Genomic DNA, 450977 nt, shown 5'->3' with positions numbered 1-450977 from the left:
AGCGACATCCTGCGCCAGCTCCGCATCGACCCGCCGCCGCCGCTGGTGGGCTTTGTCTGGCGCGAGACGCTGGAGAAGGAGATGGGCCCGGCGCTCGACGGCTTCTTCCGGGCGGTCGGCGCGGCGAACGCGACGCTGAAGACCTCCGACGCCGCGTGGGAGCGGCTGCGCCCGACCATGCAGGTCAAGTCCGACGCGGAGTTCCTGAAGCTGCGCGACTATTACCGCGCCGGGATCGCCGGCCCCTGGACCGGGGCTGAGCTTGCGGGCGCGAACCGGCTCTACGGCCTGCTGACCGATCTCGGCGGCGCCGATTTCGTCGGCCGCAACCCGCGTTTCGACGCCGGCCTGTTCTTCTCGCCCAAGGCGTGAGGCGGCGCGCGTGACAGGCGTTCTCGGTCGTCTCGGCTGGTCGGCGGCGTCGCTCGCCGTGCTCGCCGCCGTGTGGTGGGCGGCGGCGGCCTATGCGCAGTCGCCGCTGCTGCCGTCGCCGCCCCAGGTGCTGGACGCGCTGCGCGCCGCGGCAGCCTCGGGCGACCTGGCGCTCAATCTCGGAGCCACGCTCGCCCGCGTCGCCGTCAGCTTCGGGCTCGCCATGGTTCTGGGCTCCATGCTCGGCGTCTGGCTCGGCCTGTCGCCCACCGCCGACCGGCTGCTCGGGCCGTGGGTGACGCTGTTCCTCAACCTTCCGGCGCTGGTCATCATCATCCTCGCCTATGTGTGGTTCGGCCTGAACGAATGGGCCGCGATCGCCGCGGTGGCGGTGAACAAGGTGCCGAACGTGGCCGTGACGCTGCGCGAGGGGACCGTCGCGCTCAGCCGCGACCTGTCGGAGATGGCGGCGGTCTACCGCTTCGGACGCTGGACGACGCTGCGCCATGTGGCGCTGCCGCAGCTCGCGCCGTTCTTCGCCGCCGCCGCCCGGTCGGGCCTCGCGCTGGTCTGGAAGATCGTGCTGGTGGTGGAGCTTCTGGGACGGCCGAACGGCGTCGGCTTCGAGCTCCAGACCGCGTTCCAGCTGTTCGACGTGGCGACCATCCTCGCCTACGCGCTCGCCTTCGGCCTGATCGTGCAGGCGATCGAGATCGGCGTGGTGCAGCCGTGGGAGCGCGCGGCCAACCGGTGGCGGCGATGACCGGCGTCACGGTCCACATCCGCGCCAAGACCTTCCCGGCGCAGTCCGGCGCGCCCGAACGCGCGCTCTACCGCGACTTCCTGCTCGAGGTGGCGGATGGGTCCTTCGTGGCCGTGCTCGGGCCGTCGGGCCTCGGCAAGACCACGCTTCTGAACATGATCGCCGGGCTCGACCGGGCGTTCGAGGGCGAGATCCGCTTCACCGGCGGGGCCGAGCCCCGGATCGGCTACGCCTTCCAGAACCCGCGCCTGCTGCCGTGGCGCACCGTGCTTCAGAACGTGCTGCTGCCGCTCGACGGCTCGCCCGCCTCCGAGCGCCGGGCGCGAAGCCTGCTTGAGGAGATGGGCCTTGGCGACGCGGCCGACGTCTACCCCGAGCGCCTGTCGGTGGGCATGCAGCGCCGGGCCGCGCTCGCCCGCGCCTTCGCGCTCGAGCCGGATCTGCTGCTGATGGACGAGCCCTTTGTCTCGCTGGACGAGGCCAACGCCGAAAAACTGCGCGACCTGCTTGCCGCGCTGGTGGCGCGGCGCCCGACCACGGTGCTGTTCGTCACCCACGACAGCCGCGAGGCGCATCGGCTCGCCGACCGCGTGGTGACGCTCGCCGGCCCTCCCGTGCGGATCGCGGAGGACCGGGCCGTACGGCCGTCCTCCGGAGCAACGGCTGGGACCGAAAGCGGCCCGAGGCGATGAATCCGTGACGCCGTGAGAGGCTGTTCGGGACGCGCGGAAGCGCGCGGCCTGCGCCGCATCAGGCTCAAGACACGCTCGGACATCACGATGGAGCCGAATTTTCACACAGGCTCCGACGCGCGCGGACCTTGGCGCCGGCCACGGCGCGGGTTCAACCTTGGCGCGCAGCCGCGTAAGGGATTCGGGGGAGATCACGCCATGCGATCCGGAGCATATGTCGCCGCCATTCTGGCCCTGACGCTGGCCGGATGCGGCTCGCCGCGCATCTGGGCCAAGCCAGGCGTGGGCGTCACGCAGGTCGACGCGGACTACAAGGAGTGCGCGACCATCGCCGAAAACGGCCCGGCCACGGCGCAGGGTTACAGCGACGGGTCCGTGGCGGGCAGCGTCGGCGCCGGCGTCGGCGCGGGCATTTCGGACTCGATCGCCAAATACAAGCGGCGCGACGCATGCCTGACCGAGCGGGGCTATCGCGAAATTCCCATCACCAGCGACGAACTCGCCAAGGCCCGTTCGCTGGACGGCGAAGCCAACGCCGCCTATCGCCAGACGTTAATGGAGAAATACGGCATGGCGCCGCGTCCCTGACGCGGAGAGCGCGGGATCGGGCGGATCGCCACGGTCGCGAGGCTCTCACCCCACCGCCACGTCGAGTCCGAGGTCCAACGTCGGGGCGGAGTGGGTGATGCGGCCGACGGAGATCAGGTCGACGCCGCTCTCGGCGATCGCCTTGACCGTCTCCAGCGAGACGTTGCCGGAGGCTTCCGTCACGAGACGCCCCGCGACGCGGGCCACCGCTTCGCGCAAGACGTCCGGCCCCATGTTGTCGAGCAGCACCACGTCCGCGGCGCCGTGGGCGAGGACCTGATCGAGCTGGTCGAGCGTGTCGACCTCGATCTCGATCTTCACCAGATGGCCCGCATAGGCCTTCGCGCCGTCGAGCGCCGCCGCGATCGAGCCCGCCACGGCGATGTGGTTGTCCTTGATCAGGATGGCGTCGTCGAGGCCGAAGCGGTGGTTCGCGCCGCCGCCGCAGCGCACGGCGTATTTCTCGAACACCCGCAGGCCTGGCGTGGTCTTGCGGGTGCAGCAGATCTTCGCGCGGGTGTGGGCGATCAGGTCGGCGAAGGAAGCGGTGGCGGTGGCGACGCCGCTCAGGTGGCCGAGGAAGTTCAGCGCGGTGCGCTCGGCCGACAGCGCCGGCCGGGCCGGGCCTTCGATGCGGGCGATCACGTCGCCGGGCGCCAGCGCGTCGCCGTCTCCCTTCTCCGCCACGAAGCGGATGGCGGGAGCGAGCGCCGCGAAGGCGGCCTCGGCGAGCGGCAGCCCCGCGAGCCGGCCCGGCTGGCGGGCGGCGATCACCAGCCGGGCGCGCGCGTCGGCCGGGATGGTGGCGGCGGTGGTGACGTCTCCCGCGCGGCCAAGGTCTTCGGCGAGCGCGGCTTCCACCGCGCGGCGCACGGCGATGGGATCGAGCTGGCCCAGAGCGGTCACGACGCGCGCTCCAGCGGCGCGTGGAGGTGGGCCAGCGCGTCGTCCAGCGTCAGCATGGAGCGATGGGCGAGCGCGGGATCGGCGTCGGGCCTGTCGGCGCGGAAGTGGCCGCCGCGGCTTTCCTTCCGGCGCTCGGCCGCCACCGCGATCAGCAGGGCGGAGGTCGCCATGTTGAGCGTGTCCCGGTCGCGGGCCGCGCGGCGGATGCGGTCCAGCCCCGCGATGGCGAGACTGAGGCCGGCGGCCTCGCGCACCACGCCCACATGGTCGGCCATCAGCCGGCGGATCTCCGCCGCCGCGGCGCCGTCCGCCGGCGTGGAGGCGGGGAGGCCGGGCAGGGCGGCCCGAAGGTTGGCGGGCGCGGCCGGGAACAGGCCGAGGATGTCCTCGGCGATGCGGGCGCCGAACACCACCGCCTCCAGCAGGGAGTTCGAGGCCAGCCGGTTCGCGCCATGGGCGCCGGTGGAGGCGGTCTCGCCGCAGACCCACAGCCCGTCCAGCGAGGAGCGGCCGCTGGCGTCGGTCAGCACGCCGCCCATGTGGTAATGCGCCGCCGGCGCCACCGGGATCGGCTGCCGGACGGGATCGACGCCGGCCTCCATGCAGGCGGCGTAGACGGTGGGGAAGCGGGTGGGGAAACGCTCGCCCACCTTGTCCCGCGCGTCGAGGAAGGCGCCGCCGTCGCGGGCCGCCTCGAACACGGCGCGGGCCACGATGTCGCGCGGGGCGAGGTCGAGGTCGGGATGGACGCCCGCCATGATGCGGCGGCCGCTCGCGTCCACCAGCACGGCGCCCTCGCCGCGCAGCGCCTCCGTTGCGAGCGGGGCCGGGTCGCGGCCGACCGCGATCGCGGTGGGGTGAAACTGCACGAATTCCAGGTCGGCCAGCGTCGCCCCCGCCCGCGCCGCCATGGCGAGGCCGGCGCCGCGCGCCTCCTGCGGGTTGGTGGTGACGGCGTAGAGGTGGCCCACGCCGCCGGTGGCGAGCACCACCGCCCGGCCGATGACGCGCACCGGTCTCGCCGCGCCCTTCGGGCGGGCGATGACGCCGACGACGAAGCGGCCTTCGGTGACAAGGTCCTCCGCCGTCAGGCCTTCGAGCACCCGGATCGAGGGGGTGCGGCGCACGGCCTGGATCAGCGCGCCCATCACCGCGCGGCCGGCGAGATCGCCGTTCACGCGCACGATGCGCCGCTCGGAGTGGGCGGCCTCGCGGGAGAGCTGAAGCCGGCCCTCCAGATCGCGGTCGAACGGCGCGCCGTAGGCCAGCAGATCGGCGACGCGGTCAGCGGCCTCCGCCGTCATCATGCGCGCCACGTTCTCGTCCACGATGCCGGCGCCGGCTGCGATGGTGTCCAGCGCATGGGCCTCGGCGCTGTCGCCGAGCCCCACCGCCGCCGCGATGCCGCCCTGCGCCCAGGCGGACGAGGCGCCGTCGCCGAGCGGCGTGGGCGAGAGGATGGTGACCGGCCGCGGGCTGAGCTTCAGGGCGCAGAACAGCCCGGCGAGCCCGCCGCCGACGATGACGATGTCGTCAACGCCGGCCCAGGACAGAGGCGCGAGGGCGTCGGGATCGATCGGATCAGGGCTGTCGTTCATGGCGTCGTTTCCGGCAGATGGCGCGGGGGGCGGAGTGCGCCTCGCGCTGGTTCCGGCCTCGAGCCGGGATCAGCGCGCGTGGAGCCCGAGAGGAACGTCCAGTCTTCGTCATGCCCGAGCCTGCCTCGGGCATCCACGACCTGAACCTGCGCAGGCGTTCGGACGCGGAACGTCGTGGATACCCGGCTTCGCCGGGCATGACGGGCTTACACGGACAGCGGTTTCCACTCGTTCAAGCGGGCGGTTGGCCCGGGGCCGTCAGATCTTCAGGTTCACCATGCGCTCCACGCTCATGCGGGCGCGCTCGGCGATCACGGGATCGACCACGATCTCCTCGCGCATATGGACGAGGCTTTCGAGGATCTTCGGGAGGGTGATGCGTTTCATGTGCGGGCACAGGTTGCACGGCTTCACGAACTCGGTGTTCGGGGCCGAGGTCATGATGTTGTCCGCCATGGAGCATTCGGTGATCAGCACCACCTTCTTCGGCGACCTGAACTTCACGTAGTCCGCGAGCTTGGCGGTGGAGCCGGTGAAGTCCGCCTCCGCGATCACCTCCGGCGGGCATTCCGGATGCGCCAGAATGGTGACGTCCGGGTCCGCCTCGCGATAGGCGCGCAGCTCCTCCGCGGTGAAGCGCTCATGCACCTCGCAGGCGCCGTTCCAGGTGATGATCTTCACTTTGGTCTGGGTCGCGATCCAGGCGGCGAGATACTGGTCCGGCAGCACCATCACCTCGGGGACGCCGAGCGACTCCACCACCGCCACCGCGTTGCCGGAGGTGAGGCAGATGTCGGCCTCGGCCTTCACCTCGGCCGTGGTGTTCACATAGACCGCGACCGGCACGCCCGGATGACGGCGGCGCAGCTCGCGCACGTCCGCGGCGGTGATCGAGGTCGCGAGCGAGCAGCCGGCGCGGGCGTCCGGGATCAGCACGGTCTTGTCCGGATTCAGGATCTTGGAGGTCTCGGCCATGAAGTGCACGCCGCCCTGGATGATGACCTCGGCGTCGGTCTTGGTGGCCTCGCGGGCGAGCTGGAAGCTGTCGCCCACCACGTCGGCCACGCAGTTGTAGATCTCCGGCGTCTGGTAGTTGTGCGCCAGGATGACCGCGTTGCGAACCTTCTTGAGCTCGTTGATGGCCTTCACGTAAGGCGCGAAGAACGGCCACTCCACCGGGGGGATGACGGTCTTGACCCGGTCGTAGAGGTGCGCGGTCGCGGCCTCGACCTCGGGCGTCCATTCCAGCGACGGCATGGCCACGGGAGCGAAGCGGCGCGGGCCGGGGGCGGCCGTGCGCAGGGCGGGGGCTTTCAGGGCGGCGAGCGGGGACATGGCGTCCTCCCAGGATCAAACCGTTCCGATATGCTCATTTCGAGCATAAGTATGATAAGGTGTGGGACCCCAAAATAAAAGACCCGCCGGACATGAAATCGTCACGGGAACGGGCCGGCGGGCCGGATATTTCGCGCACTTCAGAAAAACTGGAGGAAGGAACGAAACTCCTTCAGTGAAAATGAAATCCAATGTCTAACATATTGGAATGATTGTAATTCGTTTCGGGCCGCTTTCGCCGGTTTCAGCTTGATCGGCGGCGCGGGGCGTGGTGTTGGAGGGCGGACCGCGCGCCGCGCCGGCCGCGCAATGATCCGCCGACCTTGAAGAGTTCCGCCATGCCGTTCCGTCGCGCCGTCGTCGCCGCGCTGCTCGCCGCCGCCCTTCCGTCGCTGGCTCTCGCCCAGCAGCAGCCGACCGCGGACCAGATGAAGGCCGCCACCGACCGGTTGCGTCAGCAGGGGCAGACGCCCGCGGCCGCCCCTGCGCCGGCGGGCGAGGCCAAGGCCCAGGCCCCGCAACAGCCGGCCGAGACGCTGCCGAACGGCGCCGCCGCCATCAACGAGACCTTCGGAGACTGGACCGTGGACTGCCGGGTGACGGAGGGCCGCAAGAGCTGCCTGCTGTCCCAGGCCCAGGGCGACCGCCAGACCGGCCGGCGGGTCTACGCCATCGAGCTGCGGGCGCCCAAGGACGGCAAGGTGGACGGCGCGGTGCTGATGCCCTTCGGGCTGAAGCTCGATTCCGGCGCGGTGCTGACCCTGGACGACAAGGATTTCGGCTCCGGGCTCCGCTTCTCCACCTGCGTGCCCGCCGGCTGCCTGCTGCCGGTCTCGCTGCCGGCGAGCGCCGTCACGGCGCTCAAGGGCGGCAAGCAGCTCACGGTCGGCTCGCTCAACCTCGGCGACGGCCAGCTGGTGAGCTTCAACGTGTCGCTCGAGGGCTTCAGCGCGGCGCTGGACCGGCTGACGGCGCTCGCCGGAAACTGATTGCGAGCGCACCGTCGTCATGCCCGAGCCGGTCTCGCGGCTGTCCGGCTTGGTCTGCTGTCAGTCGCGCGGTCTTTTCAGCGCCCGTCGCTCCCCTCACCCGGATGACTGGGTCGTCCGACCTCTCCCCGCTGGGGAGATGTCGGCGCGAAGCGCCGGGTGAGGGGGAAAACAGCGTCAGGATCAAGCTGCGGAACCGGACGCCCGTGAGCCTGTCTCGGGCGTGACGGCGCAGGCCAAGCGGCCCGCAACCGTTCAAACGCGGCCGCTGCTCAAACGAAAGCGGTCGCTCCGGCCGCCTCCCGCAGCAGGTCGAGCGCCTCCAGCGTCGCGCGGCGACGCACCTCGGCGCGGCCGAGATCGCCGAAGCGGCGCTCCCGGTGCAGCGTTGCGCGGCCGGCGCGCGCGGCGGCGAAATGCACCAGTCCGACAGGCTTTTGGTCCGAACCGCCGCCGGGACCTGCGACGCCGGTGATCGCCACCGACAGGCCGGCGCCGGCCCGGGCGAGGGCGCCTTCCGCCATGGCGCGGGCCGTCGGCTCGCTCACCGCGCCATAGGCTTCGAGCGTCGCCTCGGGCACGCCGAGCAAGGCGACCTTGGCGGCGTTGGAATAGGTGACGAAGCCCCGGTCCACCACGTCGGACGCGCCGGGAACTTCGGTCAGCGCCGCCGCCGCCAGCCCGCCGGTGCAGGATTCGGCGGTGACGATCGTCAGCCCCGCGGCGCGGGCGAGGCGCAGAACCTCTTCGGCGAGGGCGTAGGCGTCGGCGCTCATGCGAGGTCCTCCGTCAGCGGCAAGCGGATGGTGGCGGAGGCCATGGCGGCGAGGCCCTCGCGGCGGCCGGCGAAGCCGAGCTTTTCGGTGGTGGTAGCCTTCACGCCGACCCGGCTCAGGGCCACGCCGCAGATCTCGGCGATCCGCGCCCGCATGGCCTCCCGATGCGGCCCCACCTTGGGCGCCTCGCCGATCACCGTCACGTCGAGATGGGCGATCACGCCGCCCCGCGCCCGCACTCGCGCCACCGCGTCCGCCATGAACTTAGCGGAATCCGCGCCCTTCCACGTCGGGTCGGAGGGGGGGAAATGGGCGCCGATGTCACCGTCGCCGAGGGCGCCCAGCACCGCGTCGGTCAGGGCGTGCAGCACCACATCCGCGTCGGAATGGCCGCTCAGCCCGAAGTCGTGCGGGACCGCGACGCCGCCCAGGATCACATGGTCGCCGGGGCCGAAGGCGTGAACGTCGAAGCCCGTGCCCATGCGCACGTCGCCCAGCGTCAGCAGGGTCTCCACGGCCTCGCGACGGGCGAAGACCTCGAACTGTTCGGGCGTCGTCAGCTTCACGTTTTCGGTCTCCCCTTCGAACACGACGACCCGGTGGCCGGCCCAAGCGTAGAGGGCCCCGTCGTCGGTGAAGTCCGCGCGCCCGGCGCCTTCGGCCTGCGCGTGGGCCGCGCGCAACAGGGCGTAATCGAACGCCTGCGGGGTCTGCAGCGCACGGCAGCGCTCCCTGTCCAGCGTCGCCCCGCGCCCGCCGCCCCGGTCCACCTCACAGATGGTGTCCACCACCGCCACGCCCGGAACCGCGCCGCCATTGGCGAAGGCCGATGCGATGGCCCGATCCACCAGCGCGGCCGACGCGAAGGGGCGGGCGGCGTCGTGCACCAGCACGATGTCGATCTCGCGCTCGGCCAGCGCTTCGAGTCCGGCCCGCACCGACGCCTGACGGCTGTCGCCGCCGATCGCAGGCGCGAGCAGCGTTTCGGAGGCTGCGAACGGGGCCGCGGCGGCGTCGTACAGAGCGCGATGGTCGGCGCCGATCACGGTCGCCACCAACGACACCGCGGGATGGTTCAGGAACAGATCGAGCGAGGCCGAAAGGATCGGGCGCCCGTCCAGCAGACGGTACTGCTTGGGCAGTCCTTCGCCGGCTCGCGAGCCTGAGCCGGCGGCGCAGATCAGCGCCGCCACGCGAGGGCCGTCATGCTGTGAAACACCCATACGTCACACCCGTTTCGTCGGCGGCGGCGACGGCCGTCCGCACGGGTTCTAGCGAAGCGGGCCCCGTCTGTCCCGGCTCCCGCACGCCGCCCATGTTTTGCGCGTTGTGTCGGCGCGGAAACTGTCTAATATGTGGGCAAATGGCGTTCAGGCTAATTTATGAGCACTCCTAAGTCGTCCAAACCGTTGTCCCCGTTCGCGATTGGAGACGTCGCCGTCGCGAATCCGGTTCTGCTCGCGCCCATGTCCGGCGTGACCGACGTGGTGTTTCGTCGAATCGCGGCGCGGCTCGGCGCGGGCCTCGTGGTGTCCGAGATGGTGGCCTCGCGTGAGCTCGCCACCGCCGACGACGAGGCGCGGCTCAGGGCGGAGGGCTCGGGCCTCGACCTGCATGTGGTGCAGCTCGCGGGGCGCGATCCGGCCTGGATGGCGGAGGCGGCGAAGGTCGCGGTCGGGGCGGGGGCCGCGGTCGTCGACATCAACATGGGCTGCCCGGCCAAGAAGGTGGTCGGCGGCCATGGCGGCTCGGCGCTGCTGAAGGATCTCGACCTCGCGGTGCGGCTGATCGCGGCCACCGTCGCGGCGGTCGAGGCTCCGGTCACGGTGAAGATGCGGCTCGGCTGGGACGCGGCCTCCATCGTGGCGCCGGAGCTTGCGGCGCGGGCGGAAGGCGAGGGCGCGCGCATGGTCACGGTGCATGGCCGCACCCGCGCCCAGCTTTACGACGGCCGCGCCGACTGGTCCGCGATCCGGGCGGTGAAACAGCGCGTGACGATTCCCGTGGTCGCGAACGGCGACCTGACCCGCGCCGACGACGCCGAGGACATGCTGGACGCTTCCGGCGCCGACGCGGTGATGATCGGCCGCGGCGCGCAGGGGCGCGCCTGGTTTCCGGGCGAGGTGGCGGCCCGGCTCGCCGACGGGGAACGCCGCGCTCCGCCCTCGCTCGATGCGCAAAAGGCCCTCGCGGCCGAACATTACGAAGGATTGCTCACGCTGTATGGCCATGAGACCGGCGTCCGGCACGCCCGCAAGCATCTCGGCTGGTATCTGGACGCGGCGGCCGAAACGGTCGGGGCCCCTGCGCCGCAGGAGGCGAAGGCGGCCGTTCTGACCGCGCCGGACGCGACCCGCGCCCGCGCGGCGCTGGACCGGGCCTATGACGAGCTGGCCTGGAGGGCGGCGGCGTGAGCGCCGGCGTCTCCCGCAAGCGTCGCGCCGGGGCGGGGGCCCCGGAGGCGGTGCTGAACGCGCTGCCGCACCCGGTGATCTGCCTCGACGGCGACGATGTGATCGTGGACGTGAACGTGTCCGCGGAAGCCTTTTTCGAGATCAGCGCCAACGTGCTGTGCGGCCGGCCGATCAAGGAGTTCATTCCCTTCGGCTCGCCGCTTCTGGCGCTGATCGACCAGGCGCGGGAGCGGGGCGCCCCGGTGAACGAGTATCGGGTCGATCTCGGCACGCCGCGCAACGGCGGCGACCGCATCGTCGACATCCATGTGGCGCCGCTGCACGAGAAGCCGGACGTGCTGGCGATCGTGCTGCAGGAGCGCACCATCGCCGACAAGATGGACCGCCAGCTCACCCATCGCGGCGCGGCGCGTTCGGTCACCGCGCTCGCCGCCATGCTCGCGCATGAGATCAAGAACCCGCTGTCCGGCATCCGCGGCGCGGCCCAGCTTCTGGAGCAGTCGGCGAGCGACGACGACCGGGCGCTCACCCGCCTGATCTGCGACGAGGCCGACCGCATCGTGAAGCTGGTCGACCGCATGGAGGTGTTCTCCGACGAGCGGCCGATCGAGCGCGAGGCGGTCAACATCCATGCGGTGCTGGAGCATGTGAAGCGCATCGCCCAGTCCGGCTTCGCCCGCGGCCTGAAGATCGTGGAGGACTACGACCCCTCGCTGCCGCCGGTGCTCGCCAACCGGGACCAGCTGATCCAGGTGTTCCTCAATCTGGTGAAGAACGCGGCGGAGTCCATCGGCGACGCGCCGGACGGCGAGATCCACCTCTCCACAGCGTTCCGGCCGGGCGTGCGGCTCAGCGTGCCGGGCGCCTCCGCCAAGGTCAGCCTGCCGCTGCAGTTCACGGTGCGCGACAACGGCCCCGGCGTGCCGGACGATCTGCTGCCGCACCTGTTCGATCCCTTCGTCACCACCAAGCCCACCGGCTCCGGCCTCGGGCTCGCGCTGGTGGCGAAGATCGTGGGCGCCCATGGCGGGATCATCGAATGCGAGTCCCAGCCGCGGCGCACCTCGTTCCGCGTGCTGATGCCCATGTACACCGGCGGCGAGAGCCGCCGCGCAAGGAGCTGAGACCCCCATGCCGCAGGGCAGCATCCTCGTCGCCGACGACGACGCCGCGATCCGGACGGTTCTGAGCCAGGCGCTCAGCCGCGCCGGCTACGACGTTCGCTCCACCGGCAACGCCGCCACGCTCTGGCGCTGGGTCAGCCAGGGCGACGGCGATCTCGTGATCACCGACGTGGTGATGCCGGACGAGAACGCCTTCGACATGCTGCCGCGCATCAAGAAGGCGCGGCCCGAGCTGCCGGTGGTGGTGATGAGCGCCCAGAACACCTTCATGACCGCGATCCGCGCGTCGGAGAAGGGCGCCTACGAGTACCTGCCGAAGCCGTTTGACCTGAAGGAGGTCATCAGCATCGTCGGCCGGGCGCTGACCGAGCCCAAGGGGCGGGGAGGGCCGCGGCGCGGCGAGGACCCCGAGACGGACGAGATTCCCCTCGTCGGCCGTTCCGCCGCCATGCAGGACATCTACCGGGTGCTGGCGCGCCTGATGCAGACCGACCTCACCGTCATGATCTCGGGCGAGAGCGGCACCGGCAAGGAGCTGGTGGCCCGCGCGCTGCACGACTACGGCAAGCGCCGCTCCGGGCCGTTCGTGGCCATCAACATGGCCGCGATTCCGCGCGACCTGATCGAGGCGGAGCTGTTCGGCCATGAGAAGGGCGCCTTCACCGGCGCCCAGGCCCGCTCCTCCGGCCGGTTCGAGCAGGCGGAGGGCGGCACTCTGTTCCTGGACGAGATCGGCGACATGCCGATGGAGGCCCAGACCCGGCTGCTGCGCGTGCTGCAGCAGGGCGAATACACCACTGTTGGCGGCCGCACCGCCATCAAGACCGACGTGCGCATCGTCGCCGCCACCAACAAGGACCTCCGCCTGCTGATCCAGCAGGGACTGTTCCGCGAGGACCTGTTCTTCCGCCTCAACGTGGTGCCGATCCGCCTGCCTCCGCTGCGCGAACGCTCCGAGGACGTGCCGGACCTGACGCGCCACTTCTTCACCCTCGCCGCCCGTGAGGGCCTGCCGCCGAAGCAGATCGACAACGCGGCGCTGGACCGGCTGAAGCGCTACCGCTGGCCCGGCAACATCCGCGAGCTGGAGAACCTGATCCGCCGCCTCGCGGCGCTCTACCCGCAGGAGATGATCACCGCCTCGATCATCGACAGCGAACTCGCCCAGCCCCCGGCCAACAGCATGGGGGATGAGGCCATCGGCGCCGAGACCCTAACGGGCTCGGTGGAGCGGCACCTGACGGCCTATTTCTCGGAGTTCGGCGAGAACCTGCCGCCGCCCGGCCTCTACCACCGGGTGCTGCGGGAGGTGGAGTATCCGCTGATCTCGGCGGCGCTCGCGGCCACCCGCGGCAACCAGATCAAGGCGGCGGAGCTGCTCGGCGTGAACCGCAACACCCTGCGCAAGAAGATCCGCGACCTCGACGTGCAGGTGCTGCGCCTGACGCGGTGAGGGGCTGGCGTCAAAGGCTCCAGCCCCTGGCCGGGACGAGGGAAGGCGCGTTCCCGCCGGCGTCGTCCTGCGACGGCTACTCCGCCGCCTTCACCAGCTCGACCCGGCGGTTCTTCGCCCGGCCGGCGTCGGTGTCGTTGGTGGCCACGGGCGACGCCATGCCGACGCCGAAGGACTTCAGGCGGGCAGGGGCGACCCCGTAGCGCTTCACCAGCGTCGCCACCACCGAGGCGGCGCGGCGCTTCGACAGATCCACGTTGTAGTCGAACGCGCCGTCGGCGTCGGTGTGGCCCGCGACCACCACCTTCAGCGCCGGGTTCGCCGTCAGCAGCTTGCCGATCTCGTCCATGGTCGGTTTCGCGTCCGAGCGCAGCGTCGCCTTGTCGAAGTCGAACAGCACGCCGTAGAGCGCCACCCGGCCGTCCGCCTCGATCGCCTGCTGCATGGCGGAGGCGTCGACGAACACGATCTTCTCCGCCTCCATCGGCCGGGTCTCCACCACGTCGACCAGCGTTTCGGGCGTGTCGCCGAACTGGCCCACATAGACGCCGGCGTAGACGTCGCCCTCGGGCCGCCGCAGCACGGCGGAAGCGTAGAGCACGTCGGGGACGCCCGAACGGATGTCGCCGCGCCCCATGGGGCTCTCGTCGTTGAGCGCGAAATAGAGCTCGCCGCCGTTGAGGTCGGAGCATTCGGCCGCCCGGCACTGGAACAGGATCTCGAAGCCCTTGGCCTTGAGCCCATCCTGAAGGTTGCGGGCGACCTCCAGCGCCGAGCGCCCCTTGGGGCCTGAGTATTTCAGCCGGAACGCCTTGCCCGCGACCTTGATCGCGTTGGCGTCGCTCAGCCGCCGTCCCCCCGCCGCCCGGATGTCCGCGCCCGTGATGCGCTTGGTCAGCAGCCGCTGCTCCTCGTAGTCCTTCGCCTTGTAGAGCTGGAGCGTCGCGCCGTCGTAGCGGCCGACCAGCGGATGGTCCTTGCCGCCCGCCACATCCTTGGCGGCCGCCGGCGCGCCCGCCGCCACGGCGAAGCCGAGCAGGCCGCCCGCCAGCAGCGATCGGCGCGACCTGCGCGGCGGAATGGTCTTCAACGTCATGGCTGCGGCCCCCCTTAAGCCCTGAAGGGCGGGAGTTTAAGCCGCGGCGGGGCCGGCGGCACCGCTGGAGAGCGCCCGCGATGGGCGTGAATAAGTCTTAGAGGTCGACGTCTCGACGGCCGGGCGCGGGCTCACTCCGCAGCCTTGCGCTCCTGCGCCTTGGCGGCGTTCCAGAGCGCGTCCATCTCGGCGAGGTCGCTGTCGGCGGGCGTGCGGCCCTGCCGGCCAAGCGCCGCCTCGATGGCGCGGAAGCGGCGCTCGAACTTGGCGTTGGAGCGCCGGGCGGCCGCCTCCGGATCGACGCCCGCGTGCCGCGCCAGATTGGCGACGGCGCAGAGCAGATCGCCGATCTCGTCCTCGATGGCGTCGCGGTCGCCGCTGTCGACCGCCTCGGCGACCTCGTCGATCTCCTCGCGCACTTTGCCCACCACCAGCGCAACGTCGTCCCAGTCGAAACCCACCGTCGCCGCCTTCTCCTGCAGCTTCATCGCGCGGGTGAGGGCGGGCAGGGCGGGGGGAACGCCATCCAGCAGACTGACCGCGGCGGCCTCCCCGCCCCGGCGGGCGGCGCGCTCCGCCTTCTCCCCGGCCTTGATCGCCCCCCAGGCGGCCTTGATGGCCTCGGGCGTGCGATCCTGCGCCTCGCCGAACACATGCGGATGCCGGCGGATCAGCTTGGCGGTGATGGCCTCCACCACGTCGCCGAAGGCGAAGGCGCCCTCCTCCTCCGCCATGCGGGCGTGGAACGCCACCTGCAGCAGCAGGTCGCCCAGCTCGTCCTTCAGGTCCTCCAGATCGCCGCGCTGGATCGCGTCCGCCACCTCATAAGCCTCCTCGATGGTGTAGGGCGCGATGGTGGCGAAGCTCTGCTCCAGGTCCCAGGCGCAGCCGGAGCCCGGCGTGCGCAGCGCGGACATGATCTCGATCAGCCGGGCGATGTCGCGGGCGGGCGTGACGCGGGCAGGGGGCATGGGCGCGGTCTCGGGACGGGTGAGGGCGGAGCGTCTCTGGTCGCCCGCCCCTCAGCCGAGGTCAAGAGCCGAAGAACCCCAGCGACGGCTCGGTCGCCTCCCAGGTGCGGTCCATGGCGAAGGACGGCAGGCCGTAGAACGCCACATGGCCATAGAGCGGCGAGAGCTGCCATTCCGCCCTCTCCTCGTCCGCGCCCTTGAGCGCGGCCAGATAGAGCGCGGAGGCGATCCCGGTGCGGTCCGCGCCGCTGCGGCAGTGGATCAGGATCGGCTTCGGCGCGTCGCGCATGATGGCGATGAGGCGGCGGACCTCGTCCGGCGTCAGCTCGGTCGCCGCCGACATGCGGAAGCTGATCAGCTGGACGCCGGCGGCCCGCGCGGCCTTCGCCTCGTCGTCGTACCACGGGCGCCCGACGCTCGCGCCGCGCAGGTTGAGAATGGTCGCAAGCCCATGCTCCCGCCGCAGCCGGAGGATCAGCTCCTGCGACGGCTGGGCCGAGCGGAACGCCTCGCCGGGCACGAGCTCATGAAAGTTGCCGGTCGAGACCAGCGTGGCGGCGTAGGCGCCGACGGCCGCCGCCAGCGCGCCGCAGGCGGCGAGCCCCCAGCGCAGAACGCCACGGAACGCGATCGTCATGTGTTTCCCTAAGCCCCCAAGCGGGGAGGCGCGCCAAGGCGCCCGCCGCCGCTCCATCAAGCCGCGGCCTCCATGGCCGAATGAAGGCGGACGGGAACCACCGCGCGGCGCGCGCGATCCCAATGAGAACCCGACACTGGCGCGCCCGAGACGTGAGTCGCATAAGATATATTATGGAACTAGCGGCGGCTTGCCTGCTGCCATTCTAACGAATAAATCCGCCGTCGCCCGGGGCAGCACGATAAAGAAAAGAGTGGCTGAATAAAGAGCGGCGGCTGATCCGTCAGCCCGCATATAAAAAATATCCTTATGTTAAAATAGAGCAATCTCCAGGAGAAATTCCGGTGTAGCTAATAAATATTCTCTCGGTCATGACCCCTCAAAGAGGCCTCTTTAAGTACATTAACCCCGAACTCAGCTTAAAGGCGTTTGAACACTTGGAAAAAGTGAGAGAAATATCCTCGTACCTAGAAATTCCCTTTGAGCACCAATACGATTCTGGATTAAAATCCTTAATCTTATTGCAAGCAAAACCAAGTTTTCCCGTGATTGATTTAATATCGTCTGGGGTATCAATAATTACTTTGATATTGTGTGCGTCGGGCTTCGTTGGCGATAGATTGAGGCGATGATTTTTGTAGTCGTCCTCTACGGCAGATATCATTCTCTTCAGAGATGTGAGAACGGCTGCTTCACGGGAAGGATGCTCGTCGGCTTGCACGGGAACAGCTCCGAAATTTAGGAGAGTTAGCAGCGCGAATGTACCGTGTGAAATGAAGGATGCCATAAGTCGCCGGAGTTTACCATTTTCTGGGGTGCTCAGAAGATTTTCGAGGGTATCGCAACTCGTTGACGGCGGATCAGTTGGCTATGATATTCTTGCCAACGTGCGACTTGTACCCTGCTTGCGTCGCATAATCCAAAATTCAGGCTGACCCAGCCAGATCAACCCGGAATGAAAATCAAAAAGGCCCCGCGGCGTGGCCGCGGAGCCTTTCATTCCACGTTCGACAGATTGGCTCAGAAGCCGAAGGTGTCGAACTTGTAGGACACGCCGCCCATCACGCGGTGCTCGGTGTAGTCGGCGCTGGCCGAGAAGCCGCGCGACGAGAAGCGGTCGCGGCCGTAGTCGGTGTAGCGGTAGTCGACGCGGACCGCGACGTTGTCGGTCGCGGCGTACTCGACGCCGCCGCCGACCGTCCAGCCGAGAGCGGTCTTGCTGTCCTTGAAGGAGCCGACGCGGGGAACGCTCACCTTGAACGAGCGATCCGCATAGGCCACGCCGCCCGCGGCGTAGACCAGGACGCGGTCGAAGGCGTAACCGATGCGGGCGCGGGTCGCGCCGGCCCAGTTGGTCTCGCCCAGCACGCGAGCGCCGAGCACGCCGCGCTTCTCGTCGATGTCGGTGTAGTTGAAGTCGGTCTCGACGCCGAGCACGACCGGCGAACCGTCGAGCTGGACGTTGTAGCCGGCGTAGCCGCCGACGATGAAGCCGTCGAGGTCGGCCTTGCCGCGGCCCTGGAAGGCGCGGACCTTGGTCTCGCCCCAGCCGTAGCCGGCCTGAACGCCGATGTAGAAGCCGGTCCAGGTGAAGGACGGAACGGCGATGGCCGGAGCCGGCTCGTAGGCCGGGAGGTCGGCGGCGGAGGCGGCGCCGGCGGCGACCACCAGGGCGAGAGCGGAAGCCGCGCCCAGAACCAGATTGCGAAGCATGTATCTTCCCCTTGCGCGAAAACGTCTCACGAACAAGCGCATGCGAGGAGAAATGGACTGCTTCGCGTTGTTTGTCCACGGGCGCGTGAACAGACAAGACGAGTGATGTTTTTCAGTTACGGAATACGCTTTAAATGCTCGGAAAATAAGGCGTTTATGAAAGAACCATTAAAAAAGCCCCGCGGGCGAAACCCGCGGGGCTTTCGACTTTCGCCTGATCGGCTCAGAAACCGAAGGTGTCGAACTTGTAGGCGACGCCGCCCATCACGCGGTGCTCGTCGCCCTTGACCTTCGCGCCGAGCAGACGGTCGGAGCCGTAGTCGGTGTAGCGGTACTCGCCGCGCACGGAGACGTTGTCGGTCGCGGCGTATTCGAGACCGCCGCCGACGGTCCAGCCGAGCGCGGTCTTGCTGTCGCGGCCGACGCCGCGCACGCGCACTTCGCGGTCGGCGTAGGCGACGCCGCCCGCGGCGTAGGCGAGGAAGCGGTCGAAGGCGTAGCCGACGCGGGCGCGGGTGGCGCCAGCCCAGTCGCTCTGGGCGCGCACGCCGCCGCGGCGGTCATCGACGTCGGAGTAGTTGAAGTCGGTCTCGACGCCGAGCACGACCGGCGAACCGTCGAGCTGGACGTTGTAGCCGGCGTAGCCGCCGACGATGAAGCCTTCCGGCTTCACGCCGCGGATGTTGGTGTCGCCCCAGGCGTAGCCGGCCTGCACGCCGATGTACGGTCCGGTCCAGGTGAAGGACGGCACGGCCGGAGCGGTGACGGCGGGAGCCGGCTCGTAGGCCGGGAGATCGGCCGCCTGGGCGCCGGCGACGAGGGCGACGAGAGCGCCGGCCGAAGCGGCGCCGAGAAGTGCGATGCGGATCATATGCGTACCTGCTTACTGTTCACGAACGCGCGCCTAAGGCGGGGGAAGCCGACGAGCGTTGGCGCCTAGGTGGACCTGTTCGCCCCCTATGTCGACGCCCGGAAAAGCGTGCGGCGCGGTCGTGCGACTTTCGCGCAACGCTTTTTCAGCGCCCGAACGCCGCGGAGCGGGCGGCGAGGTCCGAGCGCGCGGCGGCGTATTCCTCCGCCATGCGGGCCACAACGTCGGCCGTGGAGGGCGCGTCCGAGATCGCCCCGAGCCCCTGCCCTGCGCCCCAGATGTCGCGCCAGGCCTTGGCGCCGGACGGCCGTTCGGCGCCGGCGAAGTCCATGAGGCTCTTGTCGCCCGAGGGCAGCGCGTCCGGGTCCAAGCCGGCGGCGGCGATCGAGGGCTTCAGGTAGTTGCCGGCGATGCCCGTGAACAGCGACGAGTAGACGATGTCCCTGGCCGCGCCCTCCACCAGCATGCGCTTGTAGGCGGGCGCGGCGTTCGCTTCCTCAGTCGCTATGAAGCGGGTGCCCACATATGCGAGATCGGCGCCCGCGGCCTGCGCGGCAAGCACGGCTCGGCCGGTCGCGATCGCCCCCGACAGCAGAATCGGGCCGTCATAGATGGCCCGCACCTCCTGAATCAGCGCGAAGGGGCTCAGCGGCCCCGCATGGCCTCCGGCGCCGGCCGCCACCAGAATGAGGCCGTCCACCCCGGCCTCGATCGCCTTCTCCGCGTGCCGCACCGAAATGACGTCGTGGAACACTACGCCGCCCCAGTCGTGCACGGCGCGGGCCACCTCCCCCGGCGCCCGGAGCGAGGTGATGACGATCGGCGTCCGGTGGCGGGCGCAGGTCTTCATGTCCTCCATCAGCCGGGCGTTGGAGGCGTGGACGATCTGGTTGACCGCGTAAGGCGCGACCTTCGCCTGCAGGTTGGCCTCCGCATGCGCGCGAAGCTCGGTCTCGATCCGCGTCAGCCAGAGGTCGAGCTGCTCCTGCGGCCGGGCGTTCAGGGCCGGGAACGAGCCGACCACGCCGGCCTTGCATTGGGCGATCACCAGATCGGGCCCGGACACGATGAACATGGGCGCCGCCACCACCGGCAGCGTCAGTCGGCCTTCGAGCAGCGTGGGGATGGGCATGGGAGACCTTGGCGGGCGCGGAGCGGGACCGGGAGCCTAGCCGCGCCCTGCCGCGGCGTCATCCGCGAGGTCAAGCAGCTGCCTCACCGTTATGCCCGAGCAGGTCTCGGGCGTCCACGATTTGGGCGCGCAAGCGCTCACCAAGGGGAAGTCGTAGATACCCGCGCGAAGGCGCGGGCATGACGCAGGAGCAATCGCGCGGGGGCTGGCGATGGTTTTCGCCCCGCCGTCACTCCGCCGCGGCGGGCAGGCCTCCCGCCTTCGCGTTGCGGGCGGCGACGAGTTTCGCGAAATCCTCGCCCGCATGGTGCGAGGAACGGGTGAGCGGGCTGGACGACACCATCAGGAACTTCTTGGCGTAGGCCACCGTCTCGTACGCCTTGAACTCGTCCGGCGTCACGAAGCGCGCCACCTTGTGATGGCGCGAGGTCGGCTGCAGGTACTGGCCGACGGTGAGGAAATCCACGTCCGCGGTGCGCAGGTCGTCCATCAGCTGCAGCACCTCGTTCCGCTCCTCGCCGAGCCCGACCATGATGCCGGACTTGGTGAACAGGGTCGGATCGAGCTCCTTCACCCGCTGCAGCAGGCGGATGGAGTGGAAGTAGCGGGCGCCCGGCCGCACGGTCAGATAGAGCGAGGGCACGCATTCCAGATTGTGGTTGAACACGTCCGGCCGCGCCTCGACCACGATCTCGAGCGCCCCGTCCTTGCGCAGGAAATCGGGCGTCAGCACCTCGATGGTGGTGCCGGGGCTGGTCGCGCGGATGGCGCGGATCACCTCCGCGAAATGGCGCGCGCCGCCGTCCGCGAGGTCGTCCCGGTCCACCGAGGTGATGACCACGTGATGCAGACCGAGCTTCGCCACCGCCTCGGCCACGCGCTGGGGCTCGCCCCTGTCCACCGCCTCGGGCAGGCCGGTGCGCACGTTGCAGAAGGCGCAGGCCCGCGTGCAGGTGTCGCCGAGGATCATGAAGGTGGCGTGCTTCTTCGACCAGCACTCGCCGATGTTGGGGCAGCCCGCCTCCTCGCACACGGTGACGAGCTTGTTCGAACGCACGATGTCCTGCGTCTCGCGCCACACCGGCGAGCCGGGCGCGCGCACGCGGATCCAGTCCGGCTTCTTCAGCCGTTCGGTCTCCGGCCGGTGCGCCTTTTCCGGGTGACGCGGACGGGCGGCGCCGTTCGTGCGGTCGAGGACCGTGACCATGGGGAACGAACCCTGCTGCCTTCATGCCGAACGGCGACGGCCGGCCGGCGGAAACGAAAAAGGAGAGCCGCTTGGCGGCCCTCCTTACGACTTTAGACGAAGCCAGACGCCCCGTCGATCCGACGAACGTCCGTGATCAGCCGCGCCCGCGAACGAGACGATAGCCCCAGATCAGCAGACAGGCGCCCGCGATCGCCACGATGCACTGCCAGATCCAGCCGCCGGGCGGGATGACGCCCACGGCCCGAAGAATGGCGTTCATGACCACCGCCCCGATGATGCCGAGGATGATGTTCATGATCAGACCCATGTCCGATTTCATGATCTGCTCGGCGATCCACCCGGCGATCGCGCCGAGAATAATCGCCATAAGCCAACCGACGCCTTCCATGGACTGAACTCCCTGTGTGTCCCGACACGATCAAAACACCGAAGCCTGTCTGTGGTTCCAGCCCGAAAGGAATAAAAGTCGCCGATCAGATGTGGATTGCGCGGCCGTAGGCGTCGAGCACGCTCTCGTGCATCATCTCCGAGAGGGTCGGATGCGGGAACACCGCATGCATCAGCTCCTCCTCGGTGGTCTCCAGGTTCATCGCCACCACGAAGCCCTGGATCAGCTCCGTCACCTCGGCGCCAACCATGTGCGCGCCGATGAGTTCGCCGGTTTCGGCGTCGAAGATGGTCTTGACGAGGCCGTCCGGCTCGCCGAGCGCGATGGCCTTGCCGTTGCCGGTGAAGGGGAAGCGGCCGACCTTGATCTTGCGGCCCTGCTCCTTGGCCTTCTTCTCCGTGAGCCCGACCGAGGCCACCTGCGGCTGGCAATAGGTGCAGCCGGGAATCCTGGCCTTGTCCATGGGGTGGACGTCGAGCCCCTTGATGGCTTCGACGCAGATCACGCCCTCATGCTCCGCCTTGTGCGCCAGCATGGGCGGCCCCGCCACGTCGCCGATGGCGTAGACGCCCTTCACGCTGGTGCGGCCGAGCCCGTCGGTGACGACGCAGCCGCGCTCGGTCTTTACGCCCAGCGCCTCGAGCCCCAGATTCTCGATGTTGCCGACCACGCCGACCGCGGAGATCACCCGGTCCACCTTGATCGTCTCGGTCTTGCCGTCGCCGAGCTCGACGGTCGCGGTCACGTCGTCCGCGCCCTTGTCGAGTTTGGTCACCTTGGCGCCGGTGAGGATGCGGATGCCCTGCTTCTCGAAGCGCTTGCGGGCGTGGGCGGCGATCTCCTCGTCCTCGACGGGAAGGATCTGCGGCAGCACCTCGACGATGGTCACCTCCGCGCCCATGGTGCGGTAGAAGCTCGCGAATTCGACGCCGATCGCGCCGGAGCCCACCACCAGCAGCGATTTCGGGAAGGTTTCGGGGACCATGGCCTCGAAATAGGTCCAGACCAGCTTCTTGTCCGGCTCCAGCCCCGGCAGCACGCGCGGCCGCGCGCCGGTGGCGACGATGACGTGCTTGGCGGCATAGGTCCCCTCGCCTTTCGCCCCCTTGGGCGCCGGCGCGGGCGGGCCCTGCACGGACTTCTTGGACGCAGCCACCTTGACCTCGCCGGGCTTGGTCAGCGTCGCCTCGCCCCAGATCACGTCCACCTTATTTTTCTTCAGCAGGAAGCCGACGCCGCCGTTGAGCTGGGCCGAGACCCCACGCGAGCGCTTCACCACCGCCGCCGGATCGAACGTCACCTTCTCCGCCGACAGGCCGTAATCCTTGGCGTGCTGGAAATAGTGGTAGATTTCGGCCGAGCGCAGCAGCGCCTTGGTGGGGATGCAGCCCCAGTTGAGGCAGATGCCGCCCAGATGCTCGCGCTCCACCACCGCGGTCTTGAAGCCGAGCTGCGCGGCGCGGATCGCCGTGACGTAGCCGCCCGGCCCGCCGCCGATGACGATGATGTCGTAACTGTCGGACATGGGCGTTTCCTAAAAGGTGTCAGGGCCTTGTCTGGAAGCTCGCGCTCGCGTCATGCCCGAGCCTGCCTTGGGCGTCCACGACTTGAGCGCTCTGGCGTCCGCCATGACGCAAATCGTGGATGCCAGCCTTTTGCGGCATGACGGTTGCCCGGATCGCGCCTCGCGACGCCGTCCGGACGCAGCGTCAGGCGTATTGCGCCACGCCGTCGCCGAAGGACCAGTTCTCCTTCTGAACTTCGACGAGGTTGATCAGCACGTTGCGGGGCGCGACGCCGGGATTCGCGGCCAGCCTGTCGGCGATCGCCCGGTAGAGCGCCTTCTTCTGGTCCAGCGTGCGGCCGGCGTTGGCGGTGATCTGTATGATCACCAGATCGTCGTCCCGCTCCACGCCGAGATAGGACGGGTCGTAGACGAACTCGGACGACCCGTGCTCGTGGACGACCACGAACTTGTCCTTCTCCGGCACGCCGAAGGCTTCGCGCAGCGCCTCATAGACGCCTTCTGCGAGCGCGGTTTTATGGTCGTCGCCGCGGCCGGCGCGGAGCGAGATGCGGACGAGAGGCATGGATTGGGGGCTCCCTTGGTGTCGCGGAGGCGCGAGAGGCTCAGACCAGCAGGCCCATGGGCTTCTCGATCAGCCGCTTCACCGCCGAGATCAAGGTCGCGCCGAGCGCGCCGTCCACCGAACGATGGTCGCAGGTGAGCGTGAGGCTCATCACGGTCGCGATTCTGATCTCGTCCCCCTTCACCACCGGGCGCTTCTCCGCGCCGCCCACCGCGAGGATGGTGGAGTGGGGCGGATTCACCACCGCCGTGAAGTCCTTGACGCCGAACATGCCCAGGTTCGACACCGCCGTGGTGCCGCCCTGGTACTCCTCGGGCTTCAGCTTGCGGTCCCGGGCCCGGGCGGCGAAGTCCTTCATTTCCTTCGCGATGACCGACAGCGTCTTGGTCTCCACCGCGCGGATGATGGGCGTGATCAGCCCGTTGCCCGGCAGCGCCACGGCGACGCCCACGTCGGCGTGTTTGTGGCGCAGCATGGCGGTCTCGGTCCAGGACACGTTGGCGTCCGGCACCTGGGAGAGCGCGACGCCGAGCGCCTTCACCACCATGTCATTGACCGACACCTTCCACACCGGCTTGCCGTCCTTCTCGGGCGCCGAGGCGTTGATCTGCTCGCGCAGACCCAGCAGCGCGTCGATCTCGCAATCCACGGTGACGTAGAACTGCGGGATGGTCTGGCGGGCCTCCGTCATGCGGCGCGCGATGGTCTTGCGCATGCCGTCGTGGGGGATTTCCTCGTAGGAGCCCTCCGGGAACAGCTTCTTGATCGCTTCGTCCGAGGGCAGGCTCGGCGCGGGCGACTTGGCGGAAGGCGCGGCGTCCGGAGCCTTGGCGTCCGTCTTGGCCGGAGCGGCCTTGCCGCCGCCGGAGGCCTTGGCCTGCTCCACGTCCGCCTTCACCACCCGGCCATGCGGGCCGCTGCCGGAGATGGCCTTGAGGTCGAGCCCGGCGTCCCTGGCGATGCGGCGGGCGAGCGGCGAGGCGAACACGCGCTCGCCCTTGTCGCGGCTCGCATCATGGCCGTTGGCTGCGGGCTTCGGCTCCGCCTTGGCTTCGGTCTTGGGGGCCGCTTCAGACTTCGGCGCGGCGTCGGACTTCGCCTCGTCCGTCTTTTCGGCTTTGGCCGGCTCGGCCTTGGGCTTCGATCCGGCGTCCTTCAGCGCGCTTTCGTCCTCGCCTTCCTCCAGCAGGATGGCGATCAGTTCGTTGACCGGCACGTCGGAGGTTCCTTCCGGCACCACGATCCTGCCGACGACGCCTTCGTCCACGGCCTCCACCTCCATGGTGGCCTTGTCGGTCTCGATCTCGGCGATGACGTCGCCGGACTTCACGGCGTCGCCCTCCTTCACCAGCCACTTGGCGAGGTTGCCCTTCTCCATGGTGGGCGACAGCGCGGGCATCAGGATGTTGGTGGGCATGAGTCTAGGCCTCTTCGGAAGGCTTCTGAGGAGCCATGGGCTCGTCGAACGGGAACAGGGCGTCGAGCGGAAAGCCGATGGCGTCGAATGGCGCGGCGCGCACCTCCTCGCCCTCGCCGATGGCGGCGGGCAGCAGCCATTCGTCCGCAACGCGCGCGAAGGCTTCGAGCAGTTTGGTCTGGGGATCGAGCAGCCAGAGATGGCCGACGCCGGCATCCGCATAGATGCGGCGCTTGGGGCCACGGTCGAGCTTTTCCGTCGAAGGCGACAGAATCTCGCACACCCAGTCGGGCGCGGTCTCGACATAGGCGGTCTCGGGCTCGCGCGGCAGTCTTTCGCGCCGCCAGCCCGCGAGATCGGGAACCACCACATTCGGCCCGAGGTGCAGCTCGGGCTCCACCATGAAGATCCAGCCGCCGGGCCCGCCCCGGCCGCGCTGGAACGGGAAGCTGAGTTCGGCGCCGAGCTCGAGCGCCGCCCCCGCATGCCGCGGCGACGGCCGCGGATGCGTCTCAAGCACGCCGTCCACGATCTCCGCCACGCGGTGCGGGGGAACCGCCTGCAGGTCGGCGTAGGTGGCGCGGGAACGGGCGGGGTCGGCGTTCATGGCCTCAGCGTCTCATGAATCGGTCGAGCGCCATACGCACGAGGCGGCGGATGGCGCGGTTCTGCGCCTCGCGGGCCGAGGTCGGGGGAAGCCGCCGCGGGCCCGAGCCGGTGCGCGCCGCGCGGCGGCGCAGAACCTCGTTGGCGGCGGTCTTCAGGATCCGGCCCAGCATGCGCCGCCCTCCTCTCAGTCGCGGTAGCAGACCGCCTTCGCGGCTTCGACCACCTCGGCGACGCTCGGCAGCGCCAGCTTCTCCAGGTTGGCGGCGTAGGGCATGGGCACGTCCTTGCCGGTGACGCGGGCCACAGGCGCGTCCAGCCAGTCGAAGGCGTGCTCCATCATGCGGGCCGCGATTTCGGCGCCGACGCCCGACTGCGCCCACCCCTCCTCCACCGTCACAAGGCGGCCGGTCTTCTTCACCGACTCCACGATGGTCTCCGTGTCCATGGGACGGATGGTGCGCAGGTCGATGACCTCGGCCTCGATGCCCTCCTTCGCCAGCTCTTCAGCCGCCTTCAGCGCATAGGTCATGCCGATGGACCAGGAGACCAGCGTCACGTCCTTGCCCGGTCGGGCCACCTTGGCCTTGCCGATCGGCACCACATAGTCGTCGAGCTTCGGCACCGGGAACGACTGACCGTACAGGATCTCGTTCTCGAGGAAGATCACCGTGTTCTCGTCGCGGATCGCGGCCTTCAGCAGGCCCTTGGCGTCGGCGGCGGTGTAGGGCGCGATCACGGTCAGGCCCGGCACGTTCGAGTACCAGGCGGCGTAGTCCTGGCTGTGCTGGGCGGCGACGCGGGCGGCGGCGCCGTTCGGGCCGCGGAACACGATGGAGCAGCCCATCTGGCCGCCGGACATATAGAGCGTCTTGGCGGCGGAGTTGATGATCTGGTCGATCGCCTGCATGGCGAAGTTGAAGGTCATGAACTCGACGATGGGCTTCAGGCCCGCAAGCGCCGCGCCGACGCCCACGCCGGCGAAGCCATGCTCGGTGATGGGGGTGTCAATGACGCGCTCGGCGCCGAACTCCTCCAGCAGGCCCTGGCTGATCTTGTAGGCGCCCTGATATTCCGCGACCTCCTCGCCCATGAGGAACACGCGCTCGTCCCGTTTCATCTCCTCCAGCATGGCGTCGCGCAGCGCCTCGCGCACGGTGGTGGTCACGAACTCCGTGCCCTCCGGCACGTCGGGTTCGGGCAGCGCCTTGGGCGCGGGCGGGTTGGCGGCGGCGGATTCGGCTTTGGCGGGTTTCGCGTCCGCCTTGGCTTCGGCCTTCGCCTGCTCTTCGGCCTTGGAGCCGGAGGCGTCGGCGGACCTGGACGCGTCGCCCTTGAGCGCGGAGGCGTCCTCGCCCTCGGCGAGGATGAGCGCGATCGGCGTGTTGACCTTCACGTCCTCGGAGCCGTCGGCGACGAGGATCTTGCCGAGCACGCCCTCGTCGACCGCCTCCACCTCCATGGTGGCCTTGTCGGTCTCGATCTCGGCGATGACGTCGCCGGCCTTCACGGAGTCGCCTTCGTTCTTCAGCCACTTGGCGAGCTTTCCCGCCTCCATGGTCGGCGACAGCGCCGGCATGAGGACTTCGATCGGCATGGGGCGTCCCTCTGAGCGTTCAGGCTTTTGTCGTTCGGCCGGCGGACGGCCGGTCGTGGTCAGGCGCGCGTCACCGCAGGATGTCGGTCCACAGCTCGGACGGATCGGGCTCCGGATCGTTGCTGGCGAACTCGGCGGCGGCGTTGACGATGTCGCGCACCTCCTTGTCGATCGCCTTCAACTCGTCCTCGGAGGCCTGCTCGTTCTTCAGGATGCGGGCGCGGACCTGCTCGATCGGGTCGTGCGTCTCGCGCATCTTCTGCACTTCGTCCTTGGAGCGGTACTTCGCCGGGTCGGACATGGAGTGGCCGCGGTAGCGGTAGGTCACCATCTCGAGGATGTAGGGGCCTTTGCCGGAGCGGGCATGGGCGATGGCGCGCTCGCCGGCGGCGCGCACCGCCCGCACGTCCATGCCGTCCACCTGCTCGCCCGGAATGTCGAAGCTCAGACCGCGCTGGCTGAGGTTGGTGTTGGACGAGGCGCGCTCGACCGAGGTCCCCATGCCGTATTTGTTGTTCTCGATCACGTAGACGGCGGGCAGATGCCAGAGCTTCGCCATGTTGAAGCTCTCATAGACCTGTCCCTGGTTCGAGGCGCCGTCGCCGAAATAGACCAGGGAGACCTTGCCGTTCTTCTTGTACTTGTTGGCGAAGGCGAGGCCGGTGCCGAGCGAGACCTGCGCGCCCACGATGCCGTGGCCGCCGTAGAACTGCTTCTCCACGCTGAACATGTGCATGGAGCCGCCCTTGCCCTTGGAGTAGCCGCCCCGGCGACCGGTGAGCTCGGCCATCACGCCCTTGGGGTCCATCTCGCAGGCCAGCATGTGGCCGTGGTCGCGATAGCCGGTGATGACCTGGTCGCCGGGCTCCACCGCCATCTGCATGCCGATGACGACCGCCTCCTGGCCGATGTAGAGGTGGCAGAAGCCGCCGATCAGGCCCATGCCGTAAAGCTGGCCGGCCTTTTCCTCGAAACGGCGGATGAGCAGCATCTCGCGGTAGGCGTGAAGCTCCTGCTCCTTGGTGAAGGAGAGGACGTCGCCCGCCTCGACGGTCTCGGCGTCGTCGGCGTTTGAACGCGCGGCGTTCGCAGCGGATGCGGCCATGGACGTTCCCCTCCCATGCGTCTCGTTCTGAGCAGAGACCTAATGCGGCCTGAGGGCAAATCGAGGCTTGCGCCTTATCCGCCGTCGGTCCTTTGAGAAGGTTGTGCCCTTATAAAACTAAAGTCGCAAGAGGGTTTTGGACGAATTCGATTGTGCGCCGCAAGACCATTGAGGCTCTTGGGCGCCGCAGGCGCGAAGCGCGTCGGCTCCGCGCGAAGCCCTCGTCCGTCAGCGAGACTGGATGACCCGGTCGTTGGCGTTCAGCCAGCCGAGGTCCACCCGCGCCTGCTCGTCCAGCAGGTCGGGATCGAGCCGGTCCGAGCTCAGCAGCTCGATGCGGTGCTCGTAGGACGCGCGCGTCGACTTCAGATCGCCGAGCTTGGCGGAGAGCTGGGCGATTTCGGCCTCGAACTCGCGGCTCGCCACCAGCCCGTGCGCGCCCACATAGGCCTGCTGGCTGAAATAGGCGACCGCTCCGGTCGCCGTCAGCCAGAGCGCGAGATGGGCGGCGACGGTGCGCCAGCGGGTGCGAACGATCATGCGCAAAGGGTGGCCCTTCATGGTTGAAAAAGCGTTTACGCGCCCTGCCCCGCGCCTTTGCGGAGCAGGTCCTTGATGCGATCGACCACGCCGCCGAAGCCTCCTCCTCCGTCGCCCGGGGCGGCGGGGCTCGGCGGCGGAGCGGCCTCGTCGCCCTCGTCCTCGATCCGAAGCGCCACGCGGGTGACGCGGCCGTCGTCCACGCCCCGCACCACCAGCGTGGCGGGGCCGAACTCGGCCACGTCGCCGACCGTGGGCGCCTGCTCGAACCGGCGATGGAACACCTCCGCGACGGTGAGTTCCGCGTCCTCGGGCGCGATCTGGAGCCCGTAAAGCGCCGAAAGGCTCGCAAGCGCCGTGTCGCCGCGCATGGCGAATTCGCCGAGCGCGGGCTTCGCGCGCCCCGCGTCCAGCGAGGCGAACAGGCCGTCCAGCTCGGCCACGCGGTTGTGCGGCGCCAGGAAATAGCCGTAGTCGCCGGGCTTCAGCCCGCCGGCCCGTCCGGGATCAAGGATTTCGTGGTCGCGGATCACGAAAACGGGAACCGCCCATTTCGGCGCGGCGTCGCGGGCGAGGATCGGGCAGCGGGGGGTGACCTCGTAGCCCACCATCTCCTGCGCCAGCTGGCCCGGAAGGTCGATCTCGATCCGGTTGACCGAGCGCACGGTCTGGCGCACCGCCAGCTTCAGCCGCTTGGCGAGGCCGGTGATGGTCCAGCCCTGCACCACCAGCGAGACGATCACCACCACGAAGGCCACGTTGAAATAGGTCTGGGCGTTGGGCGCCTGGGCGAGCGTGGGGATCGCGGCGAGGAAGATCGACACCGCGCCGCGCAGGCCGACCCAGCCCACGAAGGCGATCTCCTTCCTCGAGAAGCCGAACGGCGCAAGGCAGAGCGCCACCGCCAGCGGCCGCGCCACGAAGATGAGCCCGAAGGCGATGGCGAGCGACGGCCCGAGCGAGGGCAGCAGCTGGGAGGGCGTCACAAGCAGGCCGAGCACGATGAACATCACGATCTGGCACAGCCAGGTGATGGTGTCGTGGAAGGCGATGATGGCCGGCAGCGCGCGCACCTGCCGGTTGCCGACGATGATTCCCGCCAGATAGACCGCGAGGAAGCCCGAGCCGTGCAGCACGGCGGACAGCGCGAACAACGCCACCACGCTCGCCACCACGAACAGCGGATGCAGGCCGGACGGCAGGTCCACCCGGTTCAGCAGATAGGCGAGCGCGAACCCGCCGGCGACGCCCGCCGCCCCGCCGATCACCGCCTCCTGCAGGAAACGGCCGACGATCATCAGCCCGGCGTCGCCGGCCGCGCCGCTCGCCCCGGCCGAGACGAGGCCGACCAGCATCACGGTGAGGAACACCGCCACCGGATCGTTGGTGCTCGATTCGATCTCGAGGGTCGCGCCGACCTTGCGCTGAAGCTGCAGGCCGCTAGCGCGGATCAGGAAGAACACCGCCGCGGCGTCGGTGGAGGCGATGGTGGCGCCCACCAGCAGGCCCTCCACCAGATCGAGTTTCAGCATCCAGGCCGAAAACAGGCCGATGATCACGGTGGTGAGCGCCACGCCCACGGTCGCGAGCGTCGCCGCAGGCGCCAGAGCGCCGCCGAGATGCGCCACCCGCGTCCTGAGGCCGCCGTCGAACAGGATCACGGCCAGCGCGATCGAGCCGATGAGATAGGTCAGGCGGTAGTTGTCGAAGGCGACGCCGCCCGGTCCGTCCTGCCCCGTCAGCATGCCGATGACCAGGAACACCAGCAGCAGCGGCGCGCCGAATCGCGAGGCCACCAGCGACGACAGGATGCCCACGAGCATCAGCGCCGCTCCGAACAGGAGGATCGCGTTGACGACCGTAATGCTGTCCATGTGCGCTCGCGGGCCGGACGCACAGGGCGGGCGGGCGCGCCGCGGAGCCCGCGGCGTGGTCCGAGCGCCGAAGCGTCAGAAGGAGGAGGCCGCAGAGTTCCCGACGAATGGCGCGAGATCAAGGCGATGTGAAGCCGCGCCACCCGAAGATGACGCGGCTGTGAGGGTCGTCAGGCCGCGGCGGACGCCTGCTCGCGGGTGGGGTAGTCGGTGTAGCCCTTGGCGTCGCCGCCATAGAGCGTGGCCTGGTCGATGGGCGCGAAGGCCGCGCCGTCGCGGATGCGCTCCACGAGGTCCGGGTTGGAGATGAACGGCCGCCCGAAGGCCACCAGATCGACCTCGCCGTCCGCCACGCGCCTGGCCGCCAGTTCGGCGTCGTAGCCGTTGTTGCCCATGTAGACGCCCTTGAAGGCCTTGCGCAGGACGGACAGGTCGAAGCCGCCCTCCGGCGCGCGATCGCCGCCGGTCTTGCCCTCGATGACATGCAGATAGGCGATCCCGAGCGCGGACAGCTTCTCGGTCACATAGGTGAACAGCGGCTCGGGATTCGAATCGTCGCAGTCGTTCACGGCGCTGACCGGCGACAGCCGGACGCCGACGCGCTCGCGCCCAATCGCGCCGATCGCGGCTTCCGTCGCCTCCAGCAGGAAGCGGGCGCGATTCTCGATCGAACCGCCGTAGGCGTCCTCGCGCTTGTTGGTCTTGTCGCGCAGGAACTGGTCGAGCAGGTAGCCGTTCGCGCCGTGCACCTCGACGCCGTCGAAGCCCGCCTTGACGGCGTTCTCCGCCGCGCGGGCGTACTGGGCGACGATGCCGGGGATTTCGTCGATATCGAGCGCGCGGGGCGTCTCCAGATCCTTGAAGCCCGTGGTCGTGAAGGCCTGGCCCTCGGGCTTCACCGCCGAAGGCGCCACCGGCAGCTTGCCGCCGGGCTGCAGGTCGCGGTGCGAGATGCGGCCCACATGCCAGAGCTGCAGCACGATGCGGCCGCCCTTGGCGTGAACCGCGTCGGTGACGAGCTTCCAGCCGGCGATCTGCGCGTCGGAATGAATGCCGGGCGTCCAGGCGTAGCCCTGCCCCTCAGGCATGATCTGGGTGGCTTCGGCGATGATCAGCCCGGCGGAAGCGCGCTGGGCGTAATACTCCGCGTGCAGCGCCGTCGGCGCGAGCGTGGCGTGGTCGGCGCGGGAGCGGGTCAGCGGCGCCATCACGATGCGGTTGCGCAGAGAGAGTGCGCCTACTTCGAGAGGCTCGAACAGGGGGGCGACGTTCACGGACATAATGCCTCCGAGAGTGATTTCACGACGCTTTCGCGCCCATAAGGTCTGCGGCGAAACATAGGCGCGCAAGCTGCGTCCGCCACGCATCGGAGCCCAGCCTCTGGGGCATGGCCGCAATTCGACGCAGCTCCCTTCAGCCGGAATGGCGCAACGCGCGAATCATACAGATGCGCCGACAACGTTATTGATATCGAATTTTGATCATAAGTTATCGATCGCTGCGCAGATGATCGATCGAAATATAAGCACGCCCGTGGACCAGATGACTCAGACACAATAGTCTGATGCAAAAACATTCTCTTATATATTCTTAGATTCACAACGGATCGTAGTTTTTGCCTCTCTGCATGCCTTAACGTGCCTGCGCGTCTAAGAAGGCGCTATAAAGACGAGGCATGAGAATGATTGCATTGCACAAAATAACAATCGCAGCTGCGGCCGCAATTTCGATCTTCAGCGCTCAGGGCGCGCTCGCCGAATGCGTGATCGCGGAACATGCTGACTTCCGCGGGGGAGTCGGAACCATTCAGAACAACGATCTCGTCAAGTTCTTCCCCAAGGAAAAGATGGGGTTGACCGGTGAACGTCAGTTCAAGCGCGAATTCAACGACGCGTCCTGGGCCGGCAAGGTGTCTGCGGTCGAGCCCAAGAACGGCTGCATGGCGACCATCTATGGCCCGTGGGGTCATCGCCAGATTCGGGAGAAGACTTCGCTTCTCGCTCCGGACATGAACGACAAGGCGACCGGCGTCGGATGCGCCTGCAAGTGACGTCGCGCTGAACGCGGCGCAACTTGCGCGCTCGAAACCTGAACGTAGGCGAACCGGCATCCTGCGGCTCGCCTACGTGTCGCTTGAGACCCGCCCTTGGGCGCCGTCAGGTCGCCGGCTGATAGGTCTCCGGCACCGCTGGCGTGATCGCGACCGACTCGCCGCAGCCGCAGGCGGAGGTCTGGTTCGGGTTGTTGAACACGAACCGCTGCGACATCTTTTCGGTCACGAAATCCATCTCGGTGCCGAGCAGGTAGAGGATCGCCTTGGGGTCGATCAGCACGGTCACGCCCTTGTCCTCCACCACCTCGTCGGTGGGCGCGGCCTCGGCGGCGTAGTCCATGATGTACTCCATGCCGGCGCAACCGCCGGTCTTCACGCCCACCCGAAGTCCGAGGATCGGCGTTTCGGAACGGGCGATGATGGAGCGCACCCGGTCGGCGGCGCGGTCGGTCAGGGTCATCACCTTGGGGCGGGGGCGGGCGGCCATGGTCGGCTCCACGAATTCCGGATGTCTGCTTCGGTTCTCAAGATAGGCGCGCGCGGAGCCGAAATGAAGGGCGAAAGGCGCCGGCCTGCCTCGCGGCCTCAGTAGCTCGTCCAGAGCCCGGGCGTCGCGAGCTCCAGCAGGTTGCCGTCCGGGTCGCGGAAATACAGGCTGACGCCGCCGCGCGGCCACTGCACCCGGCCCTCCACGGCGACGTGGTCGCGCTCGAGCGCCGCGTTCCAGCCGGACAGGTCCTCGGCGGCGATAGCGAAGGCCATGTGGGCCCCGCCCCGGCCGTCATGGCCGGGAATGACGCCGCCGGGCAGAGTCTGGTCGTCTTCGGCCGCCCCTTCCGCGAACAGCAGCAGCACCGAGCGGCCGCCCACATCGTAGGCGATCAGCCGCGCGTCGGCGAAGAGCTTTGGAAACCCGAACAGCCGGTCATAGAACCGCGCGGCGCGGACCAGATCGGCGACGTAGAGCGCGGTCTCCAGCACCCCGGAGACCGGGGGCGGGCCGGCGCGCTCCGCGTCCTCCGCCATGGGCCGTCGTCACCACATGTCGAGCGCGACGCGGGCCTCGTCCGACATGCGGCTCTGATCCCACGGCGGGTCGAACACCATGTTGACGTCCACGCGGCCGACGCCCGGCACGGCGCCGACCGCGTTCTCCACCCAGCCCGGCATTTCGCCGGCGACGGGGCAGCCCGGCGCGGTCAGCGTCATGTCGATGGCGATGTCGCGGTCGTCCGAGATGTCGATGCGGTAGACGAGGCCGAGTTCGTAGATGTCGACCGGGATCTCCGGATCGTACACCGTCTTCAGGGCCGCGATGATGTCGTCCGTCAGCCGGTCCAGCTCATCCTGCGGGATGGCGGAACCTGCGGAATCGGCCGCCTGCGCGGCGGCGGTCGCGTCGCTCATGGTCGAGCCTTTCTCACGCAAACAGGTCGCGCGCCCGAAGGAGCGCCTCGGCGAGACGATCGATCTCGCCGGTGGTGTTGTAAAGGGCGAAGGACGCCCGGCAGGTGGAGGTGACCCCGAGCCGCTTCAGCAGCGGCTGGGCGCAATGGGTGCCCGCGCGCACGGCGATGCCGGAGCGATCGAGCACGGTGGCCACGTCATGGGCGTGGGCGCCGTCCAGATTGAAGGCCACGATCGCGCCCTTGCCCGGCGCGTCGCCATAGATGGTCAGCGCGTTGATGGCGCCAAGCCGCTCGCGGGCGTAGGCCGCCAGCCCCGCCTCGTGGGCGGCGATCGCCTCCAGCCCCACGCCGCGCATGTAGTCGAGCGCGGCGCCGAGGCCGATGGCCTGCACGATCGGGGGCGTGCCGGCCTCGAAGCGGTGCGGCGGCTCGCCATAGGTGACATCGTCTTCCGTCACGTCGCGGATCATCTCGCCGCCGCCGTTGAACGGCGGCAGCCTAGCGAGAAGCTCGCACTTGCCGTAGAGCGCGCCGATGCCGGTGGGACCGTAGACCTTGTGGCCGGTGAGCACGTAGAAATCGGCGTCGATGTCGCGCACGTCCGGGGCGAGGTGCACCGCGCCTTGGCTGCCGTCCACCAGCACGGGGACGCCGCGCTCATGGGCGAGGCGAACGACCTCCTTCACCGGCACCACCGTGCCGAGCACGTTGGACATGTGGGTCACGGCGACGAACTTGGTGCGCTCGGTCAGCGCCTCGGCGAACAGGTCGAGGTCGAACGAACCGTCGTCCCGCACCTGCACCCATTTCAGAACGGCGCCCTTGCGCTCGCGCAGGAAATGCCACGGCACCACGTTGGAATGGTGCTCCATGATGGTCAGGACGATCTCGTCGCCCTCCCCGATCATGGACAGGCCGACGCCGTTGGCGACCAGATTGATCGCCTCGGTCGCCGAGCGGGTGAAGATGATCTCGTCGGTGGAGGCGGCGTTCAGGAAGGCGCGCACGCTCTCCCGCCCGCCCTCGAACGCTTCCGTCGCCGCATTCGCAAGATGGTGCAAGCCGCGGTGAACGTTAGAATATTCGGTCTCGTACGCGCGCCGCATGCGATCCAGCACCTGGACCGGCTTCTGCGCCGAGGCGCCGTTGTCCAGATAGGCCAGCGGCTTGCCGTGGATCTCGAGCTTCAGCGCGGGGAAATCCGCGCGCAGGCGCTCGACGTCGTAAGGAGCGGCGGTCGGGGCGGCGTGAGCGAGGGTCATGGCCTCTGATCTATAGATTCCAGGTCAGATCACAAGGCCGCGCGCGCCGCTTGTCCCCGCGTCTTGTCAAGGCTGCGCTCCCGCATCACATCTCGGCATGCGGGAACGTCCCCGCGAACCGTTCGAAGGACCGAGACGCAAACCCATGTCCCAGCCCCTCGTTTCCGGCGTCACCTCCGAACGCCCGGTCGCTTTCGACCCGCTCGCCGATCCCCGCCTCTATGACGGCGTGCTGAGCCGGCGCGTGCTGGCGTTCCTGGTGGACTTCACCGTGGTGCTGACGCTCACCGCCGCCGCAAGCGTGGTGATCTTCTTCCTCGGCGTACTGACGCTCGGGCTGGCCTGGCTGCTCTATGGCGGCGTGTTCTACGCCATGGCGGTGCTCTATTCCGGCGCGACGCTGGGCGGCGACCGGGCCGCCACCTGGGGCATGCGGCTCACGGGGCTCACCTGCCGCCAGCTCGACGGAACCCGGCCGGGCTTCCTGATCGCCTCCGCCCATGTGGTGTTCCTCTATTTCTCGATGACGATCCTGACGCCCTTCGTGCTGCTGGTCGGTCTGTTCACCCGGCGCAAGCAGCTGCTGCACGACCTGATCCTGAGCACCGTGATCCTCGATCGCGGTCGGCTCGAGGGCCGCGGCTACTGAGCCGCTTGCCCCGCAACTCCCGCTTGCTATCCTGATGCGGCAGCGCGGCGCCGGACCTGTCGTCCGGCGCCGCCGGTCGGGACCCGACGTTGACAGCCCATTCGCGCAACACGCCGCAGTTCTACCTCACCGCCCCCTCCCCCTGCCCCTATCTCAAGGGGCAGTCGGAGCGGAAGGTCTTCACCCATCTGGTGGGCGACAACGCCCCGCAGCTCAATGACCTGCTGACCCATGGCGGCTTCCGCCGCAGCCAGACCATCGCCTATCGCCCGGCCTGCGAAACCTGCCGCGCCTGCGTGTCGGTGCGGGTGCGGGTGGAGGATTTCCAGTGGACCAAGGCGTTCCGCCGCAACCGCGCCGCGAACGCCGACCTGATCGGCGCCGAGAGCGCGCCCATCCCCACCTCCGAGCAGTACTCCCTGTTCCGCGCCTATCTGGACAGCCGCCATTCCGACGGCGGCATGGCGGACATGACGGTGCTCGACTACGCCACCATGGTCGAGGACAGCCATGTGCGCACCCGGCTGGTGGAGTATCGCCGCCGGGGCGCCGAGAGCGCGATCACCGGTCGCGGCGCCGGCCCGCTGCAGGCGGTGGCGCTGGTGGACCGGCTGTCGGACGGCCTGTCGCTGGTCTACTCCTTCTACGATCCCGAGCAGGCCGAACGCGGCCTCGGCACCCACGTCATCCTCGATCATGTGGCGCGGTGCCGGGCCGAGGGCCTGCCGTTCCTCTATCTCGGCTACTGGGTCGAAGGCTCGCCCAAGATGGACTACAAGCGCCGCTTCCGTCCGCAGGAGCATCTCGGCTCCGGGGGATGGGAGATCAGGGAGGACTGAATCGGCGGTTCCCGCCCCGCCGCCCTCAGGCGCCGGCGCGGCGCGCGAGCCAGAAGGTCGGGGCGGCGACCACGGCGTAGGCCGCGAAGCCGGCGAGGCCCAGCAGGACCGCGGGGCCGAGATCGGGCAGCGCGGGCACGACGCCGCGGGCGAGCGCCACATGGTCGCCCGCGAGCCTGATCGCGCCCACGGCCGCCGCCGTGGCGCCCCCGAGCCCGGCCACGTTGATCAGGAAGCGGCGGTCGGCGGAGAAGCCGTCGCGGCGGGCGAGCAGCCACAGCAGGATGCCGAAGTTCACCCAGGCCCCGACCGAGGTGGCGAAGGCGAGGCCCGCATGGGCCCAGGTCCCGATCAGCGCCAGCTTCAGCCCCAGATTGGCGAGGGTCGCGACCGCCAGCGCCTTCACCGGCGTCGCGGTGTCGCCGGAGGCGTGGAAGGCGGGCGTGACGCAGCGCAGCGCCACGATCGCCGGAAGCCCGAGCGCATAGGCCTGAAGCGCCGCGGCCGAGCCCGCCACCGCCTGCGCGTCGAAGGCCCCACGCCCGAACAGCGCCGCCACCGTCGGCGCGGCGGCGGCGGCGAACAGCGCCACGAACGGCAGCGTCAGCCCCCAGGCGCCCTCCAGCGCCCGGTTCAGCCGGTCGCGCGCGCCGGCGCCGTCGTTGCGGGCGAGCCGGCGCGACAGTTCGGGGAGCAGCACGGTGCCGATGGCGATGCCCACCACCGCCAGCGGCAGCTGGTACAGCCGGTCGGCGTAATAGAGGTAGGACACCGAGCCGGTCGGCAGGAACGAGGCCAGGATCGTGTCCGCGAACATGGCGATCTGCACGCCGGCGGAGCCCAGCACCGCGGGGCCGAAGCCGGTGAGGAAGCTCTTCACCCGCGCGGTGATGCGCGGCGCCTTGAGGCTGAGGCCGAGTCCGGACCGCTTCAGCTCCGCCAGCACCAGCGCTAGCTGGGCCGCGCCCGAGACCAGCACGCCGACCGCGAGCGCATGGGCGGGGGTCGGGAACAGGTCGGAGGCGACCAGCGCCGCGATCATGCACAGGTTCAGCAGGATCGGCGTCGAGGCCGCCACCGCGAAGCGGTCATGGGCGTTCAGCATGCCCGTGACCAGCGTCATCACGGAGATGAACAGCAGATAGGGAAAGGTGATCCGCGTCAGCGTGGTGGTGAGGTCGAGCTGGGCAGGATCGGCGGTGAAGCCGGGCGCCAGCGCCGCCACCACCAGCGGCGTCGCCATGAGCGCGAAGCCGAGCAGCGCCAGATGGGTGACGACGGTGATGGACAGCACGTCGTCGGCGAAGGCGCGGGCCGCGCCCTCCCCGTCCTGGGTCAGGGCCTTGGTGTAGCGCGGCACGAAGGCGGCGTTGAAGGCGCCCTCGGCGAAGATGGCCCGGAAGTGGTTCGGCAGCCGGAACGCCACCATGAAGGCGTCCGCAAGCGGCCCCGCGCCCAGAAGCGCCGCCATCATCACGTCGCGAACGAAGCCGAACAGGCGCGAGACCAGCGTCAGGCCGCTGACCGAGGCCACCTTGCGCCACATGAACCCTATCCCGCCCCGAACGCACGCCCGCGCCGGTGAATCGGCGCGTCACGGGGCGCGACCGTAGCCGCCGGGCGCCGATCCGGAAAGGCGGCGCCCGGCGGAAACGAAACCCGACGGATCAGGCGGTCGCGGGCGCGCTGTCCGCGGGGAACAGGGCGTAGCGCTGGAACACGAGGCCGACCTTGTCGCCGACGGAGATCGGCGCATTGGTGGGCAGAAGCGCCTCCACGCGGGTCTTGCGCGCGCCGACCTCGATGTCGGCGCGGCGGTAGGCGCCGGTGCGGCGCAGCGCCGCCACGGTGCCCGCGACCGTCGAGGAGCCGTTCAGCTCCTTCACGGTCACGTCCTGCGGGCGCACGAAGAAGCGCGCCGGACCGTCCTGCGCCGACACGCCGTTGACCGGCAGCGGCGCGCCGTCGAGCGCGGCCGCGCCCGCCTGCACCGTCACCGGGATCGCGCTCGACTCGCCGATGAAGGCGTAGACGAAGGGCGTCGCCGGGTTGTCGTAGATCTCGTCCGGGGTGCCGATCTGCTGCAGGTCGCCCTTGTGCAGCACCGCCACGCGGTCCGCGAGCTCCAGCGCCTCCTCCTGGTCGTGGGTCACGAACACGGTGGTGTGCCCGGTCTCCTGATGGATCTGGCGCAGCCAGCGGCGCAGGTCCTTGCGCACCTGGGCGTCGAGGGCGCCGAACGGCTCGTCCAGCAGCAGCACCTGCGGCTCGATGGCGAGCGCCCGGGCGAGCGCCACGCGCTGACGCTGGCCGCCGGAGAGCTGGGACGGATAGCGCTTCTCGAGACCGGTGAGCTGAATGAGCTCCAGCAGCTCCAGCACCTTGGTCTTGATGGCGCTCTCGGACGGGCGGCGCGCCTTGTCGCGCACCCTGAGGCCGAAGGCGATGTTGTCGAACACCGTCATGTGGCGGAACAGGGCGTAATGCTGAAACACGAAGCCGACGTTCCGCTCCTGCACCGACTTCGACGAGGCGTCGACGTCGCCGAACAGGATCTTGCCGCCGTCCAGGGTCTCGAGGCCGGCGATGGCGCGGAGCAGCGTGGTCTTGCCGGAGCCGGACGGCCCGAGCAGGGCGACCAGCTCGCCCTGGCGGATGTCGAGGCTGACGCCGTTCAGGGCGGCGAAGGAGCCGTACTCCTTGCGGACGTCGCGGATCTTGAGCTCAACGGACATTGGAACGCCCTCACTTCCTGTGCTTCGAGGAAATTTCGTCGCCGTAGCGCCATTCCAGCAGCGACTTCACCACCAGCGTGACGAGCCCGAGCCCCGCCAGCAAGGTCGCCGCCGCGAAAGCCGCGACGAAATTATAGTCATTATAGAGAATCTCTACCTGCAAGGGGAGAGTGTTGGTGAGGCCGCGGAGATGGCCGGACACCACCGACACCGCGCCGAACTCGCCCATGGCGCGGGCGTTGCTCAGCAGCACGCCGTAGAGCAGCGCCCAGCGGACGTTGGGCAGCGTCACCGACCAGAAGGTGCGCCAGCCGTTGGCGCCGAGCGACAGCGCCGCCTCCTCCTCGCTGGTGCCCTGCTCCTGCATCAGCGGGATCAGCTCGCGGGCGACGAAGGGGAAGGTGACGAACACGGTGGCGATCACCAGGCCCGGCACGGCGAAGATGACCTGGACGCCGTGATGGTCCAGCCAGGGCCCGAAATAGCCGTTGGCGCCGAACAGCACGATGAAGCACAGGCCCGCGACCACGGGCGAGACGGAGAACGGCAGGTCGATCAGCGTCAGGAGGAAGCTTTTGCCGCGGAAGTCGAACTTGGCGATCGCCCAGGACGCGGCGAGACCGAACACGACGTTCAGAGGCACCGCGATGGCCGCCACGAGCAGGGTGAGGCGGATGGCGGCCTGGGTGTCCGGGTCCCCAAAGGCCTCGAAATAGGCCGCTGCGCCGTTGCGAAACGCCTCCGCGAACACTGCGAACAGCGGGATCACGAGGAACAGCGCCAGGAACCCGAGCCCGAGCCCGATCAGCAGCAGCCGGGCCGCGCGGCTTTCCGTGGTGGGATTCGCGATCAGGCGCGCCGCAGGGGCGGCGGCGACGTCAGCGGACATGTCCGAGCCTCCGGCGGGTCCAGGCTTCAAGCAGGTTGATCAGCAGCAGCAGCGCGAAGGAGATCAGGAGCATGATGGTGGCGACGGCCGTCGCCGCGCCGTAGTCGAACTCCTCGAGCTTCATGATGATGATCAGCGGCGCGATCTCCGACACGTAAGGCACGTTGCCGGCGATGAAGATGACCGAGCCGTACTCGCCGACCGCGCGGGCGAAGGCGAGCGCGAAGCCGGTGAGCAGCGCGGGAAACAGCGTGGGCAGCACCACCCGCAGCAGCGTGACCGGACGATCGGCGCCCAGCGTCGCGGACGCCTCCTCGAGCTCCCGGTCCAGGTCCGTCAGCACCGGCTGCAGCGTGCGCACCACGAAGGGCAGGCCGATGAAGACCAGCGCCACGAAGATGCCGAGAGGCGTATACGCGACCTTGAAGGGCAGCCACTGCCCGATCCAGCCGTTCGGCGCGTAGATCGCGGCGAGCGCGATGCCCGCCACCGCCGTCGGCAGGGCGAAGGGCAGATCGACGGCCGCGTCCACCAGCCGACGGCCAGGGAAATCGTAGCGGGTCAGGATCCAGGCGAGGATCAGGCCGAACACCGCGTTCAGCACCGCCGCCAGCAGCGACAGGCCGAAGCTGACCCTGAGCGCGGACAGCGTGCGCGGATCGGAGGCGATCTGCGCCAGCCGCTCCAGCCCAAGCGATCCCGCCCAGAGGATGACGCCGCCAAGCGGCAGGAGGATGATCAGCGTCAGCCACAGCCAGGTGAAGCCGAAGGTCAGCCCGAAACCGGGCAAGGCGCTGGGCGTTCGAAACGTCGTTCGGCTCATGAGAATTCAGGTCTCGTGCGGCGGACCGCGTCCACGGAGGATCGCCGCGCGGCGTTCGGGACGGGACCCGGCGCGCGCACGGCGATCGGAAGGCGGAATGACTTCGCGCCGGGCGTTACTTCGGCTTGAAGATCTCGTCGAACACGCCGCCGTCGCCGAAGTGCTCCTTCTGGGCCTTGGCCCAGCCGCCGAACGTGTCGTCGATGGTGACGAGGTCGAGCTTCTGGAAGCGCTCCACATCCGCCTTGTTGGACACGGTCTCGGGCTTCACCGGGCGGTAGAAGTGCTTCGCCGCCAGCGACTGCCCCTCCGGCGAGTACAGCAGGTTCAGATAGGCCTCGGCCGCCTTGCGGGTGCCGTTCTTCTCCACGTTGGCGTCGACGATCGCGACCGGCGGCTCCGCGAGGATGGAGACGGACGGGAACACGATCTCGAACTTGTCGTCGCCGAATTCCGCGAAGGAGAGGTAGGCCTCGTTCTCCCAGGCCAGCAGCACGTCGCCGAGACCGCGCTGGGCGAAGGTGGTGGTGGAGCCGCGCGCGCCGGAGTCCAGCACCGGCACATGCTTGAACAGCTCGGCCACGAAGGCCTTGGCCTTCTCCGGATCGTCGCCGTTCTGCTTCAGGCCGTAGGCCCAGGCCGCCAGGTAGTTCCAGCGGGCGCCGCCGGACGTCTTGGGGTTCGGCGTGATGACCTCGACGCCCGGCTTCACCAGATCGCCCCAGTCCTTGATGCCCTTGGGGTTGCCCTTGCGGACCAGGAACACGATGGTCGAGGTGTAGGGCGACGAGTTGTTGGGCAGGCGCTTCTGCCAGTCCGCCGGCAGCTTGTTCGTGGCCTTGGCGATGGCGTCGATGTCGGAGGCGAGCGCCAGCGTCACCACGTCGGCGTTCAGCCCGTCGATCACGGAGCGGGCCTGCTTGCCGGAGCCGCCATGGGACACCTGGATCTTGATGTCCTCGCCGGTCTCGGCCTTCCAGTGCTTCACGAACAGCGCGTTGAAGTCCTTATAGAGCTCGCGCGTCGGGTCGTAGGAGACGTTGGTGAGGGTGGACTGCGCCGCAGCGGGCAGCGCGCCGAAGGCGATGGGCGCGGCCAGCGCCAGCGCGGCGAACAGGCGGGAGGCGGAGCGACGGTTCATTGCAAGGTCTCCAGAAGCGTTGGCTCTCATTCCACATTCTCCATCGCCTTTGTCAACTTAAAAGGCGCGCATATGGCGTCCTTTGAAATAAACAACATAAATTATATGTTTTATTTTGAGCCGGGATAACCGCGTGCAGCGGGATTGCGTCCGCCCGAAGCCGACACTATAAGGCTCGCCAGTCGGAGCGTGGCGCAGCCCGGTTAGCGCACTAGTCTGGGGGACTAGGGGTCGTGGGTTCAAATCCCGCCGCTCCGACCAAAAAACCCCAAGAAATCAACGGTTATAGCTCTCCCCTCTCGGGGAGCCCTTGGGGTTGGGAACGCGCTTTTAGCGCCCAAAACGGCGTAAAAAGCTCCCTACCCCCACCAAAATCCCCACCAGTGAAACAGCCGCGCAGCCCCACAGGCTCTCGCGGTTGCGCGGATGGGCGCGTCAGAAATCCCACCAATCGGGAGCTTGCGGCTTTCGGGGTCGATCGGGAGGCCCCTCCCCGCTTCGGCTGGCCCACGTCAGCACCTGGTCGGGCTTCGTCTACGTCGCCTTCGTGATCGATGCCTATGCTCGGCGGATCGTCGGTTGGAGGGTGTCGCGGACGGCCCATGCCAGCTTCGTGCTCGACGCGTTGGAGCAGGCCCTGCATGAGCGACGGCCCGTCCATCGCGGCGGCCTCGTGCACCATTCCGACAGGGGGTCTCAATATGTCAGCATTCGATACACTGAGCGCCTCGCCGAGGCCGGCATCGAGCCCTCGGTCGGCAGCGTCGGCGACTCTTATGACAATGCTCTCGCAGAGACGATCAACGGCCTCTACAAGGCCGAACTGCTCCATCGGCGCGGGCCGTGGCGATCCTTCGAGGCCGTGGAGTTCGCGACGCTGACCTGGGTCGACTGGTTCAACAATCGCCGGCTGCTGCAGCCCATCGGCAACATCCCGCCGGCCGAAGCAGAGGAACGCTACTACGCCATGCTGGATCAGCCAGCCATCGCGGCGTGACTCAAACCAAACGGCGTCCGACAAACCCTGGGCGGTTCAACAGCTCGTCGAAATTCATACTGGACGAGCAACGCAGGCGCGTAGAGTGCCCGCACCTCTATGGAATTCGGTAGTCGGCAGTTAATTGCAACGGGCTCAGAAGATGTCCCCTGCAGGTTGACCGACAACCGGATTGCTCAGGACTGAGAGGATTATATCAGTTCGCTCCGACAGCGTGGCATCAACCTAGGGCCAAGCAGGAAGTAAGTTATCGACGCCAGCCGGCCCCCTGAGGACCAAAGCCCAGCCGGGCCTAACTTATGACCGGCAGGAAAATGGGGAGCACGTCACAGGGCGGCGCCAGTGGTCGAAAGATCGTCTCGCTTCATGCGCCTGTCCTGCCGCTCGCGCCAGCGCGTAATGCGTCGGCGAGACATGGGGAAGCAGAGACGGGCGAATGCGGGAGGCTTCGGCTCGCCCTACATTTGGCGACGTGGTTCTTTTCCCGCCGGGCCTCAGTTCGAGAGCGAGGACTTTTGGCGCACGCGGACGTCAGCGCGGCCGCAGCGGATCGGCGTCGGGGTAGAACAGCGCGAGATCGTCGGCGTAGCGCTCCCGCAGCAGGCGCACGAGGCCGGGATCGGCGAAGTAGCGCGCCAGAGCGTGGCCCTCCTCCGGCGCCCTGCGGTTGCGGTGGGGCAGCGGGCCGAGGTCTGGGGCGCCGAAGGCCGCCAGTTCGCGGCGCAGCGCCTCCCAGTGCTCCGCCATCGCCTCCTGCCGCCCGATGAAGCGCGGAACCAGCCGCTCGCCATGGCGCAGGATCACCGATTGCGGGGTCAGGTGATCGTCCATGTCCCGGTCGTCCATCGCCGCCACCCGCTCCAGGAACGCGGCGAAGGGCATGTTCTTGCGCAATCCGTCGCGGGCGGCGAGGCGAGGCAGTTCGCCCCTCCCCGCCACTTTGGTGGCGTAGTAGGACGCGGCGCGCTCGAACGGGTCGCGCACGAAGGAGAACACGAACACGTTCTCGAGCCTCGCCGCGTCGCGGGCGCGGATCATGCGCGTGCGCCCGCCCGTGCCCACGTCCCAGAGCCGGTCCGGGGAAGCGCCCTTGCGCAGCGCGTCGCCGTTCGGCAGCAGCCGGGTCAGCGCGGTCTTGACGGAGGTGTTGGCGACCTTGGGAATCCGGGCGTAGGCGATGGGATGGTCGCGGAACAGGATGAAGTGCCGCCGTCCGAGCCGCTTCGAGAGCAGCGCGTCGGACAGAAGGGACATGGCGGAGCGGATGGGCTGGGCGGGCGTCATGGCTCTCGGATTTTAGCGGCTTTCCGCGTCGCTTCCATCACGGCCGCGCCGCGCCTCTTGGCGCAGGGGAGACGGATCGCTATCTTGCGCGCTCCATCGCTCATCGAGACGTAAATGACCTTCGTCGAAGCCGCTACGGCGCCGCTGCGGAAAAACGGCGCCATCAAAATCCACGACCCCGAGGCCTTCGAGGGCATGCGGCGCGCCGGCCGGCTGGTGGCGGAGGCGCTCGACCTGATGAACGAGCATGTGGCGCCGGGCGTCACCACCGAGGCGCTGGACAAGCTCGCGCTGGAGTTCGCCATGGACCACGGCGCCCTTCCCGCATGCCTCTACTACCGCGGCTATCCCAAGACGATCTGCACGTCGCTCAACCATGTGGTCTGTCACGGCATCCCGAACGACAAGCCGCTGCGCGAGGGCGACATCCTCAACATCGACGTCACCTTCGTGCTGGACGGCTGGCACGGCGATTCCAGCCGCATGTACGCGGTCGGCCCGATTCCGCGCCGGGCCGAACGGCTGATCGAGGTGACGTATGAGTCGATGATGCGCGGCCTCGCCGTCATCAGGCCCGGCGCCACCACCGGCGACATCGGCCACGCCATCCAGACCTTCGCCGAGGGCGAGCGCATGTCGGTGGTGCGGGACTTCTGCGGCCACGGCATCGGCCGCCTGTTCCACGACGAGCCGAACATCCTGCATTACGGGGAGCCCGGAAAGGGCGTTCCGCTGAAGGCCGGCATGTTCTTCACGGTGGAGCCCATGATCAATCTCGGCCGCCCGCCGGTGAAGGTGCTGTCCGACGGCTGGACCGCCGTGACCCGCGACCGCTCGCTCTCCGCCCAGTTCGAGCACATGATCGGCGTCACCGAGGACGGCTGCGAAATCTTCACGCTCTCGCCCAAAGGCCTCGACGCCCCGGTGTTCGCGCCGGCCTGACGCCGCCGACACGTCATGCCCGAGCTTGTCTCGGGCATCTTCCGTGTTTGCGGTCAAGCGTGAGGTGCGTGTTTCCAGTTTTGTCGGTCTCGCGCGATGGCGTTGAGGGTGACGAGCATTTTGCGCATGACGGCGGTGAGGGCGACCTTTCCGGGCCTGCGGTTCTGTGTGACGAGGCGGTCGTAGAACGCCTTCATCGTGAGATTGTGGCGGATGGCGCAGCGTGCGGCGTTGAACAGCACGCGGCGCACGTCCGGGCGGCCGTGGCCGGTGGCGGCCCGGCCCCGGGTCCTGCCGCTGTCGCGGGTCACGGGCGCGAGCCCGACCAGGCTCGCGATCTCCTTGCCGGTGAGGCGGCCGAGCTCCGGCAGCGCGCCGATCAGCGTCATGATCGTGACGGGGCCGACGCCCTTGAGGCTGGCGAGACGGCGCGCCATGGCGGCGCTCGAGGCTGTCGCGCACCGGGCGGCTCTCGGCCAGCGCCGCCCGGCAGCGTTCGGCGTGGAGCGCGTCGACCAGCTGGCGGCGGCGGGCGACGAGTTCGCGCAAGACCCCGTCGCCCTCGACCAGCGGCTTCAGCCCGCGTCCGTCGAGCTCGAGCGCGGCGAAGTCGGCGATCAGCCGGGCGTCGATCCGGTCGGTCTTGGCCTTCACGCCGCGCCGGGCCCGGAACGCCGCCACCTCGTTCGGATGGACGCGCGCGAACGGAACCCCGGCCTCCACCAGCGCCCGGCGCAGGGCCCGCTCGTAGCCGCCGGTGGGCTCGAACGCCGCGAGCCCGATCGGACCCTCGGCCTTCAGGAAAGCGGCGATCGCGTCCGCCTCGTTCGCAAGCCGCGTCACCGCCGCCGCGCCGTGGCGGCCGACGTCGATCCAGTCCTTCGACACGTCGAACCCAAGGATGAGCTTGTGGGTCATGATCGCCTCCGGCACGATGACGGTCTGGTCCGTCACGCCGGATTGCATTCGGGCGAGAGCCCCCACTTCCGTGCGCGTGATCGCGACCGTGACGCCGGCGGGCTCAAGATGCCCACGGTCGACAAGACCCATCCACGTCTCGAGGTCCCGCCGGCGTCCCCCATCCCAACACCAGGGACGGACAACGCAAACATGCAATCCACGACTTCGGACGCACTGCGCTTTCAGGCGTGTCGGGAAAATCGTGGATGCCCGGCGTTTGCCGGGCATGACGGCGAGGCTTGGGTTTCAATTTCCGGCGGCGACAAAAAGGCTCCGAACCTGTGGTCGGAGCCTTTTCGCGTTCGAGGCGCTCTGTTCCGGCCTCAGCCCGAGACGCGCTCGATCTCAGCGCCGCAGCGGGAGAGCTTGTCCTCCAGCCGCTCGAAGCCGCGGTCGAGGTGGTAGACGCGGTTGACGGTGGTCTCGCCGTCCGCCACCAGCCCCGCGATCACCAGCGACACCGAGGCGCGCAGGTCAGTGGCCATCACCGGCGCGCCCTTCAGGCGCTCCACGCCCTCGATGGTGGCGGTGTCGCCGTCGAGGTGGATGCGCGCGCCGAGCCGGGCCAGCTCCTGCACATGCATGAAGCGGTTCTCGAAGATGGTCTCGGTGATGCTGGACGAGCCCTTGGCGCGGGTCGTCAGCGCCATGAGCTGGGCCTGCAGGTCGGTGGGGAAGCCCGGATAGGGCTCGGTGGTGACGCGGACCGGGCCGATGCCGTGGCCGTTGCGGACCACGCGCACGCCGTCGTTCAGGCGGGTGATCTCGGCGCCCGCCTCCAAGAGCACGTCGAAGGCGCTGTCCAGCAGGTCGTAGCGCGCGCCGTCCAGCGTCACGTCGCCGCCGGCCATGGCCACGGCGATGGCGTAGGTGCCGGTCTCGATGCGGTCCGGCAGCACGCTGTGGCGGGCGCCGTGCAGCCGCTCCACGCCGGTGACGGTGATGGTGGACGTGCCGGCGCCCTCGATCTTGGCGCCCATCTTGATCAGGCACTCGGCCAGATCGACCACCTCCGGCTCGCGGGCGGCGTTCTCGATCACGGTCTCGCCGCGGGCGAGCGTGGCGGCCATCAGGATGGTGTGGGTGGCGCCGACGGAGACCTTGGGGAACACGACGCGACCGCCCTTCAGTCCGCCGGGGGCCCTGGCGATCACATAGCCGCTGTCGATCTCCAGTTCGACGCCGAGCGCCTGAAGCCCGGTGAGGAAGAAGTCCACCGGCCTTGTGCCGATGGCGCAGCCGCCCGGCAGCGACACCTTGCACTCGCCCACGCGCGCCAGCAGCGGGCCGATGACCCAGAAGCTCGCCCGCATGCGGGAGACCAGATCATAGGGCGCGGTGGTGTCGACGATGTCGGCCGCGGTGAGGCGCACCGTCTCGCCCAGGAACTCATCCTGGCCGGCGCGCTTGCCCTCGACCGTGACCTCGACGCCGTGGTTGCCGAGGATGCGCTTCAGCAGCGCCACGTCCGCGAGCCGCGGCGTGTTGTCGAGGATCAGCGTTTCGCTGGTCAGCAGGCTCGCGATCATCAGCGGCAGGGCGGCGTTCTTCGCGCCCGAGATCGGGATGCGGCCGACGAGCGGCGAGCCGCCGATGATGCGGATGCGATCCAAAGCTGCCTCCTTCGAGGGGGCCGGCCGAGCGCCTGTCCCTCTTGCGAACGCCGGGGTCTAGCCCATCCGGCGGCGTCGCACAAACGTCGCAGGCCGCATGGCGCTCAAGCGTCGGAGCCGGGCTCGTCCCCGGTCTTCGCCGCGACCGCCTTGGCGCGCGCCTGCGCCTTGCGGCGCTTCAGGTTTTCCCTGAGAGCCGCCGCCATGCGCTCCCGGCGCTCGGCCTCGCGCCGGTCGGCCTCGGCGCCTTTTCCCGACGTGGAGGCGGGCTTCGGATCAGTGTCGGACGAATCGGCGATCATGACCGCTGACGCTAGCGCGACGGCCTCCGCTTCGGAAGCGTCACCGCGCGACCCGCCAGAGCTTCAGCGTCACGCCCGGACCGAGATCGACCGGCGTGGCCCAGTCCGGCGCGGGTCCGTCGAGCAGCCGGGCGGCGAAGCCGGCGGAGCTCGCAGCCGCATGCTGCTTCACGTCGCCCGCCTCGGGACACAGGGCCACGTAGTCGACGCGCTTCGTCCGGAGGATTGCGCGGGCTTGATCCGGGGTTCCGGTGAAGGCTTCGAGCTGCGCCATCAGGCCGGAGACGCCCCGGTGGTAGGGGCCGGCGACGGTGGCGTGCGGCGAGAACGCCAGCACGAAGGGGCCGGCGTCGGGCGGGGTGAGGATCAGGCCGTGCGGCAGCCGGGCCAGCGCCTCGAAGTCGCCGCGCGGGCAGTCGGTCGGCGTCAGCGGCGTGACGGGCGCGCCAAGCGCCTCCGCCGCGAGCAGGCCCGCGAGCGCGGCTGCGGCCGGATTGAACGCCGTCAGCGCCAGCCCGCCGCGCCATGGCCGGGCGCCCTGTCCCCAAGCCGCGGCGACGGCGGCGGCGAGGAACGGCGCGGACAGCGCCAGCGCGAACAGGGTTCCGCGCATCTGCCACGCGGCGAGCGCCGCCGCCACCACGAACACGGCGAAGGTCGTGACGGCGGCGGCGCGCCGCCCGGCCGGAGCGGTCAGCAGCAGCCAGAGCCCGGCGAGCGCGCCCGCCGCGACGCTTGCGAGGAGGACGATGGCGGCGCCTCGGTCGTCGCCCCACAGCGCGGGCAGGCTGCGCGCCTCCGCGATCTGCGACAGCCACTCGGTGACGAGGCGCGGCGGCAGCGCGGCGTAGGGATCGCCGAGGCAGGCGGGGGACGCGGCCAGCACGCTCCCCAGCGCCGCGGCCCCGACGGCGCCGAGGGCCACGAGCCGCGCGAGGGCGCCCTGTCCGCGGGTGAGGCGGACCGCGAGAGCGAGGCCGAGCCCGCCCGCGAGCGCGGCGGCGAGATGGCCGCGCCCGAGCGCGTCGCAGACCGGCGCGGTCCATTGCGCCGGCGGCGCGGCGAGCAGGGCGACGCCCGCGACCCCGCCTGCGAAGCTCAGCCCGAAGGCCGCGGCGCCCGCCGCCTCGTCGTCGCCCCGCGCGGCCCAGCGCAGCGCCGCCGCTCCGGCGATGGCCGCCGCCATGGGCAGCGTCTCCATGCCGATGGCGAGCATGGCCGCGCCCGCGAACCCGGCGCCGATGGCGGCGCGCATCGAACGGCCGGCGTTCAGCGCGCAGGCGAGCATGACCAGCGTCAGCGCCGCCTGGGCGCCGTGGTGGTCGATCATGCCCGGCGAAAACCGCCCGGCGACGCCCGGCGACAGCGCAAGCATCAGCGCCGACAGCACGCCCGCGGCGGGGCCTGCGAGCGCGCGGCCGATGGCGGCGGCGGCGAACAAAGCGGGCAGGAACAGCAGCGCCGGCCAGAGCGTCAGCGTCAGACGCAAGGCGGTCTCGGCCGGAAACAGCGCGCCGAGACCAGCGAGCAGCGCGGCGATCGGCAGGTCGATCAGCCGCGACCAGTGCATCAGGACGCCGCCGGAGGACGGATCGAGCCGCCTCTGGACCAGATCGAACCAGCCCTGGCCCGCCAGCAGGTCGCGAACCTCCGTGAGCCGCATGGCGTCGTCGGTGGACATGAGATCGGGACCGGCGGCGTAGGAGCCCCAGGTCCACCAGACGAGGCACGCGAGCCAGATCAGCGCGGGCGCCGCCCGGACGCCGAACGCGCCCGTGCAGGACGGCGTTCGGGAGAACGCGGGGGCGTCCAGACTCGTCATGCGCCGTTTCCCAGTCCCATAAGCAAAAGTCAGAATCCGCCGGAGTCTGCCGTGGAAGCGCCTTCGGAACGGTGAACGCCGCCTTTGTTCGACATTCCCTCGCCGCGCCGCCGGGGCTATCGTCGCCGCCGACGCGCCCGCTTCGACAGGGCGCGCGGCCTACGGGGAGACACGCCATGCGCCACGCCCTCCGACGTCTCGGCCTCGCAGCCGCGGCCCTCGCCGTCTCCCTCGCCTGCGCCGCGCCGTCCGAGGCCGCGTCCGGCGCGTTCGAGAACCGGGAGGCGCTGACCAGCGCGCTGAAGCTGCAGGCGCGGCTGCAGCGGGAGGCGACCTCCGACGCGCGCCCCGTGGCCGACCTCATCAAGCAGGGCGTCGCGCAGATCCGCGCCGCCGAATGGCGGGAGGCGGCGGTGAGCATGGCCCTCGCCGCCGGCAAGGACCCGAAGAACGAGCAGGCGTGGCGGAACCTCTCGGTGGCGCTCACCCGCGTCGAGACCGACGACTATTCCGAGCGCGAGCGCTTCAAGGAGCAGGCGGTGGGCGCCGCCTGGCGGGCCTACGAGCTTTCCGCCGACGCCAAGACCCGTGGCCGGGCGCTGGCCGTTCTCGCCAACGCGCTGGTCTACAAGGAGGAGTTCCGCCCCGCCCTCGACGCCTACAAGGCGAGCCTCGCCGCGGCCCCCACGCCCGAGCTGCAGAAAGCCTATGAGGTCCTGCGCGACGAGCACGGCTTCCGCGCGCTGGACTTCTCGGTGGACGCCGACGCCGCCTCCCCCCGCGCCTGCGTGCAGTTCTCAGAGACGCTGGCGAAAGGCCGGATCGACTTCGCCCCCTACGTGGTTCTGAAGGGCCTGGAGAACCCGGCGGTCTCCGTCAACGATCAGCAGCTCTGCGTCGACGGGCTGAAGCACGGCGAGACCTACGACCTCACGGTGCGGCAGGGCCTGCCGTCGGAGGTGGACGAATCGCTGCCGTCCTCGAAGGAGTTCCGCATCTATGTGCGCGACCGTTCGCCCGCGGTGCGCTTCACGGGGCGCAACTACGTGCTGCCCTCCACCGGGCAGCACGGCGTGCCGCTGGTCAGCGTCAACGTGGACGCGGCCGAGGTGGAGCTCTACCGGGTCGGCGACCGCAACCTGACGCCTTCCGTCGTGTCCGGCGACTTCCAGAAGCAGCTCGACGGCGAGGCCATCGATAGGCTGCGCTCCGACACCGCCTCGCGGGTCTATGCGGGCGAGCTTTCGGTGGAGCGCAAGCCGAACGCCGACGTCGTCACCGCCTTCCCCGTGTCCGAGGCCGCGCCGAAGCTCGTCCCCGGCGTCTATGTGCTGATCGCGAAACCGAAGAACGCGGTCGATCCGGAGCCGTGGGACTCGGTCGCGACGCAATGGTTCGTGGTGTCCGATCTCGGCCTCACCGCCGTGTCGGGCACGGACGGCGTGAAGGCCTTCGCCCGCTCGCTCGCCACCGCCGGCTCGCTCGGCGGCGTGGAGCTGAAGCTGATCGCCCGCGACAACGAGGTGCTGGCCACCAAAACCACCGACGCGGACGGCTTCGTGGCCTTCGAGGCCGGCCTCACCAAGGGAACCGGCGGCTCGGCCCCCGCCGTGCTGGTGGCCTCGAAAGACGGCGACTACGGCTTCCTCGACCTGACCAGGCCCGGCTTCGATCTGTCCGACCGGGGCGTCGGCGGCCGAGCCGCTCCGGGGCCGCTGGACGCGCAGGTGTTCGCGGAACGGGGCGTCTACCGCTCGAAGGAGACCGTCCACGTCACCGCGCTGCTGCGCGACGACAAGGGCGCGGCGGCGGAGGGCCTGCCGCTGACCTTCGTGCTCTCCCGCCCCGACGGCGTGGAGGACCGGCGCATTGTCTCCGCCGACGCCGGGGCCGGCGGACGCACGCTCAGCCTGCCGCTGGTGGATCAGGCCATGGGCGGCACGTGGCGCATCGACGCCTACGCCGACGTCAAGGCGGCGCCCATCGGCTCCGCCACCTTCCTGGTCGCCGACTACGTGCCCGAGCGGCTGGACCTGAAGCTTTCCACCGAGGCCAAGGCGCTTGGCGCCGGAGGCGCGGCGATCGCGGTGGACGGCCGCTGGCTCTACGGCGCGCCGGCCGCGGATCTCGCCATCGAGGGCGACCTCACCATCAAGCCCAGCGACGCGGCGCCCGCCGGCTTCGAGGGCTACCGCTTCGGCCTCACCGACGAGCAGATCGCGCCGGTGCGCACGCCGGTCGAGGCGCTGTCCCGCACCGACGCCGCCGGCAAGGCGAGGGTTGTCGTGGCCGAGCCCGCGCTGCCCGCTGCCTCCCGGCCGCTGGAGGCGGAGATCGCGCTGCGGCTTGCGGAGCCTTCGGGCCGCACGCTGGAGCGCAGGCTCACGTTGCCGGTGGCGGCCAAGGGCCCGCGCATCGGCGTCAAGCCGCTGTTCAGGGACCGCGTCGGCGACGGCGAGACCGCCCGCTTCGAGGTGGCCATGGTCGCCCCCGACGGCGCGTCGCAGCCGGCCGCCGGGCTGACGTGGCAGTTGCTGCGGGTCGAGACCTCATACCAGTGGTACGCCACAAACGGCCGCTGGAGCTTCGAGACCGTCAACCGCACCCGCCGCATTGCGGATGGGAAACTGGACCTCGACGGAACCGGACCCGGCCGGATCGAGGCCAAGGCCGATTACGGCCGCTACCGGCTGGAGGTGGCGACCGCCGATCCGCAGGGGCCCGCCACCAGCGTCAGCTTCGACGCCGGTTATTTCGCCGGCGCCAGCGCCGACAGCCCCGACATGACCGACGTGGCGCTGGACAAGCCGTCCTACCGGGTGGGGGACACCGTCACCGCGACGCTGTCCAGCCGTTTCGCCGGCCGCGCCACCGTGCTCGCGGTCGCCTCCGGCGTGGTGGCCCAGAAGACGCTGGACGTCGCTCCCGGCGCGACCAAGGTGAGCTTCGAGGTGACGGAGGGCTGGCGCCCCGGCGCCTATGTGGTCGCCTTCGTGCACCGCCCGCTCGACGCCAAGGCGAGCCGCATGCCCGGCCGCGCCGTGGGCGTGGCCCACGCCGCCGTGGACGCCCGCGACCGCACGCTCGGCGTCGCGCTCGACGTGTCCGACACCGCCGCGCCCCGCGGGCCTCTCGGCGTTCCGGTGAAGCTGACGGGCCTCGCCGCGGGCGAGAAGGCCTATGTGACGCTGGCCGCGGTCGACGTGGGCATCCTCAACCTCACCGGCTACAAGCCGCCGGCGCCCGATCTCGCGGTGTTCGGCCAGCGCAAGCTCGCCGCCGACCTCCGCGATCTCTACGGCCAGCTCATCGACGGCATGAACGCCCAGGCCGGGCGGCTGCGCTCCGGCGGCGACGGCGCGGGGGCCGGCGGCCTGCAGGACACGCCGACCCAGGCGCCGCTGGCGCTGTTCTCGGGCCTCGTCCCCGTCGGTCCCGACGGAACCGCCACCGTGACGTTCGACCTGCCCGCCTTCAACGGGACCGTGCGGCTGATGGCGGCGGCGTGGAGCGCGGGCAAGCTCGGCCACGCCGCGAAGGACGTGACGGTGGCCGACCCCGTGGTGGTTCAGGCCGCCCTGCCCCGCTTCCTGGCGGACGGCGACCGCTCGCGCCTGAGGCTCGATCTCGACAATGTCTCCGGGCCCGAAGGCGCGTACCGGCTGGCGGTCGCGGCCTCCGGCCCGCTGGCGCTCGGAGCGGCGCCCCAGAGCGTGACGCTGGGATCAAAATCCCGCTCGGCGGTGGACATATCCGTGCAGGCGAAAGGCGTCGGCGCGGGCCGCATCGACGTGGCGCTCACCGGGCCGGACGGCAAGGTCTACGCCCAGGCGCTGGCGCTCGACGTGAAGCCCGCGACCGCCCCGATCACCCGCACCTCCAAGGTGACGCTCGCCAGGGGCGCCGGCGTCACCGTCTCCAGCGATCTGGTGGGCGATCTCGTGGCCGGCACGGGCTCGGTGGCGCTGTCGGTGGCGAAGCCCGGCGCCCTCGACGCCGCCACCTTCAAGCTCGCGCTCGACGGCTACGCCTACGCCTGCTCGGAGCAGCTTTCGAGCCGGCTCGTGGCGCTGATCTATGGCGACGAGGCCGGGCTGGCGTCCCGGACGGCCGGGACCTCGCCCGCGGACGTGAAGGCGCGGATCGGCGACATCGTGGCCCGCATCCTGTCGCGGCAGACGGCGGAAGGGTCGTTCGGCCTGTGGTCCGCGAACGAAGGCGGCGACCTGTGGCTCGACGCCTTCGTCACCGACGTGCTGGCCCGCGCCCGGGCGGAGCAGGCGGAGGTGCCGCACAAGGCGCTGGAGCTCGCGCTCGACAACCTGCGCAACACCATCGGCCTTCGTCAGGATTCCACCGAATCCGACGTGGCCTACGCCCATTACGTGCTGGCCCGCTCCGGCCGGGCGCTGGTGGGCGAGCTGCGTTATCTGGCGGACGTCAAGCTCGCCGAGTTCACGAGCCCCCTCGCCCGCGCCCAGATCGGCGCGGCGCTCGCCCAGATCGGCGACCGCACGCGGGCCGAGAAGGCTTTCGCCAGCGCGGAGGCCACCGCGGACGATCCCGCCAACCGGGCGGATTTCGGTTCGCTGCTCCGGGATCAGGCTGCGGTGCTGACGCTCGCCTCCGAGGCCCGCGTGGGGTCTGCGCTGCAGCCCGCGACGCTCCGGCGGATCGAAGGCGCGCGGGCGGACCGCTCCGTGCTGTCGACGCAGGAGAACGCCTGGCTGCTGATGGCCGCGAGGGCGCTTCGCGCCCAGAGCGCCGATCTGAAGCTGACCGTGGACGGGGCGGCGCATGAGGGGCCGCTGTCGGCCTCGTTCCCGCCGGCGAAGCTGGCGACAGGCCCGTCCCGCGTGGTCAACGCCGGCGAAACGGCGCTGGAGGCGGTCGTCACCGTCACCGGCGCGCCGGTGATCCCCGAGCCCCCGGCGGAGCGCGACTTCCATCTGGTGCGGCGCTACTACACCACCGCCGGCGTGGAAGTGGACCCGTCGAAGGTGGCGCAGAACAGCCGTCTTGTGGTGGTGCTTCAGGTGACCGAGCCGGAGCCCCGGCCTGGCCGCGTGCTGGTGGTGGACCGCCTTCCCGCGGGCTTCGAGATCGACAATCCGGAGCTGGTCTCCAGCGCGAAGCTGCCGGCCTTGTCCTTCCTCGGCGACGAGCCCTCGGCCGCCCATTCGGAATTCCGGGACGACCGTTTCGTCGCCGCCTTCGAGCGCTCCGAAGGTGCGGACGCGCTCTACTCCGCGGCCTATGTGGTGCGCGCGGTGGCGCCCGGCGTCTACGCCCAGCCGTCCGCGACGGTGGAGGACATGTACCGCCCCGAACGCTTCGCCCGCACCGGCGCCGGCCGCGTGGAGGTGACCGCGAAGTGAGCCGACATGCGCCGCTCTCGACGTAAAGCCGTCGCCGGCGCGGCGCTGGCGACGCTGGTCGCGGGCCTTGTCGGCGTCGCGGGGCTCAACACCGTGCGGGCGCCGGAGGCTGGTCGGGCGGAGACGCTCTCCACCCTCGTGCTCGACGCCGACGGGCGGCTGCTGCGGCCGTTCACGGCGGCGGACGGCGCATGGCGGCTGCCGGTGACGCGGGCGGAGGTGGACCCGCGCTTCCTGAAGCTGCTGATGGCCTACGAGGACAAGCGCTTCCTCACCCATCCGGGCGTGGACCCGCTGGCGGCGCTCCGGGCGGCGGGACAGGCGATCGTGCACCGCGGCGTGGTGTCCGGCGGCTCCACGCTCACCATGCAGGTGGCGCGCCTCATCACCCCCGACCGCTCCCGCACGCTGTCCCGCAAGCTGAACGAGGCCGCCGCAGCCCTGGCGCTGGAGCGGAAGGTGGGCAAGGACGGCGTGCTCGACCTCTACCTCCGACTCGCGCCCTATGGCGGCAATCTTGAGGGCGTGCGCGCGGCGAGCCTCGCCTATTTCGGCAAGGAGCCCGGCCGGCTGTCGATCGCCGAGGCCGCGCTGCTGATCGCCATTCCCCAATCGCCGGAGGCCCGGCGGCCGGACCGCGACCCGAAGGCCGCCCGCGCGGCGCGGGACCGGGTGCTGGCCCGGCTGGCGCAGGCCGGCGCCATCAGCCCTGCGGAGGCGACTTACGCCCGCGAGGAGCCGACGCCGGAGGGCCGCCGCCCCTTCCCCAATCTCGCGCCCCATGCGGCGGAGGTGGCGGCGCGGCGGGCCGGCCCGGGCGGCGTGGTCCGGCTGACGTTGCGGCGCGAGGCCCAGCGCGCGCTGGAGACGCTGGCGCGGGATCGGGCGCGGGCGCTCGGCCCCGGCCTGTCGGTGGCGATTCTGGTGGCGGACCACGCCACCGGCGCGATCGAGGCTTCGGTCGGCTCGGCCGACTATTTCGACGCCTCCCGCGCCGGCGCGCTGGACCAGACCCGCGCGGTGCGCTCGCCGGGCTCGGCGCTGAAGCCTTTCATCTACGCGCTCGCCTTCGAGAACGGGATCGCGGCGCCCGCCACCCTGATCGAGGACCGGCCCGCCCGCTTCGGAACCTACGCCCCCCGCAACTTCGACGAGGGCTTCCACGGCACGGTGAGCTGCGGCGAGGCTTTGGCGCTGTCGCTCAACATCCCGGCGGTGGCGCTGATGGACGCGGTGGGGCCGGCGCGCTTCGCCGCCCGCCTGCGCGCGGCCGGCGCGCCGCTGGCGCTGCCCGCCGGCGAGGCGCCGGGGCTCGCGGTGGCGCTGGGCGGCGTCGGCGTGCGGCTGATCGACCTCGCCACGCTTTATGCGGGCCTCGCCCGCGGCGGACAGACGATTCCGCTGTCCGACGCTCCGGCCGACCTCGCCGCGCCCGGCGATGCGGGCCGGCGGCTGACCGACCCGGTCGCGGCGGCGCAGGTGGCGCAGGCGCTGCTGAAGAGCCCGCCGCCGGAAGCGGCGCTCGGCGGCCGCATCGCCTTCAAGACCGGCACCTCCTACGGCTATCGCGACGCCTGGGCGGTGGGCTTCGACGGCCGCCGGGTGGTGGCGGTGTGGGCCGGGCGGCCGGACGGCGCGTCGAGCGCCGGGCTCGTGGGCCGGGACGCCGCGGCGCCGATCCTGTTCGACGCCTTCGCCCGGCTGGGGCAAGGCGTCGCGCCGCTGCCGCCCCTGCCCCCGGAGGCCCTGATCGCGGCCTCCGATCTGCCGCCGCCCATGCGCCGCTTCCGCCCCTTCGGCGCGCCGCCGCCCGGCCCCGACGACGGGGCGCCCGCGCCGCTGATGGTGGCCTATCCGCCGGACGGCGCGCGGGTGGAGCTGGACGAAGGCGGCGAGCTGGCGCTGAAGGCGGCGGGCGGGGTCGCGCCGTTCCGCTGGCTGGTGGACGGCCGCCCCCTGCCCCCGGAGCGGCGGCGGGAGACGCTGTGGCGCGCCGCCGGCCCCGGCTTCGCCCGCGTCACCGTCACCGACGGCGCGGGGGCCACCGCCTCCGCGCAGGTGCGCATTGACTGAGGCGCCCAAGAGCTCGCGACGGCTTGATTTTTTGGCGCGGTCACCTGATATGCGAACCGCTCATCCGATCTCTTCCTGCACTGAAAGGCGCGCGATGCCGGATACGTCCTCGCCCCGCAACGATCCCCAGACCGAAGCCGCCGACGTGGAGCTGAACGCCGCTGAACCGGCGCAGACCGACGGCGAGCGCGCGGATCACACCATCGAGCCGGAGATCGCCGGTCCCGCCGACCGCACCGCCGAACTCGAGGCCGCCGTCACCGATCTGCGCGACCGGTTCCTGCGTTCGCATGCGGAGATGGAGAACCTGCGCCGCCGCACCGAGCGGGAGGTTCAGGACGCCCGCAAATACGCGCTGACCTCGTTCGCGCGCGACCTGCTGTCGGTCGCCGACAACCTGCGCCGCGCGCTGGAAGCGGTCCCGGCCGAGACCGACGGGCCGCTGAAGTCCATCGTCGACGGCGTGGAGCTGACCGAGCGCGAGCTGCTGAAGACGCTGGAGAAGCACGGCGTCGCCAAGATCGAGCCCAAGGGCCAGATCTTCGATCCCAACTTCCATCAGGCCATTTTCGAGGCGCCCGATCCGAGCGTGCCCACCGGCACCGTGACGCAGGTGGTGCAGGACGGCTACGTCATCGGCGATCGCCTGCTGCGCCCCGCCATGGTCGGCGTCGCCCGCGGCGGCCCGAAGCCCGGCGAGGCCAAGCCCGAAGAGCCCAAGTCCGGTCTCGACCGTACGGCCTGAGACGACGGCCGCTGTCCGGGGCGCTCTTCAGGTGGTGAGACGCCTCAGGCCCATGCGCGCTCCGGAAGGACCGGGCGTCTTCCCCCCGCCTGTCGCCGGGGGCGGCCCTCCCGGTTTTTCTCGCGCCGGACACGGGCGGCGTTCCCCGGCGGACAACGCGCCTGTCCCGCCGGGGAACGAAAAAACTCTCTCGGATTAAGGTTTTACCTCAATTTTGGCCGGGCAGATCAGGCGTGCGCCCGCATGATCGAACGCACGACGCGCGCGTCACATCTCTCCCGAAGGACGTTCAGGCGTCGTCGAGATGACCGGAAAGCCGCTCGCGGCAGTGGGCGAGGCCGCGCACCAGATGCTTCTCCACCGCGCGCACCGAGATGCCAAGCCGGGCCGCGATCACGGCGTTGCTTTCGCCCCTGAGGCGTCGCGCCACGAAAATCGCGCGCGTGCGTTCCGGCAGGTCGGCGAGAGCCTCCTCCAGCGCCACGATCGCGGCCCGGGAGGCGAGCGTCTGATCGGGCGCGGCGTCGTCCTGCATCAGCTGCTCGGGCGTCAGCCGGGCCAGCGCGCGGCTGCGGCGCGACTGGGCGAGATTGTGGTCCACCGCGGCGTTGCGCGCCGCCGCGTACAGAATGCGGCGATCATCGTCCGAAGACCCCGCGCTGCCGGCGCGCCACACCCGTGCGAACACGTCCTGCACGATCTCGGCCGCGGTTTCGCGGTCGCGCACGCGACGGCCGACCAGCCGCTCGAGCGGCGCGCGATGGTCTACGAACAGCAGACCGAGGGAGGTTCGCCAGGACGTCATGGCCGCTCGACCGTTGAGGGCGCCGCGGCGCGAAAAGGAGAAAAGGTCCCAATCCACGCCGCCACGCATGTGGCGGTTATAAGGTAAAAGAATATTCCATAGCAAATTCAATAATTTAGATCAGTTCTAAGGTGGAGCGCCGATCTCTGGACACCACGCGGCGCGCGCGGCATGGAACCGGGAGACGGCGCGTCCTGCGGTTGTCCGTGCGCCGGAGGCGTGATGCTCAGTCGTTCTCTCGCCCCCGACATGGCCCCCGAGGCCATCGCCGCCGTCGACCGGAGGCTTGCGGACATCCGCGCCGCTCACGGCGTCGCCATCCCCTTCGCCATCGAAAGCGGAAGCCGGGCGTGGGGCTTTCCGTCGCCGGACAGCGATTACGACTGCCGGTTCATCTATGTGCAGCCGCCGGAGCGCTACCTGTCGCTGTGGCCGGCACGCGACGTCATCGAAACCCCGATCGAAGGCGATCTCGACGTCAACGGCTGGAATCTGGCGAAAGCGATCCGGCTGCTGCTGAACGGCAACGCGGTCGCGATCGAATGGCTGACCTCGCCGATCGCCTATGGCGTGGACGAGCGGTTCCGCGCCGCCTTCCTCGCCTTCGCGGAGCAGGCGGCGGATCGCGATCGCGTCGCCCGTCATTACCGCGGGCTCGGCTACGCGCATCAGGAGCGGCATCTGCGCGAGGGCGAGCCGATCGCGCTGAAGAAGCTGTTCTACATGGTCCGCCCGGCGGCGGCCCTGCGCTGGCTGCGGCTGCGGCCGGACGCGGCGGTGGCGCCCATGCGGTTCCAGACGCTGATGGCCGAATGCGATCCGCCGCCGGCGGTGGCCCGCATCATGGACGATCTCATCGCGCGCAAGGCCGTGACCCGCGAACTCGGAGCCGCCATGGCGCCGGCGGAGATTCTGGCGTTTCTGGCGCAGGAGTTCCGGCTCGCCGACGAGACCTTCGGGCGTCGCGCGCCGCGCCTCAAGGCGGGGGAACGCGAACGGGCGGACCGCTTCTTCCGGGACATGCTGGATCACGTCTGGCGGGAACGCCCAAACCGGGACATGGGCTGACCCGCGCGCCCATGCCGGCGATCCGTGGCTTTCGAGCGACAGAGCCGTTTCCATCGACCGAGGTCGCATTGACCGCGGCCACAGTTTCGCCATAGCGTCCGGGCCGACGGTTCCCCCCCGGGGATCAAAAGGGAACGCAGTGCAGGCCATCCGGCCCTATCCTGCGGCAGCCCCCGCTACTGTGAACGGCGAGCGCTTCGTCATCGGCCACTGGACCCTTCGGGGTCTGGGAAGGCGACGGAAGCGCCGGGACCCGTGAGTCAGGAGACCTGCCGTCAGCCGTGTGGTCACACGCGAACGCGTCGGGCGGGGTGCACCGATGGTGGGCGAGCCATCGGCGTGGGCGCGTGCCTGTACCGGTCGGTGAGACTTCCTGTTCGCGGTGACGTGCCACTCGTCCCGCCCGGGGTCTCGATGATCGCCTCTCTCCTTCGCAGCAGCAGCGCGTGCGCGCTGTCCGCGGCTTTCCTGTCCCTCGCCTTCGTCACGCCGTCCGCCGCACAGCAGGCGACCGCGGCCGAGGACCTGCCCGAGCTTTCCGTCACCGCCAACAGGGTCGAGGGCCCGCAGGCGGCCATCGGCAGCGCGGTGTCCTCGCTCTCGGGCGAAGAGCTGGAGAAGCGCCAGATCCGGGTCGTCTCCGACGTGCTGCGCGAGATGCCGGGCGTCGCCGTCAGCCGCACCGGCCCGGTGGGCGCGCTGACCCAGATCCGCATCCGCGGCTCGGAGGGCAACCAGACCCTGGTGCTGATCGACGGGATCGAGATGAACGATCCGGGCGCGAGCGGCGAGTTCGATTTCGCCAACCTGCTGGCGCTGGAGGTGGAGCGGGTGGACGTGCTGCGCGGGCCTCAGAGCGCGCTCTACGGCTCCGACGCCGCCGGCGGCGTGGTGAACATCGTCACCCGCAAGGGGGACGGCAAGCCGGCGTTCCGGGGCCAGGTGGAAGGCGGCTCGTTCGGGACGCTGAACGGCTCGGCCGCCGTTTCCGGCGGGACCGAGGCCTACGACTACCTGTTCGCCACCCAGATGTTCCACACCGACGGAAACTCGGTCGCCAGGAAACGGGACGCCTGGAATTCGGGCTTCCGCGACCGCGACGGGTACGAGAGCGGCAGCGCGTTGGCCAAGGTCTCGGTGCGGCCAAGCGAGATGTTCGAGATATCGAGCGTCGCGCGCTACACCAGCTTCCGGGCTGACCGGGACAATTTCGGCTCCGCGACCGGCTTCCCCTATGCGGCGGCGGTCGAGTCCGGCGATTACGAGCGCGGCAAGCAGTTCTTCGGCCGGGTGCAGGGCAAGGCCACGCTGCTCGACGGCGCCTGGGACCATGTGCTCGGCCTGTCCTACACCAATCAGGATCGCCGGAACTATGACGGGACCGACCAGCGCAGTTCCGCCACCGTCGGCGAGACGGTGAAGCTCGACTACCAGACCAACTACCGCTTCTCGACCGAGGGTGGCCTGCCGGCGACGCATGTCCTCACCTTCGGCGCGGACACCCAGCGCGACCATGTGGTCAGCAAAAGCATCTGGCTCAGCAGCTACGGCTATGAACCGGTGCGCAAGTCGATCACGAACACCGGGCTTGTGGGCCAGTACCAGCTCGGCCTGTTCGAGAACCTGTTCGTCACCGGCAGCGTGCGCCACGACTTCAACGAGCGGTTCAAGGACGAGACCACCTATCGCCTCGCCTCCGCCTACACCTTCGACCGGACGCAGACGAAGATCCGCGCGTCGTTCGGCACGGGCGTGAAGAACCCCACCGTCTCGGAGCTTTATGGCTTCTATGGCAACTACGTGGGCAATTCCGCGCTGACGCCCGAGAAGACCCGCGGCTGGGACATCGGCTTCGACCAGCCGTTCTGGGACGATCGCGTCACCTTCGAGGCGACCTACTTCCAGCAGCGCGTCAGCGACCTGATCTCGTCGCGCAGCTATCAGGACACCGCCGGGAACTACGTCACGACTCCGGTCAACCTCGACGGCACGTCGCGGATCAAGGGCGTGGAGCTGGGCGTCACGCTGCGGCCGATCGAAGGGCTCAGCATCCGCGCGGCCTACACGTATTCGGACGGCGAAGACCCTGCCGGCGCGGAGCTGGTGCGTCGCCCCCGCAACATCGGCAGCCTGAACGTGAACTACGCGTTCTTGGAGAACAGGGCGAACGTGAACCTCGGCGTCGTCCACAACGGCAAGCAGAAGGACTACGCTTACGACGCCATGACCTACGCCCAGACGCGCGTTCCGCTGAAGGCCTACACGCTGGTCAACCTCGGCGCGTCCTACAAGGTTCATCCCAACGCCGAGGTGTACGGCCGGATCGAGAACCTGTTCGACAAGCGTTACGAGGAGGTCTTCACCTACAACACGCCCGGCCGCGCGGCCTATGGCGGCGTGAAGGTGTCGTTCTGACCACCAACGGATCGCCCGGCCGCCGGGCGATCCCCCTGTCGTCGTGAGGGCATGACATGATCGTTCTCGAACCTCTGGCCCCCCGCGCGCCGACCGAGACCCTGCGCGGCGGGGACGGCGCGCTGAAGCGCGAGATCTGGTCGCTGCCGGCGGAGGCGCCGACGCTGGAGGCGTTCCTGCGCGACGTGTTCGAGACCCACTGGGAGGGCATACGCTTCGGCCCGCTGATCGAGGGCGCGGCCTATGAATGGAAGTGCCTCTCGGCGCCCCAGTCCATCGGCCTGCTGGACGGCTACCTCACGGTCATGTTCGGGCATGGCGGCCACTTCCACCTCTGCATCGGCGAGAACCGCGGCTCGGAGCGGTTCCCGGTGGCGCCGGAGCTGACCAGGAAGCGCAAGCCGTCCAGGGCGCAGCTGTTCCGGGGCTACGGCCGGGACGGCAAGCCGGTCACCTGGGGCTTCGAGATGTGGAACGGCGCCGGCGAGCCCATGATCTCGATCTTCTTCCCCAACCCCTTCATCGAGGACGACGACAGCCTGGCCGAGACGCCGGACTTCTCCCGCCTCGCCGTCTGGCGGGCGGTCTCGAAGCGCTGGCTCGGCCGGGAGCCGGAGGCGATCGACGAGCAGGGTCAGGGCTTCCGCCATGGCTGAGCGACCGCTCCCAAGGGACAGACGAACCGCATGTGCGGTTCGTCATGCCCGCCTTCGGCGGGCATCCAAGGCTTTGGCCGAACGACGGCTTGAGCGTTCAAGTCGTGGATGCCCGAGGCAAGCTCGGGCATGACGGCTCGCAGCGATGTCCTGAGGGGCTCCAGGCGCATGCGCGGCCTGCTGCTGGCCTTCGGCCTTCTCGCCGCCGCTCCCGCCGCGGCCGCTCCGGCGCGGGTGGTCTCCATCAACCTCTGCACCGACGATCTGCTGATCCGGCTCGGAGACCCGTCGCAGGTGGCGGGCGTCACCTGGCTGTCCACCCTCTCCGCCGGCTCCAACGTGGCGGAGCAGGCGCGGGGCGTGCCGTCGACCCATGGCTTCGCCGAAGAGGTCATCGGGCTCCGGCCCGATCTTGTGCTCGCCGGCCGCTACACCTCCCGGCAATCCGTCGCGGTGCTGAGGCGGATCGGCGTGCCCGTGGTGGACGCGGACGCGCCCCGCACGCTCGACGGCGTGCGCGAAGAAATCCGCCGCGTCGCGCAGGCCATCGGCCACGCCGACCGGGGCGAGGCCATGATCGCGGAGCTCGATCGCCGCATGTCCCGCCCGGTCGCGGCGCGCGAACCGAAGCTGCGCGCCGCCGTGCTGCGGCCGAACGGATTCAGCGCCGGCCCCGGCTCCCTGATCGACGATCTGATGCGCCGGGCGGGGCTCGTGAACGTGGTGGCGGAGCTGGAGCTCGACAATTACGGCCAGCTGCCGCTGGAGCTGGTGATCGCCAAGGGGATCGACGCTCTGATCGTGGACGGCGCGCGCGCCGGCCCGCCCGCCATGGCCACCGAGATGCTGCGGCATCCCGTGCTGCGTCGCCTCGGCGACCGGGTGAAGATCGTCCGCGTGCCGCCGAAGCTCTGGACCTGCTATGGCCCGAGCCTCGCCGACGCTTTCGACATCCTCGCCGACGCGGCCGAGGGACGGCCATGAGCGCGATCCCGACCGAGGCGTCCTTCGCGCGCGACGGCGGCTACGGCCTGCTGCTTGCGGCTCTCTTCGCGCTCGTGCTCGTGGCCTTCGCGGCCTCGCTCGCCATCGGCTACGCGCCGCTGGATCTTCAGGCGGCGGTGACGGACGCGCTGTCCGGCCGGGCTTCGCTGGAAGCGCTGGTGTTCATGGAGCTGCGCCTGCCGCGGGCGCTGATGGGCGCGCTGGCGGGCTTCAGCCTGGGAATCGCCGGCGCGGCCATGCAGGGCCTGCTGCGCAACCCGCTCGCGGACGCCGGCGTCATCGGCGTCACGGGCGCCGCCGCCTTCGGCGCGGTGCTCATGTTCTATTCCGGGCTGTCGGCCGCCTTCTCGCTGGCGCTGCCCATCGGCGGCGTTCTGGGCGCGGCGGCGGCGGTCGCGGCGCTCTACGGCCTCGCCGGGCGCGGCTCCGCCACCATGACGCTGATCCTCGCCGGCGTCGCCATCAACAGCCTCGCCGGCGCGCTCACCGCGCTCGCGCTCAACCTGTCGCCGAACCCCTACGCCGCCATGGAGGTGATGTTCTGGCTGATGGGCTCGCTCGCCGACCGCAGCATGGACCATGTGGCGCTGGTCGCGCCGCTGCTCGTGGTCGGCTGGGGGCTGATGCTGGCGTCGGGCCCGGCGCTCGACGCGCTCACGCTCGGCGAGGACACCGCCGCAAGCCTCGGCTTCGACCTGGGCCGGGTGCGGGCCATGCTGGTGGTGGGGGCGGCGCTCGCCGTGGGCGCCACGGTGGCGGTGACGGGCTCGATCGGCTTCGTCGGGCTGGTGGTTCCGCACATCCTGCGCCCGCTGGTGGGCGGACGTCCCGGCCGTCTGCTGCTCGCAAGCGGACTTGGCGGCGCGGCGCTGGCGCTCGGCGCCGACATCGGCGTGCGGGCCATCGGCGTGCGGCCGGAGCTGAAGCTCGGCGTGGTCACGGCGCTCATCGGCGCGCCGTTCTTCCTGTCGCTGCTGTGGCGCCTGAGGCGGGAGGCGTGATGGAGATCGTCGCCCTCAACCTCACCGTCCGGCTCGGCGGCGCCCCGCGCGTCGACCGGGTGTCGCTCACCCTGAGGCCCGGCGAGCTGGTCGGCCTCATCGGCCCGAACGGCGCGGGGAAGACCACCCTGTTCCGGGCGCTGGCGGGCCTGCGCGCGCCCGACGAGGGGCAGGTGCTCTACGATGGCCGGCGCCTCGCCCACATCGGCCGCAGGACGTTTGCGAAGCGGCTCGCCTATCTGGAACAGACGGCGGAGGCCCATTGGCCGCTGCGGGCGGAACATGTGGTGGCGCTGGGGCGGCTGCCCCATCGGGGCTTCGGCCGCGCGGCGCTCCAAAGCGACGCCGCGGCGGTGGACCGGGCGCTGCGCGCGGCCGACGCGGAAGGCTTTCGCGGCCGGCCGATGCGCGAACTCTCCGGCGGTGAGCGCGCCCGCGTGCTGCTCGCCCGCGCCTTCGCGGTGGAGAGCGAGTGGCTGCTGGCCGACGAGCCGGCGGCGGCGCTCGATCCCGCCCACCAGCTTGGCCTGATGGAGCGGCTCGCCGCCGCTGCCCGCCGGGGCATGGGCGTGGTGGTGGTGCTGCACGACCTGACGCTCGCCACCCGGTTCTGCGACCGCCTCATCCTGATGGCGGGCGGGCGCATCCTCGGCGACGGCCGTCCGGGCGAGGTGCTGACCGACGCCGCCGCGGCGGCGGCTTACGGCGTGACGCTGGCGCGGGCGCAGGTCGAGCGCGAGACGCTGGTCGCGCCCTGGCGGCGGCTCGCTTCACACGATAGCGGAAGGATGCCCCTGTGACCGACGTCGTCGCCGTGCTGGAAGAGCGCCTGAACTGCCCGGACACCCATTGGCACATGGGCGCGTTCGGCGTGGTGGCGGAATTCCTGCGGGACGCGGACGAGCCCACGGCGTTTCCCGAGGGTCGGGGCCTCGCGGCGGCCACGGCGCGCGGCGCGATCCGGCTGGAGCCGAACGACGATCTCAGGCCCTTCGCCTATGAAGGCGCCATGAGCCGGGCCAAAAGCTGGAGCCAGCATGTGGCGCTCGGCCTGCCGCGCACGGCCTGCGCCCTGAACCGCCGCGCGGTTCTCACCGAACTCGGCCCCGACGCCGCGGCCGTGCGGGACGAGGATCGCGACGGCGTGCTGTTCGATCTCGGGCTCGCGCGGCTGCAGATGGACGCGCTGGTCCGCACCCGCGACTCCGGCCTGATCGACGCGCTGCGGGCGGCGGAGGGCAAGTCGCTGTTCGGCGACGGGATCGGCGTCATGGGCGCCATCTTCCGCGCCCAGCCGCACCGGGTGTTCGTCACCCGGATCGGGCGGATCGAGGTGTTCCAGCCGATTCCCATGGACGGCGGGTCGAGCCCGCCCGGCCCGCACACCCATCTGCTGCCGAAGCTGATGAAGACCGGCCGCGTCCACGGCGCCAACGTGCCGGCGCCGAAGGGCCTGGTGCTCTGCGGCGGCTTCGCCCCGCCCCACCCCACGCGCGATCCCTACGGCGTTCCGCGCGCCTTCGACGCCGCCCGCCATGCGCGGTTTCAGGAGCTGCTGGAACGCTTCGGCGATCCCCGGCTTCTGGCCGTGAAGCGCGCCGCCCGCGACGGCGCCGCCGACGCCGCCCTGGCGCCCAAGACCCGGCACGAGCGCGCCGCCGCGCGGGTTGGGGACATGCAGAGAGGCTTTGCGGTGGGGGCGAGCTGAGGCCCTCCTCGAAACCCTCTGCGTTTGAGGGGGTCGTTTGCGTCCCGGGCCTGAAGCGTTCTCCTGGCAAAAACGCCGATGAGCAGAGGGATGAGGCCCTCTCGGCGAATTTTTTCCGCTCGGCATGTTCGCCTTTCCGGCTCCCGTTCGTTCTGGATAAATGAACGCTGGAAGTTTTCTAAGGTCGAGCGGTGCATCAGACGGACATGGACGCGCGGAGTGACGCCAGGCCGACGCCCGAGCAGCGGGCCGCGGCGGATGCGTGGCTCATGCGCCGCGACGGCGACCAAAGCGCGCGGGACGAGGCCGAGTTCGACGCCTGGCTTGCGGCCGACCCGCGCCATCCCCTCGCCTTCGCCGAGACCGAGCGGCTGTGGTCCGCGATCGGGCTGCCGCTGGCGCGCGCGCAGGACCGGCGCGCCGCCGCCCACGTCCGCTGGCGCCCCGGCCGGATGGCGATCGGCGGCATGGCGCTGACGGCGGGCCTCGCCCTCGCGGCGATCGCGCCGGGCCTGATCGCGGATTTCGGCGCGGACATCGTCACCGGGCGCGGCGAAACCGCCGAGCGCCGGCTGCCGGACGGCTCCACGGTGCGCGTCGCGGCCGACACCGCGCTCGACGTGGATTTCGCCGGGGCGACGCGTCGTGTGACGATCCGCCGGGGCGAAGCCTTCTTCGACGTGATCTCCAACCCGGCCCGGCCTTTCGTGGTGGACGGCGGCCCGGCCCGCGTGCGGGTGACGGGCACGGCCTTCAACGTGGAGCGCGCGGACGAGCGCGCGAGCGTGGTTGTGGCGCGCGGCTCGGTGGAGGTCAGCCTGCCCGACGGATCGGCCACGGAGGCGCTGGCGCCCGGCGAGCGCGTGGAGGCTGAGGACGGCCGGCTCGGTCCCACCGAGACGGTCGATCTCGACATGGAGCTCGGCTGGATGTCCGGGCGGATCGCCTTCAGCCAGCAGCCCCTCGGCGAGGTGGTGGCCGCGCTCCAGCGCCAGACGGACGCGCGCATCGCGCTCCGCGGCGACCTGTCCGGCCGGCTGGTCTCCGGCTCCTTCCCCTTGAGCGACGTGGACGCCAATCTCGACGCTCTGGCCGCCGCCGTCGGCGCCCGCGTGCTGCGCGTCACGCCCTGGCTGCGCGTGGTCTACTGACGTCCCAGATTTTTTCGCGCAAGCGGTTCGCAAGCCTCCGCCCTGCTCGTTCCTGACCATGACGGCCATCGTGAGCGGCCGTGCCGAGCGTGCGTCGGGGCGTGGAATGCGGAACAGGACTGTGAGCAGGGCGGCGGGATTGAGCCTGGGAGCGAGGCTGCTGGCGTCGGCCGCCTTCGGCGCAGCGACGATCTCCGGAACCTCGGCCGCTGGCGCACAGTCCGCGCAGGAAACCTATCGCTTCGCCATTCCCTCGAAGCCGTTGGGCTCCGCCATCGCCGAGATCGGCGCGGTGAGCGGCTGGCGCGTGGCCTACACCGCTCCCCTGCCCGCCGGCGCCCGCAGTCCGGCGCTCGCCGGCGTCTACACCGCGCCGCAGGCCCTGGCGTTGGCGCTGGCCGGAACCGGCCTCCAAAGCCGGGTCACGGGCGAGCGTTCCATCACGCTGGCGCCGACCTCCGCGAACGCGACGGCCATCACAGGAGCGCTGGGCGAAGACGGCGCCGAGGCGCTGGACCCGATCGAGGTGACCTCCGGCGGGTCCGGCGGCGCGCTGGCCGGCCCCGGCTGGCAGGGCGCGCCGGACCGCATCTACGAAACTCCGTCCAGCGCCGCCTATGTGGGCCGGGCCGCCATGGACGAACGCGGCGGCGCCCGCAACGCCGGCGACATGCTGCGCGGCGTGTCCGGAGTGAACGCGGTGATCGACCGTCAGAATCCCGGCGTCAACGTCAACATCCGCGGCCTGCAGGACCAGGGCCGCGTCAACATGACGATCGACGGCGCCCGGCAGAACTTCCAGCAGGCCGGCCACGGCTCCTCGGCCTTCGCCTTCGTCGACCCCGAACTGCTCTCCGCGGTCGAGGTGGAGAAAGGCCCGACCTCCACCGCCGGCGGCGCCGGCGTCATCGGCGGCGTGGTGACCTTCCGCACGCTGGACGCCTCCGACCTGATCGTGGGCGACAAGGATTACGGCGTCCGGCTCAACACGACCACCGGAACGAACGCGTTCGATTTCAATGGCTCCGCCGCGTTCGGCGCCAAAGTGGGCGACGGCGCGGAAGTGGTCGCCGCCGTGGGGCGCAAGAAGCTCGGCGAGTACGACGCCGGCAAGCACGGTCGCGCCGTCAAACAGACGCGCTCCTCCGGCGAGCAGCCAATCAGCGACTACGTCACCCAGGACCAGTGGTCATGGTTGATGAAAGCCGTGCTGCCTTTTACCGACACCCAGAAGCTGACGCTGAGCTATGTGGGGCTGAGCACGGATTTCACCACTGGCAATGGCCAGTACATCGACACAAACGACATCACAAATCACACGGCGACGGCCGATTATCGGTGGACGCCCGGCGATCCCTGGTTCGATCTGAACGTCAAAGCCTACTACACCCGCACCGAGAACACGCAGTTTCGTCCGGCGCGGGTCAACGGCCTGCCGGACACGGACGTTGATTACGCCATCGACACCGTAGGCGGTTCGCTGCAGAACGTCTCGCGCCTCGAAGTCTCCGGCTTCGCCCTAGCTGCGACGTATGGCGCGGAATACTTCTTCGACAAGACCGATACGGTCGCGAATTCCGCTGGCGCGTCAAATCCTCTGACCAACGTCGAGTTCGCCGGTTCGTCTCCCGCAGGCGAGCGCGGGGTCGGCGGCGCCTTCGCCCAGCTCGAAATCAAGCGCGGCGACTGGCTGCAGATCCTGGGCGGCTTGCGCTACGACCGCTACGATCTGAAGGGCACGAGCTACGTCATCACCGGCCGCGACACCTTCTCATCGCTTCATCTTGATAGCGGCGAAGGCCGGGTCTCGCCGACCGCCACGGTCGCGGTGACGCCGATCAAGGGGCTGCAGCTCTACGGCTCCTACGAACGCGGTTTCCGTCCTCCGAACCTCATGGAGACCCTGCTTGGCGGGCAGCATATCGGCGGCGGCAACGTCTTTTTGCCCAACCCGAACCTGAAGCCCGAGATCGCCGAAACCTATGAGGCCGGCGTAAATCTGCTCTTCAACGAAATCCTGCGCGAAGGCGACGCCTTTCGGGCGAAAATTTCGATCTATTCCACCGAAGTCGAGAACTTCATCACCCAGGCCGTCGCGCCGAACAGGTTCGACCGCGTTCAGAACGTCAATCTCTCTGATCCGGCGAAGCTCAAAGGCCTCGATCTTGAGGCCAGTTATGACGCCGGCCTGTTCTATTTCGGCGGAGCGGCCTCTCTTATCGACGCGACCTATGTGGACGCCTACAAGGACGCGCCGTCGTTCGAGAACCGGCTCTGGAGCCTCTATCTCGCGCCCAAGCGCAAGGTGACGCTGGACGGCGGCGTGCGGCTGTTTGACCGCAGCCTGACCGTCGGAGCGCGTTTCACCCATGTGAAACCGGATCAGATCCAGGGCGCATCGAGCCAATCTTCAGCGCTCTACCGCCAGTACAACATCGTGGACGTCTACGCGTCCTACAAGATCAACGAGAACTTCACCGTGCGCGCCGCCGTCGAGAACCTGACGGACCGCGCCTATGTGGACGCCATGGCGTCGCAACTCACCGCTTCGCCCGGCCGCACCGCGACGCTTGGCGTCACCGCGCGGTTCTGAACCGCCGCGCCTTCACCGAAACCTCGCGTTGACGAGGCCCTCAAGGAGACTGCCCGATGGCCATCACCATCAAGCTCAACAACGCCGCCGGCGTTGATTTCTCGGCCTATCTCGCCGACTTCGACGCCAACTTCGTGCGCAGCGGTCGCGGTTTCTTCAGCGACAACCCGTTTGATCTGGCCGGCGACGAATACGCCATCTCCTCCAGCAGCGACACCTCGCTGCCGATCTCCGACGGGCAGGCCTTCATCGTCGAATCCGGCTCCAAGGGCGACTTCAGCTACAACATGACCAGCCACACGCTGGACGGCACGCTGGACGCGGTGGAATTCGGCACGGGCCTGTCCTACGACGCCGCGTCCGACAACTTCACCACGACGTCCGACGTGCGCATTTCCGGCCTCGGTCTTGCAGGCTCGGGCGCCGGCAACGAAGTGTTCGACCTGATCAATGATCTGATGAACAGCGACGTCGCCGGCCTGAAGTCCCTGATCGCGGCCGGCCCGGTCACCGTGAACGGTTCTTACGGAAACGATAAGTTCACGGGCGGCGCGTTTGCGGACAAGATCAACGGCGCGGCGGGCAACGACACGCTGCTCGGGGGCGGTGGAAACGATGTCATAAACGGCGGATCGGGCAACGACCGTCTCTATGGCGACGCCGGGAACGACACGCTGGTCGGCGGCAAGGGCCATGACCGCTTCTATGGCGGCGCCGGAAATGATCGCATGACCGGCAACGTGGGGTATGACATTTTCACCTTCGCCAACACCTCGGGTCACGACACGATCACCGACTTCGTCGCTGGTCCCGCCAAGGGCGACGTCATCAGCCTTCTTTCCAGCACCGGCCTTGACAGCTTCGCCGACGTGCTCGCGGCCACCCACGACGTCGGCGGCAACGCCGTCATCACCATCAACGCGAACACTTCGATCACGCTTCTCGGCGTGACCGAAGCCTCGCTGCATGCGAACGATTTCCTGTTCGCCTGATTGGGAAAAGCGGCGCGCCCGATGACCGCCTCCGCCTCCGCCGCCGACGCCTCCCGCGCCGGCGGCGCCTCCGTGTCCGAACCGATGAGATGATCCATGGCCGATGACGCCGCCCTGCTTGAACGCCCCGCCGAGACCCGCGTGCAGGCTCTCCGCCGCGCCACCCATGAGGCCCACGAGGCGCTGGACGGCCGCATCATGGCGGCGAAGCCGTTCGCGAGCCGCGAGGCCTACGCCCGGTTCGTCGCCGTGCAGCGCGCGTTCCACGCCGACATCAACCCGCTCTACGCCGATCCGGCGCTGCAGGCGCTGATCCCCGATCTCGCCGACCGGCCCCGCCTCGCCGAGGTGGAGCAGGACCTGAAGGACGTGGAGGCCGCCCCGCTCGAGCTGTTGGCCGCCCAGGAGACGCCGTCCGACCTGCCGTCGGCGCTCGGCTGGCTCTATGTGGCGGAAGGCTCCAGCCTCGGCGCCGCCTTCCTGCTGAAGGAAGCCGCCAAGCTCGGCCTGAGCGAAGAGTTCGGCGCCCGTCACCTCGCGGGCGCTCCGGAAGGTCGCGGCCTGCACTGGAAGCGCTTCACCCAGGCGGTGGACGCCGCCGAACTGACGCCGGAGGAGGACGCCCGCGCCGTGGCCGGCGCGGAAGCCGCCTTCCGCCGGGTGCGGTCGCTGGTGGAAGCCGCTTACGCCTGACGGCGGTTCACGCCACCTGCACGAAGCGGGCGAGATCCGGCGCGTCGTCGAGGCGCGCCGCGAGCCGTTCGCGGCTGAGCTTGGCCAGTTCGCCGGGCAGCCGGCCCAGCTCGTGATCGTAGGCGACCAGCGTCAGCCGGCGCGAGAATTCGGGGCCCGGCAACGCCGTCACCACGAAGCTGTCCGCGGCCGCGCCCGCCTCGATCACGCACAGCGGCGTGACGATGGCGAAGCGTCCGCCTTCCGCGACCGAGGCCACCAGCCCCTGCGGCGTGTCGAAGGACAGCCGCCGCCGCGGCTCCACCCCGATCCGGCGCAGGTGGCGCTCGATCTCGACCCCGGTGGACGAGCGGGCGCTGAAACGCACGAACTCCAGCCGCGACGCCAGCGCCTTCAGAGCCGCGACGTCCGGGATGGGGCCGGCGTCCGGCGGCGTCATCAGCACATAGGCCTCGCTCACCACCGGCCAGCGCTCCAGCCCGCCGACCTCGCCCAGATCGTCGACGCCGATCATCACGTCGAGGTTGCGCGACAGCAGCGCGCTGGCGTGGGAGGCGGTGAGGCCTGAGAGGATCGCGGCCTCGTCCGCCCGCGCCGACAGCGCGTCGGCGAGCGCGGGGCCCAGCGTGCGCGACAGCGAATCCACCAGCCCGAGCCGGACCAGCGGAAACCGTCCCCGCCCCGCCTCCCGCAGCATGGGCGCGATCTGACGGGCTTCGGACACCAGCGCGCTCGCCCGCTGCCGCAGCAGCACGCCCGCGGGCGTCAGCCCGATCGGCCGGATCGAGCGGTCGAACAGCCCGGCGCCCACCCGATGTTCAAGCTCCGCCACCGCCAGCGACACCGCCGGCTGGGTAAGGCCGAGCCGGCGCGCCGCCGCCGCCATGGCGCCCGCGTCGCAGACGGCGAGAAAGATCGAGAGCTGGCGGAGATCGAAGGGCAAGTCGTCGGCGCGGGGCTGCATGGCGCTACTATAAGCACGATTTATATCTCATGCGACGGCTGCGGCTCGCATAATCCTCACGTCGGTTCCCGGACGCGGATTCTGAAAGCCCATGTCGAGCCAGCGCTACTCTCTCTTCTCCGTCCTGCGCGAGTCCTTGCGTGGGCACACCGGCTGGAAGCCCGCCTGGCGCGAGCCGGAGCCGAAGCCGTCCTACGACGTGGTGATCGTGGGCGGCGGCGGCCACGGCCTCGCCACCGCCCATTATCTCGCCCGGGTGCACGGCGTCACCAACGTGGCGGTGATCGAGAAGGGCTGGATCGGCGGCGGCAACGTGGGCCGCAACACCACCATCGTCCGCTCCAACTACCTGCTGCCCGGCAACGTGCCGTTCTACGAGCACGCCATGAAGCTGTGGGAAGGGCTGGAGCAGGACCTGAACTACAACGCCATGATGAGCCAGCGCGGCATCATCAACCTGTTCCACTCCGACGGCCAGCGCGACGCCTACGCCCGGCGCGGCAACGCCATGCGGCTGCACGGCGTGGACTCCGAGCTGCTGGACGTGGAGCAGCTCAAGCCGATCCTGCCGATGCTGGACTTCGACAACGCCCGTTTCCCCGTGAAAGGCGGCCTGCGTCAGGCGCGCGCCGGCACCGCCCGGCACGACGCGGTGGCCTGGGGCTACGCCCGCGCCGCGGACGGGCGCGGCGTCGACATCATCCAGAACTGCGAGGTCAAGGGCTTCCGCGTCGAGAACGGCCGGGTCTCGGGCGTCGAGACCAGCCGCGGCTTCATCGGCGCGAAGAAGGTCGGCGTCGCGGTGGCGGGCAACTCGTCACGCGTCGCCGCCATGGCGGGGCTGCGCCTGCCGATCGAGAGCCATGTGCTGCAGGCCTTCGTGTCGGAAGGCGTGAAGCCGTTCATCGACACGGTCTGCACCTTCGGCGCCGGCCACTTCTACATCTCCCAGTCCGACAAGGGCGGTCTGGTGTTCGGCGGCGACATCGACGGCTACAACTCCTACGCCCAGCGCGGCAACCTGCCGACCATCGAGGACGTGTGCGAGGGCGGCATGGCGCTGATGCCGACGATCGGCCGCGTCAAGCTGCTGCGGCACTGGGGCGGCATCATGGACATGTCCATGGACGGATCGCCCATCATCGACCGCACCCCGGTGGACGGCCTCTTCCTCAACGCCGGCTGGTGCTACGGCGGCTTCAAGGCGACCCCCGCCTCGGGCTGGTGCTTCGCCCATCTGATCGCGACCGGCGAACCGCATCCGGTTGCCGCGGCTTACCGGCTGGACCGGTTCGCGACCGGCCGTCTCATCGACGAAAAGGGCGTCGGCGCCCAGCCCAACCTGCACTGAAGGCGGACACCCCATGCGCATCGCCTGCCCCTATTGCGGCCCCCGCGGCGTCGACGAATTCTCCTATCTCGGCGACGCGACCCTGAAGCGCCCGGACCCGGCGGCGGAAAACGCCGACGCGGCGTTCCACGCCTATGTCTACCTGCGCGACAACCCCGCCGGCCCTCATCGGGAGCTGTGGCAGCACGCCAGCGGCTGCCAGTCCTGGCTGGTGGTGACCCGCGACACCCGCACCCATGAGATCTCCGCGGTCGAATACGCCCGCGACGCCGCCATCGCCTCCGCCGGAGCCGAGTGATGTCCCAGTCCCATCGCCTGCCCACGGGCGGCCTCATCGACCGCTCCCGGCCGCTGACCTTCAGCTTCGACGGACGCTCCTACTCCGGCCATGCGGGCGACACGCTCGCCTCGGCGCTGGTGGCGAACGGCGTGAAACTGGTCGGCCGGTCGTTCAAGTACCACCGCCCCCGCGGCCTGCTGTCCGCGGGCTCCGAGGAGCCGAACGCGCTGGTGGAGCTTCGGACCGGCGCCCGGCGCGAGCCGAACGTCAAGGCCACCGTCGCCGAGCTCTATCAGGGGCTCGAGGCCAGCAGCCAGAACCGCTGGCCCTCGCTCGCCTTCGACCTGCTGTCGGTCAACCAGCTCGCGTCGCCGGTGTTCGTGGCGGGCTTCTACTACAAGACCTTCATGTGGCCGGCGGCGCTGTGGGAGAAGCTCTACGAGCCGCTGATCCGCCGCGCCGCGGGCCTCGGCCGGGTGGCGGAGGCCGCCGATCCGGATGCCTATGAGAAGGCCACGCTGCACTGCGACGTGCTGGTGATCGGCTCCGGTCCCGCCGGCCTCGCCGCGGCCCTCGCCGCCGGACGCGCCGGCGCCCGCGTCGTGCTGGCGGAGGAGGACTTCGCCTTCGGCGGCCGGCTGATCGCCGAACGGCGCGAGGTGGGCGGCGTGGCCTCCGCGGCCTGGGCCGCGCAGGCGGAAGCCGAACTCGCCAGCCTGCCCGAGGTCACGCTGCTGCGGCGGACCACCGTGTTCGGCTCCTATGACGGCGGCGTCTACGGCGCGCTGGAGCGCGTCGCCGACCATGTGGCGGTTCCCGACCCCCATCAGCCCCGCCAGCGGCTGTGGCGCATCGTGGCGAAGCGCGCGGTGCTCGCCGCCGGCGCGCTGGAGCGGCCGCTCGCGTTCGGCGGCAACGACACGCCGGGCGTGATGATGGCCGGCGCGGTGCGGACCTATCTCAACCGCTTCGGCGCGGCGCCGGGCAAGCGCGCGGTGGTCTACGCCAACAACGACGACGCGGCGCGCACGGTCGCCGACCTGGCGGCCGCGGGGTCGCAGGTGGTCGCGGTGATCGACGCCCGCGGCGACGCCGCCGCTCTGGCGGACGCGGCCCGGGCCACGGGAGCGCTGCTGGTGTCCGGCGGCTCGATCCTCCGCGTCCATGGCCGCCATGGCGTCAAAGGCTGCGAGATCGCCAACGCCCGAGGCGGCTCCTTCAGCGTGGACTGCGACCTGATCGCGGTCTCCGGCGGCTGGAACCCCACCATCCACCTCACCAGCCATCAGGGCGGCCGCCCCGGCTGGCGCGACGACATCGCCGCTTTCGTTCCCGGAACGCCGCCCCCCGGCATGACGGCGGTGGGCGCGGCGGCGGGCGCGCTCGCCCTGAACGAGGCGCTCGTCGCCGGCGGCCGCGCCGGCGCGGAGGCGGCGGAGGCCTGCGGCTTTGCGGGCGCGGCGTTCGACGCGCCCTCTGGCGACGACGAGCGGGGCCGGGTCCATGGCGCGGGCCCGTGGAAGCCCGCGGCCACCAAGGCCAAGGCCTTCGTGGACTTCCAGAACGACGTCACCGTGAAGGACGTGGAGCTCGCCGCCCGCGAAGGCTTCCGCTCGGTGGAGCACCTGAAGCGCTACACCACGCTCGGCATGGCGACCGATCAGGGCAAGACCGCCAACGTGGTCGGCCTCGCCGTCATGGCCGAGATCACCGGCCGCTCCATTCCTGACACGGGCGTGACGCTGACCCGTCCGCCGTTCTCGCCGGTGGCGATCGGCGCGCTCGGCGGCGCCCACCGGCACAAGGAGTTCCGTCCCACCCGCCTGCCGCCGTCGCACTTCTGGGCCGAGGAGCAGGGCGCGGTCTTCACCGAGACCGGCCAGTGGATGCGCGCGGCCTACTTCCCGCGTCCGGGCGAAAAGGACTGGCTGGAGACCACCATCCGCGAGGTGGAGACGGTGCGCTCCAAGGTCGGCGTCTACGACGCCTCCACGCTTGGCAAGATCGACGTGCAGGGCAAGGACGCCGGCGAATTTCTTGATCGTGTGTATATCAACACGTTCTCCAAGCTCGCGATCGGCAAGGCCCGCTACGGCCTGATGCTGCGCGAGGACGGCCTCGCCATGGACGACGGCACCGTCGCCCGCTTCGCCGAGGACCGCTACTACGTCACCACCTCCACCGCCCATGCGGCGAGCGTGATGCGGCATCTGGAGTATTGCCGGCAGCATCTGTGGCCGGAGCTCGACGTGCATCTGTCGTCGATCACCGACGCCTGGGCCAAGTTCGCCATCGCCGGCCCCCGCTCCCGCGACGTGCTGGCGGCTCTCGCCGACGTGGGCCACGACGTCACCGACGCCGGCCTGCCCTATCTCGGCGTGATCGAGCTGACGGTCTGCGGCGGAACCCCCGCCCGCGCCTTCCGGCTGTCCTTCTCGGGCGAGATGGCGTTCGAGCTGGCGGTTCCCGCCCGCTACGGCGACGCGCTGATCCGCGCCATCATCAAGGCCGGCGAGCCGTTCGGCATCTGCCCCTACGGCGCGGAGGCGCTCGCCGTCATGCGCATCGAGAAGGGCCACGCCGCGGCGGCCGAACTCAACGGCCAGACCACCGCGGCCGATCTGGGCCTCGGCGGCATGATGTCCAAGAAGAAGGACTGCATCGGCGCGGTCATGAGCCGCCGCGAGGGCCTCGCCGATCCGAACCGTCCGCGCCTCACCGGCTTCAAGCCGGTGAACCATGCGCAGCGGCTGCGCGGCGGCGCCCATTTCCTTCCGCGGGAGGCGGCGGCGACCGCCGAGAACGATCAGGGCTACATGACCTCGGTCGCCTATTCGCCCTCCAACGGGCACTGGGTCGGCCTCGGCTTCCTGGTCCGCGGCCACGAGCGCCACGGCGAGATCGTCCGCGCCTATGATCCGGTGCGCGGCGAGGACGTCGAAGTGGAAGTCTGCGCCCCCGTCTTCGTCGATCCCGAAGGAGTCCGCGTCCGTGGCTGAGCCCCTCGTCGCCCGTTCGGCCCTCCGGCCGCATGTCGCCCCCCTCGCCTCGCCGGCCGGCGCTCCCGGCGTGACGCTTGTCGAGGTGGAGAACCTGTCGCTGGCGGCGCTCGCCGCCTTCAAGGGCCGCGAGGCCGAGCTCACGGACGCCATCCGCGCCGCCTTCGGCGTGGAGCTCGCCGACGGTCCGAAGCGGGTCACGGCGAACGGCGTCTCGTTTCTCGGAACGGGGCCGGGCAAATGGCTCGCGGTCGGCCCGGCCGGAACCGACTTCTCCACGTTGCCCGCGGCGGTCACCGACCAGTCCGACGGCCGCTCGGTGTTCCGACTGTCCGGCCCGAAGGCGCGCGAGACGCTCGCCACGCTGGTCCAGATCGACCTGCATCCGCGCGCCTTCGGCCCCGGCTCGGCCGCGGCGACCCACGCCGCCTCGATCGCGGTGCAGGTGTCGCAGCTCGATGACGCCCCGACCTACGAGATCGTCTGCTTCCGCACCTTCGCCGCCACCCTGTGGCGCTGGATCCTGGATGCGGGCCTCTCCCGCGAGATCAGCGCGCGCCACGCGGGCTGATCTCGCGCCACGCGATCCGCCGGCGCCGCCGTCAGGGACGGCCCGGCTCTTCCGGCGAGCGCGCGTCGATGGCGAGCGCGTGGACCGGGCCGGCGAGCTCCTCCGCCAGCAGCGCGTTGACGCGACGGTGGCGCTCCACCCGCCCGACGCCCGAGAAGGCGGCGGAGACCACCCGCACCCGGAAATGGGTCTCGCCCTCGGGGCGCGCGCCGGCGTGGCCCGCGTGCAGGTGGCTTTCGTCCAGAACCTCGATCCGGGTCGGTGACAGGGCTTCGGTCAGCTTGGTCTCGATGCGGGCGCGGACGCTCATGGGCGGCGTCTCCTTGATGCTTGACGGATCATCGGTTCGGCGGGATCAGGAGCGGGCGCGCGCCCCGCGTCAAGCCCCGGCGAGCGGCCTGCGGCTTTGAGCGGCGCGTTCTTGTTCGGTTAGGGCCGCGCTCCCATAATGGCCGCATCATGAAGCTCGACAGCCCCTGGTTCGATCGGATTCGCCTGTCCCGGAGCGAGGCCCGCCCGGAGCCGAAGGCGCCGCGCTGCGACCATCCCGGTTGCCGCGAGCCCGGCCTCTATCGCGCGCCCAAGGGACGCGACCGGGAGAACGAGTACTGGCGCTACTGCCTGGACCATGTGCGGGCGTACAACCAGAACTACAACTTCTTCTCCGGCATGTCCGACGACGCGGTGATCGCCTACCAGCGCGACAGCCAGACCGGCCATCGCCCCACCTGGACCATGGGCCGCAACGGCGCGGCCGCGACGCCCGAGGCCCGCGCCCGGGCGCGGGCGGAGCAGCCGCGGCGCCGCGCCGCGCGGGGCTGGGCCGGGAACTTCGACTTCGAGGATTCGTTCGAGATGTTCGAGGACGGGCCCGGCGCGCGGCCGAAGAAGCCCGAGCGCGAACTCAAGAACGTGGAGCGCAAGTCGCTCGAAGCCCTGAATCTCGGCGCAAGCGCGCAACCGGACGAGATCCGCGCGCGCTACAAGGAGCTGGTCAAGCGGCTCCACCCGGACGCGAACGGCGGCGACCGCAGCACCGAGGACAAATTGCGCGAGATCATCCAAGCCTATAACTATCTGCGGTCAGCCGGATTCTGCTGACGCTTTCCCCTTCGCGGCGCTCATCGTCCCACTTGCGGCCGAGACCCCACGCGCCCCGCCTGGAGGCATCATGAACGTCGCCCTCGAAACGCCGACCCTCGACGCGCCCGCCCCGACCCCGGACATCAAGGTCTCGGCGCGAAAGCTCTTCGGCATCGACAGCGATCTCGAGGTTCCCGCCTTCTCGAAGGCCGCGGGCTCGATCCCGGATCTCGACCCGGACTATCTGTTCGATCACGACACCACGCTCGCGATCCTCGCCGGCTTCGCCCGCAACCGCCGCGTGATGATCACCGGCTACCACGGCACCGGCAAGTCGACCCACATCGAGCAGGTGGCGGCCCGGCTGAACTGGCCCTGCGTGCGCGTAAACCTCGACAGCCATGTGAGCCGCATCGACCTGATCGGCAAGGACGCCATCGTCCTCAAGGACGGCAAGCAGATCACCGAGTTCCGCGACGGCATCCTGCCCTGGGCGCTGCAGAGCAACGTGGCGCTGGTGTTCGACGAGTACGACGCCGGCCGCCCGGACGTGATGTTCGTGATCCAGCGCGTGCTGGAGCAGTCCGGCAAGCTGACGCTGCTCGACCAGCGCCGGGTCATCCGCCCGCATCCGGCATTCCGCCTGTTCGCCACCGCCAACACGGTCGGCCTCGGCGACACCTCCGGCCTCTATCACGGCACTCAGCAGATCAACCAGGGCCAGATGGACCGCTGGTCGATCGTGACCACGCTGAACTACCTGCCGCACGACCGCGAGGTCGACATCGTGCTCGCCAAGTCGCCGCACTACCAGAAGGACAAGAACGGCCGAGACACCGTCTCCAAGATGGTGCGCCTCGCGGACCTGACCCGTCAGGCCTTCATCAACGGCGACCTGTCCACGGTGATGAGCCCGCGCACGGTGATCACCTGGGCTGAGAACGCGGAGATCTTCGGCGACGCCGGCTTCGCCTTCCGCCTGACCTTCCTCAACAAGTGCGACGAGCTGGAGCGGAGCCTCGTGGCGGAGTTCTACCAGCGCTGCTTCGGCCGCGAGCTGCCGGAAAGCGCCGTCAACGTCGCGCTGAGCTGACGCGGCGGACAGGCGCGCCATGTCCGGCTCCAACCGTCGCCCGGGCGAAAAGCCCGTCGCTCCCGCGGAACCGTTCAAGCGGGCGGTCGCCGGCTGCCTGAAGGCCATTGCCGGGGCGCCGGAGCTCGAGGTCGCCTTCGCCTCCGAGCGGCCGGCGCTGACGGCGGACAAGGCCCGCCTGCCGGAGCCGCCGCGCCGGCTGACGGCGACGGACGTCTCCATCCTGCGCGGCCACGCCGACTCCATGGCGCTGCGCCTCGCCTGCCACAGCCGCGCCACCCACGCCAAGCTTGCGCCCCAGGGCGCGGACGCGCGGGCGGTGTTCGACGCGGTGGAGCAGGCGCGGGTGGAGGCCATCGGCGCCCGGCGCATGGCGGGCACGGGCCACAACCTCGCCGCCATGCTGGAGGACCGCTACCATCGCGGGCCCTACGCCGACATCGCCGACAAGGCCGACGCGCCGCTGCCGGACGCGGTGGCGCTGCTGGTGCGCGAGAAGCTCACCGGCCGCAAGCCGCCGGAGGCGGCCGCCAAGCTCGTGGAGCTGTGGCGCCCCTGGGTGGAGGAGAAGGCCGGGGCCGACCTCGCCCGGCTGGATGAGGTTGTCGAGGATCAGGGCGCCTTCGCCCGAACCATCCGCGACCTGCTGACCTCGCTCGACATGGGCGAGGAGTTCGTCGGCCAGCGGCAGGAGAGCGAAGACGAATCCGACGGCTCCGGCGACCAGCCGCCGCCCCAGGACGGCGAATCCGCCGATGCGCCGGAAGAGGCCAACGACGGGGCCGAGCCCTCCGAGAGCGAATCGAGCTCCGACGAGTCGGAAGATTCCGAGCAGATGGAGGCCGCGGACGCGCCGCCGTCCGAAGCGCCCGACGACGACGAGCTCGGCGAGGCCGAGGAGGCCACCGAGCCTTGGCGCGCCCCGGACGAGCGTCGCGACGACCGCGCCAAGCCGGACTACGCGCCCTTCACCCGCGCCTTCGACGAGGAGGCGCTGGCGGAGGAGCTGTGCGACGTCGAGGAGCTGGGACGGCTGCGCGCCTATCTGGACAAGCAGCTCTCCGCGCTTCAGGGCGTGGTGGGGCGGCTCGCGAACCGGCTGCAGCGGCGCCTGCTCGCCCAGCAGAGCCGCGCCTGGGACTTCGATCTCGAAGAAGGCATGCTGGACCCGGCCCGGCTGTCGCGGGTGGTGGTCGATCCCATGACCGCGCTGTCCTTCATGCGCGAGCGCGACACCGAGTTCCGTGACACGGTCGTCACGCTTCTCATCGACAATTCCGGCTCCATGCGCGGGCGCCCCATCACGGTGGCGGCCACCTGCGCCGACATTCTGGCCCGAACGCTGGAGCGCTGCGGCGTGAAGGTGGAGATTCTCGGCTTCACCACCCGCGCCTGGAAGGGCGGGCAGTCCCGCGAGCGCTGGCTCGCGGCCGGCAAGCCGGCCGCGCCCGGCCGCCTCAACGACCTGCGCCACATCATCTACAAGGCCGCCGACGCGCCGTGGCGGCGCACCCGCCGCAACCTCGGGCTGATGATGCGCGAAGGACTGCTGAAGGAGAACATCGACGGCGAGGCGCTGGTCTGGGCCCATGAGCGGCTTCTCGCCCGGCCCGAGCAGCGCCGCATCCTGATGGTGATCTCCGACGGCGCGCCGGTGGACGACAGCACGCTGTCGGTCAATCCCGGCAACTATCTGGAGAAGCACCTGCGCCGGGTGATCGAGGAGATCGAGACCCGCTCGCCGGTGGAGCTGATCGCCATCGGCATCGGCCACGACGTCACGCGCTACTACCGCCGCGCGGTCACCATCGTGGACGCCGAGGAGCTGGGCGGCGTCATGACCGAGAAGCTGGCCGAGCTGTTCGACGAGGCGCCGAGCGCGCCCGTGAAACGCCGCGCCCACGCGTGAGCCTGCTCCGCCTCAGTCGGGCGCTCGCGGCGCTGGCGCTCGGCGCCGCCCTCGCCTCGCCGCCCGGTCGCGCGGAAGCCGAGCCGATCACGGTGTCGGCGACGCGCATCGACCGCTTCGGCCCGGTCACGCCCATCGGCGCGCGCTACGGCGCGCTGGTGTTCCTTGGCGGGCTTCAGCTTCGCTCCGACGACCCGAGTTTCGGCGGTCTCTCCGGCTTGCGTCTGTCGGCGGACGGGACGCGCTTCACCGCCGTCAGCGACCGGGGTTTCTGGTTCCGCGGGGCGGTGGAGCGGGAAGGCCCGACGCCTGTGGGCCTCTCCGGCGTCGAGAAGGACGCCATCGAAGGGCCGCGCGGCGCCCTGCCCGGCCGGCGCGGCTCCGACACCGAAGCGCTTGAGATCCAGGGCCGGAGCGCCTGGGTCGCGTCCGAGCGGGTCAACCAGGTGCTGCGCTTCGCGCTGGACGCCCAGGGCCGCGCCGGCGCCGGCCGGGCGATCGCCCTGCCGAAGGACGCGCGCTCGGCGCCGTTCAACGAGGGCTTCGAGGCCATCGCGCTGACCGAGGGCGGCGCGCTGATGATGATCGGCGAGAGGTTTCTCGACGCCGCCGGGAACAATCGCGCCTTCGTGGTGGGCGCGAAGAAACCGTTCGCCTTCTCCGTGAAGCGCACCGACGACTTCTCGCCCACCGACGCGGCGCGTCTTCCCGGCGGCGGCTTCGTGCTGCTGGAGCGGCGCTACGTGCCGCCGCTGTCGCTCTCCATCCGCCTGCGCCGGCTGAACGAGGCTGACATCCGCCCCGGCGCCGTGGTGGACGGCCCCGTGCTGCTGGAGGCGAGCCTGATCCAGACCATCGACAACTTCGAGGGCGTCTCGGCCCACCGGGCGCCGAGCGGAGCGACCGTGATCACGCTGGTGTCGGACGACAACTTCTCGCGGCTGCAGCGCACGCTGCTTATGGAGTTCCAGCTTCCGGACTGACGCGGCCGCTCACGCCGCCGCGGCGACGCGGTTGCGCCCGAGCCGCTTCGCCTCATAGAGCGCGGCGTCGGCGCGCTTCAGCAGCGCGGCCGCGTCATCGCCGCCGTCGAAGCAGGCCACGCCGATCGAGGCCGTCACCTCCGCCTCGATCACGCCGTTGCGGCCGGCGCGCATGGGCGCCGAGGCGATGCGGGCGCGCACCCGCTCGGCCACCAGCTTCGCCACCTCGCCGTCCGTGTCCGGCATAGCCGCGACGAACTCCTCGCCGCCGAGCCGGCAGACCAGATCGCCGCCGCGCAGGCTGGCCTTCAGCCGGCGGGCGAACTCGCGCAGCACGGCGTCGCCGGCGTCATGGCCGTGCCTGTCGTTGATGGCCTTGAAGAAATCGATGTCGATCATCAGCACCGACAGCGGCTCGCGGCGCTTGGCGGCGGCGTCCAGCAGACCCGGCAGGCGCGCATCGAAATGGCGGCGGTTGTGAAGGCCCGTCAGGTCGTCAGTGATCGCCTGCTCCGCGGTGGTCCGCAGGTCGGCGCGCAGATGGTCGGCGTAGCGCTTGCGGCGCACCTGGGTGCGCGCCCGCGCCCTGAGCTCGTTCGGATCCATGGGCCGCGTGACATAGTCGTTCACCCCGACGTCGAGCCCGCGCAGCACCCGCGGCGTCGCGTCGGCGTCCGCGATCAGCAGGATCGGCAGCGCGCGGGTGCGCTCCAGCGAGCGCGTCTGGGCGCAGAGCCGGAGCGCGTCCGACCCCTGCAGTTCCAGCGCGACGATCATGAGGTCGAACGCCCCGTCGGCGGCGCGGAACAGCGCTTCGTGCGGGCAGCGCTCCAGCGTGACCTCGTGGCGGGCGGACAGCGCGGCCGCAGCGCCGTCCATGTCGCCGTCGCGGTCGTCCACAATCAGAATGCGTCCGCCGTAGCCGTCGTCGGCCATCGCCGACGCCAGGGCGTCGCTCGCGCCCGCCTCCCGAGCGGCGCGGGCGCGCAGCCGCAGTTCGTCCGACATCATCTTGAGGCGCGTCAGCGAGCGCAGGCGCGCGAACAGCGCCACATCCGCCACGGGCTTGGCGAGGAAATCGTCCGCGCCGGCCTCCAGCCCGCGCACGCGATCGGCCGGCTGGTCCAGCGCCGTCACCATCACCACCGGAATATGGTGGCTGCGGGGGTCGGCCTTGAGCCGGCGGCAGGTTTCGAAACCGTCCATGCCGGGCATGACCACGTCGAGCAGCACGATGTCGCATTGGGCGCGGACGCAGAGGTCCAGCGCCTCCGGCCCGCTGGTCGCGGTCACCACGTCGAAATACTCGGCGGTGAGCCGGGCTTCCAGCAGCCGGAGATTGGAGGGAACGTCATCGACGACGAGAACGCGGGCGGTCATGGGCCGGGCCCCTCAGGCGTCGCCGAGATAGTGGCGCACCGTCTCCAGGAACTTGGCCACCGAGATCGGCTTGGACAGATAGGCCTCGCAGCCGCCGCTGCGGATACGCTCCTCGTCGCCCTTCATGGCGAAGGCGGTGACGGCGATCACGGGGATGGCGCGGGTGCGCTCATCCTCCTTGATCCAGCGGGTGACGTCGAGCCCGGAGACCTCCGGCAGCTGGATGTCCATCAGGATCAGGTCGGGCTGATGGGTGCGGGCGAGCTCCAGCGCCTCGACGCCGTTGCGGGTCTCGATGGTCGCGTAGCCGTGCGCTTCGAGGAGATCGTGGAAGAGCTTCATGTTAAGCTCGTTGTCCTCCACGATCAGAACGGTCTTGGGCATGCGCCTGATGTCTCCCGCCGGCCGGACTGACGCGACCCGAAACCCGCCGGCTCGTCCGGAGGGCCGATCTATCCCTGTTTCGGAAAATTCTACCGAACATTCCTTGCAAAAGGACGAACGCAAAGACATGGCACGCTTGCCTGTTTTCGATCAGGACGCCGCCGCCGCCCTCGCGGCCCGCGCGCTCGGCTTTCTCGCCGCGGATTCCGAGCGGCTGGGCCGCTTCTTCGCGCTGTCGGGGCTGGACCCGGCCGACGTGCGCGCCGCCGCCGCCGATCCCGGCTTCCTGCCTTCGGTGCTGGACTACGTGCTGGCGGACGAGACGCTGCTGGTCGCCTTCGCGGAGCAGGAGGGGCTGCCGCCGGACCACGTCGGCGTCGCCCGCCTGGCGCTCGGCGGCGCGCCGACCGAACACTGGGCCTGACGCGGCGGGACGACGGGAATGACCGGAGGCGCCTTCGCCTTCTGCCGCGACTGCCTGACGCCGGCCGGCGCCGCGCCCCGCTGCCGCGCCTGCGGCAGCCCGCGCCTCGCCCGGCATCCCGAGCTTGCGCGCATGACCATCGCGCATGTGGATTGCGACGCCTTCTTCGCCGCGGTGGAGAAGCGGGACGACCCGTCGCTGGTGGACCGGCCCGTCATCATCGGCGGCGGCAAACGCGGCGTCGTTTCAACGGCTTGCTACGTGGCGCGCATATCCGGCGTGAAGTCGGCCATGCCCATGTTCAAGGCGCTGAAGCTGTGTCCGGACGCCGTGGTCATCCGCCCGAACATGGCGAAATATGTGGAGGTGGGCCGGGCGGTGCGGGCCAAGATGCTGGCGCTGACGCCGCTGGTGGAGCCGCTGTCCATCGACGAGGCGTTCCTCGACCTCTCCGGCACCGAAGCCCTGCACAAGGCGCCGCCGGCGGTGGCGCTTGCGGGCTTCGCCCGCGAGGTGGAGCGCGACCTCGGCATCTCGGTCTCGGTCGGCCTCGCCTCCAACAAGTTCCTCGCCAAGATCGCGTCCGACCTCGACAAGCCCCGCGGCTTCGCCGTCCTGTCCGCGGACGAGGCTCCGGCGTTTCTGGCGCCGAGGCCGGTGGGCTTTCTCTGGGGCGTCGGCCCCGCCTTCGCCGAGACGCTGACGCGGGACGGCTACCGCACCATCGGCGACCTGCAGCGGGCGGAGGCCTCCACGCTCGCCCGCGCCTATGGCGAGAGCGGGCTCAGGCTGGCCCAGCTCGCCTTCGGCCGCGACAACCGCCGGGTCAATCCCGACCGGGAGCGCAAGAGCGTCGGGGCCGAGACCACCTTCGACGCGGACATCCGCGACCCGGACGAGCTGGCGCGCCACCTCTGGCGCATGAGCGAGAAGGTGGCCGACCGGCTGCGGGCGGGCGGGATCGCCGGCCGCACCGTGACGCTGAAGCTCAAGACCGCCGATTTCCGCCTGCGCACCCGCGCCGGCGCCCTGCCCGCCCCGACCCGGCTCGCCCAGCGCATCTTCGAGACCGCCCAGCGGCTGATGCGCAAGGAGGCGGCCGGCGAAGCCTTTCGGCTGATCGGCGTCTCCGTCTCGGACCTCGCGCCGGCCGCCGCCGCCGACCCGCGCGATCTGGTGGACGACCGGAGCGAGAAGCTTGGCGCCATCGAGACCGCGGTGGCGGACCTGCGCGCCCGTTTCGGCCGCGACGCGGTGGAGCGCGCCTTCGCGCTGCGGCCGGAGCGAACATCGCGTCCGGAGGCCGGAAACGTTCGCGACAGACGAACGAAACCATAGAAGCAATTCGTTTTTTCGAACGTGTCTAAGTGGGCACCTTTGTGCGGACAGGAGATTCCGCACATGGCTCTGCCGATCGAACCGCTTCAACCGCTCGCTCCCGCCTCCGGCCTCGCCCGGCTGGCGCCGGGGCTCGCCTATGCGGGCGCCGTCGCGGCGCTGGCCTTCGCGCTGCGGGAACTGCCGGGCGTCGGCCTCGTCGGCCCCATGTCGCTCGCGGTCGGCCTCGGGATCGCGGCGCGGGCGCTGGTCGGCGCGCCGGCCGCCGCCGGGCCGGGCCTCGCCTTCGCCCTCCGGCCCCTCCTGCGCCTCGGCGTCATGCTGCTCGGCCTGCAGCTCACGCTTTCGCAGGCGGCGTCGATCGGCGCGGGCGGCTTCGCGGTGATCGCGGTGTCGCTTGCGGGAACCTTCGCCTTCACCCTCTGGGCCGGACGGCGGCTCGGGGTCGCGCCCCGGCTGACGCAGCTGATCGCGGCGGGCACCTCCGTCTGCGGCGCCTCCGCCATCGTCGCCGCCAACACCGTCGCCCGCGCCGACGACGAGGACGTGGCCTACGCCATCGCCTGCGTCACGCTGTTCGGCACGCTCGGCATGACGCTCTATCCGCTGCTGGCCGGCCCCTTCGGCCTCGACGCCCAGGCCTACGGCCTGTGGGCCGGCGCCTCCCTGCACGAGGTGGCGCAGGCGGTGGGCGCCTCCACCGCCGGCGGGCCGGAGGCCGGCGAGGCCGGGACCGTGGCCAAGCTCTCCCGCGTCATCCTGCTGGCCCCGCTGGTGATCGGGCTTGGCCTGTGGAGCGCGCGGGGAACCGGACGCGAGGCCGGGCACCCCCCGGCGCCGTGGTTCGTGGGCGGCTTCCTCGCCCTCATCGTGCTGAACAGCGTCGTCGCCCTGCCCGCGGAGGCCAAGGCCCTGGCGGCGCAGGTCGCGACCGCCCTGCTCGCCGTGGCGCTCGCCGCCATGGGGCTGTCGGCGGATCTCGCCAAGCTCAGGGCGCGGGGCGCGCGCCCGCTGCTGCTCGGCCTGATCGCGACGCTGTTCATCACGGCCGTCAGCCTTGGGGGCGTCACCCTCCTCGGCTGACGGCCGCGCAGCGGATCAGTTCGCCTTGCTCTTTTCCGCAGCCCCGGTGTCGTTGCGGGCCTCCTGCTCCTGGCCCTCGTAAGCCAGCACGCCGTCCTTGCCGATCACCACCTTGTCGCCCTTGGTGGCGGCGAGGCCGTAGCTGATGGTCGGCACGCGCAGCTCGCAGCCTTCGGGGCAGTCGATCTTCACAGTCTTGCCGGCGTCGATCTTGGTCTTCGGCTCGTTCTCGCCGAGGTCCGCCGTCACCTCCATGGCCTTGTCGCTCATGTTGGAGACGCTGACGGCGAGGGCCGGGCCGGCGGCGAACAGGCCGATGGCGGCTACGGCGGCGGCCTGGGCAAGACGGGTCGTGGCGATCATGGTCGTTCCTCCTTGGTTTTGCTTGCGGTCGAAAGCGTCTTTTCATAGAGAGCGACGTTTTCGCGCCGATGTCCTCCAGTTATGGCGCCGACAACCGGGAACAATGCGCATACGTCGATGTGATCTTCTTCCAAAGGTTCGTTACGGCGCCGTGATCGCCCGGTGAAGGCGGCCGCAGCGTGGACGAACGCCGCGCGCTGGGGCATGACGGCGGCGCGCCCGATCGCCTGCTCGCGGACACCTCGCCCATGCCCCGTTTCGCCGCCAACCTGACGCTGATGTTCACGGAACGCCCGTTCCTCGACCGCTTCGCCGCGGCGGCGGAGGCGGGCTTCGAGGCGGCGGAGTTCCTGTTCCCTTACGATGTCGCGCCCGAAGCGGTGGCGGAAGCGCTTCGCGCCTCGGGCCTGACGCTGGCGCTGTTCAACCTGCCGCCGGGCGACTGGACGGCCGGCGATCGCGGCCTCGCGGCCCTGCCCGACCGGACCGCGGAGTTCCGCGCCTCGCTCGCCCAGGCCGCGCCTTACGTCGAGACGCTTGGCGCCAAGCGGCTGCACATGATGGCGGGGCTGGCGCCGGCGGACGATCCGGCCGCGCGCCGCGCCTATGACGACGCGCTCGCCCGCGCCGCCGACGCCTTCGGCCCGATGGGGGTCGACATCCTGATCGAGCCCATCAACGGCCGGGACATGCCGGGGTATTTCCTGAACGACTTCGACCGCGCCGCGGAGATCGTCACGCGCTGCGGCCGGCCCAACGTGCGCCTGCAGTACGACGTCTACCACCGCCAGATCCTGCACGGCGACGTGCTGACCTCGCTGGAGCGGCTCATGCCCCTGATCGGCCATGTGCAGATCGCCTCCGTGCCCGCCCGCGCCGAGCCGGGTTCCGGCGAACTGAACGACGCGCTCGCGTTCGCGGCGCTGGACCGGCTCGGCTATGACGGCTTCGTCGGCTGCGAGTACCGGCCCGCCGGGCGCACCGAAGACGGGCTCGGCTGGTTCGCGCCCTGGCGCGACCCGCGCTAAACACGGCGATACGAAAGAGGAACGGGGAGATTCGGATGCGCTGGTCGCCCCAGCAGGAGGATGCGCTGGCCGCCGTGAGCGACTGGCTGCGCCGGCCGCGGGATCAGGTGTTCCGCCTGTTCGGCTACGCCGGCACGGGCAAGACCACGCTCGCCCGCCATCTGGCCGAGGACATCGACGGCGACGTGGCCTTCGGCGCCTACACCGGCAAGGCCGCGCTGGTGATGCGCTCGCGCGGCTGCGAGGGCGCGAGCACCATCCATTCCATGATCTACCGCCCCCGCGGCGGAGGAAGCGACGAGGACGACGGCCCGTCCTTCGCCCTGAACCGCGACGGCGCCGCCGCCAAGGCCGAGCTGATCGTGATCGACGAATGCTCCATGGTGGACGAGGAGCTCGGCCGCGACCTGCTGTCCTTCGGCGCCAAGGTGCTGGTGCTGGGCGACCCGGCGCAGCTCCCCCCCGTGAAGGGCGGCGGCTTCTTCACCGAAGCCGGCCCCGACGCCATGCTGACGGAGGTGCACCGTCAGGCGGTGGACGATCCCATCATCCGCATGTCGCTCGCGGTGCGCGAGGGCCGGGAGCTGGAGCTTGGCCAGTATGGCGAGAGCCGCATCGTCTCCCGCCGCGAGATCGCGACCGAGGAGGTTCTGGCCGTCGATCAGGTGCTGGTGGGCATGAACCGCACGAGGCGGCTCTACAACGGCCGCCTCCGGGAGCTGAAGGGTCTGATCGACCCCATGCCGGCGGTGGGCGACAAGCTGGTCTGCCTGCGCAACGACAAGACCAAGGGTCTGTTCAACGGCGGCACCTGGACGGTGAGCCGCCTCAAGGGAACCGACGCCACCAAGGTGAAGATGGACCTTGCGCCGGAAGACGAAGGCGGCCGGCGCACGGTGTCGGTCGCGGTGATGCGGGCCTTCTTCGAGGGCGATCCGGAGGCGATCCCCTACGCCATGCGCCGGCGCTTCGACGAGTTCGACTACGGCTACGCCCTCACCGTCCACAAGGCGCAGGGCTCCCAGTGGGACGACGTGATGCTGTTCGACGAGAGCTTCGCCTTCCGGGAGCACCGCGACCGCTGGCTCTACACGGGCCTGACCCGCGCCGCCAAGCGCGTCACCGTGGTGCGCTGAACCCGCCTCTGGAAACGCCCTCAAGCGCGCGCCTTATGCTCACACGTCATGCCCGCGCGACGCGCGGGCATCTGCGACGTGCTGTTGATCGGAGGCGCCCGGCGAAAAGTCGTGGACGCCCGATGGCTGAGCTCGGGCATGACGACCAGCGGTGGTCTCTGAAGAGATTTCAAGAGCATCAAGCCCGGGTCTGGCGGAACGGCGGGACTGGGCTTACTCTTTCCTGAAAAGCGAGACGCGCGAAGCGCGCCGGTTTTCAAGGGAGATCGTCATGTCGCGCCGTGTCCTCGCCTCCTCCTTCGCCGCGGTCAGCCTCGCCGCGGCGCTCGCCGCCGCCCCCGCGTGGGCCGAGGACAACACCGACAAGGTGTTCGAGACCTTCCGGCAGGACGCCTTCGGCGACCGGCCGATCGAGGCCGGGAGCGCGCTTCTCAGCATGGACGCGCCGAAGCGGGCCGAGGACGCCGCGATCGTGCCCATCGGCGTCACCGTGGCGCTGCCCGCGGGCGACCCCCGCAACATCTCGAAAGTGACGCTGATCGTCGACGAGAACCCCGCGCCCGTCGCCGCCACCTTCACGCTCGGCCAGAAGCGCAAGGAGTTCGCGCTGACGACGCGTCTGCGGGTCAACGCCTATTCCTCGGTGCGGGCGGTGCTGGAGACCGACGACGGCGAACTGCACATGACCTCGCGCTTCGTGAAGGCGAGCGGCGGCTGCTCGGCCCCGGCGCTGAAGGACGCCGATCAGGCGCTCGCCAATCTCGGCCAGCTCAAGTTCCGCCCGATCGCCGAGAACGCCTCCGCGAAGCCTGAAGGCGCCTCGGCGGCGAGCCACATGTCGGAGGCGCAGCTGATGATCCGGCACCCGAACTATTCGGGCCTGCAGATGGACCCGATCGACCGCAGCTACATCCCGGCGCGCTTCGTGAACAACATCGTGGTGAAGCAGGGCGACCAGACGGTCTTCACCATGGAAGGCGGCATCTCGCTGAGCGAGGACCCGTCGATCCAGTTCTCCTACCTCGCCGATGGCGGCCCGGTGACGGTGAAGGCCAGCGACACCGAGGGCGTGGAATTCTCCGGCGCGCTGTCGGCGAAGAAGTCCGGCTCCTGACCACGGCGCTGAAACGCTTGCGGGCGGGGAGACCATGGCCTCCCCGCCCGCATCATGTCGAAGCGCCCAGGCGGGCGTCTTACTTGGCGAGCTTCGCCGCGATCTCGGCCACATGGCGGCCCTGGAAGCGGGCGCCGGCCAGTTCGTTGGCGCTCGGCTGGCGCGAACCGTCTCCCGCCGCGATCGTCGTCGCGCCGTAGGGCGAGCCGCCGGAGATTTCGTCCAGCGTCAGCTGCCCCGCGAAGGCGTAAGGCAGGCCGACCACGACCATGCCGTGATGAAGAAGCGTCGGGAGGAAGCCGAGCAGCGTGCTCTCCTGTCCGCCGTGCTGGCTCGCGCTCGAGGTGAAGGCCGAGCCCACCTTGCCGAGCAGCTTTCCTGCGGCCCACAGCCCGCCGGTCTGGTCGATGAAGGCGCGCATCTGCGAGGCCACGGTGCCGAAGCGGGTCGGCGCGCCGAAGATGATGGCGTCATATTCGGGAAGCTCGTCCACGGTGGCGACGGGCGCCTTCTGGTCGAGCTTGAAGTGGTTCTGCGCGGCGACCTCCTGCGGGACCGTCTCGGGCACGCGCTTCACCACCGCCTCGGCGCCGGCCTCGCGCGCGCCCTCGGCCACCGCCTCGGCCATCTGTTCGATGTGGCCATAGGTGGAATAGTAAAGCACAAGCACTTTGGTCATCTGTCGCGCTCCTCGGATCGGATCAGGGTGCGGCCGGATGTGGTCCGCCGCGGTTCGGGAGGAAATCTGTCCTTCCGCCCCCCGTTCGGCAAGCGCGCGCCGTGCGTGGAGCTGTTTGCGCCGGCGCAAGAGCGTCACTCAGGCGTGTTGCATTGAAGCCCATAGAGCCACGGGAACGCCTTCGCCATGGAGACAGCCGCTTCCACCGTCGAAGGAGTCACCCTGTCGCGGCGCGGCCCGGTCGCGACCGTCCTGCTCAACCGTCCGGCGAAGAAAAACGCCTTTAACGAGGCCGCTTGGCGCGGCTTCCCGAAGGTGGCGGCGGAGATCGCGGCCGGGCCGGACATCCGCGCGGTGGTGATGCGCGGCGCCGGCGGCGTGTTCAGCGCAGGCGCCGACATCGCCGAGTTCGTGGCGCTTTCGACGGCTGACGAGGCGCGCCGGCGCTCGTACGCTGACGCCGTGCGCGACGGCGAGGAGGCGGTGGCGGCGATCGCGGCCCCGACGGTCGCGGCGATCGAGGGGCCTTGCGTCGGCGGCGGCTGCCAGATCGCGCTGGCCTGCGACCTGCGCATCGCCGCTTCGGACGCCCGGTTCGGGATCACACCCGCCAAGCTCGGCATCGTCTATCCGGTGGAGAGCACCCGGCGGCTGGTGAACGCCGTCGGCCCGGCGCGGGCGAAGGAGCTGCTGTTCACCGCGCGCCTGATCGACGCGGAGGAGGCGCTGGCGATCGGCCTCGTGCATCGCGTGGCGCCGCCCGGCGAACTGGACGCCGTGGTTTCGGAAACGGTCGCGGCCGTCTCGCGCGGCTCGGCCTACTCGCTGTTCGCCGCCAAGCGCATGATCGACGCGCTGTCGGCGCCGTCGCCCGATTTCGGAGAGCTGGACGAACTGTGGCGCGGCGGCTTCGCCGGCGAGGACCTCAAGGAAGGCGCGCGGGCCTTCATGGACAAGCGCGCGCCCCTTTTCACCTGGCGGCCGGGCCCCGCTCAGGCCAGAAGACGCTGAGGCTTTTCGAACGGCGACTGGAACGACACGAGCGGGCTCGGACGGCCGACGAGATAGCCCTGGATTTCTTCGCAGCGCAGTTCGGCCAGGAAGGCGCGCTGCTCCTGCGTCTCCACGCCCTCCGCCGTGATCGGAAGGCTGAGGCTTTCGCCGAGCGCCAGCACCGAGCGCACGATGGCCTGGGCCTGCGGGCTGGTGGCGAGCGCCTTGATGAAGGAGGCGTCGATCTTCAGCCGGTCGAACGGGAACGACTGCAGGTAGGACAGCGACGAATAGCCGGTGCCGAAATCGTCCAGCGCAATCTGGACCCCGAGCGCCTTGAACCGGCGCAGCGTGTTCAGCGCCGCGGCGTGGTCGTCCAGAAGCACGCCTTCGGTGATTTCGACTTCCAGCCGTGATGGGGACAGCCCCGTCTCCAGCAGGATCTCGTGCACCAGCGCCACGATGTCGCCGTGCTGGAACTGGACCGGCGACAGGTTGACCGCGACCTTGCAGGCCTTCGGCCAGCGCGCAGCCTCGCGACAGGCGGCGCGCAGCACCCACTCGCCGATCGGCACGATCGACGCGTTCTGCTCGGCGGCGGGAATGAACTGGGCGGGAGACACCACGCCCCGCTCCGGATGCTTCCAGCGCAGCAGCGCTTCGAAACCGACGATCTCGCCGGTCTCCGTATTCGCCTGCGGCATCCAGTGCAGGAACATCTCGTTGCGCGAGATTGCGGTGGCGAGGTCCTGCTGCATCGCCCAGCGCTCGCGCAGCGCGAGGTCCATGCCGGGCTCGAAGCCGCGCGCGAGGCCGCGACCATCGGCCTTGGCGCGGTAGAGCGCGGCGTCGGCGTTGGCGAACAGCGCGTCGGTGGTGGCGCCGTGATGGGGAAAGATCGCGTAGCCGACGCTGCCGCCGCAGCTCACCAGTTTGCCCGCGACCATGGCGTCGGTGTTCAGTCGCTCGACGATGCGCCGCGCCAGCTTGTCGGCGTCGCCCGCGTCGGGGCCGGTGCCGATGGCCACGAACTCGTCGCCGCCGAGGCGGAACACCATGACGCCGGGCGCCGCGGCCGTGATGCGCTGGGCCGCGATGCGCAGGACCTCGTCGCCGGCGCTGTGGCCGAAGACGTCGTTGATTTCCTTGAACTTGTCGAGATCGACGCAGAACAGCGCCACTTCGCCGCCGCGCCGCAGCGCGTTGGCGAGCGCCTCGTTGAACGCCGCGCGGTTGGCGAGGCCCGTCAGCGGGTCGTGGTAGGCGAGGTGGCGGATGCGGCTTTCGGTGCGCTTCTGCTCGGAGACGTCGCGCAGATTGAACACCCGCCGGGGCCTGGCGAACACCATCAGATCGCGGCTGGACACCTCGACGGTGGAGAGCGTGCCGCCCATGCTGCGGATGGCGATCTCCTGCGGCTTGGCGAGGCTCGCGGACAGAAGCCGGTCCGGGTTCGGGGCGTCCACGAAATCGCGGAAGGCGCGGCCGCGGATGGTGGACGGGTCGAGCCCGATCATGCGCGCCGCGGCCACGTTGACGTCCACGATCCGCAGATCCTCGCAGATGACGATGCCTTCCGCCGACAGGTCGGCGAAGGTCTCGAGCCGCGCCTGCCGGGACACGCCGCCCGCGCCGTAACGCGCCTCGGCCAGCACGCCCACCAGCGCGAAGATGAGCGAAATGGCCAGAAGGCCGAGCGCCAGCAGCAGCAGTTCGTCGCCGGACAGGCCGTCGAGCGGCGGCTGGATCCGAGGGTCGCGGCTCAGGCTCACCGCGTTCACCAGCAGAAGGTGGAAGGCGACGCCGCCCAGCGTGAACACGCCGAGCCCGATCGGAAGAGCTTTGGAGCGGGCCCTGTACCGGACGATGGCGAAGGCGAGGCCCGCCCCCGCCGCCACAGCGGAGATCGCGGCGATCAGCAGCGCGTCGTCGATGACGACCCTGCCCCCCCACCGCATGGCGAACAACGCCACATAATGCGACGCCGCGAAGGCGAAGCCGACGACGACGCCGCCCAGCACCATGGAGAACAGGTCGGCCTTCCGGCGGTCTGGAACGATGGCGGAGCTGACGGCGAGAAGAGCCACGGCGGCCAGGAAGGCGAGCGCCATCACGCGCAGGTCGTAGAGCGCGGCCACCGGCGCTCCGAGCGCGCGCAGGAACAGCGCGTCCACCAGCGTGATGAAGGCCGCTCCGACGAACGAAGCGAGGCCGATCCAGAGCGCCCGCGTCGGCAGCCGCTCGGCCTGCGCGCCGGCGCGCGCGAAGCCCGCCCAGAAGAAGGCTCCGATGAGGGACGGAACGCCGAGCGCCGCCAGCAGTCCCAGGTCGAAACTCGCAGCCAAATCGATCTTCCCGTCCACATACGGAGCAGGCTGACCTTACGGGAGGCCGGATAATAAGCCGTGAAACGCGACGCGGAATCCTCAGCGGTTCGCAACGTTCACGCATACGTTTAAAGCCAGCGCCTCCATTTGAAAAAGAGGTACGGAAGTATAGCGCTCACCAGCATGAGACCGAGTGCGTAAGGATAGCCGAACGTCCAGGCGAGTTCAGGCATCGCCTCGAAGTTCATGCCGTAGATCGACGCCACCAATGTCGGCGGCAGGAACACCACCGCCATCACCGAGAACAGCTTCACGATGTCGTTCTGCGCGAGGCTGACGAGACCCAGCATGGCGTCCAGCAGAAAGGTCACCTTGTTGGCGAGGAAATCCGCGTGCTCCATCAGCGAGGTCACGTCCCGCTGCATGGGACGCAGCAGCGCCTTGGTCTCTTTGGTCGGCTTCACGCCCTCGATCTCGGCGGCGAGATAGAGCGTGATCCGCTGCAGGGTGACGAGGCTTTCCCGCGCCTTCGACAGCAGGTCGCCTTTGCGGCCGATGGCCTTCAGAAGCTGCTGGTACGGCTTGCGGTAGGCCTGCGCTCCGGCGCGGTCGAACACGGTGCGGGACAGGTCGTCGATCTCGGCCCCGACCGTCTCCAGCACGTCGGCGATGCGGTCCACCACCGTGTCGAACAGGCCCATGAGCACGCCCTCCGGCGTGCGGGGCGCCGCCTGCCCGTTCACTTTGCAGGCGCGCGCGGCGTAGAGCGCGAAGGAGCGCGGCTCATCGTAGCGCACCGTCACCAGCGCCCGGGAGGTCAGGATGAAGCTGACGGCGGTGAGCGTGGGCAGGTCGGTGTCCGTGCCGCACAGCAGCGACGCGGTCATGTAGCGCGCGCCGTCCTCCACATAGAGCCGGCTCGACGGCTCGATCTCCACCATCTCCTCGCGGGTCGGCACGGAGGCGCGCACGGTCGCCTCCACCAGACGGTCCTCGTCCGGCGACGGGCTGACCAGGTCGAGCCAGACCACATCTGCGGGAAGCGGATCTCCCGACTGGCGAGCCACGAGCTGAAGCGCGCCGTCGCGCAGCGCGTAGGCGTAGATCATGGCGTGTCCCTCGCCCTCTCCGCGGCGCGGATGATGAACGACGTATCGTGTCGGGCGGACGGACGGCGCCGCCTTATTCGGGATCCAGCGCGGCAAGGCCTTTCGGAGACCCGTCGGCGCCGACCGAGATGGTCTCGACCCGCGCCTCGGCCTTCTTGAGCAGGTCGTCGCAGCGCGCCTTCAGCGCCTCGCCGCGGCGGTAGATCTCGATCGATTCCTCGAGCGGGACCTGTCCCTGCTCCAGACGCCCGACGATGCGCTCGAGTTCGGCGAGCGCGGCCTCGAAGCTCAGGTCGGCCACGTCGGCAGGACGGACGTCGGTCATAAGCGGGCTCCTGCGGACCGTGAAGGAGCCGTGTTTTAGGCGCGCCTCACGCCTTCATCAAGGCGCGCACATGGGCCGCGGCGGACTTCGCCAGCCCCTGCAGGTCGTAGCCGCCCTCCAGAAGCGACACCACGCGGCCGGACGCGTGAGTGTCCGCGACGTCCATCAGGCGCTCGGTCATCCAGGCGTAGTCCGCCTCGGTCAGCATCAGCCCGCCGAGCGGATCGCGGTGATGGGCGTCGAAGCCCGCGGAGATCACGACAAGATCGGGCGAGAACGTGTTCAGCGCCGGCAGGATGGCTTCGTTGAACGCCTCCTGGAACCGGTCGCCGCCGTCGCCCGAGCGCATGGGGCAATTCACGATGTTGCCGACGCCGGTCTCGCTGCGGGCCCCCGTGCCCGGAAACAGCGGCATCTGGTGGGTGGAGGCGTACATGATGCTGGGGTCGTCCCACACGATCGCCTGGGTGCCGTTGCCGTGGTGCACGTCGAAATCCACGATCGCCACCTTCTCCGCGCCGTAGGCCTTCTGGGCGTGGCGGGCCGCCACCACGGCGTTGTTGAAGAAGCAGAAGCCCATCGCCGTGGACTGCTCGGCGTGGTGGCCCGGCGGGCGCATGCCGCAGAACGCGTTGCGGGCCTTGGCCGACATCACTTCGTCGACCGCAAGCGTCGCCGCGCCCAGCCCCCGCAGCAACGCCTCCCAGGTGCCGGGACTCATGGTGGTGTCGCCGTCGATGCGCACCATGCCCTCGCGCGGACGCACCCGGTCCAGCGTCTCCACGAAGGCTTCCGGATGCGCCAGCGTCGCCACCGTCGCCTCCACCAGCGGCGCCTCCTCGCGGGCGAGCGACTGGAACGTCTCCGCCTCCAGCGCCTGCTGCACGGCGCGCATGCGCTCAGGCCGTTCGGGATGGCCCGGCGTCACCAGATGGTCGGCGAAGGCGGGGTGCGTGACGTAAAGCGTGGTCATGACGGCGATCCCTGCGGGCGGGAATGGGATTATGCTTCTGGCATGCCAGAGGCCAAGCGCGACGAAGGACGGATGTCAGACGGCGAGCGCCGCCTCGGCCTCGGCGCCCAGAGCCCCCGCGCCTTCGGTCGCGACCCGCGCGAGGCCGTCCGCGGCAGGAACCAGATTCTCCATGAAGAACCGCGCCAGCGCCGCATGGGCGGACGGCGCCGCGGCTCCGGCGCTGCGCAGGGCGCCAAGCGCGTTGTCGGCGAGGCCCGCCCCGCCGGCGGCGAGAGCGAACAGGCGAAGATAGGGCGTCGCGCCGGCGAGCTTTTCGCTCGCGTCGCGCTCGGGCGCCTGCATCCAGGCGGTGGCGCGGTCGAGCGCGTCCACAGCCTCCGCCAGCCGGGCGGCGGAGGCGCCGAGCGCGGGCGCGTTGGTCTCGGCGAGCCGCCGCGCGCTGTCCCGCAGCCGCCCGATTTCCGCCGCCGCGACCGCCCCGCCCGACTGGGGCAGCTTCCGCATGACGAGATCCATGGCCTGGATGCCGTTCGTGCCCTCGTAGATCGGGGCGATGCGCGCGTCGCGCAGAAGCTGCGCCGCGCCGGTCTCCTCGATGAAGCCCATGCCGCCATGCACCTGCACGCCGAGCGAGGCCACCTCGCAGCCGGCGTCGGTGGAGAACGCCTTGGCGATGGGAATCAGCAGGCTCGCGCGCTCGGAGGCGGCGCGGGCCTCGTCGGCGTCCGCCGTCGCCCGCGCACGGTCGATCTCCACCGCCGCGCGGTAGCAGATGGCGCGGGCCGCCGCCGTCTGGGCGCGCATGGTGAGCAGCATGCGGCGCACGTCGGGATGAGCCGCGATCGGCGCCGCGCCGTCGTATCCGGGCGCCCGCCCCTGCTTCCGCTCCGCGGCGAAGGCCAGCGCCTGCTGGGTCGCCCGCTCCGCCACCGCGACGCCTTCGAGCCCGACGCCGAGGCGGGCGTTGTTCATCATGGTGAACATGCAGGCCAGGCCGCGATGCTCCTCGCCCACCAGATAGGCCACGGCGCCGCCCGCGTCGCCGAACGCCATGGTGCAGGTGGGGCTGGCGTGAATGCCGAGCTTCTCCTCGATGCCGACGCAGGCGACGTCGTTGCGCGCGCCGGGCTTTCCTTCCGCGTCGGGAATGAACTTCGGCGCCAGGAACAGCGAAATGCCGCGGGTGCCCTCGGGCGCGTCCGGCAGCCGCGCCAGCACCAGATGCACGATGTTGTCCGAAGCGTCGTGCTCGCCGTAGGTGATGAAGATCTTCTGGCCGAACAGCCGGTAGGTCCCGTCGCCCGCCCGCTCCGCCCTCGTCCGCAGCAGCGCGAGGTCCGACCCCGCCTGCGGCTCGGTCAGGTTCATGGTGCCGGTCCACTCGCCGGAGACGAGCTTCGGCAGATAGAGCGCCTTGAGCGCGTCCGAGCCGTGGGACTGCAGCGCCTCGATCGCGCCCTGCGTCAGCATGGGGCAGAGGCCGAAAGCCATGGAGGCCGAGGCCCAGAGCTCGGTGGTCGCCGCCCACAGCACGGCCGGAAGCCCCTGCCCGCCATAGGCCTCGTCCGCCAGCACGCCGTTCCAGCCGGCCGCGGCCCAGGCCTTGTAGGCTTCCCTGAACCCGGCCGGCGTGGTCACTGCGCCGTCGGCGAAGCGGGCGCCCTCACGATCGCCGGGCCGGAGCAGCGGCGCCACCACGTCCTCCGCGAAGGCGCCGGCCTCGGCCAGGATGGCGGCGAAGGTCTCCCGGTCCAGCGCGTCGTAGAGCCCCGCCTCCCGCGCGGCGGCGAGCCCCGCCGCATGGTCGAGCGTGAACAGGATGTCGTCGACGGGGGCGCGGTAGGTCATGGGCGTGGCCTTCTCCCGGAATGCGTCGCAGCCGTTTGTGGCCCGGATCGCGGCGCGGCGCCCTTCGCATAAAGATGAACAGGCTGGACGCTCCGAACCGTCGCCGCAGACTTGGCGCGGGCGCGCGCCGATCGTATGCGTTTGTAGAACGATGCGTCGAGCCGCCAAGGGAAAGCGGCCATTGGGGGGAGCGGCGCCCGCGCCGCGCGTGATTCATGTCCGTGACCGAGACCGCGCCGCCTCAGGCCGCCAAGCCGCGCTCCTACGCCAACCTCATGGCGGGCGATCCTGCGCCGTGGTTCGCCCAGCGCGCCACCGGCAATCCGCGCTACGTGTTCGACACCGCCGCCGGCCGCTACCTGGTGCTGTGCTTCTACGGCGCCTCGTCGGCGCCGGGCGCGCGCGCCGCGCTCGATCGCGTGGAGGCCCGGCGCGCGCTGTTCGACGACGAGCGCGCCTGCTTCTTCGGCGTCAGCGTCGATCCCGCCGACGAGACGGAAGCGCGCGTGGCGATGCTGCTTCCGGGCCTGCGGCACATCTTCGACGTGGACGGCTCGGTCAGCCGCGCCTATGGCGCGCTTCCGGCGGACGCGGCGCCGGGCGAGCCCGCGCCCATGCGGCGCATCTGGGTGGTGCTGGATCCCACCTTGCGCGTCCTTAAGGTGTTTCCCTTCAGCCCGACCGCCGACGAGGCCGACGCCGTGCTGGACTACGTGGCTGCGCTGCCGCCGCCCAGCGCCTTCGCCGGCTTCGAGCTGCAGGCGCCGATCCTGCTGCTGCCCAACGTGTTCGAGCCGGAGCTGTGCGAGCGCCTGATCGCGACCTACGAACGCGAGGGCGGACAGGACTCCGGCTTCATGCGGCAGGTGGACGGCAAGACCGTGCTGGTGAAAGACCCCAACCACAAGCGCCGCAAGGACTGCGACATCACCGATCCGGAGCTGGTCCGGCTGATCCAGTCCCGCATCCGCCGGCGGGTGGCGAGCGAGATCGAGAAGATCCACCAGTTCAAGGCCACCCGCATGGAGCGCTACATCGTCGGCTGCTACGCCGCCGAGGACGAGGCCCATTTCCGCGCCCACCGCGACAACACCACCGCCGGCACCGCGCACCGCCGCTTCGCGGTCTCCATCAACCTCAACGCCGACTTCGACGGCGGCGAGGTGAGCTTCCCCGAATACGGGCCGCGCGCGTTCAAGGCCCCGCCCGGCGGCGCCGTGGTGTTCTCCTGCTCGCTGCTGCACGCCGTGTCGCGGGTGACCCGTGGGCGACGCTACGCCTTCCTGCCGTTCCTCTACGACGACGAGGCCGCCCGCCTGCGCGAGCGCAACGCCCAGCATCTCGACCCCGCCCTGCAGGGCTACGCCGCCGGACCGAAAGCCGGAGGGTGAGGCCGACAGGCGTCCGGATCGCCAGCGGGCGAGCGCGCTTCACGCGCTGATCCTTGGGAATCACGCGGCTCGCGCGATCCCTCCCACGCCTTCAGACGCCACGCCTGAGCCGCGGACCGAGGCCGCGCCAGCCGAGACAGCGCGGCGCGGAGAACCGGCGGCCCGCCAGAGCCCCTTCCAAACCTCCGGCGCAGGACGCCGGAGGTTTGGGCTCACCTTCCAGACAGGGCGCTCCTCACACCAGCCGGCTTTGCGCCTTCGCCGCTTCCACGAATCTCGCGAACAGCGGGTGCGGCTCGAACGGGCGCGACTTCAGCTCCGGGTGGAACTGCACGCCCACGAACCACGGGTGGTCCTCGTACTCCACGATCTCGGGCAACGAACCGTCCGGGGACATGCCGGAGAAGATCAGGCCGTTGGCCTCCAGCCGGTCGCGATAGGCGGCGTTGACCTCGTAGCGGTGGCGGTGGCGCTCCCAGATGTCGTCGGAGCCGTAGATGTCCGCCACCCGCGAGCCGGGCTTCAGCCGGGCCTCGTAGGCGCCGAGCCGCATGGTGCCGCCGAGGTCGCCGTCGGCGCGGCGGCTTTCGAGCTGGTTGCCCTTGGTCCATTCGGTCATCAGGCCGACCAGCGGCTCGGGCGTCGGGCCGAACTCGGTGGAGTTGGCGTCGGGGATGCCGGCGAGGTTCCGCGCCGCCTCGATCACCGCCATCTGCATGCCGAAGCAGATGCCAAGGTAGGGCACCTTGCGCTCCCGCGCGAAGGTGGCCGCCCGGATCTTGCCTTCCGCGCCGCGCTGGCCGAAGCCGCCCGGCACCAGGATGCCGTGGACGTGCTCCAGGAACGGCGCCGGGTCCTCGCGCTCGAAGATCTCGCTCTCGATCCAGTCGAGGTTGACCTTAACGGTGTTGGCGATGCCGCCATGGGCGAGCGCCTCGGACAGCGACTTGTAGGCGTCCTTCAGCCCCGTGTACTTGCCCACGATGGCGATGGTGACCTCACCCTCGGGATTCTTGACCCGGTGGGTGACGGTGCGCCAGCGCGACAGGTCCGGCGCCGGGCCGGGCTCCAGCCCGAAGGCGCGCAGCACCTCGGTGTCGAGCCCCTCGCGGTGGTAGGCCTCCGGCACGTCGTAGATGGTCTCCACGTCGCGGGCCTCGATCACGGCGCTCTCGCGCACGTTGCAGAACAGGCCGAGCTTGCGGCGCTCGTCGGCGGGAATCGGCCGGTCGCAGCGGCACAGCAGGATGTCCGGCTGGATGCCGATGGAGCGGAGTTCCTTCACCGAATGCTGGGTCGGCTTGGTCTTGAGTTCGCCCGCGCTCGGAATCCAGGGCAGCAGCGTGAGGTGGATGTAGATGGCGTCGCCGCGGGGAAGATCGTTCCCCAACTGGCGGATGGCCTCGAAGAACGGCAGGCCCTCGATGTCGCCGACCGTGCCTCCGATCTCCACCAGCACGAAGTCCACGCCCTCGTTGCCTTCGAGCACGAAGCTCTTGATGGCGTCGGTGACGTGGGGAATCACCTGCACGGTGCCGCCCAGGTAGTCGCCCCGGCGCTCCTTGGCGATGATGTTCTGGTAGATGCGGCCGGTGGTGATGTTGTCCTGCCGGGTCGCCGCCTTGCCGGTGAAGCGCTCGTAGTGGCCGAGGTCGAGGTCGGTCTCGGCGCCGTCGTCGGTGACGAACACCTCGCCGTGCTGGGTCGGGCTCATGGTGCCCGGATCGACGTTGAGATAGGGGTCGAGCTTGCGCAGCCGCACCGAATGGCCGCGGGCCTGCAGCAGCGCGCCCAGCGCCGCCGAGGCGAGCCCCTTGCCGAGCGAGGACACGACGCCGCCGGTGATGAAGACGTAACGGGCCATTCGCTCTCTTCCGCCTGAAGGCCGCCTTGAACCGAGCGACGCCCACGTCGCCGGCGGGGGTCCGGCGAGGCGGGCGTCGCGCGGCCCGCGCGCGGGCCTGATCCCAACTCGAAAAACGAAGCCGCCCTCCCCCGGCCGTCCGGCCGGGAGCGAAAAAGCCTCGTCATGTGTCTGGGGCCTCTTCCTACATCGCCGCCGCGCGCAAGGAAAGCCGTCCGGCGCCGAAGGCGTGAACAAGCGCTCATGTTCGCGCCACGATTGCGCGTCATTGCGGGCGGGACCATGAAGACCCCGCAGGGGTTTGCCCTTCGCAGGCGCGAAGCCTACTCTCCCGCCGCACCGCTCAAGACGCGAACACCGAGCCAAGGCGCCGTCGATGCCCCCGTTCTCCCTGCGCCGCGCCGTCCTGATTCTCGCCTCGAAGGCGACGGCGCTGGTCTGCGCCATGGCGCTCGCGCTGGCCGCGCTCGCGGCCCCCGCCGCGGCTCAGGCGCCCGGCGGCGGCTCCATCATCCGCGACGCGGAGATCGAGGGCCTGCTCAAGGACTACATGCTGCCGATCTACCGCGCGGCGGGGGTGAATCCCGGCGCGGTCGAGATCGTCATCATCAACTCGCGGGTGTTCAACGCCTTCGTGGCCGACGGCCGGCGCATCTTCGTCAACATCGGCACGCTGCTCGATTCGAAGACGCCGAACGAAGTGATCGGCGTGCTGGCGCATGAGACCGGCCACATCGCCGGCGGCCATCTGGCGCGGCTGCGCCAGCGGCTCGACAGCGCCCAGACCATGGCGATCGTCGCCATGCTGCTCGGCGCGGGCGCGATCGGCGCGGCGGCCGCCGGCGGCGGCCTCGATCGGGGCGCCGGCAACGCCGCCATCGGCGCCGCCATGGCCCCCCAGGAGATGATCATGCGCTCGCTGCTGTCCTACCAGCGGGCGGAGGAGCAGGCGGCCGACCGGGCGGCGGTGAACTACCTCACCAAGACCGGCCAGTCCGCCAAGGGCATGCTGATCACCTTCAAGCGCTTCGCGGACCAGATCGCCTTCTCCCAGCGCTTCATCGACCCTTACGCCCAGAGCCATCCGATGCCGCAGGACCGCATCCGGAACCTGGAGGAGCTGGCGCGCAAGAGCCCCTATTTCGACAAGCTGGACCCGCCCGCCCTGCAGGCGCGGCACGATCTGATGCGCGCGAAGCTGGTGGGCTTCACCGAAGGCCCGCAAGGGGTGGCGCGGCGCTATCCCGTGAGCGACCAGAGCCTGCCGGCGAAATACGCCCGCGCCATTTCCGCCTACCGCTCCTCCGCGCTCGACGGCGCCATCGGCCAGATCGACGGGCTGATCGCGGCGCAGCCGAACAACCCGTGGTTCCACGAGCTGAAGGGGCAGGCCTATCTGGAGAACGGCCGCGCGGCGCAGGCCGTGCCGCCGCTCCGGCGCGCCATCGCGCTCGCGCCCAACGCCACGCTCATCCGCACCATGCTGGGGCAGGCGCTGGTGGCGAGCAACGCGCCGCGGGACACCGACGCCGCCATTTCCGAACTGACCAAGGCGACGGCGCGGGACGCCAAGAACGCGGACGGCTACCGCCAGCTCGCCCAGGCGCTGGCGCGCAAGGGGCGCATCCCCGAGGCCGACCTCGCCTCGGCCCAGGCCGCCTTCGCCATCGGCGACTACGGCACCGCCCGCCAGATCGCGGAGCGGGCCAAGCGCGCCTTCAAGCCCGGCACGCCGAACTGGCTGAAGGCCGACGACATCGCGAGCTATCGCCCGGTCAAGCTGAAGTAAGTCCGGCTCCCGGACCACACGATCAGGACGCCGCGCCCCCGCGCCCGCCGTCCCCTTGTTAGGAGTTTCCCATGGCCGCACTCGGCAACGTCGCTCTCGCCGTCGGAGCGGGCCTCGTCGGCGCCGGCGCCACGGCCCTGCTCGCCCTCTCCGGCGCGCTGCCCGTCGCCACCGCCGTGGCCCCGCCCGAACGCGCGGCCATGGAGCGGCTGGTGCACGACTACGTGGTGCAGAACCCCGAGATCCTGATCGAGGCCCAGAAGGCGCTGCAGAAGCGGCAGGCGGACCGCGACGCGGCGGAGGCGCGGGAGAAGCTCGCCAGCAAGCCCGAGACGCTGGAGAACTCCAGGCTGCAGGCCGTGCTCGGCAATCCGGACGGCGACGTCACGCTGGTGGAGTTCTTCGACTACAACTGCGGCTACTGCCGCCGGGCGCTCGGCGACGTCAACGCGCTGATCGAGAAGGACCCGAAGCTCAAGGTGGTGCTGAAGGAGTTCCCGATCCTCGGCCGCGGCTCGGCGGAGGCGGCGCAGGTGTCGGCCGCGGTCAACCTGATCGCGCCCGACAAGTACAAGGCGTTCCACGACCGGCTGCTGGGCGCCCAGGGGCAGGCCGACCTCGCCTCCGCCACCAAGGCCGCCATCGAGGCGGGCGTCGAGGCGGCCGCGCTGCAGGAGGCGCTGAAGAAGCCCGAGGTGCGCGCCACCATCGAGGAGGCCTACGGGCTCGCGAACCAGTTCGGCGTGGAGTCGACCCCGGTGTTCATCATCGGCGACGCCATCCTGCCGGGCGCCGTGGGCGAGCAGGCCATCAGGGCCCGCATCGACGCCATGCGCAAATGCGGCAGGACCGCGTGCTCCTGAGGGCGTCGTCTAGCCCTTGAACGCGAACAGGTCCGCATCCGGGTCCGCAAGGCCGATCATGGCGCGCTGAAGCAGCTGGGCGGCGACCGCGCTGAAGGTGACGCCGTTGCCGCCATAGCCCATGACGGCGAAGGTGCGTTTCAGGCCGGGCGGCGTCCCGATGGTGGGGAGCCCGGTGTCGCTCTCCCCGAAGAAGCCCGCCCAGGAAAACTCCGGCTCGACGGACAGCTCCGGCAGCCTGGCCTTCAGCTTCCGGCCGATGGCCGCCACCTTCTTCGCGGTCAGGGCGTCGCGCTTGTCGTCGTCGTCGATCGGCTCGTCCTCGCCGCCGACGATGACCCGGCCGTCCGGCGTGGTGCGCATGTAGAGATAGGGGTCCGCGGCCTCCCAGATCAGCGCCCGGCTCGGCCACAGCCGGTCGGGCTGCGGCTTGGTCGCCATCGCCCAGGTCGACAGCACCTGATGCCCCTCCATCGGCACGAAGGGCATCAGCTCGTAGCCCGTGGCGAGCACGACCCACGTGGCCGTGATCTCCTGGCCGCCGGCGGTCGCGACCGTCACCCCCGAACGGCTCTCCTCCACGTCGGTCGCCTCCACCGGCGCGAACAGGCGCGCGCCCCGCGCCATGGCGGAGCGCCACAGGCCCCGCGTCAGCCGGACCGGATCGAGTTCGGCGCAGCCGCTGGAGACGATGCCCCCGTCGGCCTCGATCCCCGTCATGGCCTTTATCTCGGCGGCCTCCGCGTAGCGCGACCGCAGCCCGATCCGGGCCCGCGCCGTGGCCTCACGGGCGAGCGCGCGGGGATCGAGCACGTCGCCCGGCAGATAGACCGTGTCGCGCGGCTTCAGTCCGCAGGCGATTCCGAGGTCGGCGATTCGGCCGGCGAGATGGCTGACCGCCGACGCGCTCCGCCAGTAGGCCCGCGCCGCGTCCGCCTCGCCGATGGCCTCGGACAGCGCGGTGAGCGGCTCGTCGATCTCGAACTGGAGAAGGGCGGTGCTGGCGGGCGTCGAGCCCCGGACGAAATCCCGCCGGTCGATGGCGATGACGGAGAAACCGGCCTGCAGCGCGGCGTCCGCCACAAGCGCGCCAGACACCCCGCCCCCGACCACCAGCACGTCCGCGGCCTCATTGCGCTCCAGCGCCGCCGCGGGCGACGGCGTCTCCCGCTGAAGCCACAGGGGCACGCCCGACCGGAGGTCACGCTTGGAACGGCTCATGGGGAGGATCACCTTCGGCGGGCGTTGCGCCTCGCCTCAGATGGAGCGCGTGATCGCCCGGGAAAGGCGCGTCCCTCACAGCGGGGCGGCTCATTTCGGCGGAGGGCGCATCGCCGCCCGAGGCCCGGGCTCCCGCAAGGCGAGACCCGCGCGAACAGACGTTCGCCCGCCTGTTCAGGAAGGCCGCGTAAGGTGTTTGTTCTTATTTGGAAAATGGTGCCCGGGGGCGGATTCGAACCACCGACACGCGGATTTTCAATCCGCTGCTCTACCAACTGAGCTACCCGGGCGGGGTGCCTGCGGGCTCATGTCCCGCGGGAGAGCCGCCTTATAGAAAGTCGCGCGGGGTCTGTCCAGCGAGTCGCGCGACGTAATTCACAGGCCGTCGTCATTCCTGTCCGGCCCGCTTTCAGCGTCGTCGTCGTCGCGCGCGGGGACGGCGTAGACGCCCTTGAGCCAGCGCGACAGGTCCACGTCGGCGCAGCGCTGGGAGCAGAACGGGTGGTGCTTCGGCAGCGACATGGCCTGGCAGATCGGGCACGGCCGCGGCGCGCGGCGGCGATCCTCGGGAGCCGTTCCGTCGTCGCCCATGGCCGCCGTCACGCCGTCGCGGTCCAGCCGCGGTGGAGCGGATAGCCCTCGCCCGTCAGCAGATTCGCGGTCTCGCACAGCGGCAGGCCGACCACCGCGCCGTAGGAGCCGGAGAGCTTGGCCACGAACGCCCCCGCGAGGCCCTGGATGGCGTAGCCGCCCGCCTTGCCGCGCCACTCGCCGGACTCGAGATAGGCCGCGATCTCCGATTCGGAGAGCCGGCGGAAGCGCACCCGCGTCTCCACGAGGCGGCTGCGCAGGGCGCCCTTGCGGGTGGTGACGCAGATGGCGGTCTGCACCCGATGGGCGCGGCCCGACAGCAGCCGCAGGCAATCGGCGGCCTCTTCGAGGTTTTCGGGCTTCGGCAGGATGCGCCGCCCCACCGCCACCACCGTGTCGGCGCCGAGCACCAGGGCGTTGGCGAGGGCGGGGTCCTGGGCCGCGAGGCGGGCGCCGGCGCGGGTCTTGGCTTCGGCGAGTCGCAGCGCCAGCGTGCGGGGGCGTTCGTTGCGCTCGGGCGTCTCGTCCACGGAGGCCGGGAGCAGCGCGTCCGGCGTCACGCCGATCTGCTCCAGCAGCGCGAGACGCCGTGGGCTCGCGGAGGCGAGCACCAGCTTCAGCGGTTCGGTCATGTCAGCGCGTCTCCGGCCGGCCGGCGACCGGCCGCCACCCGATCACTTGAAGCGGTAGGTGATGCGGCCCTTGGTCAGGTCGTAGGGCGTCATCTCCACGAGAATCTTGTCGCCGGCGAGCACCCGGATGCGGTTCTTGCGCATGCGGCCCGCGGTATGGGCGATGATCTCGTGGTCGTTCTCAAGCTTCACGCGGAAGGTGGCGTTGGGCAGAAGCTCGACGACGGTGCCCGGAAACTCCAGCAGTTCTTCTTTCGACATGTGGTCTCGACAGGTGAGGACGGCCGACGGTCCCGCAAGGGGGGACGCGGCCGCGCTTGAATACGGTCAGAATGCGTGGGTGATACCGGAATCCACGGTGTTCCACAACTCGCGCGGCGCGCGAGACCCATGCGCGGGCTCAGACGCGGGCGGGCGCGGCGTAGCGGAACCGGTCGCGGATGCGGTCCACGAGCCCGTCGCGAACCGTGCGGTAGGCGTCCATCACCTGCTCGCGGGAGCCGCCATGGGCCAGCGAAGGGTCCATGGTCGGCCAGTACTCCACGTCCAGAGGCAGCCGGCGCGTCAGCTCCAGCGCCGCATGGTGCGCCTCGGGCGCGAGCGTGACGATCAGGTCGAAGTTCAGGTCTTCCAGGTCTTCGAGCGAATGCGGCTTGTGCTTGCCGATGTCGAGGCCGACCTCGTCCAGGGCGGCCGCCACGAAGGGATCGTTCTCGCCCGGCTTCACGCCGGCGGAGGCCACATAGAGCGAGCGCCCGAAGTAATGCCGCGCCAGCACCTCGGCCATGACGGAGCGGATCACGTTCTGGCCGCACATGAACAGGACGGACTGGGGGCGCCCCGCGCCGGGGCCGCCGTGCTCCAAGCGTCAGCCCTTCCAGCTCAGGGCCGCGATGAGCGTGAACAGGCGACGCGCCGTGTCGTGGTCGATCTCGATCTTGTCCTTCAGCCGCTCCGCCAGAACCTGCGCCCCCTCGTCGTGCAGGCCGCGGCGGCCCATGTCGATCGCCTCGATCTGGCTCGGCGAGGCGCTGCGGATGGCCGAATAATAGCTTTCGCAGACGAGGAAGTAGTCCTTCAGAATCTTCATGAACGGCGTGAGCGACAGGAAGTGCGTCACCACCGCCGAACCGTCGGAGGCCAGAGTCACGTTCAGCGCCAGCTTGCGATCCACGAGGCCGATCAGCAGCGCGAACGGCCCCTCCCCGGCTTCGCGCGGCGCGAAGGCGTTGTCCTCGATCAGGTCGTAGATCGCGATCTGCCGCTCGTGCTCCACCTCCGGCGCCGCGCGCCCGATCGACGCCTCGTCGATGGTGACGGCGACGAGCTTGCGGGCGGGATCGCGGGCGGGGGCGGTCATGGGGCGGCAGGCTCAGTTCATGCGGATCGCGACCGAGCGCGCATGGGCGGTCAGCCCCTCGGCCTCGCCGAGGCGGATGGCGGCGCCGCCCAGCGCCTTCAGCTGCTCGGGGCCGCAGCGCAGGATCGAGGTGCGCTTCAGGAAGTCGATCACGCCGAGGCCTGAGGCGAAGCGGGCCGTGCGCGCGGTCGGCAGCACATGGTTCGAGCCGCCCACATAGTCGCCGATCGCCTCCGGCGTGTGGGCGCCGAGGAACAGCGCGCCGGCGTGGCGCACGCGGTCCGCGATCTCGTCCTCGTTCGCCGCCACGATCTCCAGATGCTCGGGCGCGATGCGGTCGGCGAGCGGAACCGCGTCCAGAATGTCGCGCACCACGATCACCGCGCCGAAATCTCGCCAGCTCGTCCCGGCGATCTCCCTGCGCGGCAGCAGGGAGAGCTGGCGCTCCACCGCGGCTTCGACCGCCGCGGCCAGATTCCCGTCGTCGGTGATGAGCAGCGACTGGGCCGATGCGTCGTGCTCGGCCTGGGCCAGCAGGTCGGCGGCGATCCAGTCCGGATTGCCGGTCCCGTCGGCGATCACCAGCACCTCCGAGGGACCGGCGATCATGTCGATGCCCACCGTGCCGAACACCCGGCGCTTGGCGGCCGCCACATAGGCGTTGCCGGGGCCGACGATCTTGGACACCGGCCTGACGGTCTCGGTGCCGTAGGCCAGCGCGCCCACCGCCTGCGCCCCGCCGATGCGGAACACCTCGTCCACGCCCGCGAGCTTCGCCGCGGCGAGCACCAGCGGCGCGATGCGCCCGTCCGGCGCCGGCACCACCATGACGACGCGCTCCACGCCCGCCACCTTGGCCGGCACGGCGTTCATCAGCACCGAGGACGGATAGGCCGCGGTGCCGCCCGGCACATAGAGGCCCACGCTGTCCACCGCGCGCCAGCGGTGGCCGAGCTCGACGCCGATCGGGTCGTGATAGGTCTCGTCCGCGGGCATCTGGCGGCGGTGATGCGCCTCGATCCGGGCCTTGGCGAAGGCCAGCGCCTCCAGCGTCTCGCGGTCGCAGGCGGCCTCGGCCGCGTCCAGCTCCTCAGCCGTCACCCTGAGGCCGAGCTTCGCGAGGTCGACCCGGTCGAAGCGGGCGGACAGCTCGATCAGCGCCGCGTCGCCGCGGGCGCGCACCTCGGCCAGAATGCCGGCGACCGCCTGATCCACATCCTCGGACACCTCGCGCTTGGCGGCGAGCAGGGCGTCGAAGCGGGCGTCGAAATCCGCGTCCAGCGCCGAAAGACGAATGGCCATGCGCGTCAGTCCCCAACAGTCGGAGCAGGAGCCCGCGCCGGGCCGAGGTCGGCGGCCTGCGCCTCGACGCACTCCACCTCCAGCCGCAGACAGGCGCCGCCTTCGAAATGCAGTTCGATCGCCCCGGACGGCCCGTCGGCCGGAAGGAAGGCGATCACGAGAAGCGTCAGCTCGGCGTCCGGGGCGGAGCGGTCCACCCCGCGGGCCCGCACCGCCGTGACCCGGTCGAAATGCGCCGCGGCCCGCCGCCGCGCCGGCTCCGCGCCCAGACGGTCGAGGCGATCGCCCACGAAGGCGAAGCGCTTCTCGCGCGGGAGATAGACCAGATCCCGCACCTTCAGCGCCGTGTCCTGAAGATGGGCCGACAGCACCGCCAGATCCTCGGCGTCGAGCGCGATCAGCTTGAGAGGGGCGTCGGAAGGCTGGGTCATCATGCGCTCGAAGGCGGGCCGGAACAGGGACGTCGCGCGGAAGGGCCCACGCGGCTGTCCGCACAGGTAGCCGCCGGCGCCGCGCTCGGCAACCGGCGAAGCCCGCGATCTCAGCCGGCGAGTTCGCGCGAGCGGTGGGCGGCGGCCGCGACCGCCCGCGCCATCAGGGCTCCAAGCCCGTCATCGGCCATCAGGACGGAGAGCGCCGCGGCGGTGGTGCCGTTGGGCGAGGTGACGTTGCGGCGCAGGGTCTCCGGCGTCTCGGGCGAGCGGCGCAGCAGCTCCCCCGCCCCCTCGACGGTCGCGCGGGCGAGCCGGGCCGCAAGCTCCGCCGGCAGGCCGGCCTTGACGCCGGCCTCCGCCAGCGCCTCCGCCAGCAGGAACACATAGGCCGGGCCGGAGCCCGAGACGCCGGTGACGGCGTCGATCAGGCCCTCGTCGTCCAGCCACTCCACCTGCCCGCCGGCCTTCAGCAGGGCGTCGGCGAGCGCGGTCTGCGCGGCCGAGACGCCGGCCGTCGCGAAGGCGCCCGTGATGCCGCGGCCGATGGCGGCGGGGGTGTTGGGCATGGCGCGCACCACGGCCGCGCCTGCGGGCAGGCCGGCCGCCAGTTTCGCCGAGGTCACGCCCGCGAGCACCGAGACCAGAACCGCACCGGGCTGCATGAAGGCGGCTGCGACCGGCAGCGCGTCGGCGACCATCTGGGGCTTCACCGCCAGCACCACGGCGGCGGGCGCCGCGATCGCCGCGGGATCGGGGACGAGCGCAACGCCCCGGCTCTTGAGCGCGGCGGCGGCCTCGGGCGGCAGGCCGGGATCGACGACGGCGGCGAGCGCGGGATCGAGCCCGCCGGCGAGCCAGCCGTCCAGCAGGGCGCCGCCCATCTTGCCGGCGCCGATCAGAACGATCGGGCCGCCCGGTTGGAGCGGCCCGACGGAACTCGCGGTCATGAACGGATCACCTGAACCTCACGCCTCCCCCACCGTGTCGAAGGCCACCACCTCCATGGCCTCCGTCGCGCTCTTGCCGGCCCACACCACGAACTGGAACGCCTGATAGTGGCGCTCGCAGGCTTCGAGGGCGGCCTGAAGCAGAGCCTCGCATTGCGGAACGCTCGCCTCGGCGCCGCCGCTGAGCAGCAGGGAGTGCCGGTACATCACCACGCCTTCCTTGCTCCAGAGGTCGAAATGGCCGAGCCACATCTGCTCGTTGATGAGCGTCAGCAGCTGATGCACCTCCGCCTTGCGGCGATCGGGGACCTTGAGGTCGAAGGCGCAGGCGAGATGAAGGGACTCCAGATCGTCCATCCATGTGAGGGACACATGGTAGTCGGTCCATGAGCCGTCGACGGAGATCGTGATCTCGTCGTCGTCCGACCGGTCGAAGGACCAGTCGTTCGCCGTCGCGATGCGTTCGATCATGTCGACAGGATGGGCCTGACGATCGGCGTCCACGTCGATGAGAGCCATCAGCTCCTCCCGGGGTGGGGCCCTGGCGCGGGCATGGGAACGACGTCGGGCGTGACCTGCGGACCGCCCCAATGGGGCGCGGACCGCCTGCCGAAGCTCGCAGCGTCCGCGCGGAGCGCGATCCGATTCGAGCCACCGTCAGAAGTATAGGGCGACTTCCGCCGCGCTGCACACTCCCCGAACGGCCCTGTTCGCGTCAGGACGCGGCGCCGTCCGGAGACGCCGCGCCGAGCTTCGCTTCCAGCGCTTCCAGCCGCGCCTCAAGCCGCTCGTTTTCCAGCCGCGCCTTCTCGGCCATGGCGCGCACGGCCTCGAACTCGTCCCGGCGCACCAGGTCGAGCTCCGACAGGATGCGGTTCGCCTGGGCGCGAACGATGGTCTCCACCTCCCGCCGCACGCCGGAAGCGGCGCCGGCGGCGTCGGTCATCAGCCGTCCGATCTCGTCGAACACGCGGCCGCGGGGCTCGGTCATGGGTCTTGCGCCTCCAGACGCGCGGATGTTTTCGCCCCTCATGTGGCCCACCGCGCAGGCCGCCGCAAGGCCGCCGCCGTCCGACGGCGCGGAGGCGCTTCGTCACGACGCCGGAGCCGACGCGTCTCCTAAGCTGAAATGGTTCTGGTTTTCAAAAGCAACTCGATGAAAATCATTCGCATTATCAGAAAAAATCATGATTTGACGACATGGCGGGCGGTCGTTACGAGCCGACGTCATTCTCTCATCTCGCGTCGAGTTCGCCATGTCTCCCTACGCCATCGCGCTGCTGGCCATCGGCATGTCCATCGACGCCCTGATCGCATCGCTCGGACGCGGCGCGGCGATCGGCCGACCGTCTCTGGCGGAGGCCGCGCGCACCGGCGTGGTGTTCGGCGTGGTCGAGGCGATCACGCCGCTGATCGGATGGGCCGCAGGCGTCGCCGCCAGCCAGCACGTGCAGGCCTTCGACCACTGGATCGCCTTCGGCCTGCTGGGCGCCGTGGGCGCGCGCATGTTCGCGGAGGCGCTGCGCCGGTCCGACGCCGAGGAGACCGAGGCCCGGCCGACGCGCTCGCTGGGCCTGCTGCTCGCGACCGCGGTCGGCACCAGCCTCGACGCCATGGCGGTGGGCGTCTCGCTCGCCTTCCTCGAGGTCAACATCCTTGTGATCGCGCTCGCGATCGGAGCGACCACTATGGTGATGTCCGCCGGCGGCATGCTGGCGAGCCGGGCGATCGGCCCGCGCTTCGGCCGCTACGCCGAAATGGCCGGCGGCCTGCTGCTGATCGGCCTCGGCTTTTCGATCCTCGTGGAGCACCTGTCCGCCTGACCATGACCCGACCCGCGCTCTCCCTGCTCGACCGCCCGACCGGCTACGGCCGCGTCTCCCGCATGCTGCATGCGCTGGTGGCGACGCTCGTGCTGTGGCAGTTCGCCATGGTGCTGGCCTATCGCGCGCTCGGCGAGCACAACGCGACGCTGAACGCGATCTACGGCTTCGCCTCCCACGGCCCGGTGGGGCTCGGCGTGTTCCTCCTGATGCTGGCGCGAATCCCTTGGGCGCTTTCCAACGCCCGGCGCCGCCCGCCCTACGACGCCGGCGTTCTCGGGCGGATCGCGCGGGCGAGCCATGCGCTGATGTACGCGCTGCTGTTCGCGGTCCCAGGCCTCGCGCTCGCCCGCGTCTACGCCAAGGGCGAGGGCTGGGTGGTCTACGGCCTGTCCGTGGTGCCCGTCGCCGAGGCGCCGATTCCCGCGGTCAAGACCGTGGTCGACGCGCTGCACGGGCCGCTGTCCTGGACGCTTCTGGCGCTGATTTCCGCCCATGTGGGCGCGGTCCTGCTCCACGGGGTCGTATGGCGCGACGGCATGGTGAGCCGCATGTTCGGCCGCCCTCGCGCCGCCGTAGGATAAGGCCTCAGGCCGCGGGTTTGCGGGCGACCAGAAAGGCGTCGATGTCCGGGCTATGCTTCGGCAGCGGACGGATGCGGAACGCGACCTTGGCGGCGAGATAGGACAGCACGAGGCTTGCGTGCCAGGCCCAGCGATGGCCGAAATAGCGCTCGGCCGGGGCCTTGTCCGTTTCCGACAGCAGCAGCTTCGACATCCACAGGATAAGGCCCTGGTGAGGCGAGGCCGGCAGCGACGTGGCCTCCACCACCTCGAGCCCGGCCTCGCGGGCGAGCGCGCTGAACGCGGACGGGTTCCACCATGTGACGTGGTGCGGCGGCATGTTGACCGGCAGGTTCGGAATCCGGGTCAGCGGAGACGGATGCAGCGGCGCCGCCAGCACCAGCAGCCCGCCCGGCTTCAGCATCCGCGCCATGCGCTTCACATGGCTGAGCGGGTCGGGCACGTGTTCAATCACATGGAAGGCGGTGGCGACGTCGTAGACCGAGGGATTGTTCTCCGCGTGGACCTCGAGCGTCTCGCGGATCACGGCGTCGTCCACGTCGTCGGCGGCGTAGGGATCGAGCCCGACGAAGCGCGCATGCGGAAGGTGCCGACGGAACAGTCCGGGCCCGCAGCCCACGTCGATCACGGTCGCGCCTTCGGGCACGAACTTTGCGGCCATCGCAAAGTCCGCCCGCTCGTCCACGCGGTTGTTCAGCCCGGTATGGACGTCCCATCGGCTGTAATAGGCGTTGTAGAACGGCCCGTCGCCCACGATCCGCGGCTCGAAGAACACGAGGCCGGTGTCGGATTCGTAGAGCGTGAAGCGGTCGACGCCCTTGAACAGCGCCGATACGTCGACCCCCTGCCCCAGGCGCCAGATGTCCGCGATCACGCCCGCGGACACGCCATGGATCATCCGTTTGGCGGGGCGGCCGGTCAGCGGGCAGGGCGGAAGCGGCGCGCGGGCGGAGCCCCGGGGCGCCGTGGAGAGTTTCACCATGTCTGCGGATGATCCAAGGTTTCGCCCATAGGCGCGGGCGATTCAAACGACCGGCGCGCCGCCACCCGAATGTCGCGCCGCCCCCGGACAGCGTAGTCGACATGCCCCCAGGACACGCGGCGCGTCCATGCGGCCCCGAGAATGACGCTAATGTGGAAGAGGTCAACCAACGGCTGCGCCGCGCCGAGCGCGATCTGAACCGCGCGGACCGACACGGAATCCGGCATTCCCAGCTTGCGCCCCACATCCCCGACCAGCGCCTGCCGGAGCGCTGAAAGAGCGCATATGACCGTCACGGCGGCGGCGCCCTCGGCGCCGGGAACCACGACGGCGCCGACCGCGAAGGCCCCGAGCCGCGACGCGATCGTCAGAAGCGCGAGCCACCACAGCTTCGGGCGGTAGATGTGGCAGATCTGGTGCTGCCGACGGCCGAACGACCAGGCCTCAAGAACGTCGTGCGAAGCCGGCGTCGGCGCCAGCAGCGAGCCGCGGGTGAGCACGCGCAATCCGGCGGCGGCGGCGTGATCGGCCAGCGACAGGTCGTCCGCCAGCGTCCTGTCCAACGCCGCGCGAAGGTCCATGCGCGCCGTGGCGGCGCGGGAGAACGCTGCGCTGCCGCCCCATATCACGCTGGCGTCCTCCCGGCTCAGCCGCGGCAGCAGCGCGAGCGGACGGTCGATGGCGGCGACCAGATGCGCCCCGAGCCGTCGGCCCGCCACCTGCTGCCAGCGTCGCCCGATGACGACGTCCGCCGTTCCGTCCATCAACGGCGAGGCCAGCGCGCTCAGCCACCAGGTCTGGGGAACGATGTCGCCGTCCATCAACGCCACCACGTCCGGCGAGCCGTCCAGGACGGCCAGCGCCGCTTGCTGGTTGCGGCATTTCTGCGCCTGATCGACGGCGTGTCCCGCCACGACGATGCGGAGCGCAAACCGGGTTCTCCCCTCGAACGCGCGGACCTGCCCGAAGGCGGGATCGTCCAGAGACTCGACCGCGACGATCAGCCTTTCGGGGCGCAGGGTCTGCGCCTCCAGCGCGGCGACCAGACGCCCGAAGCCGGGAACCGGCCCCGTCAGCGGCAGGATGAGCGCCACCTGCGCGCGGCGCCGAGCCTTGGGCGGGCCGGCCATGCGCCACGCGCGCCACGCGAGCAGGGCGCCGCACAGCGTGACGAGGACTCCGCAGACCAGCGTCGCCCAGGCGAAAAGCGGGAACAGGCCGGTAAAGCTCAAACGTCGACCAGAGGTGATGCCGGCCCCGCCTTTTGAGCGACCGACCAATAAAGACCGCCTTAATACCGTAACAATGCCACAATGCGACGGGTCGGCAATCCGCCGGGGTCGCGCGCGGCTCACGACCTTAGGAGAATGGGGTCCGCGCGCTCCTGTCCGGCGACGGACCTGAAGCGTGCGCGCCTTGACGCCCCGCCGGCGCCCGTCCATCACGGCGGGCGTCCGCAGCCGGAGCCGCCATGCCGCTGTTCGTCCTCCCCTTCCCCATCATCGACCCGATCGCGGTCTCGGTGGGTCCGCTCGCCATCCGCTGGTACGCGCTGGCCTATGTGGCCGGGCTGCTGCTCGGCTGGTGGCTCGCCAAGCGCATCGCCGCCAACGACGCGCTGTGGGGCGCGGTCCGCCGCCCGGCCCCGCTCGACGTGGACGATCTGATCCTCTGGGTCGCCTTCGGGGTCATCCTCGGCGGACGCATCGGCTACGTGCTGTTCTACAATCCGGGCTATTACGCCGAGAATCCGCTGGAGGCGCTGCAGGTCTGGCACGGCGGCATGAGCTTCCACGGCGGGCTGATGGGCGCGGCGCTCGGGGCCTTCGCCTTCGGCCGCTCCCGCGGCCTGCCCGCGCTGCCGATCTTCGACCTCGCCACCGCGGTCGCCCCCATCGGCCTGTTCTTCGGCCGCGTCGCGAACTTCATCAACGGCGAGCTCTACGGCCGCGCCGCCGATGTGCCCTGGGCCATGGCGTTCCCCCATGGCGGGCCGGAGCCGCGCCATCCGAGCCAGCTCTACCAGGCGGCGCTCGAAGGCGTGGCGCTGTTCGTCCTCGTGCAGATCCTCGTGCGCTCGGGCGCGCTGAAGCGGCCGGGGCTCGTGGGCGGCGCCTTCCTCGCCGGCTATGCGGTGGCGCGCATCATCGGCGAGCTGTTCCGGGAGCCGGACGCGCAGATCGGCTTCCTCGCCTTCGGCGGCACCATGGGGCAACTGCTGTCGCTGCCCATGCTGGCGCTGGGGCTCGCGCTGATCGTGCGCGCCCGGCGGTCGACGCCCGCCGCATGACGCCGCTCGCCCGCGAGATCGCGGAGATCATCGCGGACGAAGGCCCGATCGGCGTCGACCGCTACATGGCGCTGTGCCTCGGGCACCCGCTTCACGGCTACTACGCCACCCGCGACCCGTTCGGCGCCGGCGGCGATTTCGTCACCGCGCCCGAGATCAGCCAGATGTTCGGCGAGCTTCTGGGCCTGTGGTGCGCCGAGGTCTGGTCGCGCATGGGCGCCCCGGCGAAGATTGCGCTGGTCGAACTCGGGCCGGGACGCGGGACGCTGATGGCGGACGCGCTGCGCGCCGCCCGCGCCCTGCCCGGCTTTCGGGACGCGATCGAGGTCACGCTGGTGGAGACCAGCGCGACGCTGCGGGAGATCCAGAGCGCCCGGCTCGACGGCGCCGGCGTTCCGCTGCGCTGGGCCGCGACCGTGGACGAGGCGCTTGGCGACGCGCCCGTCATCGTGCTGGCGAACGAATTCTTCGACGCCCTCCCCATCCGCCAGTTCGTCGCCACGCCCGCCGGCTGGCGCGAGCGGCTGGTGGGCCTCGACGGCGGCCGGCTCGCCTTCGGGCTCGCTTCGGGGCCGCCACGGGACCTGTCCCTGCCCGGCCGCGCCCCCGGCGCCGTGATCGAGACCTGCGCGCCGGGCGCCGCCATCGCCGCCCGCATCGGCGCGCATCTCAGCGTCCAAGGGGGCGCGATGCTCGCCATCGACTATGGCGAAGCCGCGAGCGCCGGCGACACGCTGCAGGCGGTGAAGGCCCATCTCTTCGCCGATCCGCTCGCGGAGCCCGGCGACGCCGACCTCACAGCGCAGGTGGATTTCGGCGCGCTCGCCCGCGCGGGCGCATCGGCCGGAGCCCGCGCCGCGCCGCTGGTGCGTCAGGCCGAGCTGATGGAGCGCCTTGGCCTTGGCCTCCGGGCCGAACGGCTGAAACGGTCGGCCTCGCCGGAGCAGGCGCGGGCGATCGACGCCGCGGCCGCGCGGCTCATCGACCGGGCGCCCACCGGCATGGGCGCGCTGTTCAAGGCGCTCGCCCTCGCCCATCCTCGCCTCGCTCTGCCCGCCTTCGATTCATGATCGCCGGAGTACGCCCATGACGACCGTTCCGACCGTCCAGTCGCCCGCGCTGTCGAGGCTTCCGGGCGTCGCACACGCCTTCTTCACCCGCCGGGGCGGCGTCTCCACCGGCGTGCTGGCCAGCCTGAACGGCGGACTGGGCGCCGACGACGCCCGCGAGAACGTGCTGGAGAACCGGGCGCGAATGGCGCGCACCCTTGGGCTCGAGCCGGGCCGCATCGCGCTGCCGTGGCAGGTCCATTCCGCCGACGTGGCCGTTGCGACCGGCCCCTGGGCGCGGGAGCAGGCGCCTCATGTGGACGCCGTGGTGGTGGCCACGCCCGGCCTCGCCGCCGCCGTCACCATCGCCGATTGCGGGCCGATCCTGTTCGCGGATCCGGAGGCGCGGGTGGTCGCCGCCGCCCACGCGGGCTGGCAGGGCGCGTTCAAGGGCGTGGCCGAGGCGACGCTCGCGGAGATGGAGCGGCAGGGCGCGAGGCGCGAGCGCGTAACCGCCGTGCTCGGCCCCTGCATCCGCCAGCCGAGCTACGAGGTCGGCCCGGAGTTCGCCGCCCGCTTCGCGGCGCAGGACGCGAACAACGCCCGCTTCTTCGAGCCCTCGGGCAAGCCGGGCCACGCGCTGTTCGACCTCGCGGGCTATGTGGCGGCGCGCCTGACCGCCGCCGGCGTCGGGACCGTGGACGACGTGGGGCTCGACACCTACGCCGACGAGGAGCGCTTCTTCAGCTACCGCCGCGCCACCCATCGGGGCGAGGCGGATTACGGCCGCCTCGTCGCCGCCATCGCCCTTATGTGACGCTTTAACCGCAGTGATACCGCCCATGCGCTAAAGCGCGTGGGCAGGCGCTCACGATCGGTTGAGACGCCCTGGAATTGTTGTTAAGAGCCGCGCGTCTTCCGGTCCCCGAAGCGGGACGGCGCATGAGGCGCATGAAGGCCGGCTGCTCTCACGGGCGCGCGTTAGACGAGGTCATGGGATAATGAAGGTCGTCGCCGGCAACTCCAACCGCCCGCTCGCGGAAGCCATCGCCGCCTATCTGGCGACGCCGCTCACCCGCTGCAACGTGCGCCGCTTCGCGGACATGGAGGTCTTCGTCGAAATCCTGGAGAACGTGCGCGGCGAGGACGTGTTCGTCGTCCAGTCGACCTCGTTCCCGGCCAACGACCACCTGATGGAGCTGCTCATCATCATCGACGCGCTGCGCCGCTCCTCGGCGCGCCGCATCACGGCGGTGATGCCCTATTTCGGCTACGCCCGTCAGGACCGCCGCTCCTCCGGCCGCACGCCGATCTCCGCCAAGCTCGTGGCCAACATGATCACCCAGGCCGGCGCCGACCGGGTGATGACGCTGGACCTGCACGCCGGCCAGATCCAGGGCTTCTTCGACATCCCCACCGACAACCTGTTCGCCGCTCCCGTGATGGTGCGCGACATCAAGGACCGGCTGCCGCTCGACAACGTCATGGTGGTGTCGCCGGACGTGGGCGGCGTGGTGCGCGCCCGCGCCATCGCCAAGCGCATCGACGCCCAGCTCGCCATCGTGGACAAGCGCCGCGAGCGGCCGGGCGAGAGCGAGGTGATGAACGTCATCGGCGACGTGGAAGGCCGCTCCTGCATCCTCGTGGACGACATCGTGGACTCCGGCGGCACCCTGGTGAACGCCGCCGACGCCCTGCTCGCCAACGGCGCCAAGGAGGTCTACGCCTACCTGACCCACGGCGTGCTCTCCGGCGGCGCGGTCGCCCGGGTCACCGCCTCCCGCATCAAGGAGATGGTGGTGACGGACTCGATCCTCGCCACCGAGGCGGTTCGGGTCGCCAAGAACATCCGGGTCGTGTCCATCGCGACCCTGATCGGCGAAGCCATAGCCCGCACCTCCTCCGAGGAGTCGGTCTCCAGCCTGTTCGACTGAACGCCTTTATCTTCGTCTATCGTCTTTTAAGCTACGCCCGGCCTCATCCAGGCGCAGCCTCCGAACGTATGCTCTTCGAGAACGCTTCTCCCGTCTTCCGCGCCTGCCGCGGCGGAGGGGGTTGCGTCCTTGAGGGCTCGCTGACCAAGCGGCGCGCAATCGACTTAACGCTTTATCAGTCAGGCTTTCCGACAGGTCGGACGCATTAACTGGTCATTGGCTTAAGCCCTCCCATGATACCTCTCGTATCCTTCGGACGGCGCCATGAACCAGGTCATCGGTTGTTTTGTCTCCCAGCATGACTACCGGCTGTCGGCTCTCGCCGTCCTGATCTGCGCCATGGCGAGTTTCGCCTGCGTGCGGCTGCTCCGCTACGCGAAGGTTCAATCGGGCTACGCACGGGATGTCTGGGTGACCATCGCGGCGGCCACGGCTGGAATGGGCGTCTGGTCCACCCACTTCATCGCGATGCTTGCTTATGAGGCGGGTCTGCCGGTCCGCTACGATCTGCCCATAACCGTCCTGTCGCTGCTTCTGTGCGTCGTGATCATTCTGGTCGGCTTTCGGATCGCGATCGACGGCGAACGGACAGCGATTGGAGGACTGATCGTCGGCGCTGGCATTTCGGTGATGCATTTCACCGGCATGATGGCGATCGAGGTTCAGGCTCGGGAGAGTTGGGACATCGCGCTCATAGCCGCGTCCCTCGGCTTCAGCCTGGCGCTCAGCGCCGTCGCCCTGCCTGTGATCCTCTCGCGCACGGAGATCAAGGCGCAACTTCTGGGGCCCCTGCTCCTTGTTCTGGGCGTCGGCCTGCTGCACTTCACCGCCATGGCCGCCATGCGGCTCACGCCGGATCCGACCCTCGACGTGGTGGAAGCCGGCAGAGCCGCCTCCGGCCTCGCCCTCGGCGTGGCGCTCGCCAGCACGGCCATCGTGCTGATCGGCCTGGCGGCGCTTTATGTCGACCTTCTCGAACGCCGCAAACTGAAGCTTGAGCGGCACCGGCTGATGTCCCTGGCCGACGCCTCGGCCGAAGGGCTTCTGATCTGTGACGACCGCACCGTTCTCATCGCCAACGGCAACCTGACCGGCATGCTGGGCCGCCCGTCCGGCTCCCTGAACGGATCGCCCGTTCAGGAGGTTCTGAGTCTGCCGACCGCTGAACTCAATCGCCTCATGCATGTCGGCCTCGGCGCGGACATCGAACTGATTGGGGCGGACGGCCTGCTCGTGCCCGCCCAGATCCGCGTCCGCGCGATCGACATCACCGACCGGGTGCATCTGGCGGTGTCGGTGCGCGATCTCCGGACCCGCCTTGCGGCCGAAGCTGAAATCCGCCGGCTGGAGCATCATGACCAGCTCACCGGGCTCGCCAACCGCGCCCATTTCAAGCATCGGCTCGACGGTGCGCTGGAGAGCGCCTCCGCCGTCGGCGGCAAGGTGGCCGTGCTGTGTCTGGACATCGACCGGTTCAGCCGCATCAACGACCTCTACGGCCAGAACTCTGGCGACGCGCTGCTGCGCGCGCTCGGATTGGCGCTGCAGTCGACGCTGGCGCGCGGAGAGGTCGCCGCTCGTTTCGGCGGCGACGAGTTCGTCGTGTTCGCGCCGGTGGCGCAGACCGCCGATGCGGAAGACGTGGCGCGACGCATGCTCGCCTGCGTTTCCGAGACCAGCCGCGACTATGCGGGAGGCGTGTCGGCGAGCGTTGGCGTCGCGATCCACCCGGAAGACGCGCCCGACCGCATGACGCTGCTGCGCAACGCGGGCGTCGCGCTGCTTCACGCCAAGGCCGAGCCCGGTTCGGCTTGGCGTTTCTTTGAACGCGCCATGGCCGAAGAGCTGAACGATCGCCGGCTCATGGAGCATGATCTGCGCGCCGCGGCGGCGCTTGGCGAGCTGTTCATGGTGTATCAGCCCCAGGCCTGCGCCAGGACCGGCCGCATCCAGGGGTTTGAAGCCCTGATCCGCTGGCGGCGCGGCGGCGATCTGGTCTCGCCCGCCACGTTCATCCCGATCGCCGAAGAGTGCGGCGCGATCAGCGCCATCGGGGAGTGGGCGCTGCGGCGGGTGTGCGGCGACGCCGCGTCCTGGACCAATCCGCTCTACGTGGCCGTCAACGTTTCGCCGGTGCAGCTTCTCGACACCGGTTTCGTCGAGCTGCTGCACGCCCTTCTGCTGGAGACGGGACTGCCGCCCACGCGGCTCGAGGTGGAGATCACGGAAACCGCGCTGATCCGGGACTTCCTGCGCACGCTCACCGCCTTACGGCGGTTGAAGGCGCTCGGCGTCCGCATCGCCATGGACGACTTCGGCACCGGCTATTCGTCGCTGTCCAACCTTCGCGCTTTCCCGTTCGACAAGATCAAGATCGACCGCTCCTTCGTGTCCGGCCTCGATCAGAACGGACAGTCGGCGGCCATCGTGCGCTCGGTGATCGGCCTTGGGCGCGGCCTCGGTCTGCCGGTGACGGCGGAAGGCGTGGAGACGGAAAGCGAGCTGTCCGTCCTGCGCGAAGAGGGGTGCGAAGGCGTTCAGGGCTACCATATCGGTCGCCCGGCTCCGATCGAAACGTTCGAGGATCTCACGCGGCCCGGCGCCGCCGCCCCTTCCTGCGCGCTGGCCTCGGTCGCCTGAAAGCGCCTTTCCCGCGAAAAACCCCGCGTTGTCGAGTAATCGGCAACCTCGTTACATCCGCGGCGCGCAATTTAACGCGCCGGTCATCACCCCTCTGGCATACATGACGAGGTATCGATAACAGGCGTGCGCATGCTCAAGGTCGTCGGTTGCTTCGTTGACCAGCACAATTACGGGCTGGTCGCTCTCGCCGCCGTCATCTGCGCGGTGTCCGCGCTGGCGGCCATCCGCCTCATGCGCTATGCGGCGGCGCGCAGCGACGGCGCGCGCCGCATCTGGCTCGCGGTGGCGTCCCTCGCCACCGGCGTCGGCGTCTGGGCGACCCATTTCATCGCGATGCTCGCCTTCGAACCGGGCGTGCCGACCGGCTACGACGTCTCCGTGACGGCGCTGTCCCTCGTCTTCGCCATCTTTCTGACCGGCTTCGGGCTGTGGATCGCCATCGGCCCGCGTCCCGCTCTCGGCGGCGCGGTGTTCGGCGCGGGCGTCGCCGTGATGCATTTCACCGGCATGGCCGCCTTCAAGACCCAGGGCGCGCTGAGCTGGGACGCGCCTCTCGTCCTCGCCGCCATAGGATTGGGAGCCCTGTTCGGCGCGCTGGCGCTTCCCGTCGCCCGCTCGACGTCTCCCACCAAGGCTCATCTCGGCGGCGCGCTGCTGCTGATTCTCGCGATCTGCTCGCTGCACTTCACGGCCATGGGCGCGGTGGTCATCGCGCCCGATCCCAGGATCGCCGTTCCCGCCACCGCGCTTCCCACCCGATGGCTCGCGGTCGTCGTGGCGATCGCCGCCTTCGGCATACTCGTGCTCGGCTTCGCCGCGCTGCTGCTGGACATGCGGGAGCGGCGCAAGCTGCTTCTCGAACGCCAGCGGCTGCAGAGCCTCGCCAACGCCTCCGCCGAGGGTCTGCTGATCTGCAACGCGCGGCGCATCCTGCATGCGAACGACAATCTGGCCCACATGCTCGGTCTGGAGACGCCCGAACTGGCGCGCATTCCGCTCGCCGAACTGCTGCATCTGCGTCCCGAAGACCTGGCCACGCACGCGGCGTCGTCCGCGCCGTTCCGCACGGACCTGCGCGACCGCTCCGGCGGCGCCGTGCCGGTGGAGATTTACGTCCGGCCGATCGAACTGTCCCAGCAGCCGCATTTCGCCATCGCCGTGCGCGACCTGCGCGCGCAGATCGCCGCGGAGGCCGAGATCCGCAAGCTGGCGCTGTTCGACAGCCTGACCGGTCTGCTCAACCGGTCGAGCTTCAACCAACAGGTGGAGGACGCGGTGCTCGCGGCCTCCGCCATGACCGCCAAGCTCGCCGTGCTGTGCATCGATCTGGACCGGTTCAAGCAGATCAACGATCTGTTCGGCCACGCCGCCGGCGACGATCTGCTGCGCTCGGTTGGGCGCGCGCTGTCCGGCTCGCTTTTGGAGGGGGAGATCGCGGCCCGTCTCGGCGGCGACGAATTCGCGATCCTCGCGCCGGTCGATCACGCTGTCAGCGCGGGCGCCGTCGCCGAACGCGTCCTGCGGGCGCTGTCGCAGGCGGGCGGCGATCATCAGGCGGGCGTCGTGCGGGCCAGCGTCGGCGTCGCGATCTTCCCCGACGACGCTTATGACCGCCCGTCACTGCTGCACAACGCGGACGTGGCGCTCTATCGGGCGAAGGCGGAGCAGCTTGGCGGCTATCGCTTCTTCGAGCAGACCATGAGCGAAGAGCTGAACGACCGCCGCCAGACCGAGCACGACCTGCGCCACGCCGCGGACCGGGGCGAGCTCTACGTGGTGTATCAACCTCAGGCCTCCGTCGCCTCCAGCTCGATCGTCGGCTTCGAAGCGCTGGTGCGCTGGCGTCGCCCCGGCCACGGCCAGATGTCGCCGTCGACCTTCATTCCGCTCGCGGAGGAGTGCGGCGCCATCCTCCCGATCGGCGAATGGGTGCTCCGTTCGGTCTGCCGGGAAGCCGCAGGCTGGCCCAACCCGCTTTCGGTCGCGGTGAACGTCTCGGCGGTCCAACTCCACGCTCCGAACTTCGTGGCGCTGGTGCATACGGTGCTGTTCGAGTCCGGGCTGCCGCCGCAGCGGCTGGAGATCGAAATCACCGAGACGGCGCTGGTGCGCGACTTCACCCGCACGCTCGCGACCCTGAGGCAGCTCAAGGCGCTGGGCGTCCGCATCGCCATGGATGATTTCGGCACCGGCTATTCGTCGCTGTCCAACCTGCGCGCCTTCCCGTTCGACAAGATCAAGATCGATCGTTCTTTCGTCACCGCCGTCGACAGCAACCAGCAGGCCGCCGCCATCGTCCGCTCGGTGCTGGGGCTGGGGCGCGGGCTCGGCCTTCCGGTTATGGCGGAGGGCGTCGAGACCGAGGCGGAGATGCAGTTCCTGCAGTTGGAGGCCTGCGACGGCGCGCAGGGCTATCTGTTGGGCCGCCCCGCCCCCATCGACCAGTTCGCGCACCTCACGCGCGCGAACGACGTCCGCCTCCTGTCCCACGCCGAAGACGAGCCGCGGGAGCAGCCGGCGGCCTGATTGCGCGCATGGCCCCTTTCTGTTAAGGAGCAGCCGCGGCGTCCCACACCCCTGGAGGGGTTCGCCGCGGAGGGCCGTCCGCTTCGGGCGGCCGTTTCTTTTGGAGATTTGAGACCCATGACCGCCACCAAAGCCGTGAAGGCTGAGCTGCGCGAGAAGGCCGGCAAGGGGGCCGCCCGCGCTCTCCGCCGCGCCGGCAAGATCCCCGCCGTCATCTACGGCGGCAAGAAGGCGCCTGTCGGCATCGCGCTCGACGGCCACGAGCTGTTCAAGCTGCTGCACGCCGGCGGCTTCAAGACCACCGTGTTCGAGATCGACACCGGCAAGGGCAAGGAGCGCGCCATTCCGCGCGACTACCAGCGCGATCCGGTCAGCGACGTGCTGCTGCATGTGGACTTCTTCCGCGTGTCCGCCTCCTCGGTGGTGGACGTCGAGGTGCCGGTGCACTTCCTGAACGAAGAGGACGCTCCGGGCCTCAAGCGCGGCGGCGTGCTGAACGTCGTTCTGCATTCGGTGGCCGTGAAGGCGGGCGTCGACAACATTCCGACCGCGATCGAAGTGGACCTGAAGGGCCTCGAGATCGGCGACATCGTGCACGCGGCGTCCGTGAAGCTGCCGTCCGGCGTCGAGTTCGCCGCCGAGAACCTCGACGAGGTCACCATCGCCACCATCGCCGCGCCGACCGTGGTCGCGGAAGAGGCGGCCGAGGAGCAGGCAGAGGCCGAAGCCGAGAACCGCGGCGAGACTCCGGCGTCCGACGAGGCCGAGGCCGCGTCCGAAGAGAAGCCGTCCGAGGACTGATCCTCGGCGCATCGGGAGCCCTGTCCCATGCTGCTCCTGGTCGGTCTCGGCAATCCGGGACCGAAATACGAGAAGAACCGGCACAACATCGGCTTCATGGCCGTTGACCGGATCGCGTCCCGCCACGGCTTCGGCCCGTGGCGGGCGCGCTTTCAGGGCGATGCGGCGGAAGGCTCCCTCGGCGGCGCCAAGGCCCTGCTGCTGAAACCCCGCACCTACATGAACGAGAGCGGCCGGTCGGTCGCGGAAGCCGCGCGCTTCTTCAAGATCCCCATCTCCCACATCGTCGCCCTGCACGACGAACTCGACCTGCCCCCGGCCAAGCTCCGGGTGAAGGTGGGCGGCGGCAACGCCGGCCATAACGGCCTGCGCTCCATCACCGCCCATATGGGCAACGACTACAAGCGGCTGCGGCTCGGCATCGGCCATCCGGGCGACAAGGCGCTGGTCCATTCCTACGTGCTGAACGACTTCGGCAAGGCGGAGATGGGCTGGGTGGACGTGCTGACGGAGGCCGTCGCCGACGCCGCCGACCTGCTCGCCAAGCCGGACGACGCCGGCCTGCAGAACAAGGTCCATCTGCGGATGGAAGCGGCGGGCTTCGGCGAGGTGATGAAGCTCGGCGCCCGGCCTTGACCGTCCCCACGAAAACACGAACTTCGTGGCCTGAAGGAGGATCGCGACCATGAAGAACGTCACGATCACCATGGACGAGGACGTGCTGACCTGGGTCCGGATCGAGGCGGCGAAGCGCGGGGAGAGCGTGTCGCGCTTCCTCGGTGAAACGATCGCGGCGCAGCGCGCCGCCGCCGGCCGCGACCAGCGGGACGAAGAGCGCGCCGCGCTGGAGCGTTTTCTGTCAGGCCCCGGTTTTCCGGGCGCGGGAGCGGCGTGGCCGGGCAGAGAGGAGCTTTATGCCGACCGGGAAAGCGACCTGCTTCGTCGACACGAACATCCTGATCTGCGCAGTCGATCCGAAGGAGACTGAAAAGCGCGCCATCGCGGCGTCGCTCATCCGGAACGCCGCCCTCTCGGAGTCTCTGGTGCTGAGCCCGCAGTCCCTGAACGAGTGCTACCGGGTTCTGACAGAGCGGCTGAAAAGCGCCAGCCGTTCGGACGCGCGCGACTACTGCCGCGTCTTTGTCCGCCACTGCACGGCGCCGCTGACCTTCGCCACGACGGCGGAGGCCTGGAGCATTCAGGACGACTGCGGCTTTTCCTGGTGGGATTGCACGCTTCTCGCCTCAGCTTCCCTCGCGGGCTGCGGTCTGTTCTACAGCGAGGATCTGCAACACGGCCGCCGCATCGGCGGTCTCGAGATTCGCAATCCGTTCGCGTCGGCCTGACGCCGACCCTCTTCGATAAGGCCAAATTCCCATGGGCTTCAAATGCGGCATCGTCGGCCTGCCGAACGTCGGCAAGTCGACCCTCTTCAACGCGCTGACGCAGACCGCCGCCGCCCAGGCCGCGAACTATCCGTTCTGCACCATCGAGCCGAACGTGGGCGAAGTGGCCGTGCCCGATCCGCGGCTTTCGGAGCTCGCCGCCATCGCCGGCTCCAAGGAGATCATCCCGACCCGCCTCACCTTCGTGGACATCGCGGGCCTCGTGCGCGGCGCGTCCAAGGGCGAAGGCCTCGGCAACCAGTTCCTCGCCCACATCCGCGAGGTGGACGCCATCGCCTATGTGCTGCGCTGCTTCGAGGACGACGACATCACCCATGTGGAGGGCCGGATCGACCCGCTCTCCGACGCGGAGACGGTGGAGACCGAACTGATGGTCGCCGATCTCGAAAGCCTCGAGAAGCGCGTCGGGGCGCTGGAGAAGCGCGCCCGCAGCAACGACAAGGAGGCCAAGGAGCAGCTCGATCTGGTGAACCGGGTCCTGCCGCTGCTGCGCGACGGCAAGCCGGCCCGCCTCGCCAAGATCGCCGAGGACGAGCGCGCCGCATTCGACGCGCTGAACCTGCTCACCTCCAAGCCGGTGCTTTACGTCTCGAACGTGGACGAGGGCTCCGCCGCCACCGGCAACGCCTTTTCCGCGCGGGTCGATGAGAGCGCCAAGGCCGAAGGCGCGGTCTCGGTCGCCATCTCCGCCAGGATCGAGAGTGAGATCGCGGTGCTGCCCGAGGACGAGCGCAAGGAGTATCTGGAGGCGCTGGGCCTCGAACAGCCCGGCCTCGACCGGCTCATCAACGCCGGTTACCAGTTGCTCGGCCTCGTGACCTACTTCACCGTCGGCCCCAAGGAGACGCGCGCCTGGACCATCGAGCGCGGCACCCGCGCGCCTCAGGCGGCGGGCGTGATCCATTCCGACTTCGAGAAGGGCTTCATCCGCGCCGAGACCATCGCCTACGCCGACTACGTGACGCTCAAGGGCGAGACCGGGGCGAAAGAGGCCGGCAAGATGCGGCTGGAAGGCAAGGACTACGTGGTCGCCGACGGCGACGTGCTGCATTTCCGCTTCGCGAACTGACGGTCGCCTGTGTAGACGCACGCATGTCAGGGCGCCATCATCGCGCCCTGACCGTTCGTCGAAGAACACAAAGGTTGTCATGCCCGAGCCGGCCTCGGGCATGACAAGGATGGGCGACCGGAGCCTCAGCGCTCACCGGAGGGGCCCGACATCGGAGAGGCGACAGACATGGCGGCGCCGCGTTACGCCTATGAGGATTTCAGGCCCGGAGATCGGGACGACTACGGCGGCCTCGTCGTGGAGCGCGACGAGATGCTGGCCTTCGCCCGCGAGTTCGATCCCCAGCCGATGCACCTGTCCGAAGAGGCGGCGCGCGCCTCCATGCTGGGCGAACTGATCGCCTCCGGCTGGCAGACAGCGGCGCTGCTGATGCGCATGAACTGCGACCGCTGGCTGGCGGATTCCACCTCTCAGGGGTCGCTGGGGGTGGACAGCCTGGAGTGGCTGCGGCCGGTGCGCGCCGGCGACCGGCTCAGCGTGCGCAGCGAGGTGCTCGCCGCCCGTGTCTCCGCAAGCCGGCCGGACCGGGGCATCGTCACCTTCCGCTTTGAGGTTCTGAACCAGAACGGCGAAACCGTTCTGCGCCAGACCGGCCCGATCATGTTCGGCCGCCGGGACGCAGAGGCCGCCTGATGCATCTCGAAGACTTCCGCGTGGGCGACCGGGCCGAGATCGGCGCGCACCTGTTCACCGCCGAGGAAATCCTGCGCTTCGCCCGCGCCTACGACACGCAGGGCTTCCATCTGTCGGAGGAGGCCGGGCTGGCGGGGCCGTTCAGGGGGCTCGCGGCCTCCGGCTGGCACACCTGCGCGGTGTGGATGAAGCTCACCGTGGCCTACAATGTCCGCACGGCGCGGGAGCGCATGGCGGCGGGGCTGCCGGTCGGCCGCTTCGGCCCCTCCCCCGGCTTCCGCGACCTGAAGTGGAGCGCGCCGGTGATGGCCGGCGACACGCTGACCTATTTCGCCGAAGTGATCGAAGCCCGTCCCAGCGGCTCCCGTCCCGGCTGGGGCCTGCTCACCGCCAGCAACGCCGCCGTCAACCAGCGCGGCGTGGAGGCGTTTTCCTTCGTCAGCGCCGTGTTCGTGGAGCGCCGGCCCGACGTGGCCTGATCGGTTCGGACGCTTCGACTCACTTGCCGCGCGCCGGCGCCGCGGGCCACCATGCGCGCGGTGTCTCGAAGGGTCGGAAGCGCTCATGGCTGGCGGTGGAAAGGCGCGCGACGGCGGTCCGGAGTTTCCCGCCTTCTCGGAAGCGCCGCATGCGCCCGAAAAACGCGCGCAACCGGCGCCCAAAGAAAAGGCGCCCCATTACGCCGGCCACCGCGAGCGCCTGCGCCAGCGTTTTCTGGATTCCGGTCCCGACGCCCTGCCCGATTACGAACTGATGGAGCTGGTGCTGTTCCGCACCATTCCCCAGCGGGACGTGAAACCGCTCGCCAAAGAGCTGATCGCCACCTTCGGCTCCTTCGCCGAGGCGCTGGCGGCGCCCGCCGCGCGGCTCACCGGGATCCGGGGAGTGAAAGAGGCGACCGCGACCGACTTCCGGATCGTCGAGGCCGCCGCCCGCCGCCTCGCCAAGGGCGCGATCGGCAAGCGGCCGGTGCTGTCGTCGTGGTCCTCGGTGCTGGATTACTGCCGCACCGCCATGGCCTTCGACGAGCGGGAGCGCTTCCGCATCCTGTTCCTCGACAAGAAGAACGCCCTCATCGCCGACGAGGTGCAGCAGAGCGGCACGGTGGACCACACCCCGGTGTATCCCCGCGAGGTGGTGCGGCGGGCGCTGGAGCTCGGCGCCACCGCGCTGATCCTGGTCCACAATCATCCGTCCGGCGATCCGACGCCGAGCCGGGCCGACATCGACATGACACGGACCATAGGCGATATCGCCAAGCCGCTCGGAATAGCGCTCCATGATCACGTGATCGTGGGACGCGACGGCCACGCCAGCTTCCGGGCGCTGAAGTTGATTTGAACTCATTTTAAGCGACCACGTTGCACTTAAAATGTGCGGCGCCCCCCTTTTCCCGCGCCGCCGCGGGATTAGCATCTCCCTCGAAGCAACCAGCGAAAGGCCGCCGCTTGAGCACCGCCCCCTTCGACGAGATGACCCTCGCCGACGGCTCCGTCCGACAGGCTTACGCGAAACTCGCGGAGTGGCTTAAAAGCGCGCCGACGGATCTGCTGAACTACCGGGTCGAGGAGGCGGAGCTGCTGTTCCGCCGCATCGGCATCACCTTCGCGGTCTATGGCGACCAGCAGGCCACCGAGCGGCTGATCCCGTTCGACATCATCCCCCGCATCCTGACCGCGAAGGAGTGGACCACCCTGTCCCGCGGCCTCGAGCAGCGGGTCGACGCCCTCAACCGCTACATCGCCGACGTCTACGGCAAGCGCGAGATCCTGAAGGCCGGGATCATCCCGGAAGACCTCGTGTTCCAGAACGCCGCCTTCCGCCCCGAGATGGCGGGCAAGGGCGTGCCGCACGACCTCTGGGTCCACATCGCCGGCATCGACATCGTGCGGGTGGACGCCGACACGTTCTACGTGCTGGAGGACAACGCCCGCACGCCGTCCGGCGTGTCCTACATGCTGGAAAACCGCGAGGTGATGATCCGGCTGTTCCCGGAGCTGTTCGCCCAGCACCGCATCGCTCCGGTGGAGCGCTACGCCGACGAGCTTCTGGCCACGCTGCGTTCGATCGCGCCGCGTTCCGCGCCGGCGGAGCCGAACGTGGTGCTGCTGACGCCCGGCGTCTACAACTCCGCCTATTACGAGCACTCGTTCCTGGCCGACAAGCTCGGCATCGAGCTGGTGGAGGGGCGCGACCTGCTCGTGCGCGACGACGTGGTCTACATGCGCACCACCGAGGGGCCGCAGCGGGTGGACGTGATCTACCGCCGCCTCGACGACGAGTTCCTGGACCCGCTGGTGTTCCGCCCCGACAGCGCGCTCGGCGTGCCGGGACTGATGTCCGCCTACCACGCCCAGAACGTGACGCTGACCAACGCGGTCGGTACCGGCGTCGCCGACGACAAGGCGATCTACAGCTACATGCCGGAGATCATCAAATTCTACCTCGGCGAAGAGCCGATGCTGAAGAACGTGCCCACCTACCGCTGCCGCGAGCCCGAAGCGCTGAAATACGTGCTCGACCATCTGGAGGAGCTGGTGGTGAAGGAGGTGCACGGCTCCGGCGGCTACGGCATGCTGGTCGGCCCCCACGCCTCGAAAGAGCAGGTGGAGCTGTTCCGCGCCAAGCTGAAGGCCTCGCCCGCGGGCTTCATCGCGCAGCCCACGCTCGCGCTCTCCACCTGCCCCACTTACGTCAATTCGGGCGTCGCGCCCCGGCATGTGGACCTGCGCCCCTTCGTGCTGACCGGCTCGGACGGCGTGCGCATCGTGCCCGGCGGGTTGACGCGGGTCGCCATGCGCGAGGGCTCGCTGGTGGTGAACTCCAGCCAGGGCGGCGGAACGAAGGACACATGGGTGCTGGACGAATGACGAGCGGACCACGACACACGGAGCCGCGCCCATGCTGAGCCGCACCGCCGAAAACCTGTTCTGGCTGTCCCGCTATGTGGAGCGGGCGGAATCGCTCGCCCGCATCCTGGAGGCGACCCAGCGCCTCGCCTCGCTGCCGGTGGCCTATGCGGGCTCCACCAACGAGTGGGAAAGCGCCCTCGCCGCCGCGGGCGCCTCCGCGGCCTTCGCCGAGAAGCACGAGGAGGCCACCGCCGAGACGGTGGTGAACTACCTCGTGTTCGACACCGGCAACCCGTCGTCCATCGTCAACTGCTTCGAGGTCGCCCGCCACAACGCCCGCGCGGTGCGCACGGCGCTGACCATGGAGATGTGGGAGACCATCAACGGCGCCTGGCTGGAGCTGCGCCGCCGTCCGGACCGCAAGCTCCTCGGCGAGGAGCTGACGCGCTTCCTCGGCTGGGTGAAGGAGATCGGGCTCCGCTTCGACGGCTCGGCGTCGCGCACCATGCTGCGCAACGACATCTACAGCTTCTCGCGCCTCGGCATGCTGCTTGAGCGGGCGGACAATACAGCGCGCATCCTCGACGTGAAGTATCATCTGCTGCTGCCGGAGGAGACCAAGGTCGGCGGCGGGCTCGACTACTACCAGTGGTCGGCGATCCTGCGCGCGGTCTCCGCGCTGAACAGCTACCACTGGGTCTACCGCCAGAGCCTCAAGCCCTGGCTGATCGCGGACCTGCTGATCCTCAACGACCAGATGCCGCGTTCGCTCGCCGCCTGCTACAACGACATGACCCGCCATCTCGACGACCTGTCCCGCGGCTACGGCCGTCAGGGGCCGTCCCAGCGCATCGCGCGCGCCACCCGCGCCCGGCTGGAGAACGCCAAGATCGACGAGATCTTCCAGACCGGGCTGCACGAGTTCGTGACGAGCTTCATTTCCGACAACAACAAGCTCGGAACCGCCATCACCGAGCAGTACCTGGCATGACGCCCGCGGAGTCCGTGACGCCATGCGCCTGAAGATCCGGCACGAAACCGCCTATCGCTACGAGACCCCCGCCGCCTCCGTCACCCAGACGCTCAGGATGACGCCGCGCAACTTCGAGGGCCAGCACGTCATCCGCTGGCGGCTCGACGTGGACCGCGACTGCCGCCTGCGCTCCTCACAGGACGCCTTCGGCAACGTCACCCATGTGTTCGTCGTCGACGGCCCGGTGGACGAGCTCACCGTGCTGGTCGAGGGCGAGGTGGAGACGCAGGACGTGGCCGGCGTGGTGCGCTCCGCGGTGGAGCGATTCCCGCCCGCGCTCTACCTGCGCGAGACCGACCTGACCGGGCCGGACCGCGACATCGCCGCCTTCGCCGAGCAGGTGCGGGAGGAGACCGGCGGCGAGCCGCTGGCGGTGCTGCACGGCCTGCTCGAGGGAATTCACCGGGAGATCGCCTTCGACCCCAAGCCGTCCGAGAGCGACGTCACCGCGGCGGAGACCTTCCGGCGCAAGCGCGGCCTGTGCCAGGACCTGACGCATGTGTTCCTGGTGGCCGCGCGCCATCTCGGAACGCCGGCGCGCTACGTCAGCGGCTACATCCACGACGTCGACCCCGAAACCGCGCACGAAGCGGGCCACGCCTGGGCCGAGGCGCATGTTCCGGGCCTCGGCTGGGTGGCGTTTGACCCCTGCCACAAGCTCTGCCCCACCGACGCCTACGTGCGGGTGGCGGTCGGGCTCGACTATTACGGCGCGGCCCCCTTCCGGGTCGCGGCCCATGGCGGGCTTGGCGAGAGCTTCACCGTCAAGGTGGAGGTGGAGGACGTCGCCGCCGCCCGCGGCTTCAGCCGCAACTAGCTCTTCGCCCTGAGACGAGAGCAGGCCCGCGCGTCCCGTCCGACGCGCGGGCCTTTTCATTCCGTGGGCGCCTGTCAGAGGGCCGCGACCTCGCTCAGCGCCGTGGCGGCCGCGACGCCCTCGCCGTCATGCCCGAGACAGGCTCGGGCATAACGGCGTGAGGTCGAAGGCCGCGCTCCCCCATCCCCTCAGTGCGCCAGCACCGCCAGCAGCAGCAGGGCGACGATGTTGGTGATCTTGATCATGGGGTTCACGGCCGGGCCGGCCGTGTCCTTGTAGGGGTCGCCCACGGTGTCGCCGGTCACCGCCGCCTTGTGGGCGTCGGAGCCCTTGCCGCCGTGGTGGCCGTCCTCGATGTACTTCTTGGCGTTGTCCCAGGCGCCGCCGCCGGACGTCATGGAGAGCGCCACGAACAGGCCGGTGACGATGACGCCGAGCAGCATGGCGCCCACCGCCGAGAAGGCCTCGCTTTTCCCCGCGACCGCGAGCACCACGAAATAGGCCACGATCGGCGACAGCACCGGCAGCAGCGAGGGGACGATCATCTCCCTGATCGCCGCCTTCGTCAGCAGGTCCACCGCCCGGCCGTAGTCCGGCCGGTCGCGGCCCTCCATGATGCCGGGCTTCTCCCGGAACTGCCGCCGCACCTCCTCCACGATGGCGCCCGCCGCGCGGCCGACCGCGGTCATGCCCATGGCGCCAAACAGGAACGGCAGCATGCCGCCGAACAGCAGGCCGACGACCACGTAAGGGTTGGCGAGCGAGAAATCGAGCGTCACCCCCGCGAAGTAGGGGTACTGCTCGGCGTTGGCGATGAAGTGGTTCAGGTCCGAGGTGTAGGCCGCGAACAGCACCAGCGCGCCAAGCCCCGCGGAGCCGATGGCGTAGCCCTTGGTCACCGCCTTGGTGGTGTTTCCGACCGCGTCCAGCGCGTCGGTGGAGGTCCGCACCTCCGGCGGCAGGCCGGCCATCTCGGCGATGCCGCCGGCGTTGTCGGTCACCGGCCCGAAGGCGTCGAGCGCCACCACGAAGCCCGCCAGCGCCAACATGGCGGTGACGGCGATGGCGATGCCGAACAGGCCCGCCAGCGAGTAGGTGACCATGATGCCGGCGATGATGACGAGCGCCGGCAGCGCCGTCGCCTCCAGCGAGACCGCGAGGCCCTGGATGACGTTGGTGCCGTGCCCGGTCACCGAAGCGGCCGCGATGGAGCGCACCGGGCGGTAGCCGGTGCCGGTGTAGTATTCGGTGATCACCACGATCAGGCCGGTGATGACGAGGCCGGTGACCGCGCACAGGAACAGGTCGAAGCCGGTGAAGACCAGCCCGCCCACCGTGCGGTGCTCGGTGGTGAAGCCCACCAGCATGGCGGTGGCGAGCGCGATGCCGATCAGGGACAGGCCGGCCGCCGCGCCGAAGCCGCGATAGAGCGCGCCCATGATGGACTGGCTCGCCGGCAGCTTGACGAAGAAGGTTCCGGCGATCGAGGTGACGATGCAGACCGCGCAGATGCCGAGCGGATAGAGGATCAGGCTCGACAGCGCCGGATCGCCGGCGAAGAAGATCGCCGCCAGCACCATGGTCGCGACCACGGTCACCGCATAGGTCTCGAACAGGTCCGCCGCCATGCCGGCGCAGTCGCCGACATTGTCTCCCACGTTGTCGGCGATGGTCGCGGGGTTGCGCGGATCGTCCTCGGGAATTCCGGCCTCGACCTTACCCACGAGGTCGCCGCCCACGTCCGCGCCCTTGGTGAAGATGCCGCCGCCGAGGCGGGCGAAGATCGAGATCAGCGAGGCGCCGAAGCCGAGCGCCACCAGCGCGTCGATCACCACCCGGTCGCCGGGCGCGTGGCCAAGCGCGCCGGTGAGGATGGCGTAGTAGACCGCGACGCCGAGCAGCGCGAGCCCCGCCACCAGCATGCCGGTGACCGCGCCGGACTTGAACGCGATCTCGAGCCCCGCGCCGAGCGAATGGGAGGCGGCCTGCGCGGTGCGCACATTGGCCCGCACCGAGACGTTCATGCCGATGAAGCCCGCCACCGCCGACAGCACGGCGCCGATGAGGAAGCCGATCGCCACCGTCATCGACAGGAAGATCGCGACCAGAACGAAGATGACGGCGCCCACCGCGCCGATGGTGGCGTATTGCCGGCGCAGATAGGCCTGCGCGCCTTCGGCGATCGCCTCGGCGATCTCCTGCATGCGGGGCGTTCCGGCGTCCGCCTCCACCACGGAGCGGACGGCCCATACGCCGTAGACGATGGAGAGAAGTCCAAGAAGGATGATCAGCGTCAGCGCCATGAAGCGGTTTCCTTGGGAAGCGTTTCCTGATGCGCGACGGAGAGGCGGCGCCGTTCGTGCGGGCTCGCCTGTTCTTGGATTTTACTTCTTCAAAGTCGTCTCCGCGCGCCGGCCGATGGGCCGAAAGCGAGGTTGCCAGAGGCGGGACCCGCGCGCAAAGAAAACGCGCCCGCGCCGTCTTCGATCTTCGCAGCGGTGGCTTTCGGCGCGGCTGCGCTATCATCGGCGCGCGAAGCGGGCGCGAAGGTCCGCGATCAGGGAGCGAACATGAATTTCAAGGTTGTGGCGGCCACCGCCTCGCTGGGCGGCCTGCTGTTCGGTTACGACACCGGCGTGGTCTCGGGCGCCCTGCCCTTCATCCGCGACCTGTTCCAGCTCTCCGAGGCCATGCAGGGCTTCGTGGTGTCGATCGCGCTGCTGGGCGCGGCCGCAGGCGCGGCGGCGGCGGGCCAGCTCGCCGACGCCTATGGCCGGCGCAAGGTCATCATCGTGGTGGCGGGCTTCTTCGTGGTGGGCGCCCTGCTCTGCGCCATCGCCGGCAATGTGCCGGTGCTGCTGGCGGGCCGCCTGATCCTGGGCGTCGCCATCGGCGTCGCCTCCATGCTGACGCCGCTCTACCTCGCCGAGATGGCGCCCGCCGACAAACGCGGCTCGGTGGTGTCGCTGAACCAGATGTGCATCACGGTCGGCATCCTGCTGTCCTACATCGTGGCCTATCTGCTGTCGGAAATGGACGGCGGCTGGCGCTGGATGCTGGCCATCGGCTGCCTGCCGGGCGTGGTGCTCGGGCTCGGCATGATCGCGCTGCCGGAGAGCCCGCGCTGGCTCGCAGGGCAAGGCCGGCACGAGGAGGCGGCCGCGGCGCTGAAGACCCTGCGCGGCGGCGCGGACGTCTCCGCCGAACTCGCGGCGCTCCGCACCGACCTCACCCGCAGCGACGGCGCGCTGGTCCCGTGGTCGGCGCTGCTGGAGCCGCGGGTGCGCATCCCGCTGATCGTGGGCGTCGGCCTCGCCGTGTTCCAGCAGGTCACCGGCATCAACACCGTGATCTACTACGCGCCGATCATCTTCGAGAAGGCCGGCATGGCCTCCACCTCGGCCGCGATCCTCGCCACCGCGGGCGTCGGCGTGGTGAACGTGGCCATGACCTATGTGGCGCTGAAGCTGCTGGACACCGCGGGCCGGCGCAAGCTGCTGCTGATCGGCCTCGCGGGTATGGCGGCGATGCTCGCCGTGCTCACCTTAGGCTTCGCCATCGGCACGGAAGGCCCGCTCGCCTGGATCGCCACGCTCTCGGTCGCGGCCTATGTGGGCTTCTTCGCCATCGGCCTCGGACCGGTGTTCTGGCTGCTGATCTCGGAGATCTTCCCGCTCGCCGTGCGGGGCCGCGCCATGGGCGTGGCGACGGTGGCGAACTGGGGCTCCAACCTGATCGTCAGCCAGGTGTTCCTGATGCTGATCGCCGGCGTCGGCTCCGCCGCCACCTTCGGCCTGTTCGCGGTCATGACGGTGGCGGCGCTCGCCTTCACCTTCGCGCTGGTGCCCGAAACCAAGGGCCGGACGCTGGAGGAGATCGAGGCCTCGTTCGCGGAAACCGGCGCGGCGCGCTGACGCTTCACCCCTGAAAAGCGCCGGCCGGGCCTCCGCAACCGTCTGAAAGGGTTGTAGGGTCCGGCCGGTCCTCCGTCGTCGAAAGCATCGTTTTGGCCCGTCGCATCCCGTCGAAGAAAGCCCCCGCCCCGACTTCCCGGGCGCCGCTGCCGCGCGGCCTGCCCACGCGCGAGGAGCTGGTGGCCTTCATCGCCGCGCAGGGGGGCAAGACCGGCAAGCGCGAGATCGCCCGCGCGTTCCACATCACCGGGCCGCAGCGGATCGAACTGAAGCTCATGCTGGCGGACCTGGAAGCCGACGGCGTGGTCAGCCGCCGGGGCCGCACGCTCGGCCGCGCCGGGCATCTGCCGTCCGTGGTGCTCGCCGACGTCACCGGCCGGGACGAGGACGGCGAACTCATCGCCCGCCCCGCGGACTGGGACGAGGACGAGCACGGGGCGGCGCCCCGCATTCTGGTGCAGGTCTCGTCCCGGGGCCGCGCGCCGGGGCTCGCGCCCGGCGTCGGCGACCGCATCCTGACCCGCGTGGAGCCGCTGGACGAGGTCGAGCCCGACGGCCCGACCCATCAGGGTCGCGTCGTCAAGATCCTGTCCAAGCCGCAGGCGCGCATCCTCGGCCTGTTCCGCGCGCTGCCCGACGGTTCGGGAAGGCTGGTGCCGGTCGACAAGAAGAACATGGGCAAGGAGCTCGCCATCGCCGCCGACGCCACCGACGGCGCGCAGGACGGCGACCTGATCGCCGCCGACATCGTCAAGCAGGGGCGCTACGGCCTGCCCTCGGCGCGGGTGCGGGAGCGGCTCGGCTCGCTGAAGAGCGAGAAGGCGGTCAGCCTGATCGCCATCCACGCCCACGCCATCCCGCATGTGTTCTCCCGCGAGGCGCTGGCGGAGGCGGAGGCCGCGCGGCCGGCCGCCATGGCGGGGCGCGAGGACTGGCGCCGCCTGCCGCTCGTCACCATCGACCCGGTGGACGCCAAGGACCACGACGACGCCGTCCACGCCGAGCCGGACCCGGACCCGGCCAACGCCGGCGGCCACATCCTCACCGTCGCCATCGCGGACGTCGCGTCCTACGTGCGGCCGGGCTCGGCGCTGGACCGCACGGCGCTCGACCGGGGCAACTCGGTCTATTTCCCGGACCGCGTCGTGCCCATGCTGCCGGAGCGCATCTCCAACGACCTGTGCTCGCTGCGGGAGAAGGAGAACCGCCCGGCGCTGGCCGCGCGCATGTGGATCGCGAAGGACGGCCGCAAGCTGCGCCACACCTTTCACCGGGTGATGATGAAGTCGGCGGCGAAGCTTTCCTACAGCCAGGCTCAGGCCTCGATCGACGGCGCGCCGGACGAGGCGACCGGGCCGCTGCTCGATGTGGTGCTGCGCCCGCTCTGGGCGGCCTACGCCTCGCTGAAGACCGCGCGCGACGCCCGCGGCCCGCTCGACCTCGACATCCCAGAACGCAAGCTGGTGCTGAAGCCGGACGGCGCGCTCGACCATGTGACGACGCCGGTGCGGCTCGACGCGCACCGGCTGATCGAGGAGTTCATGATCCTCGCCAACGTCGCCGCGGCCGAGACGCTGGAGCAGAAGCGCACGCCGCTGATCTACCGCGTCCATGACGCGCCCTCGCTCGAAAAGCTGGAGGCGCTGCGGGAGCTGCTGACCACGCTCGACATCGAGTTCCCGAAGTCCGGCAACCTGCGGCCGGCGCAATTCAATCGCATCCTCGCCCGTGTCGAGGGGCAGGACAGCGCACAGCTCGTGAACGAGGTGGTGCTGCGCACCCAGGCGCAGGCCGAATACGCCGCCGAGAACTACGGCCATTTCGGCCTGAATCTCCGCCGCTACGCCCATTTCACCTCCCCCATCCGCCGCTACGCCGACCTGATCGTGCACCGGGCGCTGGTCAGGGCGCTGGAGCTGGGGAAGGACGGCCTGCCGGACGCGACCACGCCCGAGCAACTCGGCGAGATCGGCGCCCGCATCTCCGCCGCCGAACGCCGCGCCATGGCCGCCGAGCGCGAGACCGTGGACCGGCTGATCGCGCATTTCCTCGCCGATCAGGTGGGCGCCCGCTTCACCGGCCGCATCGCCGGCGTCACCCGCTCCGGCCTGTTCGTGAAGCTGGAGGGCACCGGAGCGGACGGCTTCGTGCCCATCGGATCCCTCGGCAGCGACTACTTCGTCCATGACGAGGCGGCGCGCGCGCTCACCGGCAGCGAGACCGGCGAGAGTTTCCGTCTGGGCGACACCGTGGAGGTGAAGCTGGTGGAGGCGGCGCCGGTCGCGGGCGCGCTGCGGTTCGAGATGCTGTCCGAGGGTCGGCAGTCCCGCCCCGTCGGGCGCGGCAAGCGCGGCCTGCGCCGCGCCGCCGCTTCGCGCTCGAAAACCGACGGGAAAAAGCCTAAAGCCAAGGCGACCGGGCGGACGTCCGGGGCGAAGCCGACCACATCGGGCAAGGGACGCCGCTCATGACCGCCCATTATCACGCCGCAGCGCCCGAGAAGCCGGCGGACGCGCGTTCGGTTCCCGAGGCCATGAAGCGCGGCCTGATGCTGCGCTGCCCCGCCTGCGGCGAAGGCAGGCTGTTCAACGCCTATCTCAAGGTCGCGCCGGCCTGCGCCGCCTGCGGCGAGGAGCTGCACCACCAGCGCGCCGACGACGCCCCGCCTTACGTGGTCATCTCCATCGTCGCCCACATCGTGGTGGCGGGGCTGATGGCGGTGGAGCTCGCCTACAAGCCCGAGATCTGGGTGCATCTCATCATCTGGATTCCGCTCACCATCGGCCTGTCGCTGGCGCTGCTGCCGCCGGTGAAGGGCGCGCTGGTCGGCCTGCAATGGGCGCTTCGCATGCACGGCTTCGGCGGCGCCACCGACGAGGACCATCTCGCCGGGGCGAAGCCGAACGGGCCGGCCCGGCCATGAGCGCGGGCGAGGAGCAGGGCGTCGTTCCGCCCGCTGCGCCGAAGGCGCCCGAGCGCCTGACGCCCAAGGACGCCGCCACCATCATCCTGGTGGACCGGGAGGCCGCGGAGCCCAAAGTCCTGATGGGCAAGCGGCATGAGGCCGTGCGCTTCATGCCCGGCAAATACGTCTTTCCCGGCGGCCGGGTGGAGGCGGACGACGGTCGCGTCAACATCGCGGGCGCCTATTCTCCCCATGTGGAGCGGCGGCTGCAGGCGCAAGTGCGGCGTCCGTCCATCTCCCGCGCCCGCGCCTACGGGCTCGCGGCGCTGCGGGAGCTCGCAGAGGAGACCGGCCTCCTGATCGGCGAGCGCGAGACCGGCGCCTTCATCGCCCGCAACGACGCCTGGGCGCCGTTCGCGGAAGCCGACGTGTTCCCCTCGCTCGAAGGGCTGCACTTCGTCGCCCGCGCCATCACCCCGCCCGGCCGGCCGAAGCGCTTCGACACCCGCTTCTTCGCCGCCGACGCCGCTCTGGTCGCCCACCGCATCGACGGCGTGGTGACGCCGGACGCGGAGCTGGTGGATCTGGTCTGGGTGTCGTTCACGGAAGCGGCCGAACTGGACCTGCCGCCCATCACCCGCATGATCCTCAACGACCTTCAGCGCCGCATCGACGACGGGCTGGAGCGGGACCTGGCCGTTCCCTATTACCGCAAGGGCTCGCAGGGCCCGGCCGATCTGATCTGACGATCCTGCCATCGGCTTTTGACGCTGGCGCGGAACGGCGCGGCGTGCTCAATCCCGGCGGCCATGACCGCCGATTGCCTGTCCCCGTCCGACGCCCTCTCCCGCCGCGAGCGCCTGACCGGGCTCACGGTCGCCATCGCCTGCGTCTCGCTGGTGGGCGTCGGCCTCAGCCTCTCGATTCCCCTGCTCGCCTTCGCCATGGCGGCGCGCGGCGCGAGCGGCGCGCTGATCGGGCTGAACGCGGCCATGGGCGGCGTCGCCACCGTCATGGTCGCGCCGTTCATCCCGCGCGTCGCGGCGGCGATCGGGGTGCGGCCCACGCTGTTCGTGGCGCTGGCGCTCGGCGCCGTCACCATTCTCGGATTCCATGTCGTCGCGCCGCTCTGGGCGTGGTTCCCGCTGCGCTTCGGCTTCGGCGTCTCGCTCGCCATCCTGTTCGTGCTGTCGGAGTTCTGGATCAACGCGCTGGCGCCGCCCGCCTCGCGCGGTCTGGTGATGGGCGTCTACGCCACCGCGTTGTCGGTGGGGCTCGGCGCCGGCCCTTTGATCCTCGCGGGCATCGGCCAGGAGGGGCTGCTCCCTTATGCGGTCTGCGCCGCGCTGTTCGTGGTCGCCGGCGCGCCTTTGATGCTGGCGGGAGACAACGCGCCGCCGCTGGAGAAGCCGGCGCCGGGGCGCGGCGTGCTGTTCTTCCTGATGCTGGCGCCGGTCGCGACGCTGTCCGGCTTCACCTTCGGCGCGGTGGAGACCGGCGCCTTCGCCTTCCTGCCGCTCTACGGCGTCTCGCTCGGCTTCGGGCCCGCGGCCGCCACCCTGCTGGTGACGGCGATGGAGGTGGGCAACGTGGCGCTGCAGATCCCGCTCGGCCTGATCAGCGACCGCATGGACCGCCGCCTGCTGCTGCTGATCATCGGCGTGATCGGGCTTGTGGGCGCGGTGGCGCTGCCGCTGCTCGGCGGCTCGTGGTGGCTCTATGTGGGGGTGGCGGTCTGGGGCGGCGTGATCTGCGGGCTCTACACCGTGGCGCTCGCCCATCTCGGCGCCCGATTCTCCGGCGTGGACCTCGCCACGGCCAACGCCGCCTTCGTGATCATGTATTCGATCGGCCTCACCGCAGGCCCGCCGATGCTCGGCCTCGGCTTCGACCTGTGGACGCCTTACGGCGTGCCGGTCGCCATGGCGGTTCTGCTGGCGGTCTTCACGGCCGTCGCCGCGCTTCGCCTGCGCGCTCCCGCCTGAACACTTGACAGTTCAGGCGCGTTGAGTAGGTTGCGCGCTCTCATTACCCAACGCTGGCGTCTCGCGCGCCTGCCCGCTCGAGGTGACCGCCATGGCGAAAGCCGCCAACATCAAGATCAAGCTGCTGAGCACGGCCGACACCGGCTTTTTCTACGTGACCAGCAAGAACTCCCGCACCAAGACCGAGAAGATGGTGCTGAAGAAGTACGACCCGGTCGCGAAGAAGCACGTCGACTTCAAGGAAACCAAGATCAAGTGATCTTGCGATTTCAAAACTGAACGATGAGGCGCCCCCATGGGCGCCTTTTTCGTTTTGGGGAGGAAAGCGCCGTCACAGCGCGGCGCGGATGTCCTCCAGCCTCAGACGCTGGCGACCGTGGGAATCGAAATTGGCGGGATCGAGCCAGGCGTCGAACGCCGCCCGAATCCGCGGCCAGCCGTCGTCCGTCATGGCGAACCAGGCGGTGTCGCGGCTGCGGCCCTTGACGATCATGTGCCTGGCGAACACGCCCTCGAAACGGAAGCCGAGCCGGAGCGCCGCGGCGCGGGACGGCGCGTTCAGGGCGTCGCACTTCCATTCGTAGCGGCGATAGCCCAGCGCATCGAAGGCGTGCCCCGCCATCAGCGCCATGGCCTCGGTGGCCGCCCGCGTGCGCGCCAGCGCCGGCGCGAACAGGATCGAGCCCACCTCCACCGTCCGGTGGGTAGGCTCCGCCCGCATGTAGCAGGCGCGGCCCAGCGTCCGTCCTGTCTTCGCGTCGCGGATGGCGAAGGTGGCGAGTTTGGGATTGGCGGCCGCGGCCTCCAGATCGGCCCGCAGTTCCGCCTCGGTCGCGAACGGCCCGGTGAACAGATAGGCGAACAGCCGCTCATGCTCGGGAGCGGAGACCTGCGCGAACAGTTCGGCCGCGTCGCGGACGGGATCGAGCGGGCCGAGGATCACGTCGGCGCCGCGCAACTCTACAGCCACAGGCTCCGGCGCCCGATGGGCCGCGACCTCGGGTCCGAGCGGCGGGGCGTCCCCGCCCGCCATCTGATGAGAAGCGTTCATCTGGCCTCGCCGCCGTCGTTCGCGCCGGGCCATAACGAACCGTCCGAGAGACGTTGTCCACCCGCCCGTGACGCCGCCAACACGTCACAAATCCTTGCGCCGGCGGCGGGTTCAGGACAACGTCACGGCGAAGAGCGCCTGAGCGCCGAAGACCGAGGAACCGCCATGAACGACAATCACGCCACCGCCCCGGCCGGCTGGCGGCTGTCCGCCCCGATCGTGAACCTGAAGGGCGACCGCCGCACGCCCGGCGTTTGGGCGGCGGCGATCGTGGATCGGGACAGCGCCCGGAAGGCGATTCCCTATGGCCGCGCCGTGCCGAGCGCGCCGCTTTCGCCGCTGTCGGCGGAACAGGTGGCGGAACTCGGGCTCGCGCCGGGCGAAGTGCGCCAGATCGCCTGATCCGGCGTCCCCGTCACGCGGCGGAGCGGCGCTGGCCGTCGTGGCGGCCTTCGGCGAACTCCTCGACGATCTTGGCGTTGAACGCCTCAAGGTCGCCGGGGTTTCGGCTGGTGACGAGCCCCTGATCGGTCACGACAGGCTCGTCGCTCACCTCGGCGCCCGCGTTGGCGAGGTCGATCTGGATGGCCTTGTAACCGGTCATCCGCCGCCCCTTCACGACGCCGGCGCTGATCAGCACCTGCGGCCCGTGGCAGATGGCGGCGACGGGCTTGCCGGCGGAGAAGAAGCCGCGCACGAAAGCAAGCGCGGCGTCGTCCGTCCGCAGCGCGTCGGGATTGAACAGGCCGCCGGGAATGAGAAGGCCGTCGAAACTGCTCGCGTCGGCGCCATCAAGCGCCATGTCCACGGGCACGGACTGGCCGGGCTTGTCGTGCTCGAAGCCCTGAACCGAGCCGTCCTTCGGGCTGACGATGGACACCGTCGCGCCCGCCTGCTTCAGCGCCGCCACGGGCGAGGTGAGTTCCGACTGCTCAAAGCCGTCGGTGGCGAGAACGGCGATGCGGCGACCGTCGAGACGGTTGGTCATGGGAGATCCTCCTGATGGTTTTTCGCGCCCGCCGCAGATGACGCGGCCGGCGCTCTCCCCTGACCAACTCCTCCCGAGAATGATCGTTCCACCAATAATTTGCCGAAGAATCCGGAACCTGAATCTTCGGCGATCCTTGAGTCAGTCGCGGCCCTGATCGCGCCGGGAGCCGGGGAACTCGCCCAGATTGTCCAGCAGCGAAGCCTCCTCCACCGGCTGGCCGCGTTCGGCGGGCGTCACCACGCCGTCGGCGAGCGGATTGGGCTCCAGCCCGGCTTCGGGGTTGGATTCCATCGCGGCCAGTTCCTTGGCGCGCTCGAGATAATCGTCCTCGCGGTCGGGCGGCGAACCGGCGGCCTCCCACAGGGCGCGGGCGCGGGCGCGCAGCTTCGGCGTGACAGGGGTTTCGGACATGAACGCTCTCCCTTGCGATGACATGAGGCCCGGCTCATGGGACCGGGCCTCATCCTCGTCTTAAACGCCGCCATGCGCGGCGGCCTTGATGCGGATCAGCGGCGATAGGGCCGTCCGGCCGGCGCCGATCGGCGTCCCGCGAACCGCTTGGCGATCCACGCCAGGAACAGGGCCTTCAGAACACGCTTCAGCATCAGGCTCTCCGGTCAATCTGTGAAACCGGAGAGCCAACGCGGCGCAGGCCGCTTCCGTTCCGGCCCGGACGCCGTCAGGCGGCTTCGACGCCGCCCTGCTTGGCCTGCGCGGCGGTGGCCTCCAGATGCGCCACCAGCGCGTTGTCGAGCTTCAGCTTGGCCGCAAGAGCCTGCAGGAAGTAGCGCTCCGCCGAGGTGTCGGGGTCGATGGTGAGGCGCGCCGCGAGCCAGACCTCGGAGGCGAGCTGCGGCCCCTGCGCTTCGGCCGCGATGGCGTCCAGATCGTCCGCCTGGCCGAGATGCTCCAGCAGGAAGCTCTCCTCGTCCTGCTCGGCGCCCGCGGCGCGCAGCGCCTCGCGGATCTTGCCGACCTCGTCCCGGTCGATCTTGCCGTCGGCGCGCGCCGCCGCGATCATCGCCCGCACCAGAAGCAGGCCGAGCTTCTGCTCGTCGGCGTCGGTCGCGGGCGAGAACGGGCTCTGCGCCGGGGGCGGCGTCACCTGCACCGGGCCGCTCGCCTGGGGCTGCGGCTGGTGATGCTCCACCTGGGGATAGGGGTACGGCGCGCCGGGCTGGGGCGCCTGCTTGGCCTGATAGTTCTGCCACGCCTTGTAGGCGAGGCCGCCCAGGATCGCGAGGCCGCCGAGCTTCATGGCGCCGCCGCCGAGCTTGGCGCCCTGCTTCTTCAGGCCCTTGTTGCCGAGCAGCACGGAGGCGAGCGTGCCCGCGAGCGCGCCGCCCGCCACGCCGCCGAGATTGCCGCGCGCAAACCCTTCCACCTGCTTCAGGATGTCGGACGCGCCGCCGCCCCCGCCCGTCCCGGCCGGCCCGCGGGGCGCCAGCGGCCCGCCCTCGGAGCGCGACAGCGCGCCGCCCGAACCCAGGAACTGGTCGAGAATCTTCTTGGCGTCGAGCATGGGCGAAATCCTCCGGTCGGGGTTGGCCTGAGGGCCGGCGGGCGGCCACAGGCGGCAGGGCGGAACGCGCCCCGGCCGGTCGGAGGTAGGGTGGCGTCAGGTCCGCCGCAAGCGGACCTCGCCGTCAGCGGGCCTTGAGCGCCGCAGCCTCGCGGGCGAGCGCCTCGATGCCGGCCCAGTCGCCGCGCTCGATCAGCTCCTGCGGCGCCACCCAGGAGCCGCCCACCGCCACCACGTTCTTGAGCTTGAGATAGCTCGGCGCATTGGCGAGCGTGACGCCGCCGGTGGGCACGAAGTGGACGCTCGGCAGCGGCGCGACCAGCGCCTTGAGGTACTCGGGGCCGCCGGCAGGCCCCGCGGGGAAGAACTTGGCGAAGGTGGCGCCCTTCTCCCACAGCTTCATGGCTTCCGTGACCGAGGAGACGCCCGGCATGAACGGCACCGGCGCTTCGCTGCCCGCCGCGATCAGGCGCGGGCTGGAGCCCGGGCTGATGAGAAACGAGGCGCCGGCGCGCACCGCCTTCTCCACATGCTCCGGCTCCAGCACGGTGCCCGCGCCGACGGTCACGCCCTCGACCTCCTGCACCACCGCATGCAGCGCCTCCAGCGCCTGCGGCGTGCGCAGCGTCACCTCCAGCACCGTCAGCCCCCCGTCCCGGAGCGCCTTGCTGGCCGCGACTCCGCTCTTGGCGTCGTCGAACGTGAGCACCGGAATGACGGGAGTCTGCGCCAGGATGGCCGCGAGGCGTTCGGTCTTTGCGAGCGTGAACGACATGGAGGCTCCTTGGTGATATAGGTAAATGAACGGATGCTGCATCGCGCTCCGGGGCCGGCGCGTCAAGCGCTGGGGCTCGCCGGGCGTTCCCGCTTGGCCCGCAGTCTCGCGCGGTTCACGCCGTCGCGCTATGGTGAAACAACCTCCCGCAGGGCCAAGACACGCCTATGACGCGGCATTTCGATCTCGACGCGCTGGCGACCCTGGTCGCGGTCGCCGACACCGGCGGCTTCACCGCCGCGGCGCAGCGGCTGGGGCGCACCCAGTCCGCCGTCAGCGCCAAGATCGCGGGGCTGGAGACCGATCTCGGCCACCGGCTGATGGAGCGCGGGCGGGGCGGGGCGACGCCGACCGAGGCGGGCTCCGTGCTGCTCGGCTACGCCCGCCGCCTGCTGCAGGTGGAGGACGAGGCCCGGCTCGCGCTCGGCGGCCAGAGCCTGCAGGGCCGGGTGCGGCTCGGCATCCCGGACGATTATGTGGAGCCGTTCAGCTCGCTGCTGCTCGGCCGTTTCGTGAGCGCCCACCCCATGGTGCAGCTCGAAGTGCGCTGCGACATCAGCGTGCGGCTGGAGCGGGAGCTCGCCCACGCCGCGATCGACGTGGCGGTGGTGACCCGCGATCCCGACAAGCCGGCAGGCGAACTGCTGCGCTACGAGCCGCTGGTGTGGTGCGCGCCGCGCGACCAGCGGCCGGAGCTGCTGGACCCGCTGCCGCTCGCCATGTTCAGCGAGGGCTGCCGCTTCCGCAACGTCATCCTGAGCGGGCTGGAAAGCTCCGGCCGGGCCTGGCGGATCGCCTACGCCTCCTCGAGCCTTCAGGGCGTGCTGTCGGCGGTGTCGGCGGGATTCGCGGTGGCCTGCGTGGCGGAAAGCTCCGTGCCCGCCGGCTGGCGACGGCTGGGGCCCGAGGACGGGCTGCCCGCCCTGCCCCCGGCGGAGATCGGCCTGATCGTGCGGCCGGACGCGGGCGTCGCCTCCCGCAGCCTCGCCGCCGCCATCCGCGGCGCGCTGTCCCGCATCGACCGCGCCGCATGAGCCGGGACGACCTGCGGATCGGTTTCGACTGGGGCGGCACCAAGATCGAGGCCATCGCGCTCGACGGCGCGGGCGCCACGCTGATGCGCGAGCGGGTCTCGACCCCGCGCGGCGACTACGACGGCTGCCTGCGCAGCGCAGCCGGGCTGGCGGAGCGTTTCGAACAGGCGATCGGGCGGCGGGGGACGGTCGGCTTCGGCGTGCCGGGCTCGCCCTCGCCCCGCACCGGGCTGATGCGCAACGCCAACTCCACCTGGATGAACGGCCGCCCGCTGCAGCGGGATCTGGAGCAGGCGCTGGGCCGCCCGGTGCGGATCGAGAACGACGCCAACTGCTTCGCGGTGTCGGAGGCGGTGGACGGCGCGGCGGCGGGCGCGGGGATGGCCTTCGCCGTCATCCTCGGCACCGGCTGCGGGGCGGGGATCGCCATCGGCGGGCGTCCCTGGCGCGGGCGGAACGGCGTGGCCGGCGAGTTCGGCCACACCCCCCTGCCGTGGAGCGACAGGCCCGGCGAAAGTCCCGCGCCGGCGTGTTGGTGCGGCCGCAAGGGCTGTCTGGAGACCTATCTGTCCGGTCCCGGCTTCGCCCGCGCCCATGCGCTCTCCGCCGGCGCGCCGCTGACCGCCGAGGCGATAATCGCCGCAGCCCGCGCCGGCGAGACGGAGGCGCTCCGCTCGCTCGACGCCTATGTGGACCGGCTAGGCCGGGCGCTGGCGATGGTGGTGGACGTGCTGGACCCCGACGTCATCGTGCTGGGCGGCGGCATGTCCAATGTGGACGAGCTTTACGACCGGCTGCCGGCCGCCATCGCGCCGCATGTGTTCGGCGACGGCTTCGATACGCCGGTGCGCCGCGCGGCCCACGGGGATTCCTCCGGCGTGCGCGGCGCCGCCTGGCTCTGGAAGGATGACGAGGCCGCGGCGGCGTCAGTGTGACAGCAGCCGCGCCACATCGATCAGATTGACCACCAGCCACATCCCGGCCGCCCAGGACACCACCATGCCGGCCGGAACGCTGTAGTCTCGCCACTCTTTCACACGATCGAATCGATGAGCGCGGTCGGTCATGCCCCATCCCTATCCTTGGCCGGCCCGAATGCCTGACGAACGCCGCGCGGGCGTCACGGTTCCGGCGCCGCGCCGCCCTTTTTCCAATGAGGCCGTCGCCTGTGTCTCCTGAACCCTCAGCCCTGTTTCTCGGCGTCGACGGCGGCGGCACCCGCTGCCGCGCGCGCCTCGCCGACGCGCAGGGCCGGCCGCTGGGCGAAGGCGTCTCCGGCCCCGCCAACGCCCGGCGCGGCGCCGGCGCGGCCATATCCGCCTGCGTGGAGGCCGCGCGGGCGGCGCTGGCGAACGCCGGCCTCGACCAGGACGCGTTCGGGCGGGTCCATGCGGGGCTCGGCCTCGCGGGCGTGTGCCAGAGCGCGGGCCGGGAGGCGGCGCTGGCGGAGCCTCACCCCTTCGCGAGCCGGGCGCTGACCACGGATTTCGCCATCGCCTGCCTTGGCGCCCATGGCGGCGGCGACGGCGGCGTGGTGATCGTCGGCACCGGCAGCGTGGCTTACGCCCGCACCGGCGACCATGAGATCCGCATCGGCGGCTGGGGCTTCGAGGCGAGCGACGACGGCGGCGGCGCGCCGCTCGGGCGCGAGGCGCTGCGCCACGCCTTGCGCGCCGCCGACGGGCTGGAGCCGTTCGGCCCGCTGGCGCGCGACACGCTGGAGGCGGTCGGCGGCGATCCGGAGGCCGCGGTCGCCTGGGTCGGCGCGGCCGGCCCAGCCGAGTTCGGAACGCTCGCGCCAAAGGTGGTGGCGCATGCGGACGCCGACCCCGCCGCCGCCGCGCTGCTGGACGAAGCCGCGGCCCGCGTCTCCGCGCTTGCGCTGAGGCTCGCAGGCTGGGGCGCGGAACGGGTGGCGCTCGCGGGCGGGCTCGCCGGCGTCTACGCCCCGCGCCTGTCCCGCGACGCGCAGGCCGTGCTGGCGACGCCCTTGGGCGATCCGCTCGACGGCGCCGTCGCCCTCGCGCTGCGGAGCGCGCGCCCATGACGCTGGACGCCCTGATCCCCGAGCGGCTGTTCGACGGCGAAACCCTGCGCAGCGGCGTCGCCGCGCTGATCGCCGACGGCGCCGTCGTCGACGTGATCCCGGCCGGCGCCCTGCCGTCGGAGGCGGTCGCGACGCCCCTGCCCGGCCTGCTGGCGCCCGGCTTCGTGGACGTGCAGGTCAACGGCGGCGGCGGCGCGCTGCTGAACGCGACGCCGACGCCCCAGGCCGTCGCCACCATCGCCCGCGCCCATCGCAGGTTCGGAACCACCGGCCTGCTGCCGACCGTGATCACCGACCGGCCGGACGTCACCCGCGCCGCGGTGGAGGCGGTGCGGGCCGCGATCGCGGAGGGCGCGCCCGGCGTGCTCGGCGTGCATGTGGAGGGGCCGTTCATCAATCCGGCCCGCAAGGGCGTGCACGATCCCGCCTTCATGCGCGCGCCCGACGCGGACGACCTGGCGCTGCTGACCGGCCCCGGCCTTGGCGCGGTGCTGGTGACGCTCGCGCCCGAAGCCGTGCCGGACGCGGCGATCGCGCGGCTGGTCGCAGCCGGCGTGCGCGTCGCCGCCGGCCACACCGAGGCGAGCGCCGCGCGGCTTGCGGAGGCGCGGGCGCTCGGCCTCAGCGGCTACACCCATCTCTTCAACGCCATGCCGCCGCTGCAGGGCCGCGCGCCGGGTCCGGTCGGCGCCGCGCTCTCCGAACGGGAGACGTTCTGCGGCCTGATCGCGGACCTGCACCACGTGGCGCCCGAGAGCCTGAAGGCGGCGATCCTCGCCAAGGGCCGCGACCGGGCGGCGCTGGTCACCGACGCCATGTCGACCGTCGGGACCGACCTCGACGGCTTCACGCTGCAGGGCCGCCGCATCTTGCGCGGCGGCGGGCGGCTGACCACGGAGGACGGCGTGCTGGCGGGCTCGGACCTCGACATGGCGACGGCGGTGCGCAACGCCGTCCGCGCGCTCGGGGTCCCGCTGGAGGACGCGCTGGTCATGGCCTCGCTGACGCCCGCGCGCTGGCTCGGCCTCGACCACCGCATCGGCCGGATCGCGCCGGGTTATAGGGCCGACCTCGTGCTGCTGGACGGCGGCCTCGAGGCGCGCGCCACCTGGATCGGCGGCGCGCGCGAGAATTCGTGACCGCCACGAGCGCTTGGCCGCCGTCGCCTCCGCTCCATGTCGTGTCCTCATGGGGACACGATCGCGGGAGGGGGATGTGAGCGGATCGTTCGGGGACGGCGGCGACGGACCGGCGCCGCCGCGTCGGATCGGCGGGCTCGGCCGCTATCTGATGATGCCGCTGCGCTCGCTGCTGTCCCGGGCGGAAGACCCCGAGGTCGCCCGCGCCCGCGCCATGACCGACGCCGAGCTCGCGGACGCCCTCGTCACCGAAATCCACGCCGCCCAGAACGCCGATGACGAGGTCTGGGTCGAAGGCCTGCCGCTGGTGGCCGAAGCCGCGCGGCGCCTGCGGGAGCGATGACGCCCGGAGGCCGTCAGGCCGCGCGGGGCGCCTCGATCGCCTTGCGCTCGAACGCCCTGCGCGCCTCGGCGCGCATGGCGTCGGTCTGAAACCGGCGCAGCATCGCCCGGAGCGGCCCCGCGTCCACGCCGCCGTCGCAGGCGGTGAGCGCGCGTTCCACCCTCCGGCGCGACAGCTCGGCCGAGGCCCCGGCGCCTTCGGGGCGGCCGAACTCGCGCTCCGCCGACAGCGCGGCCCGGAAGGCGGGCAGCGCGGCGGCGGGGAAGCCCGCCTGGGCATAGACCGCCTCGAAGCCGCGGCCGTCGAAGTCGCGGACGAAACCGGCGACCCGCTGGGCCGGCTGGCCCGACAGCACCGACAGCGCCGCCTCGAACAGGCCGGAGTCGCCGCACAGCAGCGCGCGCAGGGCGAGGCTCGGCGCAAATTCGCCCCGCGCCACCAGATGCTCCACGAAGCCCCGGAGATTGGGCGCCCCCTGGGCGGCGATGGCGACGGCGCCGCGCTCGCAGGCCTCGTCGGAGGCGCGACGGGCGCGGTCCGGGGCCAGCCAGCCCCGGTCGGAGACGAAGACCTCCAGCGAGCGGGCCACCGCCCGCATCAGCATGTGGCGGATCTCCGGCCCCACGTCGTCGCGGGCCACGAGCCGCTCGCGCACCTCGGCGTCCGCGCCGTGGCGCTGGGCGATGCGGGCGGCGCTCGCGGCCGTCAGGACCGCGCCGGCGTTGGCGAGCAGCGCCGCGCAGGCGCCGGCGCAACCGATTTCCGCCACAGCGGCGGCGAGCGGCGCGGACACCGCGCGGCGACGGGCGACGGCGATCTGGGCGCGGTCGCCCCCGAGCGCCACCATGTCCACCAGCTCCATGTCGGACAGCAGCGGCGAGCGCGCCAGCACCGGCTCGGCCACGTCCGGCGCGTCATGGGCGAGCGTCAGGATGAGGGAGGGCGAGGCCGCGCCGCAGGAGGCGAGCGCGTCCGCGATGGCGCAGCGCACGGGGAGATGAGGATCGTCGAGGCTGCGGATCAGCGCGCCTTCGATCTCCGCGCGCAGGGCGGCGTCCAGATCGCCATGGCGGTAGGTGCGCGCCAGCGCCCCGGCGGCTTCGGCCCTGAGCGCCGCGGGCGCGCTCTCGACCCATTCGAAATAGCGTTCGACGATCATGAGCGGCCTCCCGTGCGGCGCGTGGCCATGGCCGTGGCCGGATCGGCCTTGCGGAACGTCGTGAGATCGAGCGGCGCGCCCGCGGCCGCAGCCGGAATCGCCGTTTTGGCGGCGCGACGGCGCACGGGCGCCGTCGTCTGGGCGTGCGCGGCCGCGGCCGAAGGCTCCGCGGCGTAGGCCTGCGCGGTCACAGGCGTCGTCACGGCGACGACGCCCGCCGGCGCCGCCACCCGGCGCAGCGGATGCGCGTCCTCGCCCGAGGCCGCGAAGGACGACCACGCCTGCGAGACATAGGACGACACCGGCGTGCGGCGCCCGGTCTTGAACAGCGAATGGAAGGCGCGGCCGTCGTCCTCGACGCCGCCGTTGTAGGCGAGCGGGGCGTCGTCCGCCGCGGCCTCCTGCAGCGCGAGGGCGGCCGGCGCCTTCATCTGCGCCGCCGTCGCGCCGCCGCCAGCGGTGAGCCGCGCGTAGACCTCGCCGAGGCTGCGCGGCTGGCCGCGCTCATAGAAGATCGCGCGGTTGGCGGAGGCCTGCGCCGGGAAGGCGGCGGCGGCGGAGGCGTTGGGTGTGGCCTCCGCGCGCTGGACCAGATCGACCGCGCCGCGGGCGCCGAGAAAGTGCGCGGCGTAAAGCTCGCCCTCGGTGGGCGCGCGGCCGAGCGCGCCCTGCAGCGTCGCCGCGTTGCGGCGGGTGAAGGCGCCCGCGAGAAGGGCGGAGGCGGCGGGATCGTCGCGCAGCGCCAGAATCTGCGCCTTGCGGGCGGGATCCGCCACGTCGTAGCGGCCGGAGGCGGAGCGGGTCACGTCCGCCGCCTCGGCGGCGAGGCCGAGCTGGGGCCCGTCCTCCTTCAGCACCTGCAGCCAGGTCTGGTCGATGAACTGGAACAGCCCGCGCGCGGACGAGGTGGGCGCCTTGGCGGAGGGGTTGAGCGACGACTCCCGCTGGGCCGTCCGCATCAGATAGTCGAACCCCGCGCCGGTGGCGTCGGCCGCGGACTTCAGAGCGGCGGTGACGCGGCCTGCGGCGTCAGCGGGAGACAGTAGCTGCATGGGCGTGGCGCGGGTCCCGAACGGCGCCGGTCCGGCGCCTGTGACCATCCTGCCGCCGTTATGGTAAATCCCCCGTTAACCATGGCGGAAACGCCGCTGGCGTCCCGGCGATGGCCGTTCGATTTCGAGGAGATTGGACGTGAAAGCCCTGCTCTCCGCTCAGACCCTGCCGACCGACGACCTGACCAGCCGCTCCCACGGCGTCGCCGGCTGGATCGCGAATCCCTCCGCGCTCGGCGCGCCATGGCCGTCGGGCGCTCCGCCGCTCTATCTGACGGTGGACGATCTCGACGCGAAGGGCGTCGACGACGCGCTGGCCCGGGCCGCCCGCCACGGCGCCGCGGGCGTGCTTCTGCGCCGCCTTCGCGCCTCCGCCGACATCGAACGGCTCGCGGCGCGGCTCGCCGTGGCCGAGGCCCGGGCGGGGAGCGCGGACGGGGCGCTCGCGATCGTCGCCCTGGTCGCAGGCGCAGCCGGTCTGCTCGCCCTGCCCGCCCTCGCCGGCCGGCGCCCGCGGCTCGCCGCGCTCGGCTGGGACGCGGCGGCGCTCGCCGCCGATCTCGGCGCGGCCGAGGCGCGCGACCCGTGCGGCGGCTGGATCGAGCCGCTGCGCCACGCCCGGTCGCAGGTGCTGTTCGCGGCCGCCGCCCTCGACGTGCCGGCGATCGACGCGCCGGCGGACCTGGACGACGAGGCCTTCGCCGCCGAGGCGGCGCTCGGCCTGCGGCACGGCTTCCGCGCCAAAATCGCGCTCAGCCCGCGTCAGGCGGAGATCCTCGCCGCGCTGTGAAGCCTCGCGCTCACGCCGTCGGCCGCCGGAGGGCGAACACCTCCGTCACCGCCGCGTAGTCCTGATAGCCGCAGCGGGCGAGCGGCTGAGCCTTGGTGAGATCGAACAGCCCGTCGGTCAGGCAGGCCTCGTCGATGTGGACCGCCACCACCTGACCGATCACCAGCCAGCGGTTCAGCGCGGCGCCGGTCATGTCCGCAAGTTCGGTGATGCTGACGACCTTGCACTCCAGCGCCGCAGGCGCCGTCGCCACCCGCGGCGCGCGCACGTGGCGGCAGGGGGCCATGGCGAGACCCGCCAGCTCGAACTCGTTCACGCCCTCGGCCACCGGCGCGGAGCTGGCGTTCATGGCGTCCTTCAGGGCGAGGCTCGCGAAGTTGCACACGAACTCCCGCGTCGCCTCCGCATTGGCCGCCGAATGCTTCCAGCCTTCGGAGGAGAACATCAGCATGGGCGGCGACCCCGCCACGCCGTTGAAGAAGCTGTAGGGGGCGAGGTTGGGCCGCCCGCCTGCGTCAACGGTGGAGATCCAGCCGATGGGACGCGGGGCGAGGATCGCCTTGAACGGATCGTGCGGCAGCCCGTGGCCGTCGGCGACGTCGTAAGAGTAGGTCATGAGCGCGGGGCTCCCTTGAATGAAGGCGCGCGCCCGGTCACGACTCGGCCGCGACGTCCCCGGGCCGCCAGTCCGTCATGCGCAGCGCGTTGCCGCCGAGCCGTGCGAAGGCGCGCTGGCGGCAGGAGAACACGATGATCTGCTGGTCCCGCGCCTGCCGGTGCAGGGCGTCGAACATGCGCTCGATGCGGTCGTCGTCGGAATAGACCAGCGCGTCGTCGAGGATGACCGGCGCCGGCCGGCCGTCGCGGGCCAGAAGCCGCGCGAAGGCGAGCCGGGTCAGCACCGAGAGCTGCTCCCGCATGCCGCCGCTCAGGCGCTCCACGTCCTCCTCCAGCCCGTTGCGCCGCAGCGTCTGGGGCAGCAGCGTCCTGTCGTCGAAGGCGATGGAGGCGTCGTCGAACAAAAGGCCCAGCAGCGGCTTCAGCTCCGCCATCACCGGCTTGAGGTAAAGCTCGCGCGCCTCGGCGCGGGCGGCGGCGAGCGCGGCCTCCAGCCGCTGCAGCGCCCTCGCCTCCCGGGCGAAATCCTCCGCCCGCCGCGCCGCAGCGGCGTGGGCTTCCTGCGCCTCGCGCCAGGCCTCCTCCACCGCGTCGTCGGCCGACGCCCGGATGCGGCCGTTCAGCTCGGCGATCGCCTGCCGCAGCCGCTCCGCTTCCCTCGCCGCCGTCTCCTCCACCGAACGCGCGCGCCGGAGCGCGGCCTCCACGGTCTCGATGTCGGCGGCGGCGGCCCGCAGCTCCTCGACGCGGGCGAGGGCCTGCGCGAAGGCGGCGTCGCAGGCGTCGCGCGCGTTCGTCAGCGTCGCGGCGCGGGCGGCGCGCTCGGGCTCCGGCCCGAGAACCGCGTCGAGCTGCGTCCGCTCCGCGGCGAGCGCCGCGAGCGAGCGCTCGGCGGCGAAAACCTGCTCGTCGGCGCGACGCTGGGCCGGCTCCGCCTCGCGCAGCGCCTGAAGCGCGGCGGCTCGGGCCTGTTCGGCTGCCTCGAGCGCGGAACGCAGCGCGGCCGCGTCGCCGGCGTCCCCGTCGGGCGCCTGCGCCGCCTGCCGGAGCGCGGCGGCCTGCTCCCGCAGCTTCGGCAGACCGTCCGGCGCGAGCGCCGCCAGCCGGCCGCGAGCCTCCCGCAGCTCCGCCTCCGCCTGCTGCGCCCGGACGCGCCGGGCCTGCGCGCCGGCGAAATCCGCCACGCCAAGCGACGCCAGCAGCGCGCGCCGACGATCGAGGGTCCTGGCCAGCCGGCTGTCATCGGCAGCGGGGCGGTTCGAGCGCAGGGCGATGACGCCGAGGCCCGGCGCAACCAGCTCGGCGGCGCCGTCATAGCCGCGCTCCTCGCCGTCCGCGAGCGGCGCCCCGTTCAGGACGAGACGCCCGGCGGCGCCCGCCTCATACGCGATCGTCACGGTCGGCCGCGCGGCGTCCGCCGCGGCGCGCAGGGCCGCGATCTCCACCTCCAGCGCCTGCAGTTCGTCCAGCGCGGCCGGCGGCGTCGCGTGAAGCGCAAGCGCGGCCTCCGCGGCCTCCGCCGCGAGCCGGGCCGCCTCCGCGTCCTGCAGCCGCCTTTCAATCTCGGTCAGCCGTTGCGACGCCTCCTGCGCCCGGACCGCCGCCTCGGCGCGGTCAAGACGCGTCCGCCCGGCCTGCGCCTCCGCGTCGGCCGCGTCGAAGCCCGCCCGCGCCGCCTGAACGGCCGCCAGAACGTCGGCGCGCTGAGCCTCCGCCGCGCTTCGCTTGAAAGCCGCCTCCTCCACCCGCGGCGAAAGCTCATCCATTTTCTCAAAGGCGTCGTGGAAGACCTTGAATGCGCTCGCCGCCGCGCCCTTGCGCTCCTGCGCCAGCCGCAGCTCGGCCTCCGCCGCCTTCAGGCGCTCGGTCTGGGCGCGAGCGGCCTCGAACGCGGCCTCGGCGCGCTGCACCGCCTGACGACGCTCCTGCCGGTCCTCGGTCCGCTCCAGCTCGTCCAGCCGGCGCGACTGCGCGGCGCGTTCGTCCAGCGCCGCGCGCAGCGACGTCACGTCGGCGCCGAGCCGTTCCACCTCCGCCGCCAGCCGGTCCCGCGCCTCGATCGCCGCAGCGTAGCGGCCGCCGGTCCTGGGCCGCCCGGTGGGCGTGACGAGTTCGGCCAGAGCGTCCTGGGTCGCCGCCAGGATCGCGGCCATGCGTCGGCCGCCGGTGACGGCCTCCACCTCCCCCTGCACGGACTCCAGCAGACTGGCGCGCACCTGCCGCTCGCTTTCGTCCTCGGACTTGCTGCGGCGCTCGATGCCCGTCACGCCCTGCCGCACCCAGAGCAGACCAGCCGGTCCCGCGGAGCCGCCGCGCACCAGCGCCGCGATGACGTTCTCCGCCTCGTCCGCCTGCGCCACCAGCCGGCCGGTGGCGAGGTCCGTCACCCGCGCGGAGCGGCCGGCGTAGTAGCGCTTGGCCAGGCGGAAGCGCCCCTCGCCGGTGACGATGTCCGCCTCGATCATGGGGCTGCCCCCGCTGTAGGGCCGGAGCGCCCGCACATCGCCGGAGGTGCCGGAATGGGGCAGGAAGAACAGCGCGTGCAGCGCCTCGAAGCTGGTGGACTTGCCGGCCTCGTTGACGTCGCAGAGCACGTTGACGCCGTCGCCGATGCCCTCGATGGCGACGCCGCGATCGGCGAAGCGCTTCACGTTGTAGAGCCGCAGCGCCTCGATCTTCATGGCGCGACCATCTGGGCGTAAGCGAACAGCCGGGCGAGCGCCGCCCGCGCCACCTCCCGCTCCGCCGCCGAGAGCGCGGCGTCGGCGGATTCGGCGAGCAGGGCCTGCGCCGCCTCCCGCAGGGCGCCCGCCCGGTCGATCCGGTCCAGATCCTCGGCCTCGCAGGTGGTGGCGAGCTGGCTGTCGTCGAGCTCCAGATAAGCGAAGTCCGGGGCCGCGGCCTCCACGGCGTGGGCCAGCGCCGCACGCCCCGCCAGACGGGTGAGCCCGGTGACGCCGACGCGGGCGAGCGTCCGCCGTCGCCGCGCGGGCTCCGGCAGCGCCGCCGCCAGCGCCGCCTCCGGGTCGTCGGCCTCGAACAGATGCAGGGGCAACGTGCGCCAGAGAAAGGCGCCGGTCTCGAGCCGCGCGACCTCGGGTTCGGACGTGGGGCCCGCAAGCCCGACCAGCAGCGCCTCGCCGGGGCGGTCATGCTTGAACCGGTCGGGCTCCGGCGAACCGCTGTAGCGGGTCCGGGGGCCGATCTCCATCGGCCCGTGCCAGTCGCCGAGCGCCAGATAGGCGAGCCCCGCCCGCCGCGCCCGGTCGGGCGCGATCACGTCTGCGGCGGTCTGCTCTTCCGAAAAGCCCTGGATCGGCCCATGGGCGAGACCGATGCGGATGACGCCCTCAGCCGTCGCTTCGCCGTCCATCCACTCGGTCAGGTCGCGGCCGGGCCGGCGCGTGGTGCAGGGCGCGGGCAGCAGGACGACGTTGTCGGCGAGCGGGATCGGACGCGGTTCGCGCGCGAGGATCACGTTGTCCGGCGCTTCGGCGCCGAGCGCGGTCCACAGCGGGGCCGCCTGCAGCGAATCGTGGTTGCCGGGCAGCAGCACCCAGCGGATCGGCGCATGATCGCGCATTTCAGCCAGCGCCTGCCGTCGCACGTCAGGCGCGGGCGTCTCGGCGTCGAAGGTGTCGCCGGCGAGCAGGATCGTGTCAGCTCCCTGCTCGCGCGCGTGCTGGGCCAGCCGGCCGATCGCGCCGTGGCGCGCCTCGCGCAGACGGCCCGGAAGATCGCCGGAAAAGCCGCCGAAGCGCTTGCCGAGATGCAGGTCGCTGGAGTGGATGAAGCGGAACATCGCGGCTGGCCCCGGGCGGATCGCATCCGCCAAACGCGCCGCGACAAGGGCGGCCGGCGAAGACGCCGAATCCTGTCGATCGTGACGGGCTGGTGGGCGGTGACGGGCTCGAACCGCCGACCCTCTCGGTGTAAGCGAGATGCTCTACCAACTGAGCTAACCGCCCAGCCGTCGCACGGTCCGGCGCGCGTGCGCGCCGTGTCCCGAACGGTCGACGGGCGGGGGCGCGGAAGCGCCGCCCGCCGTCGCGTCCGATCAGGCGTTGACCGCGTCCTTCAGGGCCTGGCCGGCCTTGAACTTCGGGGTGTTGGATTCCGGAATCTTGATGGTTTCGCCGGTGCGCAGGTTGCGGCCCACGCCCGCGGCGCGCTTCACCACCGCGAAGGTGCCGAAACCGACGAGACGGACCTCGTCGCCCTTCTTGAGCGCCGCGATGATGGCGTCGAAGGTGGCGTCCACGGCCTTGGCGGCGTCCAGCTTGGTCAGACCGGAGGTCTCGGCGACCTCAGCGATCAGATCGGACTTGTTCATCGTTCCCTCCATGCTGAGGGGAATCGCGCGAAACGCGCGCCCCTGAACGAGCCCGGCACATTTTCGCGAAACGTCACGAAGAGCAAGACGCTGTCCGCCGTTTTCGTTCATTTTGTACGGATTCCAGCCTGTACTGCGACGTTTCACGCCGCTCGGACCAGAACGGAGCCCTGAAACGACGAAGGCCGGCGGCTTCTCCTCAAAGCCGCCGGCCCATCTCGTTCAGTGGGCGCGCAGGCCCGCGCCCTCGTCCTCGGTCGCCGCGGCGGGAGGCGGCGTGCGCTCCTCCTCCCAGGCGATCGGCTCGGGCTTGCGGGTCAGCGCCCGGCTCAGCACCTCGTCCACCACGCGCACCGGCACGATCTCAAGCCCGTTCTTCACGCTGTCCGGGATGTCCGCCAGATCCTTGGCGTTCTCCTCCGGGATCAGCACGGTCTTGATGCCGCCGCGCAGCGCCGCGAGCAGCTTCTCCTTCAGGCCGCCGATCGGCAGCACCCGGCCGCGCAGCGTGACCTCGCCGGTCATGGCGATGTCCTTGCGGACGGGGATGCCGGTCACCACCGAGACGATGGCCGTGACCATGGCGATGCCGGCGGACGGGCCGTCCTTCGGCGTCGCGCCCTCGGGCACGTGGACGTGGATGTCGCGCCGGTCGAACAGCGGCGGCTCCACCCCGAAGTCCACGGCGCGGGAGCGGACATAGGACGCCGCCGCCGAGATGGACTCCTTCATCACGTCCTTCAGGTTGCCGGTCACCGTCATGCGGCCCTTGCCGGGCATCATGACGCCTTCGATCGTCAGCAGCTCGCCGCCGACCTCGGTCCAGGCCAGACCGGTCACCACGCCGACCTGATCCTCCAGCTCCGCCTCGCCGTAGCGGTAGCGCGGCACGCCGAGATAGTCGGCCAGGTTCGCGGCCGTGACCACAACCTCGGTCTTGGCCTTGTCCAGCACCAGCACCTTGACCGCCTTGCGGGCGAGGTTCGCCAGCTCGCGCTCCAGGTTGCGGACGCCCGCCTCCCGCGTGTAGCGCCGGATCACCTCCAGCAGCGCGTCGGGCTCGATCGTCAGCTCCCTGGTCGCCAGACCATGCTTGCCGTAGATCTCGGGCAGAAGGTGGCGGCGGGCGATCTCGACCTTCTCCTCCTCCGTGTAGCCGGCGATGCGGATCACCTCCATGCGGTCCATCAGGGCCGGTGGGATGTTCAGCGTGTTCGCCGTCGTCACGAACATCACGTTGGACAGGTCGTAGTCGACCTCAAGGTAATGGTCGTTGAAGGTGGAGTTCTGCTCGGGGTCCAGCACCTCGAGCAGGGCGGAGGCGGGATCGCCGCGGAAGTCCATGCCCATCTTGTCGATCTCGTCGAGCAGGAAGAGCGGGTTGGTCTTCTTCGCCTTCTTCATGGACTGGATGACCTTGCCGGGCATCGAGCCGATGTAGGTGCGGCGATGGCCGCGGATCTCGGCCTCGTCCCGCACGCCGCCCAGCGACATGCGCACATATTCGCGGCCCGTGGCCTTGGCGATCGAGCGGGCGAGCGAGGTCTTGCCCACGCCGGGAGGACCGACGAGGCACAGGATCGGGCCGGTGAGCTTGTTCGCGCGGCTCTGCACCGCGAGGTACTCCACGATCCGCTCCTTGACCTTCTCAAGGCCGAAGTGCTCGGATTCCAGCAGCGCCTCGGCCTGGGCCAGATCCTTCTTGACCTTGCTGCGCACGCCCCACGGGATCGACAGCAGCCAGTCCAGATAGTTCCGGACCACCGTCGCCTCCGCCGACATGGGGCTCATCTGGCGCAGCTTCTTGAACTCGGCGTCGGCCTTGTCGCGGGCCTCCTTCGACAGCTTGGTGCGCGCGATGCGCTCTTCGAGCTCCGCCAGATCGTCCCGGCCGTCGTCGTCGCCGAGCTCCTTCTGGATCGCCTTCATCTGCTCGTTCAGGTAGTACTCGCGCTGGGTCTTCTCCATCTGGCGCTTGACGCGCGTGCGGATGCGCTTCTCCACCTGAAGCACCGAGACCTCGCTCTCCATCAGGGCGAGCACCTTCTCCAGCCGCTCGAACACGTTGGCGAGTTCGAGCACCGACTGCTTCTCGGGGATCTTGACCGCAAGATGGGAGGCGACCGTGTCGGCGAGCTTCGACGGCTCCTCGATCTGGCTGACGGCGCTCACCACCTCGGGCGAGACCTTCTTGTTCAGCTTCACGTAGTTCTCGAAGTCGGAGATGACGGAGCGCGACAGCGCGTCCACCTCCACCTGCTTCTCGATCACGTCCTCCAGCGGCTCCACCTCGGCCTCGAAGAACTCGGCCCGGTCGGTGTAGCCCTTGACGCGCGCGCGGCCCTGGCCCTCGACCAGCACCTTCACGGTGCCGTCCGGCAGCTTGAGAAGCTGAAGCACGGTGGCGAGCGTGCCGACGTCGTAGATGCCGTCGGCCGTCGGCTCGTCGTCGGTGGCGTTCTTCTGGGTGGCGAGCAGGATGGGGCGGTCCTGCTTCATCACCTCTTCAAGCGCGCGGATGGAGCGCTCGCGCCCGACGAACAGCGGCACGATCATGTGCGGGAAGACCACGATGTCGCGCAGCGGCAGCACCGGATGAACGTCGACGCCGGGGGCGTCGGGCGCAGGCGATTGCGAAGTGGTCATGTTCGGATCCTTGTCACCAGCCCCGACGCACGCCCCAAAAGGGGCGAAGTCTGGCCTCGATTCGGCGCGGCCGTCGCTTGCGAGCCTAAGGCCTCGCGGGGCGGCCGCCCAAGAGGGAGCTTACGCGGCGAACAGCGCCGCGCTCGCGTTTCATGACGATTAGGTGGCCATGCGCCCGAGGGGTGTCAATGGTCCGTTCCACGGCGGGACGGCGGCGATGCGGCGGCGCAAACAAAAACGCCCGCGGCCGGGGCCGCGGGCATCGGGATCGTTAAGGCGTTCACGCCGAAAGATCAGGCGCTGGCGGGGGCCGCCTCGCCCGCCCGGTCGGCGTAGATGTAGAGCGGACGGCCCTTGCCGTCGGCCACCTCGCCGGAGATGACCACCTGCTCCACGCCCTCAAGGCCCGGCAGGTCGAACATGGTGTCGAGCAGGATCTGCTCCATGATCGACCTGAGGCCGCGGGCGCCGGTCTTGCGCTCGATCGCCTTGCGGGCGATGGCGGTGAGCGCCTCCTCGGCGAAGGACAGCTCCACGTTCTCCATCTCGAACAGGCGCTGGTACTGCTTCACGAGCGCGTTCTTCGGCTCGGTGAGGATGGTCTTCAGCGCCTCCTCGTCCAGATCCTCCAGCGTCGCCAGCACCGGCAGACGGCCGACGAACTCCGGGATCAGGCCGAAGCGCAGCAGGTCCTCGGGCTCCACATGGCGGAAGATCTCGCCGGTGCGGCGGTCGTCCGGCGCCTTGACCTTGGCGCCGAAGCCGATGGAGGTGCCCTGCCCCTTGGACGAGATGATCTTGTCGAGGCCGGCGAAGGCGCCGCCGCAGATGAACAGGATGTTGGTCGTGTCCACCTGCAGGAACTCCTGCTGCGGATGCTTGCGCCCGCCCTGCGGCGGCACGGAGGCCACGGTGCCCTCCATGATCTTCAGCAGCGCCTGCTGCACGCCCTCGCCCGACACGTCGCGGGTGATCGACGGGTTGTCGGACTTGCGGCTGATCTTGTCGATCTCGTCGATGTAGACGATGCCGCGCTGGGCGCGCTCGACGTTGTAGTCGGCGGCCTGAAGCAGCTTCAGGATGATGTTCTCCACGTCCTCGCCCACGTAACCGGCTTCGGTCAGCGTGGTGGCGTCGGCCATGGTGAAGGGCACGTCGAGGATGCGAGCGAGCGTCTGCGCCAGCAGGGTCTTGCCGCAGCCGGTCGGCCCGATCAGCAGGATGTTGGACTTCGCCAGCTCCACGTCGTTGTGCTTGGTGGCGTGGTTCAGACGCTTGTAATGGTTGTGAACCGCGACCGACAGCACCTTCTTCGCGTGGTCCTGCCCGATGACGTAGTCGTCGAGGACCTTGCGGATCTCCTTCGGCGTGGGGATTCCGTCGCGGGACTTCACCAGCGAGGATTTGTTCTCCTCCCGGATGATGTCCATGCAGAGTTCGACGCACTCGTCGCAGATGAACACGGTCGGACCCGCGATCAGCTTGCGCACCTCGTGCTGGCTCTTGCCGCAGAAGGAGCAGTAGAGGGTGTTCTTGGCGTCTCCGCCGCCGACCTTGCTCATCATATCACCCCTTTCGGGTCGAAGCCGACGGCCCGTGCCCCGCCGCTTCATCCAGATGTCATATGCCGATTGAGAGCTTAATCAATCGGCGCCGTCACATGGGGACGGCGCGGCTGCGACGCAACGCCGCCGGACATGATACGCGGATGGGCGCGCGCGGCAACAGCCGCGCGCAGCGCGTAAGACAGGCCGGCGACAGCTTGCGCTCACGCGCTCGCGGTGTCGGAGTCGCCTTCGCCCGGACGGCGCTCGACCACCTGGTCGATCAGGCCGAAGTCCCGGGCCTGATCGGCGGTGAGCATGGTGTCGCGGTCGAGCGTGCGCTCGATCTCCTCGTAGGAGCGGCCGGTGTGCTTCACGTAGATCTCGTTCAGCCGGCGCTTGATGCGCACGATGTCCTCGGCGTGGCGCTCGATATCCGAGGCCTGGCCCTGGAAGCCGCCGGAGGGCTGGTGCACGAGGATGCGCGCGTTCGGCAGCGCGGCGCGCAGGCCCTTCTCGCCGGCCATGAGGATGAACGAGCCCATGGAGGCCGCCTGCCCCATGCACAGCGTCGCCACCGCCGGCCGGATGTACTGCATGGTGTCGTAGATCGCGAGGCCGGAGGTAACCACGCCTCCCGGCGAGTTGATGTAGAGCGCGATCTCCTTCTTCGGATTCTCCGCTTCAAGGAACAGCAGCTGGGCGCAGATCACCGCCGCCATGTCGTCGTTGAACGGTCCGGAGAGGAAAATGATTCGCTCCTTCAGCAGGCGCGAATAGATGTCGAACGAACGCTCGCCCCGATTGGTCTGCTCGATCACCATGGGGATCAGGAAGTTGGTGGTCAGGTCCTGAAAGTCGCGCATCGTCGAATCTCGTCCTCAAGATGGCTGCGCCGCGCCGCCGGAATCCGGCGACGCGGCGCGCTTGGCTCGCGGCAATGGACGCCCCTGAGGGCGCGACGTCAAGCGGAGGGCTCGGCGTCCGTGTTCGTCTCGGTCTGCGCGGCGGCCTTGGCCGCGGCGCGCTTCTCGCGGCGCTGGGCCGCCTTGCGGTCCTCGGCCGACCGGCCGCCGTTGGCGTCCGCCTCATCGGCGTCCGGATCGGCCATCAGCTCCTCCTTGGAGACCTGACGCTCGGTCACGGTCGCCTGACCGAGGATCTGGTCGACGACCTTGTCCTCGAAGATCGGCGCGCGCAGTTCGGCCAGCGCCTCGGGGCTCTGGCGGTAGAAGTCCCACACCTGCCGCTCCTGGCCGGGGAACTGCCGGGCGCGCTCGATCAGGGCGCGGGTCACCTCGTCGTCGGTGACCTTGACCTCATGCTTCTCGCCGATCTCGGCCAGCACGAGGCCGAGACGCACGCGGCGCTCGGAGATCTTGCGGTACTCGGCCCGGGCGTCGTCCTCGGTGGTGTCCTCGTCCGCGAAGCTGCGCCCGTTGCGCTCCAGGTCGGCCACGACCTGACGCCACACGTTGTCGAACTCCTGCTCGACCAGGGTCGGGGGCAGATCGAAGTCGTACTGGGCGTCGAGGGCGTCCAGCAGCTCGCGCTTCACCTTCTGGCGGGAGAACTGGGCGTACTGGCTGGCGATCTGCTCGCGGATCGTGGCCTTCAGCGCCGCCAGATCGTCGAGGCCGAGGCTCTTGGCCAGCTCGTCGTCGATCTTGATCTCGCCCGGGGCCTCGACCGCGGTGACGGTCACGTCGAAGGTCGCGGCCTTGCCGGCGAGGTGGTCCGCGCCGTAGTCCGCGGGGAAGGTCACGTTGAGGACGCGCTGCTCGCCCGCCGTGGCGCCGACGAGCTGCTCCTCGAAGCCGGGGATGAAGCGGCCGGCGCCGATCTCGATCTGCTGGCCTTCGGCCGAACCGCCGTCGAAGGGCTCGCCGTCGATCTTGCCCACGAAGTCGATGGTCAGGCGGTCGCCGTTCGCGGCGCCCTCGCCCTCGGCCTTGGCGGCGTAGGCCGCGTTCTGCTTGGCGACGCGCTCCACGGCCTCGTCCACCTCGGAATCCGCGACCTCGGCGACGAGCTTATCGAGCTTCAGCTCGGCGACGTCCTTGAGTTCGATCGTCGGCAGCACCTCGAGCTCGACCGTCACGGAGAGGTCGGACGCCCCGGAGATCACGCCCTCGACCTCTTCCTGCGACTGCGGCAGGGTGATCTTCGGCTGCATGGCGAGCTTGAGGCCGTTGTCGTCGACGATCTTCTTGTTCGCCTCGGCGACGGTCTGCTCCACGACCTCGGCCATGACCGACTTGCCGTAGAGCTTCTTCAGATGCGCCACCGGCACCTTGCCCTTGCGGAAGCCGTTGATGTTGACGCGGTCCTTCAGCGTCGCGAGACGCTCGTTCAGACGGGCGTCGAGGTCCTGCGCGGGCACGACGACCTTGAACTCGCGCTTGAGGCCCTCATCGAGGGTTTGCGTCACCTGCATGGGCGTCGGTCTCTTCGAATCTTCCGCCGCGGCGCTGCGCTTGGCCCGGATGTGGGAGCGCGCGCCCGCGGCGCCTGGTGTCACGAATGGCGGCGGGCGATCGAGCCGACGCTGTGGTGCGGGCGGAGGGGCTCGAACCCCCACGGCTTGCGCCACGGGAACCTAAATCCCGCGTGTCTACCAGTTCCACCACGCCCGCGCCGGGCCTGTCGCGCCTCAGGCGCCGAAACATGGCGCGCGAGGCGGCGCCTCTATATCACGGACGCCACGGAGCGCAGCAAAAAATTCATGAATCCTTCGGCGCCCCGAGAAGGCGCGCAAGCACAGCCGGCGCGACGTGCGGAAGATCGTCCGCGATCAGCCCCGGCCCGAAGCCCGCCGCCGCCTCGCCATGGATCCAGACCGCGGCCGCCGCCGCCTCGAAGGCCGGCATGCCCTGGGCCAGCAGCCCGGCGCAGAAGCCCGCCAGCACATCGCCCGCGCCGGCGGTGGCGAGCGTCGGCGGGGCGTTGTCGGCGATGGCTGCCCGGCCGTCGGGCGCGGCCACCACCGTGTCGGCGCCCTTCAGCGCCACCACCGCGCCCGTGCGAGACGCCGCCGCCCGCGCCCGGTCAAGCTTGGAGCCGTCCGTCAGGTCCGGGAACAGCCGGGCGAACTCGCCCTCGTGGGGCGTGAGGACCACCGGACGGGCGGGCGCGCGCCGGATCGCCGCCGCAAGCTCGTCCGGGCGCCCCGCGAAGGCGGTGAACACATCCGCGTCCAGCACCGCGGATTCGGCGCCGTCGAGCGCGGCGCGCGCCGCCGCCTCCACGCCGGGTCCCGCGCCGGGGCCGACCACGGCGGAGGCGAAGCGGCGGGCGCCGAACAGTTTCTCCAGCCCATCCGCGTCCACCGCCTCCGCCAGCATGATGGCGCTCACATGCGCGGCGTGGACGCGAAGCGCCGCGGGCGCTCCCGCGATCGTCACCGCCCCCGCGCCGACCCGCGCGGCGGCGAAGGCCGAAAGCCGGGCCGCGCCGGTCATGAACTCCGGCCCGCTCCAGACCAGCGCATGGCCGCGGCGGTATTTGTGGCCGTCCGTCGCCGGCCGCGGCAGCGCGCCGGACCACAGCGCGGGCCGGTTGCGGAAGGTCGCGACGCCGAGCGACGGCACGACCGCCTCCGGCGTCCCGATGTCCGCGACGGTAAGCGCGCCGCAGAGCGTGCGCCCCGGCAGGAGGACATGGCCGGGCTTCGGCCGCACGAAGGTGACGGTGGCGGCCGCCCGGACGACCGGCCCCCGCCCCAGCGGAGCGCCGAGATCGCCATGGAGGCCGCTCGGCACGTCGACGGCGAGAATTGGCGTCCGGGACGCGTTCGCGCGCTCCGCCGCGTCCGCCGCCGCGCCCTCCAGCGGGCGGGAGAGGCCTGCGCCGAACAGCGCGTCGACGATGACGTCCGCCGCGCCGAAATCCGCGTCCGCGATCGGCGTGACGGCTCCCGACCAGCGCGAGGCCATGAACGCGGCGTCGCCCGACAGACGCTCCGGCGGAACCAGCGCCGCGACCGTGACCGCAAGGCCCCGCTCCGCCAGCCGGCGTGCGGCCACATAGCCGTCGCCGCCATTGGCGCCGGGCCCGGCCAGCACCAGGATCCGGCGCGCGGCGGGCCACAGCTCCCGCGCCCGACGCGCCACGGCTGCGCCCGCAGCCTCCATCAGCGCCGCGCCCGAGACGCCCGCCGCTACGGCGCGGCGATCCGCCTCCGTCATCTCGGCGCAGGCCAGAAGCTCCAGACTCATGACCACGCGCTCAGGGCGCGAAAATCTTGCCCCTCCTCTGCGGAAAAGCCGCCCTGCTCAATTCTCGCGCTGCAACGCCGCATATGACGGCGCAGTGACGCATATTTTTTAGTCGTTATGCACATTTTATAGACATTAACATCGTGGGAAATCGCTCCAGAACAAAGACGCGTCCTGCGGCCCGCTAGACCCTACGCGCGTTTCGGACGGGTAGGAATGTTGGCACGCTTGGTGCTTAGATGGCACCGTTCCCTGCCTGCGACGGCACGGGCGCGCGCCGAGCGCGACACGGAGGAGCTCCCGGAAGTGAAGAAGATCGAAGCGATCATTAAGCCGTTTAAGCTTGACGAGGTGAAGGAGGCCCTTCAGGACGTCGGCGTTCAGGGCATCACCGTGACCGAGGCGAAGGGCTTCGGCCGTCAGAAGGGGCACACGGAACTCTATCGCGGCGCGGAATACGTCGTCGATTTCCTGCCGAAGGTGAAGATCGAGGTGGTGATCGGCGACGAGGTCGTGGAGCGCGCGGTCGAGGCGATCCGCAAGGCCGCCGCGACCGGACGCATCGGCGACGGCAAGATTTTCGTATCGCCTGTCGAGGAAGCGATCCGCATCCGCACCGGCGAAAGCGGCCTCGACGCGATCTGAGCCGCTCCGGCGGAGCCCAGGGACGCATAAAAACAATCCTGAACAAGGACAAGGATAGAATAGCGATGAATACGGCTCAGGACGTTCTCGCGTTCATTAAAGAGAACGACGTCAAGTATGTCGATCTCCGATTCACCGACCCCAATGGCAAGTGGCAGCATGTCACGTTCGACATTTCCATGGTCGACGAGGACTTCTTCGCGGAAGGCCAGATGTTCGACGGCTCGTCGATCGCGGGCTGGAAGGCCATCAACGAGTCCGACATGCTGCTGATGCCGGACGTGGCCACCGCCTGCCTCGATCCGTTCTTCGCCGCCACCACCCTGTCCGTGGTCTGCGACGTGCTCGAGCCCACCACCGGCGAGCCCTATGAGCGCGACCCGCGCGGCACGGTGAAGAAGGCCGAGGTCTACCTGCAGTCGCTCGGCATCGGCGACACCGTCTATGTGGGACCCGAGGCCGAGTTCTTCGTGTTCGACGACGTGCGCTTCTCGGCCACGCCCTACAACACCGGCTTCCGGCTCGACTCCGTCGAGCTTCCGACCAATTCGGACACCGAGTACGAGACCGGCAACCTCGGCCACCGCGTGCGCACCAAGGGCGGCTACTTCCCCGTGCCGCCGGTGGACAGCGAGCAGGACATGCGCGGCGAGATGCTGGCGGCCATGGCGGCCATGGGCGCCACGGTGGAGAAGCACCACCACGAGGTGGCCTCGGCCCAGCATGAACTCGGCCTGAAGTTCGAGAAGATCGTCCGCATCGCCGATCATCTGCAGGTCTACAAGTACTGCATCCACCAGGTGGCGCATTCCTACGGCAAGACCGCGACCTTCATGCCGAAGCCGGTCTACGGCGACAACGGCTCGGGCATGCACGTCCACCAGTCGATCTGGAAGGACGGCAAGCCGGTGTTCGCGGGCGACAAGTACGCCGGCCTCAGCCAGGAGTGCCTGTGGTACATCGGCGGCATCATCAAGCACGCCAAGGCGCTGAACGCCTTCACCAACCCGTCCACCAACAGCTACAAGCGGCTGGTGCCGGGCTTCGAGGCGCCGGTGCTGCTGGCCTACTCCGCCCGCAACCGTTCCGCCTCCTGCCGCATTCCGTGGACCAATTCGCCGAAGGCCAAGCGCGTCGAGGTCCGCTTCCCCGATCCGACCGCGAACCCCTACCTCGCCTTCGCCGCGCTGCTGATGGCCGGCCTCGACGGCATCGTGAACAAGATCGATCCGGGCCCGGCCATGGACAAGGATCTTTACGACCTGCCGCCGAAGGAGCTGCGCAAGATCCCGACCGTCTCGGCCTCGCTGCGCGAAGCGCTGCAGAACCTCGACAAGGACCGCGAGTTCCTGAAGAAGGGCGGCGTGTTCACCGACGACCAGATCGACAGCTTCATCGAGCTGAAGATGAAGGAGGTCATCCGCTTCGAGCACACGCCGCACCCGGTCGAGTTCGACATGTACTATTCGGTCTGAACGGACCGGCTCTCGATCCGAGAATCCAGGGGGCGCCTTCGGGCGCCCCCTTTTTCGTTCGTCGGCGACGCGCACGAAAGGCGTTCGAAACCGTGGACGCCCTGATCCGCCCCGCGCGGGCGGCCGACGCGCGCGAACGTCCTCACGCTCGCGAACGGATCGACTGGACTGGAGCTCAAGCCCTCGTCCGTCGCGGGCATGATCCGCGCCTATCCCTGCGTCTGGGCGGCGCTGGAGGGCGATCGCCTCACGGGATTTCCATGATCGACCACGAGGCGGGCTCGCTGTTCGCGGCCTTCGTCCTTCCGACGCATGAAGGGCGGGGACCGGGCGGGTGACGCGGGCGGCCGGGTTCCATCATGCCCCGGCAGGACCTATGGCCGCGACGTCGACGCGCACGACGTCAGGCTCGTGAACCGCCGTCCCGCCGAACAGGGCTGACGCTCCGGCCGGCAGGCCCTCACGCGGCGCGGCCTCGCCAACGCCGAATGAAAACGGAAAAGGCCCCCGCCCGGAACGGACGGAGGCCCTGTCGGCCGTCGCCCGCGCGAGCGGGCGTAAGGCGGAGCGATCAGGCCGCGGCGGCGGCCTTCTCGGTCGGCACTTCGGAGATGGTCTTCAGCACCTGGGACGCGATGGCGTAGGGGTCGCCCTGGGAGTTCGGGCGGCGGTCCTCAAGGTAGCCCTTGTAGTCGTTCTTGACGAAGGAGTGCGGCACGCGGATCGACGCGCCGCGGTCGGCGACGCCGTAGGAGAACTTGTTCCACGGCGCGGTCTCATGCTTGCCGGTGAGGCGCATGTGGTTGTCCGGGCCGTAGACGGCGATGTGGTCGTCGAGGTTCTTGTCGAACTGCGCCATCAGCGCCTCGAAATACTCCTTGCCGCCCACTTCGCGCATGAACTTGGTCGAGAAGTTGCAGTGCATGCCCGAACCGTTCCAGTCGGTGTCGCCGAGCGGCTTGCAGTGGAACTCGATGTCCACGCCGTACTTCTCGGTCAGACGGAGCAGCAGGTAGCGCGCCATCCACACCTCGTCGGCGGCTTTCTTGGAGCCCTTGCCGAAGATCTGGAACTCCCACTGGCCCTTCGCGACTTCCGCGTTGATGCCCTCGTGGTTGATGCCGGCCTCGAGGCAGAGATCGAGATGCTCCTCGACGATCTCGCGGGCGACGTCGCCGACGTTCTTGAAGCCGACGCCGGTGTAGTACGGGCCCTGCGGCGCCGGATAGCCGTGCTCGGGGAAGCCGAGCGGACGGCCATCCTTGTAGAAGAAATACTCCTGCTCGAAACCGAACCAGGCGCCGTCATCGTCCAGAATGGTCGCGCGGGCGTTGGTGGAATGCGGGGTGACGCCGTCCGGCATCATCACTTCGCACATGACCAGCGCGCCATTGGTGCGGGCGGGGTCCGGATAGACCGCGACGGGCTTCAGCACGCAGTCGGAGCTGCGGCCCTCGGCCTGCATGGTGGAGGAGCCGTCGAAGCCCCACAGGGGCAGCTGCTCGAGCGTGGGGAAGGACTCGAACTCCTTGATCTGCGTCTTGCCACGCAGATTCGGAACCGGGGTGTAACCATCCAACCAGATGTACTCGAGCTTGTACTTCGTCATTTCCAAATCCCTCGACGGTGATCAGGCCGTGCGCGCGGAGCGCGGATCATCCGCAGCCGACGGCGAGCCCCCCCGCTGCGTTCGCCAGTCCTTAAGCATCTCCCGTGCCAACTTCAGATCGACCTGGTCGAAGACCCGCCGCCGGGCGTCGGCCGCAGCCGGGAACTGCCTGATCGGCCGCGAAAATTCGCGGCCTTTCACGGCCCGCCGAAGCTGAGCCTCCCCTCAAGGATCGCTCGACGAGGCGGCCTGCGCGCCCGCCCGATTTGAAAAACCGAACCGCCATGACCATTTTATAGGCATGACGCCGCGTTCACCGAAGGCATGCAGCACTGACCTAAGTTGGCGTCAAATGACGCAAACTATTCGGTGCTGAAATTTTACTCTCCCACTGGACGAAGCATGCATTCAATGTACATAAATCAGGCATCACCTGTTCGGGTGATGTCATCGGGCCGCGCGAAGGCGCAGCTCAGGCTTGGAGACATGAACGATGAGACATGCAGAACATCAACAAACGGCGCAGGTCTTGGCTTTTCCTGCCGGCGGACGCGCTGGCATGGGCAGATTTAATGCACAGCCTCGGATTCAGGCGCCGGAGCCTCCGCGGGTGGAATGCGGCTCCTGGTACCATCAGGCGGCGCTGGACGAGAGCCGTCGGGGCGCGAGCAAGTGACGCCAGCGCCCTGCGACGCAGACCCGGATCAAAAGGGCCAAAGCCTCCGCTTTGGCCCTTTTGCTTTGTGACGCGGCGCCCCGGCGGCCTGTCGCGGCGAACGGCGCGCCATCGCCGCGCAGCCTGCGCGTCATCCGCCCAATCTTTCGACTACATCTGAAGATGATCTGGTTGATTTCGTAAGAATGACGCTGTTGCGCCGAACTCTTCAGACTAGCGGCTAAATAACGCGATCACGCCGTGTTCACAAATGCGTCACATACTGCATAATCAATAACTTATCGCAATATGACATTACAAAACATACATAATAATATTATTTTGTGAAAATATTCTAACAAGAACTTGAGCATCAGAACCGTTCAAACCTGTTCGACTTGCTTTATGTCGCCGCCCATGGCGCTGCGGCGTCGCCCTCCTGACATGGCGGGCGTCGCGTCCGTCGCGCGCCAAACAACATATGGGAGAAACGCATGAGCAAGGGTCTTATGACCAAGGCCGCTCTGGCCGCCATCATGCTGGCGACCGGCGGCATGGCCGCTCACGCCGAGATAACCTTCAACAACGCCATCACCGGCGAAGTGCTGAACCTCGAGGACGCCGGCGACGAGGGCAAGGACACCGAAGCGTTCAAGAAATTTCTGCAGACCGGCGTGAACCCCTACAACGAGGACAAGAACTGTCTGGCCAAAGGCCAGGAGCTCTACCTCGCCATGTGTTCCGGCTGTCACGGCCAGAAGGCCGAAGGCAAGCTCGGGCCGGGCCTCAACGACAGCTACTGGACCTATCCCCAGGGCGCGACGGACAAGGGCTTCTTCGAGATCATCTTCGGCGGCGCCACCGGCCAGATGGGCCCGATGTACGGCGCGCTCAACGTGGACGAGATGCTGCTCGCCATGGCCTGGGTCCGCCACCTCTACAAGGACGACCCGGCGGACGCCGGCGAGTGGCTGACGGACGACCTGAAGGGCAAGTTCAAGGTCTACGACGCCAAGGCCGAGGTTCCGAAGCCCGGCGCGGACGCGCCCGAAAACTGCAAGCCCAGCGAGTAATCTCGCTCAGGCTTTCCGGCATGGAGCGCCTGGCGCCGCGCTCCATGCCTTCGGGCGGCGACCGATCAGCCGACCGCCCGCCTCGAGCGCGCCACAGCGCGCTGCAGCGCCTCCACCCCGTTCATGAACAGGCCCCTTCCGGGCTTCTCGATCCAGGCGTAGGTCGCCATGGAGACGAGCAACGTCGCCACGACGACCGCAACGCCGGTGACCAGCCGGCCACTGAGCGTCGCCGAAAAACCGGACCAGTTGGCGAACTTGAACAGGGTCATGATGACCAGTCCGTGGGTCATGTAGATCGAATAGGACAGGTCCCCGAGCCAGATCAGCGTCGGGCGGCGCAGCAACCCCGGCGCGCTCCAGGTGGCGCGCGCGGCGAGGCCCACCACCAGCACCAGCATCGGCGGCCACAGCGCGTCGTAGGGCGCGTTCAGAGCCACGAGCGCGCAGCAGACGGCGATCGGCCCCGCGAGGGTCAGGGCGTAGACCGGCCGCGTCATGGCGCTCAGCGCCGGCACGTCGTCGAAGATGCGCCGCAGCAGGATGCCGGCGAAGAAGGACGGCACGAGGCGCGCCGCGCCGCCGTCGAAGGTGAGCGAGACGAGGTTCTCGTCGAGAAACGCGTGGGAGGCGAAGGACGCGACGGCGAACAGCGCCAGCGACACCACGATGCGCGTCGCGGTGCCGCGCACCCGGTCGGCCGCCAGAAAATAGAGCGGGATCATCATATAGGCGATCCACTCGGCGCTGACCGACCAGGACGGCCAGTTCCACACCAGCCCGTCCGTCAGCCAGACCGAGTGCAGCAGACCATTGGTCAGCAGGAAGTTGCCGAAGGTGTGCGGCACGTCCAGATCGCGACCGATCATCCGGGCGCCGAGCAGCAGGCCGGCGGCGCCGAGCGTGGTGGCGAGATGCAGCGGCCACAGCCGCGCGAGGCGGCGGATCAGGAACGGCGCGTAGCGGAACCGGCCCTCCTTCCAGGCCGGATCGTACATGTGGGCCAGCACGAAACCGCTGAGGATGAAGAACAGATCGACGACGATGCGGCTGTATTCGATCGCGTGAGGATAGGCGTGCGGCAGCACCATCACCGTGGTGTGAGCGAACAGGATCCACAGCGCGGCGAGCCCGCGCACGGACACCAGCTCCGGCAACAGCATGCCGGACGTGAACGCCTTGTGTGTGTTCGGCTCCATGATGCGCCCCTCCCGCTCCCCCAAGCGGGCGGCATACTAGCGGCGCAATCCTTTATCCTTTGCGCAAAGCGCGCGCCTGGCGCGTCGTCACATAGTCGTCATCGCATCGACGATCGCCTCTTGACGATCCATCCCAAGGCGAGCAGACTTCAATCGTCAACAACGGGCATGGAGGTTTAAGAAAATGACTCCGCCGAAGCGTGTAGACACACCACACTGAAGCGCATCCGGAGCGCTTTTGCGTGGAGACAAAGACAATTTATCTGATTTGACGGCGCATGCGATTTCGTAGCGCATCAAGACCATCTGCAGATCGGAGCAGACTGTCTTGATGCGATCGGGAAGACGATACGCCGATGAAGAGCAGATCGAAAGCTCGACAGGTTCTACGCAGCCGATCGCCCTGATGGGCCGGCCCTCACACCTATGAACCTGCGTGTTCGACACGAAACGCCTCCCCGGCTCACACCGGTGGAGGCGTTTCCCGTTTTTGGGCGCGCGGCGCCGACCCCTGCCTTGGAGATCCAGCGCGCGCGGGAGGAGCGCTGCGCACGCCTGCGCCGATGTGATAACCGGGCGCGGGGCCTCGGGGCTTTCGATCTCAGCCACGCCATGCGCCGGAAGTCATGGCCGCCCGATCATCTCCCGACGGCAGAGCGGGCCTACAGGAAAAAGGGGATCTCGTGAAAGCGCTGTCAATCGTCGCTCCGGGCGGGAGCTGGATCGCGTCGGGCCTGAAAACGCTGGAGGTGCGGCGCTGGAAGCCCGAACTGCATCCCGATGAGGACGTGCTTATCGTCGAGAACAAGGTGTTCCTCCGGCAGGACGGCGACGAAGACGACGCGGGGCGCGTCGTCGCGCTTGCGCGGGTCGCGGTCGTTCGTCCGTTCATGCCGGAAGACATGGCCGCCGCCTGCGCCAGCTCTTTCGAGGACGGATGGCTCTCATGGGAGCTCACCCACGTCCGCCCCGTCACCTCCGCCATCGCCGTCAAAGCGGCGCGCGGCATCTACGAGCTGGCCCCTCCGACGGACATCCGGCCGCGAAGCTGAGCGCCGCCGCCCAAAGGCCGCGCTCAGGCTGTGGAGCCCCCCTGCCGGCGACCGCAACGACGCGCGAGGCCTCGCTAAAGTCCTGAGTTCGATCGCTCCCGAAGCCCCGCGCCCAAGGCCCCCCATCTCCACAAGCTGCGCGGCTGGCGGAAGGAGCGCCTGGACGCGAAGCGGAGGCGGGGCGAAGCGCTGGAAACACGCCAAACGGGGTTAACCGCAGACACGCAAGATGCCCGATGACCAAGCACGGGCATGACGGCTTGGTTCAAATTCCAAACCGGTTCTGAGAGCCGAAAGGCCTGACGCCTCGCGCCCGCCGCTTGACGCCGGACGCTGACAGCGTCGCCTTCGCGTGGAAATGGAACGGCGCGTCACAGGCCGGTCCGGCATGGATGGCGCCCATGACGCGGCGGCGCGCCGAGCGATGTCGCTTGTTATCCAGGAGCGCCCGAGGGCGCGGACGCAGCGCTGCGGACATCAGGGCCAGATCGCTTCCAAGGGGTCGCCGCACACCGGTCCACGATCTGAAGATCAGATCGAGCACTCGTGCGGTCGACCGTTCTTTCGGCCGAGGGCGAGACCCGGATCGCCGCATCCCGACGACCTTACGTTTTGCAGCCGCACGACAGCGTTCCCGCGCGGCAGGCGCAACCACACGCCGCCCTGTCGCTGCCCCGCGGCCCGCAGCGACAGAGCGTCTCCTGACGGTTTTCGCGGAGACGGTTTCGCCGCGCCTGTCCATCTCTTTCCGGGCAGAGGATGGCGCCGCGTCGTCGGCCGGCCGAGAGTTTGAAGAGCTGCAGCCCTTCCGATGCGCATGACGGCCCAGACGACGCCGCGCGGGGCGCCTTGAGCGCGGCGATCAGCGGCCCCTCGACGCGGCGGCGCCGGAGCCGCGGGCCTTGTCTGACGCTCTCGCAGGGCGTCAGCCACCTTCGCCAAGCCAAGGCTTGAAAGCGCCGAAGCTCCCATGCCCGCGGTTCAAGCGCGGACATGGGCCGGCGTTCAGACGGCGCGCCCGCCCCGCTCAGGTCTTCACGAGCGGCGGCGTCTTCGGCGCCGCCCGGCGGCGCTTCGGCTCGGGCTTGTCCGCCTTGGCTGCTTTGTCGGCCTTGGCGGCGCGGGCCACGGGCTCGGGCTTCGGCGTCACCGGACCGTCGGGATAGGTGAAGCCAAGGCTGGTCGCGCCGTCGGCCGCCTTCTCCACCACCACGCGCACCGCGCCGCCGCCCATCAGCTTGCCGAACAGCACCTCTTCGGCGAGCGGCGTCTTGATGGTCTCCTGGATCAGCCGGGCCAGCGGCCGGGCGCCCATGAGCGGATCGTAGCCGCGCTCCGCCAGCCAGTCGCGCGCCTCGTCCGACAGCTCGATGGTGATGTTGCGGTCGGCGAGCTGCGCCTCGAGCTGCAGCACGAACTTCTCCACCACCTGCCGCACCACCTCGATCGGCAGGTTGCCGAAGGCGATGATGGAGTCGAGCCGGTTGCGGAACTCCGGCGCGAACAGGCGGTTGATCGCCTCCGTGTCCTCGCCCGAGCGCTTGGTGCGGCCGAAGCCGATCGGCTCTTTGGCCAGGTCGGAGGCGCCCGCGTTGGTGGTCATGATCAGGATGACGTTGCGGAAATCCACCTGCTTGCCGTTGTGGTCGGTCAGCTTCCCGTGGTCCATCACCTGCAGCAGGATGTTGAACAGGTCCGGGTGCGCCTTCTCGATCTCGTCCAGCAGCAGCACGCAATGGGGCGTCTGGTCGACGCCGTCGGTCAGCAGGCCGCCCTGGTCGAAGCCCACATAGCCGGGGGGCGCGCCGATGAGCCGGCTCACGGTGTGGCGCTCCATGTATTCCGACATGTCGAAGCGCAGCAGCCGCACGCCCAGCAGCGAGGCGAGCTGCTTCGCCACCTCGGTCTTGCCGACGCCGGTGGGACCCGAGAACAGGTAGCAGCCGATGGGCTTCTCCGGATCGCGCAGGCCCGCGCGGGCGAGCTTGATGGTGGAGGACAGCGCGTCGATCGCCGCGTCCTGCCCGTAGACCACCCGCTTCAGGCTGGTGGTCAGACCCCGCAGCACCTCGGCGTCGTCCTTCGACACCGATTTCGGCGGGATGCGGGCCATGGTGGCGATGGTGGCCTCGATCTCCTTCACGCCGATGGTCTTGCGGCGCTTGGCCTCGGGCAGCACCACCTGGCTCGCGCCGGTCTCGTCGATGACGTCGATCGCCTTGTCCGGCAGCTTGCGGTCGCCGATGTAGCGCGCCGACAGCTCCACCGCGGCCTTGATCGCCTCGTTGGTGTAGCGGACCTGGTGGAAGCTCTCGTAATAGGGCTTCAGACCCTTGAGGATCTCGATGGAATCCGGGATCGAGGGCTCCGCTACGTCGATCTTCTGGAACCGGCGCACCAGCGCGCGGTCCTTCTCGAAGTACTGGCGGTACTCCTTGTAGGTGGTCGAGCCGACGCAGCGCAGCGCGCCGGCGGCCAGCGCCGGCTTCAGCAGGTTGGAGGCGTCCATGGCGCCGCCGGAGGTCGCGCCCGCGCCGATGACGGTGTGGATCTCGTCGATGAACAGGATCGCGCCGGGCGTGGCCTCCAGCTCCTTGACCACCTGCTTCAGCCGCTCCTCGAAATCGCCGCGGTAGCGGGTGCCCGCCAGCAGCGAACCCATGTCGAGCGAGAACACGATGGAGTCCTCGAGCACCTCAGGCACCTCGCCGCGCACGATGCGCAGCGCAAGGCCCTCGGCGATGGCCGTCTTGCCCACGCCGGGGTCGCCCACCAGCAGCGGGTTGTTCTTGGTGCGGCGGCACAGGATCTGGATGGTGCGCGCCACCTCCTGATCGCGGCCGATCAGCGGGTCGACCTTGCCTTCCCTCGCCTTCTTGTTGAGGTTGACGCAGTAAGCCTCGAGCGCATCGGCCTTTTTCTTCGGCGCGCCGGTCTCGTCGGCGCTGGCCGCGGCCTCGTCCTCGGCGCCGCGCACCGGGCGCGCTTCGCTCATGCCGGGCCGCTTGGCGATGCCGTGGCTGATGTAGTTGACCGCGTCGTAGCGCGTCATGTCCTGCTCCTGCAGGAAGAACGCGGCGTGGCTTTCGCGCTCGGCGAAGATCGCCACCAGCACGTTCGCGCCCGTCACCTCCTCGCGGCCGGACGAAGTCACATGGATCACCGCGCGCTGGATGACGCGCTGGAAACCGGCCGTCGGCTTGGAATCCTCGCTGGTCTCGCCCACCAGATTGTCGAGCTCGGTGTCCACATACTCGACGAGGTTGCGGCGCAGGATTTCGAGATCGACGTTGCACGCCTTCATCACGGCGGCGGCGTCCTGATCGTCGATCAGGGACAGAAGCAGGTGCTCCAGCGTCGCGTATTCGTGCCGGCGCTCGTTGGCGAACGCGAGCGCGCGGTGGAGGGACTGTTCAAGGCTGCGCGAAAACGACGGCAACGGATCACCTCACTTCTTTTCCATGACGCATTGCAACGGATGCTGGTGCTTGCGCGCAAAATCCATCACCTGCGTGACCTTGGTCTCAGCCACCTCGTAAGTATAAATCCCGCATTCCCCCGCGCCGTGATTGTGGACGTGCAACATGATCATCGTCGCCGCTTCACGGTCCTTCTGGAAAAACTGCTCGAGCACATGAACGACGAACTCCATGGGAGTGTAATCATCGTTCAGTATGAGAACACGGTAGAGGCTCGGCCGCTTCACCTTGGGGCGCGTGCGCGTGACCACCGCCGTTCCGGGGCCGCCGTCGTCCCGACGAGGACCCGCCGTGGCCGGGCGGATGGAAGCCGCAAGCGCCGCGTCGCGGCCGCCGATTGAAAACGCGCCGTCCTTCATAGTTCCCGGTCGGTCCTCCTGACCCGGATCATTCCCTCGACTGGCGGCGCCTTCTGCGGCGCACGCGAGCCGCTTCGCACGATCCTAGCCCCGGTTTTCCGGGGGCGCCAGAGCGCCACGACCGTCCGCAGTCACAGGTAAGCGCTTGGCGTGATAAAAAAAGGCCGTCGGACCACATGGCGTCACGAGCGGAAAAACCGGCCCGAAACACGAAAAAGGGCCCGTCCGGCGACGCGCGCCGAAACGGACCCTTGAGAGCTCATCGCGGCGCCGCACACCGGCGCCGGCAGAAAATTTCGGAATTACTTGGCCTTGGCGAGAGCGGTCTCGATCGGCTTGTAGCTTTCCTTGGCCAGATCCGCGTAGAGTTCGCCGATCTTGGTCGCCTTGGCCACATAGGCCTCATAGGCCGACTTGGCGTAGGCCGACTGCACTTCGAGCGCCTTGTCGAGGGTCTTCACGCCGAACAGCTTCTCGAGATGGGCCGCGCCATCCTCGAAGGACTTCTTCGAGTAGTCGGCGACTTCCACGGCGATGGCCTGGAAACCCTTGCTCACGGCGCCGAAGCTCTTGAGGGCGAGATCGACGTTTTCCTTGCTGAGCTTCTGCACGTCTTCGAAATTCGCGGTCGTCATACTGAATCTCCTGCTTGCGCTGGCTCGTGGTCCGCACGCCCGAGAACCCGTAAGGCCGGCGTGCGCCGTCGAGGTCGGTGTGATCGACGGCGGGACAGGACGCCTTTTGCGCCCCGCCGATGGTGATATATGCACTGCAACATGGGAGTCAACGAACATTTTGCAGCGCACAAAACGCGCGCTTAACCGCTCCGTAACCGCGTCTCCGTAGCGTCGTTGACAGCCTCGCACGAACCAGCGGGGCGCAGCGTCCTGTTCGGGAATCGTCTCGGCCGCGCCTCACCCGCGCCGCTTGAGAAGCCTCCGGGGCTGAACGCTGCGATGGCGAACGACGTTCGGCCAAGGCCGGACCGAGCAGGCGGGACAGGCGTTATGATTTCGTGTGGCGTATCGAAGCGAGGCGGCCGTCTCCTCTCCACCCTTCTTTCTGCGACCGTGGCTCTGGGCGCCCTCGGCGCCGGGATCGGCGACGCCGAGGCCCGCGCCAAGAAAAAGGTCCGCTCCAAGCGGCCGGCGATCGCCGCCATGGCGGCCCCCGCCTCCATCAGCGCCAGTTCGGCCTACGCCGCCATCGTGGTGGACGCCAAGACCGGCCGCACGCTGTTCGAGCGCAACGCCGACGCCCAGCGCTTCCCAGCGTCCGTGACCAAGGTCATGACGCTGTATCTCGCCTTCGAGGACCTTGAACGCCGCCGCATCGGCCTCGACACCCGCTTCACCATGAGCGCGCGCTGCTCGGCCATGCCGCCGTCGAAGCTCGGCATGCGCGCCGGCCAGACCATCCGCGTGGACGACGCCATCCGCGCCCTCGTGACCAAGTCCGCCAACGACGTCGCCTGCGCCGTGGCCGAGAATCTGGAAGGCTCCGAGAGCGCCTTCGCGGAGCGCATGACGCGCAAGGCGCGCGCGCTCGGCATGAACGGCACTGTGTACCGCAACGCGTCCGGCCTGCCGAACCCGTCCCACGTCACCACCGCGCGCGACCTGATCGTGCTGGGCCGCGCCGTCCAGGACCGGTTCCCGCGCTATTACGGCTATTTCAGCACCCGCGTGTTCAACTTCGCCGGCCGCGCGATGCCCAACCACAACCGCCTGCTCGGCCGGGTCGAGGGCGTGGACGGCATCAAGACCGGCTACACCAACGCCTCGGGCTTCAACCTGCTGACCTCGGTGAAGAGCAACGGCCGCAGCGTGGTGGCGGTGGTCATGGGCGGGCGCAGCGGCGCCTCCCGCGACGCCCACATGCGCGAGCTGATCGCGCTCAACCTGCCGAAGGCCTCGCCCGGCTCGCGCGTCGCGCCGCTGGTGGCGGAAGCCGCCGAGCGCGTCCCCGTGCTCCGCGCCCGCCCGGCCGTGGTCGCCGCCGCGCCCATGCCCACCCCGGTGGAGGAGCGGGCCGCGCTCGCCGCCCCGGCTCCGATCCCGACCCCCGCGCCGCAGCTGGTCGCCGAACCGGTCCGCCCCGTGGCGGCGCCGGCCGCCGTCGCCCGGGTCGCCGCGGTCACGCCCACGCCGGCTCCGGCGCCGCGCGTGATCGAAGAGGACGCCGAGCCCGTGGTCGCCTCGTCCGTCGGCGCCACCCGCACGCCGCAGCCCATGCGCTGGGTGGTCGGCGCGCCGTCCACCACCGGCAGCGTGGCGGCCGAGCGCGCGGCGCCCGCCCAGGCGCTGGCCTACGCCGAGCCGGAGGCGGTTCCGACGCCGGTCCGCTCCGCACGCTCCGGCGCCCGCCGGGCCGACATCGAGGGCGCGCCCAAGGTCGCGCCGGTCTCCGAACCGCAGATCGAACGCAAGGGCTGGCAGATCCAGATCGGCGCCACCACCGAAGCCGACAAGGCGAAGGCCCTGCTCTCCGACGCCAAGTCGAAGGCCGGGCGCGCGCTCGCCGCGGCCGAGCCCTACACCGAAGTCTTCGCCAAGGGCGACACCACCTTCTACCGCGCCCGCTTCGCCGGCCTGAACGAGAAGACCGCGGACGCCGCCTGCAAGGCCCTCAAGCGCAGCGCCATGAGCTGCTTCGCGATCAAGAACTGAGACGGGGCGGGAGGTCAGCGATGGCTCGTCCGCGTGAGCAGATCCCTGGCGGCGTTGACGCGCGCCGCCAGGGCCGCCGTCCCCCCCTGGTCGGGATGGACTTTCTTCATCAGCGCCCGATGCGCACGGACGATCTCTTCCGCCGAGGCGCCCGGCTGCAGGCCAAGGATCTGATACGCCTCCTCCTGCGTCATTACGGCCGCTCCGCCGAAGCCCCCGCCTCCGCCCCGTCGGCCGCGCCGCGGGTCGTCATCCGCCTCGACGTCTGGACCCCGGCCGGACGCCGCGCCGCCGCCGTCACCTGCGGACCGCGCTGAACCGCTCCGGCGGGACACGGCCCCGGCCCCCATGCCCATGGCTCCGAGGCCCATCAGCACGAGGCCCGGCGTCATTTTTCCCGTCAGGGTCATGATCAGCCCGAGCCCCCAGGCCGCCCACGCCGCGAAGCGCAGCGTCCGCGCCGCCTGGGACGGCCGGGCCGAAACCAGAATCCGCCCCAGCGCGATCGCTCCTGCGAGCGCCATGGCGCCGAACACCAGCCAAATCATCACAGACGCAATCTCCGGGCGCCGCGGGCGCGGCGTGGCGTCCGCGTTCCTATCCTGATAAGCCGCCACCGCCAAAGCGGAGCTTCACCCCGCCAGCCCCGGAGCCGCCCATGTCCGCCCCCGCCGTCGTCGCCACCGTCGCCGACCTGCGCGCCCGCGTCGCCCTGTGGCGCGCGGCCGGCGAACGGGTCGCGCTCGTGCCCACCATGGGCGCGCTGCATCCGGGCCACCTGTCGCTGGTGGAGCAGGCGGGCAGGGCCGCGGACCGGGTGGTGGTCTCGATCTTCGTGAACCCGACCCAGTTCGCCCCCACCGAAGACCTCGCCACCTACCCGCGCGATCTCGACGGCGATCTCGCCAAGCTCGCCACGGTCGCGACCGATCTGGTGTTCGCCCCGACGCCGCAGGAGATGTACCCGGCGGGCGCTTCCACCGTGGTGACCGTGGGAGGCCCTTCCGCGGGCCTTGAGAGCGACGCCCGGCCGCATTTCTTCGCAGGCGTGGCCACCGTGGTCTCCAAGCTGCTGATCCAGGCCGCGCCGGACGTTGCGGTGTTCGGCGAGAAGGATTTCCAGCAGCTCGCGGTGATCCGGCGCCTGGTCGCGGACCTTCATCTGCCGGTGGAGATCCTGTCCGGCGCCACGCTGCGGGAGGCCGACGGCCTCGCCATGTCCTCGCGCAACGTCTACCTGACGGCCGCCAACCGGGAACGCGCCCCGGCGCTGCACCGCGCCATCCAGCGCGCGGCCGCGCGCATCGGGAACGGAGAGGATGCGAAAGCCGCGCTGAGGGACGCCCGCGACGCGATCGCCGCCGCCGGCTTCGCCATCGACTATGTGGAGCATCGCGACGCAGCCACCCTTGGAGCTCCCGAGGACAATCGTCCGGGCCGCATTCTGGCGGCCGCCCGCATCTCCGGCGTGCGCCTCATCGACAACGTTCCGGCGCCGCCGAAAGGACAAAATCCTTAAGTCCAATGGAACATCAGGCAGCGGCGAAGGTTATCCTGTCACATCACGAACGCCGCTCCGCAAGGAAGACGCGCATGGTTTCGACTGCGCTTGCCGACGCCGCCCCCTCCCCGGGCCTCTCCTCCACCGTTCGCAGCCTCGGCCGTCGGCGCAAGCCCGTGTCGGCCCGCCGCGCCCCTCCGATCGTGATCGAGGCGCGGGACGCCATCGCCATGAAGCGGCGCGGCGAAGCGGTGTTCATCGACCTGCGGGACTGGCAGACGCTCGACCGCACCGGCTGGATCAGCGAGTCGCTGCACTGCCCGCCCGGCGAATTCGCCGCGATCATCGATCCCTCGAGCCCGCTGCACAGCCGACTGTTCGAACCCGGGCAGACGATGGTGTTCTACGGCGGCCCGAAGAGCGGACCTCTGGGCGCGGCCCGCAAGGCCCGGTCGCTCGGGCTGAAGGCGCTTGTGCTGCGCGGCGGCTTTCGCGGCTGGCGGGACGCGGGCGGCAAGATCGCCGGACATCCCGACAGCGCCATGCCCGTGCTGAGATCGTCGTTCCGGCAGGCCTACCGCTTCACCATGGCCGGCCTGCGCAAGCGCATCGCGCGACTGAAGCGCGCCTTCGCCGGTTAAGCCCCCGCCGCATATCTGGATGAACCAGAAGGGCGCGACCGTGGTCGCGCCCTTCTCCATTCCGGCTCAGGCCGCCGACGAGCGGCGCGCGGCGTCCACGCTCCACGGGCCGGGGCCGGCGAAGAAGATGTAGAGGAACACGAAGCTGAACAGGATCGCCAGTTCGCCCTTGTTCACGATCGGGTAGAAGCTCGACCCCGCGTGGGCGAGGAAATAGGCGACCGCCATCTGGCCCGAGAGGATGAACGCCACGGGCCGCGTGAAGGCGCCGACCGCCAGCAGGACGCCGCCGACCAGCTCCAGCACGCCCGCCGTCAGTGACAGCGGCGCGAGCGTCCCCCCATACGGAACCGGGAAGTTCAGCAGTTTCACCGTGCCATGCTGAATGAACAGCAATGCGGACATGATGCGAAGCACGCTGAGAACGCGCGGGGACCAGGCGGCCAGTGCGGCGGTGTTCATTTTTATCCCTCCAGCGGTTTGAACGTCCCGTCAAAGTCGTTTTATGTGGTGCCTGCAGCCTATGGCGAGCGGTGCCCTCGCCGTTTTGCACAGTCGCATGCTGTTCTGACGCCGCAAACACGACTTCGTGCGCGATTGCCCGTTCGTCCGCCTTGTCCGTGACGCCTCGCCACCGCCGCCGGAGCAGGCTTTCGCAGCTTCGCTCTGATCGCCTTTGGAGATGTCCCATGAGCCGTCGCCCCCAGGACCCCCGCGCCGCCGCGGAAGCGGTGTTCCGCAGCCGTCCCCCCGCCGCCCCAACGGCGCCGTCCGCTCCCGCCGCGGCGCCTGGCGCGCGCGAGCAGGTGACCTTGAGAATCGACGTCGCCACGCTCGAGCATTTCCAGAACGGCGGCCGCGGGTGGCAGGACCGCATCAACGACGCGCTGCGCGAGCACGTCCGCGCCGAAGGCGGACTCTCCGGTGAACCGAAAGCGATCCCGGCCGACCGGCTGTCCAGCGAGAACGACGACGGCGCGGGGTGACGCCCAAGGCCGAAACGTCCATTGTCCGAGACTCTTGACGCCTCCCCGCGTCATGATCGAGATGGCGTGCGGAAGAGGCCGCCCGCGGATCACCCGCACGGCCCGTCCCGGGGGAGCGCAGACGTGACAGCGGGCGACGACAGAATCCACACCTACACCGTCTCGTCGCTCGGCGTGCTGTGGAAGCTGCTGCTGACGCCGACCGAATACATCGTCCGGCTGTTCGACGACGCCACAACGGCCCAGCGTCTCGATCCGGGGCAGGCCTTTCAGGAAATGGACCGGTTCCAGCGCTTCTACGAACGGGCCATCGAAGCGGGCGTCGACGCCGGCTGGGGAATCCGTTTCGAGACCGCCCCGCGCGTGCTGGTCGTTCCCGAAAACGGCGACATCAGGCTCGCGCTGGTGTGGAAAGCGGACGGCGGAACGCTGCACGTCGCCTCGCAGTCCAGCCTGAAGCTCACGGAGGCGAAGGCCGCCCGCACGGCCTGACCGGCGCCGAAAAGCGCCGGCCTGCGGGCCTTAAGCGCGCGGTGGGCCGCGCGTCGTCCCGCGCCGCTCAAAGGCGGCGTCCGCGCTCACACCACGACGAAATCCGCATGGGTGAGCGCGACGCCGGAGCCGAGCGTGGCGAAGCGGATCTGGTCCACGCCGCCGACGCCGTCCTCGTCGAAGAACAGCGCGCCCGAGCGTGAGTCGAAGATGATGCGGTCGAGCCCGTCCGTCGCCGCTGCGCCGCGCACGAAGGCGCTCGCGGCGAGGGCTCCCAGCGACAGTCCCGTGAACACCGCGTCGTCGAGCTGGATCGCGTCGTTCGGCGCGTAGAAGTCCGTGATCCGGTCAACGTTGGATGCCCCGAGGGCGGTCGAGAACGCGAACACGTCCTGCCCCCGCCCGCCGGTGAGGATGTCGGCCCCGGCCTTGCCGTCCAGCACATTGGCGGCGTCGTTGCCGACAAGGGTGTTCGCTCCCGCGTTGCCCGTTCCGTCGATGGCCGAGGTTCCGCGCAGGCGCAGCGTCTCCACATTGGCCGACAGGGTGAAGGACACGAAGCTCGCCACCGTGTCCGCGCCGCCGTTCGCAGCCTCCGTGACGCGGTCGCCCGCATGGTCGACCACATAGGTGTCGTTCCCGCCGAAGCCGCGCAGGTCGTCCGCCCCGCCGCCGCCGTCGAGCCAGTTGCCGGCGTCGTTGCCGAAGATGATGTTCTTGGTCTCGTTGCCGAACGCCTTCAGCGCCGCCGTCCCCATCATCCTGAGGTTTTCGACGTTCGCGGCCAAGGTCACGTTCGCCCAGGCCTCCACGCGGTCCACGCCGCCGCTGGCCGCCTCGGTGATGCGGTCGCCCGCATTGTCGATCACGTAGGTGTCGTTCCCGCCGAAGCCGCGCAGGTCGTCCGCCCCGCCGCCGCCGTCCAGCACATTGCCGGCCTCATTGCCGAAGATGATGTTCTTGGCCCCGTTGCCGACCGCCTTCAGCGCCGCCGTCCCCATCATCCGCAGGTTCTCGACGTTGGCGGACAGCGTCACGTCCGCCCAGGCCTCGACCCGGTCGACGCCGGCGCCGGCCGCCTCGACGATCACGTCGCCGAGATCGTCCACCACGTAAGAATCGTTCCCGGCGCCGCCGGTCAGCGTGTCGGCGCCGGCGCCGCCGTCGAGGCGGTTCGCCAGCGCGTTGCCGGTGAGTGCGTTGGCGAGGGCGTTGCCGGTTCCGTCGGCGGCCGCGCCCAGAAGAACGAGCGCCTCCACATTGGCCGCCAGGGTGTGGTTGATCGTGGCGCGCACGGTGTCCCAACCGGCGGCCTCCGCCTCGACCACCACGTCGCCGGCGTCGTCGACCCCGTAGGCGTCGTCGCCCCGGCCGCCCGCGAGCGTGTCCGCGCCCGCGCCGCCGTCCAGAAGGTTGTCGCCCGCCCCGCCCGTCAGCGCGTTCGCCAGCGCGTTGCCGATGAGATCGAACGCCGTCGACAGGCCGATCTGGCCGTTCTCGATCCCGGCGCCGAGCGTGTAGGAGGTCAGCGCGATGGCGCCGGGCGTCCCCTTCGACGGCGCGCTGATCAGCACCGTGTCCGTTCCGCCGGAGCCGCGGCTCGTCTCGTCCACCGTGTCGAACACCGCGACCGGCCGGCCCTTCGGACCGGGAACGAACGTGGTGTCCGCCAGCACATATGTGTCATCGCCGGCGCCGCCGGCGAGCGTGTCCAGGCCGAGACCGCCGAACAACGTGTCGGCGCCCGCGCCGCCGCTCAGCGTGTTGGCGCCGGCGTTGCCGATGAGACGATTGTCCAACTCGTTGCCGGCGAGATTGCCGTTGGAGGAGCCGGTGAGCTCGCCGTTCTCGAAATTGGCGCGCAGGGTGTAGCCGCCGCCGTTCGGCAGCGCGACCCGCACCGTGTCCACGCCCGCATCCGCGTCCTCGCTGATGGCGTCGTGGTAGGCATAGGTGACGCCGTTCAGCGTCAGACGGGTGAAGTCCGACAGGATGTAGGTGTCGTCGCCGAGCCCGCCCTGCAGCGTGTCGGCCCCCAGACCGCCGTTCAGGACGTCGTCGCCGGCGCCGCCGACCAGAGTGTTGTCCGCGCCGTTGCCGGTGAGCGCGTTCGAAAGATCGTTGCCGGTGAGATTGAACGCCTGCGTCCCCTCGACGACGCCGTTCTCCACATTGGCGCCGAGCGTGTAGCCGGTGAGCTGCTCGCCCGCGTAGCGGATGCGGACCGTGTCGGTTCCGCCGTCCACATCCTCGGTCACGCTGTCGTAGCGCCAGAACCGGATGTTGAACTGCCCCAGGCGGGTGGTGACGAGGTTGTAGTCGTTGAGGATGTAGGTGTCGTCGCCAGCGCCGCCGATCAGCTCGTCCACGCCGGCGCCGCCGTCCAGACGGTCCGCGCCGGCCATGCCCGACAGGGTGTTGGCCGCGGCGTTGCCGGCGAGGCTGTTGGACAGCTCGTTGCCGGCCAGCGAAAAGTCGCCCTCGCCCACCACCACGCCCGCCTCGATGTTGGCGGCCAGCGTGTATCCCGTTCCGAACAGGTCGCTGGTGCGCTGCACATGAACGGTGTCGTAGCCGCCGCCTGCGGCCTCCTGCACCGCGTCGTAGCTCATGATGAAGAAACCGGCGGCGGTGGGACGCCCGGCCATGGTGAACAGTTCGTAGGTGTCGTTGCCCGCGCCGCCGATCAGCGTGTCGTAACCGCCGCCGCCGTTCAGCAGATCGTCGCCGGCGGAGCCTGTGATGGTGTTGGCGAGCTGGTTGCCGAAACCGGCCCGCGCGCCGCCGAAGAGCTTCAGGTTCTCCACATTGGCGTTGAGCGTGTAGTTGACCCAGGCTTCGACCGTGTCGGTTCCCGCGTCCGCCGCTTCGCTGACGATGTCGTAGACGTTGTCCACCACATAGGTGTCGCCGCCCAGGCCGCCGGCCATGTAGTCGTCGCCGGCGCCGCCATCGAGCCGGTTCGCGAAAGCGTTGCCGTAAAGCGATTGCGCCCCCGCCCCCGCGGAGCCGCTGAGCGCGAAGCCGGACAGCCGCAGCTCTTCCAGATTGGCGCCGAGCGTCCAGTTGATGCTGGCGACAACGGTGTCGTAGCCCCCGCCGGGATTCTCGGCGATGAAGTCGTTGTCGCTCACGTAATAGGTGTCGTCGCCCAGCCCGCCATAGAGCGAATCCTGGCCGGCCTCGCCGCGCAGGACGTCGTTTCCGGCCTCGCCGTACAGCGTGTCGCCGCCGTCGCCGCCATAGAGCGCGTCGTTGTCGTCGCCGCCATAGAGCCAGTCGCCCGCGCCGCCGCCCTCGAGCCGGTCATCGCCGCTTAGACCGCGCAGGATGTCGAAGCCGCCGTTGCCGACCAGCCGGTTCGCGATCTGGTTGCCGGTGATCTGGTCGGCGCCGGAGCCGCCGATCGCGTTCTCGATCAGCGAGCGGGCGTCGCCGTTGAACAGCTTGGCGTTGGCGATGCTGCCCTGCGCGAAATAGTCGACGGTGTTGTTTGAAGCGTCTCTGTACTGGCCGAGATAGGCCCGCTGTCCGTCCGCGGGCGTCGACCATTGGCCGGCGCCCAGATTTGCGACGATGTTGGACGTGTAGTTCGAGAAATCATAAGTGTCGACGCCGCCGCCGTCCCAGATGGTTCGGAAGATGGCGTTGGTGTTCGGCGCGCCCTGCCCCACGCCGTTGACGAACATCTCGCCCGTCGAGGCGCTGAAGCTGTAGGTGGTGTTTCCGCTGTTGGCTCCGTAGTCCGCGCCGTACATGTACTGCAGCGCCGCGATGTCGTTCATCATCAGCGACTGCGGCAGCTCATAGTTCGAGCGCACGTCTCCGGTGAGCGGGCTGGCGGCGTAGGTCATGATCGACCACTCCTGCCCGTTCTCGTTTGACGGCAGCGCCGGGAACGTCACGCCATGGCCGGTCTGGGTGGCGTGGCCGTGCTTCAGGCCGAAGTTGTGGCCGATCTCATGGGCGATCCCGGCCGCGAAGCCGAAGGTTCCGATGGTCGGCGTGTTGTAGCTGCTCGTGTTGTACCAGGAATCCCCGCGCTGGTAGTCGTTGCCCCAGGTGGGGTCCGGCGGATTGGCCTCGGCGGAATCGTTGGAGCCGCCGGGGCGGTGCAGCCGGTCATCCAGGTTGCCGTAGTTGATGGTCGTCGCCATGGCGAAGCGGAAATCCGCCGAGCCGCCGTCCGTGACGAACTGCACGGTGAGCCCCGTCACCGCCGCGACCTGGTTCATCACATAGTGGACGGCGGTCTGCTGAGCGGAGGTGAACGCCTGAAAGCCGTTGATCGCCTCGTAGCCGGCGTAGTCGTCGGCGCTGTCCGGAAACCCGTAGGTGACGTTCGTGCCGTCGAGACGGTAGCCCCACAGGACGCCGTCGATGGACGCATCGCCCGACTTGTTCACTTCGGCCATGGCTTCCCCCTGATTTGCCCCACCATGGAGCATACCAAAAAGAGCCACAAGAGCGGTTGCCGGACTTTGGAGCCGAACTTTGGTTGCAACCAGAGTCCGTCGCCTCGCTCCTGGCCATAGGGACCAGACGGCGTTGGCCGAGCGCGAAACCGACGCGGACAGGTGGATGAGCGGAACGGTTCGTGCGCGCTTTGAGGGAGCGCCTCGTGATCGCCGGCGCGCGAGATCGCACCTCCGGATCCGCGCGGTCGCTTTCCCCTGAGCTTTCGCCCGAGCCGACCTTGCGTCAGGCCTTCGGGGCCGTGTCGAACAGGTTGCCGGCCACCGAGCGCACCGTGGGCGGGGCGCGCTCGATGAAGGGCAGCGGGCGGCACACCGCCATGGCCGCAAGGCCCACCCGGGCGGTGAGCAGACCGTTCAACACCCCTTCGCCCAGCCGCGCCGACAGCCGGGCGGCGAGGCCGTGGCCCACCACCTGCTCCAGCAACCCGTCGCCGACGCCCATGCCGCCGGTGACGGCGAGATGGGCGGCCACATGCTTGGCGAGCTTGAGAAAGCCGAGCGCGCCCGGCCTGCCGCCATAGATCGTCCCGATCCGGCGGATCAGGCGCACGGCCTCGATCAGCACCACGCCCACGTCGATCAGCGCCCGCGGCGACACGGCGGTGACCACGGACACCCGCTTGGCCGCGCCGGCGATGGCGCGGGTGGCCTCGGCGTCGAGCGCGGTCATGAGTTCGCGCTCGGCGATGCGCAGCCGGTCGGAACCGTCCACGATCTCGTCCCGGTGGGCGGCGATGGCGGCGCGGGCGCGCGCCGTCTCCGGCCGGCCGGAATAGAGCGCGACCACGTCGTCCACCACCTTGCGGGCGGCCGCGGCGTCGTCGCTCACATGGGCGGCGCCGGCCGCGGCGCGCAGGTCCTCGATCCGCGCCAGCCGCATCAGCGCCGCGCCCTCGCGCGCGACGATGGCGAGGCCCGCCACGACCGCCAGCGCGGCGAGACCGAACGCGAACCAGCCGAGCAGATCGGAGCGGGCGAACAGATCCTCCACCACCCGCGTCGCCCACAGACCCAGCGCCAGGCTGGCGAGCGCGCCCAGCGCGCCCCAAAACAGGGCGCCCAGCGACGGCAGCTTCCGTTTCGGCCGCGGCGCCGGCTCGACCGCCGCCGGCTCGCCGGCCTCGAAGGCGTCCGGCTGGGAAGTCAGCACCACCCCGCCGCGCGCGGTCGCCACCGTCTCGTCCGGCGCGGCCATGACCACGGAAGGGTCGTTGAGGCGGAACGCCGCCGGACGGCGCGAAGGTTTGGGAGCATCGTCGGTCATGCGCGTGCGGCCTCTCAGATCAGCGCGTCGCCGATCAGGAATTCCATCGTCCGGTCGAGGCGGATGTGCGGCAGGTGGACCACGCCGCGCTCCGGCGCCAGCCGGGGCGGCCGGAACTTGATGAAGCGCAGGTCGCCGCCGTCCTCGCTCTGGGCGCGGCCGCGATAGCCGTCGGCGCGCAGCGCCACCTCCGGGTCCGCCGGCAGGTCGCCGGGGAACACCGCGATCTCCTCCTCGCCGTCGAAGATCTGGCCGTTCGAGCTTTCGCCCTTCTCCGGCACGCCGACGATCACCGGAAGCTCCTCCCGGCCCTGCCGCGCCGAGGCCTCGCGGGTGGCGCGCACCGCGGCAAGCGCCACCACGTCCACCGCCGCGCCGCCGAACTCGGCGCGCTCGATGGCCCGGCCCACGAGCCGGCGCAGGATGGCCTCCAGCCGGTCGTGGCTGGTGTGGTGCAGATGGTCGGCCTTGGTGGCGGCGAACAGCAGCCGGTCCACCTTGGGGCGGAACAGGCTGGTGATCCACGAGTTGCGGCCGTGCCGGAAGGCCGAGAGCACGTCGGTGAGCGCGGTCTCCAGATCGGCCACCGCCTCGGGCCCGGCGTTCAGCGCGGCGAGCGCGTCCACCAGCACGATCTGGCGGTCGAGCCGGGCGAAATGGTCCCGGAAGAACGGCTTCACCACATGGGCGAGATAGCTCTCGTAGCGCCGCTCCATCATGGCCCAGAGCGAGCCTGCGGGCGCATCGCCCTCGGCCGGAACGTCGAGCGGCGCGAAGGTCAGCGCCGGGCTGCCGTCGAGGTCGCCCGGCATCAGGAACCGGCCCGGCGGCAAAGTGGACAGCGCCACCCGCTCGGAGCGGCCCGCGATCAGATAGGCCCGGAACAGCTCGGCCGCCGTGCGGGCGGCCATCTCGTCCTCCGGCGCCGACGGATCGAGGGTGGCGAGATGGGCGCGCCACGCGGCGGCGATCGGCGCGCGGGTGCGCCCTTCGGAGGCGGCGAGAGTCTTGCGGGACCAGGTGCGGAAGTCCTGCGACAGCAGCGCCAGGTCCAGCAGCCATTCGCCGGGATAGTCCACGATGTCGAGCGTCAGCCGGCGCCCGGGCTTCTGGCGGCTGAGGAAGCCGGAGCGGCTCTCGAAATCCACCACCACCCGCAGTTCGGAGATGCGGCGGGTGCCTTCCGGCCAGCGGCGATCCGGCCCGGTCAGCGCCGCGAGATGGCTTTCCACCTCGAAGCGCGGCACGGCGTCGTCCGGTTGCGGCGCAAGCGCGGCGGACGCGATCCGACCCTCCGCATAGGCGCGGAAGGCCGGCAGCCGGCCGCCCCTGGTCAGAGCCTGCACCAGCGCGGTGAGAAACACGGTCTTGCCCGCGCGCGACAAGCCGGTGACGCCGAGCCGGAGCGTGGGATCCAGCGTCCCGGCGGCGGCGTCCATCAGGCTGCGCGCGGCGATCCGCGCCTCATGCGCCAGGCTTTCGAACATCATTCCTCGCCGAGGCCGAGCATTTTCGGCGTGATGAAGCGGTCGAGCCGCGCGGTTCCGGGGCCAAGCTCGCTCCAGCCGTCGAACGGCGTGTCGAGCACCGCGATCGCCGCCGTCGGGAACTTGGCGGACAGGGCGCGGCGCGCCTCGGGATCGCCGGAGCCGGCGAGGCGCTCGGTGAGATCTCCGAGCCCCGGATTGTGGCCGACGAGCATCAGCGTCTGGACCTCCGGCGACGTGCGGCGGACCGTCTCCAGCAGCGTCTCGTCCGACGCCTCGTAGATCTCGTCCAGGAATTCGGCGGTCGGCGCGGGGGTGAAGGCGGCCTTGGCGAGGCTCCAGGTGCGCACGGTGCGCAAGGCGGTCGAGCACAGCACGAGGTCCGGCCGGAAGCCGCGCCCCGCGAGCCAGGCCCCCATCGGGCCTGCGACACGCCGGCCCCGCGGCGCCAGGCCGCGCTCATGGTCGGTCGCGGCTTCGCCGGTCCAGTCGGATTTGGCGTGCCGGAAGAGAATCAGGCGTCGCATTTCGCTCCTTGAAGGGCGTTGGGCCGCCGCGCGGAGCGGCGAGCCGGGAAGTGGGATGTGGATCAGGATTTCTCAACCCTGTTTCTTCACCGCTCGGAAACCCTCTCGGGCTTTCCATCGTGGAAGGCGCGGTGAACGGCGGATGAACGGCCCGTTCGGATCGAGTTCAACGCGACCGAGCCACCTTCCAGATCGTGGCCCAGATGCCACGCCGACGAAGAAGCTTTGGTGAACGCCGTTTCGAGCCGTTTCCGCCCCAGTTTGGTCATGGACGGCCATCAGTAACGACAGGGCCGTTCCGCGGCGTATTTCGCGGACGTGGAGTGAAGTCATCGTGAGCATCATGGAACAATATGAACAACGTGCGGGCGCGTCGCTCGCTGAGGCGATCGACGTCGCCCATCTCGCCCGCCAGACCCTCGGCGACCGGACGCTTGAGCGCGAGGTGCTGGAGCTGTTTCGTCGGCAGGCCCGCATCCTTCTCTTCCGCTTCGAGGCGCTGACCAACCCGGTCGAGCGCGCCGAGGTGGCGCACACGCTGAAGGGCTCGGCCCGCGGCGTCGGCGCCAACCGCGTGGCCTTCGCGGCCGAGGAGCTCGAGCGCGCCGCCAACGCCGGCGAGCCCACCGGCAAGGCGCTGGCCGAGGTCGCCGAGGCGATCGCGGAATGCGCGTCCGCCATCGAGCTGCGCTTCGGTTTCGACCGCTGACCCTTCGCGCCGCGCGCCTCGCCGTCCTGCCCGCGTTCCCCCGCTGCGGCTCAGGGGCGCTGGCGCGCTTTCGCGAAACGTTCTAAGAGCCCGTCCGAGACGGGAGCGGCCCGCGTCAAGCGGCATCCGCTCCCCCGCAGGAAGGACGGGTGAGTCATGGCCAGCATCACCTTCATCGACCAGTCCGGCGCGGAGCGGGTCGTCGAAGCCCGGGACGGCCAGACCGTGATGGAAGCGGCCGTCATCAACGACGTGCCCGGCATCGACGCGGATTGCGGCGGCGCCTGCGCCTGCGCCACCTGCCATGTCTACGTTGACGACGCCTGGCGCGAAGCCGTCGGAGCTCCCTCCCCCATGGAGGAGGACATGCTGGACTTCGCCTTCGACGTCCGGCCCAGCAGCCGCCTTTCCTGCCAGATCAAGATGTCTTCGGCCCTTGACGGCCTGCGGGTGACGACGCCCGAACGGCAGGGCTGACGCCGGACGGCCGGCCGCGCCTCACGCCGCCCATCTTTGGCGCGGTAGCGCGCACATTTTTTTTGCGGCGTCTGTTTACGCGCCGTTCAGCGCGCGGGCCCATATCTTCCCTTCGACCGTTGGATAAGCCTTTCGGATGATTCTGTTCCGCGTGTGCGGCGCAGCAATCCGCGTGACAAGGGTTGCGCATCCGACGTAAGACCTGAATGCACGCTTGCGTTGTGCTTCTGGCAAGCTCGTCATGTGGAACAGCGGTGGCATGAAGATCGTCCTCGTTGACCCCAGCCGGCTTATTCTGAAAGTGACCTCGGGATATCTCGCGGAGACGGGATATCAGGTCTCCCCGTTCACGGACGCCACGGACGCGCTCGCCCATCTCAAGGATGATCCGGACGTGGAGGTGCTTGTCACGGGCCTTGAGCCGCATGGCATGAGCGGGCTCGACCTGTGCCGGCTCGCCCGCGAGCTCGCAGGCGCGCGGCGCGCCCTGCATGTGGTCGTGATGTCCTCCACCTCCGAAAGCCGCCGCATCGCCGAAGCCCTCGACGCCGGCGCCGACGACTTCATGAGCAAGCCGCCGCAGCCGGAGGAGTTTCTGGCGCGCCTGCGCGTCGCGGCCCGCGCCACCGCAGCGCAACGTGACCTTCTACGGCTCGCCACCACCGACAGCCTCACCGGTCTTCTGAACCGCCGGGCGTTCTTCGAGACGGTGGACGAGATGCCGGAGAGCTCCGTCTGCCTCGCGATGTTCGACATCGACCGCTTCAAGCAGATCAACGACAGTTTCGGCCACGCCGCCGGGGATCAGGTCATCGCCGCGGTGGCGGGAGAAGCCGGGCTTTCGGACGGAGTCGCCGGCCGGCTCGGCGGCGAGGAATTCGCCCTTCTGATCCCGCAGGCGCGTCTCGTCGACGCCATCGACCTGTGTGAGGATCTGAGGATGCGCATCGCAGCGCTCTCCTTCGCCGAGATTCACGAGAACCTGCGGGCGACCTGCAGTTTCGGCGTGGTCGCCCGTGGCGAGAACGAGGATGTGGGCGCCGCCCTGCAGCGCGCCGACATCGCGCTTTACGCGGCGAAAAGCTCGGGCCGCAATCGGGTGGTCGCCGCCACCGCCCCGGACGAGCGGCGCACCATCGTCATGGACCGGGCGCGGAAGCCGCTCTCCGACGAGAGCGACGCGCTTCGGGACCGGCCCCGCGTCCGCGAGGCCTGACGCTCGCAGTTCCCCTGATCCTCTTCATGGTGAACAAGGCGTTAACGACGTTTGCCAATCGTCGGATTCCGCTGTTCTCTAGTCGCCTCAGGGCCGGTAGCATCTGAAGCGTCGAAAACCGCGTCTGCGATCGTGTGATCGCGGGGCGGTCACGGCGCGCCAGTAGCCGCTGGCGCAGCGGCTTCCCCGAAGCCGCGCCGCCCAAATCCGGGCTCCGCCGCGTATTGGCGGGACCGGACCAAAGCGACCGATGTGTATGAGTGTACGGACGCGAGGCTAGAGACGATGGCGAATCCGCAATCTGCCAAGGACCCCGCCGAAGCGGCCCTTTCCGCCATCGAACAGGCGCTCAATCTGGTGGCGCCCGACGCCAAGGCGACGGTGGAGACCCCGAAGTCCGCCGAGCCTGCCGCGCCGGCGAGCGGAGCCGCTGGACCCGAGACGCCGCCTCCGCCCTCTTCCGCCACGCCCGAGCGCCGACCGGGCCGCGCCGCCCGCCGCGCGCCGGCCGCCAACGACGACGGCCGTTCCTTCGCCCACATCGTCTATGCGCTGCAGCGCAAGCCTTCCGGCCTCCCGTTCCTGCTGGCCGCCGCGGCCTCCTTCGTCTGGGCCGCGCTCGGCGCCGCCTATGCGGTGCAGGTGATCGGCGTCGGCTCCGGCGCGGTCGACCTCACAGCCGCCGGAACGCAGGCTCATCTCGCCGCGCTGGTGGTCGGCGTGTTCACGCCCATCGCCTTCTTCTTCATGATGGCGACCCTGTCCTGGCGCGCCCAGGAGATGCGCCTCGTCGCCCGCTCCATGACGGAGGTGGCGCTGCGCCTCACCGAACCGGAAGCCATTTCGACCGAGGCCGTCACCTCGCTCGGCCAGGCCGTGCGCCGCGAGGTCGCCGCCATGGGCGACGGCGTCGAACGCGCCGTGAGCCGCGCGGGCGATCTCGAATCGCTGGTGCGCGGCGAGGTGACGTCGCTGGAGCGCGCCTTCCACGACAACGAGGTGCGCATCCGCACCCTGATCGGCGAGCTGCAGAGCCAGCGCGACGCCATCGAGGGCAACGCCGAGCGCCTGCGCGGCGCGATCGCCGACGCGCACCAGTCGCTCGACCGCGACCTCACCGCCGCCTCCGCGCTGCTGGCGGCGAACGTGGCCGAGACCGGCTCGCGCCTCTCCGAGCAGCTCGACGCCCGCGGCTTCGAGATCACGTCCTCCATCGCCCAGGCCGGCGAAAGCGTGCTGTCCGCCGTCAACGCCCGCGGCGGCGATCTGGTGAGCCAGCTCACCGCCGCCGGCGCGGACATCACGCGGGCCATTGAGGACGGCGCCGGCCGCTTCGCCTCCGAACTCGCTGAAAAGAGCGACGCCGCCCGCGCCACGCTGAACGACGCCGGCGACCTGCTGTTCCGCACGCTGGACGAGCGCGCGATCCTCGTCGTCGACCGCCTGACCGCCTCAGGCGTGGAGCTGGACGAGCGGCTGGCCCGCGTCAGCGAGCAGGTCTCGACCGCGCTGGAGACCCGCGGCGAAGCGGTCGCGGCGGAGATCGAGCGCTCCGGCGCCGCCACCCTGGACGCGGTCGACCGGCGCTCCGCCGACATCGTCACCCGTCTGGAGACCTCGGGCGCCGACGTCGCCCGCGCCTTCGGCGAACGGGCGGACGGCGTGCTCGGCGCGCTGAGCGCCGCCGCCAGCGACTTCGACCGCGGCTTCGGCGACCGGGCGAAGGACACCCTGGATCTGATCACGGGCCGCTCGGGCGAAACCCTCGCCGCGCTGCAGGCGACGGGCGACGCCATCACGTTCGCGCTGGACGACAAGGCGCAGGCGATCGCCTCCCGCCTTTCGGAGCTGTCGTCGCGGGTCGCCGACGACCTGTCCGCCCGCGGGACGGAGGCGACCGACGCCCTGCGGAACGCTGGCGAGAGCGCGACCGAAACCTTCCTGTCGCGCGCGGACGACGTCATCCGCGCCGTCTCCGAGCGCGTGGGCGAGACCGCCGACACGCTCCGTCTCGTCGGCTCGGACCTCGACCGGAGCCTGTCCTCCCGGACCGCGGAGATCACGGACGGCGTCCGCGCCGCCGGCGACGATCTGCTGGAGCGCCTCGCCCGCCATCAGGACAGCGTCGCCTCGCGCCTCGACGAGACCGGGAGCACGCTGGTGGAGGCCGTGTCTTCGCGGGTGGGCGACATCGCCGACCGCGTCGCGGACTCGGCCGCGCGCATGCACGAGGCCGTCACCGTCCACGGCGTCGATCTGGAGCGCCGCTTCGCCGAGGACGGCGAGCGGCTGGCGAGCCTGCTCGAAAGCCACGGCGACGAGATCTCCACCCGCATCGTCGCCGCCAGCGACCGCGTCCACGACGCGATCGTGGTGCGCAGCGGCGACGTGGAGCGCGATTTCGAGGCCGCGGGCGAGCGCATCGTCGGCGCGATTGAGGCCCGATCCGCCGCCGCCCGCGAAACGCTGGAGACCGCCTCCGTCACCATCGCCGACGTGCTGGTCGAGCGCGGCGGCGCGCTGGTGAGCCAGCTCGGCGACGTGGCCGAACGCATTCACGAGGTGGTCGTGGCCCGCGGCGGCGAGCTGGAGACCCGGCTTTCCGGCGTCGGCGACCGCCTGGGCGGCGCCATCGACGAGCGCGCCAAGGCGGCGGAAGCCGCGTTCGACGCCTCCGCCGGACGCATCTCCGCCGGCGTCGAGCAGAAGCTCACGGCGTTCGAGACGCGCCTGTCCGGCGTGCGGGCGTCCGTCGCCGAGACCCTGTCCGAGCAGGGCGGCGCCCTCGCCGCCAACATCGCCGACGCCGCGGAGCGCCTGCACCAGATCGTCGCGGTGCGCGGCGCGGAGCTGCAGCGCCGCTTCGAGACCTCCGGTCAGGCGCTGGATTCCAGCCTCGAAGCGCGCGCCGCGGATGTGGCCGGTCAGCTCGACGGCGTGGTGGAGCGCCTGTCCTCGCAGATCGACCTGCGCCTCCGGGCGTTCGAGACCCAGCTCGCCGACGCCGGCGGCTCGGTCAGCGACGTCATCGCCGAGCGCGGCGGCGCCCTCGTCGACACCTTGGGAGAGACCACCGGCCGGCTGCACGAGATCGTGGTGGTGCAGGGCGCGGATCTGGAGCAGCGGCTCGTCGAGGCCGGCGCCGCGCTCAGCGCGCGCCTGGACGAACGCGCCAGCGCCACCGAGACCCGAATCGACGCCGCGGCGGTCCGCATGTCGGACAACGTCGAGGCCAGGCTGTCCGCCTTCGAAACGCAGCTTGGCGGCGTAAGCGCCTCGGTCGCCGGAGTGCTGACCGATCGCGGCGGCGAGCTCACCGCCGCCGTCACCGAGGCCGCTGGCCGCATTCATGAGGCGGTGGTGCTGCGCGGCGGAGAGCTGCGCGACCGTCTGGAGCAGGCGGAGACGCGGCTGGCGGAGACCATCGCCGACCGCGCCGGGGCCGCGGAGACGGCGCTGGACGCCGCCAGCGAACGGCTGGGCTCCGAGCTCGACCGCCGCATCGCCGCGCTCGGCCTGCGTCTGGACGACGCCGGCGCCGGCGTCGCGGACCGCCTCACGGGCGAGGTGGAGAAGGCCGAGCGCATGCTCGCCGACGCCGCCGGCCTGGTGGCCTCGCGGCTCGACGACGGCGCGACCGCCGCGAAGGACACGCTCGGCGCGATCATCGCCGAGTTCGGCGCGACGCTCGACGCCCGCGTCGCGGACGTGCGCGACCAGCTCCAGCGGTCCGGCGGCGACATCGGCCAGTCCATCGTGCAGCGCGGCGAGAAGCTCGCCGAAGCGCTGGCCCTCACCGCCCGCCAGCTCGGCGAAGAGATCTCCGCCCGCGGCGGCGACGTGAACGAGGCGCTCGCCCGCCAGCTCGCGGCCGTGGAGCGCGCCTTCGGCGAGGACGCCAGCGGCGTCGTCGCCCGGCTGTCGGAGGCCGGCGGCCGCTTCGCCGGCGAGATCGGCGACCGCGTCGGCGAGGTGGAGCAGGCCCTGCGCGATCAGGGCGGCGAGATCGCCAACCGCATCGGCGAGCGGGTCGCCGCGCTGGAGGAGGCGCTCGGCGCCCGCGTCGGCGCGCTGGACGGCCGGCTGGAGGCCTTCGACGGCGCCGTGGCCGAGCGGCTCGCCGGCTTCGTGGAGCGCATCGACACCCTCGACGGCGCCTCGCGCCAGCATGTGCGCGCGCTCGACAAGCGCATCGAGCGGCTGGATCAGACGCTCGAGAGCCGCGCCACGCAGTTCGACGACAAGGTGGCCGGCCTCGAGACCGTGATCGGTGACCGGCTCGGCGCCCTCGACGGCCAGATCCTGCGCTTCGACGACCTGCTCGCCGAGCGCGTCGGCGCGCTCGACGGCAAGGTGGACGCCATCGACCGGGTGATCGGCGAGCGGATCGACGTGTTCGACGACCGCGTCGGCGCGCTCGACGCCACGCTCGACAGGCGCTTCGGCGCCATGACCGAGCGCGTGGGCGCGCTCGACGAGACGCTCGCGGAGCGCGTCGGAGGCTTCAAAGCCGCGGCCGAAGGGGTGAGCGAGGCGCTGGCGGCCAACGCCCAGACCTTCGACGAGCGCGCCACTGCGCTCGCCCGCACGGTCGCGGGCCGGCTCGCCAACTTCGGCGCCAAGGCCGCCGATCTGGAGAAGGTTCTCGCCGAGCGGATGGACGGCTTCACGGCCCGCGCCGGCGAGCTCGACACGGCGGTCGCCGAGCGGCTCGGCGGCTTCGACCAGCAGTTCGGCGGACGTCTGAGCGCGCTGGCCGAAACGCTCGAAAGCCGCATCGCCCGCGTGGACGACGGCCTCGACGCCCGCACCCGCGCGCTCAACGAAACGCTGGCCACCCGCACGCTGGAGCTTGCCCGCACGCTGGGCGAAGGCTCCACGGCCGTCACCAGCGCTCTCGCCGACCGCGCCGCGACCTTCGCGACCGAACTCGCCGACAAGACCGAAGGCCTCGTCGCCACCTTCGAGGAGAAGGCCGCGGCCGTGTCCGCCACGCTTGGCGAAAAGGCGCAGGAGACCGCCGGCGCGCTGGACGCGCGCATCGGCCGGTTCGAGCGCACCATCTCCGGCCGCATCGACGCCGCCTCGGGCGCCCTGCAGAGCCGCGCCGAAGCCCTCGCCGACCTCATCGGCGGCAAGGCCGACGGGGTGGCGGCGACGCTCGCCGAGACCACGGAGCGTCTTCAGTCCGATCTTGCCCGGCTGGGCGACGAGGCCGGCGAGCGCATCGCCGGCCGTCTCGCGGAGGTGGCGTCCGCGCTTGAGGCGACCGAGGCGCGGCTGCAGAGCCGCGGCGACGGCCTCACGGCGAGCCTCGCGGACAAGGCCGACAGCGTCGTCACGGCGCTGGCGGACGCCACCGCCCGCATCTCGGGCGATCTCGGCCGCTTGGGCGACGAGACCGGCGAGCGCATCGCCGGCCGGCTCGCGGATGTTGTGTCCGCGCTCGAGGCGACCGAAGCCCGGCTGCAGAGCCGCGGCGACGGGCTCACGGCGAGCATCGCGGACAAGGCCGATGGCGTCGTCACGGCGCTGGCGGACGCAACGGCCCGCATCTCGGGCGATCTCGGCCGCATGGCGGATGACGCCGGCGACCGCATCGCCGGCCGCATGGCCGATGTGGCGAACGCGCTCGAGGCCGCGGAAGCCCGGCTGCAGAGCCGCGGCGACGGGCTGGCCGAAACGATCTCCGCCGCGTCCGACGGCCTCGCTCTGACGCTGGCGGACGCGGCCGGCCGCATCGAGACCGATCTCGGCCGTCTGGCGGACGACGCCGCCAACCGGATCGCCGGCCGCATGTCGGACATCACCACCGTGCTGAAGGCCGCCGAGACGGACCTGAAGCAGCATGGCGACGGTCTGGCGCATCGCATCGCCGGCGGCGCGGAGACGGTCGCGGCCGCCATGTCCCAGGCCTCGAACCGCGTCGAGAACGATCTCGCGCGCTTTGCGGACGACGTGGCGGGCCGCCTTGAGGGCCGCATGGCCGAAATCGCCGACACGATCGACCGCGGCGGCGCCTCGGTCTCCGACGTCATCGCGCGGCAGGGCGTCGCCCTCACCCGCGAACTGGCGACGGTCGCCGACGCCATGGCCGAGGAGTTCGACGGCCGTCTCGCCGGCGTGTCGGACACGCTGGGCGGCCGCGCCGCGGAGCTGCGCGAGGCGCTCGACGCGCTGAACGGCGACCTGCTGCGCACCTTCGAGACCAAGGGCGCGGAGACGATCGCGGGCCTCAGCGGCGTCGCGGACCGGCTGCGGCTCACCTCGCATCGCCTGGGCGAGAGCTTCACCGTGGAGACGGCCAAGAGCGTCGAGACGCTGGACGAGGCGGCCAAGCGGCTGCAGGCGGCCATGTCCGACGCCAGCGCCACGCTGTCGGCCACCTTCGCCCGCGAAAGCCGCCGGGCCATGAGCGGCCTCACCCAGACCCACGCCGCCATCAGCACGGAGCTGACCGAGGCGCTGACCCGTCTCGGCGACTCCAACGCCGCGCTGCAGGCGGTGCTGAACGACGCCGGCGCCCGGCTTGGGCTGGTGGAAAGCGATCTCGGCGCCCGCGTGTCCGCCTTCGAGGACATGATGGCCGACATCGCCGAGGCCTCGACCCGCGCCGGAGACACGGTGGGCGCGCAGACCAGCGCGCTGCGCGACCTGTCCACCACCGTGCTGGCCAAGGTGACCGAGGTCTCGCGCCAGCTCGACCGCCAGACGCTCTCCATCGCGGATGTGGCCGACGCGCTCGACGGCACCCAGAGCCGACTCGCCTCCGAGCTGGAGGAGCGGCGCTCGGCGCTGGAGATCCTGTCCGCGGGCCTCTCCACCAAGGCGGAGGACCTGTCCCGCACGCTCGCCGGCTACGCCGCCTCCATCGACGAACATCTCGGCCGCTCCGAGCAGCGCGCCCGCCGGGTCGCCGAAGGGCTTGCGGCGCAGGTGGGCGCCACCGCGCAGTCGATCTCCGAGGAGTTCGAGAAGGTGCGGACCCTCGGCGAGACCGAGCGGGAGAAGACCGCCGCGGCGCTCAAGGCCGCCAACGAGGAGGCCGGCCGCGACATCGCCCGCATGCTGGGCGACGCCAGCGCCCGCTTCTCCGACGTGACGCGCGAGATGCGCGGCATGACCAAGACGATCGAGGCGGAGCTCGCCGCCACCCGCGACCAGCTGCGCCGCGGCCTGTTCGACATGCCCAAGGAGGCGGAGGAGAACGCAGCCGAGCTGCGCCGCGTGGTGGCGGACCAGATCAAGGCACTGACGGCGCTCGGCGAGATCGCCGCGCGCCACGGCGCCGCGCTGGACGTGGCCGAGCCCGGCCGCGTCCTCCCGAGTCAGCAGGCCCAGGCGGCGGTCGCCCGCCCCGCGGCGCCCCGGCCGGCCGCTCCGGCGCCCCGGCTGACGGCGCCGCAGCCGCCCGCCCCTGCCCCTGACGACAAGGACGATGGCGGCAGCTGGATTTCCGGCCTGCTCGCCCGCGCCTCCCGCGACGACGAGCCCAAGGCGGCGCCGGCCCGCAAGCCGACGCCCGCGCCCCAGCAGCGCCCGCCCCATCACGCGATCGAGTCGCTCGACAGCCTGTCGGTGGACATCGCGCGCATGATCGACCATCAGGCGGTCGCGGAGCTGTGGGACCGCTACCGCCGGGGCGAGCGCAACGTCTTCACCCGGCGGCTCTACACCCTGCAGGGCCAGCAGACCTTCGAGGAAATCCGCCGCAAGTACGGCTCGGAGCCCGAGTTCCGGGCGACCGTGGACCGCTACGTGGCGGAGTTCGAGCGCCTGCTCGCCGAGATCGCCGATGACGACGCCGACGGCCGCATCACCGACGGCTACCTGACCTCGGAGACCGGCAAGGTCTACACCATGCTCTCCCACGCGGCCGGCAAGTTCGACCCGCGCTGAGCCGGGGCGTCGGTGGAGCCTGAGCGGATGCTCAGGCTCCACCGACCGCTCTCTTCGTCATGCCCGCGCGTTCGCGCGGGTATCCACGACTTGCCCCCGGGCGACGCTCAAGCGCGCGAAGTCGTGGATGCCCGAGACAAGCTCGGGCATGACGGCAGGGTCGGGGGCTGGCGGCGAGCGAGCCTGCGGACGGCTTCGGCCACGCGCTTTAAGACAAAGGCCCCGGAGCGTGCTGCTCCGGGGCCTTCGTCGTTGTCGGATCTGCGCTGACGCGTGGCTTACCCGGCCGGGCGGCGACCCCGCTCCCAGGCCGCGAGCGTCACCTCTGCGGCGCGCTCCGACGGCGTCACGCCGTCGGGCAGGCGCATGACGGCGTCGAGCCGGGCGAGCGCCGCACGCTGCGCCGCGCGCTCCGGGCTGGCGTGAAGCAGCGGCGCAAGCTCCGCCGTCAGACGTTCCGGCGTGGCGTCGCGGTGGACGCATTCGGGGATGGCGCGCTCGCCGAGGATCAGGTTGGGCAGCAGGATGAACGGCGCCTCGATGCGGATGAACGGCTCCAGCAGCGGCGCGAACCATTCGAGCCGGTAGGCCGCCGCGGTCGGCACGCCCGCGAGCGCGAGCTCCAGCGTCACGGTGCCGGACGCCGCGAGCGCCGCCTGCCCCGCCCGGAACGCCGCCAGCTTCTCCGCCTCGCCCAGCACGATCCGCGGCGGCGCCGGCCAGTCGGCGGCCATGCGGCGGATGTCGTCCGCGAGCCGCTCCGTGGTCGGCAGCGTGACCTCGAACCTGTGGCCGGCCGCCGCCAGCCGGCGCAGCGTTTCGCCGAAGAGCGGCATGTGCCGGTGCGCGACCCCGGCCCGGCTGCCCGGCAGAACCAGCAGACGCGCCGGCCCCTGCCCGATCTCCGCCCGCTCTCCGGGCGCGGGACGCAGCTCGTGAAGGCGCTCGATCAGCGGATGGCCCACATAGGCGCAGGGCGGACCGCCGAGCCGCTCATGGGCGGCGGGCTCGAACGGCAGCAGCGCGAGCACCTGGTCCACGTAAGCGCGCATCGCCCTGGCCCGGCCGGGCCGCCAGGCCCAGACGGAAGGCGAGACGTAATCGACGATCGGCACGTCCGGCCGGGCCGCGCGCAGGCGCCGCGCCACCCGGTGGGTGAAATCGGGGCTGTCGACGATGACGAGCAGGTCCGGCGGGTCGGCGATCAGGCTGTCCGCCGTCTCGCGGATGCGCCGCAGCAGCGTGGGCAGCCGGGCGATGACGGGGCCGACGCCCATCACCGCCACGTCCTCCATGGGAAACAGCGTCTCGACGCCCGCCGCCAGCATGCGGGGGCCGGCTACGCCCCGGAACCGGACGCCCTCGCCCAGCCGGCGCCGCAGCGCCTGCGCCAGTTCCGCCCCGAGCGCGTCGCCCGAGCGCTCGCCCGCGACGATGGCGATGCGGCGGGGCGACGGCCCGCTCATGAGGCCCCGTAGGCGCCTTGCGGGATGCCCGCGAGGAACAGGCCGCCCTCGTCCGCCATGGCGATGACCCGCGCCTGCTCCGCGATCAGCACGCCGCCCGCGGCGACCGCGATCCCCGCAAGCCCGGCCTGGATCGCCAGTTCGACGGTGCGGGGGCCGATCGCCGGCAGGTCGATGCGCAGATCCTGGCCGGGCTTCGGCAGCTTGACCAGCACGCCGCCGCGGCCGTCGCGGCGCAGACGGCGCTTCTGCACCATGCGCGTCACCCGGCGCAGCATGCCGTCGGTGCCTTCCGCCGCCTCGATCGCCACCACGCGCGAGCCGAGCGCCACCGCCGCCTGACCCACGTCGAACGGCCCGAGCGCCGCCAGCACGCTCATGGCGGCCGACACCGCCTCGGCGCTGGCGCCGTCCGCCTCATGGGCGCCGAAGATGCCCTCCGGCGCCAGAAGCCCCGGCGCCGCCTCGCGCACCCCGATCACCCGGTAGCCGCGACTTTCCACGAACGTCACCAGCCCGCGCAGCAGCGCGTCGTCGCCGCCGGACAGCAGCCGCTTCAGCTCCGGCATGGCGATCAGCCCGGTCATGTCCAGGCCGAGATCCTTGATCGACGGCCGCTGAACCCCGCCGAGCAGGGTGATCTCGCGGGCGCCGGCGCCGTCCAGCGCCTTGAACAGCTTTCCCACCTCGCCGAGCCGCACCCAGACGTGCGGGAAGCGCTCGATCTCAGGGTCCGCAGCCCCGCGAAGGCCCACAAGGAACACCTCCCGGCCATCCGCCAGCGCGGCCTCCGCGGCTTCGATCGGCAGGCGGCCGGAACCGCAGATGAGCCCAACCGGAGCGCTCACCCGCGCGATCCCGGTTCCCCGGCGCGCGGGGTGCAGACGGCGCGATCCCCGCCCGCCCGGAGGAACGCCACCACCTCATCCACCAGCGGCGATCCGCCATGGGCGGTCGCGGCGGCGTCCACCCGATCCTTCAGCGTGCCAGCGCCTTCGCCGAACAGATCGCGGAAGGCGTGGCGCAGGGCGTGGATCGCCTCGCGCTCAAAACCGCGGCGGCGCAGGCCGACGATGTTGAGGCCGGCGAGCGACGCGCGGTCGCCCATGGCGAGGCCATAGGGGATCAGATCGTTCTCGAGGCCCGTGAGCCCGCCCACGAAGGCGTGCGCGCCGATGCGCACGAACTGGTGCGCGGCGGAGCCGCCGCCCATGATGACGAAGTCGCCGATGGTGACGTGCCCCGCCACCATGACGTTGTTCACCAGAATGACGTCATGGCCGATGCGGCAGTCATGGGCCACGTGGGAGCCCGCCAGCAGCGCGCAGCGATCGCCGATCTCGGTGACGAGGCCGCCGCCCTCGGTGCCGGGATTGACGGTCACGTTCTCCCGGATCAGCGCGTTGCGGCCGATCACGAGCCGGCTTTTCTCGCCCTTGAACTTCAGGTCCTGAGGCTGGTGGCCGATGGAGGCGAAGGGGAAGATCTGCGCGTTCTCGCCGATGGAGGTGCGCCCCTCCACCACCACATGGCTCTTCAGCGACGAGCCCGCGCCGATCTCGACCTCGGGACCGATCACGCAGAACGGACCGACGACGACGCCGTCGCCAAGGCGCGCGCCATCCGCGACGACCGCGGAAGGGTGGATGTCCGGCATGAAGGCTCCCGCTTTCGCGTCAGTCGTTGTTGTGGACCAGCATGGCGGAGACTTCCGCCTCGCAGACCAGCACGCCGTCCACCTTGGCCTCGCCGCGGAACCACCACATGTTGGCGCGCTTCTTGATCTGGGTCATGTGGAACTTCACCACGTCGCCGGGCACGACCGGCTTGCGGAACTTGGCCTTGTCGATGGTCATGAAATAGACGATCCGCGGCGCGCTCGGGGCGGTGCGGGCCGCCACGCACATGGCGCCTGCGGTCTGGGCCATGCCCTCGATCAGCAGCACGCCCGGCATCACCGGCTGGCCCGGGAAATGGCCCTGGAAGTGCGGCTCGTTGAAGGTGACGTTCTTGACGCCGATGCCGGACCGGTCGCCGTCGATCTCCACGATCCGGTCCACCAGCAGGAACGGATAGCGGTGCGGCAGATAGGCCATGATAGTCTGGATGTCGGCGGCGCCCAGCGTCTTGGGCCCTTCCGGAGCGGTGGTTTCGACCTCGGTCATGATGCTGAACCTTCCGACGCGTCGGACGCCGGCCGCGACCGCTTCTCCGACGCCAAACGCTTCAATGTGGTCATCTCGCGGAACCAGTCCCGAACCGGCTTCGCGGGCGTGCCGCCCCAGCGGGCGCCCGGGGGAACGTCTTCGCGCACGTTGCTGGAGCCCGCGATCTGCGCCCCCATGCCGATGCGCACATGGCCGACGACGCCCACATGGCCGCCGAGAACCACGAAATCCTCCAGCGTGGTGCTGCCGGATATGCCGACCTGGGCCACGATCACGCAATGCCGGCCGACCACCACGTTGTGGGCGATCTGCACCAGATTGTCGATCTTGGTTCCCTCGCCGATCACCGTGTCGCGGTTCGCGCCGCGGTCGATGGTGGTGTTGGCGCCGATCTCCACGTCGTCCTGAACGATGACGCGGCCGATCTGCGGCACCTTCAGATGTCCGCCCGGACCCATGGCGAAGCCGAAGCCGTCCTGCCCGATGCGCGCGCCCTGATGGATGATGACCCGGTCGCCCAGCAGCGCGTGGACCACGGTCGCGCCCGGCCCGAGCGTGCTGTCGCGGCCGATGCGCACGTCCGGCCCGACGACCGCGTTGGCGCAGATCACCGCGCCGCGGCCGATCTCCGCCCGCGGGCCGATGACCGCGCCCGGATCGACCGTGACGTCGGCCTCGAGCCGCGCTTGCGGATGCACCACCGCGCCCGGCGCGACGCCGGGGCCGAACACAGGCTGAGGCCGGGACGCCGCCGGATAGAGCGCGGCCGCCACGCGCGCGAACGCCCGGTAGGGCTCCGGCGAGACCAGCGTCACCAGACCGGGCGGCGCCCTGTCCAGAAACTTCGGCGCCAGCAGGCAGGCGCCGGCGCGGCTGGCGGCGAGGCCCGCCGCGTAGGCCGGATTGTCGAGGAAGGTCAGGTCCGCCGGTCCCGCCCGATCGATCGGCCCGATTCCGGAGATCGACACCGCCTCGCCGTCGCCCTCGCGCACGGCGGCGCCGGTGATCGCGAGCAGGCGCTCAAGGGTGAGCGGTTCGGGTCTGGCGAAGAAGCGCGGTTCGATCATGGGGCTCGCAAAGGAAGGCCGCAGACGCGAACGGGCGGCGGATGATGGTCCGCCGCCCGTTTAGAAGATTTTCCGTCCCGTCGGAAGCGGCGATTAGAAGCGCGTGCCGCCCGAGAAGCGGAAGAACTGGGTCTCGTCGTACTTCGCCTTGCTCAGCACATGGGCGAAGTCGAAGCGGATCGGGCCGAGCGGCGAGGTCCAGAGAATCGAGCCGCCCACCGAGGACCTGAGCTTCTTATCTTTGGTGTAGTCGACGTCGACGCCATCGAACCGCTTGATGCCTTCGTAACCGAACACCGTGCCGGCGTCCGCGAACACGGCGCCCTTCAAGCCCAGTTCCTTGGGCAGGCCGTAGATCGGGAACTGCACCTCGGCGGAAGCGCCGAAGTAGGTTGTGCCGCCAAGCGGATCCTCACTCGGGCTGTCCATGTCGCGGGGACCGAAGCCCTGCGGCTCGAAGCCGCGAACGATGTCCGGGCCGCCGGAGAAGTGGTCGAGCACCCGCAGCTTGTCGTCGCCCCAGGCGGCGATGTGGCCGCCCTGGACGCGGGCGATGCCGACCACGTCATCCCAGAACACCGGGTGGTAGTAGCGGGCGTCGAAGGTGCCGCGCACGAACTGGGTATCGCCGCCGAGGCCGGCCACGTCGCCCTTGAGTTCGGCGTAGAGACCTTCACGCGGATCGCGCGGATTGTCGACCGTGTTGTAGATCAGCGACAGACCGCCGAGCGAGGTCACGGTCTTGCCTTCCGCCTCCAGAAGCGCGACCGAGGCGCGGTCGTCATTCAGGACGCCGGCGGGGAAGTTCAGGTCTTCACCCGGACGCTTTCCCTCCTCCCAGAGGTTGTACTTGTTCGGAACCCTCAGGTCCTGCTGGTACAGCTGATAGCGCGTGCCGATCGAAATCTCTTCCGTGATCGGCAGGCCGAAACGCAGGCCGCCGCCATAGGTGTTGATGCGGTAGGACGAATACTCGGTCTCGTCCCGCTCCTTGGCGTAGAGGTCGATGCCGGCGGAGACGCGCGAACCGAGGAAATACGGCTCGGTGAACGAGAAGTCGAAGCCCTGCACCCGCTGGCCGAGCTGGGCCGCGACGCGCGCGTACTGGCCGCGGCCGAGGAAGTTGCGCTCGCCGAGCGCCACTTCGCCGATCACGCCGTCGGAGGTGGAGTAGCCGCCGGCCACGGAGAACTCGCCGGTGGGCTGGTCTTCCACGTCCACGTTCACGATCACCCGGTCGGGCGAGGAGCCCGGCTCGGTGGAGATGCGCACGTTCTTGAAGAAGCCCAGCGCCTTCAGGCGCCGCTCGGCGCGGTCGATGAAGATCTGGTTGTAGGCGTCGCCTTCGCCGAGGTCGAACTCGCGGCGGATGACGTAGTCGCGGGTGCGGGTGTTGCCGCGCACGTTGATGCGCTCGACGTACACCCGCGCGCCTTCCTCGACCACATAGGTGAGGTTGATGGTGCGGCTCTCGAAGTTGCGGTCGCCGCGCGGGCGAACCTGCGCGAAGGCGTAGCCGCGGGACGCGAGCTCAAGCGAAATCTGCTCGACCGACTTGTCCACGTCCTTGGCGGCGTAGACCGCCCCGGTGGAGGACTCCACCTTGCGCTGCAGCGTGGAGGCGTCGATCTCCGGAACGCTCGATTCCACGTTCACCGCCCCGAAGCGGTACTGCTGGCCTTCTTCGACCACGATGCTGAGCGTGAAGGCGTTCTTGTCGCGGTCCAGATTGGCGTTGGCCGAGACCACGCGGAAATCGGCGTAGCCGTTGTTGAGGTAGAAGCGACGGATAAGCTCCAGGTCCGCGTTGACGCGGTCCGGGTCGTAGACGTCGGACGACTTCAGCCAGCTCAGCCAGTTCGACTCGGTGGTCGTCATCTGGTCGCGCAGGGTGCCGTCGGAAAAGGCGTTGTTGCCCTCGAAGTTGATCGAGGAAATCTGGGTCTTGCCGCCTTCCTTGATCTCGAACACCAGATCGACGCGGCCGCTGGGCTGCGCGATGGTCTTTGCCTCGACGGACGCCTCGTAGCGGCCGGAGCGGCGGTAGATCTCGGAGATGCGCTGGCTGTCCGCCTGCACGATGGCCGGATTGAACGGCCCGCGCGGCTTGGACTGGACTTCGGCGGCGAGCACCGCGTCCTTGACCTTGGAGTTGCCCTCGAAGGCGACCCGGTTGATGACCTGGTTCTCGCTGACCGTCACCACGATGCCGCCGCCGGCGCGGGAGACGCGCACGTCGGAGAACAGGCCCGAGGCGTAGAGGCCTCGGATGCCTTCGTCGATGCGGGCCTGATCCAGAGGACCGCCGCTGAAGTAGGAGCGAACCGTTTCGGCGTCGACGCGCTGATTGCCGCGCACCGTGATGCCGCTGGCGCGCTGGGCGTGAGCCTCGGTCACCCCGGCGACCCAGAACCCCGCCCCGGCGACCACGGCGCCGACAGCGACCGAAGACGCGACGGCGAGGCGCCCGACAACTCGAACCATACGCTTCATGGGTTGACGGACCCTCATACCGTTAAGCGGACGGTCGCATCCGCTCAGAACCCCCGGATTCTGCGGTGCGACGCCGATCGCTTCTATCGAACTTTTACGCACGTGCAAACTCGCTACTCGACACAAGACCCACGTTTCGACGCCGCAGTGGCTGCGCAGACACGCTTACCCCGCCCTTATCCTAGCGAGGAAAGATGAACGATGTCATTCCATGTGGCGAAGATCATCAACATCAAAACCAGCGCCAGCCCGACCCGCATGCCGTACTCCTGCGCCCTCGGCCCGAGGGGCCGGCCGCGCACGGCCTCCAGCGCGTAGAACAGCAGGTGGCCGCCGTCGAGCATGGGCACCGGCATCAGGTTCAGCAGGCCGATCGAGACCGACAGGATCGCTGCGAGATTGATGAGGGCCACAAAGCCGAGCGAGGCCACGTCGCCGGAGGTCTTGGCGATGCGGATCGGCCCGCCGAGCTGGTCGGCGGATTCGCGGCCCGTGATCATGCGGCCGAGATAGGAGCCGGTGCTCGCCACCACGAACCACGTCTCCTTCGCGCCCTCCGCGATCGCCTCCAGCGGCCCGAAGGTCTGGTAGCGCACGTCGCCGGGCGTTGTGGAGCGGCTGATTCCGAGCAGGCCGATGCGGTGCTTGTTGCCGAAACCGTCGGTCATCTCCTGCAGCCGCGGCGTGGCGGTCAGGTCCCGCCGCTCGGCGCCGCGCTCGACCGTGATCACGAGGGCGCGCTCGGGGCTCGAAGACACGATGCGCTGCATGGCGTTGAACGACGAGATCGCCCCGCCGTCGATCGCCACCACCCGGTCGCCGGGGACGAATCCGGCCTCCGCCGCGGCGCTGCCGGGCTGCACCTGGTCGACGATGGCGTCGGTGACGGGGCGGCCCACCGTCATGAACACGGTCGCGAAGATGGCGATCGCGAGCAGGAAGTTGGCGAACGGCCCAGCCGCCACGATGGCGGCGCGGTTCTTCAGCGGCGCGTAGAAGAAGCTGCCCTCGCGCTCCCGCGGGCTCATGCGCTCCAGCGCGTCGGAGTCCGGAGTGCTGGCCGCGTCCTCGTCGCCGTAGAAGCGCACGTAGCCGCCGAGCGGAATCGCCGCCACGCGCCAGCGGGTGCCGTGGCGGTCGTTGAAGCCGAACAGCTCCGGCCCGAATCCGATCGAGAAGGCGAGCACCCGCACGCCCGACCAGCGGGCCACCAGGAAGTGGCCGAGCTCGTGGACGAACACCACCAGCGTCAGCACGAACAGAAACGGAATCAGATAGCCGAGCGTGGCGTAACCGGCGCCGAGCATCTCGTTCAGGAAGGTCATGGACAGGCCTCGTCCGCGCCGGCGCGACGGCGCGGGCGCTCCAACGTCTTTTAGTGCGCCCGAACCGCATCCCGTGGCAAGCGCCGCGCGGTGAGCGCCCGGGCGCTGGCGTCGAGCGCGATCGCCGCCTCGACGCTGTCCGGCGCGCGGGTGAGGCCATGGCGCGGGGCGTCCTCCAGCGCGCCCTCGACCAGGCGCGGGATGTCGCCGAAGCCGATCGCGCGGGCGAGGAAGGCGGCGACCGCCACCTCGTTGGCGGCGTTCAACACCGCGGGCGCCGCGCCGCCGGCGGCCAGCGCCTGCATGCAGAGCTTCAGCCCCGGAAAGCGCGTGAGGTCCGGCGCCTCGAAGGTCATGGCGCCGAGCTTCGCCAGATCAAGCCGCGCCGCCGGCGTCGTAAGCCGGTCGGGCCAGCCGAGCGTGTGGGCGATGGGCACCCGCATGTCCGGCGCCGCCAGGCCCGCGGTGACGGCGCCGTCCCGGAAGGTCACCAGCCCGTGGATCGCCGACTGGGGATGGACCACCACGTCGAGCCGATCGCCGTCGACGCCAAAAAGGTGATGAGCCTCAATCAGTTCGAGGCCTTTGTTCATCAGGGTCGCGGAATCGATCGTGATCTTCGCGCCCATGGTCCAGGTGGGATGGCGCAGTGCGTCCTCGGGCGTCGCCGCGGCGATGCGGGCCGCGTCCCACTGGCGGAACGGGCCGCCCGAGGCCGTCAGCGTCATGCGCTCCACGTCGTCCACGCTCTGGCCGCCCAGCGCCTGCAGCAGGGCGTTGTGCTCGCTGTCCACCGGCAGCAGCGTGGCGCCGGCGCGGGCGACTTCGGCCATGAAGGCCTCGCCGGCGCAGACCAGGCACTCCTTGGTGGCGAGCGCCACCGCCCCGCCCCGCCGCACCGCGGCGATGGTGGGGGCGAGGCCGGCCGCGCCCGAGATCGCGGCCATGGTCCAGTCCACCGGGACCGCGGCCGCGTCCAGCGCGGCGAGAGCGCCGGCTGCGGCCTCGATTCCCGAACCGTCGAGCGCGGCCTTCAGCGCCGGCCCGGCGCGCTCGTCCGCCAGCACGGCCCGGCGCGCGCCGACCCGGCGGGCGACGGCGGCTAGACCCGCCGCGTCCGAACGGGCGACCACGGCCTGAACCGAGAACAGGTCGAGGTTGCGTTCCAGCAGGTCGATGGTGGCGAGGCCGACCGATCCGGTGGCGCCGAGCACGGTGACGCTGCGTTTGGCGGTCACCATCGCAGCAGCCCCTGCGCCGCCCCGTCCCAGCCGCCGCGCGACAGCCCGATCAGCGCGGCCACCGTGGCGGCGACGAGAAAACCGTCCAGACGGTCCATGGCGCCGCCATGGCCGGGGATGAGATGACCCGAATCCTTCGCGCCATAGCGGCGCTTGGCGCCGGATTCGAACAGGTCGCCCAGGATGACGGCGACCGCCGCCGCCAGCCCCACCAGCGCCACGGGCGCGAGATGGCCGACGCCTCCGGCGGCGGCGACCGCGACGCCGGCCGCGGGCCCCAGAATCGCGCCGCCCAGCGCGCCGGACCACGTCTTCTTCGGCGACAGCCGGGGCGCGAGCTTGGGGCCGCCGAACGTGCGGCCCGAGGCGTAGGCCGCGATGTCGGTTCCCCACACCACCGCGAACAGCCAGAGCAGGGCGAGCATCCCGTCCTGCGGATCGGTCCGCAGCAGGAGCGGGCCGAGAAACACCGCCGCGCCATAGAGCACGCCGAATCCGGCGCCCCAGGCCGGCCGCGCAAGCGCCCCCGCCCCGACGGCGCCCAGCGCGAGCGCCGCGAGCCAGAGCAGGCCGCCGAGGCCCCAGCCGACCGAGGCGCCGTACAGCGCCCCGATCACGCCGAGCGCCACCGCGACCGCGCCGGCCGCGCGCCGTCGCGCCGCAGGATCAGGCGTCGCGAGCCACGCCCATTCCGCGCCGACCGCGCAGCCGGCGGCGATCCAGAACAGGCCGAACAGCGGCCCGCCCAGCCAGGCGACGCCGAGCGCGAGCGCGGCCATCACCACGCCGGACAGCACCCGCAGCGTGAGCTCCGAAGGGCGTTTGTCGCCGGAGGAGGATGAGATCATGCGCCAGCCCGCTCCCCGCGCCCGCCGAAGCGGCGCTGGCGGGCCTGGAAGCTCTCCAGCGCGCCCTCGAACGCCGCGCGGTCGAAGTCCGGCCAGTGGATCGGCAGGAACACGTATTCGGCGTAGGCCGACTGCCAGAGCAGGAAATTGGAGATGCGCTGCTCGCCGCTGGTGCGGATCACCAGATCCGGGTCCGGCAGGTCCGGCGCGTGCAGGCGGCGGGCGACGGCCTCCACGTCCACGGCCTCGGGGTCGAGCCGTCCCGCGGCGACGTCGCGCGCGATGGCGCGGGCGGCGGCGGCGATCTCCTGCCGTCCGCCGTAGTTGAACGCCACGACCAGAGTCAGCGCCGTGTTGGCGCGGGTGGTGGACTCCGCCTCCTCCAGCAGCGCCGCGATGTCGGCGGGCAGCCCCGCCCGCTCGCCGATGACCCGCACGCGCACGCCGGCCTTGCGCAGCTCGGCGAGGTCGCGGCGCACGAACAGGCGCAGCAGGTTCATCAGGTCGCTGACCTCGTCCTGAGGCCGCGACCAGTTCTCGGAGGAGAAGCTGTAGACGGTGAGGTAGCGCACGCCCAGATCGCCGGCGGCGCGTATGGCGCGGCGCAGCGCCTCGACGCCCCGCCGGTGCCCCTCCGCGCGGGGCAGGCCGCGCTGGGCGGCCCAGCGGCCGTTGCCGTCCATGATGACGGCCACATGGGCGGGCGGCTGGACCGCTCCAGCGCCTTGGTCGACCGCCCGTCCCGGCGCGTCAGTGGACATCATGGCGGTCCGCACGTGTTGGAGGGGCCGAAGAGGCCGGCGGCGGCGTCAGACCTGAAGGATGTCCTTTTCCTTCGCGGCGACGGCCTGATCGACCTCCGCGATGGCGGCGTCGGTGGCCTTCTGGACCTGATCGGCGAACCGGGACTGATCGTCCTCGCTGATGTCGCCGTCCTTCTCCGCCTTCTTCAGCGTGTCGAGGCCGTCGCGGCGCACATGGCGCACGGCGACGCGGGCGCTTTCGGCGTATTTGTGGGCGACCTTCACCAGCTCCTTGCGCCGGTCGGCGTTCAGCTCCGGCAGCGGGATGCGCAGAAGCTGGCCCTCGGTGATCGGATTGAGGCCGAGATTGGCCTCGCGGATCGCCTTTTCAACCGGGCCAACCATGGAGCGGTCCCACACCTGCACGTTCAGCATGCGCGCCTCGGGCACGCTCACCGTCGCCACCTGGTTGAGGGGCATCTCCGCGCCGTAGGCCGACACCGTGACCGGATCGAGCAGGCTGGCGGAGGCGCGGCCGGTGCGCAGGCCCGCGAGGTCGGTCTTGAGCGAATTGACCGCGCCCTGCATGCGGCGCTTGACGTCGTCGAGATCGAAGGGTCCGGACATGGGGTTGGGCTCCTGACGTTCGGGCGGTTCGTCCGCCTCTCAGCTCGCGACGGTGGTGGCGCGTCCGCCTCCGCACACGACCGCGGGGATCGAGCCCGGCTCGTGAATGGAGAAGACGATTACCGGAAGCGCGTTCTCGCGCGCAAGCGCGAAGGCCGCGGCGTCCATGACCTTGAGGTCCCGCTGCAGCACCTCGTCATGGGTCAGCCGATCGAGGCGGGTGGCGGTGGGGTCCTTCTTGGGGTCGGCGGTGTAGATGCCGTCCACCTGGGTCGCCTTCAGCAGCGCCTCGCAGCCGGTTTCGACCGCGCGCAGGGCGGCGGCCGTGTCGGTGGTGAAAAAGGGGTTGCCGGTGCCGGCCGCGAACAGCACCACGCGCTGGCGGTCGAGATGGGCGAGCGCGCGGGGCCGCGTGTAGGTCTCGCACACCGCCGGCATGTCGAGCGCGGACAGAACCCGCGCCTGCGTGCCCCGGCGCATGATGGCGGCGGAGAGCGCGAGCGCGTTCATCACCGTCGCCAGCATGCCCATGTAGTCGCCCGTGGCGCGGTCCACCCCCTGCGAGGAGACCTGGACGCCACGGAAGATGTTGCCGCCGCCCACGACGACGCCGACCTCGACGCCGAGGGCCTGCGTCGCGGCGATGTCCGCCGCGATCGCTTCGACGGTCGGCTGGTGCAGGCCGAAGCCCTGCGGGCCCATCAGGGCCTCGCCCGAGACCTTGACCAGCACCCGCTTGTAGATGGGCTGCGCCTGCTCCGTCATCGGGGCTCTCGCTCCCGCGGACGTCAGCGCGTGCCGGCCGCCGCGGCCACTTCGGCCGCGAAGTCGCTCTCTTCCTTCTCGACGCCTTCGCCGAGCGCGAGACGCACGAAGCCCGTCAGCTTGATCGGCGCGCCGACCTCGGCCTCGGCGGCCTTGATGGCCTGGGCCACGGTCTTGGAGCCGTCATGGATGAACGGCTGCTCCACAAGGGTCGCTTCCTTGAAGAAGGTCTTGATGCCGCTCTCGACGATCTTCTCGATCACGTTCTCGGGCTTGCCGCTCTCGCGAGCCTTGGAGGCCAGCACGCCCTTCTCGCGCTCGACGATCGCGGGATCGATGGAGGACGAGTCGAGGCCCTGCGGGTTGGTTGCGGCCACATGCATGGCGACCTGACGGCCGAGCGCCGAGAGCGCCTCCGCCTTGCCCTCGGACTCGAGGCCGACCAGCACGGCGATCTTGCCGAGGTTCGGGGCGACCTGGCCGTGGACGTAGGAGCCGATGACGCCCTGCGACACCGACAGCGCGGCGGCGCGACGCAGCGTCATGTTCTCGCCGATCTTGCCGATGGTGGCCTGGACCTTCTCGGCGACCGTGCCGCCGCCCGGATAGGCGGCCGCCTCGATCGCGGCGGTCTCGGCGCCGGCGGTCAGGGCGACGGTGGCGATGGACGACACCATGTCCTGGAATTCGGGGTTGCGGGCCACGAAGTCGGTCTCGGAGTTCACCTCGACCGCGACGCCCTTGGCGCCGTCCACGGCGAGGGCGACCAGCCCCTCGGCGGCCACGCGGCCGGCCTTCTTGGCGGCCTTGGCGAGGCCCTTCTTGCGCAGCCAGTCGACCGCCGCCTCGATGTCGCCGTCCACTTCGGCGAGGGCGTTCTTGCAGTCCATCATGCCGGCGCCGGTCTTCTCGCGAAGCTCCTTCACCATTGCAGCGGTGATGTTGGCCATGTCGTCCTCTGAAACAGGCGCCGCCCGTTGGACGGGCGGCGATAAAATGTCCTCAAAACGGCGACGCGCGGACGACGGGTGACCGCCGCCCCGCGCCGCCGTCGACGGCGTCAGTCGAAGCTCAGGCCGCGAGGCCGGCGAGCAGCTCGCGCGCCTGGGCGATCCAGCCCTCGCGCTCGAAGCGGCCGTTGAGCTTGAGGTCGGCGTCGGCCTTGGCGACGTCCGCCGGGGTCATCGCCGCGATCTGCCAGTAGTGGTAGACGCCGTACTCGTTGAGCTTCTGCTCGAGCTGCGGGCCGACGCCCGACAGCTTGGCGAGATCGTCCGGCGCGCCGCGCGGCGCGGCCAGCAGCTCGAACGCCTCGAGCCCGCTCTCCTCGCCCTCGACCGCGGCCGGAGCCGGCACGTCGTCGATCACCGGATCGATCTGCTCGCCGAGATCGACGCCCAGGTCGCCCTGGCCGCGGCCGATGCCGTCGAGCGCGGCGCGGGCGATCAGGTCGCCGTAGAGCGCGAGCGCGCGGCCGGCGTCGTCGTTGCCCGGGATCGGATAGGTGATGCCCTCGGGGTCGGAGTTGGTGTCAAGGATGGCGGCCACCGGGATGCCGAGGCGGCGAGCCTCCTGCACGGCGATCTGCTCCTTGTTGGTGTCGATCACGAAGATCAGGTTGGGCAGGCCGCCCATGTCCTTGATGCCGCCGAGCGTCTTCTCGAGCTTGTCGCGCTCGCGGGACAGCGTCAGGCGCTCCTTCTTGGTGAAGCCCTGGGCTTCGCCGGACAGCATCTCTTCGAGCTTGCGCAGGCGCTGGATCGAACCGGAGATGGTCTTCCAGTTGGTCAGCATGCCGCCGAGCCAGCGGGCGTTGACGAAGTACTGGGCCGAACGGCGGGCGGAATCGGCCACCACTTCGGCGGCCTGGCGCTTGGTGCCCACGATCAGCACGCGGCCGCCGCCGGCGACCACGTCCGACACCGCCTGGAGAGCGCGGGCGAGCAGCGGCACGGTCTGGGCGAGGTCGATGATGTGGATGTTGTTGCGCGCGCCGAAGATGTAGGGCGCCATCTTCGGATTCCAGCGGTGCGCCTGATGGCCGAAGTGAACGCCGGCCTCGAGCAGCTGGCGCATGGTGAAATCGGGCAGAGCCATTAGAGTCGTCTTTCGTTCCGGTTGCCTCCGCGGGAGCCCGCCGGAGCTCGAACCGTTCGAGCCCGGCGCCGGAGCGGCTTGGATATCGCCGCCTGATGCCCGCGTGTGGGATGGCGCGGCTTATAGGCGGAAATCCGCGCCGAAGGCAAGACGATCCGGGCGTTTGCGGCCGGCGCGATTGCGCCCCGAGGCCGTGCGTGAGAAGAAGCGCCCTCTCTCCCAAGACATGAGCCGGACCGTCCATGCGCCCTCCCCGCCCGCCGAAGCCGTCCGACCGTTCCGGCGACGCGCCCTGGAGCGCCCGCGACGGCGGCAAGGGCCGCGCCTGGCGCGCCCGCGACGGCGGGGCCAAGTCGGGGGCGAAGCCCGGCCCCCGCGCCTTCCCGCGCGATCATGACGGCCCGGTGACGCTTTACGGCTTTCACAGCGTGGTGGAGGCGCTGTCCAACCCGAAGCGCAAGATCCTCAAGCTGATGGCGACCGAGAACGCGCTGGCGCGGCTCGCCGAGGCGGGCGTCCCCACCCGCGTCGAGCCCGAGGTGGTGCGTCCCGGCGCCATCGACCGGCTGCTGACGGCGGACGCGGTGCATCAGGGCCTCTATCTCGAGGCCGAAGCGCTGAAGATCCCGACGCTGAAGACGATTCCCGAAGATTCGCTGGTGCTGGTGCTCGACCAGATCACCGACCCGCACAATGTGGGCGCGATCGTGCGCACCGCCGCCGCCTTCGCGGTGGACGCCATCGTGACCACCGCGCGGCACAGCCCGGAGGCGACCGGCGTGCTGGCGAAAAGCGCCAGCGGCGGGCTGGAGCATGTGCCGCTGGTGCTGGTGCAGAATCTGGCCCGCGCGCTGGACGACCTCGGCGAGCGCGGCTTCCGCCGGATCGGGCTCGACTCGGAGGGGCCGGAGACGCTGGACGACACCCCGCTCGGGCAGGGCGGCGTGGCTCTGGTGCTGGGCGCCGAAGGCAAGGGCCTGCGCCAGCTCACCCGTCAGACCTGCGACGCCCTCGCCCGGCTCGACATGCCCGGCGCGATCAAGAGCCTGAACGTCTCCAACGCCGCCGCCATCGCCCTGCACTGCGTGCGGCGGGAGAAGCCGGTCAGCGCCGCGGCCCAAGCTGGTTGATGCGGCTGCCGGCGTCGCTGCGCACCGCCGGCGTCGAGACCGAGGGGGCCGGCCGGCGCAGGTCCCGGTTCACCCTGCCGAAAATGTCGTCCGTGTCGGGCCGTCCGGGCACGTTGAGCCGGCGCCCCCGCGTGTCGTAACGCGGCGGCGGCGGCGCGCGCCGGGCGGCCGGCGCCGTCATGCGAACCTCCGGCGTCCGCCGCGTGCGGCGCCACTCGCGGTCCGGTTTACCCGCCGGGCGCGTCACCGCGTTGGGCGCGGCCTCATAAGGCTCCGGGATGATCGACGGCGGCCGTTCGCCCGCCGCCGCTCCTTGAGCCGCGGCCAAGGTGAGGCCCGCGGCGCACAGGGCCGTGAATAAAAACTTAAAGAGCACTTCAAGAAGCCTTTTGTCGGTCGACGAGACGTTCCGCCATCTTGTATCTATGGGCTGCGGTCCCATGCGCCACCCCCCGGCGGCTTCGTCCGGGTGGCGCGCAAGACCCGTCCACTTGGGGAGACGCGTCCGGTTCGCAGGCCGGACGGCAATGGGAGAGACCACGCGGCGGCGCGCGCCGCGTCCTTAACGGCCCACGGCCGTCTTCATGAAAAAACGACGCCGCGACCTGCGGCTCATAAACGATAACGGGCGCGAGGCCAGCGCCCGACCAGCGAGGTGAACGCCAATGTCTGTCGCAAGCACGGCAATTGACGATCGAAAAAGGCCGATGACCCGCGAGGAGAAGAAAGTCATTCTCGCGTCGTCGCTCGGCACGGTTTTCGAGTGGTACGACTTCTATCTTTACGGCTCGCTCGCCGCCATCATCGGCGCGCAGTTCTTCAACGTTCTCGGCGCCGACGGCAAGCCGCTCTACGATGAAGCCACGCGCAACATCTTCGCGCTGCTCGCCTTCGCCGCCGGCTTCATCGTCCGTCCCTTCGGCGCGCTGGTGTTCGGCCGGATCGGCGACCTCGTCGGCCGCAAGTACACCTTCCTCGTCACCATCCTGCTGATGGGCGTGTCCACCTTCATCGTGGGCATCCTTCCGGGCGCGGCGGCGATCGGCATCGCGGCGCCGATCATCCTGATCGTGCTGCGCCTGCTGCAGGGCCTCGCGCTCGGCGGCGAATACGGCGGCGCGGCGACCTATGTGGCCGAGCACGCCCCGAACGGCCGGCGCGGCTTCTACACCTCGTGGATCCAGACCACCGCGACGCTCGGCCTGTTCCTGTCGCTGATCGTCATCCTGACCGTGCGCACCGTCATCGGCGAGGACGCGTTCAAGGAGTGGGGCTGGCGCATTCCGTTCCTGGTCTCGATCCTGCTGCTCGGCATCTCGGTCTGGATCCGCATGCAGCTTCAGGAATCGCCCGCCTTCAAGAAGATGAAGGAAGAAGGCACCGGCTCGAAGGCGCCGCTGTCGGAGTCCTTCGGCCAGTGGAAGAACGCCAAGATCGCCCTGATCGCGCTGCTCGGCCTCACCGCCGGCCAGGGCGTGGTGTGGTACACGGGCCAGTTCTACGCGCTGTTCTTCCTGCAATCGATCCTGAAGGTCGACGGCTACACCGCCAATCTGCTGATCGCCTGGTCGCTGCTGTTCGGCACCGGCTTCTTCGTGTTCTTCGGCGTCCTGTCCGACAAGATCGGCCGCAAGCCCATCATTCTCGGAGGCTGCCTGATCGCGGCGGTCAGCTACTTCACGCTGTTCCAGCAGATCACCACGCTCGCCAACCCGGCGCTTGAAAAGGCGATCGAGTCCGTCAAGGTCGAGGTCGTGGCCGATCCGGCCGAATGCGGCAGCCTGTTCAACCCGGTCGGCACCCGCAAATACACCGCGAACTGCGACGTGGCCCGCGACTTCCTGTCGAAGTCCTCGGTCCGATACGAAACCGTTCCGGCGCCCGCCGGCGCGCAGACGGAAATCCGGGTCAACGGCCAGGCGATCCCCTACGTCGCAGGCCCGGCCGCGGTTGAGACCAACAAGGCCGTCACCGCGGCGCTGCAGGGCGCGGGCTACCCGAAGGCCGGCGACCCGAGCATCGTGAAGATGGCGCATCCGTTCGACATCTTCCGCGCCCAGACCGCCGGCATCATCGGCGTGCTGTTCGTGCTGGTGCTGTTCGTGACCATGGTCTACGGCCCGATCGCGGCGGCGCTGGTGGAGCTGTTCCCGACCCGCATCCGCTACTCGTCCATGTCGCTGCCCTACCACATCGGCAACGGCTGGTTCGGCGGCCTGCTGCCGGCCACCGCCTTCGCCATGGTGGCCGCGACCGGCGACATCTACTACGGCCTCTGGTACCCGATCGTCATCGCCGTCATGACCTTCGTCATCGGCCTGCTGTTCGTGCCCGAGACCAAGGATCGCGACATCGAGACCTACGAGCACGCCTGATCCTTTCAGGCGCGCCCTAAAACGGCGTCAGGCGGCCCCGCGGGAGCGATCCCGCGGGGCCGCTCTGCGTTCAGAGGGGCGAAACGAACGGGCGCGCGCCAGCCCTCATACGGCTCGACGACGCCGCGACGGGAACGGCTCGGGAGAGATCAGCGCCCTTCCCTCCTTCTCCTGCCCTCGTCCTCCTGCCCTCGTCCCCGCGGCCTTCGGGCCGGGAGAAGGGACGACGCGCGCGGACCTGAAAGAAGCGCCGCCTCCCCGCCACGCGCCGTCGTGCGCGGCGCAGGACGGCGCGTGGCGGCTCAAGGCCGCCTCAGGCGCAGCGCCTCACACCACCATCTGGTTGCCGAGCTCCACCACGCGGCCCGCGGGGATGCGGAAGTACTCGGTGGCGTCGTAGGACTGGCGCACCAGCGCGATGAAGACGTGGTCCTGCCACAGCGGCATGCCGACGCTGGCGGAGGCGCGGAACGAGCGCCGGCCCACGAAGAACGAGGTCTTCATCATGTCGAACGGCAGGCCGTGGGCCTTGGCCTGCGCCAGCGCGCGCGGGAGGTTCGGATCCTCCATGAAGCCGTAGCGCACGATGAGGGTCGAGAACTCGTCCGAGACCTTGTGGAACTCCACCCGGTCCTGCTCGTCCACCAGCGGCTGGCGTTCGGTGCGCACGCTCAGGATGACGTTGCGCTCGTGCAGCACCTTGTTGTGCTTCAGGTTGTGCAGCAGCGCCGGCGGCGCGATCTCCGGCGAGGAGGTGAGGTACATCGCCGTGCCCTTCACCCGGGTCGCCGAGCTGGTGCTCATGGACTTGGCGAATTCGAGGATCGGGATGCTCTCGCGCTGGATGCGGCCCTCCACGAAGCGCACGCCGCGGATCCAGGTCCACATCAGCACCACGATGGCGGCGCCCAGGATCAGCGGGATGTAGCCGCCGTCCGGCAGCTTCAGCATGTTGGCGCTGAGGAAGGCCACGTCGACGATGAAGAACGGCGTCATGCAGGCGACGGCCAGCGCCCAGCCGAAGCCCCAGGTGCGGGCGATCACCACCACCGCGAGCATGGTGGTGACGATCATGGTGCCGGTGACCGCGATGCCGTAGGCGGCGGCGAGCGCGCTCGAGCTCTGGAAGATCACGACCAGCGCCAGCACGCCGGCCAGCATCAGCCAGTTGACCTTGGGCATGTAGATCTGCCCGGCCTCGGTCTGGGAGGTGTGCTGCACCTCCAGATGCGGCAGCAGGCCGAGCTGCATCGCCTGACGGGTGAGCGAATAGGCGCCGGAGATCACCGCCTGGCTCGCCACCACGGTCGCCAGACAGGCGAGGAGGGCCAGCGGCAGCCGGAACCACTCCGGCGCGGTGAGGAAGAACAGGTCCTTGATCGCCTCGGGATGGGAGATCGCCAGACCGCCCTGCCCCAGATAGTTGATGACCAGCGCCGGCAGCACCAGCCCGAGCCAGGCGGTGCGGATGGGGCCGCGGCCGAAATGGCCCATGTCGGCGTAGAGCGCTTCCGCCCCGGTGACCGCGAGGAAAGTGCCGCCGAGAACCACGAAGGCGAGGAAGCCGTGCTCCAGCAGGAACAGCACGGCTTCGACCGGGTTCAGCGCGTGAAGCACCATGGGCGCGTCGAAGATGTGGATGAAGCCGAGCACCGCCAGCACCAGGAACCACACCACCGTGATCGGCCCGAACAGCGCGGCCACCTTCCCCGTGCCCGAGGACTGGGCGACGTAGAGCGCCACGATGATGGCGAGGGTGATCGGCAGCACGTAGGGCTGGAACACGGGCGTCGCGACCTTGAGGCCCTCCACCGCCGACAGCACCGAGATCGCGGGCGTCAGGATGGCGTCGCCGTAGAACAGCGCCGCGCCGACGATGCCGAGCCCGAGCAGAACCGTGCTGTTGCGGCCGAGCGCGTTCTGCGCCAGCGCCATCAGCGACAGCGTGCCGCCCTCGCCGTGGTTGTCGGCGCGCAGCAGGATGAAGACGTATTTGAACGTCACCACCACGATCAGCGCCCAGATCAGCAGCGAGACGATGCCCACCACCTCGTGCGGGCTCGGCGTGTGGCCGAGATGGAGCAGCGTCTCGCGCATGGCGTAGAGCGGGCTGGTCCCGATGTCGCCATAAACGACGCCGACGCTGCCGACGGTCAGCGTCCAGAAGCGGCGGCGGCCGCCGTGGTCGTGGGCGGCTTCGGCGGCGGTTGCGCCGTGGGTGCCGGAGGCGCCTGCGGAGGAGGACGCAGGCGCGCCGTCGGCGCGGGAGCTGTCGGTCATGGGAAGCCTTGGGGCCGCGTTGCTCTCAAAGACGGCGGGGAGCGGAACGATACTCCGGGCGCCGTTCAGGCGCTATCTGTCCCCCGTCATGGCCGGGGCAACGGGGCGCTCACATATCCCAGCAGCCAATAGGTCACAAGGCCGACCCATTCGCGGACCGCGATGTCGACGCGGCGCAGGCCGGCGCTGACCGAGCCGAACGGCCGGAAGGCGTCCTCGTAACCGCGCGTGCGGTAGTCCACCGGCCAGGCCTCCACCGGGAAATCAGCGGCCCGGAAGCAGCCGATGGCGCGGGGCATGTGATAGGCGGACGTCACCAGCAGCCAGCGCTCGCCGGCCTTCGGCTCCGCGGCCTCCCTGGACAGCCGCGCGTTCTCCACCGTGTTGCGCGAGGCGCCCTCGAGGACGATGCGCTCGCGCGCCACGCCGAAGCTTTCGAACACCCGCAGCGCCAGATCGGCTTCGGTGGCGCCGTCGAACAGCAGCGTTCCGGAGCCGCCGCTGAACAGGATGCGCGCCTCCGGCCAGCGCCGCGCCAGCTCCGCCACGGCGGTCAGCCGCTCGGCGGCCTCGGTCAGCGCGACGTCGCGTCGCGCCCCCGCCACCACCGTGTCGAACGAACCGCCCAGCACCACGATCCCCGCCGGCTCCGGTCCGCTCTCCGAGGCCCGGGGAAACCGCTCCTCCAGCGGCAGCAGCAGCAGGGAGCCGAGCGGCGACAGCCCGCCGAGCGCGAGGCCGAGGATCGCCACCGCCATCACCGGCGCGCCGGCCCGAAAGCCCAGCGCCGCCAGCAGCGCTCCGCCGAGCCCCAGCAGCGACAAAGCGTTTGACGGCAGGGTGACGAAGCCGAGAATCTTGGACAGGGCGAAAAACATTAAGCGTCTCTGCAAAAGGCTTCACGCGATCGTCAGAACCCGTGGACGCCATGCGGTTTGTTTACGGCGGTTATGACAGATTGCCGGGCGAACGGAGCCGGAAAAGCTCGCCCAGGGACATGAACGCATGCGGACGCTGGCCTCTCAGCTCTCAGACCGCGAGAACAACCTGTCCGCCGTCCGCATCGTGGCGGCGGCGCTGGTCATGCTGTCGCATTCCTGGCTCGCCACGGTGCCCGGCATCCAGACGCGCGACTTCTTCCACATCTTCGGCTTCTCGCTCGGCCATCACGGCGTCCACGTCTTCTTCATCCTGTCGGGCCTGCTGCTGACCTGGAGCATGCTGCGCAAGCCGGACCCGCTGCGCTCCATGGTGGCGCGCGTGGTGCGCTACTTTCCGGCGATCATCGTCTCCTGCCTGATCATGACGCTCGTGGTGGGCGCGCTGGTCACGCGCCTGCCGGCGTCCGGCTATTACGGCTCGGGGCAGACGTGGGGCTTCCTGGCCTCGGTCATCGGCCTCGCCAACGTGAACGCCACCCTTCCGGGCGTGTACGAGAACAACGTCTATCCGGGCATTCTCTACGTGCCGCTCTGGACGCTGCACTACGAGCTCGCCTTCAGCCTGACGCTGTCCATTCTGGTGGCGACCGGCGCCATCCTGCGCAAGGGGCTGGTGCTGGCCGGCCTCGCCGTGACGCTCGCGATCTACACCGCGTGGTTCTGGGACGGCGAATCCCACGCCAATCTCGGCTCCGTGCATCATCTGGTCCGGCTCGGCACGGCGTTCGGCGTCGGCGTCGCCATGGCGGTGTTCGCGGACCGCATCCCGGTGTCGTGGAAGGGCTTCGCCATCCTGGCGCCGCTGTGCGCCGTCTTCGCCTATTCGCACTTCGCCGCGCTGGCGGGCATCATTCTGCTGTCCTACCTCATCCTGTGCGTGGGCTTCACCCGCAACGCCGTCGTGGGCTTTCTCGCCACCCTCGGCACCTGGTCCTACGGGCTTTACGTGTCGAGCTTCGTGATCGAGCAGACGGTGACCCACCTCGCGCCGCACTGGCCGAACTGGGCGATCTCCATCAGCTCCTTCGCCGTCGCCGTGACCGTCGGCGCCATCTCGTGGCGCTACGTGGAGAAGCCCTGCCTGCGCTACATCAACCCGATCACCGACCGGGTGCACGGCCTCGCCGCCCGTCTGGTCGGGGCCGAGCCGCCGGCGCCCCGCGGCCGCCGCGCCAAGGCGCCCGCGGCGCCCCGCGCGGCGGAGTGAGGGTTCGGGAGACTGTCTGGAAAGCGCCGAAGCGCGCGCTTTAAACCCCGTCATGCCTGCGCGATGCGCGGGCATCCACGATTTCTGCCGAGCAAAGGCTTCGACGCCCAAGTCGCGGATGCCCGATGACCAAGCTCGGGCATGACGATCTTTCAGCGGCCGGTGGCCGCGAACCGCCGGAAGCTCGCCGCGTCGCCCATGTAGACGTTGCGGTCCACATTGCCGGTGACGCCGCCGATGCGGCCGGTGGCGGTGTGCTGCCAGAACGAGAACCGGCGCGAGGCGTGGTACTTCAGGCTCGGATGGCCCGCGACGCTGCGCAGCCAGAAGTGATAGCCCGGAAACGCGCCCACCAGAATGTCGCGGTGGAAGTCCACGCTGGTGTAGATCGCCGGGCGCTTGCCGAAGTGCTTCTCAACCATGGACAGGAACACGCTCATCTCCCGCAGCACCTCCTCGCGCGGCGGGCGGCGCTTGCAGGACGGCGACAGGTGGTTCCACTCCATGTCGAGCACCGGCGGCAGCGCGCCCGGGTCGTTCGGCACGTTCTCGATGAACCAGCGCGCCTGCTCGGCGCCGGTGCGGCAGAAGTAATAGAAGTGGTAGGCGCCGCGGGCGACGCCGGCCGCGCGGGCGTTGGCCCAGTTCTCGGCGAAGCGGTCGTCCACCCGGTCGCCGCCCTCGGTCGCCTTGATGAAGGCGAAGGACACGCCCGAGGCGCGCACGCCGCTCCAGTCGATCGTTCCCTGATACTTCGCGACGTCGATGCCGTGGATCGGGTGATCCTCCGGCTCGGTGACGCGGCCGGTGAGCGCCGAGCCGATGCCCGTGGAGGGGTCGACCTCGGTGATCAGCGCCGTCCGCTCCACGTCGCCGCCGATGGACGAGCAGCCCGCGAGCAGCCCCGCGCCGGCCGCGATCGCAGCCGCGGCGCCCGCTCCGCGCAGAGCGCTCCGCCAAGTCATGCCCATGAGGGTCCCCCCTTACCGCCGCGCGGTCAGCTTACGCGCCGCGGCGCTCGCCGCCAAGACGCCCGTCACGGACCGACGCTGTCCCGGATCATCGCCACCACGGCCTCCGCGCCGCGGTCGGCGGGCGCGCCGCCGTCCAGCAGCAGGACGGCGAGAAGGCCCGAGAACACGAGGGCTCCCACAAGGCGCGTGGCCGCTGGCTCCTTCATGTCCGATCCCTCCGTGACGCAACCGATCAGGCGTCGAGAGAAGCGGAGAAACGTGGCGAAAGCGTTAAGCTTCCGCTCACCATGCCGGGAGCGTGGCTCCCCGCCCCGTCAGTGCAGGTTGAACCACCATGCGGCGAGGCCGAGGAAGGCGAAGAAGCCCACGGTGTCCGTCACCGTGGTCAGGAACACGCCCGAGGCGACGGCGGGGTCGGCCTTCAGCTTGTCCAGCGTCAGCGGGATCAGGATGCCGAACAGGCCGGCGCAGACGAGGTTGACCACCATCGCCGTGCCGATGATGACGCCGAGCTCCGGGTTCTCGAACCACGTCCCCGCGGTCAGGCCCACCAGCAGCGCCAGCGTCACGCCGTTGGCGAGGCCGACCAGCGCCTCGCGGCGCACCAGCCGGCGGGCGTTGTGGCCGCCGAGGTCGCGGGTGGCGAGCGCGCGCACCGCCACCGTCATGGTCTGGGTGCCGGCGTTGCCGCCCATGGAGGCCACGATCGGCATCAGCACCGCGAGCGCCACCATGTGCTCGATGGTGCCCTCGAACAGGCCGATGACGCTCGCGGAGAAGAACGCGGTGCAGAGGTTCACCAGCAGCCAGGGGATGCGGCTGCGGGCGGTGTAGAGCACCGTGTCCGAAATCTCCTCGTCGCCGGTGACGCCGCCGAGGGCGCGCAGGTCCTCGTCCGCCTCCTCCTCGATGACGTCGAGGATGTCGTCCACCATCAGCACGCCCACCAGCCGGTCGGCGTCGTCGACCACGGCGGCGGAGACGAGGTTGTAGCGCTCGAACAGCCGGGCCGCCTGCTCCTGGTCGTCGGTGGCGCGCACCGTGCGCGGCAGCTCCTCCAGAATGTCGCGCATCAGCGTGCTGCGGCGGGTGCGCAGCAGCCGGTCGAGCTTCACCGATCCCAGCAGCTTGAACGCCGGATCGATGACGAACACCTCGTAGAAGGTCTCCGGCAGGCCGGGCGTGTCGGCGATGTGGTCGATCACATGGCCCACCGTCCAGAACGGCGGCGTGGCCACGAAGGCCGTCTGCATGCGGCGACCGGCCGACTCTTCCGGAAAGTCGAGGCTGCGCGTCAGCGCCACCCGGTCCGGCGCCGGCAACTGGTCGAGAATCCGGGCGCGCTCGGCCTCGTCCAGATCCTCAAGGATGTAGACCGCGTCGTCGGAGTCGAGCTCACGCACGCCCTCGACGATCGTCGCCGACGGCAGTTCCTCCAGCAGCCGGACGCGGACGGTTTCGTCCACCTCCGTGAGCGCGGCGAAGTCGAACTCCTTGCCGAGCAGCTCGATCAGCTTCGGCCGGTCGTCCGGCTCGAGATTCTCGATCAGATCGCCGACGTCGGATTCGTGCAGGTCGCCGGCGAGCTCGCACACCCGCCCGCCGTCGTTGGCGGCGATGGCCTCCGCCACCGCCTCCACGAAGGCGTGAAACAGCCGGCCGTCCTCGTCCCGGATCGGGGCGGCGAGGTCGGCGCCCTGCGTCGCGTGGCGCGTCTCGGCGTCTGCGCTCATGGGGTCTCGGCGTTCTGGAGGAAGCGTCGGGCGGGGTGTAGGTCGCTCGCCGCGCTGCGGCAACCAGTTGCAGCGCGGCGCAATGATTTTCTGGAGGAGGTTAAAAACGACGAAGCCCCGGAAGCAGGCTTCCGGGGCTTCGTCGTTTTCGCACGAGGTCCATGCGAGAAGATCAGTTCAATGGTGCGGTCGAGAAGACTCGAACTTCCACGGGTTGCCCCACAGCGACCTCAACGCTGCGCGTCTACCAGTTCCGCCACGACCGCGACGGCGGTGCTGATACCAAATCGATGTGGGGTTCACAAGGGATTCGTCTTCTCTTTCGCCGGACGGTGGAAAACCCGGTTCAGGCGGCGACCGCCAGCGGGTCTGACGCAGCCGCTTTCTCCTGCGAAATCATGGATGTGATCTCCACGCCGATGCGGTCGCCGTTCACGAACACCACGCCATGGGCGATCGGATGGTCGTTGGCGAGAATCGTCACGCCGTCCCGTTCGCCGGCGGCGAGTTCGATCACCGCGCCGCGGCCCATGCGCAGCAGCTGGTGGATCGGCATCACCGCCGCGCCCAGCACGATGGACAGCTCAATCTTGACCTCGTCGATACGCGGCACGAAACGTCGTCTCCCGGCTGTCGCGGCGAAAGCCGCCCGTGACCGCCACTCGAACACGCTATGGTTAAGGGCCGGTTGACCGGCGGAAGGCGCGCTGATGAATGACCGTCCCCGCGCGGCGCTCGCCGCCCGCCTGCCCGCTCCCGCAGGCTCGGCTCCCGTGGACTGGCTCGTCTCCGACGTGGCGGTCCCCTACCCTGAAGCGGTCGCCGCCATGGAGGCCCGCGCCGCGGCCATCGCCGACGGCGCCGCGCCCGAACTGGTCTGGCTGCTGGAGCATCCGCCGCTCTACACCGCAGGCACCAGCGCCCGCGCGGAAGACCTCGTGGCGCCGGACCGTCTGCCGGTGTTCGCCACGGGGCGGGGCGGGCAATACACCTACCACGGCCCCGGCCAGCGCATCGCCTATGTGATGCTGGACCTGAAACGCCGCGGCCCGGACCTCCGGGCCTATGTGGCGGCGCTTGAAGAGTGGCTGATCGCGACGCTCGACCGGTTCAACGTCGCCGGCGAGCGGCGGGAGGACCGGGTCGGCGTCTGGGTGCGCCGGCCCGAGCGCGGCCTCGGCGCCGAGGACAAGATCGCCGCCATCGGCGTTCGGGTGAAGCGCTGGGTGACGCTGCACGGGATCAGCCTCAACGTGGAGCCGGACCTGTCGCACTACGGCGGCATCGTGCCCTGCGGCGTGCGCGGCCACGGCGTCACCAGCCTCGCCGATCTCGGCCGCGTGGTCGCCATGACGGACGTGGACATGGCCCTGCGCGACAGGTTCGAGGAGGTGTTCGGACCGACGGCGGGGGTGGAGTCGGAGCCGCCGCGTCCGATCTGAACCCTCGGCGTCCGCTCACGCCGTTTCGCCGATGACCACGCCCGCGCCCTCCGGAACGTCGGACGGGTCGATCTCCTTCACCGTCACGTTCTCCACCCTGGCGAGCGTCGGACCGGCGCGGCAGGCGGCCGCGAAGGCCTCGATGCGCTCCTTCGGTCCCGCAAGCAGGGCCTGCACCGAACCGTCCTTGCGGTTGCGCACAAGGCCCCGCAGCCCCTGCGACGTGGCGTTGGCCTGCGCCCAGGCGCGGTAGCCCACGCCCTGCACCCTGCCGGTGACGATGATCTCCACCGCGACGTCCGTCATCGAAACCCTCCCTGAGCCGCCGGGCCGCCCCGGGCGCCGGCCGCGAATCGCCGGAGCTCCGCCAGATAGGGCGCCGGCAGCCCCCATGCGACGGCCGCCGGGATCACCATCTCGCTCATGTAGCCCGCCACCGCGATCCCTGGCGCCACATGGCGGGAGACATAGACGATGGCGGCCTGCCCGCCCTCCGGGCCCGACACCCGCAGCCGCTCCCGGCGGTAGAGCCCCATGGCGACCCGCTCGAAGGCGTCGAGCGCGCGCAGGTCCGCCTCCGTCAGCCGCCACAGCACGCCATGTGTGACGGCGGCCGGCTCCCGCAGCACCGTGGCGTAACCGTCGCGGGAGATGGCGAAGCGCCAGCCTTTCAGGCGCGCAGGGCCTACCGGCTCCGCGGTCGGGCAACGGCGCGCCATGGAGCTGCGGCACATGTTGGCGCCATAGGCGAAGTAATGCGGCACGGCCGTTCGCTCCCGTCTCGCGCTGAGGCGCCCGCGCATCAACATGCGCGTGATCGCTTCGCGCAAGCCCAAACCGACATCGTTCCGCCTCAAACCGGTGGCTTCTCGAATCCATGGGCGAAAGCCTTGGGAACGGAGGGGACCGTCGCGTTTCGGCGGTAACGGGGTGGTGATGCTCCCGACGTCGTCCGTTTCCGCTTCGTTCAACGCCGCGAGGGTCGGGCTCAAGGTTCCTTAACCATGGCTGTGGCGCTCTCGCATGTGAGCTTCGCCCGTCTCCCCCTCTGAGACGCAGCGAAGGACGGTCTTGACGGCACTGGAGCGGACGGTCGTGACGGAACGGTCTTGGAATCTCGGCGTGTCGCGGCGCGGGGCGCTGCGGCTTGGCTTCGGCGCCGCGGCGGGCGCGCTGGCGACCAGCGCCTCCGCGCAGGAGATGATGCTGTCCTTCGACAGCCAGGCCGAATGGAAAGACCGCTTCGACGCCTCGTCCTCCGGCGTGACGCGCACCTCCGGCTCCCGCACCCCGACGCTCTCGGCCGAGACCGCCCAGCGCACCGAACTCGCGATCCAGGACTACAGCGCCATCGTCCAGCGCGGCGGCTGGAACCGGGTGCCGGCCGGCGAGCGGCTGAAGCTCGGCTCCCGCGGCGAGCGGGTGATCGCGCTGCGCCAGCGCCTCGCCGCCACCAACGACCTCGACCCGAACCTGCCCATGTCGCCGGTGTTCGACTCCTATGTGGAGGGCGCGGTGAAGCGCTTCCAGGCCCGGCACGGCCTGATCCCGGTCGGCGTGGTGGGCGACGACACCATGCAGTCGCTCAACATTCCCGCCGAGACCCGGCTGCGGCAGCTCGAGACCAACCTCGTGCGCATCCGCACCATGGCGAACGTGGCCGCCACCGGCCGCTACGTGCTGGTGAACATTCCCGCGGCCGAGATCGAGGCCGTGGACAACGGCCAGGTCCAGGCCCGCTACACCGCCGTCGTCGGCAAGGTGGACCGCGCCTCGCCGGTGCTCGACGCCAAGATCCAGCAGGTGAACTTCAACCCGTTCTGGACCGTGCCCGCCTCCATCATCCGGAAGGACCTCATTCCGATGATGCAGAAGGACCCGCAGTACCTGACGAAGAAGAACATCCGCATCATCACCCAGCAGGGCCAGGAGATCCCGCCCGAGGCCGTGAACTGGAACACCATGGAGGCGACGCAGTACATGTATCGCCAGGATCCCGGCGAGGACAACTCCATGGGCTCCGTGCGCATCAACATGCCGAACAAGGACGGCGTGTACATGCACGATACGCCGTCCAAGAACCTGTTCGGCGAGAACGCCCGCTTCCATTCCTCCGGCTGCGTCCGCGTCCAGAACGTGCGCGAGCTGGTGGGCTGGCTCGCCCAGAACCAGCCGGGCTGGGACCGCCGCGCCATCGACGCCGCGATCAAGTCCGGGCAGCGGGTGGACATCAACCTGCAGCCCTACGTGCAGGTCTACTGGCGCTACATCTCCGGCTGGGGCGGCGCGGACGGCGCGGTGCAGTTCCGCGAGGACATCTACGGCCTCGACGGCACCGGCGAGCTGGCGATGGCGCGCTGACGCCCGGAACGGCCCTCCCCCATGGCCGCGAAGGACGGCGAGCCCACAGGCGACGTGCTCTATGAGGTCGTGACCGTGGGCAACGCCATGCGCTGCGCCGCGATCCACGCCGACACCGGCGTGGAGGTGGTGGTGGTCGGCCCCGCCGGCGGCTCGGAGGTCGCGCTCAAGACGCTGGCCTTCCGCAAGCTGAAGGCGCGGCTGGCGCGGGAGTGAGCCGGCGCGCCCGGTCCTCTTTTCGCCTCACCTCTGTCGTGTAAAGTCGCGGCCCGCGCCGAGGCGCGCAGCCTGGCGATCGGCCCCTTGAAGGAGCGTCCATGAGCAAGTCCCCGTCCCGCCCGTCCGCCGTCGCGAGCCGGGCGCGCGGCGCCGCGGCCGTGGCGCTCGCGGCCGCTGTCGCCTTCTCGCCGCTCGCCCTCCCCGCCCCGGCGCTGGCCCGGCCGGCGCCCGAGAGCTTCGCGGATCTGGCGGAGGGCCTTCTCGACGCGGTGGTGAACATCTCCACCTCCCAGAACGCGCCTGCGGCGGAGAAATCGGTGCCGAAGCCGAAGCTGCCCGAAGGGTCGCCGTTCGAGGAGTTCTTCGACGAGTTCTTCAACAAGGGCCCCGGCGCCCAGCAGCCCCGCGCCCGCAAGCAGAGCTCGCTCGGCTCCGGCTTCGTGGTCGATCCCGCCGGCATCGTGGTGACCAACAACCACGTCATCGACGGCGCGGACGAGATCACGGTCAACTTCAACGACGGCTCCAAGCTGGTGGCCGAACTGGTCGGCAAGGACGCGAAGACCGACCTCGCGGTGCTGCGCGTGAAGCCGCCCAAGCCGCTGAAGGCGGTGAAGTTCGGCGATTCCGACAAGCTCCGGGTGGGCGACTGGGTGCTCGCCATCGGCAACCCGTTCGGCCTCGGCGGCTCGGTCTCCGCCGGCATCGTCTCGGCGCGCAAGCGCAACATCAACTCCGGGCCTTACGACAACTTCATCCAGACCGACGCCGCCATCAACCGCGGCAATTCCGGCGGCCCGCTGTTCAACACCGACGGCGACGTGGTGGGCATCAACACCGCCATCATCTCGCCCTCGGGCGGCTCCATCGGCATCGGCTTCTCGGTGCCGGCCTCCACGGCCGGCCCGGTGGTGGAGCAGCTGCTGAAGTACGGCGAGACCCGGCGCGGCTGGATCGGCGTCCGCATCCAGGAGGTCACCGACGACATCGCCGACAGCCTGGGCGTGAAGGGCGCCAACAAGGGCGCGCTGATCGCCGGCGTCAACGACGACGGTCCGGCCGAGAAGGGCGGCGTTCAGGTGGGCGACGTGATCGTGGGCTTCGACGGCAAGCCGGTGAAGGACGTGCGCGAGCTGCCGCGCATCGTGGCCGACACGCCCATCGACCGGGAGGTCGAGGTCAAGGTGGTGCGCAAGGGCAAGGAGGAGACCTTGAAGCTCACCGTCGGCCGGCTGGAAGAGGCCGAAGCGCCGAAGACCGCCGCCGCCAAGGGCGACGACACGGCCGAGACCCCCAAGACCACCGAGGCGCTCGGCCTGACGCTCGCGCCCGTCACCGACGATCTGAAGGCCCAGTTCGGCCTGAAGCCGGACGCCAAGGGCGTGGTGATCACCGAGGTGAAGGAAGGCTCCAAGGCGGAGGAGAAGGGCATCCAGGCCGGCGACCTGCTGGTGGAGGTGGCGCAGGAGGCGATCTCCTCTCCCGCGGACGTGGCCCGCCGCATCGAGGCGCTGAAGAAGGACAACAAGAAGTCCGCGCTGCTGCTGCTCGCCAACAAGGCCGGCGACGTGCGCTTCGTGGCGGTCTCCATCGACTGAACGCCCGCCCGTGTCGGCGCGGCCCACATCGGGCCGCCCGCGACGGCGAGCGCCGGCCCTGAGGCCGGGGAGACCTGGAAACCGCGCGCGCCGTCGCTCTCGAACGCTCCCGGGTTCGCGCGTGAACGAGGGCGGCTCCTTCGCTCCTCCCCGGTCGCGTCGCGCGCAAATGGCGCGGCCGCGCACTCCCCGGTGGCGAAGCTCCGCGGAACGGCCTATGACGTTCCGCGCCGGGCCTGTAGCTCAACGGTTAGAGCCGACCGCTCATAACGGTTTGGTTGGGGGTTCGAATCCCTCCGGGCCCACCATTACAACTCAAGCGCTTGACTGCTTTTCTTCTTGGCTCGTCGCCTATGCGGGCAACGAAAAGGGCGACAAATCCCCCCCCTGCAGGGAGGCCGTGATGGCGAAGGCGCGCGAGCTTAAACGCCTCCGCCGCTCACTCCTCGCCGCGCTGATTTCCTTTTCAGCGGCGCCAAGATGTCTCTTCACAGAAGCGGACGTGGCCTCTTCGGCGACGGGTCAACGACGGCGCAGCCGGCCCGCATGACGATCGCCGGCTCATGGACCTTAAAAAGGGGCCGCCGCGAGCGATCGCGGCGGCCAGCGCTTCCGGTTGGCGATATTGCACTTCGATCGGGACGCGGCTTTGCGCCAAGGCGCGATGATGTCCTTGGGGAGAAGGGCAAGCTCCCGAACATGCGGCGGCTGTGTGCAGTTTCATTCTTCGGCTGACGCCGCTCCGACGGCTCCCGGAGGCCGCCGTAAGAGCGCCCAGGTTGATGCGCGACCAGACGCCGTTTGGGTGAGGCCCAGACCGGAAACCGGAAGCGTCAGGCGTCCAGGGGCGGCGCGTCGACGACCGGCTCGGGGCCGGTGAAGGTGATCGGTCGGTTCGCTGCGCGATTGAGCGTCAGGCCGAACACGTCAAAACGGTTGTAGTACCCGACAAGGTCGTGAACGCGCTTCGGCTCCACCGCCAGGCTGGTGTCGATCTCAGCCGTCACCAGCCCCTCCGCCGTCGAGAGCACCTCGCTTACGACGTTGCCGGACGGATCAAGGATCAGCGACACCGACGGCGACGCCTCTTCAAGGGCCGCGAGAGCGTGCTTGCCCAGCGGTTCGAACGCCTTGCGCGTGGTTTCGTCGTAGAAACCGGACGAGACGATGTTGAACACCTTCGCCTCGAACGAATGCGCGCCGGCGCGGATTCGGATGGCCTGCTCGAGATCGTAGTTCGCGTTCGAGCCGAGCGGCTTGGTGGGGAACAGCGGCGGATAGGTGGAGATGTGCACCTGCTCGCCCTGGGCCATGAGGGAGAAGCGCGCGAGCGGATTGGTGTTTTCGCCGCAGATCAGCATCCCGATCCGGCCGAGCTCCGTCTCCGACACCCGCAGCCCGCCGCCGTCGCCATGCGCCCAGACCAGCTTCTCATAGAAGGTCGGCATCAGCTTGCGATGGTGGTTCAGGATCGAACCGTCCGGGCCGATCAGCACGTTCGCGTTCCACAGGCAGCCGACGCTCGTGGCGGTGCCTTCGGTGAAGCCGAGCGAGACGTAGAGGCCGTGGTCGCGGGTGGCGGCCCGGACCCTCGCCATCTCCGGGCCGTCGATCCGGATGGCCTGAGCGGCGAGCTGGCAGAAGAAGTCGTTGCTGTCGGTTGGCGCGACGACGCCCGACCAGAGCGGGAAGCCCGGAATGAAGCTCTCGGGAAAGGCCAGAAGAGCCACGCCGTCGCGCGCGGCCTCGGCGATCACGGAGCACGCCTTGTCGACGGTCTTCGCCGTGTCGTGGAAGACGGGCGCAAGGTGCGCGGCGGCCGCCTTGAACTTCGGATAGGATGTCATGTGCGCGCGAAACTCCCTGTTCTCCGCCAAGCTGCGCGCCGATGCTGACGGCGCTCCTGCGCGCAGGGAACGCGGAATTGCTGCAAAGGCGTGTGCGGCGATCCCCGGCGCGTCCCGCGCCCTCCCGCGACAGCCCGCCCCGCCGCGGCTATGATCGTTCCGGCGCCGCAGATTCCCGTGTCCGGACGGACGGAACCACAGCGTGTTCAACTGGAACGACCTCGTCTATTTTCTGGAGCTTGCCCGGCGCGGACGCCTCATGCCCGCCGCGCGCCGGCTGAAGGTGGACCACACCACGGTCAGCCGGCGGATTTTCGAGCTGGAGAAGAGCCTTTCGGTGAAGCTCTTCGACCGGAAGCCCGACGGCTTCCTGCTGACCGAAAAGGGCCACCAGCTGCTCGCCATCGCCGAGCGGATCGAGCAGGACACGCTCGCGATCCAGGAGTCGGTCAGCGCCGCCCCGAGCGCGCCGACGGGCCGGGTGCGGGTCGCGACGATGGAGGGGATCGGCGCCTTCTATCTCGCGGGGCGCTTCGCCCAGCTCGCCGTCGACGAACCCGGCCTCATGGTGGAGCTCGTCACCGAACGCCACCTCATCAACCTGACCAAGCGGGAGGCGGACGTGTCGGTCTCGTTCGTCCCGCTCGCCGGCCAGCGGCTTTCGGTGCGAAAGATCGGCGCGTTCCGGCTCGCGCTCTACGCCGCCCAAAGCTATCTCGATCGCCACGGAACGCCGGGCGGGCGGGCCGAGCTCGCCGATCACGCCTTCGTCGACTACGTCGAGGATCTCGTGTTCATCAGTCCGGTGCACTGGCTGAACGACGTGCTGGAGCCCACGAACGTGGTGTTCCGCTCCACCTCGCTTCACGGACAGCAGTGCGCGGTCGCCGCCGGAGCGGGCATCGCGCTGCTGCCGCTGTTCTCGGCGAAGACGAGGTCCGATCTCATTCCCCTGCTCCACGACGACGTCATCGTGATGCGCGACATCTACCTGAGCACCCATGAGGACCTGGAGTACACAGGTCGCGTTCGGGCCGTCACCAGGAAGATAACAAACATGTTCCGGGACGATCACCGCTATCTGACGGAATTTGACGCGCCGATCGGCAGCGGATCCAGCGGCGCCGGGATCTGATGCAGGCGCGCGATAAGCAATTCAGAGCCGACGTCCCTCGATATTCAGATGTTTATTCGAGATTTTCTCCAGTTTGAACGAGAGTTTTCCGATTTTCCTTCTCTGACGAGGAAGGAACCGGCGACGGCGCGGTCGAGGCTCGCAGAGGCGCATCGCAAGCCGATGCGTTCGCCTCGCGGTCGACGACTTCGCCGGGCCTGCAGACGTCGCAACGATCGCTCAGGGCCTGAATGAGGCCCATAGCCGGAACGTCCGATCGTCCCGAAAGCCGCCGCACGGCATGTGCGGCGGCTTTCGTCGTTCAGACCGGTCGTTCGCATGCGCAAAAATGCACAGCGGATTGACGTTTTGGCCTGTTGTGCCCGCCGATCTTTTCCGGTCCTCTGGTCAAACATGAGGCAGCAAATTTTATGCCCATAATTTAGGCTGAAACTGGTTAAAGTTAAGGCCAGACCCGAAAGGTGAAGTCGTCGTGTACGATCTGATCGGCGTTCTGCTGTTGAACGGCCTGGCATGGGGCTTGATCATCGCCCTGATCGCTCTCGGCCTTTCGATCATCTTCGGACTTCTCGACTTCATCAACATCGCTCATGGCGATCTGTTCATGATCGGCGCGGTCCTGGCGTGGACCACGGTCGACGTCACCGGCAACTTCTGGATCGCCTTCGTGCTGGTGCCGCTGATCGGCTTCGCGGCCGGCTGCCTGATCGAGCGCGGCGTCATGCGTCCGGTCGAGAACTCGCCGGCGCTGTCCATCGTCGCCTCCTTCGGCCTGTCCCTCATCCTGCAGGAGGGCGTCCGCGCCACCTTCGGCACCACGCCCAAGCGCCTGATGGACCCGCTCGGCGTGACGGTGGAGCTGTTCGGCTTCCAGTACGAGGCCTACCGGCTGCTGGCGGCGCTGATCGCGGCGCTCGCGATCGCCGGCTTCTTCCTGTTCCTGCGGCGCACCAAACTCGGCACCTGGATGCGCGCCGTGCGGCAGGATCGCGAGATGGCGATCGCCATGGGCGTGCCGGCCGACCGCATCTTCATGTTCACCTTCGGCATCGGCGCGGCGATGGCGATGCTCGGCGGCGTGGTGGCGGCGCCGATCACCTCGGTGGAGTTCCGGCTCGGCCTCGACGTGCTGCCGCTCTGCTTCATCGCCGTGATCATCGGCGGCCTCGGCAACCTGCCGGGCACGGCGGCCGCGGCCGTGCTGCTCGCCGTGATGGAGGGTCTGGTCTCCGCCTTCGCCGAGCCGACCACCGCCCGCATCGTCTCGCTCGTCGTGATGAGCGTGGTGCTGCTGGTGCGTCCGAACGGCCTGTTCGCTCCGGCCCGGCGCTGAGGACGGGGCGGGAGGATCGGCCATGACGGGCGGCTCCTTCTCCTCGACGCGCTGGGCGGTCGGCGGGCTGCTCGGCCTCTTCGCCGCGGTGATCGGCTACGGCGTCTGGCTCGAGGACTTCCAGCGCTCCTTCCTGGCCGAAATCCTGGTCTGGGGCGTGTTCGCGCTCTCGGTTTCGCTGGTGTTCGGCGTCGGCGGCATGCTGTCCTTCGCCCAGGCGCTCTACTTCGGCGCGGGCTGCTGGGGCTACAACGTCGCCGTCTTCGCCTACGGCCTCTCGGGCTGGGCGCCGGTCGTGGCCGGCGTCGGCGCAGCGCTCGCCTTCGCGATCCCCACCGGCTTCATCGCCACGCGGGTGCGCCAGCACCACACCCTGATCGTCACCATCATCCTGTCGGTGCTGGTGTCGACCATCCTCGCATCCGGCCACTGGCGCTGGATCGCCGGTCCCTACGTGACGCGCTCGCTGCCTGAGGCGCCCACGCTGCCGCTCGGCGCGCTCACCATCGACTACGCCGACGAGATGTCCGCGTTCCTCGCGACCGCGACCCTGGTGCTCGGCGCATGCCTGCTCGCCATGCTGCTGATCCGCTCGCCCTTCGGCCTCGCGCTCAAGGCCGTGCGCGAGAACGAGACCAAGGCCGCCATGCTCGGCTACGACGTGCGGCTGCTGCGCTGGCTGATGTTCGTGGCGGCCGCCGGCTTCGCAGGCTTCGCGGGCGTCCTCTATCTGATGCTGTCCCGCTACAGCAATCTCGAGTTCTTCGACTGGACCTACTCCGGCCGCGCCGTCGTCATGGCCGCGCTCGGCGGACTGGGCACGCTTATCGGCCCCTTCGTGGGCACGGCGGTCTATCTCACCGCGGCCGAGCACCTCTCCCGCTACTACGAGCACTTCATGATCCTCGTGGGGATCCTGCTGCTCGTCCTCGTCCGCTTCATGCCCGACGGGCTGTGGGGCGGCGCCATCCGCATCCTAAGCATCAGGTTCTCCCGATGAGTTCGGACGTCCTCTCACCCGGACGCCTGGCGATCTTCGCCGCCGTCCTTCTTTTGGTCGCCGCCGTGCCATGGTGGCTGCCGGCGCTGGTCGAGGACTACTGGGTCGACATCGCCGCCGAAATCCTGATCTGGAGCCTGTTCGCCGCAAGCGTGAACCTGCTCTACGGCTACGCGGGCCTGTTGTCCTTCGGTCAGGCGCTGTATTTCGGCGTCGGCGCCTATGGGGTCGCCTTCGGGCTGCAGCATTTCGGGCTCGGGTTCTGGGGCTCCATGGGGCTCGGCGTCACGGCCGCCACCGCCATGGCCGCGGTCGCCGGGATCTTCGCGGTCCGCCTCACCTGGCACTACTTCAGCATCATCACCATCGTCTTCGGGCTCATCCTATACCTCCTGACCGTCGGAGCGAAGGACCTGACCGGCGGCGACGACGGCCTGTCGCTGAGCCTGCCGCCGTTCTTCTCGCTCGGCGGCGTCGAGCTCGACCTGTTCGACCAGGCCACGCAGTATCTGTTCGTCCTGTTCTTCGTGGGCCTGTGCTACGGCGCGATGTGGGTCGTGCTGCGCAGCCCCTTCGGCTACGGCCTCAAGGCCGTGCGCGAGAACGCCCCGCGCGCCGGGCTCATCGGCCTCGACGCCTTCTGGCTGCGCTACGCCGCCTTCGTCATGGCCGGCTTCCTGGCGGGCATGGGCGGGGCACTGTTCGCCCTGTTCTCCCGCTACGCCTCCGCCCAGTACATGTACTGGACGGTCTCCGGCGAAGGCGTGATCTGGACCATCGTCGGCGGCGCCGGAACGCTGTTTGGCCCGCTGATCGGGACCGCCGCGCTGATCGTGCTGCGCGAGGAGATCTCCTCGATCTGGGAGCACTACCTGATGGTGCTCGGCGTGATCGTCATCCTGATGGTGACCTTCGCGCCCCGCGGCTTCGCCGGCCTCATCGAGGACGCCGTCCGCCGCCTCAAGCCCACCCCTTCCGCACCTCCGCGCAGCGAGTGAGGCCGATGACCAACGTCATGGAAATTCGCGGCCTGACCAAGAGCTTCGGCGGCCTCACCGCGGTCAACGGGGTCGACCTGACCCTTCCGGGCAAGGAGCTTCACGCCATCATCGGGCCGAACGGCGCCGGCAAGACCACATTCTTCAACCTGATCTCCGGCTTCCTGCGGGCGGACAAGGGAACCGTCCGCTTTCTCGGCGAGGACGTCACGGGCCTGCCGACGCACAAGATCAGCCGGCTCGGCGTCGCCCGCACGCTGCAGGTGAAGAGCGTGTTCAACGGCCTCTCGGTCCACGACAACGTCTGGATCGCCGCCCAGAGCCGGTCGCGCTTCCTGAACCCGTTCCGCCCGGCCCACAGCTACGCCGCGACGGCCAGGAAGGTGGACGAGGTGATGGAGCGCGCGGGCGTTGCCCGCCACCGCGACGACCTCGCCGGCAACCTCTCCTATGGCGACCAGGCGCTGCTCGAGATCGCCATCGCGCTGGCGACCGAGCCCAGGCTGCTGCTGCTCGACGAGCCGGTCGCGGGCATGAGCCCGGAGGAGACCGACCGCACGGTGGCGACCGTGCGCGAGCTCGCCAAGACCGTCGACGTGGTGCTGATCGAACACGACATGGAGGTCGTCTTCGACATCGCCGACACGATCACCGTGATGAACCAGGGAACCGTGCTCCGACAGGGCACGCCGGCCGAGATCGCGGCCGATCCCCGCGTGCAGGACGTCTATCTGGGCGTGCCGGAGGACGACGATGCTGAAGGTTGAAGACCTCCACGCCTACTACGGCAAGAGCCACGTCCTGCGGGGGGTGAACCTGCACGTGAAGCCCGGCGAGGCCGTCGGCCTGCTCGGCCGCAACGGCGTCGGCAAGACCACCACCATGAAGGCGATCATGCGCCTGATGCCCTCGGCGTCGGGCCACGTCACCTTCGACGGCGCGCCGCTCGACGGCGTGGACCCGTTCAGGGTGGCGCCTCTCGGGCTCGGCATCGTCCCGCAGGGCCGCCGGCTGTTCCCGAAGCTGACGGTCTACGAAAACCTCTGCCTCGGCCTCGCCAAGGACCCGCCGGCGGAGGGGCTGTCCGACATCTTCGCCCGCTTCCCGCGGCTGAAGGAGCGCCTGACCCAGCTCGCGGGGACGCTCTCCGGCGGCGAGCAGCAGCAGCTCGCGATCGCCCGCTGTCTGGTGATGAATCCCAAGATGATCCTGTTCGACGAACCGACCGAAGGCATCATGCCCAAGCTCGTCGCCCAGATCCGCCGCCAGATCAGGGAGATCAACAAGACCGGCATCTCCGTCCTTCTCGTGGAGCAGAACATCAAGACCGCCATCGAAATCTGCGACCGCATCTACATCATGGAGAAGGGCGAGATCTGCTTCGAGGGGCCGGCGGAGGCCCTGAAGAACGACCAGAACATCGTGCATCGCTATCTCGGCGTGGCCCTGCGCTGAGAGCGGAATCGGAACCGAAGGACCACACCCATGACCACGTCGCGTCGCAGTTTTCTGCAGCTCGCGCTCGCCGGCGGCGCGTCGCTGCCGACCCTCAATCTGATGAGCGGGATCGCGACCGCGGCCTCGTCGTCCGATCCCATCGTCATCGGCCATCAGGCGGACCTCACCGGCGGCATCTCCTCCTGGGGATACTGGCTCGACAAGTCGGCCAGGGCCGCGGTGGACCACATCAACGCCAACGGCGGCGTCGCCGGGCGTGAGATCAAGTACGTCGCCGAGGATTCCGAGAGCAACCCTCCGAGCGGCGCCCGGAAGTTCCGCTCGCTGGTCCAGCGCTCCAAGGCTGACTTCGTCATCGGCGCGGTGCATTCGGGCGTCAACCTCGCCACCTGCCCGATCGCGAAGGAGCTCAAGACGCTCTATATCCCGAACGGCATGGCGGAGGAGATGACCGGCTCCTCCGGCAACCGCTATGTGTTCCGCACGGGCTCCGACACCTACTCCCAGGCCGCAGCGGGCGCCAAGTGGGCCGCGGAGCAGCTCGGCAAGACCTGGACCTTCATCTTCGCCGACTACGGCTGGGGATGGAGCCACTTCAACGAGCACAAGAAGGTCCTGGAGAGCATCGGCGCGACGGTGAACCCGCCGATCGCCGTGCCGCTCGACGCCAAGGACATGCTGCCGTACCTCGCGAAGGTGCCGGAGAACACCGAGGTGCTCTACTCGCTGTTCTTCGGCTCGCAGTCGGTGGCGTTCTACACGCAGGCCAACTCCATGGGCGTGAACAAGCGCACGAAGCTCTATTCGGTGATCTGCGGCCACGAGGCGATCTCCCCGGCCGACCTCGGCGGCGCGTCCGAAGGCGCGCACCTGCTCGAATACCTCCCGCGCCAGCTCAAGCATCAGGACACGGAGTACAACCGGAAGATCCGGGAGCTGATGAAGGTGGACCCGGTGAACGGCCAGGAAGAAGGCTCCAACCGCATCATCGCCGGCAGCCATTACTGGGCGACGTGGGAGGCCGTGTTCTTCATCAAGGAGGCGGTCGAGAAGAGCGGCTGGCGAACCAAGAAGGACACGCCCGAGGTCATCAAGGCGCTCGAGGGCATGAGCGTCGAGGAATCGCTCGCGCATCCGCAGGGCGCCAAGACGATCCGCGCCGAGGATCACAAGGCGATCATCGACTTCAAGATGAGCAAGGTTCAGGACGGCAAGATCGAGATGCTGCACGCCATTCCGGCTAAGGACATCGTGCAGTTCTTCCCGCCAAGGGTCGACTTCACCAAGGAGAACGTCTGACCCTGCGCCGTCGCCGATGCCCCCGTCGGCGGCGGCGCTCCCCCTTTCCGTGCTTCCGGAGGACCGGTCATGCGGCATCTTGCGGCCGGAGCCGCCGTCGCCCTCGCGACGCTCGCGCTGCCGTTTCTGATCTACGGCGCTCTCGCCTTCAAGACGTTCGGCCTGTTCGCGCCCTCCGGCTACGCGCCCACGGAGGCGCTGGCCGGCGCCTATGACAGCGGCGGGCTCGCCGCGCTGTGGCGGGCGCCGGTGCTGAGCCTGAACGCCACGAGCGGCGAACTCATCGCCGCGATGTACGAGGTGACGGTGGGCTCGCTGGCGCTGGCGATCGCTCTCGGCGCCGCCTTCGCCGTCCACAGAAGCCGCCGGGCGATCTGCTCCCGCCCCGCAGCGGCGGGCGCGGGCGGCGGCGTGCTGGCCGCCGTGGTCGGCGCCCACACCGCCCTGCTCGGCTGCTGCGGCGGCGCAGGCGCCGGAGGCATCCTCTCGCTGGCCGGCGCCGGCGCCGCGGCGAGCGGCGCGGCGTCCTTCGGTCAGCCTGTCCAGATCCTCTGCATCGCGGCTCTCCTGCTGCATGGCGCGCCGAAGCCGAGCTTTTGGTCCGCCCGCCGGGGGCCGGGTCTCGCAGTCTGAGAACGGGTCCGTCGTTTTCCAATTCCCGTCGGAGACCGTGAACCACATCACAAAGCAGGCTCAGAAGACCCCAACCTTAATATTGTTTCGTCGTTTCAAACACTTGGATTGATCGCGTCGACGGCGCCTTTCCCGGATGGCGCGCGCTCTGCGCTGTGGACCGCGCCGCGGCGACCGGGCGCCGGGGCGGCGTTCACGGTAAGGTTGTCCGACCCTCCCCTGCCGGAGCCCCGCCCATGGCCCTCCATCTCCAGAAACTCTGCGTCGGCTGCGACTCGCTCGACGAGCTGCGCGGCTGGCAGGAGGAGCGCCTGGAGGGCAAGCGCCGGCGGGGCGAGGCGCCGGAGCACGTCCACGTCACCCGCGTGGCGCCGAAGCGGACGGCGGAGCTGCTGGACGGCGGCTCGCTCTACTGGGTGATCAAGGGCGCGATCCAGGCCCGGCAGCCGTTGCTCGATCTCCGGGTCCAGCGCGGCGACGACGGGATCGAACGCTGCGCCATCATTCTCGCCCCGGAGCTGATCCCAGTGCGGCCGCAGCCGCGGCGGCCGTTCCAGGGCTGGCGCTATCTTCCCGGCGCCGACGCGCCGCCCGACCTCGCGGACGACGCGCAGGCCGCGCCGGGCCTGCCTCAGGCTCTGGCGCAGGAGCTTCGGGCGCTCGGTCTGCTATAAGGGCGCCGCCGCCCGCAGACCGGACATCCGCCGATGAACTCGCTCTACGACCTCTCCAACCTGATCGCGATCGGCTACTTCCTGCTGGTCTGGTTCGGGCACTTCGCCTGGTCGGAGCACTCGCCCGCGAGCCTCAATTCGGTGATGGAGCTCCGGCGGCGCGACTGGATGCGGCGCATGGCGGCGCGGGAAAACCGCATGCCCGACGCCATCGCCATGCAGGGGCTCCAGAACGGCTCCGCCTTCTTCGCCTCCACCACGCTGATCGCCATCGGCGGCGCCTTCGCGGCGCTGGGCGCGAGCGGCGAGGCGATCGAGGTGTTCTCCTATCTGCCGCTCGGCATCGCCATGACCCGCGAGGTCTATGACGTGAAGGTGCTGGGGATGGCGGCGATCCTGGTCTACGCCTTCTTCAAGTTCGTGTGGTCCTACAGGCTGTTCAACTACGGCTCGATCCTCGTGGTCTGCACGCCGCCGCGGGAGGAAAAGGACCTGCCCGAGATGGCGGTGGCGATCGAACGCGCCGCGCGCATGAACATCGAGGCCGGCCGCCACTTCAACCGGGGCCTGCGCGGCGTGTTCTTCTCGCTCGCCTATCTCGGCTGGTTCGCCAGCCCCTGGGCGCTGATGGCGACCACCACCGTGGTCACCATCATCCTGCACCGCCGCCAGTTCGACTCGAAGCCGCTGGAGGCGGCGAGCTACGACGGCTGACCCTCGGCCGGCGCGCCGGCCTTCAGCAGCTTGTAGACCATGCTGTCCACCAGCGCCTGGAACGAGGCGTCGATGATGTTGGGCGAGACGCCCACCGTGGTCCAGCTTTCGCCGTCGGCGTCGGTGGACTCGATCAGCACCCGCGTCACCGCCTCGGTGCCGCCGTTCAGGATGCGCACCTTGTAGTCCGTGAGCTTCAGGTCCGCGATGTACGGCTGATAGCGCCCGAGGTCCTTCCGCAGGGCGAGATCGAGCGCGTTGACGGGGCCGATGCCCTCGGCCGCGCTCATCAGCGTGTCGCCGTCGACCCGGACCTTCGCCACCGCCTCCGACGCGGTGACCCGTTCGCCCAGCGAATTGTGGCGCCGCTCCACCATCACCCGGAAGCTCTCCACGGCGAAGAAGTCCGGCACGCGGCCCAGCGCCCGCTTGGCGAGCAGCGCGAACGAGGCCTCGGCGCCCTCGTAGGAATAACCCTGCGCCTCGCGCGCCTTCACCTCGGCGAGCAGGGCGTCCAGCCGTGGGTCGGCCTTGTCCGCCTCGACGCCGATGCGGGCGAGCTCCGCCAGCAGGTTGGACTTGCCGCCCTGGTCGGAGACCAGCAGCCGGCGCCGGTTGCCGACGGCGGCCGGGTCCACATGCTCGTAGGTGCGCGGGTCTTTCAGGATGGCGGAGGCGTGGATGCCGGCCTTGGTGGCGAAGGCGTTGGCGCCGACGTAAGGCGCGTAGCGGTTCGAGGGTCGGTTCAGCAGCTCGTCGAACGCCCGCGACAGCTGGGTCAGCGACGCCAGCCCCGCGTCGGTCACGCCGATCTCGAACCGCTCGGCGAGGTCCGGCTTCAGCTTCAGCGTCGGGATCAGCGTGGTGAGGTTGGCGTTGCCGCAGCGCTCGCCGAGCCCGTTCAGCGTGCCCTGAATCTGCCGGACGCCGGCGAGGACCGCCGCGAGCGAGTTCGCCACCGCAAGCCCCATGTCGTCATGGGCGTGGATGCCAAGATGGTCGCCGGGAACGGCGTGGGCCGCCTCCGCCACGATCTCCGTCACCTCATGCGGCAGCGTCCCGCCATTGGTGTCGCACAGCACCACCCAGCGCGCCCCCGCCTCGTAGGCCGCATGGGCGCAGGCGAGCGCGTAAGCCGGATTGGCCTTGAAGCCGTCGAAGAAATGCTCGCAGTCGATCATGGCCTCGCGGCCCGCGGCCACCGCCGCGCGCACGGTCTCGCGGATCTGCCGCAGGTTCTCGTCCAGCGACACGCCGAGCGCGTGGGTGACGTGGAAATCCCAGGTCTTGGCCACGAAGCAGCAGGCGTCGGCCTCGGCCGCCAGCACCCCGCGCAGGCCCGGATCGTTGTCCGCCGAGCGCCCGGCCCGCTTGGTCATGCCGAAGGCGGTGAAGCGCGCCCGCTCGGTGCGTTTCTCGGCGAAGAACTCGGTGTCGGTGGGATTGGCGCCCGGATAGCCGCCTTCCACATAGTCGACGCCCAGCCGGTCGAGCAGCCGCGCCACCACGATCTTGTCGTGCAGCGTGAAGTCGACGCCTGCGGTCTGCGCGCCGTCGCGCAGCGTGGTGTCGAACAGATGGACGCGCGCCCGGCTCATCTCACGACACGGCTTCCCAGCTGGTGCCCGACGGCCCGTCGCGCAGCGCGACGCCGGCGGCGAGCAGTTCGTCCCGGATGCGGTCCGCCTCGGCGAAGTCGCGCGCCTTGCGGGCGGCGAGCCGGGCGTCGATCAGGCGCTCGATCGCCTCCACCGGCAGCGCCGCCTGCGGCGCATGGGCGGCGCGCCAGTCCGCGAAGACCTCCGGCCGGAAGCCGAGGAAGCCCAGCGTGCCGGCCAAGGCCTTGCGGGCGCCTTCCGCGCGCAGCTTGTGGATCTCGGCGATCATGCGCGGGGTGTTCAGGTCGTCCGCCAGAGCCTCCAGCACCCCCGGCGCGGGCCGCGGCTCCGCCTCGGAGGCCGCCGCCTCGAACCAGCCGGCCAGCGTCTTCTCCGCCTCCTGCAGCCCCTTCAGCGTCCAGTTGATCGGCTGGCGGTAATGGGCGGCGAACATGGCGAGCCGCGCCACGTCGCCCGGCCAGTCGGCCAGCACCTCGCGGATGGTGACGAAGTTGCCGAGCGACTTCGACATCTTTTCCCCCTCCACCTGAAGGAAGCCGTTGTGCATCCACACATTGGCCATGCGCTCCTCGCCGAAGCAGCAGGTGGACTGGGCGATCTCGTTCTCATGGTGGGGAAACACCAGATCGATGCCGCCGCCGTGGATGTCGAACACCTCGCCCAGAATCGCCGCCGACATGGCCGAGCATTCGATGTGCCAGCCGGGGCGGCCGGCGCCCCAGGGGCTGTCCCAGGCGGGTTCGCCGTCCCTGGACGGCTTCCACAGCACGAAATCCATCGGGCCGCGCTTGTAGGGCGCGACCTCGACCCGCGCGCCCGCCTGCATCTCGTCCAGCGAGCGGCGCGCCAGACGGCCATAGGCCGGCATGGAGGCCACGTCGAACAGCACATGGCCTTCCGCCGCGTAGGCGTGGCCGCGCGCGATCAGGCGCTCGATCACCTTGATCATGTCGAGGTCGTCGCCGCCCCGGCAGATGAAGTCCGTGGCGCGCGGCTCCTCGGTGGGACGCAGCGTCCCAAGCTCCGCCACGTCCTCGTGGAAGCCGCGGGCGGTCTCTTCGGTGAGCTGGCGGATGGTGATTCCGCGCTCGGCGGCGCGGGCGTTGATCTTGTCGTCCACGTCCGTGAGGTTGCGGGCGTAGACCACATGCTCCGGGCCGTAGACGTGGCGCAGCAGCCGGAACAGCAGATCGAAGACGATGACGGGGCGCGCGTTGCCGATGTGCGCGCGGTCGTAGACCGTCGGCCCGCACACATACATGCGCACCCGGTCCGGATCGATCGGCGCGAACTCGTCCTTCGCGTGGGTCAGGGAATTGTAGAACCTGAGCGCGGTCACGCCCGTCTCCTCTGCCTTGGCGGGCCGGGACATCGCTCTTCTGTGGAACGATTTCTAGAAAAACAGCAGCCGTCCCGATCGCCGTGCAACAGCGGACAGGGGCGGCTGGACAACGATTTATGTGACGGCCCGCGCGGCGCGGGACAATGGGCAAGGGCGCTCCCGCCGTCAAGACGCGGCTCCTTCCGCGCCCGCGCGGCCTCGGCTTTCGGGCGATTATAAGACAATCGTGAGAATCTTGAACCGCATTACCAAGATTTAAGGCGCGGCGCGCTGGCGCCCCCTCACCCGAACCGCTATCTTCCATCGTGCGCCGAAGATGAACCCAACTTCGTCTTTGAGAGCGCAAGCATAGGAAACCCTCAGGAGGCTATCATGGCCATTTGGACCGCCCCGATCGTTGAAGAGACCCCCGTCGGCCTCGAAGTCACGTCCTACAGCCCGGCTGAGCTCTGAGCTGAGACGTGGTTAATCCGGGAACGATCGACGAAGCGTTAGGTTAAAGCCATGGCGTTGCGCACGGTCGTTCTCGGTTCCGCCGCCGGCGGCGGCTATCCCCAGTGGAATTGCCGCTGTTCGGTGTGCGCGCTGGCCTGGGAGGGCGACCCGCGGGTCAAACGGCGGACGCAGTCGTCCATCGCGGTCGAGACCGGCCAAGGTCTGTGGACCCTGTTCAACGCCTCCCCCGACCTGCGCTCCCAGATTCTCGCCACGCCGCAGATCCAGCCGACCGGCCTGCGCGAGACGCCGATCCGCTCCGTGGCGCTGACCAACGGCGACGTGGACCATGTGGACGGGCTGATCACCCTGCGCGAGCGCTCGCCGCTCACGCTGTACGGCACGCCGGAAATCCTCGGCATCGTCGACGCCAACCCGGTCTATGGCGTGCTCGCCAGGGACATGGTGGCGAAGTCCTCCGTCACGCTCGGCGCGCCGTTCGCCATCGACGAGGCGACGGTGGAGTTCTTCGGGGTGCCGGGCAAGGTGCCGCTCTATCTCGAGACCGAGAGCCTCGTGATCGGCGACGTGGGCGGCGAGACCGTCGGCGTCGACATCCGCCGGGGCGGATCGCGCCTCGTCTACATTCCCGGCTGCGCCGTGGTGAACGACGACGTGCTGGCCCGCGTGGACGGCGCCGACGCCCTGCTGTTCGACGGAACGGTGTTCGAGGACGACGAGATGCGCAAGGCCGGCGTCGGCGTGAAGACCGGCCGCCGCATGGGCCACGTCCCCATGTCGGGCGACGGCGGCTCTCTGGACGCATTCAAAGGTGTGAAGGTCGGTCGGAAGATCTATATTCACATCAACAACACCAATCCGGTCCTGATCTCCGGCTCGCCCGAGCGGCGCGCCGTCGAGGCGGCGGGATGGGAGGTTTCGGAGGACGGCATGGAGATCGCGCTGGGCGGCTCCACCGGACGCCGGATCGAAGCGGACCGCGGGTCAACCGCGGCCTGACACTCGCGGAGGACGTTTGCGCCATGCCTGCTGATCTTCTTTCGGCTTCGGAGCTTGAGGCGCGCCTGCGCGACGTGGGCGCGCGGCGGTATCACAGCCTGCATCCGTTCCAGATCCGCCTGCAGTCCGGCCAGTGCTCCCGCACCGAGGTCGAGGCCTGGGCGCTGAACCGCTATCTCTATCAGGCCTGCATTCCCCAGAAGGACGCGCACATTCTGGCGCGGATGGAGAACGCGGACGACCGCCGCGCCTGGCGCCAGCGCATCGTCGACCATGACGGCGAGCACGAGGGCGAGGGCGGCATCGCCAAGTGGCTGAAGCTGACCGACGATCTCGGCCTCGACCGCGCGACCGTGACCTCCGGCCGGCTGGCCCTGCCCGCCACCAAATTCGCGGTGACGTCCTATCTCTGCTTCGTGCGCGACCGGCCGCTGACGGAAGCCGTGGCGTCCTCGCTGACCGAGCTGTTCTCGCCGTCGGTGATCAAGGTCCGCTCCGAGGGCATGCTGGCGAACTACGACTACGTCACGCCCGAGACGCTGGCCTATTTCAACAAGCGCCCGGTGCAGGCCAAGCGCGACAGCGACTTCGCCCTCGCCTACGTGACCGAGCACGCGAAAACCCGCGCCGAGCAGGACGCGGTGATCGCGGCGCTGGAATTCAAGTGCTCCATGCTCTGGACCATGCTGGACGCGCTGGAGCACGGCTACATCTACGCCAAGCCGTGGCCGGACGCGTTCCACGCCGAGGACGGCGCGGCGAAACAGGCCGCCGAATGACCGAGGTGTCCTCGGACCATGTGCCGAAACTTCCGCGCGGCGTGCGTCTTCGCCGCGACGAGGTGCGCAACGAGTGGCTGCTGCTCGCTCCCGAGCGCGTGCTGAAGCCGAACCCGATCGCGGTCGCCGTGCTCGAACGCTGCGACGGCGTCCGCAGCGTGGCGCAGATCGTGGATGATCTCGCCACGGCCTACGCCGCCCCGGCGGAGCAGATCGAGGCCGACGTGAAGGTCATGCTGGCCGATCTCGCCGACAAGCGGGTGCTGGATCTGGGCTGAGCCGCGAGACGCGGCGTTCGGCCCCTGAAGACGCCGTAAAAGGCGCGGCCGAACCGGCGGAAAGGCATGGGCGTCGACCGGAAGCGGCGCTCGATGGCTTCCGCGCAAGGCCCGATGACGGGCCTGTCCTTACCGGACAGGCCCGAGGCGCGACCGGCGACAATCGCCGGCGCCGCCCAGGAGGAGGAACGCGAAATGAACGACATGACCGTTCCCAACGCCGCCACGGCCACCCGCGTGCCGCCGCCGGCGCCGCTCGGCATGCTGGCGGAGCTGACGCATCGCTGCCCCCTGTCCTGCCCCTATTGCTCGAACCCGGTCGATCTGGACAAGCGCTCCACCGAGCTCGACACCGAGACCTGGAAGCGCGTGTTCTCCGAAGCCGCCGCCATGGGCGTGCTGCACCTGCATCTGTCCGGCGGCGAGCCCACGGCCCGGAAGGACATCGTGGAGCTGACCGCGCACGCGGTGAAGGTCGGGCTCTACACCAACCTGATCACCTCCGGCATCGGCGTCACCCGCGAGAAGCTGCAGGAGCTGGCGGACGCCGGCCTCGACCACGTCCAGCTCTCGATCCAGGACGCGCTGCCCGACAACGCCGACCGCATCGCCGGCCTCAAGGGCGCGCACGAGAAGAAGCGCGTGCTCGCCGCCCATGTGCTGGACCTCGGCCTGCCGCTGACCATCAACGCCGTGATCCACCGCGCCAACATCGAGAACATCGAGGCGCTGGTGAACATGGCGCTGGAGTTCGGCGCCCGCCGGGTGGAGGTGGCCCACTCGCAATATTACGGCTGGGCGCTGGAAAACCGGAACATGCTCATGCCCACGCGCGAGCAGGTGATGAAAGCGGCCGAGACGGTGGAGCGCCTGCGCGAGCAGCTTCAGGGCAAGCTCGTCATCGACGCGGTGGTGCCGGACTATTACGCTCGCCGCCCGAAGCCCTGCGTCGGCGGCTGGGGCAAGCAGTCGCTCAACGTCACGCCCCAGGGCAAGGTGCTGCCCTGCCACGCGGCCGAGACCATCACGCATCTCCAGTTCGACTACGTCACCGAAAAGAGCCTGTCGGAGATCTGGACCAACGGCTCGGCCTTCGAGGCCTATCGCGGCACGAGCTGGATGAAGGAGCCCTGCACCTCCTGCCCGCGCAAGGAGATCGACTTCGGCGGCTGCCGTTGCCAGGCGCTCGCCATCACCGGCGATCCGGCCAACGCGGACCCGGCCTGCTCGCTGTCGCCGTTCCACGCCAAGATCACGTCGCTGGCGCTGAAGGCGGCGCAGTCCGGCCGCGACAAATACGTCTACCGCTCGTTCGGCGGCGTGGAAGGCCGGCCGAAGGTGCAGATCACGCGCTCCAACTCGGCGCCGAGCGCCGGCTGATCCGGCCGCGGCGCGCGGTCGCCCCGGCGGCGTCGCGAACGCCGCCGGCCGGCCCGTCCTCACGCTCGTCACAATCGCGGGCCTCTGTGCGGAACGACTCCAAAGCGGTATGGATCGGACGAGGCGGTGCGGCTTCTCCGACGAGTCGCCGGAAAGGATGCGCATGAGGTCGAGAATCGTAACGCTCGCGGCGGCGGCGCTGTCGCTTGTCCTGACGATCGGCGACGCGCGCGCGCAGCAGGGTTCCGACCAGTGCCTCCGCCTCGAGGCCCAGCTCGTCGCGCTCGACCGCGGCGGCGCGCGCCGCGTCGACCCGCGCCAGATCGAGCGCGACGCCAACCGGCAGGAGTACGAGCTCGGCCGCACCCGCGCCTACGCCCGTGGTCTTGGCTGCGGCCGCGGCTTCCTGTTCTCCTCGCCCCCGCCCGAATGCGGCGATCTCGAACGGCGCATGCGGCAGATGGAGGCCAATCTCGACCGGCTGCGCTCCCAGGCGGCGCAGGCCGCCCAGAGCGGCGGCGGCGATCCGCGCCGGCGCGAGCTGCTGTTCGCCCTCGCCCGCAACCAGTGCGGCCCGCAATACCGCCTCGTGGAGCGCCGCGTGGAGCGCCCGCAGCAGCAGGAGCGGCGCGGCTTCTTCTCCATGCTGTTCGGCGGCGGCCGCGACGACGCGCCGCCCCAGCAGGAGACCATCGTCGAGCCGGAGATGGACCCCCAGAGCACGCCGCGGGTCTCCACCTTCCGCACGGTGTGCGTGCGCGCCTGCGACGGCTTCTTCTTCCCGATCTCGTACCAGACCACCCGCAACGCCTTCCAGCGCGACGAGGCGATCTGCCAGGCCACCTGCCCCGGCTCCGAGGCGAAGCTCTACGCCTATCCCAACCCTGGCGGGCAGATGGAGCAGGCCGCGAGCGTGGACGGAGAGCCCTACGCCAAGCTCGAGAACGCCTTCCGCTACCGCAAGGAGTTCGTGGCCGGCTGCTCCTGCAAGCCGGAAGGCATGAGCTGGGCCGAGGCGCTGGCCGGCGTCGAGGACAAGACGGTCAAGAAGGGCGACATCGTCGTGGACGAGCAGAAGGCGCAGGAGATGTCCCGCGCTCCGGGCGCCGCCGGCGCCTCGAACCGCCCGTCGTCGGAAGCCCGCGCGCCCCGTCCGCAGCCGGCGGCCCGGCCCGCCGACAGCGAGCCCTTCGCCACCGGGACGCCCGCCCGCGCCCCCCGCGCCCGCGACGACGTCATCATCATGGACGACGGCCCGATCCCGCGCGGCGGCGACGTGCAGCGCCGGCCGCTCGACGGACCGGCGGTGGAGCGCGCGCCGGGCGCCCCGCCCGAGGACTGACCGCCCGTCCCCGCGCTTGACGCCGCCGCCCGCGTTGCGTTCAGTGCCGGCCCGGAGAGAGCCGACATGACCGCCGTCACACTGATCGACAACTACGACAGCTTCACCTGGAACGTGGTGCACGCCATCGGCGCGCTCGGCGCCGAGGTCACCGTGCGCCGCAACGACAAGGTGTCGGTGGACGAGGTGCTGGCGTCGAAACCCGACGCGATCGTGATCTCGCCCGGCCCCTGCACCCCGCACGAGGCCGGCATCTCCTGCGACCTGATCGCCCGCGCGGCGGAGACCACCCCGATTCTCGGCGTCTGCCTCGGCCATCAGGCCATCGGCGAAGTGTTCGGCGGCGTGGTGGAGCGGGCGCCGACGCCGGTTCACGGCAAGGTGGCCCGCATTCTCCACACCGGGCGCGGCCTGTTCCGGGGCGTCAACGGCCCGCTCAACGTCACCCGCTACCACTCGCTGGTGGTGCGGCGGCAGGGCCTGCCCGAGGCGCTGGAGGTGACGGCCGAGACCGAGGACGGCCTGATCATGGCGCTGTCGCACAGGACGCTGCCGGTCCACGGCGTGCAGTTCCATCCCGAAAGCATCGCCTCCGAGCAGGGCGCGACGCTGTTCGGCAACTTCCTCGACGCCGCCCGCGCCTGGAACGCCGCGCGCCCGGCGCCGGCCGCCCTCGCCGGCTGAGGGGAGCCCGGAACACCATGGAGAATTTCCGCGCCGTCATCGCGCATGTGGCGGAAGGCCGGCCGCTGTCGCGGACCGGAGCCGAGGCCGCGTTCGACCACATCATGTCCGGCGAGGCCACGCCGGCGCAGATCGGCGCCTTCCTGATGGCGTTGCGCCTGCGCGGCGAGACCGTGGACGAGATCGCCGGCGCGGTTTCGGTGATGCGCGCCAAGATGACGCCCGTGGCGGCGCCCGCGGACGCCGTCGACGTGGTCGGCACCGGCGGCGACGGCGCGGGCTCGGTCAACGTCTCCACCTGCGCCGCCTTCGTGGTCGCGGGCTGCGGCGTCACCGTCGCCAAGCACGGCAACCGGGCGCTGTCGTCCCGCTCCGGCTCCGCGGACGTGCTGAAGGCGCTGGGCGTGAACGTGGACGCCTCCCCCGCCCTCATCGCGCGCTGCATCGAGGAGGCCGGGCTCGGCTTCATGTTCGCGCCCAATCACCACTCCGCCATGCGCCATGTGGGCCCCGCCCGCACGGAGCTCGGGGTGCGCACCATCTTCAATCTGCTGGGGCCGCTGTCCAATCCGGCCGGCGTCCGCCGCCAGATGGTCGGCGTGTTCGCCCGCAAATGGGTGGAGCCGATCGCCCAGGCGCTGCGCGAGCTCGGCTCCGAACGGGCCTGGGTGGTCCACGGCTCCGACGGGCTGGACGAGATCACCACCTCGGGCGTCACTTATGTGGCGGAGCTGAAGGACGGCGAGGTGCGCGGCTTCTCCGTGTCGCCGGAGGACGCCGGCCTGCCCCGCCATGCGCCGGAAGCGCTGAAAGGCGGCGACGCCGAGGCCAACGCCGAGGCGCTGCGCGCGGTGCTGGACGGCGCGAAGGGCGCCTATCGCGACGTGGCGATCCTCAACGCCGCCGCCACGCTGATCGTGGCGGGCCGGGCGGAGACGCTGGCCCAGGGCGCCGAGCTCGCCGCCCACGCCATCGATTCCGGCGGGGCCTATTCGCGCCTCGACGCGCTGGTCCGGGTGTCGAACGGCGGCTGAAGCCTCAGCGCCGGCTCTCGAAGGCCAGCCGCACCGCGAGCGCGCCGAGCGCCAGCCCCATCAGCCAGCGCTGAATCTGCGCGAACAGCGGCCAGCGCTGGAACAGCGCCGCGACCGCGCCCGCGGTGAGAGCGATCGCGGCGTTGACCGCGACGCTGACCGCGATCTGCAGGCTCCCAAGCGCCAGCGTCTGCCCGAGCACGGAGCCCGCCGCGGGATCGACGAACTGCGGCAGCAGCGCGAGATAGAGCATGGCGATCTTGGGGTTGAGCAGGTTGGTCAGCAGCCCCATGGCGAACAGGCGGCCGGCGCTTTCCCGCGGCAGCGCCCGCACCTCGAACGGCGAGGCGCCGCCGGGCCTCAGCGCCCGCCAGGCGAGCCAGCCGAGATAGGCCGCGCCCGCCAATCTCAGCGCGTCATAAGCGTAAGGAACGGCGAGCAGCAGCGCCGTGACGCCGAAGGCGGCCGCCAGCATGTAGGCCACGAAGCCCAGCGCCACGCCGCCGAGCGAGACGAGGCCCGCGCCGGCGCCTTGCGAGATCGAGCGCGAGACCAGATAGATCATGTTCGGGCCGGGGGTCAGCACCATGCCGAGCGACAGCGCGGCGAAGGCGATCAGCGTGGCGGCGGTCGGCACGGGCGCTCTCCGGGACGGAACGGTTGCGGGCGCCGCGGGTTCGGCCCATAGATCGGACGCTCGGCGGTCCGACCGTACACGGACGCAACCGCCGCGCCCCGCCACAAGGCGTGAAGAAACGGATCAAAGGCCGTGATATGACGGACATCCTCGCCCGGATCGAAGCCTACAAGCGCCGCGAGATCGCGGAGGCCCGAGCCGCGCGGCCGCTGGTCGACGTGGTGCGCGCCGCCGAGCGCGCCTCCCCGCCACGCGGGTTCGAGGCCGCCATCCGCCGCCGCCTCACGGCCAGCGGCACGGCGCTGATCGCGGAGATCAAGAAGGCGAGCCCGTCCAAGGGCCTGATCCGGACCGATTTCGATCCGCCGGCGCTGGCCCGCGCCTACGCCGAGGGCGGCGCGACCTGCCTGTCCGTGCTCACCGACGGGCCCTCCTTCCAGGGCGCGCCGGACTATCTGGTGGCCGCGCGGGAGGCGGTGGACCTGCCGGTGATCCGCAAGGACTTCCTCTACGAGCCCTATCAGGTGGCGGAAGCGCGGGCGCTCGGCGCCGACTGCATCCTCGTCATCATGGCCGCCGTCACCGACGCCGAGGCGAAGAGCCTCGTCGGCGCCGCCCGCGATTTCGGCATGGACGCGCTGATCGAGGTGCACGACGGCGACGAGCTGGAGCGCGCCCTGCCGCTGAAAAGCGGGCTGATCGGCGTCAACAACCGCAACCTGCGCACCTTCGAGGTCTCGCTGGAGATGACCGAGCGCCTCGCGCACCGCATCCCCCGGGACCGGGTGCTGGTGGGCGAAAGCGGCGTCTTCACGTCGGACGACGTGGCGCGGCTGGCCTCCTGCGGCTGCCGCACGCTGCTGGTGGGCGAAAGCCTGATGCGGCAGGCGGACGTGGCCGCCGCCACCCGCGCGCTGCTTGCGCCGGCGCCGGCCGCCGCCTGACGCCTGCGGGGGCGCGATGACCGATCACGCGGGCAATCTTCAGAACGGCGCGGCGCGCTGGTTCGGCAAGGCCGTGGAGGCGCTCGACGAGAGCGAGGCCCGGGTCCTGCGCCACGCCAAGACGCGCCGGGTGCTGACGCGCGACCCGAACGAGGCGTTCGACGACGGCATGTCGTTCGGCGAGCGCCTCGCCGACAAGGTGGCGACCTTCGGCGGCTCGTGGACCTTCATCATCCTGTTCTGCGCGCTGCTCGTGCTCTGGACGGCCGCCAACGTCTGGCTGCTGACGCGGCCGTTCGATCCCTACCCGTTCATCTTCCTGAACCTGATGCTGTCCATGCTCGCGGCCCTGCAGGCGCCGGTGATCATGATGAGCCAGAACCGGCAGTCCGCGAAGGACCGCCACAACGCCCAGCTCGACTACGAGGTGAATCTCAAGGCCGAGATCGAGATCATGGCGCTGCACGAGAAACTGGACCGCCTGCGCGATGAGAACATCATGGCCCTGCTCGCCAAGCAGCAGGAGCAGATCACGCTGCTGACCGAGCTTGTCGCGCGCCGGCCGGACGACGGAGGCGCCGTTGGCGCCCGTTGAGGACAGCGCGGCGACGCCCGTGGACCAGCGCGCGGCCGCCATCGAGCCGGTGTTCCGCAACGGCACCATCACCGCCTTCGGCATCACGCTGTCGTTCTCGCTGGGCTTCCTGTCGCAATGGGCGTCGAGCGACGGCGTCTGGCGGCTCTACGACGGGCCGCCGGCCGCGCTCATCATCGTGGGCGCCGCGCTGCAGATCCGGGCGCTGGCGCTGCTGCTGCCGGTCGAAGGCCTGGCCCGGACCGTCTACGATCGCGCCACCCGGCTTTATCTCATCGGCCTGGGGCTCACCGGCGCCGGCGTGTTCGGCGCCGTGGTCGCGGATGTCGCCGCCGCCCTCTTCACCTGAACGCGCAAGGCCCCGATGCCCGACTCCACGTCCACGGCCGCCCTCACCCATCTCTCCGCCTCGGGCGAGGCCAACATGGTGGACGTGGGCGACAAGGACGCCACCCGCCGCGAAGCCGCCGCCGAAGGCCGGGTGATCATGGCCCCCGCCACGCTGGCCCTGATCCTCGCCGGGGACGCCAAGAAGGGCGACGTGCTGGGCACCGCGCGGCTCGCCGGCATCATGGCGGCCAAGCGCACCCACGAGCTCATCCCGCTCTGCCACCAGCTTCTGCTGTCCAAGGTGACGGTGGAGCTCACGCCGGACGCCGCGCTGCCGGGCGTGACGGTGACGGCGACGGCCCGCACCACCGGCCCCACGGGCGTGGAGATGGAGGCGCTGACCGCCGTCGCCGTCGCCTGCCTCACCATCTACGACATGACAAAGGCCGCCGACCGCGGCATGCGCATCGAAGGCGTGCGGCTGGTGGCCAAGTCCGGCGGCCGTTCGGGCGACTTCCACGCGGAGAGCGAAGCGTGAGCGGGCTGCTGCCGGTCGCCGAGGCGCGGGCGCGCATCCTGGCGGGACTGGACGCCCTGCCGGCCGAGACGGTCCCTCTGTCGCAGGCGCTCGGCCGCACGCTCGCAGCCCCGCTCGACGCGCTCCGCACCCAGCCGCCCTGGGACTGCTCGGCCATGGACGGCTATGCGGTCCGCGCCGCCGATGCGACGGCGCCCGGCGCGCGGCTCACGGTGATCGGCGAAGCCGCCGCCGGCCGCGCCTTCGCGGGCGAGGTGGACGCCGGCCAGGCGGCGCGCATCTTCACCGGCGCACCCGTGCCCCGAGGCGCCGACGCGATCCTGCTGCAGGAGGACGTGGATCGGGACGGCGACCTCGTCGTCGCGCGGGAGGCCGCGCAGCTCGGCCGGCACATCCGCGCCGCCGGGCTCGACTTCCGTCACGGCGAGACGCTGCTGCCCGCGGGGCACAGGCTCGGCGCGCGGGATCTGGCGCTTGGCGCGGCGCTCGGCCACGCGGCGCTCACCGTCACACGACGCCCCCGCGTGGCCCTTCTCGCCACCGGCGACGAACTGGTCCCGCCCGGCGCGCCGGTCGGCCCCGACCAGATCGTCGCCTCCAACAGCTTCGCCATCGCCGGCGCGGTCCGCGCGGAAGGCGGCGAGGCGATCGACCTCGGCATCGCCCGCGACGACCGGGCGGACCTCGCCGCCGCTCTGGAGCGCGCCTTCGCCGCGAAGCCGGACATCCTGATCACGCTGGGCGGCGCCTCGGTCGGCGACCACGATCTGGTGCAGCCGACGCTGCTCGAGGCCGGCGTGACGTTCGACTTCTGGAAGATCGCCATGCGGCCGGGCAAGCCCATGATGGCCGGCCGGCGCGGCGCGACGCTCGTGCTGGGGCTGCCGGGCAATCCGGTGTCGTCAATCGTGTGCGCGCTGCTGTTCCTTGCGCCCGCGCTGCGAAAGCTGTCGGGCCGCGCGGAGGCGGCGCCGCGTCCCCGCCCCGCCCGTCTCGGCCGCGACATGCCCGCCAACGACCACCGCGAGGACTATATGCGCGCAGCCCTCCATGTGGGCGACGACGGCGTGACGGTGGCGACCGCCTTCCCGCGGCAGGACTCGTCCATGCTGCGGCCGCTGGCGGAGGCCGAAGGCCTGCTGATCCGCGCGCCCAACGCCCCGGCCGCCAGGGCGGGCGATCCCTGCCTCGTGCTGGAGCTGGCGCATCCGCTGTGAGCGGCGTGGACTAGTCCGCCACCTCGTCCGCCATCCTGGCCCCGCGCGCGCCCAGGGGCCGCGCCGCGCCGGCGGTGGTGTCGATCGCCGTCTGGTGCTCCAGTTCGGCGTTCAGCTCGCCGCCGAGCAGGATGACGATCACCGACATCCAGATCCAGGTCATGAAGCCGATGGCGGCGCCGAGCGAGCCGTAGGTCTCGTTGTAGGTGGCGAGGTTCTCCGCGTACCACGAGAACGCGATCGAGCCGCCGAGCCACAGCGCCGCCGCCAGCAGCGAGCCCGGAACCGCCCAGCGCCATTTGGGCCGGCGACGGCTCGGGCCGAAGCGGTAGAGCAGCGTCAGCGCCAGCATCACGCAGCCGAACAGCACCGGCCAGCGGCTGAGCTTCAGCAGCAGTTCGGCGCTGTGGCCGAGGCCGACGAACTCCAGCGCCACAGGCAGCACCACCACCGCGTTGAAGGCGACCAGCAGGAACAGGATGGCGCCGACGGTGAAGGCCAGCGAGCGCAGGTTCAGCGCGATGAAGGAGCGCTTCTCGCGCTCCTCGTAGACGACGTTCAGCGCGTCGAACAGCGCCTTCACCCCGGCGTTGGCGCTCCACAGCGCGGCGCCCAGACCGAAGGCGAAGGCGAAGCCCAGCGCCCCGTCGCTCTTGGTCACGATCCGCGCCACCTGCTCGCGCACGATGGCGAGGCCCGCCTGGGGCGCCACGTCGGAAAAGGCCGCCAGATGGCCGTCCAGCGTGGCGAGGTCGGCGGTCAGGCCGTAGATCGACACCAGCGCCACGATGGCGGGGAAGATCGCCAGCAGCGCGTAGAAGGTGACGCCGGCCGCCACCGCCAGCAGGCGGTCGTTGGCGATCTCGCCATAGACCCGGAGCGCGATGTCCTTCCAGCCGAGCGGCGGGATCTGGACCGGCGTGTCCGCCTCCCGCCCCCGCGCCCGCTCATCCGGCGTCTCAAGATCGCGCGCGGGCTTCGCCGCCGCCATCCAGCCATAGGCCAGCGCGCCGGCGGCCACGCCCGCCGCGCCCATCAGAACCGCGTCGCCGCCTGTCGTTCGTCGCTCCACGATGTCGCCCCCGCTCGTTGGTCGAAAACCCAACGCCCGCGCGGAAAAAGCGTTTCGTTCGGCGCAGATATTTTACAGAATGAACGTGCGGATGTGTCTTTGGACATACGTTGATGCGCGCCGCTCGCTTAGGTTCGCCGCCTTCAGGGGGGAGCCCATGCCGTTCCACATTCGCTGGACCGAGAACGACCAGCAGAAATCCGCGCACGAGCCGACCGCGCGCGAGGCGCTGAAGCGCGCCGTGGAGGCGGAGGCAGCAGGCCATAGCCACATCATGGTCACGCTGCCGAACGGCGCCGCCCTCACCTCGTTCGAGCTGCGCGCGCTGGCGGACATCGAAGACGAGTGAGCCGCCTCACGGCGAAAGCCCGGCGCGGATCGCTCCGCGGCGGGCGAAGGACGCCGACGGCGGGCGTCGCGTGAGAACAACACGACATCCGCGGTGTGAACGCCGTCATGCCCGCCGGGAACGCGCGGGCATGACGGCCGGCGCCGGCCTACTTCTGCGGCGGATTGAGGCGCAGGTGCAGTTCGCGAAGCTGCTTCGGCGTCGGCGCCGCGGGGGCGCCCATCAGCAGATCCTCGGCGCGCTGGTTCATGGGGAACAGCGAGATCTCGCGCAGGTTCTGCGCGCCGGTCAGCAGCATGACGATGCGGTCCACGCCCGCCGCCATGCCGCCATGGGGCGGCGCGCCGTACTGGAACGCGCGGTACATGCCGCCGAAGCGGTCGATCACGGTCTGCTCGTCATAGCCGGCGAGCTCGAAGGCCTTCACCATGGCCTCGGGCCGGTGGTTGCGGATGCCGCCGGACGCGATCTCGAAGCCGTTGCAGGCGATGTCGTACTGGAACGCCTTGATGGTGAGCGGGTCCTGCCCGGTCAGCGCGTCCATGCCGCCCTGGGGCATGGAGAACGGGTTGTGGGAGAAGTCGACCTTCTTCTCGTCCTCGTTCCACTCGTAGAACGGGAAGTCCACGATCCAGGCCAGCTCAAACCGGTCGTGGTCCACGAGCTTCAGCTCCTCGCCGGCCCGGGTGCGGGCGAGCCCCGCGAACTTCACGAACTTGGCCGGGTCGCCCGCCACGAAGAAGGCGGCGTCGCCCGCGCCGAGGCCGAGCTGCTGGCGGATGGCCTCGGTGCGCTCCGGGCCGATGTTGTTCGCGATCGGCCCGGCGCCCTCCCCGCCGTCGCGCCACATCACATAGCCGAGGCCCGGCTGGCCCTCGCTCTGGGCCCAGGAGTTCATGCGGTCGCAGAAGGCGCGGCTGCCGCCGGTGGGCGCGGGGACGGCCCAGACCTGGTTGCCGGGCGTCTCCAGAATGCGCGAGAACACCTTGAAGCCCGAGCCGCGGAAATGCTCGGACACGTCCTGCATGACGATCGGGTTGCGCAGGTCCGGCTTGTCGGTGCCGTATTTCCGCAGCGACTCCGCGTAGGGGATGCGCGGCCAGTTTTTGGTCACGGGCTTGCCGGCGGCGAAGTCCTCGAACACGCCGGTGATCACCGGCTCCATGGCGGCGAAAATGTCCTCCTGCTCCACGAAGCTCATCTCGAGGTCGAGCTGGTAGAACTCGCCCGGCAGCCGGTCGGCGCGGGGGTCCTCGTCGCGGAAGCAGGGCGCGATCTGGAAGTAGCGGTCGAAGCCGCTCATCATCAGCAGCTGCTTGTACTGCTGCGGCGCCTGCGGCAGGGCGTAGAACATGCCCGGATGGATGCGGCTCGGGACAAGGAAGTCGCGCGCGCCTTCGGGGCTCGACGCGGTGAGGATCGGCGTCTGGAACTCGAAGAAGCCGCCGGCCTTCATCTTGGCGCGCATGGCGTCGATGATGGCGCCGCGGGTCATGATGTTCCGGTGCAGCTTCTCCCGGCGCAGATCGAGGAAGCGATACTTCAGCCGCGTCTCCTCCGGGTACTCCTGATCGCCGAACACCGGCAGCGGCAGGTCCGCCGCCGGGCCCAGCACCTCGATCTCCCGGGCGTAGACCTCGACCTCGCCGGTGGGCAGCTCCGCGTTCTCGGTGCCGGCGGGGCGGGTGCGCACCAGACCGTCGATGCGGATCACCCATTCGGCGCGCACCGTCTCGGCCAGCGCGAAGGCGGGGCTGTCGGGGTCCGCCACCACCTGGGTCAGGCCGTAATGGTCGCGCAGGTCGATGAACAGCACGCCGCCATGGTCGCGCACGCGGTGAACCCAGCCGGAGAGGCGGATGGTCTCGCCCACATGCGCGGACCGGAGTTCGCCGCAGGTGTGGGAGCGGTAGCGGTGCATGGTCACGTCAGAGGTCCCGGATCGTTCGGCGCTGGCCGGAAAAGTCGCGGGACCACGGCATGGGGGCGGCGGCGCTGTCAAGTTTGCTGCAGCGGCTCATGACCGCGCGGCGACAGTTTTCACGCTCTCACCGCTTTTCGGACGGTCGAAGCCATGGCCGACGTGGACGAACCGCGCCGGCCATAGCGAGCCATAGGCCCAGAGATTGCGGTCCAGCAGCAACTCACGCTGACTGCAGGGCTGAAAGGCATATGCTTTCAGCTAGCAGGTGCGCTCCCACCTAACCGGCCCGGCAAAGGAGGTTTGGACGCTCCCTTGGGTGGTGAGTGATCGGTGTGGACCCGAACGCCTCAGAACGTGCGAACACGATACTGAACGCCAAAACTTTATCAACCCCCTCACGCTGACTATTTTTAATGGGAATGGGCTTGGCTGCCTTTTCTCTGCCCCTCGTGCTCACTGCCCTCGCCACCGTCAACCTTACACGGAGGTCGCGCCATCGCCGCCGCAGACTCGCGCGCCCGACTCCGCTATATGCGATGTCCAAGATGATGATCACGACCACCGACGACCTTCGCGCCGCCTGCGCGCGCTTCGCCCACGCCGACTTCGTCACCGTGGACACCGAGTTCCTGCGGGAGACCACCTTCTGGCCGAAGCTCTGCGTGGTGCAGATCGCCGACGCCGAGGGGCCGGTGGTGGTGGACGCGCTGGCGCCTGACATCGACCTCGCGCCCCTCTACGCGCTGATGGCCGATGAGACGGTGCTGAAGGTGTTCCACGCCGGGCGGCAGGACATCGAGATCTTCCACCATCTGGCGGGGCTGGTCCCGGCGCCGGTGTTCGACACCCAGGTGGCGGCCATGGTGCTCGGCTTCGGCGACTCCATCTCCTACGACCAGCTCGTGCAGCGCACGGCGGGGGTGACGCTCGACAAGTCGTCCCGCTTCACGGACTGGAGCCGTCGCCCGCTCTCGGACGAGCAGGTGGAGTACGCCATCGCGGACGTGACCCATCTGCGCACGGTCTACGCCAGGCTGTCGGCGGATCTCGCCAAGCGCGGCCGCGCCGACTGGCTGAGCGAGGAGATGGAGGTGCTCACCTCCCCCGCCACTTACGCCTCCGAGCCGGACGACGCCTGGCGGCGCTTCCGCTCCCGGGTGAAGAAGCCGCGCGATCTGGCCGTGCTGATGGAGGTGGCGGCCTGGCGCGAGCGCGAGGCGCAGGGGCGCGACGTGCCTCGCTCCCGCATCCTGAAGGACGACGCGCTGCTGGAGGTCGCGACCCGCGCGCCCAAGACCGTGGAGGCGCTGGGTTCGCTGCGCGCCTTCCCCCGGGGCTACGAGCGCTCGCGGGCGGGCCAGGAGATTCTCGAGGCGGTGGCGCTCGGGCTCGCGCGCGACCCCGCCGGCCTGCCGCCGCTGGAGCGCGAGCGCGGCGTCTCGCCCATGAGCGGCGCGACGGTGGAGCTTCTGAAGGTGCTGCTGCGGATGATCGCCGAGAAGCACGGCGTCGCCGCCAAGATCATCGCCAGCGTCGAGGATCTGGAGCGCATCGCCGGCGACGACGACGCGGAGGTGGCGGCGCTGAAAGGCTGGCGGCGGGAGCTGTTCGGCGAGAGCGCGCTCAAGCTGAAGGCCGGCACGCTGGCGCTGGCGCTGGAGCGCGGGCGGGTGGTGGCGCTGGAGCGCGACCCGTCCGAGGACGGCCCCCTGCCCGCCCCTCCGCCGCGACGCCGCCGCGGCGGCGGACGAGCGCCGGCTGCGGCGGACTGAGGCGACGGCGGGTCACACCGTCTCGAACGCGAACAGCGCGCCGAGCACCACGAGGCTGCACAGCCCTGTGAGAAAGAACACGTCGGCGACGCGCTCGCAGCGGCGGCTGGCGAGCGGGTTCGTGGGCGCCACGCGGATGGCCCAGTAGGACGTCAGCGCGCTGATCAGGAACAGCACGCCGATCAGCGCGCCGTATTCGTCGACCCGGCTCGCGCCGCTGTCGCGCTCGATGATCTTCACCAGACCCACAAGCGTGGTGCAGACGCCGATCATGGTGCCGGAGTTCGGCAGGATGTCGCGGGCGAGCGCAAGGGCTGCGAGCGCCTTCGCCTTGTCCTCCGGCGACGGGGGCGGCGCGCCGGTCAACGGGCCGCGCGATCAGACCGCGACCACCGCCGTCGGCCGGCCCACGAGCTTGCCGAGCCGGTTGAGGCGGTTGCGCAGCCGGTCGTTCTCCAGATCGCCGAGTTCGGCCGGCAGCTTGAGGGTCAGCACGTCGCGCTTCAGGGCGAGCGGGGTGCGCGGCAGGATGCCGGGCACCCCGGCCGAGACCACATAGGCCACCCGCATGGCGCCGCCGAGGGTGCGGGCGCGGTCGAGGATGCGGGTCGAGGCGATCTCCCGGATGCGCGGGCTCGCCTCGTCGTCCAGCAGGCCCATGTGACGGTAGAAGATGGCGAGCGACATGTAGGCCCGGCCGGGGTGGTCCACGCCGGCGAAGCTGCCATGGGCGATCATTTCCAGGCTCTGCTCCGCCCGGTAATCCGGATGGGCGCGCCAGCCGATGTCCGACAGCAGGCAGGCCGCATGGCGCCAGCGGCGCTCCTCCGGGGTCTCGTCGATGTCGAGGCTGCGGAACAGCCGGTCGGTCCACTCGATCAGGTCGTCGCCGTGGCGCGGCGCGCGGCTGCGCAGGTAGCCCAGATCGCGGGCGGCGGCGATCAGCGGGTCCTCCCGGCGCTGGTCCTCGTCCAGCAGTTCGTAGAGCAGGCCTTCGCGCACGCCGAGCGCGGACATCACCACCTCCTTCGGGCGGCCGATGCGCAGGATGTGCTCCAGCACCAGCGCGCCGTAGGCGAGCAGCGGGCGGCGCTCCGACGACACCACGCTGACGCCCGGCAGCGTCTCCGGGTCGATGCGGCGGCAGAGGCGGCAGAACTCCAGCGCCTCCTTGGCGGGTATGGTGTAGCCGTGCATGACGTGCAGCGGATAGCGCTTCTGCGCCATGTGCATGTGGGCGATGGCGCGCCAGGTGCCGCCCACGGCGTAGAAGGTGCGGTCCTTCAGGTTTTCGAGCTCGCCGGCCTTCTCCAGCGTCTCGCGCACGATGCGGTCGGCCTTCTTGATGGAGCGCTCGGACGCGTCCTGAAGCCGCAGGCCGCCCAGCGGGTAGGTGGAGCCCTTGCTCATGCGGGCCTTGACGATGTCGAGCAGCTCCAGGCTGCCGCCGCCCAGATCGCCCACCACGCCATTGGGCTTGAAGAAGCCGGAGACGACGCCGAGCGCCGACAGCCGCGCCTCGCGGGAGCCGGACAGAAGCTGCGCCTCGACGCCGGTGATGCGCTCCACCTCGTCGATGAAGGCGCGGCCGTTGTCGGCGTCGCGGGCGGCGGCGGTGGCCAGCACGAAGGTGCGGCCGACGCCCATGGCGCGGCTCAGCGTCGTGAACCGGCGCAGCGCCGCCAGCGCCTTGTCGATGTTGTCCTGGGACAGTTCGCCGGTGACGCCGACGGAGCGGCCGAGCGCGCACAGCTCCTTCTCGTTGAACAGGGCGGTCGGCGAGCGCGACAGCCCCTCGTAGACCACGAGACGGACGGAGTTGGAGCCGATGTCGAGGATCGCGACCGGCGCGCCATGGGCGAGCCGGCCGGGAGGCAGCGTGCGGCCGAGGGCGCCGGAGCGCGTCTCGGCCGCCTTGCGGGAGCCTTTCGCCGTCACGCGGCCCCGCCGCGCTTGGCGAGGCGCCGGGGCGAGGAGGTCTTCACGGACTTGCCGCGTCCGGACAGGCTGGGATTGGTCATGAAATACTGATGCGCGTTGAAGGGCTCTTCGCCCTCGGCCGGGACGATCCGGCGCGAGGTTCCGTCCGGCAGAACCGTCCAGCTCTGCTGGTTGTCCTTGAGGTTCGCGACCATGATCTGATCGAGCACCTGTTCGTGAACCGTCGGGTTGAGGATCGGCAGCATGGCCTCGACCCGGCGGTCCAGATTGCGCTGCATGAGATCGGCGGACGAAATGTACACATGGGCCTTCGGCGAGGGAAGGCCGTGGCCGTTGCCGAAAGCGTAGATGCGGCTGTGCTCCAGGAAGCGGCCGACGATGGACTTGACCCGGATGTTCTCCGACAGGCCCTCGACGCCCGGACGCAGCGAGCACATGCCGCGCACCACGCAGTCGATCTGAACGCCGGCCTGGCTGGCCTCGTAGAAGGCGTCGATGATCATCGGGTCGACGAGGCTGTTGCACTTCACCCAGATGGCGGCCGGACGGCCGTTGCGGGCGTGCTCGATCTCCTCGCCGATGTGCTGCAGCAGGCGCTTGCGCAGGGTGTGCGGCGAGGCCGCCATGCGCTCGAGCTCGGCCGGCTCGGCGTAGCCGGTGATGAAGTTGAACAGCCGGCCCACGTCGCGGCCGATCACCGGGTCCGCCGTGAAGAAGGACAGGTCGGTGTAGATCTTCGCGGTGATCGGATGGTAGTTGCCCGTGCCCACATGGCAGTAGGTGGTGAGGCCGCCGCCCTCGCGGCGCACCACCAGCGACAGCTTGGAGTGGGTCTTCAGCTCGATGAAGCCGAACACCACCTGCACGCCGGCGCGCTCCAGATCGCGCGACCAGCGGATGTTGGCCTCCTCGTCGAAGCGGGCCTTCAGCTCCACGAGCGCGGTGACGACCTTGCCGGCCTCCGCCGCCTCCGCCAGCGCCTTCACGATCGGGCTGTCGGAGGAGGTGCGGTAGAGCGTCTGCTTGATCGCCACCACGTTGGGGTCGCGCGCGGCCTGGTTCAGGAACTGAACCACCACGTCGAAGCTCTCATAGGGGTGGTGGACGACGATGTCCTTCTCCCGGATGGCGGCGAAGCAGTCGCCGGCGTGCTCGCGCACGCGCTCGGGGAAGCGGGGGTTGTAGGCCTTGAACTTGAGGTCCGGCCGGTCGACGGAGACGATCTGGCTGAGGTCGCCCAGCGCCAGCATGCCGTCCACCACGAACACCTCGTCGTCGGCCACGCCGAGCGCCGCCACCACGAAGGCGCGCAGCTCCGGCGGCATGACGTTCTCGATCTCGAGCCGGATGACCGAGCCCCGGCGGCGCTGCTTCAGCGCGCTCTCGAACAGGCGGACGAGGTCCTCCGCCTCCTCCTCCACTTCGAGGTCGCTGTCGCGGATGATGCGGAAACCGGCCTGGGCCTTGGCGTCGTAGCCCGGGAACAGACGGCCGATGAACAGGCCGATGACCTGCTCCAGGCTGATGAAGCGGATGACGCCCGGCTGGTCGCCCTCCGGCAGCCGGATGAAGCGTTCGATGCGGGCCGGCATGCGGATCAGCGCGTTCAGCGGACGTCCGTCCGACTGCCGCGCCAGCTGCAGCGCCAGCGTGAAGCCGAGGTTCGGGATGAACGGGAACGGATGCGCCGGATCGACCGCGAGCGGCGTCAGCACCGGGAACACGTAGTTGAGGAAATGCTCCTCCAGCCACACCCGGTCGGCGCGGGTCAGGCCGGCGCCGTCCACCAGCAGGATGTTCGCGCCCTGAAGCATCGCCTTCAGCTCCAGCCAGCGCACCTGCTGGTCGTGGGCGAGCGAGGACACCATCTCGCCGATCCTCGTGAGCTGCTCCGCCGGCGTCAGCCCGTCGGGGCTGAGCTCGGTCAGGCCGGAGCGGAGCTGGCCGCGCAGGCCCGCCACGCGCACCATGAAGAACTCGTCGAGATTGTTGGCGGAGATCGACAGGAAGCGGAGCTGCTCCAGCAGCGGATGGCTGAGGTTCGAGGCCTCCTCCAGCACGCGGCGGTTGAAGCCGATCCAGGAGACCTCCCGGTTCACGAAGCGGGCGGGGTCGCCCAGCCGGTCGGGCGCATGCGCCTCGGGCGCGGTTTCGAACTGCGCCTCGGCGATCGCCGCGCGCGGCGTAACGCTTGCGATTTCGGACATGCCGTCGTCCTTCTGAACCTGATCGACGCTCGCGTCGGACGGTTTCGTCGGCGCGGCGCGGCGCTGCATACGACGATTGTGTGACGGCTTCGCAACGGTCGGGTCAGTCATCGTCGCTCCTCAGGCGCCGCAGAACCTCTCCCGCCAAGCCTTTGCCCACGCCGCGCCCTCTGGCCAGCGATTCTCTATCAATTTCATCGACAATCGTCCGCGCCGCGCCGAGCGAACGATCGCAGTTGCGGCAGAGAAACTCGATCACCTCTTCGTCGACCCGGATCTGCCGGTCGTCGAACAGCTTCATCAGCACCGCGCGCATGGTCTCGTCGTCCGGCGCGTCCAGGCGGGCGACCGGCAGCGCCCGCAGCCGCGAGGCGAGATCCGGCAGCGTCGGCCACAGCAGCGTCGGCGTCGAGCGCGCCGTCAGCAGCAGGCGGGCGCGGCGCTCACGTGCCAGATTGAGCAGGTGGAACAGCGCGTTCTCATCCGCGCCCTCCCGGTCGACGTCGTCCAGCAGCAGGGCCGCGTCCTCGGGCGCGGCGCGCAGGCGCGCGATCGCGTCTTCGGCTGACGCCGCCTCGTCCGCGCCGGCGAGCGCGCGCCAGATGGCGGCGAGGTGGGACTTGCCGGCCCCGGCCTCGCCCACCAGCAGCAGAGAGCGGTCGGGCCAGTCGGGCCACGAGGTCGCCAGCGCATGGGCCGCGGCGTTCGAGGACGCGACCAGATAGTCCTCCGCGCCGAACCGGGGCTCATGCGGCAGCGCCAGGGGAATCTGGCGCGACGGCTCCCGGCTCATGCGCCCGCCTGCGGGTCCGGCGCGGGTCCGGCCTCGGGGGCGGTCAGCGCCGGCTGCGGCGGGGCGATGTCCTTGCGGAACAGGCTCGCGCCCTGGGGGCCGCCCGGAAGCACGTCCGGATGGCTGGCGTCTTCGCCGGTGTAGAACGGGCTTTCAAGATAGCGTCGGAGGCCGAAGCGCACCAGCACGCCGACCGCCGCCGCAAGCGGCACCGCCACCAGCAGGCCGACGAAGCCGAACAGGTAGCCGAACGCCACCAGCGCGAACATCAGCCACACCGGATGCAGGCCCACCGAGCGGCCGACCAGCCGCGGCTGCAGGAAGTTGCCCTCGACGAACTGGCCGAAGGCGAAGATGCCGAGCACCAGCGCCACCATGCCGTAATCCGGCCAGAACTGGACGATGGCCACCGCCAGCGACACCAGCAGGCCGGTGATGGAGCCGATGTAGGGGATGAAGCCGATGACGCCGGCGCCGAAGCCGATCAGCAGGCCGAAGTTCAGCCCGACCATGGTGAGGGCGATGGCGTAGAAGGTGCCGAGGATGACGCAGACCAGCGCCTGCCCGCGCACGAAGCCCGCCACGCCCTCGTCGATCTCCCGCGCCAGCTTCCGGATCGTGACCTTGTGGCGCAGCGGAACCCAGTCGTCGATGGTCGCGACCATGCGGTCCCAGTCGATCAGCATGTAGAAGGCGACCACCGGCGCCACCACCAGCAGGCTGATCACCGAGATCACCGCCTGTCCGCCGGTCCAGAGCGAGGCCAGGAAGCCGGACAGGTAATTCATGCCCTGGCTGACGATCTCGCCCAGCGACGACTTCACCTGCGTCAGCCCCTGCCCCAGCAGCCGATCGATCCAGGGCGCGTTCTGCGACGCGATCAGGTCCTGCAGCTTGGCGATGGTCTGAGGCAGGTTCTCCACGAACTTCGAGAGCTGCGCGCCCATCAGCGGCGCGATCAGCATGATCGCCAGCACGAAGATCAGCACCACCGAGATCAGGATCACCACCGTGGCCCACACGCGCGGCAGGCCGAGGCGCTCCAGCCGGTCGGCGATGGGATCCAGCAGGTAGGCGAGCGCCAGCCCCACCACGAAGGGCAGCAGGATGCCGGAGAACAGGAGGAGGAACAGCGCCAGCACGGCCGCGAAGCCGAGCCAGAACAGGATCTGCCGCTGCAGGGTCATGAGCGCCGATCTCGCTTAAAGCTACCAAGGGGGTCGTGATCGCCGTCAGCCGCCCGGACCGGAAAGCGGCGCGCCGCTGACGTGGCGCGCGAACGCGTGGACATATGCGGCCGCCGAAAGCAGCGTCAAGCCGCCGACCACATAGGCGCCGGCCCGCTCCACGCCGCCGAGATCGAGGCCGAATCCCGAAGCGCCGAGCACCGTTCCGGCGAAGACGATCTGCGCGGCGGTGTTGGCCTTGCTCACCTTCAGCGGCTCGATGGCGAGCGGACGCTCGATCACCCAGCACAGGATGACCGCGCCGACGATGACGATGTCCCGGAACACCACCGCGATGGCGAGGCCGCGGGGGATGTCGTCCCGGATCGCAAGCGTGACGAAGATCGCCACCAGCAGCGCCTTGTCCGCCAGCGGGTCGAGATAGGCCCCGAGTTCGGTGCGCTGGTCGAAGGCGCGGGCGATGGCGCCGTCGATCGCGTCGGTCAGCCCCGCGAGCGCGAACACCCAGAACGCCGCCAGCGGCTGGCCGGTCAGGATCAGCCACACCACCAGCGGCACGGCGAACAGCCGCGCGATCGTCAACAGGTTCGGCAGGTTCACGACGCCAAAACCCTCTCATGCGGGCGCATTGGCGCGCCCTCTCCGCACATAGGCGGCCCATGCGGCTGTGAAAAGCCGGACCTCCGGACCGGCGGCGCGCCTTGCGCGGTTGCGCGGGGTCGGGAGCCGGTCTAAGGGGTCGTCGGAACAGCTTGGGAGTTTAAGACGATCATGGCCGAGACGGACGCGGGCGGCGGCCTGACCTATGCCGAGGCGGGCGTCGACATCGACGCCGGCAACGCGCTCGTGGAGCGGCTGAAGGCCCTGGTGCGCGCCACCCGGCGCCCGGGCGCGGATGCGGAGATCGGCGGCTTCGGCGGCCTGTTCGACCTCAAGGCGGCGGGCTTCGTCGATCCGGTCCTGGTGGCCGCCAACGACGGCGTGGGCACCAAGCTCAAGATCGCCATCGAGACCGGGCTGCACGACACCATCGGCATCGATCTGGTCGCCATGTCGGTGAACGACGTGGTGGTGCAGGGCGCGGAGCCGCTGTTCTTCCTCGACTATTTCGCCTGCGGCAAGCTGTCCGGCGACACCGCCTACGAGGTGGTGAAGGGCATCGCCACCGGCTGCATGGAAGCGGGCTGCGCGCTGATCGGCGGCGAGACCGCCGAGATGCCGGGCATGTACGCCGACGGCGACTACGACCTCGCGGGCTTCGCGGTCGGCGCCGCCGAGCGCGGCAAGCTGCTGCCGCGCCGGGACGTGAAGGCCGGCGACGTGCTGTTCGGCCTCGCCTCCTCCGGGGTGCATTCCAACGGCTATTCGCTGGTGCGCCGCATCGTGGCGCGCTCGGGCGTGTCGCTGGAGGCTCCAGCCCCGTTCGAGCCGCAGAAGTCGCTCGGCCGGGCGCTGCTCGCCCCGACCCGCCTTTATGTGCGCCCGCTGATCGCGACCCTGAAGGCCGCCGACGGCGTCAAGGCGCTGGCCCACATCACCGGCGGCGGCCTGCCGGACAACCTGCCGCGGGTGCTGCCCGACGGCCTCGGCGCCCGCATCGACCTGTCCGCCATCGCCGTCCCGCCCGTGTTCCGCTGGCTGGCGCAGGCCGGCGGCGTGGCGGAGGCGGAGATGCTGCGCACCTTCAACTGCGGCGTCGGCATGGTGGTGGTGGCCGCCGCCGAGGCCGCCGACGCGATCGAGGCCTCGCTCAAGGCCGAAGGCGAGACGGTGGCGCGCATCGGCGTGATCGAGTCCATCACCGCCGCCGACGACCCGGTGCGCTTCGACGGCGCGCTGAAGCTCTCCGCATGAGCCGCGCCCGCGTCGCGGTCCTGGTGTCGGGCCGGGGCTCGAACATGGCGGCGCTGATCGACGCCGCCCGCGACCCCGCCTACCCCGCCGAGATCGTCGCCGTGCTGTCCAACCGGCCGGACGCCGGAGCGCTCGGGATCGCGGCGCGGGCGGGCATCGCCACGGCCGTGGTGGATCACAAGGCCTATCCCGACCGGGCGAGCTTCGACGCCGAGCTCGACCGCGTGGTGCGGGGCTTCGCGCCGGACGTGGTCTGCCTCGCCGGCTTCATGCGCATCCTCACCGACGGCTTCATCGAAGGCTGGGGCGCGAAGCTGATCAACATCCATCCGGCCCTGCTGCCCAGCTTCAAGGGGCTCGACACGCACGCCCGCGCGTTGGAGGCGGGCGTGCGGCTGCACGGCTGCACCGTGCACGTGGTGACGCCCGAGATGGATTCCGGCCCCGTCATCGCCCAGGCCGCCGTGCCGGTGCTGGACGGCGACGACGAGGCGGCGCTCGCCGCCCGCGTGCTCACGGCCGAACACAGGCTCTACCCGCACGCGCTGGCTCTGTGGGCGACGGGCGCGCTGCGGCTGGATGACGGCCGGGTGGTCGGCGCCGACGCCGCCCGCGCGCCCGAGGCGCTGATCTGGCCCTGAACGGCGGGCTGGACGCCGCGCCCGCGCCCGGCGATGCTCCCCGCCGCCCGACGCCCTGAAGACCGCGTTCATGACCCTCGCCCCCGCCGCCGACAGCCGCGACGACCCGCCCTCCGCGATCGCGGAGCTGGTGACGGCCGCGCGCGCGGCGCAAGGGCTGGTCGCCCACTGGCCGCAGGATCGGATCGACGTGGCGGTGGCCGCCGTCGGCTGGCGGCTTTCCGAGCCCGAAACCGCCCGCCGCCTCACCGAGCAGGCCTGCGCCGAGACCGGCTTCGGAGCGGCCGAGGATTCCCGCGCCCAGCTCCTGCGCCGCGTCCACGGCGTGCTGAACGACCTGCACGGCGTCACCACGCTCGGCCTGTTCGACGCCGACCCCGCCCGGGGCTTGCGCCGCTACGCCAAGCCCATCGGCGTGATCGGCGTGGTGACGCCGGCGACCGCGCCCATATCGGCCATCGCCGTCAACGCCCTGAACGCCGTCAAGACCCGCAACGCCGCGATCTTCTGCCCCAACCCCGGCGTGCGCGCCGCGGCCCGCGCCGCGGTCGAGGTCGTCCGCGCGGCGCTGACCGAGGCCGGCGCGCCGGCGGACCTCGTGCAGATCGTGGCCGAGCCGGACCGTTTTCAGGTGCGGGAGCTGGCCGAGGCGGTCGATCTGGTGATCGCCACCGGCGGCGTCGACACGGTGCGCCGCGCCGCCTCCGCCGGCCGCCCGGCCTACGCCGCCGGCCCCGGCAACGCGGTGATCGTGATCGACGAGACCGCCGACCTCGACCGCGCGGCGGACGCGATCATGGCCGGCAAGACCTTCGACAACGGCACCTCCTGCTCGGCCGAAAGCTGCCTCGTGGTGGAGGCCTCGGTGGAGCCGGCGTTCCGGGCGGCCATGGAAGCGCGCGGCGCGCATGTCTGCGACGCCGCCGAGGGTCTGCGGCTGCGCCGCGCGGTGTGGCCGGACGGGCGTCTGGCGCGGGCGGCGGTGGGCCGTCCGGCCGCGCGCATCGCCGCGCTCGCCCGCATCCGCGCACCGAAGACGACCCGCGCGCTGGCCGCCGCCCTCGCCGAGCCGCTGGAGAACGATCCGCTCTGCGGCGAGAAGCTGTCGCCGGTGCTGGGCCTGATCGCCTATTCCGGCTTTGATCAGGCGGTGGCGCTCACGCGCCGGCTGACCGCCATCTCCGGCCCCGGACACAGCTGCGGCGTCCACACCGCGCGGCCCGAGCGGGCGGAGCAGCTGGCGGAGGCGGTGGAGGTGAGCCGCGTCATGGTCAACCAGTCCACCGGCTTCGGCAACAGCGGCGACGCCGGCAACGGCATGCCCTTCACCACCACCATCGCCTGCGGCTCGTGGGGGCGCGGCGCCACCAACGAAAACGTCCACTGGCGGCATTTCCTCAATTACACATGGGTGTCGGAGCCGGTCGCCCGCCCGTGGCTTTCCATGGACGACCTGACGGCGCCCTATCGGACCGCCCATCCCGCCCCCGACGCCTGACCGTCCGACCGAGGCCGCATGGGTTCCTCGTCCTCCTGGCCGCCCGCGCTGACCGTCGATGGCGGGCCGCTCTACCAGCAGATCGTCGCCGCGCTCGAAGCCGCCGCGCGGGAGGGGCGCTTGCGGGAAGGCGACCGCCTGCCGCCGCAGCGGACGCTGGCGGCGACGCTCGGGGTCGACCTCACCACCGTCACCCGCGCCTATGCGGAGGCGCGCCGGCGGGGCCTGATCGACGCCGTGACCGGGCGCGGCTCCTTCATCGCGCCCCGGCCGGAGCCGGCGGGACCGGCGCTTGATCTCAGCATGAACATTCCGCCCGCGCCGCGCGGGGTGCGGCTCGGGGAGCTGATCGCCCGCGGCGTGGCGGAGATCGCCGCCCGGACCGACATGGACGCGCTGATGTCCTATCATCCGGGAGCGGGCGCCTCCGCCGACCGGGCGGCCGCGGCGGCATGGCTGCGGCCCGCCTTCGGCGACAACCTCGACCCCGACCGCATCCTGATCGCGGCGGGCGCCCAGAGCGCCATGGCCGCCATCGCCGCCCATCTCGCCGGCCCCGGCGGGACCATCGCCTGCGAACCGCTGGTCTATCCGGGCCTGCTGGCTCTCGCGCAGGCGCTGCGGCTCACATGCGCGCCCGTGGCCGCGGACGGCGACGGCATGCGCCCCGACGCGCTCGACGCCCTGTGCCGGGCGCGCAGGCCCGGCCTGATCTATCTCAACCCGACGATTGCGAACCCGACCACCGTCACCATGAGCGCGGAGCGCCGCCGGGCGCTGCTCGAGGTCGCCGCGCGCCACGACGCGCCGATCCTCGAGGACGACCCTTATGCGCCGCTGGCCCGGGACGCGCCGCCGCCGCTCGCGGCCGGGCGGAGCGCCGCGCGGGTGTGGCACGTTCACACCCTGTCCAAGAGCCTGACGCCGGGCCTGCGGCTCGCCTATGTGGCGGCGCCCTCCCCGGACGACCGCGCGCGGCTGACGCCGGCCCTGCGGGCGCTCAGCCTGATGCCCGCGCCGCTCAGCGCCGCCCTGCTCGCCAACTGGATCCGGAACGGCGTCGCCCACGACCTTCTCGACGGCGTGCGGGCGGAGGCCCTGCAGCGGCAGGCGCTCGCCCGCGCGCTTCTTCCGGGCGCCCGCGCGCATCCGAACGGGCTGCATCTCTGGCTGCCGATGCCGGACGGGCTGGACGCCCGCCGGCTCGCGGAACGCGCGCTGTCGCAGGGGCTCGCGGTGACGCCGGCCGGCGCCTTCTCGCCGGGAGAGACAAAGGTGAACGCCGTGCGCGTGGCGCTGGGCGCGGTGCCCGAACGGGCGCGGCTGGAGGAGGCGCTGCGCCGGCTGGCGGGGCTGATCGAGACCTCGCCCCCGCGCTGACGGCGGCCTGCCCTCAGCCCGCCCGCGGATTGGCCGCGATCAGCGCCTCGCACAGCTCGCGCAGCGCGCCCTTGCCGCCTTCGGCGGCGAGCACGAGCTGCGCTGCGTCCTTGGCCTCGGGCCGGGCGTCGGCGGGCGCGACCGCGAAGCCGACCGCGCGCATGCACTCCAGATCGTTCACGTCGTTGCCGATGTAGACCGTCTCCGCGCGGGTGACGCCGTGCTGGGCGAGCCAGCGGTCCAGCTCCGGCAGCTTGTCGTCGATGCCCTGCCGCACCTCGATGTCCAGCTTGCGGCCGCGGGCGGAGACCACCGGGTTCGGCTCCTTGGACAGGATCAGCGGACGGATGCCGGTGAGCTTTCGCAGCCGGCCGAGGCCCATGCCGTCGGAGCGGCTCGCCATCACCGCCTCGCGGCCGTCCTGGTCGACCCAGACCCGGTCGTCGGTGAACACGCCGTCGAAGTCCATCACCAGCGCCCTGATCCCGGACGGGACGCGCGGCGCGGCCGCGCCCTCGCGCTTGGCGAGGATGGCCTCGATCACCTTGAAATCGGCCTCGCTGTCGATCTCCACCGGCGGGGTGTCCACCTCGATCAGGGCGGTGCGGCCGCAGAAGCGATGCCCGGCGGCGCGGAACGCCTTCACGTCCATGGCGTAGACCGCGCCGGTCTCGAGATACTGCGGCTCAAGCTCCTGCCGGCGCTTGCGGGGCTGCGTGTGGTCGTGGTTGACGCCCTGCGCCGAGCCGTCCGCCGCCCGCGACCACAAGAACCCGTGGTTGGGCGAGGCGGTGAAGGCCGCGACCGTCCCGTCGCGCCCGATGGCGGCGACCGCCCGCTCGATTTCGTCCGATGTGGTGAAGGGCGAGGTGCATTGCAGGAACACCAGCACGTCCGCCGGCTCTCCCCTCGCCTCAAGCACGTCGAGCGCGTGGATCAGGGCCGATTCCGACGACGCCTTGTCGCCGGAGATGTCCGCCGGACGGTCGATGACGCCGGCGCCGGCCGCGCGGGCCACGGACGCGATCTCGGCGTCGTCGGTGGAGACATAGACCGCGTCCACGCCCTTGGCGCCCAGCGCCGCGGCCACCGTGCGCGCCACCAGCGGCACGCCGCCGAGCGGCCTGACATTCTTGCGCGGCACGCCTTTCGACCCGCCACGCGCCGGAATCACCGCGACGCAACCCACGATTCGTCTCTCCCCCGGTTCAAAAATCTCGCTCGTCCGCGCGGATAGACCGGCTTGAGTCCACGCGCAAACGAAACGTGGCCGGCTTTCAGGGCCGGCCACGTCCTCTATCGGATCGGTCGTCAGACGCGGATCAGGAGACCGCGCGCAGCGACGGCTGCCACTTGAGCTTCTTGCGCTGCACGTCCTCGACGTCGAGCACGTCCTTGGACTTGAAGGTCAGGGCCTTCTCGACGTTGTGCAGGTCGCGCACCAGACGGCGCATGCCGTCCGGCTCCAGCGAGGCGGCGTGGTCGGTGCCCTTCCAGGTGCGGTCGAGCGTGAAGTGACGCTCGATCCACTCGGCGCCGAGCGCCAGGCCGGCGATGTCTGCGGCGATGCCGAGGTGATGGCCCGAGAAGCCGATCTTCTTGACCCGGTCCTCGAACTTCTCGCGCAGGCGGGTGATCTCGCGCAGGCAGAGGTCCTCGAACGCCACCGGGTAGCCGGAGGTGCAGGAGTAGACCACGAGGTCCTTGGCGCGGCCGCGCTCCTCGTAGAACGTGATCAGCGTGTCGATCTCGTCCTTGGTGGTCATGCCGGTGGAGACGTGGATCTCGCCGGCGTAGTTCTCGGCCAACCAGCCCTGCAGCTCGAAGTTGGAGTTGGTGGCGGACGGGATCTTGATCAGGTCCGGCTTGAGGCTGGTGATCTCCTTGGCGGAGGTCATGTCCCACACCGAGGTGGCGTAGCCGATGCCCTGGCTCTCGCAGAACTCCTTGAGCTCGGCATGCTGCTCGACGGTGAACTCCAGCGCCTCGCGGTGCTCGCCGTACGTCGCGCCGTAGGAGTTGGCGGGAACCGGATGGGGCGCGCTGAACTGCGCGGGCGACAGCAGCTCGCGGTTGTTGCGCTTCTGGAACTTGGCGTAATCGGCCTTGCAGACATGGGCCGCGACGGAGACCAGCTCCTTCGCGATGTCCATCTTGCCCATGTGATTGCAGCCGATTTCGGCGATGACTTTAACCATGTGAACGTCTCCCAACCTAAACGAACAGATCGATACGGATCGAAAACTTCGGCGGCCCGAGCCCCCCGCCCGGACCATCCCAAATCAGTTTGTCGCCCTCACGCGGAAGGCGGAGCCTCCGGGGCCCGGCCATAATCGTCCTCGAGGCGCTCGATGTCATCCTCGTCCAGCGGATCGCCCCGCTGCACTTCGATGAACACGAGATCGACCGCGCCGCCGTTCTCCACGCGATGCACGCAATGGAGAGGAAGGTGGACGGCCACCCCGCGCGAGACGGGGATGCGTTCGTCGTCGCGGGTCACCACACCCTCGCCTGCGACGACAATCCAATGCTCTTCACGAAACTGGTGACGCTGCAGAGACAACCGCGCGCCCGGCGAGACGACAATACGCTTGACCACGTAGTCGTCTCCCCCCGCGACAACCTCCCAGGTCCCCCAGGGCCGGGTGTCGCGCTCGCCGACGGCGTAACGATTAGCCATGCTCTCTCCTGATTGTGCGACGCACCATAGATCGGCGGCGTCGGAAAGAAAAGACGGTATCCAGATATTACCCTCGAGGCGTGAACCGGCGCACCTGCCTCAAGCGCTTCGCCATGGCCGCGACCAATCCCGCGCCAAGCTTGGGTTTTTCGATCAGATGCGGCGCATGCAGGGCGATGGGACCGGCGCGGCCCAGCGCGAAGGCCAGCCAGTCGGGCGATCCGTAGGCTGGAACCAGCGATCGCAGCGGCAGCGCCGCGCCCAACCCGTCCTGGCCCTGAAGCAGGCCGACGCACCGGCTCAGCAGCGCTTCGGCGTCCGGGCTCGCGCCGGAGCGCGCCGCGAGCCAGTCGCGATCCACGGTCTCGGGCATGTGCGGCGTCAGCGACGCCATGGGCGCAAGACAGCCCGAACCCACGAAGAAACCGGTGCCGAGCGCTTCCGAGACGCCGAAATCCGAGATGATCCGGGTCGGCACGCCGCGCGCCATGGCCTCGATCGCGACGGTGGAGCTCACCGTCACAGCCAGCGAGGCGCGCTCCAGCAGCTCGCTCGCCGGCTCGTGGGTGAAGGTCAGATTGTCCGGCCGCCCGCCCCGCGCGAACACCTCGCGCGCAAGGTCCTCGAGGTGAAAGCGCGCGTTGTGATGGGCGGTCTCGTCACGGGCGTGACGCAGCTTGATGGCGATGTCCGCGTCCGGGAACCGGCGCGCCAGCGCGGTCAGTTCGCCGAGGATGTGCAGCCGCTGCATGCGCCGCGCCGGGATCACCGGCTGCTCGAAGAACACCACGCTCGGCCGCCCCTGGGGCGCAGGGCGCGGCGCATGGTCGAGCCCGAGCAGGCCGGTGACGATGCCGTTGGTGTCGTCTACGCCGATCTCTGCGGCCGCGGCCTGATACAGCGCAAGGTCGCTCTCGGTGTTGAAGCAGACCAGGTCGGCCGGCGCCCGGCTCATGAAGCCGGCGAGATGATCCGCCAGCACCACGCCCGGCGAAGCCACGGCGACGATGGGGCGGGAGGGCTCGCGGCTCAGATCGGCCGCGGCGAGCGCGAGAAACAGTTCGCGGGCGCGGCCGCCGTCCACCACCGCGATCACCACATGGGCGTCGCGGAACAGGCGCTCGTTCACCAGCCGCTGGGCGGCGACGATCGGCACCGTCTCGTGAACGCCGCCGGCGCGCAGCTGGCGCAGCGACAGCTGCCCGGCCGAGGCGGCGAGCGCCGCGAGCTTCAGGCTGGCGCCTTCGGCCTCAAACCTGCGGCCGATCATCGCCGCCGTCTTCACAAATGAATCGTAGGTTCCGATCGCCAGCACCCGGCGGCCGGCGAAGCGTCCTTCCGAGGCGTCAGTCAGTGGCGTCGCTGGCGAAGACGTCATAAGGCGGCGGGCGCTTCCGAGGGTGATTCCGCGTCAGGACATACGACGTGAATCCTTGGGTTGAAAGCGTCATGCGCCCGAACAACGGCGAGGATGTGATCTCTCTGCCGGCGCAGGTATCCTTGCGGAAGCCCAAAACGGTAGATCGGTAGCGCCGGATCTATGGCCGCCAGCGTGTCCGCCGCGGACGAGGCGATCACCGCCACCGCCGCGGGACGCCGCTCCGCCTCCAGATACGCGAGCTCGATGGGAAGCGCCGCCGGCTCGAAGGCTAAGCCGGCTTCCGCGGCCAGCCGCGACGCCCGGTCCGGGTTCTCGCCCCGGTGCGGGCGGTAGACGATCGGGCCGGTCAGCCCTTCGCGCCGAAGAGCCGCCACGCCGTCGCGCACCAGAGCGACGTGACGGTCCGGATCGGCGATCCGCGCCTCCACATGGTTTGCGCCGAGCAGCCAGACGGTCTCGCCCCGCCCCGCTCGCCGCTCGGAGCGGAAACTCTCGAAGGCGTGTGGCTCAACGCGGTCGTCAGGCCGGATGACGCTGTCCAGCAGGCGGCCATAGATCGTGAAGAACGTCACCTGCGGCGGCTCGAACCGGGGCGGATCGCCGAGCATGGCGCGGGCGAGGCCCGTGCGGAACCACCCGTCGGTGAAGCGCCTGGGGTCCGGCGTCGGCAGTCCCGCGCGCCACCGCGCCGCCTGCGGCGTGATGGAGCCGTCGTCCAGCAGCGTGAGCCGGACACGGGGAACACGCTCGGTCAGCGTGCGCTGGGACAGGTTGCGGTAGTCCCCGAAGGCGAGTTCGCCATAGGCCTCGCCGCCAAGCGACGCCGCGAGCCGTCGCAACGCGCTCCTGTGCAGGGCGTCCGCCGCGTCCCGCATCAGGCGCGGGGCGTAAGGCGCGGGACGGGGACGGCCGGACACGCGCAGCACCCGCCGCCACAGACCGGGCCGCCGCGCCAGCAGCGCCTCAACCGCGCCGCCGCCGCCCGCCCGGTCGCCGAGCAGGACGAGGTCGGCCTCTCCGCCCGACCGGCGCGCGCGCCACTCCATCGCGTTCATGAGCTGGAGCGGCGACGACGCCACCGCGAGACTGAGACCGGCCGTCATGCGGACATCAGCCGGCGAGCCGTGCGCCGCCGCCCGCGACGACGTCATCCCAGAGCTCCTCCAGCCCGCGGGCCAGAGGCTCCGGCGCGAACGCCGCGGCGCGCTCGCGCCCCGCCGCGCCAAGGCGGACCCTGAGCGCCGGATCGCGCGCCAGCGCCGTCAGCGCGGACACGAAGGCCTCGCCGTCGTCCGGCGGCGCCAGAAGGCCGGTCTCGCCATGGACGATGGTCTCGGCGTGGCCGCCGACCGCATAGGCCACGACCGGACGGCCATGGGCGCCCGCCTCCAGCGCCACGCGCCCGAACGGCTCGGGCCAGGCGGTGGGAAGCGCGACCACATGGCAATCCGCGAAAAGCCGTTCGAGGGCCTCCCCCTCGGCCCGTCCGTGCATCTGCACGCTCGCCTGAAGGCCCAGCTGTCCGATGCCGTCTTCGATCGACCGGCGGCACGAGCCTTCGCCCACGATGTGCAGCCGCGCCTCGGGCACCGCCTCCAGCACCTGCGGCCACAGGTCGAGCAGGCGGCGCTGGCCCTTCTTCGGGGTGAGGGTCCCCACCGTCAGCACGTCGAAGCCCGACGCCGGCTCGGGCGTCTCGGAGCCCGGCGCGATGGGGGTGAGCGGCAGCCGGCGCACCTTCGCCGGGGGCAGAAGCTCCCGCGCCAGCCGCTCCAGATGGGCGCTCGCCACCAGCGTCAGCGCCGCGCGCCCGAGCCGGTCGCGGCGGAAGGCCAGCGCCTCGTCGGCGAAGCGCGCGGCGAGCGTCTCCGCCCAGCTCTGCGGGGCGTCGGCCGGCTCCAGATGCTGGTCGAAGCGCGGCGTTGAGAAGCGGTGGTCGCGGATCACCGCCACGATGGGAAGGCCCGCCGGCGCCGCGCCGGCCGCCACCTCGATCGCGCGGGCGTTGTCGGCGTGGATCAGCTCCGGCCGCACCTGCGCGATGATGCGGACGAGCGCCTGTTCATGGCCGCCGCCGGGCGTGGTGCGGTGAGTCATGGCGACGCCGCCCGGCGGGCGCGCCAGATAGCGCGCCGCGAAGGCCTCCGCCCGTTCGGGCGGCGCCTCCGCCAGTTCGGCCGCGGCCTGCCGGGCGAACGCCAGCCACTTCAGGCCGAAGGGCCGCCGCTTCAGGCGGTTCACCTCGGCCTGGGTCAGGCGGTGCAGCGGCCAGGCGGCGAACGCCGGCAGGACGAGCGCGTCCACGCCCTCCACCTTGCGCCGCAAAGGCGCCGACGCCCCCTTCTCGAAGGTCACCACCATGGCCTGATCGCGCAGCCGAGGCTCCCGCAGCAGCAGGTGCAGGCTCCGCTCCGCGCCGCCGCCCTCGTCGGGCGGGTAGCGATCGGACACCACCAGCACGCGACGCCTCGGCAGACCGGCGAGCAGCCGATCGAACTCATCCGCCATACGGGCGGCCTTTCTTACGGGACGTCACGGGGCGACGACCTCGAATCTGTCCACGTCCACCAGACCGAAATCCGTGATCTTCAGATGGGGAATGACGGCGAGCGGCAGGAACGCCACCTGCAGGAACGGCTCCGCCAGCCCGCAGCCGAGATCGCGCGCCGCGGCGCGCAGCGCCAGCAGCTTTTCGCGCACCGCCTCGTGGCGTTCAAGGCTCATGAGGCCCGCGAGCGGCGCGGCGAGTTCGGCCCGCGGCTCTCCGCCGGCCGCCACCACGAAGCCGCCGCCGAGCGCGATCACCCGGTTGACGGCGACCGCCATGTCCTGCGGGTCGACGCCCACCACGCAGATGTTGTGGCTGTCATGCCCGACAGACGAGGCGATGGCGCCTTGCGTCAGGGTGAAGCCCTTCACGAAGCCGCGGCCGATGTTGCGGTTGACGCCGTGCCGGGCGACCACCGCCACCGGCAGCGCGTCCTGGCGCGTGTCGGCGGCGAGCTCCCCGTCGCGGGCGGAAAGCTCCAGCTCCAGCCGCTCGGTCACGATCTTGTCCGGGATCACGCCGATCACGGGCTGGCGGCCCGAGCGGCCGCGCGGCTTGAGATCGGCGGCGGTGACGGCTTGCGCCTTCATGCTGTCGAGCCCGACCGGCGCCGGTCCATTCCGGCCGGCGAACAGCGCGTCGCGCACCACCCGGCCGCCAGCGATCACCGTCTCCACGCGGCAGCCCTCATAATCGGACAGCAGCGCCAGATCGGCGCGCTTGCCCGGCGCGACGAGGCCCCGGTCGCGCAGGCCGAAGGCGTTGGCGGCGGACCAGCTCGCCGAGCGGTAAACATGGGCCGCCGGCGCGCCCTGGGCTATGGCCCAGCGGATCATGTGGTCGAGATGGCCTTCGGCCGCGATCTCCACCGGATTGCGATCGTCGGTGCACAGCGCCACGAAGGCCGAGGTCTCGGGTGTGATCAGCGGCCACAGCGCGCGCAGGTCCTTGGCGATGGAGCTCTCGCGGATCAGCACCGTCATGCCCTTGCGCAGCTTCTCGAGCGCTTCCTCATAGGTCGTGGATTCGTGGTCGGTGCGGATGCCGGCGGCGAGGTAGCCGTTCAGGTCAAGCCCGCGCACCAGCGGCGCGTGGCCGTCAATGTGCGCGCCCTGGAACGCCGCCAGCTTGGCCATGCAGCCGGGATCGCCGTTCAGAACGCCGGGAAAGTTCATGAACTCCGCAAGGCCCAGAGCCTTCGGCCGCCCGACGAACGGCAGCAGGTCCTCCGCCTCCAGCCTCGCGCCGGAGGTTTCCAGCGGCGAGGCCGGCACGCAGGAGGACAGGTTGACCCAGATGTCCATCACCGCGGCCTCCGCCGCGCGCAGCGCGTAGTCGATTCCGTCCGTCCCCAGCACGTTGGCGATCTCGTGCGGGTCCCAGATGGCGGTGGTCACGCCATGGGGCAGCACGCAGCGCTCGAACTCGGCCGGGGTCAGCAGCGAGGATTCGATGTGGACGTGGGCGTCGATGAAGCCGGGAACCACGGTGAGGCCGCGGCCGTCGACGATCTCGGCGCCGTCATAGGATTCGAACACGCCGACGATCATGTCGCCCGCGATCGCCACGTCGCCCTCGTGCAGCGTCGCGGTGGCGACGTCCAGAATCCGGGCGCCCTTGATCACCAGATCCGCCGGCTCGCGACCGCGCCCCTGGGCGATGCGCCGCGCGAGCGCCTCGGGCGTGATGCTCTGCCGGTCCCACATGACGACTCCTGCCTCGCGGAGCCGTGATCTTGGCCGCGCCGCCCCTCACGCTCAAGCCCAACCTAGCGAAGCCGCCGTGGCCGGGCCAGCGCGCCGGTTGTTTTTAGCGCGCGCCCACCACCTGAACAGGCGCCCCGCTGGCCACCATCGTCGCAGCCGTAACGGAGGCGCAGACGTTGGGCGCGGCGAAGGAGGTGGCGTCGTTCACCGCGAGCTGGCCGGGCCGCCCGTCGCCCAGAGGATCGAAGGCGAGCCGGCCGCGCCCGTCGACGGAGAAGATCATATCGGACGGGTAATGCATGTAGGCGCCCTGCTGCAGCGAACGCCGCACATGGCCGGAGGTGGCGGGGTAGCCGTAGAACGCCAGCAGGTCCGCGGTGCGGTACAGGCCCTCCTGCAGGAATTTGCGCGCGAAGCCCAGGCGTACGCGGCGGCCGGCCTCCGGCGGCAGCGCGGCGAGGACGTCCGGCGTCGCGATCGCCGCCTCGGCGGGCAGACGGCCCACATAACGGTCGATCAGCGCCCTCTCCTCGGTGAAGGCGGAGCCGCGGAACACCAGCTCCCGGCCGCGGTTGAGGCTCACGCCGCCCTCGGTCTCCGTCACCACGAACTGGCCCGGCGTCCACACGGACACCATGTCGGGCATGCTGGTGTATTCGGCCCGCCGGCCGTCCGCGCCCAGCGCCCCGATGGCGTAGACGCCCTCGTTCAGCGCCAGCATGTTCACCAGCCGGTCCGGCGCCGTGTTGCCGGCGGCCACGAACACCGGCACGCCCCGCGCCCGGAGCGACGCCATGGCGTCGCGCACGATGCGGTAAGGGTTCTCGCCGCCGGCGATCTCCACCAGCGCGTCGAGCGCCCGCGCCTTGCGCCGCGCCAGATCGCGCGGGCTGATGCGCTCGGCCGCCGGAAGCTGGCCGTTGACGTCGTCGAGGTCCACCGGCAGCACGATGGAGCTGATCACCGCCGCGGGCCGCTCCAGCCGCCCGGCCTCGATGTCGGCCACCAGCCGCGCCATGTCGCGGGCGAGCGTGACGGCGTTGAACACCGGGTCGATCTGGTAGGCCATGACGCGGCCGTGGGTGCGGCCGGCGATGGCGGCCACCAGATCGCCATGCCCGACGCGCGCCGCCTCCGGATGATCGGGATCGGTGAGGTCGTCGTCCAGATTGGCGGGGCGGTAATAGCGGAAGGTGTCGAGCACCACGAAAGGCGCCGACGAGGCGCAGGCGCCCGCCACCGCGGCCTCCGCCTCCATGCTCGCGAACTGGCGGGGATCGGCGAGCGACCCCGCCCCCCAGCGCGGGGCCATATCCGGGCCATATCCGTCCGCGGCGGACGCGGGGCCCGGGGCCATGCCGCCCTCCCCGCCCTGAAACACCAGAGCGCACGCCAGAACGGCGAGCGTCGAAAGCAGCTTTCCGATCCCGGAGCCGTTCGCCATAGGTCCCGCCTGACTCCTCCTTGCGGGCCGAGGCCCCGGTGGACAGGTGCGGGCGATGAGCCCGCGCGAGAGCGGCTCGAGACGACTGCGACGTTCGAGCCGGAGCAGAACGCTTGAGGACGCCAAAACAGCGACGCCCTACGCAACAATCTTTCTAGGTTCACATAATATGCTTATTGTGCATAGCAATAAATAAGGGTGCAATGCACCAATTTGTCCAACCGTCATATATTTCGGATGGACGACGCTCCCGGGACACACCCCGGACGCCTGCGACCCGTTGACACGCCGTCTCTGGCATCCCATCGTCCACGCTCTCCGAGGGGCGCCCTGCCGGGCTGAGACGGCGCGATCGCCGGACCCTTTGAACCTGATCCGGGTCGTGCCGGCGAAGGAACGGGGCGAATGACCTTTGGCTGAGGCCCGCCCCTTCGCGCCGACCTTTGTTGCGTGGAAAGGAGCCCGCCCATGCGCGTGACCGTGCTGGGAGCCGGCGTGGCCGGCCTGACCGCGGCGCTGGAGCTGGCGCGGCGCGGCGCGGCGGTGACGGTGCTGGAGCGTGGCGACCGGCTCGGGGCGCTGGCCTGCTCCTGGTCCGCCGGCGGCATGCTGGCGCCCTGGTGCGAGCGCGAAAGCGCGGACGAGGCCGTGGTCCGCGGCGGCGAGACGGCGCTCCGCTGGTGGCCGGAGGCGGTCGACGGCGTCACCCGGGCCGGCACGCTGGTGGTGGCGCCCGCCCGGGACCACGCGGAGCTCGCCCGCTTCGCCCGCCGCACGCGGGAGTTCGAGACCGTGGACGGCGACGCCATCGCGGCGCTGGAGCCGGACCTCGCCGGCCGCTTCCGCTCCGGCCTGTTCTTCCCTCGCGAGGCCCATCTCGATCCCCGCGCGGCGCTGGCCGGCCTCGCCGCCCGCCTGATCGCGCTGGGCGGCGAGCTGCGCTACGGCGTCGAGGCCTCGCCGGAGGAGGCGGACGGCGACGCGGTGGTGGACGCCCGAGGATTCGCCGCCCGGGCGGCGTTCGACGACCTGCGCGGCGTGCGCGGCGAGATGCTGGTGGTGCGCACCGGCGAGATCGCCTTCGCCCGTCCCGTGCGGCTGCTGCACCCGCGCATTCCGTTCTATGTGGTGCCGCGCGGCGACGGCGTGTTCATGCTGGGCGCCACCATGATCGAGAGCGCCGAACGGCGCGGGCCGGTGGTGCGCTCGGTGGCCGACCTGCTCAACGCCGCCTTCGCGCTGCATCCGGCCTTCGGCGAGGCGGAGATCCTGGAGACCCGCGCCGACGTGCGCCCGGCGTTCCCCGACAACCTTCCGCGCGTTGAAAGCCGCGGACGCGTCACTTACGTCAACGGCCTCTATCGCCACGGTTTCCTGCTGTCGCCCGCCTGCGCGCGGGCGGTGGCGGACGCCGTGCTCGGACACGAAGGGAGCGGCCATGAAGCTGATCGTGAACGGCGACGCGCATGATCTCGCGGCCTCCGATCTCGCGCAGGCGCTCGAGGTTCTGGACTATGGCGACGCCGTGGTGGCGACCGCGCTGAACGGCGCCTTCGTGCCCGCCCGCGCCCGCGCCGCGACCGCGCTCAACGACGGCGATCGGATCGAGATCGTCGCGCCCCGGCAGGGAGGATGACATGCTGAATTTCTATGGCGTGGAGCTTGGCTCGCGCCTGCTGCTCGGCACCGCGCAATACCCCTCGCCCGCGGTGCTGGCGGACGCCGCCCGCGCGTCGGGGACCGACATCCTCACCGTGTCGCTGCGGCGGGAGTCCGGACGGCTGCGGGAGGGCCAGGACTTCTGGGGCCTGATCGCCGATCTCGACGTGAAGGTGCTGCCCAACACCGCCGGCTGCCATTCCGTGAAGGAGGCCGTGACCACGGCCGAAATGGCGCGCGAGGTGTTCGGCACCTCCTGGATCAAGCTGGAGGTGATCGGCGACGCCGACACCTTGCAGCCGGACGTGTTCGGGCTGGTGGAGGCCGCCCGCATCCTGTGCGCCGACGGGTTCGAGGTGTTCCCCTACACCACCGAGGACCTGGTGGTGGCCGAACGGCTGCTGGAGGCCGGCTGCAGGGTGCTGATGCCCTGGGGCGCGCCGATCGGGACCGGGCTCGGGCTCAACAACATCTATGGCCTGCGCTCGCTCCGGGCCCATTTCCCGGAGACTCCCCTCGTGGTCGACGCCGGCATCGGCAAGCCGAGCCACGCCGCGGCGGCCATGGAGCTCGGCTATGACGCCGTGCTGCTGAACACGGCGGTGGCGAAGGCCGGCGATCCGGTCGCCATGGCCTCCGCCTTCGCCCGCGCCATCGAGGCCGGGCGCGCCGCCTATCTCGCCGATCCGATCGAGCCGCGGGACATGGCCGCGCCCTCCACGCCGGTGTTCGGCCGGGCGAGCCTCGCATGAGCGCGCGGCTCGATCCGTTCTACCCCGTCGTCGACAGCGCCGACTGGGTGGCCCGGCTGACCGCCGTGGGCGCCCGTCTGATCCAGTTGCGCGTCAAGGACCGGCCGCGCGGCGAAATCTATGGCGAGGTGCGGCGTTCGCTCGGGCTCTGCGCCGCCGCCGGCGCCACCCTGGTGGTGAACGACTACTGGGACATCGCCATCGACGAGGGCGCAGGCTTCCTCCATCTCGGACAGGAGGACCTGGACGCCGCCGACCTGAAGGCGATCCGCGCCGCCGGGATCCGGCTCGGCGTCTCCACCCACACGCCGGAGGAGCTCGACCGGGCGCTGTCCGTGGATCCGCACCATGTGGCTCTTGGTCCGATCTGGCCGACGATCCTGAAGCAGATGCCGTTTCCGCCGCAGGGCCTCGAGCGGATCGGCGAGTGGAAGCGCCGGATCGGGGACCGGCCGCTGGTGGCGATCGGCGGGCTGACGCCGGAGCGCGCCGCGCAGTGCCTTGGCGCCGGCGCCGACGTGGTCGCGGTCGTGAACGACGTGCTCGGGAACGCCGATCCGGAGGTGCGGGCGCTGGAGTGGCTGTCCATCACCCGTGAAACCACGGCATGACGACGCCATGCAGACGCCGTTGAGCCGGCTCGTAAACTGTTTTTAACGCATGGGCTGTTTATGTAACGGTAGAAGTCGCCTCAAGGAGACCGCGCGATGTTGCTTTTGACGGATGAGTCCGAAAGGGGTCGCCGTCTTGCCAAACAGCTAGGGGTGACGCATTCGCTGTGGCGGCTCAGGTCGGGGCCTCTGCCGCAGGAAGCCAGCGCCCCCCAGGCCGTTTTCACCGACGTCGCCTTCGACAACGAGGCCGCGGTTCACTGGCTGCGGCGGACGCTGCAGGCGCTGAAGCGGAACGACATTCCGGTGGTGTGCCTGCTGCGCAGCGAGGATCGCCGGGAGGAAGTGCAGGCCTACGCGCTCGGCGCGACGTCCGTGCTTCCCGCTGACGCCAGCGACGAGGACATCCTCAAGGCCATCGACGCGCTCAAGCGGCGGGCGGACATCGATCTGGCCGTCGAACCGGTTCGCGCCCGGATCGTGCAGGCGAGCTCCAGCTTCGACCACATCATGACGGCGGGACGGGCTGGCGACGCTCCCTGCTCACAGACCCTATCGGACCACGCCAATGGGGTGCTCGCCGCGGTGCGTCAGGATGGCGTAAAGGCGTGGCTCCACGCCTTGCGCTCCTACAACGACGTCACCTACCAGCATTGCCTCACCGTGACGGGCCTCGCCGCCGCCTTCGCGAGCCGTCTCGGCTTCGGCGCGCGCGACCGGCTGCGCCTGACGCGCGCCGCCGCGCTGCACGACATTGGCAAGGCCCGAATCCCGCTCGCCATTCTCGACAAGCCGGGAGCGTTGACGCCGGCGGAATGGGCGGTCATGCGCTCGCACCCGTTGATCGGCTATGACCTGCTCGCGAGCCGCGACGGCTTCTGCGCCGAAGAGCTCGCGGTGGTCCGCAGCCATCACGAGATGCTCGACGGCTCGGGCTATCCGGACGGGCTGAGCGGCCGGGAGATCGGCGATCTGGTGCGCCTGCTGACCATCTGCGACATCTACGCGGCGCTGATCACGCCTAGGCCCTACAAGGACGGCATGCCGGCCGCGGACGCCTATGACATCATGGTGCGCATGGGTGGGAAACTTGACGGCGACATGCTGGCCGAGTTCCGCCACATCCGCGACGATCTGGCGTTCGACGTGACGGGCTGAGAGACCGGCGCGGCGGGGACACCACCGGGCGCCAGAGGGATGCGGCCTCCCTCTCGCCGGCGCCGGTCAGTCTGGCGCGAAAACGCGCGCGGGTCAGCCCGCGCCGTCGTCATTCTCGGCATTCAGGTCGTCCGGCGCGATGGCCCCCGAGCCGAGCTCGGGCCGCCCCTGGGTCGGACTGCCGCCGGCGCCGGTCCCGGCTTCGTCGGCGGCGTCCGGCGCCTCGTCCTCGGGCTTTGTCCTGGGCGTGTCGACTCCGGCCATGCGGGTCTCCCGTTGCGATGTCCTTGAGACGGAGAAGCGCGCGAGGGCCGGCCCTGGTTCCCCTCAGTGCAGAATCTGGCTCAGGAACAGCTTCGTGCGCTCGTGCTGCGGGTTGGCGAAGAAGGCGTTCGGCTCGTTCATCTCCACGATCTGGCCCGCGTCCATGAAGATGACGCGGTTCGCCACCTGCCGCGCGAAGCCCATTTCATGGGTGACGCACAGCATGGTCATGCCGTCGTTGGCGAGGCCCACCATGGTGTCCAGCACCTCCTTCACCATCTCGGGGTCGAGCGCGGAGGTGGGCTCGTCGAACAGCATGATCTTGGGCTTCATGCACAGGGCGCGGGCGATGGCGACGCGCTGCTGCTGGCCGCCGGACAGCTGGCCCGGATATTTCTTCGCCTGGTCCGGGATGCGCACCCGCTTCAGGTAGTGCATCGCCAGTTCCTCGGCGTCCTTCTTGGGCATCTTGCGCACCCAGATCGGTGCCAGCGTGCAGTTCTCCAGGATCGTCAGGTGCGGGAACAGGTTGAAGTGCTGGAAGCACATGCCCACGTCGCGGCGGATCTCGTCGATCTTTTTCAGGTCGTTGGTGAGTTCCGTGCCCTCCACGATGATCTGGCCCTTCTGGAACTCCTCCAGCCGGTTGATGCAGCGGATCATGGTGGACTTGCCCGAGCCCGACGGGCCGCAGATGACGATGCGCTCGCCGCGCCTCACACGCAGGTTGATGTCCTTGAGCACGTTGAACTCGCCGTACCATTTGGACATGCCGATGATCTCGACGGCGGTCTCGTTGGAGATCCTGACCTGATCGGCCTTCGCCAGATCCTCGGCGTCGACGACGGATTCCGCCATGGGTCTCGATCCTTCCGAAAGTCAGCGTTTGTGACCGGTGTCCAGCCGCTCTTCGACGAAGCGCGAGTAGCGGGACATGCCGTAGCAGAAGATGAAATAGACCACGCCCGCGAAGGCGAAGCCGGTGTAGACGGTGACGGGCGTCGCCCAGTTCGGGTCCGCGAAGCCGGCGCGGATGATGCCGAGGAAATCGAAGATCGAGACGATCGCCACCAGCGTCGTGTCCTTGAACAGGCCGATGAAGGTGTTGACGATGCCGGGGATCACCAGCTTCAGCGCCTGCGGCAGCACGATCAGCAGCATCATCGGCCAGTAGCGCAGACCGAGCGCCTGCGCGCCCTCGTACTGGCCCTTGGGTATCGCCTGCAGGCCGCCGCGCACCACCTCGGCCATGTAAGCCGCGGAGAACAGCGCGACCCCCACCAGCGCCCGCAGCAGGCCGTCGATGGTCCAGCCCGAGGGCAGGAACAGCGGCAGCATGTAGGTGGCGAAGAACAGCACCGTGATCAGCGGCACGCCGCGCCAGAACTCGATGAAGGCGATCGACAGGAAGCGGATCAGCGGCAGCTTCGACCGCCGCCCGAGCGCCAGCAGCACGCCGAGCGGCAGCGACGCGACGATGCCGGTGGTCGCCACCACCAGCGTCACCAGCAGCCCGCCCCAGGCCCGCGTCTCCACGGGGCGCAGGCCGAACAGGCCGCCGCGGAGCATCACGAAGGCGAAGATCGGAAACGCGACGAAGAACAGCAGCGCGTTCAGCTTCTTGTGCGGCGCGGAGGGAATGAGCAGCGGCGCGATCAGCGCGACCGCCACAAAGAACACGGCGGCGGGGCGCCAGTGCTGGTCGGCCGGATAGAAGCCGTAGAGCAGCTGCCCAAAGCGCGCGGTGATGAAGGGCCAGCACGCCCCCGTGCCCGGAGCGACGCAGGCCTCGCGGTTCGCGCCGGTCCACACCGCGCGCAGCGCCATGAAATCCACCAGGACCCAGGCCACATAGGCCGCGCCCGCGGCGCAGACCAGCGTCAGCAGCGTGTTGAACGGGCCAGAGAACAGGTTGGCCCGCGCCCAGCCGGAAAAGCCGGCGACGGCGGCTGGCGGCGGCTCGGGCGCCAGCATCGCGGCGCGGACGAAGGGGCGGTCGGCGGGAATGAACGTCGCGTCGGTCATGGCCGGCCCCTCACCGCTCCACCAGCGCGACGCGCCGGTTGTACCAGTTCATGAAGGCGGAGGTGACGAGGCTGATGATCAGGTAGCAGCCCATGGTGATGGCGATGATCTCGATCGCCTGGCCGGTCTGGTTCAGCGTCGTGCCGGCGAACACCTGCACCAGTTCGGGGTAGCCGATGAAGGCGGCGAGCGAGGAGTTCTTGGTCAGATTGAGGTACTGGCTGGTCAGCGGCGGCACCATCACCCGCAGCGCCTGCGGGATGATGACGAGCCGCGTGGCGAGGCCGGGCTTCAGCCCGAGCGAGGCGGCCGCCTCCGACTGGCCGCGGCTCACCGCCTTGATGCCGGCGCGCACGATCTCGGCGATGAAGCCGCCGGTGTAGATGGACAGCGCGATGGTGAGAGCCGCGAACTCCGGCAGCAGCCGCGCGCCGCCCGCAAAGTTGAAGCCCTTCAGCGCCGGCTCCTCGACCGTGACGGGGAAACCCGCCGCCGCCAGCGCAAGGAACGGCAGGCCGATCAGCAGCGCAAGCGAGGTCCAGAGCACGGGAAACGGCTGGCCGGTGCGCATCTGCCGGGCGGTGGCCCACTTCTTCAGGATCGCCACGCCGACGATGGCGACGATCAGCGCCACGAGCCCGACGCCGCTGCCCTCGCCGAAGATCAGCTTCGGAATGTAGACGCCGCGGTTGTTGATGTAGATTTCGCCGAAGATCGAATAGCTCTGCCTCGCGGGCGGCATGGCCGCCAGCACCGCCAGATACCAGAACAGCACATGGAACAGCAGCGGCAGGTTTCGGGTCACCTCCACATAGGCGGTGCACACCTGCCGCACCATCCAGTTCTTGGACAGCCGGCCGATGCCGACCAGAAAGCCGAAGATGGTGGCGAAGACGATGCCGACCACCGCGACAGCCAAGGTGTTCAGCAGGCCGACCAGCAGCGCGCGGGCGTAGGTCGAGGTCTCGCTGTACTCCACCAGCGTCTGGTTGATGCCGAACCCGGCGGTCTGGCTCAGGAAACCGAAGCCGGAGGCGATGCGCTGGCTCGCCAGGTTGTCCTGCGCGTTCCAGACCATGACGCCGACCAGCAGCGCCGCCAGTCCGCCGATGGCGCCCTGTGCGATCCAGCCGCGCGTCTTCTCGTTGGACCAGATCGACCCGGACGCCTTGACCGGCGTTCCGGCCGGAGGTCCGTCATGCGTGATCGCCATGCGCCGCCGCTCCCCAGGCCGTCATCGAGAACCGCGCGGGCGACGCCGCCGCCCGCGCGTCATGCCGTTCAGCGTCAGCGGATCGGCGGGCCGTACTGCAGGCCGCCCTTGGTCCAGAGGGCGTTCTTGCCGCGCTCGATCTGCAGCGGCGAGCCCGCGCCCACGTTGCGGTCGAAGGCCTCGCCGTAATTGCCCACCTTGGACACGATGCGGGCGACCCAGTCCTTGGTCAGGCCAAGCTGCTCGCCGAAATTGCCCTCGACGCCCAGCATGCGGCGGATGTCAGGGTTCGGCGAGTTCAGCATCTCCTGCACGTTCTTGGAGGTGACGCCGGCCTCCTCCGCGTTCAGCATGGCGTAGTGCACCCATTTCACCACGTCGAACCACTGGTCGTCGCCCTGGCGGACGGCTGTCGCGAGCGGCTCCTTGGAGATCAGCTCCGGCAGGACGATGTGGTCGTCCTTGTTGGCGAGCTTGAGGCGCAGGGCGTAGAGCTGCGACTGGTCGGAGGTGAACACCTCGCAGCGGCCGGACTCATAGGCCTTCAGCGTCTCTTCCTGGCCTTGGAACGCCACCACCTCGTACTGCAGGTTGTTGGTGCGGAAAAAGTCGGCGACGTTCAGTTCGGTGGTGGTGCCGGACTGGGTGCAGACCGAGGCGCCGTTAAGCTCCATGGCGGACTTCACCCCGAGCTCCTTGCGCACGAGGAAGCCCTGGCCGTCGTAATAGTTGGTGGCGGTGAAGTTGAGGCCCTGGGTGGCGTCGCGGGACGAGGTCCAGGTGGAGTTGCGCGACAGCACGTCTATTTCGCCGGACTGGAGCGCGGTGAAGCGGTCCTTGGCGGTCAGCGGCGTGAAGCGCACCTTCGCAGGGTCGTCGAAGATCGCCGCGGCGACGGCGCGGCAGAGGTCCACGTCGAGCCCCGTCCACTCGCCTTTCTCATCGGGGTTGGAGAAGCCCGGAAGGCCGGTGCTGACGCCGCACTGCACGAAGCCCTTCTGTTTCACCTGGTCCAGGGTCGCCGCCTGCGCGGCGCCGGACGCGAAGACCGCCGAAGCGCCGAGCGCCAGAGCGGTAAGGAACTGTTTCATGGAAGATGCTCGCCTTGGTTCGCCATGGGGCCGTCCGTCCAACATCCGTCCGAACCGGCTTTTTCGGTCCGTTGGTCGCGGCAGCGGCGCCTCGGGCACATAGAGCGCCGCCTCCCGCCTTCATCCCGATGTTCGCCCAAGAAACATGCGGTCTGCGAGCCCAATTTCGCGCCAGTTGCAAAAAACGGTCAAGGCTTGACGATCCCGGCGGCGACGCAGCATGAACGGTGATCCTGCATCGAATTGTGAGGCGGCAGCCCAATGACGCGCCACGGCGACACGCCCTTCGGGCCGCTGACTTCGCTTGTCCACGCCGGCCGCGACCCCGCCGCGCAGCACGGCTTCGTGAACCCGCCGATCGTGCGCGGCTCCACCGTGCTGTCGCCCACCGTCGCCGATCTGGAGGGCCACACCGGCCGTTACACGTACGGCCGCCGCGGCTCGCCGACGGTGGACGCCCTGACCGACGCCCTCAACGAGATCGAGGGCGGCGCCCATGTGGCGCTGGTTCCCTCCGGCCTCAACGCCGTGACCACGGCCCTGCTGGCCGTGCTCGGCGCCGGCGACCACCTGCTGATGGTGGACACGGTCTATCAGCCGACCCGGCACTTCTGCGACACGTTCCTGAAGCGCATGGGCGTCGCGACCAGCTACTACGACCCCCATGTGGGCGCCGACATCTCCGATCTGATGCGGCCTGAGACCAAAGCCGTGTTCGTTGAGAGCCCCGGCTCGCTCACCTTCGAGGTGCAGGACGTGCCCGCCATCGCGGGCGCGGTCCACGCCCGCGGCGCGGCGGTGATCATGGACAACACCTGGGCGACGCCGCTGCTGTTCCGCGCCCACGACCACGGCGTCGACCTGTCGCTCACCGCCGGCACCAAGTATCTCGGCGGCCACGCCGACCTGCTTCTGGGCACGATCTCCGCCAACGCGGCTTACGCGGGCGCGCTGAAACACGCCCACGGCGCGCTCGGCCTCTGCGTCGGGCCGGAGGACGTGTTCCTGGCGTTGCGCGGGCTCAGGACGCTCGGCGTCCGACTCGCCCATCATCAGGCGGCGGGACTTCGGGTGGCGCGCTGGCTCGCCTCCCGACCGGAGGTGGCGCGGGTGATGCACCCGGCGCTGGAGACCGATCCCGGCCACGAGCTGTGGAAGCGCGACTTCCAGGGCGCGAGCGGACTGTTCGCCATCGAACTCACGCCCGGCCCCAAGGCGGCCGTCGCCGCCTTCCTCGACGGGCTGAAGCTGTTCGGCCTCGGCTACTCCTGGGGCGGGTTCGAGAGCCTCGCCATCCCGTTCGAGGCCGGACCGATCCGCACCGCCACCCGCTGGAGCCCGCTCGGCCCCACGATCCGCATCCACATCGGGCTGGAGGAGGTCGAGGACCTGATCGCCGATCTGGACGCCGGCCTCGCCCGCTACGCCGCGGCGCGCTGACCGCCCCTTCTCTCCGCCTGTTCCGGACCCGACCGCCATGACCGCCTACGCCGCGCTCAGCGCCCATTTCAGCCGCCTGTCGGCGCTCTCCAACGCCATCGGGACCCTGCACTGGGACCACGCGGCGGTGATGCCCAAGGGCGCGGCCGAGAAGCGCGGCGAGAGCCTCGCGCTGCTGAACGTGCTGCGCCACGACATGCTGACCGACGCCCGCGTGGGCGACTGGCTGGACGCGGCGGACGCCGACAACGGGCTCGGGGCGTGGGAGCGGGCCAACCTGCGCGAGATCCGCCGCGTCTACACGGTGGAGACCGCGATCCCGGCCGATCTGGTGGCCGCCTCCACCCGGGCGACCTCCGCCTGCGAGATGGCGTGGCGCGACGCCCGCGCGGCGTCCGATTTCAAGGGCCTGCTGCCGCGCCTTCAGGAGGTGCTGGAGCTTCAGCGCGAGATCGGCCGCGCCAAGGGCGAAAAGCTGGGCTTGAGCCCCTACGACGCGCTGCTGAACGACTACGAGCCCGGCGGACGCTCCGCGGCGATCGACGCGCTGTTCGACGATCTGGCCGATTTCCTGCCGGGCTTCACGGAGGAGGCCATGGCGGCGCAGGCGCGGCGCCCCGCGCTTCCCGCGCTCGAAGGCCCGTTCCCGGTGGAGACCCAGAAGGCGCTCGGCCTGAAGATGATGGCGGCGCTCGGCTTCGACTTCGACCGCGGCCGGCTCGACGTCTCCACCCATCCGTTCTGCGGCGGGTCGGACGACGACGTGCGCATCACCACCCGCTACGACGAGGCGGACTTCACCAGCTCGCTGATGGGCGTGCTGCATGAGACCGGCCATGCGCTCTACGAGCAGGGCCGCCCGCGCGCCTTCATGGGCCAACCGGTGGGCGAGGCCCGCGGCATGAGCGTGCATGAGAGCCAGTCGCTGCTGATCGAGATGCAGGCCTGCCGCAGCCGCGAGTTCCTGGCCTACGCCGCGCCGGTGATGCGCGAAGCCTTCGGCGGCGCCGGCCCCGCCTGGGAGGCGGACTCCATGTGGCGGCGCTACACCCGGGTCGCGCCCGGCTTCATCCGGGTGGACGCGGACGAGGTCACCTATCCCGCCCACGTCATCCTGCGCTACCGGCTGGAGAAGGCGCTGATCGCCGACGCCATGCCGCTCGCCGAACTGCCCGCCGCCTGGGCCGAGGGCATGCAGGCGCTGCTCGGGATCACGCCTCCGGACGATCGTCGCGGCTGTCTGCAGGACGTGCACTGGCCGAGCGGCGGCTGGGGCTACTTCCCCACCTACACGCTCGGCGCCATGACCGCGGCGCAGCTGTTCGACGCCGCGGTCCGCGCCGACGCCGACATCCCGGCCGGGATCGCCCGCGGCGACTTCCAGCCGCTGCTGGGCTGGCTGCGCGCCAACGTGCACGGCAAGGGCTCGCGACTCTCCACCGACGAGCTGCTGACGGAAGCCACCGGCCGCCCGCTGGACGCCGCCGTGTTCAAGACGCATCTGGCCCGACGCTACCTTGACAAGGCGTAACGCCAAACCATCCCACTAAAAACCTCAAAAACTCACGTATTTTCTGGACAGGAATATTTGTTGACATGATTTACAGCCCTGGGCGCCCTTTTGTTGGGCGCCCAGGGCTGCCTGCGCTGGATCGTCAACGAAAAACCACAGAGTCTCCAACGTTCCCGCAAACTGGCCCGCATCGTGCTTCTCACGTTTCCGTGTCGGCCCATCGGCCGAGGAAGCGGGAGAACGAGATGCTTCGTAACGTGACGCGCGTGCTTTCGGCCGGGCTGATCGCCTCCGCCATCGGGTTCGGCGCCGCGCCGGCGATGGCCGCGCCGGAGTCGAAGGACCCGATCAAGGTCACCCTGCACGACTGGACCGGCCAGCTCATCACCGCCCGCCTCATGGGCGAGACCCTGAAGAAGGCCGGCTACAACGTCGAATACGTCCAGGCCGACTATCTGGCCCAGTTCGCCGGCATGAAGACCGGCGACCTGCACGTCGCCATGGAGGTCTGGGCCACCACCGCCAAGGAGGCCATGGACGCCGCCATCGCCGAGGGCGGCGTGGAGAATGTGGGCGAGACCGGCATGCAGGCGATCGAGGACTGGTGGTTCCCCGACTACATGAAGGAGAAGTGCCCGGGCCTGCCCGACTGGCAGGCGCTGAAGGCCTGCGCCGAAGCCTTCTCCGTGCCCGAGACCGCCCCCAAGGGCCGCTATCTCGGCGGCCCCGTGACCTGGGGCGGCTACGACGAGGAGCGCGTGCAGGCGCTCGGCCTCGACTTCGAGGTGGTGCACGCCGGCACCGACGCCGCCATGTTCGCGGAGCTGCAGAGCGCCTACGAGCGCAAGGCGCCGATCATCCTGTGGATCTACGCGCCGCACTGGGCGCCCATCAAGTACAAGGGCGAGTGGGTCAAGTTCCCGCCCTACGAGAAGGCCTGTTACGAAGACCCGGCCTGGGGCGTGAACAAGGAGGCGAAGTACGACTGCGCCAAGCCCCGCGGCCCGATCTACAAGGCCGCCTGGACGGGCGTGAAGGACAAGTGGCCCGGCGCCTACAAGGCCATCAAGGCCTACACGTTCACCAACGACGAGATCGGCGCGCTGGCCGCCAAGGTCGACCTCGACGGCAAGAAGGTCGAGGACGTGGTGGACGAGTGGATGGCGGCCAACGAGAGCCGCTGGAAGGGCTGGCTCGGCCAGTGAGCCGCGCGCGCTGACCGCTGAGCGAAACCCCGCCGCCGGCCTTTTCCACAAGGTCCGGCGGCGTCCTGCGCCTTACTCCTTCGCCGGAACATCGCCATGAGTCATCCGATCCTCGCCTGCCGCGACGTGTGCAAGCTCTATGGGCCGAGGGCGGAGCGCTTCGTGCGCGACGGCAAGCTCGCGGCCGAGCCCTCAGCGCTGGCGGAGGCCGGCGTCACCGCCGCGACCCTGAACGTGAGCCTGGAGATCGAGCGCGGCGAGACCTTCGTCATCATGGGCCTGTCCGGCTCGGGCAAGTCCACGCTGGTGCGCATCCTGTCCGGCCTGACGCCGCCGACCGCCGGCGTGGTGCTGTTCGAGGACCGTGATCTCGCCTCCATGAGCGAGCACGAGCTGATCCAGATCCGCCGCCACCAGATGGGCATGGTGTTCCAGCATTTCGCGCTGCTGCCGCATCTGACCGTGCTCGGCAACGTGGCGTTTCCGCTTGAAATCCAGGGCCGCCCAAGGACCGAGCGCGAGGCGCGGGCGCGGGAGATGATCACGCTGGTGGGGCTCGACGGCCGCGAGGGCCGGTTCCCACGCGAACTCTCCGGCGGCCAGCAGCAGCGCGTCGGCATCGCCCGCTCGCTCGCGGCGGGGCCGGACCTCTGGTTCCTGGACGAGCCGTTCTCGGCGCTCGACCCGCTGATCCGCCGCGAGATGCAGGACGAGGTGCTGCGGCTGCAGGGCCTGCTCAAGAAGACCATCGTCTTCATCACCCACGACTTCGACGAGGCCACCCGCATCGCCGACCGCATCGTCATCATGAAGGACGGCCGGGTGGAGCAGGTGGGCAGCGCCGAGGAGCTGGTGCTGAAGCCCGCGACCGACTACGTGCGCGCCTTCACCCGGGACGCGCCCCGCGCCAAGATCCTGACCGCCCGCGCGGTGCTGGCGCCGGCGCCGCCCGGCGGCGACTTCGCGGGCGAGGTGGCGGCGACGGCGCGCATCGCCAGCTTCGCCCGCGACGTGGAGCGCGCGACCAAGCCCTTCGCGGTGACGGAAGGCGGCAAGCTCCTCGGCGTGGTGGACCGCCTCGCCATGATCGACGTGCTGGTCGGCCACGCGGACCGCGCCGCATGAGCGTCGCGGACGCCCGCCCGGCGGCGCCCGCCGCGATGCCGAAACTTGCGCCCGGAAAGCTGCTCTGGCCGCTGGTGGCGCTCGTGACCGTGGCGCTGGTGATGGCGCCCGCGGGCGCCCTGCCCGCCTGGGCCGTGAAGCTGCCGGCCGCCTGGCAGCTCGGCCTCGCGCCGCAGATCTCCGCCTTCATGAAATGGCTGATGGAGAGCGCCACCTTCGGCCTCTTCAGCGTGCGCGAATTCACCCGCGCCATCGCCTGGACGCTGGACCTGCCCCTGTCCGCCGCCAAGGCGGTGCTCTCCACCGGCCTCGTGATCGGTCAGGGGTCGGACGCGGTGAAGCTGGCGCCGCCGATCCCGTGGTTCGCCATGGTCGCGCTCGGGATCGCGGCGGGCTACGCCGTCAGCGGCGTCCGCCTCGCGGTGCTGATGGGCCTCGGCCTGCTCTATCTCGCGGTGTTCGGCCAGTGGGCCGGCGCCATGGTGACGCTCGCCTCGGTGCTGGTGTCGAGCCTGCTCGGCGCCTTCGGCGGCCTGCTGCTCGGCCTCGCCTGCGTGCGCTGGCGCGCCGTCGAACGGGCGGTCGGGCCGCTGCTCGATCTGGCCCAGACCATGCCGGTGTTCGCCTATCTGCTGCCGATGCTGATCCTGTTCGGCTTCGGGCCGGTCTCGGCCATGGTCGCCACCATCATCTACGCCATGCCGCCCATGGTGCGCGTCACCATCCTCGCCATCCGCGCCGTGCCTGAGGACGTGCGCTCGCTCGCCGTGATGACCGGCTGCACCCGGCGCCAGACCACCTGGAAGATGCTGGTGCCCACCGCCCTGCCCGCGCTGATGGTGGGCGTGAACCAGGTCATCATGCTCTCGCTGAACGTGGTGATCATCGCCTCCATGATCGGCGCCGGCGGCCTCGGCTTCGACGTGCTGACCGCGCTTCGCCGCAACGACATCGGCGCGGGGCTGGAGGCCGGCCTCGCCATCACCGTGCTCGCCATCCTGCTCGACCGGTTCGCGCAGGGGCTCGCCCATGGCGCCGAGCGCGGCGCGGCGGGCCGCTCGGGACGCCGCCTCGCGCTCTGGGCGGCGCTGGCGGGCGTGGCGGCGCTGTGGCTGGCGGCGGCGCTCTGGCCGTCGCTCGCCACCTATCCGGAGGCCTGGCGGCTCTCCACCGCGCCGTGGTGGAACGAGCTGGTGCGCTGGATCAACCTCACCTTCTACAGCCAGCTCGAAGCGGTGAAGGTGTTCTTCCTGCTGAACATCCTGGTGCCGGTGAAACGCTTCATGCTTGCCTTGCCCTGGCCGTGGGTGGCGGCGGTGGTGACGCTGGCGGGCTTCCGGCTCGGCGGCCTCCGGCTCGCCGCCGTCACCGGGCTCATGACGCTGTTCATCGCGCTGTCGGGCCTGTGGCCGGCCGCCATGGTGACGGTCTACCTCTGCGGCGTCGGCGTGGCGCTCGCCATGCTGATCGGCGTGCCGATCGGCCTGCTCGCGGCCGCCAATCCCACCGCGCGCAAGATCACCGACGTGGCGGTGGACACGCTGCAGACCCTGCCGTCCTTCGTCTACCTCATCCCGTTCGTGATGCTGTTCAAGGTGGGCGACTTCACCGCGCTGATCGCGATCGTGCTCTACGCCGTCGCCCCGGCGATCCGCTACACCGCCCATGGCGTGTCGCAGATCCATCCCGCGCTGATCGAGGCCGGCGTCATGAACGGCTGCACCCGGCTGCAGAGTCTCCTGCGCATCCGCCTGCCGCTGGCGACGCCCGAAATCCTGCTCGGGCTGAACCAGACGCTGATGCTGGCGCTGTCCATGCTGGTGATCACCGCGCTGGTCGGCACCCGCGATCTCGGACAGGAGGTCTATTCGGCGCTCGCCCAGGCCAATGTGGGCAAGGGGCTGGTGGCGGGCCTGTGCGTGGCCTTCATCGGCATCATCGCCGACCGGCTGCTCTCCGCCGCCTCGGGCCGCCTGCGCCAAAGGCTCGGGCTCGGCTGAGGCGGGTCGCGCTCAACGGCGGGACTTCACGCCGCCGTGAGCTGGGGAACGATCGCACCGGCCAATCGTTAACGCTCCATAATAACGAAATTATGGGAGCGATCATGAAACGCCTCGCCGTGTTGTCCCTGTCCGCCGCGCTGGCTCTGGCGCCTGTCGCCGGCTTCGCGCAGTCCTCGCAGGCCACGCCGTCCACTACGGACAAGCCCGCCGAGCCCGGCAAGATGTCGCCCGGCACGACGGGCGCCATGGACAAGGCGGTCGGCGGCGGCGCCACCAGCGCCGAAGACGTGAAGCGCCAGAACGAGGGCCACGCGCCCGCGGCGGAGGGCGGCCACAAGACCCACGAGAGCCCGACGCCGGACGTCACCAAGCCGTCGCCCGGCACCGTCGGCGGCGCGCCGGGCGCGATCCCGCCCAAGCCGCAGTAACAATCCCGCTGCGCAGGCTCATCATCGACGAAGGCCGTCCCGTAGGGCGGCCTTCGTTTCGTTCAGGCGTCGGGCGTTCGGACCTGCGGCGGCGCCTCGGTTTTGCGGCCCCAGAACGGATCGGCCTTCATCAGCGCCGAGAAGTTCCTGGCGGCGGCCGACAGCAGCTTGGCGGCCCGCGCCTGCCCCTCGCCCGCGATGACGCCGGCCGCGAAGGCCTGATCGGCGTCGCCCGCCTTGACCGCACCATGGGCGAGCTTGCGGGTGAGGTCGCGCGCTGTGGCGATGTCGTTCAGGAGGCCCAGATCCTCCTGCAGCTCAGCCAGGCCGGAGCTGAAGGCGGCGTAGCGCTTTCGCGCCCCGCCTTCCACGAACACATGCTCGAAGAAGTCGGTGGCGTAGCGCAGCTTCTTCGCTTCGATCCGCACCTGATGGCGATCATAAGGGCTAAGCGTTTCAAGCTCTTTGCCGGCTTTCTTCACCTTCTTCCGCCGCTTGGTCAGCACCTCGGCGGCGAAGCTGGCGATCGGCGCCGCGCGGAGCTCCGCGGTCTCCGGCGCGGAGCGCCAGGCGCCGAGCGCCAGCCATTCCACCAGATCGAGCATCAGCTCGCGGGAGCGCGGCGACTGCAGCGCCTTGGCGGCTGCGGCGTAGGCCGCGTCCCGGTCCTTGGCCAGCCGCGCGCCCAGCGCCGCGAGCCCGGCGTCCACCGCCAGCGCGTCCGGATCGGCGAAATGCCGCTCGATGAACACGTCGAGGTCCCGGGCGTCGCCGAGCGCGCCGGCGAGCCATTTGAGCCCGTCCTTCAGCGCCAGGCTGCGCTCATCCGCGACCGCGGCGCCGAACACCGAGAAGGCGGAGCGCATGCGCCGCAGCGCCACGCGCGCCTGATGGGTCGCCTTCGCGTCCGGCCCGTTGAGCAGCACGTTCTCGTTCAGGCGGTACTGGCGCAGGCAGTCGCCGACGGCGGCGAGAAACGCATCCTCCACCGTCATGTCCGGCTTGATCGGCGACGTTCCGGCCTTCACCGGAACGCCGAGCGAGCCCCCCAGCGCCGCATAGCCGCGCTCGGATTTGGCGAGCGCGCTGACCCGGATCGGCGCCAGACCGAACAGCTCGCGCGCCAGGCCGAACAGCTCCTCCGAGCCGCCCGACAGCAGCTCCAGCTCCAGCTCGCAGAACGGATGGCTGGCCTCGCCCGCCTCGATCACAGCCTCGTCGAGCGCGATCTCGGCGGCGAACTCGCCGCGGCGGACGTCGTAGACCGTGCGCTTCGCCGCCACGGTGAACGCCGGCTGCAGCAGAGGCGCGCTGCCGTCCTCCCGCCCGAGGATGGAGCCGAGCAGCGCCTGCTCCTCGATGGTCAGCGCCAGTTCCGGCCCGCGGGAGCGCCGCTCCCACTCCGCCCGGTCGAACAGGCCGACGCCGCCGCTGGAGCGCTTGATGGTCTGGATGTAGGCGCGCCCTTTGCGCCTTATGCGCAGCGAGACGCCGTGGCGGGCGAGCACCTGGTCGGCGGTGTCGAAATAGACGCTGATCAGCCGCGTGGCGACGCCGCGCTTGGCCGCCCCTTCCGTCTTGCGCAGCGCGCTCCCGATGCGGTTGAGGGCCGAGGCGTGGGCTTCGAATTTCAGTTCGCGTTCGCGCCCGTCGAGCGGGCCGGCGTCGGGCTGCGGATCAGCGGCGGCGTCCATAGAATGGGGAAAACCTTGTCGTTGCACAGGGCGCGGACGCTATCATCCGAAATTGTCACATACGACCGTTCGACGACAGTCCTGAGCGTTTCGACAGAAATTTGTCACCTGAAACGCAGAAGGCGCGTCCCTCACGGAACGCGCCTTCTGAAATCTGGAGGCCCAGCCTGGACTTGAACCAGGATAGGGGAGCGTTCCCACCCCCCGGGTAGCCATTCCCCCACCGGGCCATGACTTAGGATCACCCGTCATCATGGCAATTTCAAGCAAATCCGAGAGCAGTTCTTGCAAGATCGTTAACGAGCACCGGCGTTACCGATAACTGGCGCTACGCCTCCGCTTCGCCCGCCGGCTCCTCGCCGTCCTCGTCTTCGGCGATGTGCTCCACCGAGACCACCCGTTCGCCGTGGCCGGTCTTGAACACGATCACGCCCTGCGTGGAGCGCCCCGCGAGCCGGATGTCCTCCACCGGCACCCGGATGGTCTGGCCGCCGTTGGTGATCAGCATGATCTGGTCGTTGTCCTGCACCGGGAACGAGGCGGCGAGCGGCCCGTTACGGTCGTTCGTCACCATGGCGACGATGCCCTTGCCGCCGCGCCCCGTGACCCGGTACTCGAACGACGAGGTGCGCTTGCCGTAGCCGTTCTCGGACAGCGTCAGAATGAACTGCTCCGAGGCGCCCATGGCGCTGTAGGTGTCCTGGCCGAGTTCGATGTCGTCGACCTGATCCTCGACCTCCGCCGCCTGCTCCTCGGCGCCGGCCTCGCCCTGCCCGCGCCGGACCGCGTTGGCGCGGCGCAGATAGGCGAGGCGCTCCGCGGGCGTCGCCTCGAAATGGTTAAGGATCGAGAGCGAGATCACCCGGTCGCCCTCCGCCAGCGCGACGCCGCGCACGCCGACGGAGTCACGCCCCTTGAACACGCGCACGTCGGTGACGGGGAAGCGGATGCACTGGCCGCGACAGGTGGTCAGCAGCACGTCGTCGTCTTCCGAGCAGGTCTGCACGTCCACGATCGCCTCGCCCTCGTCGAGCTTCATGGCGATCTTGCCGGCGCGGTTCACGTTGACGAAGTCGCTGAGCTTGTTCCGGCGCACCGTGCCGCCGGAGGTGGCGAACATGACGTCGAGCCGCGCCCAGTCGGCTTCGGTCTCGGGCAGCGGCATGATGGTGGTGATGCGCTCGCCCGGCTCCAGCGGCAGCATGTTCACCAGCGCCTTGCCGCGGGCCTGCGGCGCCGCCAGCGGCAACCGCCACACCTTTTCCTTGTAGACCTGGCCGCGGGAGGAGAAGAACAGCACCGGCGTGTGGGTGTTGGCCACGAACAGGCGGCTGACGAAGTCCTCTTCGCGGAAGGACATGCCGGACCGTCCCTTGCCGCCGCGCTTCTGCGAGCGATAGGTCATCAGCGGCACGCGCTTGACGTAGCCCGCATGGGACACGGTGACGACCATGTCCTCGCGCTGGATCAGATCCTCGTCCTCGAAATCCGCGTCGGAATCGAGAATTTCGGTGCGGCGCGGCGTGCCGAACTCGGCCTTGGCCGCCAGCAGCTCCTCGCGCACGATCGTCTGCACCCGCTCGCGGGAGCGCAGGATGTCCAGATAGTCGGCGATTTCGACGGCGAGCTTGTCCAGCTCCTCCGCGATCTCGTCCCGGCCGAGCGCCGTGAGGCGGGCGAGGCGCAGCTCGAGGATCGCCTTCGCCTGCTCGAACGACAGCCGGTAGGTGCCGTCGGCGCTCAGCCGGTGGCGGGGATCGTCGATCAGCTCGATCAGCGGCGCCACGTCCACGGCCGGCCAGTCGCGCGCCATCAGGCGGTCGCGGGCGGTGGTCGGGTCCGGGGCGGTGCGGATGGTGTGGATCACCTCGTCGATGTTCGCCACCGCGATGGCGAGGCCCACCAACACATGCGCCCGGTCGCGCGCCTTGTTGAGCCGGAACTTGGTGCGGCGGCTCACCACCTCCTCGCGGAAGGCGATGAAGGCCGTCAGCACGTCCTTCAGGTTCATCAGCTCCGGCTTGCCGCCGTTCAGCGCCACCATGTTGACGCCGAAGGTGGTCTGCAGCGCCGAGAAGCGGAACAGCTGGTTCAGCACCACGTCGGCCACGGCGTCGCGCTTCAGCTCGATCACCACGCGCATGCCCTGGCGGTCGCTCTCGTCGCGCAGGTCCGAAATGCCCTCGACGCGTTTCTCGCGCACCAGCTCCGCGATCTTCTCGACCAGCGTCGCCTTGTTCACCTGATAGGGCAGCTCGGAGACGATCAGCGCCTCGCGATCCTTGCGGATCTCCTCCACGTCCACCTTGGCGCGCATCACCACCGAGCCGCGCCCGCCCGCATAGGCCGAGCGGATGCCGCCGCGGCCGAGGATGCGGCCGGCGGTGGGGAAGTCCGGCCCCGGCACGATGGCGAGCAGCGCCTCGAGGTCGAGCTCCGGCTCGGCGATCAGCGCCACGCAGGCGTCCACCACCTCGGCGAGATTGTGCGGCGGGATGTTGGTGGCCATGCCCACCGCGATGCCGCCGGCGCCGTTGACCAGCAGGTTGGGGAACTTGGCGGGCAGGACCGTCGGCTCCCGCTCGGAGCCGTCGTAGTTGTCCTGGAAGTCGACCGTGTCCTCGTCGATGTCGCCGAGCAGCGCCATCGCGGGCTTGGCCAGCCGGATCTCGGTGTAGCGCATGGCCGCGGGCGGGTCGCCGTCCACCGAGCCGAAGTTGCCCTGGCCGTCGGCCAGCGGCAGGCGCATGGAGAACTCCTGCGCCATGCGCACCAGCGCGTCGTAGATCGACTGGTCGCCGTGCGGATGGTACTTACCGATCACGTCGCCGACCACGCGGGCGGACTTGCGGTAGGGCCGATCCGGGTAATAGCCGTTCTCGTTCATGGAGAACAGGATGCGGCGATGTACCGGCTTCAGGCCGTCGCGCACGTCGGGCAGCGCGCGCGCCACGATCACGCTCATGGCGTAATCGAGATAGGAGCGGCGCATCTCGTCGGCGATGGAGATCGGCTTGATGTCGGACGGACCGCCGGACGTCGGATCGGTGGGATCGGCCAAGAGGCTTCAGCTTTCGGTCATTTCAAACGGGTCGCGCAAACTAGACGATTCCGAACCGGAAAGCCAATTTGGCCGCCCCGGCCTGTGCAAAAGAAAAGCCATTCCTCTCAATGAGATAGAGGCGCGTCTCCGCGCATGGAGCGAAGGCTCGCGGGCGCCTGCGCCCGCCGCGGTGAATTCGGCGGCGCCCGGATTGCCCGGCGGCCGTCCCGCGACTACGGTCCGGCGATGATCGACACCCTTTCGCCTTCTCCCGTCCATGTGGTCGGCGGCGGCCTCGCCGGCTCCGAGGCCGCGTGGCAGCTCGCCGAATCCGGCGTTCCCGTCGTGCTGCACGAGATGCGGCCCCAGCGCCGCACCGACGCGCACCAGACCGACGGCCTCGCCGAACTGGTCTGCTCCAACTCCTTCCGCTCCGACGACGCGGAGCAGAACGCCGTCGGCCTGCTGCACCAGGAGATGCGGACGCTGGGCTCGCTGATCCTGCGCGCGGCGGACGGGGCGCAGGTGCCCGCCGGCGGCGCGCTGGCGGTGGACCGGGACGCCTTCTCCGCCGCCGTCACCGCGGCGCTGGAGGCGCATCCGAACATCACGATCGAGCGCGGCGAGGTCGCGGGCCTGCCGCCGGCCGACTGGGACAGCGTGATCGTCGCCACCGGGCCCCTCACCTCGCCTTCGCTTGCGGAAGCCGTGCGCGGGCTGACCGGCGAGGGCGAACTCGCCTTCTTCGACGCCATCGCCCCGATCGTCCATGCGGACTCGATCGACATGGGCGTCGCCTGGCGGCAGTCCCGCTACGACAAGGTCGGCCCCGGCGGCACCGGCGCGGACTACGTGAACTGCCCGCTCAGCCGCGAGCAGTACGAGGCCTTCGTGGGCGGCCTTGTCGCCGGCGACCAGGTGTCGTTCAAGGACTGGGAGGCCTCGACACCCTATTTCGACGGCTGCCTGCCCGTGGAGATCATGGCGGAGCGCGGATCCGAGACGCTGCGCCACGGGCCCATGAAGCCCATGGGCCTCACCAACGCCCACAACCCCACCGTGAAGCCCTACGCCGTGGTCCAGCTCCGCCAGGACAACGCGCTCGGCACGCTCTACAACATGGTCGGCTTCCAGACGAAGCTGCGCCATGCGGAGCAGGTGCGGCTGTTCCGCACCATTCCGGGGCTGGAGAACGCCGAATTCGCCAGGCTGGGCGGCCTGCACCGCAACACCTACCTGAACAGCCCGAAGCTGCTGGACGGCGCCCTGCGCCTGAAGGCCCAGCCGCGGCTGCGCTTCGCCGGCCAGATCACCGGCTGCGAAGGCTATGTGGAGAGCGCGGCGGTGGGCCTGCTGGCGGGCCGCTTCGCCGCCGGCGAGCGGCTCGGCCGCACGTTCATAAGTCCGCCCGCCACCACGGCGCTCGGCGCCCTGCTCCGCCACATCACCGGCGGCCATCTCAGCGTCGAGGGCGAAGGGCCGAAGAGCTACCAGCCCATGAACGTGAACTTCGGCCTGTTCCCGCCGGTGGAGGGCGCGCTGCGCCTGCCCGACGGCTCGCGCCCGCGCGGCGCCCAGAAGGCCGTGGCCAAGAAACGCATGCTGACCGACCGGGCCCGCGCCGATCTGGCCGTCTGGCTGTCGGGCGAAGCCCCTTCGGCGGAGGCCGCGGAATGAGCGAGACCATCGAAGACCTGCTGTTCCGCCTCGCCGCCGAACGCGGACCGGGCAAGACGCTCGACCCGTCGGAGGTCGCGAAGGCGGCCGCCGAGCAGCGCGGCGAAGAGGACTGGCACAAACGCCTGACCGACGTGCGCGCCGCCGCCGTGCGCCTCGCCCGGCGCGGGAGGCTCGCGGTCTACCGCAAGGGCAAGCCGGCCGATCCCGAGACCTTCAAGGGCGTCTACCGCATCGGCCTCCCGCCGGCGGACGGCGCCGCCATGGACGACGCCGAGAGCGACGAAGCGGTCGGACCGGGCGCTTCCCCCTCGCAGATCTGAGCCGGACACGAGGCTCGCGCGGCTTCAAGGCAGGCGCTCCTCATCCCGCGCGTTTTTCGGGCGGGATAATCGGCCCGCGTGGTCGCGGCTTCCAGACCTCGGCCCGTTTAAGAGCGCGCTATCCCCGGTCGCGCATGATGCGCGCCTTGTCCCGGTTCCAGGTGCGCTCCCTGTCGGCCTCGCGCTTGTCGTGCAGCTTCTTGCCGCGCGCGAGCGCGATCTCCACCTTCGCCCGGCCCTGCTCGTTGAAATAGATCTTCAGCGGCACCACCGTCATGCCCTCGCGGGTCACGGCGCCGGTGAGCTTGTTGATCTGGCTCTTGTGCAGCAGCAGCTTCCGGGGCCGGCGCGTCTCATGGTTGAAACGGTTCGCCTGCAGATATTCCGGGATATAGGCGTTGTAGAGGAACAGCTCGCCGTTGTACTCGCCCGCGTAAGACTCGCCGATGGTCGCCTTGCCCTGACGCAGCGACTTCACCTCCGTGCCGGCGAGCGCGATCCCGGCTTCGATCGTTTCGCCGATCTCGAAGTTGTGGCGCGCCTTGCGGTTGTCCGCGACGATCTTGAAGCGAGGGTTGGGGTTCTTGGCGTTCATGGCGAGCTTAAGATGATCACGCGTCTCCGCCGATCAAGCCCGCATGGGCGAGCGCGGCGCGGACCACGCCGCGGGTGGCGTCGGCCACGGGCACCATCGGCAGGCGCATGGCCTCGCCGCAGCGGCCGAGCAGGGCGAGGCCGACCTTCACCGGGCCGGGGCTCGTCTCGCAGAACAGGCCGGTGTGCAGCGGGGCGAGCTTGTCCTGATAGGCGCGGGCGGTGGCGTAGTCTCCCGCGAGGCACGCCTCCTGGAAGGCGGCGCAATCGGCCGGGGCGACGTTCGCCGTCACCGAGATGCAGCCGTGGCCGCCATGGGCCATGAAGCCGAGCGCGGTGATGTCCTCGCCGGAGAACTGCAGGAAGTCCGGCCCCATCTTGGCGCGCTGCTGGGTGACGCGGCCGACGTTGGCCGTGGCGTCCTTCACGCCGACGATGTTCTCCAGTTCATAGAGCCGGGCCATGGTGTCGACGGTCATGTCCACCACCGAGCGGCCGGGGATGTTGTAGATCAGGATCGGCAGCCCCACCGCCTCGGCGATGGCGCGGAAGTGGGCGTAAAGCCCTTCCTGGGTCGGCTTGTTGTAATAGGGCGTGACCACGAGCAGGCCGTCCGCGCCCACCTTCTCCGCGTGACGGGCGAGCGCCACCGCTTCCGCCGTGGAGTTGGAGCCGGCGCCGGCGATCACGGGCACGCGGCCGCGGGCCTCCTGCACGCACCACTCCACCACCCTGTTGTGCTCGTCATGGGTCAGCGTCGGGCTCTCGCCGGTGGTGCCCACCGGCACGAGGCCGTGGGTGCCTTCGGCGATCTGCCAGTCGACCAGCGCGCGGAACGCGCCTTCGTCCAGCCCGCCGTCGGCGGTCATGGGGGTGACGAGCGCGGGGATGGAGCCCCGGAACAGGGTGTGAGCGGCCATTTCGACGTCGGCTCCCGATGCGGAGATCGTGCCCGCCAGAGCGGGAGCGAGACGGCGGACCGCCGCTCGCGGGATTGGAACAGGGCGCTCTTGATAAACGGGCGCGAGCCTCACGAAAAGCCCGCGCGAACGTGTTCTTCTGGAGAAGCTCGAAACAGTGGCGCGGCGGGCTCGGTTAGCGTTTCGTAAAGCCGACACGGCGAAACTGAGGCGATCGCCCAACGCCGCTTCCGGTTCCGGAAGCCTTCCAGCCGAAGTCGAAAGCCAGATGCAAGCGTTCAGCGTCCTTCTTCGCGGCGTCGCCGCCGCAAGCCTCATGATCGCCTCGGGCGGCGCGCTCGCCGAAGACGCGGGCGAAACCGCCGCGCAGGAGCTGGTGGTCGCCTACGATCCGCCGACCACGGGCGCGATCTCGCCCGCCTCCCGGATCGCGCCCTCCCCGAGCATCCAGTCGAGCGACGTCGCCGCGGTGAAGGCCGCCGTCTCCGCCTTCCAGCGCGGCGATCTCGGCGGCGCCATGGCCGCCCGCGCCAGCCTGCGCGATCCCGGCGCGCTCGCGCTGATCGACTGGCTGTCGGTGCGCTACGCCTCCCGCCAGATCGGCTTCGCCAAGCTCGACGGGTTCCTGCGCGCCCACCGCGACTGGCCGACCCGCGACATGGTGCGCCGCCGCGCTGAAGAGGCGCTGTGGCTGGAGAACGTGGACCCCGCCACGGTGCGCGGCTTCTTCGCCGCCAACGGCAAGCCGAAGCGCGCCGAGGGCAAGCTCGCGCTCGGCCGCGCGCTGATGGCGGCCGGCCAGCGCGACGCCGGCGCCGCCCTGATCCGCGACGCCTGGCGCAACAGCGATCTCGACATGACGGTGGAGCAGCAGGCGCTGTCCCGCGTCGGCGGCGTGCTCACGAGCGCCGACCACCGCGCCCGCGCCGAGCGCCAGTTCCTCAACGACAACATCGACGCCGGCCAGCGGGCGGCGACCAAAGCCGGCGGCAGCTACGCTCTTGTGGGCCGCGCCATCACCGCGGTCGGGCGCAAGGCGCCCAACGCCGCGCAGGCGCTCGCCGCCGTGCCGGCGGGGCTCCGGTCCGACCCCGGCTATCTCTACGCCGTCGCCAAGTTCAACCGCCGCCAGGACAAGCCGCGCGAGGCCGCCGCGGCGCTGGCCAAGGCGTCGGCGGGCGACATCGCCGATCCGGACGCCTGGTCGGTGGAGCGGCGCGTCATCGCCCGCGACCTGCTCGATCTGGGCGACGCCAGGGGCGCCTACGCCGTCATCCGCCGCACCGAGGCCAAATCCGCCACCGACCGGATCGAATCCGAGATGCTGGCCGGCTTCATCGCGCTCCGGGCGCTGGGCGACGGCCGCAGCGCGCTCCGGCACTTCACCAATGTGCAGACCCAGGCGACCGTGCCGGGCACGCTGTCCCGCGCGCTCTACTGGCAGGGCCGGGCGCTGGAGCAGCTCGGGGATTCCTCCGGCGCCCAGGCCGCCTACAGCCGCGCCGCCCGCCATGTGACGAGCTACTACGGGCAGGTGGCCCGCGCGCGGCTGAAGCTGCCGGACATGCCGATCCGCCCCCTGCCCCAGCCGAGCTCCGCGGACCGCGCCGCCTTCGCCTCCCGCGCCTCCGTGCGCGCCATCGACCTGCTCTATCGCGTGGGCGAAAAGGAGCTGGCGCTGCAGCTCGCCGCCGGCCTCGCCGACGACCTGCGCAGCGCGGGCGAGCTGTCCCTGCTCGGCGGCCTGACCCAGCGCAACAAGGACCCCCGCGCCACGCTGGTGGTGGGCAAGGCGGGCCTGAACAATGGCTATCCGGTGGACGCCCTCGCCTATCCCACCGGCGGCATCCCCTCGTTCAAGCCGGTCGGCCCGGCGATCGAGACGCCGGTGGTGCACGCCATCGCCCGGCAGGAGAGCGCCTTCAACCCGCAGGCGGTGAGCCACGCCAACGCCCGCGGCCTGCTGCAGCTGCTGCCGACCACGGCCGCCCGCACCGCGAAGAACGCCGGCGTGTCGTTCGACGCGAAGCGCCTGACCAGCGACCCCGCCTTCAACGCCCAGCTCGGCGCGGCGCATCTCGGCGAGCTGGCCCGCGACTTCAACGGCTCCTACATCATGGTGTTCGCCGCCTACAACGCCGGCTCCAGCCGCGTGGTGCAGTGGGTGCAGCGCTATGGCGACCCGCGCAAGGACGCCGACCCGGTGGACTGGGTGGAGCGCATTCCCTTCACCGAAACCCGCAACTACGTTCAGCGGGTGATGGAGAACACGCAGGTCTACCGCACCCGCCTCAGCGGCCGCAGCACCGCCCTGCTGATCGAGCGCGACATGGTGCGCGGGCCCCAATAGGACACGCCGCCATGAGCCCGCCCGCGATTGTGGATCATAGGATCGCGGTCGCGGACGGGCTCGCGCTGCACGCCCGCGACTGGCGTCCGGAACGCCCGTCCGGCGCGGCGGCGCTGTGCCTGCCCGGCCTGTCCCGGCCGCTCGACGATTTCACGGAACTGGCTGAGTTTCTCGCCTCGCCCCAAGGCGGAAACCGGCGCGTGATCGCGCTCTCCGCCCGCGGCCGCGGCGCCTCCGACCGCGACCCCGATCCGAAGCGCTACGACGTGGCGGTGGAGACCGGCGACGTTTTCGCCACGCTCGCAGCCCTCGATCTCACCCGCGTCGCGGTGGTCGGAACCTCGCGCGGCGGGCTTCAGGCCATGATGCTGGCCGCGATGAAACCGGATGCGCTCGCGGCCGTGGTGCTGAACGACGTGGGCCCGGTGGTGGAGGCGGCGGGCCTTGCGCGGATCCGCGACTACCTCTCCGCCGACGTCGCGCCGCCGACGAACTGGGCCGATGCGGCGGAGCGCGTCGCGGCGCTCATGGGGCCGGGCTTCCCGGCGCTGGGGCAGGCCGATTTCGAGCGCGTGGCGCGGCGCACATGGCGCGAGACGCCGGACGGCCTGCGACCGCAGAGCGACCCGGCGCTGGTCGCGACCTTCGCCGCGCTCGACCTCACGAAACCCATGCCGGCGCTGTGGCCGCTGTTCGACGCGCTGGCGAAGACGCCGCTGATGACGGTGCGCGGCGCGACCTCCGACATCCTGAGCCGGGACACGTTCGCCGCCATGCGGGCGCGGCGGCCGGACATGACGGCGTTCGAAACCCCGGGGCAGGGCCACGCGCCCCAGCTTGCGGACCGCCCGACGCTGGAGGCGATCCGCCGCTTCCTGGATCAGGCCGGCGCCTGATCCGTCACATCCTGTCTTGAAGCTGTCGAAGCCCCTGGGTCATGACCGCGCGGTCATCCGCGATTTGACGCAGAGAGAGCGCGGAGACGCCGGAAATCGGGGCTGCCCGAGGCAAGCTCGGGCATGACGGTTCTCGCAAGCCGTCAGAACGTCACCTGGGTGCGCAGGCCGAGCACCGTGGCGTCCTTGATGCGGCGGTCGCCGCGGCGCGGGTCCGGATCGCCGCCGCCCGGCCGCACGATGTATTGCGCGAACGGCTGCACCTTGAGCCAGCCCGCCACCGCCGCCTGATAGGACGCCTCGATGGCGATCTCCGACGAGCGCGTCGGGGTCGGACTTCCGAGCCGAACGGCGTCGCGGTCCGCCTCTCGCGCCCGGTCGCTGATGTGGGCGTAGGCCACGGCGACGCCGAACAGGTCGTCCGGCCGGCTCTCGAACGGCGCCTTCACGTTGAATCCGGCGTCGAAGTAATAGTCGATCAGGTTGCGGTTCGACTGCGGCGCCACGACCGCGCGGGCGAACAGCGACAGGCTGCGCGCGCCCTCCCCGCCTTCCTTCCACACCGTCTGGTCAATCAGGCCGTAGAGCGCGTAGGAGCCGTCATGGGAGCGCGGGTCGTTCGCGCCGGGATCGGACAGCGGCAGGCCGTTCCTGGCGAAGCGCAGGTCGTCGAAATCGTTGGAGTTGTACCAGCCGCCAACCTTGATCACGCCCGGCAGGCCGAACGCCGCCTCGGTGGAGTAGGCCGCTTCGGCGATGGCGAACACGCCCCGGTCCAGCGTGAAGGTGACGCCGCCGTTGTTCTTGCCGTCGTCGTCCAGAGGATCGCCGCTGTAGACGCCGGCCTGCACCGACCACTGGTCGTTGATCGTGTAGGCGGCGTGGACGCCCAGCGCCGGCACCGGATAGGCCGGTCCGCCGCCCGGAAGATCGACTCCGTTCAGGCCCGGCCAGCCGAAGGCGGAGTTCACGAACAGGCCGGCGGCGTCGCTGGTGACGAAATCCGCGTCGGCCGCGATCTGGCCGATCTTGAAGGCGAACCGGCCGTCCATCAGCGTCTGCTTGAAATAGACCTCGCCGAGACGGGTGAGGTTGTCGGCCTCGATCCCCGACACCGCCAGCAGGTTGCCGACCCGGTAGGTGGACAGGCCGTGGCCGGTGATGACGTAGCCGCCGGCGTGGATTTCGCCGCCGGTCCAGCCGGCGATCTTCTCGAGGTCGAAGATCAGCGAGGCCTGGAACAGGCCGGTGAAGCCGCCGCCCCGGCTCAGGCCGCCCGACACGTTGCGGGTGGCGTCGCCGGTGAAGCTCGCCTCAAGCGTCACGCCGGCGTCCTCCAGGCGCGTGCGCGCCCCGCCCCAGTCGCCAGTCAGCCGCTCGCGCGCGGCGAGATCCGCCCAGAAACCGCCCGGTTCGCCGCCGCCGGACACATCCGCGGCGTGACCGGGCGAGAAGCACGCGGCGCAGCCCAGAGCTGCGGCCGCGCAGGACAGCGTCAAGGCGGCGCGAACGACGTTCAGTCGGCTCATTTCCATAATCCCCGATCACGGCCCTGACGCGAAGGCGCCGGCCGCACCGCTCGCGCTGGCGAACCGCCCCACGCTCACGAATGTGTGAAGCAGAGTCGCGAAAAACGTATCCGAACACAAGACGGAAGATGGGCTGCGACAGCGTTTCGCAATCGCCGCGCCAAGTCCGTAAGGCTCCGCGGCGCTCAAATCCGATTTTACAATTGGACTAAACTTAATTTTGCTTGGACGCATCCAGCGATGCGCGCAGGCCCGCGCCGACGCGGAGCAAACGAAAACGGCCCCGGCGAAACCGCCGGGGCCGTCCGTCACGTTTCCGAGGAAACGTTGAGATCAGAAGTCGCGCTGGATGCGGAAGCGACCGGTGAAGGCGTCGTCCTTCTTGGGCTTCTGGCGGCCAGTGGCGCTGGAGACGTCGACGTTGTTGCCGTAATCGGTGTTCGCGTAGACGACTTCGAGACCGATGTCGAGCTTCTTGACCGGCGACCAGATGATGTTGCCGCCCACGGTGAAGGCGTCCCAATCACGGCTGGAGTTGAAGCGGCCGTCGTAGTCGACGTTGATGTAGGAGCCCTGCAGAGCCGAACGCCACTTGGGCGACCAATAGTGCAGCAGGCCGAGGTTGAAGGCGGACGCCTTCGACACTTCGATCTTGCCGTTGACGACGTTGAAGTCGTTGCGCTGGTTCAGCTCGTAGATGCGGCCGGTGCCGCCGATGCCGAAGTTCTGGTCGGTGAGGCCCACGTAGGACAGGCCGCCCTCGGCGTAAGCCGCGCTACCCCACACGTAGTCGCCCTTGGCGATCGAGTCGAGGTTGATCTTGGCGCCGCCGAGCACGCCCCAGCCGAGCTCGTCGTCCACGCCGCCGCCGAAGCGGTCTTCGTTGGCGGAGAGCTGGCGCAGGAAGCCGGAGAGCTGAACCTCACCCCAACCCTGCTTCACGCGCAGGTTGGCGACCAGGTCGGGCAGCTCGTTCTTGCCGTAGAAGTTCGGGCTGTTGGTGTTGATGTTGCCGAGGGCCGGATCGAGGTTGAGGGCGTCGTTCGCGGTGCGGCGACGCTGGGTGCTGTCTTCCAGCGCGATGCTGGCGGAGAAGCCCTTCACCGGCTCCAGCGTGTAGGCGACCAGCGGCAGGGTGCGGTCGGACACGAAGGGGTTGTAGAAGGTGGCGTAGGGCTTGAAGTCCCAGAAGGAGTCCGTGACACCGGCGGTCAGGCCGGCGAACTGGATGAACGCCTTGTCGAACAGCTGGTCGTCGCCCGTGGCGTCGGGGTTGGTGGAGGCGAAGCCGCCCGAGCCGCCCGACTCACGCTGGAACTGCAGGCGGATGTAGGTGCGCAGGGTGCCGTACTCGGTCTCGGTGCGCGCATCGAACCACAGACGGGCGCGGGTGCGGGTGCCGAACGAGTTGTTGTCGTCCTTGAAGCGATCGCCGTCGGTGCCGTCGAAGGACTCGGCCACCGACGCTTCGAAGCGGACGAAGCCGCCGATGTTCAGGCAGGTGTCCGAACCCGGAATGTAGAAGAAGCCGGCGCCGTAAGCGTCGCAGACCTTCACGTATTCGACGGGTTCAGCGCCCGGAAGATCGGCCGCCTGCGCGCCGGTCATTCCGATGAAGGCGGCGGCGGAGCCGAGCGCCAGGCTCTTGACCAATTTCATAACGTTTCTCCAACCCCAAAAGTTAAACTTCAGAACAACTGCGCCGACCGGCGCGGTCTGGTTCGAAGCGCTCGCCTGATCGGCGAGACGAAGCATCAAGGCGCCCCCTCGATGTCGCAGTTCGACCATATTCGCGGCGAAACGGCGCGCAAGCGTGAACGCGTTTGTGACGGTTCCGAGAGCGGCCTTTGGGTCCCGCTGTGGCATCCAGAGCACAAATTACAGGCGCGCAGCGGCCAAAGGCGCGCCTGCGGCCGGACGACTCCTCTCAAATTTTAGAGATTTAGTGATGTTTACGAATCGAACGGCGCGTCAGCCGCGCTGCAGGCGATGCGATTCCGCATAGGCGCCGCCCCGCGCCAGCAGGCCGAGATGGTCGCCCTGCTCCGCGATCCGGCCGCGCTCCACCACGCAGATCAGGTCCGCGGCCACCACCGTCGCCAGTCTGTGGGCGATGATCAGCGTGGTCCGGCCCTTGCGCATGGCGAGGATGTTGGCCTGCACCCGCGCCTCGATGGCGCCGTCCAGCGCCGAGGTGGCCTCGTCCAGCATCAGGATCGGCGCGTCGCGCAGCAGCGCGCGCGCGATGGCGACCCGCTGGCGCTGGCCGCCGGACAGCCGCGAGCCGCGCGGACCGACGCGGAAGCCGTAGCCGCCGTCCAGGCCGAGGATGAAGTCCTCCGCCGCGGCGGCGCGGGCGGCGGCGGCCACCTGCGCGTCGGTGACGTCAGGCCGGCCGTAGGCGATGTTCGCCCGCACGCTGGCGTCGAACAGCAGCACGTCCTGACTCACCAGCGCGATCGAGTCGCGCAGGCTCGCAAGCGTCACGCCCGCGATGTCCTGACCGCCGATCACCACCCGCCCCTGGGACGGTTCGTAGAGCCGCGCCACCAGATTCAGGATGGTGGTCTTGCCCGAACCGGAGGGGCCGACGAAGGCGACCGAGGCACCAGCGGGAATCGCCACGTCGAAGCCGTCGAGCACCGGCGCGCCCTCGTCCTGATAGGCGAAGGCCACGTTCTCGAACCTTATGTCGCCGGCGGGATCGGCGAGCGGGCGGGCCTCGGGCGCGTCGACGATATGGGCGCGGCGATCGAGGATTTCATAGATGCGGGCGATGGATACGCCGCAGATCTGAAGCTGCGCGTTCACCTGCAGCAGCCGGCGCAGCGGCTCGTAGAGCAGCATCAGCGAGGTGACGAAGGCCATAAGCTCGCCGGCGTCGCTCTCGCCCGAAATCACCTGCGACCCGCCCACCGTCAGCACCGCCACCAGCGCGATCGCGGTCACCATGTCGACGATGGGGGACATGACGGCCCGGGTGCGGGCCACCTTCATGGCCACCCGGCGCCGGCCGATGATGACCTCGCTCAGGCGCTTGCGCTCGAACCGCTCCAGATTCTCCGCCTTCACGCCGCGGATGCCGTGCAGCCCCTCCTCGAACGCCTGCAGGATCTCGCCGCCGAGCGACTGCCCGCGCCGGGTCAGCGCCCTGAGCTTGCGGTTGGCGAGCACCACCGGCACCGCGATCAGCGGCGCGCCGGCCAGCGCCAGCGCGAACCATTGCGGGCTCGCCCACAGCACATAGGCCACGAGGCCGATGAAGGTGACGACGTCGCGCCCGAGCGTGATGACAATGTTGGTGGTGGTGCTGTTCAGCACGTTCACGTCGTCGGTGGCGCGGGCGATGATCTGGCCGACGGAGTTCTTCTGGAAGAAGGCGAGGTCGAGCCCGAGCAGGTGGTCGGCGATGCGGTTCTGCAGCGCCGTCGTCACCTTGTTGGAGACCCGCGACAGCATGAACTGCTGCAGATAGCCAGCCCCCGCCCGCGCGGTGAACAGGACGAGCACCACGGCCACGATCCCGTGCAGGGCGTCGCCGTCGCGCCGCACCAGGATGTCGTTGACCAGCGACTTGAACAGCCAGGGCAGCGCCACCACGCTCGCGGCGAACACGGTCATGGCGAGCACGGCCACCAGCAGGTCGAGCGCGTGCGGGCGGATGAACTCGGCCGCGAACCGCCGGAGCCGGGACATGCGCTTCCGCAGCGGCTCGTCCAGCCGCATGTCGCGGCGCGGCGTCTCGCTGATGCGGTCCGGGTCCGCCGGCCGCGCGGTCGTTTCGCTCTGGGCCATCATGGGGTCCGGCTGCGGGATAAGGCGCTTCAAGGCTCGAGGTCAGCCTGTAGCCGGGGCGCCGCAGGCTCGCAAGGCCGCCGCTCGCCGCGGCGTCACTCGGCGGGCGCCGGCAGCGCGGCGGTCGCGGGCGTCTCCGCCGCCGCGCGTCGGCTTCCGAGCCAAGTGTAGGCGACCGGGGCCACGAACAGCGTCAGCAGCGTGCCGAAGCTCATGCCGCCCACGATCACCCAGCCGATCTGCTGGCGGCTTTCCGCCCCCGCGCCGCTCGCGAGCGCCAGCGGCAGCGCGCCCAGCACCATGGCGCCGGTGGTCATCAGGATCGGGCGCAGGCGCAGGGTCGCGGCTTCCAGCACGGCGGCGCGGGACGCCCGGCCCTGGTCCTGAAGCTGGTTCGCGAACTCCACGATCAGGATGCCGTGCTTGGTGATGAGGCCGACCAGGGTGACGAGGCCGATCTGGGAATAGACGTTGAGCGAGCCGCCGGTCAGCCATAGCGCGCCCAGCGCGCCGGTCATGGAGAGCGGCACGGTGAACAGGATGATGAGCGGGTCGGTGAAGCTCTCGAACTGGGCGGCGAGCACCAGATAGATGAACAGGATCGCCAGCGCGAAGATCAGCCCCACGCTCTGGTTGGAGGCGAGATACTCCCGGCTCTGGCCGTTGACGTCGGTCTGGACGCCCTGGGGCAGCGTCTCCGCCGCGACGCCGTTGAGATAGGCGAGCGCCTCGCCCATGGCGTAGCCCGGCGCGAGGTTCATCTCGATGGTGGCGGAGCGCAGCTGGTTGAACCGCCGCAGCTCCCGCGGCGCGACCGAATCCGTCACCGTCGCGACGTTGGAGAGCTGCACCATCGGCCCCGGCGCGCCGTCGCGGGAGGGCGCGCGCACATAGATGGTGGACAGCGTCTCCGGGGTGGCGCGGTCGGGAATCGCGAGCTGGACGATGACGTCGTACTGCTCGCCGTCGCGCTCGAAGCGCGTCACCTGCCGGCCGCCGAGCAGGGTCTCCAGCGTGCGGCCCACCATGGCCACGTCGAGCCCGAGATCGGCGATCTTGCGCCGGTCCAGCGTCACGGTGAGCTCCGGCGCGTTCAGCTCCAGATCGCTGTCGATGTTGACGAGGCTGGGGTTCTCGGAGATGCGCGCCACGAAGTCCTGCGCCAGCCGGTTCAGCTCCTCGTAGGAGCCCGAGGTCTGCAGCACGTACTGCACCGGGCGCGAGGCGCCGCGCTGGCCGAGCGCCGGCGGGTTGGTGGTGAACAGCATCAGGCCCGGAATCTCGCGCAGCCGTCTGGCGAGGTCGGCCATGATCTGCTGCTGGGAGCGGTCGCGCTCGGCCCAGTCCTTCAGCGGCGCCCGGCCGAGCACGTTGGTGATCAGCGGCTGGCCGATGATGGTGAGATAGCCGTCCACCTCCGGATAGCTCCTGAGGATGTCCTCGAGCTGCATCGTGTAGCGGGTGCTGTAAGCGATGGTGGAGCCTTCCGGCGCGACGCCGCGGATCTGCAGCACGCCCCGGTCCTCCACCGGCGACAGTTCGGACGGCAGCTGCGCCACCAGCAGGCCGGACAGGCCCGCCACGGCAAGCGCCAGCGCCGCCACCGCGACCCGGCCCTTGAGCGCGACCGACAGCGCCGCCCGATAGCCCCGCTCCAGCGCCCGGAGCCAGCCCTCCACCAGCCGGTAGAGCCGGCCGGGATCGGGCTGATGGCGCAGCATGCGCGAACACATCATGGGCGTCAGCGTCAGCGCCACGAAGCCGGAGACGATGACCGCGCCGGCGAGCGTCAGCGCGAATTCAGTGAACAGCCGGCCCGTCCGCCCCGGCGAGAACGCCACCGGCGCATAGACCGCCGCCAGCGTGATCGTCATGGCGATGACCGCGAAGCCGATCTCGCGCGAGCCCCGGATCGCCGCCTCCATGGGCGGCATGCCCTCCTCCACATGGCGGTAGATGTTCTCCAGCACCACGATGGCGTCGTCGACCACGAGGCCGATGGCGAGCACCAGCGCCAGCAGCGTCAGCGTGTTCACCGTGAAGCCGAAGGCCAGCATCATGGCGAAGGTGGCGATCAGCGACACCGGGATCGTGACCACCGGGATCAGCGAGGCCCTGAGCGAGCGCAGGAAGAACAGGATGGTCAGCACCACCAGCGCGATCGCCTCGAGGATGGTGTGCCACACCGCCTCGATCGAGCGGTCGATGAACACCGCCTGATCGTAGTTGATGAGGCCGGTGACGCCCGGCGGCAGGGTGCGCTGGATGTCCGGCAACGCGGCGCGCACCGCCTGCGACACCTCCAGCGGGTTCGCGGTGGCCTGCTTGACGACGCCGATCGCGACCGCGGGCCCGGCGTCGTAGCGCGACTGCTTGCGCTCGTCCGCCGCGCCGAGCTCCACCCGGGCCACGTCGCGCATGCGCACCTGCGCCCCGTCCGCCACCTTCACGACGATGTCGCCGAACTCCTCCGGCGTGGTGAGCCCGGTGCGGGACAGCACGGAGAACTCCCGGTCGGCGCTTTCGATGCGGCCGGACGGAATCTCCACGTTCTGCTGGGAGAGCGCGGTCTCTACGTCCTGCACGGTGAGGCCGTAGGCCGCGAGCCGGGTGCGGTCCACATAGATGCGCATGGCGTAGCGCCGCTCGCCGAAGATCTGCACGTCGGCGACGCCGCGCAGCACCTTGAGCTGGTCCAGCACGTGCCGGCTCACATGGTCCGTCAGGTCGAGCTGGCTCATGCCGTCCGAGCGGAACGCCATGTAGAGCACCGGCTGGGCGTCCGCCTCCACCTTGGCGATCACCGGCTCGTCGATCTCGTCCGGGAGGCGGGAGCGCACCCGCGAGACGCGGTCGCGCACGTCGTTGGCGGCCACGTCCGGGTCCACGTCCAGGTCGAAGCGCACGGTGATGCGGCTCGATTCCTGCCGGCTCTGGGATTCGATGGTGTCGATGCCCTCGATGCCGGAGATGGAATCCTCCAGCACCTGCGTCACCTGGCTCTCGATGATGCGGGCCGCGGCGCCGGGATAGGTGGTGGTGACCGAGACGGTGGGCTCGTCCACGTTGGGATACTCGCGCACCGTCAGGCGCTGGTAGGAGACGAGGCCGATCAGCACCAGCGCGAGGCTAAGCACCGTGGCGAAGACGGGCCGGCGGATGCAGGTCTCGGCGATCTTCACGGCGCGATCCGCGCCGCGCCCGGCGTCGCCACCGCCGCCTGACGCGCGGCCTCCACCACCTCCACCGCCGCGCCGTCGCGCAGGAACTGGTGGCCGGCGACCACCACCACGTCACGGGGCGAGAGGCCGGACACGATCTCCACCTCTCCGGCCCTGCGCGCGCCGAGCCGCACCGGCGTCTCCACCGCCTTGCCGTTCACGACCCGGTAGACGAAGCTTTCGGCGCCGCGGGGGTTGAGCGCGCTTTCGGGCGCGAGCACCACGTCGTGGCGCTCCTCGGCCTGCACCTCCACCCGCGCGAACAGGCCGGGGCGCAGCAGCCCCTCCGCATTGTCCAGCCGGGCGCGCACCCGCAGCGCGCGGCCATTGACGTCCACCTGCGGGTCGATGGCGTAGATGCGGCTGGTAAACGCCCGCTCCGGATAGGCGTCCACCGTCACCTTCGCCTCCAGTCCGGGCCGCACCTCCGCGAGGCGCGCCTCCGGCACGCGGAAATCCACCTTCAGCGTGGCGACGTTCTCAAGATTCACGATCGACTGGCCGGCCTGCACATAGGCGCCGACGGAGGCGAGCCGGAAGCCCACCACGCCGTCGAACGGCGCGCGGATCTCGGTCTTGCCGAGGCGCACTTTCGCAAGCTCCACCGCCGCCTGCGCCGTGGCCCGGTCGGCCACCGCCTGATCCCGCGCGGTGTCGGTGGCGTAGCCGGAGCGGGACAGGGTCGAGGCCCGCTTCAGATTGGCCTCCGCCAGCGTCAGCCGCGCCTCCAGGTCCTTCAATTCCGCGAGCAGCAGCGAATCGTCCAGCTTCAGCACCGGATCGCCGGCGCGGACGCGATCGCCTTCCCTGAAACGGATCGCCACCAGACGGCCGGGCTGCTCGGCGGCGATCTGGACCGATTCCTCCGACACCAGCGAGCCCACGGTCGCGAAGCGGCTCGCCACGCTCTCGGCCCGCGCCTGCGCGGTCTCCACCGGGACGGGACGGGCGGACGCGCGTTGCGGCTTCGGCGCGGGCCGGGCGGCGGCGCCTCCGGCGGGCTTCGCCGCGCCGAGGCTCTCCGCGGCCGTGTCGAAGGCGCGCTGGGCGGGCGCGGGCAACAGCGCGTTCATGCCGGCGTAAGCGCCGGCGGCGACCACGGTCAGGGCTGCGACAGCGATGATCGAGGCGCGCATCCGCCCTCCCATGCGACAAATTAGACGACGCCCACGGCCTGCGCCACAGACTGACGGCTCCGCTCCTGAAACGGACGAGACGCCGCCGCTCTGCGCCTCTTCACGCGATCGGGAACGGCGTTTCCCCGCCTTGACCTGCCGGAGGCGCCCGCCCAACGTGGCGCCGCACGCCTGACCGCAACAGCCGGACCTTACTCCCATGCCTGCGAGCGCCGCCCCTGCGCCGACCAACAATCTCGACGCTTTCTGGATGCCGTTCACGCCGAACCGGCAGTACAAGGCGGCGCCGCGCATGCTCGTCAGCGCCAAGGACATGCACTACCGCGCCGCCGACGGCCACGAGGTGCTCGACGGCGCAGCCGGCCTGTGGTGCGTCAACGCCGGCCACGGCCGCGAGAAGATCGTCGAGGCGGTGCAGCGGCAGGTCGCCGAACTGGACTTCGCCCCCGCGTTCAACATGGGCCACCCGAAAGCCTTTGAATTCGCAAGCCGCCTCAGCGCGCTGGCGCCCAGGGGCCTCGACCATGTGTTCTTCGCCAATTCCGGCTCGGAATCGGTCGACACCGCTCTGAAGATCGCCCTCGCCTACCACCGCGCCCGGGGCGACGCCGGCCGCACCCGGCTGATCGGACGCGAGCGCGCCTACCACGGCGTCGGCTTCGGCGGCCTTTCGGTTGGCGGCATGGTGGCGAACCGCAAGGCCTTCGGCCTCGGCCTGAACGGCGTCGACCACCTGCGCCATACCCACGACCCGGCCCGCAACGCCTTTTCCCGCGGCCTGCCCGAGCACGGCGCGGAGCTCGCCGACGATCTGGAGCGGCTCGTGGCGCTGCACGACGCCTCCACCATCGCCGCGGTGATCGTGGAGCCGGTGTCCGGCTCCACCGGCGTGCTGCCGCCGCCGAAGGGCTATCTGGAGCGGCTGCGCGCCATCTGCGACCGCCACGGCATCCTGCTGATCTTCGACGAGGTGATCACCGGCTTCGGCCGGCTGGGCGCGGCCTTCGCCTCGGAGCTGTTCGGGGTGACGCCCGACATCATGACCACCGCCAAGGCCATCACCAACGGCGTGGTGCCCATGGGCGCGGCGTTCGCGTCCTCGAAGATCTACGACGCCTTCATGACCGGCCCGGAGCACGTGATCGAGCTGTTCCACGGCTACACCTATTCCGGCCATCCCATGGCCTGCGCCGCCGGCCTCGCCACCCTCGACATCTACCAAGAGGAGGGCCTGTTCGAGCGCGCCGCCGTCATGGGCGCACGCCTCGCCGACGGCCTTCACGCGCTGAAGGGCCTGCCGCACGTCATCGACATCCGCACCGTCGGCCTCGTAGGCGCGGTGGAGCTTGAGCCGATCGACGGCGCGCCCTCGAGGCGGGCCTACGCCGCCTTCGCCAGAGCCTTCGACGACGGGCTTCTGCTGCGCACCACCGGCGACACCATCGCGCTGTCGCCGCCGCTGATCATCTCGGAGGCGCAGGTGGACGAGCTGGTGGGCAAGCTCGCGGACGTGCTGAAAGCGATCGACTGACGCCATGGCCACGCCCCCAAAACCGCCGGCGCCCGACGCCGACCGGCCGATCAGCCGCGCCGCCTTCTTCGGCTGGGGCCTCGGCTTCATCAGCCTGATCGCGCTCTCCGTGGTGGGCCTCGGCCACAGCCCGCAGATCCGCGGCGCCGCCAACCTGCAGTACTGGGTGGTGGTGGCGCTGGTGGGGGCGGCGGTCGCCGCCGCCACCTGGGCGCTGGCCCGGGCGGAGGCCGCCAGCCGCGCCGGCGACGCGGCGCGCAGGCTCGGCGTCGGGCTCGGCGCGCTCGGGCTCGGGCTGTTCCTGTGGGAAGCGGTGGCGATCGGCCGCGGCCTTTCGCCCTCCCCGGTGGGAATCGCCACGCGTCTTCTCGGCTATTGAGCCGCCATGTTCGACCAAGGCGCCCGCCACACGTCGTTGTGAGCCGGCGCCGCGTCTGCTAAGCCTCGGGGCGTTCGCTTCGGCTCCTTCGGGACCAGAGGGAATCCGGTGGGGGATGCGCTCGCATCCCGAGTCCGGAGCTGCCCCCGCAACTGTGAGCGGAGAGCGGCGCGCCAGTTCCGCCACTGGACCCCGTGTCCGGGAAGGCCGGCGCGTCGCCGCGACCCGCAAGCCAGGAGACCTGCCGCGGCGCCCACGCCAACGCCCTCGGTGGGAGGGCACGAAAAGGCCCGTCATGTCGCACGCCGATCTCCGTCCGTCCGCCGCTTCCGCCGCGCTTAACCCCTCGCGCGCGTTCCCGATCGTCGCCGCCTTCCTGTTCGGCGTCGTGATCATCGGCGGCGTCGGCTTCACCCAGATGGCCGTGGCGCACAACGCGGCGCACGACCACCGGCACTCGATCGGCTTCCCCTGCCACTAAGGCCGGAGCCGACATCGTGAACCTTTTCCGCACCATCGTTCTGGTGGCGGCGCTGGTGGGGCTCGGCTCCGGCCTGGTGCTGACCATCGTCCAGCATTTCAGCGTCCAGCCGCTGATCGTGCAGGCCGAAGTCTTCGAGTCCCAGAGGACCGAGGCCGAGGCGCCCAAGCCGCATGACCATGAGGCCGCCGGCGAACACGACCATCTCGCCGCCGCCAAGGCCGATCTCGCCGCGCAGGAGGCCCATGAGGCCGCCCACGCCCATGACGCCGACGCCTGGGAGCCCGCCGACGGCGTGGAGCGCTTCGGCTGGACCGTCGTCGCCAACGTGCTGAGCGCGGTCGGCTTCGCGCTGCTGCTCGTGTCCGCGAGCGAGCTCAAGGGCGGGCTGACCTCCTGGCGCGAGGGCCTGTTGTGGGGCCTCGCCGGCTTCGCCGCCTTCACGCTCGCGCCCTCCGTGGGCCTGCCGCCCGAGGCGCCCGGCGTCACCGGCGCCGCGCTGGAGGCCCGGCAGATCTGGTGGATCGGCACGGTCGCCGCCACTGCGCTTGGGCTGGCGCTGATCGCCTTCGGCCGCTCGCCCGTGCTCGCGATCCTCGCCGTGGCGCTGATCGCCGCCCCCCACGTCATCGGCGCGCCCCACGCCGCGGAGGCCCCGGCCATCCCGCGCAAGCTGGAGCACGACTTCGTGGTCGCGGTGATCGTGACCGGCTTCGTGTTCTGGGCAGCGCTCGGGGCGCTCGCCGGCGCGCTGCGCCCGCGTTTCGGCGGGGCGTGACCGGCCGGCTGTCGCTCGTCCTCGGCGGCGCGCGCTCGGGCAAGAGCCGCTTCGCCGAGGGTCTCGCCGCGTCTCACGGCCTCGACCTCGTCTATGTGGCGACGGCCGAGGCCTACGACGACGAGATGCGCGACCGCATCGCCCGCCACCGGGCCGACCGCGCCGACCGAAACTGGCGCACCGTGGACGCGCCGCTGGCGCTCGCCGACGCTCTTGCGGCGGAGGCCGCGCCGGGCCGCGCGGTGCTGGTGGACTGCCTCACGCTCTGGCTCAGCAACGTGATGCTGGCCGATCTTGACGTGGAGCGTGAAGCCGACCGACTGCTCGCGGCGCTCGCCGCGGCGCGGGGTCCGGTCGTTCTGGTCTCCAACGAAGTGGGCTACGGCGTCGTGCCCGACAACGCGCTGGCCCGCGCGTTCCGCGATCATCAGGGCCGGCTGAACCAGCGCGTGGCGGCGGTCTCGGACCGCGTGACGCTGGTGGCGGCCGGCCTGCCTCTCGATCTCAAGCTCCCGAAGGAGCCCGCATGACCGCCCCCCACAAGATCCCCGCCACCGTCGTCACCGGCTTCCTCGGCGCCGGCAAGACCACGCTGATCCGTCACCTGCTTCAGAACGCCGGCGGCCGGAAGATCGCGCTGATCGTCAACGAGTTCGGCGACGTGGGCATCGACGGCGAGGTGCTGAAGGCCTGCGGCAGCGAGGCCTGCCGCGAGGAGGACATCGTCGAGCTCGCCAACGGCTGCATCTGCTGCACCGTCGCCGACGACTTCATCCCCACCATGGAGAAGATCCTTGCCCGGGCGGAGGCGCCGGACCACATCGTGATCGAGACCTCGGGCCTCGCGCTGCCCCAGCCGCTGGTGCGCGCCTTCCGCTGGCCGGAGATCGCGACCCGCGTGACGGTGGACGGCGTCGTCACCGTAGTGGACGGCCCCGCGGTGCGCGACGGCCGCTTCGCCCATGACGAAGCGGCGGTGGCCGCCCAGCGCGCCGCCGATCCCAACCTCGACCACGAGGACCCGATCGAGGAGCTGTTCGAGGATCAGCTCCGCGCCGCGGACCTGATCCTGATCCACAAGGCCGACCAGCTTGCGGCCGGCGAGGCGGACGCCGTGAAGGCGCAGGTGCTGGAGCACGCGAGCGAGGGCGTGCGGGTGGTCTCCGCCGCGAACGGCGACATCTCCGCCGACGTGCTGCTCGGCATCGCCTCCGGCGTCGAGGACAAGATCGACGGCCGCCCCACCACCCACGAGATGGAGGGCGAGGTCCAGCACGACCACGACGACTTCGTGAGCTTCATCGCCGAGACGCCCGAGGCCGCCGACGCCGCCGAGCTGGAGGCGCGGGTGCGCAAGGTGCTCGACGCCCACGACGTGCTGCGCCTGAAGGGCTTCGCGCCCGTGGCGGACAAGGCGGCGCGGCTGGTGGTGCAGGCGGTCGGGACCCGCGTGGACGCCTATTTCGACCGTCCGTGGAAGGACGGCGAAGCCCGCCGCGGCCGTCTGGTGGTGATCGCCGAAAAGGGCGTGGACGAGGCCGCGATCAAGGCCGCGCTCAAGGGCTGAGGCGGACCATCGCCGTCATGCGCGGCGCATGCCGGGCATGACGGAGTGAGAGGCGGCTACCCGGTTCAAGACCAAGGACGCTCGAACGCATGCATCTTCTGAAGGCGCAGGGACAGCCGATCGGCGACGGGACGGAGGCGGTCGATCTCGACCTGTCGCCGGCCGACGTGGTGATCGTCTCCGCCGCCGACACGGAGATCGCGGGCCTCGCCCGGGCGCATGCGGCGCTGGACGCGGGCGCGCCGACGCTCCGGCTCGCGAGCCTGCTGAAGCTGCGCCACAACATGTCGGTGGACCTGTTTCTGGAGAAGACGGTCGCCCGCTCGAAGCTGGTGGCGCTGCGGCTGCTGGGCGGCGCGGCCTACTGGCCCTACGGCGTCGAGGAGGCGGTCCGCATCGCGAAGCGCCACGGCGTGAAGCTCGCGGTCATGCCCGGCTGCCACAACGCCGATCCGGAGCTGATCGCCCGCTCCACGGTGCCGCCGGCCGAGGCGGAGACGCTGTGGCGGCTGCTTTCGGAAGGCGGGCCGGACAACCTCGCCGCCGCGCTCCGGACCTGCGCGCGCTGGCTCGAGGGCGCGCCCGCCGACGCCGCCCCCATCCCGACGCCGCCGGCCGGGCTCTATTATCCGGGCCTGACGGCGCCGGACCTCGACGCCGTCCGCGCCCGCTGGCCGGACGGCGCGGCCGCGGCCCCGATCGTGTTCTACCGGGCGCAGTTTCAGGCGGGCGACGTCGCGGCCATCGACGCGCTCGTCGACGCGCTCGCTCAACGCGGGCTCGGGCCCCTGCCGATCTTCGTCTCGTCGCTGAAGGAGGCCGCGGCCGCGGACTTCGTGCGCCAGACCTTCGCGGCGGCGCGCCCCGCCGTGGTGCTGAACGCCACCGCCTTCGCGGTCTCGAAACCCGGCGCGGCCTGGGCGGGCTCGCCGCTCGATTCCGCCGATGCTCCGGTGTTGCAGGTGGCGCTCGCCGGCATGGACCGGGCGACGTGGGAGGCCTCGCCCCGGGGCCTCGGCGCCCGCGACCTCGCCATGACGGTGGCGCTGCCGGAGATCGACGGCCGCATCTTCACCCGCGCCATCGGCTTCAAGACCGCCGGCCGGTTCGACCCCGCCACCGAAACCGAGATCGTCGCCTTCGAGGCGGCGGAGGACCGCGTCGCCTTCGTAGCCGATCTCGCCGCCAACTGGGCCGCCTTGCGGGCGACGCCGCGGGAGAAGCGCAAGGTGGCGCTGATCCTCGCCAACTACCCGACCGGAACCGCCCGGCTCGCCAACGGCGTCGGCCTGGACACGCCCGAAAGCGCCGCCGTCCTGCTCGGCGCGCTCAGGGACGCGGGCTACAGGACGGACAGCGCGCCGGACAGCGGCGCAGAGGTGGTGGCCGAGATGACGGCGGCGCTGACCTCGCCGACCGCGCCGGACGGCGCCGCCGCTCACCTCCCCCTCGCCGACTACGCCGCCTTTCTCGCCGCCCTGCCCGCCGCCGTGCGGGAGAAGATCGTCGCCCGCTGGGGCGCGCCCGAGGCCGATCCCGGCTTCGACGCGCGGGCCGGCGGCTTCCGGCTGGCGGCGCGGGCTTACGGAAACGTCGTTCTCGGCGTGCAGCCGTCGCGCGGCTTCGATCTCGACCCCAAGGCCGCCCATCACGATCCCGACCTGCCGCCGCCCCACGGCCATCTCGCCTTCTACGTCTGGCTCAGGAAGGCGTTCGGCGTTCAGGCGGTCGTGCATGTGGGCAAGCACGGCAATCTGGAGTGGCTGCCGGGCAAGGCGCTGGCGCTGTCGGCGGAATGCGGGCCGGAGGTGGCGCTCGGCCCCCTGCCCCATGTCTACCCCTTCATCGTCAACGACCCCGGCGAGGGCGCCGCGGCCAAACGCCGGGCCTCGGCGGTCATCGTCGACCATCTGACGCCGCCGCTGGCGCGCGCGGAGGGAACCGCCGCGCTGCGCGAGGTGGAGACGCTGGTGGACGAATACGCCGAAGCGCAGGGGCTCGACCCGCGCCGGGCGGCGACGCTGGGCAAGGAGATCCTCGCCCGCGCCGCGAGCCTCGGTCTCGACCGCGACTGTGGCTTCTCCATCGCCGACGATCCCGACGACGCCCTGACCAAGCTCGACGCCTTCCTGTGCGAGGTGAAGGAGCTGCAGGTGCGCAACGGCCTGCATGTGTTCGGCCGCTCGCCCGTGGGCGCGAAGCGGGCGGAGCTGCTGGCGGCGCTGGTGCGGAGCCCCCGCGGGCCGCGCCCCGAGGACGCCTCGCTGACGCGGGCGCTCGCCGCCGACCTGAACCTCGACGGCTTCGACCCGCTCAACGCCGACCTCGCCGCCCGCTGGGACGGCCCGCGCCCGGCCGCGCTGGCGGAGGTCTCCGCCGATCCGTGGCGCACGGCCGGCGACACGCTGGAGCGGCTGGAGCTTCTGGCGCTCCGGCTGGTGCAGGCGGCGGCGGAGACGCTTCAACCGTCATGCCCGGCGAAGCCGGGCATCCACGATTTCCTTGCGCGGTCGCCTTCGCCGGCCGAAGTCGTGGATGCCCGAGACAGGCTCGGGCATGACGGCGTAGGTCTGAGCGCATACCCCGCCGCCTCCGCCGTGCTGCGGGAGCTGCGCGAGGTGGTGGCCCCGCGGGTGGACGCCTCGGGCGCCGCCGAGATCGACGGGTTCCTGCGGGCGCTGGACGGCCGCTTCGTGGCGCCCGGTCCCTCCGGCGCGCCCACCCGCGCCCGGCTCGACGCCCTGCCCACGGGGCGGAACTTCTTCGCGCTTGATCCCCGCTCCGCCCCCACCGAAGCCGCGTGGCGGCTCGGGCGCGCCGCCGCGGACACGCTGTGCCGCCGGCACTATCAGGACCACGGCGAATGGCCGAAGCGGCTGGCGCTCTCCGCCTGGGGGACCGCCAACATGCGCACCGGCGGCGACGACATCGCCCAGGCTCTGGCCCTGCTCGGCGTCGCGCCGCAATGGGAGGCGGGCTCGTCGCGGGTGGTTGGCCTCGTCCCGCTGACGCTCGCCGAACTGAAGCGCCCGCGGGTGGACGTGCTGTTCCGCATCTCGGGCTTCTTCCGCGACGCCTTCCCGTTCCAGATCGACCTGATCGACGAGGCGGTGCGGCTCGTGGGCGCGCTGCCCGAGGACGACGAGTCGAACCCCGTCGCCGCCCGGCTGAAGGCGGAGGCGGAAGCCGGCCGCGCCGGCCACAGCGTGTTCGGCGCGCGGCCCGGCGCCTATGGGACGGGGCTTGCGCCGCTGCTGGATCAGGGCGCGTGGGAGACCCGCGACGATCTCGGCCGCGCCTACCTCGCCGCCAGCGGCTTCGCCTACGCGCAAGGGGTGGAAGGCGCGCCGGACCGGGCCGCGCTGGAGGCCATGGCCCGGAACGTGGACGGCGTGGTGCAGACCCAGGACGCCCGCGAGTTCGACCTGCTGGACTCGGACGACGTGCACGAGTTCGCCGGCGGCCTATCCGCCGCCATCGAGGCGCTGCGGGGCTCGGCGCCCGCGCTCTATCATCTCGACACCTCGCGCATGGAGACGCCGGTCGTCCGCACGCTCAAGGACGAGATCGCGCTGGTCATGCGCGCCCGCGCCACGAACCCCAAATGGATCGCCGCCATGCGGGAGCACGGCCACAAGGGCGCGGCGGAGATGCTGGCGACGGTGACCAACCTCGCCGGCTTCGCCGCCACCACGGACGCTGTGGGCAGCCACCAGTTCGACGCGCTCTACGACGCCTATCTCGGCGACGAGGCCACCCGCGGCTTCATCGCGGAGGCGAACCCCGCGGCGCTCGCGGCCATGGCCCGCGCCTTCCTCGACGCCGAACGCCGCGGCTTCTGGCGGCCGACGCGCAACAGCGCCCGCGGCGAGCTGGAGTCGCTGGCGGACGCCCCGGCGCACCTCTCCCCGGCGGGGAGAGGTCGGCCCGAAGGGCCGGGTGAGGGGGAGCCGCCTCACCCGGAAACCGCCCATCCCCCTCACCCGCTCGGCTTCGCCTCGCGACCTCTCCCCGCCGGGGAGAGGTAAGGACAAGGACCGATCCCATGACCGAAGACGCCGCCCGCTACGCGGAGAAGATGAAGAAGCGCAAGGAGCATCAGGACAAGATCGTCGCCGAGCGGCAGGTGGAGAAGGGCCTGCTGATCGTCCACACCGGCAAGGGCAAGGGCAAGTCCACCGCCGCCTTCGGCATGGCCATGCGCGCCATCGCCCATGGGCAGAAGGTGGGCGTGGTGCAGTTCATCAAGGGCCCGTGGGAGAGCGGCGAGCGCGACCTGCTGCGGACGTTCCCGGATCAGGTGGAGGTCCACGCCATGGGCGAGGGCTTCACCTGGGAGACCCAGGACCGGGAGCGCGACATCCGCGCCGCGCGCGAGGCGTGGGAGATGTCCAAGCGCTTCATCGCCGATCCCGCGATCAGGCTGGTGATCCTGGACGAACTGAACATCGTGCTGCGCTACGACTATCTCGACCTCGCGGAGGTGCTGTCCGTCCTCGCCGCCCGGCCGGAAGGGACCCACGTGGTCGTCACCGGCCGCAACGCCAAGGACGAACTGATCGAGCAGGCCGACCTCGTCACCGAGATGACGCAGGTGAAGCACCCGTTCCGCGACGGCGTGAAGGCGCAGGCGGGCATCGAGTTCTGAAAGCCGCCGTCATGCCTTCGACCCCCGCCGTCATGTTCCAGGGCACCGGCTCCAACGTCGGCAAGTCGCTGATCGTGGCGGGCCTGTGCCGGCTGTTCGCGCGGCGGGGGCTGAAGGTCGCGCCGTTCAAGCCGCAGAACATGTCGAACAACGCCGCCGTCACCGCCGACGGCGGCGAGATCGGCCGGGCGCAGGCGCTGCAGGCCCGCGCCTGCGGGATCGAGCCCTCCGTCCACATGAACCCGGTGCTGCTGAAGCCCGAGAGCGAGACCGGCTCGCAGGTGGTGGTGCAGGGCAAGCGGCTCGGCTCCTATCGCGGCCGGGCCTACTGGGACCTGAAGCCGGACCTGATGCCGGCGGTGCTCGACAGCTTCGCGCGGGTGTCGGAGGGGGCCGATCTGGTGCTGGTGGAGGGCGCCGGCAGCGCGGCGGAGGCGAACCTGCGCGCCGGCGACATCGCCAACATGGGCTTCGCCGCCGCGGCCGACGTGCCCGTGGCGCTGATCGGCGACATCGACCGCGGCGGCGTGATCGCCACGCTCGTGGGCACGCAGGCGCTGCTGTCGGACGATGACAACCGCCTGATCAAAGCCTTTCTTATCAACCGCTTCCGGGGTGATCCTCGCCTGTTCAATGAAGGGATGCGCATCATCTCGGAGCGCACCGGCTGGCCCTCGCTCGGGATCGCGCCCTGGTTCGCGGATGCGGGCCGGCTGCCGGCGGAGGACTCCGAAGATCTCGCCTCCCGCGCCGGGCGGCGCGACGGCGTCGTCCGGATCGCGGTTCCCGTGCTGCCGCGCATCGCCAATTTCGACGACCTCGATCCGCTCCGGCTCGAACCTTCCGTGGCGCTCACGCTGCTGGAACATGGCGCGCCGCTGCCGCCGGAAACCGATCTGGTGCTGATCCCCGGCTCCAAGGCCACCATCGCGGACCTCGCCGCCCTGCGGGCCTTCGGCTGGGACGCGGACATCCGCGCCCATGCGCGCCGCGGCGGGCGGGTGCTGGGCCTCTGCGGCGGCTACCAGATGCTCGGCCGCGTCATCGCCGACCCGGACGGGGTGGAAGGCCCGCCCGCGCGGGTGGAGGGCCTCGGGCTGCTGGACGTGGAGACCACGCTCGGCGCCCACAAGCGCCTCGCCCGCGTCGCCGGGCGGCACCGGGCGAGCGGCGAGACGGTGGAGGCCTACGAGATCCACATGGGCCGCACCGAGGGGCCGGACACGGCCCGGGCGCCGTTCGACGTGGAGGGGCTGCCCGAAGGCGCCGCCTCGCCGGACGGGCGGGTGACGGGGGCCTATCTCCACGGCGTGTTCGCGGCGGACGGCTTCCGCCGGGCCTATCTCGCGGGCTTCGGCGTCACGGACGCGGGCTTCCGCTACGAGGCGACGGTGGACGCCACGCTGGACGCGCTCGCCGACCATCTGGCCGCCCATCTCGACGTGGAGCGCCTGCTGGCGATCGCCCGCACCGGGGTCTGAAGGACGAGGCTCAGGCCGAGACCAGCAGCCAGACCGCCGCCACCGCCACTGCGCCCAGCAGACACGCGGCGCGGAACAGGGCGAGCGCGCGGGAGATGTCCTCCATCCGCGCCGGCCCGCCGCCCGCGTTCATGTAGGGATCGTCCACCTTCACGCCGGCATAGACGCGGGGTCCCGCCAGCGCGAGGCCGAGCGCGCCGCCCATGGCCGCCTCCGGCCAGCCGGCGTTGGGCGAGGCGTGACGGGGCGCGTCCCGCAGCATGGCCCGCCACGCCTCCCGCCACGGCCGCCCCGTGAGCAGCGCGGCCAGCACGATCAGCGCGCCAGACAGCCGCGCAGGGGCGAGGTTCACCCAGTCGTCGAAGCGGGCGGAGGCCCAGCCGAAGGCGCGATGCCGCTCGGAATTGTGGCCGATCATGCTGTCGGCGGTGTTGATGGCCTTGTAGGCGATCAGGCCCGGCAGGCCGAGCGCCACGCCCCAGACCATGGGGGCGATCACGCCGTCGGCGAAGTTCTCGGCGCAGGATTCGATCGCCGCGCGGGCGACGCCGGCCTCGTCCAGCCGCTTCGGGTCGCGCCCCACGATCATGGACACCGCGGTCCGGGCCGCCTCGAGCCCGCCCGCGCGCCACGCCTTCAGCACGGCCGACACATGGCGGTGCAGGCTGTTCTGGGCCAGGAAGACGCTGGCGATCGCGCCCTCGATCAGCACGCCATAGGGCAGGCCCCGCAGCGACCAGCTGATGGCGACGCCCACCGCGAAGGCCGAAACCACCAGCGCGACCAGCGTCCACACGCCCCGGCGCCGGCGCACGGCCTCGTCCAGCTCCAGCCGGTTGAAGCGCGCGTCGGCCCAGCCGATGGCGCGGCCGATGAGCGCCACCGGATGGGCGAAGCGGCGCCACACCGCGTCGGGGTCGCCCACCACGGCGTCGATGAGCAGGGCGATCAGGATGACCGCGGCGTTGTGGGCGAGATCCATGGCCCGTCAGACGGCGGCGCGCAGCGCGGTCGCGAAGCGTTCGTAGGCCTCGTCGCCGCCGGGCAGGCCGAAGCGCAGCTCGTCCGCCCGCTCGTCAAAGCGGCGGGTCCACACGCCGGCGCGGGCCAGCGCCGCATGGATTTCGGGCGCGCGCGCGTGGCGGGCGGTGCGGAACAGGTCGGTGCCGCCGATGATGGTGAAGCCGCACGCGCCGAGCAGGTCGTCGAGCCGCATGGCCTCCACCGACAGGCGCAGCCGCATGCTGGAGATCCACGCCTCGTCGCCAAGCGCCGCGGCGCCCGCCTCCAGCGCCGGGCCGGACACCGGCCAGGGCCCGAGCTCGGCGGCGAGCTCGGTCACCATCTCCTCGTCGCCGGCGGCGAAGCCGAGCCGCACGCCCGGCAGGCCGAAGAACTTGCCGAAGGAACGCAGCACGATCGCCTTGCGGCCGTTCAGCCGGCCCCCGAAGCTCACGTCCGGGTTGGCGTCCGCGAAAGCCTCGTCGATCACCAGCAGCCCGTCGCGCGCCGCGAGTTCGTCGGCGACCTTGGCCAGCGCCTTGGGCGAGGCGATGCGGCCGGTGGGGTTGTTGGGGTTCACCACCACCACCACGTCCGGCTGGCCGATCTCGCCCAGCGTCTTGGCCTCGCGCACCTCGTGGCCGGCCCGCGCCCACTGGAAGGCGTGCTCGCCATAGGTCGGGCCGAGCACCACCACGGTCTTGCGGAACCGGAGGTACGGCAGAAGCTGGATCATGGCCTGGGAGCCGGGCCCGGCGCAGACCGGCGTGTCGTCGGCCCAGCCATAGGCCTTGCGGGCGGCGGCGAGCAGCCGGTCCAGCGCCGCCTTCTGGGGCAGGCGCGTCAGGCTTTCGGATGAAAACGGCGGGAGCTGGTATGCGTAGGGGTTGACGCCGGTGGAGAGGTCGAGCCAGCCCTTCGGCGGAACGCCGAACGCCGCGCCCGCCTCCGCGAGATCGCCCCCATGCCGCATGCCGTCTGTCTCCCCTTCAGCGCTCACACTTTGGGCAGAATCCGGCCAAGGTCAAATCGGTCCGGCGCCTGCGGTTCGCGGTCCCTGACGGCGCGCGGAGCGCCGGCGGCGTGAGCGGGAAAGCCGTCACCGTCACGGTCTGCCGCACCTGCCGGCCCGAGGGCGCGCCGCGCGAAGGCGAGCCGGAGGGCGCCCGCCTCGCCCGCGCCGCGGCGCAGGCGCTCGCGGGCGAAGACGCCGAGGTGAACGCCATCGCCTGCCTGTCGGCCTGCGCGCGCGGCTGCGCGGCGACGGTCGCGGCGGATGGCAAGTTCGCCTATGTCATCGGCGGCCTGACGGCGGATGACGCGGCGGACCTCGCCGCCTTCGCCCGCGCCCATGCGGAAAGCGCCGACGGCGTGCCACCCTGGCGGGCCCGCCCGGAAAAGGTGCGCAAGAACACCGTGGCGCGCCTGCCGCCGCCGGGCCGCGCCCACGCGCTGGTGGAGCCGCCCCCGCCCGAGGAGGCCTGACGCCGCCGTTCAGCCGCCGTCGATGACGTGCAGGAACGAGCCGGACACCGTTCCCTGAACCAGCCCGCGGGTTCCGCCGCCGTCGAGCGCGAACAGCGGCGCGCCCTCCTCCGACAGCGTGGCGGCGTAGTGGAACTCGTGGGCGCGGTAGTGGGCGCCCTTTGGGCCGAGCGGTCCCGGCGCCGCGAGCCGCGCATGGGCGTAGCCGAGATGCAGACGGCGGGCGGCGAAGGAGGTTTCGAGCCTGAGCAGGCCCAGCATGGCGTGGCGGACGCCGTCGGCGTCCACCAGCCCGTCGCCCAGCGTCATGTAGCCGCCGCACTCGCCATAGACCACGGCGCCGCGCTCCACCGCGTCGCGCATGCCTCGCGCGAAGCGGGAGGCGGAGGCGAGCCGGCCGGCGTGAAGCTCCGGATAGCCGCCGGGCAGATAGACCGCGTCAGCGCTCTCGTCCGGCACTTGGTCGGCGAGCGGCGAGAACGGGACGATCTCCGCGCCCGCCTCCCGCCAGGCAAGCAGGAGATGCGGATAGGCGAAGCGGAACGCCACGTCGTCCGCCACCGCGATGCGGGAGCCGAGCGGCGGCGCGACCGGGGGCGTGGCGCGGGTCCCTCCCCAGGCGATCGGGCGGGCGAGCGCCTTCAGCGCCGCAAGGTCGATATGGTCGGCGGCCGCCCGGGCCGCCGTGGCGATGAAGCTTTCCAGATCGCCATGCTCCTCCGCCTGCACGAGACCGAGATGGCGCGACGGCGTTTTCAGCTCCGCACGGCGCGGCAGCGCGCCGAGCACCGGCACGCCAGCCTCCGCGCAGCCGTCGCGGGCGAGCTGTTCGTGGCGCGGGCTCGCGACCCGGTTCAGGATCACGCCCGCCACCTCCACATCGGGATCGCGGCGGCGGAAGCCGTCGGCGAGCGCGCCGACCGACTGCGCCATGCCGCCCACATCCACCACCAGAACCACCGGAACCCCGAGCGTCTTCGCCACCTCGCCGGCGCCGCCATGGCCTTCGACGCCGGGCTCGGCCGCATGATCGAACAGGCCCATGACGCCCTCGACCACCATCAGCTCCGCGCCCGTGGAGGCCTCGGCCGCGAGCGAAAGCAGCCGCTCCCGGCGCATGGCCCAGCCATCGAGGTTGAAGCAGGGGCGGCCGCTGGCGGCGGCGTGGAAGCGGGGATCGATGTAGTCCGGCCCGATCTTGGCGGAGGCGACGGCGAGCCCGGCGTCGCGGAAGGCGCGCAGCAGGCCGAGCGTCACCGTGGTCTTGCCCTGCCCGCTCGCGGGCGCGGCGACGACGAAGGCGGGCGTCATGCGGACGCCGCGCCGGAGAAGCCCGCCGCCTCCAGCACCGGCGCCAGCGCCACCACGCCGCCGACCACGATCAGGACCGGCGGCTCCAGCGCCTCCACGTCGGCGCGCAGCGCCAGCCGGCCGAGCGTGGTGCGCACGACCCTCTGCCGCGGCGTGGTCGCCTGCGACACGATCGCGGCCGGCTCGTCCGCCGGGCGCCCCGCCGCCATCAGCTTCGCCGCGATCACCTCCATCAGGCGGAAGCCCATATAGATGACGAGCACGGGCGAGGCCGCCGACAGCGCCGCCCAGTCGAGCCGCGCCGACAGCGCGCCGGAGGCGTCGTGGGCGGTGAGGAAGGTGACGGACTGGTTCACGTCGCGATGGGTGACGGGGATGCCCGCCGCGGCGAGCCCGCCGATGCCGGCGGTGATTCCCGGCGCGACCCGGAACGGCACGCCGGCGGCCGCCAGCCCCTGCGCCTCCTCCGCGCCGCGCCCGAACACGTAAGGGTCGCCGCCCTTCAGCCGCAGCACGCGCTTGCCCGCCCGCGCCGCCGCGATCAGCCGCGCGGTGATCTCGGACTGCTTGGGCGAAGGGCACCCCGCCCGTTTGCCCACGAACGCCCGCTCCGCCTCGGGCCGCGCCAGATCCAGCACGTCCTCGTTGACGAGCGCGTCGTAGAAGACGACATCGGCCTGCGCGAGGCCCCACACGGTCTGCAGCGTGAGCAGGCCGAGGTCTCCGGGCCCTGCGCCCGCCAGCCAGACGGTTCCGGGCGTGAACGCCGGCATCATCCGGGACAGGGCCGGAGACAGGCCCACGGGGGCGAGGGAGGACGAGGCGTGATCGGGCATGAGCGACATCGCGCGGACCATGGCGCGTCGCACGGCGCCGCACAATCCCGTGACGGCTCGTCGCTTCGGATAAGCCCCATGGACCGCAGACCATGACCGGCGCCGCCCCGTCCGCGCTGGTGCTGGGCGGCTCGTCGGAGGGCTTCGCGGTCGCCGCGCGGCTCCATGCGCTCGGCTTCGACGTGGTCACCTCCTTCGCCGGGCGCACCGAACGGCGGCGGACGCCTGAGGGCCGGACGCGCGTCGGCGGCTTCGGCGGCGTGGAGGGCCTCGCCGCCTATCTCATGACGGAGCGGCCGCTCTGCGTGATCGACGCCACCCACCCCTTCGCCGCCCGCATGAAGGCCAACGCGGCTGAGGCCTGCCGACGGACGGGGACGCCGCTGACCCACGTGGAGCGCCCCGCCTGGACGCCCCGGCCGGGCGACGACTGGCGCCCCGCCGCCGACGTGGCTGAGGCCGCGGCCCTCATCCCGGCGACGGACGGCCCCTGCCTCGTCACCGTGGGCCGGCAGGAGCTGGCGCCGTTCGCGACCCGCACGGACGTGGCTCTGCTGCTGCGCATGATCGACCCGCTGGAGGCGCCCTTCCCCCACCCGCGCGCGACCATCGTGCTGGACCGCGGCCCCTTCGGCCTCGACGCCGAGCGCCGGCTGTTCGACGCCCATGGCGTCGCCTCGGTGGTGGCGAAGAACAGCGGCGGCGACGCGGCGCGGGCGAAACTCGACGCGGCGCGGGAACGGGGCCTCCCCGTGGTGATGATCGGGCGTCCGCCCCGTCCTGCAGGCCAAACCGTCCCGACGCCGGACGCCGCCGCGGCGTGGGCCGCGCGCCTCGTCGCCGAACGCGGCGCTCGCCTTCGCGGCCCCGGCGCCCCATAGCAGGCGCTGCGATCCCCAATCCCGAGACGCCCGCGCATGTCCCTCCCCGCCGGTTCCCAGCCCTGGCTCAGCGTGATCGGCGTGACCGAGGACGGCGCGCTCGGGCCTCAGGCGCTCGACGCGCTCGCGGGCGCCGCCCATGTGGTCGGCGGCGCGCGGCATCTGGCGCTGGCCGAAAACGTGATTCCGCCAAGCGCCGAACGCCACGCCTGGCCCTCCCCCATGCTGCCCTTCGTCGACGTGGTGCTGGGCTGGCGCGGCGCGCCGACCGTGGTTCTCGCCAGCGGCGACCCCCTGCTCTACGGCGTCGGCGCCACCTTCCGCGCCCGGCTGCCCGCGGAGGAGATGCGCGTGCTCCCCGCCGTCTCCGCCTTCCAGCTCGCCTGCGCCGCCATGCTGTGGCCCATGGCCGACACGACCCTGATCACCGCCTGCGGCCGGCCGGTGGAGAGCCTTGCGGCCGAACTGTTCGACGGCGCGCGGGTCGTCCTGTTCTCCGCCGACGGCGCCACCCCCGCCGCCGCCGCCCGCCTGCTGGCGGCGCACGGCTTCGGCGGCAGCCGCGTGACCGTGCTGGAGCGGCTCGGCGGCGCGGACGCGGCGGCGCACGTCGCCACCGCCGACGCCCTCGGCGACCGCCGCTTCGACGCGCTCAACACGGTGGCGATCGAACTCGTCGCCGGGCCTGACGCGCGGATTCTGTCCCGCATTCCCGGCCTGCCGGACGACGCGTTCCAGAACGACGGCCAGATCACCCGGCGGGAGATCCGCGCGCTCACCCTCGCCCGGCTTGCGCCGACCCCCGGCGCGCTGCTGTGGGACGTGGGCGCAGGCTCCGGCTCGATCGGGATCGAGTGGATGCGCGCCGCCCCGCGCGCCCGCGCCATCGGGCTCGAGCCCCGCGCCGACCGGGCGGCCCGCGCCCGCCTGAACGCCGCGCGGCTCGGGACGCCGGGCCTGCGGATCGTGGAGGCGTCCGCGCCCGCCGGCTTCGAGGGCCTGCCGGCGCCGGACGCGGTGTTCCTCGGCGGCGGCGCCACGGCGGAGGGCGCGATGGAGCAGGCCTTCGCGGCGCTGAAGCCCGGCGGCCGGCTGGTAGCCAACGCCGTGACGCTGGAGACCGAGGCCCGCATCACCGCCTTCTGGCGGCTCCATGGCGGCGACCTGACCCGGCTGCAGATCGCCAACGCCGATCCGGTCGGCCGCATGACCGGCTGGCGTCCCGCCATGCCCGTCACCCAATACGCGCTGGAGAAGCCGCGATGACGGTGCATTTCATCGGCGCCGGGCCGGGCGACCCGGACCTGATCACCGTGCGCGGCCGCGACCTGATCGCCCGCTGCCCGGTCTGCCTCTACGCCGGCTCGCTGGTGCCGAAGGCGGTGGTGGCCTATGCGCCCGAGGGCGCGCGGGTGATCGACACGGCTTCGCTCAATCTCGATCAGATCGTCGCCGAGATGGAGGCGGCCCATGCGGCCGGGCTCGACGTGGCGCGGGTGCATTCGGGCGACCCCTCGATCTACGGCGCCACCGCCGAGCAGTTCGCGGCGCTGGAGGCCCGGGGCATCCCGTTCGAGATCACGCCCGGCGTGCCGGCCTTCGCCGCCGCAGCCGCGCGGCTGAAGGTGGAGCTGACCGTGCCGGACGTGGCCCAGACCGTCGTGCTGTCCCGCCTGTCGGGCCGCGCCTCCGCCATGCCGCCCGCCGAGACGCTGGAGGCGGTCGCGGCCTCGCGCGGGACGCTGGCGCTGCATCTCGCCGCGAAGCAGCTTCCCCGCATCGTGGCGGAACTCACGCCGCTCTACGGCGCGGACTGCCCCGTGGCGGTGGTGGCCCGCGCCACCTGGCCGGACGAGGTCATCGTGCGCGGCGCGCTTGGGGACATCGTGGAGCGGGCGGCCCCCTTCGGCGTGGAGCGCACGGCGCTGGTCATGGTCGGCCCCGCGCTTGCGGGCTGCGGCGCCACGACCAGCGCGCTCTACGCCGCAGATCACGTCCGCCACCTGAAACCCGGCGAGCGGTAGCCTTTCCAACGTTCGGCGATGCGCGTTTCTACGGATTGACCGGGGAGAGGTTCGGAAACGCTAATCCCGCCGTCGGGCGACGTCGCCCGTCGGGGGATATGCAATGGCTTATTTTTACGGTCAGATCGGCGTCAAGAACACCTTCACGGGCGGTCTCGAGAACGACTACGCCTATGGACAGGACCTCGCCGACACCTACTCGGGCGGCTTCGGCGCGGACACGCTGACGGGCGAAGGCGGCGCCGACATCCTCAAGGGCGACAAGGGCAACGACACCCTGAGCGGCGGCGCCGGGAACGACTATCTCGACGGCGGTTCGGGCAATGACACCCTCACCGGCGGCGCCGGGGCCGACAAGATCTTCGGCGGCACGGGCGACGACGTCGTCAACGTCGGCGGCGTCTCCGACATGATCGGCGACGTGGTGGACGGCGGCGTGCTGAACGGCGTGGACCGCACCGGCGTCGACACCCTGATCGCCGACTTCACCGGCCGCACCGCCGCCCTCGCCTTCACCGGCGCCGACCCGACCGTGAAGACCGCCATCAAGGGCGCGTTCACCTACAGCGGGTTCGAGAAATTCACCATCACGGGCGGCTCCGGCGCCGACAAGATCACCGGCGCCCTGCTCGAAGACACCCTCCGCGGCGGCGGCGGCGCCGACCAGCTGTTCGGCAAGGAAAGCAACGACATCCTTTATGGCGACGCCGGGTTGGACAAGCTCTACGGCGGGGTGGGCAGCGACCTGATCTACGGCGGAACCGAGAACGATTTGCTCTATGGCGGCGACGGCAACGACACCCTCAACGGCGACGCGGGCCTGGACAAGCTCTACGGCGAGAAGGGCGCGGACACGCTGAACGGCGGCGAAGGCGCGGACACGCTCGACGGCGGCGCGGACAACGACCTGGTCGGCGGCGGGGCCGGGATCGACATCGTCAAGGGCGGCGCCGGCGACGACCGCATCAGCGGCGGCGACGTGTTCTACGGCTACGGCTACGACACCGGCCTCGACAAGGACAATCTGGACGGCGGCGCCGGCGACGACATCGTCACCGTGGGGCGCAACGACATCGCGGCCGGCGGAACCGGCGTCGACACCGCGCAGCTGAACTTCGAGCTGTCCGCCGTCGGCGAGGTCCTCGCCTTCTCGTCCAAGGCCATCACGCTCAAGGCCGGGGCCAAGATCAGCGGCTTCGAGGTGCTCGACTTCCGCGGCGGAACGGGCGCCGACAGGGTGGCGGCCGGCGCGCTGGGCGACACGCTGAACGGCGGCGGCGGAAACGACAGCCTCAAGGGCATGGGCGGCGCCGACGTGCTCACCGGCGGCCTCGGCGACGATCTGCTTTACGGCGGCGACGGCATCGACGTGCTCTACGACGACGACGGCAAGGACACGCTGGACGGCGGCGCCGGCGACGATGCGTTCTACCTGATCAGCAACTGGAACGTCGCGCCCCAGGCGGACACGTATATCGGCGGCCTTGGCGTCGATAAGGCGTTCATCAACGGCTCCGTATCGGCGGTTCTCGATCTGGCGGACGCCAAGAAGAACGATGGCATTCTGCTCGGCGACAAGTTTTCGGGCATCGAGCAGTTCACGCTCACCTATGTGGACGACGAAGCCTATGGCGACGCCTCCGCCAACTTCTTCTTCGGCGCCGACGGCGACGACATCCTGGACGGCCGCGCCGGCGCCGACCTGCTTCAGGGCGGCGCCGGCGCCGACGTGCTGACGGGCGGGACCGGGGCGGACGTGTTCGACTACACCGAATACGCCTTCCAGCAGTGGCGCGGCGACGTCATCACCGACTTCTCGACCGCGCAGGGCGACAAGATTTCGCTCGGCTACTGGTTCGGCGCGAAGAGCGCGACCTCCTTCACCTTGGGGAAAGAGGCGACCACGGCCAAGGTGTCGCTGTTCTTCGACGCCGACACCCACAGGCTCTGGTACGATCAGGACGGCACTGGCACGCAGTACAGCAAGATGCTGTTCGCGACGCTCGAGGACGTGACGACGCTGTCGATCAACGACTTCCTGTTCACCGTCGCCTGACCACGGCTCGACGGCCGGACATCCGCTCCGCCGTTCGCGCCAAGCTGACGGCTCCCTGACACGCTGCGTCAGGGAGCCGTCTGTGCGTCTGCGCCATAGATCGCGTCATCCCGAAACCACAGGAGACGCCCATGCGCATCGCCCCGAACGCCCTTCTCGCCGCCGCTTTCGTCCTCGTCGCCGGCGCCGCCCAAGCCGACTCGGTCGGACCGGACTGGATCACCATGGAGCAGGCCGCAAAGAAGGCGCGCGACGCCGGTTACACCGCGATCTTCAAGATCGAGGCCGACGACGGCCATTGGGAGGTCACGGGCCTGCGCGACGGCCGTCGCGTGGAGGCGGACATTCATCCGACCACCGGCGCTCTGTCCAACGAGCGGCCTGACGACTGACGCGGGACCCCTGCGAGGGTCACACGCCGGGATAGGTTCTCGGCGTGTAGACCCAGACCCGCCCGTCGCCGCGGGTGAAAGCGCGGGTCTGGGACGAGCCGACGATCACCAGCGCGCGCATGTCGACCAGCTCCGGGTCGAGTTCGCCCAGCGTGGTGATGATGGTCTCCTCCCCGGCCCGCCCGACGCTGCGGGCGAGCGCCACCACGGTGTCGGGCGCGCGCACGCTGCGCAGGATCTCCAGCGCCTCGCCGATGCGCTCGCGCCGCAGCTTGGAGGCCGGATTGTAGAGCGCGAGCGCGAAATCCACCTCCGCCGCCGCCTTCAGCCGGGCCGCGATCACAGGCCACGGCTTGAGGTAGTGCGACAGCGACATCACCGCGAAATCATGGCCGAGCGGGGCGCCGAGCCGCGCCGCCGCCGCCTGCATGGCGGACAGGCCCGGCAGCACCTCCACCGCGACCCCCGGCCAGCGCGCCGGATCGGCGTCGAGCGCCTCCATCACCGCCGCCGCCATGCCGAACACGCCCGCGTCGCCCGAGGACAGCACGGCCACGTTCCGCCCCTGCGCGGCGAGGCTGAGCGCGGCCTGCGCCCGCTCCAGCTCCACCCGGTTGTCCGAGCCGTGGCGGCGCTGGCCCGGCCGCTCCGGCGCCATGGCGAGATAGGGCTCGTAACCCACCAGATCGGTGGCGCGGTCGAGCGCGGCGGCCGCCTCCGGCGTGCGCCAGCCGTCGAGCCCCGGCCCGAGGCCGATCACCGTCACATGGCCGAGCGGACGCCCCACCTCGCCCGCCGCGGCGGGCGCCGGGCGGCGATGCACCCGAAGGCCCGGCGCGCGGTGGATCACGTCGCGATCGTCGAGCCGGCCTTCAATGATGCGCAGTTCGACGCCGCGGGCGGCGAGCGCGTCGGTCAGCCCGTGCTGCACCGGGGCGCCCTCGGGCGCGGTGGCGTAGGCGAGCGTCTCGGCGGCGAGGCCAAGCCCCTCCATCGCCCGGTCGAAGGCGTGCAGGGCGGCGAGCGCCGGGCGTTCGAACTCGGCCACGATCACCTGAGGGTGATACAGCAGCCCGCCCGCAGGCGGCGGCCCCGCCTCCGGCGCGACCCGAAGCACGATCCCGCCGTCCTCCGCCCACGGCAGGTCGGAGTCCCGCAGCCAGGGCGCGTCGCCCTCGACGCGGGCTTTCGCCCCGGCGAGCAGGTCCGAGGTGACGCGCTTGGCGTCGTCGGGGTTGGCGAGCCGCCAGCCGGGCGGCGGCGCCTCCAGCACCAGCCCGAAACGGCGGGCTCCGGCCCCGGTGATGGCCGCCTGTCCGCCGAGCGACGCGGCGACGCGGCGCGACAGAGCGTCCGCGCCGGTCAGGCCGCCGATCAGCGGGACCACCACCGCGCCATCGTCGGAGACCGCCAGCACCGGCGGCTCGGCGCGCTTGTCCGACAGCAGCGGCGCCACCAGCCGGATCAGGATGCCCGCGGCGCAGACGCCGAAGATCGGGCGGCCCGCGCGGAACGCCTCCGCCACCGCGGCGGCGGCGTCATCGAACGCGCCGTCCAGCCCCGTCACCCGCCCTTCGAGCCCGCAGGTCTCGCCGTCCACCGCGAGGGCCACCCGGCGCGCGGTCGCGGCGCCGGACACGTTGAAGGCGAAGACGATGGGCCGCGTCACGGAATCTCCCGTCCGGGAACGACGATGATGGAGAAGTAAGGCACGGTCGCCGGGTCCACGTCGACCGCACGAAGGGTGCGCTGCCGGTCCTGGCTGGCCCGCTCCACATAGAACGCGCGCTCCAGAACGCCGGCGGCGGCGAGCGCGTCGCGCACCTTGGCGAAGGTGCGCCCGAGCTTCATCACCACCGCGGCGTCCGCGGCCGCGAGCCGGCGCGTCAGCTCCTCCGCCGGCAGGATGCCGGGGATCACCGTCACCGTGTCGCGCCGGAGAACCAGCGGCACGCCGAGCGCGGCCGGGGCCGCCATCACCGAGGAGACGCCCGGCGTCACCGTGGTGTCGTAGCGGTCCTTGAGGCGGGAGTGCCAGTAGATGAACGAGCCGTAGAAGAACGGATCGCCCTCGCACAGCACGCAGACGTTGCGACCCTGATCCAGATGCGCCGCGATCTCCTCGGCGCTGGAATCGTAGAAGGCGCGCATCACCTGCGGGTAGGACGGCAGGTCCGCTTCGGGGCTGGCGGTGACCGGATAGACCAGCGGCAGCAGCTCCTGATCGGCGCGCAGATGCGGCCGGGCGGCGGAGAGCGCCACGCCGTTGCCAGCCCTGGCCGCCGGATAGGCGACCACGTCCGCCTCCTGGATCAGGCGCAGCGCCTTCAGCGTCAGCAGCTCCGGATCGCCCGGACCGACGCCCACGCCGGAGAGTTTGCCCGGCGTCATTCCTTGGGGTCCGCGGCGGCGTTGAGGGCGGCGACCGCCATGGCGCTGCCGCCGCGCCGGCCGAGCAGCGTGAGGAACGGGACGCCGCGGGGATCGCGCGCCAGCTCGTCCTTGGATTCGGCGGCCCCGATGAAGCCCACGGGCAGGCCGAAGATCGCGGCCGGCTTCGGCCAGCCGGCGTCCAGCCGCTCCAGCAGATGGAACAGCGTGGTCGGCGCGTTGCCGACCGCCACCACCGCGCCTTCGAGCCGCTCGCGCCACAGCTCCACTGCGGCGGCGGAGCGGGTGGTCCCGAGCTCCCGCGCCAAGTCCGGCGTGCGCGGATCGTCCAGCAGGCACAGCACCTCGTTGCCGGCCGGCAGGCGCGAGCGGGTGACGCCGGAGGCGACCATCTTGGCGTCGCACAGGATCGGCGCGCCCGCCCGCAGCGCGCCGCGGGCCGCGGCCACCACGTCGTCGCTGTAGCGCAGGTCGGCGGGCAGGTCCGTCATGCCGCAGGCGTGGATCATCCGCACGCAGACGCCCGCCACGTCGTCCGGCAGGCCCTCAAGCGCCGCCTCCGCCCGAATGGTCGCGAACGAGCGGCGGTAGATCTCCGCTCCGTCCTTCACATAGTCCATCAAAACCCGCCCAAACATCTCGCGACAGCCTTGTGACGGGGCGGGCTGCGGCTGGCAAGGCGATCTTTCGAGGAACTCCACTTAAGAGGCGCCGGGCATGGCCGACAGCAGGCTAAGGACGGCGGCGGGGTCGTCTCCGGCGCACCGCCCGAGCGCGCCGCCCGGCCGGCGGGGGGCGGCGTGAGCGTGCAACGCATAGCCGTCCCGGTCGCCGGCGCCGAGCAGCAGAAGATCGGCCGGCGCGGCCCCCGCGCAGCCCTTTGGGCAGGCGGAGATGTGCAGGCTGCGGGGCGTTTCGGGCGCAAGCTCCGGCCGGCGCGCGGCTTCCGCCAGCACGGCGAGCGCCAGCGCCTTGGCGGGCTCGCGGGCGCGGACGCAGGCCGGCGCGCCGGCGCAGGCCCGCACCCGAAGCCTGGCGGCGAGGTCCGGCGGCAGGAAGCCCACGCCTTGCGCCCGTTCGAGCGCGTCCGTGGCCCGAGCCTCGTCGAGATGGGGAATCACGATCGCCGACCACGGCGCGAGCCGCAGTTCGCCCTCGCCCTGCTCCGCCGCCTCCGCCGCGAAGCGCAGCATGGCGGCGGCCAACCGGCCCACAGGGACCGGGAGGATGGACGAGAACCGGCCGTCCGCCTGCGTCATGAGCCCGAAGACCGGACGCAGCGCCGCGGGCCATGGCGCGTCCGCAGGCGCGGCCGGCTGGCCGAGCCCCGCCTCCGCCAGCGCGCGGCGGAGGGCGGCGGCGTCGAGATCGCGGGCGCGGGCGTCCGGCCCGGCCTGCGCGGCGCGCTTCGCCAGCAGGACGCCTGCGGACGCGCCCTCCTCCGGCGCCACGCTGACGCCGAGCGGGACGCCGGCGAGCGCCAGACGCAGCCGCCCATCCATTGCAAGCAGCGCCACGTCGGACGCCACCGCCGCGACGCCGGAGGCGCCGCCGCCATCCAGCGCGAAGGCGAACTTCGGCGACAGCTCGCCGATCCAGTCCTGCGCGGTCAGCGCCCGGTCGAGGGCGGCGGCGACCGGCGTCAGGTCGGCGCTTTCGGTCGGGTCGAGCCCCGCCAGCGGGTCGAGCAGCACGTTGCGCCGCCGGTCCGCCGGGCCTTCCGCGTAGAGCCCGATCCGCCCCAGCGCCGAGGCCAGCGCAGGGCCGGCGTCGCGCTGAAGCCCGCGGATCTGAAGGTTGGCGCGGTTTGTGAGGTCGAGCGCGCCGGAGCCCAGCGTCTCCGCCAGCTCCGCCACGCTGCGGGCCTGATCGGCGCGCAGCCGCCCGCCGGGCGCGCGCAGCCGCGCCAGCCCGCCATCGGCCATTTCCGCGAGATGGGCGACGCCCGGACACTCCGCCATCGCTTGGTCGTCGCGCGCCGGCGGGCGAAACGCAAGCCTTCCGCCTCGCGGGACTGCGCGCGCTGGATCCCCGGCGGGTGCAAAGCGTTCAGACCGTCATGCCCGCGCGTGGTCCTCGGGCCTCCCCGAGTTGAACGTTCAACCTTTCGCTCGGCGAAAAGTCGTGGATATCCGGCTGCGCCGGGCATGACGCGCAAAACCGCTCCCGCGCAGACAACTTCCGTACGGAGTTTTAGCGTCTGCGAGGTCGTTCCTACTCAACCGAGTCGCGCCATGCCGGATCCCCGTGAGTCCTTCGACGTGTCCCCCGAAGCCGCCCGCGCCATGGCCGCGCTGTCGGGCGTCACGCTCGGCGACGGGGAGGCCCGCCGCGCGGCGCTTGCGGCCGTAAGCGCCGCGGTCGGAACCGCGGCCCTGCGCGATGGCCTGACGCTGGACGACGCGGCGGCGGGGTTCGACGTGCTGCGGGCGGCCTTGGGCGGATCGGAGCGATGACCGATCCCGCCTGGCTCACCTTGCGGGAGGCCGCGGCCGCCGTCCGCGACCGCCGCCTGTCCTCCCGGGAGCTGACCGAAGCCGTGCTCGCCCGCGCGCGCCGGCTGAACCCGCGGCTCAACGCCGTGATCAGCTTCGACGACGAGGACGCGCTCGCCGCCGCGGACCGCGCCGACGCCACGGCGCCGTCCGGGCCGCTGCACGGCGTGCCGCTGGCCCACAAGGACATGTTCCACCGCGCGGGCAAGGTCGTCACCTGCGGCTCGGCGCTGCGGCGCGGGTTCCGTCCGCCCGACGCCGCCCATGTGCTCGACCGGCTCGCGGGCGCCGGGGCGTTCCCGTGGGGCGCGCTGCACATGGTGGAGTTCGCCTTCGGCGTCACCGGGCACAACGCCGCCTTCGGCCCGGCGCGCAACCCGCACGATCCGTCCCGCATCACCGGGGGGTCGTCGTCGGGCTCGGGCGCGGCGGTGGCGGCGGGCCTCAGCTTCGCCTCGCTCGGCTCCGACACCGGCGGCTCGGTGCGGCTGCCGTCGCATTTCTGCGGCGTGACCGGACTGAAGACCAGCTTCGGCCTCGTCAGCCGCGCCGGCGCCATGCCGCTGTCCGCGAGCCTCGACACCATCGGCGCGCTCGCCCGCGACGCCGCGGACCTGCGCCTGCTGCTGCCGCTGATCGCGGGCGCCGACCCGCGCGATCCCGCGACGGGAGCGCCGTGGCGGAAAGACGCGCGCGCCGCGAAGGAGATGACGATCGGCGTGGCCGACGCCTTCTATGTCGAGGACCTGCACCCCGCCGTCGCCCGCGCCTGCGACGCGGCGATCGAGACCTTCCGGGCGCTCGGCGTGCGGGTGCGAACGGTTCGCCTGCCGGACCAGCGCGCCTTCAGCGCCGCGGCGGTGACGATCCTCGGCTCGGAGGCCGCAGCGCTCCACCGCAACGGCCTGCGCGACCACGCCGACCTCTACGGCCCCCAGACGCGCGCCCGCCTTCTGAACGGCTTCGCCTATCCCGCCGCGCTCTACGTCGACGCCCTGCGCGCCCGGGGACCAGGCCTTGCGGCCCAGATCGAGGCCATGGACGCCTGCGACGCGATTCTGGCCCCGACGGCGCCTTTCCCGGCGCCCGCTATCGCCGAGACCGACGTCGCGACCGGCGCCGAAGCGCTGATCGCGGACGTGTCCCGCTTCATGCGGCCCGTGAACTATCTCGGCCTGCCGGCGCTGGCCCTGCCCGCCGGGGCGTCCGACGCGGGCCTTCCTGTCGGCGTCCAGCTCATGGGCCGTCCCGGTCGGGACGACGCGCTGCTCACGCTCGGCGAGGCCTTTCAGGCGGCGACGGATCATCATCTCCGCCGACCACGAGACCCGACATAAGTCCTAAATCGTCGGGAACCGAAGGGGGCCGACGACGTTGTACGGCCCGAGGACGGAGATTTCCGCCGTCCGCCCCAAAGGCTTCAAGAGGTGCATGACATGGTCGACAGGAGAGCAAGCTCGCTCGCGCATGACGCCGGCGATCAGATCGCCGCGCTGCGCGACACCATCGCCGATCTCAGCGATCGCGTGTCGTCGCTCGCGGCCGACCGCGCCCGCAGCGCCCGCAAGAGCGCGCGCGCCGCGGCGAAGTCGCTGAGCTCCAGCTCCAACACGCTGTACGACGACGGCGTCGAGGCGCTGCACGACGCGGCCGACACCGCGGTCTATTACGGCCGTCGCGCCGGCCGCGTGGTGCAGAGCAATCCGGGCCTGTCGCTCGCCGGCCTCGCGCTCGGCATCGGCGTGGTCGCGGCGCTGGTCTATGCGTCCCAGCGCGAGGAAGACCGCCGCTGGTACGAGCGCGGCGGCCGCCGCGGCGGCTGGTTCTGAAGAACCTGATCGACCACACCGCCAATCCGGGGGCGGCGCTTCGGCGCCGCCCCTTTTTCTTTGGCCGCTGCACGGAATGAAAAAAGGCGCGGTCCCGGAGGACCGCGCCTTGACGTTCGCGACGTATGCGGCGCCGGGCGGCTCAGCTCTCGTCGCGCAGCGTGCCCTCGGCGGTGCGGTGACGGCGGCGCTTCAGCGTGTAGGCGATCGAGAGCACGACCACCGCGCCGACGGCGGCGGCGGTGTAGTGCAGCCACTTCACGGCGGTCAGGCCGCCCGCATGTTCCGGATCGGGCAGCACGTAGCCGGCGTTCAGACCGTGCAGCCAGTTGATGACCACCGGATCGCCGAGGATCATCTCGCCCGCGATCCAGCCGAGCAGCGCGGCGCCCAGCCACACCAGGAAGGGGAACTTCTGCAGGATGGCGCTGAGCAGCGTGGAGCCGGCGATGATCAGCGGAATGGTCAGCAGCAGCCCGAAGATGAACAGCTCCGGATGGCCCTTGGCGGCGGCGGCGATGGCGACCACGTTGTCGAGGCTCATCACCGCGTCGGCGATGGCGATGGTGCGCACCGCGCCCCAGAGATTGTCGCTCGCCTGAACGTCCGCGTGATCCTCGTGCTCGTCGGTGGCGAGCTTGACCGCGATCCAGACCAGCAGCAGGCCGCCGGCGATCTTCAGGAACGGCACGCCCAGCAGGAAGGTGACGAAGAAGGCGAAGATGATGCGCAGGCACACCGCCGCGCCCGCGCCGAGCAGAATGCCCATCTTGCGCTGGTTGGCCGGCAGCTTGCGGCAGGCGAGCGCGATGACGACCGCGTTGTCGCCGGACAGCAGCAGATCGATCCAGATGATCTGAAGCAGGGAGATCCAGAAGGTCGGCTGGTCGAACGCGAAGTTGAATTCCATCCGTCATCTCCCCGGCGGCCGGTCGGCGCGCGGCCGCAGGCTCGTGAACGTCGTTTGGTCGTGAGTAGGCCCGCGCCGGTGGGCGCGGGCCTACTCAACTATCGTATATGTGATCGCGAAGCGATCAGAGATCACGTCGCCGCGATCCGCCCGCCGTCGTCAGCCGACGATCTCTTCGTCCTTGAAGAAGTAGGCGATCTCCTGCGCGGCGGTCTCGGGCGCGTCGGAGCCATGCACCGAGTTGGCCTCGATCGACTCGGCGAGGTCCTTGCGGATGGTGCCTTCGGCGGCGTTGGCCGGGTTGGTGGCGCCCATGACCTCACGGTACGTGGCGACGGCGTTCTCGCCCTCGAGCACCTGCACCACCACCGGGCCGGAGATCATGAAAGCGACCAGATCGTTGAAGAACGGGCGCTCCTTGTGGACGGCGTAGAAGCCCTCGGCCTGCTCCTTGGTCAGGTGCAGGCGCTTCTGGGCGACGACGCGAAGGCCGGCGGCCTCGATGTAGGACAGCACCTTGCCGGTGATGTTGCGGCGGGTCGCGTCCGGCTTGATGATGGAGAAGGTGCGCTCGAGAGCCATGGGTCTAGCCTTGTGGTCGGATAGGGAGCGGCCCCGTCCGGGCGCGAAACGCCCGCATGAGCCCGCGGAACGGCTGAAAACGCGCGGCTTATAACGTGGCGGCCGCCGGGGCGGAAGGGCGCGCGGCGGGGTTTTGGCCGCCTCCGCGCATGAGACGGATGGTTTCCGCCAGCGCCCGGAACCCGTCCTTCGCCGGCGAGGTGCGGCGATAGGCCAGCGCGAGCGTGCGGGCCGGCTCTGGCCGCTCGAACCTGAGCAGGGTCACGCGCGGATCGCCCTGCGCCTCGGACTCCACGAACAGCTGGGGCAGCAGCGTGATGCCCTGCCCGTTCGCCACCAGCTGCATCAGCGTGGTCAGGCTGGTGGCGCCGAAGCTTTTCAGCCGTCGCGGGTCGATGGTGCGGCAGACGGTGAGCGCCTGGTCGCGGAAGCAGTGGCCGTCCTCCAGCAGCAGCAGTTCGGAATCGTCCAGCACGTCGGCGCTGGCGCTCGCCCGCCCCGCGAGCGGGCCGTCGGACGGCACCGCCAGCAAAAAGGCGTCGTCGAACAGGATCTCGGCCTCGATCTCGGGATGGTCCACCGGCAGGCTCATCACCACCGCGTCGAGGTCGCCGGCGACCAGCTCCCGCAGCAGCGCCGCGGTCTGGGTCTCCCGCAGGGAGAGCTGCACCGCCGCATGCCGCTCGCGGATGGCGGGCAGCAGGCGCGGCAGCAGATAGGGCGCGATCGACGGGATGACGCCGAGCCGCACCGGCCCGCTCAGGGAGGCCCCGCCGAGCCGCGCCCGCGCCTCCAGATCGCGCACCGCGGCGAGGATGGCCCCCGCGCGCTCGGCCACATCCTGCCCGAGCTCGGTGAGCTTCACCCCCTCCCGCGCCCGTTCCACCAGAGGCGCGCCAAGCGCCGTCTCCAGCTCGCGGATCTGCATGGAGAGCGCCGGCTGGGTGACGGCGCAGGCTTCCGCCGCCCGGCCGAAATGCCGGAGCCGGGCGAGCTGCTCGAAATAGCGAAGCTGGCGGAGCGTGAGCATGACGATCAGATAATCTTATCTTAGAACCGATGCAAACTGATTTGCCCTGATGGCGGCGCCGCCCCATCCTTGCCCCCATCGACATCGCCCCACCGCCGGGACGGCGCCGCCCCGCGCCGTCCGCTCAAGAGGGCGTGAGATCAAGGAGGCTTCCATGACCGATCGGATGACGACCTCGGCCGGCGCGCCGATCCCCGACAACCAGAACTCGGAGACCGCCGGTCCCCGCGGTCCGGTTCTGCTGCAGGACTACCAGCTGATCGAGAAGCTCGCGCACCAGAACCGCGAGCGCATCCCCGAGCGCGTGGTCCACGCCAAGGGCTGGGGCGCGCATGGCGTGCTGAAGATCACCGGCGACATCTCCAGATACACCAAGGCCAAGGCGCTGCAGCCGGGCGCGGAGACGCCGATGCTGGCGCGCTTCTCCACCGTCGCCGGCGAGCTGGGCGCGGCCGACGCCGAGCGCGACGTGCGCGGCTTCGCGCTGAAGTTCTACACGCCCGAGGGCAACTGGGACCTCGTGGGCAACAACACCCCGGTGTTCTTCGTCCGTGACCCGCTGAAGTTCCCGGACTTCATCCACACCCAGAAGCGCCACCCCAAGACCAACATGCGCTCCCCCACCGCCATGTGGGACTTCTGGTCGCTGTCGCCGGAGAGCCTGCATCAGGTCACCATCTTGATGTCGGACCGCGGCATCCCGGTCGACCCGACCCACATGAACGGCTACGGCTCCCACACCTATTCGTTCTGGAACGACGCCGGCGAGCGCTACTGGGTGAAGTTCCACTTCAAGACCGAGCAGGGCCACCGGCACTTCACCAACGAGGAGGCCGACCAGGTCATCGGCAAGACCCGCGAGAGCTATCAGGAAGCGCTCTACGGCAAGATCGACCGCGGCGAATTCCCCCGCTGGAAGGTTCAGGTGCAGATCATGCCCGAACTCGATGCGGAGAAGACCTCGTACAATCCGTTCGACCTCACCAAGGTGTGGCCGCATGGCGAGTATCCGCCGATCGACATCGGCGTGCTGGAGCTGAACCGGAACCCGGAGAACTACTTCGCCGAGATCGAGAACGCCGCGTTCTCGCCCTCCAACATCGTGCCGGGCATCGGCTTCTCGCCCGACAAGATGCTGCAGGCGCGCATCTTCTCCTACGCCGACGCCCACCGGCACCGGCTCGGCACCCATTACGAGACCATTCCGGTGAACCAGCCCAAGTGCCCGGTGCATCACTACCACCGGGACGGGCAGATGAACGTGTTCGGCGGCGTTAAAACCGGCAATCCGGACGCGTATTACGAGCCGAACTCGTTCAATGGCCCCAAGGAGGACAAGTCCGCGCAGGAGCCGCCGCTGCGCCTCTCGGGCGACGCCACGCGCTACAACCACCGCGACGGCAACGACGACTACGGGCAGGTGACGGCGCTGTTCAACCTGTTCGACGACGGCCAGAAGAACCGGCTGTTCGCCAACCTCGCCGCCGCCATGTCCGGCATCCCGGAGGAGATCGCCGAGCGCCAGCTCGCCCATTTCAAGCGGGTGCACCCGGACTACGAGGCCGGCGTCCGCAAGGCCCGCGCCACGCTCACCGGCCGCGAGCCGGCGATCTCGGTGACGCCGAACACCCCGCAGGAGGCGGCGGAGTAATCCGCCGCGCCTTCACGCGGACGATTCGACGGCGGGCCGCTCAGGCCCGCCGTTTTTGTTTCGGGCGCTCCGTCGCTTCGACATCTCCGTCATGCCCGCCGCAGGCGGATATCCACGACTGGAACATGCAAGCGCGTACGACGCCCGAAGTCGTGGATGCCCGAGACAAGCTCGGGCATGACGTCGTCTGTGGGCGCGTGTTGGAGCCGTCAGCCCTTCGTCGCGGACAGCGTCTCGCCGTAGCGCTCCTCCAGCCGCTCGAACCACGCGGCGAGTTTCTCTTCGCCATCGAGATAATCCACGGCGCCGATCACCCGCGCCCACTGGAACAGGCCGGCGATCTGGAAGTCGACGAACAGCGGCGCCTCGCCGCCAAGGAACGGCTGGCCCCGCAGCGCGATCTTCAGCGGGGTCATGGCCTCGCGCGCGGCGGCGATCTTCGCCTCCGGGTCGGCGGCCACCTGCTCCAGCGGCTCGCGGAACATGCGCTCCCGCGAGGCGCGGAAGTAGGCCTTGTTCTCGTCGTCCAGCGCGTCGTGGATGGCGACGACCATGGCGCGCGACATCTTGCCCAGCAGATAGGCGGTCAGCGCCGCGCCGAGCCCTTGCGTCAGCGCAAGCCCGCCCTCGCCCGCGAACAGCGGGTTCTCGGGCCGAAGCTGTTCGAGACGGCGGGCGATGGCGAGCGAGTCGCCGATCGTCTCGCCCTCGATCTCCAGCACCGGCACGGTCTTGAAGCCGCCCCCCGCGATGGTCGGAATGTCGGTGAAACGGGCCGCCGTGGTGGCGAAGGCGACGCCCTTATGCGCCAGCGCCAGCTTGACGGCCCAGCAGTAAGGGCTGATGCGTCGGCCGTCGGCCAGCGCAAGATCGTAGAGATGGGCGGTCACGGGCGTTTCCTCTCGGTTGTTTTTCTGAGATCGCGACGCGCCGAAACTGGCATGCCAGACGTGACGACGCGAGGAGGAAAGCATGATCGACCACTGGCGAACCTTCGCCGCCTACAACGCCTGGGCCAACCGGCGGCTCTACGGCGCGGTGGCGGCGCTTCCGCCCCAAGACTTCGCCCGCGACGGCGGCGCGTTCTTCCGCTCGCTGCGCGGCACGCTCAACCATCTGGTGGTGACGGACGCGATCTGGCTGGACCGGCTCCGGGGCGGCTTCACCCCGCCCCACCAGCTCGACGACGTTCCCTACCCCGAGTTCGCGCCGCTTGAAGAGGCGCGCGCGGCGCTGGACGCGGCGCTCTCCGCCTTTGTGGCCGCGCTGACGCCGGCCGATCTCGACCGCGAACTCAGCTTCCGCCGACAGGCCTCGCCTGAGCCCATCCGCCAAAGGCTCGGATCGGCGCTGGCGCATCTGTTCAACCACCAGACCCATCACCGCGGCCAGGCGCATGCGCTTCTGACGCAGTTCGGCGGCCCGGAGGCCGGACCGCCGCTCGATCTGCTGCTGTATCTGAGGGAGACGGGCGCGGCCTGACGCGCCGCGCCCCGCTGGGCCTCAGTCGATCTGCGCGCCGGAATCGGCGACGATCGGGGCCCATTTGGCGAGCTCGGCCTTCACCAGATCGGCCAGCACCTGCGGGTCGGAGCCCACGATCTCGGCGCTGAAATCGGTCAGCTTCGCCTTCACGCCCTCGTCCTGCAGCGCCTTGACGGCGGCGGCGTTCAGCTTCTCGATCGCCTCCGGCGGCGTGCCGGCGGGAGCGAACAGCGCGTTCCAGGAGTAGGTGTCGTAGCCCGGCAGCGTCTCGCCGATGGCGGGCAGGTCCGGGAAGGTGGCGGTGCGCTTGGCGGTGGTGACGCCAAGCGCCCGCAGGCGGCCCGTCTTGATGTGCTCGGTGGAGGACGGCATGTTGTCGAACTGCATCGGCACCTGGCCGGCGATCACGTCCACCAGCGCCGGACCCGACCCCTTGTAGGGGATATGGACGATGTCGACGCCCGCGAGCTTCTTGAACAGCTCGCCGGAGAGATGCAGCGGCGAGCCGTTGCCCGACGAGGCGTAGGCGTATTTGCCGGGCTCGGCCTTGGCGAGGTCGATCAGCTCCTGCACCGTCTTGGCCGGGAACTTGGGGTTCACCGTCAGCACGTTCGGCACGTTCACCAGCAGCGAGATCGGCGCGAAGTCCTTTACCGCGTCGTAGCTGATCTTCTTGTAGAGCGCCGGGTTGAGGGCGTGGGTCGCCACCGTGCCCATGAGGATGGTGTAGCCGTCGGGGTCGGCCTTGGCGACCACGCCCGCGCCCAGGTTGCCGCCGGCGCCGCCGCGGTTGTCCACGATCACCTGCTGGCCGAGGACCTCGCCCATCTTGGCGGCCACGAGGCGGGCCACCAGGTCGGTGGAGCCGCCGGGCGCGAAGGGCACGATCAGCGTGACGACGCGGGCGGGATACCCTTGAGCGAGCGCCGGCTTCGGAAAGGCGCCGAGAGCGGCGGCCGCGGCGCCTGCGCCGGCGAGCGCGCCGAACCCACGGCGGGTGATGGGGAGATCGTTCGACATCGACGGTTCCTTCCTGTCTCGGACGCTTGGGGCCTGCTCATCCGCCCGGCGCGCCTCTCTGGCGAAACTGTGGCACGCCACGGACGCGGGGTCGATACGGGATGCGTGTCCCGCCTGCCGGAATCAGAACATGGATCGCGGCAGGAACTCCGCGCCGCGCTCGGACAGGAAGGCGTTCATGGCGGCGGCCGGCGGCGTCAGGCGCTTGCCCGCGCGGCGCACCACGTACCACTGCCGCATGATCGGCAGGCCGACCACGTCGAGCTGCGCCAGCCGCCCCTGCGCCACCTCGGCCGCGACCGTGTGCGCCGAGATGAAGGCGAGCCCGAGCCCCGCGATCACCGCCTGCTTGATGGTCTCGTTGGAGCCGATCTCCATGCCGGCCTTGGGGCGCACGCCCTCCTCGCCGAACAGGCGCTCCATCAGCCCGCGGGTGCCGGAGCCCTGCTCGCGCATCAGGAAGGTGTGGCCCGTCAGCGCCTGGGGCGGCAGCGGCCCCCGGCCCGCCAGCGGATGGTCCGGCGGCGCGATCACCACATGGGGGTGATCGCCGATCACCACCTGCTCGGTCTCCAGATCCTCCGGCGGGCGGCCCATGATGGCCACGTCCACCGCGTCGGAGCGCAGCAGGGCGATCACCTCGGCGCGGTTGCCGATGGTGAGGCTCACGTCGACGTTGGGATGGGCGCGCGCGAACACGCCGAGCGCCATGGGCGCGAAATACTTCGCGGTGGAGATGATGGCGACCGCCACCCGGCCGCCGTCGAGGCCCTTCATGGCTTCCAGCGCCGCCACGCAGTCCCGGAGCGCCGCCTCGATGCGGGCGGCGGCCACCGCCACCTCGCGGCCGGCGTCGGTGGGGCGGAACTTCTCGCCGGTGCGGTCGAGCAGCGGCAGACCGAGCGCCGCCTCCAGAAGCTGCACCTGCATGGTGACGGCCGGCGGCGTCACCGACAGCCGGCGCGCGGCCGCGCTGACCGAGCCGGTGTCGGCCACCTCCGCCAGGGCGCGAAGCTGCTTCAGGGTCAGGGAGCGGATCAGGCTTTCAGACATGCTGAAATCGACATTTAGGTTATTCGGGAAAGCTGAGCAATGACATATGACATGCGCGGAGACAGGATGGCGGCCGCTTGACGCCGCCACGGGCGGCGCCGCACGAGAAGCGACGGGCGCGGACGCCCGAAGGCTGACGGCTTCAAGACCGTCGCCGCCAGATCAGGGGAAGACGCCGGTGCCCGACAACACGACCCTCGACGCCTATCTCGCCTCCTGGGCCGGCGAAGACGCCCTGCGCGGCGACGTCGCCCGCGTCATCACGCTGATGGTCGAGGCCGGCGTCGTCATCGCCGACATCGTCGGGCGCGGCGCGCTGGAGGAGGCGATGGGCGCCCAGACCGACGCCACCAACGCCGGCGGCGACGCCCAGAAGGCGCTGGACGTGCGCACCCACGACATCGTGGTCGATCTGCTGAAGGATTCGCCCGTGGCCCGCGTGGGCTCCGAGGAGGCCAAGGAAGAGGTGGTGTTCGACGACGCCCGCCCGCTCGTGGTCGCCATGGACCCGCTGGACGGCTCGTCCAACATCGAGACCAACGTCTCCATCGGCACGCTGTTCGGCGTGCTGCCGAACGACGGCGCGACCTCCTTCGTCCAGCCTGGCCGCAACCAGCTCGCGGCGGGCTTCATCGTCTACGGCCCGGCCACCGCGCTGGTGCTCACCGTCGGGGCCGGAACCCACGTCTTCATGCTGGACCGGGCGTCGGGCGCCTTCGTCCGCACCCATGCGGACGTGCAGATTCCCGCGCAGACCAAGGAATACGCCGTCAACGCCTCGAACCAGCGCCACTGGGACGACGCCATGCAGGCCTATGTGGGCGACTGCCTCGCCGGCGCCGAAGGCCCGCGCGAGAAGAACTTCAACATGCGCTGGGTCGGCTCGCTGGTGGCGGACGTGTTCCGCATCCTCGTCCGCGGCGGCGTCTATCTCTATCCGGGCGACGCGCGCCAGGGCTACGCCTCGGGCCGACTGCGGCTGACCTACGAATGCAACCCCATCGCCTTCGTGTGCGAGCAGGCGGGCGGCGCGGCCACCGACGGCGTGCGCCCGATTCTCGACATCGAGCCCAAGTCGCTGCACGTGCGCTCGCCGCTGGTCTGCGGCTCCAAGGACGAGGTGGAGCGCATCGCGCAGTACTACGCCGAGCCCCCCACCCGCTCGCCGCTGTTCGCCAAGCGCGGCCTGTTCCTGGCCTGACGGCGGCGGATACGCTCGTTCATGTCCGCTCGCCATCCCATCATCTCGGTCACGGGATCGTCCGGCGCGGGCACGACCTCCGTGCGCGCGACCTTCGAACAGATCTTCCGGCGCGAACGCATCACGCCGGCCTACGTCCAGGGCGACGCCTTCCACCGCTACGACCGCGCCGAGATGAAGCGGCGCGTGCGGGAGGCCGCCAAGCGCGGCGACCATCATTTCAGCCACTTCGGCCTCGAAGCCAACATGCTGGATGAGCTGGAGGCCGTGCTGGCCCGCTACGGCGAGCGCGGCGAGGGCCGCACGCGCTACTACGTCCACGACGCCGGCGAGGCGGAGCGCTTCGGCGCGCCGGTGGGCTCCTTCACGCCGTGGGAGGAGCTGCCGGCGCCTACCGACCTTCTGCTTTACGAGGGCCTGCACGGCGCGGTGATCGCGGACGGCGTCGACACCGCCCGCTTCGCGGATCTCAAGATCGGCGTGGTGCCGGTGCTGAACCTCGAATGGATCCAGAAGATCCACCGGGACAGCGGCCAGCGCGGCTATTCCAAGGACGACGTCACCCAGACGATCCTGCGGCGCATGCCGGACTACATCAACTACATCTGCCCGCAGTTCAGCGCGACCGACATCAACTTCCAGCGCATCCCGACGGTGGACACCTCGAACCCGTTCATCGCCCGGGCGATCCCCACCGCCGACGAATCCATGGTGGTGATCCGCTTCCGCAAGCCGCGCGGCATCGACTTCCCCTACCTGCTGTCCATGGTGCCGAACAGCTTCATGTCCCGGGCGAACTCCATCGTCATCCCCGGCGGCAAGCTCGACCTCGCCATGCAGCTCATCCTGACGCCGATGATCATGGCGCTGATGGACAAGCGGAAACGGGCGCTGGCGGCGGTGTGACGCGCCGCCTCACCCGTCGCGGTCGAACACGCGCGCGCCCGCCACGTAGGTGGCGCGCACCATCCGGTCGTCGGCGAGCGTCATGAGCGCGAACAGCAGCTCCTCGACGCTGTCGCACCACGACGTCCGGAAGCCGAGCAGCGGCGTGGCGGCGAGGTCGAGCACGCACAGGTCGGCCTCATAGCCCACGGCGATGCGGCCGATGCGGTCGTCGAGGCCGAGCGCCCGCGCGCCGCCGAGCGTGGCGAGATGAAACGCCTGCGCGGCGTCGAGCCGCCGGCCGCCAAGCGCCGAGACCTTGCAGGCGTCGCCCATGGACCGGAACGGCGACAGGCTGGTCCCCGCGCCCACGTCGCTGCCGAGGCCGACCCGCACCGGCCGCCGCGGGTCCACCGCCTCGAACAGGCGGAACAGGCCGCTGCCGAGGAACAGGTTCGAGCTCGGGCAATGGACCAGCGCGGCGTCGCAGGCGTGGCAGCGGGCGAAGGCGCTCTCGTCCAGATGGATGGCGTGGCCGAACAGCGAGCGCGGCCCGGCGAGGCCGTGACGGGCGTAGACGTCCAGATAGTCCGCCCGCGCCGGGAACAGCTCCCGCACCCAGGCGACCTCGGCCTCGCTCTCCGCCAGATGGGTCTGGAGATGGACGCCGGGGTTCTCGGCCAGCAGCGCGCCGGCGGCGTCGAGCTGCGCCTCGGTGCAGGAGGGCGCGAAGCGCGGCGTGACCGCGTAGCCGAGCCGGCCGCGACCGTGCCAGCGGGCGATCAGCGCCCGGCTTTCCGCGTAGCCCCGCTCGGCGGTGTCGAGCAGAGCCTCCGGCGCGTGCCGGTCCATCATCACCTTGCCGGCGATCATGCGCGCGCCGAAGCGCTCGGCCTCGGCGAAGATCGCGTCCACGGAATGGGCGTGGACGGTGCCGTAGACCGCCGCCGTGGTGGTTCCGGCCGCGAACAGCGCCCGCAGGAACAGCGCCGCCACCGTCTCCGCATGGGCGCGGTCGGCGAACATCAGCTCGGTCGGGAAGGTGTAGCGCTCCAGCCAGCCCAGCAGGTCGGCGCCGAAAGCGCCGATCATCTGGGTCTGCGGGTAATGCACATGGGCGTCGATGAAGCCCGGCGTGATCAATGCGTTCTCGAACCGCTGCGGCTCGACGCCGGCGGGAAGCCGGTCCTTCGTCGCGGCGTAATCCCCGAAAACCGTGATCGTCCCGTCCTCGATCACGATCAGCGCGTCGTCGTGATGCTCCAGACAGGCGGCGGAGGGGCGAAGAAACGGATCGTCCCGCAGCGACACGGTCGCGCCGCGCAGGGCGGCGACGCGGCCGCTCACTCGCCCTGCTCCGCGGCGACCAGCGCGGCGTGCACCCGGTCGGGCGTGAACGGGGTGGCGTCGAGCCGCAACCCGACGGCGTCGCGCACGGCGTTGGCGAGCGCCGCCGCCACGGGGTTGAACGGGCTCTCGCTCATGGATTTCGCGCCCATGGGGCCGGTTGCGTCATAGGTGTCGGCGAACAGGACTTCGGTGCGGGGCAGATCGGCCACCGCCGGGATGTGATAGTCGCGGAAGCTCGCGGTCTCCACCGCGCCGTCGGGGCCGATGCGGAAATCCTCGTAGAGCGCCGCGCCGATCGCCTGCGCCACGCCGCCCTCCACCTGCCCCCGGCACTGGCGCGGGTTGAGCACCCGGCCGGCGTCCGCCGCATGGACGCTCGCCAGAATGCGGATCTCCCCGGTCTCCGGCCGCACCGCCACCCGGAAGCCCTGCACGTTGAAGGCGATGGAGCGCGGGCTGCCCTCCGCCCGGCCGCGCGCGGCGAGCGGGGCGCCCCGCTGCTCCGCCTCCGTCGCCAGCGCGGCGATGTCCTGCGCCGAGACGCCGGCTTCATCCGCGAGGCGCTCAAGCTCCGTTTTCAGAGCCCGCGCGGCCCGCTCCACCGCGAGCCCCGTGACCACAAGGCCGGTGCTGCCGTAGACGCCGGTGTCTTCGCCGACCAGATCGGTGTCGCCGTGGCGGAGCGCGATCCGTTCCGCCGGCAGGCCCAGAACCTCCGCCGCGATCTGCGCCAGCGCCACGGTGGAGCCGGAGCCGAATTCGGCCGACCCCACCCGCAGCTCCACCCGCCCGTCCGGCAGCAGGCGGAGCGCCGCGTCCGACACATGGCCCCGCGGCGGGATGGTGTCGATCATGGCGAGCGCCATGCCCTCCCCCACCCGCCAGCCGGGCGGGGCGTCATGCCTGTCCCGGCCGCGGGCCAGCGCCTGCTCCGCCAGATCGAGGCACTGGTCGGCGCCGTAGCTGCCGAAGGTCACGTCATGCTCCCGCGCCTCATGGGCGACCATGGCGTCGCCGGGCCGGATGACGTTGCGCCGCCTGAGCTCGAACGGATCGATCCCGAGCCGCCGCGCCAGCTCGTCCATGGCGCTTTCGATGGCGAAGATGGTCTGGCTCAGGCCATAGCCTCGAAAGGCGCCGGCGGGCATCGTGTGCGTGTGCACGCTGATCGCGTCCACCGCCTTGTTGGGGCAGCGGTAGACGATCATGGATTCGTTGCAGCCGTGGCGCAGCACGCCGATGGCGTGGTTGCCATAGGCGCCGGTGTCGGCCACCACCTTGAGCGCCATCGCGGTCAGCGTCCCGTCCGCCCTGGCGCCGAGCGTCGCCGTGACCGTCATGGCGTGGCGGGTGAAGCTCGCGGTGAACTGCTCGGCGCGGGTGAGCTGCAGCTTCACCGGACGGCCGGTGCGCAGCACCGCCAGCGCCACCAGATCCTCCACCAGCATCTCCTGCTTGCCGCCGAAGCCGCCGCCGACCCGGCCGCACAGCACCCGCACCTTTTCCCGAGGCAGATCGAACAGCGCCGCCAGCGCGTCCCGGGTCAGGAACGGCGTCTGGGTGCTGGAGCGCAGCGTCAGGCGGCCGTCGCCGTCCAGCCAGCCGAGCGCGCCGTGGGTCTCCAGATGGGCGTGCTGCGCCCGGTGGGAGCGGCAGGTCTGCGTCACCGCCACATCGGCCTCCGCCAGCCCGGCGGCGACGTCGCCACAGACGCCGGAAAAGGCGTCCGCCACGTTGGCCCGCCCGCCCGGCGGCGTCGGCTGGACCGGCGGCGCGCCCTCGGCGAGCGCCGCCTCCACGGTGAGCGCCGATGGCGACGGTTCATACTGCACGATGAGCGCGCGCAGGCCCGCCTCCGCCGCCGCCTCGCTCTCCGCCACCACCGCCGCCACGCGCTGGCCCACGAAGCGCATCACGTCGTCCAGCACACGCATGTCGGCCGCGTCGTCGCCGGCATGGTGGTGGCGGGCGGTGGAGAAGCGGGCGACGGGCGCGTCGAGATGGGTCAGCACCGCCGCCACGCCGGGCGTGGCCCGCGCCGCCCCCGCGTCGATGCGCAGCACCCGCGCATGGGCGTGGGGCGAGCGCAGCACCTTCATGTGCAGCAGTCCTTCGATCGCCACGTCGAAGGTGAAGGGCTCGGTCCCGCGCACGAGGCGGCCGGAGAGCGGCGCCGGCGCCGCGTCGGGCGGAACCGCGCCGCCGAGGGCGTCGAGGATCGGGCCATAACCGGTGCAGCGGCAGAGGCTGCCCTTCAGCGCCTGGGCGAGATCGCGCATCTGGCCCTGATCGAGCGCCGCGGCGGTCATCGCCATGCCGGGCGCGCAGTAGCCGCACTGGAACGGCTGCGCCGCGTCGAGCGCCGCCCGGATCGGATGATCGCCGAGCCCCTCCGCCGTGACCACACGGCGCCCCGCCGCGCGGAAGGCGGGCGTGATGCAGCTGTTCACGGCCTCGCCGTCCAGATGCACGGTGCAGGCGCCGCAGTCGCCGGCGTCGCAGCCGGTCTTGACCGCGAAGCGGCCGATGTCCCGCAGGAAGCTGCGCAGGCACTGGCCCGGCCGCGGCGAACGCGCCACGACCTCGCCGTCCACCATCATCATGCGGCGGCCCCGAAGCCGGCGCGAATCTCCTCCGCCAGCAGCAGCGTCATGTGGCGCCGCCACGCGGGCGCGCCATGCACGTCCCCGTGCCAGCCGACCGCTTCCGCCGCGCCCTCCAGCGCCTCGCGCAGGTCGAGGGCTGCGGGGACACGCGCGAAATCCAGCCGCAGCGGCCGGGGCGTGGCGGCGGCGACGGTGAGCGCGAACGCGCCGGAGGTCTCGTCCAGCGTTCCGATCAGCAGCGCGGCGGACCGGCCGAGCGGGCTGAGCGAAGCCCGGCGCAGCGCGGCCCGGCGCTTCAGCGCCTGAACGGGAAACCGGATCTCCCGCAGCGCCTCGCCTTCGGACAGCGCCGTCCGTCTGGGGCCGAGGATGAAGGCGCGGGCCGGAATGGTCCGCTCCGCGCCGTCCGGCGCCCAGACGCGGCAGTCGCCGTCCAGCGCCGCCGCCAGCGCCGCCATGGGGGCGGCGGGAAGCGCGAGACAGAGGTTGCCGCCGACCGTCGCCTGCGCCCACACCTTGAACGAGCCCACAAGCGCCGCCCGGCAGGGTGCGATGACGCTCATGGCGCGCCAGTCGGCCGGGGCCTCGATCCGGTCAAGCTCCGCCAGCGTGCAGGTGGCGGACAGGATGAGCCCCTCCGGCGTCACGGCGAAGGGGGGCCAGCGCAGGGCCGCGAGGTCCACCAGCCGCCGCAGCTCCGGCTGGGGCTCGGAGAACAGCCATGTCCCCCCGGCGAGAAAGGCGTCGCCCGCGCGCCACGGCGGCAGCTCCGCCCGGACGGAGGGCGCGATCACCTGCTCGACGGCATTGAGGTCCATGAGGCATTCCCGCGTCAGACCCGCCGACTATGGCGGCTCGCGCCCGATGTGCAAAGATCGGGCGCGCCCGTTTCGTGGGCGGCGTCGCGGAGAGCGCCCCATGGTCCTGATCAGCAACCGCTACGGCAAGGCGCGGGTGCGCGTGCTGCGCCTGACCCGCGACGGCGACCGGCACGAGCCGCGGGAGCTGGAGATCGACGTGGCGCTGGAGGGCGATTTCGCCGCCGCCTATGTGGCCGCCGACAACCGGACCAGCGTCGCCACCGACACCATGAAGAACCTGATCCACGTGATGGCGCGGGAGCGGCCGGAGGCCGGGACGGAAGCCTTCCTCACCGCGCTGGCCGACCGGTTCCTCGCCGCCTACCCGCAAGCCGAAACGGTGGCCTTCGAGGCGCGGGAAACCCGATGGGTCCGCATGGCCTTCGACGGCGCCGAGCACGGCCACGCCTTCACGCAGGACGGGAACGGCCACGGCGTGGCGAGCCTCAAGGCCACGCGGGAGGGCGCGACGCTGTGGTCCGGCGTGGAGGGCGTGGCGATCCTGAAGACCACCCAGTCCGGCTGGGCGGACTTCTTCCGCGACGCCTACACCACGCTGGCGCCGACGACCGACCGGCTGCTCGCCACCCGCCTCGACGCCCGCTGGCGCTGGACGGCGACGCCCGAACGGCCGGAGGCGACGAACGCCGCGATTCTCGAGGCGCTGCTGCGCGTCTTCGCCACCACCTACAGCGTCAGCGTGCAGGACAGCCTTTACCGCATGGGCGAGGCCGCCCTCGCCGCCGCCCCCGGGATCGACCGGCTGCGCCTCGCCTGCCCCAACAAACATTACATCCCGCTCGATCTCTCCCGCTTCGGGCTCGCCCATGGCGACGTGGCGTTCCTGCCCACCGACGAGCCCCACGGCCAGATCGAATGCGTCGTGGGCCGGGAGGCCTGAGCCGCGCATGAGGCTTGATGAACCGGAGGCCGCCGTCATGACCGTGTCGCTGGACGATCTCAACGCGCTCGACGCCGAAGGCGTCGTGGCGGCGCTCGACGGCGTCTACGAGCACGCGCCCTGGGTGGCGTGGGAGGCGGCCGCGCGGCGGCCCTTCGCCACCGTGGCCGCGCTGTTCGCGGCGCTGGAGGCGGCGGTGCTGGGCGCCCATGAGGAGACCCGGCGGCGGCTGCTGATCAACCACCCCCCGCTCGGGCGGCGCAAGGGCGGCTCCGTCCCGGTCGCGGAGGCCTCGGCGTCCGAGCACGCCGGCGCGGGGCTCGACGACCTCGAGGCGCAGGAGTTCGACCGCTACGCCGCCCTGAACGCGGCCTATCAGTCCCGGTTCGGCTTTCCCTTCGTGCTGTGCATCCGCCGCCACGGCAAGGCGTCGATCCTGCGCCAGTTCGAGCGCCGGCTGGACGGCGCCCCGGCGGAGGAGCTTGCGACAGGGATCGCCGAGGTCAACCGCATCGCGGCGCTGAGGCTCGCCGAGCGGATGACGGGTCCTGGGCCCCTCGCCCGCCATGGGCGGCTGTCGACCCATGTGCTCGACACGGCGGCCGGGCGCCCTGCGGCGGGGGTGCGGATCGAACTGATGGAGCTCGGCGCCGGCGCGCCGCGGCTTATAGCGGACGCCGTCACCAACGCCGATGGGCGCGTGGAGGGCGGGCTGATCGCGGGACGTCCGGTCCCGATCGCCACCTATGAGCTGCTGTTCCATGTGGGCGCGCATTTCCGCGCCTCGGGCGACGGCGGGGGCGACCCCGCCTTTCTGGACGTGATTCCGGTGCGTTTCGGCGTGTCGGAGCCCGAAGGCACCTATCACGTCCCGCTCACCGTCTCCCCCTTCGCCTACGCCACCTATCGCGGAAGTTGAAAAACTCTGCGGGCGCAATGGACGGCGATCCGCCGGCTCACGGTTATGTGATGCACCCGTGACAGGCGCAGGAATGAGCATTCAGCGCATCAGATGTGCATTTACTCTGATCAAAATGCGTTCATGTGCGCATTGATCGGGCTCAAATTCGATTGACCAGAATTTTTGTTTCTCCTATGGAAACATCAACGCGCGCCGACAAGGCGACGCCCGCGTCCAAGAACGCGATCTGTTGGAGGAACGACCCATGGCTGCGATGGCGCCGACCGACGGCGAAACGATTTCGCTCGCCCCCATGACCGGCGAGAGCGTCGCCGACTGCGTGATCTTTCCGAAGGAGCAGTCCCGGACGGTGCGCGCCGCCGTGCTCGCGGCCGCCGGCGCGCTCGGCGTCGCGGCGCCGCTGGTCGCCGCCCCGTCCGTGTCCGTCCCGGCCATGGCCTCGGCCGTGCTGGTCGGCATGGCGTTCGCGGGCGGTCTGCTGTCCACATGGTCGCCCTGCGGCTACTCCAGCCTGTGCCTGCTGCGCCCCCATGGCCGCTACTCCGCCCGGTCGCTCGCCGGCTTCACGCCCGCCTTCGCGCTGCACGGCCTCGGCTACGCGCTGGGCGCCGCCATCCTCGGCGGAGCTCTGGGCTTCGCGGGCTCGCTGATCGGCTTCTCTGGCGCGACCGTCTGGGCGCTGGTCGGCCTCGGCGTCGCCGGGCTGATCTACGGCGCGCACCAGCTCGGCTTCCTGCGCGTGCCCTACCCCCAGCGCCGGGCGCAGGTGCCCCATGACGCGCGCCAGCGCTTTCCCATGTGGTTCATCGGCGGGCTCTACGGCCTGTCGCTCGGCCTCAACTACCTCACCTATGTCCAGACGCCGATCCTCTACCTCGTCACCGCCGCGGCCGCTCTGAGCGGCGAGGCGACGCTGGCGATCGCCCTGTTCGCCGTGTTCAACGCCGGCCGCTTCCTGCCCATGGCGGTGAACTACCTGCCGGTGAGCGACATCGCGGTCCAGAACTGGCTCGCCCGTCGCCAGGAAAGCGCCGCCATGGTCGACGGCGCCCTGCTGGTCGCCGGCGGCGCCGCGCTCCTGACCCTCGCCGCGCTGTAACCCGGCCCGGCGGGCGCAACTCCCCGCCTCTTTCCTTTTCCGTTCCCGGTTCGCCTCGCCTCAAGGAGGAAATGATGACGCACGCCCATACGCCTGCGCGGCCGATGCTCCGCATGAGCGCCGCCCTGCTCGGCTCCGCCGCCTTCGCCGCCCTGCTCGCCGCAGGCCCCGCGGCCGCCGCCGAAACCCACGGCCAGGCCGGCGCCAAGGCCGCCGCCGCCCATCTCGCCGCCGGCAAGGAGGACGACCCGGTCGTCCTGGAGGCGCCGGCGATCAATCCCCGCCGCGTCTATGTGAACGACCCCGCGCATTTCGCGTCGCTGACCCAGCAGTACGTCATCGACGGCGACACGGCGCGCGTGGTCGGCATGACCGACAGCGGCTTCCTGCCCAATCCGGTGGTGGCGAGCGACGGCTCGTTCTTCGGCCAGGTCAGCACCACCTTCGAGCGCATCTCGCGGGGCAAGCGCACCGACTACATCGAGATCTTCGACCCGAAGACCTACAAGCCCACCGCCGACATCGAGCTGCCGAACGCGCCGCGCTTCCTCGTGGGCACCTATCCGTGGATGACGGCGCTCACCCCCAACAACAAGACGCTGCTGTTCTATCAGTTCTCCCCGTCGCCGGCGGTGGGCGTGGTGGACCTCGCGTCCAAGAAGTTCAGCCGCACCATCTCCGTGCCGGACTGCTACCACGTGTTCCCGGTCACCGATCAGACCTTCTTCATGCACTGCCGCGACGGCAGCCTGCTGAAGGTCGCCATGGGCGCGGACGGCAAGGACGAGACCGCCAAGACCGAGGTGTTCCGCAAGGAGAACGAGTACCTCATCAACCATCCGGCCTATTCGCCCAAGAACGGCCGTCTGGTGTGGCCGACCTACACCGGCAAGATCTTCCAGGCGGACCTGTCCTCGGGCGAGGCCAAGTTCCTGCCCGCCATCGAGGCCTTCACCGATGAGGAGAAGAAGGCCGGCTGGGCGCCCGGAGGCTGGCAGCAGGTGGCCTATCACCGCGGCAGCGACCGCATCTTCCTGCTCGGCGACCAGCGCGCCCAGTGGAAGCACAAGGCCCCGAGCCGCTTCGTGTTCGTGATCGACGCCAAGACCGGCAAGCGGGTCAAGAAGATCGAGTTCGGCCGCGACATCGACTCCGTCGGCGTGAGCCAGGACGCCAAGCCGCAGCTCTACGCGCTCTCGACCGGCGAAAAGACGCTGTTCATCTACGATCCGGAGACCGGCAAGGAGACCGCCGCGGTCAACCAGCTCGGCCACGGCCCGCAGGTGATCACCACCGCGGACATGTGATCGCCATGTCCCTGATCGCCGAGCCGCTCGTCACGACCTTTCTCCGGTCGTTCCTGATCCTGCTCTTCGCCGGCGCGGCGCTCTCCAAGCTGCGCCGCACGGAAGAGTTCTTCGGGGTGGTCCGCAATTTCCGGATCCTGCCCGAGCGGCTCGCCCGTCCCGTCGCCGCCGCGCTGCCCTTCGTGGAGCTCGCGACGGCGGCAGGCCTCGCGGTTCCGGCGGTTGCTCCCTACGCCGCCGGAACCGCGAGCGGCCTGCTGATCGTGTTCGGCCTCGCCATCGGGGCGAACGTGGTCCGCGGGCGCACGGCGATCGACTGCGGCTGCTTCCGCGACGGCCTGAAGCAGCCGCTGAGCTGGCGGCTGGTGGGGCGGAACGCGGTCCTCGCGCTCGCGGCGGGCGGCCTCGCCGCCGCGCTGCCGCTGGCCCGGCCGGCGGCGCCGGTCGAACTCGCCGTCGGCGTCGCCGCCGCCGGCCTCGCGATGCTCCTTTACTTCAGCGCCTCGCTGCTCGGCGGCCTCTCCGCCGGCGCGCGCCGCGCCCCCTCCCTCACCTCGAAAGGATGAAGGCGATGACGACGCAGTTTCTTATCGCATCGAACGTCCTGCTCTGGCTGGCTTTCATCGGCGTCGCCGTCGTCATGCTCGGGCTTCTCCGCCAGATCGGCCTGCTGCACGAACGCTCCTCGCCCATGGGCGCCATGATCACCGATCACGGCCCGGACATCGGCGACGCGGCGCCGACCTTCGACCTGCCCGACCACAAGGGCGCCGGCGTCCGCATCGGCGGCGCGAGCGCCACCAAGCGCCCCACCCTGCTGATGTTCACCGCGCCCACCTGCCCGGTCTGCGACAAGCTGTTCCCGATCATCAAGTCGATCGCAAAGGCCGAGAAGGTGGCGGTGGTCATGATCAGCGACGGCCAGCCGGACGAGCACCAGCGCTTCCTAGAGAAGCACGACCTCGGCGACATCCGCTACGTGGTCTCGGCCGAGGTCGGCATGGCCTTCCAGGTGGGCAAGATCCCCTACGGCGTTCTGCTCGACGCGGACGGCGTGATCCGCGCCAAGGGCCTCACCAACACCCGCGAGCATCTCGAGAGCCTGCTCGAGGCCGACAAGAGCGGCTTCGCCTCGATCCAGCAGTTCATGACCGCCCGGAAGCACGCCCACGGCGCCCACGCGGCCTGACCCGGCCGGCCTTCCACGGCTCACATCCAACAAAACCCAACGGAAGATGGGGGAAACAATGCTCGGAAAATCCCAGTTCGACGACCTGTTCGAAACGCTCACCCGCAAGGTCGCGGGCCGCACCAGCCGCCGCGGCTTCATCGGCCGCGTCGGAACCGCGGTGGCGGGCGCAGCCCTGGTGCCGCTGCTCCCGGTGGACCGCCGCGGCCGCGTCAGCCGCGCCAACGCCGCCGAAAGCGCGGGCGACCCGCGCGGCAAGTGGGTCCCGCAGGACAACGACATCCAGGCCTGCGACTACTGGCGGCACTGCTCCATCGACGGCAACATCTGCGACTGCTCCGGCGGCTCGCTCACCAGCTGCCCGCCCGGCACCAAGCTCGCGTCGAGCTCCTGGGTCGCGAGCTGCTACAACCCCACCGACAAGCAGACCTACCTGATCTCCTACCGCGACTGCTGCGGCCAGAACGTGTCGGGCCGCTGCGCCTGCCTGAACACCGAAGGCGAGCTGCCGGTGTACCGGCCGGAGTTCGGCAACGACATCATCTGGTGCTTCGGCGCCGAAGACGACGCCATGACCTACCACTGCACGATCTCCCCGATTGTCGGCAAGGCGAGCTGATCGCCTTTCCGGCCCGCGGCCTCACGCGCCGCGGGCCACCCGGCGACGCCCCCTCTCATCCCGGAGTGACACCCATGCGTTCCCTCATCCTCGCGGCCGCCCTCGCCGTCGCCCCAGTCGGCGCCGCGCTCGCCGCCGACCCGATCGAAGTCGTCTCGGAGGCGCCCTCGGGCGGCGCCGAGGTCAAGATCGCCAAGATGAAGTTCCAGACCCCCGAAGTGAAGGTCAAGGCCGGCGAGACCGTGACCTGGACCAACACCGAGGCGCTGCCGCACAACGTCCACTTCAAGCCGGGCGCCGGTCTGGAGAAGGACCTCGAAGGCCCGATGCTGCGCGCGAACCAGACCTTCACGGTCAAGTTCAACACGGCCGGAACCTACAACTACATCTGCACCCCGCATCCGTTCATGACCGGCAAGGTCGTCGTCGAGTGACGCGCGCCTGACGGACCGGAGGACTTCGCCATGTGGATTCCCTACGATCTGATGGGGGCGCTCAAGCCCGAGACGCCCGCCCCGTCCGTCGCGGCGTCGAAGGCGGACCGCACGGCCCGCGACATTGTCGTCGGCTTCTTCGTGCGCAATCCCGTCACCCAGACCTGGGAGATCGACGTCCGGGCCGAAGCGGTGAACCGGGTCTACTTCCGGGACGTGCAGGGCATGAAGGCGGAGATCGCCTTCTACGGCGACGAATCCGGCAAGCTGAACGAGATCATCTACCGGGTGCAGGGCGGCGATCCCTTCGCCGCCCTCGCCGCCTGCCGGCGGGACGTGGACGAGCGGCTCGCCCGCTGGGCGCTGGAGCTCGGCCGGGGCATGGCGCTCGCCGGCTGGCGCGTGGCGGACCCCCGCCACGGCGCCCGGTGGCGCTGCACCCCGTTCCGGCCAAGCGCGCTCGACATCGACCTCGACGCCGTGGAGCACGTGGCCGACGACCTGAAGCCGCTCATCCGCATCTACCAGCGCGCCCGCAACGCCTCGGACTCCGCCTGGCGGCTGCTCAACGCCAACGCCGTGCTGCGGCCCTGGCGCGAGGGCCGCGCGCCGTTCCCGCCCATGGCGGCGCGGAACGGCCGGGCGATCACCTTCGACATGCTGGTGCATTCCGGCGCCGCCGCCTGCTGCGCCGGGCTGAGGGACCGGCCGCTGGCCGAGTTCGTCGACATGGCGCGGGAGATGGGCGACCGGATCGCCTCCGCGCTGGAGCGGCCGGACGCGAGCGACGTCGACGACGAGGAGGCCCGCGCCCGGCTCGCGCCGATCGCCAGCCTCGCCGATCTCGCCGCGCGCGAGGTGCTGCTCGCCGAGATCGCCCGCCGGCAGGGCGAGGCCCTGGCGCTCGCCTCCTGACGGCGCGCGCGTGAGACGCACAGAAAGCGAGTTGGGAATCTGATGTTGGGACACCGCGTTCTGGCCGTCTGGAGCGTCCTCGTCTGCGCCGCAGCCTATGCGGTCACGACGGGCGTCGGCGCCGCGCCGGAGCCGGCCGGGCAGGCCGCGCCCGCCGACCTCGCGGCGCTGAAGGCCAAGTTCCGGCGCCCGGACGCGACGCCGTTTCCGAAGGCCAATCCCCATTCCCCGGAGAAGGAGGCGCTCGGCAAGGCGCTGTTCTTCGATCCGCGCCTGTCGCGCTCGGGCAGCGTCTCCTGCGGGACCTGCCACAACCCGAGTCTCGGCTGGACCGACGGCCTGCCCAGGGCGGTGGGCTTCGGCATGGCGACGCTGCATCGGCGCACGCCGCCGGTGCGCAACCTCGCCTGGGGCGCCGCCTTCCAGTGGGACGGCCGCGCCGACAGCCTGGAGGCGCAGGCGCGCATGCCGATCACCGCGCCCGACGAGATGAACATGACCATGGATCTCGTGGTTGAGCGCCTGAAGGCGGTCGCGGGCTATGGGCCGCTGTTCGCGGGGGCGTTCGGCGGCGACGATCCGATCAGCGCCCGCAACGTCACCGCGGCGCTCGCCACCTACCAGCGCACGCTGGTCTCGGGCGAGGCGCCGTTCGACCGCTGGATCGCAGGCGACGAGACCGCCATCGCGCCCGACGCCAAGAGCGGCTTCGCGCTGTTCAACGGCAAGGCCGGCTGCGCCGCCTGCCATTCGGGCTGGCGCTTCACCGACGACAGCTTCCACGACATCGGCCTGACGGCGAGCGACGACCGCGGACGCGGCAAGTTCGCGCCGCCGAGCGTGGTCGCCATGCAGAACGCCTTCAAGACGCCGTCGCTGCGCGACCTGCGCATGCAGGGCCCCTACATGCATGACGGCCAGATCGGCAGCCTCGCCGACGTCGTCGAGCACTACGCCAAGGGCGGAGAAAAGCGGCCGAGCCTGTCGTTCGAGATGAAGCCGCTCGATCTCAGCGAGGCCGAACGCCGCCAGCTCATCGCCTTCCTCGAAACCCTGAAGGCGGAGGCGGCCCCGGTCGCCCTGCCGCAGCTTCCCTGACGAGACCCCGCCTCATGGCCCCCATCCTGCTCCGCAGCGCGCTTCTGGCCTGCCTCATCGCCGTCGCGGCGCCCGCCGCGGCCGAGGAGTTTGAGATCCCGATCCACCACACCGAGGTGCTGGACACCGGCGTGAAGCCGAAGCTCGGCGACACGCTGGCCTTCGTGAACCACGCCGACATCGCCCACAATCTCTACCTCACCTACGAGGACGGCACGGTCGAGACGCTGGACACCCAGCCGCCCCGCACAACCAAGCGCACCACGCTGAAGCACGCCGGCCATGTGATCGTGCGCTGCTGGATCCACCCCATCATCCGCATGGAGTTCGACGTGGCGGCGAACTGAGGGCGAAGGAGACCTCCATGGCCGACAGCAAGGCGCCGTCGCGCCGCGACATGCTCACCGGCGCCGCCAAGGCGGCCGGCGTGGCGTGCCTCGCCGGCCTCGCGCTGACGGCCTACGTGGAATCCGCCCGGGACGCGGAGGCGAAGGCGCTGCGCCCGCCCGGCGCGCGGCCGGAGAGCGAGTTCCTCGCGGCCTGCGTGCGCTGCGGCCTGTGCGTGCGGGCCTGCCCGTTCGACACGCTGCGGCTCGCCGAACTCGGCGATCCGGCGGCGCTCGGCACGCCGTTCTTCATCGCGCGCGAGACGCCCTGCTACATGTGCAAGGACGCGCCCTGCGCCAAAGCCTGCCCCACCGGCGCGCTGGACCGCGACCTGCCCAGCATCCGCAAGGCGGACATGGGGGTGGCGGTGCTCGTCGGGCAGGAGACCTGCCTCAACTACAAAGGCATGACCTGCAGCATCTGCCACCGGGTCTGCCCCATCTCCGACGAGGCGATCACCCTTGAATGGCAGACGCATCGGGGCCGGCGGATGCTGATCCCCGTGGTCCACTCCAAGACCTGCACCGGCTGCGGCACCTGCGAGAAACACTGCGTGGTGGACCGGGCGGCGATCCGCGTCCTGCCGCGTGAGCTCGGCCTCGGCGGCCGGGGCCGAAACCCCGCCGGGCGGCCGGCATGAAGGGCTTTTCCTTCACCGCGTCCGCGCGGGCCGAGGGCGTGGCGGCCAAGGGCTGGCTCCGGGGCCACAAGTGGTGGCTGCTGCGCCGGGCGACCCAGATCGCAGCGCTCGGCGTGTTCATGGCCGGCCCGCTGGCCGGCCTGTGGATCGTGCGCGGCAATTTCGCCTCGAGCGAGCTGCTGGGCGTCGTGCCGCTCGCCGATCCGTTCATGTTCGCGCAGTCCGTGGTGGCGGGAACCGCGCCCATCGGGGTGGCCATGCTCGGCGCGGGGCTGATCGCGCTGTTCTACGCGCTGGTGGGCGGCCGGGCCTATTGCGGCTGGATCTGTCCGGTCAACATCGTGACCGACGCGGCGCACTGGCTGCGGGAGAAGCTCGGCATCACCCGCGACCGAAAGCTCGACCGCCGCACGCGGCACTGGGTGCTCGCCGGCGCGCTGCTCGCCTCGCTCGCCACCGGGACCATCGCCTGGGAGTTCGTGAACCCGGTCAGCGTGCTCCAGCGCGGGCTGATCTTCGGCCTCGGCGCCGGCTGGACCATCGTCGCGGCGGTGTTCCTGCTCGACCTGCTGATCACCCGCCGGGGCTGGTGCGGCCATCTCTGCCCGGTCGGCGCCTTCTACGGCCTCATCGGCAGGGCGAGCGTCACGCGCGTCGCGGCCGAACGGCGCGGCGACTGCACCAATTGCGGCGCCTGCTTCAACGTCTGCACCGAGCCGCACGTCATCACCCCCGCCCTCAAGGGCAAGGGCTCGACGCTGATCCTGTCCGGCGACTGCGTGAACTGCGGAAGCTGCATCGACGCCTGCCCGGTGGACGTGTTCGAGATGACGTCGCGGCTGCGCCGGGAGGCGCGTTAAGACCCGCTCATGCGGACGCCGGATTTGACACCCGGCGCGCCGCTGCGCTTCAAGACCGCACGATCCCGTTCGCGGCGGCGCAGAGCCGGCGCGACCCGCACGCCCGAAGGCCCGCCATGCTCGACAAGACCTACGCCCCCGCCGACATCGAAGCCCGCATCGGCGCGCGCTGGGAGGAGGTGGACGCCTTCCGCGCCGGCGCCGGCGCGGAACCGGGCGCGGAACCCTACTGCATCGTCATCCCGCCGCCCAACGTCACCGGCTCGCTGCACATCGGCCACGCGCTCAACAACACGCTGCAGGACGTGCTGGCCCGTTTCGAGCGCATGCGCGGCAAGGACGTGCTGTGGCAGCCGGGCATGGACCACGCAGGCATCGCCACCCAGATGGTCGTCGAGCGCCAGCTCGCGCAGCGGGGCGAGCCCGGCCGCCGCGACATGGGCCGCGAGAAGTTCGTCGAGCGCGTGTGGGAGTGGAAGGCCGAGTCCGGCGGCATGATCTTCAAGCAGCTGAAGCGCCTCGGCGCCTCCTGCGACTGGTCACGCGAGCGCTTCACCATGGACGAGGGCCTGTCCCGCGCCGTGGTCCGGCTGTTCGTGCGCCTGCACAAGGACGGCCTGATCTACCGCGACAAGCGCCTCGTGAACTGGGACCCGAAGCTGCTCACCGCCATCTCGGACATCGAGGTGCAGTCGGTGGAGGTGAAGGGCCATCTCTGGCACCTGCGCTACCCGGTCGAGGGCTCGGACGAGTCCATCGTCGTCGCCACCACGCGGCCCGAGACCATGCTGGGCGACGCGGCGGTGGCCGTGCACCCGGACGACGAGCGCTACACCCATCTCATCGGCAAGCATGTGCTGCTGCCGCTGGTCGGCCGCCGCATCCCGATCGTCGCCGACAGCTATTCGGACCCGGAGAAGGGCACCGGCGCGGTCAAGATCACGCCCGCGCACGACTTCAACGACTTCGAGGTCGGCAAGCGCCACGGGCTGAAGCTCATCAACATCCTCACCCCGGACGGCGCGGTGACGCTCGCCGGCAACGAGGACTTCCTCGACGGCTCCGCGCCCGACGCCGAGACGCTGGCGCTCGACGGGCTCGACCGCGCCGAGGCCCGCAAGCGCGTCGTCGCGCTGCTGGAGGAGCGCGGCCTGCTGGTGGAGATCGAGCCGCACGTCCATCAGGTGCCGCACGGCGACCGCTCCGGCGTGGTGATCGAGCCCTATCTCACCGACCAGTGGTACGTGGACGCCGCGAAGCTCGCGGTGGAGGCTATGGCCGCCGTGCGCGACGGCCGCACCCGCTTCATCCCGGAGAACTGGTCCAAGACCTATTTCGAGTGGATGGAGAACATCCAGCCCTGGTGCGTTTCGCGCCAGCTCTGGTGGGGCCACCGCATCCCGGCCTGGTTCGGGCCGGACGGCGCGATCTTCGTGGAGGAGACCGAAGCGGAGGCGCTCGCCGCCGCCGAAGCGCGCTACGGCGCCCCTACCCCGCTGACCCGCGACGAGGACGTGCTCGACACCTGGTTCTCCTCGGCGCTCTGGCCGTTCTCCACCATGGGCTGGCCGGACGAGACCCCGGAGCTCGCGAAATACTACCCCAACGCCGCGCTGGTGACGGGCTTCGACATCATCTTCTTCTGGGTCGCCCGCATGATGATGATGGGCCTCTATGTGATGAAGGAGGTGCCGTTCCGCGACGTGTACATCCACGCCCTCGTCCGCGACGAGAAGGGCGCCAAGATGTCCAAGTCCAAGGGCAACGTCATCGACCCGATCGAGCTGGTGGACGCCTACGGCGCCGACGCGCTGCGCTTCACCCTCGCCGCCATGGCGGCGCAGGGGCGCGACATCAAGCTGGCGCGCGCCCGCGTCGAGGGCTACCGCAACTTCGCGACCAAGCTCTGGAACGCCTCGCGCTTCGCGGAGATGAACGGCTGCGCGCCCGCCGCCGGCTTCGATCCGGCGACGGTGAAGGCGACGCTCAACCGCTGGATCCTCGGCGAGGCTGAGAAGGCGACGGCGGAGGTCACCTCGGCGCTCGAGGCCTACCGCTTCGACGCGGCGGCCGCGGCCGTCTACCGCTTCGTCTGGAACGTGGTCTGCGACTGGTATCTGGAGCTCGCCAAGCCCGTGCTGCAGGGCGAGGACCAGGGCCCGGACGCCGCGGAGACCCGCGCCGCGGTCGCCTATGTGCTCGATCTGTCGGTCACGCTGCTGCACCCGTTCATGCCGTTCGTCACCGAGGAGCTGTGGGCGTCCCGCGCCGGCGCCGCCGGCCGGGCCAACGTGCTGGCGCTCACCCGCTGGCCGTCGCTCAAGGGGCTCGGCGACGCCGGCTCCGAGGCCGAAATCGGCTGGCTGGTGGAGCTCGTCACCGAGTTGCGCTCGGCCCGCGCCGAAATGGGCGTGCCGGTCTCCGCCGCGCTGCCGCTGGTGCTGGTCGAGGCCGACGCGGCGCTGAAGGCCCGCGCCGAACGCGCGGCCCCGACGCTCTCCCGCATCGCCCGCGTGTCCGGCGTCTCCTTCGCGGAGGCCGCGCCCAAGGGCGCGATCCAGCTTCTGGTGCGCGGCCAGATCGTGGCCGTGCCGCTGGAGGGCGTGGTCGACATCGCAGTCGAAAAGGACCGCCTCGCCAAGGAGCGCGCCAAGGCCGAGGGCGAGATCAAGCGCATCGACGGCAAGCTCGCCAATGAGAGCTTCGTCGCCCGCGCGCCCGAGGAGGTGGTGGAGGGCGAGCGCGAGAAGCGCGCCGACTACGCCGCCCGGCTCGCCAAGATCGAGGCCGCGCTGCGCCAGCTCGGCGGATCGTGACCGGCGGCGGCGTCTGTTGCGCCGCCGCATCCGCCCTATGTCCCGCCGGGGCGAACTTTCAATGAGGCGAACACCATGCTGACCCGTCGCGACGCCGTCGTTCTGCTCGGCGCGGGAGCCGGCGCGCTCGCAAGCGCCAGCGTCTCCGCGCAGACCCCGCCGCCAGCGCCCAGCGACGCGCCGCGCGTCTTCGACCATGGGGTGGTGATCGAGCGCGCCCGTCGGCTCGCGGCCGAGCCCTTCGTCGAGCCGAAGGCGGAGCTGCCGCAGGCGCTGAAGGACATGGGCTTCGACGCCTACCGCGACGTGCGCTTCAAGCGCGACCGGGCCTACTTCGCCAAGGGCGGCAGCGGCTTCAGCATGGAGCTGTTCCACCTCGGCTTCCTCTACCAGCAGCCGGTGGTGGTGAATCTGGTGCGCGAGGGCGTGCCGGCGCCGATCCCCTACGATTCCGGCCTGTTCGACTTCGGCGGCAACAAGGCCCCAGGCCGGCTGCCCATCGACCTCGGCTTCGCCGGCTTCCGGCTGCATTACCCGCTGAACAAGCCCACCGTGTCGGACGAGCTGGCGGTGTTCCTCGGCGCGAGCTATTTCCGCTTCCTCGGCGCCGGCCAGCATTACGGCATCTCCGCCCGCGGCGTCGCCGTCGGCACCGGCGAGCAGCAGCCCGAGGAGTTTCCGTTCTTCCGGGAGTTCTGGGTCGAGGAGCCCGGCGCCGCGGCGACCGGGATCGTCGTCCACGCGCTTCTGGACGGGCCGTCGCTCACCGGCGCCTACCGCATGGTGATCACGCCCGGCGAGGAGACCACCGTCGACGTGGGCTCAACGCTGTTCCCGCGCGTCAGCATCCCGAAGCTCGGCGTGGCGGCGCTCACCTCCATGTTCCAGTACGGCGAGAACGACCGCCGCCAGTATCGCGGCTTCCGGCCGGAGGTGCACGATTCCGACGGCCTGCTGGTCCACGGCGCCGACGACCAGTGGCTCTGGCGGCCGCTGATCAATCCGCGAAAGCTGGAGAAGACCCTGTTTCCCCAAGGCCATGCCCGCGGCTTCGGCCTGCTCCAACGCGACCGGCTGTTCGAGCATTATCAGGACCTTGAGGTGCGCTACGACCTGCGCCCGAGCTACTGGATCGCGCCGCAGGGCGACTGGGGGCCGGGCCGGGTGGAGCTGGTGGAGATCCCCACCGACCACGAGACCTTCGACAACGTCGTCGCCTACTGGGTGCCGGACGCCGCCGCGGAGCCCGGCGCCACCCTGCGCTTCTCGTACCAGATCCGTTCGCTGAAGCTCGCCGAGCGGCTGTCGCCGGAGGGGCGCGCGCTGCACACCTTCGTCACCGATCCCCGCGCCTCCGGCGATCCTTCCGCCGCGCCCGAGAACGTGCGCCGCTTCATCGTGGACTTCGCCGGCGGCGACCTAGCCTACTGGCTGGACGACCCGCGGAAGGTGGTGACGGAAACCAGCGCCAGCACCGGCAAGATCAACGCCGCTTTCGTGGTGCCGAACCCGGAAATCAACGGCTTCCGCCTGTTCCTCGACCACGAGATCGAGCAGCCGGGCGAGGAGGCCGTGGTGCGCGCGGTGCTCAAGGCGGGCGCGAAGACGCTGACCGAGACCTGGCTTTTCCCCTGGCGCCGCGCCGGGTGAGCCCGGTTTTCTGAATGTGGCATGAACGACACAGACCCCGCGCCCTGCGGGGACCGCCATGCGGGAGGGACAGATTCGCCGCCGTCTCGCCACAAAGCGCCATCACCCCTAAGCCTAACCTGCTGAAGTCACTGCGTATCTTGGTTAATGCCGATCCGGGGGGATCGGGGCGTTCCGTCAGCGGGTCGCGAGTGGTCTGAAACCGTCGGCGCCGATCGTGGCGCCCGGGCCGGATCCCGCCACAGGAACGTCGGCCGGACGCCTCAATGGGGCCGTCAGGCCAGCGCATAAGCGGGACCATGGACGCGAGAGCACTCGACATTGGGGGACGGATGAGCCGGTCTGCGGCTCCCGTTTCGCCGCGTCCGTTCCGGCTGTCGCCCGGCAGCTCCTTCCGGAACGCCGTCCGCGTATCCCACGCCCTGTTCGCCGCCACGCTCGCCCTCACCTGCGCCTGCGGCGCGGCCCGCGCCTTCGAGGGCGCCGGAAGCGCCTCCAAATCCGAGCCCTCGCCGTTCGAGCAGTTCCAGACCGGCGCCCGCGCCTACATCGCCGGCGACAAGGCGAGCGCCCTCACCTCGCTGATCGACGCCGCCAAGCGCGGCCACGCCATGGCGCAATGGAAGCTCGGCCGCATGTACGCCGAGGGCGACGGCGTCGACCGGGATCAGGTCAAGGCCTTCGATTATTTCAGCCAGATCGCCAACGCCCACGCCGACGACGCGCCGGACACGGTGCAGGCCCGCTTCGTGGCCAACGCCTTCGTGGCGCTCGGCAACTACTATCTCGACGGCATCCCGGACAGCCCGATCGGCCCGGACGCCACCCGCGCCCGCGAGATGTTCTCCTACGCCGCCTCCTATTTCGGCGACCCGGACGCCCAGTACAATCTGGCCCGCATGTATCTCGACGGCCAGAGCGTGAAGAAGGACGTGCGGCAGGCGGCCCGCTGGCTCGGCCTCGCCGCCAACAAGGGCCAGCGCGAGGCCCAGGCCGTGCTCGGCCACATGCTGTTCAACGGCGCCGAGGTGCCGCGTCAGGCGGCCCGCGGCCTCATGTGGCTGACCCTCGCCCGCGAAGCCGCCAGCGACGCCGACGCCTGGATCGTCCAGCTCTACGACGAGGCCATGACCAAGGCCTCCTCGGACGAACGCGCCGCCGCCGCCAATTTCGTCACCGCCTGGAGCAGCGACCGCGGCTGACGCGGCGACGCGCGCCCCTCTCCAAGCTCGCTGCACGGCCTTCCGTCCCCGGCGGGCTGCGCGGGTGTGCTGATGGCGGCTCCCTACCGGGCGCACGCGGCGCCGAGTGAACCGCGCGGGCTTTGCCAGAAGCTGTCACGTTTGGCTGGACCGGAAGATGTCGCAAAGACCTGGGACGAGCTGGGCGAGCTTGGCCTTGGTGAACTCGGGAGACATGCGGGCTTTCGCGAAAAGGCGTTGCGATCCAGCCTATAGTCCAAGCCCGGACTTCGGCTTCTGCCGATCGCGGACGAGAAGGCTCCCACCAAGTCGGATCGCTGAGGCGCCGATCTGAGATCGCGTGGCGCCGCCCTTCGGAGGAGAAACACGCCTCAGCGTTCGAAGAGACATTTCATGCGCGCCCCTCCCGCTGCGACCGCCGGATGGCGGCCGACTGAGACGATCAGCCGAACTGCGAGGGACGCCACGAAATTGGCCGATATATTTCAGTTATTTATGCAAGATTTTGGCTGGGGCGGGAGGATTCGAACCTCCGCATGGGGGAATCAAAATCCCCTGCCTTACCGCTTGGCGACGCCCCATCGCGCGTCCGTTGCGACGCGAGCGGGATGGATAGCCGGAAGCGCGGTCCCGGCGCAACGGCTTCGCGCGAAAGTCTTGCGCGCGCCCCCGCATCCGCTTTCATCGGGCGTGTCGGTCCGGCGCGAACTGCGGTAGGGAGCGGTCCGACGCCCGTCATCGCGGGCGAGCGCCCGCCGCCGGAACGAGCGGGGCCTTCGGCGCGCTTCGGCCGCGAAGGCCACGGGCGGCCTCCGTCACGAAACGGCGTCCGGGGAGCAGGATCATGAGCGACGACCTCACCTTCGACCGCAGCCGCGACGCCGAGCCGGGCGTCGCCGTCGAGGTCATCCCCGGCGTGCGGCGCGTGCTCGCGCCCAATCCCTCGCCCTTCACCTTCACCGGCACCAACAGCTACGTCGTCGGGCGCGGGCGGGTGGCGATCGTGGATCCGGGGCCGCGTTCGGAGGCGCACCTCGCGGCGCTGCTCGCGGCCGTGACGGGCGAGACGGTGGAGGCCATCGTCGTCACCCACAGCCATCTCGACCATGTGGGCGGGCTCGCCGCGCTGAAGGCCGCCACCGGCGCGCCGGTCTACGGCGCCGGGCCGCACCGGCCGTTCCGGGCGCTTGAGGAGGGCGAAGGCGCGCTGCTCGACGCCTCCTCCGACGCCGCCTACCGGCCGGACGTGGAGCTCGCCGACGGGCAGGCGGTGGAGGGCGACGGCTGGGCGCTGGTCGCGGTGGCGACGCCGGGCCACACCGCCAACCATCTCGCCTTCGCGCTGCCGGGCGCGGGCGCGCTGCTCTCGGGCGATCACGTCATGGCGTGGTCGACCTCGATCGTGGCGCCGCCGGACGGGGCGATGGCGCCCTACATGGCCTCGCTGCGCGGGCTGATGGCGCGGGAGGAGGAGATCTATCTCCCCGGTCACGGTCCCAGGCTCGATCAGGCCCGCACCTTCGTGCGCCATCTGATCGGCCACCGGCTGATGCGGGAGACCGCGATCCTCGCCCGGCTGAAGGAGGGCGAGCGCCGGGCGGCGCAGCTTGTGGCCGAACTCTACCGCGGGCTCGATCCGGGCCTGTCGGGGGCGGCGGCCCTGTCGGTGTTCGCCCATCTCGAGGATCTGGTGGCGCGGGGCCTCGCGGAGACCGACGGCGCGCCGCGGCTTAACGGCGTCTATCGGCTCGCCTGAAAACGGCGAGGCCGGCGCCGCTTGCGCGGGCCGGCCTCTGGCGCTGTCCGGTCGGGGACGGGGTGGGGACGGGTGACCGGACCGCGTGTTCCAAATCTCAGGCGATCAGGGCGCGGTGGCGACGCCCACCGGGCCGATGCCGTCGCCGAGCAGGACCCACTGGTTGGCGTCGGCCTGGGACTGGCGCTTCACGAAGGTGTAGCCGGTGTCGGCCCAGGGCTTCACGTCCTCGGCCTGGTTGTCGAGGGCGTAGTCGCCGCGGTCGGTGACGACGGTGAGCACGGCGTGGCCGTCGCCCTTCAGGTCGCGCACCACGGTGATCAGCAGCGCCTGGCGCGGCCAGCCGGCCTCGATCAGCGCCCGGCGCTTCAGCAGCACGTAATCCTCGCAGTCGCCCTTGCCCTCGGTCGGGTAGGTCCACAGCTCCTCGACGCCGTAGAGCTCCATGTCGGTCACGGGCGCGATCTCGGCGTTGACGGCGCGATTGACCCGGTCGAGCTCGGCGAGCTTGGCGGCGCTCAGCTTCACGCGGACCGGCTTGGCGGGCTTCACGGCGCAGTCGCTGGCGAAGGCCTTGCAGAACTGCAGCCAGCCCATGGGCGGCTTGGCCCCGCCGATCACCTCCATGGTGGTGGACTGCGCCACCTTGACGGTCTGGGAGGCCGCCGGCGTCAGGGTGAATCCGCCGGTCATCAGTCCAAACAGAATATAAACGGCGCTTTTCTTGAAAAGGTTAGTCATTGGTGTCTCCCGTCCTGTCCCGGGAAAGACCATCTCACATGGGATTTGAATTCCATCTAAATGGAGATGGGCAGTTTTATATTCGATGTTTGCTTTTCATAAATGAAATAGAGACGAGTTATTTACAGATATGGGGGTGAATTCGTTTACCACGACAGTTTCGCGCAAGAAATGCAGGCGATCATTTGGTTGGCCATGTGTTAACGCGCGGGCGTCAAAACGGGGGGCGATTTAGAGACGGTTCACCCTGTGACAGGTTTTCCGCGCGGGCCGCATGAAAAAGGCCCGCCGCCCTTACGGGCAGGCGGGCCTTCGGCCGCGGTTCAGCTTTGGCGCGAACGTGGGGTCAGGCGGGATCGAACCGCAGCAGGCGCAGCGCGTTCGCGGTCACCAGCACGGTGGCGCCGGTGTCGGCGAGGATCGCCATCCACAGCGGCGCCCAGCCGACGAGCGTCGCGGCCAGGAACACGGCCTTCAGGCCGAGCGCCAGCGCCACGTTGACGTGGATGTTGGAGAGCGTCGCCCGGGACAGCGTCACCAGGTCGGCCACGCCCGACACCCGGTTCGAGAGCAGGGCGGCGTCCGCGGTCTCCAGCGCCACGTCGGTTCCGCCCCCCATGGCGACGCCCACCGAGGCCGCGGCCAGCGCGGGCGCGTCGTTCACGCCGTCGCCCACCATGGCCACGGGGCCGTCGCGGCCGAGCTCCGCGATCGCCGCCAGCTTGGCGTCGGGCAGGAGCTCGGCCCTGTGCTCCACGCCCAGTTCGCCCGCGATGGCGGCGGCGGCGCGGGCGTTGTCGCCGGTCAGCATGATGGCGCGCAGGCCGAGCGCCTTCAGCCGCGCCAGCGCCGCGGCGGCGTCCGGACGCAGCGTGTCCTGCATGGCCACCAGCCCGATCAGCCGCTCGCCCTCGCTCACCGCCACCACGGTCTTGCCTTCGGACTCGAGCGTGGCGACCCGTTCTGCGGCGGAGGCGGAAAGAAGGCCCTTCTCCGCCGCCTGCCGTGGCGAGCCCACGGTGACGAAGCCGGACATCAGCCTGGCCGTCACGCCCTTCCCCGGAGCGGCCGAGCCGCCGAAGGCGTTGGGCACGGCGAGGCCCCGCGCCTGCGCCGCATCCAGGATCGCGGCCCCGAGCGGATGGCTGGAGCCGCGCTCCACCGCCGCCGCCTTGGCGAGCGCCTCGTCCTCCCCGCCGTCGATCGCCACAACGTCCACGACCCGGGGGCGACCTTCCGTCAGCGTGCCGGTCTTGTCGAAGGCGACAGCGGTCACATGGCCGAGCGTCTCCAGCGCGGCCCCGCCCTTGATGAGCAGGCCGCGACGCGCGCCGCCGGCCAGCGCCGAGGCGATGGCGGCGGGCGTGGAGATCACCAGCGCGCAGGGGCAGGCGACCAGCAGCACCGCGAGGCCGCGATAGATCCAGGTGCGCCAGTCGCCGTCCGCGAGCAGCGGCGGCAGCACGATCACCAGCAGCGCCAGAACCATGGCGGCGGGCGTGTACCAGCGGCTGAAACGCTCGATGAAGCGGGCGGTGGGGGCCTTGGTCGCCTGCGCTTCCTCCACCATGGCGACGATGCGGGCGATGGTGTTGTCCGAGGCGGCCTTGGTGATGGCGACGCGCAGCTCGCCGTCGCCGTTGACGCTGCCCGCATAGACCGTCGCGCCGGGCGCCTTGGGCACGGGACGGGACTCGCCGGTGATCGGCGCCTCGTTCATGTCCGAGACGCCGTCCTGCACCACGCCGTCGGAGGGGGCGCGGTCGCCGGGGCGCACCAGCACGAGATCGCCCGCCACGAGGTCGGACGCCGGCACGGTCTCGATGGCCTCGCCCCGGATGCGGCGCGCGGAGTTGGGCATCAGCGCCACCAGCGCCTTCACGCCCGCCCGCGCCCGGCTGGCGGCCACCCCCTCCAGGAGCTCGCCGACGGCGAACAGGAACACCACCACCGCGGCTTCGGGAGCCTCGCCGATGGCGATCGCGCCCAGCGCCGCCACCGCCATCAGCGTCTCGATGCTGAACGGCGTGCCGTTGAGCGCGCCGGCCGCCGCCCGCCGGACCACGGGCGCGAGCGCCACCAGAGCCGCGGCCGCGTAGGGCCAGGCGGCCCAGTGCGGCTCCGCCAGCGACACGCCCCAGGCGAGCGCGAGCAGGGCGCCGGAGACGATGGCGTTCACGCCCTTCGGCGTGCGCCACCACGGCCGGTCGTCCGGTCCGCCATGGTCGTGCCCGTGATCGTGGGCATGGCCGTCGCGGCCGTGGCCTTCGCCGCCGTCGAGCGCCCGGAAGCCGAGCGCGTTCACCTTGGACCGGATGGTCTCCCGGCTGGTGCGGTCCTCGTCCACGGCGATCGCCATGGAGGCGGCGGTGACGCTGACCTCGACCTCGGACACGCCCGGCAGGCGCCGCATGGCGGTCTCGATCTTCGCGGCGCAGGACCCGCAGTCCATGCCCTCGATGCGGAACTTCAGCGCGCTGGGGTCAGCCATCTCGTCACCTCGACACTTCCGACGTGACGCACCATATGGACCCTGTAGCCGCTACAGGGTCAAGCCATGTCAGACGTTCTTTCCATCGGTGAGCTGGGCCGCGCCGCAGGGGCCAAGGTGGAGACCGTGCGCTATTACGAGCGCATCGGCCTGCTGGCGCCGCCGCGCCGCACCGCCGGCAACTACCGCGCCTACGACCGCAGTCATCTGAACCGGCTGAGCTTCATCCGCCGCTCGCGCGATCTGGGCTTCTCGCTCGATCAGGTGCGGGCGCTGCTCGACCTCGCCGACCAGCGGGACCGGCCCTGCGCGGCGGTGGACGAGATCGCGCGCGCCCATCTCGCCGAGGTGGAGCGCAAGATCGCCGACCTCACCGCGCTGCGCGACGAACTCGAGGGCATGGTGCACCAATGCCGCCACGGCGCGGTGCGCGATTGCGGGATCATCGAGGCGCTGTCGCCGGAGAGCGGGCGGCAAGCCCCCCTGCCCCACGGCGCGTGACGGACCGCGCCGTCGCGAAAGACGTCGCCGAATGGCTGTCCCGCGTCTCATGGAGGTCGCCGCCGCGCACATGGAGCCAGAACGCCCCGCACGGCCCTGTCCGGCCGCGCCCGGCAAGGAAGGACGGCGCGTCCTGAAGGCGCGCCGTCCGAAGATCCTTACTCGGCCGCCACCACGTGGCGACGGCCGCGGGCGACGCGCTCCTTCTTGAGGCGTTCGGCCACCAGGAAGGCGAGCTCGATCGCCTGCTCCGCGTTGAGGCGCGGGTCGCAGAAGGTGTGGTAGCGGTCCCGCAGATCCGCGTCCGAGATGGCGCGGGCGCCGCCCGTGCATTCGGTCACGTTCTTGCCGGTCATCTCCACATGGATGCCGCCGGCGTGGGTGCCTTCGGCCGAATGCACGTCGAAGAAGCCGCGCACCTCCTGCAGGATGCGGTCGAACGGCCGGGTCTTGTAGCCCGACGCCGACTTGATGGTGTTGCCGTGCATGGGATCGCACGACCACACCACGTTGCGCCCTTCCGTCTTGGTGGCGCGCACCAGACCCGGCAGGTGGTCGCCCACCTTGTCGGCGCCGAAGCGGGCGATCAGGGTCAGCCGGCCCGGCTCGTTGTCCGGGTCCAGCGCCTCGATCAGGCGCATCAGCTCGTCCGGCTTCAGCGACGGGCCGCACTTCAGGCCGATCGGGTTCTTCACGCCGCGGAAGTACTCGATGTGGGCGTGGTCGAGCTGGCGGGTGCGGTCGCCGATCCAGATCATGTGGCCGGAGGTCGCGTACCAGTCGCCGGTGGTGGAGTCGACGCGGGTCAGCGCCTGCTCGTAGCCCAGCAGCAGCGCCTCATGGCTGGTGAAGAACTCGGTGGTCCGCAGCTCCGGGTTCGCCTCCGGGTCGATGCCGCAGGCGCGCATGAAGTCGAGCGCCTCGGCGATGCGGTCGGCGATCTCCTGGTAGCGGCCGGACTGCGGGCTCTCCTTCACGAAGCCGAGCATCCACTGATGCACGAAATCGAGATTGGCGTAACCGCCGTTCGCGAAGGCGCGCAGCAGGTTGAGCGTGGCGGCCGACTGGCGGTAAGCCTCCAGCAGGCGGCGCGGATCGGGGATGCGCGACTCCGGCGTGGCGTCGGCGCCGTTGATGATGTCGCCGCGGTAGATCGGCAGCTCCACGCCGTCCACGGTCTCGGTCGGGGCCGAGCGCGGCTTGGCGAACTGGCCCGCGATGCGGCCCACCTTCACCACCGGCGAGGAGGCGGCGTAGGTCAGCACCACCGCCATCTGCAGGAAGACGCGGAAGAAGTCGCGGATGTTGTCGGCGGAATGCTCCGCGAAGGCCTCGGCGCAGTCGCCGCCCTGCAGCAGGAAGGCGTCTCCCGCCGCGACCTGGGCCAGCTTCTTCTTCAGCTTGCGCGCCTCGCCCGCAAAAACGAGCGGCGGAAAGCTGGCGAGCTGGGCCTCGGCGGCCTGCAACGCGGCCGTGTCCGGATAGACCGGCGACTGGACGATCGGCTTGTTGCGCCAGCTGGACGGGCTCCAACGCTCGGACATCATGCTCTCCAAGGTCTTCAAGCGACCATACGGGGACGAAAACGTCGTCCGCGCGTCATATGGCCGCTTGTGGGCCGCGCTTCTAGCACCTGTCGACGCAAAGCGCCATTGCGCGACAGATCACGCCCCTTGCCTAGAAAGAACGATCCTGGAGCCCGGTCAGCCGATCTTTTTCAATCCTGCGCCGTAGCGGCGGCCGTTGGCCACATAGCGGCCGGCGGTGCCGAGCAGGCGGATCTCCCACTCGCCGCCCAGCTCCCGCACCACCTTGGCGGGCGAGCCGACGATCATGGAGAAATCCGGGAACTCCTTGCCCTCGGTCACCAGCGCGTTGGCGCCCACGAGGCAGGACTTCCCGATCTTCGCGCCGTTGAGGATGGTCGCGCCCATGCCGATGAGGCTGCCGGCGCCGATCGTGCAGCCGTGCACCACGGCGTTGTGGCCGAGCGTCACGTCCTCGCCCAGCGTCAGCGGAAAGCCGGGGTCGGTGTGGAGGATGCAGCCGTCCTGCACGTTGGAGCGCGCGCCGATGACGATGCGCTCGTTGTCGCCGCGCAGAACCGCGCCGAACCAGACGCTGGCGTCCTCCTCCAGCACCACGTCGCCGATCACGTCCGCGCTGTCGGCCACCCAGAAGCGTCCGTTGGCGGGGGTCTGCGGCCGAACGCCGTCGAGTTCGTAAAGCGCCATGGATGAGGTGTCCTTGCCTGTTCGAGCGGAGCGCCGGGCGTCAGACGCCGAGCGCCTGCAGCGCCGCGGACCCTAGCGCAAGGCTCCACAGGCCCGCCAGCACCGTGCCGGCCGCGACGCCCAGAACCGTGGATCGGCGCTCCCGGCGCAGCGCCGCCAGATTGCGCGCCATCATGTAGGGCGCGGCGATGGTGACCAGCGGCACCGCGACCACGGCCAGCACGTCCGGCGCGCGCAGCAGGCGAAAGCTGGCGCGCCGCGCGGTGGCCGCCTCGAAGGCGGAGGCGGCGAGCCCTGAAAGGGCGAAACCAAAGGCCAGCGTCAGCGCGCTGGCGAGGACGGGCGACATGGGCTCCTCCTTGCCGCGGTGGATCAGACGCCCTTCCGCAGCAAGGCCCATGCCGTCCCGATCCGGGACGTTCAGTCGAGATCGGTCTCGAGGATCGCCATCTGGAAGTTGTAGGACAGATCGCCGTCCTCGTCGTCGCGGAACAGCACGCCCACGAACTCGTCGCCCAGATAGACCTCGGCGCTGTCGTCCTTGCGCGGACGCTTGGTCACCCGGATGGTCTGGTTCTGGAACAGCTTGCGCATGTAGCTCTGCACGCGCTCGAGTTCGAGCTTGTCCACGGTCGTCTCCCGGAGAGGTCTGGATGAGGGGCCGGCGGCCGAAGCGGCGGCCGATGTCGGACGCCGGAAGTGCCACGGCGCGGCGGCCGTGGCAAGCCGCTCTCACCAGCGGCCGTAGGGCCCGTACGGCCCCCAATAGGGCCGGTCCAGATCGTCGAGACGGCGGCTGCGCTCGCGCTTGCGCTCCACGTCCAGCGTCATGCGGCAGTTGGCGAAGGCCTCGGTGCCCGGCCGCATGCCGTATTCGCGGCACTGGGCGATGTCCATCGCCCGCTGCTCCGCGGGATCGATAGCGCAACCCGCGAGCGTGAGGCCCGCGAGGACGAGAAAAAGATGGGTGCGCGACATGACGCTATGCCTTCATGGCCGACGCGGGGGACGCGTTCAGATGCCGGCGTCGTAAAAAATCTGGTCCATGCTGCGGGACGGCTCCGCGCAGGGCGAGGCGCCGACCACGCGGGCCGGCACGCCGGCGACGGTGAGGTTGGGGGCCACGTCGTGCAGCACCACCGAGCCCGCCGCAACCCGCGAGCAATGGCCGATCTCGATGTTGCCGAGGATCTTGGCGCCCGCGCCGATCAGCACGCCGTGGCGGATCTTCGGGTGGCGGTCCTCGTTGCTCTTGCCGGTGCCGCCCAGCGTCACGCCGTGCAGGATCGAGACGTTGTCCTCGATCACCGCGGTCTCGCCGATCACCACGCCGGTGGCGTGGTCGAAGAACAGGCCGCGGCCGATGCGGGTCGCGGGATGGATGTCCACCTGGAACACCGAGGACGACAGGCTCTGCAGGTAGAGCGCGAAGTCCCGGCGGCCCGTGGTCCACAGCCAGTGCGCCAGACGGTGGGTCTGGATGGCGTGGAAACCCTTGAAGTGCAGCAGCGGCTCCAGCGCCCGGTTGCAGGCGGGATCACGGTCCACCACCGCCGAAATATCGGCCCGGAGCGAAGGGGGAATCTCGGCGTCGGCCGCCGCCATCTCCTCGAAGGTCTGGCGGATCAGGTCGCCCGGAACCTCGTCGCGGTCGAGTCGCGCGCCGAGACGATGCGCCACGGCGCTTTCCAGACTGTCCTGATTGAGGATGGTGGCGAGCATGAAGCCCGCCATCTCCGGCTCGCGGCGCACGACCTCGTCGGCCTCGGCGCGAATCCGCGCCCAGGTGGGGTCCAGCGTCATCAGGTTGTGGCTTTCGGCGCGCGCCAGTTTGGCCATCTCGTTGTGCTCCCGGACCATAAGGTCCCCCGCTCCATACCACAGATGGGGCGCCGCGCAGGCGATCAAAGTCGCATGGCTGCAATAATCGGCGCCGCAGGATTACCGAAGCGCGGCGCCGCTCACGGCCGCCGTTCGAGGAAGCTCAGCACCCCGGCCTTGTAGACCTTGTCGCCGACCGCGCGGTTGTGGTCGCGGCGCGGGATGAGCAGCAGCTCCGCGCCGGGGATCAGGTCCGCGAGCGCCTGCGGATCGCCCGCCACCTCGTCCTCGGTCCCGACCGCGACCAGCGTCGGGGTCGTGATGGTCCCGAGCTTTTCCGGATCCACCAGCGTGCGCTGCATGCGCATGCAGGCGGAAAGGGCCCGGCGGTCGGCCCCGGTCGCTTCGGCGAAGCGGCGGAACATCTTGGCCGTGGGGTTGGCGATGTCGTCCACGCTGTCGGCCACCAGCCCTTCGGCGATGTCGTCGGCGGAGGGCGCGCCGCGCAGCAGACCGTCGCCCATGCCGCCGAGGATGGCGCTGCGCAGCCGCCCGCGGGACTCGATCGCGAGCAGCGCCGCGACGCGCGCGCCCATGGAGTAGCCCATGACGTCGGCGCGGGCGATGTTCAGGTGGTCCAGCAGCCGGACGGCGTCCCGAGCCATCAGGTCGGAGCCGTAGAACGCCGGATCGTAAAGCTTTTCGCTCGCCCCATGGCCGCGGTTGTCGATGGCGACCACCCGCCGCCCGTCGGCCTGCAGCACGTCGAACCAGCCCGGCCCGACCCAGTTCACGTCGAGATTGGAGGCGAAGCCGTGGATCAGCAGGATCGGATCGCCGTCGCCCTCGTCGCGATAGGCGAGCGTCAGGCCGTCGGAGTCGAAGGTCGGCATAGGGCGGCTGAACTCCCGCTTCTTACGTTTTCCCGCGACGGTTCTAGCCGCCTTGAGGCTTATACGAAAGCCGAACCTGCTTGTGGGGCGGCCGCGAAGGACTTAAGCCTTGGCGCACATCCTCGAAGCGCCGGGAGAACGCGCCATGGCCGACCACGGAACGCCGCATTTCGCCAACGACACGGGCGTGAGCGTGATCCACATCGGCGCGCGGGAGTTCCAGTGCATCGGCGCCAAGCCGCCGTTCGACCACCCCCACGTCTATCTGGACATGGGCTCGGACGACGAGATCATCTGCCCCTACTGCTCAACCCACTACAAGTTCCGGGCGAGCCTGCACGCGGACGCGTCCGATCCGGCCGGCTGCCTGTGGCGCGGACCGGCGGCGGCCTGAGACGGCGCGACGCCCCATGGCCGCGCCCGTCCTGATCGCCGGCGCAGGGATCGGCGGCCTGACGCTCGCCCTCGCCCTTGCCCGGCGCGGCGTGGCCTGCGAAATCTTTGAACGCGCCGCGATCCTGTCGGAGGTCGGGGCCGGGGTGCAGCTCGCGCCCAACGCCAGCCGGATTCTGGACGGGCTCGGCCTGGGCCCCGCGCTCGACGCCGCGGCGAGCCGCCCGGAGGGCGTGCGCATCGTGGCCGCCGAAAGCGGCCGCCTGCTGCGGCGGCTGCCGCTGGGCGAAACGGCCGAACGGCGCTGGGGCGCGCCCTACCGGGTCATCCACCGGGCCGATCTGCACGCCGTTCTGTCCAAGGCCGTGGCCGCGGAGGCCGGCGCCGCGCTTCACCTCGGCGGCGCCGTGACCGCGGCGGAGACGCTGGGGGGCGGCGCGGCGTTCACGGTCACGCGCGAGGGCGCGGCCGGGCGCCGGGAGGGCCGCTTCGGCGTCGGCGCGGACGGGCTGCGCTCGGCGGTGCGCGGCGCGCTGAAACTGTCGGCCGCCGTGCGCGAAACCGGGCTCGTCGCCTACCGCGCCGTGGTCCCGGCGGAGCGGCTGCCGGGCGCCTTCCCGCTCGATCATGTCAGCGTCTGGCTCGCGCCCGGCGCCCATCTGGTGCTCTATCCCGTGCGCGGCGGCCGCGAGGCCAATGTGGTGCTGATCGGAGCCCTCGGGAGCATGACGCCGGTCGAGCGCGTGGCGCGCTGGGCCGATCCCGCCCGGACGCTGGCGGCGGGCGCCGGACCATGGACCGAATGGCCGCTGTTCGACCGTCCCGCCGCCCCGCGGCTTCGGCGCGGCGCATTGGCCCTGCTGGGCGACGCGGCCCACGCCACCCTGCCCTCGCTCGGCCAGGGCGCGGCCTTCGCGATCGAGGACGCCGCCACCCTCGCCCGCCTGATCGCGGACGGCGGCCCCGACCCGCTCGGAGCCTATGAGAAGGCGCGGCTGATGCGGGTCGGGCGCCTGCCCGAAGCCTCCCGGCGGCAGGCGCGCATCGACCATCTCGGCGGCCTCGCCGCGACGGCGCGCAATCTGGCGCTCGCCGCCGCCCCAACGTCGGCGCTGCTCGGGGGACTGGACTGGCTCTACGGCTGGCGCGACGCGGCCTGAGCGCCGTTGCGCACGCCCGAAGCCTGCGTCAGCGCGGGCAGCGCAGCAGGCGCTCCTCGCGCTGGATGTCGCGCACCCGCGCCCGCTCCCGGTCGGACAGCGGCACGTCCTCCAGACGGTCGTACTGGCAGCCGGCGTTGCCGAAGGCGCGGATGGCGCGGTCGGTCTTGAAGCAGTAGCCGGCACGGGCGTAGACGGCGTTGCGCTCGCCCCAGAGCTCCGCGCAGGCCGATTGCGCCGCCGCCGGCGCGGCGAGAACAAGACTGGCGACACCCACAAGCAGAATGCGGCGCATGGCGACGTTTCCCCCCTTACGTTTTCGGGCAGCATAGCACGGCGCGCCGGCCTCGCATTCCGCCGCCCCCGGCTCCATATTGGCCCCATGCCCAAATCCCCCCGCCGCACCTCCCCCGGATTCTCGGAGCAGCCTCAGGCGGCCTTCGACGCCGGAACGCCCGTGGACCTGGGCGCCGTCTCCGACGACGCTGCGCTGCTGCGCGCGCTCGGGCGGGGAACCGACGCGGCGGAGGCCGCGCGGCTGGAGGTGGCGGAACAGGCGACCCGCAAGGCGGCGAGCGAAGCGGCCGTCGCCGACGCGGCGGAGCCGAAAGCGCCCGCCCGCGCCCGGGCCGCGCCTGAAAAGGGCAAGCGCAAGCAGAAGCGCGACGCGGTTCCCGCCGCCGTCCCCGATCCGCAGAAGGCGCCGCGCGGCTTCGGCGCCGTGCCGGAGACCGATCTGGCCGCCCTGCCCGCCGGCTTCGACGCCACCGCCTCGGTGTCCGCCACGGTGAAGGCGCTGGAGGATCTCATCCAGCACGGTCGGCCCGAACTGCAGGGCAAGCCGTGGGTTCCGCACCGCCCGCCCCGGCCGGAGAAGCTGGAGAGCGGCCAGACCTTCAAGCTGTCCTCGCCGTACGAGCCCAAGGGCGACCAGCCCACCGCCATCGCGGAGCTGGTGGACGGAATCCGCCGCGAGGAGCGCGACCAGGTGCTGCTGGGCGTCACCGGCTCGGGCAAGACCTTCACCATGGCGCAGGTGATCCAGCAGACCCAGCGCCCGGCGCTGATCCTCGCGCCCAACAAGACGCTGGCGGCCCAGCTCTACGGCGAGTTCAAGTCGTTCTTCCCCGAGAACGCCGTCGAATATTTCGTGTCCTATTACGACTACTACCAGCCGGAAGCCTATGTTCCGCGCTCGGACACCTATATCGAGAAGGAATCGTCCATCAACGAGCAGATCGATCGCATGCGCCACTCGGCCACGCGCTCGCTGCTGGAGCGGGACGACGTCATCATCGTGGCCTCCGTGTCCTGCATCTACGGCATCGGCTCGGTGGAGACCTACACCTCCATGACCTTCACGCTGCGGGTGGGCGAAAGCGTGCCCCAGCGCCAGCTCATGGCAGATCTGGTGGCGCTGCAGTACAAGCGCGCCGACGTGAACTTCACCCGCGGCACGTTCCGGGTGCGCGGCGACACCATCGAGGTGTTTCCGGCCCATTACGAGGACCGCGCCTGGCGCATCGGCCTGTTCGGCGACGAGATCGAGTCCATTCAGGAGTTCGACCCGCTCACGGGCGCGAAGATCCAGGAGATGGCGGCGGTCAAGGTCTACGCCAACTCCCACTACGTGACGCCGCGGCCCACCCTCAACCAGGCCATCAAGGGCATCAAGGACGAGCTGAAGGCGCGCCTCACCGAGCTCACGAAGATGGGCCGCCTGCTGGAGGCCCAGCGGCTGGAGCAGCGCACCCAGTTCGATCTGGAGATGATGGAGGCCACCGGCTCCTGCGCCGGCATCGAGAACTATTCGCGCTGGCTCACCGGCCGCAAGCCGGGCGAGCCGCCGCCCACGCTGTTCGAGTATCTGCCCGATAACGCGCTCGTCTTCACCGACGAAAGCCATGTCACCATTCCGCAGATCGGCGGCATGTACCGCGGCGACTTCCGGCGGAAGGCGACGCTGGCCGAATACGGCTTCCGCCTGCCGAGCTGCATGGACAACCGTCCCATGCGGTTCGAGGAATGGGACGCCATGCGCCCGCAGACGGTGCATGTCTCCGCCACGCCCGGCGGCTGGGAGATGGAGCAGACCGGCGGCGTGTTCTCGGAGCAGGTCATCCGCCCCACCGGCCTCGTGGACCCGGAGATCGACGTGCGGCCCGCGCGCTCCCAGGTGGACGACCTGCTGGGCGAGGTGAAGGAAGTGGCCGCCAAGGGCTACCGCTCGCTGATCACCGTGCTCACCAAGCGCATGGCCGAGGATCTGACCGAATATCTGCACGAGCACGGCGTGCGGGTGCGCTACATGCACTCCGACATCGACACGCTGGAGCGGATCGAGATCATCCGCGACCTGCGCCTCGGCGCTTTCGACGCGCTGGTGGGCATCAACCTGCTGCGCGAGGGCCTCGACATTCCCGAATGCGCGCTGGTGGCGATCCTCGACGCGGACAAGGAGGGCTTCCTGCGCTCCGAGACCTCGCTGATCCAGACCATCGGCCGCGCCGCCCGCAACGTGGACGGCAAGGTCATCCTCTACGCCGACCACGAGACCGGCTCCATGGCCCGCGCCATGGCGGAGACCGCGCGCCGGCGCGAGAAGCAGCTCGCCTACAACGCCGAGCACGGCATCACGCCCGAAAGCGTGAAGCGCGAGATCGGCGACATCCTGAACTCGGTCTACGAGCGGGACCGCGTCACCGTGGACAAGGGCTTCGCCGAGGACGCGCCCAAGGCCGGACACAACCTCAAGGCCACGCTCGCGGATCTGGAGCAGCGCATGCGCAAGGCCGCCGGCGATCTGGAGTTCGAGACCGCCGCCCGGCTGCGCGACGAGATCAAGCGCCTGCAGGCCACCGAGCTCGCCATTTCCGACGACCCGCTCGCCCGGCAGTCGGACGTGGAGCGCTCGGCCGGCGGCTACGCCGGCGACCGCCGCTACGGCCGCTCCGCCAACGAGCCGCCGCGCACGCGCGCGGCCAAGCCGAGCCTCGACGATATGGGCCCCGGCACGGACCGCGCCACGCCGCTCGGCAACGGCGATCTGATCCGGCGGGAAAAGCCCGACATGATGACGGCCAACTTCAAAGCCGGCGGCCGGCGGAGCGGACCCAAGCGGAGGTGAGCGCGGGAGCCGGCCACAGGCGGCCGGCGTCCAAGGCTTCGCGGCAGGCGGAGCCGGAGCGGCTCCCGGCGTACGTCAGTCCACCCAATCGACCTTGGGGGCGTCGTCGCCGGGGCGCACCAGCCGGGCCTCGGCGGCCTTGTGATAATACTGGCTCGCCACAAGCCACCCTTTCAGCGGCCGGAGCGGCGGCAGCAGCGTCACCAGCATGATCGGCAGGGTGGTGAACAGATGCGCCCAGTAGGGCGCCTGATGGGCCGCCTCCAGCCACACCGCGAAGAAGGCCGACGGCAGGCAGGCGAAGGTCATGGCGAAGAAGGCCGGGCCGTCCGCGGGATCGGCGTAGGAGTAGTCGAGCCCGCAGACCTCGCAGTTCGGCCGCAACTTCAGGAAGCCCTGGAACATGTGGCCCTCGCCGCAGCGCGGGCACAGGCCGCGGACGCCGACGCGGTAAGGGTTCTGGCGGGGATAGACGGTGTCGGACATATCGCGGTCGTCCCTTCTTCCGGCCCCGGCGAAACGCCAGGCGACCGGAAGCTAGGAATGGCTGCATACAATGTCAATATTGTATGTCCTCACGATGCCGGCAGTCGTCTCAGCTGCTCGGAAAGGCCTCGGACTTGAAGGCCACCGGCTTCTGGGCCGGGCTTGTCCTGCGGCCGGGCTTCGACGGAGCCGGCGCGGCTGAGGGCGCCGCCGGCTCGAGCGTGATCGCCACGGGGTTCGGGTAATGCTCCAGCGTCGCGCCGGTCGCGGCGTCCACGCCCATGCCCACCACGCCGCCCAGCAGCACGTTGCCTGCGAAGCCCGCGGCGCCGGAGCCGGCGAGCCTCGTCTTCACCGGAACGGAGGCCTCGCGGTAGCCCGGCAGGGTCGCGGTCACGATGAACTCGTCCTTGCGGCCGACCGAGAAGGTGCAGGGGCTCTGGCACGCATGGTTGAGCGAGGTGCGGACCGACGCGCCCGGCGGCGTGGTGGTGACGGTGAGCTGGTTCGTTGCGCCACGGGTGATCGAGGCGCAGGCGCCCAGCGGAAGCACGAGAGCCGCGACGAGAATGATGCGCATGGACGAATCGCCTTCTGAACCGCCTCCATGGCGGAGCGGCCACCCGTAGAAGTTGCGCCGGACGATTCAAATACGTGAAAGCCCTGATGCGCGGGGGAAAACGCGCCGGAAACGAACCGGGCGGCGCGCCATGTCATCCCCCTTCATCGACGCCCCCGCGGCGGCGCGCGGGATGCGAAGATGCGCGGACATCGACCGCGGAAGGGCGCGAACGCCGGCCGGCCCGGCTTTTACGCCGCGTCGCCCGCGCCGCCGAGCCGCACCAGCAGCACCTCCGGCGGCACGCCGAAGCGGATGGGCAGGCCGCTCATGCCGAAACCGCCCGAGACCAGCATGTGGCGGCCCTTCTCCACCACGTGGCCGTAACGGAAGCGGTCGCGATAGGCGGAGGGAATGAAGGGGTTGGTCCAGCCGGGTATATACACCTGCCCGCCATGGGTGTGGCCGGCGAAGGTGAGCGACACCCGTTCCGGCACGTCCACGAAGATGTCCGGCTCGTGGACCAGCAGCAGCGCGGGATCGTCGGTGGAGAGCTTCGACAGCGTGCCCGGCAGGTCGTCCTCGCCGCGGAAATGGCCGGGCTTGATCCAGTGGGCGATCTGGTCGCCAAGCCCCGCCACCCAGAAGCGGCGGCCGTTGACGCTCAGAAGCTCAGCCTCGTTCTCCATCACGCGGATGCGCGCGCCGTCGAGCGCCCGGCGGATGCTGCGGGCGTTGTTCCACCAGTCGTGGTTGCCGAGCACGGTGAACAGGCCGAGCGGCGCGGCGAGGTCCGCATAGGCCGCCGCCCACTCCTCCGGCGGCACCCGGCCGGTGACGAAGCGGTGGGTCGATTCATGGTCGCCCAGGTGGAAGATGATGTCCGGCTTCAGCGCGTTCACCGTCTCCACGATCCGCTTCACCCGGCTCATGGGCACATAGGGCTCGCACACATGCACGTCCGAGATCACCGCCGCTGTGAGCCGGAAATCCGCCGGCCAGCGCGGCGGCGTCAGCGCGTATTCGGTGACGTTGAGCATCATGGTGGGCTCGATCAGCCCGGCGTAGGCGCCGCCGCCGGTCGCGAGCAGGAAGCCGGCGCCGGCGGAGCCGATGAGCGCGCGGCGGGAGATCAACGGCATGGGCGGCGGGTCCGGCGGCTGACAGCGAAGGCGGTCGTAACACGAAACGACGGCCGCGCGGGGAAGCGCGACCGTCGCAAGGCCTTAAGCTCGGGATGCGTCGCAATTGGGGCTTCAGGTGAGCAGCAGCAGCGACCGCCCCTGAACCTCCAGCGGCTCGGCGCCGCCCGGCGCCTCGCGGGCGTTCTCGTCCGCCGGGCGCTCGGTGTCGAGCGTCACGGTCCAGGGCTTGCCGCCCTCGCGCTCCGGCAGCACGAAAGGCACAGGCCCGTCGTGGCTGTTGAAGATCAGGATCGCCTCCTCGCCGTCCGCGGTGGTGAGATGCAGGCCGATGCAGTCGGCGCCCTCGTCGGCCCACTGCTCCGGCGTCTGCTCGCCGCCGACCGGGTTGATCCAGGCGACGCCCATGCCGTCACGGAAGCTCGCCCGGCGCAGGATCGGCTTTTCGGCCCGCAGCTTCAGCAGCCGCTTGGTGAAGTCGAGCAGGATCTGGTCCTGATCGTCCAGCTCCCAATGCACCCAGGAGATTTCGCTGTCCTGGCAGTAGCCGTTGTTGTTGCCCCCTTGCGTGCGGCCGAACTCGTCGCCGGCCAGGATCATGGGCGTGCCGTGGGACAGCAGCAGCGTCGCCATCAGGTTGCGCTTCTGGCGCTCGCGCACGGCGGTCACGCCCTCGTCGTCGGTCTCGCCCTCGACGCCGTAGTTGAAGCTGCGGTTGTCGGAATGGCCGTCCTTGTTGTCCTCGCCGTTGGCCTCGTTGTGCTTCTCGTTGTAGGAGACGAGATCGTTCAGCGTGAAGCCGTCATGGGCGGTGATGAAGTTGACGCCAGCCCACGGCCGGCGGCCGCGCTGGTCGTAGACGTCGCCCGACCCGGTGACGCGGGCGGCGAAATCGCCGAGATGCCCGGCGCCCTGCTTCCAGTAGTCGCGCACCTGGTCGCGATACTTGTCGTTCCACTCCGCCCAGCCGGGCGGGAAGCCGCCGACCTGGTAGCCGCCGGGGCCGATGTCCCACGGCTCGCCCACCAGCTTGACCCCGCGCAGCACCGGGTCCTGGCCCACCGCGTCGAAGAAGCCGCCGCGCTGGTCGAAGCCCTCCGGCTCGCGGCCGAGAATGGTGCCGAGGTCGAAGCGGAAGCCGTCCACATGGCATTCCTCGACCCAGTAGCGCAGCGAATCCGTCACCATCTGCAGCACGCGCGGATGGCTGGTGTTCACCGTGTTCCCGGTGCCGGTGTCGTTGATGTAGTAGCGGTGGTTGTCCGGCAGGGTGCGATAGTAGGACAGGTTGTCGATGCCCTTGAAGCTGAGCGTCGAGCCCAGCTCGTTGCCTTCCGCCGTGTGGTTGTAGACCACGTCGAGGATGACCTCGAGGCCGGCGTCGTGGAAGGCGCGCACCATGTGCTTGAAGCTGGCGAGCCCGGCCTTGCCCATGTAGCGGCCCATGGGCGCGAAGAAGCCGAGCGTGTTGTAGCCCCAGAAGTTCTTGAGGTCCTTGGCGAGCAGGTAGTCGTCGTCCAGGAAGTAATGGATCGGCAGCAGCTCCACCGAGGTGACGCCCAGCGCCTTGATGTGGGCGATCACGTCCTTCTGCGTCAGTCCGTCGAAGGTGCCGCGGACGTCTTCGGGAACCGCCGGGTGCAGCATGGTGTAGCCGCGCACATGGGTCTCGTAGAACACCGTGCGGTCCCACGACACGTTGGGCTTCTGGTCGCCGGACCAGTCGAAGCCGGAATCCACCACCTCGCATTTCGGCATGAACGGGGCGCTGTCCAGTTCGCTGAAGGACAGGTCCTTGTCGTCGGACTCGAGATCGTAGCCGAACACCGCCGGATTCCAGTCCACCGCGCCCAGGATCGAGCGGGCGTAGGGATCGACGAGCAGCTTGTTCGGGTTGAAGCGGTGCCCCTCCTCCGGCCGGTAGGGGCCATGGACGCGGTAGCCGTAGCGCTGGCCCGGCTTCAGGCCGGGCACATAGCCGTGCCACACCTCGTCGGTGTATTCGGGCAGGTCGATGCGCTCGACCTCGTTGTTTCCCTCGTCGAACAGGCAGAGCTGCACCCGGTCGGCGTAAGCCGAGAACAGGGCGAAGTTGACGCCGTCGCCGTCCGGCGTCGCGCCAAGGATGGTCGGCCGCCCCGCTTCGATCCGACGGCCGCTCTTGATGTCGCTCATGAGATCGCTCGCCTCGCCCGTGTTCGGCGGGCGACGCGTCGCCCGCTCCTGTCCCGTCACGGGGACAACAACGGCTGCGACGCGCGCGCGTTCCGGATGGTCACATGTTCATTTCGCGATCGCGAAAGAACCACGCCTCCGTCAGGCCGGCGACCTGGCCTTCTTTTTCTTGGGCTTCGGGGCCGGTTGGGGCGTCGCTTCCGCGGCGGCTTTGGCCTGCTCGGCCGCAAGCCTGGCGCGTTTGCGCGCGCGGCTCGCCTCCTTTCGCGCCCGCTCCGCCTCCTCGTCGGACGCGGCCGCCGGCGCCGCCGCGGCGTAGCGCCGCTGCGCCTCCTCCCAGTGCCGCTCGTCCTCGCCATGGGGACGGCCGGCCTCTTCCCAGATTCTGTAGGCGAGATCGCGGATGTGAACGTCCCGGTCGCTCATGCAACGCCTCCCTAATCGCGGGGGTTCGGGGTTGTCGGACGGCGGCGCCGACCGACCTATGCTCACCAATGCGGGGCGTCGCCTGCGCGACGCGCCGTCCTTTCCAAGCCACCAAAACGCCCGCCGAGGAGAGAGACGCATGACCATCCCCTCCCCCGACGCCGTCAAGGCCGCCGACAGCCCGCGCATCGCCATCGAGGCGGTGAGCCCGAGCGTGGATGGCGGCCGCTTTCCTGTGAAGACGGTAGTGGGCCGCAGGGTGGTCGTCGAGGCCGATGTGTTCGCCGACGGCCACGAGGTCCTGGGCGCCTCCGTGCTGTGGCGGCCGCTTGGCGGCGCTTGGCGGCGCGAGCCGCTGGCGGAGCTCGTCAACGACCGCTGGCGGGGCGGCTTCACCCCGGAGACCGTGGGCGCGCACGAGTTCGTGGTGGAGGCGTGGTGGGACGATTTCGGCACCTTCCGCCGGGACCTGACCAAGAAGCGCGAGGCGGGGCTCGACGTGCGGCTGGAGACCGAGGAGGGCCTGACGCTGCTGGAGCAGATCGCGGCCTCCGCGCCCGCAAGCGTCGCGCGGGCGCTGACCGACATCGTGCTGCGGCTGCGGGCGGAACCGGACGTGGGCGCGCGGGTGGCGGAGCTGCTGGCGCCCGAGACCCGCGCCGCCGTGGACGCCGCCGAGCACCGGGCCTTCGCCACCCGCACATGGCCCTACGGCGTCACCGTCGACCGCGTGCAGGCGGAGTTCGCAAGCTGGTACGAGCTGTTTCCGCGCTCGGAAAGCGGCGATCCCACCCGCCACGGCACGTTCCGGGACGTGATCCGCCGCCTGCCCATGATCCGCGACATGGGCTTCGACGTGCTCTATTTCCCGCCGATCCACCCGATCGGGGCGGCCAACCGCAAGGGCCGCAACAACACGCTCACCCCCGGCCCGGACGACGTGGGCTCGCCTTACGCCATCGGCTCGGCGGACGGCGGCCATGACGCGCTGCACCCGGAGCTGGGGACGCTGGAGGACTTCCGCGCCCTTGTCGCCGCCGCCAAGGAGCATGGGCTGGAGCTGGCGCTCGATTTCGCCATCCAGTGCTCGCCGGACCACCCGTGGCTGAAGGACCATCCGGGCTGGTTCAAGTGGCGGCCCGACGGCTCCATGAAATACGCCGAGAACCCGCCCAAGAAGTACCAGGACATCGTCAATGTGGACTTCTACGGCCCGGACGCGGTTCCCGGGCTGTGGGAGGCGCTGCGGGACGTGGTGCTGTTCTGGGCGTCGGAGGGCGTGACCACGTTCCGCGTCGACAACCCCCACACCAAGCCGCTGCCGTTCTGGGAGTGGATGATCGCGGAGGTGAAGGCGAAGCACCCCGGCGCCATCTTCCTGTCGGAGGCCTTCACCCGGCCCAAGGTGATGTATCGACTGGCGAAGGTGGGCTACGGCCAGTCCTACACCTACTTCACCTGGCGCAACCACAAGTCCGAGATCGCCGATTATCTGACGGAGCTGACGACCACCGCGCCGAAGAACTTCTTCCGGCCGCACTTCTTCGTCAACACGCCGGACATCAACCCGTATTTCCTGCAGACTTCGGGGCGCGCCGGCTTTCTGATCCGCGCGGCGCTCGCCACAACGCTGTCGGGCCTGTGGGGCATGTACAACGGCTTCGAGCTGTGCGAGAGCGCCGCCCTGCCCGGCAAGGAAGAGTATCTCGACAGCGAGAAGTACGAGATCCGCATCCGCAACTGGGCGCAGCCGGGCAACATCATTCCGGAGATCACGCGGCTGAACCGCATCCGGAAGGAGAACCCCGCGCTCCAGACCCATCTGGGCGTCCGTTTCTACAACGCCTTCGACGACCACGTTCTCTATTACGGCAAGCCGCGTTTCGCCGAAGACGGCTCCGGCCGGATCGAGGACATGGCGCTCGTCTTCGTCAATCTCGATCCGCACGCCGTGAAGGACGCTCTTTACGAGGTCCCGCTGTGGGAGTTCGGGCTCGGCGACCATGAGACGATCGCGGTCGAGGACCTCATGCGCGGCAACCGATTCACGCTCACCGGCAAGACCCAGTGGATCCATCTCGATCCGAACGACCTGCCGTTCCACGTGTGGCGTCTGACCAGAGTCTCGGGAGAAGCCTGATGAACGCTCCTTCGCCCAACATCGACACCGCCGCGCCGGCCGGGACCGTGGTGTCCCGCGACGGCGTCGATCCGCAGTGGTACAAGGACGCCATCATCTACCAGTTGCACGTGAAGTCGTTCGCGGACTCCAACGGCGACGGCATCGGCGACTTCGGCGGCCTGCTGTCCAAGCTCGACTACATTTCCGATCTCGGCGTCACCGTCGTCTGGCTGCTGCCGTTCTACCCGAGCCCCCGGCTCGACGACGGCTACGACATCGCCGAATACAAGGACGTCTCGCCAGACTACGGCACGCTCGAGGACGTGCGCCGCTTCATCGAGGAGGCGCACAAGCGCGGCCTCAAGGTGGTGTCGGAGCTGGTCATCAACCACACCTCCGACCAGCACCCGTGGTTCCAGCGCGCCCGCAACGCGCCCAAGGGCTCGCCGGAGCGGAACTTCTACGTCTGGTCGGACGACGACACGCTCTATTCCGGCACGCGCATCATCTTCCTCGACACCGAGCGCTCCAACTGGACCTGGGATCCGGTGGCCGGCCAGTACTTCTGGCACCGGTTCTACAGCCACCAGCCGGACCTGAACTTCGACAACCCGGAAGTCCTGCGGGAAGTCTTCGACGTGATGAAGTTCTGGCTTGATCTCGGCATCGACGGGCTGCGGCTCGACGCGGTGCCCTATCTGATCGAGCGCGACGGCACCTCGAACGAGAACCTGCCCGAGACCCACGGCATCCTGCGCGAGATCCGCGCCGAGATGGACCGCACCTATCCCGACCGCTTCCTGCTGGCCGAGGCCAACATGTGGCCGGAGGACACCAAGGACTATTTCGGCGAGGGCGACGAATGCCACATGGCGTTCCACTTCCCCTTGATGCCGCGCATGTACATGGCGATCGCCAAGGAGGACCGCTTCCCGATCACCGACATCATGCGGCAGACGCCGGCCATCCCGGACAACTGCCAGTGGGCGATTTTCCTGCGCAACCATGACGAGCTGACGCTCGAGATGGTGACCGACAAGGAGCGCGACTACCTGTGGTCCACCTACGCCGCCGACCGGCGGGCGCGCATCAATCTCGGCATCCGCCGCCGGCTCGCGCCGCTGATGGAGCGCGACCGTCGCCGGGTGGAGCTGATGAACTCGCTGCTGCTCTCCATGCCCGGCACGCCGGTGATCTATTACGGCGACGAGATCGGCATGGGCGACAACATCCATCTGGGCGACCGGGACGGCGTGCGCACGCCGATGCAGTGGTCCATCGACCGCAACGGCGGCTTCTCCCGCGCGGATTTCGCCTCGCTGGTGCTGCCGCCGATCATGGACCCGCTCTACGGTTACTTCGCCGTCAACGTGGAGTCGCAGGCCCGCGACCCGCATTCGCTGCTGAACTGGACCCGGCGCATGCTGGCGACCCGGCGGCAGCACCCGGCCTTCGGCCGCGGGACCATCCGCTTCCTGTTCCCGCAGAACCGGCGCGTGCTGGCCTATCTGCGCGAGCATGACGGCGAGACCATCCTGTGCGTCGCCAACATGGGCCGCAGCCCGCAGGCGGTGGAGCTTGACCTGTCCGAGTTCGAGGGCCGCGTGCCGGTGGAGATGACTGCGGGCTCGGTGTTCCCGCCCATCGGCCAGCTCACCTATCTGCTGACGCTCTCGCCTTACGGCTTCTACTGGTTCACGCTCACCGCCGCCCAGGCCGCCCCCGCCTGGCACACGCCAGCGCCGGAGCCCCTGCCCGACTACGAGACGCTGGTGCTGCGCGCGGGCGTGGACGACGCCATGCAGACGGAGGCGCGCAAGACGCTGGAGACGGCGGTGCTGCCGGCCTATCTCGCCAAGCGCCGCTGGTTCTCAGGAAAAGACCAGAAGCAGATCCTGCCGCGCATCAAGGCGCTGAGCCGCCTCACCGCGCAGGGGCAGGACATCGGCCTGATCGAGGTCGAGGTCACGGGCGGGGCCGAACCCACCCGCTGGCTGCTGCCGCTGGCGGTTGTGGCGGAGGACGAGACCCTGTCCGCGCTGCCGAGCCGGCTGGCGCTCGCCCGGGTGCGCAAGGGCCGCGAGGTGCATCTGCTCACCGACGCCTTCGCGCTGCCGAGCTTCGCCTTCGCCATCGCCAATGCGCTGAAGGAGAGCAGGCGCATCGAGACCGCGAGCGGCGAGATCCGGTTCGAGCCCGCGGAGGGCGTGGAGATCCCCACCCTGCCGGACGACGCCGAAATCCTCTGGCTGTCGGCGGAGCAGTCCAACTCGTCGCTGATCGCCGGCGATCTGATGATGATCAAGGTGCTGCGCAAGATCGCGCCGGGGCGCCACCCTGAAGCCGAAATGGGCCGCCACCTGACCGCGCAAGGCTACGCCAACGCGGCGCCGTTCCTCGGCGAGATGGCGCGCGTGACGCCCGAGGGCGAGCGGGCGACGCTCGCCATCATCCAGGGCTACGTGCGCAACCAGGGCGACGCCTGGACCTGGACGCTGGACCATCTCTCCCGCGCGCTGGACGACTTCGGCGGACAGGGCGGCGGCGCCATGAGCGACGACCACCGCTTCCAGGAGTTCTCCACCTTCGCCGCGACGCTGGGCGCCCGGCTGGGCGAGCTGCACGCCGTGCTGGCCCGGCCGTCCGACGATCCGGCCTTCGCGCCGGCAAAGGCCTCCACCGCCGACGTGGAGGGCTGGAAGGCGCGCGCCGTTTCGCTGCTCGACGGCGCGATCCATGCCCTCGACGCCCGGACTGAATGGGCCGCCGAGGCCGACGCCGCCCGCGCCCGCGCCGTCACCTCCCGGCGGGAGGCGATCGTGGCGGCCATCGGCCGGCTGGCGGAGACCGGCGTCGGCTCCACCGTCAGCCGCATCCACGGCGACCTGCATCTCGGCCAGATCCTGGTCGCGGGCGACGACGTTGTGTTCATCGACTTCGAGGGCGAGCCCGCCCGGCCGCTGGAGGAGCGGCGCGCCAAGGCGAGCCCGCTCCGGGACGTGGCGGGCGTTCTGCGCTCGTTCGACTACGCCGCGGCCATGGTGGGGCGGAACGTTCAGGCTTCCGCCCACGTCACCGGCGACCGCCGCGACGACTTCGTGGAGCGCTTCCGCTCCGACGCGGCCGAAAGCTTCCTCACCGCCTATCGTCAGGCGCTGGCGGCCTCCGGCGGCGCGCTGTCGGCGGACCTGCTCGACATGTTCCTGATCGAGAAGGCGGCCTATGAAATCGGCTACGAGGCCGCGAATCGTCCCACCTGGATCGACGTGCCGCTCGGCGGCCTCGCCGCCGTCGTCGAGCGCCTCGCGCCCGAAGGAGACCCGTCATGACGCTCGCCTCCACCACGCTCGACCGCGCCTCGCTTGACGCTCTCGCCCATGGAACCCACGGCGACCCCTTCGCCGTGCTGGGACGCCACGACGACGGCTCCTCGCCGGTGATCCGGGCCGTGCTGCCGGGCGCGGAGCATGTGGAGGCAGTCGACCGCGCGACGGGCGCCGTGGTCGCGACGCTTCAGGAGATCGACGGAACCGGGGTGTTCGAGGGCGAAGCCCGCGGCGTCGATCCGTATCGCCTTCGCATCACATGGCCCGGCGGCGTGACGCAGGAAACCGAAGACCCCTATTCCTTCGGCCTGCTGCTGGGCGACCTCGACCTGCATCTCTTCGGCGAATCCCGCCATTTCGAGCTCGCCTCCGCGCTCGGCGCCAATGTGGCGACCGTGGACGGCGTGACCGGCGTGCGCTTCGCGGTCTGGGCGCCCAACGCCCGCCGCGTGGCGGTGATCGGCGACTTCAACGCCTGGGACTCCCGCCGTCACCCCATGCGCCAGCGCCTGCCGTCCGGGGTGTGGGAGCTGTTCGTGCCCCGCATCGGGCCGGGCGAGCGCTACAAGTTCGCGCTGATCGGTCCGGACGGCGCACGCCTGCCGGACAAGGCCGACCCGGTGGGCCGCGCCTTCGAGCTCGCGCCCGCCACCGGCTCGGTGGTGGCCTCGCCCGAGCCCTACGCCTGGACCGACGACAGCTGGATGGACTCCCGCGCCGCGGCGCAGTCGCCAGACAAGCCGCTCACCTTCTACGAGGTCCATCTGGGCTCGTGGAGGACGCCGGACGGCCGCGCGGTGGACTGGGCCTACGCCGCCGAGACGCTGATCCCTTACGTCAAGGATCTGGGCTTCACCCATCTGGAGCTGCTGCCGATCACCGAGCACCCGTTCGGCGGCTCGTGGGGCTACCAGCCGCTCGGCCTGTTCGCGCCCACCGCCCGCTACGGCGCGCCGGAGGATTTCGCCCGCTTCGTGGACGCGGCCCACGCCGCCGGGATCGGCGTGGTGCTGGACTGGGTGCCGGCCCATTTCCCCACCGACCCCCACGGCCTCTACCGCTTCGACGGCACCGCGCTCTACGAGCACGCCGACCCGCGCGAAGGCTTCCACATCGACTGGAACACGGCGATCTACAATTTCGGCCGGCGGGAGGTGCAGAACTTCCTGATCGCCAGCGCGCTGCACTGGCTGGAGACCTTCCACGTGGACGGCCTGCGCGTCGACGCGGTGGCGTCCATGCTCTACCGCGACTACTCCCGCAAGGCGGACGAGTGGGTGCCGAACCAGTACGGCGGCCGCGAAAATCTGGAGGCGGTGCAGTTCCTGCAGCACCTGAACGCCGTGGTGCGCGAGCGCGCGCCCGGCGCCATCATGGTGGCGGAGGAATCCACCGCCTGGCCCGGCGTGACGAAGTCCACCGAAGAGGGCGGCCTCGGCTTCCACTACAAGTGGAACATGGGCTGGATGCACGACACGCTGCATTACGTGGAGCAGAATCCGATCTACCGTCAGTACAACCATGACGGGATCACCTTCGGTCTGGTCTACGCCTTCTCCGAGAAGTTCGTGCTGCCGCTGAGCCATGACGAGGTGGTGCACGGCAAGGGCTCGCTCATCGGCAAGATGCCGGGCGACCAGTGGCAGAAGCTCGCCAACCTGCGCGCGCTCTACGGGCTGATGTGGACCCATCCGGGAAAGAAGCTGCTGTTCATGGGCGGCGAGGTGGCGCAGGGCGCCGAGTGGAACCACGACGGGCAGGTGGACTGGCGCGCGCTGGACGATCCCGGCCACGCGGGCGTGCAGCGCCTGATCCGCGACCTCAACCGCGCCTACGCCGCGCAACCCGCGCTGCACCGGCTCGACAGCGCGCCGGAAGGCTTCCGCTGGATCGTGGGCGACGACCGGGCGAATTCGGTGTTCGCTTTTCTCAGGCTCGCCGACGGCGAGGCGCCCATCCTCGTGGTCGCCAACATGACGCCGGTGCCGCGGCACGGATATCGCATCGGCGCGCCCGTGGGCGGCGAATGGAGCGAGATCGTGAACACGGATTCCAGTCTCTATGGCGGCTCGAACGTCGGAAACGGCGGGGCCGTGCGCGCCGTCGAAGCGCCGAGCCACGGCGAACCTTTCGCTCTGGAGCTCACGCTGCCGCCGCTCGGAGTGATCGCGCTGCGGCCGAACGGCTAAGCCTGAGGCGCCGGGCGGAGGTCCGGCGCCTTCTCCTTCCACATACACGGGCCTGATCCGTCGGGGGACGGCCGGCCCGTCAGAGCCGCACACCGGGGAACCGACCTTCATGCCGACCACGCTCGAACCCGGCTCGCCCTACCCGCTTGGCGCCGCCTGGGACGGCCTCGGAGTGAACTTCGCGGTGTTCTCCGCCCACGCGGAGCGCATCGACCTCTGCCTGTTCGATCCCTCCGGCCGGCGGGAGATCGCCCGCGTGCCGCTGCCCGAGCAGACGGACGAAGTGTTTCACGGCTATCTCGCCGGCGCCCGGGCGGGGCTGCTCTACGGCTTCCGCGCCTATGGCCCCTACGACCCCCAGCACGGCCACCGCTTCAACCCCAACAAGCTGCTGCTCGACCCCTACGCCCGCCAGATATGGGGCGACGTGCGCTGGTCGGACGCGCTCTACGGCTACCGGCTGCATTCCGCCCGCGGCGACCTGTCCTACGACCGCCGCGACAGCGCGCCGGGCATGCCCAAGGCGGTGGTGGTGGACGGCGCGTTCAACTGGGGCGACGACCGGCCGCCCAACACGCCCTGGTCCGAGACCGTGATCTACGAGGCGCATCTGCGCGGCCTGACCATGCAGCGCGAGGACGTGCTGCCCCACGAGCGCGGCACTTTCGCGGCGCTGGCGAGCCCGCCCATGATCGCCCACTACCGCAAGCTCGGGGTCACCGCGGTGGAGCTGCTCCCGATCCACGCCTTCGTGCAGGACCGGGTGCTGGTGGAGAAGGGCCTGCGCAACTACTGGGGCTACAACACGCTCGGCTTCTTCGCCCCCGAACAGCGCTACCTCTCCGACGGCTCGCTGAACGAGATCAAGGTGGCGATCCGGCGGCTGCACGCGGCCGGGATCGAGGTCATCCTCGACGTGGTCTACAACCACACCGCGGAGGGCAGCGAGGAAGGCCCCACCTTCTCGCTGCGGGGCCTCGACAATCTCAGCTACTACCGGCTGATCCAGAACGACCTGCGCCGCTGCGTCAACGACACCGGCACCGGAAACACCGTCAATCTCAGCCACCCCCGCGTGCTGCAGATGGTGATGGATTCCTTACGCTACTGGGTCGAGCACTTCCATGTGGACGGCTTCCGCTTCGACCTCGGCGTGACCCTCGGCCGCGAGGACCACGGCTTCGATCCGGGCTCGGGCTTCTTCGACGCGGTGCGTCAGGACCCGGTGCTGCAGCGGGTGAAGCTGATCTCGGAGCCGTGGGACATCGGCCCCGGCGGCTACCAGCTCGGCCAGCATCCGCCCGGCTTCGCGGAGTGGAACGACCGCGCCCGCGACAGCTTCCGCCGCTTCTGGCGCGGCGACGGCGGCCAGCGGCCGGAGCTCGCCGCGAGGCTCGCGGGCTCGTCCGACCTGTTCGACCACCGCTCCCGCAAGCCCTGGGCCTCCATCAACTTCGTGGCGAGCCACGACGGCTTCACGCTCGCCGACGCCACCGCCTACGAGCAGAAGCACAACCACGCCAACGGCGAGGACAACCGCGACGGCCACGGCGAGAACTGCTCGTCCAACTGGGGCGTGGAAGGCCCGACCGACGATCCCGCCATTCTGGAGACGCGCGGCCGGGTGGCGCGGGCGCTGCTCGCGACCCTGATGTTCGCGCAAGGGACCCCCATGCTGCTGGCCGGCGACGAGTTCGGCCGCACCCAGCAAGGCAACAACAACGCCTACGCCCAGGACAACGCCATCTCCTGGGTGGACTGGTCGCGCGCCGAGACGCCCGAAGGGCGGGCGCTGACCGATTTCGTCGCCCGGCTGATCGGCTTGCGCGCCGAACTGCCGGTGCTGCGCGCCAAGCATTTCCTGCACGGGCGGGAGGAGATCGCCCCCGGCGTGCTCGACATCGCCTGGTTCGGCGAGGACGGCCAGCCTCTGAGCGCGGCGGCGTGGAACGACGGCGGCGAACGGACGTTGACGTTGCGGCGCGCCTACCGGCGCGACGACGGCGCGGCCCCCATCCTGATCTTCATGCTGAACCCGACCGCGGACGACCGCGTTTTCACCCTGCCGGCCCCCTGCCCCACGGCCGACGTGCTGCTGGACACCGCGCGCCCCACCGCGCCGCGACGTTCGTTCCACGGCGGCGTGGTGACGGTGCAGGCTCAAAGCGCCGTTCTGGCGCTCAGCTTGCTGCCCGCCGCCGCCGTGCGCCGCACGCCGAAACCCGTCGACGATCCGATCGGAGAATGAGCTTTTGACGGCAGCTTTCGCGCGCAACCTGACGTTCGGCGCCCAGTTTGCTCCCGAGGCGACCCGTTTCCGCTTCTGGGCCCCGGCCCAGAACGGCGTGAAGCTGGAGGTGCGGGGCGAACCGCCGACGGAGATGATCCGGAGCGAGGACGGCTGGTTCGAAGAGACGCGAAACGTCCCCGCCGGCGCGCGCTACCGCTTCGTGCTCGACGACGGGCTTGCCGTTCCCGACCCCGCCTCCCGGCTCCAGGACGGCGACGTCCACGGCTGGAGCGTGGTGGTGGACCCAAACGCCTATGCCTGGGAGACGCCCGACTGGCGCGGCCGCCCCTGGGCGCAGGCGGTGATCTACGAGCTGCACGCGGGCTGCTTCGGCGGCTTCGACGGCGTGGCCGAGGCGCTGCCGCGGCTGAAGGCGTTAGGGATCACAGCCGTGCAACTCATGCCCATCGCGGATTTTCCCGGCGTCCGCAACTGGGGCTATGACGGCGTGCTGCCCTACGCGCCCGACGCGGCCTATGGCGCGCCGGACCAGCTCAAGCGGCTGGTGGACAAGGCCCATGCGCTTGGGCTGATGATGTTCCTCGACGTGGTCTACAACCACTTCGGACCCGACGGGAACTACATCCCCGCCGCAAACCCCGTCTTCTTCCGGGACGACCTGCAGACGCCATGGGGCGGCGCCATCGACTTCCGACTGCCGGAGGTGCGCCGCTACTTCACCGAGAACACGCTGTTCTGGCTGATGGAATACCGCTTCGACGGACTGCGGCTCGACGCGGTGCACGCCATCTCCGAACAGGACTGGATCGACGAAATGGCGGAGGCGGTGCGCGCGACCGTCGAGCCCGGCCGGCATGTGCATCTGGTGCTGGAGAACGAGCACAACCAGCAGTCCCATCTCGCGGGCGAGGTGGACGCCCAGTGGAACGACGACTTCCACCACGTCGTCCATGCGGCCCTGACCGGCGAACGGGAAGGCTATTACGCCGACTACGCCGAGGACGTGGGAGCCAAGCTCGCCCGCGCGCTGTCCGAGGGCTTCGTCTATCAGGGCGAGCCCTCGCCTCATCTGGACGGACGCCGCCGCGGCACGCCGAGCGGCCATCTGCCGCCCACCGCCTTCATCAGCTTCCTGCAGAACCACGACCAGATCGGCAACCGCGCCTTCGGCGACCGGCTGAACGCGCTCGCGGCGCCTGAAGCGGTGGAGGCCGCCACCGCCGCGCTGCTGCTGATCCCGCAGATACCCATGCTGTTCATGGGCGAGGAGACGGCGAGCGAGACGCCGTTCCTGTTCTTCACCGACCACGAGCCCGACCTCGCGGAGGCGGTGCGCAAGGGCCGCCGCAAGGAGTTCGCCAAGTTCGCCGCCTTCGCCGGCGCCGAGATCCCGGACCCGAACGCGGTCGAGACCTTCGAGCGCTCGATCCCGAAGCCTCACCCGGAGCGGGCGGAGGCGCGCGCCGCGCTGATCGCCCGGCTGCTGGCTCTGCGCGCCGCCGAGATCGCGCCCCGCATCCCCGGCGCCGTGAGCGAAGGCGCGGAGGCGGTCGGCCCCGCCGCCGCAGTCGCCCGCTGGCGGCTCGGCGACGGCGCGCGGCTCACCCTCGCGCTCAATCTCGTGAACGAGCCGGCGTCGCTCGCCCCCGTCGCGGGGCCGATTCTATTTGAAACCGCGCCCGGCGCGGCCGACGCTTTGCGAGCCGGGACCCTGCCCGGCCGGACCACGATCGCCCTGCTGGAGCGCGCCTGAGTTGAACCACGACGACGCCGTCATCGCCCTCGCCCGCCGCGCGGGGCTGTCGCCGGAATGGCGCGACCAGTGGGGCCGCACCCACGCGGTCGAAGCGGACACGCTGCGGCGCATCCTCCGGGCGCTCGGCCTCGGCTGCGACAGCCCCGCGGAGGCGGCGGACGCCCATGACCGCGTGACCGCGCAGGAGACGGCGCCGACGCCCTTCGTCACGGCGTCGGTGGGCGAAGCCTTCACCTTGCGCGCCCCCGCAGGGCTGGCCCGGCTGCGGCGCGAGGACGGCGCCGCCTTCGACGTCACGCTGGACGAGGCCGGCCCCGAGCTCGCCCGCATGCGCGCCATTCTGGAGCCCGGCTATCACCTGCTGGAGACGGCGGGGGCTGAGATCGTGGTCGCGGTCGCCCCCCGCTCCGGGATCAGCATCGGCGACGTGGCGGGCGGCTCGCGGCTCTGGGGCCTCGCGGCCCAGGTCTACGGCCTCACCCGCACGGGCGACGGCGGCGTCGGCGATTTCGGCGGCGTCGCGACGCTCGCGAACGCCGCCGGCCGGGCGGGCGCCGACGCGCTGGCGCTGTCGCCGCTCCATGCGGGCTTCACCGCCGATCCGCATCATTTCGGGCCCTATTCGCCCTCGAGCCGCCTGTTCCTCAACCCGCTGCACGCCGACCCGGATTTCGTGTTCGGCGAGGAGCGGACGGCCGCCGCCGCCGAGGCCGCAGGCGTCGCCACGGCCCGCGCGCTGCACGAGCGGGCGGCGCTGATCGACTGGCCGGAGGCCGCCGCCGCCAAGCTCGCCACCTTCCGCGCGCTTTACGATGGCTTCCGCGCCTTCGATCTCGCGGAGCCCTCCGGGCGGCTCGCGCTCGATTTCGCCGCCTTCCGCGCCGAGGGCGGCGCGCTGCTGGAGGATCACGCCCGGTTCGAGGCCCTGCACGGCGCCCGCTTCGGCGCCGACGCCTTCCAGTGGAACTGGCGCGACTGGCCGACGCCGCTGCGCGATCCGAACAGCCCCGAAGTATCCGCCTTCGCCGCCGAACACGCGGACGAGGTCGCGTTCCACATTTTCCTGCAGTGGCTGGCGGCGCGCTCCTTCGCGGCGGCGCAAGGCGCCGCCAGGGACGCCGGCATGGCGATCGGCCTGATCTCGGACCTCGCGGTCGGCATGGACCCAGGCGGCAGCCACGCCTGGGCCCGACAGCAGGACGTGCTGGTCGGCCTCTCGGTCGGCTGCCCGCCGGACCTGTTCAACGCCGACGGCCAGTCCTGGGGCCTCGCCACCTTCTCGCCCATGGCGCTGAAGGCGCGCGGCTTCGCGCCCTATCTCGCCACGCTGCGCGCCTCCATGCGCTACGCCGGCGGCGTGCGCATCGACCACGCCATGGGGCTGACGCGGCTGTGGCTCTCGCCCGAGGGCGAGACCGCGGCTCACGGCGCCTATCTCGCTTACCCGGCCGACGACATGATGCGGCTGCTGGCGCTGGAGTCGTTCCGCAACAGCGCCGTGGTGGTGGGCGAGGACCTGGGCACGGTGCCGGAAGGCTTCCGGGAGCGGCTCGCGGCCGCGGGCGTCGCCGGCATGCGCATCCTGCGCTTCGAGCGCGACGCCGGCCGCTTCTATCCCCCGAGCTACTACCCCGCCGACGCCCTCGCCATGACCTCCACCCACGACCTGCCCACCACCGCCGGCTGGTGGCGCGGCTTGGACATCGACCTGCGGGGCGAAGCTTTCGGCGCGCCCGTGGGCGATGAAGCCGAGCGCGAGCGGCTGGAGCGCGCCGACGACCGGGAGCGGCTGTGGGCCGCCTTCGTGGAGGCGGGCGTTGCGGAGGGCCCCTCGCCCGCTCCCGACGACGCCGACCCGGCGGTGGACGCCGCCGTGCGCTTCCTGGCCGCGACGCCGTCGAAACTGGCGCTGCTGCCGCTCGAGGACGCGCTCGGGCAGTTCGAGCAGCCCAACCTGCCCGGCACCACCACCGAGCCCCCCAACTGGCGAAGACGCCTGACTGAACCCGCGCCCGACGCCTTGGCCAAACCCGCCCCCGCGGCTCGCCTCGACGCGCTCAACCGGAGACGCAGCCCTTGACCGACGCCCCGACGCCCGCCAGCCCCCCGCGGGCGACGATGCGCCTGCAGTTCCACAAGGACTTCCCCTTCGCCGACGCCCTGCCGCTGGTCGGCTATCTGAAACGGCTCGGGATCAGCCACCTCTACGCCTCGCCGATCCTGACCGCCCGCGCCGGCTCCATGCACGGCTACGACGTGGTGGACCCCACCGCCGTCAATCCCGAACTCGGCGGCGAGGACGGCCTCAGGGCGCTGGTGGCGGCGCTGCGGGCCGAAGGGCTCGGCCTGATCGTCGACATCGTGCCGAACCACATGGCGGTCGGCGCCGACAACGCCTGGTGGCAGGACATGCTGGCCCACGGCCGCGGCAGCCGCTTCGCCCATTTCTTCGACATCGACTGGGAGCCCGCCGATCCGGCGCTCAAGGACAAGATCCTGCTCCCCACCCTGGGCGAGACCTATGGCGAGGCGCTGCGCCGCGGCGCGCTTCAGATTACCCGCGACGGCAAGCGCGGCGCCCTCACCCTGCGCTACCACGACAACCTGTTCCCCTTGCGCCCCGAAGACCGCTACGAGATCGAGAGCCTCGGCCTCGAGGCCTACGACCCGTCCACGGACGAGGGCCGCGAGCGGCTGCACGCGCTTCTGGAGCGGCAGAACTGGCGGCTCGCCCACTGGATGGTGGCCGGCGACGAGATCAACTGGCGCCGCTTCTTCGACGTGAACGAGCTGGCCGGCCTGCGCATGGCCGACCCCGCCGTGTTCGAGGCCACCCACGAGCTGCTGCTGAAGCTCTACGCCGAGGGCCTCATCGACGGCTTTCGCATCGACCATGTGGACGGGCTGATGGACCCCGGCGGCTACTGCCGGCGGCTGCGGGAGCATCTGGACGCCGCCCAGAGCGAGCGCCCCGGCGCTTTGAAGGACCAGCGCGCCTACCTGGTGGTGGAGAAGATCCTCGGCCCCGGCGAGGAGCTGTCGCCCGACTGGGGCGCCGACGGCGCCAGCGGCTACGACTTCATGGACGACGTCAGCGCGCTTCTGCACGACCCCGCCGGCGAGGCGCCGCTGGGCGGCTTCTGGGCCGAACTCAGCGGCCGGCCGGAGGACTTCCACGCCGAGGAGGAGATCGCCCGCCGCGAAATCCTCGACCGCTCCTTCTCCGCCCAGCTCGATCAGGCGGCGCAGGCGCTGCATCAGGTGGCGCGGCTCGACTATGACACCCGCGACACCTCACGCGCCGCCATCCGGCGGGCGCTGGTGGAGCTTCTGGCGCATTTCCCGGCCTACCGCACCTACGCCAGCGCGGCGGAAGGCCGGGGCGAGGCCGACACGGCCCTGTTCGGCCGGGCCCTGGCCAAGGCGCGGGAGAGCATCCTTCCCGCCGATGTGGCGGTGCTGGACCTGCTCGACGGCTGGCTGGGCGGCGACGCCGACGCGCCCGAGAGCGAGCGCCTGCTGCGCGACAAGGCCATCCGCCGCTTCCAGCAGCTGTCCGCCCCCGTGGCGGCCAAGGCGGTGGAGGACACCGCCTTCTACCGCCACGGCAAGCTGACCTCGCGCACAGACGTGGGCTTCGACGTCGCGACCTTCTCCATGGAGGTGGCGACGTTCCACGCCCGGACCGCGGCGCGGGGCGCGGCGTTTCCCGCCGCCATGCTCACCACCTCGACCCACGACCACAAGCGCGGCGAGGACGTGCGCGCCCGTCTCGCGGTCCTGAGCGAAATCCCCGAGGCGTGGAGGTCGGCCGTCGCCCGATGGCGGGAGCTGGCCGCGCCGTTGCGCGGGGAGGCCGCGCCGTCCCCCGGCGACGAGGCCATCCTTCACCAGACGCTGGTGGGCGCTTGGCCGCACGATCTGTCGCCCGACGACGCGGCGGCCTGCGCGACCTACGCCGAGCGTCTCGCCGGCTGGCAGGAGAAGGCGCTGCGCGAGGCCAAGCTCGCCACCGACTGGAGCGCGCCGAACGAGGCCTACGAGACCGCCGCGCGCGCTCTGCTGGACGGCATCCTCACCGGCCCGGACGCGACGCTCCGGCGGGAGATCGCCGGCTTCGCGGAGCGGATCGGCCCGGCGGGCGCCGCCAACGGCCTGCTGCAGATGCTGCTGAAGCTCACCGTTCCGGGCGTGCCGGACACCTATCAGGGCACGGAGTTCTGGGACCTGACGCTGGTGGACCCCGACAACCGCCGCCCGGTGGACTACCCGGCCCGCGAGGCCGCGCTGTCCCGCGCGGAGACCGTGGCGGAGGCCGCACTCCATTGGCGCGACGGCGCGGTGAAGCAGGCGCTGGCCGCCGCGGCGCTGGCCGCCCGCGCGGAAAAGCCCGGTCTGTTCGCGCTGGGCGCCTACACGCCCCTCGCCGTGGAGGGGCCGCTGGCCGGCGACGTCATCGCCTTCGCGCGTGAGCATGACGGCGCCGCGGCGGTGGTCGTGGGCCTGCGCTGCGTCGCCGGGCGGCTCGAATCCGCGCCGGCCCTGACCCTCGATAGGGCCGCGCTTGCGGGCACGATTGTTGCCGTTCCGCCGCATCTCGCCGGGAAGAGCTGGCGAAACCGCATGACAGGCGCGCAGACGACGCTTGCCGAGAAAACCCAACTGGCTGATCTTCTTGAGCTTTCGGTCGCGCTGCTCACCGCCTTCGACTGAGGTCGCGCTCCGTTAGACGTATGTTAAATCCAGATCCGCGTGGTTCAATCGAATCGCGCGTCGTTGGAGGCGCTTGCGGCCGGGGGGCGCGCAGGGGCTTCCGTGGATCTGCACGGGCGGGACCGATCGCCCTGACGAGCCGCGATGCGCGACCGACGATCTCGGGGTTTAGGCGCATGACCGGAAAGCTCGCTCTCTCCCTCTCCGAACAGGAGGCGGAGCTTCTGACCCAGGCGCTCGACGTCTATGCGGCCACGCTGATGTGCGCGCCGCTCGGCCTCGGGCTCGACCTGATCGTGACCGTGCGCGGTTTGCGCGAGCGGGTGGAGACTTCGGTCGACCGCCATCAGGCCGCGCAGGACGCCGGCCTCGCGCAGGGCGGCAACGTGGTGGCCTTCGCCCGCGGGGCGTGATCCGTCCCCCCTCCCACAACGGCGTCAGGCTCCCGCCGGGACGCCGGCGGTCAAGCCTCGCGCCGCCGCAAGCGCGCGCCGTCACGCCCGTTCGCCGGCGCTGCGCCGCGGCCCGCGTGTCGCAGCGCGCGAACGCCTGCGGCCGCACGAAACTGCATGTTGCATCGTGGTGAGGGAATGGCGCGCTCTACGGGAGTCGAACCCGTCTTTTCAGCGTGAAAGGCTGACGTCCTAACCGATAGACGAAGAGCGCGTTGCGGGGCGGACGTATAGGGGGGTTCGCCCCTCGCCGCAAGCGGGAAAGACAGCGTTATCCCCCGCCGAACAGGCGCATCACCGGGCCTGCGAACAGCTCGAAGCCTTTCACCACCACCGTGGACAGCGCGCCGAGGATGGCGAAGCTCGCCACCGTCGCCAGCCAGCCGACGGCGATCGCCACGCCGTCGCGCTCGATTACGCCAAGCGCGAAGGCGGAGATGGCGATGGCGGGCGGCATGTTGCCGAACGGAATCGGCAGGATGAGGATGATCGACAGCACGAAGCAGGCGAGGCCGGTGAGCCGGTCGGCGACGAAGGTCGTCATGACCTCGGCCCGCGGCTTCAGCAGCCGCTCCAGCCTCTGCACCCACGGCTCGATCTTGCTCGCCAGCGCCTGAAAATCCTCCCGCTTCAGGGAGCGTTCGGTGATGAAGCGCGGCAGCCACAGCCGCTTGCTGCCGATCATCAGCTGAAGCGCGATGAACACCAGCGGCGCGCCGAGCACCGCCGATGTTCCAGGCGGCATGGGCAGCGCGTTCGGCAGCGCGAACAGCAGCAGCAGCGCCCCGAAGGCGCGATCGCCGAAGGCGTCCAGAATGGCCGCGATGCTGATGCGCGGGCGATCGCTGGTGGCGAGTTCGCGCAGCACCTGGGAGAAGCCGCGCTTGTGCTCGGCGGCGTCGTCCGGAACGGCGGCGGGGGGCGTGGCGAAGTCGGTCACGAAGCTCCGGTCGGCGGAAGTGTGCGCGTCGCTGTTGCGGTCATGGCTCACGGAACGGCACAAACGTGAAGATCAGGTGGCGGCGACATGCCGGAAACGTGTCTCACGTGGATTTCGGCGGGTTTTTCATCGCCCTACCTCACCAGATCGCGATCTGGGACGCCAGACCTTTGAGCACGGACATCAGGCCTCCGCCGGCGCGGCGTCGATCACCCTGAGGCTGACGCGCTCCTGCCCGCCCCAGCGGTCGACGCCCAGGCTGCCCGCCACATGCACCCGAGCGCCGCGCGACGCGATCAGGCCGCGGCCGAGATCGCTGTCCGCCGCCCGGAACGCGACGCCGCTCACGCTGGCGCCGTCGCCCGCCCGGAGACGCAGCCGCAGGTGCCCCTGCCCCACCACGTCGGCGGAGGACAGCGTGTGCGCCGCCAGCGCCAGCACCGGCTCCGGCGCGCCGGAGCCGAACGGGCCCGCCCGCTCCAGATCCCGCGCCAGATCGAGGGTGGCCGCCGCCGCGGTGAGCGCGGCGTCGATCTTCAGGGACTGATCGGCGCGGGCCCTGGCCACGGCGGCCCCAAGCGCCTCCTCCAGATAGGCCCGGAACGCCCCCAGCGCCTCCTTGCGCACGGTGACGCCCGCCGCCATGGCGTGGCCCCCGCCCTTCGCCAGCAGCCCCTCGGCGACGGCTCCGCGCACCGCGGCGCCAAGATCGACGCCCGGAATGGAGCGTCCGGAGCCGGTCCCCGTTCCGTCGGGCTGGAAGGCGACGGCGAAGGCCGGGCGGCGGAAGCGCTCTTTCAGCCGGGCCGCCACCAGCCCCACCACGCCCGGATGCCAGCCCTCGCCGGAGACCACGGCGACGGACGCGCCCTCCCCGTCCAAGCCGAGCGCGGCGTAGGCCTCCGCCTCGGCTTCGGCCAGCGTGGCGCGCTCGATCGCCTGCCGCTCGCCGTTCAGCCGGTCGAGCTCGGCCGCGATCCGCCCGGCTTCGGGCTCATCCCCGGTCAGCATCAGCCGGCAGCCGAGCCCGGCGTCGCCGATGCGGCCGCCCGCGTTGATGCGCGGGCCCAGCAGGAAGCCGAGGTGGTAGGGCGTGGGCGGGCCGTCGAGCCGCGCCGCATCCATCAGCGCCCGCAGGCCGGGGCGGCGCCGGCGGCGCAGCACCTCAAGCCCCTCCCGCACGAACAGGCGGTTGATCCCGGTGAGCGGCACCACGTCCGCGACCGTTCCCAGCGCCACCAGATCGAGCGCGCGCTTCAGATTGGGCGCGGTCGTGACGCCGCGCCGGCGCAGCTCCTGCCGGGTCGCGATCAGCGTCAGGAAGGCGACGCCGCAGGCGGCGAGATGGCCGAGCCCGGACAGGTCGTCCTGCCGGTTGGGATTGACCAGCGCATTGGCGGGCGGCAGCTCCGCGCCCATCTGGTGATGGTCGATCACCACCACGTCGAGCCCGCGGGCGCGGGCGTGGGCCAGCGGCTCGAAGCTGGTGGCGCCGCAGTCGGCGGTGATCAGCAGCGTGGCGCCGGCGTCCGCAAGGCCGTCGATGGCGGCCACGTTCGGGCCGTAGCCCTCGAAGATGCGATCCGGGATGTGCACCTGCACGTCACAGCCGGCGCTGGTGAGGAACTCCGCCAGCAGCGCGGAGGAGGTCGCGCCGTCCACGTCGTAATCGCCGAAGATCGCGACCTTCTCTCCCCGCGCGCAGGCGTCCGCAAGCCGGGCTGCGGCCTCGGGCATGGCGGTCAGCACGTTCGGATCGGGCAGCAGATCGAATGTGGGGTTGAGATGTCTCTCGACCGCTTCGCTCGCGACCCCGCGCCCCGCGAGCACCCGGGCGAGGAACGGGCTCAGCCCGTGATGACGGACGATCTCGTCGGCCACGGCGCGGCCACGCACGTCGAGGCGGTCGCGCCAGACGCGGCCGCCGAACGAGGCCGCGACCCCGAGGAACGCATCCGCCGCGGGACGGCGCAGCTCACTCGAGATGGAACTTCTCCGTCTGGGCGTGTTCGGCGCGGATGCGTCGCGTGGTGCCGGTGGAGGAGCGCATCACCAGCGTCTCCGTCACCACGCCGCGCCGGCCGAACCGGACGCCGGACAGCAGGCCGCCGTCCGTGACGCCGGTGGCGGCGAACAGCACGTCGCCGCGGACCATCTCGCCTAGGTCGTAGACCTTGCCGAAGTCGGTGATGCCGGCCTCCGCCGCCTTGCGCCGGGCGTCGGGCTGGTCGAGCAGGAGGCGCGCCTGCATCTGGCCGCCGGTGCAGTGCAGGGCCGCCGCCGCCAGCACGCCCTCGGGCGCGCCGCCGACGCCGAGATAGATGTCGATGCCGGTCTCGTCGGGATCGGTGGTGTGGATCACCCCGGCGAGGTCGCCGTCGGTGATCAGGCGGATGGCGGCGCCGGCCGCGCGCACCGCCTCGATCAGCCGGCCATGGCGCGGGCGGTCGAGAATGCAGGCGGTGAGTTCGGAGACCGCGACGCCCTTCGCGGCGGCGAGGCCCGCCAGGTTCTCCGCCGGGCTGCGGTCGAGCGCCACCACGCCGGCGGGATAGCCCGGCCCGACCGCGATCTTCTCCATGTAGACGTCCGGGGCCTTCAGCAGCGTGCCGCCTTCGGCGAGCGCCACCACGGAGATGGCGTTGGCCTGCGCCTTGGCGCAGAGCGTGGCGCCCTCCAGCGGATCGAGCGCGATGTCGACCCGCGGCCCCTGCCTCGTGCCCACCTCCTCGCCGATGAACAGCATGGGCGCGCCGATGCGGTCGCCCTCGCCGATGACGATGGTGCCGCGGATCGGCAGCCGGTCCAGCTCCCGGCGCATGGCGGCCACCGCCGCCTCGTCCGCCTCGCGCTCGTCCCCCCGGCCGCGCAGCAGGGCCGCGGCCACCGCCGCCCGCTCGGTCACGCGGACGATCTCGATGGTGAGCGCGCGGTCGATCACCTCCACCGCGTCGATCGGAGCCGGGCGCTCCTCCACGTGCCTCTCGGCGTTCGCCGTCTTCTTGGCCACGTCACGTCCCTCGACGAGAGCCCCGCCGCGCGGGGCGCCGGGGCGAACCCGCGCCGGGCGCGACGCGACCGGCTCAACGGGCAGGCGGAGCCGCAGGACGCGGCGGGATACGCATGCGGCGCGGCGCTGAACGCCGCGGTTACTGCTTACCGCTTCTCGATGCGAATCACCTGCGGCGCGCCGTCGATATGCCCGTCCGCCTCGATGGCGTCCAGAGCGCCCCGCAGCGCGGATTCGGAGGTGGCGTAGGTGATCAGCACCACGGAGACCGCGTCGGCCGCCGTGTCGTCGTCCTTGCCGTGCTGCATGATGCTTTTGAGCGAGATGCCCTGCTCGGCCATGCGGGTGGCGATGGCGGCCGCCGCCCCCGGACGGTCCAGCACCGACAGGCGGATGTAGTAGCCGCCTTCATGCCGGGCCATGGGCGCCCGCGACGGCGCGGCGAGCGTCGCGGCGGGCACGCCGAAGACGGGACCGCCGACGCCGCGGGCGATGTCCACGATGTCCGCGATCACGGCGGAGGCGGTGGCGTCGCCGCCCGCGCCCGCGCCCGACAGCACCAGCGCGCCGACCGCGTCGCCGTCGATCTCCACCGCGTTGGTGACGCCGCCGACCCGGGCGACGGCGGAATCCATCGGCAGCATGGAGGGATGCACCCGCTGCTCCACGCCGGCTTCCGTGCGGGTGGCGACGCCGAGCAGCTTCACCCTGTAGCCGAGCTCTTCGGCCATCTGCAGGTCGAGCGGCGTGATGGAGGCGATGCCCTCCACATAGATGCCGTCCGGGTCCGGCTGCACGCCGAAGGCGAGCGTCGCCAGCAGCGCCAGCTTGTGGGCGGTGTCGAAGCCGCCGATGTCGAAGGTGGGATCGGCCTCGGCGTAGCCGAGCTTCTGGGCGTCGGCCAGACACTCGGCGAAGCCGATCTTCTCCTTCTCCATCCGGGTCAGGATGTAGTTGCAGGTGCCGTTCAGGATGCCGAACACCCGGCCCATGCGGTTGGCGGCCATGCCTTCCCGCAGCGTCTTCACGATCGGCACGCCGCCGGCGACCGCGGCCTCGAAGCCGACCGCCACGCCCTTCGCCTCCGCGGCCTGCGCGATGGCGAGGCCGTGATGGGCGAGCAGCGCCTTGTTGGCGGTGACGACCGGACGGCCGAACTCGATCGCGGTCTCGACGCAAGCTTTGGCCGCGCCTTCGGCGCCGCCGATCAGCTCCACCACGAGGTCCACGTCGGCGGAGCGGGCCATCTGGCTCGCGTCCATGTGCCAGGCGGCGCCGGACAGATCGAGCCCGCGGTCGCGGCCCTTGTCGCGCGCGGAGACGGCGGTGACGACGATGGGCCGGCCGGCGCGCGCCTCCAGCTCTGCGGCGCGGGCGCCGAGAATGCGAACGACGGCCGAGCCGACCGTGCCGAGGCCGGCGACGCCGACCTTCAGAGGTTCCGCCATGAGATCAGGTCCGAATGCGGCAGCGAGAGGAACCGCGGCCGCTGATGGAATCCCCCGTCAGCGGGCCGCGGCGAGCGGGACGACGTTGTGCAACGTCTCGTCCGCCGTTTCAAGGAAGCGGCGCACCGAGCGGGCCGCCTGACGGATGCGGTGCTCGTTCTCCACCAGCGCGATGCGGACATATTCGTCGCCGTGCTCGCCGAAGCCGATGCCCGGCGCCACCGCCACATGGGCCTTCTCCACCAGCAGCTTGGAGAACTCCAGGCTGCCCAGCGAACGGAACTTCTCCGGGATCGGGGCCCAGGCGAACATGGAGGCCTTCGGCGACGGCACGGGGAAACCGGCGCGGCCGAACGAATCCACGAGGATGTCCCGGCGCTTCCGGTAGATCTCCCGCATCTCGACGATGCAGTCCTCCGGGCCGTTCAGCGCCGCGGAGGCCGCCACCTGGATCGGGGTGTAGGCGCCGTAGTCGAGATAGGACTTCACCCGGGCGAGCGCCGCCAGCAGCCGCTCGTTGCCGACCGCGAAGCCCACGCGCCAGCCCGGCATGGAGAAGGTCTTCGACAGCGAGGTGAACTCCACCGCCACGTCGAAGGCGCCGGGCGCCTCGAGGATCGAGGGCGGCGGGTTGTTCTCGTCAAAGTAGATCTCGGAGTAGGCGAGGTCGGACAGCACGAACAGGTCGTGCTGCTTCGCGAAGCGCACCACGTCCTTGTAGAACTCGATGTCCGCCACTTCCGCGGTCGGGTTCGACGGGAAGCAGGTGACGACCGCGATCGGCTTCGGGATCGAGTGCATCACCGCGCGCTCAAGCGCGTGGAAGAATTCCGGCCCGGTGGTCGCCGGCACGTTGCGGATCACGCCGCCCGCCATCAGGAAGCCGAAAGCGTGGATCGGGTAGCTCGGATTGGGCGCCAGCACCACGTCGCCGGGCGCGGTGATGGCCTGCGCCATGTTGGCGAAGCCTTCCTTGGAGCCGAGCGTCGCCACCACCTGGGTGTCGGGATCGAGCTTCACGCCGAAGCGGCGGGCGTAATAGGCCGCCTGGGCCCGGCGCAGGCCCGGAATGCCCTTGGAGGTCGAGTAGCGATTCGTGCGCGGCTTGGTGACGGCCTCGATCAGCTTCTCGTTGATGTGGTCGGGCGTCGGCAGGTCGGGGTTGCCCATGCCGAGGTCGATGATGTCGGCCCCGGCCTTCCGTGCGGCGGCCTTCACACGGTTCACCTGTTCGAACACGTAGGGAGGAAGACGGCGGACGGAATGGAATTCGGACATGGGACGACGCCACGGGGCTGCCCCGCGCACCAGCGCGCGAGGAAACCCGTGGGATACCGTAACGCCGGGTCCCGATCAAACTTCGGCCCCGCAGGGCTGGCGCCCGACTCATGCGCAATTGGTCGGACGCGCGGCCCCGCCTAGCGAACTTTGCGCGCCAGCAGGTCCGCCTCCAGCCGCTTCTGCTCTTCGGGCGTGCGCAGGCGGCCGGGCCGCGACGGCGGCGTGACGCCGACCGCCGGATAGGCGAGGTGTTCCGGCGCGGGCGGCAGACCCTTCGTGCCGCGGAACCGCTCGAGCCCCTGACCGCCGCAGCCGGCGAGCGCGGTCCCCGCGACGACGAGGACGAAGGCGGAGACGATCCGTGACGCGCTCATGGGACGGCTCTCGAAGGCGGGGCTTGAAGGCGCGGACGCGCCTTTTTGCGAGGTGTGGTCGACAACGACGCGCGTGACGCGCCGCGCCGCTTGCGCCTATTGTCATGGGAAGCCGCTAAGACGCAACCCGGAGCCTGCGAGAACAAGCGGGCCGGGACATCAGGGAGGTACGCATCATGGCCCGCAACGCCGCGGAACGCTCGGCGACGGACCGCATGCCCGCCCAGCCCCGTCCCCATGACGCCCATCCGGAAAGCAAGGCGGAGGCGAAGCCCGCTCTGCGCCCGGTCGAGGTCGCGGCGGAGGCCCCGGCCCCGGCTGAGGACGCTCCCAAACCGCCCTCCCGGAAACCGGCGCGGGCCAAGCGCGCCGCGGCGACGGCCGCGCCCAGAACGCCCCGAGCCCCCCGCCGCCCCGCCACGGGCGCCAAAACGGAGACCGCCCCTCCGCCGAAGGCCGAGCCGGCCGCGGAGCGCCCCCGCGCCGAGGCCCCGCCCTCCCCCGAGGAAGACAGCGCGACGACCCGCGAGGCTCCGTTCGGCGCCGCCAATGTGGAGGCTTTCGCCGCCAACATGGCGCGGCTCTATGAGGAGGGCGGCAAGGCGCTGAGCGCTTACCTCCGGCCGCGTGAAAGCGGCGAGCGGCCCTATGGCGCGACGAACGAGATCGTGGACGTGGTCAAGACCCTCGGCCAGGTGGCGGAGCGCTGGATGTCCGACCCCGCCCGCACGGTGGAGGCGCAGACGGCCTTCACCGGCGGCTTCCTGGACCTGTGGACCAACGCGCTGCGCCGGTTCTCCGGCGAAGACGCGCCGCCCACGGCCGCGCCAGACCCGAAGGACGGCCGCTTCAAGGACCCGGAATGGACGGAGAACCCGTTCTTCGACTTCCTGAAGCAGGCCTATCTGCACACCTCCCGCTGGGCGGAGCGGATGGTGGACGAGGCGCAGGATCTCGATCCGCACACGCGGCACAAGGCCGGCTTCTACGTGCGGCAGATCTCGAACGCGGTGTCGCCGTCGAACTTCGTGCCCACCAACCCGGAGCTGATCCGCGAGACGCTGGCGCAGAAGGGCGAGAACCTCGTGCGCGGCATGCGCATGCTGACCGAGGACATCGCCGCCGGCCGGGGCGACCTGCGCATCCGCCAGACCATGCCGGGCAACTTTGAAGTGGGAAAGAACCTCGCCACCACCCCCGGCAAGGTCATCTTCCGCAACGAGCTGATGGAGCTGATCCAGTACGCGCCCTCCACCCCGAAGGTGCGGGCGCGGCCGATCCTGATCGTGCCGCCGTGGATCAACAAGTTCTACATCCTCGACCTGACGCCCGAGAAGAGCTTCATCAAGTGGTGCGTGGACCAGGGGCTGACGGTGTTCTGCCTGTCCTGGGTCAATCCGGACGCCCGCCACGCCCGCATGGGCTTCGACGACTACATGCGCGACGGCGTGCTGAAGGCGGTGGAGGTGGCGACCGCCGCGAGCGGCGAGGACAGCGTGGACGCCATCGGCTACTGCGTCGGCGGCACGCTGCTGGCGGTTACGCTCGCCTATCTGGCGGCGGTCGGCGACGCCCGCATCGCCAGCGCCACCTTCTTCACCACCCAGGTGGACTTCAGCCAGGCCGGCGACCTGCAGGTGTTCGTGGACGAGGCGCAGATCGCCGCGGTGGAGGCCAGGATGGCCCAGCGCGGCTATCTGGAGGGGGCCAGCATGGCCAACGCCTTCAACATGCTGCGCCCGAACGACCTGATCTGGCCCTATGTGGTCAACAACTACCTCAAGGGCCAGGCGCCGTTCCCGTTCGACCTTCTGTTCTGGAACTCGGACGCCACCCGCATGCCGGCGGCGAACCACTCGTTCTACCTGCGCGGCTGCTACCTCAACAACGACCTCGCCGGCGGCCGCATGAACGTGGGCGGCAAGACGCTCGACCTGTCGAAGGTCACGGCGCCGATCTACAACCTCGCCACCCGCGAAGACCACATCGCGCCGGCGAAATCCGCCTTCCTGGGGGCCACGCTGTTCGGCGGGCCGGTGCGTTTCGTGCTGGCGGGCTCCGGGCACATCGCGGGCGTCGTGAACCATCCGGCGAAGAACAAGTACCAGCACTGGGTCGGCGGCGCGCCCGCGGGCGATCTGGACGACTGGCTGGCCAAGGCGGAGGAGCGCAAGGGTTCGTGGTGGCCGGACTGGCGCGGCTGGCTCGCGGACATGGACGCTCGCGAAGCGGAGGCCCGCATTCCCGGCGAGGGAGGCTTCCCCGCGATCGAGGACGCGCCGGGCTCCTATGTGAAAATGCGGGTGTGACGCCGGCCGCGCATCCGGAGCCACGCCACACCCGCAGTGGATGTCGTCGCCGTGGTCACATGGGCGGTTCGACCATCGGCGGCTCCTGAGGCCGCAGCGGCTCGTCAATCGACGGGTCGGTCGCCGGATCGTCCGTCACGTCCGGCTCCTCCACCGGGGTAGGGTCCGGCGGGAGCGGCGGCTCGCCGGGCATGGGCGGGTTTGGAACGTTCGGTCCGTCAGTCATGGGCGTCTCCCTTCAAACGATTTTTGCTTTGTGGGAGAACGGCCTAGGCCGCCGCGTGGTTCCGAGGAAAGCGTTCGGACGGCGCTTTAGCGTGGCGGGCCGATGGAGAGCTGAAGCTAACAGTGTGCATCGTCTTGTGGGCTCACGACCCTGACCCGCGCCAGGAGGCACGCTGAGATCGTCCTCGGCGCCTTATCCGGAAAACGCCCTATCGCCGTCATGCCCGAGCTTGTCTCGGGCATCCACGACTTCCGCGCTGAAGCGCCCAGCGCCGATACATCCCATCCGCGTCCGACATCGACACGATGGCGACCCACCTTACCGTGAAATCCGCGCCGCGCCGTCAAACCCCGTTGTGAACCGCCCGTATCAACCCCTTCCGCGCGGTCCGCTTTCCTCCGTCCCGCGCCTCACTCCGCCGGCGCGGGCGCGGGGCGCGCGGCGGCCGTCACCGGCGCGCCCATGCGCCGGGCTTTCCGCGCCATACGGCGGGAACGGCGCGCGGTGGAGCGCTCCTTCTCCTCCCGGCGCGCCACATGCGGCAGGATGAGATGCTTGGTGAGCACCAGCGCGATCACCAGCAGCGGGGCGGCGAGGAACGCGCCCACCGGCCCCCACAGCCACAGCCAGAACGCCAAAGCCGCGAGCACCAGCAGCGGGTTGATGGTGAAGCGGCGGCCGAGGATCATCGGGGTCAGGATGTTGCCCTCGATGAAGGTCAGAGCCACGAAGGCGAGCGGCGGCGCGGCGATGGCGAGCGCGGTCTTGAAGGTGACGAGGCTGACGCCGACCAGGATGAGCGTCAGCGCCGCCGGCCCGAGGAACGGCGCATAGTTCAGCGCGAAGGCCAGCGCGCCCCACAGCGCCGGACTCGGCATGCCGATCATCCACATGGCGAGCGCCGTCGCGAGCCCGAGCGCGATGTTGATGACGGTGATCGTGACCAGATAGTCCGACACCCGCGCCTCCACGTCCCGCATGATGCGGCCGGCGGTGAGCTGGGCGCGGCGGCCGAGGCACATGCTGAGCAGGCCGGTGCGGATGGAGCTGCGGGTGGCGAGGTAGAAGAACAGCGTGCAGGCGAACAGCGCCGCCTGGCCGATGACCGCCGGGGCGCTGAGCGCCGCGCTCGACAGCAGGCCCGCGCCCTGCAGCACCACCTTGGGCGCGCTGTCGTCGCCCATGCTGGTGACGCGCTCGAGCGATTCCGACACCTGCTTGATCTGAAGGAAGGTGGAGCGCATCTCCACCACGCGCTTCTGCAGCGCGGTCCACAGCTCCGGCGCCCGGTCGATCCAGCTCTGCAGCGGCATGGAGAAGGCGTAGGCCGCGAGATAGATCAGCCCGAACAGCGCGAGCACCACCAGCAGCGCGCTCGCGGTCGACGACAGGCCGCGCTTTTCCAGCCGCCCGATGCCGGGCCCGAGCAGCAGCCCGACGATGATGGCGAGCGTCATGGGCACGAGAATCTCCGCCGCGAGCTTCAGCGCGGCGGAGAGCACGATGACGAACAGCCCGATGCAGGCGACCTTGGCCCCCGCGTCGAGCATCGACGAGATGGGCGCGCGGGCGGGCCGGGCCGCGATAAGCGGCTTCTGCCCGGCCGTGATGTCGAGCGGCCCGCCCTCGTCGACGAGGCTCACGTGAGCGAGACCTTCCCGTTGTCGCCGAGGTCCGGGCGCTCATGCTTGATCCGCGCCTTTGCGATCTCGAACGCCACCGCCACGGGGTTGGACTTGCCGTCCCAGTATTCCGCCGACTGGGGCCGCACTGTGAGCAGCCGCAGGTTGGGGTCGCCCGGCCCGTCCGGGAACCAGGTCTTGGCCATCTCGCTCCAGTGGCGCTCGATCTCGGCGCGGTCCGCCGTCACCGTGGCCTCGCCGGACAGCGAGACGTAGGCGTTCGCGTTCGGCTTGGAGAAGGCGAGGCACACCTCCGGATCGGCGGCGATCTCGTCGTCCTTGTGCGCGCGGGCGTCGGTGAAGAAGGCGATCGCGCCCTCCTCCCGGTCCGCCATGGCGTGCATGGGCCGGGCCCGCAGGGCGCCCCCGTCCTTCGACGTCAGCATGCAGACGCCGATGTCGTCGACGAGGTCCCACACGCGGGCGGCGTCGCGGTCGGTCATTGGGGGGTCTCCTTCCGAAGGGCCGCGCCGGTCCGTGAGCCGGCGTCGTTTTTCGTCAGGAGAACAACCGTCGGGGCGTCGCGGTTCCTTGAGCGGATGATCACCGACGCGAAATCGCGCCGCGAGCCTCCGCCGCCGCTCAGTCCTCCCGGAACGAACGGCGGAAGGAGTGCACCACCGGGTCGATCAGATAGTCCATCGCCACCCGCTTGCGGGCCTCCACATAGGCCTCGACCGGGGTGCCGGGCTTCATGTCGGAGGGCGAGGCGAAGCTCGCGAACTCGGCCCGGTCCACCGCGATCTTGGCGGTGTAGTAGGTTTCGCGGGTCTGCTGGTCGGTGATGATGTCGGCGGAGATGGTGATGACCCGGCCGTCGATCATGGGCATGTCGCGCTGGGCGAAGGTGAGGAACGACACCCGCGCCTTCTGGCCGATGGCGATGTTGCGGATGTCGTGGGCGGCGAGGCGGCCCTCGATCACCAGATCGCCTTCGGTCGGCACGATCTCCAGGATCTCGTCGCCGGGGCGCACCACGCCGCCGACGGTCTTCTGCTTCAGGTTCAGCACGTAGCCGGTTTCGGGCGCCAGAACCTGGGTGCGGCTCAGCACGTCCTCGCTGGCGGCGAGCCGGGCGTGAAGCGCCGAAATCTCCGAGCGGGCCTTGGCGAGCTCGGTGGAAGTGTCGTTCAGGTAGCTGGTGACGGCGTTGCGGAGCGCGATGCGCTTCTCGGCGCTCTCGATCTCCGCCCGGCGGATGTCCGCCTGCAGGGCGGCGATGTCGGTGTCGAGCTCGGAGCGGCGGCGCTGCAGGTCGAGCAGCAGCGGCTTGCGGGCGAGGCCCTTGTCCATCAGCCCCTGCGTGTCCTCGATCTGCACGTCGATCAGGTCGCGCTGGGCCTCGGAGCCGCCGATGCGGGCGCGGTTGGCGTCCACCTGCGCGCCGAGGCGCTTGATCTGCGTCTCCAGCAGCTCCTGCCGCTCCTGCTGGTCGCGCCGGGTGGTCTCGAACAGCGCCCGCTGGCCGGCGACGAAATCCGGGAACGTCGGGTCGTCCTTCGCCACCGCCTCCGCCGCGGCGAAGTCGATATCGTCCTTGTCCGTGAGCTGGGCGGACAGCCGCGCCGCCTCCGCCAGCCGGCGGGACAGGGTGTTGCGCTGCTGGCCGTAAATGGCCTGCGCCTGGGTGCGCTCCAGCGTCATCAGCGGCTGGCCGCGCTGCACCAGATCGCCGTCCTTGACGAGGATCTCGCGCACGATGCCGCCTTCGAGGTGCTGCACGATCTTGCGGCTGCCTTCCGGGCCCACCACGCCGCGCACCGCCGCGCCGCCCGCGAGCGGCGCCGTCATGGCCCAGACCGTGAAGCCGCCCATGAAGCCAAAGATCACCACGCCGCCGGCCAGCGTCACCCCCTTGAGGCGGCTCGACAGCGTCAGGCCGCGGGGGCGCTGGGGAATCGGGTTCTCGTCGCTCGCGCTCATCGCGCCCCTCCCGGAACGGTGCGGACGTCGGCGGGCACCGGCGCCACCAGCTCGCGCAGGATCTCGGTCGGCGGGCCCATGCGCGTGAGCTGCCCCGCCGTCATGACGCCGACCCGGTCGCAGAGCTGCGCCAGCGCCGGCTTGTGGGTGACGAGCACCACCGTGACGCCCCGCTCCTTCAGCGCCGCGAGCGCGCCCACCAGCGCCCTTTCGCCCTCGCCGTCGAGGGCGGAGTTCGGCTCGTCCAGCACCACGAGGCGGGTGTCGCCATAGACCGCGCGGGCGAGCGCGATGCGCTGCCGCTGGCCGCCGGACAGCATGGCGCCGCCGTTCACGAGCACCGTGTCGTAGCCCTGCGGCAGGCTGAGAACGAGATCGTGGCAGCCCACGAGCTTCGCGGCCTCCACCACCTTGGCGTCGTCGGGCGCGTCGAAGCGGGCGATGACGTCGCGCACCCGTCCGGTGAACAGCTCCGTGCCCTGCGCCAGATAGCCGACGTAGCGACGGCGCTGGTCGTCGCGCCACAGCATCACGTCGCCGCCGTCGAGCCGCACCGCGCCGCGGTTCGGCGCGCGCGAGCCGACGATGACCCGGCAGAGCGTGCTCTTGCCGGAGCCCGACGGCCCGATCAGCGCGAGGCTCGAACCCGGCGCCACGCCGAAGCTCACGCCGGCGAGGATCGGCCGCTCGCCGCCCGGCGTCATCAGCGTCACGCCCTCGACGGTGAGCTTGCCCGCCGGCGCCGGCAGGGCGATCGGGTCCTCCACCAGCACGCGGGAGGCCTCCAGCAGCTTGGTGATGCGGCCCCAGGCGGAGCGGCTCTGCTGCAGGCCGCGCCAGGCGGCGATAGCCTGATCCAGCGGCGCCAGCGCCCGCGACAGCAGGATCGAGCTCGCGATCATGCCGCCGGGCGTGATGTGGCCCTCGAGCGAGAGCGCGGCGCCCAGAGCCAGCGTGCAGATCTGCGCTACCACGCGCAGGAACTTGCCGGCGCCGATCATCACCGTGCCGCGGTCGGTCGCCTCGCCGAGCAGCGCGGTGGAGCGGGCGTTGGCCTGGCTGGCGCGGTCGGCGAGCGGCCGGCTCAGCCCCATGGCGGCGACGCTGTCCACGTTGCGCGCGGCCTCCGCCAGCACCCGCTGCGCCTCCTGATGGCCCTGCGCCACCTTCTCCGCGGCCGGCCGCGTCATGCGGTCGTTCACCAGCGCCAGCGCGATGATCAGGATGGAGAACACGAGGCCGAGCAGGCCGAGATAGGGATGGATGATGGCGCAGCAGATCAGGAACAGCGGCATCCACGGCGTGTCGCACAGCGACGGCAGCGTGGGGCCGGACAGGAAGCTGCGCACGGTGCGCAGGTCGTTGAAGGGGGTGCCCTCGCCGGCGCCGCTCGCCTTCACCAGCCCCTGCTCCGCGCCCATGGCGGCGGCGAACACCGGCTCGAACAGCGTGTCCTCGATCCATTCGCCGATGCGGGCCAGCGCCCGCAGGCGGATCGCCTCCAGCGCGGCGTAGACCGCGACCGCGGCCGCGGCCATCAGGGTGATGTAGATCAGCGTCTCGATCACGGCGCTGCGCAGCACGCGGTCATAGACCTGCATCATATAGACGGAGGGCACCAGCAGCAGCAGGTTGATGGCGATGGAGAACACCGCCAGCAGCCAGAAGGCCGGCTTGATCTCCTTGCGCACGCGCTCCAGCGCCTTGGCGCCGGAGCTGAGCTTGGACGTCGGCTGCGACATTGGTCCCCCATCCGCATGGCCGGTGGTAATCGAGCGCCACCGTCAGGCGCATCTGCTCTTAAAGCGTCGGCCCCAGCGTCCACAAGTCAGGAGTAACCTGCAGTTCCCTGAGGAACACCGCCGCATGCGGTCCAGACAAGTCCAACCGCATATCCGTAAACGACCGGCACCGCGCAACCCGAACCTTCGGCCGCGGCGCGGTCAGCGGTCGCCCGCCTCCCAACCCGCGGTGGTCTCCGCCGCATAGTCGGCGAAGCGCCCCGCGGCGATGGCGGCGCGCGCGCCCTCCATAAGCCGCTGATAGTAGTCCAGATTGGCCCAGGTCAGCAGCATCATGCCAAGGATTTCGCCGCTCTTCACCAGATGATGCAGATAGGCGCGGGAGTAGTCCCGCGCCGCCGGGCACGGGCTCTCCGGGTCCAGAGGCCGGGGATCGTCCGCGTGGCGGGCGTTCTTCAGGTTGAGTTTGCCGAAGCGGGTGAAGGCCTGTCCGTGGCGGCCGGCGCGGGTCGGCATCACGCAGTCGAACATGTCGACGCCGCGGGCGACCGACTTCAGCAGGTCGTCCGGCGAGCCCACGCCCATGAGGTAGCGCGGTCGGCCCGCCGGCAGCTCCGGCGTGGTCTCCTCCAGCATGGCGAGCATGACGTGCTGGGGCTCGCCCACCGCCAGCCCGCCGATGGCGTAGCCGTCGAAGCCGATGTCCACCAGCGCCCGGGCCGAAGCCTTGCGCAAGTCGGGCGCGTCGCCGCCCTGCACGATGCCGAACAGCGCCCGCCCCTGCGGCGTCCCGAACGCGGCCTTGGAGCGCTCGGCCCAGGCGAGCGACAGCCGCATGGCGCGCTCCACCTCGGCGGGCGGCGCGGGCAGGCGCACGCATTCGTCGAACTGCATGGTGACGTCGGCGCCGAGCAGGCGCTGGATCTCCACCGAGCGCTCCGGGGTCAGCCGGTGGGTGGAGCCGTCGATGTGGGATTTGAAGGTCACGCCGTCCTTGTCGAGCTTGCGCAGGCTCGACAGCGACATGACCTGGAAGCCGCCGGAATCGGTGAGGATGGGATGCGGCCAGTTCATGAAGCGGTGCAGGCCGCCCAGCTCCGCCACCCGCTCCGCGCCGGGGCGCAGCATGAGGTGGTAGACGTTGCCGAGCACCACGTCGGCGCCGGTCTCGCGCACCTGGCCGGCGTACATGGCCTTCACGGTCGCCGCCGTGCCCACCGGCATGAAGGCGGGGGTGCGGATTTCGCCGCGCGGGAAGACCAGCGCGCCCGTGCGCGCCGCCCCGTCGGTCGCCGCGATGCGGAACGGAATCTCGCTCATGGGCGCGGGGCTTTCGGCAGGAACAGGCAGGCGTCGCCGTAGGAGTAAAAGCGGTAGCCCCCGGCGACGGCGTGGGCGTAGGCGCGGCGGACCACGTCGAGGCCGGCGAAGGCGGACACCAGCATCATCAGCGTGGAGCGGGGCAGATGGAAGTTGGTCAGCAGCGCATCCACCGCCCGGAACCGGAAGCCCGGCGTGATGAAGATGTCGGTCTCGCCGGCGAAGGCCGCAAGCCGCCCGTCGGGGCCGACCGCGCTTTCCAGCAGCCGGCAGGAGGTGGTGCCGACCGCCACCAGCCGGCCGCCGGCGTCCCGCGCGGCGTTCAGCGCCTCGGCCGTCGCGGCGTCCAGCGTCCCGCTCTCGAAATGCATGCGGTGGTCGTCGGTGTCCTCCGCCTTCACCGGCAGGAAGGTGCCGGCGCCCACATGCAGGATCGTCTCGTGGCGGCTCACCCCGCGGGCGGCGATCGCCTCCACCAGCCGGGGCGTGAAATGCAGGCCCGCGGTCGGGGCCGCCACCGCGCCCGCCTCGCGGGCGAACAGGGTCTGGTAGTCGTCGGCGTCGCGGGCGTCGACGCCGCGCTTGGCGCCGATGTAGGGCGGCAGCGGCAGTTCCCCGAGCGCGGCGATGGCGGCGTCGAGGTCGGGCCCGGCGCGATCGAAGGCGAGCGTGACCTCGCCGCCGTCGCCCCGCGCCTCCACGGTCGCGGACAGCGGCGCGGCGCCCTCGCCGATCTCCACCCGCTCGCCAAGGCCGAGCTTCTTCGCCGGCCGGGCGAAAGCCTTCCAGCGCGCCCCGTCGAGCCGCTGGTGCAGCAGGATCTCCACCTTCGCAACCGTCCCGCCGCGCCGGCGCAGCGCCCGGAGACGGGCGGGGATGACGCGGGTTGCGTTCACCGCCAGGGCGTCGCCGGGCGCGAGCAGGTCCGGCAGATCGGACACCAGCCGGTCCTCGAGCTCGGTCTCCGCGCCCGGCCGCACCACCAGCAGGCGCGCGCTGTCCCGCGGGCTCGCGGGCCGCAGGGCGATCCGGTCCTCGGGCAGGTCGAAGTCGAACAGGGAGACGTCCAAGGACGGAAGGTCCTTCGTGTCGGGCGCTGAAAGCAGGATCGCCGGGCGAGGCCCGGCGATCGGTTCGGTCAGGAACGCGCCGGGGCTGGCCGGGAGCCCTCGCTCGCCGTCATGCCCGAGCTCGTCTCGGGCATCCACGACTTGAACGCACGCCGCATAGCTCCGCGAAAGTCGTGGATACCCGCGCAAACGCGCGGGCATGACGGGAGTGTTTTAATCGCGCGCCTCTCCGTCGAACGTCGCGTCAGGCGACGTCGGCGGCGACCTTGACGCTGACGATCTTGTCCGGGTTCGAGACCGGCTCGCCGCGCTTGATCTTGTCCACGTTCTCCATGCCCTCGGTCACGGCGCCCCAGACGGAGTACTGGCCGTCGAGCCACGGGGCTTCGGTGAAGCAGATGAAGAACTGGCTGTCGGCCGAGTTCGGGTCCATGGCGCGGGCGGCGGAGACGGTGCCGCGCACATGCTTCTCCTTGGAGAACTCCGCCTTCAGCTTCTGGCCCGAGCCGCCGCGGCCGGTGCCTTCCGGGCAGCCGGTCTGGGCCATGAAGCCGTCGATGACGCGGTGGAACGGCACGCCGTCGTAGAAGCCCTGCCGCGCCAGCTCCTTCACGCGCGCCACATGGGTCGGCGCGAGGTCGGGGCGCAGAGCCACGACGACGCGCCCCTGGGTGGTCTCGATGACGAGCGTGTTCTCGGGATCGCTCATGGTCTTCAGTCTCCGTGAAACGGGAAATCGGTTGTCGGGGGGATATGAGGCGTCAGCGCGCGCCCTGGACGCGCATGGTGGTGACCTTGTCGGGGTTCGGCGCCATGCCGCCCGGACCGACGCCCTTGGCGAGCTTGTCGACGTTCTCCATGCCGGACGTCACCTCGCCCACGATGGTGTACTGGCCGTCGAGCCAGGGCGCGGGCGCGTAGGAGATGAAAAACTGGCTGTTGGCGCTGTCGGGCGAGCCCGCGCGGGCCATGCCCACCGCGCCGCGCTTGAAGCTCTCCTTGGAGAACTCCGCCGGCAGGTCGGGATACTTGGAGCCGCCGGTCCCGGTGCCGGTGGGATCGCCGGTCTGGGCCATGAAGCCCGCGATCACCCGGTGGAACAGCACGCCGTCATAGAACTTCTCGTTCGTGAGCCTGACGATGCGCTCCACATGCTTCGGCGCGAGGTCCGGCCGCAGACGGATGGCGACCGGGCCCTTGGTGGTCTCCAGCACCACGGTCGGGGCCGAGGCCGGCGCGGTCTGGGCGACGGCGGGGCCGCCGAAGCCGAGCGCGACGGCGAAAGCGAGCGGAAGCTTCATGGCGAAAAGCCCTCGGTGAGCGGGAAGAGGCCGCCGCGCCACGGCGGATCAGCCCTTGAAACGCTGGGCCAGCCGCTCGGCGACCAGCGGCGGGACAAAGGACGACACGTCGCCGCCCATGGCCGCGATCTGGCGCACGAGCGTGGCGGTGAGATGGCGGACGCCGGGGCTCGCGGGCAGGAACACGGTCTGCACGCCCGGCGCGAGTTCGCCGTTCATGCCGGCCATCTGCATCTCGTAGTCGAAGTCCGTGGCGTCGCGCAGGCCGCGGATCAGCAGCGTGGCGCCGGCGGCCTGCGCGGCCTCCACCACCAGCCCGTCGAAGGTCACGGCCTCGAAGCTCGCGCCCTTCGCCTGAGCCAGCGGCTGGCACAGGGCGTCGAGCAGCTTAAGCCGCTCGTCCGCGGAGAACACCGGCGTCTTGCCAGGATGGACGCCGACGCCGACCACCAGACGGTCCGCGAGGCCGCAGGCGCGCGCGACCACGTCCAGATGCCCGTTGGTCACGGGGTCGAAGGAGCCGGCGTAGAAGGCGGTGCGTGCCATGGCGCTCAGTTCGTTGCGGCGCTCGTGTTCTCGCGCAGCCGCCCCGAAGGGGCCGCGGCGGGCCGTGCTTAACCCGCCTCGGCGCCCCCCCGCAACCCCGGCGGATGGGTGAACGATCAATGAACGCCCGCGCCAGCGACCGTTCAGCCCCGCCCGCCGATGCTGCGGGCACAGGCATCGACGACAGGTGGAGGACGCGCCCATGCCCGAGACATCGTTCGATCACGCCCGCGTGGCGACGGCCCTGACGGCGTCGCTCGTCGCGATCTTCGCGCTCATCGCCCTGGCTGCGCTCGCGCCCACGGGCCGATGGACCTCTCCGCCGCCGGCGTTCGACGCGCCGGCCTCCGTTTCCCTCGCGCGTTAAGCCCCCGCCGCGAAACGGCGTCGGGGCGGGTTCCCGCCCCTCTCCGCCCCGGCACGCACGAGGACGCCCGGCCGCTGGGGGCGCGGCCGGGCGACGTTTTCGTCCGCAATGGACACGAAAAAGGCCCGGCGTCGGGACGCCGGGCCTTTTCCTTGATCCGATGGGTCCGCGCTTACTCGACCACCTCGACCACGCGGCGGTCGCCGTCGACGATGTAGCGCTTCTCGTTCACCACCGTGTAGCGGTAGTCGCTGTCGGGCACCTCGTAGACCTCCACCGCCTCCGGCAGCGGTTCGCCCACCACGACCTCACCCTCGTAGGCGACGGACGGGCGCTCTTCCTTCACCACATAGGTCTTCACCTCGCGCGGCGGCGCGACGATGGTGCCGACGACCGCGCCGGCGACGCCGCCGACCGCGGCCCCCACCGGCCCGCCGATCACCGCGCCTGTGGCTGCCCCGCCGGCCGCCCCCGAGACCGTGCCTTCCTGAGCCAGCGCCACGGACGGCGCCGCGACGCCGAGAACAAGCGCAAGTACAGCGACATGGTTTCGCATGAAAGACGTCTCCTGTTTTCTCCCTCGGGGATGGAAACGCCGTCTACGCCGACCGGTTCCGGGCCGGATGTGTTTTTTGACATGCCCTCATCTGGCGTCAGGCGCCGTGACGGAGCGCGAAACCTTGCGCCTGCGCGGCGACCGCGCCCAGCCGCGCCAGCGCCTCCAGCGTCGCGGCGATGCGCGGCGCGGCGCGGCGGCCGTCCCGGAAACGGCCGGCGAGCGCCGCCGCGTCGATGGGGCCGGCCTCGCCCACCAGCGCCAGCAGCACCGCGGCGGTCTGGGCCACCGGCTCCCGCGGGAAGGCGGGGCGGGCGTCGGCGATCTCGGGCGCAGGCGCGGCCGCGGCCACATAGGCGAAGGGGCGCTCGGCCGGCGGCGCGAAACGGCGCGCCTGATGGTCCGGCCGCAGCCAGCGGATCAGCCCCCGCGCCTCCTCCGCGCGACGCTCCTGATTGAGGGCCGCGAGCCGCGCCACCGCCTCGTCCGCGGCCATGTCCGCCGGCCAGCCGTAAGCGGCGGCGACGGCGCGATCGAGCCGGTCGTGCAGATCCTGCAGCAGCAGCACCAGCCCGTCGTCGAAGACGCGCCGCTCGTCGGGCGTCAGATCGTTCGGCCGCGCGCCGGCCCGCAGCCGCTCCAGCACGTTGTAGACGCCGGTCATGGTCAGGCGCGGGCGCGCGCCGAGCACGCGCTTGCGGCAACCGTCGATCTCCTCCGCGATCGCCCCGATCAGCGCCTGCTGGCCGGAGGTGGCGACAGGAAACGGGAACGGATCGAAGCAGCGGGATTTGGAGTAGCGCGGATCGTTGCCGACGCCCTGACGCCCTCCCGCCGCCAGAGCCCACAGAACGTGGATTCGCGACGACAGCACGCCGAGATGGAAGGCGCAGTCGCTGGCGACCGCCACCAGCATGTTGTCCGGCAGCACGCCGGCGTCGAGAAACTGGAACACCCGGTGCTTGGCCGTCTCGGTGGTGGCGATGAAGCGGGGGAGGCCTTCGAGAGCTTCGCGCAGATCCGGCCGCGTCTTGCCGAACAGCCACCAGGCCTGAAGGTAACTCTCCGCGTCCTTGGTGGGCGAGCGGGCGACCTGCGCCGCCCGCGCCTCCCGCACGGTCATGGCGAGGTGCTGGTAAATCTCGGGACACCGGCGGCGCACGTCGTCTTCGGACAGGCCGAACAGGTCGATGGCGAACAGGCCTCGCGGCCGCTGGGTGAGGTCCCGGCCGTTCCGGTACGGCCGGATGCGCTGAACGAGGTCCTCGTCGGTCTCCCGGCCCAATCGTTCGGCGGTTTCGGCGTCGATCAGAAAGCCCGAGCCATGCAGCTTCACGCCGGGGCAGCACAGTCCGTCATTGGCGCGGAGAGCGGCGGCCTTGGTCACGTCCGCCCCCACCGTCAGGTCGGCGTTGATGCGCCCGACGCGCTCCGCCAGTTCGATCACCGGCGCGTCGGCGTCGAGCGCGTCTTCCCTGACGACCCTGCGCAGAACGCCGTCCCGGACGCCGGCCTCCGCCACCGTCATGGCGATGCGCACCGCGGCGCTGTCCGGCGCGGCTTTGGTCCAGGGGTGATCGGGAATCGCCATCACCAGCGAGACCGGCGTCTCCGCCGCCATGTGGCGCTGGAGCGTGCGGCGCTGGAACACCTGGGAGATGGAGTTGGTGGTGACGAAGCCGAAGCGGCGCAGCGCGGTTCCCCCGGCGGTCAGAAGCTCCGCCGCCCGGTCCCACCAGTACATGACGAAATCGGCGCTCTCGTTCATGTGCGGATGCGCCGCCCACAGGGCCTCCGCATAGGACCGTCCCAGCCGCTCGCGCAGGTCCTTACCGCCGATGAAGGGCGGGTTGCCGACGATGAACTCCGCCTCCGGCCAGTCCGGCCGGCGCGGCGTCTCCCCTTCCGCCAGCACCGCGTCGCCAACCCTGATGTTGCCGAAGGCGCGCAGGATCGGCTCGCCCGGCGCCCCGCCGCGGGTGCGGGCGCGCCACTGCAGATAGCCGATCCACAGCACGAGCTCGGCGATGGAGGCCGCGCGCGGGTTCTTCTCCAGCCCGAGCAGCTGCCGCAGGTCGACGGTGTGGCCTTCGAGGCCGGACAGGCCCTCCTGGCCGCCGAGATCGACCAGCGCCTCCAGAACCTCGCCCTCGAGGCGCTTCATCAGCTCCAGCGTCACGTAAAGGAAGTTTCCGGTGCCGCAGGCGGGGTCCAGCACGCGGACGGCGCAGAGCCTGCGGTGGAACGCCGCCACCACGCTCCGCGCCTGCACGCCCTTGCCTTCGCCGCGCAGCCGCTCCGCCGCGCCCAGCGCCGCGGCCCAGTCGGCCCGCAACGGCTCGATCACGGTAGCCAGCACCAGCCGCTCCACATAGGCGCGGGGCGTGTAATGGGCGCCGAGGCTGCGGCGCTCCGCCGGGTCCAGCGCCTTCTCCAGCAGCGCGCCGAAGATCGCCGGCTCCACGTCGCGCCAGTCGAAGGCGGCGGCGGCGCGCAGTTCGGCGATGTGGCCGGCGTCGAGCGGCAGCACGGCGGAGTCCTTGAAGAACGAGCCGTTGAAGCGCAGCACCCGCTGTTTGAACGCATAGGCGAACTCGCCTTCGTCCATGGCCCGCCAGAGCTGGCCGACCATGGGTTCGAACTCGTCCGGCCTCGCCTCGCATTCCGCCAGCAGCGCGGAGAAGGCGCCGGCGGGGATCAGCTCCACGCTCTGGGCGAACATGGTGAACAGCATGCGCATCAGGAACTGGGCCACATCGGCGGCCTCATGCCCCTGCGCTTCCAGCCGGCGCGAGACCGCCGCCAGCCGCTCGGCGATGGCGCGGGTGACGCGGGCGGAGCGGCGCGACGGGTCGAGCGACCACGGATCGGACCACGCCCGCGCCAGCCGGTCGCGGATCTCCGGCCGGCGCAGATCCTCCAGATAGATGCGGAAGCCCTGCCGGTCGGGGAACTGGTCGTAGGCTTTGCCGTCGCGGCGGAAGTTGGCGTAAAGCTCCAGACAGTGGCCCACGTCGCAGACGATGACGAAGGGCGGCGGCTCGTGGCCGTCCGGCAGCCAGCGCACGTAATGCTCGGCCTGGTTGCGCGCGTTCATCATCAGCACGTCCCAGGCCTTGTCGGCCCCGCGCCGTCCCGGCGTGGCGGGCGCCGGGTCGCGCTCCTCCGCCATGGCCTTGGGCCGGCCGGGCCAGCGCGACTGCTTGGCCTCCAGCACGAAGCAGCCCCGGCGGTAGAGGTCGATGCGGCGGTGGGAGACGGAGCCGTCGCGCAGGGTCTCCCGCACCACGCGCTCGAACACGTAGTCGTTGACCGCTTCTGCGGCGGAGGCGGGTTCCGGCCGGGGCGCGCCGAGGGCGTCGGCGAGTTCGGTGAGGAACAGCGCGTAGTTCGCCCGCTCCTGCCCGCCGACGCGGCCCTGCCAGCGGGCGATGAACGCCTCGATCGCCTCATCCGCCATGACCGCCCCGACGCGCGCGAAAGACACACGCGATGCGTGCACAGACGGATACGATTCTCAATCTAAAAGTGCATAAACGTTAAAATGCGATCAACGCGGGAGACCCGCGCCCATCGGCGGGTTTGACTTCCCCGCGCCCCTCGGGCGGTAACAGGGCCCAGAGTTCAAGCGGGAGGCGGCGCATGGCGGGCGCGTTGGACGGCGTTCTGGTGGTGGCGATGGAGCAGGCGGTGGCGGCCCCGGTCGCCACGTCCCGGCTCGCCGACGCCGGCGCCCGGGTCATCAAACTGGAGCGCTACGGCGGCGACTTCGCCCGCGGCTACGACGACTGCGTGTTCGGCCAGTCCACCTATTTCGTCTGGGCGAACCGGGGCAAGGAAAGCTGCCAGGTTGACCTGAAGACCCCGGCCGATCTGGCGCTGGTGAAGGCGATGATCGCCCGCGCGGACGTGTTCATCCAGAATTTCGCCCCCGGCGCCATGGCGCGGCTGGGACTCGGCGCGGACGAGCTCCGGGCGCGCCATCCGCGCCTGATCTGCTGCGACATCTCCGGCTACGCCGCAGGCGCGCCCGATTACGACCGCAAGGCCTACGACCTGCTGATCCAGACCGAGACCGGCCTGTCCGCCATCACCGGCGGGGCGGAGAGCGGGCCGGCGCGGGTCGGCGTCTCGGTCTGCGACATCGCCACCGGACACGCCGCCCACGCCGCCATCCTCGAGGCGCTGATCGCCCGCGGCCGCTCCGGCGAGGGCCGCCACATCGCGCTGTCGTTGTTCGACACGCTCGCGGACTTCATGAACGTGCCCTACCTCACCCGCCGCTACGGCGGGCGCGATCCGGCGCGGCTCGGCCTCGCCCATCCCTCGATCGCCCCTTACGGCGCCTTCCGCATGACCGACGGCGAAGTGGTGATCGCGATCCAGAGCGATCCCGAATGGCGCACCTTCTGCGCCGAGGTGCTGGACGCGGCCGAAGCGGGCCATGATCCCCGCTTCGCCACCAACGTGGACCGGGTGCGGAACCGCGCCGCCTGCGACGCGCTGGTGCAGGCCGCCGTGGGCCGCTTCCGCGTGGCCGAGCTGACGGACGCGCTCGACCGCCACCGCATCGCCTATGGCCGCATCTCTTCGCTCGCCGATCTCGTCGCCCACCGCAGCGCCACCGCCCTGCCCGTGGAGACGCCGAACGGCGTGGCGGAGGTGCTGGCCCCGCCGGCGGTGGTGGACGGCGCGCGGCCGAAGCTCCGGCCCGTGCCCGCCGTCGGCCAGCACGACGCGGCGCTCAGGGCGGAGTTCCAGCCCACGCTTCAGGACGCCTGAGCGTGACCGCCGCCGCGGCGCTCGGGGACCAGACGATCATCCGCGAGGACGACTTCATCCAGAGCGTCGCCGACGCGCTGCAGTTCGTCTCGCATGTTCACCCGGCGGATTTCGTGCGCCATCTGGCGGCGGCCCATGCGCGCGAAGAGAGCGCGGCGGCGAAGGACGCCATGGCGCAGATCCTCGTCAATTCGCGTCTGGCGCTGATCGGTCGCCGGCCCATGTGCCAGGACACCGGCGTCGCGGCGGTGTTCCTGAAGGTGGGCGTCAACGTGCGCTTCGCCACCTCCCGGGGGATCGAGGAGCTGGTGAACGAGGCGGTGCGCCTCGCCTATCTCGACGAGGCCAACCCGTTGCGCGCCACCATGGTGGGCGATCCGCTGTTCGAGCGCCGCAACACCGGCGACAACGCCCCGGCCATGGTGCATGTGGATCTGGTCGCCGGCGACCGGGTGGAGGCCATCGTCGCCGCCAAGGGCGGCGGCTCGGAGAACAAGGCCCGCTTCGCCCAGCTCAACCCGTCCGCCCCGGTCGAGGACTGGATCGTGGAGACCCTCGCGACCCTCGGCGCCGGCTGGTGCCCGCCGGGGCTGATCGGGATCGGCGTCGGCGGCAGCGCCGACAAGGCCATGCTGCTGGCGAAGGAGGCGCTGTTCGAGCCGATCGACATGCTGGACCTGATCCGGCGCGGCCCGGCCACGAAGCTCGAGGAGATGCGGCTCAGGCTCTACGAGCGCATCAACGCGCTGGGCCTCGGCGCACAGGGGCTCGGCGGCCTCACCACCGTGCTCGACGTGAAGATCAGGACCTTCCCGACCCACGCCGCCTCGAAGCCGGTGGCGCTGATGCCCCAATGCGCCGCCAACCGCTATGTGCGCTTCGCCCTCGACGGCTCCGGCCCCGCGACCTTCGCCGTTCCTTCCGCGGACGACTGGCCGGAGATCGTGCGGGAGCGCACCGCGGACGCCGCACGGCCGGTGGACCTCGACCGGCTGACCCGGGACGAGGTTCGATCGTGGCGCGCGGGCGACCGGCTGCTGCTGTCGGGCCGGCTGCTCACGGGGCGCGACGCCGCCCACACGCGCATGGCGGAGATGATCGCCCGCGGCGAAAGCCTGCCCGTCGCCCTCGACGGCCGCGTGATCTATTACGTCGGCCCCGTGAAGGCGGTGGGGGCCGAGGCGGTCGGCCCCGCCGGCCCCACCACCGCCACCCGCATGGACGGCTTCACCGACCTGCTGCTGGAGCGGACCGGCCTCCTCGCCATGATCGGCAAGGCCGAGCGGGGCCCCGGCGCGGTGGAGGCCATCCGCCGCCACGGCGCGGCCTCGCTGATCGCGGTCGGCGGCGCCGCGATTCTGGTGGCGCAGGCGGTGCGCGCCTCCCGCGTGCTGGCCTTCGCGGACCTCGGCATGGAGGCGATCCACGAGTTCGAGGTGGAGGAGATGCCGGTCACGGTGGCGGTGGACTCCACCGGCGCCTCGATCCATGTGATCGGTCCTGATCTCTGGCGAAAGACCTGACGCTATGACCGACGCCGCCTTCGACCCGCTCCGCCACGGCTGGGAGCTGTTCCCGGACGGGGGCTTCATCGATCTCGTGGGGCCGATCTATGTGCGCCGGCGCGAAAACGGGCTGCGCGCCTTCGGCTTCATCGCCGAGCAGAAGCACGCCAACCTGATCGGCGTGGTGCATGGCGGCATGCTGATGACGCTCGCCGACCGGGCGCTCGGCGTCGCGGCCTGGGACGCGGCGGACGGGCGGCCCAGCGTCACCATCCAGTTCGACATGCAGTTCGTCTCCGCCGCCCAGATGGGCGAGTTCGTGGAGGTGGACCCGCAGGTGTTCCGCCTCACCTCGTCGCTGGTGTTCATGAAGGGCGTGCTGCGGGTGGGCGAACGGGAGATCGCGGGCGGCTCCGGGGTCTGGAAAATCCTGAAACGCTGACGCGCCACTGGTAATCCAGTAAGCGACTCAATATTCAACGGAGTGTTGAATCAGGATGCGAGGTCCGCTGGCCCTCGGGCGGCGGTCGGGACAAAGCGATGCTGACGAAAAAGGCGAAATACGGCCTGAAGGCGATGGTCGACCTGGCGCGGCTGGAGCCGGGCCGCTCCACCTTCGTGGCCGAGGTCGCCGAGCGCAACGCCATCCCGAAGAAGTTCCTCGACGCCATCCTCGGCGAGCTGCGCAACGCCGGCATGCTCTCCAGCAAGAAGGGCAAGGCCGGCGGCTACCAACTGGCGAAATCGCCCGACGACATCATGGTCGGCTCCATCGTGCGCGCGCTCGACGGCCCGCTGGCGCCCATCAACTGCGCCAGCCGCTCGGCCTATGTGCCCTGCGACGACTGCGAGGACGTGGAGACCTGCCGCATCCGGCTGATGATGCTGGACGTGCGCGACGCCATCTCCGACGTGCTGGACAAGCGCACATTGGCCGAACTGCGCGACATGGGCGACGGCGCCATGCAGGCCTTCGTCTACCAGATCTGAAAGCCTGCCTGGACCTCGCCGCCGCGCCATCCAAACAGGATTTCAGTCCTCCGGCGCGTCGACGATCGGGTCGTACTGGCTGGCGTCGAAGCCGAGCAGGTTCCACGACTGCGCCATGTGCGGCGGCAGCGGGGCGGAGACGTCGAGCACCTTGCCGCTCGGCAGCGGAATCACGAGGCGGCGCGCCAGCAGGTGCAGCCTGTTCTGCAGCCCGCCCGGCAGCTCCCAGTTCTCCACGTTGAAGTATTTCGGGTCGCCCACGATCGGGTGGCCGATGTGGGCGCAATGGGCGCGCAGCTGGTGGGTGCGGCCGGTGACGGGCTTCAGCGACAGCCAGCTGAGCTTCGGCCCGGCGTTGTCCACCACGGCGTAATAGGTCAGCGCGTGGCTGGCGCCCCGGTCGCCGTGCTCGGCCACCTGCATCAGCTCGCCCTCGGGCCCGTCGCCCTCGCCCTTGGCGAGATAGGTGGAGATGCGGCCCTGCCGGGTGCGCGGCACGCCGGGAACCAGCGCCCAGTAGACCTTGCGGGTGGTGCGCGACCGGAAGGCGCGCGCCAGCTCCGCGGCGGCGAGCCGGGTCTTGGCCGTCACCAGCACGCCGGCGGTGTCCTTGTCGATGCGGTGGACGAGGCGCGGCTTCTGGCCCGAACGGTCCGTGAGCGCCGCCAGCATGCCGTCCACATGGCGGGTGGTGCCGGAGCCGCCCTGCACCGCGAGGCCGTGGGGCTTGTTCAGCACCAGCACGTCCTTGTCCTCGTAGATCGCGATGCCCTTCAGGAACTCCGCGTCCTTGGAGAGCGCGGGGGCGCGGACCAGCGCGGGCTTGGCGACCTCCTCGCCGTCGCCGTCCTCGTCCTTCAGCGGCGGCACGCGCACCACCATGCCGACGGAGAGCCGGGTCGCGGTCTTGGCGCGGGCGCCGTCCACGCGGATCTGGCCGGTGCGGCACAGCTTCTGCAGATGGCCGAAGGCGAGCGCCGGAAACCGCTCCTTGAACCAGCGGTCGAGCCGCAGGCCCTCCTCCGCCTCGCGCACCGGGATCGACTGCACGCCGGCGGCCTTGCCCGGCAGCGCGGGCAGCGCCTTCGGCGTCTCCCGGACCGGCTCGGCCGCGGGCGCGTCCGCGCGGGTCTTGGGAGAGGGCGAGCCGGGTTTGCGGAACGCGGCCTCCGCGGCGGCCTTCATGGCGCTGCGGGTGGCGCGCGGCGCGGCGCCCCGGCGCGGGCCGGCGGCGGACTTCCCCGCGACGGGTTTGCCGGGCGCGGACTTGCCGGAAACGGACTTGCCGGAAACGGACTTGGGACCACGGGGCGGGCGTGGCGGCATGGGCGCGGACTTTCCGAGAGAACTCTGGCTTAAACCCTTCGCTTACCCCAGAGCGCGCGCCAGCGCGAGGCCCGCGGCCACCGCGCCGATGGAAAGCCCGACGGATGCGGCCACATAGACCGCCGCCAGACCGCCTTCGCCCCGCTCCCACAGCGTCATCGCGTCGAGGCTGAAGGCGGAGAAGGTGGTGAATCCGCCGAGCACGCCGGTCATCAGGAACAGCCGCAGGTTCTGCGACGCGCCGGTCTTCAGCGCGAACAGGCCCGCGAGCAGCCCCATGGCGAGGCCGCCGGCCACGTTCACCGTCAGCGTGCCGAAGGGAAAGCCGGAGCCGAACAGACGCGCCGACGCCACGTTGACGCCGTGCCGGGCGACCGAGCCCAGCGCGCCGCCGAACGCCACCAGCAGCCAGGGCGCCACGGTCAGCGCTCGCCCCGGAACACGATCGGGAACTTGCCGGGCTCGCCCACGCCGTCGCACTCCTCCTTGGCGCGGAACTCCACCATGCGGAAGGCGGCGCCGCCCCACTCCCAGGTTCCCACCACGCCGCAGTCGCCGGCCGCGCGGCCCTTCTCGAAGGCGGTGAGCTGCTTCCTGTCGGGATCGTAGGCCACGTTGGTCAGCGTATCGACCCCGGTCCAGCCGATCGACTCCAGGAAGGTGGCGAACAGCAGGGTCTCGAACCGGTCCGCCGCCTTGGACGGGTCCTCGATGAACAGCGCGAACTCCACATTGTAGCCGCCCGACGAGCAGACGATGGACCACAGCGTGCGCCCGTCGCCGAGATCGGCGGCGAAGGATTCGTCGGCAAGAAAGGACGGATCGTCCTCGTTGCGGTCCCAGACCGGGCAGTCCCGGTCCATCATCACGGTGCGCAGCCGCTGCGGGATCGCCTCGCGCCCCACGTCCCGCACCTTGCCCGACAGGGCGGCCGGCGTGCCGCCGCCCACCAGCGCCACCAGCGCCTCCGGCTTGTCCACCCGCCCCTGCGCCCGGTCGATCTCCGCGAAGGCGGCCTGCAGGCCCGGCAGCGCCAGCTCGGCGCCGACGCTCCCGTCCGCCTCCCCCAGGATCTCCACCGTCAGCACCTTGCCGCGCCGCAGGAACGGCAGCAGGCGCCGCGCCGCGCCCTCCGACAGCCGCACCTCCGTCACCGCGGGGTCGTTCTCCGCCGGGGTGACCGTCACGTCCGCTCCGGGGGCCAGCCGCACCGGCGTGCCGCCGTCCACCGCGAGCGCGAGTCGCGCGCGGGCGAGCGGAGACGCCGGCCTGCGGACCGAAAACGCCAGCATGGGCTGCGCCTCCTTCGCGCCGCCGCGCGTCACGGCGGCGGACAGCGCCTCCGCGCCCGCGGCCGGCGCGTCCTGCGAGGCCGCCCGGCAGTCCGGCGGCGTCGCGACCGCCTTGGCGTGGGGCTTCGGATCGCTTTTCGCCACGTCCACGCAGGAGACGGTCCAGCCGTCGAACCGGGGCCCGGCCTGCGCCGGCGCCGTCCAGACCCCGGCGCCGAACGCCAAGAGGGCCATCGTCATCGCGCGCATGTTCCGCACTCCCCAACTCCATCCGCGTCCCAAGTAACGCGCTCCGCGCCCGGTTTCGAGCGGTCGTCCCCTTGCGCGCGGCGTCGCGGCCCCGCCCTGCTCACGATCATGTGAGCAGGGGAATCGGGAACGCCGCGCAGGTCCCGACCGCTTGAACCGTGGAAGGGCCGAGGAGCTCATCCGGCGCGCCCGGCGCGTCGCAAGAACAAGGAGCATGCTTATGCGCAAGATGATCGCCATCGCGCTCGCCGGCGCCATTGGCGTCACCGGCGTCTTCGCCGGCGCCGCGCCGGCTTCCGCGCAGCCGCGCGAACCCGTCCGTTCCCTCGACCAGGTGCGCGGCGAGGCGATGCAGGCGCTCGCCACCGGCGACGTGCAGACCGTGCGCGATCGCCGCTGGCGCGGCGGGCGGCATTACCGTGGCGGCCGCCACTACCGCGGAAACCGCTATTACAACGGCCGGCGTCACTACCGCGGCGGACATTATCGCCATCGCGACCGCTATTACGGCCGCCGCTACTACCGCCACCGGGACCGCGGAAACTACGCCGCAGCCGCCATCGCGGGGGTCGCCGCCGGCGCCCT

At 70.6% G+C, this 450977-nt stretch carries 401 protein-coding genes, 9 tRNA genes, 3 pseudogenes and 3 riboswitches (2 of these 416 only partly in view); of the genes and pseudogenes, 202 read left to right on the top strand and 211 right to left on the bottom strand.

From position 1 onward, the window contains the following. The 4 genes from PKE85_RS04155 to PKE85_RS04140 all read left to right on the top strand — a co-directional run. Positions 1–372, top strand: the 3' portion of a protein-coding gene (locus PKE85_RS04155) for an ABC transporter substrate-binding protein (RefSeq protein WP_271203517.1). Its footprint begins 714 nt before the window's first position; 372 of the gene's 1086 nt are visible here — the last part of the coding sequence; its start codon lies beyond the left edge, outside the window; it ends in the stop codon at positions 370–372. A 10-nt stretch (positions 373–382) separates the two neighbouring features. Next, positions 383–1135 (top strand): ABC transporter permease, encoded by a 753-nt coding sequence (locus tag PKE85_RS04150; RefSeq protein WP_271203516.1) that lies wholly within the window; start codon positions 383–385, stop codon positions 1133–1135. Further along, positions 1132–1827, top strand: coding sequence for an ABC transporter ATP-binding protein (locus tag PKE85_RS04145; protein WP_271203515.1), 696 nt, complete (start codon positions 1132–1134; stop codon positions 1825–1827). Before PKE85_RS04150 ends, PKE85_RS04145 begins: the two co-directional genes overlap by 4 nt. Positions 1828–2025: 198 nt before the next feature. Then, the gene (locus tag PKE85_RS04140; RefSeq protein WP_271203514.1) at positions 2026–2415 is read left to right on the top strand and encodes a hypothetical protein; all 390 of its coding nucleotides are present in this window, start codon (positions 2026–2028) and stop codon (positions 2413–2415) included. A gap of 45 nt (positions 2416–2460) precedes the next feature. Here PKE85_RS04140 and nadC read toward each other — a convergent pair whose 3' ends face one another. The 3 genes from nadC to nadA form a co-directional block, all read right to left on the bottom strand. After that, positions 2461–3321: a carboxylating nicotinate-nucleotide diphosphorylase gene (nadC, locus tag PKE85_RS04135; RefSeq protein WP_428981312.1), complete on the bottom strand. Its 861-nt coding sequence runs from the start codon at positions 3319–3321 to the stop codon at positions 2461–2463. Then, positions 3318–4919: an L-aspartate oxidase gene (locus PKE85_RS04130; protein ID WP_271203513.1), complete on the bottom strand. Its 1602-nt coding sequence runs from the start codon at positions 4917–4919 to the stop codon at positions 3318–3320. The genes nadC and PKE85_RS04130 overlap by 4 nt, the downstream gene beginning before the upstream one ends. 258 nt (positions 4920–5177) lie before the next feature. Further along, positions 5178–6254 (bottom strand): quinolinate synthase NadA, encoded by a 1077-nt coding sequence (gene nadA / locus PKE85_RS04125; protein WP_271203512.1) that lies wholly within the window; start codon positions 6252–6254, stop codon positions 5178–5180. Between the two features lie 338 nt (positions 6255–6592). Between nadA and PKE85_RS04120 the strand changes: the two genes are divergently transcribed. Beyond that, positions 6593–7243, top strand: a complete 651-nt coding sequence (locus tag PKE85_RS04120; RefSeq protein ID WP_271203511.1) for an invasion associated locus B family protein — start codon at positions 6593–6595, stop codon at positions 7241–7243. A 272-nt stretch (positions 7244–7515) separates the two neighbouring features. Here the strand turns inward: PKE85_RS04120 and PKE85_RS04115 are convergent, their stop codons facing one another. Beyond that, complete coding sequence (locus PKE85_RS04115) at positions 7516–8019, bottom strand: CinA family protein (RefSeq protein ID WP_271203510.1); 504 nt, start codon at positions 8017–8019, stop codon at positions 7516–7518. Further along, positions 8016–9242 (bottom strand): bifunctional 2-C-methyl-D-erythritol 4-phosphate cytidylyltransferase/2-C-methyl-D-erythritol 2,4-cyclodiphosphate synthase, encoded by a 1227-nt coding sequence (locus PKE85_RS04110; protein WP_271203509.1) that lies wholly within the window; start codon positions 9240–9242, stop codon positions 8016–8018. Before PKE85_RS04110 ends, PKE85_RS04115 begins: the two co-directional genes overlap by 4 nt. Positions 9243–9401: 159 nt before the next feature. Between PKE85_RS04110 and dusB the strand changes: the two genes are divergently transcribed. Genes dusB through ntrC form a run of 3 tightly spaced genes read left to right on the top strand, consistent with a single transcriptional unit; the run spans position 9402 to position 13010 of the window. After that, positions 9402–10433: a tRNA dihydrouridine synthase DusB gene (dusB, locus tag PKE85_RS04105; RefSeq protein ID WP_271203508.1), complete on the top strand. Its 1032-nt coding sequence runs from the start codon at positions 9402–9404 to the stop codon at positions 10431–10433. Then, positions 10430–11557 carry a two-component system sensor histidine kinase NtrB gene (locus PKE85_RS04100; RefSeq protein ID WP_271203507.1) on the top strand — a complete coding sequence of 376 codons (1128 nt, stop codon included), beginning with the start codon at positions 10430–10432 and terminating at the stop codon, positions 11555–11557. The genes dusB and PKE85_RS04100 overlap by 4 nt, the downstream gene beginning before the upstream one ends. A 7-nt stretch (positions 11558–11564) precedes the next feature. After that, positions 11565–13010, top strand: coding sequence for a nitrogen regulation protein NR(I) (ntrC, locus tag PKE85_RS04095; protein ID WP_271203506.1), 1446 nt, complete (start codon positions 11565–11567; stop codon positions 13008–13010). Between the two features lie 76 nt (positions 13011–13086). Here ntrC and PKE85_RS04090 read toward each other — a convergent pair whose 3' ends face one another. The 18 genes from PKE85_RS04090 to PKE85_RS04005 form a co-directional block, all read right to left on the bottom strand. Further along, on the bottom strand, positions 13087–14106 hold the full coding sequence (locus PKE85_RS04090; protein ID WP_271203505.1) for an OmpA family protein: 1020 nt from the start codon (positions 14104–14106) through the stop codon (positions 13087–13089). Positions 14107–14237: 131 nt separating this feature from the next. Continuing rightward, entirely contained in the window at positions 14238–15077 is an 840-nt protein-coding gene (gene mazG, locus PKE85_RS04085) for a nucleoside triphosphate pyrophosphohydrolase (protein WP_271203504.1), read from the bottom strand. A gap of 61 nt (positions 15078–15138) precedes the next feature. Continuing rightward, the gene (locus PKE85_RS04080) at positions 15139–15714 is read right to left on the bottom strand and encodes a tyrosine-protein phosphatase (protein WP_271203503.1); all 576 of its coding nucleotides are present in this window, start codon (positions 15712–15714) and stop codon (positions 15139–15141) included. A gap of 1020 nt (positions 15715–16734) precedes the next feature. Beyond that, positions 16735–17427 (bottom strand): outer membrane protein, encoded by a 693-nt coding sequence (locus PKE85_RS04075; protein WP_271203502.1) that lies wholly within the window; start codon positions 17425–17427, stop codon positions 16735–16737. A gap of 223 nt (positions 17428–17650) precedes the next feature. Next, a complete protein-coding gene (locus PKE85_RS04070) occupies positions 17651–18298 on the bottom strand; it encodes an outer membrane protein (RefSeq protein ID WP_271203501.1) in 648 nt (215 codons plus the stop codon). Positions 18299–18443: 145 nt separating this feature from the next. Beyond that, positions 18444–19430: an NAD(P)H-dependent flavin oxidoreductase gene (locus tag PKE85_RS04065; RefSeq protein ID WP_271203500.1), complete on the bottom strand. Its 987-nt coding sequence runs from the start codon at positions 19428–19430 to the stop codon at positions 18444–18446. 229 nt (positions 19431–19659) lie between these two features. Further along, a complete protein-coding gene (gene lipA, locus PKE85_RS04060) occupies positions 19660–20637 on the bottom strand; it encodes a lipoyl synthase (protein ID WP_271203499.1) in 978 nt (325 codons plus the stop codon). A gap of 136 nt (positions 20638–20773) precedes the next feature. Beyond that, positions 20774–21028, bottom strand: a complete 255-nt coding sequence (locus PKE85_RS04055; RefSeq protein ID WP_271203498.1) for a GlsB/YeaQ/YmgE family stress response membrane protein — start codon at positions 21026–21028, stop codon at positions 20774–20776. An 85-nt stretch (positions 21029–21113) separates the two neighbouring features. Beyond that, positions 21114–22553 (bottom strand): dihydrolipoyl dehydrogenase, encoded by a 1440-nt coding sequence (lpdA, locus tag PKE85_RS04050; RefSeq protein WP_271203497.1) that lies wholly within the window; start codon positions 22551–22553, stop codon positions 21114–21116. A gap of 184 nt (positions 22554–22737) precedes the next feature. Beyond that, complete coding sequence (locus PKE85_RS04045) at positions 22738–23118, bottom strand: tautomerase family protein (protein WP_271203496.1); 381 nt, start codon at positions 23116–23118, stop codon at positions 22738–22740. Between the two features lie 40 nt (positions 23119–23158). Beyond that, entirely contained in the window at positions 23159–24535 is a 1377-nt protein-coding gene (locus tag PKE85_RS04040) for a pyruvate dehydrogenase complex dihydrolipoamide acetyltransferase (RefSeq protein WP_271203495.1), read from the bottom strand. Positions 24536–24539: 4 nt separating this feature from the next. Then, on the bottom strand, positions 24540–25142 hold the full coding sequence (locus tag PKE85_RS04035; protein ID WP_271203494.1) for a Uma2 family endonuclease: 603 nt from the start codon (positions 25140–25142) through the stop codon (positions 24540–24542). A gap of 4 nt (positions 25143–25146) precedes the next feature. After that, the gene (locus PKE85_RS04030) at positions 25147–25314 is read right to left on the bottom strand and encodes a hypothetical protein (protein WP_271203493.1); all 168 of its coding nucleotides are present in this window, start codon (positions 25312–25314) and stop codon (positions 25147–25149) included. A gap of 14 nt (positions 25315–25328) precedes the next feature. Continuing rightward, entirely contained in the window at positions 25329–26738 is a 1410-nt protein-coding gene (locus PKE85_RS04025; RefSeq protein ID WP_271203492.1) for a pyruvate dehydrogenase complex E1 component subunit beta, read from the bottom strand. A 70-nt stretch (positions 26739–26808) separates the two neighbouring features. Next, positions 26809–27843, bottom strand: a complete 1035-nt coding sequence (gene pdhA / locus PKE85_RS04020; protein WP_271203491.1) for a pyruvate dehydrogenase (acetyl-transferring) E1 component subunit alpha — start codon at positions 27841–27843, stop codon at positions 26809–26811. Positions 27844–28071: 228 nt separating this feature from the next. Beyond that, entirely contained in the window at positions 28072–28383 is a 312-nt protein-coding gene (locus PKE85_RS04015; protein ID WP_271203490.1) for an FtsB family cell division protein, read from the bottom strand. A gap of 35 nt (positions 28384–28418) precedes the next feature. Continuing rightward, positions 28419–30257: a potassium/proton antiporter gene (locus PKE85_RS04010; protein ID WP_271203489.1), complete on the bottom strand. Its 1839-nt coding sequence runs from the start codon at positions 30255–30257 to the stop codon at positions 28419–28421. Positions 30258–30427: 170 nt separating this feature from the next. Further along, positions 30428–31531 (bottom strand): alkene reductase, encoded by a 1104-nt coding sequence (locus PKE85_RS04005; protein WP_428981311.1) that lies wholly within the window; start codon positions 31529–31531, stop codon positions 30428–30430. 407 nt (positions 31532–31938) lie between these two features. Here PKE85_RS04005 and PKE85_RS04000 point away from each other — a divergent pair, with 407 nt between their 5' ends. Next, positions 31939–32307: a hypothetical protein gene (locus PKE85_RS04000; RefSeq protein WP_271203487.1), complete on the top strand. Its 369-nt coding sequence runs from the start codon at positions 31939–31941 to the stop codon at positions 32305–32307. 106 nt (positions 32308–32413) lie between these two features. Here the strand turns inward: PKE85_RS04000 and PKE85_RS03995 are convergent, their stop codons facing one another. The 4 genes from PKE85_RS03995 to PKE85_RS03980 all read right to left on the bottom strand — a co-directional run bounded on the left by PKE85_RS03995 (position 32414) and on the right by PKE85_RS03980 (position 34981). Further along, on the bottom strand, positions 32414–32797 hold the full coding sequence (locus PKE85_RS03995; RefSeq protein ID WP_271203486.1) for a HesB/IscA family protein: 384 nt from the start codon (positions 32795–32797) through the stop codon (positions 32414–32416). Between the two features lie 98 nt (positions 32798–32895). Beyond that, the gene (locus PKE85_RS03990) at positions 32896–33336 is read right to left on the bottom strand and encodes a VOC family protein (protein ID WP_271203485.1); all 441 of its coding nucleotides are present in this window, start codon (positions 33334–33336) and stop codon (positions 32896–32898) included. 9 nt (positions 33337–33345) lie between these two features. Next, complete coding sequence (locus PKE85_RS03985; RefSeq protein ID WP_271203484.1) at positions 33346–33717, bottom strand: SUF system Fe-S cluster assembly protein; 372 nt, start codon at positions 33715–33717, stop codon at positions 33346–33348. Between the two features lie 13 nt (positions 33718–33730). Beyond that, the gene (locus PKE85_RS03980) at positions 33731–34981 is read right to left on the bottom strand and encodes a cysteine desulfurase (protein ID WP_271203483.1); all 1251 of its coding nucleotides are present in this window, start codon (positions 34979–34981) and stop codon (positions 33731–33733) included. A gap of 145 nt (positions 34982–35126) precedes the next feature. Between PKE85_RS03980 and PKE85_RS03975 the strand changes: the two genes are divergently transcribed. Both PKE85_RS03975 and PKE85_RS03970 read left to right on the top strand, forming a co-directional pair. Then, positions 35127–35630, top strand: coding sequence for an RDD family protein (locus PKE85_RS03975; RefSeq protein ID WP_271203482.1), 504 nt, complete (start codon positions 35127–35129; stop codon positions 35628–35630). Positions 35631–35719: 89 nt separating this feature from the next. Next, a complete protein-coding gene (locus PKE85_RS03970) occupies positions 35720–36469 on the top strand; it encodes an arginyltransferase (RefSeq protein WP_271203481.1) in 750 nt (249 codons plus the stop codon). Between the two features lie 25 nt (positions 36470–36494). Here PKE85_RS03970 and murJ read toward each other — a convergent pair whose 3' ends face one another. The 5 genes from murJ to PKE85_RS03945 all read right to left on the bottom strand — a co-directional run bounded on the left by murJ (position 36495) and on the right by PKE85_RS03945 (position 42057). Continuing rightward, a complete protein-coding gene (murJ, locus tag PKE85_RS03965) occupies positions 36495–38015 on the bottom strand; it encodes a murein biosynthesis integral membrane protein MurJ (RefSeq protein WP_271203480.1) in 1521 nt (506 codons plus the stop codon). 121 nt (positions 38016–38136) lie between these two features. Beyond that, the gene (locus PKE85_RS03960; RefSeq protein ID WP_271203479.1) at positions 38137–39204 is read right to left on the bottom strand and encodes a sulfate/molybdate ABC transporter ATP-binding protein; all 1068 of its coding nucleotides are present in this window, start codon (positions 39202–39204) and stop codon (positions 38137–38139) included. A 10-nt stretch (positions 39205–39214) separates the two neighbouring features. Further along, the gene (gene cysW / locus PKE85_RS03955; protein ID WP_271203478.1) at positions 39215–40093 is read right to left on the bottom strand and encodes a sulfate ABC transporter permease subunit CysW; all 879 of its coding nucleotides are present in this window, start codon (positions 40091–40093) and stop codon (positions 39215–39217) included. After that, positions 40083–40916: a sulfate ABC transporter permease subunit CysT gene (cysT, locus tag PKE85_RS03950; RefSeq protein WP_271203477.1), complete on the bottom strand. Its 834-nt coding sequence runs from the start codon at positions 40914–40916 to the stop codon at positions 40083–40085. The genes cysW and cysT overlap by 11 nt, the downstream gene beginning before the upstream one ends. 115 nt (positions 40917–41031) lie before the next feature. After that, entirely contained in the window at positions 41032–42057 is a 1026-nt protein-coding gene (locus PKE85_RS03945) for a sulfate ABC transporter substrate-binding protein (RefSeq protein ID WP_271203476.1), read from the bottom strand. 183 nt (positions 42058–42240) lie between these two features. Between PKE85_RS03945 and PKE85_RS03940 the strand changes: the two genes are divergently transcribed. Continuing rightward, positions 42241–42318: transfer RNA gene (locus PKE85_RS03940), tRNA-Pro, on the top strand. Positions 42319–42565: 247 nt separating this feature from the next. Next, positions 42566–43054: pseudogene (locus PKE85_RS03935) on the top strand (IS3 family transposase); the annotation flags it as partial. A gap of 531 nt (positions 43055–43585) precedes the next feature. Here PKE85_RS03935 and PKE85_RS03930 read toward each other — a convergent pair. Continuing rightward, entirely contained in the window at positions 43586–44338 is a 753-nt protein-coding gene (locus PKE85_RS03930; RefSeq protein WP_271203475.1) for a sulfotransferase family 2 domain-containing protein, read from the bottom strand. 114 nt (positions 44339–44452) lie between these two features. Between PKE85_RS03930 and map the strand changes: the two genes are divergently transcribed. After that, positions 44453–45280, top strand: coding sequence for a type I methionyl aminopeptidase (gene map / locus PKE85_RS03925; RefSeq protein WP_271203474.1), 828 nt, complete (start codon positions 44453–44455; stop codon positions 45278–45280). 53 nt (positions 45281–45333) lie between these two features. Here map and PKE85_RS03920 read toward each other — a convergent pair whose 3' ends face one another. The 5 genes and pseudogenes from PKE85_RS03920 to PKE85_RS03900 form a co-directional block, all read right to left on the bottom strand. Next, the gene (locus PKE85_RS03920) at positions 45334–45717 is read right to left on the bottom strand and encodes a transposase (RefSeq protein ID WP_271203473.1); all 384 of its coding nucleotides are present in this window, start codon (positions 45715–45717) and stop codon (positions 45334–45336) included. A gap of 100 nt (positions 45718–45817) precedes the next feature. Continuing rightward, a pseudogene (locus PKE85_RS03915) lies at positions 45818–46198 on the bottom strand (IS110 family transposase); the annotation flags it as partial. A gap of 365 nt (positions 46199–46563) precedes the next feature. Next, positions 46564–47853 carry a UDP-N-acetylglucosamine 1-carboxyvinyltransferase gene (murA, locus tag PKE85_RS03910; protein ID WP_271203472.1) on the bottom strand — a complete coding sequence of 430 codons (1290 nt, stop codon included), beginning with the start codon at positions 47851–47853 and terminating at the stop codon, positions 46564–46566. 104 nt (positions 47854–47957) lie between these two features. Further along, positions 47958–48155, bottom strand: a complete 198-nt coding sequence (locus PKE85_RS03905) for a hypothetical protein (protein WP_271203471.1) — start codon at positions 48153–48155, stop codon at positions 47958–47960. Positions 48156–48195: 40 nt separating this feature from the next. Beyond that, a complete protein-coding gene (locus PKE85_RS03900; protein WP_271203470.1) occupies positions 48196–49977 on the bottom strand; it encodes a hypothetical protein in 1782 nt (593 codons plus the stop codon). Positions 49978–50153: 176 nt separating this feature from the next. Here PKE85_RS03900 and PKE85_RS03895 point away from each other — a divergent pair, with 176 nt between their 5' ends. The 3 genes from PKE85_RS03895 to grpE all read left to right on the top strand — a co-directional run bounded on the left by PKE85_RS03895 (position 50154) and on the right by grpE (position 58173). Further along, positions 50154–55355: an alpha-2-macroglobulin gene (locus tag PKE85_RS03895; protein WP_271203469.1), complete on the top strand. Its 5202-nt coding sequence runs from the start codon at positions 50154–50156 to the stop codon at positions 55353–55355. Positions 55356–55361: 6 nt separating this feature from the next. After that, positions 55362–57428: a penicillin-binding protein 1C gene (gene pbpC / locus PKE85_RS03890; protein WP_271203468.1), complete on the top strand. Its 2067-nt coding sequence runs from the start codon at positions 55362–55364 to the stop codon at positions 57426–57428. Positions 57429–57522: 94 nt separating this feature from the next. After that, a complete protein-coding gene (gene grpE, locus PKE85_RS03885; RefSeq protein WP_271203467.1) occupies positions 57523–58173 on the top strand; it encodes a nucleotide exchange factor GrpE in 651 nt (216 codons plus the stop codon). A gap of 289 nt (positions 58174–58462) precedes the next feature. Here grpE and PKE85_RS03880 read toward each other — a convergent pair whose 3' ends face one another. After that, complete coding sequence (locus PKE85_RS03880) at positions 58463–58978, bottom strand: RNA polymerase sigma factor (protein ID WP_271203466.1); 516 nt, start codon at positions 58976–58978, stop codon at positions 58463–58465. 222 nt (positions 58979–59200) lie between these two features. Here PKE85_RS03880 and PKE85_RS03875 point away from each other — a divergent pair, with 222 nt between their 5' ends. From PKE85_RS03875 to PKE85_RS03825, 11 genes are all read left to right on the top strand, one after another. After that, positions 59201–60046: a nucleotidyltransferase domain-containing protein gene (locus PKE85_RS03875; protein ID WP_271203465.1), complete on the top strand. Its 846-nt coding sequence runs from the start codon at positions 59201–59203 to the stop codon at positions 60044–60046. Between the two features lie 90 nt (positions 60047–60136). Next, positions 60137–60337, top strand: a riboswitch (cobalamin riboswitch). Between the two features lie 123 nt (positions 60338–60460). Next, complete coding sequence (locus tag PKE85_RS03870) at positions 60461–62461, top strand: TonB-dependent receptor plug domain-containing protein (RefSeq protein ID WP_271203464.1); 2001 nt, start codon at positions 60461–60463, stop codon at positions 62459–62461. 56 nt (positions 62462–62517) lie between these two features. Further along, positions 62518–63117: a DUF7676 family protein gene (locus tag PKE85_RS03865; RefSeq protein ID WP_271203463.1), complete on the top strand. Its 600-nt coding sequence runs from the start codon at positions 62518–62520 to the stop codon at positions 63115–63117. Between the two features lie 129 nt (positions 63118–63246). Beyond that, positions 63247–64101: an ABC transporter substrate-binding protein gene (locus PKE85_RS03860; protein ID WP_271203462.1), complete on the top strand. Its 855-nt coding sequence runs from the start codon at positions 63247–63249 to the stop codon at positions 64099–64101. Beyond that, on the top strand, positions 64098–65123 hold the full coding sequence (locus PKE85_RS03855) for a FecCD family ABC transporter permease (protein ID WP_271203461.1): 1026 nt from the start codon (positions 64098–64100) through the stop codon (positions 65121–65123). Before PKE85_RS03860 ends, PKE85_RS03855 begins: the two co-directional genes overlap by 4 nt. Further along, positions 65123–65923, top strand: coding sequence for an ABC transporter ATP-binding protein (locus tag PKE85_RS03850; protein ID WP_271203460.1), 801 nt, complete (start codon positions 65123–65125; stop codon positions 65921–65923). The genes PKE85_RS03855 and PKE85_RS03850 overlap by 1 nt, the downstream gene beginning before the upstream one ends. Further along, the gene (locus PKE85_RS03845) at positions 65920–66831 is read left to right on the top strand and encodes a DUF6925 family protein (RefSeq protein ID WP_271203459.1); all 912 of its coding nucleotides are present in this window, start codon (positions 65920–65922) and stop codon (positions 66829–66831) included. Before PKE85_RS03850 ends, PKE85_RS03845 begins: the two co-directional genes overlap by 4 nt. Positions 66832–67037: 206 nt before the next feature. Then, positions 67038–67982 carry a FecR family protein gene (locus tag PKE85_RS03840; RefSeq protein ID WP_271203458.1) on the top strand — a complete coding sequence of 315 codons (945 nt, stop codon included), beginning with the start codon at positions 67038–67040 and terminating at the stop codon, positions 67980–67982. 139 nt (positions 67983–68121) lie between these two features. Beyond that, positions 68122–70575 carry a TonB-dependent hemoglobin/transferrin/lactoferrin family receptor gene (locus PKE85_RS03835; protein ID WP_271203457.1) on the top strand — a complete coding sequence of 818 codons (2454 nt, stop codon included), beginning with the start codon at positions 68122–68124 and terminating at the stop codon, positions 70573–70575. 56 nt (positions 70576–70631) lie between these two features. Then, positions 70632–71567, top strand: coding sequence for a calcium-binding protein (locus PKE85_RS03830; RefSeq protein WP_271203456.1), 936 nt, complete (start codon positions 70632–70634; stop codon positions 71565–71567). A gap of 96 nt (positions 71568–71663) precedes the next feature. Further along, positions 71664–72260, top strand: coding sequence for a biliverdin-producing heme oxygenase (locus PKE85_RS03825; protein WP_271203455.1), 597 nt, complete (start codon positions 71664–71666; stop codon positions 72258–72260). Positions 72261–72267: 7 nt separating this feature from the next. On the opposite strand, the gene PKE85_RS03820 is transcribed toward PKE85_RS03825, so the two are convergent. Beyond that, positions 72268–73224 (bottom strand): LysR family transcriptional regulator, encoded by a 957-nt coding sequence (locus PKE85_RS03820; RefSeq protein WP_271203454.1) that lies wholly within the window; start codon positions 73222–73224, stop codon positions 72268–72270. Between the two features lie 91 nt (positions 73225–73315). Here PKE85_RS03820 and PKE85_RS03815 point away from each other — a divergent pair, with 91 nt between their 5' ends. From PKE85_RS03815 to PKE85_RS03800, 4 genes are read left to right on the top strand one after another with little or no spacing between them, the layout of a single operon-like run. After that, on the top strand, positions 73316–74575 hold the full coding sequence (locus PKE85_RS03815; RefSeq protein ID WP_271203453.1) for a sarcosine oxidase subunit beta family protein: 1260 nt from the start codon (positions 73316–73318) through the stop codon (positions 74573–74575). A gap of 13 nt (positions 74576–74588) precedes the next feature. Continuing rightward, complete coding sequence (locus tag PKE85_RS03810; RefSeq protein ID WP_271203452.1) at positions 74589–74873, top strand: sarcosine oxidase subunit delta; 285 nt, start codon at positions 74589–74591, stop codon at positions 74871–74873. After that, positions 74873–77854, top strand: coding sequence for a sarcosine oxidase subunit alpha family protein (locus PKE85_RS03805; RefSeq protein WP_271203451.1), 2982 nt, complete (start codon positions 74873–74875; stop codon positions 77852–77854). The genes PKE85_RS03810 and PKE85_RS03805 overlap by 1 nt, the downstream gene beginning before the upstream one ends. Then, a complete protein-coding gene (locus PKE85_RS03800; RefSeq protein ID WP_271203450.1) occupies positions 77847–78425 on the top strand; it encodes a sarcosine oxidase subunit gamma in 579 nt (192 codons plus the stop codon). Before PKE85_RS03805 ends, PKE85_RS03800 begins: the two co-directional genes overlap by 8 nt. 31 nt (positions 78426–78456) lie before the next feature. Here the strand turns inward: PKE85_RS03800 and PKE85_RS03795 are convergent, their stop codons facing one another. After that, on the bottom strand, positions 78457–78735 hold the full coding sequence (locus PKE85_RS03795) for a BolA family protein (RefSeq protein ID WP_271203449.1): 279 nt from the start codon (positions 78733–78735) through the stop codon (positions 78457–78459). Positions 78736–78884: 149 nt separating this feature from the next. Between PKE85_RS03795 and PKE85_RS03790 the strand changes: the two genes are divergently transcribed. From PKE85_RS03790 to PKE85_RS03775, 4 genes are all read left to right on the top strand, one after another. Further along, positions 78885–79526 carry a DnaJ domain-containing protein gene (locus tag PKE85_RS03790; protein ID WP_271203448.1) on the top strand — a complete coding sequence of 214 codons (642 nt, stop codon included), beginning with the start codon at positions 78885–78887 and terminating at the stop codon, positions 79524–79526. Positions 79527–79596: 70 nt separating this feature from the next. Then, positions 79597–80601 (top strand): cobaltochelatase subunit CobS, encoded by a 1005-nt coding sequence (cobS, locus tag PKE85_RS03785; protein WP_271203447.1) that lies wholly within the window; start codon positions 79597–79599, stop codon positions 80599–80601. Positions 80602–80620: 19 nt separating this feature from the next. Then, positions 80621–82510, top strand: coding sequence for a cobaltochelatase subunit CobT (cobT, locus tag PKE85_RS03780; RefSeq protein WP_271203446.1), 1890 nt, complete (start codon positions 80621–80623; stop codon positions 82508–82510). Beyond that, complete coding sequence (locus PKE85_RS03775; protein ID WP_271203445.1) at positions 82507–83493, top strand: esterase-like activity of phytase family protein; 987 nt, start codon at positions 82507–82509, stop codon at positions 83491–83493. Before cobT ends, PKE85_RS03775 begins: the two co-directional genes overlap by 4 nt. Positions 83494–83502: 9 nt before the next feature. Here the strand turns inward: PKE85_RS03775 and PKE85_RS03770 are convergent, their stop codons facing one another. Next, positions 83503–84873: a PleD family two-component system response regulator gene (locus PKE85_RS03770; RefSeq protein ID WP_271203444.1), complete on the bottom strand. Its 1371-nt coding sequence runs from the start codon at positions 84871–84873 to the stop codon at positions 83503–83505. A gap of 12 nt (positions 84874–84885) precedes the next feature. Continuing rightward, positions 84886–85257 carry a response regulator gene (locus tag PKE85_RS03765; protein WP_271203443.1) on the bottom strand — a complete coding sequence of 124 codons (372 nt, stop codon included), beginning with the start codon at positions 85255–85257 and terminating at the stop codon, positions 84886–84888. 127 nt (positions 85258–85384) lie between these two features. Here PKE85_RS03765 and PKE85_RS03760 point away from each other — a divergent pair, with 127 nt between their 5' ends. The 3 genes from PKE85_RS03760 (at position 85385) to PKE85_RS03750 (ending at position 88102) form a co-directional block, all read left to right on the top strand. Further along, entirely contained in the window at positions 85385–85681 is a 297-nt protein-coding gene (locus PKE85_RS03760; protein ID WP_271203442.1) for a DUF3572 domain-containing protein, read from the top strand. Positions 85682–85699: 18 nt separating this feature from the next. Next, the gene (locus tag PKE85_RS03755) at positions 85700–87019 is read left to right on the top strand and encodes a DNA polymerase IV (protein WP_271203441.1); all 1320 of its coding nucleotides are present in this window, start codon (positions 85700–85702) and stop codon (positions 87017–87019) included. A gap of 63 nt (positions 87020–87082) precedes the next feature. Next, the gene (locus tag PKE85_RS03750) at positions 87083–88102 is read left to right on the top strand and encodes a YeiH family protein (RefSeq protein ID WP_271203440.1); all 1020 of its coding nucleotides are present in this window, start codon (positions 87083–87085) and stop codon (positions 88100–88102) included. Between the two features lie 15 nt (positions 88103–88117). Here PKE85_RS03750 and PKE85_RS03745 read toward each other — a convergent pair whose 3' ends face one another. Next, the gene (locus PKE85_RS03745) at positions 88118–88465 is read right to left on the bottom strand and encodes a hypothetical protein (RefSeq protein ID WP_271203439.1); all 348 of its coding nucleotides are present in this window, start codon (positions 88463–88465) and stop codon (positions 88118–88120) included. Between the two features lie 248 nt (positions 88466–88713). Between PKE85_RS03745 and otnI the strand changes: the two genes are divergently transcribed. The 3 genes from otnI (at position 88714) to PKE85_RS03730 (ending at position 91743) form a co-directional block, all read left to right on the top strand. Next, the gene (otnI, locus tag PKE85_RS03740) at positions 88714–89493 is read left to right on the top strand and encodes a 2-oxo-tetronate isomerase (protein WP_271204071.1); all 780 of its coding nucleotides are present in this window, start codon (positions 88714–88716) and stop codon (positions 89491–89493) included. Between the two features lie 35 nt (positions 89494–89528). Further along, entirely contained in the window at positions 89529–90629 is a 1101-nt protein-coding gene (locus PKE85_RS03735; protein WP_271203438.1) for an ATP-dependent DNA helicase, read from the top strand. A 271-nt stretch (positions 90630–90900) separates the two neighbouring features. Next, complete coding sequence (locus PKE85_RS03730; RefSeq protein ID WP_271203437.1) at positions 90901–91743, top strand: quinoprotein dehydrogenase-associated SoxYZ-like carrier; 843 nt, start codon at positions 90901–90903, stop codon at positions 91741–91743. Positions 91744–91822: 79 nt separating this feature from the next. Here the strand turns inward: PKE85_RS03730 and wrbA are convergent, their stop codons facing one another. Next, entirely contained in the window at positions 91823–92422 is a 600-nt protein-coding gene (gene wrbA / locus PKE85_RS03725) for an NAD(P)H:quinone oxidoreductase (protein WP_271203436.1), read from the bottom strand. Between the two features lie 186 nt (positions 92423–92608). Here wrbA and PKE85_RS03720 point away from each other — a divergent pair, with 186 nt between their 5' ends. Continuing rightward, on the top strand, positions 92609–93433 hold the full coding sequence (locus tag PKE85_RS03720; RefSeq protein ID WP_271203435.1) for an enoyl-CoA hydratase/isomerase family protein: 825 nt from the start codon (positions 92609–92611) through the stop codon (positions 93431–93433). Here the strand turns inward: PKE85_RS03720 and PKE85_RS03715 are convergent. From PKE85_RS03715 to PKE85_RS03695, 5 genes are all read right to left on the bottom strand, one after another. Beyond that, on the bottom strand, positions 93415–95760 hold the full coding sequence (locus PKE85_RS03715) for a putative bifunctional diguanylate cyclase/phosphodiesterase (protein WP_271203434.1): 2346 nt from the start codon (positions 95758–95760) through the stop codon (positions 93415–93417). The two genes, PKE85_RS03720 and PKE85_RS03715, sit on opposite strands and share 19 nt — an antisense overlap. 110 nt (positions 95761–95870) lie before the next feature. Continuing rightward, complete coding sequence (locus PKE85_RS03710; RefSeq protein ID WP_271203433.1) at positions 95871–96851, bottom strand: magnesium transporter CorA family protein; 981 nt, start codon at positions 96849–96851, stop codon at positions 95871–95873. A 73-nt stretch (positions 96852–96924) separates the two neighbouring features. Next, positions 96925–97176, bottom strand: a complete 252-nt coding sequence (locus PKE85_RS03705) for an exodeoxyribonuclease VII small subunit (RefSeq protein ID WP_271203432.1) — start codon at positions 97174–97176, stop codon at positions 96925–96927. A gap of 46 nt (positions 97177–97222) precedes the next feature. Beyond that, entirely contained in the window at positions 97223–98149 is a 927-nt protein-coding gene (locus PKE85_RS03700) for a histone deacetylase family protein (protein WP_271203431.1), read from the bottom strand. A gap of 75 nt (positions 98150–98224) precedes the next feature. Continuing rightward, entirely contained in the window at positions 98225–100000 is a 1776-nt protein-coding gene (locus PKE85_RS03695) for an acyl-CoA dehydrogenase family protein (protein WP_271203430.1), read from the bottom strand. A gap of 215 nt (positions 100001–100215) precedes the next feature. Here PKE85_RS03695 and PKE85_RS03690 point away from each other — a divergent pair, with 215 nt between their 5' ends. Then, on the top strand, positions 100216–101391 hold the full coding sequence (locus tag PKE85_RS03690; RefSeq protein WP_271203429.1) for a 2OG-Fe(II) oxygenase: 1176 nt from the start codon (positions 100216–100218) through the stop codon (positions 101389–101391). 235 nt (positions 101392–101626) lie between these two features. Here the strand turns inward: PKE85_RS03690 and pyrG are convergent, their stop codons facing one another. Then, on the bottom strand, positions 101627–103255 hold the full coding sequence (gene pyrG, locus PKE85_RS03685) for a CTP synthase (RefSeq protein ID WP_271203428.1): 1629 nt from the start codon (positions 103253–103255) through the stop codon (positions 101627–101629). A gap of 376 nt (positions 103256–103631) precedes the next feature. Between pyrG and PKE85_RS03680 the strand changes: the two genes are divergently transcribed. Beyond that, positions 103632–105044 (top strand): M48 family metalloprotease, encoded by a 1413-nt coding sequence (locus PKE85_RS03680; RefSeq protein WP_271203427.1) that lies wholly within the window; start codon positions 103632–103634, stop codon positions 105042–105044. A gap of 71 nt (positions 105045–105115) precedes the next feature. Beyond that, on the top strand, positions 105116–105907 hold the full coding sequence (locus tag PKE85_RS03675; protein WP_271203426.1) for a DsbA family protein: 792 nt from the start codon (positions 105116–105118) through the stop codon (positions 105905–105907). A gap of 9 nt (positions 105908–105916) precedes the next feature. Here the strand turns inward: PKE85_RS03675 and PKE85_RS03670 are convergent, their stop codons facing one another. The 12 genes from PKE85_RS03670 to PKE85_RS03615 all read right to left on the bottom strand — a co-directional run bounded on the left by PKE85_RS03670 (position 105917) and on the right by PKE85_RS03615 (position 113385). Then, positions 105917–107128, bottom strand: coding sequence for an NAD(P)/FAD-dependent oxidoreductase (locus PKE85_RS03670; protein ID WP_271203425.1), 1212 nt, complete (start codon positions 107126–107128; stop codon positions 105917–105919). Positions 107129–107342: 214 nt separating this feature from the next. Continuing rightward, positions 107343–107418 (bottom strand) — tRNA-Phe (locus PKE85_RS03665). An 85-nt stretch (positions 107419–107503) separates the two neighbouring features. After that, entirely contained in the window at positions 107504–107731 is a 228-nt protein-coding gene (gene yacG / locus PKE85_RS03660) for a DNA gyrase inhibitor YacG (RefSeq protein WP_428981310.1), read from the bottom strand. Continuing rightward, on the bottom strand, positions 107728–108351 hold the full coding sequence (locus PKE85_RS03655) for a Maf family nucleotide pyrophosphatase (protein ID WP_271203424.1): 624 nt from the start codon (positions 108349–108351) through the stop codon (positions 107728–107730). Before PKE85_RS03655 ends, yacG begins: the two co-directional genes overlap by 4 nt. Positions 108352–108393: 42 nt before the next feature. Continuing rightward, positions 108394–108612, bottom strand: coding sequence for a translation initiation factor IF-1 (infA, locus tag PKE85_RS03650; RefSeq protein WP_131003039.1), 219 nt, complete (start codon positions 108610–108612; stop codon positions 108394–108396). Between the two features lie 139 nt (positions 108613–108751). Continuing rightward, complete coding sequence (locus PKE85_RS03645) at positions 108752–109168, bottom strand: arsenate-mycothiol transferase ArsC (protein WP_271204069.1); 417 nt, start codon at positions 109166–109168, stop codon at positions 108752–108754. A gap of 51 nt (positions 109169–109219) precedes the next feature. Next, the gene (locus PKE85_RS03640) at positions 109220–109711 is read right to left on the bottom strand and encodes a UPF0262 family protein (RefSeq protein WP_271203423.1); all 492 of its coding nucleotides are present in this window, start codon (positions 109709–109711) and stop codon (positions 109220–109222) included. Between the two features lie 12 nt (positions 109712–109723). Continuing rightward, positions 109724–111013 carry a histidinol dehydrogenase gene (gene hisD, locus PKE85_RS03635; RefSeq protein WP_271203422.1) on the bottom strand — a complete coding sequence of 430 codons (1290 nt, stop codon included), beginning with the start codon at positions 111011–111013 and terminating at the stop codon, positions 109724–109726. A 5-nt stretch (positions 111014–111018) separates the two neighbouring features. Then, positions 111019–111444 carry a DUF2948 family protein gene (locus PKE85_RS03630; RefSeq protein ID WP_271203421.1) on the bottom strand — a complete coding sequence of 142 codons (426 nt, stop codon included), beginning with the start codon at positions 111442–111444 and terminating at the stop codon, positions 111019–111021. A gap of 110 nt (positions 111445–111554) precedes the next feature. Then, the gene (proC, locus tag PKE85_RS03625; protein ID WP_271203420.1) at positions 111555–112394 is read right to left on the bottom strand and encodes a pyrroline-5-carboxylate reductase; all 840 of its coding nucleotides are present in this window, start codon (positions 112392–112394) and stop codon (positions 111555–111557) included. A gap of 18 nt (positions 112395–112412) precedes the next feature. Continuing rightward, positions 112413–112913 carry a type III secretion system chaperone family protein gene (locus PKE85_RS03620; RefSeq protein ID WP_271203419.1) on the bottom strand — a complete coding sequence of 167 codons (501 nt, stop codon included), beginning with the start codon at positions 112911–112913 and terminating at the stop codon, positions 112413–112415. Between the two features lie 196 nt (positions 112914–113109). Further along, positions 113110–113385, bottom strand: coding sequence for an accessory factor UbiK family protein (locus tag PKE85_RS03615; RefSeq protein WP_271203418.1), 276 nt, complete (start codon positions 113383–113385; stop codon positions 113110–113112). 265 nt (positions 113386–113650) lie between these two features. On the opposite strand from PKE85_RS03615, the gene PKE85_RS03610 reads away from it, so the two are divergent. Continuing rightward, positions 113651–114217: a manganese efflux pump MntP gene (locus tag PKE85_RS03610; protein ID WP_271203417.1), complete on the top strand. Its 567-nt coding sequence runs from the start codon at positions 113651–113653 to the stop codon at positions 114215–114217. A gap of 2 nt (positions 114218–114219) precedes the next feature. Next, positions 114220–114801 carry a cytochrome b gene (locus tag PKE85_RS03605; protein ID WP_271203416.1) on the top strand — a complete coding sequence of 194 codons (582 nt, stop codon included), beginning with the start codon at positions 114220–114222 and terminating at the stop codon, positions 114799–114801. 4 nt (positions 114802–114805) lie between these two features. On the opposite strand, the gene PKE85_RS03600 is transcribed toward PKE85_RS03605, so the two are convergent. Together PKE85_RS03600 and PKE85_RS03595 are read right to left on the bottom strand one after the other, a co-directional pair. Next, positions 114806–115783, bottom strand: coding sequence for a class I SAM-dependent methyltransferase (locus tag PKE85_RS03600; RefSeq protein ID WP_271203415.1), 978 nt, complete (start codon positions 115781–115783; stop codon positions 114806–114808). Continuing rightward, positions 115777–117138 carry a glycosyltransferase family 2 protein gene (locus tag PKE85_RS03595; protein ID WP_271203414.1) on the bottom strand — a complete coding sequence of 454 codons (1362 nt, stop codon included), beginning with the start codon at positions 117136–117138 and terminating at the stop codon, positions 115777–115779. The genes PKE85_RS03600 and PKE85_RS03595 overlap by 7 nt, the downstream gene beginning before the upstream one ends. Before the next feature lie 116 nt (positions 117139–117254). Here PKE85_RS03595 and lgt point away from each other — a divergent pair, with 116 nt between their 5' ends. The 17 genes from lgt (at position 117255) to PKE85_RS03510 (ending at position 134836) form a co-directional block, all read left to right on the top strand. Then, the gene (gene lgt, locus PKE85_RS03590) at positions 117255–118073 is read left to right on the top strand and encodes a prolipoprotein diacylglyceryl transferase (protein WP_271203413.1); all 819 of its coding nucleotides are present in this window, start codon (positions 117255–117257) and stop codon (positions 118071–118073) included. Next, a complete protein-coding gene (locus PKE85_RS03585) occupies positions 118070–119143 on the top strand; it encodes a class I SAM-dependent methyltransferase (RefSeq protein ID WP_271203412.1) in 1074 nt (357 codons plus the stop codon). Before lgt ends, PKE85_RS03585 begins: the two co-directional genes overlap by 4 nt. A gap of 16 nt (positions 119144–119159) precedes the next feature. Next, positions 119160–119939, top strand: a complete 780-nt coding sequence (gene pgeF, locus PKE85_RS03580; RefSeq protein ID WP_271203411.1) for a peptidoglycan editing factor PgeF — start codon at positions 119160–119162, stop codon at positions 119937–119939. A 184-nt stretch (positions 119940–120123) separates the two neighbouring features. Further along, the gene (locus tag PKE85_RS03575) at positions 120124–121056 is read left to right on the top strand and encodes a ribose-phosphate pyrophosphokinase (protein ID WP_271203410.1); all 933 of its coding nucleotides are present in this window, start codon (positions 120124–120126) and stop codon (positions 121054–121056) included. Positions 121057–121320: 264 nt separating this feature from the next. Beyond that, a complete protein-coding gene (locus tag PKE85_RS03570) occupies positions 121321–123696 on the top strand; it encodes a bifunctional diguanylate cyclase/phosphodiesterase (RefSeq protein ID WP_271203409.1) in 2376 nt (791 codons plus the stop codon). Between the two features lie 132 nt (positions 123697–123828). Continuing rightward, positions 123829–126225: an EAL domain-containing protein gene (locus PKE85_RS03565; protein WP_271203408.1), complete on the top strand. Its 2397-nt coding sequence runs from the start codon at positions 123829–123831 to the stop codon at positions 126223–126225. A gap of 117 nt (positions 126226–126342) precedes the next feature. Then, positions 126343–127026 carry a 50S ribosomal protein L25/general stress protein Ctc gene (locus PKE85_RS03560; protein WP_271203407.1) on the top strand — a complete coding sequence of 228 codons (684 nt, stop codon included), beginning with the start codon at positions 126343–126345 and terminating at the stop codon, positions 127024–127026. Positions 127027–127053: 27 nt separating this feature from the next. Then, positions 127054–127662 carry an aminoacyl-tRNA hydrolase gene (gene pth, locus PKE85_RS03555; RefSeq protein WP_271203406.1) on the top strand — a complete coding sequence of 203 codons (609 nt, stop codon included), beginning with the start codon at positions 127054–127056 and terminating at the stop codon, positions 127660–127662. 49 nt (positions 127663–127711) lie between these two features. After that, complete coding sequence (locus PKE85_RS03550; protein WP_271203405.1) at positions 127712–128014, top strand: hypothetical protein; 303 nt, start codon at positions 127712–127714, stop codon at positions 128012–128014. After that, a complete protein-coding gene (locus PKE85_RS03545; protein WP_271203404.1) occupies positions 127941–128372 on the top strand; it encodes a PIN domain-containing protein in 432 nt (143 codons plus the stop codon). The genes PKE85_RS03550 and PKE85_RS03545 overlap by 74 nt, the downstream gene beginning before the upstream one ends. Positions 128373–128403: 31 nt before the next feature. Beyond that, on the top strand, positions 128404–129501 hold the full coding sequence (ychF, locus tag PKE85_RS03540) for a redox-regulated ATPase YchF (RefSeq protein WP_271203403.1): 1098 nt from the start codon (positions 128404–128406) through the stop codon (positions 129499–129501). 168 nt (positions 129502–129669) lie between these two features. Continuing rightward, positions 129670–130134 carry a MaoC family dehydratase gene (locus tag PKE85_RS03535; protein WP_271203402.1) on the top strand — a complete coding sequence of 155 codons (465 nt, stop codon included), beginning with the start codon at positions 129670–129672 and terminating at the stop codon, positions 130132–130134. Continuing rightward, the gene (locus PKE85_RS03530; protein WP_271203401.1) at positions 130134–130613 is read left to right on the top strand and encodes a MaoC family dehydratase; all 480 of its coding nucleotides are present in this window, start codon (positions 130134–130136) and stop codon (positions 130611–130613) included. The genes PKE85_RS03535 and PKE85_RS03530 overlap by 1 nt, the downstream gene beginning before the upstream one ends. Before the next feature lie 85 nt (positions 130614–130698). Further along, the gene (gene radC / locus PKE85_RS03525; RefSeq protein ID WP_271203400.1) at positions 130699–131475 is read left to right on the top strand and encodes a RadC family protein; all 777 of its coding nucleotides are present in this window, start codon (positions 130699–130701) and stop codon (positions 131473–131475) included. 131 nt (positions 131476–131606) lie between these two features. Beyond that, positions 131607–133004 (top strand): circularly permuted type 2 ATP-grasp protein, encoded by a 1398-nt coding sequence (locus PKE85_RS03520; RefSeq protein WP_271204068.1) that lies wholly within the window; start codon positions 131607–131609, stop codon positions 133002–133004. Positions 133005–133035: 31 nt separating this feature from the next. Continuing rightward, entirely contained in the window at positions 133036–133977 is a 942-nt protein-coding gene (locus PKE85_RS03515) for an alpha-E domain-containing protein (protein WP_271203399.1), read from the top strand. 22 nt (positions 133978–133999) lie between these two features. Further along, entirely contained in the window at positions 134000–134836 is an 837-nt protein-coding gene (locus tag PKE85_RS03510) for a transglutaminase family protein (protein ID WP_271203398.1), read from the top strand. Between the two features lie 188 nt (positions 134837–135024). Here the strand turns inward: PKE85_RS03510 and PKE85_RS03505 are convergent, their stop codons facing one another. Further along, entirely contained in the window at positions 135025–137139 is a 2115-nt protein-coding gene (locus tag PKE85_RS03505) for a sodium-translocating pyrophosphatase (RefSeq protein WP_271203397.1), read from the bottom strand. Positions 137140–137334: 195 nt separating this feature from the next. Between PKE85_RS03505 and PKE85_RS03500 the strand changes: the two genes are divergently transcribed. From PKE85_RS03500 to rpmG, 6 genes are all read left to right on the top strand, one after another. Beyond that, positions 137335–138750, top strand: a complete 1416-nt coding sequence (locus PKE85_RS03500; protein ID WP_271203396.1) for a sugar porter family MFS transporter — start codon at positions 137335–137337, stop codon at positions 138748–138750. A 92-nt stretch (positions 138751–138842) separates the two neighbouring features. Further along, the gene (gene rnr, locus PKE85_RS03495; protein WP_428981309.1) at positions 138843–141221 is read left to right on the top strand and encodes a ribonuclease R; all 2379 of its coding nucleotides are present in this window, start codon (positions 138843–138845) and stop codon (positions 141219–141221) included. Next, positions 141218–141673, top strand: coding sequence for a DUF983 domain-containing protein (locus tag PKE85_RS03490; RefSeq protein ID WP_271203395.1), 456 nt, complete (start codon positions 141218–141220; stop codon positions 141671–141673). The genes rnr and PKE85_RS03490 overlap by 4 nt, the downstream gene beginning before the upstream one ends. Next, complete coding sequence (locus PKE85_RS03485) at positions 141670–142401, top strand: NUDIX hydrolase (RefSeq protein WP_271203394.1); 732 nt, start codon at positions 141670–141672, stop codon at positions 142399–142401. The genes PKE85_RS03490 and PKE85_RS03485 overlap by 4 nt, the downstream gene beginning before the upstream one ends. A gap of 63 nt (positions 142402–142464) precedes the next feature. After that, entirely contained in the window at positions 142465–143640 is a 1176-nt protein-coding gene (locus PKE85_RS03480; RefSeq protein WP_271203393.1) for an MFS transporter, read from the top strand. 91 nt (positions 143641–143731) lie between these two features. Beyond that, complete coding sequence (gene rpmG, locus PKE85_RS03475) at positions 143732–143899, top strand: 50S ribosomal protein L33 (protein ID WP_271201288.1); 168 nt, start codon at positions 143732–143734, stop codon at positions 143897–143899. A 72-nt stretch (positions 143900–143971) separates the two neighbouring features. Here rpmG and PKE85_RS03470 read toward each other — a convergent pair whose 3' ends face one another. After that, complete coding sequence (locus tag PKE85_RS03470) at positions 143972–144691, bottom strand: GNAT family N-acetyltransferase (RefSeq protein ID WP_271203392.1); 720 nt, start codon at positions 144689–144691, stop codon at positions 143972–143974. A gap of 165 nt (positions 144692–144856) precedes the next feature. Here PKE85_RS03470 and PKE85_RS03465 point away from each other — a divergent pair, with 165 nt between their 5' ends. Continuing rightward, complete coding sequence (locus tag PKE85_RS03465) at positions 144857–145093, top strand: hypothetical protein (RefSeq protein WP_271203391.1); 237 nt, start codon at positions 144857–144859, stop codon at positions 145091–145093. Between the two features lie 13 nt (positions 145094–145106). Here PKE85_RS03465 and PKE85_RS03460 read toward each other — a convergent pair whose 3' ends face one another. The 4 genes from PKE85_RS03460 to PKE85_RS03445 all read right to left on the bottom strand — a co-directional run bounded on the left by PKE85_RS03460 (position 145107) and on the right by PKE85_RS03445 (position 147979). Beyond that, the gene (locus PKE85_RS03460; protein WP_271203390.1) at positions 145107–145679 is read right to left on the bottom strand and encodes a type 1 glutamine amidotransferase domain-containing protein; all 573 of its coding nucleotides are present in this window, start codon (positions 145677–145679) and stop codon (positions 145107–145109) included. Between the two features lie 141 nt (positions 145680–145820). Then, entirely contained in the window at positions 145821–146093 is a 273-nt protein-coding gene (locus PKE85_RS03455) for a DUF2934 domain-containing protein (protein ID WP_271203389.1), read from the bottom strand. Positions 146094–146361: 268 nt separating this feature from the next. Next, positions 146362–147204 (bottom strand): tellurite resistance TerB family protein, encoded by an 843-nt coding sequence (locus tag PKE85_RS03450; RefSeq protein WP_271203388.1) that lies wholly within the window; start codon positions 147202–147204, stop codon positions 146362–146364. 124 nt (positions 147205–147328) lie between these two features. Beyond that, positions 147329–147979: a bifunctional 4-hydroxy-2-oxoglutarate aldolase/2-dehydro-3-deoxy-phosphogluconate aldolase gene (locus PKE85_RS03445; RefSeq protein ID WP_271203387.1), complete on the bottom strand. Its 651-nt coding sequence runs from the start codon at positions 147977–147979 to the stop codon at positions 147329–147331. Positions 147980–148146: 167 nt separating this feature from the next. On the opposite strand from PKE85_RS03445, the gene PKE85_RS03440 reads away from it, so the two are divergent. Then, the gene (locus tag PKE85_RS03440; protein WP_271203386.1) at positions 148147–149013 is read left to right on the top strand and encodes a LysR substrate-binding domain-containing protein; all 867 of its coding nucleotides are present in this window, start codon (positions 148147–148149) and stop codon (positions 149011–149013) included. Continuing rightward, positions 149010–149948 carry an ROK family protein gene (locus PKE85_RS03435; RefSeq protein ID WP_271203385.1) on the top strand — a complete coding sequence of 313 codons (939 nt, stop codon included), beginning with the start codon at positions 149010–149012 and terminating at the stop codon, positions 149946–149948. Before PKE85_RS03440 ends, PKE85_RS03435 begins: the two co-directional genes overlap by 4 nt. Here the strand turns inward: PKE85_RS03435 and PKE85_RS03430 are convergent. Beyond that, the gene (locus PKE85_RS03430) at positions 149940–150080 is read right to left on the bottom strand and encodes a hypothetical protein (RefSeq protein ID WP_271203384.1); all 141 of its coding nucleotides are present in this window, start codon (positions 150078–150080) and stop codon (positions 149940–149942) included. The two genes, PKE85_RS03435 and PKE85_RS03430, sit on opposite strands and share 9 nt — an antisense overlap. Positions 150081–150181: 101 nt before the next feature. Here PKE85_RS03430 and PKE85_RS03425 point away from each other — a divergent pair, with 101 nt between their 5' ends. The 3 genes from PKE85_RS03425 (at position 150182) to PKE85_RS03415 (ending at position 152542) form a co-directional block, all read left to right on the top strand. Next, complete coding sequence (locus tag PKE85_RS03425; RefSeq protein WP_271203383.1) at positions 150182–151060, top strand: glucosamine kinase nucleotide-binding domain-containing protein; 879 nt, start codon at positions 150182–150184, stop codon at positions 151058–151060. Next, complete coding sequence (gene nagA, locus PKE85_RS03420) at positions 151057–152199, top strand: N-acetylglucosamine-6-phosphate deacetylase (RefSeq protein ID WP_271203382.1); 1143 nt, start codon at positions 151057–151059, stop codon at positions 152197–152199. The genes PKE85_RS03425 and nagA overlap by 4 nt, the downstream gene beginning before the upstream one ends. Before the next feature lie 76 nt (positions 152200–152275). Beyond that, a complete protein-coding gene (locus tag PKE85_RS03415; RefSeq protein WP_271203381.1) occupies positions 152276–152542 on the top strand; it encodes a hypothetical protein in 267 nt (88 codons plus the stop codon). A 13-nt stretch (positions 152543–152555) separates the two neighbouring features. On the opposite strand, the gene PKE85_RS03410 is transcribed toward PKE85_RS03415, so the two are convergent. Further along, complete coding sequence (locus PKE85_RS03410) at positions 152556–153701, bottom strand: DUF2336 domain-containing protein (RefSeq protein ID WP_271203380.1); 1146 nt, start codon at positions 153699–153701, stop codon at positions 152556–152558. Beyond that, positions 153698–154753 (bottom strand): lytic transglycosylase domain-containing protein, encoded by a 1056-nt coding sequence (locus PKE85_RS03405; protein ID WP_271203379.1) that lies wholly within the window; start codon positions 154751–154753, stop codon positions 153698–153700. Before PKE85_RS03405 ends, PKE85_RS03410 begins: the two co-directional genes overlap by 4 nt. Before the next feature lie 139 nt (positions 154754–154892). Here PKE85_RS03405 and PKE85_RS03400 point away from each other — a divergent pair, with 139 nt between their 5' ends. After that, positions 154893–155543 carry an aldolase/citrate lyase family protein gene (locus tag PKE85_RS03400; RefSeq protein ID WP_271203378.1) on the top strand — a complete coding sequence of 217 codons (651 nt, stop codon included), beginning with the start codon at positions 154893–154895 and terminating at the stop codon, positions 155541–155543. Positions 155544–155553: 10 nt separating this feature from the next. On the opposite strand, the gene PKE85_RS03395 is transcribed toward PKE85_RS03400, so the two are convergent. The 11 genes from PKE85_RS03395 to PKE85_RS03345 all read right to left on the bottom strand — a co-directional run bounded on the left by PKE85_RS03395 (position 155554) and on the right by PKE85_RS03345 (position 168901). Further along, a complete protein-coding gene (locus PKE85_RS03395) occupies positions 155554–156159 on the bottom strand; it encodes a flavin reductase family protein (RefSeq protein ID WP_271203377.1) in 606 nt (201 codons plus the stop codon). 37 nt (positions 156160–156196) lie between these two features. Beyond that, positions 156197–158842, bottom strand: coding sequence for an AAA family ATPase (locus PKE85_RS03390; RefSeq protein WP_271203376.1), 2646 nt, complete (start codon positions 158840–158842; stop codon positions 156197–156199). Next, positions 158839–159963, bottom strand: coding sequence for a metallophosphoesterase family protein (locus PKE85_RS03385; protein ID WP_271203375.1), 1125 nt, complete (start codon positions 159961–159963; stop codon positions 158839–158841). Before PKE85_RS03385 ends, PKE85_RS03390 begins: the two co-directional genes overlap by 4 nt. Positions 159964–160053: 90 nt before the next feature. Continuing rightward, positions 160054–160129, bottom strand: a tRNA-Val gene (locus PKE85_RS03380). Between the two features lie 89 nt (positions 160130–160218). After that, positions 160219–160494 carry an HU family DNA-binding protein gene (locus PKE85_RS03375; RefSeq protein ID WP_271203374.1) on the bottom strand — a complete coding sequence of 92 codons (276 nt, stop codon included), beginning with the start codon at positions 160492–160494 and terminating at the stop codon, positions 160219–160221. Positions 160495–160716: 222 nt separating this feature from the next. Next, a complete protein-coding gene (gene lon, locus PKE85_RS03370; protein ID WP_271203373.1) occupies positions 160717–163140 on the bottom strand; it encodes an endopeptidase La in 2424 nt (807 codons plus the stop codon). A gap of 293 nt (positions 163141–163433) precedes the next feature. After that, the gene (gene clpX, locus PKE85_RS03365) at positions 163434–164702 is read right to left on the bottom strand and encodes an ATP-dependent Clp protease ATP-binding subunit ClpX (RefSeq protein ID WP_271203372.1); all 1269 of its coding nucleotides are present in this window, start codon (positions 164700–164702) and stop codon (positions 163434–163436) included. A gap of 206 nt (positions 164703–164908) precedes the next feature. Continuing rightward, complete coding sequence (locus PKE85_RS03360) at positions 164909–165550, bottom strand: ATP-dependent Clp protease proteolytic subunit (RefSeq protein ID WP_271203371.1); 642 nt, start codon at positions 165548–165550, stop codon at positions 164909–164911. 98 nt (positions 165551–165648) lie between these two features. Further along, entirely contained in the window at positions 165649–167121 is a 1473-nt protein-coding gene (gene tig, locus PKE85_RS03355; RefSeq protein ID WP_271203370.1) for a trigger factor, read from the bottom strand. 114 nt (positions 167122–167235) lie between these two features. Next, a tRNA-Leu gene (locus PKE85_RS03350) sits at positions 167236–167320 on the bottom strand. A gap of 87 nt (positions 167321–167407) precedes the next feature. Further along, positions 167408–168901: an NAD(P)H-hydrate dehydratase gene (locus PKE85_RS03345; RefSeq protein ID WP_271203369.1), complete on the bottom strand. Its 1494-nt coding sequence runs from the start codon at positions 168899–168901 to the stop codon at positions 167408–167410. 306 nt (positions 168902–169207) lie between these two features. Here PKE85_RS03345 and PKE85_RS03340 point away from each other — a divergent pair, with 306 nt between their 5' ends. After that, on the top strand, positions 169208–169546 hold the full coding sequence (locus PKE85_RS03340) for a P-II family nitrogen regulator (RefSeq protein WP_271203368.1): 339 nt from the start codon (positions 169208–169210) through the stop codon (positions 169544–169546). 65 nt (positions 169547–169611) lie between these two features. Further along, positions 169612–171021, top strand: a complete 1410-nt coding sequence (gene glnA, locus PKE85_RS03335; protein ID WP_271203367.1) for a type I glutamate--ammonia ligase — start codon at positions 169612–169614, stop codon at positions 171019–171021. Between the two features lie 571 nt (positions 171022–171592). On the opposite strand, the gene PKE85_RS03330 is transcribed toward glnA, so the two are convergent. After that, entirely contained in the window at positions 171593–172630 is a 1038-nt protein-coding gene (locus PKE85_RS03330) for a glutamine synthetase beta-grasp domain-containing protein (RefSeq protein ID WP_271203366.1), read from the bottom strand. Between the two features lie 493 nt (positions 172631–173123). Between PKE85_RS03330 and PKE85_RS17680 the strand changes: the two genes are divergently transcribed. Both PKE85_RS17680 and moxG read left to right on the top strand, forming a co-directional pair. Then, positions 173124–173306, top strand: coding sequence for a DUF2735 domain-containing protein (locus PKE85_RS17680; RefSeq protein WP_428981308.1), 183 nt, complete (start codon positions 173124–173126; stop codon positions 173304–173306). 473 nt (positions 173307–173779) lie between these two features. After that, complete coding sequence (gene moxG / locus PKE85_RS03325; protein ID WP_271203365.1) at positions 173780–174358, top strand: cytochrome c(L), periplasmic; 579 nt, start codon at positions 173780–173782, stop codon at positions 174356–174358. Positions 174359–174423: 65 nt separating this feature from the next. On the opposite strand, the gene PKE85_RS03320 is transcribed toward moxG, so the two are convergent. Further along, positions 174424–175557, bottom strand: coding sequence for an acyltransferase family protein (locus PKE85_RS03320; RefSeq protein ID WP_271203364.1), 1134 nt, complete (start codon positions 175555–175557; stop codon positions 174424–174426). Positions 175558–176183: 626 nt separating this feature from the next. Between PKE85_RS03320 and PKE85_RS03315 the strand changes: the two genes are divergently transcribed. After that, complete coding sequence (locus PKE85_RS03315; RefSeq protein WP_271203363.1) at positions 176184–176609, top strand: ASCH domain-containing protein; 426 nt, start codon at positions 176184–176186, stop codon at positions 176607–176609. A 1027-nt stretch (positions 176610–177636) separates the two neighbouring features. Here PKE85_RS03315 and clpA read toward each other — a convergent pair. The 3 genes from clpA to PKE85_RS03300 form a co-directional block, all read right to left on the bottom strand. After that, positions 177637–180048 carry an ATP-dependent Clp protease ATP-binding subunit ClpA gene (gene clpA / locus PKE85_RS03310; RefSeq protein ID WP_271203362.1) on the bottom strand — a complete coding sequence of 804 codons (2412 nt, stop codon included), beginning with the start codon at positions 180046–180048 and terminating at the stop codon, positions 177637–177639. Positions 180049–180057: 9 nt separating this feature from the next. Further along, a complete protein-coding gene (gene clpS / locus PKE85_RS03305; RefSeq protein ID WP_271203361.1) occupies positions 180058–180447 on the bottom strand; it encodes an ATP-dependent Clp protease adapter ClpS in 390 nt (129 codons plus the stop codon). A gap of 302 nt (positions 180448–180749) precedes the next feature. Beyond that, the gene (locus PKE85_RS03300) at positions 180750–181082 is read right to left on the bottom strand and encodes a phasin family protein (RefSeq protein WP_271203360.1); all 333 of its coding nucleotides are present in this window, start codon (positions 181080–181082) and stop codon (positions 180750–180752) included. A 435-nt stretch (positions 181083–181517) separates the two neighbouring features. On the opposite strand from PKE85_RS03300, the gene PKE85_RS03295 reads away from it, so the two are divergent. After that, complete coding sequence (locus PKE85_RS03295; protein ID WP_271203359.1) at positions 181518–183116, top strand: serine hydrolase; 1599 nt, start codon at positions 181518–181520, stop codon at positions 183114–183116. 14 nt (positions 183117–183130) lie between these two features. Here PKE85_RS03295 and PKE85_RS03290 read toward each other — a convergent pair. Next, positions 183131–183310, bottom strand: a pseudogene (locus PKE85_RS03290) (J domain-containing protein); the annotation flags it as partial. 464 nt (positions 183311–183774) lie between these two features. On the opposite strand from PKE85_RS03290, the gene panC reads away from it, so the two are divergent. Both panC and PKE85_RS03280 read left to right on the top strand, forming a co-directional pair. Beyond that, on the top strand, positions 183775–184635 hold the full coding sequence (gene panC, locus PKE85_RS03285; RefSeq protein ID WP_271203358.1) for a pantoate--beta-alanine ligase: 861 nt from the start codon (positions 183775–183777) through the stop codon (positions 184633–184635). A gap of 74 nt (positions 184636–184709) precedes the next feature. Beyond that, positions 184710–185258, top strand: coding sequence for a rhodanese-like domain-containing protein (locus tag PKE85_RS03280; protein WP_271203357.1), 549 nt, complete (start codon positions 184710–184712; stop codon positions 185256–185258). Positions 185259–185324: 66 nt separating this feature from the next. On the opposite strand, the gene PKE85_RS03275 is transcribed toward PKE85_RS03280, so the two are convergent. Then, on the bottom strand, positions 185325–185720 hold the full coding sequence (locus tag PKE85_RS03275; protein WP_271203356.1) for a DoxX family protein: 396 nt from the start codon (positions 185718–185720) through the stop codon (positions 185325–185327). A 227-nt stretch (positions 185721–185947) separates the two neighbouring features. Here PKE85_RS03275 and PKE85_RS03270 point away from each other — a divergent pair, with 227 nt between their 5' ends. Both PKE85_RS03270 and PKE85_RS03265 read left to right on the top strand, forming a co-directional pair. Further along, positions 185948–186244 (top strand): BrnA antitoxin family protein, encoded by a 297-nt coding sequence (locus PKE85_RS03270; RefSeq protein WP_271203355.1) that lies wholly within the window; start codon positions 185948–185950, stop codon positions 186242–186244. A gap of 123 nt (positions 186245–186367) precedes the next feature. Further along, entirely contained in the window at positions 186368–186736 is a 369-nt protein-coding gene (locus PKE85_RS03265; RefSeq protein ID WP_271203354.1) for a hypothetical protein, read from the top strand. 86 nt (positions 186737–186822) lie between these two features. On the opposite strand, the gene PKE85_RS03260 is transcribed toward PKE85_RS03265, so the two are convergent. From PKE85_RS03260 to PKE85_RS03240, 5 genes are all read right to left on the bottom strand, one after another. After that, positions 186823–191151: a M10 family metallopeptidase C-terminal domain-containing protein gene (locus PKE85_RS03260; protein WP_271203353.1), complete on the bottom strand. Its 4329-nt coding sequence runs from the start codon at positions 191149–191151 to the stop codon at positions 186823–186825. 286 nt (positions 191152–191437) lie between these two features. Continuing rightward, entirely contained in the window at positions 191438–192478 is a 1041-nt protein-coding gene (locus PKE85_RS03255; RefSeq protein WP_271203352.1) for a YcjF family protein, read from the bottom strand. 14 nt (positions 192479–192492) lie between these two features. Continuing rightward, the gene (locus tag PKE85_RS03250) at positions 192493–193968 is read right to left on the bottom strand and encodes a YcjX family GTP-binding protein (RefSeq protein ID WP_271203351.1); all 1476 of its coding nucleotides are present in this window, start codon (positions 193966–193968) and stop codon (positions 192493–192495) included. Further along, the gene (locus PKE85_RS03245) at positions 193965–194492 is read right to left on the bottom strand and encodes a SixA phosphatase family protein (protein WP_271203350.1); all 528 of its coding nucleotides are present in this window, start codon (positions 194490–194492) and stop codon (positions 193965–193967) included. Before PKE85_RS03245 ends, PKE85_RS03250 begins: the two co-directional genes overlap by 4 nt. 86 nt (positions 194493–194578) lie before the next feature. Beyond that, the gene (locus PKE85_RS03240) at positions 194579–194761 is read right to left on the bottom strand and encodes a hypothetical protein (protein WP_271203349.1); all 183 of its coding nucleotides are present in this window, start codon (positions 194759–194761) and stop codon (positions 194579–194581) included. 74 nt (positions 194762–194835) lie between these two features. On the opposite strand from PKE85_RS03240, the gene PKE85_RS03235 reads away from it, so the two are divergent. The 4 genes from PKE85_RS03235 to PKE85_RS03220 all read left to right on the top strand — a co-directional run bounded on the left by PKE85_RS03235 (position 194836) and on the right by PKE85_RS03220 (position 204793). Then, entirely contained in the window at positions 194836–195201 is a 366-nt protein-coding gene (locus PKE85_RS03235) for an Hpt domain-containing protein (protein ID WP_271204066.1), read from the top strand. Between the two features lie 156 nt (positions 195202–195357). Beyond that, positions 195358–195678: a 2Fe-2S iron-sulfur cluster-binding protein gene (locus PKE85_RS03230; RefSeq protein ID WP_271203348.1), complete on the top strand. Its 321-nt coding sequence runs from the start codon at positions 195358–195360 to the stop codon at positions 195676–195678. 259 nt (positions 195679–195937) lie between these two features. Continuing rightward, positions 195938–196894, top strand: coding sequence for a GGDEF domain-containing response regulator (locus tag PKE85_RS03225; RefSeq protein WP_271203347.1), 957 nt, complete (start codon positions 195938–195940; stop codon positions 196892–196894). A gap of 285 nt (positions 196895–197179) precedes the next feature. Next, entirely contained in the window at positions 197180–204793 is a 7614-nt protein-coding gene (locus PKE85_RS03220; RefSeq protein WP_271203346.1) for an apolipoprotein A-IV repeat region-like domain-containing protein, read from the top strand. Between the two features lie 278 nt (positions 204794–205071). Here PKE85_RS03220 and lpxB read toward each other — a convergent pair whose 3' ends face one another. The 14 genes from lpxB to PKE85_RS03150 all read right to left on the bottom strand — a co-directional run bounded on the left by lpxB (position 205072) and on the right by PKE85_RS03150 (position 219633). After that, a complete protein-coding gene (gene lpxB / locus PKE85_RS03215; RefSeq protein ID WP_271203345.1) occupies positions 205072–206259 on the bottom strand; it encodes a lipid-A-disaccharide synthase in 1188 nt (395 codons plus the stop codon). Further along, on the bottom strand, positions 206256–207107 hold the full coding sequence (locus PKE85_RS03210; protein ID WP_271203344.1) for an LpxI family protein: 852 nt from the start codon (positions 207105–207107) through the stop codon (positions 206256–206258). Before PKE85_RS03210 ends, lpxB begins: the two co-directional genes overlap by 4 nt. Then, on the bottom strand, positions 207104–207916 hold the full coding sequence (lpxA, locus tag PKE85_RS03205; protein WP_271203343.1) for an acyl-ACP--UDP-N-acetylglucosamine O-acyltransferase: 813 nt from the start codon (positions 207914–207916) through the stop codon (positions 207104–207106). Before lpxA ends, PKE85_RS03210 begins: the two co-directional genes overlap by 4 nt. Before the next feature lie 19 nt (positions 207917–207935). Further along, positions 207936–208424, bottom strand: coding sequence for a 3-hydroxyacyl-ACP dehydratase FabZ (gene fabZ / locus PKE85_RS03200; protein ID WP_271203342.1), 489 nt, complete (start codon positions 208422–208424; stop codon positions 207936–207938). Next, a complete protein-coding gene (lpxD, locus tag PKE85_RS03195) occupies positions 208421–209494 on the bottom strand; it encodes a UDP-3-O-(3-hydroxymyristoyl)glucosamine N-acyltransferase (protein ID WP_271203341.1) in 1074 nt (357 codons plus the stop codon). Before lpxD ends, fabZ begins: the two co-directional genes overlap by 4 nt. Positions 209495–209587: 93 nt before the next feature. Continuing rightward, entirely contained in the window at positions 209588–211978 is a 2391-nt protein-coding gene (gene bamA / locus PKE85_RS03190; protein ID WP_271203340.1) for an outer membrane protein assembly factor BamA, read from the bottom strand. Between the two features lie 185 nt (positions 211979–212163). Next, a complete protein-coding gene (gene rseP, locus PKE85_RS03185) occupies positions 212164–213312 on the bottom strand; it encodes an RIP metalloprotease RseP (RefSeq protein WP_271203339.1) in 1149 nt (382 codons plus the stop codon). A gap of 50 nt (positions 213313–213362) precedes the next feature. Then, entirely contained in the window at positions 213363–214553 is a 1191-nt protein-coding gene (gene dxr, locus PKE85_RS03180; RefSeq protein WP_271203338.1) for a 1-deoxy-D-xylulose-5-phosphate reductoisomerase, read from the bottom strand. Further along, complete coding sequence (locus PKE85_RS03175) at positions 214547–215401, bottom strand: phosphatidate cytidylyltransferase (protein WP_271203337.1); 855 nt, start codon at positions 215399–215401, stop codon at positions 214547–214549. The genes dxr and PKE85_RS03175 overlap by 7 nt, the downstream gene beginning before the upstream one ends. After that, positions 215398–216165, bottom strand: a complete 768-nt coding sequence (locus tag PKE85_RS03170; protein WP_428981307.1) for an isoprenyl transferase — start codon at positions 216163–216165, stop codon at positions 215398–215400. The genes PKE85_RS03175 and PKE85_RS03170 overlap by 4 nt, the downstream gene beginning before the upstream one ends. Before the next feature lie 45 nt (positions 216166–216210). Beyond that, complete coding sequence (gene frr, locus PKE85_RS03165) at positions 216211–216771, bottom strand: ribosome recycling factor (RefSeq protein WP_271203335.1); 561 nt, start codon at positions 216769–216771, stop codon at positions 216211–216213. Positions 216772–216810: 39 nt separating this feature from the next. After that, positions 216811–217536, bottom strand: a complete 726-nt coding sequence (pyrH, locus tag PKE85_RS03160) for a UMP kinase (protein ID WP_271203334.1) — start codon at positions 217534–217536, stop codon at positions 216811–216813. A gap of 23 nt (positions 217537–217559) precedes the next feature. Continuing rightward, a complete protein-coding gene (gene tsf, locus PKE85_RS03155; RefSeq protein ID WP_271203333.1) occupies positions 217560–218486 on the bottom strand; it encodes a translation elongation factor Ts in 927 nt (308 codons plus the stop codon). Positions 218487–218607: 121 nt separating this feature from the next. Next, positions 218608–219633: a 30S ribosomal protein S2 gene (locus PKE85_RS03150; protein ID WP_271203332.1), complete on the bottom strand. Its 1026-nt coding sequence runs from the start codon at positions 219631–219633 to the stop codon at positions 218608–218610. A gap of 242 nt (positions 219634–219875) precedes the next feature. On the opposite strand from PKE85_RS03150, the gene PKE85_RS03145 reads away from it, so the two are divergent. Beyond that, complete coding sequence (locus PKE85_RS03145; protein ID WP_271203331.1) at positions 219876–220763, top strand: TrmH family RNA methyltransferase; 888 nt, start codon at positions 219876–219878, stop codon at positions 220761–220763. Here PKE85_RS03145 and PKE85_RS03140 read toward each other — a convergent pair. Further along, a complete protein-coding gene (locus PKE85_RS03140) occupies positions 220738–220944 on the bottom strand; it encodes a hypothetical protein (protein ID WP_271203330.1) in 207 nt (68 codons plus the stop codon). The two genes, PKE85_RS03145 and PKE85_RS03140, sit on opposite strands and share 26 nt — an antisense overlap. 526 nt (positions 220945–221470) lie before the next feature. Here PKE85_RS03140 and PKE85_RS03135 point away from each other — a divergent pair. Further along, positions 221471–223138 carry an MFS transporter gene (locus PKE85_RS03135; RefSeq protein WP_428981306.1) on the top strand — a complete coding sequence of 556 codons (1668 nt, stop codon included), beginning with the start codon at positions 221471–221473 and terminating at the stop codon, positions 223136–223138. Positions 223139–223465: 327 nt separating this feature from the next. Here PKE85_RS03135 and PKE85_RS03130 read toward each other — a convergent pair whose 3' ends face one another. Together PKE85_RS03130 and PKE85_RS03125 are read right to left on the bottom strand one after the other, a co-directional pair. Further along, complete coding sequence (locus PKE85_RS03130; RefSeq protein ID WP_271203328.1) at positions 223466–225418, bottom strand: potassium transporter Kup; 1953 nt, start codon at positions 225416–225418, stop codon at positions 223466–223468. Between the two features lie 86 nt (positions 225419–225504). Then, positions 225505–226296, bottom strand: coding sequence for a YdcF family protein (locus PKE85_RS03125; RefSeq protein WP_271203327.1), 792 nt, complete (start codon positions 226294–226296; stop codon positions 225505–225507). A gap of 127 nt (positions 226297–226423) precedes the next feature. Between PKE85_RS03125 and PKE85_RS03120 the strand changes: the two genes are divergently transcribed. After that, positions 226424–227566 carry an acyltransferase family protein gene (locus PKE85_RS03120; protein ID WP_271203326.1) on the top strand — a complete coding sequence of 381 codons (1143 nt, stop codon included), beginning with the start codon at positions 226424–226426 and terminating at the stop codon, positions 227564–227566. Between the two features lie 152 nt (positions 227567–227718). Here the strand turns inward: PKE85_RS03120 and PKE85_RS03115 are convergent, their stop codons facing one another. The 5 genes from PKE85_RS03115 to PKE85_RS03095 form a co-directional block, all read right to left on the bottom strand. Next, positions 227719–228531 (bottom strand): glycoside hydrolase family 25 protein, encoded by an 813-nt coding sequence (locus PKE85_RS03115; RefSeq protein ID WP_271203325.1) that lies wholly within the window; start codon positions 228529–228531, stop codon positions 227719–227721. Between the two features lie 71 nt (positions 228532–228602). After that, a complete protein-coding gene (locus PKE85_RS03110; protein WP_271203324.1) occupies positions 228603–228746 on the bottom strand; it encodes a hypothetical protein in 144 nt (47 codons plus the stop codon). A gap of 108 nt (positions 228747–228854) precedes the next feature. After that, entirely contained in the window at positions 228855–230273 is a 1419-nt protein-coding gene (gene mgtE / locus PKE85_RS03105; protein ID WP_271203323.1) for a magnesium transporter, read from the bottom strand. 181 nt (positions 230274–230454) lie between these two features. Next, positions 230455–230539: transfer RNA gene (locus PKE85_RS03100), tRNA-Leu, on the bottom strand. 80 nt (positions 230540–230619) lie between these two features. Then, positions 230620–230886: a FliM/FliN family flagellar motor switch protein gene (locus PKE85_RS03095; protein ID WP_271203322.1), complete on the bottom strand. Its 267-nt coding sequence runs from the start codon at positions 230884–230886 to the stop codon at positions 230620–230622. Positions 230887–230983: 97 nt separating this feature from the next. Here PKE85_RS03095 and lipB point away from each other — a divergent pair, with 97 nt between their 5' ends. Beyond that, positions 230984–231715 carry a lipoyl(octanoyl) transferase LipB gene (lipB, locus tag PKE85_RS03090; RefSeq protein ID WP_271203320.1) on the top strand — a complete coding sequence of 244 codons (732 nt, stop codon included), beginning with the start codon at positions 230984–230986 and terminating at the stop codon, positions 231713–231715. Positions 231716–231730: 15 nt separating this feature from the next. On the opposite strand, the gene PKE85_RS03085 is transcribed toward lipB, so the two are convergent. After that, complete coding sequence (locus PKE85_RS03085) at positions 231731–232021, bottom strand: acylphosphatase (protein WP_271203319.1); 291 nt, start codon at positions 232019–232021, stop codon at positions 231731–231733. Then, on the bottom strand, positions 232018–232479 hold the full coding sequence (locus PKE85_RS03080; protein ID WP_271203318.1) for a gamma-glutamylcyclotransferase family protein: 462 nt from the start codon (positions 232477–232479) through the stop codon (positions 232018–232020). Before PKE85_RS03080 ends, PKE85_RS03085 begins: the two co-directional genes overlap by 4 nt. Before the next feature lie 331 nt (positions 232480–232810). Here PKE85_RS03080 and PKE85_RS03075 point away from each other — a divergent pair, with 331 nt between their 5' ends. The 4 genes from PKE85_RS03075 (at position 232811) to PKE85_RS03060 (ending at position 236201) form a co-directional block, all read left to right on the top strand. Then, on the top strand, positions 232811–234076 hold the full coding sequence (locus PKE85_RS03075) for a L,D-transpeptidase family protein (protein ID WP_271203317.1): 1266 nt from the start codon (positions 232811–232813) through the stop codon (positions 234074–234076). Positions 234077–234097: 21 nt separating this feature from the next. Continuing rightward, positions 234098–234292: a DUF6898 family protein gene (locus PKE85_RS03070; protein WP_271203316.1), complete on the top strand. Its 195-nt coding sequence runs from the start codon at positions 234098–234100 to the stop codon at positions 234290–234292. A gap of 101 nt (positions 234293–234393) precedes the next feature. After that, positions 234394–235893: a Do family serine endopeptidase gene (locus PKE85_RS03065; protein WP_271203315.1), complete on the top strand. Its 1500-nt coding sequence runs from the start codon at positions 234394–234396 to the stop codon at positions 235891–235893. A gap of 232 nt (positions 235894–236125) precedes the next feature. Then, a tRNA-Ile gene (locus PKE85_RS03060) sits at positions 236126–236201 on the top strand. 525 nt (positions 236202–236726) lie between these two features. Here the strand turns inward: PKE85_RS03060 and PKE85_RS03055 are convergent. After that, the gene (locus tag PKE85_RS03055) at positions 236727–237740 is read right to left on the bottom strand and encodes a carbon-nitrogen hydrolase family protein (RefSeq protein ID WP_271203314.1); all 1014 of its coding nucleotides are present in this window, start codon (positions 237738–237740) and stop codon (positions 236727–236729) included. A gap of 202 nt (positions 237741–237942) precedes the next feature. Here PKE85_RS03055 and PKE85_RS03050 point away from each other — a divergent pair, with 202 nt between their 5' ends. The 10 genes from PKE85_RS03050 to PKE85_RS03005 all read left to right on the top strand — a co-directional run bounded on the left by PKE85_RS03050 (position 237943) and on the right by PKE85_RS03005 (position 246984). After that, positions 237943–238875 carry a LysR family transcriptional regulator gene (locus PKE85_RS03050; RefSeq protein WP_271203313.1) on the top strand — a complete coding sequence of 311 codons (933 nt, stop codon included), beginning with the start codon at positions 237943–237945 and terminating at the stop codon, positions 238873–238875. A 472-nt stretch (positions 238876–239347) separates the two neighbouring features. Continuing rightward, positions 239348–240208, top strand: coding sequence for a branched-chain amino acid ABC transporter permease (locus tag PKE85_RS03045; protein WP_271203312.1), 861 nt, complete (start codon positions 239348–239350; stop codon positions 240206–240208). Between the two features lie 22 nt (positions 240209–240230). Next, positions 240231–241208: a branched-chain amino acid ABC transporter permease gene (locus PKE85_RS03040; RefSeq protein WP_271203311.1), complete on the top strand. Its 978-nt coding sequence runs from the start codon at positions 240231–240233 to the stop codon at positions 241206–241208. Further along, complete coding sequence (locus tag PKE85_RS03035) at positions 241205–242206, top strand: branched-chain amino acid ABC transporter permease (RefSeq protein ID WP_271203310.1); 1002 nt, start codon at positions 241205–241207, stop codon at positions 242204–242206. Before PKE85_RS03040 ends, PKE85_RS03035 begins: the two co-directional genes overlap by 4 nt. Positions 242207–242211: 5 nt before the next feature. Continuing rightward, positions 242212–242973: an ABC transporter ATP-binding protein gene (locus PKE85_RS03030; RefSeq protein ID WP_271203309.1), complete on the top strand. Its 762-nt coding sequence runs from the start codon at positions 242212–242214 to the stop codon at positions 242971–242973. Next, complete coding sequence (locus PKE85_RS03025; RefSeq protein WP_271203308.1) at positions 242960–243661, top strand: ABC transporter ATP-binding protein; 702 nt, start codon at positions 242960–242962, stop codon at positions 243659–243661. The genes PKE85_RS03030 and PKE85_RS03025 overlap by 14 nt, the downstream gene beginning before the upstream one ends. 30 nt (positions 243662–243691) lie before the next feature. Then, positions 243692–244963, top strand: coding sequence for an ABC transporter substrate-binding protein (locus PKE85_RS03020; RefSeq protein WP_271203307.1), 1272 nt, complete (start codon positions 243692–243694; stop codon positions 244961–244963). A 69-nt stretch (positions 244964–245032) separates the two neighbouring features. Further along, positions 245033–245596, top strand: a complete 564-nt coding sequence (locus tag PKE85_RS03015; protein WP_271203306.1) for a hypothetical protein — start codon at positions 245033–245035, stop codon at positions 245594–245596. A gap of 236 nt (positions 245597–245832) precedes the next feature. Next, entirely contained in the window at positions 245833–246270 is a 438-nt protein-coding gene (locus PKE85_RS03010) for a DUF1489 family protein (RefSeq protein ID WP_271203305.1), read from the top strand. 33 nt (positions 246271–246303) lie between these two features. Further along, a complete protein-coding gene (locus tag PKE85_RS03005) occupies positions 246304–246984 on the top strand; it encodes a DUF599 domain-containing protein (protein ID WP_271203304.1) in 681 nt (226 codons plus the stop codon). On the opposite strand, the gene cimA is transcribed toward PKE85_RS03005, so the two are convergent. Together cimA and cysS are read right to left on the bottom strand one after the other, a co-directional pair. Further along, the gene (gene cimA / locus PKE85_RS03000; RefSeq protein ID WP_271203303.1) at positions 246972–248582 is read right to left on the bottom strand and encodes a citramalate synthase; all 1611 of its coding nucleotides are present in this window, start codon (positions 248580–248582) and stop codon (positions 246972–246974) included. The two genes, PKE85_RS03005 and cimA, sit on opposite strands and share 13 nt — an antisense overlap. A gap of 1 nt (position 248583) precedes the next feature. Beyond that, positions 248584–249975: a cysteine--tRNA ligase gene (gene cysS, locus PKE85_RS02995; RefSeq protein WP_428981305.1), complete on the bottom strand. Its 1392-nt coding sequence runs from the start codon at positions 249973–249975 to the stop codon at positions 248584–248586. Between the two features lie 342 nt (positions 249976–250317). Between cysS and pqqA the strand changes: the two genes are divergently transcribed. The 8 genes from pqqA (at position 250318) to trpD (ending at position 256897) form a co-directional block, all read left to right on the top strand. Continuing rightward, positions 250318–250398 (top strand): pyrroloquinoline quinone precursor peptide PqqA, encoded by an 81-nt coding sequence (gene pqqA, locus PKE85_RS17675; RefSeq protein ID WP_128776471.1) that lies wholly within the window; start codon positions 250318–250320, stop codon positions 250396–250398. 57 nt (positions 250399–250455) lie between these two features. Beyond that, a complete protein-coding gene (gene pqqB / locus PKE85_RS02990) occupies positions 250456–251400 on the top strand; it encodes a pyrroloquinoline quinone biosynthesis protein PqqB (protein ID WP_271204065.1) in 945 nt (314 codons plus the stop codon). A gap of 23 nt (positions 251401–251423) precedes the next feature. Beyond that, positions 251424–252179, top strand: coding sequence for a pyrroloquinoline-quinone synthase PqqC (gene pqqC, locus PKE85_RS02985; protein WP_271203301.1), 756 nt, complete (start codon positions 251424–251426; stop codon positions 252177–252179). Next, positions 252176–252457: a pyrroloquinoline quinone biosynthesis peptide chaperone PqqD gene (pqqD, locus tag PKE85_RS02980; RefSeq protein ID WP_271203300.1), complete on the top strand. Its 282-nt coding sequence runs from the start codon at positions 252176–252178 to the stop codon at positions 252455–252457. Before pqqC ends, pqqD begins: the two co-directional genes overlap by 4 nt. Before the next feature lie 204 nt (positions 252458–252661). Further along, positions 252662–253837, top strand: a complete 1176-nt coding sequence (gene pqqE / locus PKE85_RS02975) for a pyrroloquinoline quinone biosynthesis protein PqqE (protein ID WP_271204064.1) — start codon at positions 252662–252664, stop codon at positions 253835–253837. A gap of 163 nt (positions 253838–254000) precedes the next feature. Then, positions 254001–255179: a DUF2865 domain-containing protein gene (locus PKE85_RS02970; protein ID WP_271203299.1), complete on the top strand. Its 1179-nt coding sequence runs from the start codon at positions 254001–254003 to the stop codon at positions 255177–255179. 66 nt (positions 255180–255245) lie between these two features. Beyond that, positions 255246–255863, top strand: a complete 618-nt coding sequence (locus PKE85_RS02965) for an anthranilate synthase component II (RefSeq protein ID WP_271203298.1) — start codon at positions 255246–255248, stop codon at positions 255861–255863. A 17-nt stretch (positions 255864–255880) separates the two neighbouring features. Further along, the gene (gene trpD / locus PKE85_RS02960) at positions 255881–256897 is read left to right on the top strand and encodes an anthranilate phosphoribosyltransferase (RefSeq protein WP_271203297.1); all 1017 of its coding nucleotides are present in this window, start codon (positions 255881–255883) and stop codon (positions 256895–256897) included. Between the two features lie 4 nt (positions 256898–256901). Here trpD and PKE85_RS02955 read toward each other — a convergent pair whose 3' ends face one another. Further along, the gene (locus PKE85_RS02955; RefSeq protein WP_271203296.1) at positions 256902–257534 is read right to left on the bottom strand and encodes a LysE family translocator; all 633 of its coding nucleotides are present in this window, start codon (positions 257532–257534) and stop codon (positions 256902–256904) included. 137 nt (positions 257535–257671) lie between these two features. On the opposite strand from PKE85_RS02955, the gene trpC reads away from it, so the two are divergent. The 5 genes from trpC to PKE85_RS02930 are packed head-to-tail and all read left to right on the top strand — an operon-like array spanning position 257672 to position 261158. Next, positions 257672–258478, top strand: a complete 807-nt coding sequence (trpC, locus tag PKE85_RS02950; protein ID WP_271203295.1) for an indole-3-glycerol phosphate synthase TrpC — start codon at positions 257672–257674, stop codon at positions 258476–258478. Positions 258479–258494: 16 nt separating this feature from the next. Then, the gene (locus tag PKE85_RS02945; RefSeq protein ID WP_271203294.1) at positions 258495–259073 is read left to right on the top strand and encodes a DUF1003 domain-containing protein; all 579 of its coding nucleotides are present in this window, start codon (positions 258495–258497) and stop codon (positions 259071–259073) included. After that, positions 259060–259422: a hypothetical protein gene (locus PKE85_RS02940; RefSeq protein ID WP_271203293.1), complete on the top strand. Its 363-nt coding sequence runs from the start codon at positions 259060–259062 to the stop codon at positions 259420–259422. The genes PKE85_RS02945 and PKE85_RS02940 overlap by 14 nt, the downstream gene beginning before the upstream one ends. A 15-nt stretch (positions 259423–259437) precedes the next feature. Beyond that, the gene (moaC, locus tag PKE85_RS02935) at positions 259438–259941 is read left to right on the top strand and encodes a cyclic pyranopterin monophosphate synthase MoaC (RefSeq protein ID WP_271203292.1); all 504 of its coding nucleotides are present in this window, start codon (positions 259438–259440) and stop codon (positions 259939–259941) included. Then, positions 259938–261158 carry a molybdopterin molybdotransferase MoeA gene (locus PKE85_RS02930; RefSeq protein ID WP_271203291.1) on the top strand — a complete coding sequence of 407 codons (1221 nt, stop codon included), beginning with the start codon at positions 259938–259940 and terminating at the stop codon, positions 261156–261158. The genes moaC and PKE85_RS02930 overlap by 4 nt, the downstream gene beginning before the upstream one ends. Positions 261159–261168: 10 nt before the next feature. Here PKE85_RS02930 and PKE85_RS02925 read toward each other — a convergent pair whose 3' ends face one another. Further along, positions 261169–262194: a YihY/virulence factor BrkB family protein gene (locus tag PKE85_RS02925; protein ID WP_428981323.1), complete on the bottom strand. Its 1026-nt coding sequence runs from the start codon at positions 262192–262194 to the stop codon at positions 261169–261171. A gap of 193 nt (positions 262195–262387) precedes the next feature. Between PKE85_RS02925 and PKE85_RS02920 the strand changes: the two genes are divergently transcribed. Continuing rightward, a complete protein-coding gene (locus PKE85_RS02920) occupies positions 262388–262579 on the top strand; it encodes a hypothetical protein (protein ID WP_271203289.1) in 192 nt (63 codons plus the stop codon). Positions 262580–262727: 148 nt separating this feature from the next. Here the strand turns inward: PKE85_RS02920 and aspS are convergent, their stop codons facing one another. Then, a complete protein-coding gene (gene aspS / locus PKE85_RS02915) occupies positions 262728–264500 on the bottom strand; it encodes an aspartate--tRNA ligase (protein ID WP_271204063.1) in 1773 nt (590 codons plus the stop codon). A gap of 548 nt (positions 264501–265048) precedes the next feature. On the opposite strand from aspS, the gene rnd reads away from it, so the two are divergent. Then, entirely contained in the window at positions 265049–266275 is a 1227-nt protein-coding gene (gene rnd, locus PKE85_RS02910) for a ribonuclease D (RefSeq protein ID WP_271203288.1), read from the top strand. Between the two features lie 12 nt (positions 266276–266287). Here rnd and PKE85_RS02905 read toward each other — a convergent pair whose 3' ends face one another. The 6 genes from PKE85_RS02905 to PKE85_RS02880 form a co-directional block, all read right to left on the bottom strand. After that, positions 266288–266641 carry a hypothetical protein gene (locus PKE85_RS02905; RefSeq protein WP_271203287.1) on the bottom strand — a complete coding sequence of 118 codons (354 nt, stop codon included), beginning with the start codon at positions 266639–266641 and terminating at the stop codon, positions 266288–266290. A gap of 12 nt (positions 266642–266653) precedes the next feature. Continuing rightward, positions 266654–268213: an exopolyphosphatase gene (gene ppx / locus PKE85_RS02900; RefSeq protein WP_428981304.1), complete on the bottom strand. Its 1560-nt coding sequence runs from the start codon at positions 268211–268213 to the stop codon at positions 266654–266656. Continuing rightward, complete coding sequence (locus tag PKE85_RS02895; protein ID WP_271203286.1) at positions 268210–270423, bottom strand: RNA degradosome polyphosphate kinase; 2214 nt, start codon at positions 270421–270423, stop codon at positions 268210–268212. Before PKE85_RS02895 ends, ppx begins: the two co-directional genes overlap by 4 nt. A gap of 103 nt (positions 270424–270526) precedes the next feature. Continuing rightward, the gene (locus tag PKE85_RS02890; RefSeq protein WP_271203285.1) at positions 270527–271216 is read right to left on the bottom strand and encodes a P-loop NTPase family protein; all 690 of its coding nucleotides are present in this window, start codon (positions 271214–271216) and stop codon (positions 270527–270529) included. Then, a complete protein-coding gene (locus tag PKE85_RS02885) occupies positions 271213–272403 on the bottom strand; it encodes an AI-2E family transporter (protein WP_271203284.1) in 1191 nt (396 codons plus the stop codon). Before PKE85_RS02885 ends, PKE85_RS02890 begins: the two co-directional genes overlap by 4 nt. Before the next feature lie 45 nt (positions 272404–272448). Continuing rightward, the gene (locus PKE85_RS02880) at positions 272449–273003 is read right to left on the bottom strand and encodes a CDP-alcohol phosphatidyltransferase family protein (protein WP_271203283.1); all 555 of its coding nucleotides are present in this window, start codon (positions 273001–273003) and stop codon (positions 272449–272451) included. A 171-nt stretch (positions 273004–273174) separates the two neighbouring features. On the opposite strand from PKE85_RS02880, the gene purM reads away from it, so the two are divergent. The 4 genes from purM to PKE85_RS02860 all read left to right on the top strand — a co-directional run bounded on the left by purM (position 273175) and on the right by PKE85_RS02860 (position 277776). Beyond that, entirely contained in the window at positions 273175–274257 is a 1083-nt protein-coding gene (purM, locus tag PKE85_RS02875) for a phosphoribosylformylglycinamidine cyclo-ligase (protein ID WP_271203282.1), read from the top strand. Next, positions 274254–274898 carry a phosphoribosylglycinamide formyltransferase gene (gene purN / locus PKE85_RS02870; protein WP_271203281.1) on the top strand — a complete coding sequence of 215 codons (645 nt, stop codon included), beginning with the start codon at positions 274254–274256 and terminating at the stop codon, positions 274896–274898. The genes purM and purN overlap by 4 nt, the downstream gene beginning before the upstream one ends. 70 nt (positions 274899–274968) lie before the next feature. Then, positions 274969–276396 (top strand): aldehyde dehydrogenase family protein, encoded by a 1428-nt coding sequence (locus PKE85_RS02865; RefSeq protein ID WP_271203280.1) that lies wholly within the window; start codon positions 274969–274971, stop codon positions 276394–276396. Between the two features lie 18 nt (positions 276397–276414). Next, positions 276415–277776: an aminotransferase-like domain-containing protein gene (locus tag PKE85_RS02860; RefSeq protein WP_271203279.1), complete on the top strand. Its 1362-nt coding sequence runs from the start codon at positions 276415–276417 to the stop codon at positions 277774–277776. Positions 277777–277789: 13 nt separating this feature from the next. On the opposite strand, the gene PKE85_RS02855 is transcribed toward PKE85_RS02860, so the two are convergent. The 8 genes from PKE85_RS02855 to PKE85_RS02820 all read right to left on the bottom strand — a co-directional run bounded on the left by PKE85_RS02855 (position 277790) and on the right by PKE85_RS02820 (position 287403). Next, on the bottom strand, positions 277790–278950 hold the full coding sequence (locus tag PKE85_RS02855; RefSeq protein WP_271204061.1) for an acylneuraminate cytidylyltransferase: 1161 nt from the start codon (positions 278948–278950) through the stop codon (positions 277790–277792). A gap of 148 nt (positions 278951–279098) precedes the next feature. Continuing rightward, on the bottom strand, positions 279099–279974 hold the full coding sequence (locus PKE85_RS02850) for an N-acetylneuraminate synthase family protein (protein WP_271203278.1): 876 nt from the start codon (positions 279972–279974) through the stop codon (positions 279099–279101). 98 nt (positions 279975–280072) lie between these two features. Further along, positions 280073–280456, bottom strand: coding sequence for a phosphomannose isomerase type II C-terminal cupin domain (locus PKE85_RS02845; protein ID WP_271203277.1), 384 nt, complete (start codon positions 280454–280456; stop codon positions 280073–280075). A gap of 67 nt (positions 280457–280523) precedes the next feature. Continuing rightward, positions 280524–281834: a DUF6716 putative glycosyltransferase gene (locus PKE85_RS02840; RefSeq protein WP_271203276.1), complete on the bottom strand. Its 1311-nt coding sequence runs from the start codon at positions 281832–281834 to the stop codon at positions 280524–280526. Continuing rightward, the gene (locus PKE85_RS02835; RefSeq protein WP_271203275.1) at positions 281831–282940 is read right to left on the bottom strand and encodes a hypothetical protein; all 1110 of its coding nucleotides are present in this window, start codon (positions 282938–282940) and stop codon (positions 281831–281833) included. Before PKE85_RS02835 ends, PKE85_RS02840 begins: the two co-directional genes overlap by 4 nt. Before the next feature lie 7 nt (positions 282941–282947). Beyond that, positions 282948–284345, bottom strand: coding sequence for a glycosyltransferase family 4 protein (locus tag PKE85_RS02830; RefSeq protein WP_271203274.1), 1398 nt, complete (start codon positions 284343–284345; stop codon positions 282948–282950). 24 nt (positions 284346–284369) lie between these two features. Next, entirely contained in the window at positions 284370–286091 is a 1722-nt protein-coding gene (gene ade / locus PKE85_RS02825) for an adenine deaminase (RefSeq protein ID WP_271203273.1), read from the bottom strand. A gap of 103 nt (positions 286092–286194) precedes the next feature. Then, the gene (locus PKE85_RS02820; RefSeq protein WP_271203272.1) at positions 286195–287403 is read right to left on the bottom strand and encodes a S8/S53 family peptidase; all 1209 of its coding nucleotides are present in this window, start codon (positions 287401–287403) and stop codon (positions 286195–286197) included. Positions 287404–287846: 443 nt separating this feature from the next. Beyond that, positions 287847–287949, top strand: a riboswitch (TPP riboswitch). A 54-nt stretch (positions 287950–288003) separates the two neighbouring features. Between PKE85_RS02820 and thiO the strand changes: the two genes are divergently transcribed. The 5 genes from thiO (at position 288004) to PKE85_RS02795 (ending at position 291715) form a co-directional block, all read left to right on the top strand. Beyond that, positions 288004–289005, top strand: coding sequence for a glycine oxidase ThiO (thiO, locus tag PKE85_RS02815; RefSeq protein WP_271203271.1), 1002 nt, complete (start codon positions 288004–288006; stop codon positions 289003–289005). Further along, positions 288974–289171, top strand: coding sequence for a sulfur carrier protein ThiS (thiS, locus tag PKE85_RS02810; RefSeq protein WP_271203270.1), 198 nt, complete (start codon positions 288974–288976; stop codon positions 289169–289171). The genes thiO and thiS overlap by 32 nt, the downstream gene beginning before the upstream one ends. Before the next feature lies 1 nt (position 289172). Further along, positions 289173–289946, top strand: a complete 774-nt coding sequence (locus tag PKE85_RS02805) for a thiazole synthase (RefSeq protein WP_271203269.1) — start codon at positions 289173–289175, stop codon at positions 289944–289946. Next, the gene (locus tag PKE85_RS02800; protein WP_271203268.1) at positions 289943–290557 is read left to right on the top strand and encodes a thiamine phosphate synthase; all 615 of its coding nucleotides are present in this window, start codon (positions 289943–289945) and stop codon (positions 290555–290557) included. The genes PKE85_RS02805 and PKE85_RS02800 overlap by 4 nt, the downstream gene beginning before the upstream one ends. Positions 290558–290710: 153 nt before the next feature. Beyond that, the gene (locus PKE85_RS02795) at positions 290711–291715 is read left to right on the top strand and encodes an HD-GYP domain-containing protein (protein WP_271203267.1); all 1005 of its coding nucleotides are present in this window, start codon (positions 290711–290713) and stop codon (positions 291713–291715) included. 93 nt (positions 291716–291808) lie between these two features. On the opposite strand, the gene PKE85_RS02790 is transcribed toward PKE85_RS02795, so the two are convergent. From PKE85_RS02790 to PKE85_RS02770, 5 genes are all read right to left on the bottom strand, one after another. Next, positions 291809–291979, bottom strand: a complete 171-nt coding sequence (locus PKE85_RS02790) for a hypothetical protein (RefSeq protein ID WP_271203266.1) — start codon at positions 291977–291979, stop codon at positions 291809–291811. A gap of 63 nt (positions 291980–292042) precedes the next feature. Continuing rightward, positions 292043–292750, bottom strand: coding sequence for an amino acid ABC transporter ATP-binding protein (locus PKE85_RS02785; RefSeq protein WP_428981322.1), 708 nt, complete (start codon positions 292748–292750; stop codon positions 292043–292045). Between the two features lie 108 nt (positions 292751–292858). Continuing rightward, a complete protein-coding gene (locus PKE85_RS02780) occupies positions 292859–294004 on the bottom strand; it encodes an amino acid ABC transporter permease (RefSeq protein WP_428981303.1) in 1146 nt (381 codons plus the stop codon). A 10-nt stretch (positions 294005–294014) separates the two neighbouring features. Then, positions 294015–295217, bottom strand: a complete 1203-nt coding sequence (locus tag PKE85_RS02775; RefSeq protein ID WP_271203265.1) for an amino acid ABC transporter permease — start codon at positions 295215–295217, stop codon at positions 294015–294017. A 74-nt stretch (positions 295218–295291) separates the two neighbouring features. Then, positions 295292–296308, bottom strand: coding sequence for an amino acid ABC transporter substrate-binding protein (locus tag PKE85_RS02770; protein WP_271203264.1), 1017 nt, complete (start codon positions 296306–296308; stop codon positions 295292–295294). Positions 296309–296569: 261 nt separating this feature from the next. Between PKE85_RS02770 and metC the strand changes: the two genes are divergently transcribed. The 6 genes from metC (at position 296570) to PKE85_RS02740 (ending at position 304022) form a co-directional block, all read left to right on the top strand. Next, on the top strand, positions 296570–297748 hold the full coding sequence (gene metC / locus PKE85_RS02765) for a cystathionine beta-lyase (RefSeq protein ID WP_271203263.1): 1179 nt from the start codon (positions 296570–296572) through the stop codon (positions 297746–297748). Between the two features lie 37 nt (positions 297749–297785). Further along, entirely contained in the window at positions 297786–299279 is a 1494-nt protein-coding gene (locus PKE85_RS02760; protein WP_271203262.1) for a carboxypeptidase M32, read from the top strand. A gap of 227 nt (positions 299280–299506) precedes the next feature. Next, on the top strand, positions 299507–300466 hold the full coding sequence (locus tag PKE85_RS02755; RefSeq protein WP_271203261.1) for an ABC transporter substrate-binding protein: 960 nt from the start codon (positions 299507–299509) through the stop codon (positions 300464–300466). A gap of 96 nt (positions 300467–300562) precedes the next feature. Next, a complete protein-coding gene (locus PKE85_RS02750; protein ID WP_271203260.1) occupies positions 300563–301591 on the top strand; it encodes a quaternary amine ABC transporter ATP-binding protein in 1029 nt (342 codons plus the stop codon). Continuing rightward, positions 301588–303591 (top strand): ABC transporter permease, encoded by a 2004-nt coding sequence (locus PKE85_RS02745; RefSeq protein WP_271203259.1) that lies wholly within the window; start codon positions 301588–301590, stop codon positions 303589–303591. The genes PKE85_RS02750 and PKE85_RS02745 overlap by 4 nt, the downstream gene beginning before the upstream one ends. Positions 303592–303695: 104 nt before the next feature. Continuing rightward, positions 303696–304022 (top strand): hypothetical protein, encoded by a 327-nt coding sequence (locus PKE85_RS02740; RefSeq protein WP_271203258.1) that lies wholly within the window; start codon positions 303696–303698, stop codon positions 304020–304022. Positions 304023–304084: 62 nt separating this feature from the next. Here the strand turns inward: PKE85_RS02740 and PKE85_RS02735 are convergent, their stop codons facing one another. The 3 genes from PKE85_RS02735 to gyrA all read right to left on the bottom strand — a co-directional run bounded on the left by PKE85_RS02735 (position 304085) and on the right by gyrA (position 308777). Continuing rightward, a complete protein-coding gene (locus tag PKE85_RS02735; RefSeq protein WP_271203257.1) occupies positions 304085–305716 on the bottom strand; it encodes a CYTH and CHAD domain-containing protein in 1632 nt (543 codons plus the stop codon). 155 nt (positions 305717–305871) lie between these two features. Continuing rightward, positions 305872–305946, bottom strand: a tRNA-OTHER gene (locus PKE85_RS02730). A gap of 98 nt (positions 305947–306044) precedes the next feature. Next, positions 306045–308777 carry a DNA gyrase subunit A gene (gene gyrA, locus PKE85_RS02725; RefSeq protein ID WP_271203256.1) on the bottom strand — a complete coding sequence of 911 codons (2733 nt, stop codon included), beginning with the start codon at positions 308775–308777 and terminating at the stop codon, positions 306045–306047. Between the two features lie 228 nt (positions 308778–309005). Here gyrA and trmFO point away from each other — a divergent pair, with 228 nt between their 5' ends. Together trmFO and PKE85_RS02715 are read left to right on the top strand one after the other, a co-directional pair. Beyond that, on the top strand, positions 309006–310436 hold the full coding sequence (gene trmFO / locus PKE85_RS02720) for a methylenetetrahydrofolate--tRNA-(uracil(54)-C(5))-methyltransferase (FADH(2)-oxidizing) TrmFO (RefSeq protein WP_271204058.1): 1431 nt from the start codon (positions 309006–309008) through the stop codon (positions 310434–310436). Then, on the top strand, positions 310433–310759 hold the full coding sequence (locus PKE85_RS02715; protein WP_271203255.1) for a DUF3253 domain-containing protein: 327 nt from the start codon (positions 310433–310435) through the stop codon (positions 310757–310759). Before trmFO ends, PKE85_RS02715 begins: the two co-directional genes overlap by 4 nt. A gap of 118 nt (positions 310760–310877) precedes the next feature. Here PKE85_RS02715 and smpB read toward each other — a convergent pair whose 3' ends face one another. Both smpB and dapA read right to left on the bottom strand, forming a co-directional pair. Beyond that, on the bottom strand, positions 310878–311354 hold the full coding sequence (gene smpB, locus PKE85_RS02710; protein WP_271203254.1) for an SsrA-binding protein SmpB: 477 nt from the start codon (positions 311352–311354) through the stop codon (positions 310878–310880). 16 nt (positions 311355–311370) lie between these two features. Continuing rightward, entirely contained in the window at positions 311371–312273 is a 903-nt protein-coding gene (dapA, locus tag PKE85_RS02705) for a 4-hydroxy-tetrahydrodipicolinate synthase (protein WP_271203253.1), read from the bottom strand. 268 nt (positions 312274–312541) lie between these two features. On the opposite strand from dapA, the gene PKE85_RS02700 reads away from it, so the two are divergent. Further along, a complete protein-coding gene (locus PKE85_RS02700; protein WP_271203252.1) occupies positions 312542–314623 on the top strand; it encodes a lytic transglycosylase domain-containing protein in 2082 nt (693 codons plus the stop codon). Between the two features lie 11 nt (positions 314624–314634). Beyond that, positions 314635–315519: an alpha/beta fold hydrolase gene (locus PKE85_RS02695; protein WP_271203251.1), complete on the top strand. Its 885-nt coding sequence runs from the start codon at positions 314635–314637 to the stop codon at positions 315517–315519. 143 nt (positions 315520–315662) lie between these two features. On the opposite strand, the gene PKE85_RS02690 is transcribed toward PKE85_RS02695, so the two are convergent. The 5 genes from PKE85_RS02690 to PKE85_RS02670 all read right to left on the bottom strand — a co-directional run bounded on the left by PKE85_RS02690 (position 315663) and on the right by PKE85_RS02670 (position 325200). Further along, on the bottom strand, positions 315663–317048 hold the full coding sequence (locus PKE85_RS02690) for a carbohydrate porin (protein WP_271203250.1): 1386 nt from the start codon (positions 317046–317048) through the stop codon (positions 315663–315665). Between the two features lie 333 nt (positions 317049–317381). Then, on the bottom strand, positions 317382–318707 hold the full coding sequence (locus PKE85_RS02685; RefSeq protein WP_271203249.1) for a porin: 1326 nt from the start codon (positions 318705–318707) through the stop codon (positions 317382–317384). 312 nt (positions 318708–319019) lie between these two features. Next, a complete protein-coding gene (locus PKE85_RS02680; protein WP_271203248.1) occupies positions 319020–320876 on the bottom strand; it encodes an ABC transporter ATP-binding protein in 1857 nt (618 codons plus the stop codon). Between the two features lie 62 nt (positions 320877–320938). Further along, positions 320939–324025, bottom strand: a complete 3087-nt coding sequence (locus PKE85_RS02675) for an efflux RND transporter permease subunit (RefSeq protein WP_271203247.1) — start codon at positions 324023–324025, stop codon at positions 320939–320941. Then, entirely contained in the window at positions 324022–325200 is a 1179-nt protein-coding gene (locus PKE85_RS02670; RefSeq protein ID WP_271203246.1) for an efflux RND transporter periplasmic adaptor subunit, read from the bottom strand. Before PKE85_RS02670 ends, PKE85_RS02675 begins: the two co-directional genes overlap by 4 nt. Before the next feature lie 199 nt (positions 325201–325399). On the opposite strand from PKE85_RS02670, the gene aptA reads away from it, so the two are divergent. The 9 genes from aptA (at position 325400) to PKE85_RS02625 (ending at position 336065) form a co-directional block, all read left to right on the top strand. Next, positions 325400–326731: an omega-aminotransferase AptA gene (gene aptA, locus PKE85_RS02665; protein WP_271203245.1), complete on the top strand. Its 1332-nt coding sequence runs from the start codon at positions 325400–325402 to the stop codon at positions 326729–326731. A 4-nt stretch (positions 326732–326735) separates the two neighbouring features. Then, positions 326736–327110, top strand: coding sequence for a hypothetical protein (locus tag PKE85_RS02660; RefSeq protein ID WP_271203244.1), 375 nt, complete (start codon positions 326736–326738; stop codon positions 327108–327110). A gap of 63 nt (positions 327111–327173) precedes the next feature. Further along, a riboswitch (cobalamin riboswitch) is annotated at positions 327174–327373 on the top strand. 32 nt (positions 327374–327405) lie between these two features. Further along, positions 327406–327591, top strand: a complete 186-nt coding sequence (locus PKE85_RS02655; protein ID WP_271203243.1) for a CbtB domain-containing protein — start codon at positions 327406–327408, stop codon at positions 327589–327591. Positions 327592–327607: 16 nt separating this feature from the next. Next, positions 327608–328369, top strand: a complete 762-nt coding sequence (locus PKE85_RS02650) for a CbtA family protein (RefSeq protein ID WP_271203242.1) — start codon at positions 327608–327610, stop codon at positions 328367–328369. Then, positions 328366–328899 carry a bifunctional adenosylcobinamide kinase/adenosylcobinamide-phosphate guanylyltransferase gene (cobU, locus tag PKE85_RS02645; RefSeq protein WP_271203241.1) on the top strand — a complete coding sequence of 178 codons (534 nt, stop codon included), beginning with the start codon at positions 328366–328368 and terminating at the stop codon, positions 328897–328899. The genes PKE85_RS02650 and cobU overlap by 4 nt, the downstream gene beginning before the upstream one ends. After that, the gene (gene cobW / locus PKE85_RS02640) at positions 328896–329936 is read left to right on the top strand and encodes a cobalamin biosynthesis protein CobW (RefSeq protein WP_271203240.1); all 1041 of its coding nucleotides are present in this window, start codon (positions 328896–328898) and stop codon (positions 329934–329936) included. Before cobU ends, cobW begins: the two co-directional genes overlap by 4 nt. 89 nt (positions 329937–330025) lie before the next feature. After that, positions 330026–333964 carry a cobaltochelatase subunit CobN gene (cobN, locus tag PKE85_RS02635; RefSeq protein WP_271203239.1) on the top strand — a complete coding sequence of 1313 codons (3939 nt, stop codon included), beginning with the start codon at positions 330026–330028 and terminating at the stop codon, positions 333962–333964. Between the two features lie 17 nt (positions 333965–333981). Next, positions 333982–334584, top strand: a complete 603-nt coding sequence (cobO, locus tag PKE85_RS02630) for a cob(I)yrinic acid a,c-diamide adenosyltransferase (protein WP_271203238.1) — start codon at positions 333982–333984, stop codon at positions 334582–334584. Between the two features lie 11 nt (positions 334585–334595). Further along, the gene (locus PKE85_RS02625) at positions 334596–336065 is read left to right on the top strand and encodes a cobyric acid synthase (RefSeq protein ID WP_271203237.1); all 1470 of its coding nucleotides are present in this window, start codon (positions 334596–334598) and stop codon (positions 336063–336065) included. 10 nt (positions 336066–336075) lie between these two features. Here the strand turns inward: PKE85_RS02625 and cbiB are convergent, their stop codons facing one another. Then, positions 336076–337047: an adenosylcobinamide-phosphate synthase CbiB gene (gene cbiB / locus PKE85_RS02620; RefSeq protein WP_271203236.1), complete on the bottom strand. Its 972-nt coding sequence runs from the start codon at positions 337045–337047 to the stop codon at positions 336076–336078. Between the two features lie 6 nt (positions 337048–337053). Continuing rightward, positions 337054–338040, bottom strand: a complete 987-nt coding sequence (gene cobD, locus PKE85_RS02615; protein WP_271203235.1) for a threonine-phosphate decarboxylase CobD — start codon at positions 338038–338040, stop codon at positions 337054–337056. 110 nt (positions 338041–338150) lie between these two features. On the opposite strand from cobD, the gene PKE85_RS02610 reads away from it, so the two are divergent. Continuing rightward, positions 338151–338552, top strand: a complete 402-nt coding sequence (locus tag PKE85_RS02610) for a DUF1636 family protein (RefSeq protein ID WP_271203234.1) — start codon at positions 338151–338153, stop codon at positions 338550–338552. Between the two features lie 9 nt (positions 338553–338561). Here the strand turns inward: PKE85_RS02610 and PKE85_RS02605 are convergent, their stop codons facing one another. Then, complete coding sequence (locus tag PKE85_RS02605) at positions 338562–339863, bottom strand: cobyrinic acid a,c-diamide synthase CobB (protein WP_271203233.1); 1302 nt, start codon at positions 339861–339863, stop codon at positions 338562–338564. Continuing rightward, the gene (gene cobA / locus PKE85_RS02600; protein WP_271203232.1) at positions 339860–340699 is read right to left on the bottom strand and encodes a uroporphyrinogen-III C-methyltransferase; all 840 of its coding nucleotides are present in this window, start codon (positions 340697–340699) and stop codon (positions 339860–339862) included. The genes PKE85_RS02605 and cobA overlap by 4 nt, the downstream gene beginning before the upstream one ends. 92 nt (positions 340700–340791) lie before the next feature. Here cobA and PKE85_RS02595 point away from each other — a divergent pair, with 92 nt between their 5' ends. The 5 genes from PKE85_RS02595 to PKE85_RS02575 all read left to right on the top strand — a co-directional run bounded on the left by PKE85_RS02595 (position 340792) and on the right by PKE85_RS02575 (position 346052). Further along, on the top strand, positions 340792–341580 hold the full coding sequence (locus tag PKE85_RS02595) for a cobalt-precorrin-6A reductase (protein ID WP_271203231.1): 789 nt from the start codon (positions 340792–340794) through the stop codon (positions 341578–341580). Positions 341581–341616: 36 nt separating this feature from the next. Continuing rightward, positions 341617–342846 (top strand): precorrin-6y C5,15-methyltransferase (decarboxylating) subunit CbiE, encoded by a 1230-nt coding sequence (cbiE, locus tag PKE85_RS02590; protein WP_271203230.1) that lies wholly within the window; start codon positions 341617–341619, stop codon positions 342844–342846. Beyond that, a complete protein-coding gene (gene cobM / locus PKE85_RS02585) occupies positions 342843–343604 on the top strand; it encodes a precorrin-4 C(11)-methyltransferase (protein WP_271203229.1) in 762 nt (253 codons plus the stop codon). The genes cbiE and cobM overlap by 4 nt, the downstream gene beginning before the upstream one ends. Before the next feature lie 103 nt (positions 343605–343707). Then, positions 343708–345660, top strand: coding sequence for a calcium-binding protein (locus PKE85_RS02580; RefSeq protein WP_271203228.1), 1953 nt, complete (start codon positions 343708–343710; stop codon positions 345658–345660). A gap of 131 nt (positions 345661–345791) precedes the next feature. Beyond that, the gene (locus tag PKE85_RS02575) at positions 345792–346052 is read left to right on the top strand and encodes a PepSY domain-containing protein (protein ID WP_271203227.1); all 261 of its coding nucleotides are present in this window, start codon (positions 345792–345794) and stop codon (positions 346050–346052) included. 19 nt (positions 346053–346071) lie between these two features. Here the strand turns inward: PKE85_RS02575 and cobJ are convergent, their stop codons facing one another. From cobJ to cobG, 4 genes are all read right to left on the bottom strand, one after another. Continuing rightward, the gene (gene cobJ / locus PKE85_RS02570; protein WP_271203226.1) at positions 346072–347721 is read right to left on the bottom strand and encodes a precorrin-3B C(17)-methyltransferase; all 1650 of its coding nucleotides are present in this window, start codon (positions 347719–347721) and stop codon (positions 346072–346074) included. Further along, positions 347718–348443: a precorrin-2 C(20)-methyltransferase gene (locus PKE85_RS02565; RefSeq protein WP_271203225.1), complete on the bottom strand. Its 726-nt coding sequence runs from the start codon at positions 348441–348443 to the stop codon at positions 347718–347720. The genes cobJ and PKE85_RS02565 overlap by 4 nt, the downstream gene beginning before the upstream one ends. After that, complete coding sequence (locus tag PKE85_RS02560) at positions 348440–349063, bottom strand: precorrin-8X methylmutase (protein WP_271203224.1); 624 nt, start codon at positions 349061–349063, stop codon at positions 348440–348442. Before PKE85_RS02560 ends, PKE85_RS02565 begins: the two co-directional genes overlap by 4 nt. Positions 349064–349144: 81 nt before the next feature. Further along, positions 349145–350404 (bottom strand): precorrin-3B synthase, encoded by a 1260-nt coding sequence (gene cobG / locus PKE85_RS02555; RefSeq protein ID WP_271203223.1) that lies wholly within the window; start codon positions 350402–350404, stop codon positions 349145–349147. A gap of 273 nt (positions 350405–350677) precedes the next feature. On the opposite strand from cobG, the gene PKE85_RS02550 reads away from it, so the two are divergent. The 3 genes from PKE85_RS02550 (at position 350678) to PKE85_RS02540 (ending at position 352767) form a co-directional block, all read left to right on the top strand. Further along, positions 350678–350899, top strand: coding sequence for a hypothetical protein (locus PKE85_RS02550; protein ID WP_271203222.1), 222 nt, complete (start codon positions 350678–350680; stop codon positions 350897–350899). After that, positions 350896–352275: an amidase gene (locus PKE85_RS02545; RefSeq protein WP_271203221.1), complete on the top strand. Its 1380-nt coding sequence runs from the start codon at positions 350896–350898 to the stop codon at positions 352273–352275. Before PKE85_RS02550 ends, PKE85_RS02545 begins: the two co-directional genes overlap by 4 nt. A 99-nt stretch (positions 352276–352374) precedes the next feature. After that, positions 352375–352767, top strand: a complete 393-nt coding sequence (locus PKE85_RS02540; protein ID WP_271203220.1) for a hypothetical protein — start codon at positions 352375–352377, stop codon at positions 352765–352767. A 142-nt stretch (positions 352768–352909) separates the two neighbouring features. Here the strand turns inward: PKE85_RS02540 and PKE85_RS02535 are convergent, their stop codons facing one another. From PKE85_RS02535 to PKE85_RS02525, 3 genes are all read right to left on the bottom strand, one after another. Continuing rightward, positions 352910–353677 (bottom strand): TerC family protein, encoded by a 768-nt coding sequence (locus PKE85_RS02535; protein ID WP_271203219.1) that lies wholly within the window; start codon positions 353675–353677, stop codon positions 352910–352912. Positions 353678–353836: 159 nt separating this feature from the next. Next, complete coding sequence (gene ndk, locus PKE85_RS02530; RefSeq protein ID WP_271203218.1) at positions 353837–354259, bottom strand: nucleoside-diphosphate kinase; 423 nt, start codon at positions 354257–354259, stop codon at positions 353837–353839. An 88-nt stretch (positions 354260–354347) separates the two neighbouring features. Beyond that, a complete protein-coding gene (locus tag PKE85_RS02525) occupies positions 354348–355289 on the bottom strand; it encodes a hydrogen peroxide-inducible genes activator (RefSeq protein WP_271203217.1) in 942 nt (313 codons plus the stop codon). A 154-nt stretch (positions 355290–355443) separates the two neighbouring features. On the opposite strand from PKE85_RS02525, the gene katA reads away from it, so the two are divergent. After that, positions 355444–356940: a catalase KatA gene (gene katA, locus PKE85_RS02520; RefSeq protein ID WP_271203216.1), complete on the top strand. Its 1497-nt coding sequence runs from the start codon at positions 355444–355446 to the stop codon at positions 356938–356940. 209 nt (positions 356941–357149) lie between these two features. Here katA and PKE85_RS02515 read toward each other — a convergent pair whose 3' ends face one another. Next, positions 357150–357830, bottom strand: a complete 681-nt coding sequence (locus PKE85_RS02515) for a glutathione S-transferase N-terminal domain-containing protein (protein ID WP_271203215.1) — start codon at positions 357828–357830, stop codon at positions 357150–357152. Positions 357831–357912: 82 nt separating this feature from the next. On the opposite strand from PKE85_RS02515, the gene PKE85_RS02510 reads away from it, so the two are divergent. Further along, a complete protein-coding gene (locus PKE85_RS02510; protein ID WP_271203214.1) occupies positions 357913–358422 on the top strand; it encodes a DinB family protein in 510 nt (169 codons plus the stop codon). A gap of 21 nt (positions 358423–358443) precedes the next feature. Here the strand turns inward: PKE85_RS02510 and PKE85_RS02505 are convergent, their stop codons facing one another. Both PKE85_RS02505 and PKE85_RS02500 read right to left on the bottom strand, forming a co-directional pair. Beyond that, complete coding sequence (locus PKE85_RS02505) at positions 358444–359445, bottom strand: Bug family tripartite tricarboxylate transporter substrate binding protein (RefSeq protein ID WP_271203213.1); 1002 nt, start codon at positions 359443–359445, stop codon at positions 358444–358446. 123 nt (positions 359446–359568) lie between these two features. Continuing rightward, positions 359569–360498 (bottom strand): LysR family transcriptional regulator, encoded by a 930-nt coding sequence (locus PKE85_RS02500; protein WP_271203212.1) that lies wholly within the window; start codon positions 360496–360498, stop codon positions 359569–359571. 178 nt (positions 360499–360676) lie between these two features. Between PKE85_RS02500 and PKE85_RS02495 the strand changes: the two genes are divergently transcribed. Together PKE85_RS02495 and PKE85_RS02490 are read left to right on the top strand one after the other, a co-directional pair. Further along, entirely contained in the window at positions 360677–361699 is a 1023-nt protein-coding gene (locus PKE85_RS02495; RefSeq protein ID WP_271203211.1) for a class 1 fructose-bisphosphatase, read from the top strand. A 21-nt stretch (positions 361700–361720) separates the two neighbouring features. Further along, complete coding sequence (locus PKE85_RS02490) at positions 361721–362605, top strand: phosphoribulokinase (RefSeq protein WP_271203210.1); 885 nt, start codon at positions 361721–361723, stop codon at positions 362603–362605. 9 nt (positions 362606–362614) lie between these two features. Here PKE85_RS02490 and guaD read toward each other — a convergent pair whose 3' ends face one another. Genes guaD through PKE85_RS02475 form a run of 3 tightly spaced genes read right to left on the bottom strand, consistent with a single transcriptional unit; the run spans position 362615 to position 367358 of the window. Then, entirely contained in the window at positions 362615–363931 is a 1317-nt protein-coding gene (guaD, locus tag PKE85_RS02485) for a guanine deaminase (protein ID WP_271203209.1), read from the bottom strand. Beyond that, positions 363928–366537: a molybdopterin-dependent oxidoreductase gene (locus PKE85_RS02480; RefSeq protein ID WP_271203208.1), complete on the bottom strand. Its 2610-nt coding sequence runs from the start codon at positions 366535–366537 to the stop codon at positions 363928–363930. The genes guaD and PKE85_RS02480 overlap by 4 nt, the downstream gene beginning before the upstream one ends. Continuing rightward, a complete protein-coding gene (locus PKE85_RS02475) occupies positions 366534–367358 on the bottom strand; it encodes an FAD binding domain-containing protein (RefSeq protein ID WP_271203207.1) in 825 nt (274 codons plus the stop codon). The genes PKE85_RS02480 and PKE85_RS02475 overlap by 4 nt, the downstream gene beginning before the upstream one ends. 100 nt (positions 367359–367458) lie before the next feature. Between PKE85_RS02475 and pucL the strand changes: the two genes are divergently transcribed. From pucL to PKE85_RS02395, 16 genes are all read left to right on the top strand, one after another. Continuing rightward, positions 367459–368301: a factor-independent urate hydroxylase gene (pucL, locus tag PKE85_RS02470; RefSeq protein ID WP_271203206.1), complete on the top strand. Its 843-nt coding sequence runs from the start codon at positions 367459–367461 to the stop codon at positions 368299–368301. 7 nt (positions 368302–368308) lie between these two features. After that, positions 368309–369220, top strand: a complete 912-nt coding sequence (gene uraD, locus PKE85_RS02465) for a 2-oxo-4-hydroxy-4-carboxy-5-ureidoimidazoline decarboxylase (RefSeq protein ID WP_271203205.1) — start codon at positions 368309–368311, stop codon at positions 369218–369220. 247 nt (positions 369221–369467) lie between these two features. Further along, positions 369468–370322 carry a methylamine utilization protein MauF gene (locus tag PKE85_RS02460; RefSeq protein ID WP_271203204.1) on the top strand — a complete coding sequence of 285 codons (855 nt, stop codon included), beginning with the start codon at positions 369468–369470 and terminating at the stop codon, positions 370320–370322. A 74-nt stretch (positions 370323–370396) separates the two neighbouring features. Continuing rightward, positions 370397–371629 carry a methylamine dehydrogenase (amicyanin) large subunit gene (gene mauB / locus PKE85_RS02455; RefSeq protein ID WP_271203203.1) on the top strand — a complete coding sequence of 411 codons (1233 nt, stop codon included), beginning with the start codon at positions 370397–370399 and terminating at the stop codon, positions 371627–371629. Next, entirely contained in the window at positions 371629–372195 is a 567-nt protein-coding gene (locus PKE85_RS02450; RefSeq protein WP_309299067.1) for a MauE/DoxX family redox-associated membrane protein, read from the top strand. The genes mauB and PKE85_RS02450 overlap by 1 nt, the downstream gene beginning before the upstream one ends. Before the next feature lie 5 nt (positions 372196–372200). Continuing rightward, on the top strand, positions 372201–372818 hold the full coding sequence (gene mauD / locus PKE85_RS02445) for a methylamine dehydrogenase accessory protein MauD (protein WP_271203201.1): 618 nt from the start codon (positions 372201–372203) through the stop codon (positions 372816–372818). A gap of 58 nt (positions 372819–372876) precedes the next feature. Then, positions 372877–373437, top strand: coding sequence for a methylamine dehydrogenase (amicyanin) small subunit (mauA, locus tag PKE85_RS02440; RefSeq protein WP_271203200.1), 561 nt, complete (start codon positions 372877–372879; stop codon positions 373435–373437). Between the two features lie 74 nt (positions 373438–373511). After that, positions 373512–373871, top strand: coding sequence for an amicyanin (locus PKE85_RS02435; protein ID WP_271203199.1), 360 nt, complete (start codon positions 373512–373514; stop codon positions 373869–373871). Between the two features lie 30 nt (positions 373872–373901). Continuing rightward, complete coding sequence (locus tag PKE85_RS02430) at positions 373902–374786, top strand: methylamine utilization protein MauJ (RefSeq protein ID WP_271203198.1); 885 nt, start codon at positions 373902–373904, stop codon at positions 374784–374786. Positions 374787–374828: 42 nt separating this feature from the next. Continuing rightward, entirely contained in the window at positions 374829–375884 is a 1056-nt protein-coding gene (gene mauG, locus PKE85_RS02425) for a tryptophan tryptophylquinone biosynthesis enzyme MauG (RefSeq protein ID WP_271203197.1), read from the top strand. 14 nt (positions 375885–375898) lie between these two features. Then, the gene (locus PKE85_RS02420) at positions 375899–376231 is read left to right on the top strand and encodes a cupredoxin domain-containing protein (RefSeq protein ID WP_271203196.1); all 333 of its coding nucleotides are present in this window, start codon (positions 375899–375901) and stop codon (positions 376229–376231) included. A gap of 17 nt (positions 376232–376248) precedes the next feature. Next, positions 376249–376911 carry a ferredoxin-type protein NapG gene (napG, locus tag PKE85_RS02415; protein WP_271203195.1) on the top strand — a complete coding sequence of 221 codons (663 nt, stop codon included), beginning with the start codon at positions 376249–376251 and terminating at the stop codon, positions 376909–376911. Further along, positions 376908–377771, top strand: a complete 864-nt coding sequence (gene napH, locus PKE85_RS02410) for a quinol dehydrogenase ferredoxin subunit NapH (protein WP_271203194.1) — start codon at positions 376908–376910, stop codon at positions 377769–377771. The genes napG and napH overlap by 4 nt, the downstream gene beginning before the upstream one ends. Positions 377772–377887: 116 nt before the next feature. Next, on the top strand, positions 377888–380587 hold the full coding sequence (locus tag PKE85_RS02405; protein ID WP_271203193.1) for a valine--tRNA ligase: 2700 nt from the start codon (positions 377888–377890) through the stop codon (positions 380585–380587). 75 nt (positions 380588–380662) lie between these two features. Next, positions 380663–382237: an OpgD/OpgG family glucan biosynthesis protein gene (locus tag PKE85_RS02400; RefSeq protein WP_271203192.1), complete on the top strand. Its 1575-nt coding sequence runs from the start codon at positions 380663–380665 to the stop codon at positions 382235–382237. Between the two features lie 332 nt (positions 382238–382569). After that, positions 382570–383439 carry a tetratricopeptide repeat protein gene (locus PKE85_RS02395; protein WP_271203191.1) on the top strand — a complete coding sequence of 290 codons (870 nt, stop codon included), beginning with the start codon at positions 382570–382572 and terminating at the stop codon, positions 383437–383439. A 506-nt stretch (positions 383440–383945) separates the two neighbouring features. Here the strand turns inward: PKE85_RS02395 and PKE85_RS02390 are convergent. Continuing rightward, a tRNA-Gln gene (locus PKE85_RS02390) sits at positions 383946–384020 on the bottom strand. 263 nt (positions 384021–384283) lie between these two features. Here PKE85_RS02390 and PKE85_RS02385 point away from each other — a divergent pair. After that, entirely contained in the window at positions 384284–385195 is a 912-nt protein-coding gene (locus tag PKE85_RS02385) for an MBL fold metallo-hydrolase (protein ID WP_271203190.1), read from the top strand. Positions 385196–385300: 105 nt separating this feature from the next. Here PKE85_RS02385 and PKE85_RS02380 read toward each other — a convergent pair whose 3' ends face one another. Together PKE85_RS02380 and PKE85_RS02375 are read right to left on the bottom strand one after the other, a co-directional pair. Then, entirely contained in the window at positions 385301–385936 is a 636-nt protein-coding gene (locus PKE85_RS02380) for a transglutaminase-like cysteine peptidase (protein WP_271203189.1), read from the bottom strand. Between the two features lie 346 nt (positions 385937–386282). Then, positions 386283–388427 (bottom strand): heavy metal translocating P-type ATPase, encoded by a 2145-nt coding sequence (locus PKE85_RS02375; RefSeq protein ID WP_271203188.1) that lies wholly within the window; start codon positions 388425–388427, stop codon positions 386283–386285. A 66-nt stretch (positions 388428–388493) separates the two neighbouring features. Between PKE85_RS02375 and PKE85_RS02370 the strand changes: the two genes are divergently transcribed. Next, the gene (locus tag PKE85_RS02370) at positions 388494–388928 is read left to right on the top strand and encodes a MerR family transcriptional regulator (RefSeq protein ID WP_271203187.1); all 435 of its coding nucleotides are present in this window, start codon (positions 388494–388496) and stop codon (positions 388926–388928) included. A gap of 158 nt (positions 388929–389086) precedes the next feature. Here the strand turns inward: PKE85_RS02370 and PKE85_RS02365 are convergent, their stop codons facing one another. The 7 genes from PKE85_RS02365 to PKE85_RS02335 all read right to left on the bottom strand — a co-directional run bounded on the left by PKE85_RS02365 (position 389087) and on the right by PKE85_RS02335 (position 393876). Beyond that, positions 389087–390472, bottom strand: coding sequence for a class II 3-deoxy-7-phosphoheptulonate synthase (locus PKE85_RS02365; protein WP_271203186.1), 1386 nt, complete (start codon positions 390470–390472; stop codon positions 389087–389089). Positions 390473–390631: 159 nt separating this feature from the next. Further along, positions 390632–391162: a gamma carbonic anhydrase family protein gene (locus PKE85_RS02360; RefSeq protein WP_271203185.1), complete on the bottom strand. Its 531-nt coding sequence runs from the start codon at positions 391160–391162 to the stop codon at positions 390632–390634. A gap of 40 nt (positions 391163–391202) precedes the next feature. Next, positions 391203–391511 carry a DUF6949 family protein gene (locus tag PKE85_RS02355; protein ID WP_271203184.1) on the bottom strand — a complete coding sequence of 103 codons (309 nt, stop codon included), beginning with the start codon at positions 391509–391511 and terminating at the stop codon, positions 391203–391205. 71 nt (positions 391512–391582) lie between these two features. Further along, positions 391583–391792, bottom strand: a complete 210-nt coding sequence (locus tag PKE85_RS02350; RefSeq protein ID WP_271203183.1) for a DUF3126 family protein — start codon at positions 391790–391792, stop codon at positions 391583–391585. A gap of 102 nt (positions 391793–391894) precedes the next feature. Continuing rightward, entirely contained in the window at positions 391895–392140 is a 246-nt protein-coding gene (locus tag PKE85_RS02345; protein WP_271203182.1) for a hypothetical protein, read from the bottom strand. Between the two features lie 36 nt (positions 392141–392176). After that, positions 392177–393001, bottom strand: coding sequence for a serine O-acetyltransferase (cysE, locus tag PKE85_RS02340; RefSeq protein ID WP_271203181.1), 825 nt, complete (start codon positions 392999–393001; stop codon positions 392177–392179). Positions 393002–393123: 122 nt separating this feature from the next. Then, positions 393124–393876, bottom strand: a complete 753-nt coding sequence (locus tag PKE85_RS02335) for an alpha/beta fold hydrolase (protein WP_271203180.1) — start codon at positions 393874–393876, stop codon at positions 393124–393126. A 145-nt stretch (positions 393877–394021) separates the two neighbouring features. Here PKE85_RS02335 and PKE85_RS02330 point away from each other — a divergent pair, with 145 nt between their 5' ends. Then, positions 394022–394270, top strand: a complete 249-nt coding sequence (locus PKE85_RS02330) for a zinc-finger domain-containing protein (RefSeq protein WP_271203179.1) — start codon at positions 394022–394024, stop codon at positions 394268–394270. Positions 394271–394286: 16 nt separating this feature from the next. Continuing rightward, positions 394287–395429: an FAD-dependent monooxygenase gene (locus PKE85_RS02325; RefSeq protein ID WP_271203178.1), complete on the top strand. Its 1143-nt coding sequence runs from the start codon at positions 394287–394289 to the stop codon at positions 395427–395429. A 28-nt stretch (positions 395430–395457) separates the two neighbouring features. On the opposite strand, the gene PKE85_RS02320 is transcribed toward PKE85_RS02325, so the two are convergent. Continuing rightward, a complete protein-coding gene (locus PKE85_RS02320) occupies positions 395458–395724 on the bottom strand; it encodes a YARHG domain-containing protein (RefSeq protein ID WP_271203177.1) in 267 nt (88 codons plus the stop codon). Positions 395725–395811: 87 nt separating this feature from the next. On the opposite strand from PKE85_RS02320, the gene uvrB reads away from it, so the two are divergent. After that, the gene (gene uvrB, locus PKE85_RS02315; RefSeq protein WP_271203176.1) at positions 395812–398556 is read left to right on the top strand and encodes an excinuclease ABC subunit UvrB; all 2745 of its coding nucleotides are present in this window, start codon (positions 395812–395814) and stop codon (positions 398554–398556) included. Between the two features lie 75 nt (positions 398557–398631). Here uvrB and PKE85_RS02310 read toward each other — a convergent pair whose 3' ends face one another. From PKE85_RS02310 to PKE85_RS02290, 5 genes are all read right to left on the bottom strand, one after another. After that, on the bottom strand, positions 398632–399042 hold the full coding sequence (locus tag PKE85_RS02310) for a DUF983 domain-containing protein (protein ID WP_271203175.1): 411 nt from the start codon (positions 399040–399042) through the stop codon (positions 398632–398634). Positions 399043–399151: 109 nt separating this feature from the next. After that, positions 399152–399622 (bottom strand): PEGA domain-containing protein, encoded by a 471-nt coding sequence (locus tag PKE85_RS02305; protein WP_271203174.1) that lies wholly within the window; start codon positions 399620–399622, stop codon positions 399152–399154. 230 nt (positions 399623–399852) lie between these two features. Next, entirely contained in the window at positions 399853–400743 is an 891-nt protein-coding gene (locus PKE85_RS02300; RefSeq protein WP_271203173.1) for a metallophosphoesterase, read from the bottom strand. Positions 400744–400857: 114 nt separating this feature from the next. Then, positions 400858–402918 carry a glycogen debranching protein GlgX gene (gene glgX / locus PKE85_RS02295; protein ID WP_271203172.1) on the bottom strand — a complete coding sequence of 687 codons (2061 nt, stop codon included), beginning with the start codon at positions 402916–402918 and terminating at the stop codon, positions 400858–400860. Between the two features lie 141 nt (positions 402919–403059). Further along, a complete protein-coding gene (locus PKE85_RS02290; RefSeq protein WP_271203171.1) occupies positions 403060–403344 on the bottom strand; it encodes a DUF2934 domain-containing protein in 285 nt (94 codons plus the stop codon). 139 nt (positions 403345–403483) lie between these two features. Between PKE85_RS02290 and PKE85_RS02285 the strand changes: the two genes are divergently transcribed. The 8 genes from PKE85_RS02285 (at position 403484) to PKE85_RS02250 (ending at position 420114) form a co-directional block, all read left to right on the top strand. After that, positions 403484–405484 carry an alpha-1,4-glucan--maltose-1-phosphate maltosyltransferase gene (locus tag PKE85_RS02285; protein WP_271203170.1) on the top strand — a complete coding sequence of 667 codons (2001 nt, stop codon included), beginning with the start codon at positions 403484–403486 and terminating at the stop codon, positions 405482–405484. Further along, a complete protein-coding gene (gene treS / locus PKE85_RS02280) occupies positions 405484–408795 on the top strand; it encodes a maltose alpha-D-glucosyltransferase (protein WP_271203169.1) in 3312 nt (1103 codons plus the stop codon). Before PKE85_RS02285 ends, treS begins: the two co-directional genes overlap by 1 nt. Beyond that, complete coding sequence (gene glgB / locus PKE85_RS02275) at positions 408792–410981, top strand: 1,4-alpha-glucan branching protein GlgB (protein ID WP_271203168.1); 2190 nt, start codon at positions 408792–408794, stop codon at positions 410979–410981. The genes treS and glgB overlap by 4 nt, the downstream gene beginning before the upstream one ends. Positions 410982–411090: 109 nt before the next feature. Further along, on the top strand, positions 411091–413229 hold the full coding sequence (gene glgX / locus PKE85_RS02270) for a glycogen debranching protein GlgX (protein WP_271203167.1): 2139 nt from the start codon (positions 411091–411093) through the stop codon (positions 413227–413229). 4 nt (positions 413230–413233) lie between these two features. After that, positions 413234–414985: a malto-oligosyltrehalose trehalohydrolase gene (treZ, locus tag PKE85_RS02265; protein ID WP_271203166.1), complete on the top strand. Its 1752-nt coding sequence runs from the start codon at positions 413234–413236 to the stop codon at positions 414983–414985. Between the two features lies 1 nt (position 414986). Continuing rightward, on the top strand, positions 414987–417068 hold the full coding sequence (gene malQ / locus PKE85_RS02260; RefSeq protein WP_271203165.1) for a 4-alpha-glucanotransferase: 2082 nt from the start codon (positions 414987–414989) through the stop codon (positions 417066–417068). After that, positions 417065–419701, top strand: a complete 2637-nt coding sequence (gene treY / locus PKE85_RS02255; RefSeq protein ID WP_271203164.1) for a malto-oligosyltrehalose synthase — start codon at positions 417065–417067, stop codon at positions 419699–419701. Before malQ ends, treY begins: the two co-directional genes overlap by 4 nt. 176 nt (positions 419702–419877) lie before the next feature. Continuing rightward, entirely contained in the window at positions 419878–420114 is a 237-nt protein-coding gene (locus tag PKE85_RS02250) for a hypothetical protein (RefSeq protein ID WP_271203163.1), read from the top strand. Between the two features lie 178 nt (positions 420115–420292). On the opposite strand, the gene PKE85_RS02245 is transcribed toward PKE85_RS02250, so the two are convergent. The 7 genes from PKE85_RS02245 to PKE85_RS02215 all read right to left on the bottom strand — a co-directional run bounded on the left by PKE85_RS02245 (position 420293) and on the right by PKE85_RS02215 (position 427206). After that, positions 420293–420367 (bottom strand) — tRNA-Glu (locus PKE85_RS02245). 57 nt (positions 420368–420424) lie between these two features. After that, complete coding sequence (locus tag PKE85_RS02240) at positions 420425–421093, bottom strand: exopolysaccharide biosynthesis protein (protein WP_271203162.1); 669 nt, start codon at positions 421091–421093, stop codon at positions 420425–420427. A 183-nt stretch (positions 421094–421276) separates the two neighbouring features. Beyond that, positions 421277–423079 carry a single-stranded-DNA-specific exonuclease RecJ gene (gene recJ / locus PKE85_RS02235; protein ID WP_271204057.1) on the bottom strand — a complete coding sequence of 601 codons (1803 nt, stop codon included), beginning with the start codon at positions 423077–423079 and terminating at the stop codon, positions 421277–421279. After that, the gene (glpX, locus tag PKE85_RS02230; RefSeq protein WP_271204056.1) at positions 423069–424049 is read right to left on the bottom strand and encodes a class II fructose-bisphosphatase; all 981 of its coding nucleotides are present in this window, start codon (positions 424047–424049) and stop codon (positions 423069–423071) included. Before glpX ends, recJ begins: the two co-directional genes overlap by 11 nt. 200 nt (positions 424050–424249) lie before the next feature. After that, the gene (locus tag PKE85_RS02225; protein ID WP_271203161.1) at positions 424250–425551 is read right to left on the bottom strand and encodes a homoserine dehydrogenase; all 1302 of its coding nucleotides are present in this window, start codon (positions 425549–425551) and stop codon (positions 424250–424252) included. A gap of 57 nt (positions 425552–425608) precedes the next feature. Continuing rightward, entirely contained in the window at positions 425609–426829 is a 1221-nt protein-coding gene (locus tag PKE85_RS02220; protein ID WP_271203160.1) for an LL-diaminopimelate aminotransferase, read from the bottom strand. Between the two features lie 140 nt (positions 426830–426969). Further along, a complete protein-coding gene (locus tag PKE85_RS02215) occupies positions 426970–427206 on the bottom strand; it encodes a hypothetical protein (RefSeq protein WP_271203159.1) in 237 nt (78 codons plus the stop codon). Positions 427207–427778: 572 nt separating this feature from the next. Here PKE85_RS02215 and phaC point away from each other — a divergent pair. Beyond that, positions 427779–429515 (top strand): class I poly(R)-hydroxyalkanoic acid synthase, encoded by a 1737-nt coding sequence (gene phaC, locus PKE85_RS02210; protein WP_271204055.1) that lies wholly within the window; start codon positions 427779–427781, stop codon positions 429513–429515. Between the two features lie 55 nt (positions 429516–429570). Here the strand turns inward: phaC and PKE85_RS02205 are convergent, their stop codons facing one another. The 10 genes from PKE85_RS02205 to coaD all read right to left on the bottom strand — a co-directional run bounded on the left by PKE85_RS02205 (position 429571) and on the right by coaD (position 439325). Continuing rightward, positions 429571–429741 carry a hypothetical protein gene (locus tag PKE85_RS02205; RefSeq protein ID WP_271203158.1) on the bottom strand — a complete coding sequence of 57 codons (171 nt, stop codon included), beginning with the start codon at positions 429739–429741 and terminating at the stop codon, positions 429571–429573. A gap of 410 nt (positions 429742–430151) precedes the next feature. Then, entirely contained in the window at positions 430152–431384 is a 1233-nt protein-coding gene (locus PKE85_RS02200; protein ID WP_271203157.1) for an AI-2E family transporter, read from the bottom strand. Next, positions 431381–431866: a pyridoxamine 5'-phosphate oxidase family protein gene (locus PKE85_RS02195; RefSeq protein WP_271203156.1), complete on the bottom strand. Its 486-nt coding sequence runs from the start codon at positions 431864–431866 to the stop codon at positions 431381–431383. The genes PKE85_RS02200 and PKE85_RS02195 overlap by 4 nt, the downstream gene beginning before the upstream one ends. Positions 431867–432005: 139 nt before the next feature. Further along, the gene (locus tag PKE85_RS02190; RefSeq protein WP_271203155.1) at positions 432006–433346 is read right to left on the bottom strand and encodes an HlyD family type I secretion periplasmic adaptor subunit; all 1341 of its coding nucleotides are present in this window, start codon (positions 433344–433346) and stop codon (positions 432006–432008) included. Further along, on the bottom strand, positions 433343–435088 hold the full coding sequence (locus PKE85_RS02185) for a type I secretion system permease/ATPase (RefSeq protein WP_271203154.1): 1746 nt from the start codon (positions 435086–435088) through the stop codon (positions 433343–433345). The genes PKE85_RS02190 and PKE85_RS02185 overlap by 4 nt, the downstream gene beginning before the upstream one ends. A 201-nt stretch (positions 435089–435289) precedes the next feature. After that, positions 435290–436408 (bottom strand): tRNA guanosine(34) transglycosylase Tgt, encoded by a 1119-nt coding sequence (gene tgt / locus PKE85_RS02180; protein ID WP_271203153.1) that lies wholly within the window; start codon positions 436406–436408, stop codon positions 435290–435292. Beyond that, complete coding sequence (gene queA, locus PKE85_RS02175) at positions 436405–437478, bottom strand: tRNA preQ1(34) S-adenosylmethionine ribosyltransferase-isomerase QueA (RefSeq protein ID WP_271203152.1); 1074 nt, start codon at positions 437476–437478, stop codon at positions 436405–436407. The genes tgt and queA overlap by 4 nt, the downstream gene beginning before the upstream one ends. A gap of 244 nt (positions 437479–437722) precedes the next feature. Continuing rightward, positions 437723–438187 carry a peptidylprolyl isomerase gene (locus tag PKE85_RS02170; RefSeq protein WP_271203151.1) on the bottom strand — a complete coding sequence of 155 codons (465 nt, stop codon included), beginning with the start codon at positions 438185–438187 and terminating at the stop codon, positions 437723–437725. Positions 438188–438239: 52 nt separating this feature from the next. Next, the gene (locus PKE85_RS02165; RefSeq protein ID WP_271203150.1) at positions 438240–438779 is read right to left on the bottom strand and encodes a peptidylprolyl isomerase; all 540 of its coding nucleotides are present in this window, start codon (positions 438777–438779) and stop codon (positions 438240–438242) included. Between the two features lie 48 nt (positions 438780–438827). Continuing rightward, complete coding sequence (gene coaD / locus PKE85_RS02160) at positions 438828–439325, bottom strand: pantetheine-phosphate adenylyltransferase (protein ID WP_271203149.1); 498 nt, start codon at positions 439323–439325, stop codon at positions 438828–438830. 202 nt (positions 439326–439527) lie between these two features. Here coaD and PKE85_RS02155 point away from each other — a divergent pair, with 202 nt between their 5' ends. Next, positions 439528–439692 (top strand): hypothetical protein, encoded by a 165-nt coding sequence (locus PKE85_RS02155; protein WP_271203148.1) that lies wholly within the window; start codon positions 439528–439530, stop codon positions 439690–439692. 172 nt (positions 439693–439864) lie between these two features. Here PKE85_RS02155 and PKE85_RS02150 read toward each other — a convergent pair whose 3' ends face one another. Next, positions 439865–440248, bottom strand: a complete 384-nt coding sequence (locus tag PKE85_RS02150) for a DUF1236 domain-containing protein (protein WP_271203147.1) — start codon at positions 440246–440248, stop codon at positions 439865–439867. Between the two features lie 97 nt (positions 440249–440345). After that, on the bottom strand, positions 440346–443708 hold the full coding sequence (locus tag PKE85_RS02145; protein WP_271203146.1) for a class I SAM-dependent DNA methyltransferase: 3363 nt from the start codon (positions 443706–443708) through the stop codon (positions 440346–440348). A gap of 182 nt (positions 443709–443890) precedes the next feature. Here PKE85_RS02145 and PKE85_RS02140 point away from each other — a divergent pair, with 182 nt between their 5' ends. The 4 genes from PKE85_RS02140 to PKE85_RS02125 all read left to right on the top strand — a co-directional run bounded on the left by PKE85_RS02140 (position 443891) and on the right by PKE85_RS02125 (position 447525). Then, a complete protein-coding gene (locus PKE85_RS02140) occupies positions 443891–445030 on the top strand; it encodes a CaiB/BaiF CoA transferase family protein (protein WP_271203145.1) in 1140 nt (379 codons plus the stop codon). A 2-nt stretch (positions 445031–445032) separates the two neighbouring features. After that, a complete protein-coding gene (locus PKE85_RS02135; protein WP_271203144.1) occupies positions 445033–446553 on the top strand; it encodes a fumarate hydratase in 1521 nt (506 codons plus the stop codon). Between the two features lie 4 nt (positions 446554–446557). Next, complete coding sequence (locus tag PKE85_RS02130) at positions 446558–446977, top strand: PaaI family thioesterase (RefSeq protein WP_271203143.1); 420 nt, start codon at positions 446558–446560, stop codon at positions 446975–446977. A 98-nt stretch (positions 446978–447075) separates the two neighbouring features. Beyond that, the gene (locus PKE85_RS02125; RefSeq protein WP_271203142.1) at positions 447076–447525 is read left to right on the top strand and encodes an RrF2 family transcriptional regulator; all 450 of its coding nucleotides are present in this window, start codon (positions 447076–447078) and stop codon (positions 447523–447525) included. Positions 447526–447567: 42 nt separating this feature from the next. On the opposite strand, the gene PKE85_RS02120 is transcribed toward PKE85_RS02125, so the two are convergent. Genes PKE85_RS02120 through PKE85_RS02110 form a run of 3 tightly spaced genes read right to left on the bottom strand, consistent with a single transcriptional unit; the run spans position 447568 to position 450392 of the window. Beyond that, complete coding sequence (locus PKE85_RS02120; RefSeq protein ID WP_271203141.1) at positions 447568–448851, bottom strand: RluA family pseudouridine synthase; 1284 nt, start codon at positions 448849–448851, stop codon at positions 447568–447570. Positions 448852–448893: 42 nt separating this feature from the next. Further along, entirely contained in the window at positions 448894–449271 is a 378-nt protein-coding gene (gene crcB, locus PKE85_RS02115; RefSeq protein WP_271203140.1) for a fluoride efflux transporter CrcB, read from the bottom strand. A 2-nt stretch (positions 449272–449273) separates the two neighbouring features. Next, on the bottom strand, positions 449274–450392 hold the full coding sequence (locus PKE85_RS02110) for a DUF1176 domain-containing protein (RefSeq protein ID WP_271203139.1): 1119 nt from the start codon (positions 450390–450392) through the stop codon (positions 449274–449276). Between the two features lie 220 nt (positions 450393–450612). Here PKE85_RS02110 and PKE85_RS02105 point away from each other — a divergent pair, with 220 nt between their 5' ends. Next, a protein-coding gene (locus PKE85_RS02105; protein WP_271203138.1) for a BA14K family protein crosses the window boundary here: on the top strand, positions 450613–450977 show its 5' portion. It continues 130 nt past the right edge of the window; the window shows 365 of its 495 coding nt (coding positions 1–365); its start codon is at positions 450613–450615; its stop codon lies beyond the right edge, outside the window.

This window comes from Methylopila jiangsuensis, assembly GCF_027922305.1.
GTDB lineage: Bacteria > Pseudomonadota > Alphaproteobacteria > Rhizobiales > Methylopilaceae > Methylopila > Methylopila jiangsuensis.
The sequence above is the reverse complement of the archived record's forward strand: the minus strand, read 5'-3'. Positions and strand labels throughout refer to the sequence as shown.

Excerpts from the sequence above, each read along its gene's own strand:
- PKE85_RS04145 (WP_271203515.1), top strand. The coding sequence starts at position 1,132 with ATGACCGGCGTCACGGTCCACATCCGCGCCAAGACCTTCCCGGCGCAG.
- PKE85_RS04140 (WP_271203514.1), top strand. The coding sequence starts at position 2,026 with ATGCGATCCGGAGCATATGTCGCCGCCATTCTGGCCCTGACGCTGGCC.
- PKE85_RS04130 (WP_271203513.1), bottom strand. The coding sequence starts at position 4,919 with ATGAACGACAGCCCTGATCCGATCGATCCCGACGCCCTCGCGCCTCTG.
- nadA (WP_271203512.1), bottom strand. The coding sequence starts at position 6,254 with ATGTCCCCGCTCGCCGCCCTGAAAGCCCCCGCCCTGCGCACGGCCGCC.
- PKE85_RS04120 (WP_271203511.1), top strand. The coding sequence starts at position 6,593 with ATGCCGTTCCGTCGCGCCGTCGTCGCCGCGCTGCTCGCCGCCGCCCTT.
- PKE85_RS04115 (WP_271203510.1), bottom strand. The coding sequence starts at position 8,019 with ATGAGCGCCGACGCCTACGCCCTCGCCGAAGAGGTTCTGCGCCTCGCC.
- PKE85_RS04110 (WP_271203509.1), bottom strand. The coding sequence starts at position 9,242 with ATGGGTGTTTCACAGCATGACGGCCCTCGCGTGGCGGCGCTGATCTGC.
- dusB (WP_271203508.1), top strand. The coding sequence starts at position 9,402 with ATGAGCACTCCTAAGTCGTCCAAACCGTTGTCCCCGTTCGCGATTGGA.
- ntrC (WP_271203506.1), top strand. The coding sequence starts at position 11,565 with ATGCCGCAGGGCAGCATCCTCGTCGCCGACGACGACGCCGCGATCCGG.
- PKE85_RS04090 (WP_271203505.1), bottom strand. The coding sequence starts at position 14,106 with ATGACGTTGAAGACCATTCCGCCGCGCAGGTCGCGCCGATCGCTGCTG.
- mazG (WP_271203504.1), bottom strand. The coding sequence starts at position 15,077 with ATGCCCCCTGCCCGCGTCACGCCCGCCCGCGACATCGCCCGGCTGATC.
- PKE85_RS04080 (WP_271203503.1), bottom strand. The coding sequence starts at position 15,714 with ATGACGATCGCGTTCCGTGGCGTTCTGCGCTGGGGGCTCGCCGCCTGC.
- PKE85_RS04075 (WP_271203502.1), bottom strand. The coding sequence starts at position 17,427 with ATGCTTCGCAATCTGGTTCTGGGCGCGGCTTCCGCTCTCGCCCTGGTG.
- PKE85_RS04070 (WP_271203501.1), bottom strand. The coding sequence starts at position 18,298 with ATGATCCGCATCGCACTTCTCGGCGCCGCTTCGGCCGGCGCTCTCGTC.
- PKE85_RS04065 (WP_271203500.1), bottom strand. The coding sequence starts at position 19,430 with ATGCCCATCCCCACGCTGCTCGAAGGCCGACTGACGCTGCCGGTGGTG.
- lipA (WP_271203499.1), bottom strand. The coding sequence starts at position 20,637 with ATGGTCACGGTCCTCGACCGCACGAACGGCGCCGCCCGTCCGCGTCAC.
- PKE85_RS04055 (WP_271203498.1), bottom strand. The coding sequence starts at position 21,028 with ATGGAAGGCGTCGGTTGGCTTATGGCGATTATTCTCGGCGCGATCGCC.
- lpdA (WP_271203497.1), bottom strand. The coding sequence starts at position 22,553 with ATGTCCGACAGTTACGACATCATCGTCATCGGCGGCGGGCCGGGCGGC.
- PKE85_RS04045 (WP_271203496.1), bottom strand. The coding sequence starts at position 23,118 with ATGCCTCTCGTCCGCATCTCGCTCCGCGCCGGCCGCGGCGACGACCAT.
- PKE85_RS04040 (WP_271203495.1), bottom strand. The coding sequence starts at position 24,535 with ATGCCCACCAACATCCTGATGCCCGCGCTGTCGCCCACCATGGAGAAG.
- PKE85_RS04035 (WP_271203494.1), bottom strand. The coding sequence starts at position 25,142 with ATGAACGCCGACCCCGCCCGTTCCCGCGCCACCTACGCCGACCTGCAG.
- PKE85_RS04030 (WP_271203493.1), bottom strand. The coding sequence starts at position 25,314 with ATGCTGGGCCGGATCCTGAAGACCGCCGCCAACGAGGTTCTGCGCCGC.
- PKE85_RS04025 (WP_271203492.1), bottom strand. The coding sequence starts at position 26,738 with ATGCCGATCGAAGTCCTCATGCCGGCGCTGTCGCCGACCATGGAGGCG.
- pdhA (WP_271203491.1), bottom strand. The coding sequence starts at position 27,843 with ATGGCCGCATCCGCTGCGAACGCCGCGCGTTCAAACGCCGACGACGCC.
- PKE85_RS04015 (WP_271203490.1), bottom strand. The coding sequence starts at position 28,383 with ATGATCGTTCGCACCCGCTGGCGCACCGTCGCCGCCCATCTCGCGCTC.
- PKE85_RS04010 (WP_271203489.1), bottom strand. The coding sequence starts at position 30,257 with ATGGACAGCATTACGGTCGTCAACGCGATCCTCCTGTTCGGAGCGGCG.
- PKE85_RS04000 (WP_271203487.1), top strand. The coding sequence starts at position 31,939 with ATGATTGCATTGCACAAAATAACAATCGCAGCTGCGGCCGCAATTTCG.
- PKE85_RS03995 (WP_271203486.1), bottom strand. The coding sequence starts at position 32,797 with ATGGCCGCCCGCCCCCGCCCCAAGGTGATGACCCTGACCGACCGCGCC.
- PKE85_RS03990 (WP_271203485.1), bottom strand. The coding sequence starts at position 33,336 with ATGGCGGAGGACGCGGAGCGCGCCGGCCCGCCCCCGGTCTCCGGGGTG.
- PKE85_RS03985 (WP_271203484.1), bottom strand. The coding sequence starts at position 33,717 with ATGAGCGACGCGACCGCCGCCGCGCAGGCGGCCGATTCCGCAGGTTCC.
- PKE85_RS03980 (WP_271203483.1), bottom strand. The coding sequence starts at position 34,981 with ATGACCCTCGCTCACGCCGCCCCGACCGCCGCTCCTTACGACGTCGAG.
- PKE85_RS03975 (WP_271203482.1), top strand. The coding sequence starts at position 35,127 with ATGTCCCAGCCCCTCGTTTCCGGCGTCACCTCCGAACGCCCGGTCGCT.
- murJ (WP_271203480.1), bottom strand. The coding sequence starts at position 38,015 with ATGTGGCGCAAGGTGGCCTCGGTCAGCGGCCTGACGCTGGTCTCGCGC.
- PKE85_RS03960 (WP_271203479.1), bottom strand. The coding sequence starts at position 39,204 with ATGTCCGTTGAGCTCAAGATCCGCGACGTCCGCAAGGAGTACGGCTCC.
- cysW (WP_271203478.1), bottom strand. The coding sequence starts at position 40,093 with ATGTCCGCTGACGTCGCCGCCGCCCCTGCGGCGCGCCTGATCGCGAAT.
- cysT (WP_271203477.1), bottom strand. The coding sequence starts at position 40,916 with ATGAGCCGAACGACGTTTCGAACGCCCAGCGCCTTGCCCGGTTTCGGG.
- PKE85_RS03945 (WP_271203476.1), bottom strand. The coding sequence starts at position 42,057 with ATGAACCGTCGCTCCGCCTCCCGCCTGTTCGCCGCGCTGGCGCTGGCC.
- PKE85_RS03930 (WP_271203475.1), bottom strand. The coding sequence starts at position 44,338 with ATGACGCCCGCCCAGCCCATCCGCTCCGCCATGTCCCTTCTGTCCGAC.
- map (WP_271203474.1), top strand. The coding sequence starts at position 44,453 with ATGACCTTCGTCGAAGCCGCTACGGCGCCGCTGCGGAAAAACGGCGCC.
- PKE85_RS03920 (WP_271203473.1), bottom strand. The coding sequence starts at position 45,717 with ATGGCGCGCCGTCTCGCCAGCCTCAAGGGCGTCGGCCCCGTCACGATC.
- PKE85_RS03905 (WP_271203471.1), bottom strand. The coding sequence starts at position 48,155 with ATGATCGCCGATTCGTCCGACACTGATCCGAAGCCCGCCTCCACGTCG.
- PKE85_RS03900 (WP_271203470.1), bottom strand. The coding sequence starts at position 49,977 with ATGACGAGTCTGGACGCCCCCGCGTTCTCCCGAACGCCGTCCTGCACG.
- PKE85_RS03895 (WP_271203469.1), top strand. The coding sequence starts at position 50,154 with ATGCGCCACGCCCTCCGACGTCTCGGCCTCGCAGCCGCGGCCCTCGCC.
- pbpC (WP_271203468.1), top strand. The coding sequence starts at position 55,362 with ATGCGCCGCTCTCGACGTAAAGCCGTCGCCGGCGCGGCGCTGGCGACG.
- grpE (WP_271203467.1), top strand. The coding sequence starts at position 57,523 with ATGCCGGATACGTCCTCGCCCCGCAACGATCCCCAGACCGAAGCCGCC.
- PKE85_RS03880 (WP_271203466.1), bottom strand. The coding sequence starts at position 58,978 with ATGACGTCCTGGCGAACCTCCCTCGGTCTGCTGTTCGTAGACCATCGC.
- PKE85_RS03875 (WP_271203465.1), top strand. The coding sequence starts at position 59,201 with ATGCTCAGTCGTTCTCTCGCCCCCGACATGGCCCCCGAGGCCATCGCC.
- PKE85_RS03870 (WP_271203464.1), top strand. The coding sequence starts at position 60,461 with ATGATCGCCTCTCTCCTTCGCAGCAGCAGCGCGTGCGCGCTGTCCGCG.
- PKE85_RS03865 (WP_271203463.1), top strand. The coding sequence starts at position 62,518 with ATGATCGTTCTCGAACCTCTGGCCCCCCGCGCGCCGACCGAGACCCTG.
- PKE85_RS03860 (WP_271203462.1), top strand. The coding sequence starts at position 63,247 with ATGACGGCTCGCAGCGATGTCCTGAGGGGCTCCAGGCGCATGCGCGGC.
- PKE85_RS03855 (WP_271203461.1), top strand. The coding sequence starts at position 64,098 with ATGAGCGCGATCCCGACCGAGGCGTCCTTCGCGCGCGACGGCGGCTAC.
- PKE85_RS03850 (WP_271203460.1), top strand. The coding sequence starts at position 65,123 with ATGGAGATCGTCGCCCTCAACCTCACCGTCCGGCTCGGCGGCGCCCCG.
- PKE85_RS03840 (WP_271203458.1), top strand. The coding sequence starts at position 67,038 with ATGGACGCGCGGAGTGACGCCAGGCCGACGCCCGAGCAGCGGGCCGCG.
- PKE85_RS03830 (WP_271203456.1), top strand. The coding sequence starts at position 70,632 with ATGGCCATCACCATCAAGCTCAACAACGCCGCCGGCGTTGATTTCTCG.
- PKE85_RS03825 (WP_271203455.1), top strand. The coding sequence starts at position 71,664 with ATGGCCGATGACGCCGCCCTGCTTGAACGCCCCGCCGAGACCCGCGTG.
- PKE85_RS03820 (WP_271203454.1), bottom strand. The coding sequence starts at position 73,224 with ATGCAGCCCCGCGCCGACGACTTGCCCTTCGATCTCCGCCAGCTCTCG.
- PKE85_RS03815 (WP_271203453.1), top strand. The coding sequence starts at position 73,316 with ATGTCGAGCCAGCGCTACTCTCTCTTCTCCGTCCTGCGCGAGTCCTTG.
- PKE85_RS03810 (WP_271203452.1), top strand. The coding sequence starts at position 74,589 with ATGCGCATCGCCTGCCCCTATTGCGGCCCCCGCGGCGTCGACGAATTC.
- PKE85_RS03805 (WP_271203451.1), top strand. The coding sequence starts at position 74,873 with ATGTCCCAGTCCCATCGCCTGCCCACGGGCGGCCTCATCGACCGCTCC.
- PKE85_RS03795 (WP_271203449.1), bottom strand. The coding sequence starts at position 78,735 with ATGAGCGTCCGCGCCCGCATCGAGACCAAGCTGACCGAAGCCCTGTCA.
- PKE85_RS03790 (WP_271203448.1), top strand. The coding sequence starts at position 78,885 with ATGAAGCTCGACAGCCCCTGGTTCGATCGGATTCGCCTGTCCCGGAGC.
- cobS (WP_271203447.1), top strand. The coding sequence starts at position 79,597 with ATGAACGTCGCCCTCGAAACGCCGACCCTCGACGCGCCCGCCCCGACC.
- cobT (WP_271203446.1), top strand. The coding sequence starts at position 80,621 with ATGTCCGGCTCCAACCGTCGCCCGGGCGAAAAGCCCGTCGCTCCCGCG.
- PKE85_RS03770 (WP_271203444.1), bottom strand. The coding sequence starts at position 84,873 with ATGACCGCCCGCGTTCTCGTCGTCGATGACGTTCCCTCCAATCTCCGG.
- PKE85_RS03765 (WP_271203443.1), bottom strand. The coding sequence starts at position 85,257 with ATGCCCAAGACCGTTCTGATCGTGGAGGACAACGAGCTTAACATGAAG.
- PKE85_RS03760 (WP_271203442.1), top strand. The coding sequence starts at position 85,385 with ATGGCACGCTTGCCTGTTTTCGATCAGGACGCCGCCGCCGCCCTCGCG.
- PKE85_RS03755 (WP_271203441.1), top strand. The coding sequence starts at position 85,700 with ATGACCGGAGGCGCCTTCGCCTTCTGCCGCGACTGCCTGACGCCGGCC.
- PKE85_RS03750 (WP_271203440.1), top strand. The coding sequence starts at position 87,083 with ATGGCTCTGCCGATCGAACCGCTTCAACCGCTCGCTCCCGCCTCCGGC.
- PKE85_RS03745 (WP_271203439.1), bottom strand. The coding sequence starts at position 88,465 with ATGATCGCCACGACCCGTCTTGCCCAGGCCGCCGCCGTAGCCGCCATC.
- otnI (WP_271204071.1), top strand. The coding sequence starts at position 88,714 with ATGCCCCGTTTCGCCGCCAACCTGACGCTGATGTTCACGGAACGCCCG.
- PKE85_RS03735 (WP_271203438.1), top strand. The coding sequence starts at position 89,529 with ATGCGCTGGTCGCCCCAGCAGGAGGATGCGCTGGCCGCCGTGAGCGAC.
- PKE85_RS03730 (WP_271203437.1), top strand. The coding sequence starts at position 90,901 with ATGTCGCGCCGTGTCCTCGCCTCCTCCTTCGCCGCGGTCAGCCTCGCC.
- wrbA (WP_271203436.1), bottom strand. The coding sequence starts at position 92,422 with ATGACCAAAGTGCTTGTGCTTTACTATTCCACCTATGGCCACATCGAA.
- PKE85_RS03720 (WP_271203435.1), top strand. The coding sequence starts at position 92,609 with ATGGAGACAGCCGCTTCCACCGTCGAAGGAGTCACCCTGTCGCGGCGC.
- PKE85_RS03710 (WP_271203433.1), bottom strand. The coding sequence starts at position 96,851 with ATGATCTACGCCTACGCGCTGCGCGACGGCGCGCTTCAGCTCGTGGCT.
- PKE85_RS03705 (WP_271203432.1), bottom strand. The coding sequence starts at position 97,176 with ATGACCGACGTCCGTCCTGCCGACGTGGCCGACCTGAGCTTCGAGGCC.
- PKE85_RS03700 (WP_271203431.1), bottom strand. The coding sequence starts at position 98,149 with ATGACCACGCTTTACGTCACGCACCCCGCCTTCGCCGACCATCTGGTG.
- PKE85_RS03695 (WP_271203430.1), bottom strand. The coding sequence starts at position 100,000 with ATGACCTACCGCGCCCCCGTCGACGACATCCTGTTCACGCTCGACCAT.
- PKE85_RS03690 (WP_271203429.1), top strand. The coding sequence starts at position 100,216 with ATGTCCGTGACCGAGACCGCGCCGCCTCAGGCCGCCAAGCCGCGCTCC.
- pyrG (WP_271203428.1), bottom strand. The coding sequence starts at position 103,255 with ATGGCCCGTTACGTCTTCATCACCGGCGGCGTCGTGTCCTCGCTCGGC.
- PKE85_RS03680 (WP_271203427.1), top strand. The coding sequence starts at position 103,632 with ATGCCCCCGTTCTCCCTGCGCCGCGCCGTCCTGATTCTCGCCTCGAAG.
- PKE85_RS03675 (WP_271203426.1), top strand. The coding sequence starts at position 105,116 with ATGGCCGCACTCGGCAACGTCGCTCTCGCCGTCGGAGCGGGCCTCGTC.
- PKE85_RS03670 (WP_271203425.1), bottom strand. The coding sequence starts at position 107,128 with ATGAGCCGTTCCAAGCGTGACCTCCGGTCGGGCGTGCCCCTGTGGCTT.
- PKE85_RS03655 (WP_271203424.1), bottom strand. The coding sequence starts at position 108,351 with ATGACCGAACCGCTGAAGCTGGTGCTCGCCTCCGCGAGCCCACGGCGT.
- infA (WP_131003039.1), bottom strand. The coding sequence starts at position 108,612 with ATGTCGAAAGAAGAACTGCTGGAGTTTCCGGGCACCGTCGTCGAGCTT.
- PKE85_RS03645 (WP_271204069.1), bottom strand. The coding sequence starts at position 109,168 with ATGTGCGGCCAGAACGTGATCCGCTCCGTCATGGCCGAGGTGCTGGCG.
- PKE85_RS03640 (WP_271203423.1), bottom strand. The coding sequence starts at position 109,711 with ATGACCGCCCCCGCCCGCGATCCCGCCCGCAAGCTCGTCGCCGTCACC.
- hisD (WP_271203422.1), bottom strand. The coding sequence starts at position 111,013 with ATGGCCATTCGTCTTTCGGCGCTGGACGCGGATTTCGACGCCCGCTTC.
- PKE85_RS03630 (WP_271203421.1), bottom strand. The coding sequence starts at position 111,444 with ATGACCCAGCCTTCCGACGCCCCTCTCAAGCTGATCGCGCTCGACGCC.
- proC (WP_271203420.1), bottom strand. The coding sequence starts at position 112,394 with ATGACCGCGAGTTCCGTCGGGCCGCTCCAACCGGGCGGCCCGATCGTT.
- PKE85_RS03620 (WP_271203419.1), bottom strand. The coding sequence starts at position 112,913 with ATGGCTCTCATCGACGTGGACGCCGATCGTCAGGCCCATCCTGTCGAC.
- PKE85_RS03615 (WP_271203418.1), bottom strand. The coding sequence starts at position 113,385 with ATGACCGAGCCCCGCGGCCGCGTGTTCGACGAGATCGGACGGCTGATG.
- PKE85_RS03610 (WP_271203417.1), top strand. The coding sequence starts at position 113,651 with ATGTCTCCCTACGCCATCGCGCTGCTGGCCATCGGCATGTCCATCGAC.
- PKE85_RS03605 (WP_271203416.1), top strand. The coding sequence starts at position 114,220 with ATGACCCGACCCGCGCTCTCCCTGCTCGACCGCCCGACCGGCTACGGC.
- PKE85_RS03600 (WP_271203415.1), bottom strand. The coding sequence starts at position 115,783 with ATGGTGAAACTCTCCACGGCGCCCCGGGGCTCCGCCCGCGCGCCGCTT.
- lgt (WP_271203413.1), top strand. The coding sequence starts at position 117,255 with ATGCCGCTGTTCGTCCTCCCCTTCCCCATCATCGACCCGATCGCGGTC.
- PKE85_RS03585 (WP_271203412.1), top strand. The coding sequence starts at position 118,070 with ATGACGCCGCTCGCCCGCGAGATCGCGGAGATCATCGCGGACGAAGGC.
- pgeF (WP_271203411.1), top strand. The coding sequence starts at position 119,160 with ATGACGACCGTTCCGACCGTCCAGTCGCCCGCGCTGTCGAGGCTTCCG.
- PKE85_RS03575 (WP_271203410.1), top strand. The coding sequence starts at position 120,124 with ATGAAGGTCGTCGCCGGCAACTCCAACCGCCCGCTCGCGGAAGCCATC.
- PKE85_RS03570 (WP_271203409.1), top strand. The coding sequence starts at position 121,321 with ATGAACCAGGTCATCGGTTGTTTTGTCTCCCAGCATGACTACCGGCTG.
- PKE85_RS03565 (WP_271203408.1), top strand. The coding sequence starts at position 123,829 with ATGCTCAAGGTCGTCGGTTGCTTCGTTGACCAGCACAATTACGGGCTG.
- PKE85_RS03560 (WP_271203407.1), top strand. The coding sequence starts at position 126,343 with ATGACCGCCACCAAAGCCGTGAAGGCTGAGCTGCGCGAGAAGGCCGGC.
- pth (WP_271203406.1), top strand. The coding sequence starts at position 127,054 with ATGCTGCTCCTGGTCGGTCTCGGCAATCCGGGACCGAAATACGAGAAG.
- PKE85_RS03550 (WP_271203405.1), top strand. The coding sequence starts at position 127,712 with ATGAAGAACGTCACGATCACCATGGACGAGGACGTGCTGACCTGGGTC.
- PKE85_RS03545 (WP_271203404.1), top strand. The coding sequence starts at position 127,941 with ATGCCGACCGGGAAAGCGACCTGCTTCGTCGACACGAACATCCTGATC.
- ychF (WP_271203403.1), top strand. The coding sequence starts at position 128,404 with ATGGGCTTCAAATGCGGCATCGTCGGCCTGCCGAACGTCGGCAAGTCG.
- PKE85_RS03535 (WP_271203402.1), top strand. The coding sequence starts at position 129,670 with ATGGCGGCGCCGCGTTACGCCTATGAGGATTTCAGGCCCGGAGATCGG.
- PKE85_RS03530 (WP_271203401.1), top strand. The coding sequence starts at position 130,134 with ATGCATCTCGAAGACTTCCGCGTGGGCGACCGGGCCGAGATCGGCGCG.
- radC (WP_271203400.1), top strand. The coding sequence starts at position 130,699 with ATGGCTGGCGGTGGAAAGGCGCGCGACGGCGGTCCGGAGTTTCCCGCC.
- PKE85_RS03520 (WP_271204068.1), top strand. The coding sequence starts at position 131,607 with ATGACCCTCGCCGACGGCTCCGTCCGACAGGCTTACGCGAAACTCGCG.
- PKE85_RS03515 (WP_271203399.1), top strand. The coding sequence starts at position 133,036 with ATGCTGAGCCGCACCGCCGAAAACCTGTTCTGGCTGTCCCGCTATGTG.
- PKE85_RS03510 (WP_271203398.1), top strand. The coding sequence starts at position 134,000 with ATGCGCCTGAAGATCCGGCACGAAACCGCCTATCGCTACGAGACCCCC.
- PKE85_RS03505 (WP_271203397.1), bottom strand. The coding sequence starts at position 137,139 with ATGGCGCTGACGCTGATCATCCTTCTTGGACTTCTCTCCATCGTCTAC.
- PKE85_RS03490 (WP_271203395.1), top strand. The coding sequence starts at position 141,218 with ATGACCGCCCATTATCACGCCGCAGCGCCCGAGAAGCCGGCGGACGCG.
- PKE85_RS03485 (WP_271203394.1), top strand. The coding sequence starts at position 141,670 with ATGAGCGCGGGCGAGGAGCAGGGCGTCGTTCCGCCCGCTGCGCCGAAG.
- PKE85_RS03480 (WP_271203393.1), top strand. The coding sequence starts at position 142,465 with ATGACCGCCGATTGCCTGTCCCCGTCCGACGCCCTCTCCCGCCGCGAG.
- rpmG (WP_271201288.1), top strand. The coding sequence starts at position 143,732 with ATGGCGAAAGCCGCCAACATCAAGATCAAGCTGCTGAGCACGGCCGAC.
- PKE85_RS03470 (WP_271203392.1), bottom strand. The coding sequence starts at position 144,691 with ATGAACGCTTCTCATCAGATGGCGGGCGGGGACGCCCCGCCGCTCGGA.
- PKE85_RS03465 (WP_271203391.1), top strand. The coding sequence starts at position 144,857 with ATGAACGACAATCACGCCACCGCCCCGGCCGGCTGGCGGCTGTCCGCC.
- PKE85_RS03460 (WP_271203390.1), bottom strand. The coding sequence starts at position 145,679 with ATGACCAACCGTCTCGACGGTCGCCGCATCGCCGTTCTCGCCACCGAC.
- PKE85_RS03455 (WP_271203389.1), bottom strand. The coding sequence starts at position 146,093 with ATGTCCGAAACCCCTGTCACGCCGAAGCTGCGCGCCCGCGCCCGCGCC.
- PKE85_RS03450 (WP_271203388.1), bottom strand. The coding sequence starts at position 147,204 with ATGCTCGACGCCAAGAAGATTCTCGACCAGTTCCTGGGTTCGGGCGGC.
- PKE85_RS03445 (WP_271203387.1), bottom strand. The coding sequence starts at position 147,979 with ATGTCGTTCACGCTCGCAAAGACCGAACGCCTCGCGGCCATCCTGGCG.
- PKE85_RS03440 (WP_271203386.1), top strand. The coding sequence starts at position 148,147 with ATGACGCGGCATTTCGATCTCGACGCGCTGGCGACCCTGGTCGCGGTC.
- PKE85_RS03435 (WP_271203385.1), top strand. The coding sequence starts at position 149,010 with ATGAGCCGGGACGACCTGCGGATCGGTTTCGACTGGGGCGGCACCAAG.
- PKE85_RS03430 (WP_271203384.1), bottom strand. The coding sequence starts at position 150,080 with ATGACCGACCGCGCTCATCGATTCGATCGTGTGAAAGAGTGGCGAGAC.
- nagA (WP_271203382.1), top strand. The coding sequence starts at position 151,057 with ATGACGCTGGACGCCCTGATCCCCGAGCGGCTGTTCGACGGCGAAACC.
- PKE85_RS03410 (WP_271203380.1), bottom strand. The coding sequence starts at position 153,701 with ATGATCGTCGAACGCTATTTCGAATGGGTCGAGAGCGCGCCCGCGGCG.
- PKE85_RS03405 (WP_271203379.1), bottom strand. The coding sequence starts at position 154,753 with ATGCAGCTACTGTCTCCCGCTGACGCCGCAGGCCGCGTCACCGCCGCT.
- PKE85_RS03395 (WP_271203377.1), bottom strand. The coding sequence starts at position 156,159 with ATGACCTACTCTTACGACGTCGCCGACGGCCACGGGCTGCCGCACGAT.
- PKE85_RS03390 (WP_271203376.1), bottom strand. The coding sequence starts at position 158,842 with ATGAAGATCGAGGCGCTGCGGCTCTACAACGTGAAGCGCTTCGCCGAT.
- PKE85_RS03385 (WP_271203375.1), bottom strand. The coding sequence starts at position 159,963 with ATGTTCCGCTTCATCCACTCCAGCGACCTGCATCTCGGCAAGCGCTTC.
- PKE85_RS03375 (WP_271203374.1), bottom strand. The coding sequence starts at position 160,494 with ATGAACAAGTCCGATCTGATCGCTGAGGTCGCCGAGACCTCCGGTCTG.
- lon (WP_271203373.1), bottom strand. The coding sequence starts at position 163,140 with ATGACCACTTCGCAATCGCCTGCGCCCGACGCCCCCGGCGTCGACGTT.
- clpX (WP_271203372.1), bottom strand. The coding sequence starts at position 164,702 with ATGAGCAAGGTCGGCGGCGGAGACGCCAAGAACACCCTCTACTGCTCC.
- PKE85_RS03360 (WP_271203371.1), bottom strand. The coding sequence starts at position 165,550 with ATGCGCGACTTTCAGGACCTGACCACCAACTTCCTGATCCCCATGGTG.
- tig (WP_271203370.1), bottom strand. The coding sequence starts at position 167,121 with ATGCAGGTGACGCAAACCCTCGATGAGGGCCTCAAGCGCGAGTTCAAG.
- PKE85_RS03345 (WP_271203369.1), bottom strand. The coding sequence starts at position 168,901 with ATGAGTCTGGAGCTTCTGGCCTGCGCCGAGATGACGGAGGCGGATCGC.
- glnA (WP_271203367.1), top strand. The coding sequence starts at position 169,612 with ATGAATACGGCTCAGGACGTTCTCGCGTTCATTAAAGAGAACGACGTC.
- PKE85_RS03330 (WP_271203366.1), bottom strand. The coding sequence starts at position 172,630 with ATGACGAAGTACAAGCTCGAGTACATCTGGTTGGATGGTTACACCCCG.
- PKE85_RS17680 (WP_428981308.1), top strand. The coding sequence starts at position 173,124 with ATGAGACATGCAGAACATCAACAAACGGCGCAGGTCTTGGCTTTTCCT.
- moxG (WP_271203365.1), top strand. The coding sequence starts at position 173,780 with ATGAGCAAGGGTCTTATGACCAAGGCCGCTCTGGCCGCCATCATGCTG.
- PKE85_RS03320 (WP_271203364.1), bottom strand. The coding sequence starts at position 175,557 with ATGGAGCCGAACACACACAAGGCGTTCACGTCCGGCATGCTGTTGCCG.
- PKE85_RS03315 (WP_271203363.1), top strand. The coding sequence starts at position 176,184 with ATGGCCGCCCGATCATCTCCCGACGGCAGAGCGGGCCTACAGGAAAAA.
- clpS (WP_271203361.1), bottom strand. The coding sequence starts at position 180,447 with ATGAAGGACGGCGCGTTTTCAATCGGCGGCCGCGACGCGGCGCTTGCG.
- PKE85_RS03300 (WP_271203360.1), bottom strand. The coding sequence starts at position 181,082 with ATGACGACCGCGAATTTCGAAGACGTGCAGAAGCTCAGCAAGGAAAAC.
- panC (WP_271203358.1), top strand. The coding sequence starts at position 183,775 with ATGTCCGCCCCCGCCGTCGTCGCCACCGTCGCCGACCTGCGCGCCCGC.
- PKE85_RS03280 (WP_271203357.1), top strand. The coding sequence starts at position 184,710 with ATGGTTTCGACTGCGCTTGCCGACGCCGCCCCCTCCCCGGGCCTCTCC.
- PKE85_RS03275 (WP_271203356.1), bottom strand. The coding sequence starts at position 185,720 with ATGAACACCGCCGCACTGGCCGCCTGGTCCCCGCGCGTTCTCAGCGTG.
- PKE85_RS03270 (WP_271203355.1), top strand. The coding sequence starts at position 185,948 with ATGAGCCGTCGCCCCCAGGACCCCCGCGCCGCCGCGGAAGCGGTGTTC.
- PKE85_RS03260 (WP_271203353.1), bottom strand. The coding sequence starts at position 191,151 with ATGGCCGAAGTGAACAAGTCGGGCGATGCGTCCATCGACGGCGTCCTG.
- PKE85_RS03255 (WP_271203352.1), bottom strand. The coding sequence starts at position 192,478 with ATGACCGACGATGCTCCCAAACCTTCGCGCCGTCCGGCGGCGTTCCGC.
- PKE85_RS03250 (WP_271203351.1), bottom strand. The coding sequence starts at position 193,968 with ATGATGTTCGAAAGCCTGGCGCATGAGGCGCGGATCGCCGCGCGCAGC.
- PKE85_RS03245 (WP_271203350.1), bottom strand. The coding sequence starts at position 194,492 with ATGCGACGCCTGATTCTCTTCCGGCACGCCAAATCCGACTGGACCGGC.
- PKE85_RS03240 (WP_271203349.1), bottom strand. The coding sequence starts at position 194,761 with ATGACCAAACTGGGGCGGAAACGGCTCGAAACGGCGTTCACCAAAGCT.
- PKE85_RS03235 (WP_271204066.1), top strand. The coding sequence starts at position 194,836 with ATGGAACAATATGAACAACGTGCGGGCGCGTCGCTCGCTGAGGCGATC.
- PKE85_RS03230 (WP_271203348.1), top strand. The coding sequence starts at position 195,358 with ATGGCCAGCATCACCTTCATCGACCAGTCCGGCGCGGAGCGGGTCGTC.
- PKE85_RS03225 (WP_271203347.1), top strand. The coding sequence starts at position 195,938 with ATGAAGATCGTCCTCGTTGACCCCAGCCGGCTTATTCTGAAAGTGACC.
- PKE85_RS03220 (WP_271203346.1), top strand. The coding sequence starts at position 197,180 with ATGGCGAATCCGCAATCTGCCAAGGACCCCGCCGAAGCGGCCCTTTCC.
- lpxB (WP_271203345.1), bottom strand. The coding sequence starts at position 206,259 with ATGAGCGGGCCGTCGCCCCGCCGCATCGCCATCGTCGCGGGCGAGCGC.
- lpxA (WP_271203343.1), bottom strand. The coding sequence starts at position 207,916 with ATGCCGGACATCCACCCTTCCGCGGTCGTCGCGGATGGCGCGCGCCTT.
- fabZ (WP_271203342.1), bottom strand. The coding sequence starts at position 208,424 with ATGACCGAGGTCGAAACCACCGCTCCGGAAGGGCCCAAGACGCTGGGC.
- lpxD (WP_271203341.1), bottom strand. The coding sequence starts at position 209,494 with ATGATCGAACCGCGCTTCTTCGCCAGACCCGAACCGCTCACCCTTGAG.
- bamA (WP_271203340.1), bottom strand. The coding sequence starts at position 211,978 with ATGGTTCGAGTTGTCGGGCGCCTCGCCGTCGCGTCTTCGGTCGCTGTC.
- rseP (WP_271203339.1), bottom strand. The coding sequence starts at position 213,312 with ATGACCTTCCTGAACGAGATGCTCGGCGCCGGTTACGCCACGCTCGGC.
- dxr (WP_271203338.1), bottom strand. The coding sequence starts at position 214,553 with ATGGTGACCGCCAAACGCAGCGTCACCGTGCTCGGCGCCACCGGATCG.
- PKE85_RS03175 (WP_271203337.1), bottom strand. The coding sequence starts at position 215,401 with ATGATCTCATCCTCCTCCGGCGACAAACGCCCTTCGGAGCTCACGCTG.
- PKE85_RS03170 (WP_428981307.1), bottom strand. The coding sequence starts at position 216,165 with ATGATGTCCACTGACGCGCCGGGACGGGCGGTCGACCAAGGCGCTGGA.
- frr (WP_271203335.1), bottom strand. The coding sequence starts at position 216,771 with ATGTCCGGACCCTTCGATCTCGACGACGTCAAGCGCCGCATGCAGGGC.
- pyrH (WP_271203334.1), bottom strand. The coding sequence starts at position 217,536 with ATGACGGAGCAGGCGCAGCCCATCTACAAGCGGGTGCTGGTCAAGGTC.
- tsf (WP_271203333.1), bottom strand. The coding sequence starts at position 218,486 with ATGGCCAACATCACCGCTGCAATGGTGAAGGAGCTTCGCGAGAAGACC.
- PKE85_RS03150 (WP_271203332.1), bottom strand. The coding sequence starts at position 219,633 with ATGGCTCTGCCCGATTTCACCATGCGCCAGCTGCTCGAGGCCGGCGTT.
- PKE85_RS03145 (WP_271203331.1), top strand. The coding sequence starts at position 219,876 with ATGCGCCCTCCCCGCCCGCCGAAGCCGTCCGACCGTTCCGGCGACGCG.
- PKE85_RS03140 (WP_271203330.1), bottom strand. The coding sequence starts at position 220,944 with ATGACGGCGCCGGCCGCCCGGCGCGCGCCGCCGCCGCCGCGTTACGAC.
- PKE85_RS03135 (WP_428981306.1), top strand. The coding sequence starts at position 221,471 with ATGACCCGCGAGGAGAAGAAAGTCATTCTCGCGTCGTCGCTCGGCACG.
- PKE85_RS03130 (WP_271203328.1), bottom strand. The coding sequence starts at position 225,418 with ATGACCGACAGCTCCCGCGCCGACGGCGCGCCTGCGTCCTCCTCCGCA.
- PKE85_RS03125 (WP_271203327.1), bottom strand. The coding sequence starts at position 226,296 with ATGTTTTTCGCCCTGTCCAAGATTCTCGGCTTCGTCACCCTGCCGTCA.
- PKE85_RS03120 (WP_271203326.1), top strand. The coding sequence starts at position 226,424 with ATGCGGACGCTGGCCTCTCAGCTCTCAGACCGCGAGAACAACCTGTCC.
- PKE85_RS03115 (WP_271203325.1), bottom strand. The coding sequence starts at position 228,531 with ATGACTTGGCGGAGCGCTCTGCGCGGAGCGGGCGCCGCGGCTGCGATC.
- PKE85_RS03110 (WP_271203324.1), bottom strand. The coding sequence starts at position 228,746 with ATGAAGGAGCCAGCGGCCACGCGCCTTGTGGGAGCCCTCGTGTTCTCG.
- mgtE (WP_271203323.1), bottom strand. The coding sequence starts at position 230,273 with ATGAGCGCAGACGCCGAGACGCGCCACGCGACGCAGGGCGCCGACCTC.
- lipB (WP_271203320.1), top strand. The coding sequence starts at position 230,984 with ATGAATGACCGTCCCCGCGCGGCGCTCGCCGCCCGCCTGCCCGCTCCC.
- PKE85_RS03085 (WP_271203319.1), bottom strand. The coding sequence starts at position 232,021 with ATGACGGACGTCGCGGTGGAGATCATCGTCACCGGCAGGGTGCAGGGC.
- PKE85_RS03070 (WP_271203316.1), top strand. The coding sequence starts at position 234,098 with ATGGCCGCGAAGGACGGCGAGCCCACAGGCGACGTGCTCTATGAGGTC.
- PKE85_RS03065 (WP_271203315.1), top strand. The coding sequence starts at position 234,394 with ATGAGCAAGTCCCCGTCCCGCCCGTCCGCCGTCGCGAGCCGGGCGCGC.
- PKE85_RS03055 (WP_271203314.1), bottom strand. The coding sequence starts at position 237,740 with ATGACATCCTATCCGAAGTTCAAGGCGGCCGCCGCGCACCTTGCGCCC.
- PKE85_RS03040 (WP_271203311.1), top strand. The coding sequence starts at position 240,231 with ATGACGGGCGGCTCCTTCTCCTCGACGCGCTGGGCGGTCGGCGGGCTG.
- PKE85_RS03035 (WP_271203310.1), top strand. The coding sequence starts at position 241,205 with ATGAGTTCGGACGTCCTCTCACCCGGACGCCTGGCGATCTTCGCCGCC.
- PKE85_RS03030 (WP_271203309.1), top strand. The coding sequence starts at position 242,212 with ATGACCAACGTCATGGAAATTCGCGGCCTGACCAAGAGCTTCGGCGGC.
- PKE85_RS03025 (WP_271203308.1), top strand. The coding sequence starts at position 242,960 with ATGCTGAAGGTTGAAGACCTCCACGCCTACTACGGCAAGAGCCACGTC.
- PKE85_RS03020 (WP_271203307.1), top strand. The coding sequence starts at position 243,692 with ATGACCACGTCGCGTCGCAGTTTTCTGCAGCTCGCGCTCGCCGGCGGC.
- PKE85_RS03015 (WP_271203306.1), top strand. The coding sequence starts at position 245,033 with ATGCGGCATCTTGCGGCCGGAGCCGCCGTCGCCCTCGCGACGCTCGCG.
- PKE85_RS03010 (WP_271203305.1), top strand. The coding sequence starts at position 245,833 with ATGGCCCTCCATCTCCAGAAACTCTGCGTCGGCTGCGACTCGCTCGAC.
- PKE85_RS03005 (WP_271203304.1), top strand. The coding sequence starts at position 246,304 with ATGAACTCGCTCTACGACCTCTCCAACCTGATCGCGATCGGCTACTTC.
- cimA (WP_271203303.1), bottom strand. The coding sequence starts at position 248,582 with ATGAGCCGGGCGCGCGTCCATCTGTTCGACACCACGCTGCGCGACGGC.
- cysS (WP_428981305.1), bottom strand. The coding sequence starts at position 249,975 with ATGTCCCGGCCCGCCAAGGCAGAGGAGACGGGCGTGACCGCGCTCAGG.
- pqqA (WP_128776471.1), top strand. The coding sequence starts at position 250,318 with ATGGCCATTTGGACCGCCCCGATCGTTGAAGAGACCCCCGTCGGCCTC.
- pqqC (WP_271203301.1), top strand. The coding sequence starts at position 251,424 with ATGCCTGCTGATCTTCTTTCGGCTTCGGAGCTTGAGGCGCGCCTGCGC.
- pqqD (WP_271203300.1), top strand. The coding sequence starts at position 252,176 with ATGACCGAGGTGTCCTCGGACCATGTGCCGAAACTTCCGCGCGGCGTG.
- pqqE (WP_271204064.1), top strand. The coding sequence starts at position 252,662 with ATGACCGTTCCCAACGCCGCCACGGCCACCCGCGTGCCGCCGCCGGCG.
- PKE85_RS02970 (WP_271203299.1), top strand. The coding sequence starts at position 254,001 with ATGAGGTCGAGAATCGTAACGCTCGCGGCGGCGGCGCTGTCGCTTGTC.
- PKE85_RS02965 (WP_271203298.1), top strand. The coding sequence starts at position 255,246 with ATGACCGCCGTCACACTGATCGACAACTACGACAGCTTCACCTGGAAC.
- trpD (WP_271203297.1), top strand. The coding sequence starts at position 255,881 with ATGGAGAATTTCCGCGCCGTCATCGCGCATGTGGCGGAAGGCCGGCCG.
- trpC (WP_271203295.1), top strand. The coding sequence starts at position 257,672 with ATGACGGACATCCTCGCCCGGATCGAAGCCTACAAGCGCCGCGAGATC.
- PKE85_RS02945 (WP_271203294.1), top strand. The coding sequence starts at position 258,495 with ATGACCGATCACGCGGGCAATCTTCAGAACGGCGCGGCGCGCTGGTTC.
- moaC (WP_271203292.1), top strand. The coding sequence starts at position 259,438 with ATGCCCGACTCCACGTCCACGGCCGCCCTCACCCATCTCTCCGCCTCG.
- PKE85_RS02925 (WP_428981323.1), bottom strand. The coding sequence starts at position 262,194 with ATGGGCGCGGCGGGCGTGGCCGCCGGCGCGCTGGCCTATGGCTGGATG.
- PKE85_RS02920 (WP_271203289.1), top strand. The coding sequence starts at position 262,388 with ATGCCGTTCCACATTCGCTGGACCGAGAACGACCAGCAGAAATCCGCG.
- aspS (WP_271204063.1), bottom strand. The coding sequence starts at position 264,500 with ATGCACCGCTACCGCTCCCACACCTGCGGCGAACTCCGGTCCGCGCAT.
- rnd (WP_271203288.1), top strand. The coding sequence starts at position 265,049 with ATGATGATCACGACCACCGACGACCTTCGCGCCGCCTGCGCGCGCTTC.
- PKE85_RS02895 (WP_271203286.1), bottom strand. The coding sequence starts at position 270,423 with ATGTCCGAAATCGCAAGCGTTACGCCGCGCGCGGCGATCGCCGAGGCG.
- PKE85_RS02890 (WP_271203285.1), bottom strand. The coding sequence starts at position 271,216 with ATGAGCCGGGAGCCGTCGCGCCAGATTCCCCTGGCGCTGCCGCATGAG.
- PKE85_RS02885 (WP_271203284.1), bottom strand. The coding sequence starts at position 272,403 with ATGACCCTGCAGCGGCAGATCCTGTTCTGGCTCGGCTTCGCGGCCGTG.
- purM (WP_271203282.1), top strand. The coding sequence starts at position 273,175 with ATGGCCGAGACGGACGCGGGCGGCGGCCTGACCTATGCCGAGGCGGGC.
- purN (WP_271203281.1), top strand. The coding sequence starts at position 274,254 with ATGAGCCGCGCCCGCGTCGCGGTCCTGGTGTCGGGCCGGGGCTCGAAC.
- PKE85_RS02865 (WP_271203280.1), top strand. The coding sequence starts at position 274,969 with ATGACCCTCGCCCCCGCCGCCGACAGCCGCGACGACCCGCCCTCCGCG.
- PKE85_RS02860 (WP_271203279.1), top strand. The coding sequence starts at position 276,415 with ATGGGTTCCTCGTCCTCCTGGCCGCCCGCGCTGACCGTCGATGGCGGG.
- PKE85_RS02850 (WP_271203278.1), bottom strand. The coding sequence starts at position 279,974 with ATGGTTAAAGTCATCGCCGAAATCGGCTGCAATCACATGGGCAAGATG.
- PKE85_RS02845 (WP_271203277.1), bottom strand. The coding sequence starts at position 280,456 with ATGGCTAATCGTTACGCCGTCGGCGAGCGCGACACCCGGCCCTGGGGG.
- PKE85_RS02840 (WP_271203276.1), bottom strand. The coding sequence starts at position 281,834 with ATGACGTCTTCGCCAGCGACGCCACTGACTGACGCCTCGGAAGGACGC.
- PKE85_RS02835 (WP_271203275.1), bottom strand. The coding sequence starts at position 282,940 with ATGACGGCCGGTCTCAGTCTCGCGGTGGCGTCGTCGCCGCTCCAGCTC.
- PKE85_RS02830 (WP_271203274.1), bottom strand. The coding sequence starts at position 284,345 with ATGGCGGATGAGTTCGATCGGCTGCTCGCCGGTCTGCCGAGGCGTCGC.
- ade (WP_271203273.1), bottom strand. The coding sequence starts at position 286,091 with ATGTGGGACCGGCAGAGCATCACGCCCGAGGCGCTCGCGCGGCGCATC.
- PKE85_RS02820 (WP_271203272.1), bottom strand. The coding sequence starts at position 287,403 with ATGGCCCCGCGCTGGGGGGCGGGGTCGCTCGCCGATCCCCGCCAGTTC.
- thiO (WP_271203271.1), top strand. The coding sequence starts at position 288,004 with ATGCGCGTGACCGTGCTGGGAGCCGGCGTGGCCGGCCTGACCGCGGCG.
- thiS (WP_271203270.1), top strand. The coding sequence starts at position 288,974 with ATGAAGCTGATCGTGAACGGCGACGCGCATGATCTCGCGGCCTCCGAT.
- PKE85_RS02805 (WP_271203269.1), top strand. The coding sequence starts at position 289,173 with ATGCTGAATTTCTATGGCGTGGAGCTTGGCTCGCGCCTGCTGCTCGGC.
- PKE85_RS02800 (WP_271203268.1), top strand. The coding sequence starts at position 289,943 with ATGAGCGCGCGGCTCGATCCGTTCTACCCCGTCGTCGACAGCGCCGAC.
- PKE85_RS02790 (WP_271203266.1), bottom strand. The coding sequence starts at position 291,979 with ATGGCCGGAGTCGACACGCCCAGGACAAAGCCCGAGGACGAGGCGCCG.
- PKE85_RS02785 (WP_428981322.1), bottom strand. The coding sequence starts at position 292,750 with ATGTCCAAATGGTACGGCGAGTTCAACGTGCTCAAGGACATCAACCTG.
- PKE85_RS02780 (WP_428981303.1), bottom strand. The coding sequence starts at position 294,004 with ATGACCGACGCGACGTTCATTCCCGCCGACCGCCCCTTCGTCCGCGCC.
- PKE85_RS02775 (WP_271203265.1), bottom strand. The coding sequence starts at position 295,217 with ATGGCGATCACGCATGACGGACCTCCGGCCGGAACGCCGGTCAAGGCG.
- PKE85_RS02770 (WP_271203264.1), bottom strand. The coding sequence starts at position 296,308 with ATGAAACAGTTCCTTACCGCTCTGGCGCTCGGCGCTTCGGCGGTCTTC.
- metC (WP_271203263.1), top strand. The coding sequence starts at position 296,570 with ATGACGCGCCACGGCGACACGCCCTTCGGGCCGCTGACTTCGCTTGTC.
- PKE85_RS02760 (WP_271203262.1), top strand. The coding sequence starts at position 297,786 with ATGACCGCCTACGCCGCGCTCAGCGCCCATTTCAGCCGCCTGTCGGCG.
- PKE85_RS02755 (WP_271203261.1), top strand. The coding sequence starts at position 299,507 with ATGCTTCGTAACGTGACGCGCGTGCTTTCGGCCGGGCTGATCGCCTCC.
- PKE85_RS02750 (WP_271203260.1), top strand. The coding sequence starts at position 300,563 with ATGAGTCATCCGATCCTCGCCTGCCGCGACGTGTGCAAGCTCTATGGG.
- PKE85_RS02745 (WP_271203259.1), top strand. The coding sequence starts at position 301,588 with ATGAGCGTCGCGGACGCCCGCCCGGCGGCGCCCGCCGCGATGCCGAAA.
- PKE85_RS02740 (WP_271203258.1), top strand. The coding sequence starts at position 303,696 with ATGAAACGCCTCGCCGTGTTGTCCCTGTCCGCCGCGCTGGCTCTGGCG.
- PKE85_RS02735 (WP_271203257.1), bottom strand. The coding sequence starts at position 305,716 with ATGGACGCCGCCGCTGATCCGCAGCCCGACGCCGGCCCGCTCGACGGG.
- trmFO (WP_271204058.1), top strand. The coding sequence starts at position 309,006 with ATGATCGACACCCTTTCGCCTTCTCCCGTCCATGTGGTCGGCGGCGGC.
- PKE85_RS02715 (WP_271203255.1), top strand. The coding sequence starts at position 310,433 with ATGAGCGAGACCATCGAAGACCTGCTGTTCCGCCTCGCCGCCGAACGC.
- smpB (WP_271203254.1), bottom strand. The coding sequence starts at position 311,354 with ATGAACGCCAAGAACCCCAACCCTCGCTTCAAGATCGTCGCGGACAAC.
- dapA (WP_271203253.1), bottom strand. The coding sequence starts at position 312,273 with ATGGCCGCTCACACCCTGTTCCGGGGCTCCATCCCCGCGCTCGTCACC.
- PKE85_RS02700 (WP_271203252.1), top strand. The coding sequence starts at position 312,542 with ATGCAAGCGTTCAGCGTCCTTCTTCGCGGCGTCGCCGCCGCAAGCCTC.
- PKE85_RS02695 (WP_271203251.1), top strand. The coding sequence starts at position 314,635 with ATGAGCCCGCCCGCGATTGTGGATCATAGGATCGCGGTCGCGGACGGG.
- PKE85_RS02690 (WP_271203250.1), bottom strand. The coding sequence starts at position 317,048 with ATGAGCCGACTGAACGTCGTTCGCGCCGCCTTGACGCTGTCCTGCGCG.
- PKE85_RS02685 (WP_271203249.1), bottom strand. The coding sequence starts at position 318,707 with ATGAAATTGGTCAAGAGCCTGGCGCTCGGCTCCGCCGCCGCCTTCATC.
- PKE85_RS02670 (WP_271203246.1), bottom strand. The coding sequence starts at position 325,200 with ATGCGCGCCTCGATCATCGCTGTCGCAGCCCTGACCGTGGTCGCCGCC.
- aptA (WP_271203245.1), top strand. The coding sequence starts at position 325,400 with ATGCCTGCGAGCGCCGCCCCTGCGCCGACCAACAATCTCGACGCTTTC.
- PKE85_RS02660 (WP_271203244.1), top strand. The coding sequence starts at position 326,736 with ATGGCCACGCCCCCAAAACCGCCGGCGCCCGACGCCGACCGGCCGATC.
- PKE85_RS02655 (WP_271203243.1), top strand. The coding sequence starts at position 327,406 with ATGTCGCACGCCGATCTCCGTCCGTCCGCCGCTTCCGCCGCGCTTAAC.
- cobW (WP_271203240.1), top strand. The coding sequence starts at position 328,896 with ATGACCGCCCCCCACAAGATCCCCGCCACCGTCGTCACCGGCTTCCTC.
- cobN (WP_271203239.1), top strand. The coding sequence starts at position 330,026 with ATGCATCTTCTGAAGGCGCAGGGACAGCCGATCGGCGACGGGACGGAG.
- cobO (WP_271203238.1), top strand. The coding sequence starts at position 333,982 with ATGACCGAAGACGCCGCCCGCTACGCGGAGAAGATGAAGAAGCGCAAG.
- PKE85_RS02625 (WP_271203237.1), top strand. The coding sequence starts at position 334,596 with ATGCCTTCGACCCCCGCCGTCATGTTCCAGGGCACCGGCTCCAACGTC.
- cbiB (WP_271203236.1), bottom strand. The coding sequence starts at position 337,047 with ATGGATCTCGCCCACAACGCCGCGGTCATCCTGATCGCCCTGCTCATC.
- cobD (WP_271203235.1), bottom strand. The coding sequence starts at position 338,040 with ATGCGGCATGGGGGCGATCTCGCGGAGGCGGGCGCGGCGTTCGGCGTT.
- PKE85_RS02605 (WP_271203233.1), bottom strand. The coding sequence starts at position 339,863 with ATGACGCCCGCCTTCGTCGTCGCCGCGCCCGCGAGCGGGCAGGGCAAG.
- cobA (WP_271203232.1), bottom strand. The coding sequence starts at position 340,699 with ATGCCCGATCACGCCTCGTCCTCCCTCGCCCCCGTGGGCCTGTCTCCG.
- PKE85_RS02595 (WP_271203231.1), top strand. The coding sequence starts at position 340,792 with ATGACCGGCGCCGCCCCGTCCGCGCTGGTGCTGGGCGGCTCGTCGGAG.
- cbiE (WP_271203230.1), top strand. The coding sequence starts at position 341,617 with ATGTCCCTCCCCGCCGGTTCCCAGCCCTGGCTCAGCGTGATCGGCGTG.
- cobM (WP_271203229.1), top strand. The coding sequence starts at position 342,843 with ATGACGGTGCATTTCATCGGCGCCGGGCCGGGCGACCCGGACCTGATC.
- PKE85_RS02580 (WP_271203228.1), top strand. The coding sequence starts at position 343,708 with ATGGCTTATTTTTACGGTCAGATCGGCGTCAAGAACACCTTCACGGGC.
- PKE85_RS02575 (WP_271203227.1), top strand. The coding sequence starts at position 345,792 with ATGCGCATCGCCCCGAACGCCCTTCTCGCCGCCGCTTTCGTCCTCGTC.
- PKE85_RS02565 (WP_271203225.1), bottom strand. The coding sequence starts at position 348,443 with ATGACGCCGGGCAAACTCTCCGGCGTGGGCGTCGGTCCGGGCGATCCG.
- PKE85_RS02560 (WP_271203224.1), bottom strand. The coding sequence starts at position 349,063 with ATGGACTATGTGAAGGACGGAGCGGAGATCTACCGCCGCTCGTTCGCG.
- cobG (WP_271203223.1), bottom strand. The coding sequence starts at position 350,404 with ATGGCGGAGTGTCCGGGCGTCGCCCATCTCGCGGAAATGGCCGATGGC.
- PKE85_RS02550 (WP_271203222.1), top strand. The coding sequence starts at position 350,678 with ATGCCGGATCCCCGTGAGTCCTTCGACGTGTCCCCCGAAGCCGCCCGC.
- PKE85_RS02545 (WP_271203221.1), top strand. The coding sequence starts at position 350,896 with ATGACCGATCCCGCCTGGCTCACCTTGCGGGAGGCCGCGGCCGCCGTC.
- PKE85_RS02540 (WP_271203220.1), top strand. The coding sequence starts at position 352,375 with ATGGTCGACAGGAGAGCAAGCTCGCTCGCGCATGACGCCGGCGATCAG.
- PKE85_RS02535 (WP_271203219.1), bottom strand. The coding sequence starts at position 353,677 with ATGGAATTCAACTTCGCGTTCGACCAGCCGACCTTCTGGATCTCCCTG.
- ndk (WP_271203218.1), bottom strand. The coding sequence starts at position 354,259 with ATGGCTCTCGAGCGCACCTTCTCCATCATCAAGCCGGACGCGACCCGC.
- PKE85_RS02525 (WP_271203217.1), bottom strand. The coding sequence starts at position 355,289 with ATGCTCACGCTCCGCCAGCTTCGCTATTTCGAGCAGCTCGCCCGGCTC.
- katA (WP_271203216.1), top strand. The coding sequence starts at position 355,444 with ATGACCGATCGGATGACGACCTCGGCCGGCGCGCCGATCCCCGACAAC.
- PKE85_RS02510 (WP_271203214.1), top strand. The coding sequence starts at position 357,913 with ATGATCGACCACTGGCGAACCTTCGCCGCCTACAACGCCTGGGCCAAC.
- PKE85_RS02505 (WP_271203213.1), bottom strand. The coding sequence starts at position 359,445 with ATGTCGAACGATCTCCCCATCACCCGCCGTGGGTTCGGCGCGCTCGCC.
- PKE85_RS02500 (WP_271203212.1), bottom strand. The coding sequence starts at position 360,498 with ATGTCTGAAAGCCTGATCCGCTCCCTGACCCTGAAGCAGCTTCGCGCC.
- PKE85_RS02490 (WP_271203210.1), top strand. The coding sequence starts at position 361,721 with ATGTCCGCTCGCCATCCCATCATCTCGGTCACGGGATCGTCCGGCGCG.
- PKE85_RS02480 (WP_271203208.1), bottom strand. The coding sequence starts at position 366,537 with ATGATGATGGTGGACGGCGAGGTCGTGGCGCGTTCGCCGCGGCCGGGC.
- PKE85_RS02475 (WP_271203207.1), bottom strand. The coding sequence starts at position 367,358 with ATGGACCTCAATGCCGTCGAGCAGGTGATCGCGCCCTCCGTCCGGGCG.
- pucL (WP_271203206.1), top strand. The coding sequence starts at position 367,459 with ATGGTCCTGATCAGCAACCGCTACGGCAAGGCGCGGGTGCGCGTGCTG.
- uraD (WP_271203205.1), top strand. The coding sequence starts at position 368,309 with ATGAGGCTTGATGAACCGGAGGCCGCCGTCATGACCGTGTCGCTGGAC.
- PKE85_RS02460 (WP_271203204.1), top strand. The coding sequence starts at position 369,468 with ATGGCTGCGATGGCGCCGACCGACGGCGAAACGATTTCGCTCGCCCCC.
- mauB (WP_271203203.1), top strand. The coding sequence starts at position 370,397 with ATGACGCACGCCCATACGCCTGCGCGGCCGATGCTCCGCATGAGCGCC.
- mauD (WP_271203201.1), top strand. The coding sequence starts at position 372,201 with ATGACGACGCAGTTTCTTATCGCATCGAACGTCCTGCTCTGGCTGGCT.
- mauA (WP_271203200.1), top strand. The coding sequence starts at position 372,877 with ATGCTCGGAAAATCCCAGTTCGACGACCTGTTCGAAACGCTCACCCGC.
- PKE85_RS02435 (WP_271203199.1), top strand. The coding sequence starts at position 373,512 with ATGCGTTCCCTCATCCTCGCGGCCGCCCTCGCCGTCGCCCCAGTCGGC.
- PKE85_RS02430 (WP_271203198.1), top strand. The coding sequence starts at position 373,902 with ATGTGGATTCCCTACGATCTGATGGGGGCGCTCAAGCCCGAGACGCCC.
- mauG (WP_271203197.1), top strand. The coding sequence starts at position 374,829 with ATGTTGGGACACCGCGTTCTGGCCGTCTGGAGCGTCCTCGTCTGCGCC.
- PKE85_RS02420 (WP_271203196.1), top strand. The coding sequence starts at position 375,899 with ATGGCCCCCATCCTGCTCCGCAGCGCGCTTCTGGCCTGCCTCATCGCC.
- napG (WP_271203195.1), top strand. The coding sequence starts at position 376,249 with ATGGCCGACAGCAAGGCGCCGTCGCGCCGCGACATGCTCACCGGCGCC.
- napH (WP_271203194.1), top strand. The coding sequence starts at position 376,908 with ATGAAGGGCTTTTCCTTCACCGCGTCCGCGCGGGCCGAGGGCGTGGCG.
- PKE85_RS02405 (WP_271203193.1), top strand. The coding sequence starts at position 377,888 with ATGCTCGACAAGACCTACGCCCCCGCCGACATCGAAGCCCGCATCGGC.
- PKE85_RS02400 (WP_271203192.1), top strand. The coding sequence starts at position 380,663 with ATGCTGACCCGTCGCGACGCCGTCGTTCTGCTCGGCGCGGGAGCCGGC.
- PKE85_RS02395 (WP_271203191.1), top strand. The coding sequence starts at position 382,570 with ATGAGCCGGTCTGCGGCTCCCGTTTCGCCGCGTCCGTTCCGGCTGTCG.
- PKE85_RS02385 (WP_271203190.1), top strand. The coding sequence starts at position 384,284 with ATGAGCGACGACCTCACCTTCGACCGCAGCCGCGACGCCGAGCCGGGC.
- PKE85_RS02380 (WP_271203189.1), bottom strand. The coding sequence starts at position 385,936 with ATGACTAACCTTTTCAAGAAAAGCGCCGTTTATATTCTGTTTGGACTG.
- PKE85_RS02375 (WP_271203188.1), bottom strand. The coding sequence starts at position 388,427 with ATGGCTGACCCCAGCGCGCTGAAGTTCCGCATCGAGGGCATGGACTGC.
- PKE85_RS02370 (WP_271203187.1), top strand. The coding sequence starts at position 388,494 with ATGTCAGACGTTCTTTCCATCGGTGAGCTGGGCCGCGCCGCAGGGGCC.
- PKE85_RS02365 (WP_271203186.1), bottom strand. The coding sequence starts at position 390,472 with ATGTCCGAGCGTTGGAGCCCGTCCAGCTGGCGCAACAAGCCGATCGTC.
- PKE85_RS02360 (WP_271203185.1), bottom strand. The coding sequence starts at position 391,162 with ATGGCGCTTTACGAACTCGACGGCGTTCGGCCGCAGACCCCCGCCAAC.
- PKE85_RS02355 (WP_271203184.1), bottom strand. The coding sequence starts at position 391,511 with ATGTCGCCCGTCCTCGCCAGCGCGCTGACGCTGGCCTTTGGTTTCGCC.
- PKE85_RS02345 (WP_271203182.1), bottom strand. The coding sequence starts at position 392,140 with ATGTCGCGCACCCATCTTTTTCTCGTCCTCGCGGGCCTCACGCTCGCG.
- cysE (WP_271203181.1), bottom strand. The coding sequence starts at position 393,001 with ATGGCCAAACTGGCGCGCGCCGAAAGCCACAACCTGATGACGCTGGAC.
- PKE85_RS02335 (WP_271203180.1), bottom strand. The coding sequence starts at position 393,876 with ATGCCGACCTTCGACTCCGACGGCCTGACGCTCGCCTATCGCGACGAG.
- PKE85_RS02330 (WP_271203179.1), top strand. The coding sequence starts at position 394,022 with ATGGCCGACCACGGAACGCCGCATTTCGCCAACGACACGGGCGTGAGC.
- PKE85_RS02325 (WP_271203178.1), top strand. The coding sequence starts at position 394,287 with ATGGCCGCGCCCGTCCTGATCGCCGGCGCAGGGATCGGCGGCCTGACG.
- PKE85_RS02320 (WP_271203177.1), bottom strand. The coding sequence starts at position 395,724 with ATGCGCCGCATTCTGCTTGTGGGTGTCGCCAGTCTTGTTCTCGCCGCG.
- uvrB (WP_271203176.1), top strand. The coding sequence starts at position 395,812 with ATGCCCAAATCCCCCCGCCGCACCTCCCCCGGATTCTCGGAGCAGCCT.
- PKE85_RS02310 (WP_271203175.1), bottom strand. The coding sequence starts at position 399,042 with ATGTCCGACACCGTCTATCCCCGCCAGAACCCTTACCGCGTCGGCGTC.
- PKE85_RS02305 (WP_271203174.1), bottom strand. The coding sequence starts at position 399,622 with ATGCGCATCATTCTCGTCGCGGCTCTCGTGCTTCCGCTGGGCGCCTGC.
- PKE85_RS02300 (WP_271203173.1), bottom strand. The coding sequence starts at position 400,743 with ATGCCGTTGATCTCCCGCCGCGCGCTCATCGGCTCCGCCGGCGCCGGC.
- glgX (WP_271203172.1), bottom strand. The coding sequence starts at position 402,918 with ATGAGCGACATCAAGAGCGGCCGTCGGATCGAAGCGGGGCGGCCGACC.
- PKE85_RS02290 (WP_271203171.1), bottom strand. The coding sequence starts at position 403,344 with ATGAGCGACCGGGACGTTCACATCCGCGATCTCGCCTACAGAATCTGG.
- PKE85_RS02285 (WP_271203170.1), top strand. The coding sequence starts at position 403,484 with ATGACCATCCCCTCCCCCGACGCCGTCAAGGCCGCCGACAGCCCGCGC.
- treS (WP_271203169.1), top strand. The coding sequence starts at position 405,484 with ATGAACGCTCCTTCGCCCAACATCGACACCGCCGCGCCGGCCGGGACC.
- glgB (WP_271203168.1), top strand. The coding sequence starts at position 408,792 with ATGACGCTCGCCTCCACCACGCTCGACCGCGCCTCGCTTGACGCTCTC.
- glgX (WP_271203167.1), top strand. The coding sequence starts at position 411,091 with ATGCCGACCACGCTCGAACCCGGCTCGCCCTACCCGCTTGGCGCCGCC.
- PKE85_RS02250 (WP_271203163.1), top strand. The coding sequence starts at position 419,878 with ATGACCGGAAAGCTCGCTCTCTCCCTCTCCGAACAGGAGGCGGAGCTT.
- PKE85_RS02225 (WP_271203161.1), bottom strand. The coding sequence starts at position 425,551 with ATGGCGGAACCTCTGAAGGTCGGCGTCGCCGGCCTCGGCACGGTCGGC.
- PKE85_RS02220 (WP_271203160.1), bottom strand. The coding sequence starts at position 426,829 with ATGTCCGAATTCCATTCCGTCCGCCGTCTTCCTCCCTACGTGTTCGAA.
- PKE85_RS02215 (WP_271203159.1), bottom strand. The coding sequence starts at position 427,206 with ATGAGCGCGTCACGGATCGTCTCCGCCTTCGTCCTCGTCGTCGCGGGG.
- phaC (WP_271204055.1), top strand. The coding sequence starts at position 427,779 with ATGGCGCGGCTCTATGAGGAGGGCGGCAAGGCGCTGAGCGCTTACCTC.
- PKE85_RS02205 (WP_271203158.1), bottom strand. The coding sequence starts at position 429,741 with ATGACTGACGGACCGAACGTTCCAAACCCGCCCATGCCCGGCGAGCCG.
- PKE85_RS02195 (WP_271203156.1), bottom strand. The coding sequence starts at position 431,866 with ATGACCGACCGCGACGCCGCCCGCGTGTGGGACCTCGTCGACGACATC.
- PKE85_RS02190 (WP_271203155.1), bottom strand. The coding sequence starts at position 433,346 with ATGAGCGCGAGCGACGAGAACCCGATTCCCCAGCGCCCCCGCGGCCTG.
- PKE85_RS02185 (WP_271203154.1), bottom strand. The coding sequence starts at position 435,088 with ATGTCGCAGCCGACGTCCAAGCTCAGCTCCGGCGCCAAGGCGCTGGAG.
- tgt (WP_271203153.1), bottom strand. The coding sequence starts at position 436,408 with ATGAGCGAGATTCCGTTCCGCATCGCGGCGACCGACGGGGCGGCGCGC.
- PKE85_RS02170 (WP_271203151.1), bottom strand. The coding sequence starts at position 438,187 with ATGAGCGATCCCGAGAACACGCTCGTCATCGAGACCACCCAGGGGCGC.
- PKE85_RS02165 (WP_271203150.1), bottom strand. The coding sequence starts at position 438,779 with ATGAAGCTTCCGCTCGCTTTCGCCGTCGCGCTCGGCTTCGGCGGCCCC.
- coaD (WP_271203149.1), bottom strand. The coding sequence starts at position 439,325 with ATGGCACGCACCGCCTTCTACGCCGGCTCCTTCGACCCCGTGACCAAC.
- PKE85_RS02155 (WP_271203148.1), top strand. The coding sequence starts at position 439,528 with ATGCCCGAGACATCGTTCGATCACGCCCGCGTGGCGACGGCCCTGACG.
- PKE85_RS02150 (WP_271203147.1), bottom strand. The coding sequence starts at position 440,248 with ATGCGAAACCATGTCGCTGTACTTGCGCTTGTTCTCGGCGTCGCGGCG.
- PKE85_RS02145 (WP_271203146.1), bottom strand. The coding sequence starts at position 443,708 with ATGGCGGATGAGGCGATCGAGGCGTTCATCGCCCGCTGGCAGGGCCGC.
- PKE85_RS02140 (WP_271203145.1), top strand. The coding sequence starts at position 443,891 with ATGGCGGGCGCGTTGGACGGCGTTCTGGTGGTGGCGATGGAGCAGGCG.
- PKE85_RS02130 (WP_271203143.1), top strand. The coding sequence starts at position 446,558 with ATGACCGACGCCGCCTTCGACCCGCTCCGCCACGGCTGGGAGCTGTTC.
- PKE85_RS02125 (WP_271203142.1), top strand. The coding sequence starts at position 447,076 with ATGCTGACGAAAAAGGCGAAATACGGCCTGAAGGCGATGGTCGACCTG.
- PKE85_RS02120 (WP_271203141.1), bottom strand. The coding sequence starts at position 448,851 with ATGCCGCCACGCCCGCCCCGTGGTCCCAAGTCCGTTTCCGGCAAGTCC.
- PKE85_RS02110 (WP_271203139.1), bottom strand. The coding sequence starts at position 450,392 with ATGCGCGCGATGACGATGGCCCTCTTGGCGTTCGGCGCCGGGGTCTGG.